A 461,373-nucleotide genomic window follows, 5' to 3' on the forward strand; every position below is an offset into this window, starting at 1 on the left:
GACCTCGGTAAGTCGATGGTACATAAACTCCCCAAATCGTTCCTTTATGCTGCGTTTTTATTTTTTGCTCTCTTCTAAATCCAGTCATACCAGCCAGCTGATGATCCTTTGTAAATGCGCCAAGTATGTAATGATCTCGTTTATTTTGTATCTGCTTCACCACATCAGATAATGGAACTTGTGCAGCTTCCTCATAGGAGGTTCCAAAAGCTTCAGGGTTCATTTGCAGGGCTTCCAGTCTCAAATTCCAATACGTTTCAGCGTCTGCTGGTTGTATGTTCCTGATTAAAATCATGGTTTCCCGTCCCTCCAAATGTTTTCCTTCATCTTACTCTATCTCTTCTCTAAAATGAATCTGTTATTCTTCGATTAAAATAACCTCAGGTGCTCTATCCAGCCGGATAGAATGCCTGAGGTTTCAATAACTTCTTACAATTATGACTCGTAGCGCTTCAGCACAATCACCGCATTATGACCACCGAAGCCGAAAGAATTAGATAGCCCAATATTTAGTGGAACCTTTCGCGCTTCATGAGGCACATAATCCAGATCGCAAGCAGGGTCTGGATTATCCAGATGCATGGTTGGCGGAATGATACCTTCTCGCAGGCTTTGCACAAGTGCAATCGCTTCAACACCGCCCGCAGCCCCCAGCATATGACCCAGCATGGACTTATTCGCAGTAACCGGAATCTGATAGGCATAATCACCAAAAAGCTTGTGGATTGCAAGGGTCTCAGCGACATCCCCGACAGACGTACTCGTCGCGTGGGCGCTAATCACGTCCACTTCTTCAGGGGAGATGTGAGCCGAACGCAGGGCCGCTTTCATCGCCAAGTAAGCTCCGGTTCCTTCGGGATGCGGTGCAACCATGTGATAAGCATCCGAACTGGCTCCATAACCGATGACCTCACCATAGATTTCCGCACCACGTCGGATAGCGTGTTCCAGTGACTCCAGTACCAGAATACCTGCACCTTCACTCATGACAAAGCCGTCCCGATTCTGATCAAAAGGTCGACTTGCTATAGAAGGCTCCTCGTTACGTGTGGATAAGGCAGTCGCATTAGCGAAACTCGCCAAGGCCAATCTAGTCACCGCCGCTTCAGCCCCACCGGCAAAAATGACATCCGCATCTCCTGTACGAATCGTCCGAAACGCCTCTCCAATTGCTGTATTCCCAATAGAGCAAGCCGTCACGGGTGAAAGCGTAGGTCCCATCGCTCCAAACGCGATACTAATTTGAGCAGCAGCCATATTCGATATCATCATAGGTACCAGCGTTGGGCTAACTCTACCCGGTCCACGATGTAGCAGCACATCTACATTGTCCACCAACGTATCCAAACCGCCGACTCCCGATCCCACATAAACACCGACACGCTCCAAATCGGTGTGATCCAGTTCCAGACCGGAATCCTTGAGCGCTTGCTCTGCCGCATATAATGCAAACTGAGTAAACCGATCCATTCGTCTAGCATCTTTACGTCCCCATTGCTTTTCTGCATCAAAATCCTGTACCAGTCCAGCAATTTGTGCTTTCAAATCGGACACATCGAATGTATCAATTTTACGTATACCTGAATTGCCTTCCAGCAAATTCTTCCACAACGTGTCCACTTCATTACCCAGTGGGGAAACGACACCCATACCTGTTATCACTACTCTTTGCATAAGCTATTCATTCCTCCTGCTCGGTGACTTACTTATAATCCTCATTTTAACCTTGTCTTATCCTATTACAAGTGTTTGTTTATCCTGGTATAATGAACACTACTATAGTAAACGCATTATTTGCTCACTTCGGATATACCCATTGAATGGAGAGAAAATACCTATGAAAACGGAAGCACGTCTGGAAGCACTATCTGTTTTTCTAAAAACAAAAAGAGCCCATCTACACCCACATATGGTCGGTCTCCCCCAAGGATCACGTCGCAGAACACCAGGCTTGCGCAGAGAAGAAGTCGCTCAACTGGCAGGTGTCAGTACGACCTGGTATACCTGGCTGGAGCAAGGACGAGATATTAAGGTGTCCGCCTCTGTGTTGGATGCTATTGCTGCCGCACTGCAGTTGAACACAGACGAGCGCAAATATTTGTATGATTTGGCGATCGAGGCCGGGTCTCACAGCCTTCCTGCTCCTGAAGAGCAAGCCGTCATTTCCCCCTCTCTGCAAAAGATCGTACAAGAGCTACACTACTGCCCTGCTATTATTTCAGATCGGCGCTGTCATATTGTCGGCTGGAACGCCGCTGCTGCTCATGTTTTTATGGATTTTGCCGAGCTACCCCATGAGCAACGCAATATGATTGAACTGCTATTCACCAAAAAGGAGTTTAAAAGTCTAGCCGTGAATTGGGAACACTTTGTAAAGGGATTCCTTGCTATTTTCCGCGCTTATTACGGGCAATACGTGACAGACCCCTGGTACGCACAATTTATACAAAATATGAGCCAGGCCTACCCAGAGTTTAACGAGCTTTGGAATCAGAGCGAAGTAAGCTCCGCACCGGAGGTGCTCATTGAATTTCGACATGCCAAGGCTGGCAAAATGCTATTTGACCTGACTTCTCTTCAGGTACAAGGCAGTGTTGATCTCCGTTGTAGCATTTACACCCCCAATGCGCAAACCTCTACGGAAAGTAAACTCCAAAAGTTAATGGAAGGCAGCTAAAGGATTTCATCCCTCCTGTTATGAAGATATCTTTTTCCGTCCATACTACATCTACGATCTGTGCTAAATAGATGCCACATATGTGACAGAACCAAGAGCTTCAACTGTGCTACTACCAGGAGGGAGGGAATCATCATGAAAGCCAAATCGACAAGTTCCCCGCATATACACAATCAAGCGCCACTGCCTGTTCCGGTGCAATTTGATCGAAGCTGGCAGGATGAGCTGGAGCAACGCCTACGCAAAGGTGGCCCTTGGGGAGATTGGAATCTGTATCAGCTGGCCATTGAGGCTGAAAAAGCCAAGCTGGTGCCGAACTTCGATGAGCTTCAATGTCTACAGCATTTGCAAGACCTCACTCCACTACCCCATCAGCTGGATACCGCTCGGAAGGTACTGTTTCAAATGTCCGGACGTGCCATTCTTGCCGATGAAGTCGGCCTAGGCAAAACGATCGAAGCTGGAATGATCCTAAAAGAATATCTGGTTCGCGGGCTGGCTTCCAAAGTGCTTATTCTTGTACCCGCATCCCTGGTCCTACAATGGGTGCGTGAGCTGAACAGCAAATTCGGTATTCCCGCTGTCGCCCAGAAGAAAGCGTATTCTTGGTCTTCCGAGGTCGTCGTGGCCTCTATGGATACCGCCAAGCGGGAGCCCCATAGTAACATCCTGCTAGATACCGATTATGACCTGCTCATTATAGACGAGGCTCATAAGCTGAAAAATAAAAAGACATCCAACTACCAGTTTATTATGAAGCTGCGTAAAAAATATTGTTTGCTCCTGACAGCAACACCTGTACAAAACGATCTGTCTGAGCTGTTTAACCTGATTACACTGCTCAAGCCCGGTCAATTGGGAAGACATGGCGATTTTTCAGCCAACTTTGTTGTAGATAAACGTCTGCCTAAAAATGAAGATCAGCTCAAGGATGAGCTGTCTAAAGTCATGATCCGTAATCGTCGCGGAGAAGGCCCGGTTCAATTCACCAAACGAAATGTTTCTAACATTCACTTGGAACTTTCGCCGGAAGAGCAAGCGCTGTACGATGGGGTGACCTCTTTTGTCAAAGAGCAATACCAGGCGAATGGTGGAAATTTAAGTAGCATGCTGTCTCTCGTCACCCTTCAACGGGAAGTGTGCAGCAGCCGGGACGCTGTGTTCGTGACGCTGGTCAATTTATCCAAAAAGATGGCCCCAGACTCTCCTCTACGCGATCGTGTCTGGGATTTGGTTGCACACATTAAAGCGATCAAGGCCAATTCCAAAGCAGAAAAAGCGCTTGAGCTTATCCGTCAGATGAACGAAAAAGTGATCATTTTTACAGAATACCGAGCCACACAGGAGTATTTGCTGAACTATTTCCGTGACCGTGGCCTATCTGCTGTTCCTTACCGAGGCGGTATGAACCGTGGACGCAAGGATTGGATGATGGATCTGTTCCGTGGGCGCATTCAGGTCATGATTGCAACTGAAGCGGGTGGTGAAGGCATTAACCTGCAATTTTGTCACCATATGATTAACTTCGATTTACCGTGGAATCCCATGCGCGTGGAGCAGCGGATCGGACGGGTACATCGACTTGGACAGACGCATGATGTTAATATTTTTAACTTGTCCACAACTGGAACGATTGAGGAGCATATCCTGCATCTGCTGCATGAAAAGATAAATATGTTTGAGATGGTCATTGGCGGATTGGACGTTATTCTGGAGAAGTTTGAGAAGAAAGAATCGATTGAAAAAAGTTTGTATAAAATTATGCTTGAATCCAGTAGCGATGATGAAATTCGCAAAAAAATGCAAAATCTGGGTCACTCGCTGGATTCCATCAAACAGGAAATGGAACAACTGCGCACAGACCAGCCAAACACCGAGGATGTATTAGGCTTAGCAGGCAATACGGTTTCTCCAGGCAAAGCTCGACGCAGTGTGAAGGGAGGGCGCTAGTTTGACCATGAATGCACAGCAAGTCCAACGCTTTGTCCACACCTATCTGGAAGCTACCGGATGTAGTGTCATCGAGAGGTCGCCCCACCATGTAACCGTTAAGCTTTCTCCAGAAGCGGATAAAGCCTTAACAAACCGCCCCTACTATTGGGGATACGTAGAGCGTACTGGCGTTCCAGCGCAGACGATGTCCTTCACTTTCATCTTTGATAGGGAAGCCTATCGCACAGAACAGGAACGTTTAGCGGATCATACGCCACCAACTCCAGCATCAGGCAACGCAGCACAAGATCAGGTCATGGGGCGTTACTTCGGTCATGTACCAACGTTACCACAATTAGGACCTGGACGTATTTTGCAGGAGGAGCTTCGATATGGAAGCCGTCGGCTGCATCAAATTTTTGAAGCCGCACGGGATGGAGGGAAATATGTTTATTTATTTGAGCAGCCTGATGCCCGTCAGCTGTCTGCCCGCTCTCCCGTAGTCTATGAAGCTTGGCTCAGCATTTGCTATAAGATTGAATTCGCCTGCGATTTGAAGCGTGAGGAACTTCAGTGGCTAGGTATTTCGCTCAAAAGCGGCACTATTGTAACCGATTTTGGCGCCATGCTCGAAACCCGGCAGCTCAGCCCGCTGCTGGCGGGCAATATGCATGTACAGCCTGCCAAGCTATCTGTCCCTGAAGCTTCTACCTCGCTTGAAAGCTACCTCACTGAACAACTCCGTCAGCAAGATTATGGTTGGGCTGAGCAGGCGAAGGAACGATTGCGCGAGGAATTGGAGGTTATTGACCATTACTACGATGATCTAATCAAAGAGCAGAAAGAGGAAGAGGATAAAAAAGAAGCCATTTCAGAGCAGCATCAAGCCCGCCGTAAAGAAATGGTATGGCAATATGAGCCAAAGGTACTCGTATCCGCCATTAACTGCGGGATATTTCATCTGCGGTAACCGATATCTCTCGCTCCTTCGCAGGAAAGTTGCAGAGGTATCGTCAGCTTGTAACATCTTGCTTCAGCCTACATCAGTTTCCGCTGCTGTAGCCACAAGTTTGGTTAAACATGTCTCCTATGTATCGACAGCAAAAAACGAACCTGGATACGACATTTACGCCGACAAGGTGCAGCAGTCTTTTTATCGGACAGGCTGTATGCTGGATAAAAAAGAATGCCTCCGTCGGGCAATCAAGCCGACAGAAAGGTGGATTACATTGAATAAGAGTCATTCCGGGCACTATAGCATAGGTATGATCGCAGCTGTTCTGATCGGCCTGTCCACAGTCTGTCCGTTCACTTCCATTCATGCGGCTCCCTCAGTCGCACAAGGCAACAATTTAAACTCGGTGTCTCTCTACAACGAAAGCTCGTGGGTTCCTCCATTGAACTCCACGAGTCCTGTTACCCCTTCCCCGGGTGACGTTTCAGCAAGTTTTCCTACTGAGGAGCAAGGCGTGCCCGCAGACGTAAAACAGACTGCGGACAACACGGTACAATCCCTATCGTCGCAGCCCCCTTTTGCCTCGTGGAAAGATGCTGAGCTTAGCTATCATCCGCTCGGACCTGGAACCCATAGTTGGCTTGTTCAAGTAAACCGTGCGGGAGAATACATCGGCTACCTGATTATCGGATCAGACTCCAATGGCGCATTTCAACTCAACGAATACGGGAATGGTCCGGGCGGGCCTTATAGTATGGCTGTACTTCGTCAATCCCTGGTGTCGCTCACAGATACTGATCTTTCATCTATCGACAAGCTGCAAATCACACCTATGTATGAGGAACCGTTACTAGCCTACTGGCTGGTGCGTTCCTCTACAGGCAGCGAAATATGTATTGATGCTGTAACTGGCGATCCGTTACCTGTAGAAGTGGCAGATGGGAGTTGGAAACATAAGCTTCAGAACAACGCATTCTCTTCATCTGTACCCTTTTTGAAAACACAGGCGCAAGCGGTTACAGTCTCGTCTGCTCCTTTTGATCCCTATGACGATCTGGGTTGGCTTCAACCCAAGCAAAAACTTACTGTCCGTAACACAGCTCAATTTATGGATACACTGAGCATTTCACCGCGTATTATATTTTCTGCCACAGGTATCAATTTTGCCTTTGGAGGGCCCTTATCCATTAGTGGGTATCAGTCTTGGATATCCCCAGATCAGCCGTCCCAACCCATTTTATATGCGTTATCCCACCACAATGGACTTTCCCGTTTTGTACCACTAAAACAGTTGTTGTCAGCTGGTGAATTTTATCGTTTGGACTCTTAGTTATTAAGAAACACGCAAAATGATTCGGAATGATCCCTACAACACAAAAAGAGACCTCAAATGGCATACCCTATGCCTCTTGTGGTCTCTTTGGCGAGTTTAATGTCGCTCTCTTCTTTCTCTGCGTGTGGATTTCATCCACATTTTCAGAGCCAGAGGCAACATGCCAAACCATTTGCTCACCCACGGCTCTCTGGCTTGTTTTTGACTGCGCCGGACATCACGCGGCGTTTCCATATAGCGAACAATCCGCTGCGTAATATACGTCACCAGTTCGTCACTCTTCGCCATCCTCCACGACCTCCTCCATTCTGCCCCTATCATGTCCATTCACATTGCTTGGAAATATCGGATTTACACGTTAGGTGCAGATACAACTAGCTTGCTCATTTTCCAAAAGGTCTAACCCCTGTGGGAATACCTATGCATGGTTTCCCTTAAATGGAACATACTATCTTCAACATAACAGTTGCCTCAAGGCTAATTGTTATGTTTGAAGGCAGCTACGCTGCATTAGATTTGATGTCTGTTATGCATGGTTTTTCAGTAAACAATTAATTCGTCCACTGGAGGAATAGAACGTGCGAAAAAAAAAGTTAAACAAGATATGGCTGAAAGGGCTGGGGTTGAGTCTATGCATCCTTTGTAGTGCTGTATTTGCCCCATTTACCTATATAGCTGCTCAGCCCAACGAGAAGAATAGCGAACCGAACAAGTATATAGAGGGTCCATCCAACGTACATTCGTCCTTTCACGCTTTTGCCAAGCCCGTTGTCCTGATTGATGTAGGCCATGGCGGTGTGGATGGTGGAACAAGTCATAAAGGGCTTTTGGAAAAAGATATCAATCTCGCCATTGCTCAAAAGCTGTACTTGATCTTACGCTCCCAGGGCTACCCTGCTGTCCTGAATCGGGACAAGGACTACGCACTGAGTGACGATAACCGTTGGTTGCAGTCCAAATCCCGGCACCTTAAAGACCTGGCTCAACGTAAAAGTCTAACAGAACAACTGCCCACCGCTTTGGTTGTAAGCCTGCATGTCAATTGGACCAAACGTACCGAAAAACGGGGACCCATTGTGCTGTATCAGGATGAAGGCAGCAGCTATCTGTTGGCTGAACGGATTCAACATTCATTAAACCGCTTATTTTGCATGAATAGAGAAACAGTGTACGGAAAACCCTTTTATCTTCTGAATAAAATCCAGCATCCTGCTGTAATTGTGGAAACCGGATTTATAAGTAACGAACAGGACAGAGCTATGCTTTCCGAGGATCGTGGTCAAAAAAGCATTGCTGAAGCTGTTGCCGAAGGCATTATTGCGCATCTGACGGCATGGTAGTGTTGGTGGCTGGGTCTCCAGTCCATCCCCATACAGCACGCACCAAATCGCTAATACCCACAAATTTGGCGTGCTCCTTTAGCTTGGGAACCGATGAATGAAGAGCCGAGGATGTATACATGCCAGACACGCCAACGTGCCCAATCGTTACGCATGTATCGTGCTCGTCCAGCCACTCAACTACTTTTGTAAGTTGCCGATTCACATGAGCGAGTGTATGGACATCATCCAGGAAAACATCATTGCGTACTGGTGGCATTCCCTTTTTAGCGGCAAGTTCAGGCACCACTGACCAATAATTAGTACGGCTGTCGACAAAAAATAGTCCATGCTCCTTACAAACATCAAGAACAATAGACATAATGCGTTTATCCGAAGTGACCTTGGAACCCATGTGGTTGTTCATTCCTATCGCATAAGGAACATCCTTTATAGCTGCTGTCACCTTAGCGCGTACTTCTTCATCCGTCATATTTGCCTTAATTGCTCCGGGTCCAAGCCATTCGGGCTTTCCCTGCTTTGGTTCCATCGGAAGATGGACGATGACATCATGACCACGCTTATGCGCTTCCATAGCGTCCTGCTTGGTTGTAGGCAGGAAAGGCATCACAGCCACGGTAATCTTAACGGGTAAATTTAAAATTTGCTCAGTCCCTTTCATATTATTTCCCAGATCGTCGATAATGACGGCAACCATCTTTTGCGGCACGGCCTGTTTGTCTAATGCTTTTGCAACACCAGTACTATAGACCATGAATAACATGCATACCGAAATACAGAGTACTACGGTTCTCCGAATTTTAGAGCTTGAATGGAATACAGGTACATAAGCTGGCTCTTTCCGGCCGCGAGATGCCTTTAAAGCCTTTTTTATTATGTTTCTCATGTGTAGCTTCCGTCGTGTGCTCATTGCGGGTCAGCCTCCTTCTCTGTCCCTTCATTGTGTGAGTAACCTCGTCTAAATATGTATAAGGCAGATCCATGGAATACTCCCTGATCTGCCTTATCGTGCGTAGAAACGTATATTAAAGCCGCTTACCAGTTCTTATCAATAAATTCATCACGGCCTGATTGGGCCCGATCTTCCTTATAGTGCTTCACGTTTTTCTTGTGGAAATCCTGATGATAATCCTCTGCCGGATAAAAAATCGAAGCAGGAAGGATCTCCGTTACAATTGGCTTATCAAAGCGTCCACTTTGTGCCAACTGCTCCTTGGACTGTTGCGCAAGCTCACGTTGCTGCTCTGTATGATAAAAAATTGCGGGTTTATACTGTGTACCTCGGTCCTGAAATTGACCTTCCCCGTCGGTAGGATCTGTTTGCGGCCAATATAATTCGAGCAGCTTTTCATAAGGAAACAGCTCAGGCTCAAAAGTAATCTGCACCACCTCGTAGTGACCTGTAGTTCCTGTTTTAACCTGCTCGTAGGTCGGATCGGGAATCGTTCCTCCAGTGTATCCTGACACAATGCCATGAATGCCCGGCTGTTCTTCAAACGGAGTCACCATACACCAGAAGCATCCACCTGCAAAAGTTGCTTTCTCCATCTTACATCCAACCTTTCAAATACTTCATCATAAAGTGCGTTATTTTCTATCATATCTTAAAAGATAACCTTATAAAAGAATTGTTTATAAACTTGAGGATTTTGCAAAATCCTGACTTAAATGAAATCAAGTAATTTGTCAGAATCCTTTATTGAAATCCATAGTTTGCGTGAAGACAAGAAACATGTTCAGCTTAGACTATGAGCAAATCCCCAGAAATATAAGAAAAAGGTCTCTAAAACTGCTACGAGAGCAATTCTATAGACCTTTTCTAATGGATGCGGTCGAGAGGACTCGAACCTCCACGGGGGTTAGCCCACACGGACCTGAACCGTGCGCGTCTGCCAATTCCGCCACGACCGCATATAAGTTGTCTTTTATCCTCGAAAGAGCAATCTTTCTTAGTGACAAGATAGATCATACCATGCCTATATCAAGATGTCAAACCTTTTATGTTCGTTAATTTTCTCTTGATAAAAAAGGAATAATAAACTAAAATAAGAACATAGGTTCCCGGGAACAAAAGTTCCTTTTCTTCAATCGGTTATGAATTATCATCACATTTTCCTAAGGCGGTGAATGGTAATGACCTCTTTAGATACTACTCAGCATGAATGGTCTCTTGTGAAAAGTTATCTGCTCCTTACCTTTATTCAAAAAGTATTTGAGCGGGACAGCCTAATTCTTGAAGAAAGCGGTATGCTGAAAACCCCTGATCTTTATGTCGAAATGGTTAACGCAGGTGTAGATCGTACCGGAATCCTGCTGTCTGAAATAAAACATGAATTTAATAAATATCACATTCATGTTCTGGACATACAACAAAACCACTCCGGCATTCACGCCACCTATATAAGTAAAGGCAATCAAGAGCAGTTCAGTATGGGAATGCCAGCATTCCGCAAAGAAATGTATGAGCGGATGCGAGCATATCTGGGGCTCCCAACCTCTATGCCCCATACAGCTGCCCTTCCTTTACTAGAGAAACATCGCCCCGAATTACCAAACAATTCAACTTCCAAACCTCTACGCGTCGTTGAACGAAGTTTGGTTACATCCTCTTTGGCCTATAAGCGTAAAACGTCTCGCCCTGCTGCTTTTGCTGCAAGTAGAAGAGCATAATCCCCGCACAACAAACATGAAAAAGAAAAAAAGCTTCCGCAGACACCAACTGTGCTCGGAAGCTCCTTTCCATATTCATCATATATCCTAATCGATCTATAACCGCTATGACGAAGTATAAGCTCATCAATTACTAATTCGCCTTATTGCAACGCCTTCTGTACACGCGTAACCCCTTGACTTAGAGCATGTCCTCCACCTACTGCCGCGGCCACAGCAATGGTCTCCATAATTTCCTGATCACTTGCTCCTTTGGACCGCGCCTCGTCCACGTGATAAAACGTGCATACTTCATTGTTGGCAAATAAGCCAATGCCTAGCGCAATCAGTTGCTTGGTTTTCTCATCTAAGCTGCCGGCTTGAAAGCACTCTCCAGTAAAGCGATGATATGCATGAACTACCTCGGGCAACTGATCTTCCAAATGGCTGATTTGATCCTTGTATGCATGTACTTTTTCGTCCATAACCGTCATTGACACAGCACGTCCTCTCTGTTGGATTTTCCATCATTACTGTGTCCGATTTAGAGTTTCTGTATGCCTAATGAATCACCCAGTTATTTTTATCCAACACCCATTTGGAACCCATTCCTAATCCAGATCTATCGGATTGTGACGCGGCTCGCTGAACGACTGGTATGTATAGCTACGATCCAATTTGACCACACGTCGATTCTGTCGGCGAATAAGCACTTGTTCATCATCCCATGCCAGTACAATGCCAACAACATCGTTGGACTCCAATCCATCGCGTACGACACGCACCTTTTCACCGGAGAGTCGATAAGCATCCAATTCTTCGTCCATAATCATCCTTGTCCCCTCCTTATTTACTTTTTTAACACAGCGACCATGATTCTATATACATGAAAAAAGTTTAAAAAGAGACCTAATCGAATCATTTAGGTCTCTTCTCTCTTACTACTTATATGGATTGCCAACAGAGCGACAAATTATCCCGACTGATTTACACTGTGATCATGTTCTTTTGTATCGTTCTTCTCGTACCAGAAGTCCAGCACTTGTGCAGACAACACTCGCTGATCTACATACTCCACTTGGTGAGCAGTAAATTCTTCTTTCCAAGAGAAGGACAATTCTTCGCATAGGTTAACCAACGTCAACAACTCAGACCAGGCCACATAGCGTTTATACCAAAAAAACTGAGGATGTTCAATCATATAGGGATACAAATCGTCGAATTCCGTATGCTTACAATCCAAGGCACGCTCAAAGTGTACTTTAGCCGCTGCCAGTTTTTCCAGAAAAAACTGTTCGGTCAATTGTTCTTTCCCCATGTTGCTGCCTCCTCTCCAAAACCTTATCTATATTATAAGCGAAATTGAAGCTCATGCAAAGGTTATTATTAGAAATAAGGATCAGGAGTTTTGAATTGTTACTATTCAGCAAACTCAATCTTGCCGTCAGCTAACGACGAAATTTTGACCAATGACTCTACACGAATACCTTGCTCACGGATGGTTCTCGCTCCGGCCTGAAAGCTTTTTTCCACCGCGACACCGAATCCAACCAACTCCGCTCCGGAGCGTTGAATGATTTTAACCATGCCTCGCGCCGCATCACCATTAGCGATAATATCATCAATGAACAGAACACGATCATCTTCGTGAATAAATTGACGAGACAGCATAATATCCGTAACAATACCTTTAGTAAACGAAGGTACGCGTTCACACAGCGCGTCTGGATCAGCTAATAGGGTCTTTTTACGACGAGCGAATACCAACGGTACACCCAATTCCAATGCTGTCGCAAACCCGATGGCAATGCCTGAGGACTCCACGGTCACTACTCTGGTGATCTTCTCTTCCCGGAAACGTGCTGCAAACTCTCGTCCCATTGCCATTGTCAGCTCTGGATCAACCTGGTGATTAAGCAAACCATCCAGCTTCAGCACCTGATCTGATGCAATCACGCCTTCATTTAAAATTCGTTTCTTTAATACTTCCATTACATGACCTCCCACGGCATTCCTATGCGGTAAAAGTACCATACTTCACCCGCCGCTTTCAAGCTATAGCTGCTTTCCATGCGGTCAGTTGACATTTTTTTTACGCTTGTTCCAGAACCATGCGGTGATTCCTCCCACAACGATTAAAAGAATAACGACCAGCCCTATCCGATGCGTCACCTTCTCCATTAGCTTCGCCACCTGCTCCCAATGCATGCCCACCGCATGTCCAATCCCCAAAAATGTACCGCACCACAGCAAAGCTCCTGCTGACGCATAACTGATATAGCGAAAAACGCCTAGACGGGTTGTACCTGCTAGATATGAGGATACATGTCTCAAGCCGGGGACAAAATATCCGAACAGGATTCCCCAGGTACCATAGCGCCCAAACCAATTTTCAGAAGAGGCAATTCTAGAAGGCGTAAGCCTCACCCATTTTCCGTATCGATGCAAAAGTGGTTTGCCCAGCAGACGCCCCAGTGTGTAGCTAAGCATCATACCCGTCATACTACCGAAAAATGTGACTGCCAGTGCGGCAATGAAGTTGTAGTGCCCTTGAGACACGAGCCCGCCGAAGGCGATCATTAGCACTTCGTCGGGTATAGGCATACCCGCTACTCCAAGTGCAAGCAAGCCGAACATTGCCAAATATCCGTATTCCAGTATCCATGCAAGGATTTGACCCATAAATTACGCTCCCGTCAAGCTATTCATTAATTCACCTTAATTATTTTCAGTCTCATCCAGTCATGTCCTATTTCAGTTGAACATAGTTTGTATTATATGCTCGCTGCAGCGTTATTCAAGCAGGCAAGGAGGGACTGGGGATGAAACGTAATATTCATGTTTTTCAGATTGCTTTTACATACATCGGTACAATCGTCGGTGCCGGCTTTGCTACCGGACAAGAAATTCTGCAATTTTTTACGCAGTACGGTCGTTGGGCTACACTCACTATTATGCTATCCACAATCATATTTGTATGGTTGGGTACGAAAATGATGCTGATCGCTCATGATATTTCAGCCAAATCCTACGAGGACCTGAACAAACATCTTTTTGGCGCCAATGCCGGGAAATGGATTAGCTGGTTCACACTCATCGTGCTGATTGGCGTAAACAGCGTCATGCTGGCAGGAGCCGGCTCTGTTTTTGTAGAACACCTTCACCTGCATTACCAAACCGGACTTCTTATTACACTGATTGGAACTTATTTGCTGCTAAGTAAAGGCATCAAAGCCATCTTGCACATGAATACTGTGGTTGTCCCTTTGATGATCATTATGTCTCTTCTGCTCGTTCACAGCACGCTCTCCATGCCCAATCCTCAGAGTTTTATTACGAATACGACAGATCACAGTACATTTCGAACCTTGCTCTCTCCACTGCTATACACGTCCTTCAACCTAACTATGGCCCAAGCCGTGCTTGTACCACTTGGCAGCCAAACCTTTTCCCGAAGAACCATCCGCTGGGGCGGAGTTTTGGGAGGAATTGGTGTCGGATTTATGCTGATGGCTGCGCACTTTGCCATGTCAGCACATATGCCAGGCATTCAGCAATTTGAAATCCCTATGGGAAGCATTGCTTACCGTCTGGGTGCCTTTGTCGAAATCATATACATTCTACTCATTTTCATGGAAATCTTCAGTACCTTTGTAGCCGACATTTATGGAGTCAGTCTGCAAATTCGTCAGCATGTCCAAATTTCGCCCAAGCTCATCACACTATTCATTATGCTCACCTGTTTTTTAATCAGTCAGTTCGGCTTCAGTTCACTATTATCTGTCCTTTATCCTATTTTCGGAATGCTCAGTCTGATGTGGGTTAGTAAACTGATCATAGCAGGACGCGGGAGACCTTTCCGGTCCTCACGTCCTCGCTCCAGCTTTTGGCATTCCGATTCCAAGCCAGGTGATACTCGTCATGGTTAATGTGGAAATTTCAAATACATTTTCTTCAATTCGTTAACCGCCCGACTTAAAGAATAGCTTGATTTAGCCTTATCGCAGGCAGATCTAGCCAGCTCATAACGATAGGCAGGGTCAGCAATGACCTTCTCTAAAGCGTCTGCCAGTGCCCTCGGATTGTCGGGTGGCACGAGCAGGCCATTTACCCCATCCTCAATCTGCTCCGGTATTCCTCCCACTTCTGTACCTACCAATGCCAGACAACTCAACGCTGCTTCCGCAAATACCGAACCAAAGGCCTCCGCCCGAGAAGGCAAAACAAATACATCAAAGAAAGGCATAAACTCTTCTGGATGAAGGGTATATCCATAAAAAATCGTCTCATGGTATATATCGAGCTGTCGTGCCATCTCTTCCAGCTCAGGGCGAACCGGACCGTCTCCAATAATATGAAGCACAAATTCCAGATTTCTTTTTTTAAGTTCAGCACAGGCCCGCAATAAAATATCCAGTCCTTTCGCCGGAACAAGGCGGCAAACAGTTATGAGCTGTGTCACTTCATTTTCGTGTGGAATGGGCTTGAAGCGCTTCTCATCATATCCGTTCGGAATGACTGCAATGTCTTGCGGATTCTGAACGTAAGGAGTTAAGTAATGCTGAAAAGAATGAGATACCGCTATCAATCGATCCGCCTTCTGCTCCATTTCCCCATACAGTGACACTAAGAATTGGTGTTCAGGCCCGTTCTCCTCTATTTTCCCGTTTAGAATTAACTCCTTCTCATAGGAAGAGTGAATCGTCTGTACGAGCGGAATGTCAGGAAAAACAGTTTTCATGGCGATTCCGGCAATAGGATGATGGGCATGAATGAGGTCATAGGGCTTCTGAATACGAAGCCGTGTCCACCACAAATAGTCACGGTACGTCTGAATATATTTCTGGACGATTGGATATTGTTCATATCTCGTCCAGTCAAAGGTATCAAAAGTTACTTCGTCCCTACCCTTGTTACGAATCCGTTTAGGGATTGAAAATAGCTCCATTTCCCAACGGGGGGATGTAAATCGCTCTTGCAGATATGGAATCATGGATGAAACGCCTCCCGGTTGCTCGGGTGGGAAAAAGAGAGCCTGTAGCAATTTCATGACGTGCTTCCCCTTTCAAGCATTAAACTGCCCGGATCACAGATTGTATGTATAGGTTTCCGGATTTTCTGAAAGATGATATATTGAAAATAAATGTTAGTCACAAAAGAAAATTATAACATTTTAAATGGAATAAATCCTGTCTATTGTATCGGAACGATATCATCCGTTCAATAGATTGACTACTTTTGCAAATGGAGTCGGTGATGTTGTCGTTGTTGTCCTTATCGGGAACCTTGGGTTTCCCATCTCTAGCCGGGGCCGTAAGTGCAGCCTGCGGTTTGTATATTATACTCATGATGGCACTGATGTGCGTGATCATATATAGCAGACAACGAAAAAAAGCCTATATCCTTTTTTCGGTTGCCGCTATTATTATTATGACATATGAAGCCATGAATCTCTATTCAGCAGGCGGAGGCAAGATGCAACTCCAAGGAATCGTGTGGAAAAATGCGCTGGAGGCGTCTGCCTTCGTGCTCATCAATGCCGCTGTATTTCAACTCTACCGGAAGCTGAAACGTGTGCAGACATGGACCTTGATGCTGCTGGGTGCGTTATTGATATTGCCGGTTATTGCCTGGACTGCAGGTTTGTTGCCCGCTTGGATCAGCGCAGCGAAACTCGTTGGGTTCACTCTGTTTTATCGAATACTGGTACTTATACTGAGCCTTGTGTTCATAACCCCACGAATCGGGCAGCCAAAGAAGTATGTAGCGGGCTTATTCATGTATTTGCTCTGGCTCGGCTATTTGTGGCTGCGAAATGACATCCCTGAAAAAGCAGGCAGTTCAAACGCTGTCCTATATATGTCATTTTTACCATTGCTGTACTACACTACGTTGTTCATCATCCTGTTTGAACGAATTGTGGAGCTGCTCCAAAGGATTTACCGTTCTTCCATCACCGATGGTCTGACAGGGCTGTACAACCGTAAATACTTTTCGGGCCGACTTCGGCGATATATGGATCAAGGAATCCGCGTGTCGGTCATTTTTTGCGATATTGACAATTTCAAAAAGCTGAATGATACACAGGGCCATGCTCGTGCGGATGAAGTACTCAAACAGGTCGCACAGATTATGGAGGATGAACTGGATGAAATCGGACTGACCGGACGATACGGTGGCGAGGAACTGGTCGCAATGGTTGTGGACCGACGTGCCAAGGTTGGACATGTTGCAGAACGTATCCGCGAGCGGGTCGCGGAAGAAAGCATTGTCACGATCAGTGTCGGACACAGTACAGTGAAGAAGGAAATGAACCCGGATGAACTGGTCAAGCAGGCCGATCAAGCAATGTACATATCTAAAACGACAGGTAAAAACAAGGTTACAGCTTATAAAGCAGCCGAAGTGAAAAAGAGTCGGGCAGCACGCGCACAATAATTCGTAACCTGCGATTCAGTGTTGAACGTTGAGTTTGAATAATTCTCTGTCTGGTTGCCTATATCATAAAATGACGCACAGGAATCTCATAAGAGCCTGTGCGTCATTTATATTTAATCTGACTATCAAACTTCTGACGTCGCAGATGCTATATCCCGGCCGATCCATGCCAGTTCTTCACTAGTCAGCTCTCGATAGCTGCCCATTGGAAGCTGTTCATCCAGCTTCAATGGCCCCATGGCCGTTCTTTTCAAATAGGTCACCTTTTTACCAACCGCCTCGAACATACGCTTTACTTGATGAAACTTACCCTCATGGATTACAAGCGAAATATAGGAAATAACTTCTCCATCTGCCTGGTACGGATGTTCGTGACGAAGAATGGTCAACTGCGAGGGAAGGGTAACATACCCATCATCCAGTTCCACTCCTGCTGTAAATTGATGAATATCCTCCTCCGTGACATGACCAGACACGGTAGCCTCATACGTTTTAGGGACATGCCGCCGTGGAGAAAGTAGTTCGTGCGCTAGCTTACCATCGTTGGTCAACAACAATAGTCCTTCTGTATCTTTATCTAAGCGTCCTACTGGAAAGGGCTCAAAATGTCGTTCTTCCGCACTCAGCAAATCCAGCACCGTCCGCTCCCTTGTATCTTCAGTTGCAGATATGACGCCCGGTGGCTTGTGCAGCATGATGTAAATATACTCCCGAAAAACAACACGTTCCCCGTTCACTTCAATCTGATCCTGATAGGGATGAACCTGTAAGCCGCTATCCTTAGTGGTTCTCCCGTTTACCGTGATCATCCCTTGCTTCACCTGTCTCTTGATATCACTACGGGAGCCATATCCCATATGGGTTAAAACTTTGTCCAAACGTTGCGTTTGTCTCCCTTTTCCACTCATACCGATGTCCACCTCCAGCCTGTAGGGTATTCATTTTTGAGCATGCCGTCCTGCCATTTGCCCCACCCAGCCGAATAACCATCAATGCACACGAGAGTATAGCCTTTGGGCTGGACTTCGTTCCGCAGTGCCATTCTCTCAACGGGGATGGACAAGGTCTCACCTTTTAAATACCGGATGGCCTCAGCATCTGAACTGGAGAGATCGATGCTTCTAACCGCATCTGAAGGGCGTAATGCCACCGCCAGCGGGTGTGAAGGCACAAAGCGACCATTCTTGTCGGTACCCATAAACCAGCCTGGTCGCACCACCTTAAGGCCATCCAAACGATGTGATGCCAGTGGCGACTGATAAATGCGATCTCCGTAAACCACCGTATAGCCTGTTAAGCACACCTCCAGCTGCTCCTTCACAAATTGGTGATAGGACTCCAGCACATCCTGTGGGGAGCGTGCAGCGGATTTTACATTCTCTTTGCCAGAACGAGACTTATTGCCACCCAAGCCGCGCGCGGACTTTCCTTTACCGGACTTCCCGTCCATTCCTTTACCACTTCGTTTAGGCTCACCAGTCACATGTCTTCCTTGACCGCTTGGCGTCAGCGCTTCCTTGACGGACAAAAGCTGCTTCTTCCGTGGATACGCTGCATCTATGTTCAACGCCCTGTCATCCTTGTCCTCAAATGGAGTCAAATCCTCTGATTCAGTGTGATCTTCTGTCCCAGTGACACGACCACCCTGGTGTTGCAACACAGCGATAAAATGGCCTTCTCCCTCTACGAGATGCGGCCAAAGGCGTGCTGTTCCCCGCAGTTCGGGGTGTGCTGCCGCGACATCTTCACTCATCCATTCCGGGTGGCCTGGTGCAAAGCCTGCTTCCGATGGAACAGGGACTACGTCAAAATCGGGATGAGCCTCCAGAAATTCTGCGATCATTCCTTCATTTTCTTCTGGCGCAAAGGTGCAGGTCGAATAGACAATTCTCCCTCCTGCGCTCAGCATTGAGGCCGCTACACGCAAAATGTCCCGTTGCATGACTACACATTTATCCACCGAATGCGTTTCCCATTGTTTTGCCATATCCTCATCCTTGCGGAACATACCTTCTCCCGAGCAAGGTGCGTCAATTAGTATCTTGTCAAAAAAATGTGGAAAGGCAGCGGCGATTCGATCCGGGCTTTCATTCAGTACCACGGCATTACGCACACCGTACAATTCCACATTTTTAGCCAACGCTTTGGTTCGGTCCGTGCTAATATCATTTGTCACCAATACGCCGCTTCCTTGTAGTTTGGCAGCTATTTGGGTCGATTTGCCGCCCGGTGCAGCACACAAGTCCAATACAGCTTCGTCCTGAGCTACATTGAGCAGCTCAACTGGAGACATTGCACTCGGTTCCTGTACATAGTACAGCCCCGCATGGTAGTAAGGATGTAATCCCGGCTTTGTACCGTGCGGAATGTAAAAACCCGTGGCACACCACGGAATAGGCCGCAGTTCGAAAGGAGAACGTTCCTTAAAGTCCTCCATCGGAATTTTTAACGTATTGACGCGAATCCCGGCATGGGGCATGTGGTCATAGGCGGTCATAAATGCTTCAAATTCGTCGCCGAGCAATTGCTCCATGCGCTTTACAAATGCTGTGGGGAGCTGTACACCCATAATCGTAATCATCCTGTCCTTTTAAAATAAATTTTATTGTACCATATTCAACCTGTTATCCTGCAATATCGGTGTGATTTACAAACTTTCACTACATGCTGTAATGTTGTATAATAATGAGATTCATAGCTACATATTTTGAATTTTGATAGGAGAGATTGCATTGAACGCACAAAAATCCAACAAAAAAAAGCTTATACCTGTCATCGGCTTTTTTGTTGTGCTGGTCATTTTGCTTGGAGTGCTGCTCGCTTTAAATTCAGGCACTAAAAACAAGCTGTATGGCGTTTCCACAGCCTCGTTAAATCCTGCTACTCAAGAGTTGCTGAATGACCCGAACTATCAACAAATTATTAAGCCGGAAGATCTACAGAGCAAAATTGACAAAAAGGAAAACTTTTTCGTCTATCATTTCGCGTCCGACTGTGTGCATTGCCGCGCCACTACTCCCAAGCTCTTACCTTTGAGCAAGCAGGAGAACATCACGATGCACGAATTTAACCTGCGTGAGTATGAGGATGGCTGGGACAAGTATAAGATTGAGTATACCCCTACGCTCATTTATTACGAAAAAGGCGTGGAAAAGGAACGTATGGTAGGCGGGTTGAAGGAAAGTCCTTCGGACAATGGGTACACACTCGACGATTTCAAAGCCTTCTTTGAGAAATATAAAAAGAACGTAACCTCCTAGTCAAACGTTCACACACCTGAAACGATAAAGCAGCCCGATCCCCATGAAACGGATCGGGCTGCTTGCTTATCATGTGCTTTAAACTCAAGGCGCATCCTTCGTTTCCACCGAGACAGAGCCTGATCCGCCAGCGGCCTGTCTTCGCCTAATTGAAGCTTCCAGCGCCTCCTGACGCTGCTCATGCTTTTCCCCACGCCGAGGACCTCTCTGCTGCGGGATGTTGACTGGAATGGACGACGATGCCTTCTCCACGGCCCGGCGCAACCCGGGCTCGACGATTTCAATCGTCAAATCCCGATAAACCGGCGGTTGGTGCTGAAGCACTTCCGTGCAGGTCATAACAGCTTCAGCAAGCTGACGGGCGCAAACGCGCGCCTCGTCCACCAGTTTCGCCATATTAATGCCCAGCGTCTGCGAAGGAGCATGTTCCAGCCGGTGGACCGCACTATCCAGCATCATATGTCCACCACGATAGTTACCATTTCGAAAATGATACAGTCCTACAGCAACTTGCAGCAAACCTTTATATACAGGGTCACGGTCCAGCTTAAGCCACAGCTCTTCCAGTACCTCATGACATTCAAAGTAATCCCGATCCCGATTGAAGTATACCAAATAAGTCACGTACAGCGGTTCGTAGGAAAGGTTTGCCATTTAATATTCATCCCTGTCTTCTTCCTTGGTAGAGGCTTCTAGCATCTCTTTAACCTCATCGTGAAGCAGCTTGATTCCTTCCATGTCGTGCCGTTCCCACAGTTCATTAAATCTGCGCTGCGCATCAATCGTTTCACTGATCTTATGGTAGAAATACAGCCGATGCATACCTGTTAGCACTTTGGATACGATATTGGCTTCATCCTCGAACTTTTTCTGCGCTTCCAATATTTCAAGACGCATGGAAGACATCTCATTATCCAATACAAAAGCTGCCTCAGCTGCCTTTTTCAACCGTGTGCGCATATTATCAGGCAAGCTTTCACGATACTTATAGCTAAGAGAATGCTCTATGGTTGCCCAAAAATTCATAGCCAAAGTACGGATTTGAATCTCTGCCAGCACGATTTTCAGCCCCACTGCTGTTTGAACCGGATACTCCACAATCATATGAAAGCTGCGATAGCCGCTGTCTTTATAATTGGTGATATAGTCCTTTTCATACAGTACGGTCAAATCCTTACGTCTTCTGATATATTCGGCCACCCGCCGAATATCCTCTACAAATTGACACATAATGCGAATGCCTGCAATATCCTCGATTCCCGTCTCCAGCTGATCAGAAGGAACCTGTAATCTCTTCGCCTTATCGAGGATGCTTGATATTTTTTTAACCCGTCCGGTTACGAATTCGATAGGAGCGTATTCCTCGCGCTTTTTCAGCTCCGCACGCATTGTTTTGAACTTGACCTTAAGCTCTTCCACCGCCTGATCGTATGGCAGTAAAAATGTTCCCCAGTCTCTTCCGTCCATCCCCGTACCTCCTGTCTCTTCCGACAACACTTTTTTATCTGTGATCTGCACCAACAGCCTCGTTAATGTGTCTAAAGCCGTCCTTTCGAAGCAGCTCACGCAGGCCAGCATGTATAGCCCTATTCACTTCCGGCCCTTCGTAGATCAATGCTGTATAAATTTCAATCAGGCTTGCGCCTGCTTTAATTTTGTCATAGGCATCACGACTCGTGAAGATGCCGCCTGATCCGATAATAGGCAGCTTACCTTCCGTCTGGCGGTACACCCGTCCGATGACCTCTGTGGAACGGTCACGCAGCGGCTTACCACTCAGCCCTCCTGTTTCACTCGCATTTCGGTGCGTCAGACCAGCTCTGGATATTGTTGTATTGGTCGCAATAATGCCGTCTACTCCACTGGCAGCAATCGCATCTGTCATATATTCCAATTCCTCATCCGATACATCCGGCGCAATTTTAACCAGTACAGACTTGGCATTGCCATACTTTTTCGCCTGGACTCCCATCTCTGCCCGAACCGCTTCCAATAACGACTTCAGTTCATGACCATGCTGGAGCTTTCGTAAATCCGGCGTATTCGGCGAGCTAATATTCACTACAAAGAAGTCCGCATACGGATACAGTGCGGAAATACACTTTTCATAGTCCTTATGAGCATCCTCATTGGGCGTGATTTTATTTTTACCGATATTAACTGCGACCGGAACAGGTCGATGTTTGAGTGCAGCCAGACGTTTGGCCATGCTCTCAGCACCCAGATTGTTAAAGCCCATCCGATTGACTAACGCCTCATCGGGAGGCAGCCGGAACAAACGGGGCCGATCATTGCCGGGCTGTCCCACAGGTGTCACCGTACCCACTTCCATAAATCCAAACCCGATAGAAGAAAAACCAGTAACCGCTTCTGCATTTTTATCCAGTCCTGCAGCCAGTCCAATCGGGTTGGGAAAATGAATGCCAAACAGATCAACGGCAAGATCCTCCGTTTCCTTGACTCCGTACATCCCTCGCAGTGTCGCTGCTCCACCAGGAAGTGAGCCCGCATGTTTTAAGCCGTCAATGACTACATGATGGGCCGTCTCTGGACTCATTTTAAAAAAAACAGGTTTCGCAATCCTTCGATACAACACGATTCATCCACTCCGTTCTATGCCCTTGCACAATCCTAAAAAAACATCTCTACAAAATAGTTTAGCTTTTTCCATACCAAAAAGAAAGTAATTTGCGAGGTGCAGTATCAGAACAATTCAGTTGTCATGGAGATGTCATTGAAAATGTATAATCAAACCATTTACAATGGACATAGTAAGACAAGACCTTAGCCCGTTAGAAAAGAGGGATTGCTGATATGAAGACCAAGCGCAAGCCGCCCAGTCTGCAAAAGAAAAAGGATGAGGTGAACAAGAAAGCGATTGTATGGACCGCCGTCAGCTTTGTTCTCCTCATCATTGTGATTATTCTGGTCATTGTTTTAGCACAAGCAGGAAATCGTTAAACACCAAGTAGCAATAGCATCAAAACGTTAATTTAGCCAGTGATAGGTTTTGCGGGGATTTGTCTGGTCACGCTGCGGCTCACTCGTAAATCGAGAACCAGGCACAAGCACTTGATCAGGCAATCCCCCGTTACCAATGACCACCTCCGTACCCGAAGGTACGAGTGCAAACAATTCCTCCACATCCTCTTTCCCCATTCGGACGCAACCCAACGACTCATTTTTGCCAATGCTGTCCGGCTCGTTCGTGCCATGAATGGCATAATTCGTTGCAGACAGTTGCATTCCACGACTACCAAACTCACCGTTGGATTTGCCGTTCGGATTTACTACTTTATCGGTAATCACAAATTTCCCTTCTGGTGTTCTTTCTCCACCCAAACCGATAGGATAATTTCGAATAAGTACATTGCCACTTACCAGAGCGAGCCTGTGCTTGGATTTGTCCACCACAATTCGCAGCGGTTGCCCTAGAAAAGGTCGTCCGTGCAATGACGATGCCAGTAATGGACTTCTTTCGGCCGACGAGTCAGCGTCTAAATCTACTGCCTTCCCTGTTCCCTGTCCAGGTGAAGCAAGTAAATTACGCATAGGTGTAAAAGCCTTCTTCATCCCGTCTGTCATACCGTACATCGTGTTAGCGGGAAAGTCTCGAGTCAGTTCATCAAGACTCTGGGGAAGACGTTGATGCTGTGAGCGAAAAGCACGCATGGAGCTATTCAACACAGCTAATTCCTCCTGTCCAGCAGCCCATTTCAGACCTGCTTTGCGAAGATTTTCACTGTCTGACGGCTTGCAAGCACACGCAGCGGCGTCGTAAGACTGAACAGCTAATCCGCCGTTTCCTTTGTTCTGTACACTAAGTAATGGCTTCATACCCTCTCTCCAGAGCAGCCACGAGCCCCCTTGCTCCATGCCCAACACCGTAGTCTTGGACGGCAAGCGGCTAGTCTTAGCCAACATATCAGTAAGCCCCGTTCCAGCTCCACTCCCTTTTCGAGCTTGAGCCGTAAACACACCACCAACCACACCGATCTGGGCCATCCCCTTCTGATCAGCAGTGGCCACTTTCGTAACTTCAATATTATCAATTGCTGCCTGCTCAGTTCCGGATGGAACAGATGTATTTTCATTTGAAGGTCTCGGTGAATTGGCTGAAGGAACCCATATGAGCAGTAGTACCATTAACGCAGTTAACAGGTGGCGTGTTCGAGCCGTCCTTCGCTCCTTCTCCTTGGACATCTGAACCAGTTTATCCTGATATTCCATCCATACGTCTGCCGGAATCTGTTTATGCTCGAAGGCTTCGAACACTTCTCCTGCGCGATTGAAGCAATAATTTGCCTTCCCCTCCTGACCGCTGCTCTCATACTCTTTGCCGAGTAAATACCAGGCCATTTTATTATCAGGGTGTTTTTTTACATACGATTTAAGATGAGGCGAATGGTTCATCGGATCCTCCTGATCGTGTAATCTTGCATACTTCCTATTATGTATATCGGTAAAAATAGACTCGATGAACAGCGCATAAAAAAACGTCTATCGATGAACTTTCACGGAAGCCAGACCCGCGTTTGGCAGAAGTTTTTCTTGTGATTATAGAATGGCTCAGCTCCGCTGAACCATTTATAATCTAAAAAAAACAGCACCAACAGCTTACTTTCACCGTTATACGGCGAAGGGAGCTGTCGGTGCTGTGCCTATCAAAGAAGACTACGCTTAACCTTCTTTATTGAACGGCTCGTCTGCTACTTTAATGGAATCTGTAGGGCAACCGTCACAAGCATCCTGCATATCATCAAACAAATCATCCGAGATTGCCTTGATGCCTTGGTTTGCATCCCCTTCAAAGATCACTTCAGCCAAACCTTCATCATCATAATCATAAATGTCAGGTGCTGTAGCGCCACAGGCTCCGCAAGCAATGCATGTATCTTTTTCTACCCAAGTGTATTTAGCCATAACTTTTCTCTTCCTCCTATACAATCAAACAAACCAGCTTTTACATTCTATTCACATATTAATACAAACCCAATATTATTACAAATTATTTTCCTTTATCCTTCGTGTAAAAAATGCTTATAACGTAAGCTTCTGATGCTTGCAATAATCTATCCAATAGCTCACTCCGGAGTTGGTAGATTGTCTTTTTGCAGCGAAGTTCCGCGCAGCTTGGAGTTGCGAAGAAGTACCGAAGGATCATCTCCCAGCATCCCAGCGGTCAAAATTGCATTTTCACCAAACTTGTCGCGCAGCGCATCCATCGTCTTCAATAAACTTTCTTTCTTAGGCTGATCCTGGTATTCAAATAAATCCATTTGAACGGCCGCTTCCTCCTTTGGAATGAGCTGCTGTAACGTAATCCCCAGTAAGCGCACAGGCTTATCTTCTCCCCAATGGCGACGATACAACGCACAAGCTTCCTTATATATGTCCTCTGCGCTTTCCGTAGGAGTGCTCCTGACTTGAGAACGCGTAAAGGTCTTCATATCCGGCGTCCGAATCGTCAATTGTATACCTCCTGCCAGCATACCGTGTCGTCGAAGCCGCCGGGCTACCTGATCACTAATGTTAAGAAGTACCCGTTGGGCTTCTTCCAGCTTTACCACATCCATAGGCAGGGTAGTCGTGTGACCAATGGACTTGTTTGGCTCCCGTTCAGCGCTGACTGGTGAATGGTTAATTCCGTTAGCGGCCAATTTTAACCACGAACCCGTCACACCAAATACGCCAACCAGCATATGCTCATCGGCCTTAGCCAGTTGCCCAATGGTACGAATATTCATTTGTAGAAGCTTATCTGCCGTTTTGCGGCCCACACCAAACAATTGACCACAAGGAAGATTCCACAAAATATTGGGTACATCACGCAAACGTAGAATAGATATCCCGCGTGGTTTTTTCAGATCAGAAGCCATTTTGGCCAGCAACTTGTTAGGAGCAACTCCAATTGAACAGGGCAGGCCCAGCTCGTCTTCTACTCTGCGCTGGATTTCCTCAGCAATTTCCATAGGTGTTCCAAACTGTTTGGATCCAGAAATATCCAGATAGCACTCATCAATTGAAGTCGCTTCAAGCATAGGCGTATACGAATATGCAATGCTCATAAATGCTTTGGAATACCGACGATACAAGTGAAAATCAGGCTGTATTACAATGAGCTGTGGACAGATCCGGCGAGCCTGCTGAACGACCATCCCTGTTGAAATGCCCAATCGTCGGGCTTCATAAGAGCAGGTTACAATTACACCTTTGCGCAGCTCACTACTGCCTGCCACCGCGGTAGGCAGTCCCTTATATTTCTCCGGCTCCTCCGCTGCATGAACGGAACAATAAAATGCATTCATATCCACATGTAGAATAACTCGCCCACCAGCCGGATAATAAGCACTGACATCTTTCATGCTCAACCCTTCTTTTTAACTGTAAATTCACCCGTCACCGCGGGAATATGTGTTTTGATTTTATACTTGAGACACCCTTAAATGCTATTTCTATTTTACATAAAAAATAAAGGTTTTGCGGCTAAAAATGATAATTATATATTACAATTGAAGTCATAAGTTGATATAATCGACTAACATACGAACACGACAAACTAACGCTTTCCTGTTTTTAAGCGTTAAACAACTAAATTAATGTGCTTAAAAAAGCAGAGCATCACCAATCTGAGCAATCCGCAAAGGAGGAGTCCCTCATGTCCACCGCTATTTCTATCTTTGACACAACGCTGCGAGACGGCACTCAAGGAGAAGGAATTAGCTTGTCTGCTGATGACAAATTGAAAATCGCCAAAAAACTCGATGATCTCGGTGTTCATTATATTGAAGGCGGGATTCCCGGAAGCAACAGCAAGGATATCGAATTTTTCAAACGGGTACAAGAGCTGGGCCTTCAGGCAAAGATTGTCGCCTTCGGTAGCACGCGCCGCAAAGATAGCATCGCAGCACAGGATGTCAATCTGCAACGAATTCTGGAATCCGGCGCTCAGGCTGCTACACTTGTGGGTAAATCATGGGATTTTCATGTGCACACCGCCTTACAGACGACACTGGAGGAAAATCTGTCTATGATTTACGACTCCATTGCCTTTTTAAAGCAAGGGGGCATGGAGGTTATTTTTGATGCCGAACATTTTTTCGACGGATATAAAAACAATCCCGAGTATGCAATGGCCGTTATGAAAAAAGCTGAAGAAGCAGGCGCTGATTGGCTCGTGATGTGCGATACAAACGGCGGTACCCTACCGCATGAGATTCAGGAAATTGTCACTATGCTGCAAAGCCAGATAACGAGGTCACAGTTGGGTATTCATACACACAATGACTGCGAATTGGCAGTAGCGAACTCTCTAAGTGCTGTACAAGCAGGCGCAAGGCAGGTTCAGGGTACCATCAACGGCTACGGTGAACGGTGTGGTAACGCAAACCTGTGCTCCGTCATTCCTAATTTGCAGCTCAAACTGGGCTACGACTGTCTAGATATTGAAAAGTTAAATCAACTCCACAATACAGCCCGCTTTGTCAGCGAAGTCGCCAACGTCAATATGCCTGTGAACCAGCCTTATGTTGGCAATGCAGCTTTTGCCCATAAGGGCGGCATCCACGTGTCAGCCATTCTGCGCGACTCGCGAACTTATGAGCACATCGCTCCTGAACTCGTGGGAAACAAACAGCGGGTTTTGGTCTCCGAACTGGCCGGGCAAAGCAACGTGGTATCCAAAGCGCAAGAGCTGGGCATCACCCTTGACCCATCCAGTGATGAGGCACGTGGCGTAATTAGCCGCATCAAGGAACTGGAGCATCAGGGATACCAGTTTGAAGGCGCGGATGCCTCGCTCGAACTGCTCATTCGTGAAGCAGGCGGTGAAGTGAAGGAAATGTTCTCTTTTGAGTCCTTCAAAGTGCTGGTAGAGAAAACAGCCGGCCGCCCGGTCGTATCCGAGGCATTCTTGAAACTGAATGTCGCAGGGACGAGTGTCTATACCGCAGCTGAAGGCAACGGTCCTGTCAACGCGCTCGATAACGCACTCCGCAAGGCTCTTTCTCAATATTTCCCTGCCTTGCGGGACATGCATTTGGCTGACTACAAGGTACGTGTGCTTGACGAAAAGGATGCCACTGCCGCCAAGGTACGTGTGCTCATTGAGTCTAAAAATTACGAGGACGTCTGGAGTAACGTAGGTGTATCCGAAAATGTAATTGAAGCCAGCTGGGAAGCTCTCTTGGACAGTTTCCGTTACGCATTGTTGGAAGCACCAACTCCAAAAAACGATCAGGCAGAGCTTACTCATCATGGATTAGTTAATCACTAATCAGGTGCTCGCATGAGCTATAAGGTGCCTTTGGCTGTCTACTCGGCTCCCAAAGACACCTTCTTTTTTTGAAGAGTTTCTATTTTGCGTTCCAACTCCTGCTCATCGAGCATGCCAATTATGATTTCGCGGACCTGTCCATGATGATCAACCAGTACATGGGTCGGAAAAGCCACCCCTCCAAATCGTTCAAACAATGCTCCTTGCTCATCAAGTAAAACGGGAAATTGGAGATCCAAAGAGCGGGAAAACTTCTGTACATCCTCCAATCGATCATAGCGAGTTACATTGATACCATAAACATCCACATCATCTTTGTACTTACTATACAACTCATTCAGCATAGGCGCTTCTAATCGGCACGGGTCGCACCACGAAGCCCAAAAGCTAATAACCAAAGCTTTATTGCCCGTGGCCCCTACATCGTAGGACTTGCCATTTAACCCCTTTAAAATCATAGAAGGAAGCCGTTGCCCAGGCTTTATCTTTTTCATTACCTCTACCGCATGTGTTTTAGCTTCTACCTCTTTCTCAGCTTCAAGTCTTTCTCTACCATATTCCTCTTTTAATGGTACATTTTTTAAGGACAGGCTTGCTGCATAAGTTGTGTTTGCAATAACTCCACATGAAGCCCCAATCACAACCAGCATAACCATCGCTCTGATGAAAAGAAATCTTTTCACGTCTTATCACCTGTCTTTCATCTAAATGACCCTTACCTTCTCATAGGATGCCCATACTGTTCCCACCTCTAACCTTCTAAATCTGAACTGGACGCAAAAAAACAGCAAACCCACGAAATCGCGAACTTGCTGTTTTTATGTGTATATGAATGCTATGCCTTGTACTGAATCAGGCATGACTTAGATGCGCGTAGACATCTGCCAAATTGGTCACGTTACGCTTCAGCATTTCCTGAACATACGCAACCCACAGCTTAGCCGTCATTTTCGCATCCTCTAACGCATGGTGCCGTCCTTCAATCGAAATGGATTGGTAGGCCAACAATTCATCCAAACTGTAGGTTTGATGTTGCTGTGGCTCGAGCCATTTGGCAAGCATCATCGTATCCAGAACACGATGAGTCAATTGGACTTTAGATGTTTTCCATAATGCAGCATTCAAAAAGGCCTTATCATGAGCGCTAGCATGTGCTACAAGTACTCGACCACCTACAAAGGACATAAAGTCGTGCAGTCCATTCATAAGTGGTGGAGCTTGATCCGTCATTTCCCGGGTAATCCCAGTTAGCTCGGTAATGTGCTCAGGAATCACAGTCCGTGGATTAACAAGCGTATAAAACTGCTCTTTTTCCATAATCCTGTCCCCGACAACCCGAATCGCCCCGAACGATAAAATCTCATCACCATGCTGTGCTGAAAATCCCGTTGTCTCCAGATCAAAAACTACCGTCTCCAAACGATCCAGCGGGGTCCGCAATACTTCAGAGCGCCGTTGCTCCCGGGTTAAGGAGCGAATAAACGCCATCTGCTGAGCCGTAGGAGCCCCCATTACAGACGCGATCGCAGACGGCACTCCTCCTCTGCGGAGAGCGCTCCAGAAGCCACTTCCCTGCGCTGGTTCCTTCATGACCTTCTCCCTTCCATAAATCGCAACTGCCTTTGCAACGCACGATGCAGCCGTCGTACCGTCGAAAGCGCCTCACGCAACTCATGCCAGCCTTTACCTTGTTTCAGCGGCTTTACAGCCAGGTAGCCATTGCTGACCAGCAACCCATTATTCTCCTTCACTGGCGTAGCCATTCGTAGCTGAAGCGCAATCCGAAAGGCTCGCTCGCAAGCATCGAGTAAAGGCAACGGTGCCGCTTCCAGCGATGCGAGACGACTGAGCCTTTTGAAGGTAGAGGTTTCCTCCACACCATGTTGCAATGCCAAAAAACGGACTGTGTTCACCAGCGGAATGTACAACCCGTATTTCACATCAAAATCGCCCGCATGCTCACCGAAGCGCTCAGTAACGATCTGACCTAAAATATTAAGTGTCGCTTTATGCCTCACTGTGTTCCTAAGTACCGCCGAGGGTAAATCAGGATGTTTTCGGAACAACTCATAAAAACTTCGTTTCCAGTTTGCAGATAATCGCTCATCTCCAGCGATATGCCTCATATCAGACGAGATAATCAGATAACGGATCGGCTCCCAAGCAAAATCATCCGACCATTTCGTTAGCTGTTTTTGCCATTCAGACAATGTTTGACGCCACAAGGGCTCCGAGCACATTACTTTCCCTTCACATTTGGGATATCCCAAATACTCTAACATCGCAGACACTCTGCGACCAAACTCTCTAAAATACAATTCTTTGTCAGCAGATATTGTGTCACTGATAATCATACCGTTATCCTGGTCACTCCACAGCGTCGATTCCGAGCGCCCCATGCTTCCGAAGGCTATAAATGCGTAAGGGACGGGAGGAGGCCCGAAGCCATCCTCAACCATCCCTTTTTCGCACATTTGTACAGCTCTGGCCGCGATGCGGTCATGCATTTCATTCGCCGTTCGTAACCAGTCTGATAACGGAGCGGAGGCTTGGGAAGCCAGCAGCCATTTTTGAGAGTCGACCCTGGCCTGCCTTAGCGATTCAGGTGTATCTGCATGATCAATCGCTTCGGCGGAACTCACCCAAGGGGCCATATTTTGCAGTTCCATACTTCCATCTCCTCCGCTCATCCATACTGGTTCTTTATATTTTACATATTAGTTCACAATTCCAGAACGCTTTTCAGCCTCGGCAACCAACTTCATTTGCTCAGGATAGCCGTACGTACCGTGTTCACTGATATCCAGTCCCATCGTTTCTTCCTCTTCCGTAACGCGAATACCCATAATCGCTTTCATCGCACCCAGAATAATGAAGGAAATGACGAACACGAAAGCCAAGGTGCCTATCAGTCCAAGCAGCTGTACCCCTAATTGTGTAAATCCACCACTATAGAACAGACCCGCTTGACCTACACCTGTTATTTTTACAAGCTCAGGAGTAGCGAAGAACCCTGTAGACACTGCGCCCCACATCCCTGCAACACCATGCACGGAGAAAGCATATACCGGGTCATCTACTCTTGCACGCTCGAACCATTGCGCTGTGAAGAAAGTGACGATCCCTGCAACTGCACCAATGACCAGTGCCGCCCAAGGTGCTACAAAGGCACAAGAACCAGTAATGGCAACCAAAGCCGCCAGCACACCGTTTAGCATAGCAGGAATATCTGCCTTTCCGTATACCATCCAGGATACGAGCAAAGCGAAAACCCCACCTGCCGCAGCAGCAATATTGGTAGTCAAGGCCACATATCCAAAGAATCCGTCATTCATAGCCGATACAGCACTACCTGGGTTAAATCCAAACCAACCAAACCAGAGAATAATAACACCCAAGATAGAGTACACCTGATTATGACCAGGGATAATGTTCGGCTTGCCATCTTTATTGAACTTGCCCAGACGCGGTTTGAGCAGCAGTGTAGCGACGAGTGCCGCCGTAGCGCCTGTCAAATGGACTACCGTCGAACCAGCATAATCCTGCATTCCCAACTTACCAAGCCATCCGCCGCCCCACACCCAGTGAGCTACAACCGGATAGATTACGATGGAGAATAAAATACCGAAGATAATGTATACACTTAATTTTGCACGCTCTGCCATCCCCCCGCATGCGATAGAAAGTGATACCGCAGCGAAAGCAAAGTGGAACAAAAACATAATTGTAATCGGAACATCCAAACCTGAAAGAGCATCAAACGATACTGCAGCATCTGTACCACTCATGAAGAAACCCGTCAGTCCCATAAATCCGTTGCCGCCATCATTACCAAAGCCGAATCCAAATCCAAGTGCCCAGAAGGACAAAGCAGCAACACCCGTGGTGAGAATCGTTTTACCAGCGACATGGCCCGCATTCTTCATTCGTGTCGAGCCTGCCTCCAGCAATGCAAATCCCGCTTGCATAAAAAATACAAGTATAAATGCCAAGAACGTAAAGGCCGTGTTTAGCCCAGCTTGAAGTTGAATATTTGTCGGACCGTCAGCAGCAAACGCACCTACCGGAAAAGCTAATACTGTCAGCATGGCCAATAATACAACTAACCACTTTTTTCTCATGAAGCCCACTCCCTCGAATGTTAAGTTTCTTTACATTTCGTGAAATTCTTATTGTCATTATAATCAGAATACATGAAAGTTGACAAGATTTTTTTTATTATGTTAAAAAAACGCGGTCTCAAACACTTCATGTCATATTTACTAACTGTAAAAGTAGCTTGTTTCTATCTAAAAAAAAGCATGACGTTTGACTGTATGGTTGCGAATCATGTAAAATATTCTTTATAAACACTCCGTTTGCAAATGCTAATATTGAAGGTTGAACGAAGAGCGCGAGGTGAAGACAGATGGGGATATGAAGCTGTATCGAATTGGTGAGCTAGCCAAGACGGCTGGTGTCAGCGAACGAACTATTGATTATTACACAAAGCTTGGTTTGATCACACCTGAAGAACGATCATTGAAAAATTATCGGCTCTATAATGATGAAACCTTAAACAGGCTTGAACGTATTAACCAAATGAAACAAGAGAAGTATAGCCTCGAGGAAATCAGACAAACACTGATTAAATGGAACTCGGTCGCAGGGGAAGAGCACGTCACTGACAAACTAACGAGTCTAGAGATGCACATGCAGCGTCTGGAACGTGAAGTCAATGAACTACAGCCTCTTCTGGGGCAGCTCAAGCCCGTTCAAGCGCGCAAATTGCTTACTGGTCTACTACCACAAAGCGCCGCTTGTATCGAAGCTCTGAAGTATCTGCTGGAGCATAGTTCTATGATGTAGATGCCCGGGCTAGTGATGAACAATAATGGAGGGTTGCTTTATGATGGGTATGTATATATTGATTATTCTTGCGTTCGGATTATCCTTATGGGCGCAATTCCGTGTAAAAGGTACTTTTAATAAATGGTCTGATGTCCCAAACGAAAATGGGTTGACCGGTTATGATGCAGCTCGGCACATGCTGGATCGCAATGGTTTGCATGATGTGCCTATTGAACCAGTACCTGGTGCTTTATCTGACCATTATGATCCAATACAAAGAGTCGTACGGCTGTCCGAGCCCGTTTATTATGAAAAATCCATTTCTGCAGTTGCCGTAGCTTGTCACGAGGTTGGTCATGCCATTCAGCATAAAGAGCATTATCCCATGCTGGCACTCCGTCACCGGATCTTTCCGATCGTAAACTTCGCTTCCGGGATTGCACCGTTTCTGCTGATTGCTGGTTTCTTATTCAGCTACACGAACCTGATTGGCTTGGGTATCATCTTTTTCTCAGCTACTGTTGCTTTTCAATTAATTACATTACCGGTTGAATTTAATGCTTCCAACCGTGCCCGAGAAATTATGGTTTCCGAAGGGTTTATCCGTAGTGACGAAGAACGGGGTATAGCCAAAGTATTAAATGCTGCTGCATTAACTTATGTGGCTGCTGCTCTCGTTTCCTTGCTGGAACTAATCCGCTTAATCGGTATCTTTAACAGCCGGGATTAATTGCTTGTATTACAAAAAAGGTTGTTCCTTCACCAAGAGGAACAACCTTTTTTCTTTATCTAAAACCAATCAGCTATACTCACTGCCCTAAATCCGCTTTAGCAATTCCATTCGGAATAGCAGCACTACCTTTAAGGCCAAAATATTGCAACAAAAAAGTTCGGAATGACTTTGCAACTAATGGTAATTTATCATCTCTGCGATGAATCAAGCCAATAGTACGCGTGACCTCTGGATCAACAATCGACACTCTTGCAGGTTGAAGCGGGTTGGTCTGAAACAACGCCATTTCAGGCAAAAGACTGACTCCCATACCAGCTGCAACTAATCCGCGAATCGTATCTGTCTCTTCACCTTCAAAAGCGATATCCGGCGTAAATCCTGCCTCCAGACAAGCCTGCCAGACAATCGGACGTAACGAATATCCATCTCTGAACAGGATGAATTTTTCTCCTTTAAGCTGACTCAGCGTGATGTGTTTGGCCGTAGCTAAAGGATGATTGGGCGGGAGAACAGCAAACAGCTCCTCGGTTAGTACCACGTCCCCCTCTACATGATCATGACGATCCGGAAAAGGAGATACAAAAGCCAAATCCACCTCCCCCGCTAACACATCACGAATTAAACTCGGGTACATCCCCTGTTTAAATCTGAATTTAACATTGGGATACCGCTTTCGGAATTCAGCCACCACTGTAGGAATAAGATGAATCCCCAAACTGTGCGGAAAACCGATGCGGATTTCGCCCCCCTCAGGATCCAAAAACTCATGAACTTCCAAAACAGCTCGCTCTAGATCTTTTATAATCGTCTCAACCCGTTTGCAAAATAGTTGTCCCACTGGCGTAAGCTGCAAATTGCGACCCTTTTGCATAAAAAGATTGACTCCCAGCTCCTCTTCAAGCTGATGAATTTGCCGACTTACCGCAGATTGCGCCACATGTAACTCCTCGGCTGCCTGAGTGACATGTTCTTTTTGCGCTACCTTCATGAAGTATTGCAACTGTCGTAATTCCACTCCGATATTCGCTCCAATCTGTTTTTCAACATCCGGAAGAAGACGTCAATCGAACATTATCCTCTTTCTTCCCTGCTAACTAACGGTAAAACTGTCTTTAGTGACGTTTGCGTTGGCCAGTCAATCTGATCATTAATCCATAAAGGAAAAACCCACTGAGCAATCCCCCGAAGTGAGCGGTCCAGTTAATATTCGCTACAGCGAAAGAAAACAGGATACCAAACCCAAGCAGCGTGTACAGCGTTTTGCGCGAGGCGTCATCCATCAATGACCGCTGGAACAGGGCAACGTATAGAAACGCTCCATAGATGCCATAAATCGCTCCTGAAGCTCCTACAGAGACTGTCGTTTCCGTCATCATATTGTAATGCGCGATGGACAGTATGTTCCCTACAATGCCCGTGACCAGATACAATAACACATAGCGGAAGGACCCCAGCAAACGCTCCAGCGGAGGAGCGAAGACGAGTATGGCGAAGGAATTGAACAGAAGATGATCAAACCCTGCATGTAAAAACATGGCTGATACATATCGCCACAGTTGATCAGTGAATGGCGCTTCATTAATCAAAGCTCCATATCGGATCAACGTCAAACTATTTTCCGATCCACCCTGTACGGTGAGTACAATAAACATCACAATATTAATGAGCAGAATCAGACAGGTTAATGGGTAAAACCGCAAATAACTTTTCCAGTTCTCATAACGTAAAAAAATCAAGGCAATCCTTCCTTCATGGGTGTCTCCACCTTATTCAAATTGGACAATGTCTTTTATAAAAGATTATAATAGATTTCGGCAACGATAACCAATGCTAAAAACCAAGGAGGCTATTACATATGGCACAAGAACGTACAGGAGCTGCTACTTTTAAAGGCAATCCTTTGACACTCTTAGGTCCTGAACTGAAGGTTGGAGATCAGGCACCTGATTTCAAATTACAGAAAAACCTGCTAGAAGCAGCTACGCTCCAAGACTTTGCAGGCAAAGTCAAATTGATCAGTGTTGTCCCTTCTTTGGATACAGGCGTGTGTGACGCACAGACTCGACGTTTTAACCAGGAAGCTGATTCCCTTGGGGATCAAGTCGTGGTGCTGACTGTCAGCGTCGATCTGCCTTTCGCTCAAGCTCGTTGGTGCGGTGCTGCCGGTATCGACCGCGTATTGACACTGTCCGACTATAAGGATCATTCCTTCGGCGAAGCTTATGGTGTATTCATCAAGGAATTCCATTTGGATCATAGAGCTATTTTTGTGATTGATCAAAATGACAAAATCGCTTACGTAGAATACTTGAGCGAAATGTCCGAACATCCTGACTATGACCAAGCGATTGCAGCAGTGAAAAAACTCGTCTAAATCAAGACTGAATATTAAAAAAGCGAGTGAAGGGTTGCCTTCCTCGCTTTTTTTGACGTTTGTCTGCCACATCACTGCTCACACATCTACAATTACTGCACGACCTTATGAGCGGACAGCTTCTTGTCAATCACAGCGAACAATTGCAAAATGATGCGGTAATTCGCGCCCAAGTCCCCTAGCGATCCGCGTGAAGCAGAATAAATATCCACCGCACTCCGAACTGGCGAGACGGACAATATAGAAACGGTAATGTCGACGGTTCTACCGAACGCCGTTCGCTTCTCTAACGTAATCTCACCTACAGATGCTACCTCATGGAGTACCTTGTAGCCAGGAATTTTTTTCAAAATAGATGATACTTCTTCCCAAGCCTTGTCTCTCGATAAGTTATAATAGCGTGTCTTCATTTGGGGGTCCTTGACCCGGTCGCTTGTACCTTCTTGGCTGCGCACAATCCCTACCAGAGTCCTCTTCAACGACAAGACATTTCCTCCTTCACGATAATCGTTGCCATAATGCAGCACATCGGTTTTTTTGCTGCAAGCGCTTTATAAAAACGTTAAACAACAAAAAGTTAACCGACCATACCTGTGGTATGCGACCTTAGTACCTCATGTCTTAGTTTAACATTGTTGCATACAAAAAACACCCTGTTTCTGCACGAAGCATAAACAGAGTGTATTCGTTATCTTTGGAGTACCCGCCGATGCCGTCCGACCATAGCGTCTTCTGAACCTGCTTTAGCAGGTGGGTGACCGCAGGATAAACTTTTGAAGTCCCCTTGTCAGGAATTGACAGGGCTTTTCAGCTGTTCATCCGTATAGATCTCCCTAGACATTGTCATTGGTTCAAAACAACAAATGACCGTAACGTGCATCGCAGGATGTGACCTTATTATAGCGCTTCTCACTCAGAAAGTAAATGCTAGGAGAAATATGTTTTATTTTTAGAGGTTATCACTTTTCTTGTCTTCAATGGTTGCCGTATCTTCATCTTTCTGCTTCATCTTTTCCATTTGATCCTGCATTTTGAGGAATGTTCCATAAAAATTAAAGAAAGCGAACCAGGCAACCACGCTGCCGATGAAGAATAGGAAAAGCACAGGATATTTGACTCCGATAAATATAACAACGGCGCTGCCGAGCATGGTGGAAAATACACGGAATGGTCGAATCAGCGTCAGTAAAACCGCATTTTTAATAATTTGTCCGGTAGACATATGATAATGAGCCACCATCGAAAAGAAGTTAAACATAGACACAAGCAAAATAATGATAAGAATAAGCATAATAACGCCCACGATTTGCAAGTTGCTGAGTTGTGTCATATATACGGTATAATCCACATACATGATGACAAACAACAATGTGTAAAAGATACCCCCGATCAGACTCTGCTTATAATTCTCTTTATACCCTTTAAAAAAGGTACGAAACACGCCCGTATCGGTATCCCCCATTACCCATTTGCGAACCACTGCGAACATAGCCGATGTGGCTGGAAATAAAGTAAGCGGTGCCAAAACAGCCATCGCCCAATTCATTTGTAAAGACTCATTAGCCAAATTCTGATTCATTACAAGTAGTTTCAGTATGAGGCAGAATACAAAAGGCGACGAACATAACACCCATAACAAATTTGTAGCCGCCAGTCTGGTAATCCACTCGGTCAGCCGGTAAATACCACCCATAGCTCCTTTAAACTCCAATGTCAGTCTCTCCCTCCGCAAGCCTTGGCAGTTCCAAGACTCATGCTGCTATGCCTATAAATTCCGGCTCTTGACTATATCATACCGTATTTCATCCCTAATACGCCAGAGAAATCAATACGTGACCCATTAAAGCAGATCGCTAAAAGGTTCATTCATAATGATCAATCATAACAAAAAAGCCGAAGCTTCATCTGCTTCGACTTTTCATTATTTCATTTCTTATTCGGAAGAGGAATCTTCACGTCTTGCAGGACGACGAGTTTCTCCATTGCTGCTCGGGCGTGGTTTACGATCTCCACTGTAGCGACTTCCGGAATCACGGTTGTAGCCACCGCCTTCTTTGCCACGGTTGTAACCGCCATATCCACCTTTACTTCCACTACCGCCGGTACCGCCAGAACGGTTGGAATTGTAACCACCGTTGCTGCGACCGCTATAGTTGGAAGGCTTGCGACCACCAGAACGCACGTCTGGTTTACGACGTTTTGCACGGATCGGATCTTCTGGAGTCAGCTCAATCGATGCTTCTCTTTTCTCACCAGTCATCAGTTTCAGAGCTGCGGAGAGAAGTTGTACAGAATCATATTGCTCCAGCATTTGAATAGCCAAACCTTTGTACTCGTTCAGCTCACCGCTTTCTACAGCCTCTAGGAGACGTTCAGCAATGATACGTTGTTTGCCTTCCAGAGCTTCAGCCAACGTTGGAAGCGGCTTGCGTGGAATGCGGTGACGAGTTACACGTTCGATAAAGTGCAGATGGTCAATTTCACGAGGCGTTACGAAAGACCAAGCTTCCCCTTCTTTACCTGCACGTCCAGTACGTCCAATACGGTGAACATAGCTTTCTGGATCTTGCGGAAGGTCAAAGTTCACAACGTGAGTTACGCCGGAAACGTCCAAACCACGGGCAGCTACGTCAGTCGCTACGAGCACATCGATGCTTCCGTCACGGAATTTACGCATTACAGCATCACGTTGGTTTTGAGACAAGTCACCGTGCAAACCGTCTGCAGAATATCCGCGTTTTTGCAGAGCTTCAGCCAGCTCGTCTACCCGACGCTTAGTACGACCAAATACGATAGCAAGTTCTGGGGATTCCATGTCGATCAAACGGCTCAATGCTTCGAATTTTTGACGCTCAGGAACTTCGATATAGGCCTGATCAATCAGTGGAGCACTAACTTGTTTAGGAATAACTGAAACATGCTCAGGATTTTTGAGGAATTGCTCAGCCAATCTTTTAATATTAGGAGGCATTGTAGCCGAGAAAAGCATCGTTTGGCGCTCGTCTGGAACTTGCTTCAGAATGGATTGAATATCTTCCATGAAGCCCATATCCAACATTTCATCTGCTTCATCCAAAACAACTGTGTTTACATCTTCCAGCTTAATGGTTTTGCGATTAATATGGTCAAGCAAGCGTCCTGGCGTACCAATAATAATTTGAGGTTTCTTTTTCAAAGCACGAATCTGGCGTACGATATCTTGTCCACCATAGATTGGCAAAGTACGAAGACCTTTGAAACGGGAGAGTTTTTCGATTTCTTCAGCTACCTGGATAGCAAGCTCACGTGTTGGTGCCATGATCAGGGCTCTGATTTTTTCGTCGCTTCTAGAAATTTTGTTGATCAGCGGAATACCAAACGCAGCAGTTTTACCAGTACCTGTTTGGGCTTGGCCAATCATGTCTCTGCCTTGCAGTGCAATCGGGATGGATTGGGATTGAATTGGTGTTGCTTCTTCAAAACCCAGTTCTGTAATCGCCTGAATTACTTTCGGTTCAAGATCAAATTCTGCAAATGTCGTCAAATTTATTCAAACTCCTTCATAATGGTGGATGTGGTGGACAATCCACAATGTTGTCTGTATTCTTAAGTAGCGATATTATTGTATAAGTTTTCCCCAATACAGTGACAGTTTATTTAGACCTATAACTGCATCTTTCTGTAATGAATTTGGGGAACCTATCCGATACATCTTAAACGAATTTATCCTTTTTAAAACAGTTTAAATTTTAAGTGTTTCTCTGGACATAGGTCCCTACTCAAGAATATCCACATCGCATTATAGCACAGAACAATTCATGAATACCAGCAAGTTGCTTCCCGTATAATTTAAATGAGGTGAAATTAAGTTGCTAAAAATAGTGTTAAACTGCTTAACTGTCATTCTTGGAGCCGCTGCCATTGCATGCGGTTTTAATCTGTTTCTCGTGCCACACCACTTGCTAAGCGGAGGAGTAGCCGGGCTTTCCATGTTAATCGGCTACTTCACAAAATTTGATATCAGCGCGATGTATTTTATTATCAATATCCCGATGCTTATTGCAGGCTGGTTTATTTTAGGCAAGCGTTTTATTAGCCTGAGCATTCTATCCGTTGTCGTTACAACGTGGATTTTGGCCTGGGTGCCGGTGCAATCTGTCGTGTCGGACCCCCTGCTGGCCTCCGTTTTTGGTGGGGTAATGATCGGCGTTGGAGCAGGGATTTCCTTTCGGGTAGGGGGGTCTACGGGCGGTTTTGACATTATCGGTTCCATCGTCACTCGTTATCGTGACTTCCCCGTAGGAACTGTACTTGTTGGCATGAATGGACTGGTCATTCTTGCAGCAGGATATTTGAACGATGATTGGAATATCGCACTTGCGTCAATGCTATCTATTTTTGTGACTGGCAAGGTATTGGATCAAATCTATGTCAGTCACACGAAGATTACCGTCTACATTATTACAGAACACACCGACAAGCTACTGGAGCGGATGTTGACCACACCACGCGGTGTTAGCAAAATAAAAATTGAAGGCGCATTTTCACATACCGAAAAGGACATGCTGATGACTGTCACGACACGCTACGAGCTAGTTGAATTAAAACGCATCATTAAAGAAGTGGACCCTTCTGCTTTTGTCAATATTGTGGAAACGGTTGGGGTGATGGGTTCATTTCGCCGAAGATAAGCACAAACCCAAGTGTCAAAATACAGTTTCTGTGGTACACTATATGTGCGCTGTTCCCATAGTATATAAAGACCAGCTTTACCTGCTATTTCACAGGCACTTTGCTTTTCCGAATCGTATTGAATGATTCTTTTGGAATGATTCCGAGCAGGAAAGGGTGATTTTTGTGGAAATGGAAACGGTAAAACTGTCCGACATTGTCTTAAGATGGTACCCGGAGATGCTCCCTTCTCTCAAAAAGGATGAGCTGAACTCGATGATTGTGCTTCGGGACGGGATGGCCATACTCAAGCCAACGGATGCGCTAGAAATTATTCAGTACAGTATTTGCGAGCATCAAGACAATAATTACCTTCAATAAATTTCTTTACCAAGTGCCGCTTCTTCCGGTTGCATCTACGACCGCGAAGAGAGCGGCATTATTTATGCATTTTTATGGATTCAATGAACACCGGTTGGGTTAATCATGTAAGACTGTGCCTGATGATTCCAGTATTGGTTACAAGCGTGTTGTTTTTCGATACATAACTTTACGTATAATCAGGTAAGCGACATACATAAGGGAGAGAGTTAGGAAATGAATATGATTTGGGCAATTATGCTATTGGCGATGGGGATAGGCGGAAACGGGGATCAGTCAGCCAACGCTCCAAATGTAAAAGATACGGTGGCAACAACAATTAGTAGCGCCATGATTCAGGCTCAGCACAATAATATGAAGGTGGATGCCTCCAATCCTCCGGTTAAAATTGACCCCCAACCGACGACTCCTGCTATCAAGGGCATCTATGTCACGGCTTATAGCGCAGGCGGTTCGCGTATGACCCAGTTGCTTGAACTGCTTGACAAGACAGAGCTCAATTCCATGGTTATTGATATTAAAGACGATGCAGGTTACATCACTTATCCAACGACCACTCCCGAGCTGCTCAAATTGGGCAAGCCGCAAAAATTCATTCGGGATATTTCTGGTTTGATGGACCGATTGAAAAAGCATAATGTTTACCCGATTGCTCGTATTGTCGTATTTAAAGATACGGTACTGGCCAACAAAAATCCCGAGATGTCTTTCCGTAACCCTGACGGCTCTGTCTGGAAAAACGGCAAAGGAGACGGGTTCGTTAATCCCTATAATAAAGAAGTATGGGATTATAATATCGCCATCGCTAAGGAAGCAGCCAAACTTGGTTTTAAGGAAATTCAATTTGACTATGTACGTTTTCCCGAAGGCTTTGAGAAAAGAGCAGACAAGCTGAAATATACCAAATCAGATCAATCCCGCTCGGATGCAGTCGCTGAATTCGTACAATATGCCCGCAAAGAGCTTGCTCCATTAGGTGTACGAGTATCGGTAGATATTTTCGGATATGCCGCATCCGTTCCTGCTGCGGAGGGGATCGGACAGGATTTCACTAAAATCTCCGAAAATGTGGATGTCATTTCGCCCATGGTTTATCCAAGTCACTACACCACAGGCTGGTTCGGTGTAAAAGACCCCGATAAGAATCCTTACCAGACGATTAAAGGCTCCATGGCCGATACCCACAAAAAGCTCGATCCGACGGGCAAGCTAAAGCCAATTATTCGTCCTTGGATCCAGGATTTTACCGCAAGTTGGTTGGGGAGCGGACATTATGCCAAGTATGGGAAAACTCAAGTAGAGGATCAAATTCGAGCGCTTAAGGATATGAAAGTGGATGAATATTTACTCTGGAATGCCACAAACCGCTATACAAGTGGAGTAACTTACAAATAATTTATCCCTCCGGACTTCTCGTTCTCTTATACAAAATTTAGAAATTATATAATTATTTCGAAGGCTGTCCCGTTGTTTGGCGAACGGGTGCAGTCTTTTTTATTACTGTTCAAATGTAGCGGTATCCCTTACAATAAATACTTACATGTTATGATATATACAAATAATCAATCCCTAGTAAATGAGGAAAACAAAAATGCAATTGACACTAACAACGGGGCAAAAATGGAAGCAGCTTTTCTACATTTTGCTCCCTATCTTGATTACCCAGCTTGCACTATCTGCCATGACTTTTTTTGATACGAATATGTCGGGACACTTTTCCCCTGCCGATCTGGCTGGAGTAGCCATTGGAGTAAGCCTATGGATCCCTGTACAAACAGGCCTTAATGGAATACTTATGGCTATCACGCCCATTGTATCTCAATTGGTAGGAGCACAGCGCAAAGATAAAGTCTCCTACTATGTCATTCAAGCACTTTGGCTCTCTCTCGCCCTGTCTATGGTCGTTTTGATTGCTGGCATTATTTTGGTCAAACCTATTTTGAACGGTATGAATTTGGAACTGAGAGTTCATAATGTGGCCCTATACTACCTTTGTGCCATGGCCTTCGGGATTGTTCCTCTATTTGCCTACACTGTGCTACGAAGCTTTATGGATGCATTGGGACAAACCCGCTTTACGATGTTAATCACGCTCATGTCGTTACCCATCAATGTATTGTTAAATTATCTACTTATTTATGGAAACTGGGGTTTTCCGCGTCTGGGGGGTGTGGGTTCCGGGGTAGCGACGGCGACCACCTACTGGATCATCATGCTGGTTGCCGGTATCACTACGCATCGTGGAAAAATATTTGCCGAATACCGAATCTTTAGCAAAATATACGGGATTGCTGCTGGTGCTTTGAAAGAGCTCATCAAGATTGGAGTACCGATTGGATTTGCTATATTTTTTGAGACTGCCGTCTTTTCAGCCGTCACTCTCTTCATGAGCAGCTATAATACAGCTACCATAGCCGCACATCAGGCCGCCATGAACTTTGCATCTACGCTGTATATGATCCCACTCAGCATTTGCATGGCACTTACGATTCTGGTTGGCTATGAAACCGGAGCTACTCGCCCGCGGGATGCCAAAGCTTATAGTGTAATGGGTATCAGCAGCGCAGTAGGTTTATCACTGATTACAGCTATTGTACTGCTTATCTGGAGTGAACAGGTCGCTCGACTTTACTCCACCGATCCGCAGGTTATTCAATTGGCACAGCATTTTCTAATCTATGCGATTTTCTTTCAGATATCTGATGCTGTCGCTACACCTACACAAGGAGCGCTACGCGGGTATAAAGACGTCAATCCAGCCTTTTTGCTCACATTCCTCTCCTATTGGGTCATTGGGCTTCCTGTAGGATATATACTGGCACGCTGGACTTCATTGGGGCCCTACGGCTACTGGATCGGTTTGATTACAGGATTGGCAGTAGGCGCTATTTTACTTCTCTGGCGTCTGGTGAAAGTACAACGTCGTTTCTCCGAAAAAAAACAACACGCAGAGGCAATTTAGCCTTTGCGTGTCTCGATTACATATGCTGCGCCTAAAGTTATTCGTTTTTTCTCCACAATAGCCACTTCGTTCAGCTTGGGAGGATATAGAAAGTGTCTCTCCACATGTTGTTCAATCTCCTCAAATGCCTGTTCTTCATTTTCAGCAGCGAGAATGACGGTCAGCGCTCCTTCCGAACTGTCCACTTCGATTTTGAATAGGTACATGTATGACTACCTCCTGATAGGACTCAAAGCTAAAAAAATAGCGGATGACTCGGGTCATCCGCATAATTTTGATCTTTTCCAATATCAGAGCCGATCTATTTTACATAAAGGCTCTTATTATTGGGACAAACGCAAGGCCAGCTCATAAAGCTCCATATTGAAATCTTTTTTGGTATTTACAACCTTGTCAATATCTGTAGCTACCAACTTACCGTCGATCGTTCCGCAAGCCTTGTCTGATATGCCCTCAATCAATTGGCGAACAGCAAAGTCACCCAAACGGCTCGCCAGGTTGCGGTCAAACGCTGTTGGTGTGCCTCCACGTTGGATGTGTCCAAGCACTGTAACACGAGGCTCATAATCCGGACAGTTTTCTTGGATAACCTGTGCTACTGTTTCGCCTTTGCCTACACCCTCAGCAACAATAATGATACTGTGGCGTTTGCCATGCTTAAAGTTTTGTTTCATCCGATCGGATACTTCATTCAGATCAAATTCTACCTCAGGCACCAAAATCGTTTCTGCGCCAGAAGCCAGCCCTGCATGCAGAGCAATATCGCCACAATGACGTCCCATAACTTCCACGATGGAAGAACGTTCATGCGATGACATCGTATCACGCAGCTTGTTGATTGCATCCACTACGATACTAACCGCTGTATCAAAACCAATAGTGTAGTCCGTGAAGGAAATGTCATTGTCAATCGTACCCGGAAGACACATGGTTTTAATGCCTTGCTTGGTCAGTTTGTTAGCTCCTTGATAGGAACCGTCGCCACCAATCACGACTACGCCGTCAATTCCACGGTTACGCAAGATTTGAGCGCCTTTTTTCTGCCCTTCTTCAGTCGTAAATTCCAGGCATCTTGCAGATTGAAGTACAGTACCCCCACGTTGGATAATATCTCCGACGCTTCTCAGATCCATTGGAAAAATATCATCGTTCAAAAGGCCTTGATAACCGCGTTGAATCCCGAATACTTCCAGTCCAAAATACAATCCGCTACGTACGACGGCGCGAACTGCCGCGTTCATCCCTTGTGAATCTCCACCACTTGTTAATACTGCAATTTTCTTAACTGCTGTCATGATTTATGACCTCCTCAAAATAATCATATAAGCCTTCTTATCCATCGACTGTTTAATAAGAAAAACAAACGCATGAGCGGACTATTTTTCATTAAACGTCTCGAAACAGCGCGAACGTCCTCCTGCTCGCTAACTTTAGGGTCGGATAAATATAAAGCCAGCAATCCCTCGATAATCATCCGGTGAAAGGAGCTGGCAGGGACATCTGCAATATCAGCCCGCGCCCGATTCACAACGTAGGCGATCCGGTCTAGCATCATGTCGGTATCTTCATAATAATTGCAAAAGTTAAGATCTCCGCCCTTCCGGTCTTCGTCTTGATCGATTAGATAATCCAGCAAAATATGAAGACTGCACACATGTGGAAAATACGATGCATGTATTGAGGCAGCCCCCGCATCGGTCAGATGCTGGTCGCTGGCAGCAAGAAACAGCATAAAGACCCCCAGAGTTGAACCGGTAGCCGCAGCAAACTCATTCCAGCGCAACTCTGGTGTACGGTCTTTATGAAGCGACCACCAGTCCAAAAGCGCTTGTTCCCGCAGCTCGGGTTTAATATGCTTGTATACTTGCAAATCCGTGTATAATCGCGCCAAATCCTGAACGTAAGGCATTGCCGCCTCATAGCCCGGAAGCCTGCTTACACAAGACTGACAGGTTGTCACCAGCCCGGTCAAATAACCGCCATCCTCCTGCTCACGACGCAACTCATAATAATTCACTGGCCTAGCCGTCGGATTAACCGCATCCAGCATAGCCTGATGCAACAGCCTGAAATCATCCGGGTCCATGGACGTACTGCGATCACACAGGTTGTCCAGATAATCACTAATGGTCTGATACGCTACGATCAGCGGAATTAGCGTCTGACGGGCAGACATATTGGCTGCGGCATAAACCGCCCCACCCACGCAGTGAAACGTCTTATCCGCTATGCTCGCAAGCGCCTGGCTTCGCAGCTCAGGGTCCGGAATTTGTTCGGCCTTGCTCTTCCAGTTACTCAATTCTAGTTTCGTTTCAGGGAGAATGTGCTTGTACATTCGGCTCATTAGACCTATGGGGCCTCTCGGTACTTGATAACGTCCTTGCTCAACATAACTCAAATGACGGTGCCTCCACATTGTTGTCTACGTAATTATACCTATCCAAACCATATCCATTATAATATGTTCGTCCTTTTAGCACAAATGAACAACCTCACTTTTTTCTTTAAAATTCAAGAAAAATGAGCTATTCTCACAAAAAGACTTTATACCTGTAATGTTTAATTAGTCAAAAATAGGAGTTACACAAAATCTATCCTTATAAGACTTTAATCGCAAATAGTATAAATGGCCTACCTATCCCTTGTCATCTGCTGGCTTCACGCCTTGGATTCCCTCTCCCATGCTTGCCTGCTTCCATTTCCCGAAAGCATAATAGAAAATGACTGCTACGGCAGAGATAGCAAAACCTACAGGAAAACTCCACCATACAGCATCTAGACCATACTCATCAACAAATACATAGGCCAAAGGTATACGAATGCCCCATAATGAAATAATGGTAATTAAAAGCGGTATCATTACGGAACCCGTTGATCGAACAACACCTGTAATGACATTGGTAACACCGAATATAACAAAAGACCACAAAGTGATCAGATTAATCCGCATACCCAATTCCAATGCACCCCCCGTAGAAGGAAGGAACATGAGCAAGGCCTGACGGTTAAACATGTAAATTAATACCACAGCTCCACCAGTCAACACAAAATTATACACAATCCCAATCCAGGTTGTCATGCGCACTCGATCCCAACGTCCGGCTCCGATATTTTGAGCGGCAAAGGAAGATACAGCTGCACCTAACGCCATTGCCGGCATCTGCACATAGCTGGACAAATTATTGGCTGCTGTATAAGCTGCTGCTGCCACTGTTCCGTAGCCATTAATCAGATTCATTAAAGCAATCGCGCTGGTGGAGACGGCAATCATTTGCAACCCCATCGGCACTCCCTTACGGATTAGGGTCCAAATAATCTTCCAATCAAATCTGAGTAAATGAAGCTCTGAAGAAGTAATGCGCAAAAAATATTTTACTCGATATAGGTAAATGAGGATCAACACAAAGCTGATCCCTTGAGCGATCAGGGTAGCAGTAGCGGAACCTCCAATGCCCATAGCAGGAATCGGTCCCCATCCGAATATTAACAGCGGGTTGAGTAGTACATCCAGTACGACGGAAACAATTAGAAAATAAAATGGTGTTTTGGAATCTCCAGCCCCTCTCATTACAGTCATTATGTAGTTATAGCCGTACAAAAAGGGCATACCTGCGAAAATAATACGTGTATACGTGATCGCCATATCCACTGATTCGGCAGGTGTATTGAGTACATGAAGAATCCAAGGCGCACTCAAAAATCCGATAATACCTATAGCAAAAGCGAGCACCAGAAAAAAGACTGCACTTGTACCTACTACACGCTTGGTTTCAGCTACGTCTCCTGCTCCGATATTTTGTCCGATCATAATAGTGGCCGCCATGGTGACGCCAAAAATCGAACTGATAAGAAAAAACATAATAATATTTCCGTTGGAAGCGGCAGTCAATGCGGCTTCTCCCAGAAACTTTCCAACCCAGATCGAATTGATCGTTCCATTCAGGGATTGCAGAATGTTTCCGAACAGCATCGGCAAAGAGAACATAAACAGCGTTTTGGCAATAGGACCTTCAATCAGGGAAGGCTTACGACTAGCCTCTGCTGCACTCATTTTCTCAACTCCTTCAATTTAAGATGTCTTCTGCCTAGTTTTATTACGTATAATACCCCATTCCTGCTCAATCTTCTCATATCATAAACGTATTTACGCAAAAAAGCGCAGTTCCTTAAATTTAAGGAACTGCGCTCTCAATTCATAGTTTAACCGTAATATATAAGACATCCGTAGAAACGGAACCATTCTTACAATTCAGTTACACTTACAGTTTGATTACGTTAGCTGCTTGGGGTCCACGGTTACCTTCAGTAATTTCGAATTCAACCGCTTGACCTTCTTCCAAAGTTTTAAAGCCGTCGCCTTGGATTGCGGAGAAATGTACGAATACGTCCTCGCCACCATCCATTTGAATGAAGCCATAACCTTTTTCTGCGTTAAACCATTTAACTGTACCTTTCAAGTGAACAACCTCCTAAAAATACCGCCATCTATGGCGAATATCCATATTATACTTCATGCTTTTTCACAATGCAATTGATGTTTTTCCTGGTTTTTCGGGCTGGAATGATTTGCTTTTGCGGCGGAAACTGCGGTATCATGAACCAAAACATCTATAAAATCGGAGACATGCATATGATGAAAAAACACGAAATATACAAAAAAGACAATTGGAACATGATGACTGTCGAGGTGCAGGGCCGTTACATCGTTCTACGGGAAATATCCGATGATTGGGGCGAGGAAGCCCACACGTTTTTAAGCCGTCCGGCGCTGATGCATTGGGCTCAAAATCGGTTTCCCAAGCAGTCCTTTCAAGATAATGAGGAAGAGTGGCAGCGGATCATGAACGCTTTCAAACAGGTCTAGCCTATTCATGGTGTCCAACAGCTATCTCATCTTCATTATTCTGGCCTTCACGCTGGGCGGAGTGCTGATCATGAAGCGTGATACGATACCGACTCCTCTCAAAAAGTGGATGGCCCTCACTGCTGTAATCATGGTTTGCCTTGCCTTTTATCTTATTGTATACAGCTTATTAAATATAGGTTCCAACCCACAGTAAGGAAAATTATACTTTCGGGCGTAAGAGGTCATACTATGGCATAACAAGCCATGGTATAAGGAGGATCTGCCGTTACATGCATCCTGTAAAACCTCTTGCCCTGCTGCTTACGGTAAGCGTGGCGGTTTCTTCGTTTTGGCATCCGTCCCTTACTGCCGCAGCCCTACCCCACATTACGTTCGATCAGAGGAGGCTCTCCATGAGTGAAATTGTAAAACGCGCTGATGCGCCAGTGGAAAATACATGGAAACTGGAAGATTTGTTTCCCAACCGCAAAACATGGGATCAAGAATACGAAGAAGTCAAACAACTAGCCAAAAAGGCTGAACAATTCCAAGGCAAGCTCAATTCAGCAGAGTCGATTGGCAGCTGCTTTAAATTGGAAGATGAATTGTCGCTTAAAACCGAGCGTGTATATGTGTACGCACATCTGCATCATGATGAGGATACAGCTGAACCTACATACCAGGGTCTTTCGCAAAAAGCCAAAAAATTAGGCGTTGAGGTTAGCGAGTCTCTTTCTTTCGTGACGCCTGAAATTTTGGCACTGCCGGATCATCAGCTCGATGCCTTCATTGAAGATCCGAAGCTTGCAGATTATCGGTTTACACTTCAAGAAATGAAGCGGGAAAAAGCACATATTTTGGGCAAGACAGAAGAAGCGCTGCTCGCTCAGGTTGGCAATCTGGCTCAAGCCCCGCAAACGATTTTTGGCATGCTCAACAACGCTGATCTGAAGTTTCCAAAAATTAAGGATGAGAACGGCAAAGAGGTTGAACTGACTCATGGCAGCTACATTCAATTCCTCGAAAGTCCGCACCGCGAAGTACGCGAACGTGCTTTTAAAGCGGTATATGACACATATGCCAAAAATAAAAATACAATTGCTTCTACACTAAGTGCCAATGTAAACAAAAATATTTTTTATTCTCGTGTTCGCAAATACCCTTCTGTACTGGAAATGTCACTGTACGGTGACAATATTCCGAAGGAAGTGTATACGAATCTCATTGACACCATTCATGAAAGCTTGCCCCTGCTCCATCGTTACATCAAGCTGCGTAAAAAGTTGTTAGGTGTGGATGAGCTCCATATGTATGATTTGTTCGCTCCGCTTGTGGACGAATACAAGATGGACATTACGTATGAAGACGCCAAAAAGCAAACAAAAGAAGGCCTTAAGCCACTGGGCGAGGACTATCTGGCTTCGCTGCAAAAAGGCTATGATGAGCGCTGGATCGATGTATACGAAAATGAAAACAAACGTACTGGTGCATACAGTTGGGGAGCTTATGGTACCCACCCATATGTGCTGCTGAACCATAAAGATAACCTGAACAGCATGTTCACACTTGCTCATGAAATGGGGCATGCGTTGCATTCGTACTATTCAGACAACGCATTGAAGTATAGAGATGCACAGTACACCATTTTCCTAGCTGAAGTGGCATCCACAACCAATGAAGCGTTGCTAATGGACTACCTGCTGAACAAATCAACCGATCCGAAAGAGAAAATGTACCTTCTCACCTACTATGCAGATCAATTCCGCACAACGGTATTCCGTCAAACCATGTTTGCGGAATTTGAGAAAATTGTACATGAACGCGCTGAACAGGGGGAATCCCTTACACCGCAGCTTTTATCGGAAATTTACTATGATCTGAATGTGAAATATCACGGGCCTGGCATGAAGGTAGACAAAGACATTGAAATGGAATGGGCACGTATCCCTCATTTTTATAACAGTTTTTATGTCTACAAATATGCTACTGGCTTCTCGGCAGCAACTAGTTTCTCGAAACAGATTCTGGAAGAAGGCCAACCAGCCGTTGACCGTTACTTGGGCTTCTTAAAGAGCGGTGGCAGTGATTATTCAATTAATATTTTGAAAAAAGCTGGCGTTGACATGTCCTCTCCGCAGCCGATCCGCGAAGCGATGAGCGTATTCGAAGAAGTCATTACAGAAATGGAAAAGCTAACTGAAGGAAAGTAAAACCGTGCGCACTTAAAATCCAGCATTGAAATGATGCACGGATAAATCCCTTGTCCATGGCGGGCAAGGGATTTTATAATGTAACGGGAGGAGGTGGCATTTTGAAAACACAATGGTCTTTGATCGCAGCTCTTGTTATTGCTCTGTTAACAGCTGTATTTGCTGTTATTAATGTGAATTCGGTTCAAGTGAACCTTCTATTCAGTATGGTTAGCATTCCTTTGATTCTGCTTATTCTTGGTTGCACTCTTCTAGGTGGACTTATTGTCGGTTCTTTCGGTATTTTCCGCCAATATAGGCTTCAGAGAGAGATTAAACGTCTGACTACTCAGCTTCATACATTACAAGAAGAGCACACATCCACGGTGGAAGCAAACGCGGATGTGACCTATGACAAGACTGGTTCTTCCAGCACAGGGTCTACTTTCGACCAAGATATAGAGCAACCGTCCTCTAACCCTGATCGGTTGTCCAAATGAGGAGGAGCAACAAATGACGATTCAATTAAATGAGAATTATATAATGAACTTTTTAAATCAGCTACTGAACACGCCCAGTCCCAGTGGGTACACACACCATGTGATGGAGCTGATTCGTAAGGAAGCTGAGAGCCTCGGGGTACCCATCGAATGGAATGCAAAAGGCGGTGCCATCTTGACTCTGGAAGGTCAGGAAACGGACCGTACGATGGCGCTGAGCGCACATGTGGATACATTGGGCGCGATGGTACGTTCGATTACAGCACAAGGTACCCTACGTCTGACATCCGTCGGCGGTTTCATGATGAACAGTATTGAGAACGAATACTGCCTTATTCATACCCGAAGCGGACAAACGTTTACGGGCACTATTCTGTCCAGCCATCCATCCGTGCACGTCTATGATGATGCACGAAGCTTTGAGCGCAAGGAGAGCCACATGGAGGTTCGGATTGACGAGCTTGTTGAGTCAAAAGAAGACGTGCTTCAGCTCGGTATTGCGGTGGGCGATTTTATCTCGTTCGATGCGCGTCCAGTCGTAACACCGAGTGGATTTATCAAGTCACGGCATCTGGATGATAAAGCTAGTGTAGCTGCACTGTTTGGTCTACTGGAATCTGCTGTACATGGAAACTGGAAGCCTCGACATACCGTTAAATTGCTCATTTCCAACTACGAGGAAGTGGGGCACGGAGCGGCTTACATACCTGAAGGAATCAGTGAGATGATAGCTGTCGACATGGGCTGTATGGGTGAAGATCTGAGCTGCAAGGAAACGGATGTTTCTATCTGTGCCAAAGATTCCTCCGGGCCTTACGACTATAATATGACGACCCGTCTGATTGAACTGGCCAAAGAGCTAAATATTCCGTATGCGGTAGATATTTATCCGCACTACGGTTCGGACGCTTCGGCTGCACTAAGAGCAGGTAATAACATCCGGGCTGCTTTGATCGGCCCTGGCGTACACGCCTCCCATGCAATGGAGCGCACGCACAAGCAGGCCGTGGTGAACACTGCACGTCTGCTTGCAGCTTATGTGACAGTTTAATTCGAACGATAAAAACCGACCTGTTCCACTGGAGAATAGGTCGGTGAAGGCTTAGTGAAAGGAAATCACAGCTATGGATCTGAAAAAACTACGTTACTTTATCGCAGTAGCGGAAGAACTGCATTTTAACCGTGCTGCGAAAAAACTGAATATCACCCAACCTCCCTTGAGCCAACAAATTCAAAGCCTTGAAGAAGAACTTGGTGTGAAGCTTTTGGAACGAACTAAAAGACAAGTTCGACTTACGTCAGCAGGAGCGATATTTTTAGAAGAATCCAGAAATATGGTTGCACAATTGGAAAGATCTATTAAGATCACACAGCTTGCAAGTCAGGGGAAATTCGGACAATTATCCATCGCTTTTGTAGATTCAGCCTCTGGCAGTCTGATGGTTAATGCCTTGAAGAAATTCCGAGAGCGCTTCCCAGATGTGAAGCTTACATTATTTGAAATGACATCTGTCCAACAACTGAAAGCCATACACGATGGTAAAGTTCATGTGGGCTTCCTGCGCAGTACAGATCCATCTATACATATCACTTCTCGTCTTTACACCAACGAATCACTCATGGCCGTTCTTCCTCAAGCACATCCGTTAGCCCACCATTCAACCTTGTCTTTACGTTCTTTAGCGGACGAATCTTTTATCCTGTCTCCGCCTCATATGGGAGCTTCTTTTCATAATCTCATACTCGACTTTTGCGGACAACACGGATTTCAGCCTCAAATCGTACAGGAAGCCGTTCAAATGTATACGATCGTTAACTTGGTAGCGGCTGGTATAGGTATCTCCATTGTCCCTACTTCCGTTTCTGTCTTTCAACGCAGTGATGTCGTATTTCGTTCCTTTCAAGAAGAGTCTCCGTCCATCCCACTTTATGCTGCATGGAAAACAGGTGCACATGAAACTGTTCTGACTCATTTTCTGGAAGTGGTTGAAGAAACAGCTTGTAACGAAGAGTTAGACATGTAAATTTCCTTGATTGTATATCTTAACCTGTTTTTCTCGGATCACGTTCAACAATACCATTTAAAATGCTATCCAATTGTCTCATGACCTGCCCATCTAGACGGACACCCGCAGCTTTTACGTTCTCTTTAACCTGCTCGGGCTTGGAAGCACCGATAATAGCTGAGGACACTTGCGGGTTTTGTAAAACCCATGCGACTGCAAGCTGGGGCAGCGTCAGTCCGCATTCTTCTGCAATCGGCTGAATTTTCTTTACTGCCAAAAGGACTTCTTTACGTAACCATTGTCCAGCCAAACGTTCGAAAAATGGTGACCCTGCTGTCGTAGAAGCTCGTGAACCCTCGGGTAACGGCTTGTCTGCTGCATATTTACCAGAAAGGATACCTTGTGCCAGAGGTGACCAAACCACCTGGCCAATCCCTTCCTGCTCACAAGCGGGAATCACTTCAGCTTCAATGACACGCCACAACATGGAATATTGGGGCTGACTTGCCACGAAAGGGACCTTTAATTCCCTAGCCAGAGCAGCTCCTTGCTTTATCTGCTCTGCTGTCCACTCGCTTACTCCTACATACAAAACCTTCCCTTGCCGCACCAAGTCGGATAAGGCCAAAAAAGTTTCTTCAAGCGATACGGTTGGATCAAAACGGTGTGCATAATATACATCAATATAATCCGTTTGTAGGCGACGAAGAGAAGCATGGCAGGCCTCCATGATATGTTTACGAGACAGCCCTTTATCATTCTGTCCGGTACCTGTGGGATGAAAAACCTTAGTACATAATTCAATACTTTCACGGCGTATTCCCTTTAAAGAATGACCTAAAACCGTTTCCGCCATGGTATCCGAATACACATCAGCGGTGTCAAACGTGGTAATCCCTGAGTCTAGTGCAGCCTTCACGCAGGCTTGCGCTATGGTATCATCCACTTGAGCACCGTGGGTGATCCAGTTTCCCAATGCAATCTCACTTACCATCAAACCACTTTTTCCAAGTTTACGATATTCCATCTTCAATTCCTCCCCTCCATATGCAATCCATTATACCCACTGTAATTTAATATTAGAAATATATAATTCACTCGCTTTTAATATGAAAAACATATTAATAATTCGATAAAAAAACAAGCCCCCACTCTGAATGGTGACTTGCTTTGTGTTTTTAAGATTTACTTTGTTCAATCTGCTCGGCTAGCTCATTCAGGTAAGTCCAGCGTTCCATTTGGTGTTCCAGATGCTGTTCGGCCTTTGCTTGCTCAGCCATGAGCTCCTGTAGTCGTGCTGAATCACTGAAAGACTCTTCCATCTGCCGCTGAATGTCGGCCAACTTCTGTTCAGCTTGTTCAATCAGCTCATCAATTTGCTCATATTCCCGCTGTTCCTTGAAGGTGAATTTAAGCTTGGTTTTACTTGTCTCCTTGACTGAATCGGAAGGCCCCGCAGACTTAGGCGCGGAAGAGCGATTCGAGGAAGCCGTACTCGTCGAGACAGACGTGTTCACAGAAGATTGAGCATTTTTACTGATCCATTCTGCATACTCGCTATAGTCGCCTACATGTACACGTACCTGTCCATCCCCTTCAAACGCCAGTATTTTGTCCACTGTCCGATCTAGGAAATAGCGATCATGAGAAACAATAAACACCACGCCCGGGAATTCATCCAGATAGTCTTCCAAAACGGAAAGGGTTTGAATATCCAGATCATTTGTTGGTTCATCCAGCAATAGCACATTCGGTGCCGACATCAGAACACGAAGCAGATACAAGCGCCGTTTTTCGCCCCCGGACAGCCTGGAAATAACCGTCCATTGCGCGCTTGGTGCAAACAGGAAACGCTCCAGCATTTGTGCAGCTGTAATCGTCGAACCGTCTGCTGTACGAATCACTTCGGCTTCTTCCTTAATATACTCAATAACACGCAGTGATTCGTTCATTTCCTGATGTTCCTGAGTAAAATAGCCTATCTTCACGGTCGGCCCCAGCACAACGCTGCCGGAATCGGGTTCTACACGCTGTGCAATCATTTGGAGCAGGGTGGATTTCCCACTACCGTTAGGACCTAGGATACCAACACGATCACCAGGAACCGCAATGTAGCTCAAATCCTGTATCAGCTTACGGGAATCTACCGATTTGGACAGATGCTCGATCTCCAATATTTTTTTACCCAGACGTGTGGAGGCGACAGACATATCTACAGATCCAGAACGAGCTTCCGGTTGCTGATCCCTAAGCTGCTCATATCGGTCAATACGCGCTTTCTGCTTGGTGGAACGAGCCTTTGCTCCACGACGAATCCAGGCCAGCTCATTACGCAGCAGGTTCTTCCTTTTTTGTTCCGTAGACGCTTCCCGCTCCTCGCGTTCTGCCTTCAGCTCCAGAAAACGGGTATAGTTAGCCTCATAACGGAAAAGGCGGCCATGATCCAGCTCCAGCATGACATTTGCAACTCTATCCAGAAAATAGCGATCATGCGTGATCATTAACAACGCACCACGTCTTTTTTGCAAATACTGCTCCAACCATTCAACGGACTCATTATCAATATGGTTTGTAGGCTCGTCCAGAATGAGCAACTCGCAGGGTTGGATCAAAGCCGCCGCCAAAGCCACCCGCTTACGCTGCCCGCCGGATAGAACGCCCATACGAGACTCAAACTGGGTGATCCCCAGTCGGGTAAGTATATTTTTGGCCTCACTCTCCAACTGCCATGCCTGGAACGTATCCATTTGCTGACTCGCTCGCAATAGACGGTTTTGAAGCTCCTCGCTACCCGGATTTAACTCCAACAACTCCATGATTTCCGTATATTCACGCACCGCTTTCATCTCAGGCTGGTTGCCATGAAAAATATGCTGGAGTACCTTCATCTCGGGATCAAACTCCGGATTTTGTGCTAAATACTGAATTCGCACATCGTTGTTCACTGCAATATTGCCATCATCTGGCGGCTCTAAGCCGGAAATTACCCGTAAAAACGTTGATTTGCCGGTACCATTTACACCGACCACCCCTATTTTGTCACGTTCATCCATACCAAAGGAAGCATCCTCAAACAACATTTTCTCGCCATAGCTTTTCGTTATATGTTCAACGGTCATAATATTCATACGGATTCCCTACTCTTCCCCAATTTTGTGATGCATCCTTTTTATTTTAACACAGACACAGCCAATGATTAAAAAAACCGTTACCTGAACGAAGTCAGTACGGTTTTTTAGCAACAAGATGTCAGGATTTTTGTACCCCGGCTTTACAGCCATGCATAAATAAGTTCGCCACTAATTCAGCCGTCTGATCCACGTCACATTCGCGGAAATCTTTATTCAATAAAATATCCATTTTTAGGCGTTCCAACATACCAATGAATGCCTTCGCATGAAACTCGGACTGCTGTACACCCTCTGACGCCAGTTTATTTTTGACCAAATCAGTATAGTCCTGAATAAATCCCCACATAAACTCCATTAAATCGGGGTCACTGTTGGGGGTCATAAAAAATAATTTAGTATGCTGCTTGCGCTTGAAATAGTAGTGCAGATGCAAATTTGCCATCCGCAGCAGTCCTTCTCCCAAAGTACGATTGATTAATGCGCCTTGCATTTCGGCTAGGTATCGCTCGCAATCTCTACGTGTGACTGCTGTAAATAGCTGCTCTTTGCTTTTAAAGTACAAGTATACTGTGCCTTTGGCAACTCCCGCTTGTTCTGCAATCTCGGAAATTTTGCTTTCATAAAAGCCTTTGGTGCCAAAGACGGTGTAAGCGGCGTCCAAAATAGCTTCATATTTATCTCCGTGTATATCGCCCATCTTAGCACCTCCTTATACAAGGATTGAAACACGGTCAATTCTTAACACAATTTTTTTCCTTTTAATGATCTCCAGCCCTGTGTTCAGTGTATAAAAAAAATACCTGCAACAGCGACCAATCCTCCGAAAATAGAACTAATGCTATTCACTCGATCATTGCTCATCCAACGCCAGCCTCGTACATAGACCGTCGTTTGTCCACAATGTGAGTCTACTTCTACTTCCCGTCCGCAAACCGTGCAGGAACGCATCATTTGCACCGTAGCACCTAGATAGGAATCAGCAAAGACCCCGGCGCTACCGGATATACCTCCAACCAGTGCCCACAGCCATAACGGCAAGCTCGGCGTTCCTATGGCGTGTCCAAAGCCCCATGCACCTATGCCGATCAGTACACCCCCAGCCAAGGCCGCAGCCGTTCCCAATACAGATACTCCTCCTGAGGTTCCGGGTGCCAACACCTTCCCGTTAAGCACCGAACGGGGTGGCCTACGACTCAGGCTGCCGAATTCCGTTGCCCACGTATCGGATGTTACCGTAGCCATGACACCGACAAAAGCCAGCTGCCACGTAACATGAGGCCATATCGCATAGCCCAGGCATAACAGCATACCTAATCCCCCATTGGCCCATACTTGGCCTGCATCCCGGTTTCCGGTTTTGGCATACGATTTTTCCAGCTCAGCCTTGCGCTCCTTTTTGAACCTCGACAGGAGGGTCGACGTGATAAAGAACAAGAGCAATGTGCCGAACCAGAACAGGTTACCCGCCCCATAATATACGGTTCCCATCAGTACAGCCGCGGCAAAGCCAGATAAGGTTAAGGATTTTTTATAAAATGCAGCTCCCGCCACCACAGCAGCACAAAGCAATCCGATGATCCAGTCCATGATATACCCCCGCTTTTGAAATGAATCTCCGTTTTTCTTTTTTCGTTCTGTATATTATTGTACAATGCTCTACACTTATATAAAAGCCGTGTCCCATGCTTTGGCACAGGACACGGCCTTCACAATGCTTTTCTAAGGGAATCGCTCTTTATTTCCCAACTACCAAGAACATTCCCTTTTTTAATCCTCTTCAAGATGCCGTTCACAAGTTTATGCGATGGTGAAGCTCCCCTGACGATCACTCCCCCAGAAAAGCTCAAAGCGATCCCCGCTTGCTGTAGGCCCTACTCCTGCTGGAGTACCTGTAAAAATAATATCTCCTTCACCCAGCCCATAATGAGTCGCTATATATTCGACGATGTGCTGGATAGAAAAAATCATATCCTTAACATGTCCACGCTGGACTTCCTGTCCATTTTTGATCAAGGAAAAATCCTGCTGCTCCAGCATGTCCAATTTTTCTAAAGGCAGGAATGGTGTCACGGGAGCAGACGATTTAAAGCCTTTGGCGGCGGTCCATGGATGGCCTTTTTTCTTGAGAACACTTTGTACATCACGCAGGGTAAAATCAATGCCGAATGCAAATGCGTTCAGACATGTATCTGCGGACATGCCTGGTTCGTATTTACGTCCTACAGCCACGACCAGCTCAGTCTCAAAATGAATATCTCCCTGCCCCTGAGGAAGCTCCAGTGTGGCGCCATCCAGCGGCACAACCGCATGAGACGGCTTCAAAAAAATCATCGGTTCTGCGGGAACCTCATTACCCAGCTCCTCCGCATGCAGCTTATAATTGCGCCCAACACAGTAAACATTACGAATTTCCACGTTCATTACGTTCCGTCACCCTTCCCGCGTATGTAGTCCAATTGATTAACGAATAAGTTTACGTATATAGTGCCACATCCGGTGCTTGGAAAGCAAAAAAACCTGCTCCCAGCGATCCGGCCAATTGGTGCAAATCATCAATTCAGGATGCAATGAGGACAATTTCCGCATTATACGGCGGTCATCCACCGTCCACGCCATGACAGTAATACCGCGTCCAGTGAGATCTTTCATCAGGTTTCGATCCAAACGCGGATAGCCCATGGATAAAAAAGTGCATTGTAGCTGCTCCAGTTGCTTTGCCAAATCATCTGGACGTGCGTCGATAATCAATCCGGTACGGATCTCAAGAGACAGCTCCTTAGCCCGGCGTAATGCGGCACGCTCAAAAGAGGTTAATACCACCTCTTCCTCCATCCCTCTTATCACAATTTCACGGAGTACGGCTTTCTCCAGTCCCGGATACATATCTCCCGCTGTTTTAAGCTCAATATTGAGTGATACGCGGCCACGACATAAATCCAGTACCTGTGCAAGGGAAGGGATCATTTCTCCACGGTATTCTGCACTTTTCCAGCTACCAGCATCAAGTTGTTGCAATGCTTTCCAGTCTGAATCCTTTACTTTCCCTGTACCATTCGTCGTTCGCTCCAGCGTAAAATCATGAATTACCACCGGAACACCGTCCTTTGACAGCTGTACATCCAGCTCAACCCAGTGTACAAACGGCTGCTCCAACGCAAGCTTAAAGGCTGCCATCGTGTTCTCGGGAGCAATCCCCGAAAAACCGCGGTGAGCCACGCACAAATGATTCATCTTGTTATGACCTCCATCCACAAAGGAGTCCCTCATACGATCATTCCGTCAATTTCCATATAAAAAGTTTCTTTTCGAACTTCTATTGAGCGCTTACTGTACCATCCGTCCCTATCGAGACATTTCCCGGTGACAGTGCCGCCACTCTCTGCAAAATTTTGCTGGCCTCCGTATCCTTCAATGGGATCGGTTGACCCAGCTCCGCCCGGTAAGGGGTCAGCTTCATTTCGCAAGCCCCTTTTCGGGTACAGGTTGCCTGAAATATCGCTGTATCCCAAGTGGCTGGCACCGTTGATTTAGAAAAAATAAAATTGCCTGTGCTGTATGCGATCCATTTACCTTTATATTGCTCCATCCCTTGAAGCACATGTGGATGACCGCCAATGACAAGATCAGCTCCAGCATCAATAAAAGCGTGCGATAACTCGGTCTGATGGGGCTCAAGTGCAGTAGCGCGCTCCTTCCCCCAATGGGCAATGACAATCACCAGATCGGCCTGCATTCGTGCCTCACGGATGGACTTTACGATAGCGGTCGAATCATAGGCTCCTGCTACACCGGGCAGTTTGGCGCCCGCATTCCAGTTGGCTTCAGGCATGACACGTGTAGTCCCTAATAACGCAATTTTGATCCCTTTACGTTCAAAATAATGCGGCGCATACGCTTCTTTTGCATTACGTCCGGCTCCAGCATGGGCAATACCTTTTTCATCCAGATATTTCAGTGTATCCAGTAATCCGCCTGTGCCCTGATCCAAAATGTGATTGTTGGCCAAATTGACAGCATCTATCCCTGCCGCAGCCAACGCAGTTAACGCCTTGGGCGAAGATTTATACACATACGTTTTATTTAACGCACCCACACCATTCGTTGTCACGGGCGTTTCCAGATTGGCAATCGTCAGATCGTCTTTATGAAACAAGTTTCCGAGATATTGATACGGAAAATCAAACCCATTCTGTTCCAATCGCTGCTCAACTTTACCGGAAAATTGCACATCCCCTACAAAGCGAAGCGTGACTGTCGGAGAATCTGCACCGTCTGTTTTGGATTTTTTTACATCCTCCGTTCCTCCCTTATCGGCGGATGGATTACCGTCGTATACATCCTTGGACGTTTCGTTCCCTGCCTGCCCGTCTTTCCCCGAGGATAATTTTGCTCCTGAAGAGCTGCCTTCGGGAGCATTTGTGTCAGACGTTGCCGCGGGACGATGGCTTGTGTCTGAAGCAGCAGATTGCTTCGTTTCATCGTCAGCAAATTGCTTATCTGCATGGGGGCCTTCGTCCAGCTGTTTATTTGACGAGTCTGTAACATTTTCACTGACCGAGGGAGTAGGTCGCTCTTCACTAGCAGATTCCGTTTGGATTTTCTTCTCCGTTTGCGAATACCCTGCATTTTCCGCAAGAGATCCACTGTTGTCGTGTTCAAATATGTAATAATAACCGAAAAGACCTACGATCATAAGCAGCAGGACCAGATTCGTAATGATCCAAGCCTTGCCTATTTTTGGTTTTCTTGCTTTCTTGCGACCTTCATTTCTCTGTGATCTGGGAGGGTACATTCTTCACTCCTTCTATGCTATTGCATATGCATAACTTCATTATTAGCTGGCGAATTTTACACCTTCTCCATTATATATCAAATTTCAATATAAATAGAACCCCTCGCCTGCATCGCGAAGGGTTCATCATTGAACATTTACACCTGTACCTTGACCGCTTCCTGCTGTGTCGTTTGGACGGCATGGGAGGCCCATTCCTTAGCCTGACGGATGCAATCCGGCAAACCAATCGCATCATAGCCAGCACCCAACACATACACTCCCGGCATGGCAGTGCGTAACTCTTCCCGCAAATCAGCTATAGCCTGCGGGTGCCCTACCGGATATTGCGGCATGGAATTGCGAAGACGTGTAATTTCCGTGAACAACGGAGTTGCTGTAACTCCCATCATCTCTTTCAAATCCTTACGTACCAGTGCAATCAGCTCATCATCCGGTAACTCTACAGTTTCTTCAGCTCCTGCTCGCCCTACGTAACAGCGCAACAGCACCTTATCATCCGGGCTAGTATGTAGCCACTTGGCAGACGTCCATGTACAAGCGGTCACGCTGCGTCCTTCTTTGCGAGGGACCAGAAAACCAGAACCGTCAAAGACATTCTCAATATCTGTTTTATCGAAGGCCATGACCACGTTTGCTACGGAGACGTAATTAACGGCTTCCAGTGCAGCCACATTGACATGATCTCGCAATAGCGGCGCAGCAGCAAAGTTGGGAGTCGTTACAAAAATATCATCTGCCTCTAGCGTCTCTCCATTGTCCAGCATAACGCGATATGGGCTGTCTCCACTATCCGTTGTCTTTGCGAATTCTGTAACAGCAATTCCGGTGCGTAAATCACAGTCATACAAATCATTCAGCAACGCATGCACCAAACTTTGCAAGCCTTGACGGAAGGTCAAAAAGGCGCTTTTTTTCGTACCCGTATGTGTTTCAGCTGGTTTTCGGCCTGTCATCATCCCGTGAATGAGGCTTCCGTATTGTTGCTCTACCTCAGCAAATTGTGGGAAGGTCGCCTGCAAACTTAGTGTCTTCATGTTGGCAGCATAAATCCCCGCCAGCAGTGGCTCGGTTACATTTTCCAGCACTTCTTTGCCCAGTCGGCGTTCAATAAAATCACCCAATGCCTCATCTCCCGGTACACGGCGAGGCGGAATGACAAAATCCATCATAGCCCGCATTTTCCCGCCTAGAGAGATCAAGCCGCTGCGCAAAAAGGGTTTCAGCTCTGTTGGAATCCCAAGCACCAGCCCAGGAGGCATCGGATGAAGCTGTCCTTCATGCAAAATGTATGTCTTTTTAGCCTCAGGATTTGTGCTCACCAACTCATGATCCAACTCCAGCTCTTTTGCCAGGTCTATCATGGCCGTTTTACGGGCCAGAAAGGAATCTGGCCCCTTTTCAATTACAAAACCATCTTTATGCAGCGTTTCAATTTTCCCGCCCAGCACGGAAGCTTTCTCCACCAGCGTAATTCGAGGTGTATAGCCAGCTTCTTTGTACATTTTTCGTGTATAAAAAGCAGTGCTAAGCCCGGTCAAGCCTCCGCCTACAATTACAATATTACGTAACTTTTGCTCCATTATGTCCTCATCCCTTTTTCCATTGGTCTATGATGACATCACTAAGCGTCTCCATGTACAGTGGATCACTGTTGAGTGAATCAATACGCTGAAAACGCATATCCAATTCCTTCGCCAACGCCTGTGCTTCGATATCCAGATCGTATAACACCTCTAAGTGATCAGAAACAAAGCCAACTGGCGCAGCCAGCACATACTCCACTTGCTCCTCTTTAAGACTGTGCATGGTATCCAAAATGTCTGGCCCCAGCCATGGCTCTGCTGTACGACCGGCGCTTTGCCACGTAAACTGCCAGTTGGTAATTCCCGCCTTGTCCGCAACAGCCTGCGAAGTAGCCATTAATTGCTCCACATAAGGATCACCCATAGCCAAAATCCGTTCAGGCAAGCTGTGCGCACTAAATAGAACACGAACCTCATCCCGCTTGGCTCCAGCTTCTTCAAAAAGCGCCAGTTTGGCATTTACACGCTCAGTCAGCGTCTTAATCAGCTTTGGATGAAGATAATAGCTCTCCACAAATGATATGGCCAGATCCAGTTCCTGTGCCTTAGCCTGTGCGCGCTTAATATAAGTGCCTACACTCATAACGGAATAATGCGGAGCCAGCACGACACCCACCGCTGCACGAATGCCATCTTGCACCATGGCTTCCACACCGTCCTCAATAAACGGTTTGGCATGTTTGAGTCCCTGATAACAGACAAATTCAATATCAGGGTTGCGATTTTCCCGATTTAAGGTTTCCTGCAGGTTTTGAACCTGCCGATCCGTATTCTGCCGCAACGGAAACACACCGCCCACAATAGCTTCATAACGATCCTTTAATTCCTTTAACTGCTCCGGCGAGGGAGCATTACCGCGACGAATATGTGTATAATAGGCTTCCACCTGATCCAGACTCTCCGGCGTCCCGTAGGACATGACCAGTACACCCACTTTGGTTTTCATTAGCAGATCACCTCTTAACGTTTCTAATGTATTAATTTTTTGACAAAACCGAGCGGGAATACTCATGTACATAGTTAGTAAGCTCTCTTAGCTTATCTAGCGAGGCCTCAGGAAATAAACCATGACCGAGATTGAAAATGTAACCCGGCTCTAAGATGCCTTCATCTACAATGGTTTTTGCATACTGCTTGATAACATCGATTGGTGCAGTAAGCACATAGGGATCCAGATTTCCCTGTACACCAAAACCGTTCCCCAAGCGACGACGTCCTTCAGGTATACTTACCCGCCAGTCCAGTCCAATCACATCGGCTTTTAACCCATTCAAGTGTGGGAGCAATTCACCAGAACTTACGCCCGGGAAATAAATTTTAGGTACATCCAGATCAGATAGTTCATGGAAAATACGTGTGATAGTCGGCAACACAAAAGTTTGAAAATCATAAGGCGAGAGCGCACCTACCCAACTATCAAACAATTGAAAAGCCTTACCGCCATTAGCGATATGGGCACGCACGTATGTAATAACCATGTCCCCTAGCTTATCCATCAGGCGATGCCACAGTTCAGGCTCTCCATACATCATCGCTTTGGTGCGAATATATCCTTTGGAGGGCCTTCCTTCTATTAAATAGCTTGCAATGGTAAAAGGTGCTCCAGCGAACGTAATCAATGGCACGTTTAGTTCACGGTCCAAAATACGGATCGTTTCCAAAATATGACCCAAATCGCGTTCCACATCAATTGGACGCAACTTATCTACGTCTGCGGCTGACCGGATCGGATTATCAATAACCGGGCCAATATTTTTGACAATATCAAAATCAACCCCTAGCGAGGCTACCGGATTCATAATATCAGAATATAAAATTGCAGCGTCCACCCCAAGCTTGCGCACGGGCATCAAAGTCACTTCTGCGGCCAACTCGGGCTGGCGGCATATTTCAAGCAACGTGTATTTTTCTTTAATTTTGCGATACTCAGGGTCATACCTTCCGGCCTGCCGCATGTACCATACGGGAATATGATCCACAGCTTGCTTGCGGCAAGCGCGGATAAAAGTATCATTGTAGGTCATGACTTCAGCCTCCAGTTCGAATCATAAATACTATATTTTATTATGCCCTTTTTCAAGAGTCGTAACAACCGCAGCTCTCGAACAAACCATGACAAACCCATGACATTTGGATAAAGTTTCAATGAAGTGTGCTATACTAGAGAAATGGCTTTTTTAAAGCTCCGGAGAAGTTATGCTTTGATAAGTAGGATTTACAACAGGATGAGAATGGGCAGAAAGGAAGTGAAAGCACATTGAAAACGTGGGAGACGTGGAAAATCAATCTCATTGTGCTTTGGTTCGGTCAGTTTCTGGTCAATGCGGGTATTACGATGATTACTCCGTTCCTCGCCCTGTATCTGGCTCAGGACCTTCATGTGAAGGGAGAGCACGATATTGGTCTATGGGCCGGAGTTATTTTTGCCGCTAACTTTTTGACTTCATTTATGTTCCAGCCTTTGTGGGGCAAGCTGGCTGACCGATATGGACGTAAAGTCATGCTGCTTCGCTCAGGCTTTGGTATGGCTTTGGTCATCGGATGTATGGGTTTGGTCACCCACCCGTGGCAACTGCTGGCGCTTCGCCTGCTGAACGGTACGATTTCGGGTTTCAATCCGGCATCGATTTCCCTAGTGTCGGGTACCACTCCCAAAGAGCGAACCGGATTCGCTATGGGGATTATGCAATCCGGTCAGATGGCTGGCACGATTCTCGGCCCTCTGCTAGGCGGATTTTTGGCTGACTGGGTCGGATTCAGACCGATCTTCTATATTACAGGCTCTCTAATTTTTATAGCCTCGCTCATCGCAATGTTTCTGGTTAAAGAAAATTTTAGCAAAACGGAAGCCGCACGCATACCGCAAATTTCGGTTCTTGCCGGATTAAAGGAGCTTAGCCATACGCCCCAGCTTCCGGCTTTGTTCACCGTAACGTTTCTGCTCCAGTTTGCCATGATCAGTACGGTATCTCTGCTGCCGTTATATGTGCAAAAACTGTATGGGTCGGCAGAAGGAATTGCGTTGATTGCCGGATTCGTTACGGCTATTACAGGCGTATCCAATATGGTTGCTGCACCGCTCCTTGGAAGATTGAGTGACAAGATAGGGGCGCACAAGATTTTGACCATTGCACTGCTCGGAACGGCGGTTATGCTCATTCCGCAGGCTTTTGTCAATGAAGTATGGCAACTTGTCATTATCCGTTTTTTCATGGGTGTATTTATGGGCGGTCTGCTACCAAGCGTAAATGCGTTGATTCGCACGTATACACCGGAAGGAATGGAAAGCCGTTCTTTCGGCTTCAATACCAGTTCGCTAGCGCTTGGAAATATGCTGGGTGCTGTCATTGGCGGGGTGCTATCCGGGTTTATCGGCATTGAAGGACTGTTTATCATGTCAGGTGTCCTGTTAATCGTCAACATATTCTGGGTACGCATGAAGCTTTTTGATCGTAAGGCTACGCCTGATTTTAGGTAAGATAACCTCCAGGTAAGACAAGCCTGCCTTAACAGATAAGAACCTCTTGTCCACGTCGCCGTGGACAAGAGGTTCTTTTTTTGTATAGCTATACATAGGGAGTGAACGCTATTTAACTCGAGCTAGCGCCAATCCATCGTACGCTGGCAAAAGCGTGCTGACCAGCCGCGGATCTGTTGCTATCGTTTCGTTAAAACGTCTCACGGCCTGGACGGCAGGGCCGTTCTTATCCGTATTCAGCGTCCGTCCCCGAAGGAAACAGTTGTCTCCCGCAATAATGGCACCCGGATTCGCCAGAGCAATCGCATATTCCAGATACACTGGGTAATTTTCCTTATCTGCATCAATAAAGAAAAAATCGAATGTTCTTCCCTCTTCCTGAAGTTCCTTCAAACTATCCGCTGCGGGTCCGATACGGTATTCGACACGGTCACCGTAGCCGTTGTTTTCCATATGTCGATGTGCCAGCACTGCGTACGCTTCTTTTAGCTCCAGTGACACAATGCGGCCCTTTTCTCCCAGCCCACGGGCCAGACATAATCCACTGTAGCCGCCTAATACGCCGATTTCCAGTACATTCTGTGCGCCAGATACTTCAATTAGAAAGGTCAACAGTTTTCCGTAAGGATGAGCAACGGATACTTCCGGCATACCTTCTTTAACGATAGCCTCCCTAATACTGCGCAGTGCTTCATCCTCTTGTACCAGCTGGTCTACATATTGTTCAGGCGTCATATTTGGTGTAATTTCCACGGTTCATCTCTCCTTCTTGCTTAATCATAGCGCAGGTTGGACGTGATGTCCTTCGTAAATTTTTTACCTTAATGATTTGTCTCTTCGAGTACAATGACCTATACTATAGGGATTGAACCAAGCTTACATGATTATGGGGACGGAGTGAATACGTTTAATGACTCAACTGCAACTAATTGCAACTGCGCCAATGGGACTTGAAGCCGTCGTGGCCCGGGAACTCAGAGAACTCGGATACGAAGATCTGACCGTTGAAAATGGCCGCGTCGTTTTTACCGGAGATTATATGGATATATGCCGGTGTAACCTGTGGCTTCGCACATCAGACCGCGTGCTTATAAAAATGGGTGAATTTGCTGCAACTACCTTCGACGAGCTGTTCGAGGGTACCAAAGCATTGCCTTGGCAGGATTGGATTCCTGTAGATGGTGAATTTCCCGTAGAGGGACGTTCGCACAAATCACAGCTTAGTAGCGTACCAGCCAGTCAGGGAATCGTCAAGAAGGCGATTGTAGAGAAGCTCAAGGAAACCTACCACACAGATTGGTTTGCTGAAGATGGCCCTCGTTACGTCATTGAGGTTATTCTATTGAATGATCGTGCGTTACTGACACTTGATACGACCGGTCCAGGACTGCACAAACGCGGCTACCGTAAGCTCGTTACAGAGGCGCCTCTCAAAGAAACAATGGCTTCTGCTCTTATTCAGCTTAGTCGCTGGAGCCCTGACCGACCATTCTATGACCCATGCTGCGGTTCCGGTACTTTGTTGGTCGAAGCTGCCATGCAAGCCTGGAACATTGCGCCAGGCCTGAGACGTACCTTTAACTCGGAAGACTGGCCTGTCATTGGCAGAGAATTATGGGATCAGGCTCGCGACGAAGCGATGGATTTGACCCGCGATGACATTCCTTTTGAGATTGCAGGTAGCGATATCGATCCAAATGCCATACAAGTTGCTGAGGCAGCTGTAAAAGCAGCAGGCTTTGCTAAAGACATCCCTCTTAAGGTAATGCCTGTAACTAAAGTCAGACTCGAAGGACAATATGGTGTGATGATTACAAACCCACCTTATGGCGAGAGACTGAGCGAGCAATCCGAGGTGGAAAAGCTGATCCGTTCACTCGCACGCACGGCAGCCGAGATGAAGACTTGGTCCTTCTTTGCCATCAGCTCCACCAAGCAATTTGAGCATTATTGGGGCCGTAAAGCAGACAAGCGCCGGAAGTTGTTTAACGGCCGGATCGAATGCCAATACTATCAGTATCTGGGCCCTCTGCCTCCGCGCCGCAAAGATACTTCGCCGTTGCAGCCTTAAATATGATGAAGTTTAGGCCAGGAAACGAACCCTCTGTTCGTTCTTCTGGCCTGATTTGTGCTGTATTTTCTTTACTTAATCATTGAAATGCGTGAGATGAGCGCTATAATAATTAAAGGCATTTCGGTTTTAACATTACGTTAATATGTAGTTTATACTAGCCGAACATTTCTGCCGGAGGGGGTAAAGTGTTGGTTATTCGCACGTCCAGTGCAAGTCGCACTGGTAACACGTTCAGCAGAATGCTGCTGTCTCGATATTTTGGATTAGGTCTGTTTTTTGTACTTATGATCGGCAAGCTCGTACTGATTCACTATAACTTGCATGCCCAAAATATTGACATGAATCCGCTGGATTATGTCATCGCTATTGGTTCGATTTTACTTGTGAGCTTCTGGACCTTATGGCTGCCACGTCGCGGACGTTTGATTGCTCTTGTGGTGCTCGATGTTTTGCTCACTGCGCTCATTTATTCCGACATGGTTTATTATCGGTATTTCCAGGATTTCATTACGATTCCCGTCTTACTTCAAGCAGGACAAGTTGATTCTCTGGGCGGAAGTATCGCATCCCTTATGTACTGGTGGGACCTTTTCTTTTTTGCGGACTGGATTCTATTCATTCCGTATGTCATATTTGTGGCTTCCTTACGGCGTCGGTTTACAACGAATGATACTTATTTAGAAGCATCCCGAAGCTCGTTCACAAGGAGGTTCCTGCTTCGCTTCTCCAAAGGAGCATTGGCCTTCCTGATTGGCTATGTATTAACATTTGGACCGATCAAGTATTATACCTCCACGTGGGCAACTGGCATATTTGTCGGCAACTGGTGGTCAATGGCCTTGTACAACGTAACCGGATTGATCGGATTTCATGGATATGACATCTACCGCTATGGTCAGGATCATCTTGGTCCCCAGCCAACATTGGCTCAAGCGGAATCCGATAAGGATAAGGAATGGTTTAATCAGCACCAAAAGTTGCTTCAGGTTAAAAATGATCTATCTGGCAAGTATAAGGGCAAAAACGTGATGGTCATTCAAGCTGAAGCGTTCATGAACTTTTTTATCGGCAAACAGATCAACGGTCAAGCGATTACGCCTAACTTTGACAAACTGACGAAGGAAAGCATGTATTTCAACAATTATTTTCACCAGACTGCGCAGGGTCGTACTTCGGACGCGGACTTCTCTACACATGCTTCGCTGCATCCGCTCCCTACTGGCTCGGTATTTATCCGTTATGCGGACCATAAATTCGATACGTTACCTTCCATTTTGAAGGATACTGGGTATAGTCCCAATGCGTTTCACGTGTACGACAGCAGCTTCTGGAACCGTTACACCATGTATAAGGCAATGAACTATGACAAGTTCTACAGTAAAAAAGATTTTAAAATAGATGAGCCACTGGGTTGGTCACTGGGGGATAAATCCTTTTTCCGTCAAACGCTCAATGATCTCACCACCGAAGTTAAGCAGCCGTTCTACGCCTATATGGTCGGTATCTCCAGCCATCATCCGTACAACCTGTCACCTGACGCGGTAGATTTGGACGTTGGCGAGTTTGAAGGTACCATGTTCGGAGACTATCTGAAATCTGTCCATTATGTAGATGAAGCACTGGGCGAATTGGTAGATCAGATGAAGAAAGACGGACTGTGGGATGATACGATCCTGATGTTTTATGGGGATCATGACAATTCTATTAAAGACAAAGCACTGTATGAGAAGTTTTTAGGCAAGCCACTTACGGATCTGGACATGCAGAAAATCATGAATCAAGTGCCATTGCTTGTGCATCTTCCCGACGGAAGTCAGGCGGGCACGTATACGGAACCGGCAGGTCAGTTGGATCTGACGCCTTCCGTAATGCACCTACTTGGGATTTCTACAAAACCATATCATTTTATGGGGAACGATCTGTTTAGCGGGAAGCCTCGTATGGTTGTGCTGCGTACGGGTGCTTTCACAGATGGACGAGTGTACTACATTCCATCTGAAGACGGTACATTCTCCAAAGGGACCTGTTACAACCTGAATACAGGTCAGCCTACAGATGTAAACGCCTGCGGACCGGGCTATACCGAAGCTCTCAATCGGTTGAACATATCCGATCAGGTTATCACATACGATCTTATTCGCGAATGGGAACCACAAACAAAGAAGTAACTCCTTCTGTATCTAATAGACTTTCTGTAGGAGGTTGCTAACATAGCATCCTCCCCGGACTCCTTGAAGGATGTTGATCGCATAACTGCCCTGTATATAACAAAAAAGCACGATCCATCAGCTTGTAAGTGCTGTGGATCGTGCTTTTTTATATGGATTGTCACTCGACTGCACTAGGAACGCAACGTTTTTTTAGCTTGTTCAAGCCGTTGTACCTCTTCACCAAGCATGTCCTCCGCAACTTCTACTGAGTCGTCACCAAGGCTATCCTTTGCCTGCTGTATGGCATGTTCAGCATGAGTGCGAGATTGCTCCGCCTGTTCAATCAGTTGCTCAGCCGGATGTGACAATGCCTGAGAGACGGCATTGTGTAGCCTGTCCACCGAGTTTTGTGTTTGAGCTTCAACACTGTGATTGTCGAGATTAGAATCATATTGGGCCATGAGTCACTCCTCCTTCTGGGCAGTGGTCTACATCCATTAGCATGGATCAGAAGAAGGGGAACTATTCAAAAATTGTGAATGCTGCGTACTGGAACTATTTGATAAAGCGCGCAGCCTTCTCCAATACTTCATCCTCTGTGGCCGCACTCACATAACGTCCGTTCACATATACAAACGCTCGTTTCCCACAAGGACCGCAATACGATTTGCAGCCGATTTTGATCTCGGCATCTGGTGCCATCTTTTGCAACTTGGGCAAGATCGTTTTCAAGCGGATATGATTGCATTCATCACATACGCGAATATCATTGGCCATCTGTCATTCCTCCGAGCTCCGGCTTAGTGGTCGCCGTGATTACCTTGGGAAGGGTTAGTAATGACAAATCCTTCTTCGGGGAAGTACAAGTAATCAATTTTTACACCATCCAGCAGCGGCTGGCCGTTTTCCAAAATTACGTCAATACCTTTATCTGTAGATACGACAGTATCTGTTTCTTTAGGCGTGTCCAAATCCAGCCCGTAATGAGCATGATCTCCATGAGCATGAGTAATAACAACGCGCAGGCTCTTCCCTTGGTTCTCTTCCTTATCCAGTTCAAGTTTCAATACTTTAGCTGCGTTACGAGTAATTTTGCAGTTCATCAAACTTTCATCTCCTTCATATTCATTAAATGAAATGTGGTTCATTGGATACATATCCACACCACACAACCTAGCGGGTAAAATCAACAACTCAAATAATTAGCCTCTATCCCAGAGGGAAGGAGGTACTATGGCAGCATAGCTGCGTCTGAAACATCATCATGAGCCAATAGATCACAATTATATTCAGCATAGCAAAAGGCAATATTCCTATTGTAAAGAAAATCGTAAAAAATCGCAATCACGAAATTCATAAGCTTATCTACCGAACACGTACATGCTGCTTTTCAAGCACATCTGGATATTTTCGTTCGGCACGGGTGACAAACCAATTCATAAGCAATAGCGTCACACCAATATCGTCGATGGGCATAAATGGCATGACATCAGGTAATATCCAATAGAGCAATACAGGCACCGCAAAGAGTAACTTTTCTCCCAGCGGAATCCTTGATGAAGTAATAAATCGGGGCATACGACGAAATACATGTGACCATTGACGGAGAGATAGTAATCTTTTCCACTTCATAGTTGTTCACTCCATTTCGAATGCTCCTAAGTATATATCCCCCATTGAAGGGACATGTAAAGAGGAACACTTATAAAAAACGTGTTCCTCCTAATACGCGCAAATGATTCGATACGTTTCAGTAGGCCGAATTTTTCACCATGACAGCACTGTTGCCATTAACATGCCCACTTCTGCTGCAATATCATCGTAATCACGCATGGGCAGCGGATTTACACCTAGACCGACTTCAACGGTAAACCCTGGTTTACCAAATCGCTGTATAAACCAATCCTTGTACCCTGCATCGCTCCCACCCAGCTTTACCGCCCGGTACCCTGTTGCGGCAGCTAGCCGTAAGGCCCAATCTCGGCTCTCCTTAGGCTCTAGATCCCGATAATTCCAATAGATCTCCTGTCCCTGACTGTGTATGGATAACACCATGTCGAACTGTTCGCGCTCCGTCAGATCAGCAAGCGCTTTGGACTCTGGTTCAGACAAAGGTGCAGGTCCTGCATAGTCTCGTCGAGACGGACCTATTTTACCGCGTCTGCGTACCTCCTCTTCCCAATATGCCGGAAATTGATCGTTGAGGTCGACACCACGAATATTGGCCTTCCAACCGCGATAATCAGCACGTCCTTCATTCCACTTTTTGAGGTCATGATACAACGGATGAGTTGGGAGTACACCTTGTTGCACCAGCTCTACCCCATCCGGGTTGACCATCGGAACCACCCATAGGGAAGTATGCTCCAGCAAATCCTGCGGAGAACCTCCATACACCCATTGAGAGGTCCCTATATGTTCTTCAGTCCCATCGATCCCTTGTGCATATTGCTCTATAAAACGCAGCAAACAAGGCGTCGTCAGCCATTCATTAGCATGAACAGAAGCATTGGCATGAATTTTACGCGTTCCCTGCCCAATACGTACATAAGGAATATCCTTCCCCATGACACTGGTGCCAATGCTGCCAACTTCAATAAACGGATATCTGCGGCCCAAGGCCGCTAGGTCTTCCTTTAAATCTTCATATCCATACTCTCCACGTAATCGTACAATCTGATCCTGATGGTCTTCAGGAATAACAATTGTTTTTCCTTCCGTAAAATCATGCTCCACAAGTCCTGGATTGGCTAGCCGTAATTCATCAAGCTCCACACCAAACTGCTTGGCAATCTGTCTTGCATACTCACCAGGCTGAATAACGTATTTACGATCCGTAGACGGACGAATATATAACACTTGACCACTAATCAGATAGGGTTGCGTGGCGGCCCACGGATTATCTACGATCAAAGTATCCACCGATAGTTTAAAAGCCGAGGCGACCCGGTGCAATGTATCTCCTTTTTGAACGATATATTCCCTCATCTTACTACGCCCCTTCCATCTGCCTTATTGCATGTTATGCAGACGCGGCGTGTCTTGATGTAGCGAAAAGCAAAACAACCGACTTCTTTTGTCCAATGACAAAAAAAGTCGGCTGTCTCGTTAATCCAAATTGGTGACTTGCCAGACGACAGGCGTTTGGCGAATTTGCTCCCCGAGCCACTGTGCGGCAATGCGCTGGAACAATTCAGGATCGCCGGAACAAAAGAGTTGATGTACCGGCGTTTCGTCCCCAGCTTCCAACTTGCCTTTGTTATACAAAATAGTACTCGTCTCACGCGCCGTTTCATCTGCCGAGCTAATGAGCTTTACTGCAGGCCCCATGACTTCTTGAATCGTTTCCTTCAAAAAGGGATAATGCGTACAACCAAGAATCAGACAATCAATCGGATACGTTTGAATAGGTCTCAATGTCTCCTCAACAACCTGCGATGTCGTCTTGGAGCGGAATAACCCTTGTTCCACCAATGGAACAAGCGCAGGACAAGCATGGCTCACCACGTCTACATAAGGAGACAATTGCTTGAGCGCAGCTGTATACGCTCCGCTTCGAATCGTACCGACAGTCCCAATCACCCCGACATGCCCGGTAGCAGTCGCACTAATCGCAGCACGAGCCCCAGGGTGAATGACTCCGATCACCGGAATGGATACCTTTTGGCTTATATAGTCCAATGCCGCGGCAGTAGCCGTGTTACAAGCAATAATAATGACTTTCGGATCAAATTGAATCAGAAAATCAACCATTTGCTCTGTAAATTTTTTAACCTCTTCCGATGGTCGGGGGCCATACGGAGTGCGCGCAGTGTCTCCAAAATAAATGATTTTTTCCCGTGGAAGCTGACGCATGACTTCTTTTACAACCGTCAAACCTCCTACACCGGAATCCAATATTGCAATCGCTTGCTGCACGTACACACCGCTTCCTTTTTTGTTCAAATATGAGTTATTTCATCTCGGAAAGCTATCCGTTGCTACATACCTTATGTCGTATTCGTGTAAAAGGTACCCCAAAAGATTACCCTAAAACGAGGAAGTGATCAATAAAAAGGCTCCACCCCAACGGGAGAAGCCACGAATTCAAACTGTATTCAGTGTTTCACCTACGTTTTACAGACCGTTACAGAGCATCTTTTTCCGTATCTTCTTGAACCATCGCTGATGAAATACTAACCTCAGGAATAATTTCACCCTTTTTACGCCATTGCCCGATTTCATGAATGACGGCTGAGGCTGTCTCCTTAATTTTGTCAGTATACTCAATTGAGGTGTCTGAAATTTTCCCCGCTATCTCCTGTCCCTTATCACTTACGTTGCGCGCCTGATCTGTAATATTCTGACGCAGCTCACGACCTGACTTAGGGGCAAATAACAAAGCAGCAACCGAACCAACAATGCTGCCTGCCAACGCGCCTCGGATAAAACTTTTGCAGTTCTCCTTCATCATCATCTCTCCCTTGTGCCCGGGCGAATGCCCATCTGTTAGTGCATTATAAGCATGGAGAGCTTGTCATGATACAGAAAACAAGCCTGAAAAGTTTTACTTTTTTTTAGAGCGGATACGATACAGGCAACAACGGCCCCCATCCGCCAAACAATCCTCACGGACAACCTCGGCATCAAGCAGCTCCTCAAACATTTGCTGCTCGCATTCACAAGCCTTGCGGTAACGGCCTGCAATTTGAGAGATAGGACAATTGTATTCCACAATAGAGTAACTACCATCCTCTTCCTCGCGCCACTCTGCCATATATCCGGAAGCATTCTGGATGCCCGAAAGCTTTTCTACACGTGAAGCCAGTGTAGTCTCCCCCTCTATGTGAGGGGCGTAGCGCTTCATCATTTTACGTTTTCTACCGTCAAACAGCGAGTAAACAGCTTCCATTCCCTGCTCTTCATCTAGCTCCTCTAACAGTTCCAGTAGCAGATGATCATAATTACGAGGAAACTGCTCGCTTCCCTGCTCGCTCAGGCTGTATAAAAACGTCGGGCGTCCCATCGCCTGTCTCACGATCGTAGCCACGATCAGACCATCCTGCTCCATCAATTTGAGATGCCTGCGCACTCCCATTTCGGTAATGCCCAATTGAGCTGCCAAGCTTCCGACGCCCACAGGTCCCTGGGTTTTCAATAATGTCATGATCATGCGCCTAGTGGGCATTTCGGGTACGATATACTTATCCGTCACTTTTGCCTTTACACTCCCTCGGGCTGGGGACCCAATTCCTTATTTAAATAATCATGCACGTTAGATGCAAAAAGCTCCAGCAACCCAGGCAGCTTTAGTGTAAGCGGGTGAAGGCTTGTCCGGTCCCAATGGAAGTACTCCTGTACTAGAGGTTTACGTAAGCATACCAGCTCTACTAGCGAATGAAATACGGTATCATCCAGTACACCTTCCTCATGAATGATACCGATAATATCCTCATAGCTACTAGCGTCACGCATAATAAATCCGTCGATGATATAGCTTCCTACATCCGTTACCGTCTCAATTGCCAGATGAAGACAGCGCTCCTGCACTAGCCCCTGCAACAGATCGCCGTTCCAGGCAGCAGAAGTCTGGCGAAGTCCGGCGACAATGTCGGGAACAGCCCCTAGTCGAAGCTCAATTTGTTCCCGGTTGACATAATACAAGGTCCTGCACCTCCAGTAATCGCTTTAGATTTCATAATCAACTGCGATAGATACATCCTTCACTTCATTCATGTGTACAATAATTTCCTGGTGCACAGGGTGTACCTGATACGTTTGCAAATCCTCCAGTGTTTCGACAACAGCGGTAAGGGAAATATCATAAGAACGTTCCGAACGAATCACATCCGTACCTACTTCGAGTGACAGCAGCTCTTTGATTTTGCCGTTCATGCTGCGCAAGATGGATGCTGTGTGCTCAATGCTTTCGGGGGAGCGGTCTTTCAATTTGAACAAAACAATATGTTTAATCATGCGTATAGGCTCCTTATCTTAAAATGTTCTCTTGAAAATTTTATCATAACGCCCCACATACGGAAAGAAACTTTGTAATTCTAGCGATCTTTTCCGCCATTTTTACCATCAGACTCCTTGTCCTTTAATAGGGCAAAAAAATTCTTGAGCTTCGGTGGGAGCGGCAGACCCATTCGTGAACAGTTTTCCGTAATAGAGATTAATTCATTGGATAAATAAAAATACGTCGCTGCCCCTTTCATGATTTCGGTACCCATCAGGAGATCCACGTGATGCGCCAAAGAAATCACCATTAGCATTAAAGCCTTTCTCGCCAGACCCCAAAAGCCAGCTTTACTGCTTAAACCTTGCCCAGTCTTAATTGCTGCGGCGACTCCAGTCACATAATCAACAGCCATTGCAACCGTGAATAGCACCATTAGCTGATTCCAGCCGCCAAAGGCAAACGTAACAAGGGCTCCTGCGGTAGCGCAAATCATACTAAACATACTCGGATTAATATTCATACCTCTCCTCCTCTCGGGGCGGTTACTGTAATATATGCAGCGACATGGTAACCCGTAAAGTCATATGACCTGTGGATAGACATGAATTCATAGATTCATATAAAGCGTGCTGCAAACTTCACAACTCCGAGCAAATACAACAAAAAGACACCTTCAAAACCACTATATAAATGGTTGAAAAGGTGTCTTTTCTTTCATGCTATTCAATTAACGATGATCATTCCAAAAATTAAGCGGAGTCAGGTTATCATTCAACGGCTCGAACGAATATCCTTCTTTCTGCAAAGCGGCCATGATTTGTGGAAGAACCTTGATCGTAGATGGCTTATCATGCATAAGAACGACTGGTGTTCTGCCTTGCTTTTTCAATCTTCTAATATCACTTAGGACAGTCTGTACAAAATGCTCTGGATTTTTAGTATAACGCCAATCATTGGAATCGATATTCCAGTCCCAAATATGATAGCCTGCACCCGTCAGTTGATCGCGGTATGCTTTCTTCAAATATGGTTTGCTGCCATAAGGTGTACGAATCAAAGAAGTGCGTTTCCCTGTGGCCTGAAATAAAATCTCGTTATCCTGATTCATCTCTGCGAGTGCTGCTGCCGGGGATGCATAGATTTTCTTCACCTGATGCGTCATCCCATGCAGGCCCAAACCATGACCCGCCTCTACCATTCTTTTCATCACTGAGCTATGTTGACGAATCTCAGGTCCCAGCATGAAGAAAGTAACCTTCGCATTATATTTGTCCAAAATATCCAGCAGCTGCGAAGTATGCGCCGTAGGACCGTCATCGAAGCTCAAATAAATCGTACGGCTGGATGATGATGAGGCAGTTCCCTTGTTGCCTGAATTGCTGGCTTTGCCCGGTTTGACAGCTGCATACTGTTTAATTTCTGTTGCGAATGTATTCAAAAACTGAGCATCAGACAAACTAGCATTTGCGTTCTGAATTCGATATAGATTACTTGTTGGAAGCGTAATAGTGAAGCCGAACGCATCTGTCAAAGTGCGGATAGGCACCATCGTACGTCCTCCACGTTCGAACACATCCTCCTGGTTCAAATTCAGCGTAAAGCTGCGATTATGCCCAGTCAGCACCAATGTATTTCCGTTGGCAGAAGTAGAAATGCCCATCTTTTGCCCTAATGTAACGACAGGTACATACAACTTATTATTTTCCATTACGGGCTGAATCGTATTCGAATCTAGCAACACATCATTGACCCCCAGCAAAGGAGCCTTCGCTTGTGCACTCGCCGTATTCGTATGTATACCTAGCAAACCCAAACAACAGATTGCCATCAAGCATACAGCCATCCATTTTGCATTTAAAAGCTTCATTCATTACACCATCCTGTGCTGTATTTTATAATGTGCGGGAGCTATCTCTAGCTTGTCTATGAAGTTCTACAGACATGACGATATGGACATGGCAATATAGACATTCACTCAACATATAGAACATAAACGCATATGAACCGACTGAACCGGACGTCTTTTCGTTCCCCCTATATATATTAATAGATTACCAGACTATAGTAGGTAAATATAGTAAAACAATTTGAAAACAATCTCGCAACCCCCCTGCCAGAGAAGGTTACAAAGTTGTGAATAAATTGGAGACTCCTTACCCTAATTGCTTAGGTGCGGTATTCTTAGTTTTCCTCTTATGTATCTCATCCAGATACAAGGTATATTTGGACTCTCCGCTATATGTAAGAAACAACCACTCAAGCGCACGGGTCATGCCAATATATAGGAGAGAGGCCTCTCTTTCTTCAATCTCTTCTCTCTTAAATGGCATGTTCTCAATCGCCACAATAAAGACAGCACGAAAATCTAGACCTTTAGCACTGTCGAGAGTAGATATTTTTACTGTCGCTTCTTCTCTTATAAAATTACGTTTGGATTCACGGCTTTCAGTCATCCAAGTATAAGGTACCTGATGCTTCTCTAAGCTGCTTCTGATCTCATTAATATAAGAAAGTTTGTAATTGTTCTGCACCCTATATAAGATAGCTATATCATTAAGTGGAATAGCCTTTTCTTGACGAAGAAATGTAATAGTTTCAATAATAAAATCCATCTCATCACAAATATTTCGGCATCTGCGGAAGATAGGTTCAGGTCCCTTGCGCTTTGTTGACTGTGGGGGAATAATTTCTACTCCTTCAAGTGACCCGCTTTGAACCTTGTTTTGTAGTTGTGAATGGCTCCGATAAAAATCCCAAGCAAACTGTACAATTTGAGCGGTATTTCGATAGTTAATAGAAAGGATTTTCGATCTCCCTCGAAAATCCAAACCCGTTTCTTGTGCAAGACTATTCTTCCTTTTAAAGATAGATTGTGCCCGATCCTCTACTAATAGTAGGGACTCCGTATCAGGATTGAGACAATGACTGACTAAACGCAACCATTCTGGCTCAAAGTCCTGTCCTTCATCAATGAGTATGGCATCGTAGATGGGAACAATAGCTTCAAATTTGTCCAATTTCTCTAGTAACTCAGGTATCCCATTGTCCTTGATCCGCATATGACTACCAAGCCATTCATGAAAGTTATATACTTCAATATTAGAAGGCTCCCATTCACATTCTGTATTAGCAAAATTAAATAAATCTTCTGACTCCATCATTTTTTGGTAGATCCACTGTTTAAGAGTGCGAGATAGGGGAATACCATAGCAAAGAACAAGAATTTTCCAATCAGGATGCGCTTGAGCCAGCATTTTTGCCCGACTGACAAGAACCAACGTTTTTCCACTACCTGCTACGCCACGAATAAGACGATGTCTGTCTCCCAATTGTTTAGCCATATTCTCTTGGTGGAGATCCATGGTCTTGATGTTATGAAGAGATAGTAGCAACTGATCCTGATAAGGTACAGGTTCTTTGAACTCTGCGCTAATCCGTACTTCAGGAAATAAATGAAATCGGATAGCCTGAATATCCTCATCTGTAAGCGTATAACGACGTTTGCTTTGAATCGTGAACATACCAAACAGCTTTTCCATTAATGTTTCACTTGAAAATCCATCATCATCAGTATCAATCTCATCTCTACACAGCACAAAAGAAGGATCTATGACATTGTATAGTCCTAATTTAATGAAATCCTCTTGCTTCAAACGTGTAAATACCGTACCGTATCCATAGGAAAACTTTAGATAACCAGATAGACCTTGAAGTAAGTTTTTATCTTTTTTCAATTGGTCCGAAATAAGTCGGGCATTGTCCCGTGCCTGTTTGAGCGGACTTTTCACCGTTCGTGTCTCACCGGCTGAGGTATGCAGCATCCATTCGTCCTGATTAATTTGATGCAACGTGCTTTTTGTATAATCTTTTACTTCAAGAACAATGAGTCCAATATCCGGACCGATAATAACAAAATCAGCTCGTCTTCCCCGAATTTCCGGTTCATAATAAATAATGTAATCACTAGGTAAATACCTCTTTAAGGTTTCAAACAGAAGTCGTTCTCCTGCTGTAGCTTTCTTCGGTATATACTCCGGTACCATATAGGCCATGTGTCCTGTCTCTCCATTTCGTGGTTCTTCCACAGTAATGTATAGATTTCAACATCATATTACATATATAGTATATCAAATATTTCCCAAAGAGCGAATTAAGGCTCTTCGCTATACTTGGTGGTTAATGACACGTTTGATAGGTTAGTAAAGCGATTTGACATGAAGCCTCTGCGGACATAACTACTCGCAGAAGCCGCGAAGCATAGGGACTTCGCGATGCTAACCAGCTTATTGTAACCCGGCCCTGCATATAAAATCGCAATCTATTTTACCCATGCGGAATAGCGAGGAGGGCCGAATTAAGACTATATATTTCTCTCTGTAAATCCTTATAATCGTAAGAGAAGAACATATTACCTACATTTCCATTAATAATGTCACATTTTAATATATTGACACCTTAAACTCCCATTTTTATAGTCCAAATGGACCTTATTTTCCATAAACCGGTTAAGCCCATGGGATTAAAAGAAAATCAGGAGAGGAGTCACTTGCAAACCCCCCTTCGGGTATAGTAGTATGTGGTTAAAAAAATCGGAGGGTATATGCCTAAACAACAAGATAAACATTCCATTCAGGCGTGGTCTCTGATCAATCGCAAATATTTGGGAAAAGGCGTGCGTGTCAAACGTTTTCGTAAACCAACACGCTGTCAAGTGCGCAATCGCGTTTTGCTTGCCGTTTTGATGGCTAATGACATTAAACTGTCCCAACTTGCCGAGGAGCTTTCCATTTCCTCCCGTAGTGTCAGTGCGTGGGTATATGAAGGTCGTATTCCCGGCAACACTAATCTGGAAAAGACGTGTAATACACTTGGTTATCCGCACCATATTCTATTTAATGAAGAGGTTGTCCGGCGTTCACCACTCATCTGTCAACCAGCGCCGTCCCGTTTTATGAAACGGACTGTGACTCGTTCTCCGGTTAAAAATCGGATCTTGGCGGGTCTATGCATGGTACATGATATTTCGGTGACCGATGTGAGTCATTGGATTGGCGTTCACCCCGGTACATTTCGGAAATGGTTGCATCAGGGTACCGTTCCTTCGCAAACCTTCCAGGATCAGGCGGAACAGTTTTTCCGTATTCCAAAATCCATTTTGTTTGCTGATGCCATGCTGAAAAAGTAAAATGTCCGTAAAAGAGAAATGCTTGTGATTTTCATGAAAGTCTTTGAAAGGAACGCATTACCATCTTTCATCCGCTGAGACTTTCACATCATGTAATTCACAGAATATAAAATGCAAAAAAGCACAGTCTGCCGATTCCTCGGCGTACTGTGCTTTTTAGATAACAGAGCTTTAAATACTGCTTGCTTATATTTTGTCAGTTTCTTAAGAATGAATGCTTGCCGTTTCAGTTGAACGTTTGACTTCTTCCTTGATGGACTTTAGCTTTTTCATCATCGGATTGCCTCCACATCCAAAGTAGTCGTGAAGACGGCTGTATTCCTCGTACAGCTTATCATACACGGTCGCGTTCTCAGGGATCGGCTTGAAGCTCTCGTCCCGTACACGTGCCATATGACGCGCTGCTACGACAATATCGTCGTACCCTCCAGCTTCAGCTCCCGCAGCCACTGCTGCGAACATAGCAGCGCCCAACGCAGGAGTTTGGGTGGAAGCAGCAACCTTAATTTCCCGTCCGGTTACGTCGGCATAAATTTGCATCAGCAGTTGATTTTTCTGCGGCAAACCACCGCACGCATACAATACGTGTACTGGCACGCCGTTATGATGGAACGCATCGACAATTTTACGTGTTCCGAACGCAGTTGCTTCCAGCAATGTACGGTACACTTCCTCTGGCTTCGTCAGCAACGTATATCCGACAATCAGCCCCGTCAGGTTGGTGTCGACCAACAGAGAACGATTACCGTTCCACCAATCCAGGGCCAGCAATCCGGTTTCGCCCGGTTTATATTCAGCCGCTTTACGCTCCAGCCATACATGGACGTTCATACCTTCCGCAGCTGCCTGCTCCTTCACTTCGCCCGAAACAGCATGATCCACAAACCATGCGAAAATGTCTCCTACCGCCGATTGTCCAGCCTCATACCCGTAATAGCCCGGAATAATTCCGTTCTCTACAACGCCACACATACCCTCTACTTCTTTTTCTTCCTCACCGAGGAGCATATGGCAAATGGAAGTTCCCATCGCCATCACTAGCTTGCCTGGTGTGACGACGCCTACTGCCGGAACAGCCGCATGTGCATCCACATTGCCTACCGCTACTGCCGTTCCCGGATTCAGTCCGAGTTTTGCGGCCATATCCTCTGTTAATCCACCCGCACGGGCACCCAATTCATAAATCTCACCGCGCAGCTTCGTATCCGTCAAATTTTCTAGACGCGGATCGAGCGCTCTGAAAAATTCACGATCCGGATAACCATCGCGATGATGGTAAATAGACTTGTAGCCAGCTGTACACTGATTACGCTTCAGTTCCCCGCTGAGCTGGGAAATTACCCAGTCAGTCGCTTCTACAAAGCGGTCTGTTTGATTATAAATGTCCGGTGCCTCGTTCAGAATCTGCCAAATTTTTGCGATCATCCATTCGGAAGAAATTTTCCCTCCATAGCGGGGCTGAAACGCCTCTCCGCGCTGCGAGGCAATGTTATTTAAACGGTCCGCTTCATCCTGTGCTGCATGATGCTTCCACAGCTTCACCCAACTATGCGGGTTATCTTTTAGGTTCTCGTCAAAGCACAACGGTTGTCCCTGTGCGTCAATCGGCAGCATCGTACATGCTGTGAAATCAATTCCAATTCCGATGATATCGTCTGGAGAAATCCCAGTCTCCTTCATAACAGCAGGTACGGAAGTAGTAAGCACTTCAATGTAATCAGCCGGATGTTCCAGCGCCCAATCCATATCCAATTTGCGTCCGCTACCAGGCAATACTTCATCAATAACTCCATGACGGTAAAGTGTAACATGTGTAGCAATTTCAGTTCCGTCAGACAGGTCAACAATAACCGCACGGCCGGACTCCGTTCCATAATCGACACCAATAGTATACTTGCTCATTTGTGTGCCTCCTCCTTTATCGTTGACCATCATAAGCGTTCGCCCCATGCTTGCGCAGAAAATGCTTATCCAGCAGCGCCTGACCCATTGAGGTAAATTCTGTATTCAGAACGAAAGAACGGTACAATGCCAGATGTGTAGGCGTATCTGACGAAGGCCGAAGGTCATCTTCGACAATATCGCCTTGTAGATTCATTACAACCAGTTGCTCCGCTCAGTTCTTCATAGGCCGCGCCTTGGAAGAGCCAAATTGGCCTCCCATACTTCCTTTTTCAATTGTTCTACTATGTATAAGGCACACCTTTTACTATCATTTCTGAAATCTGCAATGGAGGAGGTGACTAAAACCAGCTTCATATGGGAAATTATAGGTGGGTTGTAACAACCCTTTATTCTTGGTTCCGCTTTCATTATATGCTTGTACGTACAACTTAGCTAGTCTTTTTTATGTATTTTTTCGATAGATTTTTGTACTCATTTTCAGAAAAAACATAGCAAAAACAGTCTATTTCTGCAATCCAGAAAACAGACTGTTCGGTATCGCGAGAAACATGCCCATCAAATATTAAACGTTGAAGCTGTACACTTACTAACTTGTCCTGACATGTTAAGTAATAAAAGCGACTGGTCTCCTAGCCTAGTGTTCTCCAGGCATGACCTGGACAGGCCCCGTAGATTCACGAACTATGAGCTCAGGCGGTAGAATTAACTGACGATCTTCTTCATGGTACCCCTTCTCTTCAATCATCGACAGCATGGTATCGGCAGCACGTAACCCTAATTCTTCCTTTGGATGCCGAATTGTCGTTAGCTTGATTTCCGTTGCTGTCGCCAAAAATGAATCATCAAACCCAACCAGCGATAGATCATTGGGAATGTTCAGGCCCGCCGAACGTACAATATCCAGGAGTCGAACAGCCAGCTCATCATTATAGGTCACCCATCCAGTAGGACGCTCTCCCGCCTCTATCGCCAGCAGACTCGACGCACGTTGTAGCGGAATCTCATTTTTTTCTTCTGTCCGGTAAGTCGTTACTGCGTTCGGGTGTAATGTCACTCCATACTTGCGGTGAGCAGCCACAAATCCTTTCATACGAAGAATCCCTTGCATATCATCGGTTTTGAAAAATCCGGCCAAGCGTCGGTGTCCCAGCTTAATCAGATGCTCGGCCGCCAAAAAACCACCCTTTTCATCATCTACTCGCAGACATGGCGCATCCATTTCCTCATAACGCGCATTGATCATCAAATAAGGGATTTGGCGATTTTCCACGGTTAAATAATAGTTCAGATTGGGGTTACGCTCTCCACTTTTAGTCGGTTCAATAATAATTCCGCTCAGCGGTTGACTCAACAGCATTTCCAGGCACTGACTTTCTTGCTCAGGGTCATTACCTGTGCTTGACAGCAGCATCTTGTATCCCTGGCGACTCAATTTAGATTCAATTCCCTGTACAATAGATGGGAAAATATAATCCGATATATAGGTTGTAACGACTCCAATCGTCTTTGGATCTTCGGGCTGCTTGCTGTCCCGTGTCGCGACAAAGGTTCCCTTACCCTGCATCCGAAACAGCCATCCTTCCTGCACCAGCTCACCCAGCGCCTGACGCACCGTTTGCCGACTAACGGCAAATTGTTCAGACATTTCATGCTCAGATGGAAGCTGGCTTTGTGGTTCCAGTTTAGATGAATGAATCCAGGACAAAATTTCCTGTTTAACTTGTATATATTTGGGCGCCATAATTTCCTCCGTACTTGCAATATCGTGTACCTGTTCATATTCCACGATTATAGCATACCGTTCATTTGTACATACAAATGTTACAGGAGCAGGATATCGTCGTATTGCTGCCGGAGGTGTAAACCCATTCACTTATCCCTTCCTTGCCACACATAACTGGCCGAATATCTAAGGGCAATTTGTGTAGATGTTGCACATTACGAACGAAGCAATTGATGTTCATTCATATACTTGAGTCCAGTATAGCGATCACGTAAGGTATGAGCCGTGCGCAATGCACGAGCAAGCTGTTCCTCCGTAACCCCCAGCTCGGCAATGGTAGATGGGCCTCCAACCTGAGACAGCCATGCACGCATCTGCTCCGACGTAGGCAAAGCCCGATACACCTTAAAAGCCTCAACATCCTGACTGGCTGCTAAATCCCTGTACAGGTCAGACAGCAATGCGGATGCTACGCCTACTTTGGCACCATGCAAAACTTGCTTGCGTCCCTCTGCAATAAAATCCATTTCAATTCGGTGGGAAATATGGTGCTCTCCCCCTGACGCTGGACGAGAATGATCTATCATCAGCATCGAAATACCGGATGCAATCAGCGCATTCATCAATACCTCGACACCAGCCTTGCTGCCTGCCGCAATCTCATCGACATGCTCTACACAGTCACGCAGAGCCTCCTCGGTAATGCGATTAGCCACAGGTGAATACGGCTCGTTTCCCAAATCTCTGGAAACATGCCAGTCCGCTAGTGAGGTGAACTTACCGAGCATATCGCCAAAACCGGCGGCAGTCATCGTCTGTGGCGCATTTGCCAGCACGGACAAATCAGCAAAGATCGCCTCTGGCGGAACTGCTTGGAATGTCTGCTTGCTGCCGTCCACAATAAGTGGTGCGCCTGCGGAGGTAAAACCATCCACCGAAGCAGCCGTCGGTACCGACAAGAACGGACGATTCATTTTATAACATACGAAGCGAACCAGATCATGAATTGTGCCGGAGCCTACAGCAAGTACAGCCTGACTCTTATCCACCACACCCAGCAGCACTTTCATAATATAGGTTTCATCAGCAATGACATCCCCTACAGCATTCGGAGGTAAGCGAACTACATCAACTGTCAGACCTGCCTCACGGATCAGCTCAGCCACTTTTTTTCCTGCCGCCGCCGAAGTATGCTCATCTTCTACTAGAGTTACATGACGATAATCCAGTTGGTTCAAATAAGGAACAACAGACTCCAGTGCTCCATCTCGTACCTCGATACACAATTCAACCTTTCGGTGAGGATGGTCAGTGTTACTAGCCTGCGCCTCTTCGTTCCACAACTTGATCTGTTCATTCATATTCATTTCATCAGCCTCCTGAAAAAGGAATAATTTGCACAAGAATGATCCATAATGACTAATAGATTCCGTTTGAAAACGATTACTATTTAATTGTACGCACAAGTGTGTGTCCAAGTCCAGAAAAAAAGTACAAGTTACTTTTTAATTTATATATTCGAAAGGAACATGTTTATGAAATTTGGAACGGATATTGCCTGTGCACTTGGGTTACTGGCAGGTACAACGTTTGGCAGTGGTATTGCTTTTTTGTTCGGCTGGCAAGCTTATCGGGCCCTGACTTCTGTTGCAGTCTTTGGCGTAGCAGGGATTATCATAACCATTGCCGTTTTTCGCTTGCTGCACCGTAAGTCACTTTCCACGTCTGATTCTCGATAAATGCTGTTAGTGAACTTGTTTTTTTGACAGTATACATAAAAAACGGGTCTCTTAAGCAGTTGCATCGCTTGAGAGTACCCGTTTTTGTTTTACAAATATTCACTTATAAAGTTGTATCAACCTCTGGATTAACATCTAATTCATAATCAATTTCATCAAACCCGAATCCAAATAATTGGAGGAAATCCAGACGGTATTGTTCGAGATCACCTAATTCAGATACATTTTCTGTAGTGATTTCGGACCAAGCTGCTTTGACAGCCTGCTGCACATCGTCTCTCATTTCCCAGTTATCCAGGCGGATGCGTCCTTCTTCATCCGTTTCCACAGTGGACCCACTGTATAGCGTCTCAAACAGACGTTGTGCCTGCTCAATACATCCCTCGTGCAGTCCCTTTTCTTTCATGACCTTAAACAACAAAGAAATATACAAAGGCACGACCGGAATAGCCGAACTGGATTGTGTAACCAAAGCTTTATTCACAGAAACATAGGCTTTTCCATGATAACGTTCCAGTTGCTTTGTTAGAGTATGTGCTGTAGCTTCCAAATCATTTTTAGCTTGGCCAATGGTTCCTTTACGATAGATAGCCTCTGTAATTTCGGGACCAATATACGAGTAAGCCAATGTGGTTACCCCTTCAGCCAGCAGATCAGCTTCTTCCAACGCTTTTAGCCACAAGGACCAATCTTCGCCCCCCATTACCGTGATGGTGTTCTCAATTTCCTCCTGTGTAGCCGGTTCTAGCGTAATTTCTGATACGACACCTGTATTGGTATTCACAGTTTTATTCGAAAAAGACTGTCCGATAGGCTTGAGAACGGAATTAAAGGTTTCACCCGTGTCGGGATGTGTCCGTCGCGGTGAAGCGACACTATACACAATCAGGTCTACCTTGCCCAGCTTTTCCTTTACCAGCTTCAACGTCTCCTGCTTAATTTCATGAGAGAAAGCATCTCCGTTAATACTTTCTGCTATGTAGCCAGCTGCTCTGGCCGCTCTTTCAAAGGCTACTGTATTATACCAGCCTGCTGAAGCCGTACGCCCCTCTGATGCGGGACGTTCATAGGATACCCCTATGGTGTCCGCTCCCAGACCGAAGCTCGCAGCAATACGAGAAGCCAGCCCATATCCAGTAGATGCTCCGATCACAAGTACCTTTTTAGCTCCTTGTAGTGATGTGCTGTCTTTGATGTAGTTGATCTGACGATTAACATGAGCCGCGCATCCTGCAGGATGTGCAGTCGTACATATGAAACCACGAATTTTCGGTTTAATAATCATTGCAAGGGTCCCCCTACTTTGGCATTCATTTAATATGGATGGAATGGTTGTCCAGTCACAACTATATAGTAAATCAGCTTGCGGCTCAACCTAGACTGCAGTATACGAAATATCACTAACAACAAAATCAGCATCTCATTATATTATGAGACAATAGAACTACACATTTTTGGTTACGGAGATGCAAGCCGTAATAGTGAATTCGGCCGTCATTAATAGGCGTAACCAGTTAGGTGCTCAGCAAATGTCGAAGAGCTTCTCTATGCTTCTAACAAAAAAACCTAAATATGTTTATATTCATAATTTTTAGTGAATAAAAAATTCACAAAACAGCAATTTCGTGATATAAATAAGATGAAATAACAGTTTATTATCTTTTTAATAGACTAAATTCAATGTCTCATCACTCGTGTTTAAGAGCTAGAACGTTATCTCGGGCAAAACAACCAGAACAGTAGCAATCCTCCTTATTAGTAAGCCCCTAGGATTTTACGCAATCAGACTGAATAAACGCTTCCTTTCGGAAATAAAGACCCTTCCCTTCAATATCCAACATCCAGATAAGATTGTAATTAAAGTGCTTTTATATCTATTATAAAGCGCTCTCAATGATTAAAGATCTATTTTAACTGTTATTATTTGCTGCCCTTGGACTAAACCTGTCCTTTGAGGGCTGATCTTGTAGGATAAGTTCCAAGCGAAACCTCATTTATGGGGGACTTCAATGAAACAAGGTAAGAAATGGGTGACCCTGTGCTCCACAATACGAAAGGGGGTGATCAGAATAGAACGATCGTTTGAACATTCGTAAAATAGAAATTATATTTCCACAGCTACAGGTTTAGGAAATTATTATTTTTATTAGGAGATGAAAGAATGATTTCACGTGTGAAAAAATCAATTTGCGTATTATTGGCATTTGTAACTGCACTACCGCTCATGTTTAGCATGTCAGCACCTTCAGAAGTTTCAGCAGCAAGTGATGTAACCATTAACTTATCGGCACAAAAACAAGTGATTCGCGGTTTTGGAGGAATAAACCATCCGGCTTGGATTGGGGATTTGACAGCATCTCAAAGAGAAACAGCTTTTGGTAATGGAAATAATCAGTTAGGTTTTTCAGTGTTAAGAATTTATGTAGACGACAATAAAAATAACTGGTACAAAGAAATACCAACTGCAAAACGTGCAATTCAAAGTGGAGGAATCGTTTTTGCTTCACCATGGAATCCTCCAAGTGACATGACTGAGACCTTTAATCATGAAGGTGATACAAAAGCAAAACGCCTTAAATACGATAAGTACGCTGCATATGCGCAGCATCTTAACGATTTCGTTTCTTACATGAAGAATAATGGCGTGGATCTATATGCTATCTCCGTTCAAAATGAACCTGATTATGCACATACTTGGACATGGTGGACTCCAAAAGAAATGCTTCGTTTTATGAAAGAAAATGCTGGATCTATTAACTGCAGAGTTATCGCTCCTGAGTCATTTTCATACTTAAAAAATATGTCAGACCCAATTCTAAACGATCCGCAGGCTCTTGCTAATATGGATATTCTTGGTACTCATACTTATGGTACTAAATTTAGTGACTTCCTTTATCCTCTTTTCAAACAAAAAGGAGCGGGAAAAGAGCTTTGGATGACGGAAGTATACTATCCAAATAGCGACAATAACTCGGCAGATCGCTGGCCCGAGGCATTGGATGTTTCATATCATATGCACAATGCTATGGTAGAGGGAGATTTTCAGACATATGTATGGTGGTACATTCGTAGACAATACGGTCCTATGAATGAGGACGGTACAATAAGCAAACGTGGTTATAATATGGCTCATTTCTCGAAATTTGTTCGTCCCGGATATGTACGAGTAGACGCAACGAAGAATCCAAATACAAACATCTACACCTCTGCATATAAAGGTGACAACAAGGTAGTTATTGTTGCAATTAATCGAGGTACTTCAGCAGTAAACCAAAGGTTCGCCCTACAGAACGGGACTGCATCGAGAGTATCTTCATGGGTAACGGACGGCAGTAGAAATCTGGCAGCAGGATCGGCCATTAATCTGTCTGGCGGTGCCTTTACAGCCCAGCTCCCTGCCCAAAGTGTTACAACTTTTGTAGGTGAATTGGGTGGCAAGTCCATCAGCAACACGACTTATGGAGCGGAGACGGATACAACATTGACCCACTCCGTAGTAGAAGCCACCTATTCGGGTGATGACACTATCCAATATGCCAACTTTAATGCTTCAACCGATGCAACCGTACAGTGGAATAGCATCTACTGCGCTGTTGATGGAACTAAAAATGTGAAATTCCGGTATGCGCTAGATACAGGGACTCGAAATCTAGATGTTTATGTTAACGGAACGAAAGTGATCAGTAATGCTGCCTTTACAGCAACTGGTAGCTGGGCAACCTGGGGCGAAAAAACGATCCAGGTACCTATGAATAGCGGAAACAACACTTTTAAAGTGGTAACTACTGGTATGGAAGGACCGAATATAGAAAGTATAAACGTCTCAGCCGAGTAAGTGCATTCGGCGAAAAACTCGAGAACCCGGGTCTTTTCAAAGACTCGGGTTCTCTTTTTCTCAAAAGGATATTGTCTACAAAGACCTAACCAGTCCTTGTTTCTACATTGTTCTACGCCTGATTCAAAGCTGTTTAGAGCTTATCCGGATATTTAGCACGCCTAAATCCTCATCCAATTAAATGGAATTGTTTACTTCAACTGCAACAAGAGGTAGGATAACCGGAACGTTACAACCACTCACCTCTCGTATAAGGAGTAGCTTCTGGAAAATGCTCCCCGCCAAGGGCTCAGGTGATGAGCAATACATTGCAATTTTCCGATGATATCAAAAAACTCCTGATCGCCATAAGGGCAAATTCAGGAGCTATTGCATTAAAGCTTAAATATTTCAACTATTAAAACAGAGAACTTTATCTTTGTACATCTATTTGAGTGGCTTGACTATGGTTGAATCGCCAGCGCAGCAACACGCTCATAAGCCAGCTTCGGACGGTGCGATTGATCGAATAACAAAGGCCAGTTCTTCCGGCCTCTGACCGGAAAGCCGTCCAGCCAGGTATAATCGTCGGCAGCCCCCCAGAATGTGACTGCGCTGATACAGTCGCGGTATTCCCTCAGGAGACGGAAAATCGCCTCGTAAAGCTCCGCTTGCCGTTCCAGCATTTCCTCCGAAGGTTGAAGCAGGTCGGTACGTCTGTCATCAAAGCGAAAAACTGACAGATCCAGTTCCGTTAGTTGGAGCTGAAGTCCCAGCTCTGCATATTTTTCGATGGCTGCGCGGATGTCGTTTAGAGAAGGATCGAACAAATTCCAATGCGCCTGAAGACCCACGCCGTGAATCGGCACTCCCTGGTCCAGCAGCGACCTGACCAGCCGATAGATACGATCCCGTTTATAAGGATGGGACTCATTATAGTCGTTGTAGAACAGCAGAGCCTTGGGATCTGCTTCATGCGCATATTCGAAAGCCTTGGCGATAAAATCAGGTCCGACGATGTCTAGCCATTTCGACGGGCGAAGGAACTCCTCCTTGTCTGACTCCTCGTCCGAGATGACCTCATTCACCACATCCCAGCAGTATACAGTATCCTTATACCGTCCAACCACCGTTTGGATATGCGAGCGGAGCCGCTCCAGCAGCAAGGCACGATCCGCCGGTCCGCCTTGTTCATTCTCAAACAGCCAATCCGGCGTTTGATTATGCCAGACCAGGGTGTGACCGCGCATTGCCATCCCATGCTCCTTGGCAAATGCAGCTAATCGGTCAGCATTCTCGAAGGTATACACCTCCTCCTCTGGATGCAAGCTTGAGAACTTCATTTCATTTTCCGCTGTAATACTGTTAAAGTGGTAAGCAAGCAACGATTTCTGAATCTCAATAGTTAGAGGATTGACCGCCGCTCCGATCTGGAAATCGTCTTTGTATAATTCTTTTAATGAAGCTTCTTTCCGCGTCGATAAATTCATCCTTTTCCTCCTTGGGCAGGCTATCGGTAAACACTTACGGCTACTTAGCCTGATACTTAAACCAATCGAAGTGCGCAGGTACCCCACTTAAGCGGCCATTTCCTGTTGCATACAGCCCAATGACTACCCCAGTAAAGCACATTTTATTTACAAAATCCTCCGGAGACAACGCCCGTGCCGGACCTGTAGCTATACTGGACCAGTTCTCGCCATCCTCCGAATAGGATAGAGCATATTCATCCTCAGTCGCTTCAATACTTAGCAAAACTCGCTCCGATTCTGTCTCAGCCCCATAGACGATCTGGGATTCTCCGCGAATGGTCAGACGGGCCATGACTCGGTTGCGGTTTCCAGAACGCAACACCCCGATCTCATAATGGGCATCCTCATCCCGGCGTGCACATAATCCGGCCTCTTCACCTTCAGCGGTTGGCGTAAACGACATACGAGTGGTGAAGCTTGCCTGCTTATGCTGCTGTCTTTTGCCTGCAAAAGCAATCCGGCCGACATCCCCGAGTCCCGCCGCCTGTCCATGCAATGTCAAAGACCCAGGAGCTTCATCAAGCGAATAACTACCATCGGCCGGATTTCGCACAAAGATCCACTCGGGTCCGAGATGGTCTGCGGCAAAATCGTCCCGGCCTTCGCCCACAGTGACGCCCGTAGCGTTGGGTGTCGCTGCGGGCAGACGCGCAACCGACATTTCCAGCTTGACACAGCCCTCGTTATTGTCGATATACGGCCATTCGTCCTTCCAGATGACCGGAGCCAGAAAGGTTTCACGACCAAGTACGCTGTAACCATCCTCAGTCAACCGAACGCCGAGAAAAACAGCCCACCAATCCCCTTTTACATCTTCTACCAGGTCAGCATGGCCCAAATATTGAATCGGATGATCAAGCCCCCGATGCGTCAGGATCGGCTCCGGATAACGTTCAAACGGACCATAAGGATTGTTGCTCCGTCCGATAATCTCCCTGTGTTCCTTTGCTGTTCCGCCAGAGGCGGACATCATATAATACATTCCATTAATCTTGTATAGATGAGGACCTTCTGTCCATGGACCCCCATCACCATACCAAACCACCTGCGGCTCCGAAAGCGCTTCTCCAGTCACAATATTAATTTCATACTGGATGGCATGGGAGTCGTAGTCCGCTCCCTGCTGCGCGGTGACGTACACCTTGCCGTCATCGTCAAAAAACAGTGAAGGATCAATACCACCGTAAGGAACATGGATCGGATTCGACCAAGGTCCGGCCGGATCGGTCGCTGTAACATAAAAATTCCCGATCCCCCCTACATCGGTTGTAATCATGTAGAAGGTGCCCTCAAAATAACGAATTGATGGTGCATAAATGCCGTCAGAGCTCTTGCGATCCGTCAGATCAAGCTGATTGGGTCGGTTCAGCACATGACCCACTTGTTCCCATTGAATCAGATCCCGACTCCGGAAGATGGGGACACCAGGAAAATATTCAAACGAACTGCAAATCAGATAAAAGTACTCTCCCGCTCTAGTAATGCTAGGATCAGGATAAAAGCCGGGAAGTATGGGATTTGAGTAACGAATAGTTTGCGATACCAATTGATTATTCATTTATTCCTTCACACTCCCAACGTTAAGCCCAACAACAAAATATTTTTGCATGAACGGATAAACTACCAGGATTGGAATAGAAGCTACTACAGTGACAGCAGCGCGAATTGAAATGGGTGTAACCTGGGTAGCATTCTGCATTCCAACACCATTGGACACTGATGGATTGCTGTTGGCATTCATACTAGAGGAGAGCAGCTTCATTAATTCGTATTGCAGTGTGCTCAGTTCCTGTTGGGACGAGGTATACAAAAAGGCGTCGAACCAAGAGTTCCAGGCACCTACCGCAACAAACAACGCAATAGTAGCCAGCACAGGCTTACAGAGCGGTAAAATAATTCTCCAAAAAATCTTAAAATCTCCTGCCCCATCTATTTTAGCCGATTCCACCAAGCTCTCTGGAATTGTATAGATATAGGTACGGATAACAATTAGGTTAAATGCGCTGATCATTGACGGCAGTACATATACGAAAAAATTATTAATTAAATTCAGGTCCTTCATCAAGAAATAGCCCGGAATCAAACCTGCATTAAAATACATGGTCAGGACAAAAACTGTAGTAATAGGCTTGCGGAACACAAAATTCCGTCGACTAAGTGCATAAGCCAGCATTGTGGTCAAGAAAATATTCAGCAAGGTCGAAAGCACGGTACGTGCAACCGAAATCAGGAATGCATTATAAATAGTGCCCGAAACGAATACCGCTTTATAATTCTGCAACGTGAACTGCCGAGGCCACAGATAGAGACCGCCTCTGATCGTGTCGTTCCCCGCATTAAACGACACTACAATTGTATTTAGGAACGGATATAAGGTAACAATGACCAGGATAATCATAAATATTGTATTAAGTGTGCTGAAAACAAACGGCTCTAATCCCCTGCTTCCTGGACGGCGTCTGGAGATTGCAATTGTACTCTCTGGGCCAGCCATCTGAGTTTTCTTCATCATTATAATAACCTCTCTTCCCCAAGCCGCTTTGCTGTCCAGTTTGCGAGCAGCAACATTGTAATACTGACAATGGTCTTGAATATGCCTCCCGCAGTGGCCAAGGAATAGTTACTTTGCGCAATACCGTATTTGAGAACGAAAATATCAATCGTTTCTGACCAATCCACAATAAGTCCGTTGCCTAGCAAATACTGTACTTCAAAACCAGCTTCTAAAATATGTCCAATTGACATAATCAACAGAATAACAATAGTTGGCTTAATGCCTGGCAAAGTAACGCTCCACATTTTTTGATATCTGTTGGCCCCGTCAATATCAGCGGCTTCATACAAAGCCGGATCAATAGAGGCTATGGCGGCCAAATAAATAATTGTATTCCAGCCAACTTCTTTCCATACGTGTGAGGCTCCCACTACTCCCCAAAAATACTTTCCTTCACTCAACCATAAAATGGGTTTATCAATCAAATGCAGTTTCATCAACATTTCGTTGACAATGCCGTCAGAGGCAAGAGAAGTGGCAACAATTCCCGTAACGATAATCCATGACAAAAAGTGTGGCAAATACGAAATGGTCTGAACGGCTCTCTTCCAGAAAATCTTTTTAATTTCATTAAGCAGCAATGCCAAAATAATGGCAGTGACAAACCCAAAAATCAGGTTGATCATACTCATAGCAAGTGTATTACGAAGGACACGTAAAAAATTATCATCTGTAAACAGGAACTTAAAATGTTTGAAGCCAACCCAGGTTTGTTCATCAAAGCTTCGTGCGGGCTTGTAATCTTGAAATGCCATCGACCAGCCCCAGATCGGCACATAAGCAAATAAGACTATATAAGCAAGCAGAGGAACTGACATATAGATAAGTTGTCTCTGATCCTTGATAATAGCCCAGGTCAGACGTTTGTCGCTGCGTTTCTTCTTCGGGTCTACCTGTTTAACTGGCTTGGTACCAACTGCAATCTCCTCCATAGTATCAAACTCCCTATCCATTCTTATATTTTACGGAAAGGGAGGAGTGCTCCCTTTCCGGTTTAGGAATAGTTCTATTTAGTAGTCCAATGCTCAATTCTCCACTTCAGCACTTCGTTTATTTTGTCTTCATAGGCCTTAATGTCAAGCTTATGAATCTCGGAGGTGTATTCGTTCCATACAGAGTCGAAGCTAGACGGACTTGACAGGATTGCTTTTGGCAGATACTTTGTAGAAACCTCGTTCAGCTTTGTGTTGGCAATCTTGGCCGGAGAACCATCCACGATATCGGCAGACCAAGCCGGGTAGTAGACAGGGTTCTCAGGAGGAGCACTGAAGAAGTCAACGTAGCTATTAATCCCGTATGCCTTTAGCACTTCCTTGTCGAATGGCTTCAAGCTTGCTTGATACTCTTCAGGCTGGTTGGTTGCCGTGGTGGCGTTGCCATCGCTAAAATAACCCTCTAGCTTCGGTGCGGAAGCGTATAAAGCCTCGGCCTTATTGGCGAGCTTCCAGGTAGCATCATCAGTGTTAGTACGCTGCTCTGGTGTTTTCATGAAGCGACCTTGCTTATTGACATAAAAATCTTGGCCTTCAACACCCCAAGTAAATAGCTTTTGCCATTTTTCATCCATTAGTTTATCGAGTACTTTTAGGATTTTTACCGGATCCTTAGCGTTAACCGTAATACCAAAACCATTATTCAGATTAAGCGCTGGACGATCCCGATAGTAATCCTTAATGCTGGAATCATATACCAGAGGGAAGCCTACATATGTCCGCTCCAGCTTCTTCTGCGTCTTCAGTGAATCCTCAGCTTTGAGAAAGTTCCAGTGCTGATCGAACATCCCCAGTACATTACCGTTAGACAACTTCGCCAAGTACTGATCATAGTTCTGTGTAAACGTTTCCTTATCGAGCAAGTCTTGAGCATTAATTTCATTCAGCTTCTGGTAGTACCTCTTAGCGAAATCTTTATCAGCAAAAATTTCTGCCACACCTTTGTTTACAACTACACCGCCATCGTTTGGATGACCAATCAAATGTTGTGGAGGATTCAGCAATCCCCAGGTTTTCCAGTCATAGTTCAGGATTTCAAAACCAATAGTTGGGCTACCATCAATCGTTGGATATTTCTCTTTGTACTTTTTAATCAGATCGAAGTATTCATCTAAAGTTTTAGGAGTCGGATAGTTGAACTCCTTGAGAACAGCCTTTTGAATCCAGAAGGCTGGACCACCGTAATAGGTATCAGCAACTTCACCATTGTAGGCACCATAGTTTGGCAAATAGTAAATATGTCCATCATTAGGGTCCTTCATTTGGTTCCAATACTTTGCATAGTGTTTCTTCAGATTAGGCGCATGCTTCTCGATCAGATCTTCCAACGGGATGACGCTTCCCGCAGCGGTCAGCTTTGTATCTGCCGAGATCAGGTCCGGGTAGTCCCCGCCAGCAATCATAACGCCGAGCTTCTGGTTCTTGTCGCCCGCAAGAAATTCAAATTTGAAGGTAACGCCAAGCTCATCCTTCAGCTTTTTGTAAATTTTGTTGTCCGCTGTTGGCTGCTGTCCAGCTTCATTCAAGAAGACTGAGATTTCAATTGGATTTGCTGCTCCAACCTCTCCGCTGTTGACACTGTCCGCTTTGGAATTTCCACCTTTGCTGCTGCCGCTGATTGAGCAGCCAGATAGAACAACGCTCAGTGACAAAAGTGCTACCGCTCCAATACGAAGTAACGATTTTTTTCTGCCCCCCATAAGACACCTCCGAAAGTTTTGTAATACCAATAATGAAAGCCCTTACAATTAACTGATTTTAGTTTAAATTTATATCTGATCGGAAACTATATTCGAATTAAAGCTTTTCACTTGAAAAGCTTTGATTTTCTTATATTCGTTTGGTGACATACCCAAGCGCTTCTCAAATTGCTTCATAAAATGGTTATAATTGGTATAACCTACCATTTCTGATAGCTCACTATTTTTATATTGATTCATACGAAGCAGGCGACTCGCCTCTTCAATCCTCAGATCATGGAGCAATTCATTGAACCCGATACCGTTTTTGCGTATCAACAATTGTCCCAGATAGGTAGGATGCAGAAAAAATTGCTCTGCCAGTTGTTTAATGGTCAGACTTTCCCGGAAATAACTGCGGATGTAGTCATTGATATCCTGCACGATTCCCTGAGGCTCAATCATGCTCTGTTTGAGAAGAAGTTCAAAGCAAACCTGTCCACAAGAGCGTAGTATCCCAATCATATCGTCAAAGGTCAGCAATGCCTCGTCCATATTGGGAATATCGAACAGATAGTCGGAAGGCTCCCTGTCATTGGTAAAATGCACACTCATATACGCCCTGATTTCGTGAAGGATAAAGACGACAAATTTTTGGACCTCATCAGGATACACTCGCGTATCCCAAAATACTTGCTCCATCGAATCGACAATTGACCGATAGCCAGCATAGTCGATGATTTCAAATGTCTCCAATATGCGTTCCAAAAGTTCCACCTGATTGTAGCAATGTTGAAACACGCTGTCTTTAATCATGTCATAATAAATAATTCCATTATTTTCCAACTCATAAAATGCATGCAGCAGCGCCTTGGACGCTGTCTTGTAGGCGGTTCCAATTCCAGTTAATGAGCCTACCGGGGCACCAACAGCCATGAAGACACGAAAACCCGCCAAGCGACGGGCCAGTGCTTCTATAGTCTTCTCAGCACTGACTCCATCACCTGGATACGCCGAGTCGCCGAACACAATGACGAAATGTTCCATGGACAGATGCACCAAATATGCTGTCTCTAAGTCATCGAGTAATTCAAGTGCAAACTCGCCCAGTCGTGCGGACTGGTCCCGATGCGCCTGCACCAGACAAACATTCCATAAATCGGCGGATTGGGAGACAGATTCCATGAAATCGTTACCCTCCATGGACATCGATTTGCCCAGTAGTACCTCTTTAATCATCTGTAGCACCTCTTCCCGACGAGCAATCTGGCTGATGTAAATGAGCTCCTGTTCCTCCAACAATTCGCGCTGGATTGCCCGAATCTCCAGTTCAGTCTGCTCCTCATCCAAAGGCTTCAGTAAATAACGGGAGACTCTGTATTTGAGAGCCTTTCGAGCGTAATCAAATTCGCTGTACCCGGTAAGAATGATAAATTTCGTGGTGACATTCCCTCTTTGCCGCCATTCCTTTATCATTTCCAAGCCATCCATTATCGGCATATGGATATCCACCATCACCAGGTCTGGGCTCAATTCCTCCATTAGCCTCAAACCATCCATTCCGTTGCCGCAGATACCACAGACCTCAAAGCCCATCTCTCCCCAATCAATACAAATCTGCATGCCCTCCAGTGCCCAAGGCTCATCGTCAATCAGCAACACTTTAAACCCCATTTCCATTCCCTCCTTCTCCATCCTGACATTTCAACAACTGCATCGGAATTTCGAAGGACACCTCGGTACCTTCTCCCACCTTGCTAATCAGGTTAAAATTAACCCTGTCATTGTAGTACAACTCCAGCCGTCGGTATACATTACGGATACCGATATTACCTCCTATAGTCTCCTTTTCGCTGCGCATGTTGTACAAAACCTCCTTTAACCGCTCCTCATCAATACCTTTGCCATTATCCGATACAACCACGCGCAGCTGCTCATCAGCTACTTCGGCGCGAATTTTAACAACTCCAAGCCCCTCAATAGCCTGTATACCATACTTGCAGGCGTTTTCCGCGAGTTGTTGAATACTCATTTTCGGTATCTTGTAGTGACGCACTTCCTCGGTGATCTCGATGGAATAATCGAATTTGTCCCGGAACCTAAATTTCTCGATATCAAGATACATTACAGTAAAATTTATCTCTTCCTCCAGCAGCACTAGATCGTCCTTCCAGTTCAGCAAGCGGCGGAGTAGCTTCGATAAGTCCTTGATAATGTCCCTGACATCTGTGTAATTGTTTTTGGTACTGACCACAAGAAGCGCATTCAGCGTATTGAACAGGAAATGGGGATTCATCTGACTCTGAAGCAGATTGAGCTCAGCTCGGACGCGCTCGGTTTCCTGGCTTTTTTGCTGAATTTCCAGCTTATACACATTATTAATCAAAGAATGGATCTGAGAGGTCATCATATTAAAATTGCGGATCAGATGCCCAATTTCGTCACGACCCTCATCCATTTTGATCAATTCGAACTTCTCGTTCCTTACCTTTTGCATATGCCGGGCCAGGCGCTTGACTCGGTGATTATACGAGCGCAGCAGGACGTAAATGAACACCGAGGTAAACAATGTAATCAGGCCGACCAGTATACTAAAATAAATCCGCATATCCATCATGGCCTTGCTAACGCGCGTCCCCTGAGGCACACCAATCAGCTTCCACCCTCGCACATAGCTGGCGTTACCAATTGGCAAGGTGTGCAGATCGTTGTCCGCCTCATTATCCATTTTGAATAAAGGAAAGCTAGAGGTATTTTCGCGCCGGTATCCGCTGTCCATAGATACGATGACCTCGTTTTGGTCGTTAACCAAATAGAGATCCAGATAATTCCGCTCGCGGGCGATGACATCGTAAAAGCGGCTGAGATCGAAATCGATCCGCACCAGCTTCTGGTAAGATTTATTGACGTCATAATCATCCATTTTCTCAACGACACTGAGATAAGGAGTGGCGGTTGGGGAGATTTTAGCCCCCGTGTCCAGATACGCAGATACCAGCACAGTTCCGTGGAACGACTTCCACTTCTGATACCAGGAACTAGCTAAAATCGATTCATTCAAGTAATAGTAGTCACTACCCGGCACAATCGTCGGATTGTCCGTGTAAATACCAATTCGCTTGATCTGATTGTTAACCGGAATATAGGATGTAACCCGATGACGGAGCTGTTCGTTGAACGTATTATAGAAATCCAGTGAATCTTTATAATCACGATCCAGAGTCTCGTACAGGAGCTTATCTGTAATCAGGGCATGACTGACCGCAACTCCGCCATCAATCATACCGTGGATATCCTTTCTCGCCCGCTCCAACGAGATTTGCAGATTCTGCTCTTCCCGCTCCTTGATCAGCCAAGACATCCGGTCCATAAATAAATAATTGATTATGACAATAGGTAGTAAAATTGCAATTACATAAATTAGCATGAATTTGTAATTAAGCGGGATATCGTTCACTATACTGCGAAATCTGAATTTTCTAATCACGGCTTCAACCACCATCTCCCATTGAACACTCTTTCGGCCTGAGCCGTCTCTATTCCCGCCGTCTGAATGCAGACGGCGCCATCCCTGTTATCCGTTTGAACTGGCTTTTAAAATAATCAGTGTTGGGATAGCCGGAATTCGCCGCCACCTCGGCTATGCTCAGCTGTCCTTGTCGCAAAAGTCGCTTTGCCTCTTCAATCCGCTTATCGTTCAAATATTCTCGGAACGACTTACCGGTCTGCTGCTTGAACAGCTGCCCCATATATATAGGATTTATATGGAATAGCTGGGCAAGCTCCTGAAGTTGTAGCTTTTCCCGGAATTTCTGGTCCACATGCTGCACTACCCGAAAGATCGTGCGGCACTCGCTACGTTCACGCTGCTCGCAAAGAGCCGCCGCTCCGCTCAGGCATAACGCCAGGGCATACCGACGAAAAGCCGGAAAAGAGGCTGTCTCCGTCAGTGTACCGAGCTCTCCCTGTATGCCCCGCATAAAGGCATCGCCGTCTCCGCCCAGTTCCTTCAGCTTCTTAGAGATACCCATTTCGAGAGCGGACAGCTGAATCCGCACATATTCGATATCCGGTAGCCCGGAGGACGGTGCAGCAAGTAGGACATCCGCCGCAGCCTCAATCTCTTCGAGATGGTCCGAGGAGAGCCGTTCGATCAAGGAATCCAGGGCTGCTTTGTTCACTTCCTTCATGCATTCGCTCCTCGGAAGCTCGTTGCAGGCGATAATACCTCCCTCATTCCAATAGCGTTTCCATTTGAGCGCCGCCAGTGCTTTTTCGTAAATAGACCGAAGTGCAGACGCCCCTCCCTGCCCACAACCCAACGCCGCAATTGCGGGGACTGGAGCCTCACCAGGCCATTCTTCACATAACCGGTGTCCAAGTGCTACAAGCTGTTCTGTAGCATGTGGTTTCCCGGAAGCAATCATCACTACTCTTCCTTCGGGGTCCGTGAACAGCTCCGGCAGTTCCAGACCGGCAAGCTCCGGGATTTGACGCTTCAACTCTTCTTCATTCATTTCAGTATCAATCAGTAGGCAGCTAATCTCCTCACCGCTTCCGATATTTAACAAAGTCGCAGCTTCATTCTCAAGCTCAATACCCACCTCGCCCTGAATCAGCCGATTGAGCAGACTATTGACGTACAGAGAACGGTCGCGGCGGCGGAGCTCCTCCTGGGCCGTCTCTTCCTGGATTTTGCGGCTCACCTGGTCTAACACCGCCTCAATCTCATCCTTGTTAATCGGCTTAAGCAGATAATCATCGACGCGTTGATCAAGCGCCGACACTGCATACTCGAAGTTATTGTACCCGCTCAATACGACAAACCGCGGCGGCTTTGCCAGCTTATGCTGTGAGCGGTCGATAAGCTCTAGCCCGCTCACAGAAGGTATTTGAATATCGGTAAACACTAGTTCGGGCTGAAGCCGCTCAATCAGAGACCAAGCGGAGCTGCCGTTCGAGGCCTCCCCACAGACCCTGAAGCCATATTTGTCCCAGTTCACAATTGTGCGCAGGCCCTCAAGAACCCACGGTTCATCGTCTACCAACAGCACATTCATCATCTATCCTTCTCCCCCTTCGTTAAATGAACCTTGCCTTGTATACATGAAAGCGCAATCACTTTTACGGTTCAGATATCAAATTTGCCCCGCGGGTTGAAGTGTCCCGGCCTAGCGTTCCCGCCGTTAATGCAGAGCATTTAGCTGATCAGCTGTATGCCTGTCGGCAATACCGCTTACGAAGAAATAGGTATTGATACTAATCTTCCTTACAGAAGCTCTCCTCGGGGCCAAAATAAGAGCAGAGAAGCGGCTCGCGGGACAAGACCAGCTTCTGTAGCACGAGGCCTGCATCCAGCACATACAATCGTAGGGTGTGCATGCCAGCAGTCAATGAATGCTGCGTTGTGGAAGTATGGATATTATTCATAACGGACTCTGACCAATGCCGGGATTCGCCCGCAGCAAACTCCAGAGGCAGCATATCTGTCAAAACCGGTTGAAGACCATCAAAAGCCACCGCATATTTCAGCCGTCTACCCTCTCCCAGAGGATTAGTCGGGGCTGCATAAACCGTTAAGCTATAGATCTGTTCTTCCGCGGTGCAGATACGATATTCCAGATATGGAGCGTCTTCGATCCGCTCAAAAAGAGCTGTTGTCGGGAACATCTTCATGGAGGACAAGGAGCGTCCATATCCCTTGATTATCTCCCAGCGAAGCTCCCCAGCAGCTTCCCGGCCACAAGTGTGCTCTGCTTCAATTGCAATCACACCGTGTGCTTCAGCAAAGGTCAGATCGGGCAAATTATCGGTGTGTACAACCTCTGCGACGACCGTTGCCTTTACCATCTGATCGCCGCAGACAATCATAATTTCCCCCGTTGCCGATGCGTCAAGCCGTCCCCAATCGACATCCACCTCAATGGTTTCCCCGGTCAAAACGCTTCCATGCGTTGGATCAGTCTTGATCCAGTCAGCGTCAGTCTCCAGATGATAAGCAAACGCCTGTTTTCCGGCATTACTGACGGTTATACGGTAGCGTTCCTTTTGCAAACTAGTGAATGGCGGGAGCGCTAACGTTCCAGTGGTAAACCCTCCATTTGTCCCTTCTACATCAACAATCATCATCGCTTTTTCCTTAGGCTCGAAATAATTGAACTCTGGATACTGCCAGCCTTCGTCATTCCAGTTTACATAACCGATATGGGCAGAGGACATCATTCCCTCCCATTTGCCTCTGGAAATTTTGTTATTGTAGTCCTCTTGCATTTGTACATCTTTGGCAATGGCTTCCTCCACCAAAGCCGCATAATGATTGGCAAGAACGCTCTGAGGTTGGAATCCGCTGTATTTGTGATTTAAGCTCGCGTATATCTGCATTTTGGTCACATTGGCCGATGCTACGGCCGGATAATACACAAGCTGATAGTAGGCATCCTTCTGCTCTTTTTGCACAAGTTCATAATACGTCTGGGCGTCCTTCTCCAACCGGATCGCTTTCTCCAGCACCCGCTGCGCTTCGTTGTAGTGAAGCAAGCTGTATGTGTCAGCATAGGTCACTTCCGGCTTGCGGCTCCCATTCATTTTTGTATAGTCCGCCAAAACCCGGGCAATGCCCTCGGTGGTCTCTTCATCAGCAGCATGACCAAACTGTCGCTCCGTCCATGTCTGCAAAAATTCTCCCGTACGATTGGGATTTCCTGTTCCCCAGGTCTCGAAATCATAGGCTAGCTCCATGAAATAAGAAATGGGCAGTTCCATCGGCTTCAAGTCGCCGACATTCACAATCCAGAGATCTCGGATTCCATAGTCATAGGCCAGAGACATCTGCTCCCATGTTTTCTCAAGCGGAACCGTATTAACCCATTCATAAGACCGGGGGCCACCATGGTAATCAAAATGGTAGTACATCCCCCAGCCAGCTTTGCGTTTCCGATCTGGGGCTTCGGGAAGCTTCCGCATATTGCCGAAGTTATCATCAGACAAAATGATGGTCACATCATCCAGCACCTCCCAATGCTTCAGACCCTGAACCGTATCTGTCCCATGCCAGAATGTCTCCACTTCCTTGTAGATCGTCAATGCTTGCGGTGCATTGTCCAGGCCATGCTTATGCAACAAGGCCTTCTGGGTCAAAATGATGTCCTTCAGCCGCTGAATATTCTGCTCCAGGGTGCCACCAAGAGCCGAATCCTGTTCGCCGCGCATTCCCAGCGTAATCATATTGGACAAATGCTTATTACGGATGACACCATCCTCCCAAAATTTCGTAATGGCCTCTGTATTAGCCCAATAATCCCATAAGCCGCTATCCCCATAATGTTGATTTATCTTTCTCCATTCCTCGCCGGCTCGAAACATGGGCTCATGGTGGGAGGTACCCATCACAATGCCGTATGCCTCGGCAAGCTCAGCATTAGCCAGTGGGTGACTTTTCCCATCCTCGCTGAAAACAGCGCTCCACATGGCCGGCCATAGATAGTTGCCCTTCAGCCGCAGCAATAGTTCGAATATTTTCTCATACATCTCTTCGTTAAAACCCCCGCAATGATCCCTCGACCATGATCCCAGTGAAGGCCATTCGTCGTTCAGGAAAAAACCTCGGTAACGAATGGAGGGCTCTTTAGAAGTGTATTCCAATTGTTCCTTGGTAAAGACCAATTCCTGCCGCCTCGAGGGGTGTACATCTGCCCAATACACCCAGGGACTGACTCCAATCAGTTCTGAAATATGGTACAGCCCATACAGTGTCCCCCGCTTATCACTGCCCACAATAACAATGGCTTTATCTAATTCCGGGCATGGACGCTCTAAAACCCGGATCATATAGGCCTCCCGGCGATTCTGCAAATCTGAAACATCAAGCCTGTATTCCGTAATCAGGGAATCAATGATATCATTATGTCCGGCGGAGCCGACGATGACCGCGATCCCGCTTAACTGCGCCCTGTCTGTAATCAGATTGGGCAAAACGGCGGTAACCAGCTCAATGTCCTTGGCCAGTGATAACGAGACTCGCCGAATACCGTCATAGTCGTTTCCCTTCGCATCGGTGTATATGGGGGTCGCCTTGCCCTTCTGTACGAGAACGGCCGCTTCCTTTGAGTATTGCTTTGAATCGTTCATAATCACAGCACCTTCGTTTCATTTTCTAGTTCATAATCAACCTTGGTTATGCGCTTCTGACATGCCATAAAAGATACCGCTTTCATCATATGAGGAGGAGATTATTTGAATTTGGCTTATGATGATGTTGTCCTCAGGCGACTTCAACGTGTCGGAAACAGCCGAGCGCTGCGGCTTTCACGATATTTTTTATTTCAGTAATCTGTTTAAAACAATGAGGGGCTACTCTCCATCCTCAGTAAGAAAAAAATAAGAACTTTGAAATAGATAAATTCTTAAATATATCCGAATCCAAGTATAGTAAAGCGTTTTGTTTCATGTCCGGGAGCCATGCGGATCACCACCGTATGCTCCTTGGACACCTGCTCGTTGTACAATATTACGGCATTGCAATGTGTCCAATTGTTCTCATGGGGATCGGCTGTCTTGAAATATTTTTCATCCACCCAAATATCCGCGCATCCAAAATCGCTATTCCCCGAGTCCTTGAACACCAGGATAAGACGTTTGCTACAAATGGTTATTTTAAATTCGGAGGCACCATTTTCCGGATGATGCATCCAGTTATAAGGAAACTGGGGAGAGCTGTACGGGTGATCATCCATTTCCACCATTTGCAGGTCTGTATCAGTTTCGGTGAAACTACCCATATTGATTGTGGCAATATGCCCCGAATTACTGCGATCAAGCAGCTTTGTTTCGGCAAAATCACAACCAATGACAGGAGGCTTACTGGTATCCACATCCGTCTGATCGGGTGATGCCTCATCTGCTATGTCGAACAGCCATCCCAAACAATCAGCCATTACCCGGTGCCCGGCATTGGACGGATGATAGATGTCAAAGAAAAACTGTCGTTTAGAAATCACATTTCCTCCTGCCTTGGAAAGCCGGAACTGCTCCTCTACAGCATCCTTTACGCTGACCATAGGAAGATCATAATTCCAGCCCACAGGTGACAGCCGTTCCTGCAGGTTCCAGTCATCGACAAACACACTGAACAGTAAAATTACCGCAGGTTTATTGGATGCGTTCAAGGCCTTCAATGTCAGGCTTTCATAACAATTTCCCTTTGTCTCATCACCCGCGTCATTCACGGCAAATTCGATTACCACAATATCCGGCTCTACCGTTCCTTCCCGAAGCACATCCCGATCATAGCGGACAATACCCAATTCCGATGGGGTACCGCCTACGCCTGCTTTTACCATTTGAACCGATTCCCCACCCTTTTTACTAAATTTTTTCTTAAAAAGAGTGTAGGACTGGTATGCATAGCAATTTTCATGAATTGGAACGGCCCCTGCCCCCTGTGTAATGGAGCCTCCAATATAGGCCACAGTCACCTCTTCTCCTCTTTTGGCCTTTTCAATTGCAGCCTTGAGCCTTTTGTTATTGCCTTTATTCAAAAGTGATTTAGCAATCATCTCGCGATAGGCTTGCGAATCGAAATCCACCGGTTCCTCCATGGAAACTTCGGGAACATGGAACCCGTCGTGCAGGTAGAACGTAATGTTGACTGTAGCCAGTTCTCCCACCCGGTCGAAGAGAAAGACGAAGCTTCCTGGAACATCATCATCCAAAGACCAGTCGTATTCCTCCATAACCAGCATAGTTTCAGAGCCATCTGCCGGACAAATAAGCTCAAGGCGGGTGCCGGATTCGTACTTGCTGGTTTTACCCCAGTTATGGTACACAAACCGAACATCAGCTACTTCTGGATTATGCGCCTTCACGGTAATCCCGATACTATGGACCAATCGGCGCAAGCCTTCGCAATTGGTTAGTAGCTCCAGTATGTCCTCATCTCCAACTCCTCCCGTATACTTGGCCTTATCAGCCAGCCTCCCCTCCAAATAAATCTCCTGGGCAAAGCTTCCGTCTGGCCGAGGGGTTCCTTCGATCATGGTTTCATACATAACGGAAAATCCACTTCGTCTTGTCACCGGGTCTTTAGGCGCCTTGGGGCCTTCCATCTCATCCTGCTGCGTAAGTCCTAAAAAACTGTCATTCATGGAAATGTCTCCTTTTACTTTTTATTAGTGGATAAGGACAATGCTGCTAGTGAGGAGCGTGTTTGAACACACCAATACTCCCTGGAGTACAATCAACTAAACCAGAACCAACCAAAGTCGAAATTAGAGCCCGGCAAAAATATGAACGTAACCTTCTACATTCCCTTTACCGGCTCCAGCATGAATGTCCACTCCTCGTAGCCTTTGTCATATGTAGTCTACAAGTTGTCTCCTTCCCCCTTCTGCTCCTTGTCCGCCACCCGTTGCTTCTTATCCGGCAATACCAGCCGGAGGAGTCTTTGAAACCAGCGGTAATTTTGTAATCGTTTTCACTATAAACTATGGCATTCTCCGACCATTCTGCTGTTTCCAAATCGCTTATTTGCAAATTCCCATTATCATTAAATATTACCTTTGAATTTCTAAACAATTACCTCCCCTCTTTCGGATTATGTTTACCTACAATCTTTCAGATTCTACCTTGTTCATCCATAGTATGGCATATTTCTCCTTTTTCGTCTTTGTAAAAATTAAAGATTTATAGAAAAAAAGGGGGCTTAAGGGACTTGGAAAATAAATACTTGGAAAAACCCACCTATTTAAAAAGGCTTTATTTCTAATCAAGTATATGACTTAGCCTTATAAAAGATTAATTATTATAGTCGGGCACAGTTTGGGAATAGCCCTTATTCCATGACCGCCAACATCTATGTTCATCTTGAATACAGCTCAAAAATTTCTTCGGCTCAATTAATAGGGCAATACATTGTAAATCCCTTATGCAAAAAAAGCTCCTAAATCGCCACAAGGACAAATTTAGGAGCTAGTTGATTAGGAATATATCTCCCATGGAACATAAAATCAAGCCAATTTTATATTATAATATCTATGAATCATTTCTATAAATACAAGAAAATCACTGGATATCACAAACCATATATGGTAAAATGGGTCCATCAGGAAAGGAGGTGCGTCAACATCAATAATCACATGTTGAGCGTATCCCTTACCCGGTCCGTTATTCTCTAATTTACAGAGTTGACGGAGGCGCGGGATACGGATCAAAGCTTTAATTAAGCGCCACGGGTAGAGACCGTCCTCGGACGGTCTTTTTTATTTCAACAACATCTATAAGATTACATACTGCACTGTGAAGGAGGAGACACAATGTCGATTAGACCCGCAAATGTGGAAGAGCTCAACGAGTTGGCAGCCATCTGGCTGGATGCTTCCATAGAAGCCCATCATTTTATTGCTCTGCAGTATTGGGCATCACAAGTTACCGAGATGGAAAACAGGTACCTTCCTCTCGCTCAAAACTACGTTATCATACAAGATGATCATAGCATTGGCGGCTTCGTTTCCATGTTGGATGGATACTTGGCGGCTCTGTTTATACGTGTTGATTCTCAAAGAAAAGGCTATGGCAAGTTACTACTAGATTGGATCAAAAAGCAACATAATGAGATTCACTTAAAGGTATACCAGTCGAACACGAAAGCATTCAACTTCTACACTAAAAATGGATTTACCATTCAAGCGGAATCTGTTGATACCGAAACTAACGAGAAAGAATTTGTAATGGCATGGACAAAACATGAACGATAATGAAGCACCTTTAGCTATATAGTCTTCTTATTTAACCCATAGACCTCGGTATATAAAATCTCTTTAAACGGAGCAAAATCCTGTTCAGCCAGCTCACCTGGATAGCTCATAATTTGAAGCCGCAGATCAGCCTGTCCTTCTCTTAAAGGGGGCTGTACATAGTCAAAATGGTTCAGATGAAACCCTAAACGTTCATAAAAACCAATTCTTCTCCGAGTCCATTCATCCACTGGTGGCTCAACCTCCAGTACTACCGGTTTACCGGACTGTGAAATAAACGTGCTCATAAGCTCCTTACCTAACCCGCCACCTCGTATAGCCGAATCTACGGCAATGTGCTCTACAAACCGAAAATCTGTAAACTCCCATCCCGCCAAAAAAGCAATTATTTTCCCTTGTTCGTCCTTTTTGGTAAGTAAACGATAACATGGATGATGAAGCAGAGCCCTCTGTAACTCGGATGTTCTGCATTCCGTTTCAGGAAAAGAAGCCTCCATAATCGCATACACTTGAGAGAATTCAAGTTCATTCATTATACTTTCAACTCCTCTAACGTTAACTTGTTGGTCTACTAATGTCATTTACATTAGGGCCCTAACCCTTTAGACCTTGTTTAATTCCATAAGCGTCAGCAATATGTGTTCCAACAGCTCTGGAATGTCTTCCATCTGATCTTCGTTAATTTGTCTGGAAAATCGGAGTTCAATCCTGTTTTGGTATGTAGACATCTTTTCTCCGTAAATCTGACTAAGCGTTTGTACCGGTCGAAGATCGGGCTTCCAAATTTCGGTCAGTATATTTTCAATCCGGCTGCATTGTGACTCAATCTCACGAATTTCCATGTAAAAACTCAGCAACAAGACACATCCCGGAACTTGATCTTTGATTTCCAAAATTTCCGCAGCCAAGTTGTTTAAATCCGCCTTTAGTTGAATCTCTGCTGTCACACCCGGGTGTTCTCTCAGTCTGAATTGGACAGCAAATTCACGTGACATCACAGACATTTCCAATCTGTCAATCCGCTGTGCAATGTCAATACGTGAATCCAAATTATCCAGATCGTATACTGTATTTTCTATGGCCACTTTTAAATTATCAAAAACCGTCGGGTCGAACATGTGCAATTCACCTCTGCCTATCGCTACAATTTATTTCCCAAATCATGTACAAATTTGTTCCTAATCCAATGAGTATACCATATATATTTTCCTCCAAGAAACCTAACCTTTAATCAGAACCCCTGGGACAAACTTGTGAATACAAAAAATGCAATTTTGTAACAAAATGTTCTATTATATTTATTTTATTGATAAATATCCCTTTTTATTATTCCAATTTTCTAGTGATTGATATACAATTAATTCGGACAAATTACTAATATATTCATATAAATGAATATAAATCCTAAAAAGTGAGGTAGTTTATTCATGAAAAAAACGTTTTTAGCTTCCTTAGGTCTTACACTTATGCTGAGTACTACTGCTGGTATCGCTGTAGCCGAAGAAACAAATCCTACAGCAAACAAGCAACTAATTGCTGTTCCAACCCTTACTGGAAATGAACAGGAACCAAATGGCACCTTCGAACAAGCTAACCCATTTTTTGTAGGTGATGCTATCATTGGAACCCTTGGTAAAGAGGGGGTACCTGGAGTCTGGGAAGCCTATGATGTATTTAAATTTAAGGCTTATGAATCCCAAAAAGTTCATTTTACAATTCAGGGAGACAGATACCCTGATTCCTGGTTGCAAATGACTGTTTATGATAGTAATCGTCATAAATTGAGTCGTTCAAGAGACGATCATTATTTTTTAGATGTAGAATTTGAAAAAGGTAAGGAATACTACCTAGTCGTCGAAGCACCAGGACTTGAACCTTACACAGGCAGAACGTTCTTTTATAAAGTCTCTACTCAACCTAACTAAAATTATGTATTTACTTAGTAGTTTAGAGAATCAATACATCCTAACTACGCCAAAAAGCCTCACCCCTTTCTCAAGGGGCGAGGCTTTTGTAGTTCAGTCATTCCATTTGGTGCACTCAGTTCTTTTACCTCTGTGTAAGTCTTACGACAAACGTGAGCTAAAGTCCTCGTAGGAGAACTGACGGATTACCTTGATGCCTTCTTCGTCGTTGTAGCTGGCGATGGCTGGCAGGTTGACTCCGTTGAACATGTGGTTTTTGACCATCGTGTAATGGGCCATGTCGCAGAATACAAGCTTGTCTCCCGGCTTCAATGGCTCTTTAAAGGAATAGTCTCCAATCACATCTCCAGCCAAGCACGTAAGTCCACCAAGTCTGTAGGTGTAAGCATACTCACCAGGCTTGCCTGCATCAATGATATTCGGGCGATATGGCATAGCCAGAACATCAGGCATATGACATTCAGCCGAAGTATCCAGAATGGCAATATCCATTCCGTTTTTCATCGTATCCAATACGGTAGCCACCAGATATCCAGTATTCAAAGCAATAGCTTCGCCTGGCTCCAGATAAACCTGCACACCATATTTATCCTGAAAATATTGAATACAGCGTACCAGCGTGTCCAGATCATAGTCTTCTCTGGTAATATGGTGACCGCCGCCGAAATTGAGCCATTTCATGTTCTTAATGTATGGCCCGAATTTCTCATCCACAACTTTAATGGTGCGCTCCAGCGTATCTGAATTCTGTTCACACATCGTATGAAAATGAATACCGTCCACGCCATCCAGATCCTCAGGTCTAAAGTTAGCCAGGGTCACACCCATTCTGGAGTTGTTGTAGCAAGGATCATACAACGGCGTTTCGATTTCCGAATATTCCGGATTAACCCGAATGCCGATGTCAATTTTTTTGGAAGTTACGCCTTGCACTCTGCTTTTGTAGCGTTTCAGTTGATCAAAGGAGTTGAAAACAATATGGTCAACATACTCCAATAGCTCGTCAAATTCACTGTCAACATAAGCAGGTGCGTATACGTGAACCTCCTTGTCCATTTTTTCGCGACCAAGTCGTGCCTCGAACAACGAACTGGAGGTTACGCCTTTTAAGTATTTGCCAACCAGAGGAAAGGTCGAAAACATCGAAAATCCCTTAAGAGCGAGCAAAATACTGCAGCCTGTCCGCTCTTGGACGGAATTTAAAACCTCAAGGTTTTTGACAAGTAGTCTTTCGTCAACAAGATAACAAGGTGATGGAAGTCCTGTAATATCAATATTCATCGCAGGCCTCAATCAAGCAACGTTGGCGTAAAGTTCTCTTGCCATGGCAATCCGTGTTTATTTAGTGCTTCCATAAATGGATCTGGATCAAATTCCTCAACGTTGTAAACGCCTGGTTTTTTCCAGATACCTTTGATGATAAGCATTGCGCCGATCATGGCAGGAACACCAGTTGTGTAAGAAATGGCTTGGGAGCCAACCTCTGCATAACATTCCTCATGATCACAAACATTGTAAACATAATATGTTTTTGGCTTTCCATCTTTTACGCCTTGGATGATGCAACCAATGTTCGTTTTGCCTTTTGTTCTTGGTCCCAGAGAAGCCGGGTCTGGCAAAATAGCTTTCAGGAATTGCAGTGGAATGATTTGTTGTCCTTCGTAATCAATAGGCTCGATCGAAGTCATGCCTACGTTTTGAAGTACATTCAAATGATTCAGATAATTGTCCGAGAACGTCATCCAGAAGCGGATTTTTTTCACGCCTTTAATATTCACTGCAAGAGATTCCAGTTCTTCATGGTACAAAAGATATATATTTTTCGGTCCAATTTCAGGAAGGTCGTATACCTTTTTCTCAGAAAGTGGCTCAGTTTCAATCCATTCTCCGTTTTCAAAGTAACGGCCCTTCGCCGTAATTTCACGAATATTAATTTCCGGATTAAAATTAGTTGCAAAAGGATATCCGTGGTCCCCTGCATTCGCATCCACAATATCAATCGTATGAATTTCATCAAAGTAGTGCTTTTGAGCATAAGCCGTAAATACTCCAGTTACGCCTGGATCAAAACCGCTGCCCAGCAGAGCTGTAATTCCTGCTTTTTCGAATCTTTCTTTGTAGGCCCATTGCCAGCTGTATTCAAACTTCGGCGTATCCGGCGGTTCATAGTTCGCCGTATCAACGTAATGAACACCTGTCTCAAGGCAAGCATCCATTATCGTCAAATCCTGATAAGGGAGAGCCACATTGATAACTACATCCGGTTGAAAGCTTCGAATCAAGTCAATGACCATGTCGGTGTTGTCAGCATCAAGCTGAGCCGTTTGTATCTTCGTACGACCTCCACCCAGCTTCTCTTTAAGAGCATCGCATTTCTCAACAGTTCTGCTTGCGATACAAATTTCTTCAAATACATCTGGGTTTTGGCAACATTTATGCACCACAACGCTGGCCACGCCACCGGCGCCAATAATCAATGCTTTTCCCAAAATAAATAACCTCCTTATTCCATACGCTAATCGCTAATCATTCTTGCAAACAAAATGATTATAAAGACATCCCACCAAATAATCAAGAAAAACGACAATTTGCTGTATCAAAATTCACAGGAGCATGTCACAAAAACTTTACAAATCCCAAAATTAGGAATAAAAACTCCGTAAAGTGAGCAGAAAACAAACATTACCCCATACACACCAGGGAAGTCAGCACACGTTTAACGGAAGTTTTTTTGAATATAATGCTCATAGCCCTAAAGAGTTAATATTATCTTATTTCTAAACAAAAGACCACCCCTCCGCATCCTATGAAGAAGATTCATGTGGGGGTAAAATTATGGGCTGATAGCGTAATGCCTCATCTACGATCTCTGCCGCACTCAAATCACGATCATCCCAGTAGATCAAATTACTGATCCCCGGATGGGGCGTATTTTGCATCACTATGGTCAGCATGCTTTCGATTTCCGCTTCTGTTCCCTCACCTCTAATGATTTTTTCCACCAACTGTATAAGCTCACTTCGGTTTAAATTTTGGAGTTCCTCGCTGGCTCGATCTAGACTCATGTAATCGCCCTCCTTTGTATTGAGTATGATCGGCATTGTGTGGGCCCATCCCTTTTTCTGTAAGCGCTATATGACCTATTATGGAGCTTTAAGGAGCGTTTATGATAAATAAAGCCGCCCCCAGTGCGGGAACGGCTCTATACAGTAAAGCTTGTTAAACCATGATTTTGCAAATATCATTCGTGAATTCAACCGGATCTTGCAGCGGCAAGCCTTCGATCAGCAAAGCCTGATTATACAGTAATGCCGTATAGAGGTTTACTTTCTCCTTATCCTCGGCAAAAGCTTCTTTCAAAGAGTTGAACACCGCATGGTTTACGTTGATTTCCAGCACTTTATTCGCTTTGACATCAGCGTTATTAGGCATGGCGTTTAAGATTTTCTCCATCTCAATCGTCACTTCACCGTCTGCGGACAGACATACCGGATGTGTCTTCAAGCGCTTGGAGGCTTTAACACTGGATACCTTGCCTTCCAGCAAGCCCTTCATGTACTCGAACAGCTCTTTGTTGTCGTTTTGTTCTGCTTCTGTTTCTTTCTCGTTTTCGTCAGGCTCAATTCCCAGATCGCCGCTAGACACAGATTTGAATTCTTTCTCTTTGTAGCTTAAGAGCATTTTAATAGCGAACTCATCAATATCATCGGTGAAGTACAGAATTTCGTAGCCTTTGTCAGCCACCATTTCGGTTTGCGGCAGTTTTTCAATACGCTCGTTGGACTCGCCGGAAGCATAATAAATATACTTCTGATCCTCTGGCATACGTGATACGTATTCGTCCAAAGTAACCTGCTTTTTCTCTGTAGAAGAGTAGAACATGAGCAGATCCTGGAGAGTTTCTTTATGTCTGCCGTAATCGTTGTAGACACCAAATTTCAATTGTCTGCCAAATGATTTGTAGAATTGATCATATTTCTCCCGGTCATTTTTGAGCAAGGTCAGCAATTGGCCTTTGATTTTGCTTTCGATATTTTTGGCAATCAGCTTCAGCTGACGGTCATGCTGCAGCATTTCTCTGGAAATGTTGAGTGATAGGCTTTCGGAGTCAACCATACCTTTGACAAAGCTAAAATAATCCGGCAGCAGGTCAGGAGATTTTTCCATAATCAGCACACCGTTGGCATATAACTCCAGCCCTTTTTCATATTCTTTGGAGTAGAAATCAAACGGGATATTTTCAGGAATAAACAGAATAGCCTGGTACACCACCGCGCCGTCCGCGCTGACGTGGATATGCTGGAGCGGCTTGTCGTAGCCATAGCGTTTTTCCGCATAGAAATTTTGATAATCCTCGTCGGTCAGCTCGCTTTTGTTTTTTCTCCATATAGGAACCATGCTGTTGATACGCTGTTCTTCTTCGTAATCCTCGAACTCGTTGTCGCTTCCCTCTTTCAGACGCTTGCCTGTAATATCCATTTTAATCGGATAGCGGATAAAGTCGGAGTATTTTTTAATCAGTGCTTTTAAACGATACTCGTCCAAATATTCGTCGTAGGACTCATCTTCGGTGTTTGGTTTGATTTTCAGAACTATCTCGGTTCCAACCTCGTCCTTCTCAGCTGCTTCAATGGTGTACCCGTCTGCACCTGTGGATTCCCATTTATAAGCAGTATCACTTCCCAAAGCCTTGGTAGTCACTGTAACCACATCAGCTACCATAAAAGCTGAATAGAAGCCGACGCCGAATTGACCAATGATGTCATGACCATCCTTGGATTCATTTTCATTTTTGAATGCCAGTGAGCCGCTTTTAGCAATAACACCCAGGTTATTTTCTAGTTCTTCCTTGGTCATACCAATCCCGGTATCACGCAGGGTTAGCGTTCTGTTATCCTTATCGGCAGTTACTTTGATATAATAATTTTCTTTGTCAAAGACCAGTTGATCATCCGTCAATGCTTTGTAATAAATTTTGTCAATCGCATCACTTGCATTGGAGATCAGCTCTCTTAGGAAAATTTCTTTTTGCGTGTAAATCGAGTTAATCATCATTTCTAGCAGACGCTTGGACTCAGCCTGAAACTGTTTTTTCTCCATTCGGATATCTCCTTTCAGATATGAACCTATGTAAGGCCAGCAGATATGAGCTATGCAAACGATTCAACTTTGTTAGCACTCCCATCATTCGAGTGCTAGCCTACCTTTTTTATAACATTCCTCATTTTTTATGTCAATATCTCGGTTGCCTGAGCAGTAAAATTACATTTTAGGAAATCGCTAGTGTCTAATGTGCTTAAACATCACGTTAAACATTTCGACAGAAGATGGAAACAGCCCCTGTACATGGGGAAGCAGATTACTTCTGATTCGTAGCTCATCCTCATCCAAATGCTGTAGGTCCTCATGAAAGAACCAAACAATAGGATAATCGCCGTCCTTATGTCTGCTGCCTGCATTTAAACAAACGGGACCCTGATCGTCCTCTGCTATTGCAAAGGGAATGTAGCCTGCTGACAGCAGAGGTGACCATTGATCGAGCAAATCATAAAATGCCTTTAAGCCCTGACCTACAGGCAGTCGTGGAAACTCAACAAACGTACAATCGCTCCAGTATACTCCCGGAATCGATTCATTATCGAATTGTAAAGATACATAATGGTAGGACATGATAAAGCTCCTCAGCAGGGGCGGTAGCTCAAAATGGTATTTTTCCTCCATCTCCCGAACTTCCTGTTCAGTAATCTGCGAAGGGAGAGGCTTCCACTTGATCCATCCCTCCTCGTCGACATTCCCATCACGCATTTCAATTGGAACATTTTCTTCCACATCCATAAAAAAGGCTTCATCCATCTGAGCAAATAGTTCTTTCATGGAAGTACGAATATCCGCTTTCTTGTCCATGTCCTCACACCTCTTTCCTCTCTATTCACATTTTGCATCATGGGTTAATGCCAAATGCCCTCTATCTGAAAATAGCTTTGTAATCATGTGCTACTACACTTTTTAAGTTCAGCTTATCAGAACTTGCTTTTATCACCATTTGCGGAATATTAGTATTACCAGCGCAATGGCTCGTAGTTCCGCCAGATCACCCAACGCGCTGTCTCGTGAAATGGCGCGGTGCCAATGCTATATTCGTCCTTCGTGCCGCTCTGCAAATCAATCAAATGAAGCATACCGCCATACGTTCCAACCGCTAACATACCTTCATCAGGTGAAACTGCCAGCCCGGATATCGTACTGCCGACAAAATAGCGCCAAAGTTCACGACCCTCCCTGTCAATCAGACGGAGATAACCGTAGGCATCACCCAAAATAGATCCTTGTGTCAGCGCTGTTGCGGCGTATACTCGCATTTCTTCATTCATCATCGGCCATTCTTCCTTATTCTGAGCAAGACCCTGCTCCATCTCAGCAATCGACACTTGAATGGTAGCACCGTTGTAGAAATGACAGGCATTATACCAGACATCCAGATCATCTTTGGAAAACAGAGCATAATGCGGATAACTAGAACTTGGCTCCAATGTATGCACCGTCTTATCGGACAGATCCATAAGCATATGCTCACTCATCTGGCTGCCGTAAGCGATCCAGCGTCCATCCCTCGACACAGCTCCATGGGCCATATCCACAATCGTGTCTTCCAGCTTTAGTTCTCTCCGTTCAGACGCCTTGGGATGAATCAAATCCACCTGATCACCAGCCAGCAAATAAACGCCGTAACCGCAGACCAGCAGAAGTCGCTGTCCATCGCCAAACGGAATCACTTCATCTAATATATCCTCAGGATGATCCTCATCTCCCAAGCACTCCAGATCAGGAATGGATGCTTTTAAGCGTCCTTGTATATCCTTCCACTGAAAATGTGCTGTCTCTTCTCCTTGCAGATTTCGGTCCGGTTGACGAACAATACGAATCCCCTGTCCATCCACCAACGCAAAATAAGTCCCGTCCGGCGAACAGCCTACTCGATGCAGTCCGGGGATTTGCAAGATTCTATCTTTTCCCGTCACATAGATCGTCCCACGTTCCCGAGGATTGCCCGCATGTACAATGATTTCATTGCCTCCATTCACAAAAGCTATCGGCCTAACGGCTTGCAAAGCTTCCTCGAACGCTGGTGTAAGCGGCCAAGACGCGGCTGGAATCTCTCGACGTAACTGCTCCATTTCACCAGCCTGATTTGCCTCCTGAATCATACGAAAAATATCTTTGGCCATCTTGGGGCGTTCGTCCCGCTTTGGCTCTGATTGCTCCTGCTGCCATTCACTTTCCATGCCGACTCTGACAAATTCATTCACATCTGCGGCATACCTTTTCCCTTCCTGTCGCCACTTTGCTGCCATTTCATGATTCAACCAACTCATTTGCTTCCCCCATCCAGTGTATGTATGCCCCGTTTGTTCTACAGGCTTTGTTCATTATGTAAGGTGGTTTCTCACCTTTGTCAGCACAGACCACAGGTCTGTTACTGCCTTCACCTCTTCATAGTCCAGATAGGCATCTCGCTTGTCATAGTATTTTACCGCCATAATCACCATCTGAAGCGTCACTGGCTGTCCGGCAGCCTTAAGGACTTCCACAATACTTTCGAAGGTCGCCAGCTCAAACCAGGTTTGAACCTGACGATCCGACACACACTCGGGAATATACTCGTCCTGTTCGTTGGTTATGGCTGTACCCTTCTCTGCACATTCCTCCAGCCAATGCTCATCCCAATAATAAATCGGTGTGTGAACAGGGTCCTGATCCCATTGATCCACATTCACATATAACCAGTTATTATGCAGTTGCCCCACGCTACGCACCAATTCCTGTAATCCTTCAAATACACGATAGGACGGGCGCTCTCTGCGACGGTAATCCTCAAGTCTTGTCTCATACCTGCTCATCTCCAACCTCCCGCTTCCTATATCAGCTAAACACTCAAAATTCGCATAACATACATTTATAACTTATAAAACCCGATATAATTACAAGCACCTCGTAAAGTGTCAAGACTACATAAGGAGATTGATCTATTCATGAAAAGAATCACCGCACTTGTCATCCTGTCCTTGCTATTACTTGTATCCCCGATCTACGCTGCTGCCCCAGCACCTATGCTGGTCTATGTGGACCAGAGTAACCACTCGTTCATCCCGCTTCGTCTCCTGAACAGCTATGAAGGGATCACACTCAACATGACGGCAGCGGACAAAAAAATAGAAATTGCGCAAGGCAATACTCGGATTACCCTATTTACCGGAAAATCTACTGCCAAAGTGAACGATCAAACGGTCCGTTTGCAAAATGCTCCTTTTACCGATAATGGTTCGACCTATGTACCCTTGCAGTTCATCAGCCAATATCTAAACCTGCAAGTCTCATGGCAAAAGGAAACCTCAGCTGTACGCATTAAGCAGGGTACAACGTCCGTCACGCTTCCGGTACTTACCGGTAAGCTACCCGGAAATACTACACCCATTACGACGGCTCATAAAAGCTTCAAGGTCGGATCTCGTACCTTTTCCGCTAAGGTGGTCACCATCTCTATGCTCCATCCCAAGGTAAGCCTGGGTGTGGCTCTGGCAGGCAATACTATCGGCAAAGTGGAAGACTTGAGCAGTCTCGCCAAACGCAATCAAGCGGTTGTAGCCATAAATGGCACATTCTTTGACGCCTATACCAAAAGCTCCTACAAAACGCCTTACGGCTACCTAGTCAGTCACGGAAAGATATTGAAAAAAAGCTCCGGCGACCAACGGACGGTCTTCACCTACGATGCTAACCATTTATCTGAGTTAATGTCGGGTTCTGCCTTTGAACAACGCTTAAGCCAAGGTAGCGTCGAAGGTGCCCTGCAAGCTGGGCCTCGTCTGGTCACGAACGGACAGGTTTCCCTAAATGTCAAAGCCGAAGGCTTCAAGGACCCTAAAATATTAACAGGCGGCGGTGCCCGCAGCGCACTCGGAATTACTAGGGATCATAAGCTGATCCTCCTGACCACAAGCGGAGCGACCATTCCGCAGCTCGCCCAATTGATGAAGCAGGCTGGCGCTTATCAGGCCATGAACCTGGACGGCGGTGCTTCCAGCGGACTGTATTACAACGGCTCCTACCTTACCACACCCGGCCGTCAAATCAGCAATGCCATTATTGTAAAGTATCAATAGACAGATAAAGGGCTATCTTCACGGATGTGTAAGCCGTGGGGATAACCCTTTTTTCATTTCCCCCGGTTTCAGTTGTTCCTGCTTCCACCGGTTCAGGTGGCTTGTATGGGCCGTTACGGGTTGAGCCTGCAACCTACAATCGAATCAGACCTGTAAAGCTATTGCTGCCTTCGCTTCCTTTTTTTAAAGAAAGATAAATACGGTTGTCTTCTTTGCTCGCCAAGCATTCATAAAGTCCCGGTTGCACAGAAAGGAACGTCCCTCCCCATACACATTCAGGCTCCAGTCCACCACTTGTGGCTTCCTCCCCTGCTCCAATAAATAGGTTGCCTGAGGGAACCTTCAAAAACAGCCGTACAGCAGGCTTGTCGATATGATCTGTCATCACAACCTCATAGGTCCCATCGGCTCCAAGATTCAAAAAAGCTACATTTCCTTTGTTCAACTCGCCCAGCTCGTCCTCTTCGATGGACCACCAATCCGGATCATCGTCCAAGCGGTGCTTAAGTGCTTGCGTATCAAATAAGCAAAGAGTCGCCGTGTCTGTTGTAAATTGAAATGGACTGCTTGCCGTATTCATCATGCGATCCTCCTGATTTGGTCAGCGAATTTCTGTTTTTCCACGTCTTACGCTATCCATATTGCAATATACTTGAGGGAAAATCTCCCTGTATGTAAAGTATAGCAATGCTTGCAGGACCAGACAACATGTTGGGCTAACACCCATTCTACATAAAAAAGCCCTCCCTCACGATGTCGTGAAAGAAGACCGATTTGTAGATTTAAGCGATGCTAACCTGCTGTTAGATCAGAAAAGACTTAGTAATAATTACCAACAAAATAAACAATACCAAAATCGCTCCTGTGGATGTCCATGCTCCACCGTAACCTACTTCACCCATGTCTGAATCCCTCCTTGCGTTAAAGCTTACTCTTATCGTATGAAGAAAAGCGGATAACGACAGGGCGAATCGGCAAGTTTATTTGCCATGGAAGGGCTACTCAGAAAATGGACTGATACGTTTGAGATAGATCGCTAATGACTCGGGATGACAACTGGCAGAGAATGTCGTCCGTTCTTCGCAGTAACCTGCTCACATCCTTGTACTTCATTTTTTGAAGGAGCGGGGTTTCTAACTGGGATGAAAGAAATTGAGTGGTGCCTATAAATACGACAACATCCAATCCCGGGTTGGTTTCGGTATGTAATAAGTGCAGCAGGTCAGTCATGGACAGGAATCCGGGAGGGAAAAGGCTGTTGTTTTCTTTCATATATATAGCTTTTAACATGGAGGTCAAAGCCCAGTCACATAGGATAATGCAGCATTGGACTTGATTGTGCTTGTACAGGATTTGGGCTAGTTTCATGTGGTATTGAGATAGAGTGTGGAAATCGGTTATTGATTTATGTAGGTGTTGTGAGGGTCTGGATGGTTGGGTGGGACTTGGAATAAAGGTAGAAGGAGCTTCTTTCATATCTATTCCTCCAGAGAATTTCAATATTAGTCTTATTATATCCTAAAATAATACTTATAGATATAATGAATGCTAAATATACGATTCTTAATCTCATGTTTACCCAAGAAAATCTTGTCTACACTTTTTAGTATGAAGGGGTGTAGACAAATGCAGGACAAAGAAGTATTAAAGCTAGTTGGGGCTAGAATTAGAGTGTTACGCAAAGAAAAAGGCCTCTCACAAGAAGCTCTTGGGGAAAAAGGTGGCTTTCATTTTACATACATTGGACAGATTGAACGTGGAGAAAAGAATGTTTCTTTGATAAATGTAGCTAAGATCGCAAAAGCACTAGACGTAAACTTAATTCAGTTATTTTCATATGTAAGCGAGGACCCTAAAATTATGGAGTCTGATGAAGATGTTATACAAATTATTACGATGCTCAAAAAATCGAGTCCTGAGAAAGTACGTTTGGCGAAGAATGTGATAAGGGAGATTACAAATTAAAAGGATTTTTTTGTTTTCAAAATTGGGGAAGTATCAGGTCGTAGTAACTCTGACTTTACACGGGATAAATTAACGGGTTCTGTTTGTGGTTCTAAAGGTGATAAACTGATCCAACCATTCCCTTTCTCTGTAATTCGAACTTTTTCGTTTTTGGATAGCCCGCGATCCATTTTCTCCAATCCATCTTTCATAGCTTCTTTCAGCATTTCAATAAAGGCATGGGCGTCCAAAGATTGCTTTAGGGCCTTGTAGTTTTCTTCACGTCGTTCCTCAAAATCGGTAGATAAGTCATCATCCGGGTTCCGATATCGGTTCGCACCGACCGCCCATATTTCCTTACAGCGAAGCTTATCTCTTAATGCTTGCAAAACACTGATCTCATAATTCATACGATTTATGCGCTCTTGCCCTTTCTCGTCTTTCTCTACAATGATTTCTCTATTAACGTTACGTATGACTCCATCAATCGGGACATCTTCCAACAGGGGTAAATAGTGTTGGCCTGTATCTGAATACCTTTTGACCAGTTCCAGCGCGAGGATTACTGGCTGATGAACCTCGTTATTGGAGCGGAAGTCCAGGATACCCAATGGCTCCCATAGGAAGCACGGATAATCGTATGAACTTTCTCGCGATAAGCCGGGCCTGTATGCTTGCTCTCTTTTACTAGATCCCTCAATGTTTGCTCGTTGACGATTAGAAAGATCACATCCCGTACAATTCCATCCGGATTATTGACGGCAGATTGTGCTAGGTTAAATAAGATACCGTACTTATTGCCCACTTTCCGCAGGTCGTTCAGCCCGAACGCCGATACAGTGAACAATCTGAATGAGCAGTTCAATTAAATTATCTGTAATCTCCATGCTCTGGAGCCAAAAAAAAGGCCGACCAGAAGTTTCTGGCTGACCTAATAATACGAAAAAAAAGCAGAGACGGTAGACGCAGGCCGTTCCGCTCCTTTTACTCTTCTTCTTGTTAGGCATTCTATTTAAGATACCAAAACCCCATTACGCAGATTACCTCGTGGTATTTACGGCGTTGATTTCTTCGCTCATCAGACTAGGGTTTGTCTTCAAACTATAAAACAAGCAAAGAGTCTCAAGGATGAAGATCTGAAAACGGCAAAAGCGTATCACTTGAAGCTCACATTTTCGAAGTTGTGGAAGCAGGAAACGCCTGAGAAAGCGAAAGTGTTCTTGGATAGCTGGTATTTTTGGGCAACACATAATCAAATCCCTGATATGGTGAAATCTGCGAAAACGATTCGTCAGCATGCAACAGGGATCTTAAAGTGGTTTACATCGAAAATAACAAACGGTATTATGGAGGTCATTAACGGTCTTATTCAATGTGCCAAACGACGGGCACACGGCTACAGGTCGCTCAAAAACCTGAAGACGACGATTTATTTGTTCGCTGGCAGACTTAAGCTGAAGAAAGTCGAGATTTAAAACAAAAGAGAACCGCGATCAGTTTGGAGCCACAACCCGCTCATCTCACCGAACACGATTCCCTTGTCCGATTTTTATAGATTTACGTGACCCACGCTAAACTACGAATAACCCGAAATAACTATAAGGTCATAAAAACGACGGTGAAAATATGGAACAGACACAAGGATTTATTGAATTGAAGCTTTGATGAAAAAGGAGAAAGATAGGCGTATGTTCGAGCATTATCAAGACATTTATCAGCATTTGAAAGAAAAGAATGCACAAGAGATCTCAGAAATCATCGACAGAACGGAACGAACGGTCTACAAATAAGTAGTCGAACTACAAGTGACTACGCGGTTCCACACGAAGTCGGATTTCTGAAAAAATATTGTTGGGCTCTATCTCTTATTGGCGAATACATCAAGCGGGAGTTTGGTCATCCCTATTCTCTGCGTGGTATTTCTAAAATGGTGCACCGACTTGGACTCAATCACACCAAACCCACGTATAACTTGGCCGCGGCGGATGAAGCTAAGCAGAAGATATTTACCGAAGTGACTTTCCCCGGTTTGAAAAACGACGGGGGAACGAGCTGACTGCTCATACTGCCTCTTTTCGACGTTGCCCCTCAACATTCTACGAATGCTTGAAGCTCTAGCCAGACCAATGAAGAATCACATCGTTTGTGAAATACCCATGGATAAAGGGTCTGAAGATTTTTCCCTCAGACCCTTCTGTCATCAGTCCCGGCGGTGTTCGGTAGTATGGTGTTAACCTATCGTATCAACAAAGCCATATCCCAATCCGGGCTTTCCTCGTAAAGCAAAGAAGCTAGCACAAGTGCCACGCCCGCGGCACCCGTCAAAAAGCCCGCTTCATCCACTTGCTCATACTTGCCATTCACAAAATGTTCATCATAATAACCAAACTTCGACTCTGCCGCATACTTATCCAGCACAGCCACAACTAGTTCATCACGCATCACGCCAAGCGTCACATGACCCGTATCCGAATACATACGTTGAATCATATGAAGCAGTCCCCCTACACCGTGGCACAAGGTAGAGGCGGTGAGTCCACCCATAGTCTGGATGCGATTCTCTATCTCTACATACGCCTGCAATCCAATTGCGCTCCATTCCTGATTATCCATCGCTTGCCCAGCTAGCCAGATGGATCGTGCAATCCCAGGCACCCCATAGCACCAGGAGTCCCACGGGTCTCGGATACTGCTCGGATGCAATTCACCCTGAAGTACCTCTTCAACAGCGACTCGCCCCGGCCAGAACGTTCCCGCTTCACCGCTCACTCGCCATCGACATGTCCACTCGGTGAGCCGCCGTAGATCTGCACGCATCGCTTCTGTTGTCATGCCCTGCAATTGCGATAGACTCAGAAAAGCCAGCGGTCCTGAGATACCATGGGATAGACCTACGTTAAAATTCCCATTTGGATACTGCACCTTTTCATGTTCGAGGAACTGATTCGCAGACGGGATATGCCAAGCAGGGATCCGATGTCCTAGATAATCTTTTTCCCCACAGAAGACATGGATTACTTCAACAATCCGTTGCCAGATGATCTTCATCTGCGGTCGATCTGAGAAAGCCAACACAACTCGTCCAATTCCTGTCAAACCTTCGATTGTATCGTACTGACTAATACGCAATTGCCCTTCTTCCCACTGGTTTTTGCATATCTCTACATAATTTAACACGGCTTCCTCGAACCAACTAGCCAGTGTATCTAGCATGCCTTGGTAGCGCGTATTCTTTCGTGACAGAGCACGGACGCCTATCAAAATACCCGCTAACCCACTGTATAAAGATAGAGTATGAATACCTTGCTGTTCGATTACCTGTTGAATCTTTTGCAGGTAACTATGCCCTACCATATCCCAACCTTCATCAGGATATAACTGATCCAGTTGTCCCATTAATACACAAATACCTGTAAATCCACCCGAGAAGCTTGTGTCTGACCATCGTGCTACCTGTTTCCCTTCAATCACTTGCCCAGGAACTTGCTTCATCTGGGCACGTACCTGATCAGGATCCTTATAACGCTGCACAATCGCCTGCAACACTTGTGCTACTTGCTTTCTAACTTCCCCTTTTAAGGGGATCCATTGTGTTGATACCGCACTTGCCGCTTTCACCCTCAATCATCTCCTTCTAATTCACCCCAACTTCTTCTGCAAATGAACTTGCTTGCACTTGATACATCTGCGCATATACCCCACCTAAACGCATCAATTCAGCATGCGATCCCTGCTCAATGATCCGGCCGTCCTCCATGACTAAAATCTGATCCGCTAGACGCGCAGACGAGATACGATGTGTAATGAAAATCCCTATCGTATCTCTCATTAAATGTATGAACAATTGCAGTAAGTCCCGTTCAGCCAATGGATCCAAGAACGAGCTCGGCTCGTCTAGAACATATACATCCGCACTTCGCAGAATGGCTCTTGCAATTGCAATACGTTGCCACTGTCCCCCCGAAAGTTGATGTCCTTCATCGAACCATTTGCCAAGTTGTGTATCGAGACCGCTTGGCAAATTCGCAATCATTTGGTCAATAGCTGCAACTTTGGCTGCATCCATCAATCGCTCATCTTGTTCGAGCTCAGCCAATGAGCCGAAGCCAATATTATGGCGAGCCGACATTTCATAGTGAACAAAATCTTGAAACACAACCCCCATGCGTTCTTGGACTTGTTGCAGATCGTAGTCGAGAACATTACGGCCATTGACTTGGATGGTACCACGATAATCCGTGTACAATTGCATTAACAGCTTCACGAGTGTGGACTTACCCGAACCATTCTTCCCTACAATAGCCACAGTCTGCCCCTTCTTGAATGTCACATCCACTTCTCGAATCGTATCCGAATCTTGTCCTGGATAAGCGAAAGATACCTGATCGAACGAAATCTGTGTAATCTGGATACTTGCATTTGCGTCACACGATAGTTCTGTTGCATTGGGAAACTGTTTCTGTCGATGAACAGGATCTGACGTGGGCAATTGCAAGAACAAGAGCAATTGCTCCATGTAAAGATTGTTCTGTGAGAACTGGACAAGCCCCTGAATAACCCCCTTCGTCTGGTTCTGCGTGAGCAAAATCGCTTGGATATACCCATACAAACTCCCGATCATCATCGCTCCTATAAATGTCTCGTGAATTACAAGCCCAATTAACCAGAACAAAGCCACCATTTCTAGCATATCGTACAGAAAAGTAACTCGAATTCGCTTCAACAATATACGACGATCCACAAGGAAGAAGCCGTGCAACAAATCGCGGTATCGGTTTAACAAGTAAGAACCCAATTGGAATATTTTCACTTCCTTAAATGTGCTATCGTTTGTTAATAGATACGTCATGTACCACGATTCTCGATTCTGCGGAGTGCGATCCAAGTAGATTTGGAATTGTTCTCGATTGATTTTGAAAATCGAATAGATAGAAACCGTTGATATCATGAGAATCACGAGCACCACCCACCATTTCCACAGAACAAGTAAGATAGCAGATGAAATAAGTGTAATGAGTCCAGAAGCTATGCCAGCCATCTGGCTATACAATTGATAGGGGCGATAAGTGGCTTCTTGTGAAACCCTTTTTAATTGGTCATTAATCGAAGCATTCTCAAAATCAGCCAATCCCAACGTGGTTGATTTCTCGCAGATCATGACATTCATCGAATTGGAAATGACCGCCTGAAGATTACCCTCCACATAGCTTTGAGCGACGTCGATGAAATTCTTCAAAACATAGATGACGATGAACCAAACAAATTGAGAAAGTACCCAATATTCCCCTTCTTTCCATCCAACGGAAACACTATTCAACAAATTCTGTGTAACCATTAATGTCATCACAGGCACAGCGCCTTGAATGATGTGTAGTATCATACTTGGAATCATATACTGTTTATTCATGTGAAAAATCAATTGGAAGAGTTGCAGCCCGTGTCGAACCGTCTTCCAGAGTGAAGCTAATTCATGCTGACATCCCTTCCAAATAAAGTTCATTGGCTCTTCCTCCAATATTGCAACAAGCTATTAAGGGCATGACGAGCCATAATCATTACCTTACGTTCTTTATCTCGATCAATCCCAATCAAGCGGTTTAAGTACATATGAATCACACTGAATAGGATATCGTCTTTGTTGTTCATAAGAGTGCCCTGCCGCTCATGCTCAAGAAGTGCTTGCTGATAACACTTGACAGCCTCTTCCCTGTGCTGACCAATCTGATGAATCAGCTTACCTTCTTGATGCAATGATACTAATTCGGATGAATCCCTCCCTAACAACTGCAGGAATAAACGCCGTTCATTACGGAAGTCATCCAGATATTCTTTTACATCGAAGCGCTCATTGAGGAGCTCGTAAACCTTCTGCTCGTTGTAACCAAACTGAGTCATGTATTGTATCACACTACACACCGCCACGACCTCCTGACTTAGCTGTATCTGCTTAAATCGAAGCAGCCGAACCAAATTCGCTGTGACATCGCTGTCACAAGCAAACATACGTTCCGCTAATAGCATAAGCACAGGTCCACCATATCGTTCGATCTCTGGTTCATACGTATCCACAACAACCTTATTTATCATTCCATCTTGAAGTAACATAGTCGTCCATTCATGGAAGATTGGGATGAACGAAGATATGTCATTACCGCTTGGCATGTTGAACCGTACCCGAATATGACGAGTTGGATCGGAGTAACGAATGAAATACGCTTGTTCAATTACACCTGCCTCACGGCATTTCTGAACAAAATCTCCCCACTGACGACCAATGAATTCATCTTGGCGACTGTCTATCCCATAGAACTTGGCATAGAACCACGATCCACCCGGCAACTGCACACGCTGCGATGCATCAACAACAGTCAGGCGAGAGATTTCTGTCTCCTTACTTACCGCCACTTCCGCTTGGGTCAGATCCATCTCTTCCGTGCGTCTAACGAGTGGGAAGACAAATTCCGCCGTCAGGCGCCCATCGCTCCGCTGGATCGGCATACCCTCGAATCCCCCTATATGCTCGATCAGCGTCACTTGACCATTTGATTTCAAGTCTTTGCAGATCTCCTCCACATGCAGAGAATGCTCCATATCGAACAAGATACGATTATCGAATTGGGTCATATACACATACCGAGGTACTTTCCACTGTATACTGAATTCCCTAACCAGAAGCGCCAATTTCTCCTCGCTCTCGCGCTCAGATGTCTTGCCACTCAATTGTATACGCCATGTCGCTGGACTTAACACGATGTTCCCATACCTTAAACGCGGAGTAAAGGGGGATTGATCCATTACTCCCCATTCTAATGTCGACCATTGTCGATATCCTTCCTGACTAACTTCCACCAAAAACCGGTACACATTCGGTGCACCCTGGTAGTTCAGCATATGCCCCGCTGTCGGGATCACTTCGCAATTGTGCTTGCGTGACTTCAAATAAAACTTATCGTCTCGCACCCCAACCATCAGATCGGACACATGAATCTGTTGATCCTCTGGTACAGTGTGATTCGTGCCAATTCCGATTTCATAAGTGCGAAAATTTTCCGTGAGAACGACATTCGTCGATCTGGCTGCACTGGGTAAGTACGAAATCTCTGCAAGTAGTTTACCTGGTGATAGGCGTTGCTCTTCCTCATGAATCTCATTGAACATGTTTTTAAACGAGACACCCATTAAATCAATAAATCGTCCGAACGTTTTCCCCGCGCCACTCGATCCAGGATTCGGTCCAAGTACTAACGTGTACTCTCCGCGATTGAGCGCTTCCTGATCCTGCACAACCATTAAAAAGTAGAGTTCCATTGACGGAGTAGGAATTAACTCACTGGTGGTTTTATCAGATTCATCCTCCAAGATCTGTTGAATCCTTTCGTTCGTGAGAACAATCTCTTGTTCACCCTGATGCATACACGAGACGAACCATTTGAAGAGTAATTGTTCACACTTCGTACTGAATGGCACACTCGGATTCTTCAACTGCCTATGAACGCTGCTCGGATTTTGATAGGTGGCCGGTGCCCCTAACCCAATCTCCTCATCCAGCAACTCCAGAATTGGTATCTCTCGATACGGACCGTATTTCTCTAGGAATTCATTGCAGTATTCCTCCAGGTGTCGGTACTTACGCGTAGAAATTCGACTAAACAAATGTGCAACTTTCTCAACATCCTCACGAACCTGAGAGGGCAAGGTCACGGAACGGTCTTCCAAGGACAAGTCAACCTGTACCGTCGTCTTCACCTCCGCCAAAGCATTCATCATCTGTCGCAACTGAAGTAGTTGCTCCTCGCCCTGCCCAATTGATCGGCTATTATAAGAGCGAATATTCCGACGAATTTCATTGAGAGTAACCTTCCATTCATCTATACCCTCTACCCGATCCAACACAGACAAGATATGATCGAAGGGCTCTATACTCGTCGTCGGAGGTCGCAATTCCGAAATTAAGAATTCTTGTTCAAAAAGCTGCCAAATGTAATGATGAATCGTATCTAATTCTGCCTCCATGAAAGCACTCTTAATCCGGGATACGAGTTCTAGGTACGGAATTGGATTCATACTAGCTTCCATCACCAGATCGAATACTGCAGAGGCTCGTACGGATACGCTATCACTTTCTCCGACGCCGAGATCGCCATATCTCGCTACGTAAGGAATCTTTGCTCGTTCGCCTTGACGGTAGATAAGAGAGTTGCGCTGAATACGAAACTGAACCACAACTTCACGTTGTTTCTCGATCTTATCAACAATCTTTAACAACCATTCCATATCTGGTCGCACGCGTTTGCGATACGTAGCGATGCCTTCTATGTTCATCTGCGACTGTTCGGCGAATTGCCCGTAAGTCACACCGGAAAACAGGCCAAATGGTGTGGGACGCGTCATCATGCGGAGCAGATAGCGCATGAAACCTTTGATAGCCTGCGCTTTCTTTCGTGCATTCTGGTCATTACCAAGATGAGAAAGTGACTCAAGCAAGCTCGGGCTCGCTACCGCAATCGCTTCGCGAATGATCGGATCATTGGATAATTCGACAAGTTTATTTAGCGAATAACGCTTAAGCTCTTCTTGGTCTTTCCAATCGGAAGGAAAACACTGTATAAACAAATTGAATGGCAAAACAGGCGTACGAATCATAAAAAAATCGAGTGCACGATAAATATTGGGTTCTTTCGTCATGTTTCCTCCTAATTATAGTGGACTAAAAAAAAGATTTAGGGAGTAGTTTTAGAGCCTAAATACTTTCAGACCTCTTTACATTCGACACATACCCGAAATCTTTTATAATCCTAAATTTTGAAAGCACGTAACAGCGTTGAATCAAATAGAAGGATGATCAGTATGACTATAATAAAATGGAAAATATATAAAAAATGTTTATTACCAAAAATGAAGAATATTCACCTCTTCCCCACGAACAGGGCAAAGTAATCTCCATGTTAAATTATGAGTATTATTATTCTAAATCGGCTATGCTGAATTGATGAGCAAGTCAATCTCATCAACGGTAAAGTCACTAGTCGTACCGCATCACCACACTGCTCACATCCAAACTACGGTGCATTGGTTAAATGCTACTAGAGTAGAAAGTGGACATGGAGAACCGAGAATGCGAAAATAAAAAAATCAGCATTCGAGGTGAGCGATATGACTAAGAACTACGACAAAGAATTTAAAATCCAAACCGTACAGATGATGAAGAGAGTAAGTCGTTGGCGCAGGTAGCCCGCGAGCTTGGCATCAGCACGAACACGTTATATCGCTGGAAAGCTGAATATGTACAGCATGGAAAACAGGCTTTCCCAGGCAGCGGGAATTTGTCGCCCGCAGATCAGGCTATGCGTGGTCTGCAGAAGCAGATCCGTGAACTGCAGGAGGAAAACGAAGTCTTAGCACTACTTCGCAAAAGACCAGCGCTAATCTTTTCTTTCATCCACAATCACCACTTCTAGCTCCGTGTCGTGAAGATGTGTCTGTATTTAAGGTTTCACGAAGCAATTATTATGAAGGGGTAAAGAACAAGGGCAAGGAAACCCTGCGTAAGAAAAAACGGAAGGAGCTCGAGCAACGCATACGCCGAATCTTTTTGGATTCGTGTCGCCTTTACGGTAGCCGAAAAATAAAGGAAGCGCTAGAGCAGCAAGGCGTTTATGTGACGGGAAAAACCGTTGCACGCATCATGAAAGAACTGGGCTTTGCTTGAAATCGCGAACCATCAAGAAGTATAAAGCAACTACGAACTCTAAGCCTAACTTACCCGTACATGAAAACGTGCTGGACCGCGCGGCGAAGTTCTCCACTTTTCAGATCGTGGTAGCCAGTATGCTTTCCTGGAATACCAAGCACGATTGCAGAAATACGGGATGAAAAGCAGCATGAGCCGCAAAGACAATTACTACGATAACGCGTGTACAAGCCAAGAAGAGCATATTCGTGTATATTACCTGCTTCTATAATGGCAAACAAATTCATTCTGCCATCGGGTACTTAACGCCCAACCAATGCGAACGTGCGTACCGTCCCGCGGCGTAATCTTCTCAATTCTATGTGTCCAATCTATTCATTCACCTTTACTACACCCTAAAACAAGCTGCGGATTAACTTTTTTCTGTCTTCCTTTCTTTGGGGCTTCTTCTTTTCATTTGATTGGTTTCACTCCCGGGTTGCTACGAAAGACTATGTGGGTTTTATCTGTATCAACAATAATGCGTGCTTTTACATTCCTCTCTTACTCCAAATCCAGAAACTGATGATTGGACATATCACAACAATCCCGGTTAAGTACACCCAGAAGATCATACTTCCTTGTCCGCAAAGTACTCTCAAAATACTGACAAACGGATCATGCAGAAAACGAAGTTCAGAGACGATGACATAACTGCCAAGCAACCCTAAAATGGTGCATGCATACACAATTGAAACTCGTGTGATAAGGATAGAAAAAACACTGCATATCACAAGCACCGCAATGCTAGTCAGTACAAGAAGGAGATCGTATTGGATCGTTAGCCACAACACATTGCCATATCCAATCGATTCTGGCACTAAGTACACCACTGTCGATTGCGGATGAGAAAAGAACAACCATCCACACGCTAGCGCGACCAGCGTTGTCCCAAAGATAAACGAGACAATCAAAACGATCTGTGTAAGTAATTTAACTAGCCAGTGCTGATAGCGATCGAACGAACGTAACATATATATGCGATACGCACCCGAATGTATCTCATCAGCAAGCGACTCTACAAATAAGCCCGGCAACACAAACAATTGCAACAAGAACGACATATCCTTCATAATGAATACCGGCAGATTTAGTGCATCAACCGAAAACCACGAGCTTAGGTCAATTTTAATACCGCCTGTTAGACGTAAGAATCCAATATCGATCAATAGAGCGAGTAGATAAACGCATCCAAACGCTCGAATCCGCTTCCCCTTCCATATCCGTTCCAGTTCACTGATCCACAAGCCAGTGTTCACACGCCAACACTCCTAATTTAAATAATCTGCTCTCGTAAATTTTCTACGAGCAGCTACAATACATACGAAAAAGTAAATAACTAAACCCACGGCTATTGAAATTTGTGCATATTCATCGCCCGTCAATGCCTTCTCCACACCAACAATCTGCATACCTGGAATTAACCCTGCATAAATCAAGGCAAGCAAGAATGCATTTTCCGTTATTAAAGGACTTCCCGGATCGAAAATACTTGTAGCAAATATTGATATAATGATATAGATCATCGCAATACCAATTGTACGGGCCGCAGTCCTACAGTACATGGCAATCCAAATAAACAACCCCCCCCCCCCCGATCAATGTAGCGAAATCAAGTGCATATTGTTTCAAAGTATAGAATAGTATTGCAACATTTGTGGAAGGAATCCTATTCCCTGATATCATTACCTCTGGGGGAGATGGAAGTTTCATTACGCCAAAAATCGTAAACGATACGCCTAAAATAACCATCATCAACAGGATGAATAAATTCATTATCATCCATTTGCTAACAAAGATTTGACCCCGAGAATAGCTTCTTAAAAAAAACATTCGCAATTTACCACCCTGAAACTCTTCTGTGTATAAGAGACCAGCCAACAGCGCGACCATTAAATTCCCAAATAAATATATACTTTCTTTCATCCCTCTCGATGCCGACATGCTCGCAGCTACATAGAATGGGCTATCAGGTAAATGTCGCTGATCAACCCACACAAAATATGTTATCAATGCATAAGCAAACGGAATGCAAGAAACTAATATGAACCATGCCCATTTCTGATGGATCAACTTCTCGAATTCAATCCTGATTAACACTTTCATGACAACATCAACTCCAAGAATGCGTCTTCTAGCCTCTGACCATCCACAATCAAATCATTCACATTCCCCGTCCATATGACCACCCCTGCTCGAATAACAATGAGATGGTCACACATGAGTTGCAGCTCATCTAGAAGGTGGCTGGATACGAAGAATGATAAACCTCGTGATTCCCTCAGCCGGAGGATCAGATTACGAAGTTCCCGCATACCTAGCGGATCAAGTCCATTGGATGGCTCATCCAAAAGCAGCAGGTCGGGGGACCCTAACATAGCTTGCGCGATACCTAATCGTTGCTTCATCCCTAACGAATAAGTCTTCACTTTATCATCTGCTCGGGACTGCAATTCCACACTCTGGAGCAACTGATCGATGTGCTTTTCTCGATCTGCTGAGCGAATTTCAGAGTGCAATCGAGATAAATTTCGAAGCACCTGCCTTCCGGTCATATACTCAAAAAAGATGGGGGATTCTATAATCGCCCCTACATTAGCTAGTGCCTGTTTTCTTTGCTTTTGCACATCATATGTCCCAATGCGAATCGCTCCGCTTGTTGGCTGGATAAGCCCTGTCATTAATCGCATTAATGTTGTTTTTCCTGCTCCATTAGGGCCTATAAATCCGTAGATCATACCTTTTTCCAATTTAAAGGACGTCTCTTGAATAAGAGTCTTATTACCTATTCGCTTCGTCACACGATCCACTTCCAGAATCAGTTCGGTCATCAGTCACACCTCTGTATGCTATATTGGTTACTCTCTTCCTTTCACTACAAAAAAGTGCAGACATCTGTCTTGCATTAGCCCACACGACTAACAACTAGACAGAAGCCTGCAGAACGTTAACATTACTGACTACATATGATCATACTTGGTTTTTTATTAACAAAGTCTCGATGTTGTTTTACCACAAGGCACAGTTCCGCACTCACTAGATCCACAATTCGGTCCAGTAATACATCCTGGAGTGCAAGCAAACACACTGGTAACTTGAGGCTCGATTTTACCAACATTTTTGCTTACTTGTACATCAAGATCAAATTGATTATTAGACATAATAACTACCTCCTCAGATTTTCATTGTCTCTCGGTATTTCACCAAGCTAGACAAATTCCTAATTAGAGAAGCAGTGATAGCAATCTATACCGGCGCCAATACAGATAGCGCGATCCAGCTCCTCTATTACAAATTATATTATAGATTCTATTTTTTACTAGGGTTACATTTTTCTCCCCCCTATCGCATAACGTAATTGTTGTCAAACAATCCTCGCCGTCTTGCTACTTTGACTGCGTCTTTGCAACTACCCACATCTAGCTTTGTGAGTATATGTTTCACATGTGTTTTAATTGTTTCCGGTTCGACATGCAGAACTTCGCTTATTTTTGATTTAGAGTACCCTTCGTGTAGATACACGATTACTTGTCGCTCGGTCCGCGTAAGGGAGCGTTCAAGCTCTTCCAATCTTAGTTTGCGGAACTCATCGCACAGCACGCTAGCAGCGTCAGGATGAATCGCTACGCGATTATGATACGCATCGCGAATAGCCGCAGCAAGATCCATGTAGTTCTTCTTCATAATATAGTTGACGGCTCCAACGCTAAAGGAGTCTGCAATCACTTCCAAATTATCTACTGAAGATAAGATAATAATGCTAACATGTTTTCTCATCAAAATCTCTCTCACTGCATCCAACCCATCATACTGCGAAGAGGTCAGTGTTACATCCATCACGATAACATCGACTTTATACTGTTCTGCAAAATGAATGGCTTCCTGCTCCGTTGCTATACTTGCGACATATTTCATATCTGGCTGCTGCTTCACATATTTGCAGATTAAATCACGCCATACCGAATCAGTCTCCACATGTAACACACTGATAAACTCCATAATTTGTAATAGCCGCGCTATATTTCCTAACAACAAACCTAAAGGTATACTTTTTAGCGCAGCAAGTACCTCCTTTTCATTTTGTAATTCTTGGTACTAGACAACGTTTTCTTAAACGTACGGGCCTCCTTGAAATACGACGATCAACAGCACCAGAGATGTTACCCATAAAATACGTTTTTCACATTTCATTTACATGGGGTAGTATCAGCTACGCTGGAACTACCCCATGTTGCAGCGATATATTCAATATAATCATGTAGTACATTTATATCTCCCGACAAAAGCTTATATACGTAAGTATTGCCTTCCGCCCATTGTTGAAACAAACCAATCCAGTGTCGGGTATCCTCATCAGTCTCTATGGCCCAATCTAAATCAGCGTAGTCATATGTATATTGTAGAACTTGTTGATAATCGCCTTGGGCTTCACAGACACTAGCGCACAGTAGATCAGCATAAATGATGTACACAAAGATGGGACGACTTAGCTTCTTGGCGGAATCATCACGCTCTCGACTTTCTTGTTGATGTTTCATCGAATATTGGATTTCCGCTTTAGCCCTCATTTCCTCGCCATTTCGTCAAACTTGCCCCATTTACGCAAAGACCTATACATTAGCCAGATCCTTCAATACGTTAAGCTGCTCTATTTCATCCAGTCGTTCGACAAAAGCTTCAAAAACGGCTACTGCCCTGACATTTCGGCTTTGATAGTCTCCAACCTGAATCGTGAATATACGATACTGACAGACTGCCAAGTGCTCGGAGTGCTTATATTTTTCCTCTTCTGCCGCATTCTAACATATAAATAGTGTAGCAGCATGTTGTCGCTGTGAAAATAATGTTTCTGCAATTTGATATAGTCTGGGAAAGTATATAAGCTTGTCCATAATATGTCCAACCATTCGACGGATCGCTTCCAGCTTGTCCAGCTCCGTACAACGATATAACAATGGTTCAATTCGTCTCATGTTTAGGGGGAGGTCAATGATGTAGTTTTCTATGTATAGATCGTAAAAGTGACCTTCCGATATACCCATAGTCACAGTGATTCGATCAAGCTGCTGCACGGAAAGTGGACGATGCTGAATAATCCAATTACTAAGTGTTCTTTGATGGACACCTGAATATTTCGCAAATTGAGTCAGTGTCATATCGTTTAGTTTTAGATAATCTTCAAACTTCGCCGAAACTGTAGGTGTATTGTACAAAAATAACCACCTCTTATCAGGAACATATAGAAAATCAACTCATGAAACGAGGACTACTGCAATCAGATGAATCGCATAGACCTTTCCGCAATTCATCATACCATTTTTTAGAATAAAATCACATACATATCAAAATTTACTTAGAATACCTATTTAGATACTTTGCAATGATGTCATTATTAAGGGTATCGCCATTTTTCTTATGTCAGTATCTTCATAATTCAATTTCCAACGCTCGTAGTTACAATATATAGACGAACTAAAACGTTTCGATTTATATATTGCTGATTGGAAAACGCCCCTGGGCTGCTATTAAACCGGAACTAGGCATGACCGATGCTTATCCGAATTTGCAACCGATACTGACTCGCCCAATCAATTGGGAACTGGTTAGGCAGCAGTACAACCAAATGATGAAGTATGCTACTGCTTTACGCCCAAGCTGGTTACCGATATTACATACATACGAGCTGGAGAGCGGTTTGTATATCTCTCTGTCATTCAAGATCTGTTTAGCTATGAAATTGTGGCTTGGCGTCTTTCGGAACGAAATGACCTTGCTCTAGTTAGCGAGACGCTAGACGTTCTAAGTAAGAACGTGAACATGGAGGGTGTCATTCTCCATTCAGACCAGGGGTTTCAGTATACCTCCAAGCCGTTTAACCGCAAACTTAAGCGGCTTGGAATGCTTGGAAGCCATTCAAGGCGTGGAAATTGCCTAGACAATGCCTGTATAGAATCCTTCTTTTCCCATCTTAAAACAGAGAAGATTTATTTAACGAAACCCGGAACCCTAGCGGAGGTAGAACAACACGTACGGGAGTACATCTTATTTTATAATGAAAATAGATTTCAGAAAAAATTAAACAACCGTTCCCCGATTGAATACCGAGAAACGGTTGCCGCTTAAAGATGTCTTTTTAGTTCTGTCTACTTGACAGGGGTATGACCAAATTTCTCCAAGGTATTTCTCCTAAACCCTTACTTCCAAATCTCGTCCGCAATCTCTTTAATGAAAGCAAGCTTTTTCCACTGCTGCTCTTCTGTCAGAATATTGCCCTCTTCTGTCGAAGCGAAGCCGCATTGTGGGCTGAGGCAGATGTGGTTGATGTCGACGAATTGAGTCGCTTCCTTAATACAATTAATGACCGTCTGCTTGTCTTCCAGTTCACCCGTTTTGGAGGAAACGAGGCCCAGTACGACCTGCTTTTGATCTTTCAGATGCTTAAGCGGTGTGAAATCACCTGCACGGTCGGTATCGAATTCGAGGTAGTAGCCGTCGATGTTGTCGATGCCGAACAGGGTTTCAGCTACAGGCTCATAGCCTCCAGAAGATGCCCAGGTGGAATGGTAGTTACCACGACATACGTGGGTCGTAACGACCAAATCAGCTGGGAGATCCTTCACCGTTTCCTGATTCACACGGGCAAACAGCTTTTTGGTATCTTCCACATTCTCACCCGCATGCTGTCTAGCTTCCCAATAGTTTTTATCACAGAGCATACCCCAGGTGCAATCATCCAGTTGCAAACTGCGGCAGCCCTCATTGTACAACGCTTGAATCACGGATTTGTAAGCTTTGGCGATATCCGTCACCAGCTCATCCAGATTGCTGTAATACGTATCGGTTGTTTCTTTATTTTCGCCACGCAACAGCTCGGCCAGGAATTGCGCAGGTGCCGGGATCGTCTGGCGCGCGATCGCATCCTCACCTGCTACTTGCTTCAGGAATTTGAAATCTTCAATGAAAGGATGACGGGAATGTCCGATTTTACCGGACAAGCGTGCGGTTTCCGCTCTTGTTTCCACACCCTGGAATTGGTAGCCGTTCGAAAGCTGTACCTTTTCCACGCCGTCCAGACCCCACATAAAATCAAGATGCCACCAGGAGCGTCTGAATTCACCGTCTGTCACGGCTTGAAGTCCTACGGATTTTTGCTTTTCCACTAGCTTGATAATTTCGTTATCTTCAATCTTTCTCAGCTCGTCCGCAGAGATTTCATTATTTTGAAATTGAATTCTGGCGTCTTTAATCGCTTGCGGGCGCAAAAAGCTGCCGACCATATCATGTCTAAAAGGGGTCACTTTACGTTGGGATGCATTGTCAAGAATGCTGCTCATTAGGGTTATCTCCTTTTTCGCTTCTGTAGTGAAGTTCTTGTAAGAAAGATAACATACATTTTCAGTTATAAGGTAACTCCAATAAACTATAGCTAGTTATAGCCTAAGGCTATATCCAATCTTTTATTCCCCTATCGCCTCATGCAGCGCTTCTACATAGACGGTAGCCAGCTTGGAGAGTGCAGCGTTTTTATGGCAAATCCATCCCACATTAATAGACTCATCACATTCCAGAGGGACGGAGATAATGTCGTTACCGTTCAGATCCGCACTGATCACCCCGGTAGAAATCGTATAGCCGTTCAAGCCAATGAGCAAATTAAAAAGGGTCGCCCGATCATGGACACGAATGCTTTTGGGATGTGACAACGTACTGAGAATCTCCTCGGAAAAGTGAAAGGAATTGTACTCCCCTTGTTCAAAGGACAAATACGGATACGGATGAAGCTGATCAATGGTCACGATAGACTGTCGAGATAGCGGATTATTGGCACTGATAAAAATATGCGGCTTGGCCGTAAACAGGCTATTGAATTGCAGATTCGCATCTTTTAGCAGCTTGTTGATGACCTTGGCGTTAAATTCGTTCAGATACAGGATTCCAATCTCACTGCGCAGGCTTTTGACATCCTGTATGATTTCATGGGTTTTGGTCTCTCGTAAAGCCAATTCATACTCTTCTTGACCATATTGATTCACCAGATTCACAAATGCATTTACAGCAAAAGCGTAATGCTGCGTGGACACAGCAAAATGCTGTGGTGAAGGCTTGGCATCCAGATAGCGACTTTCCAGTAACTCCGCCTGCTCAACGACCTGGCGTGCATAACCGAGAAATTCCACGCCTTCCTTGGACAAAGAAATCCCCTTATTGGTACGCTCAAAAATGGTGATATGAATTTCTTCCTCCAAATCACGAATCGCGTTCGACAGACTGGGCTGGGAAATGAACAACCGCTTCGCCGCCTCATTCATGGAGCCACGATTGGCAACCTCAATGACATATTTTAATTGTTGTAAGGTCAATGCATGATGTCCTTTCCGTTTGTGTTTCTTCTATTATATAATACATAATCACACTTCTGGAAAAGGGATAATTGTTGCTTAAATGAAATCAGCCTCTCCCCTAAGGTTTAAAAAATATAAACACCTCCCTAAATGGAAATCTTCCATTTCAAGGAGGTGCTTTTTCACGGCTGCATTAATTAACGAATTTCACCGTTTGTGGAGATCAGCTTTTGATACCAATAGAAGCTTTGTTTACGAATACGACGCAGATCCTTGAGATCAAACTCCTCACGATCCACATAGATAAACCCGTAACGCTTGCTGGAACCCTGATGGGTACTAACAAGATCAATCGCAGACCACGGACAGAAGCCGAATACTTCTACACCGTCTGTAATAGCCAGTTGAATCTGCTCAATATGTTTCTTGAAAAAGTCAATGCGGTAAGGATCATTCACTACATCCCCTTCTTCAAGCTTGTCAAAAGCGCCCAAGCCGTTCTCTGTCACGATTAGAGGCAAGTGGTAGCGAGAATAAATTTGGCGTAATGTGGTTCTAAAACCGACCGGATCAATCTCCCAACCAAACTCTGTCGTTTGCAGGTTGGGGTTGACGGAACCTCGATATGCTCCGGGTTCACCCACAATTTCATGCTGATCTCCTGTATGTGAAAAATCATTTCCGTCATCTAAGCTTTCTCCTACGGTTTGAGAGGTATAATAGTTAAATGCGATAAAGTCCGGGTTCCCCTTCGCTAAAATGTCCATATCCCCTTCTTCAATGACAGGCTCATAGCCTTTCTCGACCAAATAGCTCCACGCAATGTGATTGTAACGGCCAAATACAGCCATATCCAGATAGAGCCAGTTGCGAATCGCTGCATAGTTATCAGCCGCCAGTGTATCTTCCGGCTTGGAACTGGCTGGATAGATAACCCCGATATTCGGCGCTGGTCCAATTTTCGCGTCAGGTAGCATTTCATGGCACAATACCATTGCTTTCGCCTGCGCAACTAACATATGATGATTTTGTTGATACAGTACCTTTTGTGGATTTTCGAGACTTGTATCTAATGTGCCAATAGAACCGGGATGGAGAATCAGCATGTTCTGCTCATTAATGGTTAACCAATATTTCACCCTGTCTCCAAAGTTCTCAAACAATGTTTTAGCATACTGTTCGAAGGCATCAATCGTCTCCCTCTTCGACCAACCACCTTGTTGTTCAAGAGCATAAGGCAGATCAAAATGATACATAGTAACAATCGGTTCAATCCCGTATTTAATTAGTTCGTCAATTAATGAGCTGTAAAACGCGATTCCCTTCTGATTAACTTCACCTGCGCCCTGGGGATAAATACGTGTCCAAGCAATAGAGAAACGATATGCTTTAAAGCCCATTTCAGCCATCAAAGCTACGTCTTCTTTGAACATATGGTAATGATCACTGGTTACTTTAAAATCAGTGACCCCTTCGACGTGATTAGCCATGTCAATGACAGAAGGTCCTTTTCCATCTTCGTCCCATGCACCCTCTACTTGATAAGCGGAAGTGGAAGCTCCCCAGAAAAAATTTTCAGGAAACGCCTTCAATTGATTATGTTTCATGATATAGTCCCTCCAGTTATAGTTATATCCTTCTGATGTTCGTAATTCATATATGTGATGATGATGCTTGCCAGTATCACACAACCAGAGTTAACAATACTTCATTTTTTTGAATCTGCTCCTGATTTGTCTCAAATACATCCACTTTATGTTGCGTAAGTGTGACGATGACAGGCGTTACGATTTCGTATCCCGCTTCTATAATCTGTTCCCTGTCAAACTGAATTAGCAAATCGCCCTGTTTCACGCTGTCGCCTTCTTTAACCACTGGATTAAAATGCTTCCCTTTCAGCGCAACGGTGTTAATTCCGATATGAATTAATATCTCTGTACCCGCATTGGAAGTCAATCCTATGGCATGTCCTGTAGGGAACAGCGAGGTTACGACTCCATCTATTGGGGCTACAACCTCACCGACAGATGGTTCAATGGCTAATCCTTTTCCCATGGCCCCTGTAGAAAATGCAGAATCATTTACTTGACTCAATGGTGTGGTCCTGCCTGTGATCGGGCTGTATATCGTTTCTTTCTTGATATCAACGGCCTTGGTTGCTGTAACAACAGGCTCTGGTTCTGCTGTTTTCACGGATTCAACTGTTTCTGGGGCCTCCCCCTTCACCTTGCTTTCATATCCAAAAATAAGGATCAGCATCGTTGCAGCTATAAATGAACATGCAATGGCGAAAACATAAATTAAGGTTGGCGTATATACTGGAATTGCAAAAATGTTGTGAAAAACATAAGCCGTCATTTTCACTCCAAAATGTCCATTGATAGCTCCGCCTAGAGCGCCTGCGATAATGACAATCGGAATGACACGTTTATAACGAAGCACCAGACCATACACAATCGGCTCTGTCACACCAGCCAGCAATCCTGTAATACTCGTGGAACCGGCAAGAGTTCTAAGTGTTTTATCTTTTCTCGCCTTCAGGAAGATACCAAATGCGACACCAATTTGAGCAAATACAGCTGCTGCAGCCATCGCCTCAATCGGATCACCGCCAACACCGATATTTTGAATCGTAATGGGTGTAAAACCCCAGTGAAGTCCGAAGACGACCATAAAGGTCATAAAACCGCCAAGAACAATCCCTGACAAAATTCCACTTACACCGATTAACCATGTCACACCTGAAGAAATCCAATCTCCTACCCCTGTACCGAAAGGTCCGAAAGCCATCGCAGATAGCGGAACCATAATCATTAAAGCCAGCATCGGAACTAAAAATAGTTGTAAATCCTTAAGAATGATCTTCTTCAAAAACTTATCCACCAACGCATATATGCTAATGGATATGAAAATCGGGAAAACACTGGCGGAGTAGTTCATCATGATCACCGGTATTCCCAAGAACGATACATCAGAGCCTTTGTCCATCAGCCCCGTAAAGTTGGGTTCCATGAGAGCCGCACCGATCACACCAGCTACATAAGGATTCGCCTTCAGCTTTATACCAAGCGTGATCCCAAGTAAAATCGGCAAAAAGTAAAACACAGCATTCCCTGCAGCAGACAGGATCATATAAGTATCACTTGTTGCAGACATCCATCCCAGCAAGGTCAGAACCGTCAGGAGTGCTTTTATCATTCCCGAGCCCGCCATCGCCGGAATCAACGGGGAGAAACTGCCGGAAATGACTTCAAAGATTGTGGATATGACCGATGTTTTTTTACCACTGGATTCACTGGCTGTAGAGGAATTCGATCCAAAATTCCTGTTTTTCATGATCTCCGCATATACATAGGCAACATGGCTGCCAATAACAACTTGAAATTGTCCTCCGCTTTCAACAACTGTAATGATCCCCTCGTGCTTCTCAAGCGCTTCTCTTTCGGCTTTTCGTGAATCCTTCAGGTCAAATCGGAGTCGTGTAGCACAATGGACAAGCCCATTGATATTTTCTTCTCCTCCAACGAGACGTACGATGTCTTCGCCCATTTTCTTATGGTCCATGTTCATTCTCCTCTTGGGCAGATTGCCTGAAAACAAAAAAATACCTAAACGAAAGGCCTGTATGATCAAAGAAAATGATCACTGCCATTCATTTAGGTATCGCCTGCTTAACCAGTAACAATCCTTATATTTAAGTTGTGAGCCTACTATAAATCACTTAGAAATCGTTTGCAAGCTTTTTTTTCTAAGAAGTAGCCATATCGTTTCTGGAGGTCACACGCTGTATATGAATCGTCAAATACACTTTTTCGTCAATTGACATAGCACTTTCATGCTTTAATTCCAAATATTGATTGATTAATTGGGTGCATTGAAAGGCCCTCTCGTATTTATCTTTGACTTGGTCATACAAGAAATTATCCCCCGAAGCTAGTTGTTCTTGTTCATTGCTCAGCAATCGTTGGGCAAAGTACTGCAAATGAGTAATAAACCGGGAATAATTGAACGAAGTTTCATCCAGTGTAATCTGATAGTAATCGGTTACAATGTTGAAAATGTCATCAATGACCTCGGTAATCTCAACCGTTTGTTTCATTCCCTGACCGTCTTGTCTTGCATTTACAAAATGCATAGCAATAAAGCTTGCTTCATGCTCATCCATTTGGATGCCAAATTGAGCATGGATGATGTCCAATGCATTCATTCCGATCATAAATTCTTTTTTGTAAAATTTTTTAATTTGCCATAACAGTGAATTTTTAAGTCCCACGGATTTTCTGTATCGAGAGATGGCAAATTGAATATGGTCAATCAGAGAAATATAGATATTATCACTAAAAATATCTCCCATTTCCTTTTTTGCGCTGCCTACAATTTCATCCGCCACCTTTAAATACTCTACAGATGTTTCCCCAATAAGATCTATTAATTTTTGTGGAATTTTATCAGACTTTAATACAAAGGTTTTTTCTATTTTTTCCTCATCGACCCTCTGGCCATTTTTCTTTTTAAAACCCAGGCCATTCCCTATGACAACAAATTCATGACCCACCTGATTTTCGGCTCGGATGACATTGTTGTTAAAAATTTGCCGGATGATCATTTATCTGCTCACCTCATTGATGTAATGACAAAGTTTGTAATAACAAAAAAAACCAAATAACGACTAAATCAATTAGTCATTATTTGGGTATCGCCTGCTTACCAGTAACAATCCCGAAGGGCACTTCACCCCTCATTCAATTACCTTTACTATACCGCTTTCAATACAGAATAACAATACAAACATGCCAAAAAACCGCCAAACACTCGGAATCCTTTGTGCTTAGCAGCTTTTAGGTTCATGCTTAACTCTCTTTCTCTTTGCAAAACACCTCTTTGGCAACCTGAATAGCTGAGGCTGCCCGGGGCCATCCTACATAAAAGGCAAGCTGTGTAATGACCTCAACCAGCTCTTCCTCCGAAATCTCGTTCTCCTTGGCCAGTTTCAGATGATACGGAAGTTGATTTACATGCTCACCCGCTACCAATGCAGAGACGGTAATGAGACTCCTTTCTCTGAGAGATAGCTCACTTCTTCTCCATACATCTCCAAAAAGAACATCCTCTGTATAACCTACAAAAGCGGGAGCAAAATCACCGATCGTTTCCCGAACACTCGATCTGATCAATTTATGCTTCATACAATCATCTGGGCAAGTCCGTTGCCAAAGGACCAATCCTCTAATTCAGTCTCTATCAGTGTCACAAATACATCCTCCGGTCTAATCTTACATTTAATAGATAAGAGTTCCGCTAACTTTTGGTAGAAACTCTTTTTTTGTTCCGTAGTTCTACCCGTTCCCATTGTAATTTGGATATACAGCAGCTTGTCTGTTCTGGGTACATTCAAATAATCGGGACTATAATAAAACTCGCTTTGCTTATGAGCATGAAAAACCTGAAAGTAATCTTTTTCCGGAACCTGAAAATGTTCGATCAAAGCGTTCATGATACAACGACTAATCCAAGGCAGCTCTTGCTCTGTGTATTGCTGCTCCATGTATCCAACTCGTACAAATGGCATGTTCATCTCTCCTATCCGTTGGGATAAGATAATTGTACTCCCCTTACTTTCATCTGTATAATTGAAAATAATCATAAATATATTCAATTTCACCGATGGAGATGAGCATACGTGGATCTGAAAGAATTAACTACATTTCGTACCATAATCGAAGAAGGAACGTTTTCAAAAGCTGCTGCCAAATTAAACTACGCTCAGTCTACAGTCACGAGCCAAATCCAGAGGCTAGAGAAAGAGCTGGGATTTCAGCTTTTTAAAAGGGGTTGGGATGCGGAGTTAACGTCCCCAGGCAAACTATATGCCGAGGAGATAGACGGGCTTATTCAGCATTGGAATTTTGTAATGGACCAGGCGAAGTCTCTGAAAAAGGAGGAGATTGGCACGCTCCATATCGGTGTGATTGAAACGGTGGCGGCTACCGTACTGCCCTTGGCTCTGCGTCAGTTTCGAGAGCATAAACCAAATATTACATGCCATTTTACAGTTGGAAACACGGATGCACTCGCACATGCTTTGGTGGACGGTAAGCTGGATTTTGCAATCTCCGGGGAACCTCACTCGATTCCTTCCTTACACTTTGAACCCTTGTATAACGAACACATCGCCTTTATTGTGTCCCGTAATCACCCTTTTGCAGTAAAAAGTGAGCTTCATCTTGAAGATCTGTACGAGTATCCGCTTATCGTCGGAGGTAAAAACTGCTTGTACCATATACGACTGGAAAAAGAGCTTTCCCGCTTCCCGTCGATGCCGTTTTTTTATACTGTCAGTCAAATCTCGTCGATCCCCACATTCGTAAAAACGATTCCTTCAGTTGGAGTGATTCTATCGTCAATGTCTATGCAGGAGGAACTGGTCACCGTCCCCCTCCAGTTAACAGACCCGAATATTCCTATTGGACTCCTACAAAACAACCATCACCAGCAGTATATGTCTTCTGCCCGAAAGCTGTTTATACAGCTGGTTAAGGAGCTTTGTAGGCTATAGCTCCAATGCAATAACTACTAATAAGCTATATAGACAAAGCCGACATCTCTGCATAAAGAAAAAGCCGCCAAACACTCAGAAACCTGGTGTTTAGCGGCTTTACTATTTGGAAGGCCTAAGGAAATGTGACCCTCTTTTTATTTTTCCACTCCTGTGATACCCGTTATTTCGCTTCGAGCGTTTTTTTCCACAATCCCAGAATGAGCGCGGAAATCACGGAACCAATCGCCACTGCAAGTAAGAACAACAAAGCATGATTGGCAAGAGCTGCTACAAAAATTCCGCCATGTGGAGCTGGAAGATTGATTTGCCAGAACTGCGTCAGACCACCAGCAATCGCTGAACCTACAATACAAGAGGTCAGGACACGCAGAGGATCGGCAGCTGCGAATGGAATGGCTCCTTCCGTAATGAAGGACAACCCAAGTACATAGTTCGTCAAGCCAGACTTGCGCTCTTGCTCAGTAAACTTATTTTTGAAGAACGTCGAAGCTAATGCGATCGCCAACGGAGGTACCATACCACCCGCCATAACAGCCGCCATCATAGCTCCGTTCGTGTTACCGCTGGAAGTAAAGACACCGATCGAAAATGCATAAGCTGCTTTGTTAAAGGGTCCACCCATATCGATCGACATCATTCCGCCCAGAATCAGACCCAAAATAACCGCATTACCTGTTCCCAAATTGTTCAGAACATTGACAAGCCACGTGTTAATACCACCGAAAATCGGATCGAACAGGTAGAACATAATCGCGCCGGAAATTAGGAGTCCAAATACAGGGTATAACAAGATTGGTTTTAAACCATCCAGTGCTTTCGGCAGACCTGCAAAAGCTTTACGCAGGAAGATCACCACATAACCAGCCATGAAACCAGCTGCCAGACCGCCAAGGAAACCTGCATTAGAGTTTACAGCCATCAGACCCCCAACCATACCTGGCATCAGTGCCGGGCGGTCTCCAATGCTCATCGCGATAAATCCGGCCAGTATCGGAATCAGGAAGTGGAACGCACCTGTTCCACCGCCAATCGTCTGCAACAGTTGGAACAATACATTGTCTTTTCCTGCCACTTGTTCAATCAAGAAGGAAATTGCTAACAAAATCCCCCCGCCTACAACGAATGGCAGCATATGAGAAATACCGTTCATTAAATCCTTGTAAATTTTACTGCCCACGCTGCTCTTCTCCGCTTTCGACTCATCGTCGCTGTCTTTACCTTCACTACGATAAATTGGGGCATCGCCATTCAGCGCTTTGCGGATCAGTTCCTCAGATTTACGGATACCGTCGCTTACCGGTCTTTGCAATACAGGTTTACCGTCAAATCTGGCCATTTCAACCTTCTTGTCAGCTGCGACGATTACACCTTTGGCACGGCGAATTTCATCCGCTGTCAGTACGTTTTGTGCGCCTTCCGAGCCGTTCGTCTCTACACGGATATTTACACCCATTTCTTTCGCTTTCTTAATGAGAGCATCTTCTGCCATAAACGTGTGTGCAATGCCTGTAGGACAAGCGGTCACTGCAACCACAAACTCGTCAGAATTCGGATTGCCAACGATAACGTCTGGCGTTTGCTGTGCTTTGGCAGCCTCTTTTGCTTTCTTGGCAGCTTCTTCTTCCGCCTGCTTGGTATCAAACAGCATAGCTACTTCATCCGGTGTTTGCGTTTTCATAAGGTTCCCGATAAAATCGGTATCAATCAACAGCCGGGAAAGGGCAGCCAGTGTGCGAAGATGCGTATTTGCTGCTCCCTCCGGAGCCGCAATCATGAAGAATACTTTCGCCGGCTCACCGTCCAACGATTCGAATTCTACGCCTTTACTGCTTTTGGCGAAAACGACGGTCGCTTCATTCACGGCTTTGGTCTTGGCATGCGGCATCGCAATGCCGCCGCCAATTCCAGTGCTGGACTCTGCTTCGCGTTTGTAAATCATTTCTTTAAACAACGCCCGGTCATTAATACGTCCACTTGCTTCGAGACTAGCGATGAGCTCCTCAATCGCCTCGTCTTTTGTCGTCGCCTGCAGGTCCATGATCATCGTTTCTTTAATCATCAGGTCTGTTATTCTCATTTTTCACACTCTCCTAAGTTCGATCAGCGTGTTGACACACGCATAATAAGCTCATGATGCAGATGGATTATCGTTTTGAAATTGTGACTTGCGGCCGTAATTGTTCAATCTTCTCTCTAGTAGCCAGATCATCGGAGAACGCAGTTGCGCTTCCGGATGCCACTCCTGCACGGAATGCTTCGATCGGATCGCCATGAAGAGCCAGCGTACCCACGAATCCAGCAATCATTGAATCACCTGCGCCTACAGAATTTTTCACCGTTCCTGCTGGTACATTTGCGTGATACACTTCATCTGCCGTAATGAACAAAGCCCCTTCTCCTGCCATGGAAATCAGTACATTTTTTGCACCTGCTTCCAGCAGCTTACGACCGTAAGTGACGATCTCCTCCTTTGTATGAATAGTTACGCCAAACAACTCAGCCAGCTCATGGTGATTCGGCTTGATGAGCAGCGGTTTATGAACCAGTGCCTTCATCAGCGCCTCACCTGTGGTGTCAATGACGAATTCAGCTCCAGTTTGCTGGCATACGCTAATCAGCCGATCATAGAAGTCTCCTCCAAGTGACGGCGGGATACTTCCTGACAAGACGACAATGTCATTTTTCTGGAGTCCCGCCAGCTTTTGCACCAACGCATCGGCCTCTTGCTCACGAATCGCAGGTCCCAAACCGTTAATTTCCGTTTCATCGCCATGCTTGAGCTTAATGTTAATCCGTGTGTCATCTTCGATAATTACAAAATCAGTTTTAATGGATTCTTCCCGCAAAGTATCGTCGATAAACCTGCCTGTGAATCCTCCCAGAAAACCAATCGCCGTGCTATCTGCTCCCAACTGGTTCAGTACACGTGATACATTAATTCCTTTACCACCTGGCAGTTTTAAATCACGTTTCATCCGGTTCAAATCACCAAGCTTCAAATCGTCAACTTCCACGATATAATCAATGGAAGGGTTCAGCGTTACTGTATATATCATTGTTATCCCTCGATTATCTTAGTTTTCTGAGCGATGGACCGGCGTGAGCGTTCTGGCATCGATTCGGTAATAAGTATAGCTTCCTTGAGCTCGAATAGTTTGGCGAAGGTTACTTCTCCAATTTTGCTGGAATCGGCCAACACATACGTTTTGCCGGACAGCTGGTGGGCTCGCCGCTTGATTAGCGCCTCTTCAGGATCAGGAGTCGTATACCCCATTTCCATATCCACGCCGTTCGTTCCTAGAAAGCACTTGTCGAATCGAAAATTGTCCAAATTTTGTAGGGCAATACTCCCAATTACAGCTTTGGTATGAATTTTCATCATCCCTCCCAGTAGATAGCTTCTGATTCTTTTGCTTACCAGTGCTTCTACGTGAGATAGACCATTCGTCACGACCGTCACGTCTTTAGCTTCAATGTAAGGAATCATCGCCATCGTTGTTGTTCCCGCATCCAGATAAATACATTCGCCATCCAAAATTTCTTTGGCTGCCATACGGGCGACTGCGTTTTTTTGTTGAACGTTTTTGAATGTTTTTTCTTCCATGCCAGGTTCCTGACTTTTCTGATTCAGTAAGGTTGCCCCACCATGAATCCGTTTTAACAACTGACGGGCCTCAAGATCTATCAAATCGCGCCGAATTGTTGATTCAGAAGCTCCCAATAAATCAGCCAATTCCTGCAACTTTACAACACCACGTTCTTGTAAGCGCTGTATTATCAAATTGTATCTTTCTTCCGTCAGCATTTTCATTCCCCCAACTGTTTATATCGTACCATAAACCTAACAAAAAACAATCATTTTTCTTCAAAAAGATTCAAAAAAATTCATATCCGCTTCATTTTTTTACAAAATGGTGAATTCCCGCTCTAATCATCATGATTGCGTTTACATTTTAAAGAAAATCCATCTACTTTTATGTAAATTCATTCTTCTTACATAGGAATTCAGCAATAAACGTTCAAAAACGTTCTGATGCTTCCATCAGCACCATTTTACCATTAAGCGCACAAATCGTCCCAACCTTCTCTACTCAGAAAAAAGCTAAACACCGGGAACGCTCTCCTCTGTGTTTAGCTAAACGAGACGCTTCATGCTCAGTCCTTAACGATTCCAATGACGAAACCGTCATACCCCTTGCTCCCCACGGTTTGGATAGCTGTAGCTGTAATTCTTGATTCTTCAGCCAGCATATCATAAAACTTTCTTACTCCCTGCACCCGAGGGTCTGTGCTATAAGCTTGAACTACTTCTCCTTCACGGATAACATTATCACCGATAATAACGGTACCAGGATGCGAGAAGCGAAGTGCCCCCCAAGTCACCCTAAACTTCACAGGGCTGCATGAGGCGATTACCGCAGTTATTGCCGGATATGGTGCCAACTTTGTGTCCTCACTGGTCGTGCGTGAATATGTAGAACGCGCGAGCTGTGCCGGGTATATGTAGAAGACATCCAGCTTCTCAATTCAATCGCCATCTGTACCCGCAAGAACGAACCCCTATCTACCGCTACTCTAAATCTCATTCAGCTCATACGTAACCATTCCTGATGAGCATTAGGCACCTGTGTACACTAGCGCTGTATTTTAAAATAACAAGAGCCATGACTGCGTGCATACCGCATTCATGGCTCACCTCGTTATGATAAATATTCACCCTCAATAATCTTCTCCAGATAATCTTCCGGGTGTGCAAGAAACTCGGCAAAGCTGCACACATCCGCATATTCCTGATGCTCCTCGTCATAATAACCCAGGCACTTCTGCTTCGGATTCCACACCAATATAATATCCGAGTAATTATCTACTTTTAGAGACAAACGCAACAACTTTTGCCGACCCACCTTCATCTCAACCGTATCTATGAATGAGAAGAACTCAACAAATTGAATATCAAGATCATTTTCTGACAGGTCCACACGGAGCTGATCCCCCGTCAGAAAGGCTATAAGCTCCTTCGGAAGCTTGTAGCTTTTTAAAGCATGTCGTTTATTTTCCAGATTATGAAATGCTGGAGGCTCTAAGGACTTTAAATACTCAGCCATTTCCACGTTTTTATTACTTAGTGCAATTGTATATGCCCGTTCTCCATCTTTTTCTGCCAGCGTCACATCAGCGCCTTGCTGAACCAAATACTTCACCATCGCAAAATCGTTGTTGCGTGCCGCCACTGTCAAAGGCGTGGCTTTATAAGGATATACCATATTTGGAGCATTGAAATTAATATCTACGCCATGTTCCAATAGTAATGCTACTGTTTTCAGGTCATGCTTACTAACTGCGTTGCGGAGTGTTGCTCCAGCATGCTGCTTCATATCGAGGCCCAACTCATGGATAAGCAGCATATTGCTTTTGTTACCGTAGTAGGCTTGCTCATAGGCACCGGATTTGACATGATTTTTCCCGTCCAGCTTGGCGCCATGGGCAACCACATAACGGACAATCTCTTCGGTACCATAGCGAACAGCCGTCAGGAATGCGGGATTATCCTTCACATTAAGTTGAACCCCCTCTTCGACCAGTAGCTTCAAGACTTCCATTTGCTCAGTGATGAGTGTAATATCCAATGGACTTAATGTCGTATATTTGCTGAGTACGATTCCTTGTTCTATATCCCAGCCTTCGGTCAGAGATTGGCGTAAAGCGGATATATTGCCTTGAACGATATGCATCGCTATCTCAGGAAGAACCTCGAAATTGCCTACATCTTTTAATTTAATCATCGTTATTCCCTCACTCTTTATGTATCTACTATCAAACATGCATATCTATTTTATACCAACCTCTCCTTTACATAAATCCGACAGATTCCACAAAATTCATTATTCACTCTAGCGCAAACAAGTGAGTAATAGAGGTCAAAATACCTTAGAGAAGCTATAATTGTATTATGATTCTGTATACCCTGTGCAACGAAAAGGAGAACATATGAATAGCATTCAATACCTGTCCCAATTTAATTTGCTTCATAGTCTCTCATTAGAAGATTTAATTGAAATGGACCAAATGACCTCTATTACGACTATAGCGAAAAAAACCTTTATACAAACCCCAGAGACCTTTTCCGAGGGACTTTATTTTGTGAAAAAGGGAAAAGTACGTCTGTATAAGCTAAACGCTGACGGAAAGCAATTTACTTTGGACATCCTCAGCGAAGGAAATGTATTTGGTGAAATGGATATGATTTCACTAGGGACAAGGGATATGTATATAGAAACGATAGAAGAATGCGATATCTGCCGGATGGACAAAGACCGATTCGAGCATTTTTTAATAGAACATCCCCGGTTCATGATGAACATGATCAAGGTGTTAAGTGACCGAATCTCAGGAATGAGCAGTCTGGCCCAGCATTTAGCTTTGGGAAATTTACAGGATAAAATTTTGTATGTTCTTATGAAATTGTCCGATCAGTTCGCCCTCCAAAGCCGTGAAGAGTATTGCAAAATCAATTTTCCTCTCTCCCATCAGGAAATTGCGAATCTGGTCGGGGCCACCCGTGAGGCTGTAACAACTGCCCTTCAGGAGCTTGTCAAAGAAAAGGTCATTAAAACCGGCTTTAAGACGATTTACATCCATCGCGAAAAGCTAATGAAGTTGTAAACTACATTACATCTATACTCCAACCCAAAAAAGTATCGTATACCTATCAGACAATTTACGATATGGAGTGGATGTAATGTTACAACGTAAAGGTGCTCGCAAAGGAACAGATATTCCTAAGGATGTGCTTCGGCTACTACAGCAGGGGCGGCTTGAGACGGTGAATCTCACCGAATGGCTGGCTGTCGATCATGTTGTACTATTGCAATATACTCTTGATGAATTTGGCTTGCAGCGATCATCCGATGTCTTCATGACCGAATTGAATCAGCTGAAGGAAAAGAAGATCATGAAAATGATACCCGCAATCGCGCGAGCGTGGCTTCATGTGTTTGAGCAACAAGCGATAGAAGAACGTATTCGCATCTTTGATGCGATGGCCTCCCATCTTTCAGACAGCATTCGCTGCTGGGCGGCCTACATCATCGGGGTTGATCCCCGTTTAAGTATAGAGGAAAAATTGGCTGGCATTCGCCCCTTTGCAGCGGATTCCCATTTCGGTGTACGTGAAATGGCCTGGATGGCCGTGAGAGAATCCATATCCTTGCAACTGCTTGAAGGGCTTGCCCTGTTAGACAGTTGGGTGCGAGATGAGGATGCTAACATACGTCGTTTTGCCATTGAACTAATCCGGCCACAAGGCGTTTGGGCCAAGCAAATCCCTGAACTAAAAGAACATCCCGAGCTGGCTCTTCCTCTCTTGGAGGCTGTTCAGTCCGATCCGGCCAAATATGTCCAGGACTCCGTTGGTAATTGGTTGAATGACGCCAGCAAAACCAACCCAGAATGGGTTCTTCAAGTTTGTAATGCTTGGCTGATGATTTCGGATACCAAAGAAACGAAGCGAATAGTAACCCGGGCCCAAAGAAGCTTGAACAAAGAGAAATAATTGGAAGACCCCTCCCCATCCAATCCATATCTAGAATATTCACATAAACTATAATATTTATCTGGAATATTAGGAATGGAGGAATTCCTATGTCTATTATTCGAATCTATCTGGAGGCAGACAGTATCGTATCTGGAAACATTGCTATCACAACAAGTATCAATGTCACTCCAGTGGTTAATCGTTACACAGCTATTGTCGTGCTTGGTAATATATTAGGTGGAGTGACCACTATCCCGGCACAAAGTTTTACGAATGATAGTGGTACTTCAGTCGCGGCAAACAGTCTTGTTGTTCCGACCAGTAGTGGATACTACAATGTATTTGTAAATGGGACGTTGCAGCGAGGCGGCTTAACAACGCTTTCTGCTACAAATCTAATTATAAATACAGGCCTGATTGTTGGTGCAACAGTAGTCGTTGAGGTTGTTAATTTCAACTCTAGTGCTTCCTCAACCTCTGTCAACAATGTCACAGTAACGACTACCATAAGCGACTGAGAGAAAACCTTCGTAAAATTACTATAAAAAAACCGCCAAACACAGGGTTTCCCCTCGTCTTTAGCGGTTTATTTCTCTTTGAACCTCGAATATTTAAATCTTGAAGTTCTCCACAAGCACCTGAAGCTTCTCGGCCAGTGATGAGAGGAGCGCTGCGGAGGATTCCACTTCTTGCATGGCAGCAAGCTGTTGCTCCGAAGAGGCGGACAGGGACTCTGCCCCTTTAGCCGTATGGTTAGAGACCATTACGGTATTCTGAATGGCTTCAACGAGCCCTTCAGAGATCAGCGCCAGATCCCGAACTGTGGCTGATATTTGCTCGCTTTGGGAAGACATGTCGGAGATGGAGACTTCAATCTCAGAGAAGGAGCGCCCGGCTGATACGATCAACTCCTTGCCCTGCATCATTTCGTCCGTGGAACGCTTCATAGTTTCTCCTGCTTTGTCCATTTGGGCGATAATCAGACTGATCAGCTCGCTGATTTGTGTGGCAGAATTGGCAGAACGTTCGGCCAGTTTGCGGACAGAGCCAGCGACAACGGCAAAGCCCTGACCTTCTTCTCCGGCGCGCGCAGCTTCTATCGCTGCATTCAAAGACAGCAAGTTGGTCTCCTCGGCGATGCTGGCAATGGTGCCAACAATGTTCTCAATCTCCTTGGAGTGGCTGCCAAGCGTATGAATAATGCTTGAGAGATCGCCGATGCTTTCGCTGACAACTCCCATTTGGGAGGTGGTGGAATCCATCGATTCCCGGCCAAGGCGTGCTTTCTGGACATTATCCGCGGCCTTGTTCATTGCGATGTCCGCATTGCCAGCAATATCGCTGATGAAGCGGGACATATCCTGAATAGCTTTATAGCTTCCTTCCAGGTTTTGCAGTTGGGTATGCGCCCCATCAGCCAACTCAATCGTAACATTCGCGCTATGCTCTCCAGCACGGTTCGTTGCCTGTGCGCTGGCAGACAGCTCTTGAGAGGAAGAAGCGACCAGCATAGAGGTGTCATTGACCTGAGTAATCAGGTTGCGCAGGTTCATGGTCATATCATTGAAGTCGCGGGCCAGCGTCCCGATTTCATCCTTGTTTTTGAAGAGAAGCGGTTCATGGGTAAGGTCGCCCTTGGTAATGGTGTTCACAGAGGCTGACAGCTTGGTAAGCGGACTTACCATATGGCGAATCAACAGGTAAACAACAAGGATAGCCACGATGAAAATGGAGCCGCCAATAATAAAGGGCTGAACAATAATATCCAACGTCCGTTCCTGAATTAACGAGCCGTCAAAATTGATGGCCATCAGTGCAACAATGGGCTTGGTGGGATCATGGTCCTGATAAATGGGGCCGTATCCAGTTTTGAGCGTGGTTCCTTCATATGTATAAACCTTGGAATATGCTGAATGCTTCATGGTGGTTATCATTTCTTTGTCTTCGTCTGTGAAGTAAAAGGAATCGCCAGCTTGATAGCCTCTTTGCTTGAAGTTGGCATCGGCGGCCAAAATTTTTCCATCCAAAGAGATAATAAAGGCCTCCTTAAAAATAGGCTTATGTGCTACAATCCAGCCGATCCGGTCTTCAATAGCAGCAAGTTTGCTGTTATCTCCACTGACTAGAGCCGATATATCCGCAGGATCTATAAGGCCAGTCGTAATATTGGCGCAACCCACCAGCTCGATCCCAGCAGCTTCATCCACTTGATGATAAGCAGTACGATATCCGAAGTATCCAATGGAGGAGCCTACGAGAAGCAGTATGATGAGCATCATCCAGGTTAATTTTGTTGCCAGCTTCATTATTTGAACCACCAATCCTGACTCTAATAAATTTTTGTGACTATCCGTTTTCACTGCTACGATTATAGCCTATCAACACTTACTATAATATGGCATTCCAGTGTCGGAAGATGTCGTTTTTTGTGAGAATAGTCACTGTTTTTTGTAAATGGGGACGTTGCAGCGAACGGCAGTCATTAATGACGGCGTGGTGAGGACTACAATAAGCGACTGAGGTGAGTATCTCTGTTGAATTACGACAAAAAAACTGCTAAACACAGAGGTTTACCCTCGTTTTCAGCAGTTTTTTGTCTATGAATCAAGTGTTCCATCGGTAACGTATTTTCGATTTTATAGCTGTATTCAGCTTTATTTTTTGTGGGCTAATAAGAGATTAACTATGGTATCCAGCTGAAGCTCCAATGAATAAGGGTCTTCCATCACAAACTCATCCCCTTTATCGCTGAATGAACCGTACATATAAACCTGTCCTTTTTTTACAGCCGGAAGGCCTTTCCATAGCTCACTATGCAGAATCTGATTAGCCCCTTCATCTTCTGAACCGTATACAAAGATGTGATCTCCCATATACTCGGGTAAAACCTCAAGCGAAATATTTTCAAATCCTTCTTTCATGTTCAATGCCTTCTTGGTAGGTGGCAGCTTTAGCATCTGATAAATGGTCGGACTTCCGTAATTGCCGCCTTTCGCTGCCAAAACGTATATCGATTTATTGGCGACTTGTACAATTGAAACCGTCTCTCCATCTTTAACGATACCTTGAATTTTCGTTCTAGCCTCTGCAGCTTTCTTCTCATATTCAGTAATCCACTGCTCGGCTTCTTTCTGCTTGCCAAAGATTTCGCTAATTCTGCGGAATTTATCCAGCGGTCCCGCTGTAGATTCTCCCTCCCAATACGGCAGGAACACGGTCGTTCCTACCTTTTGGTAGCTATCGATGTTCTTTTCGATTGAACCGATAATTAAATCCGGTTGCAGAACGGTCAGTTCCTCCAAATCCATAGGAAATTCACCGAGATCCTTGATTCCGGCCAACTTCTCTTTGGGATATCCCGATTGATCAATCCAAGCCTCATTCAGCATAAAGCTTCTGACCCCCACCGGAATAATCCCCAGCTTCAAAAGATGACCCATATACTGATCCGATGCGACTCGTTTCGGGTTTGCAGGTACTTCCACATCGCCTTTTAATGTCTTAACCGTTCTTGTCTGTGCTTGCACTGCCGCTTGTCCATCGCTGTTGGATGTTGTCGCTGTATGATTAGCCTTCGTTTGCGAGCTTCCGTTTGTATTCGTCGAAGCCGAGCAAGCTCCCAGCATCAATGATAAACACAGCATAATCATCATGGCCGTTATTTTAACTCTTCCGTGCATAAACAAATCTCCTTCCGCGTTATACCGATATTGATAATCAATATCAGTATAACGTGCGAAAGATGTCCGCTGAAGGGCATATTTAAGCATCGTTTGGGGCATATCCTGATCTTGCTTCCAGGCATGATGCTCCCGCTCCTTTTTGAATCGTACGGGAGATAGTCCCTTATATTTCTTGAAGCTGCGACTTAAAGAATGGGCATCTGGATATCCCACACGCTCTGCGATCTCCTGCAAAGTGGCGTCCGTCTGCATGAGCAGTTCTGCCGCTCGATCTGCTCTTACTTGGCCCAAATAATGAATCGGACTGGTATGCATTTTATTTTTGAACAACCTGGATAAATGTCCAGTACTGCATTCTAGCTCCTCCGCAATGGACTCAAGTGCCATAGGCCGACTAAAATGCTCACGAATATAGGCTACAGCCTGCGATACCAGGTCGGGCTTAAGAGGCTCAATGCCCTGCCGATACAACTGCTGCAACAACTCATATACAAATTGTTGAAATAAGGCTTTGACATGCAGTTTGCCCAGTTCGGAAGCTTCACGCCATTCTTGCTCCAACAGCTTCACTTTATCGTACAATGGCAGTGGGTAACGAGGTGCGAAAGCATACTGGTTCTGAAAAGGATTTTCCTTTTCCAGCAATTGTGCAATCTCTTTGCGGCTAGGCAGGGTCAACGTTACTTTGTACAAAATGATGTAATATTCAAGCCCCTCTTCCGCCAGGATACTCAGGCACATTCCTTTTCCGCCATGCAGTACATGGAAACGCTCTACTCTGTGAATACTGTCATCCAACCGTACCCGTGCGTTTCCACGCACGGCATACAAGAACGCACTGGCAGGAATTCGATAGGTTCGTAGCTCCTCCCCTTTTTCGATCTTCTTATGACGAACATCCATCACCTGTATAAAAACATGATTCCACAGCAAAATGTGATCATTCAACTTCATTGCTTTTGTTCAGCCCCCGATCCAAACCATCCACGTACCTGCTCAAACTCATATTCAAACTATAATATATTATAGTTGATAATTATTCTCACAGGCAATGAAGTGATTTCATACGGAGCCTCTACTTTGGACGGTCCATTTTTCTAACCGCATTCTCCGCAGCCTCCATGATTACTTCTCCCAATGTAGGATGGGGATGAATGGTTAGAGCTAAGTCTTCTACGGTTGCTCCCATCTCGATAGTCAGAGCAAGCTCGGAAATGAGTGTTGAAGCTTCGACGCCGACGATTTGCGCCCCCAGTACGATCCCCGACCCCTGCTTTGCTACGATTTTGATGTAGCCCTCTGCTGCCCTTAGCGCCAATGCTCTGCCGTTAATTGCAAAGGAAGCCCTGCCAATGACAATCGGTAAGGCTTTTTCCTTTGCTTCTGTTTCACTTAGGCCAACACTAGCCAGCTCTGGTTCAGAAAAGACAACCAACGGCATCGCTTTATAATCCACTTTAGCAGCTTGACCTGCAATCGCTTCTGCCGCAATCTTCGCTTCATAGGAAGCCTTATGGGCAAGGGCTGGACCCTCGGTAATATCTCCAATGGCAAAAATATGCGGAATAGCCGTTCTACACTGCTCGTCTGTCTCGATCAACCCGCTGCTCGTCAGTGGCAAGCCAATGTGCTCCAATCCTAATCTGCCATCCGTATTCGGTTTTCTGCCTACAGTAACTAATACAAACTCAGCGGTGACATGATGCTGCTCTTGATCTTTTGAATAATGCAGCGTAATAGTATCCGTGTTCTGCACGACTTTTTCGGCTATCGCCCCGGTTACGATGCTTACACCATCTGTTTTCAATTGCTTAACAACAGGGGCCACAAGGTCCGTCTCAAATCCCGGCAGCACCCGCTCCCCTCCCTCCAGGATCGTTACCTTTGTTCCAAATTTGGCATACATTTGTCCAAGCTCAATGCCAATATATCCACCACCTATCACGATCAGGCTGGACGGAACCGCTGGAAGCGAAAGCGCCTCTGTAGAGGACAAAATACGTCCGCCAAACGGAAATGCTTTCAGCTCGATTGGACGGGAGCCGGTTGCCAATATGGCATACTTAAAGGATATCGTTTGTTCCGCTCCATTTTGATTGATGATGGCTGTATGCCCATCAACCAAGCTTGCCTCCCCTTCCAGAATGCTCACACCTGCCGTTTTCATTAAAAAGCCGACTCCGCCTGCCTGCTTATTCACAATCCCCTGTTTGAAAGCCTGAGCATTCACGAATGACACCGCTGCATCTGCCTGATTTACCTGCCTGAGTATCTCATAGCGATGTGCTTCGGCAATCAAAGCTTTGGATGGAATGCAGCCCACATGCGTGCACACTCCACCTAGCTGACTGCGTTCAACAATCGCCGTTTTCATTCCAAGCTGAGAAGAACGCAATGCCGCCACATAACCTCCTGGCCCTGATCCAATGACCAGTGTTTCTACAGATTCAAGCTTGCTCATAACTAATACCTCCTGTTAAAATGGCATGATTTAAAATATGATGATTGTAATATATTATAGTCATCATATTTTAAAAGCGTCAATAGTCTTGATCAGCCTTTCTGAAGTTGTCGTTATAGGAAGACAAATTGACACGTTTTATTATGATGATTATAATATTTTGAAGTTAGCATTATGAACCCGTGGAGTGATTACAATGCCTTATCCAAAAGGCCATAAGATGAAAGTGCGGAGTAAGATCGTTGAAAGTGCTGCCCAGGCTTTCCGCGCCAACGGTATTCACGATGTAAGTGTTCCCTTTATTATGAAAGGGGCCGGATTAACTCACGGCGGGTTTTATTCACACTTTGATAACAAAGGACAGCTAGTCGCAGAAGCCTGTCGCTATGCCGTCAGCGATACCCTCGCACTGCTTCAGGAGGCCATTGACCAAGAAAAGCAAGCTCCCAAAATCAATGTTGTCATCGACTACTATTTAAGCACCCATCACCGCGATCGAACCGAAATAGGCTGTATTATTCCTGCCCTTTCCGTAGAAATAGCCCGTTCTTCCGAAGAAATCCGGCAGATATTCACGCAGGAGTTGGAAAGAATGATTACGTTTATCTCCAATTTGGCGGGAATGGATCTATCCAAGAGTAGCGCATTGTTCAGTAGTATGGTTGGTTCTCTTGTGCTTGCACGTTCTGTTAATGATCCTAAACTGAGTGACAGCCTTCTCTCGGCAGGCAAACAGTATGCCAAAGCACTGGTTAATAGTTGAATGTAAGTATGTTTTACGTATGCAAAAAATCCGCTAAACACCAAGAAATCCTTGATGCTTAGCGGATTTTTCCTAAGAATCTAAACTCAAAACGGAGGTAACGATTTGTCAGAGATTCGAGGTCTCCACCTGCCAAATCTCCGTTATGTTCCAAATCGTTTGCGGTACCCGCATTTTCGGCATAACTCTTCTACCGCTTCTCTCTTAGAGAACCCGAAGTACAGACGGTTTGCACGCTCCCCTTCCACAATGTCGGAAAAAGATTGCTCATGCACGTTACCTAAATTAATGACACCTTCTCCATCCAGACAGCAAGGGACCACCGTTCCATCCACCAATACCGCCGCTTGGCTACGGAGTGCATGGCAAAAGCCTTTTCCGTCATCTTCGGGGGCACTGAGGCTTGGCCATTCAAATTCATGGTCTTGATTCAAATAAACGTTTGGTGCGATTTTGACCCCACTGCCCGGTATCACCTTTTCCTCAATCCGATAGTCCAGTCCAAACTCTTGCTCCAGTCGTTCAAGTGTTTCCCGGTTGCGCTGACGCTGCACATTAGTCAAATTATCTTCAGTCAAGTTCCAGAGACGGAACGAAATAATGACATTGTGTTTCACCGCTTCTCTTACAAACGTGAAAATATTACCCAAATATCCTTCTCGATCGACGGAGCCTTCATGCCCGTCAAAACTGTGGAGAGAGAAGTTCATCTGACGCAGCGCTGGTTGCCCAAGCAGCTTATGTCCGGTCTTCGGCAGCAAGGTACCATTGGTGGTTATATTGACCTTCAAGCCTTTCTCATGAGCACTTTCCAGCAAAAGATCAATTTTCGGATGGAGCAACGGCTCTCCTTTTACATGCAAATAGATGTAATCCGTGTGTGGTTTGACCTGATCAAGCACATTTCGAAAGACTTCCGGATCAATAAATTTTTTGACACGCTGTGTTTGAGGACAAAAACTGCATGCGAGATTGCAAATGCTCGTTATCTCAATATATACCTTTTTAAAAGTTTTCAACATGATTTCCCCATTCTAACCTTCATCCGGAGCATCTTGTTTATGCTCACTAATCTTATGATTATAACGGGTTATCACCGACAGGTAAACTCTTCAGTCTCTCCCTTGGTGTGGGCATCAAATGCTCGACACATACGCCTATCCAAGATTTGATTTGATATTTTCTATTGACCCTAGGTCTGACCTAAGGTTTATAGTGGAGTTATTCAACTATCAGTAAGGAGTCCTGCCATTGAAAGAACATATTACGATCAGCCAGCTTGCTCAGCTCATGAATGTGTCTGTACATCAACTGCGTTATTTTGAAGAAAAGGGAGTCCTGTATCCATCACATACAGAAGAAAATCAATATCGAATGTACGGTCTTCATGAGATTTATCAGCTTTCGCATATTTTATTATTACGCAAATTAAATGTCCCTGTCGGTCAGATTCAAGAATGTATGACTTCCTATGCTGCCGATGACTATAACCAGCTTTTAGAGCATTCGTTGCAGAAGGTACAGGCTGAAATAGCTAACTTGAAGATGCATGAACAGTTTATTCACAAAGTGTTAGAAGAACATAATAATCGGACCCAGCAGGACGATGAGTATCAGGTCAAACGATTAGGTCCCCGTCATTTAAAGCTATGGTTTGCATTGGAGAATGGTCAAGAGCTCACTGCCGGAAACCTATTTGAACACCGCCCTGCCCCACCTCGATTATTTGAAAATGACCTGCATTACTTGTCTGATGCTGGACAGGCGAAGCTATGTTATGAAACGGCGGATGTGGCTGACTATATTCTGGAAGAGGGCAACTATCTTTATAAGCATCTTTCCGTCATTGAAGAACCGGAGATTGATTATGAAATTAAACAAATGGAACGATATGTAGCTCATCACCAATATAACTGCCAAAGCAAGATTGTTCTAGTAGAAAAATCTTATCTTTCGATGTTCGACAATAACAAGCTGCAATACGAAATTCAGGTTAAAGTAGAATAAATCTTGGAGGGCGTTAAATGAGTGCAAAATCCTTTGACATTGTTGCATACCAGAAACAAGACCATGAAGCTGTTTGCAGTCTTTTAGTCGAATCGTTTAAAGCAAAATTCCAATCTCTTGTTACACTGGAGGATCAAGATATACCGAAGTTGTTAATGCAGGTTTGGGTTCAAAATCCTTATTCTTCATCTATGAAACAATTTGTAGCCAAAGAGAACGAAGATGTTGTCGGTGTTCTTTCCCTCAAATGGAAGGCCCCCTCCTCTTCACTTCCTGAAACAAATTCCATTTCTTTAGCTCCGCTCCTAAAACAGTTTGGTTGCTTCAATGTATTTAAATTTTTGACAGGTATGCATGCGCTGGAGTATACCCCCGCTGCAAATGAGTGTTACATTGATCATTTGGCGATTCGTTCAAGTCATCGTAACCAGGGAATAGGACGCCGTCTTCTAGCTTTCGCACAGCAATTTACGGTTGAATCTGGGTTTCATGCATTGACGCTTCATGTAGCGCATAAGAACCAAGGGGCTATCCGTTTGTATCACAAACTGGCGTTTGAAGTAGAACAATCCAAATATAATGGGTTACGGCATTTTTGGTTCAAGGAGCCTGTATGGAATCTGATGAGTTGGAAAGAGAACCTGCATTCGAGGAGAGAACATCGTTGAAAAAAACATTCAAGCTTACTTTTGGTATTGCGGCAGCTCTGGCTGTTGCCTTGATACTAATTGTTCTATATCAAAATTCCTATAAGATGACAGAAGAAAAAATACAAATTAAGACACCTAAAGGGCTGTTAACAGGTACATTAGCTTTGCCTAAGAACTACTCGGGAAAGGTTGGATTGGTTGTTTTTATCCATGGGGATGGTCCTATTAATGACACATATGATGATGGATACAAACCACTGTGGGAAAAGTTCGCTTCCAAGGGTTATGCCTCCCTGTCACTGAATAAGCCCGGTATTAACAGCGCTCCTGGCAATTGGCTCGACCAAAGCATGGAGGACCGTGCACAGGAGATCCGATATGCAATAGACTGGGCAAGAAGCTTACCGATGATTGATAAGCAAAAAATCGGCCTATGGGGAGCCAGTCAAGCAGGATGGGTCATTCCAAAGATCGTTAAAGAGGAGCATGATATTGCATTCAGCATCCTTGTATCGCCTGCCGTGAACTGGATTTCCCAAGGACAATTTAATACCAGAAAAGAAATGGAACAAGAAGGAGCTACTCCGCAAGAAATTCAAAAGACATTGAATTACGATCAAGAAATTCTACAGTTACTGAAAAAACATGCTTCTTATGAAGAATATCTAGGCATAGCCGATCCTGACGATATGATTTCCAAAGAAAGATGGAGCTTTATAGGCAACAATTTTCTGTCTGATTCCACCGAAGAATTAAGTCACTTCCATTCTCCTGTACTCTTGGTTCTGGCTGGCAAAGATATTAATGTTGATGTAAAGGGTACCGAGCGAGTCTATCGCCAGAAAATACCTCCAGAACTGCTGTCCGTGATTCATTTACCTGAAGCCGACCATTCCATGATGGATGAAAAAATCGCGCGTTCAAAATCTCTAACTTTCTTAACAGCCGTATTCGCCCCAAGAAAATTGGTGAATGACGAGTACCTGGAAATCCTTGCTGATTATGTCAGTCAGCGTTAAACAATGATGTTCTTTTTTGCCATACTTCTTTTGAATATGCTAATGAAAACCCAATCGAAAGATAAAAGGGCTGATCAGAACCCACAAAAATTCTTTCTACACCTTTGTCCTTGACTCTTTTTATGGCTTCATAAATAACGGCTTTTCCAAGCCCCATTTTTCTATACTTAGGTATTGTTCCTACAGGCTCCAGTATTCCTATTTTATTTAGCTCGTCGTACCAAAGAGTAGTGAAAGAAGCCACTTCATTGTTTTGATCCAGAATGACTACATCCAATTCCGGTATATAATCAGGCGCATTTCTCAATGAAATATAACATCGTTCAGCGACATTATGATCTGGATAATCGCCCTTAAAATATCCAAATGCTCTTCCATGAGCAAACCCTTTTTCAAAATCCCCCACTTCATTCGCATCCGAAATTCTAAACCCTTTTGGTAGTTCCACCTTTACATCATGGGGTACATTCATATAGGACGTCGTTTCTTTCCCATTCTGCAAGATATAACTTCTTTTTTTCAAAAGCTCCTTAAGTTGTTCTCCATCCTCGTTTACAATTAAATCTATAGTGGTTACGCCCTCATTGTGTAAAGCTAATTTCATTTCAGCATAATCTATTAATTCATTTAGAAATTCATTTGAAAAATCTAGATCTGCAAGCTGGAAATGGGCTTCACCTGTGTCACCTTCTCCTTCCGGGTGAACAACAGCAACAATTTCTTTATGCTCATCCTCCCAAATCCCAACAGTCTCAGGCCACATTTCAAATTTATTGTGCATGATTTGTCCCCAATACCTACAAAAATTCCATCGATCTATAAACCAATTTTTGAGGTCAGGGCTACTTTTCAGGGAGTGTTTCAAAAAATCTCTAATCCTTAAAAAGTCATGTGTTTCAAATTTTTTCTGAGTATACTTCATTATTTACCTCCTGCTCTTCTGCAATGACCTTATTGTAAAGATTCTGGAAGTTTAGATATATGCCAAGTTCTTTTATCAAATGTTTGTAACATTATTCTTATAAGAAGACAACAAAAACCCACAGATCATCTCTGCGGGCACATTTTTTATTTTTTTGAATATACGATTTTCTTAATGCGGTCTACAGACAGTCCGTATTGTTCTGAGAGTTCGTCAATGGACACCCTCTCGCTGAATCTTGCACGTATCTCTTCGTTCCGAATGAGATAATAAAGGGCTGCGCCTGAGCTTTCTCCCCATCTCCGACGCTCACTTGGACGACTCGGGATATAAATGAGTTCTCCTTGTATATACCGCTGAACTTCCTTAAGCAAATCATCAGGAAGTAGATCAGTTGCCTTCAAATAATTCATGTAGGGCTCGCTCCTTAAAATAAATTTTACATTTTAAGGGCAAAGCCTGCGTCTGCCAATAACTAATCCTTACAGGCGAAATATATTCGCTCCATACCAAGCTTCGCCTTGTTTATTCCGCAGGCTTTGCATGGAGCAGATTGAGTACGAAATCAATGATACGATACATCGTTCCCCCTCCTTTTAGACATCACATTGGTTTTCACTTAGCTCAGTTCAATGATTAGGAACTCAACTCATGTTATTGTAAAATACGAACTGCGATGAAACAACGATTAAAGTTACACTCGTGAACAATGGGTTTCTATCCCAATCGACGTCTATTTCCTGTAGGGTCCGGTTTATGTGCAGTCAGTTACGCGCTCATTCAACCCATAACTGTTCTCGGTTAGACTGGGAATAGATCTATAAACAACAAAAAAACGGCATCTCTGCCGTTTTTTCTAAAAGGATGGACTCTCAGGGACTCGAACCCTGGACCAATTGATTAAGAGTCAACTGCTCTACCAACTGAGCTAAGAGTCCATAATAAAAGTTTGGTGGAGCCTAGGGGGATCGAACCCCTGACCTCATCGCTGCCAGCGATGCGCTCTCCCAGCTGAGCTAAGGCCCCATCATAAGTAAATTAATCAACGTTTCAAGCGACTTCTATATCATATAAAATTTTTATTCCTGTGTCAATACTTTTATAAAAAAAATATAATCATCTTCTCACCTTGACCCAAGAAAGATACAGTCAGCGATCAGTCGCTGGCTGTATCTTTAGATAACAGTGTTTTCAGTTCCTTCATAAACATATTGATGTCTTTAAACTGACGATAGACGGACGCAAAACGTACGTAGGCGACTTCATCCACTGGGTAAAGCTGTTCCATGACCAGCTCTCCGATCTGCTGGCTATCCACTTCTGTGGCTGCTGTGTTGCGGATAGCGTTCTCCACTTGGGATACGATCATATCCAATTGCTCGACGGATACTGGGCGCTTCTCGCAGGCTCGAATGAGACCGCGCAGCATTTTATCACGACTAAACTCTTCACGGCTGCCGTCTTTTTTGATGACCATGAGTGGGGTTTCCTCCACCATTTCAAAGGTGGTAAAACGCCTGGCACACTGCTCACATTCACGGCGGCGACGGATGGACTTGTTATCATTCGCAGGTCGCGAATCCAACACTTTCGTGCCATTGTAGGCACAATACGGACATTTCATAATCTCACCACTTTCTTTTTCCAATAAATTCCCGAAGATTTTTAGTAATAATTTTGTCAAAACGGATCATAATATGTTTACCACATCGCGAGGAGGTGAACAACAATGGCACAAGGAAACAATGGCAACTCCAACAACCTGGTAGTCAGCAGATCCTCCGGCGCTCTGGAGCAAATGAAATATGAAATCGCTCAAGAGCTGGGTATCAGCATTCCTCAAGATGGATACCAAGGTAACATGACTTCCTATGAGAACGGTTCGATCGGGGGCTACATCACAAAACGCCTCGTAACGATCGCCGAACAACAATTGGCAGGTCAATACCAATAATCGCGGTAATAATGCAGAAATAACAAGAAAAAGTGTATGGACGGGCTGCTAAAAACAGCCTGTCCTGCGCTTTTTTCATTTTAAAGCGAAAAGGCTCATCATGTCATTAACTTGTCATTTAAAAATCATTATAAATTTTCGTGTATTGCCTGTAGTAATAAATGACCCGCTGTACGTAATGTCGTGTCTCACCAAAAGGGATTTGCTTAATGGACTCTTCTTTTCCATCCCACACTCCCTTATCGAGCCACTCTTGAACTTTACCCGGCCCTGCATTGTAAGCAGCTACGATTGCTACAGGATTATCCTGAAACTTCACGGATAGGTTATGCAAATACCAGGTTCCCAGCTCAATATTGGTGCCAGGCTCGTGCTTGACACTGTCCAGCGGAACCTTTTGAATCTGGGCGCTGTCCATAATCCAATTTGCTGTATTCGGCATAATCTGCATCAGGCCTAGTGCACCCTTATGCGATTGCTTGCTGGTTTTAAAATTGGTTTCTACGCGGATAATAGACGCCACCAAAAATGGGTCCACTTCATACGTTTGTGAATACTGCCGAATCTCATCCTTATATTGAATCGGATAGAACCAAGACATCCAATTTGAATTGAGGAACAGAATCAGGACAAACCCGACAAACAAAGTGAGCAGGACTCTTTTCTTTCGCAAAATATTCATGCAAGTCCCTTCCGCTGCCAAAATTGATCAATTTGTCGTTTCGTCTCAGACTGTGTTCCGCTATTATCGATAACGATATCGGCCAAGTTTTTCTTTTGTTCAATATCCATTTGTGCGGACAGCCGAAGTCCAGCTTGCTCCTCCGTCAGACCGTCTCTGAGCATCAGACGCTGGAGCTGAATATCACGTGGTACGTACACAACCATAATTTCCTCGTACAAGCTCTCCAGCCCGGACTCGTACATTAACGGGATATCTGCCAGAACAAGCTTGTCCGGCTGTTCCCGTTCATATGCTTCCATACGCAGTCGCATTTCCTCACGAATAGCAGGATGTGTAATATCGTTAAGTGCCTGCCGCTGAGCAGGGTCTCCGAATACAATCTCACCCAGTTTTTTGCGATGCAGGGTTCCGTCACTGTTCACTATAGCTTGTCCAAAATGCTGTATGACCGCCGCCAGCACCGGATGCCCCGGAAGCATCACTTCCCGGGCAATGGCATCTGCGTCGATCAGCAGCGCACCTTTGGCGACCAAAAGAGCCGACACGGTGCTTTTTCCGGTAGCAATACCTCCGGTTAATCCGATATTCATGCTCTTTCACCTCATAACAGCTTCAATATGCCCATCATAATCAGTAATAATGCCGGCAATACACCCAGCGCCTTCATAAATCGAAATGCTGATAGAAAGAAGCCTGCCTTCATCCCTGCAATCAAAAATGTTCCACTGAATAACGTAATAGCCAGCGCAGTAGACAGTGGCTGAAAACCAAGCATAGCTGCCCCTAATCCCGCTCCGAACGCATCGACCGATAATGCAATACCCAGCCAAACCGCTTCGGTAGCAGATATACTGCCGGAACGGTCCATGTCCGCAGCAGACGGGCTTCGAAGAATCCGAATAACAAGTCCCCATTTGCGGAACTCCAGAGAAAATAGCGTTCGCTCCTGCTGCTCTATAGAAGCTTCTGCCGACAGATCTTTTCTTGAGCTAAGGAAAGACTCTGTATCAGCATCCTCTATACTCTTCTTCTCTCCAAGAACAGATCTGCTCACTGGCTCAGTCTGTTCTGTAAGAAGCAGCCCCCGAGAGGCCTCCGCTGAATCCTCTAGCGAATCCTCTTTGCGGTGCAGAGCTTGAAACAAAGAGTAACAACCGATACAGATCAGGATGACAGCGCCGAAAACGGTTGTATATACAGGAGACAGGACACGAGATAGTAATGCGCCCAATTGCATGGATATGCCAATCACCAAACCTGAACATACAGAGATGATAGCAATCGACAACAGTGGAATTTTCATTTTGCGCAGACCATATGTAACACCGACTCCGAAACTGTCCAAACTTAGCGCAAATGCCAGTAACAGCAGGGCTCCCCAATGATTAGCCACTCCAATTCCCTCCCATTGCGAAGGCAGGGCCTTTTAACAACCGAAACCCTCCGCAGTATTGGTACTTGGAACAATATATGAGAGGGATGGGCTTGGGGTGACTGTGCCTGTTTAGCGCAGAGGTTGGCAGACCGGACAATGATGTGTGCCACGTCCGGCTACGACAGATTTTTCGATCAATGTGCCACAGTTAATGCAAGGCTTCGCGTTACGTCCATAGATTTGCAATTGATGCTGAAAGTCGCCCGTTTTGCCCTGTCCATTAACGAACGATTTAATGGACGAGCCTCCAACCTGAATCGACGCACCCAGCGTGGAGACAATAGCTTCATGCAAGACATGAAATTGGCTATCCGTTAGGCTTTTGGCTGGCTGTGCTGGATGAATCCCCGCCTTAAACAACGATTCATCTACATAAATATTCCCGATGCCCACCACATATGACTGGTTTAACAGCGCTGCCTTGATCGAAGTCGAACGAGTTCCAACAGCAGCACGCAGCATTTCCGGTGTAAAGGCCTCGTCCATCGGTTCCAAACCAAGCTTGTTCAGCGGCTTTTCCAGCAAATCCTGTCCTGCCGGAAATAAGTGCATCGTGCCAAACTGGCGCACATCCTGATAACGCAGCTCCGTACCATCTTTAAAATGAAAGATGACATGGGTATGCTTTTCCACAGGATCATGTTGTGAATACAATCCATATCGCCCTTCCATTCGAAGATGGGAGACCAACACCAGCCCGTCCAGCAAAATCCGCAGAAACTTTCCGCGTCTCTCCACCCCTGTAATCCGGTGATCGGCCAATTCCATCGCAAAAGCATGGATATCATCGGGCCGTTGAATGATCCGCGGTAAATTAACGGTGACATGATCTATATGTTTATCAACGATAAGCTCGTTTAGCGTTCGTTTAATTGTTTCTACTTCCGGTAATTCCGGCATGATGTCTTCACCTCACCCTATATTATAACGGAAGCAACGTCAAATTGGGACTATCTACTCATTGAAATATCTTACTTGGCCTCATACCAATTGCTTCCATAGCTTACTTCGGCTTTGAGCGGCACAGCCAGCTTTAATGCAGCTTCCATGGTAGCCGGGACAAGCTCTTTCATCGTTTCCATTTCCTCAGGCGGAACCTCGAACACAAGCTCATCATGTACTTGGAGCAGCATTCTGCTGCGAAGATTACGTTCACGTAGCACCTTATCCATCTGTACCATCGCCAACTTGATAATATCGGCAGCGGTACCTTGAATCGGCGTATTCATCGCTGTACGCTCAGCGAATGAACGCAGGTTGAAATTACTGGCGTTAATCTCCGGTAAATAGCGTCTGCGTTCCAACAGCGTTTTTACGTAGCCGTCCCGCTTCGCATCCTTCACAATATCATCCATGTAACGGCGAACGCCTTGGAACACATCAAAATACTGGTCGATAAAGCGAGCCGCTTCCTTCCGCGTAATATTCAAATTTTGTGACAGACCATAATCACTGATTCCGTAGACAATCCCAAAGTTGACTGCCTTCGCAGAACGCCGCATGTTGGAGTCCACATCTTCCGCTGCTACACCAAACACATCGGATGCGGTCTTGGTATGGATGTCCATATCGTGGACAAAGGCTTCCTTCAAACGTTCATCATCCGAAATATCAGCCAGCACTCGCAGCTCAATCTGTGAGTAGTCGGCCGCCAAAATAGACCAGCCCGGTTCGGACGGAACAAACACTTTGCGGATTTTACGACCCTCTTCAAGACGAATCGGAATGTTTTGCAAATTCGGAAATTGACTGCTCAAACGTCCAGTTGCTGCAACCGTCTGCCGGAAATACGTATGCACCTTACCCGTTTTCTCCGAAATTTCTTTCAGCAATCCTTCGACATACGTCGATTGGAGTTTGGCAATTGTACGGTACTGCAAAATGTTTTGTACAATATCATGATAGGGGGCCAGCTTTTCCAGAACCTCTGCATCAGTCGAGTAACCCGTTTTCGTCTTTTTAATGACAGGCAAACCCAGTTTATCAAACAAAATCTCACCCAACTGCTTGGGCGAATTTAGATTGAACTCTACTCCGGCAATACTGTAGATTTCATCCACCAACGTTGCAATCTGGGCTTCAAATTCTTTCCCCAAAGCGCGTAGTTCTTCTACGTTCACCAAAATACCCTGCTTCTCCATATCCGCCAAAATGCGGGACAACGGCATCTCCAGCTCATGAAACAGCTTATGCATTTCCGTTTTTTCCAGCTCAGCCTGCTGCACAGGCACCAAAGCTTCAATCACCGCTGCCTTACGCGCCACATGATCGGACAGTACATCCACGTCAGGGACTTTATATTTTGCTCCTTTGCCGAACACTTCTTCGTCTGGACGGATCGAAGACAAGCCATATTTGGCTGCCAATCCGCTCAATGTCTGGTTTGCATCGGTTGGGTCCAGCAAGTACCCTGCCAGTTGCACATCAAACTCGGCACCTGCAAACTCAATTCCATGCCAGTGTAAAGCCAAATCCGTTCGATGCAGATCATGACCGCGTTTTTTGCGTTCAGGGTCAGCAAGCCATGCGCGAATAGGTGTAGCTGCATCGCTTTGCAGTACATCCAGTGTCATAAAAAACTGCTGTCCCGTTGCGGCAAATATCAGACCTACGATGTCAGCATGATGCGGATTATCACCATGCGTCTCAACATGCAGCACATCCACACGATCCAACACTTCTACCAATTCGCTAATTCGCTGCTCATCCAGGACTGTTACGTCAGCCGCGGCTTCCTCTACGTCTACCCCAGTACTGCCAACCTCACCTGAAAAGGATAAACGCTCCAGCAAGGACTTGAACTCCAGCTTCGCCAGAGCTGGCCCGGCTGTTTCTGCTTGCAGCCCGCCGAAGGCCACATCATCCAGCTGCTTGTCCAACGTTACATCCCGATAAATGGTCGCTAAATCTTTGCTCATTCGCGCGTCGTCAGCATGTGTCTCTACGCGTTCTTTCATTTTGCCCTTCAGCTCATTCGTGTGCGCCAGCACTTCTTCGACTGAACCGTATTGATGCAGCAGCTTGAGCGCTGTTTTTTCACCCACCCCGGGAATACCAGGAATATTATCCGACGTATCGCCCATCAGACCCTTAAGATCAATAATTTGCAGCGGCTTTAGGCCATATCGTTCCTGAATTTGCTCAGGTCCATACGTCTCCACCTCAGTAACCCCTTTGCGGGTCAAGCCGACTGTGACATGATCTGAAGCCAATTGAAGCATATCCTTGTCCCCGGTCACGACCAGTACATTAAAACCGGCTTCGTCTGCTGTCTTGGACAGGGTGCCTATAATATCGTCCGCCTCATAGCCATCCAGTTCAAACTGAGCAATGCCGAAAGCGGTCAATAGCTCTTTCAGCAACGGAAATTGCTGGGACAGCTCTGGCGGTGTTTTCTCCCGTCCACCTTTGTAATCCTCGTATCCTTTATGGCGAAACGTTATTTTACCGGCATCGAAGGCAACCAGAATATGTGTTGGTTTGTGCTCCTCCAAGAGCCGCAATAACATCGTCGTAAATCCGTACACCGCGTTCGTCTGCTGCCCGCTCGAATTCGTTAACGGTGGCATAGCAAAAAACGCCCGGTAAATGATACTGTTACCATCTATAAGCATGAGTTTATCCATTTAGCACCTCGCAAGTTCATCAATGCATTCGTAACGTTCTTACGTTTTACGCATTCCTCTTCCTATCTTAACATACAAGACTCCTTTTTCAGAAAAAAACGGCTGCTTCCTAACCAAATTTGCCTTTTGCTCAAAGACAAGTCTGGGTCAGAAACAACCGCTATATACCTGAATGCTCTACTGGTTCAAATCTGGCCTCTCCCCTGTCACGAGATATACAGTGCTTTCACCGATATTCGTAGCATGGTCACCAATTCGTTCAATGTATCGTCCTACAAGCAGTTGCAGCATAGCTTGTGAAGCCTCTGCCGGCTTTTCTACCATAAAGGCGTACAGATCGCTGATCATGTGGCTATACATGGAATCCACACGATCATCCTCTTTGGCCATTTTGTAGGCCAGATCTGTATTTTCATCCAAATAGGATTTGATCGCATCATCTATCATTTCTTTAACAATGGAAGCCATGTGCGGAATATCCACCAAAGGCTTAATGATCTGCTGCCCTTCCAAACGAAGTGTCACCTTGGCAATATCAAGTGCCAAATCGCCCATTCGTTCCAGATCACTGGAAATTTTAAATGCAACAATGATCCGGCGCAAATCCTTCGCTACCGGTTGCTGGGTAATAATGAGCTTGGAACCCATATCGAGAATATTCTCTTCCAGCGTATTGAGGGATGCATCATTTTTGACCACCTGCTGAGCCAATTCTATATTTTTGGTCTGCAAACATTCAATGGCCTGATCGAGCGCCTTCGAAACGTGTGCACCCATTTCGCGCAGTACGGCTCTCAGTTCATCTAACCCTTCATCAAAACCTTTTCTACGTATCATTTCGAAGTCACCCCTTCTGGCATATTCATCTGGTAGGCTTTAGCCAAATCGCCCTGAAATATAATCTTCTGTACGTGAATCTTGCGGCGTGGAAAACATAATCTCTGTATCCGCCGCTTCTACCACAACACCATTCAAAAAGAACGCAGTTCGACCGGACACACGCGCTGCCTGATGCATGTTATGCGTCACCATGACGATGGTATATGTGTCTCGTAATTCCTGAACCAGTTCTTCAATTTTCATCGTGGAGATCGGATCTAGCGCAGATGTCGCCTCGTCCATCAGCAAGATATCTGGTTGTACGGCAAGCGCCCGGGCAATGCACAACCGCTGCTGTTGTCCACCGGACAAGCTCAGAGCTGAACGCTTCAGAAAGTCCTTGACCTCTTCCCAGAGTGCCGCCTGCCGTAGGCTTTGCTCGACCAATTCGTCCAACTTGTCCTTTTGCCGAACTCCATGCAGACGTGGGCCGTAGGCCACGTTATCATAAATCGATTTGGGAAATGGGTTAGGCTGTTGAAAAACCATTCCCACCTGCTTACGCAGAGTTTCTACTTCCATAGTATCGCCGTATATATCCTGACCTGCGATACTCACGGTGCCTTCAATACGCGTTCCCGGTATCATGTCATTCATCCGGTTCAGCGTACGCAGCAGGGTCGATTTGCCGCAGCCGGACGGGCCGATAAAGGCAGTTACCGTTTTTTCAGGAATATCGAGGTTTATATGTTTCAGCGCGTGAAATTTCTCATAATATAAATTCAGCTTATCAATCCGGATTACGGAATCATTCATGGATTTATGATCTCCTTCGTGTTGCAGTTATGATCCTCAAGCATTGCACCTGATTTGCACAATATGAAGATTATATAAGCTGTGTGTAAATTTAGTGTGGTGGATTTGTTAACGGTATGTAAAATGATCAAGAACTTAGCATGAGCTCAAGCTCCTGTGCAATTTCGGCTGCATTCAAAGCCGCTTCCTCTGCGGAATGGGCCATTTCGCTGTTTTTGGCTTCAATTTCATCGACAGCCTGCAATAGTTTGGAGAAAGTTTGTGTTCCAGCAGAAATATATTGAGAGCCTGTATGAATCTGCTGCATACTCGTATCCGTCAGTTCAGCAGTGTCACGCAGCATCTGCTCGATATGGGTGAGTAAGCTTGTAATCTGCGTGGAAAAAGCTTTCGTCTGGAGTGACATATTCCGCACCTCCTGAGACACAATCTGGAAGCCTCGTCCGTGTTCGCCAGCATGCGCCGCTTCAATGGACGCATTGATCGCCAGCAGTCCGCTTTGATCTGCCAGTGCACGAATGGATGAGGCCATGCCCGCAATGTCATTCAGCGATTGGGTCAGCGCCGTCATCTGCTCATGCTGGCGCTTCATTTGCTCCGTGACCGCACGATAGGAGAGAAAAACATCCTCCAATTCTACTTTGCCACGGCGGGATAATTCACTCATTGAGCGGGTTAGCCGCACACTGTCATCGGCCTCTTTAGCTGCATCCAGCACGGTCAGCTGAATACGCTGGACCCCGTCATAGCTATGCCGAATCACATCGCCCCGCTCTTCGTCCGCTTCTCTTTGCATTCGCTGCACGACGGACAGGATATCTCGAATCGTGAGTACGCCGAGTAATCGTGTGCCTTCCTTAACCAACACACAATCGTAAAAACGCTGTTCTTCGCGCAACATCGCCAGTTCCACAATGTCCGATGCCCGGCTTTTCAAATCCACAATTAAGGTATCGGGGTCAGCGAATATGGCCGCAGGCTTGTCATAGAACAACGCCGCAGCAAATCTGCCGGTAAAATGGCGATTATACGCATCTCTCATAATAATGCCCAGCGGAAGATCATTTTTATCCACAACAATAACACAAGGTATATCTTCCTGTGTTTTCATAAGTGCTAATAGTTCTTTACAAGACATGTCCGTACCAATGATCGGAACCTCCCGGCATGGCACATAGGTAGTAATCGGCTTGTATGCTTCACGTTCAATCACGGCAGTGGAACTCGGCTGGGTCTTTGGTTCCGTTATCATCGTTCTGAAGTCCCCTTTTTTTAACTACTTGGAGTGACGGGAACATCATATCGGTCATTTGTTGATTCTAGCGACTAGTTTTGTTAACGAAATGTAAAATCACGAAATGGACACAAAAGTCGCCGGACACTGCCATGGATAAAGAAAAACGCTCCTCATTTATAATAAATGAGAAGCGCTTCTTTTTTTATTTACAACCAGCTTGTACCCCACTCCACGGATCGAATCAATATGAACCGAGTCGGGATCTAGCTCCAGCTTTTTACGTAAGGAACTGACGTGCACATCCACGGTCCGTTGACCGCCAATGTAGTCAAAACCCCAAACAGCATTCATCAGATCATCCCGGGTCAATACAACCCCCGGCTTGCGAGACAAATAAAGAAGTACCTCAAATTCCTTTGGTCTGAGGCTGATGGACTGACCTCCAAGAATGACTTCATATTTTTCGGGGTAAATCTCCAGCTCGCCCAATTGAATTTTGGAGCTATCTTTCTGATCAGACAACACTCCTTCATCCCCGCCGGAAGTTCTTCGCAGCACAGCCGTCACGCGGGCCAACAGCTCAGAAACGCCAAAAGGCTTCGTGATGTAATCATCCGCACCCGACTTCAGCCCTTGGACAACCTCGGCTTCACCGTTTTTGGCTGTTAAGATAATGATAGGCGTCGTCAGCCCTTGATGGCGAAGTCTGCTCAGAATGTCCAGTCCGTTCATTCCTGGCAGCATCAAATCCAGCAGGATCAAATCGTAGGACTCTCTGGAGGCTTTTTCAAAACCGGCACTGCCATGATCCTCCGTGTCCACTTCGAAGCCTTCTTGTATCAAATTGTAGGATAGCAATCTGGCAAGCGTTGGTTCATCCTCAATAACCAGCAAGCGTTGTCCCATAAATAACTTCATCTCCTGTTTACCTGTTAAAGGCGCATTGGTCAAAATCCTGAAACCTTTTTCATACTCATGCGACACCCGTTTATTTTATCACGGCATTGTTAACAGAATGTAAAAAATGTTCTAGTTCATTCTTCCTGTTGCAATAGCGGTAATTCAACTGTAAATGTGGTACCCAATCCAAGCTCACTTTCCACCGAAAGGGTGCCATGATGCAAATCGACCAAGTGTTTGACGATCGACAATCCCAGCCCCGTTCCGCCAGAGTTGCGCGAGCGTCCTTTGTCCACCCGGTAAAAGCGCTCAAAGATACGTGGCAGGTCCTTCTTCGGAATTCCAATACCTGTATCACTGACTGTAAATACGACCTTTTCCGTGTCATTCTCCCGCTGTATTGTTAGAACCTTAATCTTTACCTTGCCACCATCAAGTGTATAGTTGATGCCATTAGACAAAAGGTTCAGGAAAATCTGCTGAAGCTTATCTTCATCTGCCTCCATAAACAACTCATCCGGGATATCCATGTGTAGCGTAATTCTTTTTTTGGCCGCAACATTGTTCAGTTTTTCCAGCAATGATTCTATGAACGACGAAACGTGCACTGGCGAGCAATCCAGCGGAGAACGCTTGGATTCAATTTTGGATAGCTCCAGAATGTCACCGATCAGCCGATTCAATCGTTCGCTTTCATCATATATAATTTGCAAAAATGAACGGGCCGTCTCTTCATCTTTAACCCCGCCACCGAGTAACGTCTCGGCAAAGCCCTTGACCGCGGCAATCGGTGTTTTTAGCTCATGAGAAACGTTAGCCACAAATTCGCTCCGCATATTTTCCAACCGTCGAATGGCCGTAATATCCTGTAAAAGGAACAGCATCCCGCGGTATCCGCCTTCATCCTCATACATCGGGACACCGTCCAGCAACACGAGTCTCTCCTCGGGATTGTACAAATGAACCTCACCATGCAACCTCTCTCGGCTTTGTATGCTGCCCTCAATTAGCTTTGTGAGCTCATAGTGCTTCTTCAGCTCATGATACGGCTTGTCCGTCACCCGTTTACCCACGACACCTAGCATTCGCTCAGACTCACGATTTACAAGCGCAATACACTCACTTGCGTCAATCATTAGAATCCCGCCTGTCATATTACTCATAACGCTCTGGAGGAGATCCTCATTGTCACGTATCGTTTTCATTTGGTTTTGGAGACTGTCAGCCATACGATTAATGGCTTCACCCAATTGCCCTACCTCATCCCGGCGCTGTACACCGACTCTTGCGTCATAATCCAGCCCTGATATGCGGTTGGCTACCCCTGTAATATGTTCAATAGGCGAGGTCAGACTGCGAGCAATACGATAGCTCACCAATCCGGCAGCAATAAACAGCAGCACAAGACCAATCCCGATGGCCGTCCAGCCGCGTTGCACTCCCTCCTCCACCGCTTTAAGGCTCATGGACAAACGGATATACCCGTCAAAGCCCTTGTCCGATACAACAGGTTCAGCGACGTATAGCATGTTTCGTTGCAGAGTTTCGCTGTAGCGTATTGTCCGACCGATTCCTTCCGCCGTGGCTTGCCGTATTTCATCACGTGATGCGTGGTTTTCCATCTTACGCGGATCACTTAACGAATCGCCAACCACCGTCCCGTCCTTGCGAATGAAGGTCACCCGCGATTCTGTCAGACGAGCAATTTCCTTCGCCTTTTGAGAATAATAAGAGACATAATCCGTGCTGGACAGGGCATCTGCATTTACAAAAGGGAATGTAGCGCGAAGCAGGTCGATCTCCCGTCCCATATTCTCCTCTAGCACCTTCATATTCGAATTTTTAAAAATTTGTCCCATCGTGATTCCAGCAGCAAGGACAGATACGCCAATCAAAATCAGCATGATCAGGGTAAGCCTGAAACGAAACGATTTCATAAAATATGCCCATCCTTTATGTAGGTTAAGTCTCATTCTACAGGCTACCTTCATTATGTTCCACTGTGAAAAGAAAAAAAGGCCAGGGCATAACACGGCCCCAGCCTTACCTTTATCCTCTTATCCGTTTATAACTTCACCGCCATTGATATGAATAACCTGCCCGCTTACATATGAAGAATCATCAGAAGCAAGGTACACATAGGCTGGCGCCAATTCTTCCGGCTGACCCGGACGCTTCATTGGCTGTGCTCCTCCAAACTCGCTGACCGTCTTGGCATCAAATGTAGACGGGATTAACGGCGTCCAGATTGGCCCTGGTGCTACAGCGTTCACCCGAATACCTTGATCCGCCAAATTGAGTGAAAGGGAACGAGTAAAGGATGTGATTGCCCCTTTGGTCGATGAATAATCAATGAGTGTCTTGTTCCCAGCGTACGCGGTAATCGATGTTGTGTTGACGATAGTGCTCCCTTTCTTCAAATGCGGCAATGCTGCTTGCGTCAGGAAGAACATACCGAAAATGTTCGTACGGAAAGTGCGCTCCAACTGTTCTTTGGTGATATCCTCCAGCTTTTGCTGTGGATGCTGCTCTGCCGCATTGTTCACGACAATGTCGAGCTTGCCCAGCTCGTGAACCGTCTGTTGAACCGCTTTTTTGGCAAATTGGTCATCTCCGATATCGCCAGGAATCAACACGCATTTGCGTCCCTCCTGCTCTACCTGACTTTTTGTTTCTTCCGCGTCCTTATGCTCATTCAAGTAGATGATAGCTACGTCCGCACCTTCTTTGGCATACGTGACAGCTACAGCCCGTCCAATTCCACTGTCTCCACCAGTAATAAGTGCAACTTTACCTGTTAGCTTGCCAGCGGCTTTGTAAGTTGGTTTTTCAAACTGGGGTGCAGGCGACATTTTGGACTCAATCCCCGGTTGCTGGTCCTGATGCTGTGGGGGCAAAGTTTGCTGAGGTTGATTACTTTTAGGCATTATACATTCTCCCTTCAAAATCAGATATTTTTTTAGGATGCAACAATTGCATCCACTCTACTCCTGATTTACCACACAAAGTTATTCGTTAAACGAAAAAGAAAAATGTAGTTATTGAGCGCACAAAAAAAACGGCCTATGCTTATTCAGCACAGACCGTTTTTTCACTTAGCATTTGTCATCATTCGATTATAGGCTCTCACCAAATGCATAATTAAATAATATGGCTGTATACCATTAAAAACGTAATTAAAATCAGGAAGACGGCAAGCAGTGTACTGAACATTCGCATTTTGCCAGCGTATTGCGTAATAGGCTGTTGGCTACGAATCGCTTCCAACGACAGCCGTAACGGCTTACCCATGGCTCCTGCGATACCAGAAATGGCGAGAAACAACAGCAAAACGACAACGATCCATGCTACCGAATAAGAACCCCAGGGAAAAATCATATAGATACCGCTAACAAGCACAAGAATCAATGCAAATTGAGCCAACCGGTTCAATAGCTGAACAGCCGATATCGTTCCTTCCTGCACGCTAGGAGCCAATTTGTCGATTTTGCCCACAACGAAGGGGAGCAATAAATAAAAACCCATCGCCAGTGATCCAATAATGTGAATAAAAAACATTCTTTACAACCTCCATTTCTTTGTTTTCTCACAAACTCTTTTTCCATAGAACGATCATATTCCAACAAATGACTACCATCTTTTCAGTGTTTTGGGACATGCTTTTCTATGCCAGGATTTTGCAAAATCCTCATGTAACTATCAATACATATGAACTCTATTATACCGGGGAAGTGGGTCAAAGCAAAGGAATAAGGAAGAAAACGAATAGATTACTTAAAAATAAAAAGAGGTGTCCGGCGGCCATGACTATGGCTTGGGACACCTCTTCAAGTAAAAGTACACCGTTTTAGTAGAAAATTGAATCTATACGGTAACTATTTTAATCACACTGCGGACCGATTCGGCGGATTGATCGAGCGCTGCTTTTTCTTCGGCTGTCAATTCCAACTCGAACACTTTTTCGATGCCATTGCCGCCAAGAAGTGTCGGTACGCCAAGGAATAAATCCTGGTAGCCGTACTCTCCCTCCAGGTAGGCAATGACCGGAATAATCCGTTTTTTATCTTTTACAATCGCTTCTGTCATCTGTGCAAGCGAAGCTGCCGGAGCATAATATGCGCTACCATTACCCAACAGGTTAACGATCTCTCCGCCACCTCCACGTGTACGTTGTACGATCGCTTCGATACGTTCCTGCGAAATCAGGGTTTCGATAGGTATACCTCCAACGCTGGAATAGCGTACCAAGGGCACCATATCATCACCGTGACCACCCATAACGAAGCCGCGCACGTCTTCGACGGAAACGTTCAGTTCTTGTGCAATAAAGGTACAATATCGCGCTGTATCCAGCACACCTGATTGGCCAATAACCCGATTTTTCGGGAACCCAAGCGTTTGATAGGCAGTAAAGGTCATAGCATCTACCGGATTACTCAGAATAATGACGATAGAATCCGGCGCATACTTCTTCACGTTCTCACAAACGGATTTTACAATTCCTGCGTTCGTATTTACCAAATCATCACGGCTCATACCCGGCTTGCGTGCAATCCCGGCTGTAATAATGACGATATCCGAGTTAGCTGCATCCTCGTAATTGGAAGTGCCCGTGATCTGGCTGTCAAATCCCTGTACCGGACCGGCCTCCAAAATATCAAGCGCCTTGCCTTTGGTCGGATTCTCTAGTTGCGGAATATCGATGAGCACGATATCACCTAGCTCCTTTTGAGCCAGCAGCAATGCGGTAGTGGCACCGGTAAAACCGGCGCCAACAATGGATATTTTTTTACGTTGAATGGACAAGTGGTATTCCCCTTCCTTACAGGTTACTAATAATGGTATCTGCGAACTCGGAGCATTTCACTTGTGTAGCACCATCCATCAGACGAGCAAAGTCATAAGTTACAATCTTCTTATTAATGGACGTCTCCAGCCCTTTGTAGATCAGGTCAGCCGCTTCTTTCCAACCCAAGTGTTCAAGCAACATTACGCCCGACAGAATTACGGAACCAGGGTTCACTACGTCTTTGTCGGCGTATTTTGGAGCTGTACCATGTGTAGCTTCAAAGATAGCATGCCCTGTTACATAGTTAATGTTTGCACCTGGCGCAATACCAATTCCACCAACTTGGGCAGCAAGAGCATCGGACAGATAGTCCCCGTTCAGGTTGAGCGTAGCAATCACATCAAATTCAGAAGGACGAGTCAGTACTTGCTGAAGTGCAATATCAGCAATCGCATCCTTGATAATGATTTTGCCTGCATCTTCAGCTGCTTTTTGAGCTGCATTTGCCGCATCCTCACCGTCTTTTTCCTTGATTACATCATATTGAGCCCAAGTAAATACTTTATCTGCAAATTCTTCCTCAGCCACTTCATAACCCCAGTTTTTGAAGGCACCCTCGGTAAATTTCATAATGTTACCTTTGTGTACGAGCGTTACACTCTTGCGTCCGTGGTCAACAGCATACTGAATGGCTGCCCGTACCAGACGCTTTGAACCCTCGGAAGAAACTGGCTTAATTCCAATACCAGAGGTTTCAGGGAAACGGATTTTGTTCACACCCAGCTCTTGCTGGAGGAACTGAATAACCTTTTTCACGTCTTCGGACCCTTCAGCATACTCGATCCCCGCGTAAATATCTTCTGTGTTCTCACGGAAAATAACCATGTCTACCAATTCAGGACGTTTCACTGGAGAAGGAACACCGTTAAAATAACGAACAGGACGCAGACATACGTATAAATCCAGTTCCTGACGCAAGGCCACATTCAACGAACGGATACCACCGCCAATAGGTGTTGTAAGTGGACCTTTGATGGCTACAATATACTCACGGATGGCTTCCAAAGTATCGTTAGGGAGCCATTCGCCGTATGTATTGAAAGCTTTCTCACCAGCGAATACTTCATACCAGGCAATTTTTTTGCTGCCGTTATATGCTTTTTCTACAGCTGCGTCCAGTACGCGCTTGGAAGCTTTCCAGATGTCGCGACCCGTGCCGTCACCTTCGATAAACGGAATTACCGGATGGTTCGGAACCTGTAGTTGACCGTTATCAATTGTAATTTTTTCGCCTTCAGTTGGGAGCTCAAACTTTTCAAATTTCGCCATAAGTTCCTTTTCCTCCTCAGATATGAATGGGTACAGGACGAAAGACATGACCTTTATCACAGACAAAAACGTACATCTCTCGTCGTCCCCTCTATTGTACCTTATTTTTTAAATTCAGGGTATACAACCTCAATCTTCCTTCGACAAAGGGTTAGCGCAACTCTGGTGATACATATTTTTGATCCATTGGACCTGTATATTCGGCGCGAGGACGAATCAGGCGGTTATTTTCATACTGCTCTAAAATGTGTGCAGTCCACCCGGATACACGACTCACAGCAAAAATAGGTGTAAACAGATCTCTCTTGATACCCAGTTGGGTATACACAGAGGCAGAATAAAAATCCACATTGGGCTTCAAGCCTTTTTGCCCTGTTACAATTCCTTCAATTCGAACTGACATATCAAACAACGTTGTGTCACCATTCATTTCCCCCAGCTCGCGGGACATTTTGTGCAAGTGCTTGGCACGCGGATCACCGTTTTTATAGACTCGGTGTCCAAAGCCCATAATTTTTTCGCGGTTATCCAGTTTCGCCTGAATATAGGAGTCCACCTGATCCAAACCACCAATCTCCTCCAGCGTTTTGGCCACAGCCTCATTGGCCCCACCATGCAGTGGTCCTTTTAAAGCTCCAATAGCAGATGTGATTCCGGAATAAATATCCGACAATGTGGCTACCGTTACACGCGCAGCAAAGGTAGAAGCATTCAATTCATGATCGGCGTGCAACACGAGAGCCTGATTGAACGCTTTAATAGCCGTCTCCTCCGGGTCCTTGCCAGTCAGCTGATACAAAAAGTTTTCAGCGATGGAAATCCCCTTTTTAGGCGCAATCGGCTCCAAGCCCTCGCGTATACGTGCTATGGCTGCCACAATAGTAGGCAATTGCGCCTGAAGCTTGACGGTTTTAGTCACGTTAGACTCTCTCGACATATCATCCGCTTCTGGGTCATACAAAGCGAGAGATGATACGGCTGACCTCAAGGCAGCCATCGTGCTCAAATTTTTCGGGTATAACTTTAATTGAGTAACAATTTCATCCGGAATAGCAGCGTATTCGCTTAACTGGTTGCGAAGCTCCTGCAATTGCTCTTTATCAGGTAATTTTCCAAACCACAACAAATAAGCTACCTCTTCAAAATCGGCGTTAACAGCCAAATCATCAATGTTATAACCCCGGTACGTGAGAACGCCATCTACGATAGAGCTTATGGAGGAAGTGGTCGCTACGATCCCTTCCAGACCTTTAGTCGCTGTCATCGTTACATCTCTCCTTTGTAAAAACATTGTGAACGGACTTGCAATGTAAACATTTTCAAAAGTAAGATATGTCTTTTAAATAGCTGAGTAATGTTAACGCCATATGTCAATATTTAAACCTTCTTTCACTATACTGGATTTTGTCGTTTATGTGAACATTGAGGGCTATTCCAACACATTCAAATGTTTTATCGCTTCCATAAATAAATTTTTGAAACCCCTTACAAAAAATATTGATTTGTTTGCACTTTTTTACACAGGTCTTGTCTCCCCCCTTTCCCGCATATGTATAGTAGAGCATTTATTTTATGAAAAACTATCGTAAAAGAAAGGAGCCGTGAGAGCTTGAGCCGGTTAATCCTAAATCGCATATTTCGTGCTCTATGGGTGGCAATCGTGATTGTAGCTCTGTTACTGGGCATATATGCGCTTTTCCCTCTCATCTATCCTTTCCTATTCGCCTGGCTTGTGGCTTATGCCATGAATCCACTAGTTAGTTTTCTGCGTAACAAAGCCCGTATGCCGCGTTGGACGGCTGTCACGGTCTCATTATTTGTATATTTAGGTGGAATTGCAATTATCCTATCTGCAGCAATCACCCGCATGGTCCGAGAAGTTATAAAGTTGGCCATGACTTTCGACGGACATATTGAGCGTTTTAAAAGTCTGTTTATCGATTGGACACAAAGCGATTTGATTCAAAATGTAATTATTGAAATTAACCATTTTATCCGGGATAATCCGGATTATCAACATACCATTAACAGTAATATTGATAAGACAACTCAAACCGTGAGTTCGGCTGTCACTACGCTAGTCGCTCAATTTTTTAATGGAGTTTTGAACTTGCTAACCTCTCTACCTAATATGGGAGCAGTTTTAATGGTTATTGTATTAGCAGCCTTTTTTATTAGTAAGGACTGGGACCGACATAGTCGGATGCTCTCAAATACGGTTCCTGATACGATTCGCAAACCATTGTCGGATATATGGCACGATCTGCGTAAAGCACTGTACGGCTATTTGCGTGCACAGTTTATTATCATCTCCATTACGGCATTAACAGTCATTGTTGGGCTGTTCATATTGCGTGTGGAATCCGCCTTTACCATCGGTTTGATGATCGGGCTGGTGGACTTGCTACCTTATTTGGGGGTTGGCATTGTGATGATTCCGTGGATACTGTATGCGTACATGTCTGGTAATTTGGCACTAGGGGTAGGATTGTCGATCCTTTATATCATCCTGTTGATTGGACGACAGATCGTGGAGCCTAAGGTGCTGGCCAGCAGCGTGGGCTTGAACCCGCTTCCCACCCTTATCGGTATGTTCATCGGGCTCAAGCTATTTGGCGTTTTAGGATTAATTATCGGACCCGTATCACTCATTGTCGTTGATGCACTGAATCGCGCGAATGTCATTCAGGACCTGCGCAACTATATTCTCGCTGGAAGAGTCCGCTAGATCATGGATAGGAAAAACGGCAGTTCACGTCAAAACCGCCGAAACGTAATACTGCCGTTTTTCATTTTTTTCTCCAGCCACTTCAATAAAAAGCGCCGGTACAACGCTCGTGTTAAAGGGAAAACCAACGTAAAACCAATAATATCTGTTAAAAATCCCGGGATAAGCAGCAAGCTCCCACCGAAAAAGACACATAATCCATCCAGCATTTTACGGCCGGGCATTTGCCCCCGGTTCATTTCATTTTTCGCATCGGCAATCACCTTACGACCTTCAAATTGCATCATGGCAGCCCCGATTAGGGTCGTCAGAATAATGAGTAAAATCGTTTTGCCCGCTCCAATCCAATGACTTACCCATATAAACCCGTACAGCTCCACCAAAGGAATGAGCAGCAGCAACAGCCACAGACGTTTACGCATCATCATGACTTCTGCCCCTCCCCGCCTGTAAAAGCAAACCTTAATGCAGTGTACAGCTCAGGTAGTGCCTGATCTAGTCGAACAGGCTTCCATTCGGTGTTCAACCATACGTGACGTGTCATCCCTGTGACAAGCAGCTCTCCCGGCAGCGTGTCTGCCTGGGTCCATACCTTTCCCAGATACCTTTGATGCTCATCGTCTGTTACCCGTCGAACCTCATAGGTATAGTTTAGACGTAGTCTGGAGAAGTCCGTAATTGCGGTATAAATGGTAATTAAATCATCATATCGAGCGGGACTCGCATATTTCGCATTGATTTCAATAACTGGCAGCAAGACTCCTCGTTCCTCCATGCTCCGATAGTTAAAGCCCGCCTGCCGGATCATTTCGGTGCGCCCGATCTCAAACCAGTTCAAATAATTTGCATGATATACGACCCCCATCTGGTCGCTTTCCTGATAACGGACACGTAGCGGTGCGCCATACCAGCGTAATTCCGTTTGTTTCTCCTCTTGAGTCATACAAGCTCTCCTATCTTTGTGCATCTTTATCTCTATTTTGCCCTCTCTCCATTAAACCATATTTACAGGCCAGGAACAAAAAGAGGGCAGACCGACCGGTCCACCCTCGCCAATCATATATAATAATGCCTTTATTATTGTGGCAACGGCTTGGAAAGTTTATAATATCCGCTATCCGAAGCCAGCTTAAGCAAGCTCTTAGCCTGGCTTCCCGCCCAGGCGTAACCAAGTCGTCTTTCCTCACTAATTTTCATGATGTCAGTATACTTTTTGCCATCCCGATCTGAAAAGAAATACTTGTTGTCTTCCACATTATAGAACCGATACCACATTACGCTCGATGCGTCCTTTTGGAAAAACTCCGGACCTTGGCGATTGTATTTGATACCGTCGATTCGGTTCGCGTCGAACCATTTCAAAGCGCTCTGAGCCGCTTTTTTCACTTCAGCGGTTTGCGGCTGGGACATGAGAAAAGCAGTAATGCCTACGGATTCCGTAGTTGTTTTGGAAGGTAGCTCAAATGCCCGGGCAGCAACCGATGCATAAGTAGCGGGATCGTGCTGTGCACCCCAGATTGTCGGCGTACCATTATTTACAATTTGAGATTTAATTGTGTATTGGATACCTTTGTTTAGTGCTTGCTGAAGTCTGGAACGGTAAGCGTTATCCAGAATATCGCTATCAAACGGCTGCTTCTTGTTCACAATATCGTCAGCCAAAACCATAACTCTGACCATCGCATCATCATTGTAAGTTACAGCATCGGAATAATTACCACGTTTAGGGTATACCTGAGGCCAGCCACCGGAGGAATATTGAGAGGTTAGAACGAAGTCGACTGCTTTTTGTACACTGTTCTTAATGTCTTTATTTTTTGTTTTTTTGTATACATCCGCCAAAAAGCGAATCTCGGTTGTCGTGGCCTCGTTATCGAACGTTCCGAGCTCAACACCATCCTTGCTCTTCCATGTGGAGCGTGCAGTTTTGCCATCCCATTTGGATTTATAATTTTTTTCCATAGCTTTGAAGAATCCGCCATGTGGTAATTGCCAGGATACAATATTTAAGGCAAGTGTAGTATCCTTGGAGGTATTCCCCGTTGAGAACTTGCTAAAGTCGCGCATTTTGTTCAGGAGGCTGTCTATATTCACAACAGAGGTTGGCTTCGCCACAGCCGACAGCCCAAATAATTGCTCGCGATCCAAAACACCTGAATTTACATCACCACCATAAACGTCCCGTCCCACAGCTGAATCTGTGGTAAGTTCATAAGAAGCAGTCGCCGATTCACGTCCTGAATCATATGTAGCCGGCACCATCTCCTGTGCCGCAGCCCATGAGGGACTTAGGAGTCCTGACGTTACTGTAATCGCCAAACTTGAAAGCGCTATCATCTTTGCGGTTGGACACATCTTCTTCTTCATTTGAACCTCTCCCTTATTTTGAGTTGGTTAATTGCGTTCAGTTTAAACCTATACATTCTTGCTGAAGATTCTTTTTGATAGCGAAGGGAACTGAACCACTATTTATGCATCATAAATAGTTAGTTGTATTATATGAAAATATACCCAAACGATCAATATATTTTAATTTACTAATAGATTAAAAAAGTTACAAAACGTTGAAAACAATAAAAATCCTCTTACTAATGCTGGATTAGTAAGAGGATTTTACGTGGAGCTAATATAAAATAGGTCGATGAGCAACATCGCTTAACCAAATCGACCCATGATGTACTCCTGAGTCAGCTCATTTTCAGGATTCGTGAAAATATCATTCGTTTTCCCATGCTCAACCAGACTTCCGATATAAAAATAAGCAGTATAATCGGAAATCCGTGCAGCCTGCTGCATATTGTGCGTCACAATAACGATGCGCAGTTCCTTTTTTAATTCGGTAATGAGCTCTTCTACCTTGCCTGTAGACACAGGGTCCAGCGCGGAGGCTGGCTCGTCAAGCAATAGAATTTTCGGTTGAACGGATAGTGCACGTGCAATGCAAAGCCGCTGCTGTTGCCCGCCAGACAGCGCCAGAGCGGAATCGTGAAGGCGATCCTTGACCTCATCCCATAATGCTGCTTTACGTAGGCTGCTTTCGACGATTTCATCAAGCTGCTTCTTCTTGCGCACCCCACGGTATTTGGGACCGAAGGCGATATTATTGTAAATGGATTTGTAAAAAGGGTTGGGACGCTGCCACACCATGCCAATTTGCTGACGCAGCTTGATCACGTCCGTTTCCGGTGCCGTCAAATCCTGTCCATCCATCCAGATGTGCCCCGTTGTAGAGGAAGACGCAATCTCATCATTCATCCGATTAAGGGAGCGCAAAAAGGTCGATTTACCGCAGCCGGAAGGCCCGATCAGGGCAGTCACTGTCTGCTCGGGAAAGGCCAGATTCACTTTTTTCACAGCCTCAAAGCTGCCATAATAAATACTCAAATCCTCAGTACTGAACGGATGCGGTGGTTGCCCCGCAAGCTGTTCCGAACGCGTAGACTGAACGGATGTTGCTGCTGCGGCGGTTTTTGCCGTTCGCGTAATCACATGTTCCATTGTTCTCCATCCCCTTTCTAATCCATACGTTTGGCAGCTGTCAGACGGCGGTATACAACTCTTCCGAACCATCTTGCACTCAAGTTGAATGCAAGCACAAGCAGCACCAGTACGGCAGAAGCGCCTGCAGCAATATCTTTGGAGTCAGGAGCAATCCCCTCACTGTTGACCTTCCAAATATGAACAGCCAATGTTTCAGCAGGTCGCATCGGGTTAATAGGCGATCTGGCATGCAATGGATTCCAATCGGTAAAATCAAGCGGCGGCGTACTCATCCCTGCTGTAAACAGCAATGCGGCGGCTTCCCCGAAAATACGGCCTGCGGCCAATATGGTACCCGTAATCAAGCTTGGCAGCGCAGCTGGCAACAAAATGGAGGTGATAATTTTCCACTTGGACAATCCAAGCGCAAGTCCAGCTTCCTTTTGCTCCTTCGGCACAGCTCGGAAAGCCTGTTCTGTTGTACGAACCATCAGCGGCAGGTTGAATACCGCTAGAGCCAAGGCTCCTGATAAGAGGGAAAAGCCAAAATCAAACGTATTCACGATAAGTAGTAGTCCAAACAATCCGATGACGATAGACGGGAACGAGGACAATACTTCGACGACAAGTCGTATAAAGTCCGTAATTTTCCCCGGCTTTGCATATTGCGCCATGTAAATACCTGCGCCCCAGCCAATCGGAATGGTGATAATCAAAGTTAAGATTAACAAAAATACGGAATTAAATAGTTGTGGGCCAATGCCACCGCCTGCACGTAATGTTTGGGGAGCACTGGTTAAAAAGTCAAAAGAAATATGACTGACTCCGCGGGCCAAAATGAAGCCCAGTAATCCCACCAAAAGTGCAACAATGAACAAGGCGAAGAAACAGATTACAAATGTAGCGATCTTGTCGGTCGTTTTAGCTTTCATCAAACCCGGTTTCTCCTTTCAAGCAGCCTTACCAGCAGCACGAAAATGAATGTCATGAGCAGAAGAACAAGCGCCATGCTCCAGAGAGCATTGTTATGAACGGAGCCCATTGCTGTATTCCCCATGCTAAGTGTAATGACGCTGGTCAAGGTCGAAGCGGATTCCAGCAAGGAATGCGGTATATGCGGAGCATTCCCGATTACCATTTGTACAGCCAACGCCTCCCCGAACGCACGAGCCATACCGAGAATAATTCCTGTTAAAAGAGCAGGCAACAGCGTCGGAATAATGACACGGGCAATTGTCTGCCAGCGGGTAGCACCCAAAGCATAAGAGGATTCACGCAGCCCCCCCGGTAAGGAAGACAACGCATCCGCCATAATGCTCGTAATCGTCGGCAAAATCATGACTGACAACACTAGGCACCCTGCCAGAATGCCGATACCTTGTCCTCCAAACACGTTCCGCAGCAGCGGGACGATCACGGTCAAGCCGACAAAGCCATATACAACAGACGGAATACCGGATAATAATTCAATCGCGGGTTGAAGGATACGTTTACCCGATTTCGGCACGATTTCCGTCATAAATAAAGCCGCACATAAGCTGAGCGGACTGGCAATTAAAGCCGCCAGTATGGTTACTGCAAAAGAACCCGTAATAAACGGAAGCGCGCCGAAGGACTTAGGCTCGCCATCCGGGCTCCATTTGGTTCCAAAGAAAAACTCTCGCAGACTGACTCCATTCACCGCAAATGTAGCTACACCTTTGGAGGCAACAAAATATACGATGGAGACAATGACCGCAACTAAAAAAACGACACAAACCGACGTATATATGCGGCCGGTCCATTCTTCCCAGTAATGTCTTTCTTTCATAACTCGGGATCGTTTATTCTGTTCCATGTATGCCTTCCCTTCAATTGGTTCCATACTGTAACTCCTTTAACCGAAGAATAGAGGCCGGACGCTAGTCCGCCTCTTCTTCGTGAATATACTCGCGTTAGCTGCGTTCATCCGAACAGGAGGTTGTGGCTCTCCTTATTTCGTGATATTACCGTCAGCATCACGTTTCACTTGCATGCCTGCTACTGGAATGTATCCCAAGTCTACGACATCCGTTTTTTGGATTTCATCAGACAGAATGTAGTCCAGGAATGCTTTCACATGCTCTTTTGGCTCACCTTTAGTGTACATATGCTCGTAAGCCCATACTGGATATTTACCTTGTTCTACATTTTCAACGTTAGCTTCAACGCCATCGTATTTCAAAGTAGTTACTGTGTTGTCGATGTAGGACAGAGCCAGATAACCAATCGCACCCGGTGTTTCAGCAATCAGCTTTTTCACAGTACCGGAGGAATCTTCTTGAATGGAGCCCGGCAGATCTTCCGTTTTTTGTCCCAATGCGTATTTTTCAAATGTTGCACGAGTACCGGAGCTGCTTGGACGGTTTACGATAACGATTTTTTGATCTGCACCGCCAACTTCTTTCCAGTTCGTGATTTTACCTGTAAAGATTTGTACCAATTGATCCTTTTTCAGATCTGTAACGCCTACTTTAGGATTCGCTACCGCTGACATGGCTACAACAGCTACTTGGTGATCGACCAGCTCATCTGCGCCGCTCTCCAGTTTTTCTTTTGCAAACACGTCGGAGTTACCGATGTCCGCTTGTCCGCCGGAAACCTGAGTCAAGCCAGTACCGCTACCGCCGCCCTGTACTTGAACTGCAATGCCTTTATATTTATCGACAGCCATAAATTTTTGTCCCGCTTGCTCTACCAATGGTTGAAGTGCAGTGGAGCCAACAGCCAGAATATTTCCTGTCAGTTCAGCAGCTGCTTTATTGTCTGTTCCTGTAGCAGCTTCTCCTTGTGGTGCAGCATTGTTACCTGATCCGCAAGCTGCAAGTGCAAATACCATGGTGAGAGTCATCAGAATGAACGGCCATTTTTTCAACATTTTTTATTGTCCTCCCCTTAGTTAAGTGACGGTTTTTTATTTATGACCATCAACACTTTTACATTGTAGGCCTGGAATGTTAGACGAACGACGTGGTTTTGTAAAACAAATATAAAATATTGATAGATAAATTATTTTTCGGTATATAATTAATCTATAGTTCGAAATTCACATATGAATGTCATATAAGGAGAGCTGTTAGATTCCATGAATATTCTAAAATTGCGTATCTTGATGCTGATCGACAAATTCCATAAGGCGACGGATGTGGCCGAAGCTTTGCAAGTTAAACAACCTACCGTCAGCTTTCATATGAAAAGCCTGGAAAAGGAAATGGGTGTTTCCCTATTCTCTCTTCAACAAGGCAGGATTATGCTAACGGAAGCTGGAAAAAAATTATTACCTTACGCAAAGCAGATCATCTCTCTGGAGCAAGAAGCTAGACAAGCTGTAGATGAATGGACTGAAGAGTCCCAGGGTCAATTGCATCTGAGTGCAGAGTCGATATCAGGTACGTATCTCCTCCCCACTTTGATGGCTAAGTTTGCTCAACGATATCCAGATTGTCGTATTCAGTTGGAGATTCAATCCCCGGATGCCATTAGGCAGCTCCTGAAACAGGGAGAAATTGATTTTGCTTTTCTCGACGATAGAGATTCTCTTCCAGAGTTTACGGTGGCAGAGCCAGTGACTTTAGATCAAGTAGGAGTTATCCGTTCTGCATCTGCACTTGCACCTGCATCCAAATCAGAGGAGTTCGATGGACCCGATATGCTGGACAAGCACACATGGGTAAAATATAGCGGTTCATCAGTTGTAGATCAGTATTCCTCGCTAGTTAAGCCTCATCTGGAAATCAACTCTTGGGAAGCGGTAAAGCAAGTCGTAAGCGGCGGCGGAGCGCTTGCCTTCTTTCCTGCAAGTGGAGTCGATAATAATGAAAATGCTGTTCCCTCGGTGGAATGGCTTCCTTATCCCGAGGCTGATAACAAAAAGAGCCATTATCAAATAAACATCGTGTACCAACAAGATATACACATGAACTTGATGCAACAGGCATTCCTTGATTTCATAAGACGAGAAGGACTGGAAATGAACAGCTATAGAACATAAAAAAAGAGCATCCAAGTCTTATTGACTTGAATGCTCTTTTGCTTGTTGTAACGAATACATACAGCCTCGGTATTATTTCGAGACTTTAATTACGCTTGTGCTGGAACGCAGCTAATTTTGATCAGGTTCGTAGAACCGGAATCACCAAGAGGTACGCCCGCAGTAATCACAACCAAATCGCCCTCTTTAACGAGGCCAGATTTGCGACCACCTTCCAGCGCGTTGTCAAACAGACTGTCTGTTGTGTCAACAATTGGTCTGCCTTGTACTGCATGTACACCCCAGATCAGAGCCAAACGGCGAACTGTTCTTTCCTGTGTTGTAACAGCGACAATCGGAGCTTCTGGACGGTATTTAGAGATCATACGCGCCGTTGTTCCGCTTTGTGTGGACGTCAGGATCGCTTTGGCATGCAGGTCAAGTGCAGAAATAGAAACGGATTGGCTTATTGCTTCTGTGATACTAATTTCTTGAGCCGTTCTTTGTTTTTTGAACAAATCACGGTAGTTCAGAGAAGACTCAGCTTTTTCTGCAATACGTGACATCGTCAATACGGATTCTACCGGATATTTACCCGCAGCTGTTTCGCCGGACAGCATAATTGCGTCTGTTCCGTCAAAAATAGCATTCGCTACGTCACTTGCTTCCGCACGAGTCGGACGCGGGTTACGTTGCATGGAATCCAGCATTTGTGTTGCCGTAATAACAGGCTTGCCAGCTACATTACATTTGTTAATCATCAATTTTTGCGCCAGAGGCACTTCTTCAGCAGGAATTTCCACACCGAGGTCACCACGAGCAACCATCAGGCCATCCGAAGCTTCCAAAATTTCATCCAGGTTGTCAACACCTTGCTGATTTTCTATTTTGGAGATGATTTGAATATGACTTGCGTTGTGTTTCGCCAGCAATTCGCGGATTTCCAACACATCACTTGCTTTACGAACAAAAGAAGCCGCGATGAAATCAATGTCCTGCTCAATACCGAAAATGATATCATTAGCATCTTTTTCCGTAATACCAGGCAAAGAAATAGCGACGCCAGGAACGTTAACGCCCTTCTTGCTTTTGATCGTTCCGCCATTAACAATGCGGCATTTGATTTCGGTGCCTGATACTTCAATAACAGTGAGTCCAATCAGACCATCGTCGATCAGAATGGTGGAGCCGGGCTCCACGTCCGAGGGAAGATCTTTGTACGTAATAGAAATACGATCTTGCGTACCGAGAATTTCTTCCGTTGTCAGCGTAATGAACTCGTCCTGAACAAGCTCAATAGGTTCAACTTCGAGCTTTCCTGTCCGGATTTCCGGCCCCTTCGTATCGAGCAAAATAGCAACGTTTTTGTTAAGCTCCTTACAAGCTTGACGGATGTTTTTAATCCGGTTGCCATGCTCCTCGAAATCACCGTGAGAGAAATTCAGGCGGGCTACGTTCATACCAGCCAAAATCAGTTTCTTCACATTTTCCAATGACTCACTGGAAGGACCGATGGTACATACAATCTTAGTTTTGCGCATTTGGGTTTTTCCTCCGTTTTCAAAGGTGCTACTCTTTATATCTTTTTCCAACAATTAAATCTACTACACTTTTTCCTATTTGTATAGGAAGTTCGTCATATTTATTGTTACCCGTTTACAGCGTATTACAACATAGGCTCAGATTCCGAAGGCTTCAAGAAGGTGTATTGACCTATTTTTCGGAATTTATGATACCGATCTTCCCTCAATTCATCGCAGCTCATATTCGTAAGGTCTGCCAAATGACGTTCCAATAGCTCCTTGATTGCGGCAGCGGTCACTTCATAGTTACGATGCGCGCCCCCTTTCGGCTCCGGCACAATATCCTCGATAATTTCCATGCGTAGGAGGTCATTAGCCGTAATCTTCATGGCTTCAGCTGCCTGATCGGCCTTGGAAGCATCTTTCCATAGAATCGAGGCAGCACCGTTTGGAGAAATGGCCGAATAAATGGCATGTTCCAGCATCAGCACACGGTTACCGACTGCAAACGCAAGCGCACCGCCGCTTCCACCCTCGCCGATGACCACACAAATGACAGGCACCGAAAGCTTTGCCATCTCCCGCAAGTTGCGGGCAATCGCTTCCGATTGACCTCTCTCCTCTGCTGTATTACCCGGATAAGCGCCCTTCGTATCAATGAATGTAATAATAGGGCGTTTGAATTTATCAGCCTGCTGCATAAGACGCAAGCCTTTACGAAATCCTTCCGGATGAGCACTACCAAAAAAACGTGCAATGTTATCTTTCGTATCCTTACCACGCTGTTGACCTATGACGGTCACCGGAATACCATTTAGCTTGGCAATTCCGCCCACAACCGCCAGATCGTCTCCAAACAAGCGGTCGCCGTGTAATTCAATAAAGTCCGTAAACACCTGCTCAATCAGATCAAGAGACGTTGGTCTTTGATGATGACGGGCCAAATGCATTTTTTGTGGTGCTGTAATGTTCGAATATATTTCTTCTTCCATCTCGAGATAACGGTCCTCGAGACGGTTGATTTCATCTGTAAAATCAATTTGCTTATCCTGTCCGAATTGCTTGAGTTCTTCGATCTTCTGTCGCATCTCGACCAGGGGCTTTTCATAAGGCAATTCACCAGCCATCTATTCCACCCCTTTCACACTGTGCAGATCAAGCAGTTGCCCGAGGGTATCACGCAGTTCCTTGCGGTGTACAACCATATCCAATTGTCCATGCTGCAAATTAAATTCGGATGTTTGAAAATCATCCGGCAACTTCTGTCTGATTGTCTGTTCAATTACAATACGCCCTGCAAAGCCGAATACAGCTCCTGGCTCCGCAATATTAATATCTCCAAGCGTAGCAAAGCTGGCGGATACTCCGCCTGTAGTCGGGTCGGTGATAACAGAAATATAGAGCAAGCCCTGCTCATCCAGACGAGCAAGAGCAGCACTTGTTTTGGCCATCTGCATCAAGCTTAAAATACTTTCCTGCATACGTGCCCCGCCGGAAGTTGAGAAAATAATTAGTGGCAGACGCTTGTCTATTGCTTGCTCAATGGCGCGGGTAATTTTCTCTCCTACGACCGAACCCATACTGCCAGTAAAAAAGTCAAAGCTCATCACAGCAACGACAACAGGATGTCCATAAATAAGGCCGTCGCCTGTAACGACAGCCTCTCGCAAGCCAGATTTCAGGGTCTGTTGCTCCAGCTTGCTCGCATATCCTGGAAAGTCCAGCGGGTCAACCGAAATCATATCGGCATCATATTCCGTAAACGTGTCTTCGTCGAGCACCATGCGAATACGATCCATTGCATTCAAACGCATATGGTATCCGCACACCGGACACACTTTCAAATTTTTCTCTAGTTCTTTGCTGTATTGAATACTTCCGCACTTGCCACATTTGGTCATAAGACCTTCGGGAATTTCCCGTTTGGGACGATCCGGCATGTCCGCTTGATCGCCGCTCAGCGCCCGTTCCGAAGGGATGGTCGCGTATTTACGCTTCTTTTGGAATAAATCTTTAAACACAACTACACCTCTCCAGCCGTTTATTTGTCAGCCGTAACCGATACAAGGTCCTCTGCCGTCTATGCGGCACCTCTAAGCATTATGTTCATACACACGTCAACGCCTGTTACTAAAACATTACCGCCGATCGTGCATCCTTTGTTCCACTCATGCTGCTGTATCACTTCCGCCGTTCCGGACTCAAGGGCGCAAAATCGAATTAAGCACTTCCTGAATTTCTTCGACTTCACCCGAAGGCACAAGTATCTCAAACTGTTGCTTGGATGCGCTGATGGCCCGGGCCTGCACCATAAAACCTTCTTCAGACAGTTTGAGCTTAATCATGTCAGCCAGTCTGGCCGTCGGTGCAATATAAATCACCGTCCACATGCCTTGTTTCTACCCCCTAAGCCTCAAGTTTTGAGCCCATATAATAGACTCATGATAACATACCTTACTTTTTTCCCGCAACAAAAGCCCTCCTGATCATTCAAGTTCCGTCGGAGGGCCTAGAAAATCATCAACTCTGTTTACACAGGTCAATTAAGCGTCCAATGATGCAGGATAGTGCTTGGCATGGAGGCTCCGATGTGCAATGCGCGAAGAAGCAGCGGCAGCCAGTCCAGCGACAAGATCGTCTAAAAACACATGAATACCACTGCCTTTTTGGTTCAGCTGTTCAATAATCCCCGTCTTTTCCTTATCCAGGTAACCAAAACTGGTTAAGCCAATCATGCCGTACACACTCGTAATTCCAAGAGCCAGTGTCTCGTCCACTCCATACAGCGGTTCGTCAGCCTCCATAATGGCTTGCAATGGCTGGGGAAGAAGTTTTTTTTCGGCCAGCTCATCAAGCGCAATACCTGTGAGCAACGTATATTGAACCTCGCGTTTTTGCAAAACCGCTTTGACACTGTCTATACATTCTTCCATCGTCAAATGAGGATAATATTTTAGCTGAAGCTGATAAACAATGTCCGCAATGGACTCGATCCGAATGCCTCTGCGATTTAACAAAGTTTCTGCATATTCATAGGACATAATTTCCCTCCCGCTTTCACCGTGCAGTTCTATTCTTTCACCGTACGGGACCTTATGGTGCAGGGTACGTATTGAATCTCCTGTTCCGCCAGTTTTCCAAGTGTATGCGGGAGGAAAGGAAAATGTTCATTAAACCGTTACAATAAGGGCGGTTTGCTGTGTGCCTATCATTTGACTTTCACCGTGCCTTCACCCAACATCGACTCCATTTGATCAAAAAGCTGAGGAGAAGGCTTAATGTTGTAAGCATCGCTCAACGCCAGCAGACGCTGGTTGCTCTCATAAAAAAGTACAGTAGGCATAGCACCGGGATGCTCCTGTAGCAGTGCCTTGAGACTGACCAGCAAGCTGGCGTCCTCCTCGGCCTGGCGGGTGATTTTGACAAACACCCGCTGACGAGTGGTTGGCTCCGAGTTGCGCGGGCCCGGCACCTGCTCACCGCGAACAGCTTCGGCTCCGCGCGGTGAAGCAGCCGTCACGGGACGGGCCGCCTTCGGCTGAGGCGAAGCAGATGCATGGGCTGCCGAAGGCGGGGGCGACACACGTGACGCTCTTCCGCCTGGACTGCCAGCAGCAGAACCAGCAGCTGGTACGGATGCTCCAGCTATGGCGGACGAGCGCGTACTGGCACGTCGGCGCTGGAGGAGCCGTGCCAGTGAGTCTTCGGCCAGCGGGGCGATCTCATCCGCAAGGAGCTTGAAGTGCTCGTCCTGCTGCTGCATCTTGGCTCGAAGCGTAAGCAAAGCTCCCTTTTCAATCCACTGCTGGCTTCGCTTCCATACCTCAGGAAACAGCACAACCTCACAGCGCTCAATCTGATCCTCCAGCTCAATAAAGGCCATTGCCTTACCCTGCTTGGTCGTAATCGTTTTGAGTGACACTACCATGCCAGCAGTCACAACAATCGTTTCATCTGGGACATCGCCCAGCTCCATCAAACGATCCGCCTCGCTACTTTCCAACAGCGACTCAAAATCATCCAACGGATGCCCCGATAAATACAGTCCCAGCAGTTCACGTTCCAGCTCTAATTGCTGGCTGGCGCTGAATTGGGGTACATTGGGATATTCGATATCCCAATTGGGCATTTCCACAAAACCAAACATATCAATTTGCAAGTCATCCCGTTCCTTGCGCCATTTGACGGCTGCATCCACCGTTTCATCCAGCATAGCAAGCAACTGTGCCCGATGACCCGTCAACGAATCAAAGGCCCCTGCCTGAATAAGCGACTCAATTACTCTTTTATTACATACCCGTAAATCGACACGTCGACAAAAATCGAGCAGGCTGTCGAAAGGCCGTTCCTTGCGAACAGCGAGAATGCTCTCCATCGCCTGTGTGCCGACATTTTTAATCGCAGCCAGGCCGAAGCGGATGCCTCCCTGCTGTAACGGAGTAAACAGCACCCCGCTCTCATTCACATCAGGTGGCAACACTGCGATATCCATACGACGGCATTCGACGACATATTCAGCCACTTTCCGATGACTTCCCATCACCGCTGTTAGCATTGAAGCCATAAATTGTACCGGATAATGGGCCTTTAAATAAGCCGTCTGAAATGCTAGCACACCATAAGCAGCTGCATGGGCACGTGGGAAGCCGTAGTCAGCAAAACGGACAATCATATCGTAAACCCTTCCGGCCTCCTCCTCCGTGTATCCCTGCTTGATACTGCCTTCGACAAAATGCCCGCGCTCCAGATCCAGCACTTCGCGCTTTTTCTTGGACACAGCCCGGCGCAACAGATCGGCTTCTCCCAGGGAAAAACCCGCCATGCGTGAAGCAATCTGCATGATTTGCTCCTGATACACAATAATACCGTACGTATCCTTTAAGATCGGTTCCAGGTCAGGATGCGGATAAATAATCTCAATCTGACCATGCTTGGCCTGTATAAAGTTAGGAATAAAGCCCATCGGGCCCGGACGATACAAAGCCAGGACAGAAATGATATCCTCGAATACACTCGGCTTCAAATCCTTGAGTACCCGGCGTACACCGGCCGACTCCAGCTGGAATACGCCTCCTGTATCTCCTTTGCCCAGCAAGTCATAGGTATGCGGATCATTATCGGGAATACGGCTAAAATCAGGCGTTTCTCCATGGTCTTCCGCAATCCAGTGTATGCACCGTTCAATAATGGAGAGCGTACGCAGCCCGAGGAAATCCATTTTAAGCAAACCAATGCGCTCTAGATTTTCCATCGAGTACTGCGTCAAAGGAACCCCTTCGCTCCCCTCTTGAAGCGGAACCGCATCGGTCAATGGAGTCCGCGAAATGACAACACCTGCTGCATGTGTCGAAGCATGACGAGGCATTCCTTCAACCTTGATCGCCATATCCAGCAGTTCACGTGTCTTAGGCTTCGTTTCATATAGCGTTTTCAGCTCCGGGGTAATTTCCAACGCATGACGGATATTAATGCCTAGCTGCGCCGGAATCAGCTTGGCTGCCTTGTCCACCTCGCCATATGGCACGTTCAATACACGACCGACGTCACGGACAGCGGCTCTTGCCGCCAGCGTTCCAAAGGTAATAATTTGCGCTACATGCTCATTTCCGTACTTCTGTACTACATAGTCGATAACCTCGTCACGCCGTTCATCACTAAAATCAATATCTATATCCGGCATACTAATTCGTTCGGGATTCAGAAACCGTTCAAAGAGCAGGTTGTATTTCATCGGATCGACATTCGTGATGTTAAGCACATAGGCAACCAAACTGCCTGCTGAGGAACCCCGCCCCGGTCCCGTTGCAATCTTATGCTTATGAGCGAAGGCAATAAAATCCCATACAATCAGGAAATAATCGCTGAAACCCATACTGTCAATGGTATTTAACTCATAGTTCAGTCGTTGGTTCAGCCTTTCCCGTTCCTCCGGCTGTTCCCATCCGGGATCGCTTCCATAGCGACGCTCCAGCCCTTGCACGCACAAATTGCGTAAATAGGACGAAGAGGTCATTCCTTCCGGCAGTGGACGATATTCAGGTAAAATGGATTGACCGAATTCCAGCTCCAGTTCGCATTTTTCAGCAATACGCACCGTGTTGGCGATGGCTTCTGCCACATGTGGGAATAAGCGAGCCATATCCTCCTGACTTTTCAGATACAACTGACGTGTTGGTATACGCAAGCGCTCCTCATCGTCAACTGTCTTCCCTGTCCCGATACAGATCAGAACGTCCTGCACGTCTGCATCTGGCTCAGTCAAGTAATGCACATCATTCGTCGCCACCAGTGGAATATCCAGTTCCTTCGCCAGTGCGATCAAGAGAGGATTTACACGTTTTTGCTCCGAAAGACCATGATCCTGGAGTTCCAGATAAAAATCATCGCCAAAAATGTTACGATATCGCTCCGCTGCTCGTCGTGCTTCAGCTTCCCGACCATGCAGTAAATGCTGTGGCACTTCACCGCCCAAACAAGCGCTCAGGCATATGATGCCTTCATGATGGGCAGCCAAAGCCTCCATGTCGATGCGCGGCTTGTAGTGAAAGCCCTCCAAATGGCCGATGGAGCACAGCTTCATCAGATTTTGATAGCCTGTTTTATTTTTGGCGAGCAAAATTAAATGATATATGGGCTGATCCTTCCGGCTGCCACGCTCCTTGCGCGATCCTGCCGTCATATAGGCCTCACACCCGATAATCGGCTTAATGCCGTTTTCTACACACGCTCTATAAAAAGGAATGGCACCGTACATGACCCCGTGATCTGTAAGGGCCAGCGCCTTCATTCCGTAAGCTGATGCCTGTTTGACCAACTCCGCGGTACGAGCCGCGCCGTCCAGCAGGCTGTACTCGCTATGAACATGCAAATGCACAAATGAACTCATGCGCTTCTCTTCCTTTCACCGCTTGATTTTCTTCAAACTATTTTATCATATCCGCGTTAGTAGCGCCCATAGAATAAAAGTACAGACCTCGGCGGACAAGCGCGGTCCTGATTCGTATACCTAAGGAGGAAAAGAGCATGAGCACTTTTATATCCAAAGCGATTCTCGACTTCTTCATTGCCTTCGGCATCGTGCTCGGGGGAGCCATGCTCGGCGGAATGGGAGCTGTGGTATCGCTTCAGCCGCCTACCCAGACGATGCTGGAGGTTGCTGGAAGAATTAAAATATGGGCGCTTGCCGCCGCTGTGGGGGGGACGATGGACCCGATCCGGGTCATTGAAAGCAATATGTTGGATGGTAATTTGTCACCTGCCATTAAGCAGATATTGTATTTGATTTTCGCCTTTTTAGGCGCTCATATGGGTGCAGAGCTGGTCAAGTGGGTATGCGGCAACGGACGACCGTGAGGTGAAAAGACTATGAGAGTCCCCCCTTTTGAGCGCCTGCGCCCTTTTATGCAATTATCCTCCGTCTTTGTACTCGGTATGATTACGGGAGGAATGATATACAATGCCATCTGGCATGCCAGCTTCAATCAGCTATGGACGAACAATCAGGATCTTCAATTCCAGCTCCAGCAAGCCGAGGAGGACAACAAAACATTGCGCAAATACAGCAAGCGCCAAACCGTTGTCAAAGAAATCAAGCTGATTCCGGAGGAAGCTTCGGCCGAAAAAATTGATTCTATCAACCTAAAGGAACTTCTTCGCCGTGTCAGTCGTGATCTGGAGGTGCTGCGTGGCAGAGATATGTTTGAGATTGACTCTGACAGCAAGCTGGTACGTATGTTGCTGCACCAAAAAAAATACACCGTTCGTGACAAGGAGTATACGATCCAGGTCAAAACGATGCTTGTAATGGAAGGTGTGCTGCAAATTTGGCTAGAAGCAAAAGAAAGACTGCCTGAAAGCCACTAAGTCGATCTATTCGACTTCACACCTTGCTCCAATCCATTGGTAGACTAACCATGTTCAATGGATTGAAGCGTCATCACTGCTTTGCATACCAAATGATTTTCCCGTGAAATTGCAATTTCTAGCTTACAGGTGCGGCGACTCATCTCAAGCAACAACGGACGAAGAACGACAGCATCCTCTATCTGTACGGGTCTAATAAAATAAGTCGTCAAATTGTCCAGCACATAATCCTTGCCGGTCATGTCTCTAGCTGCCCGGTAGCCCGCTTGTGTCATCACGTTGACCAGTACGCCTTCCGAGATCGTACCTAAATTGGTCGCCATCTGCGGAATGATAAAACCGCGGAAAAATAACGATCCATCCTCATTACGCTCTTCAGCAAACCCGTTCCAGATCAGCTGGTCGAACGTCTCGCCAAGTTGTGGCTGCTTTTGGGCGTTACGCAGTGCCTCCAGCACCTCACGCCGTGTAACGGACCCGAGCAGCTTGCGGTTGCGGTCCACGACCGGCAAGTAATCCACACCTTCCCACGCCATCATTTGCGCGGCTGAAGCCAGCGAGGTCTGGTAGGTGACCGTTATCGGATTGCGGATCAGACATTTATCCATCGTATGCTCAGGTTGAAGCCCCTCTACATCTTTGCGGCTGACGATACCAATTAAACGATTCCATTCATCCACTATTGCAAAATGATGATGTCCGGTCGTCACCGAAAGTTCTTCAAACTCGGTAAGCGTGCTGTTGATTTTCAAGGTCAACGTTTTCGGTTTGCCTGCCGCAATGTCTTCAATCAGCATAATTTTCTTTTTGATCAAGCGGTCAAATATGGCTCTATTAATCATAGATGCCACTGTAAAAGTATCATGGCGTGAGGAAATAATCGGCAGACTGATCTTGTCTGCGAGCTGCTTAACCTCTCGGCTCGTACCAAATCCCCCTGTAATCAGCACACCTGCCCCCTGCTCCAATGCAAGTGAATGCGCATCCTCACGGTTACCTACGATCAGCAAACTGCCAGCGTCAATATAACGGGCCATAGCTTCCTCGCGCATCGCTCCGATCACATACTTGTGCAAGGGCTTCTCCAGCCCCTCACTTCCGCCCAGCACATGTCCCTCTACAATATTCACGACATCTGCAAAGGTCAGCTGTTCGGACAAGCCGCGCGGGCGCTTCTCCACTCGTACTGTTCCGATCCGTTCCTTGGTAATGACAATTCCCAGGTTCTCGGCTTCCTTCACGGCCCGATAGGCCGTTCCTTCGCTGACGCTCATTTCTTTAGCCAACCTGCGCACAGAAATTTTGGAGCCTATTTTCAACTGCTCGATATGTCGCAATAGCTGCTCATGCTTCGTAACTGTTTCATCTAGCCCGTCCAACTCTGTTACACCCCCAACGTTCAATCTGTATCATTCTGTATCTATTATAGCACAAAATCCCTTTATTTTAGACCTTTGTTCATTTTGAGTTTTCTGCTTCGGAAATAGCAAAAAAGCGATCCCCTCTATTACAAGGACCGCTTCTTACTATGATTGATTTGTAATCTGGGGGGCAAGCCAGGACAAGCTGAAAAAAACTCACTGCATGCTGCCTTTGTCAGCTTTTTTATCCCATTTCATCTGCCACTGCTGCATTTTGGCCCGCCGCACACGCTCCAGCGTTTTGCGCTTTTCCTCATCCACACCCAGCAAAAAATGCATGTTCGCCCCGATGACTAGCAGCGCAAAAAGTACCCATACTATCCCAAAGCCGTTGACCCAGTTCAAACCGCCTGCAAGCGAGATGCGTGGTAACGCAACCAAGACCATAGCCAGCGCAATCAGTGTGTACAAACCGTGTTTCCATTTTTTAAAAGAACCCAATCGTATCCCTTCCTCTCCCTGTGACTCTATGTATCTAGTCTATGAGAGGACAGGAAGGAATATGAGACAAACTTACAGAGATGAACCGTACAAATCTTGAAGACTGTCTGCAATAATTTTGTTAACATCCTCAATAATCACGCTCAGGCGGCGTTCAGCGTCGAACAGGCGACGGATGTTGAGGTTCAAGCTAAGTACCTCAAACAGCTTCTCCATCTTTTCCATCTCTTCCTGTGCTGGCATATCGCCGCTCATCATCCGTTGCTGTACTTCCATTTGGCGTTCACGGAAATCGTCGAGCATTTTCTTGGCTTCTGGATCGGTTTCGATCAGCTTCATCGCTGACGTAATTTCCTCTACCTCTTTGCTTTCCTTCAATGCTTTCGCTAAATCATGGGCTTTGTCATAGATGTTCATGATTGTTTATTCCTCCAATACAAGTTTAGTGTCAACATTTCACATTGTCCGTCAATCACCAAGGGATATATGTCCTCATATGATGAATCAGTGCTATTACAGCCCATTCACGTTTCCCGTTACTTTCAAGACATCAAGTTGCTGCCCGGAAGGAGATCCACGATGTCCATCAAAAAAACAACGATTCAAATCATCGGATCGGGCATCTTGCAGGATGACGTACTCATGGTCGGCGAGTCCCTGCTTCGCAAATGGAAAATATCCGCTGGCCACCCCGTTCAGCTCGCCTTCGGTTCGTTCCGCCAAGAGGTTACCGTCATATCGGTGCCCCGCTACAGCGGCCTACGTGTGGGAAGCGTGCTAGCCCGAAAAATGGGGCTTCATGCCAATTGTGATCTGCGAGTAACCTACAGCCGAGGTCGCCGGACACTTCGAGTGGGCCCACTTATTAGCGTGCTGGTCAGTCGGGACTATCCCGAACAGCCCGACAAGCCTTTCGGGTCGATCACCCTGTTCTGCCGTGAACTAGTCGGGGAATGCCGCAGACAAGGAGCATATGTGTATTTTTTTACCCCGGAGCATATCGGAAGTCAGCCCGGGCGAGTTCAGGGATGGGTGTATGACGGAGGCTGGAAAAAGACGGTCATGCCCGCCGGCGATGTCGTCAATAATCGTCTTACCTCCCGTAAACTCGAGAACAGAACTAGCGTACAGCATTTCATGAAAGAAGTAAAATCGCAGTACAGCACGACCATCTTTAACGAAAAGTTTCTGGATAAGAATGAAGTTTTTGATGCGCTTAAATCAAATTCTTCCCTGCGCAAGTATTTACCCGAATCCCACTTGCTGCAAACCTTTGCTGTTTTCAAAAAAATGTGCAACCAGTATCCCGCTGTTTTTCTCAAGCCAGTGCGCGGAAGCTTGGGTAAAGGCATAATGCGCATTAACAAGCAAACCGATGGCACCTTTTCGGTGCTATCCACAACAGCGGGTACGCCCCGCAAGCAAACGTATGCCAACGTAGATAAGCTGTACAAAAGCTTAGCGGGAAAAATGAAAACAACACGCTTTCAACTCCAACAGGGACTTACCTTGATTGATCACGGTAAGCGTCCGGTCGACTTTCGTGCGCTTGTACAGAAAAATTCGTCCGGAACCTGGACCGTAACATCCATTGTGGCCCGGATCGCTGGAGGAAGCCACTTTGTGTCCAATCTGGCAAGAGGCGGCACGCTGAGCACAGTCAAGGAAGCACTTGCCAAAACCACGCTGCCCGCAACCGTTAAATCGAATGGGCATACCTCTCTGAAAACAGCAGCACTGGATATCGCAAGCGGAGTGGAAAAAGCAATTCCGGCCCATTTCGCGGAATTTGGTATTGATCTGGCAATAGACAGCACGGGGCGCATCTGGTTGCTGGAGGTCAATTCGAAGCCATCAAAGAATGACAACACGCCGTTAAATGATCAGAAAACTCGCCCGTCCGTTAAAAAAATGATTGAATACTGCTGTTATTCAGCCGGCTTCAAATGAATTCATCTCTTCCAGAGTCTGGCTGCCAAAGGAGCTGTTGTCGGTGTCTCTTGTTGTGCCAGGTACGCTGGGCGTGCTTGTTAGCCGGAATCAGGCCGTCACTCCCCCTATTACCGAAGCCGATTTTTGCCGCAGGCTAAGTCTGTTGGGCAGGCGCTCTGGGCTTAGCGTAATGGCGTTTACCGCCGAAGGAGTCTCACCTGAAGATCACTCCATACGAGGTTATGTTTATCGTAACGGAGTATGGACATCCGGTCGCTTTCCGTTGCCGGACATTGTGTATAACCGCTGTCTCCATATCCACGAGAGCCAGAATGTCAGGCGCACACTGGAAGACATGGCGGAGCAAAAATCGCGCAAGCTCATCTACTGGTCGCGTAACTTGCCTGGCAAATGGCAGGTGTATCGCGCTTTACATGCGGTAGATAAAGTGCGTCCCTTTGTGCCGCCTACGGCGCCTTACCGGGACACGACTCAGCTTGTGGAATGGCTACGACGCCATTCGGAGCTGTTTATGAAGCCACAGACCGGAACACATGGCAAGAGCACACTGTATCTCCGGCTGGCAGAAGGAGGCCAGGGACTACTTGTACAGGGTAGAGACTCCCGTAACCGCCCGTTCCGGCGCTTGTTTTCCGAATTGGATGCAGGATTGTCATGGATCCACGGAATTGCACATAAACGCGCTTATATCGTGCAGCCTTATTTGAAATTAACAAGCCAGAGCAATCATCCCTTTGATGTTCGTGCACTCATGCAAAAGGATGGCAACGGCTATTGGTGCCTGACGGGCTTTGCCGTAAGAGAAGGCAGGAAAGGAACCCTGACTTCTAATCTGCATGGTGGGGGCGAAGCCCATCCGGCTGAGCCTTACCTTCGTGAACAATTTGGCGCGGACACCACGCGTCTCATCATCGGGCAGATGATGGCGCTGTCCTTGACCATTACCAGGGCGCTGGAGGAACGTTATGGCCGCCTTGGCGAGTTGGGAATTGATTACGGTATTGACCGGAGCGGGAACATCTGGCTATTGGAGGTTAATTCCCGACCTGGGCGGGCCTCCTTTTTTCAGACCCGTCAGCCCGAGTGCGCTTTCCAGTCGGTCAACCGCCCGCTCGAATATGCTCGATATTTAATGACCCATTCCAAAGCGACAGGGCCAAAGGGCGCGGACGCCTCCCTTGAACATACGGTATAGGAGGATAAACAGATGAGTTTAACGCATTGTAATGTGCATTTCTCACAGCAGCCCGACAAGGTGGCGTATATATCCACTGCCTTGTTGAAAAGCCTTAAATTATCCGGAGCCAAGTCCGTTCGTCTGCGGCTCGGTAAGGATCAGATCCCCGCTACAGTAAAACCAATTCAGAAGGCGGGACGCCATTTATACTTGACCTCCGGCTTACGTAACGCAATCCGTGTTCCCAAAAGCGGGTCCATCTATTTGCGAAATCTGGATGGTGATATACAGCTAGGGCCGTTGATTGGCGTGCTGTCTGACGGTACCACCTCCACCACTCGCCCTTTCGGATCACGCACAGGCTTTATTAAGCAACTGCTGAAGGAAGGTAGCAAAAAATCTTATATTTTCGCCTTCACCCCACGGGATATCAACTGGCAAAATGATACGATTAACGGCTATTTTCTGTCATCCAGCGGGGAATTTACACGTAAACTTGTACCTTTGCCAGACGTGATCTATAATCGTTTGCCGAGCCGTCGCTCTGATTTTTCCCCGGCGATCAATCAACTACGCGAACGCTTTTCCCGCAAACGAATTCCCTTCTTTAACTGGAGCTTTTTCAATAAGTCTGATATCTATAATCTGCTGGAGAATAACCCAGATGTTAACCGCTATGTCCCTGAATCATACACGAATCCCAGCTCTGAACGTATCCGAAGTATGCTGGAGCGACATCAATTTGCTTATTACAAGCCAAGTGGAGGCAGTCTCGGTAAAGGAATCTACCGTCTGTCCCATGTTCCCAAGCAAGGATATTATGTGAGGTACCGTAAGAAAAATAGCAATGTATTGCTAAAATTCACCTCTTTTAACTCCATGCTCAGGATGCTTCACTCCAATCAGGGACAGATGCTAAAGGGTTATGTCATTCAACAGGGCATCCAGCTGATCGAGATTGACAACTGCCCGATTGATTTCCGGTTTCACATGCATAAAAATGGAAATAACCAGTGGGTCGTTGTCGGCATTGGAGCCAAAAAATCCGGACGTGGCAGTGTCACGACCCATATCAAAAATGGCGGCTCTCTTATGACACCTGAACAGGCGTTGAACCGGGTATTCGGAGACCGGGCGGGTGAAGTGCTTCAACGTGCCAAGAACGTAGCAGTTACGCTCGCTGAAGCCATTGAACACCACCACCAGCATCTACTGGGTGAAATCGGCTTTGATCTGGGTATTGATCAGGATGAAAAGGTATGGATGTTTGAAGCCAACTCCAAGCCAGGCCGATCCATTTTTCAGCATCCATCGTTGCGTGCGGAGGGTAAAGCATCCGTGGAGCATATTTTGGACCACTGTCTTTACCTCAGTAAATTCCGCAGAAAAGAGGAACTATGAATACCCGGGCGGAGCATAAGCCAGTCGTTGCTGTATTGACAGTGCACGACGAAGGGCAATTTTTCAAGGGCAATCAGCGCAATTTCAGGGATATTCTTGAAACGGGAACACGGATGGGATATCAGGTGTACATTGTTACCGTCAGGGACCTGAAACTAGCAGATGAGACGGTTAAGGGCTATGTCTACAACAAGAGCTTACAGACGTGGGAGGAACAGAATTTCCCACCTCCACAGGTCATTTATAATCGCATCCCAAACCGTAATTATGAACTTAAAACCTCTGTGCGCACAAAGTTGGATGAAATTTCACATGCCTCAGGCATTGAACTGTACAATCCAGGATTTTTTAACAAATGGGAACTGTTCAAGTGGTTGCGTACCTCGGAAACCACTCGTCAGCTTGTTCCGGCAACCAAACGGTTAAGCAACCTGTCTTCATTAGGAAAAATGCTGTCTGCGTATCCATACCTGTATCTCAAGCCGGAAAACGGTAAGGCCGGAAAAGGGATTATGATTCTTAAATTCCACCCAGACCATCTCATGGCTTACAGACTGACCATTCAGCATGACAAAAAAAGTGTAACCTACAGATCTGTATCGCTATCCCGGCTGTGGGGACGTATCCGCCGGGAAGCAGGCAACTCGCCTTATATCATTCAACAGGGTATCGATCTGGCAACTTATCAGAAAAAACCCTTTGACCTGCGTATCCTGGTACAAAAAAATATCCGTGGCTCCTGGAGTATAACCGGAGTTGGTGCCAGACTGGCGGGTAAGGGGAGCATTACCACACATGTCCCGCGTGGCGGGAGTGTAGAGGACCCGTTCAAGCTACTGTCCTCGCTGTTTGGGCCTGAGGACAGCACGGATCTACTGAACAAAGTTAAAAGTACGGCCATACAGATTGCACGTCAAATTGAACGTGCATCCGGTCTTTCTCATGGCGAAATGTCCATGGATTTGGGCGTGGATACGCTCGGTACACTCTGGTTTTTTGAGGCCAATGCCAAACCGATGAAATTTGACGAGCCGGAAATCCGCCAAAAGTCGCTTAGACGTATATTCCAGTACAGCTCCTTTTTGGCCGGACGAATGAAATCATGATCAAGGAAGTGGAACCATGCCGCAAATTAGCGATGTTCAACATTTGCCTGCCCGGAGCTGGCTGCTGAGACGACGACAGTTGCTGTTTTTGGCCCGCAGCTCAGGGGGCATGCGCATTACTCGTAATGCTCTGCGGCAGTTGGCAGTTTTAACGCCCGAGCAATTGAACACCCCTGGCTCCTCCCTCCTGTGCGCATATGTGCGCACGGAGAAGGGGCTGCGGATTGCGGGATTTTCCCTCGCTCTGAATTACGGGAAGGATGCTTGCATCGTAATTGTTCGTCCGCTTTACCGGGGCCGCAGACTGGGCGCTAGACTGCTGTCCGCCCAGCTCAAACAGCTGCGCCGTCTGACGTGCAGCGTAGCCGCCGACAATATGTCCAGTCTCAAAACCTGTTTCCGCGCTGGACTTGTTGCGCACGAAATGACGACTGGACCGACCGGGAAACCCACGCTGATATTTCACGGGGAGTTATCCCAAGATAAGCAGACGGCAGAGGAAGGTGGAATGCTGTGCCAAAACCTGTCCTAGGCATCATGACCTTGTATTTGAACAACAAGAAGCAATTGGAGGAGCGCGACATATATGAGCGCATGATTGCAGAAGGGAAAAGGCTGGGACTGGATATGTATGTATTCACTCCTGCAGATGTCCATAAGGATCGCAGGCTGCTCCTTGCCCAAATCTATGATCCACAAAGTGGAAAATGGACCCTAAAATGGCGAGAGTTTCCAGATATGATTTTCGACCGTTGCCGGGTACAGCGCAGTGAGCGATATCGTCAGTTGAAACAGTTCCGATTGCAATACACAGACCTTGTATATTTAAACCGACCGCTGAGTAACAAGTGGGTCATTCATCAGCAGCTTGCGAGAAGGTCTGCCTTTCGCGCCCATTTGCCTGCAACAGAGCTGTTCAGTGGATTTCATAGTGTAAAACGGATGCTCAAACAGAATTCACTAGTGTACCTCAAGCCGATTAACGGTACGGGAGGCCGCGGTATTTTACGTATTGAACCTGTTAACAAGCAAGGAGGCCTGTATCTGATTGAGGGCCGCAATCGCAAACGCCATATTATTCCCCAGCAGCGGGTACGTCTAGACCGTCTGGAGCCGCGTCTGAGCAGCTGGAACATGGATAACTACATTGTTCAGGAAGGCATTCCTGTGCAGTTGCCGAATGGCAGAGTCCATGATTACCGTATGCTGGTACAGAAAAATAGCCAAGGAGTATGGGAGCTGACCGGATGCGCCGGGCGAATCGGGGCGCATCGGAGTGTCACTTCCAATCTGCATGGTGGAGGCAAGGCGGTACCGATGAGCCAATTGCTGACGCAATGGATTCGTAATGAAAGCCATAGAGAGAAAATCATCAAGCAAGGGGAAAAACTCGGACTGGACATTGCTGCGTATCTGGAAGAAAGCTACGGGGCATTGTGCGAGCTTGCGCTCGATTTGGCAATTAATAAGGACGGTCATATATACGTGCTGGAAGTCAACCCGAAGCCAGCCCGTGAGGTCTTTTCGCGCATTGGTGAAAAAGAAACCTATCGCCGTTCCATCGCCAAGCCCATGGAATATGCTTTGTGGGTCTACCACACACAAATTAATCCTAAGCCTCAGGCGGACTACAAAGCAGAAGATAAAACAGAAGATAAAGCAGAAAATAAGACAGAGAATAAGACAGAGAATAAGACAGAGAATAAGACAAAGGAAGGCTCCACGTAAAGTGGCTGCCTTCCTTTCTTTTTTCGTCTGCCCGACAGTACCAGCATGTTTTAATTATATGGTGCGTCGAGCCTATTTATAACCAATTACCTGTGTTTCACAGTTACTCGGCGTTTTTATAAAGTGTAAGCAGTTGCGTAAAGTCTGTAATAATCGCATCGGACCCCTTCAACTCATCGTTCACACCAAATCCAGCATAAGCGCAACCGATCACCGTCTGTCCGTTCTTTTTGCCTGCTTCCACATCTGAGGAACGATCTCCTACCATCCATACGTTCGAAATATCGTGCTTGCTCAACAGAATTTCCAGCAAATTCACTTTGGAGAGCGTGCTGTACTCCCCAGCACTGTACAGTCCTTCAAAAATGGGAACCATTTCATACGCAACAGCGATCCCCTTTACATAGTCCTCCAGCCCGTTACTTGCTACGAACAATCGAACACCTTGCTCATGAAGGGTCTGGAGTGTTTCTTTTACATGTGGATACAAGGCATGACTTCCGTTCTTCAATCCTTCCAGTTCCAGCTGAAGCAGCAGCTCGTCCGCTCTTCTATGGGCCGCTTCGCTGGCTTCCGGCATCACTCTTCTCCAGATTTCATCCAGCAGCATGCCCAAACTATTCAAAATAAGCTCCTCGGGAGGAGTCTCTCCTTCATAAAGCCCTTCGGCGCGCAGCGTATCAAACAGCTTGTGGTACGCAGGAAGCAATAGCGTCTCCGTCTGAAAAAGTGTACCGTCCATATCAAATACCATAGCCTCAGGTTTCTTCAACACAGGTGCATTGTTCATGTAGTTATCAGTCATTCCTTTCCTATGTAGGTTTACAACTCTAACCCCTCTCATGATAAGCAATAAGAGAGGTCCGTGTAAACCTCATTGCGCATACTGCTAACTCTTATATTTTTTTAAAACAGTCCTGAAACAATGCAAACCGCCCCACATATCCGTGTGTAAAGCCCCCCGTGGAAGCTTGAGATCCACACCATTCCAATACGAAAATCCCGCCTGCTCTATCCATTGCTCCATCGCTGACAGGTCCACTGTAGGGTAATCAAACGTCAGCAGAAGCATTCCGTCATCGCCTAAGGTCCGGTGAAATTCACGTAAGGCTGCCAAAGATTCATCAGGTGTTAAATGCTCCAGCACCGAAATACATACAATTTTGTCAAAACTGGCCTCCTCATAGGGTAGAGCCGTCAGATTAGCATGTGCGGAGTGAAGCCGAACCGGTAAAATCTCCTGAATGCGCTCGGCGGCCTCCTCTCCGATATCCCGCCGCACCTCGGCCAAAATGGCATCCACGGAAACGATCCGAATATCCAGATCGCAGGCATAGACCTGAGCGCAACGGCGGGCCAACTCAAATTTGAATGGATGTGGGATTCCACATGCTGCGTCCAGCACTGTATCTTGCCCAGACATAAATTGAAGACACCACTCATACTCATAGGGGCGACTCCACCAGCTTTGGGGGAGTCTGTAAATCATGCTGGAGGAGCTGGGATCAGAATATACAAAAAAGCGAGACAGATACGGGTCAGACATGTTCATGGATACTGCCTCCTTTTAGGGATGATTAAATTACTCTTGCGACACAGCACAGTTCATGACCCCGTTTCTCGCCTTGAAGTTTGGCTAACAATCCCATTTGCTCCGTAAGGGTAAGCTCACCGTACAAAGGATGGGCTTGCAGCAAGGCATCCAAACCAGAGGGAAGCTGGCGGGTGAACAAAGCCACCGGGCGCAAGCCAGACTTTGCCAGTAAGAGCGCAAGCGTATGCTCAGAATAATGATACAAATGATCTTCCTCCGTAAATAAAGGCGAATAAACACCATAAGCCTCATTGGTGAACGAGTTTTTGTTAGGCACCGTAATATACAACGTCCCGTCAGGTTGAAGCTGTTCACGTAAATCTGTCAAAAATGTAACAGGGTCCGCAATATGCTCCAGCACATGCCAGCATGCTACGGCCTCGTATTTGTGATCCAGTGATAAGTCAGTATCTTCTTCTGCTTCTTGTTCTTCATTCAATTCCTGTATTTCATGTGCTTCTTCGGTTTGAGTATCTTCTTCGGCTTCATCGTCCCAGTAACCCGGCAATAAATCCACGTCATATTTGTATTTGGCGTAAGCACGCGAGTCTATGGAAGGTTCAATGCCCACTGCATCCCAGCCGGCTTGAAGGGCAGCATGAATAAATTCTCCGGTACCTGATCCAATCTCAAGCAATTTTCCTTTACTGGTACTGAACATATCCAGCAGCATAAGTCCAAAAAGGGCATGATCTCCATAAGTTGAAGCTGCTGCACTATCCCGCATAGCAACCCATTCGGCATTATAAATTTTTGCAATCATATCCTCTGGCTGTATATGATCCACATCATTACGAAAAACCAATCCGCAGGAGCCGCATCCCATCAAGGTAAAGCGTTCATAGCTATGAAATACTGCCGTGTCAGATGAGCCACACAGTTTGCATTTACTATAAAGTAAGTCCTTTGTTTCACTTTTTATTTGTAGGTCGGAATTATTAATAACCTGGACACTCGCAATCTCAGCAACATCCATGGCGTTCACATCATCGGCAGCTTCATACTCTGGTGCAGTTTCTTTTTCTGCATTTATGTTGTCCTGATCTACCCAAAGCGTGAGTCGGGGGTTCGGGTCCAAAATAGATTCATATTGCTCTTTCCAGCCATAACGAGCACTTGGATCAAGCAACTGGTATCGCTGAAATTTGGCCATGCGAATAGCAGGTGTACACCATCCCCAATGCTGGATACGGTAGTTGCTGATTTCACTGGGTAGGTCAAGCACATTTTCGGGAAATCTCCCACAGTGCAAGGACTGCTCCTTCCATTTATAAGGAAACCCTTCCTTATATCGAATTAAAAAAGGACGGTAATACTGATGAGCCTGCCAATAATCATCATCGCGATAATGCGTGGAATTCCACATATCAAACAACCTGAAACAAATCGTATCCGCTTTCGTTCCCGCTAACAACGAATGTACCCCTTGAGCAAAACGGGATTCGAACATTTCGTCAGCGTCCATGTTTAATATCCATTCGGGAGAGGAAGCCAACGTCTCTCTCCACTGCTGTTTTCGCAGCTCTAATTCATTGGTAAAAGAAGCTGTTTCATTGCGTATTAAACGCAACGGGATTCCCTTTAGGATCTCACGGCACAACTCTCCGCTATCATCCTGACTGCCATCATCAATAATGACCGCTTCATCAATATATTCCCGATGACTCCGCAGCACGTCAATGAGCTTGCGATCTGCCTCATTGTATACCGTCATGGTCAGCGTCAATTTGGGTTTGGAGACAGGCGGCGTATGAAGTTCACTTTGTCGTGGACCAGAAAACGTTTGTGATGCAACAGAAGAATCCGCAGTGTACTTGGCAAAGACAGCTGACTCACGGAGATCATACGGTATAACAGGAGGTTCAGGGAACTTAGAGGGACTTGATGATGCAGAACGATTGAAGGCAGGAGAGTTTGTAGAAGTATCGGAGTGACCCAGATATGCTAAATGTTCTGAATGGTCCGTATGAACAGCACTCGTTGTAAAATACTTTAGGGTGAATAGTAGCTGCTCTGCCTTTATTCTGTCCGCTTCCCGGTACAGATGCATCGCCGGATAGTGTGTATCCACAAAAAGTGGAAATCCAAATGCAGCTGCCCGAATACAGAAATGTCGATCTTCTCCCCAATAGGAAACGTTTTTGATTTTACCAAAGTGAATCCCTGCTTCCAGTGCACGTCTGCGGATTAGGGTGCAAGCGCCTAGACCACCCACCTCATACAAACCAGGAACGTGCAATTGGTGTATGAAATGCAACTCGCGTTGCGCTCGCTCCTCTGCCGACAACACTTCGCCTTCTTCACGATGGAACAAATTATATTCATCACTAACCCACACCTGAGGCAATAGAGGCCCCTCCGGCTGCCAGCGTGTCCAGAAAATCTCAGATACAATATCCTTCTCCGCCTCTACCAGTTTACATAAGGTACGGGAATGGAGAATCAGGTCTGAATCGACCAAAAACAGCGCGTCATAATTATGCTGAAGTGCATAATCAATAAGGCGATTTTTAAAATCAGCCACTTTCCAGACGAGGGCAGGCGGCCAATAATGAGTATGCTCATCACTTCGATTCTCCACTTGCTGTGAGCCTGTCAACAAGGGCAAAACCCTGCCCGGCAGCCGATTGGAAAAATCGGCAAGCCATTGGCTTGAAGTCGGATTGTCATTATCATCGACAAATAAATAATCGGGCAGCACGTCAGGTGCCTCTAGTCGCTCCAAAGCTTGAAGAAATAAAGACAATATTTCCGGTTTCTGGTGCACCGGGCTACCGATTAGTATACGCATGATTCAACGCCTCCATCAGGCAGAAGCCTCATAAACCGTTCTCCCTCCATGTCCTAAGGCATACCTTAATTGCGACCAAGCGATATGGGAGTGAGCGTAGTATGAATGGACTTACACCTGGAAATATCAATGAAAACGACATCAAAACAAAAATACAATCTTAACATCCAGTTAACTGCCTTTTTTCTGTTTTCCACCTGTTTTCCAACTACATTTAGCCATCAAATTTATTTCCCGGTCGCACTTGATAAATCGAATTTCGCACAATCTCCTCCCCCTTCATATCAGACTTTGATTTTCTAATTTATTAGAGCAAGTTTGAATTTATGATCATTACACATCCTCTAAAAGCTCCATCGGAATTACTACATAATGAGCAAGCTATCCTACATAAAATGGAGATTATATCAAGTTTTTTGGGAGGGACAAAGAGCATGGTAACTGTCAGCTTATGTATGATTGTCAAAAATGAAGAAGAAGCACTTCATACCTGTCTGAAATCAGTCCATGACCTGGTAGATGAAATCATTATCGTTGATACTGGCTCTACCGACAGTACCCAAGAGGTAGCTGCATCGTTCAACGCTCGGATATACCCTTTTGAATGGTGTGATGATTTTTCCGCAGCCCGCAATTATGCGTTTGATCAGGCAACACAGGAATATCAATTTTGGCTGGATGCCGACGACATCTTAGAAGAGCAAGACCGACTGGCATTTCTCGACTGGAAAAAACAAGCCACCGTCTCGTATGACAGCATTACGATGGATTATGTGCTATCTGTAGATGAACAGGGGCAGCCGCTGCATAAGCTCAAAAGAAACCGAATGGTGCGACGTGACCGTAAATTCAGATGGATCGGATTTGTTCACGAATTCCTGAATGTGACAGGCAGTACCTTTCACAGTAATATGGCGGTGACTCATAAAAAGACACGTGCGTACACTGATCGTAATTTGCATATCTATCTCAAGCATCGGGAGCAAGGCACCACATTTTCTGAACGAGATCACTACTACTTCGCTAATGAACTTTATGATAACGGACGCATACTAGAAGCCATCCAGCAGTACAAACACTATCTGGGGCTAGATCTCGGATGGATTGAAGATCGGATTGCTGCTTGCTTTAAGCTAGCGGATTGCTACGCTCACCAGGGTCAAAAACAGGAACAGCGTATGGCTCTGCTTCGCACACTTAACCTTGATGTACCACGCGCCCAGTTCTGCTGTGTCTTTGGAAATTTGTTGATTGAAGACGAACGGTACGCTCTAGCCATTTACTGGTTTCGCCAGGCGACGCTGATAGAGCCTCCACAAGATGTGATGGCCTTAACCAATTCGTCGTACTATACCTGGTTTCCACACTTGCAATTATGCCTGTGTTACGACCGAATCGGTGACATCGAAAAGGCAAAATCGCATCATCGCATAGCAAAGTTGCACCATCCTACCCATCCAAGCGTGTTATATAACGAGCAATATTTTGCACAACTGAAGCAATAGGGATGAGAAAGACGCGCCGGGGAAGGTCGTTTAATGTAGGCGGCCTTTTAGTCATCATGCCGATATGTGCTCGGCACGATACCCGGGCTGACAGCCTGCAATTTTGGGGGCTTTTATTTTTGCCCCCGCTTATATACAAAATGCCCATTGCTACTTCTTGGGAACGACCATTTCATAGCTTAGATGACTTCAAAAAAAAAAAGTCTCCTGCAAGCTTAAGCTCACTAAGAGACCTTGTGTATCATTTTCTCAGAACACTTTCTTCCGGTCTCTTTCCCCCTTCAAAATTTCCACAGACTCATGGAAACGGAGCGAATGGATTATTTCGCGTTCACGCAGAAACTTCAGACTATCCTGCAAATCCACATCATCTGTTAAATCAATCAGCCACTGATATGTAGCTCTCGCCTTTTCTTCTGCCGCAATATCCTCATACAAATCCGCAATTGGATCACCCTTGGCTTGAAAATAGGTCGCTGTAAAAGGAACTCCGCCTGCGCTCTGGTAATACAGCGCATGATCATGCGCCGCATAATATTCCCCCAGCCCGGCTGCCTTCATTTGCTCTACACTCGCATCCTTGGTCAGCTTGTAAATCATAGTCGCAATCATTTCGAGGTGCGCAAATTCTTCCGTACCTATATCATTAAGTACGCCGATAACCTTATCCGGAATCGTATACCGCTGATTCAGATACCGCAAAGCCGCCGCCAGCTCGCCATCCGCTCCACCATACTGCTCCATAAGCAGTTTGGCCATATGAGGATCACATTTGCTGACACGTACGGGATATTGCAGTTTTTTCTCATATACCCACATTCATGTTCCTCCTTTATAAAAGGTTGTACCTACCTAGACCTGCCACGGCCAAGGAGTTTGGTTCCATTCCCAAGGATACTTGGAATAGGCACGGCCAAAATTTTGTAAAGGCCCATATAAGATCTGGTACTCGTTAGCAATCGCCGTTCTTTCCTGCGTCAGCTTATTGAACTGTTCGATAGCCTGTAAATCATCCGGGTGTGTATTGAGATACAAATTCAGCTCCACCAACACAAAATCCACTGCTTGGAGCTTCTCCAGCAACGCATAAAACTGGGCATCACCCGGCTTGGTTTGGGGCGTGCAGCCTTGGGCTGGGTTTCCGGCTTGACTATAGTCCTGAGCTTGGGTCTGATACTGATTCTGGTATGGATACGGATTTGAATAAGGGCTTTGATAGGGATTCGGCTGTTGATACCCACTCTCTTGCTGAATTTGCTGTTGGAATGGGTTTGGGGACTGACCCTGTTTTGGATTCTCCATTCTATTCGCCTCCCCCCTGGTTTCTCATAGGCTCATAAGGACTGTAAAGTAGAGGCCATAGCGTCCCCTTCGTCAGCGCCTCATCTGGACTGAATTGAGGTAGACCAGGGGGCTGAAATTGTACAAATAAGTTTGGCGGAAGCACATAAGTCTTGCACAGGACGGGTGGACACGGATCGAACGGGCCGACAAACGGGGCATACTCACCTTGCTGTGGAAATTTCACGGGCCGGGACCTCCTTTGATTGATCCATCTGCTTTACTATTCAACATATGCCGCATCGCCCAAGTCTCGAACAAAAAATCACAGATAAAAATAATTGTTCAAAGAAAATAACTATAGAACTGTTTCAAATCAAAAAAGAGCCTTTAAAACCACGGCACGTGGATTTAAAGGCTCTTTCTTCAGCACTCTATAATAACTTACATACCTCAACTGATCTTACCTATCTCTGTGGATCAGGAATCAATCGGTAGAAAGCTCATCTTCAAGCACAGGCTCAGGCTTGCGGTGAATCTTCACTCTCATTATGCGAAGCCTTGTTGCTTCCTCCACCTCAAAGGTAAGGTCATAAAACTCAATTTTCTTCCCTTTCACCGGAATGCCTTCCAATTCCTTGAACAGCCATCCCCCGATGGAATCCACCTCGTCGTCTTCAATATTCACTCCAGTCAAATCATTGACATCCTCAATGAGCATACGACCGTCCACAGAGATGAAGTTCTCCTTCATTTCCACGCTCGGGCGTTCATCCTCAAATTCATCATAGAGATCCCCGACGATTTCCTCCAAAATTTCCTCCGCTGTCAGCAGCCCGGCCGTTCCACCGTACTCATCTACCACGAGAGTCATTTGGGAATGTTTTTTCTGCATAAGGCGTAGCACGTGACTCACTTCCATGGACTCCGGCACATTCAAAATAGGACGTACCACCGAAGCCAGATCCAGTTGCTCTCCCTGCTCAGCTAGCAGAAGATCCGTAATATGGACAAAACCGATAATCTGGTCTTTATCCTCAACCGCTACCGGGTAGCGGGAATGCTTGGTCTCGCTGATAATCTTGAGATTTTCCTTAAACGACAAATTCGTGTACAAACAATCCATATCTGTACGCGGCAGCATGATTTCGCGGGCAAGCAAGTCAGAAAAATCGAAAATATTATCCATTAGCTTAATTTCGTCTTTATCAATCACACCGCTTTTGGCGCTCTGATTCATCAATATACGAATCTCTTCCTCCGAATGAGCCGCTTCGGCTTCACTCGCCGGCTGAATGCCGAATGCACGCAACAGTAAGTTTGCCGCAGCATTCAATACCCAGATCACAGGCAGAAAGACCTTATAAAAAAGCAGCAAAGGCGCCGATAAAAACAACGCCACACCTTCGGTCTTCTGAATCGCTAAGGACTTTGGCGCCAGTTCCCCCAATACGATATGCAAAAAGGTAATTACGCAAAATCCGACGATAACGGATACCGTTGTAATCAGTGTACCGTCAGTTACACCGAGTTTGTGCATGAGTGGCTCTATCAGGTAGCCGGATATTGCTGGCTCTCCAATCCAACCTAGGCCCAATGAAGCCAGCGTAATGCCCAATTGGGTGGCGGACAGATAAGCATCCAACTTTTGGTTCACCTTCAGCGCATAGCCTGCCAGGCGATGACCCTCGCTTTGGAGCTGCGTCAATCGGGATTGGCGCATTTTGACCAACGAAAATTCTGCGGCCACAAATACACCATTTAGAAAGACAAGCAGCAGTACCAAGAGGAGATTCACAGCTAGCAATCCCCAATGAAACTCGGTATGACCATCCAATACGAACTCCCCATTTCTATAGTTTGCATTTTGCATCTTTTGGTTTGCAAGCAATTCAATCCAAATTTTATTGATTGGAAGCTGCTAATTAGAATCATGCAAAAATACTCATAATTGTAATGCTTTTCTTGATTTAAAATCTATTCCTTTGTAGTACATATCTGCCACGAGCAGGTTCGGTCCACAGCAGGCAGCGGCATCACAATGACAGTTCACAGTCTGATTCAACGGATGCTCATTCAGCCATTCACCAAAAATATCGTCCAGACTGTCTTCCTGAATGTTTCCGAAAGCCGGAATGTCTGCAAAATCCGTCACATACACACTACCCGTGAACATATTCACATTCACACGGTTTCTTCCGTCCGGATCATTACGCACCGTAATATTCGGTTCCTGACGCAAGCGGCGAAGCAGTTTGCGGTCTTCTTCCCGATCCGAACAAGCAAAGAACGGTAATGTGCCAAACAACATCCACATGTCCTGATTACGTACATCCAGCAGCTTATGGATAGAGTTTCGCATATCGTCGAGTGAAAGCACAGGCAAAGCAGAGGCAAAATTCGACGCATACATTGGATGAACTTCATGCCGTCGGCATCCCATTTCGTTGATTAACTGATGAATGCCCCCCAGCTTCGTGTGTGTCCGATAATTAATCATGGATTCAGCTGAAATGAACATTCCCATTTCACTCAATCTGCGGGCATTTTCCATCATTTTTTCATACAGACGAACAGCGCCAGCACGTGGAGTCGGCCGGCCGGTATTTGCAAAACCCACTTCATAAAAATCGTCCGCATTCAAATAGTTAAACGAAATATGCATCACATCCAGATAAGGAAGCATCTTCTCATATCTGCGAATATCTAACGTCAGATTGGAGTTGATTTGCGAGCGAATACCGCGCTCTTTGGCATGTTTCAGCAGTGGAACGATCACTTCATCCACTGTTTTATCGAGCAAAGCAGGTTCCCCGCCTGTAATACTGATGGTCTCCAGATGCTCGACTTCATCCAGACGCTTCAGCATTAGGTCTAACGGCAGGAAAGGGGCCTCCTTCATAACTAACATGTCGCCAACAGCGCAATGCTCACAGCGCATATTACATAGATGCGTTACGGTCATTTCCACACTCGTTAGCAAATGACGACCATGTGTACGCAGTGAGACAATCGGGTCCCACGGATCATAGGTTGGCGATATTTGGGGGAGCGTGTTATTTTGTAGAACTGTCATTATGTTTTCACCTTATTTCTGTTATTAACCTCAAAAGACGTATAATTATCATATCATGATGTGTAAAGTGTCTGCATGCTTTCTTCCACATCATCTGCTAATCTACGTGTACTCCTCCGAAAGGGGCGGCAGTAGCGCCCAATGTGTTTGTAATCATAACCGAGAGGGACACGGACAAATCCACATCATAAGGTGCCTTCACTTCCTGCCCATCCCGGTCCCTTACAATGCGAATGACGGGTCTTTGTGGGATTTTGGGATGTATACGCACCACGACCCCCTCTTCCCCCGTGTTGAGCACCACAGAGAGTCCCAGGGGGTAAATAGCTACACAGTCACGAAAGGCTTCCAGCATTCGCTGCTCATATAACGTTCCTGCCCCGGCGTACAGCACTTCCATCGCTTCATAAGGCAACAAAGCCTGTTTATATATCCGACTTGCTGTCATTGCGTCGTACGAGTCCGCCAGACCGATCCATTTCGCATATTCGTGGATCTGGTCCTTTTTCCAACCATGTGGGTACCCGCTGCCGTCGATACGCTCATGATGCTGTAATGCACAATGAGCCGACAACAAGGGAATTCCAGGTTCGTCTTTGAGCAGCTTGTAGCCGATCACCGTGTGTGTTTTCATATGCTCATATTCCTCATCCGTCAATTTACCCGGCTTATAGAGTACTTGAGGTGAAATTTTCATTTTACCGATATCGTGCAGTAGTGAACCTATCCCCAGCTCCATGAGCTGGTTATTATCGTAGCCATTGGATATTCCAAGTACTAGTGAATATAAACATACGTTCAAAGAATGATGATACAAATCCTGATCTGCGGCCCCGATATCCATCAACATAATGACGGCGTCCTGACGGCCTCCAATATCGTCCAGAATGGATTCCATCACCTTATAAAATGACTTGCCAAAATATTTGTGCTTATGATCTACGGAGTAGGATGACAACCCTTGAAACTGCTTTTTGATTTCCTGTAGCGCTGCGGCCCTTGTCTGTTCATGGATCATCTCAGGAATGACGATATCTTCTGTCACAGCATCCTCAATGTATACATATCCAATACCGACTTGGCCTAGACGTTCAATCAATCGCGAAGTAAGCTCAACACCTTCCGAGAGCAGCACCATTCCGTTTTCATTGTATATTTTTTTGCCCAGCTTCATGCCGGCTCTCAATAATGTAACAGGTACCAGTCGCAGCTTAATCCTCTCCCGATTGTTTTGATACCTGAAGCCACCTAGCTGCAAAACATTCTTCCATCGCGCCCGGACGCTTCAACTCCATTTCAATCAAATCCCGTAAAAATTCTGGAAGCATAAATCGGAGATCTGTTCCGTTCGCAAGCACTTCATAACCTGCTTTGAAAGTGAACATATCCAACGTGCCCACTGTGTATTCCTCATGCTCTTCCAAAGGTTGACCCGCTACACGGATGTCCGTCACTTTTTCATAAGGAGCACGGCCAGGGTCATACTGAATGGCCAAGCCTTCCACACACATCGTGCCAAGCACTTTGCCTCTGAAGCCGAAGCCCGTCATGGGCTTGTCTGTAAATTCAGGCAGCAAGGACTGCTCCAGCGCCAACCGAATATCTCTTCCCCGCAACTTCATAACACAGGCATTAATCGGCGAAGGGCATAAGGAATGTAGTATTCCTTTGCTGATATCCCCTTGAGGTAATGGGCCGAGCAGTTGTCCCGCATTGACGAGGGCAATTTCTGTTCCTGTAAAATGGGACACCGCTTGTGCCAGCATATTCCCAAAAGGGGATTCCTGATCATATGCGATCTCCAGTTTCCGATCCGTCACCGCAATGGTGCTCTCCATGGCGCGCTCTGCTTGTCTGCGATGCACCGCAATGGCCGATGCCACTTTTTCGTCCAGTAGTGTCTGATCTACAGGAACTACGCCGCCTGACGTGACTCGAAACGGTTCGAGGCTATTTTTACGACTTAGTGTCACTTCACCCAGCAGCGTTCCGAACTTACCCGCCCCACATAAAGCTGTTTTTCCGATCCAAAGTGGTTCCTCCAGTACATGATGGGTGTGACCTCCAAGGATAACGTCAATTTCAGGAAACTGTGACGCTAATTTTTGATCGGAAGGTAGACCCAGGTGCGACATCACGACCAAAACATCAACCTGCTTTCTCAGTGCCGCGATCTGCTTCCCCAGCACCTCAAACGGATTGAGCACATCCCAGCCCAGCAATTGATAAAACTCTACAAAAGGAGCCGTCACACCGAGTAAACCGACCTTGATTCCAGCTTTGTCTACGATAAGGGATTCTTTCATCCACGAAGGGCTCATCCCCGTAGCACGCTCTGTCATATTGCCGCATACGACCGGACAATGAATCCCCGCATATGCCTGTTCAATCATATCCGGGGTAAAAGTCAGTCCCTCATTGTTACCGATCGTAATTGCATCGTATCCTGTTAGATTAATCACATCCACATTTGCCCCACCGAGCGTTCCTTCCGTTTCGGGGGCCATCCGGTCCATGTGGTCTCCTATGTCGAGCACAAGCAGCGCATCCCCTGATGCGGCTCTTCGTTCATCGATCATCGCGGCTATCGAAGGCATACTGCCAAAATGACTATGGATATCATTGGTATGCAAAATGGTCAACGTTTGCCGAGTCGTCATCTCCATAACCGCCCTCCTCTATACTTTATATATATCGACTTTGGAGCTTCTAATGTTTAAGCATACCATGTTATTTAGCAATATGGTACATATGAGTGGACATAGTCCTTAAGCTTCGCTGTACTCTCTGAACAATCTCACATCATAAACATAGTGAAAAGCATTGACGTTATCTACTGTAGGTATCTGATAGGAAACGGGTTCCTGGGACCTATTTTACAGCTTGGAATAATAGTAATTTAGTCGTTGTCATCCCATATAATTCTTGATATATTAGGGTTGTTTCATATTTTCGACAAATTTACGACAATAAGGAGGTTAGCACATGAGAGTTCACGTTACCGATGCCAAGCCGGGAGATCGCCTCAAATCCGATACATACAACGGGCACGGTGTACCTGTCATGATTCAGGGCACCGAGCTTCAGCATGACGACATTTCCAAACTCATTATGCATGGTGTCGATTATATCGACATTGATGCCGGTTCTGCGAGCATTCCGGTTGACTTTGCCCCCGATGTTCCAGCTTCCCCTGAATCCCTCAAACGCGCCGTTCCCCTCATGGAGCAGACGATCAGTGGCTTTGAAAGCATGTTTCTCGAAGCTTCCTCAACTGGAAAATTTGATGAATATCGAGTTGATGAACTGTTCGGCCCTCTCGTTTCAGAGCTGGCTCGTCAAAAAGATGTCGTATCTCTGCTGTTAATTATGGAGCGGGGAGATCACTATACCTATAATCATTCTCTCCAAGTAGGTGTACTGTCATATTACATTGCCACATGGCTTGGATTTACAGAAGAAGAAGCTTATGCCGCTGGTAAAGCCGGATATTTACACGATATAGGCAAATCCATGATACCGAATGAAATTTTGAACAAACCGGATAAACTGACACCTGAAGAATTTCATGAAATGAAGAAACATTCTCTCTATGGCTATGATATTATTCGCAATTCAACCAGCGATGAGATTTCTGCAATTGTCGCCTTGCAGCATCACGAGCGTGAAGATGGAAGTGGATATCCCCATGGACTGTTCAAGGAAGAAATTCATCCTTTTGCCAGCATAACAGCTATTGCAGACGTGTATAGCGCGATGATTTCCAATCGTGTGTACCAGACGAAGCAGGAGCTACTCGCCGTATTACGCGAGCTGCACAGTATGAGTTTTGGACATCTAAACCCAGAAGCTACCCAAGTGTTCATCAGACACATGCTTCCTAATTTCATTAATAAGCAGGTTCTGCTGACTACCGGGCAGACAGGAACGATTATTCTGAACAATCCTGCTGATTACTTCAGACCCTTAGTGAGAATTAACGATGATGAATATGTAGATTTGTCTAGGGAACGCCATGTATCCATTGATGAAATTTATTTGGAATCCTGATCCGCTACTGCCTCCCGGCGTTACTTCGGTGGAACGAAATGTTTTGCCGAAGCCCAGGCTACGCGAATAAAAAGAGACTGTCCTTGATTCGTAGGTTCTTCTACGAAGGACAGCCTCTTTTTATGTTACGGACATTAACCTAGTCACAATTTACAATGATCAAAAACAATAAAGAAGGCAGGTGCAGGAAAAGTTTCCAGACCTCCTACATCTGTTTATTAAATAAGGGGTGCCTGAATCAATGTTGCGAAATTGAACTGGTGTACATGACCATCATTTAATGTGGTTTGGCCCGTAACAAAATGTACGTGCTTGCCATTTCCGACTGGAATAGCGGGTCCTGTTCTAATCCTTCTCAGATTATGAAAATGGTTCACGAAATCAGTTTTTGAAAGATCAATTTCATGGACATGACTTCTTCCAACTCGAATCGCTTGCCCAGTAACACCTGCAAAGCGGTGGTTATGTCGGTCTGCGCCTTCTTCAGCCAGTTTGGTACTACCTTCAAATTCATGTACATGCCTCTGTGTCTGTTTAGAAGAGATTGTTTTCTTCTTTACTGTAGGTTTATTCTTCTGCATCCGTTGCCTGCCTCCTTATGTTTTGTGGCTTTACAATATCCTATTAAGCAAACATAGTTAAGTGCTAGGCAATTATCCGCAGTCCTAACAATAATTTTTTTAATTCCATCTCCCCTTATAAAAGCGGTTAGATCATAAGACAATTCAGAAAACTGCCGAAGTCTTTTTAGACATTACGGAAAAAATAGAAGAAGACGAACTTAAAAAGTTCGCCTTCTATACTAGTAGGAAATCCGAGTCGGCACAAAATCGGCACGACTCCGATTTAACAGCTTTAGAATACCTCAAAAACCTTGTCACACCAAGGATTACGGCGTTTTAACCAATACTACCTTCCATTTCGAACTTGATCAAACGGTTCATTTCTACCGCATATTCCATCGGCAGCTCTTTGGTGAACGGCTCAATAAAGCCCATAACGATCATTTGCGTTGCCTCTGCTTCAGTCAAACCACGGCTCATCAGATAGAACAGCTGATCTTCCGATACCTTGGAAACCGTTGCTTCGTGCTCAAGCGTGATGTCGTCATTCATGATTTCATTATAAGGAATAGTATCTGAAGTTGATTGATTATCCAAAATCAGCGTATCACACTTGATATTCGATTTTGCACCTTGAGCCTGACGACCGAATGAAGCTAATCCGCGATACGTTACTTTACCGCCGTGCTTACTGATCGACTTGGATACAATTGTGGATGTGGTGTCTGGTGCCAAGTGGATCATTTTCGCACCTGCATCCTGATGCTGGCCTTTGCCTGCAACAGCGATGGACAGGACCATTCCTTTCGCTCCACGGCCTTTCAATACAACGGCTGGATACTTCATCGTCAACTTGGAACCGATGTTACCATCGACCCATTCCATCGTTGCGTTTTCTTCTGCAACCGCTCGTTTGGTTACCAGGTTATAGATGTTTGGTGCCCAGTTCTGGATCGTTGTATAACGAACGCGTGCGTTCTTCTTACAAATAATTTCGACCACGGCACTATGCAGCGAGTTCGTGCTGTAAATTGGAGCCGTGCAACCTTCTACATAATGCACAAAGCTGTCTTCGTCCGCAATAATAAGCGTACGCTCAAATTGACCCATGTTTTCCGAGTTGATACGGAAGTAAGCCTGCAATGGAACTTCACATTTCACGCCTTTTGGTACATAGATGAAGCTACCACCTGACCATACCGCACTGTTCAGTGCAGCAAACTTATTGTCCGCAGGAGGTACAACTGTTGCAAAATACTCTTTCAGAATCTCAGGATGCTCACGCAACGCCGTATCGGTATCCATGAAAATAACGCCCTGATCTTCCAGTTCCTTTTGCATACTGTGGTAGACAACCTCGGATTCATACTGTGCGGATACACCAGCCAAAAACTTTTGCTCCGCCTCAGGAATACCCAGTTTATCAAAGGTTTCTTTAATTTCCGTCGGAACTTCTTCCCATGTCTTCCCTTGTTTCTCGGAAGGTCTTACATAGTACTGGATATCGTTGAAATCCAGTTCATCCATATCTCCGCCCCAGTTTGGCATTGGCATTTTTTCAAACTGTTTCAGTGCTTTCAGACGGAACTCCAGCATCCATTCTGGCTCATCCTTAATTTTGGAGATTTCCTTTACAATTTCCGGAGTGAGACCCTTACCTGTTTGGAAAATGGACTTGTGCTCGTCACGAAAGCCATATTTATACTCTTCCATTTCCGGTGCTTTCTTGGCCATGTTTCTCAAACCTCCTCTGTTCTATTTAAATTATTTATCTTCATCAATCCCTTTGCGCAGCGCGTTCCAAGCCAGTGTCGCACATTTGATGCGGGCCGGGAACTTATTCACGCCTGACAAAGCTTCCAATTCTTCATAATCATCGAATTCAACGGCTTCTCCCTTCATTAAAGAAGAGAAGCGGCTTGCCATATCCAGTGCCTGATCAATCGTTTTTCCTTTGACCGCTTCTGTCATCATCGAAGCTGAGGACATACTAATCGAGCAGCCTTCGCCAGTAAAACGGGCAGCTTCGACCACGCCGTCTTTCGTTTTGAGTTGAAGAGAAATCCGGTCACCACACGTAGGATTATTCAAATCCACCGTAACGGCATCGTCCTCAAAACGTCCGCGATTGCGCGGATTTTTATAATGATCCATAATCACGCGTCGGTACAAGTCATCAAGTTGCATCGCCAAAATACTCCTTTGTTTGGATTAAGGCGCTGACCAAAGCGTCGACTTCCTCTTCCGTGTTATAGAGGTAAAAGCTGGCACGTGCAGTCGCACTGGCTTTCAACCAGCGCATCAATGGCTGGCAGCAATGATGGCCTGCACGTACAGCCACCCCTTTGCTATCCAATACGGTAGCTACATCATGCGGATGCACATCATCCAAGTTGAATGTTACAAGCCCGACATGACGTTCTGCAGGTCCGTAAATCGTCAACCCCTCCACTTCACGGAGACGTTTGAGAGCATAGTCGACCAGACGGCTTTCATGCTGTGCAATGGCGTCCAGTCCAATGCTTTCCAGAAAATCAATGGCAGCTCCCAAACCAACGGCTCCGGCTATAATCGGGGTTCCACCTTCGAATTTCCAAGGCAGCTCCTTCCATGTGGATTCATACAATCCCACATCGTCGATCATTTCACCGCCGAACTCAATGGGCTCCATGTTTTCCAGCAGCGCCTTCTTGCCGTACAGTGCTCCGATCCCAGTAGGAGCACACATTTTGTGACCCGAAAAGGCATAAAAGTCAGCATCGATGTCTTGCACGTCTACTTTCATATGTGGTGTGCTTTGTGCACCGTCTATAACGATGACTGCGCCTTTGCGATGCGCAATAGCTGCAATCTCTTTGACAGGGTTCACAACACCCAGCACATTGGAGACATGCGCAATCGCTACAATTTTCGTATTTTCTGTAACGGTATTCTCCACATCAGCAAGATCAACGCTACCATCCTCTTGAAGTGGAATATATTTCAAAGTCGCGCCTGTGGCTTTGGCTACCTGTTGCCACGGAATCAGATTACTGTGATGCTCCATTTGGGTGATGACAATTTCATCACCTGCCTGGCAATTAGCCCTGCCATAGGAAGAAGCGACCAGGTTCAACGCCGTTGTTGTTCCTCTTGTAAAAATAATTTCCTGACTGCGCTTTGCATTCAGAAAGCGGGCTACCTTCTCCCGCGCACCTTCATAAGCATCCGTTGCGCGACTACCCAAGGTATGCACACCACGGTGAACATTTGAATTATCATATTCGTAGTAGTGCTTGATCGCCTCGATGACCGCCAGCGGTTTTTGCGAAGTGGCCGCATTATCCAAATAAACCAGCGGATGACCGTTAATCTCCTGATGTAAAATCGGGAACTGTTCACGGATCAATGCAGTATTCATTGGCCTAACTTCCTTTCAACAAGGCTTTGCAGCTGATGTTGAAGTCCTTCGAGCGGAATTTCAGATACGACAGGTGCCAAGAAGCCATAAATAATCAGACGTTCAGCTTCTGCACGGCTAATCCCGCGGGACATCAAGTAATACACTTGTTCACGGTTTACCTGACCAACCGATGCTGCGTGACCTGCCGTTACATCATCTTCATCAATCAGCAGGATCGGGTTAGCGTCACCACGCGCTTTCGGGCTGAGCATAAGAACACGTTCTGTTTGCTGACCGTCTGCTTTGGTAGCACCTTTTTCAATTTTTGTAATTCCGTTAATGATGGAAGACGCTTCTTCACGCATTACTGCGCGCGTAATCATCTGACTGGCGGAATTTTTACCAAAATGCTGTGCTTGTGTCGTATAGTTCAGCTTTTGTGAGCCGGAACCAACAGCAATGATCTTGGCATCCGAATTGGAGCCATTGCCTTTGAGCACGGACATGGTATTGCTTGCTGTATTACCGTTGTTCATTTCGCCCACAATCCATTCGATAGCTGCGTCATTTCCCAACGTAGCACGACGAATCGAAATATCCGTTACTTGCTCTCCAAACTGATGGACTGTCGCATAACGTACTTTAGCTCCTGCATTTGCAACAACTTCTACCGCACCGTTATGAAGAACAGGTGCCGCCAAATCCGCAGATACATAGTTGTCTACGTAAGTCACGGAACTGTGGCTTTCAACAATGAGCAGCACATGCGGTGCAAACGTTGCAGTCGCATCGTCCGTCAGAAATACAGCTTGAAGCGGAACGTTCAGTTCTACATTTTTAGGCACATAAGCAAATACTCCACCGTTCCAGAGTGCTGCGTGCAATGCAGATAATGAATTTTCTTCAGCCTTAATAACTGTGTTCAGATGAGCTTTAACCAAATCAGCATGCTCTTTAACAGCTGTTTGTAAATCCGTGAAAATGACGCCTTGCGCCGCCAATTCCTCGCTCAGCTTCACATATACCGCGCCGGAGTTGCGCTGAATAATCAGACCACCCTCCTGTTGCTCTTTGACCAGATCAGCAATGGCTGCCGGGACCTGCCCTACCGATGCAATGACCTCATTCTGTTTATGTTGACCGTAATCGTTTAATTTCCATCGTTCGATTTTTGTTTTTTCAAATACCGGAAGCTCCAGTTTGCCTGCAAGCTCAAGTGCTTTTTGTCTGTCTTCGGCCAACCAAGATGGTTCGCCGTTACGTTCGGACAGAACACGCAGTTGCTCGGAATCTACCGGAAGGATTGTTTGTGTAGTCATTAGTTTTCCTCCTCGCTTCCGGCTTACGCCTCTTGTCCTACAGTTTCATCAACGATACCCAGCTCTTCCTTGATCCAGTCGTAACCGTCCGCTTCCAGACGCTCAGCAAGCTCAGGACCACCGGATTTAACGATACGTCCTTGCATCATTACATGTACATAATCTGGTTTAACGTAGTTTAACAGACGTTGATAGTGAGTAATGATAAGGAAACCACGCTCTTCGGAACGCATAGCGTTGACACCGCTAGCCACGATTCTCAAAGCATCGATATCCAGACCGGAGTCGATTTCATCAAGAATGACAATTTTCGGATCAATCATCATCATTTGCAAAATTTCATTCCGTTTTTTCTCACCACCAGAGAAGCCTTCGTTCAGGTAACGGTGAGCAAACTCAGGATTCATTTCGAGCTCTTTCATTTTGCTTTCCATTTGACGGATAAACTTAATCAGGGAGATTTCTTGTCCTTCTTCACGGCGCGCGTTAATCGCACTACGCAAAAAGTCGGAGTTCGTTACCCCTGCAATTTCACTCGGATACTGCATCGCCAAGAACAATCCTGCACGTGCACGCTCATCCACTTCCATATCCAGCACGTCTTCTCCATCCAAAGTTACTTTGCCATCTGTGACTTCATATTTAGGATGACCCATCAAAGCAGACGCGAGTGTACTTTTACCCGTACCGTTAGGACCCATGATGGCATGGATTTCTCCGCCCTTCATTTCGAGGTTAATACCTTTCAAAATTTCCTTGCCTTCAATGGTCGCCTTGAGACCTTCAATCTTAAAGTTTGTAGCCATATTCGCAATACCCTCCAAAAAATGTAGTGTGGTGTCGAAATCAGAAAGTATATTTAAACAGGGGAGCCCCCTGATTTCAAGTAATATTTAAAAATTTATTTATAATCATTCTAAACTGATTCTCAATGATTCTCAAGTTATTTTATAATAAATATCTTTAAGGGTGCAACCAACAGACACACGTTATCCAACTTTCTTCATAAAATGTTCACCCTACTAGGCACACAAATAGCAAAATTCATCCTGTGGTTGTTCATATAATTATAAATTTGTACAAAAAACATGGGATGCATGATCTTTTTCCAGCCATAAAAACGCTACTGACAGCATGACGTCAGTAGCGTTTTACATGTAGAGAGTTTATTTCAGAGCGTAACCCCATCACTATGGAGTGGAATTAATTTCACCGAACTAGGCATTGGGTAATGGAGCGAAATTCGGCCAATTAGCCCAAATAAGAGCGAAGCATCCACATATGTTTCTCCAGATCCGCTTTATAACCAATCAGCAAATCTGCAGTTGGCTGGTCGGAATTGCTTTCCGCCAGTTCGATACCTTCCTGAAACTCCTCGCATACTGTTGCAAAATCCTCGATCAAGGTTTGTACCATCTTAGGAGCATCTTCGTTGCCGGTTGCTTCCTGAATCGACGACAGCTCCAGGTATTCCTTCAACGTTGCGGAAGGAGAACCTTTCAACGCGAGCAAACGCTCGGCGATCTCATCCATTTTCAATGTCACTTCATTGTATAACTCTTCAAATTTAACATGGAGTGTGTAGAAACTAGAGCCTTTCACATACCAGTGATAGTTATGAATTTTTACATATAACACATTGAGGTTAGCGACTTGACGGTTTAAAAGTTCCTCCACCGATTTGGTTTGCGTATTTTTCGAGTTACTTGTTGTTTTAGCCATCATAAATCCCTTCCTTTTTCATCAAATTGACTTTCAGGAACGTTTACATATCCATCACCGTCATTACTGACGGTAAGACGCCAGCGGGCATCCTAATATCACCTGCCGGACGTCTGTCTCATATTTACCCTCTCTATACGGAGACGAAACAAAAAAAGAGTTCTCCTTTCTTCCTCTTTCAATCCCCATAAAAAAAATGTACAAAACTTCAATGATTTTCGTTATACTTTCTCTATCCTATCAAAATACTTGGTTTAATATTGTGATATTTTTTAAACTATTTACATGCGCACATTTTATGGAGGTGACTTCGTTGTCCCAATATCATCCTTTAACGACTGAAGAAGCAATCGAATTCGTGAAGAACATCCCCGGATTTTTTAGTCAGGAAGCCCATCTGGAATGCCGAGAAATCGGTGATGGTAACTTAAATCTGGTTTTTCATATTACGGATTCTGAATCTAACAAGAGTATCATTGCCAAGCAGGCACTTCCCTATGTAAAAATTGTGGGTGAATCCTGGCCGCTTTCACTGGATCGTGCCCGTATTGAACGCGAGGCACTTCAGCAGGAACACTACATTTGCCCCGAATTGGTTCCTGCGGTACTGGCGTATGACGATGAGCTTGCGTTGACCGTGATGGAGGATCTTAGCTCACACACCATCATGCGCAAGGGACTAATAGAAGGAAACACCTATCCATATTTCGCTAATCATATTGGGGAGTTTCTGGCACGCACGCTCTTCTTCACCTCAGATTTGGGCATGAATCAGCAGGATAAAAAAGACCTGGTTAAACGCTTTATCAACCCGGATCTCTGCAAAATAACTGAGGATCTGATTCTGGATGAACCGTATCGGTTCTCAGATAATAACAACTATGGTGCGTACATCGAAGACGAAGCAGAGGCACTACGTACAGATCAAGTGCTTCACCTGGAAGTGGCTTTGCTGCGAGAAAAGTTTTTGACACGAACCGAAGCGCTTCTGCACGGTGACCTTCATACTGGTAGCATTTTTGTAACGACCGAATCGACTAAAGTCATTGATCCTGAATTTGCCTACTACGGACCCATGGGCTTTGATATCGGAGCGGTGATCGCCAATCTGCTGTTGAACTACGCAGCACAACCCGGATGGACCTCTGGCGAGAAGGCTCTAAAGGAAAGGCGTGACTGGGTTCTGGAGACCGCCATTCAGGTATGGGAGCAGTTTGAGCGTAGGTTCCGCAAACTGTGGGATGAGCATGTCACCGATCATATGGCACGTACAGCGGGATATCAGGACTTGTATCTCCAGAAAGTACTGCAAGATACGATTGGTTTTGCAGGGTGCAAAGTGATTCGCCGTATCATCAGCCTGTCGCATGTGGCAGATATCGACACCATTGCCGATCCTGCTATCAAGGAAGCTGCGGAACGTCTGGCGTTATCTATCGGTAAATCCTTGGTTCTTCGCAATCGCGAGCTTCATTCGATTCGGGAACTGGGAGACATTGTTCGGACAGCAACAGCTGCCCAAACTAAAGGAGCTTAATGAATATGAGTGAAAAGAAAGAATCGGCGCCCGTAACCTCTGGGAAAGCTGCAGTGTCCAGTCAGGCTCTATCTTCGCTGGTGTGGAAAGGCAACCGCTTGTCTATGTTGGATCAGCGTCTGCTGCCCGAAACGATTGTCATGCTGGATTTATTCACGGCCGAGGAAGTATGGGATGGCATACATGCCATGAAGGTACGTGGTGCGCCCGCTATCGGGATGGCTGCGGCCTACGGCGTTGTGCTAGGAGCTACCGCCTACGACGGCACCAACGCTGCTGGGTGGCTGCAGCATGTACACGCCGTGTGCGGACATTTGGCTACTTCACGCCCGACGGCAGTGAACCTGTTCTGGGCCCTGGACCGCATGAAGAAGCGGGCTGGGGAGCTCATCGTTGAAGCTAGCGGAGGTCAGGTCGAAGACTGGAATGCCGGGCTGGAACGTGAAGCCACAGCTATTCAGGCAGAGGATGAGGAAGTATGTCGCCAGATCGGAATCCATGCTTTACCTCTGTTCGAGGACGGGATGGGCGTACTCACTCACTGCAATGCAGGGGGATTGGCGACAGCGAAATACGGAACAGCGCTCGCGCCGATGTACCTTGCGCAGGAGAACGGCATCCACCTCAAAGTATTTGCCGACGAAACCCGCCCCGTGCTGCAGGGGGCGCGCCTGACCGCTTTCGAGCTTCAGCAGGCAGGCATTGATGTCACCCTGCTCTGTGACAATATGGCGGGCATGGTGATGTCCAAAGGATGGGTACAGGCCGTTATTGTCGGCACAGATAGAGTCGCTGCTAATGGAGATGTGGCCAACAAAATCGGCACCTATAGTCTAGCTGTGCTAGCGAAGGCGCATGGCATTCCTTTTTATGTCGCTTCGCCACTATCTACCATTGATTTGCAGACCGCAACAGGCGCAGATATTCCGATCGAGGAGCGTTCTGCTGAGGAAGTTACCGAAAGCTTTGGTAAAAGGACCGCCCCGCAGGGCATCAAAGTCTACAACCCAGCTTTCGACGTTACACCTCATGAGTACATTACCGCCATCATTACCGAAAAAGGAATTGTACAACCACCCTTTAGCGAGAACCTGACCCATTTGTTTGCCGAATAATTGTTCTTGCAGGTCATATCGTTCGTATATAATTCATATGATTCAACTCGATAGAATAAAACTTTTCATAGAAAAAAACCGGAGCCAAAAAGTCCGGTTTTTTTCTGTTCTTGTTCCTCTACTTTTATGCAACATATGCACATAGGCTTCATTACACCAGTTTCAAAAGTGCTTCGTATCCTGGCATACCTGGCTTAATCCCTAGTTGCTCCGCTTCAGTCGTCACCGATTCCATCGGCGCTTCCAACAATTCCTTCAGCGTTTTTACCCCCACAGCTCGTGCGGCAAGAATTTTCCGATCCGCCAGCCGTTCATTGAGCAGTCCAACATCCAGGGCACCACACATGATGTAACCACGGGAGTTAGAGATCGTCAACAGCGTTGTTTTAGGCAGTTTGACCTCAACTCCGATAAATGTATGCTCACCCACTTGCACGGATTCCATGTGTATCATGGTTATTACATGCACCTCCTCTTTGTTCACCCGGGATATTTTATGCAGCATTTCCGGGTAAGTGTGGACGCCCGTGGATACATTCAAAATATTAGGAGGCTTATGGGTCTAGACTAGAAAGTGGACACATTTACTTTATCTGTGTTCACAATATTATTCCTTCAGTATCTCTGGTCCAACATCCTTACTTGCTCAGATGTGGCTGTTCCTTGCTGCTATTGCAGCATACCATTTATAGTCTTCAACCCATTCATCTTCTCCAATTGAATCGGGGATATCTTTTATATGGACATTTTGTCCATCTGCTTGATTACCTTATCCATCCAACAATTGCACTACTTGTGTTCCCTTTTTTATATCTTTAATATTTTCTGAATCCTTTACACTAATACCAATGAGTGGAAGGTTAGCAATGGAAAAAGAAAGGCTAATATCCAATACGTCCAGTTCACATTTTGTCCCATCTACCTTATCTACTTGTATTTTTGAACCTATCAAACTTTTCAGATTCGTATGATCCTGCTTATCTAATCCAATATTTGTTCCAATTAAAATGATTCCTTTATTGGGTGTTTTAATAATATCGTCTAACTTCATAATCTCCAAAAGAACATCTCCATGAATCGTTTTGTTTAGGTGCCCGTTCCATGTACCCATGATACATTCCTTTTGGAATACCAAAAGACATATATCTAAGAAGCTTCACACTGAATCGAATTTCTTCTCATAGCATTTTGAATTAGCGGCTACAAAATCCTGACCTAGTTCAGTTAAGCTATCTGCCGATTTTCGAAATGCGTTTCATGTATCTGCAGTAGGAACATCACAAGAATTAGGTGGGGGTGGTAAACAACTTGCGTCAATGTTCCCTGCTTCCATCAGATCTGCTAATCTGAATTTATCTGCATGGTGACGTACTCCCTAGCACTAGAATTCGTCAGGGTAAGTCATTCATATTCTTCTGAGATGTATGGGGTTAATTGTAAAATTTCTCCTTAGTCAGCCCTTCCCACAATTGCCCCATAGATGAAATTTGTTGTACTAAATTGCTATTCATTTGAGCTACTAATTGTTGTGCCTGTTCTAATTTCTTGGAGACAGTCGTAAGCTGCTAAAGGCCTTATAGGATGTAACAACAACCATATCCTGCAACTCAGGAATAAGCATTAGCAATATCCCATGAGTTTTGCCATCATCGAGTTCTTTTAATCTTTTTTGAGTTCTTCTAATTCCTTATGCACTTTCTCAACTACGGCATTAACAATCTTATGAATTTGGTACTGGGTTAGATCTTTATCAGTCTGCATTCTAATTCAAAATTTAATGTTACAGCCATAAAATCTTTTTACCATTGCCATACTGTTATGTTTTATCTTTTCAATGTTATACTGTTATGTTTTATTCTATATATTTGAGCAACTTTCCATCTGGGATAAAATCGCACTTGGCGTAAAAAGTGTATACTTCTTCATAGGTCATATTTTCATTGGGACGAATCCATCCAGTAATTTTTGATATTCTCATTGATGGCCATTTGGCAGTCTTATTGTGGTAATCAATTTTAATACTGAATTATCTCCAAAAGGCTCTCCAGCATCATTTTTCCCTAACCAACTAGTTTTTCGTGCGTTTGCAACTCTTCAATCATTAATTCATCGAAATATGTAAAGTATCAGCATGAAAGGTTCCAAAGTTAATTGTATTTAAGATAAATCGATACAAAAATGATTCTTTGCCATTGAGAATTGTGATTTTACTATTCAACAACTTGCCTTCCTATATTTATTCCATATACATTTCTTAAAAGTGACAGTAAAATCCTGCTTTTATGGTGTTACTCCATCGATGCAACAACTGTCTCATTTCTTCCATTTTACATTCAGGAACAATTTCAAAGTAGATGTCAAATCAATTGGTTTTTCACCATGCTTCTCGCAACTAGCTACATACCAGTTATTATAAACATATTTGTATTTTGAGTAGTGCTTCATACGTAATTTTCTCCCTTCAAAAGATTATCAAATACTGTTTTTATGTTCCTCAAGTAAGTAGTAAGTGCTTCACTAACTTCTTGAAGTAGTACTTATTATTCGGTTTTCTCAAGAACTGATTAATTGTTATAGTAACAGCAACTTTTCTCCAATTCATAAGCATTGCTAGACTATTTACATCCTTAATCAGTGTAACCCATCCAACTTCCTTATCATCATTAGTTAAGATATGTACATCGCCTCATTACTTCCCCTAAAGGGATCTCGCAACCAGAGATAATAAAAGATGCCGTTTGACAATTCATATATGTTATAGTCTCCATCCTTAGCTGAACTTTAGTTACATACTTTTATTAAATTATCAACTTTCATTATATTTATTTGTTTGATTTCAATTAGATTTATTACTAGTCTACAATTTGATAATTTATTTTATATATGGTAGTATATTCCTTGTAAATCAAATCCATTTAAAGGATGTTAATGGTTTTGTTTTACCAACATATCTAAGGAGTGATTATAAAGTGAAAAAATTATTAAGTTTGTTTGTTGTATTTGTATTATTTTTAAGTGTACTTCCTTACTCAGTTAACGCACAGGATTCTTTATCTATTAACACCCCTGAAGACTACATTAATTATCTAAAAGCCAATAATAAAGAACTCAACTCGCAGAACAATAATGACTCCTCTGTCATTCTAGAGCAGTTCACAAATCTCTCGCAAGAAGAACAACAAAAGTTTGTAAATTATATGAATGATCCTGAAGCGATAAAATCAATTTTTAATGTAATACAAAGCGGAAAAGATTCAGATTTATATAATGGAGATATAAAAGTGAGGGTAAACCAAAACAAACAAGCACACTCTACTACTCCTTTTGCGACTGAATATACACCTCATGCTGAAACAGTCGTTTCTACATTTGGTATCAATATTATTACAACACAAGTATATATACATTACAGAGTTAGTGCGGGGAAAGTGACTGAAATTCTAAATGGCGGTGGAGTTGTTACAAGAAAGTGGGTCCCTTTAGTGAATATCACCATAAAAGAAGAGAAACCACATATTAACTCTGACAAGCGCAGCGCCTACCAGACAGCATATTTCACTTGGAACTTTACTCATCCGTCTCTTGAGGAGGTAATCGGAACTGGTACACATACAATTTGGGGATATGCAGACGGTACTTGGGAATCACAATTTTTAAATTAATAACAAAGGACGCAATTAATATTATGAATAAGAACCAGTTACAATAATAGGGATAGCGCTAGGCATACTACTTATTCTATATCTATTAACCAGATTATTAATAAGAGAAGCGTTTGATATATTTACTCAGCGCTTCTCTTTTCGTGATAAAAGTAGCACTTTATTAATTCATAGCGCCTTGTGAAGTAAAGCACCAATCCCCCAATAAGGAAAAATGTAGCTCCAATTAAAAAAACTCTTATCAAAGCCATGATAAAAATCTCCGATTCATAAAACCCCTCCCCTCTAATAATCTCATTAGACTATTTTGTTCTTCCCATAATTTTGAGTATGTATCATACTTCATAACATTCACGTACCTTCCGTATACTTTAACCATATCACTAAGTAAGTAGCCTGATTGAAGACTCTCCTGTTTAAACCCACCTCTAAATTCTTAGTTGCATGCAAATTATCTTCTTTATCAGATAAATTACTATGAAAAATGAAAAAAGCTCACTCCTATTTTATTGTTAAAGGAGCAAGCTCGGTTCGTATTATTGAAGCTACTTTATGATTCAAATGTCAACTTTTCGGGAAATATACCACCTTCTTTAACGAAGCAACGTGCCATCCGCTGTGCAGCCCTATCAAAATAAAATTTATTTGAATGACTCGGATCTGGTAAAGGTTCAATTTCAGAGAATAGCTTAGTCTCTTTGTTCAATTGAATTTTCCCCATAATGTGTTCATTTGGGCCATATCTATAAATAACTACATTCTCATCCTCATGCTCTTTAAAAAGTAAAACAAATGCTCCCATTATAAAATCTCCTCTATTCTATTTCCCATGGACGACCCGACCTTACCGCAGCTTTATGAGCAGTCTCATAGTCTGTTTTAAATATACCCTCAAATCTGGATTCAAACAATTCATGATTAAGCAAATCCATATCTTTTTCTGTTTGTAATCCTTTTTGTAATCTATCCCATGCTTGAGCTATTTCGTAATCAGAATGAAATCTGCCATAACCACTCGACTTTATATGTTCATTTATGAAAACGTGTTCTTTGATTCTTTGAACTCTACTTTCCTTCATTCCAGAATTTTCAGCTATTGCTCTTACATCACTATCAGACGCTCTGATTTGATCATACATCTCATCTGCTTCAGCTTCTCTACGAAAATATTCATCAATTGAAAGATCGTTTCTTCCACCTGTTTGTACTTCTGTTTTAGGTTCAGATTCTATTGAATTACGCAATTTCGAATTCGCATTATTCTTCGGAATCTCATACTTAATAGATGATTTCAAACCAATTTTAGGCTTGATTACTGAACTAACTCCTCCAATTAATCCAGCTGTACCGATCATATTAGCCCAGTGTTCCTTTGACCAGGCATTGTTTGGATTAAATGCCCCTTGAATCATACCTGTTACTCCAAATGTGCCGAAATTGAGCATGTCATTCCATGAATCGTTTTGTTTAGCTGCCCGTTCCATGTACCCTTGGTACATTCCTTTTGGAATACCATATGACATATAATCTAGAAAGCTCCAGACTGAATTAAACTTTTTCTCATAGCGTACTGAGTTAGCGTCTACAAAATCCTGACCTAGTTCAGTTAAGCTATCTACTGATTTTTGGAACGCATTCCGTGTATCTGGAGCAGGAACAGCACATGAATTCGGTGGAGGTGGTAAACAACTTGCGTCAATGTTACCTGCTTCCATCAGATCTGCTAATCTGAATTTATCTGCATGGTGACGTAATTCCCTAGCAATAGAATCCGTCAAGGTAACAAAGTCATTCATATTCTTCTGAGAGGTTTGGAAGGAATAGTAAAAGTGCTCTTTAGTCAGTCCTTCCCACAATTGCCCCATAGATGAAATTTGTTGTACTAAATTACTATTCATTTGAGTTGCCGTTTGCTGTGCTAACTCAAACTGCTTGGAGGCAGTCATAAGCTGCTCAGGTGTCACTTTAATTGTTGTCATAATATACCTCTGTTTGAGTTCGTTATGACATAGTAACATTATTCCGATTTATGGAAAATGAACTTAATTCCTAATTGTTATGTGAAATAAGATAACTTTATACCTATGACCAAAAGCTTATAGTCATCGCTTTCCACTCCTGATCTTCAATCATATCCTGTAACTCAGGAATCAACTTTAGGAGTTTTTTATAGTTCTGTAGCTGTTGTTTCGTGATACCGAGTTCCTGAACAATATCGGTAGTATTTTTTATAGGGACATTTTGTTCATCTGCTTGATTCCCATATCCTTAGCTCAACAATTTGATCATGATTGATATTGGAACATGGTGACCTGAATTTGACGCACCTTCGTTTGAAGCAAGGTGGTTGTAAATGTCATCCTCCTTTATTCAGATTGGCTAACTATGTAAAAGGCCCACTCCCGTTTTTATTGTTAAGGAGCAGGCTCAAATTGTACTTTTTTAAATCTCTATGCTATCCGACAACTCTAAAATAGTCTTATCTTCAATCTTCCCATTAATGAACAACTCTCTTGCTGATTCAAATGATTGCGAAAAACTGTCTCTTTCACGAGTAAGAAAGTACTCTTCTTCATTTTGGCTAATCCAATAGCTATCATTTTTATAGTAGAACTGAAACTCTTCCCCCATTTCAAAACGTTCCACCAATTCATTGTATTCCAAAACAGTCCCTCCTACTTCTTGTTAACTCTTTTAAATGTCCCATCTTCTTTCCATTCAAAAACATGTTCATGAGGCCACTCTGGATGCTGCTTTGAATTTCCATGATTCGTGTAGTCTATTGTTTTAATTTTCTTAGGTGTAATGGCATCCTACTACTTTATAACGAATGTTAGACCATAGGGGACTATATGCTCTGTCGTGCTTACAATTTATGTGGTACCCATACAAACCAAAAAGGCTAGATGGATAATCCCATCTAGCCTCGATTGAGTGAAAAATACACAATTGAGGATTTCCAGAGTTATTCATATTTCCAAATAATAGATCCATCAGTAGATGTTATCATGCTGGGAGGATCGTTATGGAGAGAAATTTCAATAAAGGGGCTCTTTCCTTTTTGTAACCAATTATATATACTTCCTTCGTCGTTAATCGGCTTAGATACTATCTTTTTAACTTCAATAACCGCAGCATCATATTCAATGAATTCATTATCATCTTCATCTAAACCATTGTTTGTTTCATAAATGGTGTCCCTAGTACCAATAATCTTTAATCCACTTCCCCACTGAATAGTTAATTCTTCTTTCGGTACTGAAAGAATGGCTTTAATCAAAGAATCATATCCCATATATTCCTCCTTGGTTTAAGGCGCTGCTGGTACAATATGTGCGCCATCTTTACTGTAATGAATAATTCCTTTTGTTGTTTCTTCGAACATACCAGTATCTCTATTATAATATTTCCCGATAGGTTTTCCGAAATCAATCCTTTCTCGCCCTGCTTTAAACATAGCACCTTTTCCAGAATAACTATCAAGTAATTCTTGTGCGGTTTTGTTATCACCATAGAAAATACTCTTGTTCTTACCATTGGCTAAGTCTTGTTTGTAGTTGGGCGTCCCAACAATATGCTTCTCCTGATCTCCGTGTTTTACTTTTACAGGGTAACTGTCAACTTCACGATAAGGACCTGCTGGAACAGATTTTTTCCCATAAGAAGGTACACCTTCTCCCTTCATCATCTGCCACAATTCCGCTGAGCTCTTCCCTATTCCGCTTGCGCCTTTAACTGCGGTTGTACCTCCATGTGCCGCTAAAGCTGCTGAGCCAATCAATCCAGGTATTCCGATAATACTACCAACTCCTGTGGATGAAACAGCAACTGCTAATCCTTCTCCACCTGTTCCAACGATGACCTCACCAGCTCCCTGCAATGTCGTAGCTACGTGACCGAGAGTTTCACCTACTTTAGCAGCCATAGGATGATCATAGTCACGGTCTTTGTCAGGAAGCATCCCCAAGGTTAAATCTTCCTGAATAGCACCTTTCGCTCCCTGAGCAGTATCCCACAAAATTTCCCCTTGAAGCTTACTAGCTTCCATCTGAGCTTCAGCCTTGGTGATCTCAGCTTTACCGATCTGTTCAAAGATTTTATGTAACCAACCTTCACCGCTTGATGCCGTTTTAACAGGCACACCATTCCCTGGCACATCCAGTACGACTTTTTCTCCATCTACCTGTGTGAAGTTTTTTGAAATAAAAATGAGTTCTTGTGCAACCGTAGAAAGTCGTTCAAGCGTCACGCCCATGGATTGTCTAGAGACCTGAAAATCTTGGAAAAACCTCTCTCGGGTAGCACCAGACCAACCTTGTTGGACAAAATCAATTCTTCCATTCAGTAAATTCAACATACGTTCCATTTCGTGTTTACCATGCAAGAACTGGTCAGCCACTTCCATTAGCTTGTCAGGTGGAACCAATATTCTCCCCAATTGATCACGTCCATTTTAATTTAGATGGAAATAATCTTATCAGAAGGAGATGTTTAGGGATATCCACCTGTTATCCTGAAATTTCCTTTTATATTATGTGACAAATGAACTGATATAAACGGAGTTACTATGTCAAAAGTATTGTATAAAGCCTCTTTTTAATATAAACGAAAATATCAGTGTTAAATTTTTTTAACATATTGTGGGGGCACAAAATCGGCAAGCCAAACACCATTGTTAGCGACATAGAACTTAACATTGTTAGCCATTGATTTTACTGTATCGATTTCAAGAATGACTAATTCACCACGTCTCTTACCTGCCAATGTTGCAAATTCAAGTGTCTCAGATAGATGAACATACTTTCTCCCCATGGGTTTAATTCCCTCGGTAATAATTTTATCAACTACTTTGCTATTTGTTCCGTGATAAAGAGTAGTTGGTGGAATGGATTCTTTGTAATCTAATCTTCCTGCACTGTGCCCGTAGTTAGCTCGTATGTATCCATTTACCATGTGGTATCGCTTCTTTGGACAATTAGTTACGACTTGATCAATTCCTGCTTCTCCTATATCCGACCATCTATTCTCTGACTTAATTGCTGAAATTAAGTCTTGCACGTGGCAATAACCTTCATGGTCCAACTTAATTCCAAACTGTTCTGGTGTATGCCTAAGAATTTTACTCATAAATTTACTAAGGCTCTCTTCTTGTTTTGGTGATAACATCATATACTCCTTCTAATGTAATATTTGCTTTATCTAAAGTAACCAATCTGATGATTCATAGCGTCTTGTGAAGTAAAGCACTAATCCCCCGATAAGGAAAAATGTAGCTCCAATTAAAAAACCTCTTAGACTATATCTGCTATAAGCCTCCAATAATACTGCAACTCCCAGCCCACAAGGGAAATACCCGAAAATCCCCCTTATCAAAGCCATGATAAAAAACTTACGATTCATAAATTTTTCTCCTCGCTAATCATACTTCATTATATAAAAACGAACAAAATTATTTCATCCATATATCCTCTTTGTCCATTCCACAGCAATCCAAAGTCTCCAACAATAACTTCCATTCTAAGCCTAAATTAAAAAGACAACAGGTGATACCTGCTGCCTTTACTCACCATTATTCAGCTTCCGTCAACATTTTTAAAATGCCAGTAAATGAGCCGTCAATCGACATAATACCTCCATTAACTTGCTTGCTAAATTCAGACTCTGTAAGTTTATCTTTTCCTACCGTGTGATTCTTAATGAATTTTATAAGGTCTGCTTTCTGCTTTGCAATATCCTTTAAAACTTGGTCACTTTCTCGCTTGTAATTTTTAATACTTTTACTTAGTTCCACCTTCGCCACGCTGAGCTGCTTCTTTAATTTATCACAATCAGCCTTGGCTTGAGCTATTACCGCTTTACTTGATTTATTTTTCACTTCGTTTTTATAGCGCGCTGATGCTTGACTTAATCTCTGAGTTAGCTCACGAACTTCTGCCCCCAGAACAGTATTAAGTTTTTTTTGTGCAATTTTAATTTCCTTCACACGATCTTTGTAATTCTCAAAGTATATTTTTTCGATTTCACTTGTTGACATTGCTTTTGTAGATGTTGCTGCCAATACTTGTGATGGAATTAAGATAGCAAACATTAATAGTAGTAGAATAGCTTTCTTCATATGTATCTCCTTCTTTGGTAGTAGTGCAATTATCATAAGGGAAATGAAGGGAATAGGCAATATGTCTTGTTATTTAAATACTACTTTCCACATTATATAATCTTCCAATGATCGAATAAGCATTTGACAGATAAAAGTCCAAGCTAAGTCACTTCTAGAAGCTTATTTATGTAGAGCAAAACAAACGATATAAAAAAAGCTAGACGGATAATTCCATCTAACCTCTTGATCATAGTTAATTTTCTAGGTCTATTGTGATCTTAAACTTGAGATTATTTTATTCCAACATTCCTCCATGTTGTCCAGTTGGATCGTAATTACTAATGCTACTGACATAAAACTGGATACTAGGAGAGTGGAATCAACTTACTCTTACTCTTCATCTTCATTAACCACTTTAATTAGATTTCCGTAGACTGCCCTCGTATGAGCAGATGCATGTTCTTTAAAATGTGTAAACAACCTCATACATCTGATTGCTTGTATTCTATTATTAGCTTCAGCAGACTTTTCCAAACAGCTGAACAAAAATGTGAAGCCGTCTGAAAATCTCCCCTTACGCAAAAGATAGATCGCCAATTCCCTTGAAAAATGAGTAAAACGTTCTGAACTAATTTGTTGAGTATATACGCCTACCTGATTTTGTTCATTCAAAAAAGACTGAATTTCTGCTTCAAACAGTTCAAGGATGTGATCTACATTTATATTATATCGATTAGCCACCTCAATTATATTATCTATTGCGGGGAGTATTTCATCTTTCTTTGAAGAAAAATAAGCAACATAATCAGGGATTACACTTAAGTCGCCTGACATAAGCCTATTCACATAAATATTAGCGCTTGCCCATTCTTTAAATTGATTTTTCCATTCTAGGGTCGTTTCATCTTTCTCTTCTACCCAGCTTAAATCGGCATATCTCTGGATATGTTGGAGTGCTGTCTCATAATCTTTATTAGCATCACAAACTTCAGCACGTATTAAATGCGAAAATGCCCAGTAGACAAATGAAGGGTATAGCGGCTTCTTTGTATGTTCACTATTTTCAGAATGCTGTTGATCAATTTTGTATTGTATTTTCGCTTTATTCCCCAGCGATTTAGCAAAATAATCCAATTTAACCCATTTTCGTAGAGAACGATATGTATTCACCAACGCTCTTAGTGCATCAAGCTGATCTATTTCATCTAATCTTTCAACGTAAGGCTCGAACTGAACCGCTGCATCATAGTTTTTCTCTTGATCGTCTCCAACACGAATCGTAAACAATCGATAATGGCAAACCGCCAATCGCTCTGAATGTTGCTGCCTTTCACTCTCGGCCACATTTTCATAAAGAAACGCCGCTGCTTCATTGTGACCATCTCTGTAAATATTCTCGGCTACTTCAAAGAGTAACGGAGGATAGATTGGATTATCCAGCAACAAAAATACAACTCGTTGCAAGCAATCGAGTCGATCAAGCTCCACACATCGGTACAAAAAAGGGCTAATTCTTCGCCAGTTGAGCGTTTCTTCTATGATACACTCTTCAATGTAACGTTCATAAAAATAGTCTGGTGGTAATTCCATCCCGGCAGTAATGCGATCCAATTGGTTAACGGATAAAATACGATTTCCAGTAACAATACTGCTAACCGTACCTACATTCAAATCAATGATGTGTCCAAACTCGGTCATGGTTAAGCTTTTCCGTATCAGATAGGTTTGAACTTCTGCTCTAATCGTAGGTGTGATCTCCATAGATAAACCACCCTTCATCATAAACTTTTCATATGATGCATAGATAAAAAACTATGTAATTGAGAAACGAGTTATAAAATTAATTTATTTGATCACTCATGATTATACCGTTTTTTAGAATAAAATCATATATATTTCAGATATTTACGCAAGATACCTTTTTGGATAGTTTACAATGATTTCATGATAAAGTGGAATATCAGAGGACAAATCAAGCAATACAAATTTATCAGATTGAGTAGATGTGTTCAAATTCCATTATAATTTATCTGTAGATTGGTCTTAAAATTGATATGTAAAGCTGACCAACTACCGTCTACAATTTGCGTATGGTATCAAGTCGAAAAATAGGCTGAGTCAGGGAGTGGAAGTGCTATGCCCATATTTGTGGAAATTGAATGGTAATTTGATTTTAACCACCTCCGGGGTATTTAGAAGCAGAAATCAGCGTCCATTAAATAACTATACGGTGTAGATAGATGTGCTGGAGGAAATTGTAGAAATTAAAGAGATGTTTTGGGTGTAAATCCCCCCCTCATTTTATCTAAATAATAATATATGGATATTAAAAACAAAGAAACCTAGACATATTATCTAGGCTGCAACAGTGTACGAGTGTACACATATGAATTTAGAGTCTGTTCATTTCAGTCAGTTATGAGATTTTAATAAAATGAACCAGTACATATCAGTAAATTGAAAACAGCTATGAAAGCTTTATTTATCCAGATGTTTTTATGCAGCAATTGCAGTACTGTGGACATCCGTGGAGCCATAAAATATTTAGGGTTTATTCATGTATAGTAAAATAATATTAAAATAAGTCATATAAAAAGAGCTAGACGGATAATCCCACCTAACTACTTGATAATAGTTGATTTTCTATGCTCTACTGTAATCATGAACTTGCGACATTTTATTTCTCACATTCCTCCATGTTGCCCTGTAGGCTCATAAGTAGACCCTTTGTCTTGGTGCTGAAGAAGGGGAACCGCTACTACTACTAGTATAAAACTGGTAACTAAAAAAGATAGAATTACTTTACGTTTCATCATTATCCACCTCATTAATTAAATTTCTATATGCTGTCTTCGTCTCAGATGCTGCACATTCCTGATAGAACTCATATAGCTTTACACACTTAATTATATACGACTTATTATTGATTAATGTAGATTTTCCCAAACAATTTAACAAAAAAGTAAATCCATCCACAAAATTATTTTTGTTAAAGTAGTAAACCGCTAATTCATGTGTGAAATGAACATAACGTTCTATAACTAATTGTTGGTTGTACGTACCTACACACTCAGGTTTATCCAGCAAAACTAAAATTTCTGTTTGAAATTGATTTAGTATATTATCAACATTTAAATGATATCGATTAGCAGCTTCAAGTATGTTATCTAATCCGGAAAGTAACTCTTCTTTCCTTGAAGAAAAAAATGTTACATAATCAGCCAAAACACCAATTTCACCAGCATGAAGTTTATTTACATAAGTATTGGCTTTAGACCATTCTTCATATTGCCTTTTCCACTTCAAAGTAGTTTCATCTGAATCTTTCACCCAACTTAAGTCACCATATTTGTACGTATGCTGAAGTGCCTTCTCATAATCTTTATGAGCCTCACAAACTTCTGCACGAAGTAAATGTGAGAATGCCCAATAAGCAAACAGAGGAAAACTTGGTTTCTTTGAATTTTCTTTTTTCATATGATTCCGCTGTTGTTCCAGTTTGTATTGAATTTTAGCTTTGTCTCCCAAAGCTTTAGCGAACAGTTCTACTTTGTCCCATTTACGTAACGAACGGTATGTATTCGCCAAATCTTTTAACGCTTCTAACTGATCTATCTCATCTAGTCGGTCAACATATATTTCAAATTGAACTGCCGCTTCATAGTTTTTCTCTTGATTGTCTCCTTGCCTCGTATGGAACAAGCGGTACTGACACATAGCGAGGCGCTCTGAGTATTGTTTTTTCTCACTTACAGCTACATTTTCATAGAGTATGGCTGCCGCTTGGTACTTCTTTTCATGAAATAATTCTTCAGCAAGCTCAAATAAGGATTCTGAATAGCCCAACTTATCCATTAATAGATTGACCACATCATGAATGCAGTCCAGTTTGTTCAATTTCGCACAATTATGTATAAAAGGACTCATTCGACGCCAATTCGGATTAGCCTCTGTTAAATACTCAGACACATACCGTTCGTAGTAATAGCCGACGGGATGCCCCATTGCTTTTGTAATTCGGTCTAGCTGATCCACTGAAAGTGTGCGGTTCCCATTAATAATACTGCTCATGGTGCCCGGATTCATCTCTGCCTCTCTGGCAAGATCACTAAGGATTAAATCTTTATCTTTCATATGTTTTGTTATCTCTGTGAGTATCGTGGTTGTGTTGTACAAAAGTAACCACCCCTTATCAGGAACTTGTTAGGATATCAACTCATTAAAAAGAGGACTATTGCAATCCATTGATTGTATAGCCTTTCCGCAATTCATTGTACCATCTTTTGGAACAATATCATATACCTTTCAGAACCTTACTTAAGATCCCTTTTTGGATGGTTTACAAACAAATCAAGCTCTATAAATCCTGAGACATACGAATCATATCTCTACACTGTATGCCATTCTCATAAATTTCTTCTAGATAGTTGTGTCTGACAAAGAAATCTAGATCTACACCAACAATTCTGAACCCACATTTTTGGTAGAGAGCTAACTGCCCAATGCTAGAGTTTCCTGTACCAATTTCCATCGTTTTATGACCTTGTGCCCTAGCTGTTTCAATTGCATGTGTCACTAATTGTCTGCCTATTCCTTTACCATGCATATCTTCTGATACTGCTATATTCACTAACTCAACTGTTTCAGGTCTTGTAGGTAAAAGAACATAGACTCCAACAATATGATGGTCAATCTCTGCTACAAAACACTGCCCTCTTTTTAAATATTCCTCAACAAGTTGGTGCGATGGATCAGCTAGTAACAAGAGCTCTATTGGATATTTTTCATTTAAATGAAGTAGTCTAATATTCATATATTCTCTCCTGAATATATTATGGCCCCCGGATTTCCCCCTTGTGTAAGCTTTATTCCAGAAATCCGGGGAAGTCCTAAATCAGTTTGATCTCAATTCATACAAACCATTGTGAAGCGAAAGACTGGCAGAGCATGGAGCTTCAAACAAGACTCTGGTGTTAAATACGGCCGGAAGCCTATCATCAGGAAACCAAGGCCGTTGCTTGTCTATGACTATAAATGATCCTTCTACATCCCCTAGCGGCGCGAATTTCTGTCCAGCCCCTCCCCATGAATCAAGTTGGAACGTTTCGGTGATTATCCTAGATACTTCGGAGACATCATCGACAGGAAGGCCGATCTCGCTTATACGAAGTAGAGAGTGGGGCCCGAAAGCTTCAGTGACTGCGTTGTTGAGTGTATGGTGAGCGATGAACTCGACAAGGTTATGATCCGGATCATAGAAGTAAAGCGCTGTTGCATTCCAGTTTTCGAAAAAAAACTCATCTTCTTGGGGTCTTGAAATCAATGAAATCCCACGGTCGATTATCCACTGTTTTGCTTCTATGAATTTATTCGTTGGAATCGTAACCGCAATATGATAAAATTCATTTTCCATGTGAGAAGATTCCTGAAAAGCAAGAACCGATTCCCCTACTTGAAAAGACAACCGCGAAGGGTTTTCCTCCACAACCTGCAAATCCAAGAGAGAGCCGTAAAAAGCTTTTATCGCTTCGAAACTGTGGGTGCCTAAAAGCACTTCTTTTAATTTCAATGCATTGGTCCTCCCCATAAATAATATTGAAACCCATTTTCCGTCGTATCCAGATCAACATTTTATCTCAGACTGTATGAGGCCATTTCATTGGTTATTGATTATCCTTTAAATCGCTTAGAAGTTTGGCATTCACATCTAACGCCGCAAATTGAAGTAGTATATCCTGTTCATCCAGAGCTTTACTTTTCGCCATTTTGAGATAAAGCTTGGGCTGGTCCCGAAATGCTCTTGCACTCCCAATCGAGTATGCCTTCTTGAGATATTCATGAGCTAATACAGGCTTGCTCTGATGAAGAAGTGTTTCCGCCATCTGGATATAAGGTTCAGCATGTATAATCCGGTACCCTGAACCTTCCAAATCTATAATCTCCCCATTTAAAAGCTCTACTGATCGCTGAGTATGCCCGTTATAATTGAGAATTTGAACGTATTGATGTAGGGTTACACCTGTAATGCCCCATGTATGCTTAGGCTCGGGTATTAGATCCCAGGCCCTCTGTGCTTTTTCCTCAGCCAAGTTGCTATCTAATGGGAGTATATGAGCTGCTTCCTCACCAAGAGCCCAAATTTCCTCTTCCAATTGAGCCTCCAGATCATGATACATTCGAATATTCATCTATTCCTCCCAATACATAATGTAGAGTACTCTTCTAATGTCTATCCATATTTTAACGCACGCTGGCTTCCGTTGCATTCGAATTGAACAATTTTATTTTTATAATCATAGATAAAAACGCTAGAAGTGCAAACATCATTCCGCTCCAGATGAGCTGGTGTATTCCCAAGTGAGAGATAAACCAGCCGCCTATAGCAGCTCCCATCGTAATACCTAGATTAGAAAATGAGACAAACAGGCTGTTACCAAACTCTGGAGCTTCTTTCGCTTCAGTGGTTAACCATGTTTGACTAATAATAAGCCCCCCAGAATGCACGGCCCCCCAAATGAGCACAACCACAATCATCGGTAGGAAAGAAGTCCCCAGAGCATAAGTGAATACGTAAATGACCATATATAGCAATGGGAACATGATGACGGTCTTAGTCAGATTTTTATGTAATAATCCCCCAAATAAAAAGTTTCCAAAAATCATGATGATTCCAAAGACCATCAACATCATACTGATCCATGACCCGTTCATAAGAGTTACTTCTCCAAGATATTCAGCAAAGTAGCTATACACCGAAAACATAGCTGCAAAGATAAAAATAACAGTCACAATGTTGAACCACAATTGAGGTTTACGTAATATACCAAGCTGTTTGCCATAAGACATCTTTTCCTGAACTGGCAGGGAAGGAAGCCATACGAGTATTCCTACAAATGCAATCATGCTTACGACAGCACCAAATAAGAAAGCAGCTTCTAACGATATCTTTTCAGCAAGATAGGAAGTCAAAGGCACGCCAAACGCAAATCCTACTGTAATTCCAGCGAAAACCTTGGTGACCGCTTTACTACTCTTTTCAGGGGGGACAAGATGAGATGCAGTCACGAGAGCGACCGAAAAAAAGACAGGATGAAAAATAGCAGGAAGAACACGAAAAATGAGCATGACCTCAAAATGAGTGGTATAGGCATACACTATATTGGAAATGACAAAACTGAATACAGCGGTTAATAGAATGACTTTACGATTCATGCCGGAAACGAGTAAGGTCAAGAACGGACCTGAAATGGCAACAACTAAAGAAAAAATACTGACGAGCCAACCAGCCTGGGCAGCTGATACATTGAATTTTTGGGTTACTTGAGGAAGAACGCCTATAATCCCCATTTCCGTTGTAATAATGCCGAATACGCCTAAAGCTAGAATGATAATAAGTAACGGGTTAACCTTTTTCATTTTAAGTATAAGCCTCCAATTTAATTATATATATAGATTTGTAGATATGTTATGTGAAAAAAAACCTCCTTTCAGTTTATAGTTCCTTTTGAACGTACTCGGCAAATTCCTGGATTGTTTTTTCATTCCGACGATAATACGTCCACTTCCCAATACGCTCAGACTCTAACAAACCGGATTTTTGCATCGTTAATAAATAACTTGAAATCACAGACTGCGCAAGTCCCGCTTTAGCCTGAATATCTCCCACACATACACCAATTTGAAAATTAAGCCCTTGCTTTAGATAAGCCTGTTCATCAAAAAACTCTTCTGGTTTTTTTAACCACAGCATAATTAGACGACGAGTTTCGTTTGACAATGCTTTATAAATCAATGACGGTTCCATATAAAATATTATATCTATTTTATTAGATTTGTAAATATAAAGCCCAATGACTACGTAGGAGAATTAATAATAAAGGCTGCTTCCCCACAGAAAATCCGCTGGGAAACAGCCTGTTTGTGTACATATTCAACTACACTGACTTACTCTTATTGGAGCGATACATCAAGTACAGGAAATACGGTGCACCGATCAGTGCGATCAGCAATCCGGAAGGAATTTCGGTCGGCGCAAGCACTGTCCGGCCAATCGTATCAGCCAACACCAGCATCACCGCTCCCAAGATGCTCGACAGAACAATGGAGCGGCGTACATGGTGCCCAATCAACGTACGCACAATATGCGGGGCAATCAGCCCGATGAAGCCAACTGTACCCACACAGGCCACCGCTCCGCCCGCCAGCAGCACACCCACTGCCATGGCCAGCAGCCGAGTGCGGCGCACCGGAAGTCCCAGTCCCATGGCGCTGCTATCGTCAAACACCAAAAGATCGAAGCGGCGAGCTAGCCACCAGGCTATTGGCAACAACACGAGCAGAAAAGCCAGAATCGTCGCCACCTGCCCCCAGTTTCGAGCGTAGGTACTACCGGTCAGCCAAATATAGCCTGTGCTGCCCCAAAGCGAACCTTGGATAATCAGTATCTGAATGCCAGCTGCTCCGATCGCTGATACGGCAATCCCAAGTAGGATGACCACAGACGGGTTTAGGTGCTTGTTCCATGATAAAAAGAAGATCACCGCCGCCGACACCGTCGCTCCGGCAATCGCCGCGATGGGCAGCATATAAACAGGCAGCCCCGGCCAAACGATAATCACTGCAAGCGCGCCGAAACCAGCCCCTGAAGAAACACCAATGATCGAGGCATCCGCTAAGGGATTACGAACAGCTAATTGGATCAAGACACCGCTGACCGCAAGCGCGATACCAGCCCCGGCTGCCACCAGCGTGCGCGGAATTCTAAACTGCAGCAAGGCCGAATTTGCGTTCTCACCGCCGAACAGGCCGGACAACAAATCGCTGACCGGAATTCGCATTCCTCCAAACATCAGGCTGAATACGGTCAACAGCACGGCACCGCACCCTAGCAACATAACGAGCCTGCCATACGGTAATTTCCGAGAGCGCACACCTATGTTCATTGAAGACTGTCCACTAATACCAGAAGGCAGCTTCATCTTCCACAGAATCAACCAAATTAACCAAGGAGCCCCAATCAGGGCCATCATTGCTCCGGTCGGCAGATCCATGCTTGATTGGTGGACCATTTTCGCCAGCACATCAGCGCCGGTCAACAGTAATGCCCCCCACAGGAAAGAACCAGGCAGCACCCAGCGATGCATTTTCAGACCGCTTAAGCGCACCAAATGCGGAGCTACCAAACCCACAAAACCAATGGGTCCAATGACGCTGACTGTAATGGTCGACAGCAGGACAGCCAATACAATTCCCACCGCACGGGTCAAGCTAACCTTTTGTCCGAGTGACGTGGATGTGGACTCATCCAGATCCAGAACATCAAACTGCCGTGACAGCAGAACGGCAATGATCGAGAGTCCTACGACCCAGGGCCAGGCGTAAGTCGTCCCGCTCCAGTCGTTTTGCACAAGCGAGCCAGAACCCCAGAGAAACAGTCCTTGCGTTTCAAATGAATAAAAGATATGCAAAGCACCGGTAAACGAACCGAGAACCATGGATACAATCAAGCCGGCAAGTGCCAACCGAATCGGACTTCCAGCTCGTCCCCCGCCCATGAAGTAAGCCAGCACCGCTGCAAGCAGGCCGCCGACAGCGGCAAATAGAAACGGCGCCTGGTGCAGCAATCCGGGAAACATCACTGCGCCAAGGACGACCACAAAGTAGGCACCGGCGTTAATTCCTAGTGTATCAGAAGCCGCCAGCGGATTTTTGGTGATGGCCTGGAGCAGAGCACCAGCGATGGCCAGCGCACCACCAGCCAGGATTCCGATGACCGTACGCGGCATTCGGAGATCCCACACCATGTTATGATCAAGCGTATTCTGACGCTGGGTCAACGCCTCAATTACTGTATGCAGCGGGATTGAAGCCTCTCCATAACACAAGCTTACAAAAAAAAGCACGATGAGGACGATCAATCCGCCCCCAAAGATGCTTCCTACACGCCAAGTCTTCGATAAACCCGTTGTGCCTGTTCGGGTCATTTCGTTAGAGCTCCGACTACTTGATCAACCAGCACTTTGGATGAGATTGGGCCGCCGAACGTCCATGTTGTACCATCCAGTGGGTAGGTCCGTTTTTCTTTGACAAAGTTCAGTCCGTTCCATACCGAGTTGTTCTTCATCGCGGCTCCAAATACATCGTCCGTCTTTTGTGTAATATAGATAAAATTACTATTCTGAACAGCAGGAAGAGCTTCAATGCCTACGGTGCTAAACCCGTATTTCTCGGTCTTGTCCGACTTCCAGTCGTTCACCATGCCGATTTTCGCAAGCGTTCCCACTACAACCGAATTTTCTTTGAACATTCGCAGACTGGCAGCATTTTGAGCTGTAAAGGCCTGTGTCAGCGCATAGTGAAAGTCTGCTTTGCCTGCCTTCTCCAATGTAGCCTTTGCATCTATATAGTGCTGGTCAAGTTCGCTTAGGACCTTATCAGCCTGTTCCGTTTTTCCGGTAGCCACAGCGACTTGCTTGAAAATTTCGAGCATACGGTCGTAATCATAGCCGTTCCCCTTGTAAGGATCGAATTCTATCGTTGGTGCAATCCCCTTAAGCTGTGCATAGATCGCTGCATTGTTATCGGCGTTAGAGATAATAAGATCCGGCTTGAGCGCTGCAATCGCTTCTAGATTCGGTTCGCCCCGTGTGCCGATATCAGTTACGGTATCAGCCAGCTTTGCCTCCGGTGTTACCCACAGCTTGTAGTTTTCATTGTCCGCATTGCCGACAGGCTGCACGCCAAGTGCAATGAGGTCCTCGGTAAACGTCCATTCGAGTACAACGACCCGTTCCGCTGGCTTGTCCAACTTGACTTCCCCATGGTCGTCCTTAACCGTAACCGGACCAGCCGTTGTGGATGTCTGCTCAGACCCTGCAGTACCTTCCGTCTTCGAGCTATCCCCAGCCGCACCGCAGCCCGCCAATACAATAGTAAAAACTACAAATAATAATAGGCTATTCAACATCTTTTTCATTTCTCTCAATCACCCCTATATGTATATTACATTGGAAAATGATAATCATTATCAGTAAAAGATTATAGGGCTTAGTGACTTTTGTCAATACGGATAAATCTAAAATTGAATCGCAAACAGGTTCCGTATATGATAGCTTTATCATTGTTTAAGGGAGGCTACATTTACGTGGCAGTATTAATCAACGAGCAAATTAAAGCTGACGAAGTGGTACTCACTGGACTCGCAGGGGAGAAGCTCGGCGTTGTCTCCAAGTCAGAGGCCTTGGCCTTGGCCCGATCTAAAGGGGTGGACCTGGTCTGCACTTCACTGATGAGCAGTCCACCACCCTGTAGTTTGGTCGCAAAGGGCAAAGGAAAAGCGCTTGCGCAAAAAGAAGCCGCAGCAAGCAAAACGAATGTCGGTCGAGCCGCAAGAAATAGCGGCAAAGAAAAGGTCAAGGAGCTTCGCTTCACTGCTCATATTGAGGAGCATGATTACGACACGAAGCTGCGTCAGGCAGACAAACATCTGCGTTCCGGCAAACCGGTGCAGTTGGTCGTTAAAGCGTCTGGTGCAAAAGAAGCACCTGTCGCCAAAGCGGTACTAGAACGGCTACTAGTCGATCTGAAGGAAGCCGGAGTCAAGGATACTGGAATCCAGACGGGCGGCAAGGGCTCACAAGTGAAATTGAACCCTCGCTGAATGGCAAATCCGTAAATTGGACAAATCACTAAGACCGTAGGAAGCAGAGGGAGATCACTAATGGACATGAATGGACCTGTCAACATTTCTCGAAGTGAGAGACTTCAGACTTGCCACGAAATAGCTGCGAGGTTACATGAAGTATACAGAGACAATATTCTGGCTATAGGGATCTATGGATCTGTTGCCAAAGGTACTGACGGCCCTTTTTCGGACATTGAAATGTTTTGTGTACTAAGTGAACCAAACGGCCCCGTAGAATTTAGCCATGAATGGTCGGCGGGGCCCTGGAAAGCTGAGGTGAACGTCTGTAGTTCAGACATTCTTCTTAAAATTGCCTCTACTGTTGAGGGCGATTGGCCGTTGACACATGGACCCTTCTTTTCCCCACTTCGTCTGTATGATCCTAAAAACTTTTTTTCTATATTAAAGGAAGCGGCCGAATCCCCAACAAAGGAAGATTTCAGGCATGCCATCAACGAAGTGCTTGTAGGTGAAATGTACGAGTTTATAGGAAAGCTTAGAAATGTCCGTGTAAATGGCCCTCATACCTACTTGCCGTACTTGGTAATGCAGTTTGCCCAATATGGGGCTATGTTAGTTGGGTTGCACAATCAGAAGCTTTTCTCAACGGGTTCAATGGTTCTACCGGAGGCCCTGGAACTGCCGAGTCGTCCAGAAGGATTTGATGATGTAGTTAAGTTGGTGATGTCCGGAGATTTAGCTGAACCAGCGAAGATCATTTCAGCCTGTGAAGATTTCTGGAGTGGTCTTGTGAGTTGGGCAGTCGAACATGACTACCTTATTCGATCACAACGAATCCCATTTTGATCGAAAATAAAATTTACTTTAATTGCGCTTACTATAATATATCATGTTTTTGATATGCCCCCTCCCCCTTTCGTAAAGGGGGATTTTACTTTTCTTCTGGATGGATGATACTGCTTCGTTATATTTTCCCACTGTAATATATTTAAAATTTAAACTACTTGATTTCACCCCCTACCTCCTTTATTCTCTGTATATGTAACTCTGGCTTGCTTATCTATATCTGGTGCTCACATACTTTCCTCATTCGTATACACATGCAAAAAATGTACAATTCCAGTGTACTCCATTAAAATTTTACACATAGATCTTTATATAGATTTTATTTTTGTTAATATCCAACAACAGGGCCTTAGGCACTATGATAGATTACATTTTAATGATATATTGATAGGTACTATAAAAGACTAATTACCCATGGCTTGGGCTGGAGGATGTATGAAAAAGGAATCAAATCAAGACGAAACCAGTTATTTATTTAATGTAGATGTATTAGTTAAAGGCCGTTCGAATGTAGAGGCCCTTCAGTTCCTGCTTAATCTCTTGAGCCAAAACGAACACATTGCGGATAGCCGGATTCAATCTGGTATCGAACTTGGCAATTTAATTGAAGCTGCACTGTACCTAAAAAAACAGTCAGCCGTGAATAGCCCATCTGATGCAGCCGCTACGCTCGCGGAAAAGTTCTCCAAAAAGAAGTCAGCCGCAGTTACGAACAAGCCGCCAGTCGTTCAAGAGATCAAACAATCCCACGTACAGCCAAAGCCTGCAACACAACAAGAACTTAGTACGTATGAATGGATCAAACGCTATATACAAGATAATACGCTTGTACGGTTAATTGTGAACCGCTATGGCGGACAGCGTAGCATCCCTTGCCGCATCCTCAATCTGGATCATGATAATAGCCTGCTGAGTGTGTATCATGTAGATGAGAAGCAAGTGTACTCCTTTAAAATGAATGAGATCGATGAAATCACATCGTAAATGTAAATACTTCATAAAAAAACGAAGCATAAAAAAAAGAGAATGGGCAGGAAAAACATGACGTCTTTCTTACCCATTCTCTTTTTTTTGCATTATCCGAAAAGAACTCTAATCCTCTTTCTTCAGACCCATGGCAGCCCATGCCAACAATATCCATCCTGCAATAAAGCACACGCCTCCTAAGGGGGTGATAGCCCCCAGCACACGGATTCCGGTCAAACTTAGCACATACAAGCTGCCGGAAAACAAAATGATACCCGTTAATAACAGACGCGCTGCCCATCTTAAACGGTTGGAAGAACCCCACTGTCCAGCAGCCAACGCAATGATCAGCAAACCGACAGCGTGAATCATATGATATTTTACACCTGTTTCATACACGGCCAAAGCATCGGCGTCGATCCGGGCTTTCACAATATGTGCCCCGAACGCTCCAATGGCTACCGCCAACATCATCATTATAGATCCCACAAATATCCATTTTCGTTGCATGTTTGTGTACTCCTTTTCATCTCATCCTTTTAGCCGAATGTTCTTCTTATTTTATCGAAACCGTATGAAGTTTACCAGCCAGCGTGTGGAACAGACGGCATACAGAATTGGATGATTAGACCCTGTCTTTTGAAGGGTAATGTGTAAGGTAGCTTGCTTTTTTGTTTATTTTGTGGAAAATTAGTACCTGTTCGGACTATGTTCAAGGAGTTGAAAAAATGAGTTACCAAGATCCTAATTTGCAAAAGCCTGCTGCGTCTGAGGAGCACCCTGTTTTTTCAGAAGCTCCTGTGTTCCAGCCTCCGGTCAAGCTCAAACATTCCGGTCCTGGAATTGCTTCTTTTATTATGTCGCTTGTCAGCCTGATCGGATATATTATTCTGGCTATTATGGTTATTAATCTGCTGGCTCATTTCGGCCAATACCAAACGATGAACCCGGAAGTCGCTCTGCAGCAAACCGGAACGGTACTGCTTCCTTTTATTTTTTTAGGCAGCCTGTTGCTGAATTGTAGCGGACTTGTGGTCGGTATCATTGGAATTGCGTTAAAAAACCGTAAGAAAACCTTTGCTATTACAGGCTTAATCATTAATGCACTTATTATTGTGGGCTTTATTGCACTTCTTGCCATCGGTCTTTCCGTTCCGAATAGCACAGCGGATATCTATCCTTCCTCCGTGCAATCTTTATAATTTTTCTGCATCACACAGAGAGGATTCAATGTATGAACAAAATTAAAATTTTTGCCGACAGTACCAGTGATATTCCTACTCACTGGCGCCAACAGTACGATATTAGCATTGTGCCATTGTATACAGTATTTGGTGATGAAGCATTGCAGGATGGTGTAAACATTCACCCAGAACAATTATTTCAACGTGTAAGCCGCGAGGGACATTTACCGCGTACCGCCGCACCTTCTCCGTCGGATTTTATTCAAGCCTTTGCGCCCTACATAGAACAAGGGGACGACATTTTATATATCAGTCTGTCTTCCGAGCTATCATCGACGTACCAGAATGCGCTACTCTCTGCCTCCGAATTTCCGGAAGGCCGCATTACGGTTTTTGATTCCTTGAATTTGTCGTGCGGCTTTGGCCTGCTTGTGATGAAAGCTGCTCGTGCGGCAGCCAACGGCAATACGATGGAGCAGATTGTAGACATGTTGACAAAAACCAGGCCGTTAATAGACACGGAATTTGTCATTGATACACTTGAATACCTGTATAAAGGCGGAAGATGCTCAGGCATGCAAAACCTGATCGGCAGTCTGCTCAAAATTCGTCCGGTGATCAAAGTGATTGACGGAAAAATGACGCCTGCCTACAAAGTCCGCGGCAAACGTGAAAAAGCACTGGATCAGATGCTGCAAAACGCTCTGAATCAACGAGATCAGATGGATAACGATATCATTATTGTCGTGCACGCTTTGGCCGAGGAAGATGCGCTGATGCTGCAAGCTCGCTTGAAAGAAGAAACGAACGCACAAGAGGTACTGCTAACTACAGCAGGCTGTGTCATTTCCAGTCATTGTGGTCCACAGACTATCGGTATTATGTATGCCAAAAAAGCATAGTTTATCCAATATCGAACCCGTTGCCGAATAGGTAGCGGGTTTTTTGGTGTTTTTCCAGCAATTTAGCAATGAATAACTTTCCTCTTTTTGATAGTATTATTCGTCGAGTAACGATATATGAATCTACAATCTATCATAAAAAAGAAGGTTATTTGGTATGAGTTCCAAACGATCACGTTGGTTAACCCGGCTCACCCTATCAGCAACTACAGCCATCACAATATTCACCACATCCACATCATATTTAGCTGCTCCAGCAGCAGCATCCGGTGCTACGTTCCAAGATATTGCACACAGCTATGCCTATCAGTCTATTATTTCCCTGCACGCTAAAGGAATTTTGAACGGTACACAACCTGGTTACTTCTCTCCTAAAAAGGCTGTTACCAGAGCCGAATGGGTTACCGCACTGGACCGTACACTCGGTCTGGAGCCTGTACAAGCGGCCGTTTCTTCCTACCGAGATGTTGCCAAAAAGACGTGGTACTATGGATGGATTGAAGCAGCTTCTCAACTCAATATCGTTCAGGGGGGAACGTCTGCGACATTTCAACCTAATAGTCCTATAACCCGTCAAGAAGCGGCCTTGATGATTGCACGTCTCATCCGCTCTTCGGGCGGATCAGGAAATGCTTCTTCCTCCTTCACAGATACTGGGGAAATTGCAGATTGGGCTCTTGATGCGGTAACCACCGTAAATCGTTACGGCTTTATGAAAGGTGAAAGTAACTATTTCCGTCCAGCATCCTCTCTAACCCGCGAAGAAACAGCGGCATTGCTGGAGCGTCTGCTAACGTATTCAACTAAGCATGCTAACCAAACTGCTTCCATCGCTTCTTCCATCCGACTAGGCTGGCAATATGATCAAACCGTTCAGCAGTTTGAAAATACAGTGCTCCAATCCAACATCAACACCCTGTCACCACGTTGGTTTTTTCTAAATGAAACAGGTAGTATAAGCGACTATACTAATTCGTCGCTGCTCACCTGGGCCAAACAGCATCATAAAAATATCTGGGCTATGGTAGGCAACCGTTCCAACCTGGTGCTGACGCACCAAATTCTATCCAGTGAGGTTCTACGGAATAAAACTATAACTCAGCTTGCCAACGCCGTATCTGTATACGGTTTGAACGGACTTGTCATTGATTTTGAAAATGTAGATGGTCAGGATCGTGCCAATTTAACATTGTTCGTCCAACAATTAAAAGCTAAGTTGAAGAGTCAGAATGCGGTACTGGCGATTTGTGTATCTCCTGATTACGGAACGGACTGGACTGCCGCCTTTGATTATAAACAGCTTGGTGCTGCGGCAGACTATCTGATCCTGATGGGATATGACGAGCATTGGGGAGGTAGCTCGATCCCCGGCTCTGTGTCCTCACTGCCATGGCTCCGTGAAAGCGTGCGGCGTTTTGTACAAACCACCTATCCTGAGAAAGCGATCTTGGCGTTGCCATTATTTACACGGAACTGGACGCTTAACGCTAGCGGACATTCAATCGCTTCCTCTGATATATCACTAGATCAGCAAAACCAGCTAGTATCCCGTTCCGTCTCCAAACCAATCTGGAATGAGGATATTCAGCAGTATACCGTGTCTTACAAAGACACGCAGCTTCATAAGCTGTGGCTTGAAGAAGGACGATCCTTCACTCGTAAGTATCGCTTGGGGCAGGATGCTGGGTTTGCTGGCTTCGCCTACTGGTATCCGGGCGGAGCAAGCTCTGATCTGTGGTCCAGTGTAAAAAACGCAGACCGATTTATACAGCGTGGTTTATAAAATACAAATCCTTCAACCTCACGTGAAAAGTGACGTTGAAGGATTTTGCCATATATACTTATCACCAGCCTATGACCGATATGCAACTTTCCCGTTTACAACTGTCATTCGTACCTTAACATCAAGTAAAGCTTGCAGGCTTTCCGATACATCACGGTCAATGACTGTAAAGTCAGCCGCTTTCCCTTCAGCTATCGCCCCTCTTTCATCAGCTTCCCCGGCTGCTACTGCGCTTCCCGTGGTAAACAGACGAATGGCTTCATGTACATCCAGCTTTTCAGCGGGAAGATAGCCCTCATGCATTTGTTCCGGCTTGGCGCGAGTCACTGCCGCATGAATACCAAGAAAAGGGTTTAACGGCTCAATCGGCGCGTCACTACCTCCAGCACATGGAATGCCTGCTTCCAGCAGCTTTTTCCAGGCATATAAATATTCAGTCCGTTCTTTCCCCACCCGATCCAGTACCCAAGGGAAGTCACTTGCGACAAAACGGGGCTGGATGTCCGCAATCAGCGGCAGCTTCACCATTCTCTTGACCAAATCCCTTCTAAGCACCTGTCCATGGATCAGACGATCTGGCAAACCGCTTTCCTCCGTGAGCACATGGGCCTCCATTGCTGTCAGGATCATGTGCGCTGCCCCATCCCCTATAGCATGTACAGCCACCGGAAAGCCTGCGGCCCTGGCAGCTGCCACCATCTGATTCAGCTCTGGCTGCAGTTGAATCGCCATTCCGCAGGTATGTGGAGCATCACTATAAGGTTCAGACAATAATGCCGTTCTTCCACCAATAGCGCCATCGGCAAACATTTTAATCGCACCGATTTTAAACCATTCATCTCCGGTACCTGCACGCAGCCCTTGCACTTTCGCTTCCTCCATAAATGGATGATAGATGAGCTGGTGTGTGCGAAAAACAAGACCTTCTTCCCTCAGCTCCCTGTAAATTCGCTGCATCGTCTCCACGCTGCCTAAAAAACGTAAATCTTCCGTGTGTGCAGCAGTCAGACCAAGCCGTAGCGCATCCAGGCAAGCCCGCCGAATCGTGTCCTTCTTAACCGAATAATCCGGCTCTGGCTGCACGCTAGTAAAGGCAAAGGATGCTTCCTCATAAATTAATCCGTTCAACCGTCCATCTGCGTCTCGTCCATAGGCTCCCGAAGCCGGGTCAGGGGTGTCCTCGCTAATACCTGCACGCCGAAATGCCTCTGAATTGGCCAAGAACGTATGAAAGCACGTACGAGTGAGATATACCGGATGCTGATCTGTAATGGCATCCAGCTCGGCTATACCTGGAATTTCAACAGGAATAAACGCATTTTCATTCCAGTTGAGTCCTAAAATCCACTCTCCCGGCGGTGTTACAGCGACCCGCTTGCGCAGCATAGCCAGCATCTCTTCCTTGGAGGTAGCTGATGTTAAATCCAGCATAGCCAGCTTCATACCATGCATAGACAAATGCATATGTGAATCGGTTAAGCCTGGCAGTACATAGGCGTCTTCCCAATCCACAGTTTCATATTCCTTACCGGTCAACTGCAATTCAAGCTCCCGAGCATACCCGATGGCTTGTATCCGACCCTGCTGTACAACGATGGAGTCTCCTTTGGAAGCCCACTCCCCATACAACCGGCCGTGCTTGAACAAAACGAATGTCAACGCCACTCATCTCCTTTTTTCAACTATACGCATATCCACTTCATATTACGCCTGTGTTGCCACTTCCAAGCGTAGTGTATTTATATCTAACTGCTGCACCTGCTGGGCAAATTGGTCATGAGCTGCACAGACAGCCATTTTATAATCCTGATCCAGCTCATACTGCTTAAAATGACAATACTCGCTGGTAAAGCCCTCTGTCGTGAAGCCTATGAACGGTTGTGCCTTCAGCTCGAATGAAAAAGACTTCAACGGTAGGGTTAGTCCCTGCCCCTCGGCCTTCACAAAGCTTTCTTTAAGCGTCCATAGATCGTAAAAGTAGGACAATCGGCTGTCTGCGTCCTGACGCATTAACGCATCATACTCTGTGTCCGAAAAGCACACTCTACCTACCTCAAAATCAATAGGACGGAGCTGTTCAATGTCGATTCCAAGCGGGTGATCATCAATAGCGCATACCACCCATTTTCCCGAGTGAGAAACATTAAAATGGAATGCGGGTGCATTTATCAAGGAAGGCTTACCGAACGCATTGTATGTAAATTGAAGACTAGCATTAGATACCTTCAATTGCCGGCAGGCCAACCATCTTAGCAGCACATCGGCATATAAGCCCCTCAAAGCATCTTCCCGATGTAAAAAACGATCTAACTTGTGCTGCTTTTCCAGCGAAACCCGATTTACCAGTAATTCGTAATGCTCCTCAGCTTCCGGCTTGCTCGTATCAATCGCGTATATTTTCATGGTTGCCTCCTGTATATCTAATGAATATCAGCCAGTTTGTAACACTCACCGTTCGATTAAGTCTGTTAGATATGGATGGCGTGTGCCGTGTACATGGTCAATATACTACTCTAGCACTTTCAATTCAATATGGATACAATTGGGATAAGCATCTCTATTAAAACACTTCATAGAGCCCATTAATGAAAGCGCTTTAAAATAACGCATGCAGAGGAGGACGAAACAATGAAATATGATTTTGCCCGCTTGCTGTGTATTATGCTCTCTATTTTGCTGACGTTGAGCATTTTTCAGATGTTTTCACCTAAGGTCGCTTCAGCCGCTTCAGCGAATGTTGTAAATGGCATTCAGTTTAAAGATACAGATGGAAACGTGGTCCATGCCCATGGGGGTGGTATGATTAAAGTAGACGGTTACTATTATTGGTTTGGTGAAAATCGTAATCCCAACGGCACGTTCAAGGCGGTATCCGCCTACCGTTCCTCTGATTTAAAAAACTGGGAGTTTCGTAAAAATGTACTGACCAGCAGCTCCGCTGTGGAGCTGAATGTTTCGAATATTGAACGTCCGAAAGTGATTTACAATGAAAAAACACGTAAATACGTATTATGGATGCATAAGGAGAATGGGGTTAATTACAACGAGGCCCGAGTGGCTGTTGCTTCTTCCGATACCGTGGACGGCGATTACACGTATCAGGGCAGCTTCCGTCCTCTGGATTACGATTCGCGCGATATGACCGTCTACAACGATAACGGTACAGCTTACCTGATTTCGGCTACCCGGGTAAACGCGGATCTGAACATTTATCGTCTGACACCGGATTTTCTGCAAGTTGAATCACTGGTAACTACACTTTGGCCAGGACAATATCGTGAAGCTCCGGCGATGTTCAAAAAAGGAGACGTCTACTTCCTGATTACATCCGGGGCAACCGGCTGGAATCCCAATCAAGCCAAGTATGCTACCGCATCCAGCATTGAAGGAACCTGGAGTAATACGATAAACTTCGGGGACAGTACGACTTATGGTTCACAGTCAGCTTACGTGATTCCTGTTGAAGGTGCCCAGACGACTTCATACCTGTATTTGGGCGACCGTTGGGCGGGTGCGTGGAGCGGTCCTGTGCAGGATTCTCAATATGTATGGTTGCCACTGCGTTTTCCAACAGCGACTTCATTAGCCATGGATTGGTTCGACAGCATTAATATTGACACCGCCACTGGTGTGGTCGAGGGGATAACAACGCCAATTGCCATTGATCCGAATGCCTATTATCAGCTAGTGAATCGCAAGAGCAATAAGCCACTAAGCATTATTGGCAATGCAACGACGGACGGCGCAGACCTGGAGCAGCGTGTAAATTCCGGAGCAGCAAACCAGCAATGGCAGCTCAAGGATGCAGACAGCGGATATTATAAAATTGTGAACCGCAACAGCGGAAAGCTAATTGGCGTTGAAAGCGGTACCACAACAGACGGTACAGTTATTGAGCAGTGGAGTGACGGAGGCTGGTCCAGTCAGCATTGGCAATTAGTATCCGTAACCGGTGGTTATTACAAGCTGAAAAATCGGGCAACCGGCAAGCTGATCGATATTTCTGAAGGCGCCACCGCCGATGGAGCCAAAGCCATTCAATGGGGCGATAATGGTGGGACGAATCAGCATTTCCGTGTAGTTAAAGTAGAATAGCTCAAGTTATTTTCAAAAGGAGCCGTATTCCGAGCAGATCATGGTGACTGCTAACGGAAAAGACGGCTCCTTTTTACGTAAAACGATGAAATTGATAATCTCTAGTACGTTACAGTTCCCACGGATAATCTGTTGTCAGAAAACTAGCCAGCTGCTTGCTTTCTTCCCTCCGCTGACGCCGTATGGCTGCGCGTGATGGAGCCGTCTGGTGCAATTGTAACTGCTCTTCTGTTTCTGGAATCACCTGCGGGACGGTCACTTTACGGTTGTTCTCGTCCAATGCCACAAAGGTCAGGAAGGCGGTGGCTGCGATTTTCCGATCGCCAGTCATCAGTCCTTCACGAATTACCTTTACGAACACTTCCATCGAGCTGCGGCCTGTCCAGGTTACGAACGCTTCTAGCGTGACAGAATCACTCGGATGGATAGGTAGCAAAAAATCCACCGAATCCGTAGAGGCTGTAACTGTGTTCGTACGACACAGCTTAGCAGCTGCAATAGATGCGATATCGTCGATATACGACATCAGCCTGCCGCCGAAGAGCGTGTTATGATTGTTGATATCGTTGGGAAATACTCGGGACGTCTTGAAGCAGTAGGTTTCTCGGATGTACTTGCTTTCCATGGGTTCTTTCCTCTCTTTTCCTCGTTGCTCTCTTTTTATATCTCATGATTTTGCAAAATCATGATGTGGAAGCCTTTTTTAGACTATACTAATCATCCCACTAATCCGCATAATAAATCAATACATAAAAATCGGCATCCTCATCCGAATCATTCCGGTAGGTATGTATGTCAGATACTTGAAATTGCACGGCATCCCCTGCACTCAGCTTGAGCTGTTGCCCCTGCATTTCAAAGTACATTTCCCCACGAATCATGAGAATCGTTTCCTCTCCCAAATGCTTCTCTGCCTGGTGTGTAAAGCCTGGCTTCAGACTTACCGTGAACACCTCAAACTTCTTTTCAGCGTGATACGGGAATACAGGGTAAACAAAATAATTACCGTCCTCATCAATAACCGGATGCAGGTCTTCCCTCCGAATCTTCGTAATTTGCGGCGGATCTTCTTTAAGAAAGGTGGAGAAGGATACGTGCAGACCGTTCGCAATTTTCCAAAGGGTTGTTACCGTAGGATTGGATTTCCCCTTCTCAATCTGAGCCAGCATCCCTTTGCTGACTCCTGTCAGTTCAGCCACCTTATCCAAACTTAATCCTCTAGTCTTCCTGATTTGAGCCAAATTAGAGCCAATAATATGCTGCATTGAATCCACGGACGATGCCTCCTTGTATCCAAAAGTCTATATAAGAAGAATACACAAAAGACTGTGTGTTCGCTATATATAGACTGTATCGTAAAATATCATTTATCTTTTGCAATTTTGGATGCACGACTTATTCTCCACAGTAAATTAAGTGTAGCCGATCAAGGTAATACAAAGCTTAAACGGGAAGTAGACATGCTACAATTTACTGTAATATGGTCAGGTTCCTCGCTTACTTCAACATGCAATAAAAACATTGACATTGAATATAAATGTCCTTAAACTTTTCACTTATTAAAACTTTTTTCAAAACTATTGTAATATCCTGAAGGAGGGCTGCTATCCTATGACTTTTCCGTCCCTGAACACCCAACAGGTGAGAAAATCAAGTTTGGCTATCTAGGAGGGATTAAATTTGAATCTGCAAACCCGCAAGTCCCGCCACATGTATACAATGCAGCTGGCGACAATTTTTATTGGCTTTATTGTATTTGGCATCTCGGAAAATATTAAAGGCCCTGCCATTCCACGCATCCAATTCGACTTCAATCTGGATGAACAGCAGCTTGGAACATTGTTGTCTCTAAACGCACTTGGTTATTTGATTGCCTGCTCGTTCACCGCTGTCCTTGTCCGGAAGTGGGGAATCAAGGCGGTCAGCATCATTTCCTTTGCTTCCATGATCATCTCGGGAGTGTTCATCTATCTGTCGCACACATATCCGTTCTTCGCCTCGTCTTACTTCTTGATGTATATCGGGAACGGCATGCTGGAGATTGCGCTCGCAATTTTGGGGGCGAGGATTTTTGTGAAAAATACCGGCACGATGATGAATTTGTCCCACTTTTTCTATGGGCTCAGCTCAACAGTCGCCCCTTTGCTGGCGACGGGAGTCATGTCACTGACGGTATTTGGACATATGCTGGACTGGCGGGGGATGTATCTGGCTATGTTGTCGCTCTGCCTGCTGCCGATTGTGGCCGCACTGCTCAGCACCTTCCCGGGAGACGATTTGCAGCATGAGGATCGAACCTCACTCAAGACGCTAACCCGCGATCCAGCACTCTGGATGATGGTAATGATCCTGTCGTTTGGAGTAGTCTCTGAGCTCGCAGTTGGGGGCTGGCTGGTCAACTTTTTAGAGAAAGCGTATTCATGGAGCACGGTGAAGGCGTCCAGCATGCTCTCAGCGTTCTTTCTTACCTTCTCGTTGGGGCGCCTGTTGCTTGGTCCGCTCACAGACCGGATGGGGTTCGTGCTTTCGACGATTCTATTCTCCGCCTTCTCAGCGATATGTACGTTCGCAGCAATCGCGGGTGGAGAGAGACTGGCGTTTCTCTTTGCCGTATCGGGTGCAGGTATTGCAATGATCTATCCGACCGTGATGGCGTTCATAGCAAGGAGATATCCGAAGGACAGTGATACAGCTATTACGTTCGTCGTCACGCTGATGGGCATAGGTAGTGTCATTGGCAACTATGTGATCGGCTGGGTAATCGAAGGAGTCAAGATAGTCTACGGCGCAACCACTGAGCTTGGCATACTGCGCGGGCTTCAGGCGGGTTATGGAGTTATCGGTCTATGCGCAGCCATCTGCGCGATCTCGGGAATTATTCTCTACGGATATCTAAAAAAGCGGCAGGAGCTTATATAAATCATCACCTTAGGGTTGTCCCATAAGTCATGAACTGACTGGGACGCCCTTTTTTTACGAGTTCCCCATTCAGTCAAAACAGCCCTTGTATGAACACATCCGAGCTGCTTTGATTCATCATCAGTTCTTGCCCGTTTGCCATTTCGAAGAACTCATCGGGAGTACATTTGAACACCGCTTTTGGATGACTAGCTGCTGCCAAATCGTCTGGAACCGGAACACGACCGAACCTTATTGGTAAATACATAGCCTTCATTGGGTTGTCAACAGTAAAACAGCTTTTTAAGAGCAATTCTCCTGTAGGAACTATTCAATATAACATACAAACGTATAATATATTGATGCTTTACAATTTACGTTATATACTATTATAAAATTTATACACTGGGGGTAAGGTTAAAATGTCCATAGCTTCGGAGTTGAGCGGAACGAAGCACGATTCACTCAGCTTTTTACAAGGGGTTAAAGATTGTATTCCTACATTGCTCGGTTATGTATGTATTGGGTTCGCGGCAGGCATTGTGGGTGCCTCATCAGGGGTTAGCACCATGGAAATTGCCTTCATGTCGGCGCTTGTATACGCAGGAGCCTCCCAGTTTATTATGTGCTCGATGCTGGCTGCAGCCAGTCCTCCATCCGTCATTATTTTAACGACTTTCATTGTGAATGCTCGTCACCTGCTATTAAGTGCATCGCTGGCTCCTTACTTTTCTAAATATTCATTGTGGAAAAACATAGGCATCGGTGTTCTTTTGACGGACGAATCCTTTGGAGTAGCATCGGATAAATTGGCTAAAGGCGGGCAGGTCAGTGACCGCTGGATGAACGGGCTTAATATTACAGCTTATCTCGCCTGGATTGCATCCTGTGTGGCGGGAGGGGTTCTCGGGAACTGGATTTCCCGACCGGAGGCTTTTGGTCTGGACTTTGCCTTGCCTGCGATGTTTCTTGCCTTACTCATTTCCCAGCTCCAAAGTGTCCAGACCTCCAAACTCAAGCATCGTCTGCTGCTTGTGCTATGTATGGCTGTTCTGATGTACCTTTTGGCCTGGTGGGTGCCATCACATATCGCCGTCATTATAGCGACCATGATCACCGCAACGATTGGAGTGTTAACCGACAAATGAACATTAATCCCAATGTCCTGTATATCATTATCAGTGCCATGATTGTCACGGCGATTCCAAGGATCATTCCCTTTGTCGTGCTGCAAAGGCTGGCGCTACCCAAGCCAGTGCTACAATGGCTTTCCTATATTCCCATCTGCATATTCACGGCCCTCGTGATGGAAAATCTGCTCGTTCGAACCGAGACCTCAGTCACTCTTAATGGGCAAGTGCTTATGGCTGTTCTTCCTACGCTAGTGACCGCCTTGTGGAGCAAAAACCTGCTGGCTACCGTCGTTGTCGGTATTGTGAGTATGGCTGTAGTTCGACTTTTGTGGTGAAGATAAAAATTACCCTCCTACAATAGGAGGGCATCTGTCCTTTCTTATGATCCACCTGTCGTCCTTACTAACGAGGGCGACAGATTTTCTTCCTCAAAACCACGTTCTCGTTGTGAAAGATACGAGGAGGCTTGGAGCCTGAACATTTCTGCATACACTCCGTCTATATCCATTAAGCGTTCATGGCTACCTGCTTCTACAATTCTACCCTCCTCCATTAAAATAATGATATCGGCCATACGTGCAGAGGACAATCTGTGTGAAATAAACACTCCAATTTTCTCATGAATAAGCTGATCAAACTTTTGAAAAACCTCTTTCTCCGCGTGTGGATCCAAAAAAGAGCTCGGTTCATCCAAGACATATATATCGGCATTTCTCATAAAAGCCCTAGCTATTGCAATACGCTGCCATTGTCCTCCAGATAGCTGCTGTCCATCTTCAAACCATTTTCCAAGCAAGCTATTTATTTTATCAGGCAGGCCGACTATCAAATCTGTGATTCCCGCCTTATCTATAGCTGTCCAAATAGCCTCATCATTTTCTCTGGAAGCCACATTACCAAAGCCTATATTATCTCTAACAGCCATCTCATAATGTACAAAATCCTGAAAAACAACGCCTATTTTTTCTCTAAAACTGTCTTTATCCAATTCATGTATAGAGTGTCCATTAATTAAGATTTCTCCCTCAAAATCGGAATACAAATGAGTCATTAACTTCACAATTGTTGATTTACCCGATCCATTTTTCCCTACAATGGCCAGCTTCTCTCCTTGATGAAGCTTGAAGCTAACATTAGAAATGGCATTCTCCTCCGTGTTCGGATATCTAAACGATACATTCCGAAATTCAATACTGTGAATAGCGGACAAAGGCAATTGCTGAACTGATTTTTGTATTTTTGCCTCTTCCGGCATATCCAAAAAGTCAAATAGCTGCTTGATATACAAATTATTTTGACACAAGCTTAAAATCCCTTGTACAATGCTCTGCGATGTTGACTGGGTTAACGTGATACCCTGAATTAAGCTCACCAAGTTCCCCACTAAAATTTGACCAACATAAGTGGCTTGTATGGCCATGAAAATAATAAATGCACACGCACCCTGATTTACAATCTGAAATACAAGAGAAGTATAGGATCTACGAACTGCTAGCACTTTATCCTCGCGATAAAACCCTTCGAGTATCGTTTTGTATCTTTTTCGCAGATAGTCTCCCAATTGAAATATTTTCACTTCTTTAAAACTATTATCTCTTGTCACTAAAAACGACAAATACCAGGATTCACGTTGTCTTCCTGCTCTTTGAAAGTGAACATTAAATTCTCTTTGTCCGATACGTAAAAAAGAATAAAATGATAAGCATGGAATGAGAAAAATGAATAAGAACGCCCACCATCTCCATGCGATGAGAATAGCACCCGTCGAGAATAAGGTTACAACACTGCTAATAATGGCAAGGATTTGAGTAAATATTTCAAACGGCCTAAAATCTGCCTCTCCCTGAGCACGTTGGAGCATATTTTGCACATCTGCATCCTCAAACGACTGCAAAGACATCTTTTGTGCTTTTTCAATAATTCTGATATTTACCTGGTTCGATAGCCGGCTTTGAAACATTTTACGAAAAAAGCTTTCGCCAATATTGATCAGATCGTACAGCAAATTGACACCGATCAAGACGCCAAAAGCTATAAAAACAGGTTGAAAGCTTCCTCCTGACGCTCCGGCCACGACACTGTTGATTAATTCTCTCGTAGTTAAAAGGATCACAGCAGGAATTGCGCCCTTCAATAAATTCGTAATGAGTATAGCAATCAAAAAGGAAGGATGTGTGTCCCAAAGCAGCCTGAATATACGAGGCCAAAATAAAAAGGTACGAAATATATTTTTATAGGACAAAGAGATCAGGTCATTGGTTTGTCCATCAGACTGTGACATAGCTTACCCCTTTCCTATGCAACAGGTTAGCTACTGTATGCTTAGCTAAAGCCATACATTTTATTTCTCGCTCCCTATTTACACCAAGCAGACGATTCAAATGCATATGAATGATACTGCCTAAAATATCATCAGGATGATTGGTAAGTTCGTGATTATTTTTAGCCAGGATTATCGCTTGAGCATACTTCTGAATCATAGTCTGTCTTTTTTCTACAAGCGCTAAGAAAGCAACCTGTGTGTTCGTATCTGCTTGTCCAATCCATTCATAATTCGACTCTACAGCGGTAATCAATGTTTTTTTGACATCCCTGAATGCCTTCATATGAGGCTTGCAATCAATTCTCTCTTCTAGCCATTTCACTTGCTCCTGAATCGTTAAACCAAAACCACTCAGATAATGAATAATGTTCATCACAGCCACAATCTCTATGTCCAGATTGAAAGCATTAGAGCGAATTCCCTTCATATAGGCGATGACCCATTGACTATCCACGTCAAAAACCTGTTCTGCCAGCTCCATAAGTGTCTGTCCTCCATACCTCTCCCATTCAGGATGGTATGTATCTATGACCATATTTGTTATTAGCCCCTCTTCACGTAACTCGGCTGCCCACTGATTTAATTGCGCCAAACCAGCTGTCCATAGCTTATCGGGCTCTCCCTGAAAACGTAAACGGATATGATGTTCAGGATCAACGTATCGCAAAAAGTAAAATTTTTGACTCCAATCCTTAAACCCCGGCTGTTTTAAGAGATGCCCTAGGCTTAAGCCTACCAGGTCAGTCTCTCTTTCCTTGACTCCGTACAATTTAAGGTATAGCCACTCCCCTCCTGGAAATATGCCTCTATGAATGCTGGAAGGAGTATGAGTAATGAAGTTTTGAGAAGCAATATGGTTTTGTGAACTAGGGATACTCGGTTTCACCTTTATTTTTTTCTTCTTTAGTGGAAACACAAATTCTCCCATATATCTTCCTGCCGTCCCCTGTACTGGGGTATGGAAGGGATTACCCAAACACTCGGTAAGAAGAAGTTCCTGTCCTTCACGTGTCTTGCTCACCTCATGTAGCAATTCTTTGATATGGAAAAGGTTGCATAGGTCTAATAAAAGGCGATTATCCCCCATCGTTAGGTAAACATAACGCGGTACATTCCATTGTTGTCTCCACACATGGAAAAGTTCTTCTCCTTCTTTGGACTCGCATGATTCTGAAATATTCAATGAAGCTTTGCTCAGTTTCCACTGCGCAGCACTAATAATGATCTTTTTATATACTAGTCTTGGCAAAAAAGGGGATTGCTCTAATGGCCCCCAGTCAAAATAAGACCACGTACCAATCTCTTTATTGGTAATATCCGTTAGAAATCTGAATATATGTGGTGAAAGCTTGTAATTCAGCATGTGTGTTTGCAAGGGGATTATTTCCTTACCCAAACGTCTGGACTTGACATAAAAACGATCATGAGTAGCACCCACCACTAAATCATCAATACAGAGCGTATGGTCCTCATCTTTAGAAGAGGTGGTTCCCGACACAATCTCATATGCCATTAAATTTTTGCTTAATGAGATATTTGATATTTTCCCCTGTTCCGGCATAAAAACCATCTCTGACAATAACGCATCGGGATGAAAGCATCGGTGATGATCATATATTTCAGAGAATTTTTGTACAAACTCCTCACTCAACATATCCAGAAAACGTCCAAAGGTTTTACCCGCTCTATTCGAGCCAGCACTGGCTCCAAGTAAAAGCGAATAGTCTCCAGAATCAACTTTTTCAGGAGAATCAGCAAATATACTGTAATAAATCTCCATTGATTCTGGGGAAGTGTCGTAGTTATCAGAAATCATCAGTTGCTCTAATTGTTCATCTGTAAGGGCGAGTTCTATTTCATGATTAGAAATGGCATCCGAAACCCATTGAAAGAGAACAGCGTTGCGTTTAAATGCCTCCATGCCCATTGATTTTTTTTCATTTGAACGATACATTTCCGGTATACCCAAACCCCAATCCTCATCAAACAGTTCATGAATAGGAACCTCCTGATACACACCGTACTTTTCCAAGAAACGATTCAAATATTCATCCAATTCGTCCGTTTTGGGGGATGCATACAATTTGCACATGACTTCAGCCCCTAATGAAACCTCATCAAGCACATGTTTCGGCAGCGTTACTTCTTTATCCAATTTAACATCAACTTGTACAGGTGTTTTTACAGAAATGATATCCAGCATTTTGTCACATAATTTCCGGTAGACCTTCTCTCCTTCTCCAATCGTGCACTGATTATATTGAAGTAATAAAGCATCAATTTCGTGTAAAATGTGAATCCAAGGATCGGAAATGTCCAGTTTTTTAATTTTTTCGAATATGTAATGAAAGGGTGAATGATCCATTAACGGAGGTCTAAGCTCGCTCAGAATAAACTCTTGCTCTACTAGTTGCTGCAAATAATCAGCTATGATTTCCAAAGTAGCGTCAGGGAATGCCTTTAATAGTATTTCTTTGAGTTCCATCACCCGAATGGGATGTTCCGCAGCTTCAAACGTCATTCGAACAACGTCAGTAAGCCGAATGGAATTAAAAATTTCTGCCGAATCATCAGCTTCTGCTGCTCCATGCTTAGGTCGGAATGGTAATTTGGCTCGATTCCCTTTGATCATAACCGTTTTGTTTAGGAAGACCTTAAGTTGATTAAATATGGCTGGATCAGCTTCTATTTTTTGAATCAGTTTATATATCCATTCCATGTCGGGTCTGGCTCTCTTCAGATGCTTAGGATAGCTACCAATATCCAGATCGGTAGTCTTCCCGCAAATCCCCTGCCCCACTCCTGAAAATAACCCAAATGGAGTCGTTCGGGTAGTCATCCGAATAAAATAACGATAAAAGCTGTTCAGCGTCTTCTCATACTTTTGTAGCTCTCCTTTATCATCCAAAGCATGACCATCATTCAAGTAATGTAGAAACTGCATTAGGGACGGAGAGGCTAATGATATGGCTTCTTGAACAACAGCTTCTTGGGATATCAACTTTAATCGACGAGTTATTTCCTCCAAAGTAAGCTGGCTGTCCACATCTTGATCCGAAAACACCTGAAAATATTGGTCTAGCGATAGTAATGGAGCTCTGATTAGAAAAAAATCACATGCACTAAACCATCTTTCATCCCGATCTCTCACTTCATTATGTAGTTTATGCGCATCAGTGTAATGCAGTTGTCTCTTCACAACTGACCACCTCCAAGTTTTCAGGAAATATATTCAACTTGTAACCGATTCCATGACATGTTACCAGAATTTTTGGATGACTTGGATCATCTTCTATTTTCTCTCTCAATTTTCGGATGTGCACATACACCGTATTAGACGTAGTAAAAGCATCCACTCCCCAGACTCTGTCTATAATGTGATCAATCGTAGAAGCACACTCTTTTGCAGTAAGAAGATACATTAATAATCGAAATTCCATCATAGTCAGCATATGCTCATGCCCTTGCTTCCAAATAACCTTTCCAGCAGGATCAAAAATGACATTGGGTGATAAACTAATAGCCTGCTGTTCTCTTTCCATTCCATATTTAGATGATGCCATTGAAAACAGTTGTTTGAGGAGATCCAATTGCTGTTGGTCACTATGATAGGAAAGAAAGATAAATGGAACCTTAAATTTTTCTTTAATGCTGTGCCAGTAAGACAAGTCCTCTAGTGTTATATGATCCTGATTCAAAGCTACACCGATACACTGCTCATCAATCTCCGTTATAGCCTGGTAAAGCGAATCATAAAACATGATTTGAATGTTTTCTGGAGTGCTTAAAGTCTCAAAAAAATGCTTGATCTTCCTAAAAGATGATATAACCATAAATTTTTGTTTCATCTAATCCCTCCAAAACCAATGCTTCAGATAAAGCAATAAGGTAGCACCCTTAAGAAATTAGAAACAATTCACTCCATCTCCCTGAATATTTAGGATGTTCTTTCCCAATTCCATAGTCCAGCAAACTTAATGCAATCCCTGTTGCTCCTTGTAGTATTCCTACATTATGAACATGAGTTGTCCCCTCCAAATCCTGGTATCCAAATGGGAGTTCTTCATCGTATAAATTTACTAACTTTAAAGCTATCTGATCGGCAAAGCGTAACGCTGCTATATTATCGGTTAAGCTAGAGAATCTATGGGCCATATGAAGCAAACCAGCCAACCCGTGACAGAAAGTAGGGGATAGCGCGTTTAGTAGCTCATCATCTAAGCAAAATATGGATTCCATAGCTTTTTCCGCTATCTTTTTCCATTCTTCATTACTGCACTCAATTCCTGCTCTGAGTAATGTCCAAGCTATTCCAAAGGTTCCATGACACCAGCCTTCAATTTCTCTCATCCCTACTTTTTTCTCTCTCTTGTTCATTGAAGATGCTTGAGAGTTTACAGGCCAATACCAGCCATATTGATCCTCCTGAATTTGAATAAGCAAAAAATCGGCTATATGTTTTATAGCCTCATGTAGTCCTTCAACTTTGATCTTTTTTTGTAGGGCAGTGACAAGCAGTGCAAGTATTCCGGTGATACCATGCGCCAAACCTAGATCGATTGAAGCCGAATCTTCCCTTGACGATAAATGTATATATTCAGGTATGAAGTGCGTAATGGTGTCTAATAATTGACGAGACAGATCACACATCGTCTTGTCTTCAGCAACCTCCAGAGTGTATCTGCCCACCCCGAGCAGCCCATTAATGATATCCATTTGCCTACTGAACTCTGTAATTGTGCCAATTACAGGTAAATCCCCCCACTTTACTTCAATATACTTATTAAGCTGAGAGATTAGTTTGTTATAATTAGCTCTGTTATTGGAAGCTAATAATATGCCATAAGCTACTCCTGTTGTTCCATAATAAAGAGAAATACGAGGCAATAATAATAGAGAGTTAGCATCTAAGTACCGTAACTGACTATGCACATGCTCTGCCCAATTTTGATCTGGCTCCAGGTAACCCCATTCGGACAACAGCGCAAACACACCCGGAATTCCATCGGCAAGCGAGCCGGGATTCCAAGGGGGATTTCCACGTGAAGGTGAAAGGTTGTTTGTATGATTAACTATCTTTTCTGTATATGATAGGTCTATTAGCTTTTGTGCTATATACTTACCGATTTCAACTGATCTCCCCTTCAAATCTTCAACCATAAATCCTTCCCTCATTTTCATAACTGGAAAAGACACGGTTATAGAAACCGTGCCTTTTTTCCATGTATTTTCGTTATTAACACGTTTTGCAGAAGGTAAGACTAACTTGACAATTCAAAGTACCTGTTGCACATGAAGGAGTACAGATAATACCACTGGCTGGTTGAACCCCTTTTGAAGCAACCTCATCTTTAGCTACTTGCAAGTCCAGATCAAATTGATTTTTCATCTTGTTACCTCCTTTTATTTTTTACATTTTTATTATAAGTTATATAATCTTAACTAGACTTTATATAATTCTTACATTTTTCTTAATTTCAACGAGTACATTTAAGATAAACCTTCATTATTTTTCAGTATTTTTAAGGACAACACACTAGATTTTAGTGACAATATAATGAAGAAAAAAATAATGGAGGCTTTCATATGAAAATTGATAGTTTTGTTATACAACAATCCGACCAAGTTCGTGCAAGAGATATTAGTAAAAAAATTGCTTTACGTCTATGCGAGCCCGAATCCGTCTATGCAGCAGTCCAATCGAAACACAATGTTTCGCCAGAAACAAAGTACCACCCATGGGGAGAAACTTCACTTTCGCATGGTTATCCTGGTAACATTCATTTACTATCGCAATGGCGTGCTACAGACCCTTCGTATGATTGGAATACAGCCATACATTCAAACATGGCTCAGATTCAATCCTCACTCTCTAAAAATGGTCTTCACGATCTCTCTCTTTACAGTGGCTGGGCAGGCATCGCTTCGTCCGTAAGAGAGGCTTCTAATCATGGGAAATACTACAGTAATTTCTTACAGCAAATACATCAATGGATGATGCCTCTTACAGAGCAATGGCTTCAGTCGAACACAGAACAATTAAGCCTTCACGAAGGTATGCCCATGCAAGCCTTTGACACCATTTCGGGAGCTTCAGGGATTGGAAGATATATTTTGATGAACTCAACCGATCCTATCTGTACTCCTCTTGTTGAGCCAATTCTTCAATTTCTTACCGATCTTACACATCCCATACATATTCACAATCGTTATGTCCCAGGGTGGTACTCCCCGCAAAAGTTTCAATTTTTAGACCGGGATAAACGTAACTATCCTCTGGGCAATTTTAATTGTGGAATGGCACACGGTATTCCTGGACCGTTGGCTTTATTATCTGTAGCTTACAGTGCTGGAATTGAAGTAAAAGGCCAATATCAAGCGATTGAAACCATTGCGGAATGGTTGCTTAAGTATAAATATGAAGATGAATATGGTAACTACTGGCCTCATATTGTTCCATTCGAAGCTGAAACAGGCTCTCTACAGTTTGATTTGGAACGAGCAAGAGAAGCATGGTGTTACGGTACCCCCGGCATTGCCTGTACGCTATTTCTTGCCGGAAAGGCTCTCCATAATGAAGAACTGCAAAAATTGGCTGTGAAAGCTTGTGTCGGTGCAATCTCCCATGAGATAGCTAAGCGGGAAATGGACTCTTCTGCACTCTGTCACGGTCTTGCCGGATTACTTACCATCTCTTGGCGAATGTGGTGTCACAGTAAAGAGCCTGCGTTTTTCCCGCTTATTCAACAGTTAACGAATTGTCTGCTTGATCGCTTTCAAATGGATAGCCCACTTGGATATCTGGACCCCGAGCCAAGGTCAGATGGCTCTTTAACTTGGCTGACAAAAGCGGGCATGCTTGAAGGCGTTGCTGGGATTGCAGCTGCTTTATTAAGTGTTTCTGAGAACAAAGAGATCGGTTGGGATTACATCCTCATGCTATCCTAACTACAACCAGTCTCTATTCACAAACATCTTTCTTCCACCATACAGATAGGCTAAAAACGTAAAAATGACAATCAGTCCGAGACTGTAAGGCTCAACTCTGGGTGCATAAGTCGCTGTTTGCGGCATCATAATATAATAAGGAATCGTAAAAGGAAACCACGCACCTATGGAAGAGTGAAAGCCTGTTATGACAATATTAGGAACCACACAACAAATAGACATTCCCAGAGAAGCTCCAAAATTCCGAATTTTTATCGAGAGCATAAGCTGTAGTGCTGCCAGGGGAAAAATCCCGAGCCACCCTCCCAAACCGGTAGAAAGAACGACAGACCAAGGGATTTCTCCTGGAGCACCTGCTATATTTCCACTTACAAAATAGCCTGCTATAAATATAAGCTGATCCAGACCCAGTATGAGAATGAGCAATATATATTTTGCATAATAAATTTGCTGACGAGGATACGGGCTACTTAATAAAATCTTCCATCCCCCATCCCGATGCTCGTACGCACACAAAAGAGAAGCGATAATTCCACAATAGAGCGGATAAAAAAACATAGAGTGAAATTGCGCTGAATAAGTATATAAAGTTAACCAACTGGGCGAAAAAAACTGTTTCAAATCATTCAGTTCCAGGACTCCCATTAAAGAATTTATGACCGCATCCAATATAATGAGAATCCATACCATGATCCATTGAAGCTTTATTGTCTCCACGCGTAAAATAGAGCCCATGTATCTTCTCCTCTCTATTTGAATTCATGCTTGGTAAACTGTAGTGTACCAAGTCCCGTAAAGATGACTCCTGCGCTTAAAGCAACGATCACCCAAATCATGTGTTCCTTCATCAGAGGACTTGATAGTGCAGGGTACGACCAAGGCAATATTTTAATCCACAGAATACTTGTGCGTGCCAAAAACAAGCTTGCAATAGAACCGAATATACCAAACGCTAATGGGAATGCCTGATTAGTGAAAAGCGTAGACAGCCAAAGTTGAATTGCAAGTACTGGTAGGGTAGCCAAGCTTGCATTAATCGGCTGTAACAGCATGATCCGCCAAGGAATGGGTTCGTTTGTATATAACACCCAGATGAGGCTCATACCTGCTACAGTGATCAAGGCGGTACCCAACTGCAGAATCACGATCCATACAATTTTGGATAGATAGATATAACTTCTGGGAACAGGCATGACCATAAGCTGCTTCCATGTTTGAGTATCATGCTCTGTACCAGCCATAATGCTCGCCAAAAGTGTACCGCCAAGCAGCATCACAAACGAAAGGAACATAAACATAACGGCAAAACCAGCATAGACACCTCCTGGTCCTTGCCGAAAGTAAAGATACCATTCCACGGCAGTCATGCCTGTAAGTACACACCCCTGTATAAGAGGAATCCACCAGCATATTTTCTTCAGCTTAAGCCCCTCTGACTTTATAACCCGGAGTATCATAAGCTTCGCTCCTTACCTGTCAGTTCCAGGAATATCTCCTCCAATGTTTTTTTCTTCTCTGTGACCCGATAAATGGGATGATTGTGTTCCACAAGCACCTTGATCATCTCCGAAGATTGTTGCCGATCTACAATAGGAGTCACGACCTCATTTTGTTCAATCGATTCAGCTCCGGCCGTCCACCCATGCTGAATCAGTGCACCGGCAGCCAGAACAGGATCTGGGGTTTCAATGAATAATTGAGGCTTGCTTTTGGCGGTGAGTTCCTTCATCGTTCCCTGGAAGATCATTTCACCCTGATTAATAATTCCTACATAGGTTGCAATCTGCTCAATTTCGCTTAATAAATGGCTCGAAACCAGTACCGTCATTCCGTAAGCACCAGGGAGGCTCATAATTAACTCCCGAATTTCCTGAATACCAGATGGGTCCAAACCATTCGTCGGTTCATCAAGTATCAATAATTTGGGGTTGGCAATAAGCGCCATAGCAATCCCCAGTCTTTGTCGCATCCCCAAGGAATATCCCTTTACCGGACGATACGCATCCTTGGCTAATCTCACTAAATCCAGCACTTCATGAATTCTTCGGGTCGGCAGTCCACGCATGGTTGTAACGATTTCTAAATTTCGATATGCGGATAAATGGGCATAATAGGCAGGTGATTCAACCAAGGAACCAACATCCTTTAATATTTCCATACGCTGATCCTTCAGCTTTTTCCCAAAAATCTCAATTTCTCCGGAGGTGGATTTAATCAGCCCAAGCAGCATACGAATCGTGGTTGTTTTACCCGCCCCATTAGGTCCTAAAAATCCATAAATCTGCTGTCCGGGTACCTGGAGATTTATTCGTTTTACAAATTCCCGTTTTCCAAAACGCCTAGTTAGCTGCTGTGTATGTATTACATATTCAGACATTTCCTGATCTCCTCTCGACTTCTAATGCTGAAGCTTAAGTTACATATAGTTTACTGAAGTAAAGTAAACATCAAGTAAACAGTCCCTAAACAACAGGCAAAAAAACCGAGCAAACTGCGAAATGTGAGATTAGATGTTAAAAAGTTAGATGTTTAGCGGCAGTGAAATCTCCATCCTAGTACCCGCTTTACTGCCTGAAAGGATATGAAGCGTTCCGTTATGCGCCTCAATAAAGCTTTTGGCAATAGGTATTCCATGTCCTTGGGAATGAGATATCTGCATGTACTCATTGGGATTCATTCCTATTCCGTCATCTTCGATAGAAATATGAAGCTTATCGTTCGCTTTACTTACTTCCATGGAAACGTGTGTACCTGGAGGATTATGAATGATCGCGTTGATCAAAAAATTCTGCAGCGCTCTGCCTAGTAATTTGCTATCGAAGGGCATGATACATGCCGCCTCCATTGACGTAAAAGAAAATTCGTATTGCTCAGCCGAAGGATGGTTAGCGATATCTATGACTGTACTACGGAGAAACTCCACAATGTCCTCCTTCTCCAATTGGATTGGCAATGGACTTTCCTTAAGCTGCATAGAAGCATTCAAATCCTGAATCAACTGCTTCATTTCAGTCACTTTCTCACTGATACTCATACTAAAGCTTCTTCTTTCTTCCTCAGACCAGTCATACTCTTGAGCAGTTAGCATAGCCGCATATCCTTCAATATAAGATAATGGTGTTTTCAGATCATGGCCTACACCTGCTACCCACTGCTGTTTACGTTTCTCTAATTCCACTCTCTCTTCCTCATTGCTGCGCAATTGAGCCGATAAGATGTTCATTTGTTCAAAAACTTCTTTATACAATTGATACGGAGGTTTATAACTATTTTTCTGATTTTTTTTGCCCTCTGGCAGTTCCAGTTCACTTAGCGGCGCTTGGAATTCCCCTGTCGCAATATTTCCAATCCATTTAATTACATACACCAAAGGTTTGCCTATATACCATCCGTAGGCAGCTATGAACACAACACTCTGCACGATACCAAGTCCTGTCCAGAATAGATCAATATTTATATTTTGAGATGCTCCAAATATACTTTTTATAAAAATATATAAGATCGTGCAAATAACAAAACATAGGACATAGGCCAGTACAAAGCATAACGTTACTTTCATAAAGCGAAAGGACATCTTAACCAGAGAGTTCATTCTTGCTCCCCCATCTTGACTGACATCATTTTATAACCAAGCCCTCTTACATTGATTAAAAATTGCGGGTGCTTGGGATCAGGTTCTATTTTTTTCCGCAAACGGGAGATATGAATCACTACGGTCTTCTCATCACCCAAGAAGGCCTCGCTCCATATCGTCTCATAAAGCTGCCGTACACTGAAAATCCGGTTAGGATGCTTGCACAAAAAAACCAGCAGTAGCCATTCACGTGCCGGACAATCGACCTCCTTTCCCTCCACATACAATACACCGGATTCCAGCTCCAGACGAAAATATCCAAAATCTAAAGTGCGTAAGGTCGGTTTCATGGCCACTGTCGAAACTTTCCGATATTTCATTCGAGCTTTCATACGCGCAACGACTTCCAGCGGGTTAAACGGTTTGGTAATATAATCGTCCCCTCCGATACCAAACCCCATTAATTTGTCTAGGTCTGTATCTCTTGCCGTCAAAAAAAGAATAGGGGCATCCGTATATAGACGCATTTGACGACACACCTCAAACCCATCGCTATCAGGCAGCATGACATCAAGTACAATCACATCCATATGAGATTCCATCACGACTTGCAGCGCTTCCCGACCCGTTGCAGCATGCTTGACTTGAAGGAATCCTTCTTTTTTTAACACCGTTGTCAGCATATCCCGCAACCCCTGCTCATCGTCTACTATAAGTACTGCAATTTCTTCCATAACCCAAGGTTCTCCATTCTTTTTTTACATTTTTTACTTTCATTATAAAAGCAAACGGGCAGAATTTAAATCGAGTTCCATCACATATCGTTCATCCCCGTGAATATACTTAATAACCAACAAGGCCAAACTGTGCCGTGTATCCACTTGGGGGGTGCCTAATAATGCCGGAACCACGCCAGCCATATTCATTCGTCGTATCCCGCGAAGATTGGTCGCTGCATCGCAAAGGGTACCAGGACCAGCAACGTCATCAGCAGAAGGTCAAAGATGTCATTAAGCAAAATCTACCCGATCTGATAACGGAAGAAAATATTATTATGTCGGACGGTCAACAGATTATCAAAGTGCCGATTCGCAGTCTGGATGAATATCGCTTCATTTATAACTATCAAAAGCAAAAGCATGTAGGTCAAGGGGATGGAGATAGTCAGGTGGGGGATGTCATCGGACGTGATCCTGCCTCCCAGAAGCCTGGTAAAGGTGAGAAAGCCGGCGATCAGCCGGGACACGATATTATGGAAACGGAAGTCAGCATAGAAGAACTGGAAGATATGCTGTTCGAGGAAATGGAATTGCCGAATTTACAGCAAAAAGACAAGGATCAAATTGAGGTTGAATCTATTGTGTTCAATGATATACGTAAAAAAGGCATGCAAGCGAACATTGACAAGAAACGAACCATTCTCGAAAATCTGCGCCGCAACGCCCGTGAAGGGAAACCGGGCATTCATCATATTAGTCCGGACGATCTTCGCTACAAAACATGGGAAGAGAAGACCATTCCCCAATCCAACGCGGTGATTATAGCCATGATGGATACATCAGGCTCGATGGGCTCTTTTGAAAAATATTGCGCTCGCAGCTTCTTTTTCTGGATGACCCGCTTTTTGCGCCGTCAGTATGAAAAGGTGGAAATTGTCTTTCTCGCGCATCATACCGAGGCTAAAGAGGTTACGGAAGAAGAATTTTTTACCCGCGGAGAAAGTGGCGGCACGATCTGCTCTTCCGCTTATTTGAAAGCACTAGAAATTATCGACAAACGATATCCTCCTTCCAGCTACAATATTTATCCCTTCCATTTCTCGGATGGCGATAACCTGACCTCGGACAATGAGCGGTGTGTGAAGCTAATCGAGGAACTTATAAAGCGGAGTAATATGTTCGGCTATGGAGAAGTGAATCAATATAATCGTAGCAGCACGCTGATGTCAGCCTACAAGAATATTAAAAAGGATCAGTTTATGTACTATGTCATCAAGGAAAAAGGTGAGGTATACCAAGCCTTACGTACCTTTTTTCGCAAACGGGAAGGGGGAACGGTGGGATGAGCACCGACCAGAAGGAGCTAGAATATGCGATATCAGAAATTATGGAGATTGCAGATGGCTTCGGGCTCGACTACTACCCGATGCGGTATGAAATTTGTCCGGCGGACATTGTATACACGTTCGGAGCCTATGGTATGCCCACGCGCTTCAGCCACTGGAGTTTTGGAAAAACATTTCACAAGATGAAAATGCAGTACGATTTTGGATTGAGCAAAATCTATGAGCTGGTCATTAACTCCAATCCCTGCTACGCCTTCCTGCTGGAAGGAAATTCTTTGGTGCAAAATAAACTGATTGTCGCCCATGTACTGGCACACTGTGATTTTTTCAAACACAACGCCCGCTTTTCAGCTTCTAATCGCAATATGGTGGAGAGTATGTCGGCCACAGCAGATCGAATCAACAGCTATGAAATGGAATACGGTTCAAAGGCTGTGGAATCCTTCATTGACTCTGTACTGGCGATACAAGAGCATGTGGATCCACAGATCATCAAACCAAGGCATCTGGATAAACAGCGTTACATGGAGCTCAAAATTCGGGAGCAGAAAGAACCTGGAAAACGCCAACGTCCCCCTGGGCCTTACGATGATCTGTGGTCACTGGACACAGTGAAGCAGCATGATCCGGCCGAGACCGAGGGCATCAAAGTACGCCAGTTTCCACCGGAACCTGAAAAAGATATCGTCTGGTTTATTCAGGAATTCTCAGAGGTGCTGGAGGACTGGCAGCGGGACATTATGACGATGCTGCGGGACGAAATGCTGTATTTCTGGCCCCAAATGGAGACCAAAATAATGAATGAAGGCTGGGCCTCCTATTGGCACCAGCGGATTGTAAGGGAACTGGATTTGACCGGGGAGGAAACCGTTGAATTTGCGATGCTGAACGCCTCTGTCGTACAGCCTTCCAAGCAAAGCCTGAACCCGTACTATTTGGGACTGAAAATATTTGAGGATATTGAAAAACGATGGGATAACCCAACCCGTGAGGAACAAGAGCGACAAGGACGCAAACCGGGCGAAGGACGCGCTAAGATGTTCGAGGTACGAGAGTTCGACTCAGACACTTCTTTTATACGCAATTACATGACCAAGAAACTGACAGAAGATTTGGATCTATACGTGTTTGAGAAACGGGGACCCGATTGGAAAATTACCGATAAATCCTGGGAAAACATACGAGATCAGCTTGTGTTTTCACGTGTGAATGGAGGCTCCCCTTATATCGTCGTCGAGGATGGAGATTACCTGCATACGGGCGAGTTGAAGCTCAAGCACCAGTACGAAGGCATTGAGCTGGATTTAAAATATATGGAGCGCACGCTTCCATATGTATATCAGCTGTGGGGACGCACCGTTCATTTGGAAACATTGATTGAGGGTAAGCTCGCCCTATTCTCATATGACGGTAAGAAACATCATCGTAAGTTTGTATAGTCATACCAAATCAAATAGCCAGCCTAATTTAAAAAAGGTGCATTCCTAAAAAGGATATGCGCCTTTTCTTAATATTTCATACAACCTTAAGCGACCTTCGTTTCTTGCCAATTTCAGGACACCTGTTTCGTTTTGGTTCAGGGGTGTATTATACTAATATGATAAATGACCCACGGGTCATAGTTGAGAAGCAGAACGAGGAGCGTTGATATAGATGAACACCCATCCCAGCTTTCGTGAAGTTCGTGAAAGTGATCAGCAGGTATTCCCGATCGCCTGGTATGCCGTTGGCTGGTCCAAGGAACTAAAGAATAAACCGCTTAAAAAGCGACTGCTTGGCAAAGATATTGTCCTGTACCGTGATGATCATCGTCAGGTACATGCCATCCATGCTTATTGCCCGCACCGAGGAGCTGATTTGTCGCTAGGCTATTGTCAAAACGGGCACATCACATGCCCATATCATGCATGGTCTTTCGATGAGAGTGGGCAGTGTGTCGATATTCCGGCACATCCGGGACGGGCTATTCCTGAGTTTGCTCATACCTATGCCTATCCCGCGACTGAAAAAGCCGGCCTGCTGTGGGTATATCCTCAGGCCGTTGGCTCAAATTCTGAAATAAACTCAGGGTTGGGGACATCCACATCCCCACCTCCTCTGGAGATTTTTCCCGAGCTGGAGGACCCCTCTCTCATTTTGTCTCCCTACGATTCCATGTGGAAGGCACATCTGACGAGAGTTGTGGAAAGCGTGCTGGATGTCGCTCATTTGCCAATTGTCCATAACAAAACAATCGGTAAAAAATCCTCCACCGACATTCATATCGAGTTTGAAGCGGATGACAATCATATTCGAGTGAAAAACGGGAAAGGTCTATTACAATATACCTTTCCACAGCAATGGATTTTGACTCCCGCCAAGGAAGGACGCAGCAAGTTTATTAATTTCGTCACCTTCACTCCGATTGAGCAAGAGTTAACTGCCATCTACGGACTGGCTGGACGTAATTTTGCCAGATTTGTACCGGGCATGAGCCACATTTTTTCCAGATACAGTGGTAAGGTGCTGGAAGAGGATCGGGCCGTGGTGGAAAGCCAGCATCCGCGTCCAATCCCAGAAGCGCTGCGAATGGAGGCACACGTCCCCGCTGATGGACCTCAGGTTCGGTTTCGCAACCGCTGGTATGATTTCCTTGTCAACGATGAGCCTCGTGTACGACTGGGTCCAGAAACTACTTCCTCTTAAATTCGACGATGTAGCTTTGATTGAGCTGTTTTCCACCTTCCGAGATGTTCTGGTACATGGATAGAAACCGGGCGGATGGGCTCCATACCGTTGGGCTGTCATAGGATTGGATATCGGTCGTAACCGGAGTGGTTTTACCCGTGAACTGGTCAAACACATACAGCCCTCTCATGCCTTGCTGATCCTCATCATAAATGGAATAAGCAAGCTTGGACCCGTCGCTGGACCAGCTTCCACGACTCATTAAAGTGCCTTGACCGACGATTCCTTTCTCTTTGCCCTGTTCATCCAAAATGATCATACGGGCTGGTTCGGATGTATTCCATTTCCGCTTTTCAATGGCAATAGACTTACCATCAGGCGACACGGCAAAGGACATGGCCCCCTCTGCAATAGTCACAGCCTGAGAATGATTGAGGGTGAACCGATTCAGCACCGGATACCCTTGTTTATCACTGCCTGTATAAAATATGGCGTTACCCACTTTTTCGACATGAGACATCAATTCAGAGCGATTCGGATCTTGAAAACTCAATTCTTTAGCTTTGCCGTCCAGACCAATCAGCTGGATTTTACCATCCGGTGTGCCTGTAATGAGATCATTCTCATCGCTCCAGCTCACTTCGTTAGTCATATCCAGCTTGCCGATCGGTGTAACCTTACCACTGCTTAGCTCCAAAATGTAGCCCTGGATATCATATTTGCTGCTAGTGCTACCTTCAGTAAAAAAGACATGGCGCTGATCCGGTGATACCACAGCAAGTAACTGCGGAGCCTTACGACCTGGTGTTAAAATCCGCTCCTTGTCTGTCTCTACATTATGAATCCACAGCTGGGTTTTACGCTCCACAATCAACTCTTCGTCGCTCAGCCAAGACCTCGCGTAGACATCCCCCAGCCTGTCGATAGACGATACCACCAGCTCATCCGTTACTTGCTGCTGGGCTGCATCCGTGTCAATCACAGTAAGCTGTTGGCCCGGTTTCATACCGGATGCTGGATTTGTCTCTCCTGCGCTTTTCATGCCGCAACCGCTGAGCAATCCCCCGGCGATTAAGCCGGTCATGAGCACCCCGGTAGCTTTCTGTCTGAAAACTCTTGTGCGGGAATCTTCGCGACGAGGGGAGCCGTTCTTTTGCCCATAGCTGTCTATGTTTTTCTTTATCATGTACAACGGCCTCCTTGTTAACGATACCCCCAGTTTAATGCCCGAACATCTCATGAATACATCGGATTGTTTCCAAGTTGTAAACAAGACACCATTTTAGCCCTGTGCTAACAATCGGCCGTTTACAGGGAGCCATCGTGAACCAAGAGAGGGAGTCTAAGCGAAAATTCATTCCCACTTACATTTGTATGCCCGTTGTCATTTTCCAACCCACTATGATCTGAAGCTGTAAGCTGCAACTCTCCCCCCATGCGCTCCGCCAGTCTGCGCGCCAGAGGAAGACCGAGCCCCGTACCGCTGTCCTGACGAGATCGATCACGACTTAAGGTAGCAAACGGCTCAAAAATCATGTCCCATTGCTCCCTAGGAATCCATGGGCCGGAATTGCGTATACACACAATCACGGTGTCCTGTTCTACTCGATTCGATAACGTAATCCATCCACCGTCCCGATTGTACTTCACTGCATTATCCAGCAAATTCAGTACAATATGCATCAGATGCTTAGGGTCTCCCCACACCTGGGCAGGAACGGTATCTATCGAAAAATTCAGTCTACGCGCTGCCGCTTTTCCTCGAATACGGCTCCCTGCATCTTCCAGTAACGAATGCAGTTTCACAGCCTCCGTATGCAATTCAAAATCATATTTATCCAGCACAGATAGCCGCAGCGAGTCCTCGACAAGCTCGTATAACCGTTTTGTTTCCTTACTGATACTTTCTCTCGCTTCACGCACCAGTTCAGGATCATCCCCATACATATCCAGTAAATCAGCATAAGCCTGAATAGAGGTTAATGGAGTCTTCAGTTCATGACTGATATTTCCAATAAAAGATTTTTGCTGCTGCTCCAGCTCTCTCAAACGCTGAACCGCTTCTTCCAGCCGAAGCTTTTCGTTTTCCAGCGCGGTAATGCTCTCCCGGATCACATGACTCATCTGGAGCATTCCTTCATCCAGTCTTCCCAGCTCATCCTGCCGCCGCAGCAGTCTGGTTTCCGGATAATGCCCTGCCGATATCTGTTCGGAAGCGCGAGTCAGTCGTCCGATATCTCTCGTCTGGCGGCTGACATAGCCTAAGCCCAAAATAAAGCTCAATACCAGCACCGCCCCCCCTGTCCATAGAAACAACTGGGCAATAGCCTGGTAGAACTGCTGCTGCGCTTCTGTTGAGCTATGAAGCTGTACCACTCCCAGTAAGCCGTCCGGACCTTGAAGCGGAGCCAAATAGGTGACTGCGCTACCTTCCGTAATATACGCAATTTTGCCTTGGAGCGCATAGGAAAGGGCCTGGCTGACATTTGTTCTAAAAGCCAGCGGTAGAGAATTGCCAACCTCATGCCCCTGACCATCATATAAAATAACGCGCATATTGCTGGATACGCCCAGTTCCACTGCGAGTTGGGGCGCCTGCTTCTTCATAAAGCCTTCCGGTGATTGGCGCACTCCCAACAGGTAAGACTGTTTTACACGCATTTCTACAATTTCGGCCTGGCGCTTTAAACTGCGTTCCATTTGGTCTGTCTGGTTAGCGCGAATGCCAGTAAGCACGAGCCAGCTCAGCACACCGACAGTAAACAGCAGCAAAGCCGCCAGTACCAGGGGAAATTTCCAACGCAGGCTTAAGCCTGTAGGTTTGCGTTTGCGTTTCTGTTGGTCGGTGGACCGCAAGCTTCCTTGCTGATGGAGTGAATGATGTTCGTTCACGTCATTTTCTCTGCCTTATAGCCGATACCATACACGGTCTGCAATATCGCCTGATGTGGCTCAAGCTTCTTGCGCAAGCGCTGGATATGAATATCCACCGTCCGCGTTCCGCCCACATAATCGAAGCTCCATACCTGCTCCAGTAGCTCGTCCCGTGTATACACCCTCCCGGCATGAGACACCAACAGCGCCAGCACATCAAACTCCTTGGGGGTCAGATCCAGCGCTATGGCTCCAAGTTCAGCCGTTCGGCTGGACGGACGTACCCGTAATGGGCCGAGTACCATTTCTGTTCCTTCCGGGGCAGGCGCTCCTTCTCGCTCCAGTCTCCGTACCAATGCTTTAATACGAGCGAGCAGCTCCCTTAGGTCAAACGGTTTGCTCATAAAATCGTCCGCACCCAGCTCCAGCCCGAGTACCTTATCAACAATATCGTTTTTGGCCGTCAGCAGTAAAATACCGATGCCCTTCCGACTTTCCAAACGGCGGCACACCTCATATCCACCCAGTTTGGGCATCATCACATCCAGTATGAGCACATCCGGGTGGAACAAACGCACTTTTTCCAAGGCGTCCTCCCCATCAACTGCGGTTTCCACCAAAAAACCCTCTCGCTTTAACGCATAAGCCAGCGCATTCCGAATACTCGCCTCATCGTCCGCTATCAGTATTTTTTTATCCATGTCCTGCCCTCCCTGCATTAAAAAAACGCTCCAGCTACCTATGTTCCCGCAAATAATAATGAATCAGACATGTATGACATATAAACTGCTCACGTGGATCGTTAAGATCAAAATCTGTCATGTCGCGTATCCGTTCCAATCTGTATTTTACTGAGTTACGATGTATAAAAAGATAATTGGCTGTATCTACCAGACTGCCCCTGTTTTCCAAATAATAAAATAACGTTTTGAGTAAGTCACTGCCATGTGAGCGATCATATTGCTGAAGTCTCCCCAGCTTGCGCTCAAACAAATTTGAAAATTCCTCTTTGTCCATCGCTTCTCCAAGCATATAGTGCATCTCTATATCGCTGTATTTGCATACACGTTTATCAGGATACAGCCGCTGGGCTACAGTAATGGCACGACGTGCTTCATTGTAGCTTTGCAGCAGCTCCCATAACTTTTTGGCACTTCCGATGCCTAAATAATAATCGGCGGTACCCCAGGCTTTTTCAGTTGACCAGTTTTTCAGCGTATCACTCCAGGACGTTTCCTGATCAGAGCCGGGTGCGTTCTGATGATCATTCGGCTGAAGAGTCGGCAGAAATAATATCGCACGATTTGAACGGAACTCAATATGAGACACCACACGCCGTCGTGTCGATTCCATACTCAATAACCCAGAAAGAATCTCTTCTGGCGGAGCCGTAGCACTTTCCAGTACAGCCACCTCCCAGTTATATTCCGGGTTGAATCCCAATTGACGACCTCTCCGCTCAACCTCATGCCGCACCGGCAACGGAGGTGTCATGAGCTCATCTATAAAATTCCCCCGTAGTCGGCTTTCCGTATCTTCTACTGCCTTTTCACGCATTAATTCTAACGCCATCACCAGCCGTGCCTGCTCAATACCAACCTGCTCCATATCATCCAGTTCATTGCGGGCAATGACCAACTTGGCGACTGTACGTTTATCCACACTAATGGGAAAATGACGAGCATCTTGTACCTTCGCCCAATCCCAATCTTGTGGTGAAGTGACAATGGCTTGACCACCATTATCAATCAAAGCAACCGGAGCTTTAAAAAGCTCTGCTATATTATCGCTTACAGCCTGTATGCCACTGTTCTCCAGCACCATCGTCGTTAACGTTCGATAGATTTCTTCCGAACGTCGCAGCAGCTCTGCCTGTCGGTTCAACACCATATCCATGACACGCTGCGTAATATCCGTATAGGGAATATCGGCTGGAATCTCAATCACAGGCAGGCCACAGGCATTGCTTTCTTCAAGCGCACTATGGGGAATTTCCGTGAGAAAGCGTGTAGGCTTGATCACAAGCGCCGCCGCCCCGCCCTGATGCAGTAATTGAATAATTTGACACAATACCTCAGGCTCATGACGGATCGAATAAGCCGTTGTCATCAACAATACACCTTCCCGGACCCAGCCTTTCAGGTCAGGGACTTCCATAATGTCAATAAACCGGACAACCCGGCTTAGCCCTTGTTCTCCGCTTAATACCTTCGCCTCCTTCAACACGGGTATTGCCATGAGCTCTTGAACTGTTACACCCGGTATTTTCATAAAGACAGACCACCCTGCTATTTATTTTGCAAAATCCTTAGTTCATCTAATTTTCAGGATAGTGTACCAAAAAAGTCTACAAAACAAAACCTTTTACCGCTTGGTCAAGTCTATCCACACCAGCCCATTCCTATCTTTAGGAGCTCAATGGAACATAAATAAACCGCCCTTTTCTGGAAAAGGCGGTTTATTTTAATATTCTACTATTTATTATGAAGTTTAAGAACTATCCTGCTTGTATCCCACACGAATTGGCTGCTAGCGTACCGAAACAGCTGCACCCAACGCCACAATCGGGTCAATAGCCCGAATCCCTAGTGTACGCTCCAGCTCTGGCGCAAAGTTCATCGTTACAAAACCTGTGCAGGCAAGTACGATTACCTCAGCCCCCTTCTCCTGAAGCCGCAACGCTGCTGCCATAGCTGCCTCTTTACCTTGTGGAGTGTTCAAGTCCAGTGTCGTCTGCACACCTATGGGACGCTCTGTACCGATATAGGAATCGCCCAAAATGCGGCGAATCAGCGGCGGAGCCTCCTCCAAAATGGTCAACACGCCTACACGGCTGGCCGATGTCAGAGCCAAGAGTGCCGCACAGGACCCCGCCCCGTATACAGGTACAGATACAACCTGACGAGTTTCCTCTAGCGCTGGATCAGCCGCGCAGCTAATAGCGATAGACGTACAGCCTTGTTCAACGAGTTGTTGCGCCGCGAGCACAATTTTAGGCACCGCTTCCCGGTCTGTGATATCATCGTAGATTCCTTTCGGCTGATCGGGAATACATACACTGGTGACAGGCAGCCCGTAGTGCTGCTCAATGACCCGGCCGTGAAGGTCGATAGCTACTTTGTCCTGCATGGTAAGCACTCTGATCATTCCAAGCATGATAACTTCCTCCCTTTATCGCTCTAGCAACTGACCAGCCTTCATAATCAGACGATCGTCCAGATATACATCCGGTTTTTGTACGACTCCGTCAATATGTACACCCGCAGCGACAGTTCCCCCGAAGGTATTATTGCTGCCAAAAGCGACATGAATCGTGCCATATACTTTCTCGTCCTCTAACACAACACCTGTAATGCGGGCTTTATCATTCGTTCCAATACCAAATTCGGCCAGCATTCTACCATCGCCTTCGCCGAGCATATCCAACAGGGACTGTCCGGCTTCCCCTTCTGCGGCGATTAATCTGCCATTTTGCACCGTCAGCAGCAGCGGGTCTTTTAAGGCGCCGATTCCCGCCACAGAACCATCCACCACAATCTGACCTTGTGCCGTTCCTTCCAGCGGAGCAATATACGCTTCACCGGAAGGCAGGTTGCCCGATTCGCCGGGATTCAAATACATACCTGTGCTGGGAACGCCGTTGCGCCCTTCTATGGTAAAGTTCAGACTATATCCTTCCTTTTCAATCCGTACCTGCTTGGCAGCAGTCAGCAATGCGGTCACCTCTTCGGTCAGCGCCTTGACCTTCGGATAATCAGCAGCAATTGCTCCATTCATGAACATATCGTCTGTCATGCCGGGCATGGTTGCTAGGCGTGCTCCAGCAGCTGCGGCTTGCTTACGGGCACTTGTATGTGTCAGTGAATACCGGGTGACACATACAACAACGTTGGAGCGAAGCATGGCTTCAGCAACAGGGGTCGGAGGCTCCTCGCCCGATTTGGAGCGAACCTTCATCGTCAAAATAGCTGCTTCTGCCCCCAGTGCCTTGCCAGCTTCATATATGGACTCGCCCAATTCTTTTTTATCATCGTCGGTTACGACCAGAAGCGTCTCCCCAGCGGTAAGTCCCAAGCATTTTTGCAATACATTTTTACTGATTTCAATACGTTGTTGACTCATAGTTCTTACCTCCAATTTTTAGCTCCTTACACCATTTCCGATACCAGTTTGCCAATCAAGGCATTGGACAATACAACGGGAACCCCTGAGTAATGCGCCGCTAGCTCTCTATGCGTTTCCGTATAGCCCATGCAATCCAGTACGATCAGATCGGCTTGATTCTTGAACTGTCCTGCTGCTCGGCGAAATTCTTCCTCACTGCCACTGTAAGGCGAGGCCGCCGCAAACTTTGGATTCAATCCATAAGGGCTGAATTTAAGCTTGAGGTTGTTCTTCTGTTCTTCGAGCGGTCCAATGAGACCCAACCTTCTTCCGCTGGACATGGCCTTTAGTACAGGAGGAAGCACATGATCTGGCTCAATTAGAAAAGCGCTTCGGGTATGCAATCCAGGAAACACACCGGTACAGAGTAACAAAATAGTACGTATGCCCTGCTCCTCCAAACGTGTGATTTTGTCCTGGAGCAGTGGCTGGATTTTTTCGCGTGAAATGACCACCGACTCCCCGGTCGTCAAGCGGGAGGTTAATACATATTCTCCTGGTGACGGTGATAGATGCTGTTGTATATAGTCCAATGAGAGCCCATCCAGCGCACCGGCCTGTACCAGCTCTGCCCGTCCTTCCAAGGCCTTTTCTACGATAGGGGCCACATCTGACCGGGGGGCTTGCCCAATCGTAATCATCCCAAGCTTATGCATTTTGAATCCCTGCTTTCGCTTCATTTTACGCTCCTGGCGACAAAGGGCAAGCCCGCGGTCTGCCCTTATTTCGGTTCTGGTGAATAGTTTTAACTTATGTTACTGCAACTTTCCTAACATAAACAATGTTCGTCCTGACCAAAACAAAGGCTTGTTTGTTGTGCATAAAGGATAAAAAAACAAAATCATAGCGCTATTATTACATTTTATCCCTTTATAATGTCAAGAAATATAACACAGTATAAACATCTCTTCCCTCACTGCCCTGCGCTTTGGAGTGTCTTACCTCTCCGTATATGCTAAAATACTTCCGTATCGGCTATTCGCCTACAGGAGGGCATGATCATGAAACAATCTATTTTGATCGTAGAAGACGAAGAAAAGATTGCTCGGCTTCTAGAGATCGAACTTCAATTTGAAGGCTATCAAGTATGTAAAGAAAAAAACGGAATTGATGGGCTGGAGACGTATTGCAAAGGCAATTGGGATCTAGTGTTGCTGGATATTATGATTCCCGGTCTCAATGGCATTGAGCTACTTCGGAGGATTCGTAAGCATGATACGAACGTTCCTGTCATTTTGCTGACGGCTAAAAGTTCCATTGCAGATAAGGTCGAGGGACTCGATTTGGGAGCCAATGATTATGTTACCAAACCGTTTGTGATCGAAGAGCTGCTTGCACGTGTACGGGCTGCACTCAGAGTGGGTGCAACGATAGACATGGCTCCACAAGTGGTAGATAAGTGGCTTAGTGCCGGGGATTTACGTCTCCATGAAGGTACTCGTGAAGTTCTTCGAGGAGAGCACAACATTGAGCTTACACCGCGAGAGTTTGACTTGCTCGTTCATTTACTCAGACACCAGCGGCAGGTACTTAGCCGTGAACAATTACTGGAGAATGTATGGGGCATAGATTATATGGGCGATACCAATGTGGTCGATGTGTATATTCGCTACGTGCGCAATAAAATCGACCCTACGCGCCAGCTCCCTGAGCTGATCCATACTGTACGCGGAATTGGTTATGTACTGAAGGAATCTTTATGAAGCTACAAAACAAAATCCATACGTACACCTCGTTATTATTCGCGGTCTTACTTGTAGTCATTAATTTTTCGATCTATTTCCTATTCAGCCAACTTTCGATAGACAGTCGAAAAGACCAGGTAGAGGCCGCAGCAGAGAACATGATTCGTGGCATTCAACGCGCTTCGGTATCCGTAGCCGCAGAGGACCTTCTCCGAGCCTATGTACCGCTGGATGGCATGCTTCGGCTGATGAGGCCGGAAGGCGAATTTCTTCCCCCTATCACCTCTTCTTCCGAGCAGTCTCTCAGCTTGATGAAGGGCGTTTTTGATGAAACACGGCAGGTTCGCATGATTACCTATGAAAGCAACCGTTACATTCTTGTATCGGTCCCCATGATTTGGACCAATGGTGAGGTTGTCAATCTCCAAGTGACCGAAAGCCTGCAACCAACGATGCAGACGCTACAGGTACTCAGAATCGTACTTGTTGCTGTCACTGGAATTGCGCTCATTCCTGTCGTGGTATCGGGAAAACTGCTCGGCAGACTGATCACACGTCCAATCACATCTATGATTAGCACGATGAAAGAAATTCAGCGCAGCGGGAAATTTAAACGTCTTCCGCTCAATTCATCATCACGCGACGAACTGGTCGAAATGGGTGAAACATTTAATGACATGATTGAGCTGCTGGAGCGGAATTTCGTCAGGCAAGAACAATTTGTATCTAATGCGTCCCACGAATTGAAGACACCTCTCACCATTATTGAAAGTTATGCCAGCCTGCTCAAACGGCGGGGGTTGCAGCATCCCAACATTTTCGCCGAATCCGTTGAAGCGATCCATTCCGAGGCGATTCGAATGAAGGACATGGCAGAGCAGCTTCTTCTGTTGGCCAGAAACGAAGAACAATGGAATGTCGTGCTGAAGCCTGTACGCCTGACCAGAATAGCGATAGAATTAAAAGCTACATTTGAAAATGCGTTCGCCCGACAAATTCAACTGGATGTACAGGCAGACTGCATTGGCTATACCGATGAAAATAAGCTGAAGCAGCTCCTATTTATCTTTTTGGATAATGCACGCAAATACAGTGACGAGCCGATACACCTGATGATTGATACGGTGGGCGGTACAGCTCAACCCTGCATAAGAATCACAGATCAAGGAATTGGAATCCCGGAAGAAAAGTTATCTAAAGTATTCGACCGCTTCTATCGTGTGGATGAAGCCAGAAGCCGCGAGAAAGGTGGGGCTGGACTAGGCTTATCATTGGCTACAGGAATTGCACAAGCTATACATGCTCAAATCGGGCTAGAAAGTGTAGAGGGGAGCGGAACAACTGCAACGATCATCCTCCCTACCGTTCCAAAATAATAAGCCAAAGGAGGGAATAACGATGAAAGCCATCTATGTGTGGATGATTGGGGGTACGTTGGCGGCTGTATTGATTACAATTTGTCTTTTACAGTGGCCTTGGGCACGGTCGTTAGCAGCTTCTCCATTGGAAGAAAAAGCCGTCATCCAATCCGTTTTGCATCAGTATCCCGGCGAGGTGCTCGAATCCCAACGCTTGGGTGATTTTTATCTGATCAGGCTGGAACGCGCCAAAGGGAAGTACGATATAAAAGCCAATGCCTATGACGGTGTCATCGACTCCATTAAGCGGACACAGGCTTATACAGATGCGAAGCAGGAGCCCCAAGATCATAAGCCCGGTACCTCACCAACCAGAGACACATCGAATCCAGCTAATAAACCTGACCCGGTTTCTCTCGTTATTACAGAGAAAGAAGCAGCCAGGCTTGCTGCCAAAGCAGTTAACGGAACATCCGATGATATTGAGCTTCATCGCAACGACAAAGGCCTCTACTATCTGGTTGAGGTTGAGGTAAAAGATGGGCGTGAAGCAGTAGTGCAGGTCAATGCAGTATCGGGCTCTATCGACTCTATAACTTGGGAAAAAGAAAAACAGGAGCACAACGAATCATGACGACTTGATGATCAACTCAGCTCATGTTTTCTCATGGTTTTCTCATGATTCTATTATGTTCCTCTCATGTTCAAGAGATAAGCTGTATTCATGCTTATAGCACAAGGAGGAATTATGTAATGAAAAAAAACTATACATTAGGAATTATGGCAGCCACGGTTCTGCTTGGAGTTACGGTTACGGGTGTCTCAGCGAATGCCGTATGGGCCGCTAAACCTACGGGCCTTATTGGAGCGACCGCAGCTGCCAACATTGCCAAGAAGGCTGTGGGGAATAATGCACAAGTTGAAGATGTCGAACTGGAGCGCAAGAACGGAAAAGTCTACTATGAGGTGGATCTCCAGCAAGGGGATAAAGATTGGGATATAGATGTTGATGCTTATACTGGGAAAACCATTCGTTCCCATTCTGAGCTTGATCATGACTCGAATGACGAGTCCTCTCTTAACAAGCCAAATCACATCACCCTGACTGAAAAGCAGGCTGGACAAATTGCGCTTAAGCACGTGCCCGGGAGTACCCTTTTGTCTTCTAAATTGGATAAGGAAGATGGACAGTTCATCTACGAGGTAAAGGTACTCACCAACGAAGGAACCGTTGAGTTTGAAATCCATGCATCATCTGGCGCAATCGTGGATACAGACGAAGATGATGATGACAACGAATATTAATCACCCAGGTCATAATCAGGGTAACTAAATACAGAGCTAATTAAAACGGAGCAGCGAACTTTCGCTGCTCCGTTTTTTTGACCAATGTGACACAGGAAAAGAACGAAAATGGCTCCATAAAACTGCACCTATTATTTCTTCACGAATAGACTGATAACTAACAGAGGATTACCTTTTTCTTCAATCCAAAGTCAAGTGAGGTTCTTATGGCGAAATCCTATACTAAAGCACAGATTCGCAAAATTACCCGTCGTTTCGGCCTGATCCCGTTAAAATCAAGCTTAGTCTCCTCATTATACCGAAAAAATGCAGTGATCCAGGTGAAGACGAAAAAGGGAACTTATGCATTAAAGCCCTTTAGTCGTACAAAGATGGTCCGTTCAAATACGATTCAACAGATGGAACGAGCTGCGAGTCATATCAGGCTTTTGAAAAAGAGAAAGTATACCTACATGCCCGCATGGCTCCCCACTCATTCCGGCAAGTTATGGACTCTATATCAAGGGACTCCATTTTATGTAAGTCAGTGGATCAAAGGACGGGGACTGGAGACCGCTGAAGATTTCGAAAAACTGGGGCGGGCACTTGCCACACTTCACGCCACCTCCACCGGCTTGCATCGGATGGATAAAGGAAAGTCCCCTCCGACCATTCAACAATTGCGGATATGGAAAAACCAGGATCGTCTTTTTCAAAGAAAAATGATAAAAAACAGTCGCCATGATAAAACGTACCGCAACTGGTACAATGCTCACGGCGAAGACTGCAAACGTTTATCCATGCGAGCATGGAAGGATTTACAGGATGCATCCATCATAAGGCTGCTTCGGATGGAACATCGGCATCCCTCCTTGATACACAGTGATATCACTACCCCAAATGTCATTATTTCGGATGACGGTCATCTCAAAATCATTGATTGGGATCGGGCTAAGATCGGCTCAATCTATGCTGATTTGGCAAAGGCCCTTATGAATACGACTCAATTCAATCCTGAATTTGTGCAATCCTTGCTGAAGGGATACCAGAAGCGCAAACCACTAAGCCGTACTGAACGGAAGATTGTTACAGCTTTATATAAACTACCACGAGAAGCCTGGCATGCTTCCCGACACCCGAATCGTTCAAGAGATCGCGAAATCCTGGACAATTGGGATCAGTCGTGGCCTCTTCGATTACAAATCATCCATATTTTGCAGGAGTGGGCTCATGTATAAAAGAAAGTGAGGATCAAAATGTCGATTTTATCGAACGTTGAGCAGATGTACGGAATCAAAATTCAGCGTACCCGTCAAATGAAGGACATTCACAAGATTGAGACCGCTAATACGACTTATTGCTTAAAACCCTACAAATTCCCGGAAGAAGAGATCCGTTTTATTACACGTGTCTTGTCCTACTTGGATGAGCGCGGGTTTACACGCAGCCAAAAGGTCTATCCAACAGTACAACAAACGGCTTACATGACCTATGAAGGTGTTTCGTATACATTAACCAATTGGGTTCATGGACTCAGACCAGAATTTACAAAAAGAATAGACTTCAAAAAGGGAATTGCTACTTTAGCCAAATTCCATTCCAGTGCCGTGGGCTTTCCTGTCACCGAAGCTCCGCCATCCAGAATTCGTTATGAAGGCTTGAGCGATGAAATAGCTGGATACAAAAAACGCCTCATCCCATACAGAGGCACAGCACATCTTGTAGCTCTTTGTGAAGAAGTGTCCCATCGCCTACAGCAGCCCAAAGTTAGAGAAGCCATTGCTCAAGAGCAAAAAGCCGCCGCATTTATACACGGTGACTATAATTATCCCAATCTGATTAAAGACAAACAGCTCAAAATCCATTTGATCGACTTTGAAAATTGCTCCCTACATGTAAGGATGAAAGATCTCTCCCATCTTCTTCATCGGAATTGTCTTTGGAATGGGACAAAGATGCTGCGCGCGATAGATTACTATCAACGAAATCGTCCATTGAGCACCCATGATTTGCATCTGCTTCACGCACTATTGATCTCTCCCTATCATGTGGTCCGCAATATCAGAATAGGCGGCTTCCGTTCTGCCAAGCGAGTCATTCCGTCGTTCGTGCATTTGAACAAATACCGACGTGAACTTAGATCATTATTATAATCTGTCAGCTTGGAACTAAACAAAAAAACAGACCCGATGAAAAGGTCTGTTTTTTTGTGTTCTGACACCAACTACAGGAAAAGCGCATGCAGCTAAAGCCAATCGAATTGCTGACTGTACCGGTACAACCAAAATTTTATAGCATTGTAAACAGCACTCCCCCCTTCTACAATGATGCTAAGACTCAATGTTCAATGGTTTCGAGAAGAGAATTTGGGAAACTAACAATAGAGGTGATTGTACATGTACACCATGACAAAAGAAGAAATAAAAGCTTATTTAAACAGAATCGGAATTCCCGAAATTCAGTCTCCTACCCTTTCCTATCTAGTTGAGCTGCATAAGGCTCATGTAAAACATCTTTCATGGCAAACATTGGACATTTTTGCAAGGAAGCCGGCAGCCATTGGTTTTCAAGAATCCGTTCAACTCATTCTACATGGGAGAAGTGGTTATTGTTTTCATCTGAATGGTGCCTTTAGTGCACTACTATATTCTCTAGGGTACAAAGTTTCTCTGCATCGTGCCGGGGTACAACCTCTGGGAGCTGAACCACGCATTAATTCATTTCATCTTGGACTAACAGTGAACTTGCTAAATGAGCAGCAAGAAGATGAAGTATGGATTGTTGATGTCGGGCTGGGCGATATGCCATATGAGCCTCTTCCACTCCGTATGGGGACTTATGAACAAGCCCCTCTTCATTATAAAGTTATGGAATCTGGGGTTGTTACAAAAGGTTGGCGCTTAGAGCATGACTCGCTTGCTTCATTTGTTGGCGTTGATTTTGCTCCTGCGGTTATTCAGGATTTGGAAGAATTTATGCCGAAACATCATTTTTATAGCCGCTCAGCGGAATCTCCATGGTTTAACCTGTTTCGGATTCGGCAAAGGCAAGCATTAGAGGCGAATGAACTCAGAGGATGTATTTGGAAAAAACGCGGGCTAAACGGTTTGGAAAAAATAGAGCTGGATAAGAAGTCGCAGTGGCTGGAAGTGTTGGCAGATGTATTTGGCGAGCCGCTCGTTAACTACAGTCGCCAGGAACGGGACGAGTTATGGAAAAGAGTACTTGCAGCTCATATAGAATGGAAAAAGTCTATAACTGAAGCGTTACAATAGGAAGCCTCCAACGTAAGGATACTCTTCAAGCCACATCTTACACCTGCAGCATTTCCAATTCCTTCACCATGTTTTCGATCAGCTTTGTGAACGAAGCCAATTCCTCTGAGCTGGAAGCCTGTTGCCGGGCACTGGCTGTTGTGGCAGCTGTTTCGGATTGTACACTGTCAAGCATACGGGCAATATCCAGCACCTTGCGCTGAATTTGCTCCTGTGCTTGCTTCGAATTAGATGCAAGCTTTCGCACCTCCTGTGCCACAATTTGAAACCCGCGCCCTGCTTCCTGCGCATGGGCAGCCTCAATCGCCGCATTCAGTCCCAGCAGATGAGTCTGATCAGACAGTTCCCGGATCGTACCGCTCATCTGCTCAATATGCTTAATCTCGTCACTCAAATGCTGTACCAATTCCTCTGTATGTTCCTGCGAAGAAGCAGTGTTGCAGGCACTCTCCGCGATATTATCCGTATTTTCCCTAAGCTCAGCAATCATCCCGGTCAAATTTTGCGCAATTCGGGACACAACGGTCAGCACCTGCGTTTGTTCGTCGGCCAGCTCGTTGATTTGTTCCTTTTCCTTTTCCTGATAAGCTTCCAATACAAGCTGGGAATCCAGGTTGAACATTTTGGAAAGAGCATGCACAATAAAAAACCAGTCCTCTATCCCCGAACGCTTTAAAATGTCCACTGCAATATCAAGATAAGCAATGTACGTGCCCAAATAATAATCGGAAGACAATCCGATTCGGGAATGTACCTGCCCCACAAAAAGACGGTGTTCGATAAACGGATCATCTATTTTTCCATCTGCGAGAGAAAGCCAGTATTCACGTTGTGTTTGTTTTAGTCGTTCAATATTCGACCATTTGGAAATAATCGACATGAGATGCGGAACCTTTTCTACATGCTCATAAAACCGATCGACCACCTCATTCACAATAGATTGGAATAGTCCCTGATAATGATGTAATAAAGCCAAATCATCATCAGTAATACCAATATATTGTATCTGTTTTAATCTACTCTCCGCGACATGAATCATAAGTTCCTCCAAATAATAGTTTACATAGATTTTACATTACCATATTTATCGGCAACTTTTTAGAAAATGTTAAAAAAGCAGAAGATTGATTATGATTTTTTTTCATAGCAATTTCAGAAAATATATAATCACAACTGGCCTGATGATACAAAAAAAGAATCCGACAGCACCTGAAATTCCCTGTGCTTGCCGAATTCCCTCTACGAAACACGTTGATCGGATACCTCACAACCGTGTAGCACCATCCAGATCAACCCATGGTTTCACCATACTGTACTTGTTTATTATTTCGTCTTACCGATTCAGGAGGCTACCTACATACCTCAACAGATCGTTAGCGCTGGCTCCTGTGTAGCCATGCTCCTCAATCAGTCGCTTAATTACTTCATTCATCCGTTTGAGCTGATTAGCGTCAGGCGTTTTGGTCGAAGTCGTAATCTTCACAATATCCTTCAAATCGGCGAACAGCTTCTTCTCAATGGCTTCTCGCAGCCGATCATGATGATGATACTCAAACTTCCGTCCCTTGCGAGAATACGCGGAAATACGGATTAATATTTCTTCACGGAACGCTTTTTTCGCATTTTCCGATACCCCGATTTGCTCCTCAATAGAGCGCATGAGCCGCTCATCCGGGTCGAGTTCCTCATCTGTGAGTGGATCGCGAATTTTCGCCCAATTGCAAAAAGCTTCGATGTTATCCAAGTAGTTGTCAAACAGCGTCTTGGCTGATTCCTCGAAAGAGTACACAAAGGCCTTCTGCACTTCTTTTTTTGCCAATTCGTCATATTCCTTACGAGCCACGGAAATGAAATTCAGATAGCGTTCTCGCTCTTCCTTTGTGATGGAGGCATGCTGATCCAGACCATCCTTAATTGCTCGTAAAATGTCCAGGGCATTGATGGATTCCACATTTTGCTTAATCAATGCACTAGAAATACGATTAATGACGTACCGCGGGTCTACCCCGGACATACCTTCCTCCAGAAACTCACTTTGCATTTCTTTCAGATCGGCTTCCTTGTATCCTTCGACCTCTTCACCGTCATACATGCGCATCTTTTTGACCAGATCCATCCCCTGTTTCTTCGTCTCCTTCAAGCGCGTAAGCACGGAGAAAATGGCAGCCGTTCGCAGCGCATGAGGCGCAATGTGGATATGTTTCATATCACTTTGTTCAATGAGCTTGGCGTAAATCTTTTCTTCCTCAGATACTTTCAGGTTATAAGGAATCGGCATTACAATCATCCGTGATTGCAACGCCTCGTTCTTTTTGTTTGCAATAAAGCTTTTATACTCGGATTCATTGGTGTGAGCCACGATCAGTTCATCTGCACTGATGAGCGCAAACCGCCCAGCCTTGAAGTTTCCCTCTTGGGTCAGAGAAAGCAAATTCCACAAAAACTTCTCATCGCATTTCAGCATTTCCTGAAACTCCATCAGTCCACGATTCGCTTTGTTCAATTCTCCGTCAAACCGATATGCACGCGGGTCGGATTCCGAACCATACTCCGTAATCGTGGAAAAGTCGATGCTGCCCGTCAAATCAGCAATATCCTGTGACTTCGGATCAGAAGGACTGAACGTACCAATACCAATCCGGTTTTCTTCCGATATAAATACCCGCTCCACGCGGACCTTTTCAATATCGCCATCAAATTCCGTGCGCAATCTCATCTGGCAGGATGGGCAGAGATTACCTTCAATCCGTACACCCAGCTCCTTTTCAAAATCGGGACGCAACTCATGGGGAATCAGATGAAGCGGGTCCTCGTGCATGGGGCAGCCTTCAATCGCATATACAGCTCCCTGATCCGTTCTCGAAAATTTCTCCAGACCACGTTTTAGCAACGTGACCAATGTCGATTTCCCCCCACTGACGGGTCCCATCAAAAGAAGGATACGCTTGCGCACATCGAGCCGCCTGGCTGAGGAATGGAAATATTCCTCCACCAACTTTTCCAGCGCTCGATCCAGTCCAAAGATCTCCTGCTCAAAAAATTTGTATCGCTTATGCCCCCCAACCTCTTCTACACCAAAAGATTCAATCATCTTGTAAACCCGTGCATGAGCTGTCATCGCCGGCGTCGGGTCTTTCTTGAGTATCTCAATATACTCTCTAAAAGTGCCGCTCCAGGCCAGACGGTTGTTTTCCGCCCGGTACTCCGCAACGCGTTCAAAAATATTCATGCTCGGTTCCTCCCATGACTGCGTAATGACTATCCTCCACTCCTGATGATTATGGCTACACTCGTCACGCCTTTCAGGATATGATGCAATCCCCTTAAAAAAAGTGTAATACATACCTATGCAGATTGATTTAAGAATTGACCTATTTTTTATGACAGGTCTCTCTGCTTTTTCGAAAAAAACAAGGGATACACTGTGCTAAAATATACAACAACGACGCGGACCTGACGCATTATGGTACAATATAAGCTCGGAATAATGGGATAAAGGAGCGGAAGAAGTCATGGCGGTTCGGCATGAGACGGAGCTGTACGCTCCGGTGAAAGCCTTTTTTGAGAACTTGGGATATGAAGTCAAAGGAGAGGTGCGCAACTGCGATTTGGTGGGTATCAAGCCAGGGCAGCAGACACCACTGATTGTGGAGATCAAAAAGACGTTTAACCTGGCGCTTGTGCTGCAAGGCATGCAGCGTTTAAAACTAAGCAGCAATGTATATGTAGCTGTGGAACGGAATCGCGCCAAAAAAGGGGCAGTGAATCAGCGCTGGAACGAGCTGGTCGGACTGTGCCGCCAGTTAGGACTTGGCTTGCTCACTGTCACCCATTTTAAAACTAAGCCGCCGCTCGTTGAGGTACTGTGTAAGCCTGCGGCGCCTAGCGACAATGTCCACAATGCAGCAAAGGTACGCCCCGGCTCACGCAAGGAAAAGCTGCTGCGGGAATTTCACGCACGCAGCGGTGACCACAATATCGGCGGCAGCACCCGACGCAAGCTGGTCACTGCCTATCGGGAAAAAGCGCTGCGCGTAGCCGTAGCCTTGCAGAGCTTAGGGGAAGCCGCTCCGGCGCAGCTCGCCCGCATAGCAGCCGTCAGCACAGCTGCTGCCGTACTTCAGCACAACTACTACGGCTGGTTTGAGCGCGTATCCCGCGGCCGCTATCATCTGACTCCGTTTGGCGAAGCTGCCCTGAACGAGTATGCGGCAGTGCTGCAAGAGCATGGCATTAAAACGGCCACTGGTATGGACGCAGAGCTTGACGAGGACAGTGGACAGCGCCAGATTGCGGAAGCGCCAATCACTTACTCCACCGTTGCTGCGGAAGCGGAGGATGACTAACATGGGGCTATGGTTTTTGCTAGCTCCGCGCAGTAAATTCACTGATCGTCTCACCGATCAGATTCATGCCCATAAGCAATTGCTCACGGCCCGGATGGCTAAAATTGAGTCGGATATGGGACGCGCCTTCACTGCCAACCGCACATAGCGCACCTGGCATAAAGGCTACGCCTTTGGGTAACGCCGCCTTTAGCAGCAATGCGCTGTCCAGCCCATCGGGCAACTGCACCCATACATACATGCCACCGGACGGAATATGATATGTCACGTCTTTCCAAAACGGGCGCTTGAGCAGCTCCAAGATTAATTGAAGTCGAGTCGAATATTCCTTGTTCAACATCGCCAAGTGCTCGTGCCATTGAAAACGCGAGCTGGTCAGCAATTGGAACAGCAGCCGTTGGTTCATCGTACTGGATTGCATATCAGCCAACTGTTTTAAGGCGTACATTCCTTCAATCAGCGGCGCAGGACCAGCAGCCCAACCCGTTCTCAGCGCAGGAGCAACTGTTTTATTGAACGAACCGATATAGAGTACTTGACCTCCCTGGCCCGCATGATCCAGCGCAAATAGTGAGGGGTAAGTCTCTGCAAATTTTCGACTCTGACCATGCGGACTCTTGTCATGGGACTCATTTTTTTGCTTCAAATGCAATTCACCATAAGAATCATCCTCAACTACTAGCACCTCATGATGCCTGCACAGATCCAAAATTTCCTGCCGCCTTGCCGCGCTCCACAAGGAGCCCGTCGGGTTTGTAAACGTTGGCGTGGCAAAAAAAAGCTTGGGTCGATAACGGATCATTAAAGCTTCAAGCTTATCAGGAATGACACCTTCCCCATCCGATTCTACAGGAACGATCTGCGCACCCTGCATAGATAGTACTTGTAAACATCCAGGAGATGTAGGGTTTTCAACCAATACCGGATCACGCTCATCCACCATCAGCCTTATGATCAGATCAATGGCCTGCTGACTGCCTGTCGTGAGAAGGATTTGACCTGGTGGTACTCTTACTCCTTTACGCTGTTCCCACTCTCCCGCAAGCCATGCCCGCAAAGGGAAATAGCCCTCCGGTTCACCATACTGGAGGGCGTCAGGGCCGGAGCCAAACACATCATGGGCCGCTTCTTCCAGCAACTTCACCGGAAACAGCTCTTGTGCAGGTAGTTCTTCAGCCAGAGATATAAAGGAGTGTCTTCTCGCATTTTCCCGGATATGACGCACTGGAGAAGCCAACATCGCAGCCGTTCGTGAAGCAAAGGAATATTGCATGAACATCCTCCTTCTCCTGAAAAATAGGTCATGATCTCCGGGCTGACGCGTCAGGCATATAGCTGCTTCATCTGACGCGCATATAAGGCGTAACGTTCAATCGCCTGCGCCCGGCTGGACACGCCTAATTTCGCATAAATTTTACGTAGATAATTATCAATGGAGCGCCGGCTAACTTCGATCTCGATAGCAATTTTGTCATATGTAATACCTTGTACAATACGTTCCATAATAAACACTTCGGTTTGTGTCAATTCGTCAAAAGGCTCGGATGCCATTAACGGCATAAAGGGCCAGTTTCCACACCGAATCCAGTCCATTGGTAAAGAAGCAAATCCTTCGCGTAAACCGTTGATCAGATGGATTAACTGGCTCGGTGATGCCTGCTTGGATAGCATTCCATTTGCTCCAAGCGAAATTAGCTGCTGAAACAACGTAATATTATCCTCATCCGTCATAATAACAATATGGCTGTCCGGAGACAAGGCCCGCATTTGTGTTAAAAATGGTTCCGCCGTTCCCTCAGGCAACCTGTAGTCCATTAAAATGATTTCCGGTCGAATGGAGCAAGCCAGCTCCAAGCCTTCCGTTCCGGAGGAAGACATCCCTCTGACAAGCAAATCCTGCTGGTCTTCCAAAATAAGCTTTGTTCCCAGCATACTTGTAGGATGGATATCTATGATGACCACCTGCCATACTTTTCTCATATCTAAACCTCCTGATTTCACAAAAAAATACATAGTTAGTAGCAAAAATAATTTTAAAATTGGGGATTGCATATGTAGAAATTGCGCGAATGTGAACGTATAGGAAGTGAAAAACGTTTAAGGAAATTGTATCCTAGGACTTCCTTCCGATGCAATCTCTTTTTCCAATATTTTTATACGACTATTTCGCTTTTGCGAAATAAATAGGCCCATGATAGAATTGGAACTGCAAATAAAGACTGGAAATTTGACTTTACACGGGAGTTGAAAATCGTATGCAAGCTTCACCTGAACGTCCTCCTACCGAAGCTCGGAGGAGCAATTCAAGAAAGGGGTTACCCGTAAAGGCTTTTCTGCTATTTTGGTTCATTCTTATTATACTAGGTGCTCTCGCAACCTATCTGTATAGCAATCACTTGAAGCAGCAAATGCTAAACGAGATGCAAACCCATACAGACCAACAGATTCAAGCACTCAAATTTGACTATGAAAAGCAACTGACTGCTCTTTCCAAGGAAGTTAGCGGATTGCAGGGAAAAGTCCAGTCCTTCAATGAACTACTGACCTTTACGAAGGATAATGCAAACAATAAGACCGATAACAGCAATAAACTGTATACCCAATTAAACGAAGTCAAGCAGCAACTCAATACGCTTCAGAAAAAAATGGACTTGCTAAAATGAATGTAGACGCAAAACAAGTGAACCGGTTCTTTATGTTGGCCCTTGCTCCTTTTATCGGTTTGTTGGGGTGTATTTTGTTAGTGCAACCCTCATTGAGCTTTCCTGGGTCTACTTCTTCGAGTCTACAAAAAGCTGAAGTCACTCTACAAACGCAATCAGTAGGCAAGCAGCTTGATGAAGCCAAGCAAACGGCAACATACACCTTGTCTACGATTCGCCGGACTTCTGAGCTATACAAGCAAACGACCCAAACGATGAATCAGCTTGTCGTGACTGCCTCTACGCAGTCCAAGCGGCCCGCGGTCATCTATGATCGACGCATCACCGCCAAACTGGGGGTTCCCTATGAGCGGGTAGATAGCAACCGGATTACCATTGAATTGTTTAAGGTAAACCCGGGAATTTATCATGGCTACGCTATGAAGGTTAAACTTAAAGATCCTACTGCTATGAAAATGTCTTTGGGAAGTGACAAATTGGGTGGCTCCGAAACCACCATGCGTGCAGTCTTGAGACACGGAGCTATTGCAGGCATCAATGCAGGCGGCTTTGCGGATGGAGACGGCAAACGCTATCCATTAAGCACTACTGTCTTGAACGGCCACTACCTTACTGGCTTTCAGTCCAGTTTTAAGGATTTGTCCTTCGTCGGACTGAGTAACGATGGCAAGCTTATCGGTGGCAAATTTTACAGTCAAAGTGCTCTCGACAGCTTAAAGCCTGCCTTTGGGGCTACCTTCGTTCCCGTCCTGCTACAAAGGGGACAAAAAATGCCTATTCCTGACAAATGGAAAGTCTCCCCCAAGCGGGCCCCACGTACGGTCATTGGCAACTATAAAGATGATCAGTTGCTCATTATTGTCGTAGACGGCTACAATGAAAGCGGGGGTTCGGGCGCGACGCTCGAAGAACTGCAAGGGAAAATGTACAATCTAGGTGTTCAAGATGCCTATAATTTGGACGGAGGCGGTTCTTCTTCGCTTATACTAAACGGTCGAGTTGTAAACAAACCGTCAGATGGTAATTTGCGTCCAGTCCCTACTCATTTTTTGTTCTATAAATAGCTACCTGTAGTCTACTACTAAATTAAATATGCTACCCGACGTACGGCTCTATCCGAAAAAAAGCATCACGAACGAATGTCGTGATGCTTTTGCCTCATTTAGGAGGAATACTGTGTCATTTCTGTCAGGCATTGAGCACAAATATAACGGTCTTTGAAATCGTTCACTTGTTCTACTGACCCGCAGAATACACATTTTGGACGGTAACGCTCCAAAATAATGTGGTCACCCTGAACCAAAATTTCGACAGGATCTCCCTCATTCATTTGGTATCTTTTACGCAGTGACTTAGGCAAAACTATTCTCCCCAGCTGATCAACTTTACGTACCACACCGGCAGGTTTCATCGTGATCGTACACCTCTCCTATTGAGTAATAACTTACAAATTTCTTACCATGCGAAAAACTAGGTACAAAGACACTATTCTTTATGTAGTATTCGCTGTCTTTTTGTCGAATCCTGCTGTTCACAGGAAATTTTATTACATTTTTTCATAAAATCATGAACCATATCAAAGTATGGTACAGAATGTCTATAATATTTTTATCGACCGGAAAGCCAATTCTCATTAGCCCTCGCTGAGAAATTTCGCAAATTTTCGACCATACAACCTTTATTTAAGCTCCACTGTCATGTATCTTTGAGCAATAAAAGTGAAACTTTTATTAGCAACTAAGGTCCTGGTTCTTTATTCGCATTTATACTTGTTCACTCGATGCTCTTTATGATAAATCCGGAAAATCCATTTGTCTCAGCGCTTCATATACAATAATCGCAGCGGAATTCGACAAGTTTAGAGATCTTACTTTATCAGACATAGGCATCTTGATACATGTATCTGGATTAGCAGCTAGCAGCTCTGGAGGCAAACCTTTCGTTTCTTTACCAAATACCAAGAAGTCTCCATCCTGAAATGCAATATCACTATATCGCTGATTCGCTTTGGTCGTCGCATAAAAAAAGCGGCCTTCCTGATATTTCTCCTGCACTTCAGCAAAAGAATCGTGATATTCAATGTGGACAGCATACCAATAATCAAGTCCAGCCCGTTTTAACGTGGCATCGTCGGTACGGAAGCCCAGCGGCTTTACCAGATGCAGATGAGTTCCGGTTGCAGCACACGTTCTGGCAATATTTCCTGTGTTAGCCGGGATTTCCGGCTCGACAAGCACAATATGTAATGGCATCACGTTTCGTTCCCTTCATCATTAAATTCATCAGACAAATAACCTACAGTTTAACCAAAGTGTATACATTAAAAACATACACATTCTTTTATTTTAACAAAATCAGACAGATATGAACATCAAACGACAAAAATTTCAACCCACACCACTAAAAGCCTTCCCCTATACACATTCAGGGAAGGCTCTACATTTACTTTTTCGATTTTAAATATCGTGTATCGAAATATATGTCCGCGTAATTAACTGTTACGTTGCTTGAATCCGTCCATAAACTCGGCTAATGCTTGACAGTTCTCCAGTGGAACAGCATTGTAGATCGAGGCGCGAAGCCCTCCTACACTGCGATGTCCCTTCAGTCCGATAAATCCGGCCTGTTCGGATTCCTTAATAAATTGTTTTTCCAGATCCTCATTCGCGAGGCGGAAGGTTACATTCATGATAGAGCGATCAGCGCTGTCCACACAACCACGATAGAAGCCTTCGCTACTGTCAATACGGTCGTATAGCAAAGCAGCTTTCTGCTGGTTCACACGCTCAATGCCTTCCAAACCGCCTTCTTCCTGAATCCATTTCAGCACTTCATTCACCATGTATATGGCAAAGGATGGGGGAGTATTGTAGAGAGAGTTATTTTTTTCATATGTGCTATAACGCAACATCGTAGGAATATTGTCCGGTGAGGAAGTCAGCAACTCTTCACGGGCAATCACGACCGTCACACCAGAAGGTCCCAGATTTTTTTGTGCGCCAGCATAAATCAATCCAAATTGAGTAACATCAAAAGGCTTGCAAAAAATATCGCTGGACATGTCCACAATCAATGGTACGGAACCCGTATCCGGGAATTGCTTAAATTGTGTACCTTCAATCGTTTCGTTGGACGTCATATGCACATAAGCAGTATTCTCAGGCAAGTCCAAGGAATCCACATTCGGAAGACGCATGTACTTCTCATCAGCGGAGGATGCGGCAATATGAGCCTTGCCCAGTAGCTTGGCTTCTTTATATGCCTTGTCCGACCAGCTACCTGTCATTACATAGCTCGCAGTCTGTCCTTCGTGCAAGAAATTTAAAGGTAGCATTGCAAACTGCGTACTTGCGCCCCCTTGTAGGAATAACACCTTGTAGCCTTGTGGATTGCCCAGCAGAGATAACAGACGTTCCTGCGCCTCATTATGAACAGATTCATACACAGCTCCACGGTGAGACATTTCCATGATCGACATCCCTGTTCCCTGGAAATCTACGAATTCAGCTTGTACACGTTCCAGTACTTTGAGCGGCAATGCCGCTGGTCCTGCATTAAAATTGTAGGCTCTCTTACTCAACAAATTCCCATCCCTTCTCTACTCTGGTGTGGATATTATCGCTATGATAGCAGTATTCATAAATGCGTTCAAGACTTGTATAAAAATGTTTTCAATTTCATTTATGATGTGACAAAACTGTGAATGTTAACATATTTAACATCTTTATTTTGTAATTTTCGCTTTAATATTAAAAGGCCCCCGGCATAAAACCGGAGACCTATCTTGAATAACAACTGTTACCCGTAAGCTAATGCTTGTTATTCAAAGCAGCTATGCTATCGATTTATTAGCAGTCAAAATACAGGCTATATTCGTGCGGATGAACACGGATGTTCACCGATTTAGCTTCAGAGCGTTTGAACTCTACATAGTTATCAATAAAGTCCTTCGTAAATACGCCGCCTTCTGTCAAGAATTCGTAGTCAGCTTCCAGAGCGTCCAGAGCCTCATCCAATGAACCAGGTACGCTACGGATTTTACCTTTTTCAGCGTCAGACAGCTCGTAGATGTTGGTGTCAAGTGGACCATAACCCAATTCGATTGGGTTCAATTTGCGCTTGATACCATCCAGACCCGCCATCAGCATCGCTGAGAAGGCAAGGTAAGGGTTAGCAGTGGAGTCTGGTGTACGGAACTCGATCCGACAGCCTTTTGGAGTAACAGCCGCTACTGGAATACGTACAGCCGCAGAACGGTTACCTTTGGAGAATACCAGGTTAACTGGTGCTTCGTAGCCAGGAACGAGACGTTTGAACGAGTTTGTGCTTGGATTTGTCAAAGCGATCAATGCAGGTGCATGGTACAGAATACCGCCAATATAATGAAGGGCCATTTCGCTCAGATTAGCATAAGCACCTTTTTCGTAGAACAAAGGAGTGTCGCCATCGAAAATGGATTGGTGAACGTGCATACCACTTCCGTTGTCTCCGAAAATTGGTTTCGGCATGAATGTTGCTACTTTACCATATTGACGAGCTGTGTTGTGTACAATGTATTTATAAACGAGCAGGTTATCTGCTGTTTTCTTGAGTGTGTCAAAACGGAAGTTGATTTCCGCTTGGCCTGCCGTAGCTACCTCATGGTGATGGCGCTCAATTCTCAGACCTGCTTCTTCAAGCAAACGGCACATTTCACTACGGATATCTTGTTGGGTGTCTACTGGCGCTACAGGTACATATCCGCCCTTCACTCCCACTTTAAAGCCCAGGTTGCCGCCTTCTTCCTTACGGTTCGTGTTCCAAGCTGCTTCCTCGGAATCTACGAAGAAGGAGGAGCTATTCATGCCGCTTTCGTAGCGAACATCATCAAAGATGAAAAACTCGGACTCAGGTGCAAAAAATGCTGCTGTGCCCACTCCTGCGGATTGCAGAAATTCCTCAGCTTTTTTTGCAATGCCGCGAGGATCGCGGTCGTATTTTTCGCCATCTGGCGTAGCAATGTCACACAGAATATTCAGTGTAGGATGCTGAGTGAAAGGGTCGATAAAAACCGCTTCTGGATCGGGCAGCATAACCATGTCGGATTCCTCGATGCCACGATAGCCGGGAATGGAAGAACCGTCGAAAGCAACACCGTTAACAAATGTTTCTGCATCTACTTCGGAAGCTGGCAATGAAATATGGTGAGCACGACCAGACAAATCTACAAAACGAAAATCTACCCACTCAATATTATTTTCCTGAATTGTTTTCAATACGTTTTCAACGGACATGTCTTCTTCCTCCCAATTTTTCCGAACATTAAGTCTTATACAACCCTGAAATGTTCATGATCGAATGTTTTTTTCTGTCGTCATTATAAATCTCAAACATGACACGGGTCAATAGCTATGTAAGGTATTTTTTAAACTAATGTTAGATATGCTTACGCCCTTGATAACATTTGAATAGCACAAAAAGCCCGAAACATCGGGCTTTTAGGTAATTTAAATCTCATTACTGCGTTGCAGCAAAACTTTTATGCATTAATGTTAAACATTGGTTTTAAGCAATGGTACTAGGCGTGTGAAATGTTTTCCCCACAGCAGGAGCCAATATTTCCAAATCTTTCAGCAAATCTGAAAATTGATCTGGGAACAGGGATTGTACGCCGTCACCCGTCATCGAGTTGTCGGGATCTGTATGCATTTCAATAATTAGTCCGTCCGCTCCAGCAGCGACCGAAGCCTTCGTCATAGGAACAACCAATTCACGTCTACCCGTGCCATGGCTAGGATCGGAAATAACCGGCAAATGGCTCAACTGTTGCAACACAGGGATCGCAGACAAATCGAGTGTATTTCTGGTGTAGGTTTCAAATGTGCGGATACCGCGCTCACACAGCATAACATTCGGATTGCCACCTGCCAAGATGTACTCGGCAGCATTCAAGAACTCGTCATAAGTCGAGCTAAAGCCGCGTTTGAGCAACACTGGCTTGCCGCAAGTACCCAACTTGCGCAGCAGATCGAAGTTTTGCATATTACGTGTACCTACTTGCAGGATATCGGCATATTCCGCACAAATGTCTACGTATTCAGGTGTCATGACCTCTGTGATGGTCAGGAGGTCGTGCTTTTGACCTGCCTCAGCCATCATGATCAAACCTTCTACACCAGTTCCCTGGAAGCTGTAAGGCCCTGTACGCGGCTTAAAAGCACCTCCACGGAGAACTTGCGCGCCTGCTGCTTTGACCAATCCGGCAATTTCATCTATCTGTGCAGCAGATTCAACGGCACATGGTCCACCCATAATGACAAGCTCGCCCCCGCCGATATTTACACCTTTAATGGAGATAACCGTATTTTCCGGATGAAAATCACGGCTGGCCAATTTGTAGGACTTCGATATTTTAACCACATTTTCTACGCCTTTCATTTGACGCAGATGTTCAGCCAGTTTGGGCTCTACGCTACCGATCAGTCCGATGATCGTGCGATCCGATCCCCTTGATACATGAGCCTGCAATCCTTCTTTCTCAATAACTTCAACAATAGCTTGAATATGCTCTTCAGGTGTTTGAACACCAGCGATAACGATCATTTTTTTCTTCCTCTCTATGATACATATTTTATTAACCCATTATAGACTGATATTATGACACTTAGACGCTTGTTCGCTTTTAAGCTTTTATTCGTTAAAGCAACTATACCTGTTTTAGCTATACTCGTCAAGGCTTAATTATCCCGAATTATTCAATATTCTAACTTAGTGAAGCTAACCGAATAATATCTATAAATTAAAACAATTTAAAAAGCCGCTATCCGGATGGTTGTATCCGAATAACGGCTGTAATCAATCACATACTATTTCGTCGTTTTTGACTTCTCCCGTACAGGAGGCAGCAGTTTTTTCATATCTATGGTTCGCTGAATCTCCCACGTATCCGGGTTAGCCGCATCATACTGCTCCAAATACGTAATAACCTCTTTGGTAATCAGTGTCGGCGTGGAAGCCCCAGAAGTCACAGCCACTTTGGCTACGCCCTCAAGCCACTCCCTCTTCAGCTCGGTCACATCAGAGATACGATAAGCTGTTGTACCAGCAATTTCCTCCGAAACCTGAGCCAATCGGTTTGAATTGTTACTGCGCGGATCACCGACAACGATCACCAGATCCGCCTGTCCAGCCTGCTCAGCTACCGCTTCCTGACGTACCTGCGTCGCCAAACAGATTTCATTGTGTATCTCAGCACCTGGGAACTTCTCCAGCAGCTTCTTCATAATGTGCTTAATGTCCCATTGACTCATGGTCGTCTGATTCGTGATAAGGATTTTGCCAGCTGGTAACGTAAGACTGTCGATCTCTTCTTCCTTTTCAATCAGATGAACATGGTCAGGAGCAATACCGATAGCTCCCTCCGGCTCTGGATGATTCTTTTTGCCAATATAAACAATCTGATAGCCTTCGGCAGACTTCTCCCGAATCAGATCATGCGTTTTTGTGACGTCAGGGCAAGTCGCGTCTACCGTAGTCAGCCCCTTGTCTCGTGCCAGCTTGCGAACCTCTGGTGATACGCCATGAGCAGTGAAGATAACAGTGCCGCTCTCTACCTGGCTTAAAATCTCCATACGGTTCGGCCCGTCCAGTGTAATAATCCCTTCGTCTTCAAAGGAATTGGTGACATGACTGTTATGCACAATCATGCCTAATATATAAATAGGCCGGGGTAAGTCCAGATTTCTGGCTGCCTGACGTGCCAATACCATGGCATCGACTACGCCGTAGCAGTAACCCCGGGGCGAAATTCTGAGTACTTCCAAAATGAGCCCCCGCTTTCTTCGACACAGTATACAGCTCCGATAACTCGGTAGCTGTGGGCATCCAAGCCTTTACCGGCCAATTCTATGATGTAGTTGCCTTCCTATTATAGCCTATTCCAAAGGCGCGGAAAAGCTGACCGGAAGCCAGATGACAAATGTCGTTCCTTCTCCTTGGCGCGTAACCACTTCCACAGACCCGTGATGTTCATCAATAATCCACTTGGCAATAGATAGCCCCAACCCAATTCCCTCCGTCACCCCGCGTGACTCATCTGCCCGGTAAAAGCGGTCAAAAATAAAGGGAACCTCACTCTTATCCATTCCAATGCCCGTATCACTGATCCGTAGCCCCACCTGTCCTTGATAAATAATGGCATCAAATCGAACTGTGCCTTCAGGTGTATATTTGAATGCATTATCAATGAAGATGAATAGCATTTGCTGCAAATAATCCTTGCTGCCATCCATATAAATACCATTCAGCAACGAAAAATCGCCCACATTCCATTCGGCCGTTCGCTCTAAAAACTGAGCACGACGGGCAACCTCACTTACAAGCGGTTCCAACGCAACGGGAGTCTTATCGAACGTTTTCCCTGTGTCCGCTCTCGCGAGTGACAACATATCACTCACCAAACGGCTCATCCGTTTGCCTTCATCCGCCATGTCATTTAATGCCTCCATAGAAAGCTCGCGAATCATCTCTTCATCCATATTCGGCCGCTCTCCTGGTTCGGTAGTCCACATTTTGAGCAAAAAATCAACGTTGCCACGGATTGTCGTTAGCGGCGTACGAAGCTCATGGGAAGCATCGGCCACAAAACGGCGCTGTGCACCGTACGCATCTTCCAGCTCCTTGTAAAACACCTCTGTACGCCCCAGCATGTTGTTAACCGTCCCGATTAATTGTCCAATTTCATCTGGTGGTCCGTCATATTCAATCCGTACACTCAAATCATTACTGGATTGAATCTGATTGGCCCCCTCAATGACCTTGACCAGCGGCTTCATAGACTTGCGAGCCAGAAAGAGACCTGAAGTCGCAGCAGCGAGTAATGCAAACAACGAACCGTATACAAGCACATTTTGTAACCTGTTCATGAGTCGATCCTGAGAGCCCGTGAATTGTCCTACCTGTAGCAGCCCGACCACCAAGCCCAACTCCTCGGATTTGATCGGCTGTTGAATAATCATAAAGGAATCCCCATTTACGTTCACACGTCGAATCCCCTCATTTTGAACTGCTCCTGCCGCTGTAGATGGAACAGGGAAGGTAATATTGAGGTCTTTCATATTTTGTGTGGTTTTGGTAACCCCGGACGTATAATTGTAAATTTGTACATATAGCTGTGAGTCATCTATTCCACGCCCCTGCTCCAATCCTAAATCCAGGTTAGGGACTTCAAACAATCCCCCTTTAATAATAAGGCGTAATTGCTTGTTAATCTGTGGCGCCTGAGTCATAAGCTGACTTTTCACTTCATTATATGTGTAGTAATATACTAGTCCGTAAATAGCCAGACCAAAAATGACAAGTACAATAGCCAAGATGCTCGAATACCAAGCTGTCAGCCGCCACCGAATAGACATATTACACATCACCTCTTAAAATATAACCAGCTCCCCGAATTGTACGAATGAGTCGTTTACCGCCATCCTGCTCCGTTTTTTGTCGTAGCATGGCAATATATACTTCCAGCACATTCGATTCTCCGCTATAGTCATAGCCCCAAATTTTGTCCATAATCAGATCACGCGACAGAACACGCTTGGGGTTTTGCATGAACAAATGGAGCAGTTCAAATTCTTTGGCTGTCAGTTCCAAGCGTTTGCCGCCACGAACCACTTCACGGGATTCGTTATCCAGTTGTAAATCCTCGAAGGTAAGCCGATTTCCGTTATTGTCCTGTTGTTCGGTTTTACGCCGCAAAAGCGCTCGCACTCGTGCCAGCAACTCCTCTAAAGCAAACGGCTTGACGAGATAATCATCGGCCCCTAGATCCAAGCCCTTAACCCGATTCTCAACCTCATCCTTGGCTGTAAGCATCAGAACAGGTATCGTGCTTCCACCCTCCCGCATGCGACGGCATACCTCAAAACCATCGACCTGCGGCATCATTACGTCCAGCACGACCACATCAGGCTCAGCTGTCAGCATTTTATTTAATCCCTCTGCTCCATTGGCGGCTGTCAGCACTTCATAGCCTTCAAATGCCAGCCCTCTGCGCAGCATGGAAACAATTTTTTCATCGTCATCAATAATCAGAATAGTAGAACGCATACACGATCGAACTCCTTTATCTCTTCTTTTCCCTCTATTGTAGCAGGAGTAGACGCGTGTAGCATCTGGCTGCTCCATACAGCAAGAAACGGAAGGGATCTTCCTTCCGTTTCTTGCGTGCACATGTTCATTTTTGTAGAGTTATCAGCTTATTGCTGAAGCGTCGAGCTAAAGTCATTTTTGTTGCCTATTTTCAGCTGAACATCTTTTTTCTGCCCAGCTCGTTCGATGTTAAGCGTCAGTGCTGTACCCACTTTTTGTTTTTGAATGAACTGGATCAGCTCTTGTGAAGTGCTATAAGGCGTGCCATTGGCTCCGATAATCACATCGTAAGGACGCAGATCAGCCTGATAAGCTGGTGATTTGTATATAATATCCCGTACAACCGAGCCTTCGGTCAGGGATGTACCCAGTTCTTTGGCTACTTCAGGACTCAAATTTAACAGACTTGCACCAATGAAAGGTACAGGCTCTTTGGGGATAGGCTGGTTATTTTTCAGCTTATCGACAACTTCCAAAATTGTATTGGACGGAATCGCAAACCCGATTCCCTGTGCGTCTGCACTAACAGCTACGTTCATACCGATAACCTGCCCTTGCAGATTTAACAGCGGTCCGCCAGAGTTACCAGGGTTAATGGACGCATCCGTCTGAATGAGATGCTTGTATTGCGTCGGTTTTCCAGTCGATTCACTATTAATGGTGATCGTACGTTCTTTCGCACTTAGCACCCCGGCTGTTACCGAATGCTCAAAGCCTTCAGGGTTGCCGATTGCCACCATCCACTCGCCGACTTTAGCGTTATCGGAGTCACCCAAAGTTACTGTCGGAAAGTTGTTTTTGCCTTCAATTTTAAGTACCGCCAAATCAAGATCAGCATTTTTGCCCAAGACTTTGGCTTCGTAAGGCTTATTAGTCCCCTCTACTGTAACCTGAACCACACTCGCGCCTTCAACAACATGGTTGTTGGTTAGGATGTAACCCGATTTATCAAAAATAAAACCGGAACCAATACCAAGCGGAGTCAACTGTCCGCTGTTGCTACCTTCATTTTCATTACTGTTACCGCTGCTGCCACTGTCACCATACTGATTACCGAAAAAGTATTGATACAGTGGGTCATTGTAATAAGGGCTGCTTTGTCTGCCGCTGCTGCCACTGGTTTGTTTGGCAAGCGTTTCGATTTTGACGACTGCCGGCCCAGCCTTGGCCACAACAGATTGAACATCAGCGGTACCTGAAGGCATCACAGCCGGAACTGCGCTTGGAGTCGAGCCGGTTGTTCCTGAATTAGTCGTTTCTCCGCTTTCAGCTGCGGCCGAAGTCAACGCAGTCTCGGGTGTGAACATATTTGTTCGGTCAGCTGTGTACATTAATACCGTAATGACCAGCATCCCGGCCAAAAAAGATAAGAAAATTGTTTTCACCTGCGACTTGGGCTTATTCGGTTTGAATTGCCAGTTGCCGCCATTCCGACCCGAACCATCCTGTTGCTCAGGCATAGCGCGATGGTATGAGGGAGGAAGAGGTCTCACTGCCTGTGGTGGCGTAATCTCAACATCCTTTTCCACCGACTGCCCTTCCTTACGTTGTCCGTCCGATTGAACTGAAGAAAAAGGGCCGTAAGAATAATAATATGAGGAACCGTTCGAATCGTTTTGCCGAGTTGCGTTATCGGTATCAACCTGATCGTTGTCGTTCCGGCGTCCGGAGTTATTATTTTTAAATTCGTCCATTGTATATCTCCTCCCAAACCCTGTGCTTCAAGGTGGTGTTGTTTAACTGACTTTATTTTGCACTTTAAACCTTAATTCCACCTTAAAAACAATTAAAAAGGAGATAAAACCTTAGACCTATTGTACCTAATCACTTTCACTTAAAACGAAATGCCCCGGATATAATCCGGAGCATTATCAATTGTATATGCTTTTTTATTTCGTGTTAAAGTTTTCGTCGAACTTTTCGTTCGGTGTTTGAGCATTGTTTTGAACTTTGTTGCGACTGGAGTTTTGAACTTTTTGAGCTACAGCACCTGTACCGCCTTGTTCTGTTGCAAATTCTTCATCATACTTCTCATTTGGTGTCTGAAAGTTGTCTTGAATTTTATTTTGTTCAGACTGCTTTACCTTTTGTGAAACGACACCTACCGTATTGTCTTGTGCAAATTCCGCTTTGAACTGATTTCCTGCGCTTGCCTTGAAGCCTTTGTTCGTAAAAGAACTTCCGCCTTGATTTGGCATAATTCTCAACCTCCCAGTATGTTTTGCGGGATAAGCTCATCCCGCAACATAGTATGTGATGTTGGAAAAAACAATATTCAAGGATTATATGGAAGCATCCAGTGTCGCGGTCGGAATAGTTTTATGCGTTTCTATCGCCTTTTGGAGCGATTTGACCATCTTTTCCGTACATTTTCCGTTCCCTTTTTTTATGATTTGAACATCTACATCTTTCTTGCCCCATTCAGAATACACCTGCCGGGTTGTTTTAAAATACAAGTCAATTTTATTGCCCTTAATCGCAGAACCTGTATCTGCTACAATCCCGTATCCATAACCTGGAATGTACAATATGCTTCCCAAAGGAAACGTTTTGGGATCAGCCGCAATCGTAGACAGTGTGTTCTTGTCACGGCGCACTTTTACACCGGAATACGTAATACCGTAACCGGGATGACTTGGCCGTTTGCCAGTCGATTCATAGCCTGCTGTATACCCTGTTGCCGTGACCGTCATGGTCGTAATAACCTGCTCTTCACGTGGAGCTAAAACAGGTGTGGACTGCCATTTTTTATGCTGGATCGGTTCTTTGTGACCGTAAACTTCATTGCCGGGCAATACCAGACAGGTTGCAATTAACACGGTTCCCAAAATCCGTTTCCATACCAACATGGATCTCATAAAAAACCTCCCCTTGAGGCAAAGGCTTTCCAGAAATCCATTAGTTTATACGAACAGATTATTATTTTTGAACATCCTGACCTGGATAAAGTCTACTCAGCTTCACTTTATCTTCAAAAATATGCAGGAGTGTCCGCACTATGGGGGTGTGCTCATCGTCTGTGTGCAATATAATGGAAGCAGGAGAAATCGAAATAAGGGTGCTCACGATTCGATCCTCGACCTCCATTTCCAGTTCAATGCCTGGCATCTCGACAATGATGTCATCTGCATCAGGAGTCGGTATGGGCACCATGGCACTATCCAGAATCGTAAAATTATGTCCGCCTTGGTGAAGTACGTGTACGAGCGGAACTTTGCTTTCCTGAAAAAAAACAAAATATTTAAGCAGCCCCATAAATTCTTCGTATTGCCGATCTGCCCAGAATTCTTCCATAGCATAGTCGACGATTTCTTCAAGCTCTTTTTTATACGCATGGAGCCTAAATTGAATCAGTCCTTCCAAATTGATCACACGAAGCTCCTTGAAATCCTTCTCTAGGAGAGTAGTCAGCTTACCATGACGCTTCAAACGACCTCTGGGGCCATCATCGTTTAACAGTGAACGAATCATACTGCGAATTTGCTCTGTATCCTCTTTCTCCAGCAGCGAACAGGCTTTGGTGAGAATGAGATTGAGCAGCCCCCACTCCTTGACTTCGATAATATAATCCGCTATTGCCGAAGACATGATGCTGTATACACAGGGGAGAAAGCTTTCAAACGCCGAATTGCTTTCTGTGCCCTTGCAGGTCCATGCCACTTTGTTATCCAGCTGTCTGAAAGTGAATCGAAATCCGCGCCGTGACATATGTAGTCCCTTTGTTCTACTTTTGACCACTTCGTAAAACCGGTCGGTTTCCTGATCTCCGTCTGTATTGGTCCACACTGTAAACAGTTCCATTGGCTCACTCCTTTCGATCACTGCTTTCAGTATATGGCGGCCTCTGAAGGGTTATACGAAGTGAACGACTGGAAACAGAAAGACATATTCAAAAGAGGATGATCTGGTTTCAAAAAGCCGGTTGGCGTGTTATAAACATTACTGTGATTTAGGAAAAAAAACGAAAGACGTTTGAATATTTAGGGTGGGGTATGTTAAGGTTATAGTGATATGAATTTTTCACAAGAGGGAGGAGATAAGATGTCAACGATGCTGAACATGCTGCGTACATTCATGATTGTCATATTGAGCCTCGTTCAGATTTTGTCCCTTCCTGTGACGTTTCATGCGGAGGACACCACTCAATCCCTTCAGTTTACGGCGGGATCTTCTCTTATGCCTCATGCTGATATTTCCTCGTTAGAAACAGACTCTCACGGGCTGGAGCACCATTCCAAACCAGCTATACGCAAATCCTCCCCTTTACTTCATCTGGTGATTGCTGCGGCCAAATCACTTCCCTTTGTCATTTTGATAGCGCTTGTGCTGCTATTGAGCATCCCTAAACTACATCTGCCTTTTATTCCTGTCATTTGCAAACTAAAGAAGCAATTGTACTTGTTCCCCATCAAATTCACCTCTAGTTATGTGGCTTAACCTCCCTTTGCATGCACATCACCACATTTGCATGTCTATTTGTTAACCTTTCCCAATAAGTGTAATACGTAAAGTGTATTTATCAGGTTTTTTATGTTAATTTATAAAATTTAATACAAAAAGAAAGTTTCCATGTCACTCCCAAAGTATGTGATTTATTTCCCATACCATTCATTTAAATAACGTATCATACAGGAGGCTTTACAAATGGATATTCGAGAGTCTATTTTGCCAGGAATCGGGATTAAGTATCGAATAGATGCAGAAAGTGGCGACCGAATTGTCATTATTATTCATGATGATGGCAGGCGCGAGTTGTATCACTTTGATTACGAGGATCTGGAACAAAGTATTTCTATGACAACCCTGAATGATCAGGAAGCGCGATTGGTAGCCTCCATCATCGGTGGTATGACATATAAGCCCAAACAGCTTGAAAGTGTAGAAATGACGTTTGACGATTTTATTATCGAATGGTATAGAGTGGAATCTCATTATGCAAGTGTCGGTAAATCCATCGGTGAGCTGGATGTAAGACAAAATTCGGGAGCCACTGTTATTGCCATTGTGGAGAAAAAAGGAAAGAAATATGTAAATCCTGGTCCTGAAGTGATTATTAACGATGATGCCACTGTAGTGGTTGTTGGGGAACGCGATCAACAAAAACGCTTTAAACAAATCCTTATGAACGGAAGCGGGTGATTGGATGGATCATCTGGTATTTGAGGTTGGATTGGCTATTGCTCTCATCGCTGCAGCCGGACTTATTTCCTCCAAACTGCGCTTCTCAGTCATCCCTTTTTATATCCTGATCGGAATGGCAGTTGGACCGCATGCGATGGAGCTATGGCATTTTGATTTTCGCTTCATCGAAAGTGCCCCTTTTATTGATTTTATGGGAAGAATCGGAGTGCTGTTTCTTCTCTTCTACTTGGGTCTCGAGTTCTCAGTAGGTCGGTTAATTAAATCAGGCCGTTCCATTGCCGTGGGCGGTACCATTTATATTGGCATCAATTTTACACTGGGGCTGGCTCTTGGCTTCCTGTGCGGCTTTCCTGTAGCAGAGACACTGGTTATCGCCGGAATTACAACAATATCATCCAGTGCTATTGCTGCGAAAGTGCTGGTAGATCTCAAGCGGACCGCCAATGCTGAAACTGAAATGATTTTGGGCATTATTATGTTCGAGGATGTTTTCCTCGCCGTATACATCTCCATCCTCTCCGGATTGGTTCTTAGCGATTCATCCTCGCTCGGGGGTGTGCTGCTATCAGCGCTAATCGCGCTAGGCTTTATGCTTGCAGTCATTATCATCGGCCGTAAGGCCGTCCCTCTGTTAAATCGAATTCTCCGTATTCGCTCCAATGAGGTATTCGGACTTGTTGTTTTCGGCTCTCTGTTTCTGGTGGCTGGTTTTTCGGAAACGATTCATGTGGCGGAAGCTATCGGCGCCCTGTTGGTCGGTCTGGTACTAGCCGAAACGGAACACGCCAAACGGATCGAGCATTTAATTGTTCCTTTCCGCGATTTCTTTGGCGCCCTGTTTTTCTTCAGCTTTGGACTATCCATTAATCCACTGTCCCTGGGAGGAAACGCGATATGGCTTGCACTGGTAGCAGTCATCCTCACGTTGTTTGGAAACATTTGGGCAGGAATGCTGGCTGGGCGTACAGCCTCCTTATCTCCCAAAGCGTCAGCAAATATCGGCCTGACCATTGTGGCACGGGGTGAATTTTCGATTATCATGGCCAACTTGGGTAAAGAAGGCGGTTTGCTTGATATTGTTCAACCCTTTGCAGCCATCTATGTACTCATACTGGCGATTCTTGGACCACTTCTGACAAAGCAGTCAAAACCTATTTTTAATATGTTAAACAAAATATTTAAGTTCAAGGACCCCCGCCTACGAAAGGAAGAAAGTAACTCGGCGTAACTGTAAAAGCTGGATACGACAATCCATAGGAGGGAAGGCTATGCCGCACGCTGTAAAACATGCCGAAACTCTATGAGGCGGCTTGTGAAGCCCGCTTCAGGAGACGCGAGCAGGTTCCCTGTCTTTTATACGGTGATTGGCGGAATTACGGCATCCGTCGGTCTGGAATTGTTTTTGCATCCGCATGATATGATCGCTGGAGGCGTCACGGGGATCTCCAGACTCATGTCGCTCTATACACAGGAGCATTTTGGGTTACTGCTATTCGTTTTGAACTTGCCACTCATGCTGCTGTATTCTCTGTCTACTCACAAACCCATGCTGCTTCGTGCACTACCCGGCTTGTTCGCCTTTTCGGGCTCAGCCATTATTCTTTCGCCTTTTCCGGCAGTGAGCGGCCATCCGGTCGTATGTGCTTTGGGCGGCGGAATCTGTATAGGGCTTGGCGCAGGGCTGGCAGCTCGTCACGGTGGTCTGCTCGATTCACTAGGACTTAACGAGTCCGAGGATGGCCGTCCATCCACATTATTGCTAACACATCGCAAGATTCCGTTAATACAGATTGTTATGCTATGTAATGGTCTGCTGCTCATTACGGCTGGCTTTGTGCTAGGCTGGGAGCCAGCTCTCTATTCAGCCTTATCCTGCCTCGCCGCCTATGAAACGACCCGGCTGATGTTTACCGGTCTGACGCGTATGGTTTGTGTTGTCAGCAAGAAACAGCAAACCATCGAGAATGCCATATATCGCAGGCTGCGTATACACAGCACGCCTGTGGGAGGCTCTGCCCAGATAGAGGGCAAGATTAAAAGCGAATCTGAGGATAAAAAAGAACAAATGGTCATCGTTTACAGCGTTCATCTGCTGGATTTGCAGCGCTTTAAGGCAGTCATCCAAATGGCAGACCCACAGGCTGAGATCATGTATATGAAACGATGGAAAGCATAGCAAAGTAACACATCAAAAAACGCTTATCCACACTAATCCTTGTACATAGATTAGTGATGGATAAGCGTTTTGTAATTAACAATATATTAACGTATATTAATTTTGCATGATAAAATCATGTTCAATACTACTGGCACTGTCAAAAGTACGAATAATATCATAACGGGTATTGCGCTGTGCCGGAACGTGACCCGTCTCGCGGATCAACTGTAAAATGGATTCAATGTTAACCTTATACGTTGCGCCTGCAGCGGAAACTACGTTTTCCTCAATCATGGTGCTGCCAAAATCATCACAACCGTAGTACAACGATTTTTTACCGATTTCAGGTCCCATGGTTACCCATGAAGACTGAATATGCTTGATGTTATCCAATACAAGACGACTGATCGCGACGGTCTTCAAATATTCCTCAGGCGTCTGGCGTTCCTTCTTCAGATTGGTGTTGTCTGGCTGGAAGGTCCAAGGAATAAAGGCCAAAAATCCTTCAGAATTATATTTGTTTTCAATGCATTCGTCCTGAGCATCACGAACACGCAACAAATGCAGCGCACGCTCCTCCATCAACTCGCCAAAGCCGATAACCATCGTAGCAGTCGTGTTCATCCCAACCTTGTGAGCCGTTTGCATCACATCCATCCAATCACGCCAAGAGCCTTTGAGACGGCTAATTTTGCGGCGTGTGCGGTCATCCAAAATTTCTCCGCCTCCACCCGGAAGCGAATCCAATCCAGCTTCATGAATGGCTCGAATCGTGTCTTCCATGGATAGACCGGATTTTTCCTTCATTTTATGAATTTCAGCTGGCGAGAAGGAGTGCATCGTAATATCGGGAAAACGCTCCTTGATAGCTTTCAGCAAATCCGTATAATAACTGAACGGCAGATTCGGATTCACACCGCCTTGCATTAGAATTTCGGTGCCACCTACATCCTGCGTTTCCTTGATCTTCTGAAAGATCACCTCGTCTGGCAAAACATAACCTTCATCAGAACCCGGTCTACGGTAAAAAGCGCAGAAGCGACAGTATACGTCACATACGTTCGTATAGTTAATATTTCGTCCAATGACGAAGGTTTTAATGGGATCGGGGTGCATGCGATTCATAACTTTATTCGCCGCATGACCTATTTTTTCTACCTCATCTGATTCGAACAAAGCAACGGTATCCTCTAAATTCAGGCGTTCGCCGCGTAGGGCTTTATCTAAAATCTGGTCGATTACACTCATGGTGTATCCTCCTTCGCTGTCACAGGGCGACGAAATGAAAGACAGGACTTATGAACGAGAATGCTTTCACAAACCTGCGTTCGAACCCTGCCGTAATGTATGTTCATGACTGGCCTTGTATGTTGTCTGTGCTATTTAGCATAGTAAAACCTAATGATAATACTAACATATCTTTAGGTAAGGAACCATACTTATTCCCGCTTCTATCTGCTTTTCACCTAGGAAAACAGGCAACTGCCAAGCTGATCTCAGCATTGCTTATAGCCAAGAAATAAGAAAACAGGACTGAAAAGTGCCTTTTTTCACACTGTCCTTCATGTCATTCTTATAGAAAACAGCAAGCCTCCTGAATGTGATATGATCCCCTCATAGTAGACAGAAAAGAGCAAGCCGACTAATCTGTCTATTATGGAGGGGATTTTTCTATGGGAGTAATAAGAAAAACTTACGATGTGAGCTTCAAGAAAAAGACAGTGGATCTGTACCTCAACAAGGGAATCGGATATAAAAACGTGGCACGAGAAATGGAGATTGACGCTTCGCTGGTTCGCCGATGGGTGAGACACTTCAAAGCCGAGGGAATGAAAGGTCTAGAGGAAAAACGAGGCAAAGCAAAAGGGCCTGGCATCGGCAGACCTCGAACACGCCCCGAAGATCCGGAGGTCAAGCTGAAACGCCTTGAAGCAGAAAATGAAATGCTAAAAAAGCTCTTGCAGATGTGAAAGGAGGAATGGAGGCTGTACCCAAGAGTAAAAAGTTTGCGGTGATCCAAGAATTGCTTAGTAAGGGACATAGCATCGTACTACTATGTGAACTGGCCGGAGTATCCAAAAGCGGCTTTTATAAATGGATAAAGCGAAAGATGTTCGTTTCACAAAAACAGCGGGAAGATGAAACCATGAAGCTAAAAATCATGGCTTGTTACGAGAAATTGAAAGGAATATACGGCTACCGCAGGGTGAAGGTTTGGTTGAATCGAATCTATGGCATACATATAAATCATAAGCGTGTACGGAGACTTATGGGTGAACTAGGAATCAAGGCGATCATTCGTAGGAAGAGACCTTACTACGGCAAGAAAGAAGCCTATGTCATTTCTGGCAATCATCTAAACCGGGAATTTAAGGCCGACCAGTTGAATCAAAAGTGGGTAACAGACATCACTTACCTCATATTCAATGGACAGAGGCTCTACCTTTCCGCGATTCAGGATCTTTTTAACAACGAAATTGTTGCCTACCAGATCAGCCGCAGAAACGATTTGAGCCTGGTGTTGGATACAGTGAAAAAGGCAAGGAAGCGACAGGATGCGCGAGGTGTTCTACTGCATAGCGACCAAGGATTTCAATATACCTCTCGCCAATATACCAACCTGCTCAAGCGATACGGAATACAGGCCAGCATGTCCCGAAAAGGGAACTGCTGGGACAATGCATGTATAGAAAACTTCTTCAGTCATTTTAAAACCGAGTGTTTCTATCTCCACGCCTTCCATTCAGCTCAACAGGTGGAGCATGCTGTTCAAAAGTATATCCATTTCTACAACCATGAACGCTTTCAAGAGAAACTAAACAACCTGACTCCTTATGAATACAGGACTCAGGCTGCTTAATTATTGCTTTTTGATAGCTGTCTACTTGACAGGGTTCACTTCAATGACTGGAAACTTGCTGTTTAGTACTGTACATATTTGCTCCGGGCGTGAAAAAGACAAAGATACTACTGATGTGCTAACGCTCTAGCGCAGCGCCTCATCCAGATCACTGATCAGGTCGCCAATATCCTCCAGACCTACGGAGAAACGAAGTAGTCCGTCCGTAATCCCGCGCTCCAATCGTACACTATGGGGCATAGCCGAATGTGACATCATCGCCGGATACGACAAGATGCTTTCCACAGCTCCCAGACTAACCGCTACAATTGGAATACGTACGCGACTGAGGACTTCTTTTGCACGCTCACCAGAACCTACATCAAATGATATTACTGCACCATAACCGCTGGATTGACGCTCATGAACTTCACGTCCTGGATGATTCTCCAGACCCGGGTAGTACACCGCCTCAATGTCATTGCGCTCGTTCAGCCAATTGGCGAGCTTTGCTGCACTCTTTTCGCTGTGAGCCATACGAGCCTCCAGTGTCTTCATACCGCGCATGAGCAACCATGACTCCTGCGGAGCCAGCACGGTACCCAGTCCATTTTGGAGCTGCTTGATTTGTCTCCCCAACGATTCGGTACGCGCTACCGCAAGTCCTGCCAGCACATCGCTGTGTCCGCCCAGAAACTTGGTCGCACTGTGCAATACAATATCGACTCCCTGCTCAATCGGACGTTGATAATAAGGTGTCATAAAAGTATTATCCAATAACGTCAAAAGTCCATTATCCCGTGCCCAAGAGGTTATTCCTGCTACATCGGTAATTTTGAGTGTCGGATTGGACGGAGTTTCCATATATACAGCCCTTGTATTCTCTTGCAACGCCTCTTTCACAAGGTTGAGGTCTGTCATGTCGACGAAGGTCGTTTCGATATTCATCCGTTTCAAAATGGAGGTCAACAGTCGATATGTTCCTCCATATACGTCCTCGGAAACAATGACATGATCTCCAGCAGACAAGAGCATAAATGTAGTAGAGATGGCCGCCATACCTGATGCAAAGGCAAAACCGCTAGCTCCGCCTTCTAATAAGGCGATATAATCCTCCAAAGCTTGTCGTGTCGGATTACCTGAACGGCAATAGTCATGCTGTGGAGGATTAAAAATATCATGATGGTGAAAGGTAGAAGCTTGATAGATCGGGACGCTCGATGCCCCCGTCACACTGTCAATTTCAGAGCCGAAATGCAGCAGCTTGGTAGCAAACTTCCGCTCTTTGTCCAGATCCTGGCCGATCCTTCTCGCATCCTCTATCATTGCTGCTCCCCTCCTTCTACTTCTTGACGTGCCGCTTCCAACGCTGAACGCAAATCTTCAATTAGGTCTTCTGTATGTTCAATGCCTACGGAGAAACGCAACAGCCTGTCATCTACTCCGACTGCATCCCGAATTTCTGCTGGTATGTCCGCATGTGTCTGCACAGCGGGATAGGTCATTAGCGATTCCACACCGCCGAGACTTTCCGCAAACGCAATGAGCTTAATGTGACGAAGCAAAGGCTCCACATAACGAGCATCCTTTACTTTAAAGGAGAAGATACCTGTATTTCCGCTGGATTGTTTATTTTGAATCTCACGACCTGGGTGGCCTTCGAGAGCTGGATAAAATACTTCCGCCACCGCCGGATGCGACAGTAAATAGTTAGACAGCACTGTTGCATTATGCTGATGTCGGTCCATACGCAGCGCTAACGTCTTCATCCCCTTCATCAACTGATAGCAGTCGCTCGGGGAAAGCACGGCCCCTATGGAATTGTGCAGGAAGGAAATTTCAGCCGATAGCTCTTTGCCTTTGGTTACGATCAACCCTGCCAGCACATCGTTGTGTCCGCCCAAATATTTGGTTGCGCTATGTACCACAATATCCGCACCCAGCTCCAATGGCCGCTGGAAATATGGGGTTAGCAGCGTATTATCTACAATGGTAAGCAACTGATGTTGTGATGCCCACTCGGCAACCGCTCGAATATCAGTAATCATCATTAACGGATTTGTAGGTGTTTCTATGAATACAGCTTTAGTATTCGGTCGACATGACTGTTCGAGTGCTTCAAGATCATTCGTATCCACATAACTTGCTGTTACACCAAATTTAGATAAAATACGCTCCAGCAAGCGATATGTCCCGCCATACAGATCCAGCGATACAATGAGGTGATCTCCCTGTCCAAACAATGCAAATACCGTTTGCAGCGCCGCCATACCTGAGCTACATGCAAAGCCTGCATCACCAGATTCAAGTGCAGCAGAAGCCTCTTCCAGTACCTTTCGCGTGGGATTGATCGTCCGAATGTAATCAAATCCTGTGCTTTGACCTAGACGGGGATGGCGGAACGCCGTAGATTGGTAAATCGGGTAATTAATAGCCCCAGTTACTGGTTCCTCTACTGAACCGATTTGTGCCAATCTGCTTTCGATTTTCCACTGTTTCTCACTCATATGAGTCCTCCTGTTAACTTCCATAGTGGGTGCTATAACATATCCTGCAAAAATGGATGTCAAAGACTATACTGCTGCGCTACTGCAAGGTGGTACTGTGCAGGGGTAAACTACAAGCCCCTTTTTAAATCTGGGGCCCGATATCGTAAGGTGTTTCTTGGTATACATAATAGTTCAGCCAATTCGAGAATAATAAGTTGGCGTGTGCCCGCCAGATTGAGGGTGGTGTGCGCTTGGGATCATCATTAGGAAAATAATTTTTCGGGACTTCAATATCCATTCCTTTGGCCACATCGCGGTCGTATTCCCATTTCAGGGAAAGCGGGTCATATTCAGAGTGCCCAGTTACAAAAATTTGTTTACCGTCAAGCGTGGCTACGAGGTACACTCCAGCTTCTTCGGATTCGGATAAAACTTCTAATTCGGCAATATGATCAATATCTTCCCGCCGAACCTCAGTATGTCGGGAGTGAGGAGCATAAAACAATTCATCAAAGCCGCGTAGCAATTTTACTTTAGGCTTAATCACTATATGTGGAAATACGCCAAAGCATTTGTAGTCGAGCCCGTATTTAGGGACATCGAAATGATGGTATAAGCCTGCCTGTGAGGCCCAACAGATATGTATGGTCGAAGTTACATTCGTTTTCGTCCATTCAAAGATTTGCTGGATCTCCTCCCAGTAGTTCACATCCTCAAACTCAAGCTGTTCAACCGGGGCTCCTGTAATGACCATGCCGTCAAAACGACTGTTCTTGATCTCGTCAAACGTTTTATAGAACATGTTTAAATATTCTTGCGATGTATTTTTGGATACATGAGATTTCATGTGCACCAGCGTGACGTCCACTTGCAGCGGCGTATTGCCGACCAAGCGCAACAGTTGGGTTTCCGTCGTTTCCTTTGTCGGCATTAAATTCAAAATGGCGATACGCAACGGGCGAATGTCCTGATGATAAGCCAGGCTTTCATCCATTACGAAAATATTTTCACCCTCCAGCACTTCCTTTGCAGGTAGCGTGTCTGGGATTTTAATCGGCATGTAAACTCACTCCTTGTTCGTAAGTTTTGCGAAAATCGTCTTGTTGAGATGCCGGGCATATAATAAAAAGACCTTTCTCAGGTTAGAGAAAGGTCATATTTGTATCCATATGCGCCTCTCTCATCTGTCAGGGCAACGCGCTTTGTACAAAGCGCACGTCCTGCAAGAATTAGCACCGTGCGATTAAAATCGCCGGTTGCCGGGTATCATCGGGCTAGTCCCTCCACCTGCTCTTGATAAGATTTCGCTATATTCATTTTGGGTTTACAAAGTTCTTGTTGTTCACTTTAATGCATCGGCTGGGCTTCGTCAAGATAGGACTTTTAAATTTGTACCCTGCATTCACATTTTGTCTACCTTTCCCATAGGTTAAATCATATCCCTCCTATCGCTGAAGCTCTTGCCACTACTGTTGATTTAGCCCATGATTTTGCGCTTGAAAGGCCGTAGGCCGAGCGTTATACTATACAAGTGCTATTAGGCAAAAATATGGAGCAGTAGTGCAGATTTGAGTGTTTCCTGCGATACTGTGGCAATCTAAAAAAGAACATTTGAGAGGTGAATCCGGAATGGAAGGCGACCCGAGTCCGAAAAGGCGGCGATCCCTGAACAACAGCATAGGAATGACTTCAGCTTGCCGAAAGACGGGACGCCAGGCTCTGCATGCTCCAAAAGCCTCCGGCTTTTGATGGAAGTGCAAGCTTACCCGCACCGGCTAACTGGCTAACTGAGTCCATTCCTTATGCTTAAGGTAAACGTATTTCCGTTACGACGGAGCATAAGGAGTGACATATATGAAAATCCGTTTGGTTAACAACGGGGTTTTTACCCCTATCGAAGAAATTGAAATGGCGCTTACTGCACCGGCAGAAGGTTTTTATTGGATTGATGCCGATGTCGATGATTTGGCAGTGCTCCAGCCTTTATTTTCCATGCATGATCTTGCAGTAGAAGACTGTTTGAGTGAAGAAGAACAGCGTCCGAAAATTGAAATTTATGAAAGCCATTATTTTATCGTTGTAAATAGCATTCGTTTTGATGATGAAGAAATATTTTTGCGAGCTTTGAACATTTTTCTCGGCCGCCATTTTATCATTACGGTGACCAAGCAGAAAATAAATGAGCTTCGTACCCTCAAGCCTATGCTGTGGGAGCAAGAAGTCAGCCAGCCTGACCGTTTTATGTATCTGTTGGTCGACTTGATTGTTGACAACTATTTTCTGGTTGGTGACCGGATTGAGGTCCGCATTGAGAAGCTGGAAGAAGATATTCTAATGCATACGAAAAAGTCGCATTTGAACGAAATCATCGGCTTACGAAGTGAGATTCTGTGGTTAAAAAAAGTGCTGGGTCCGCAAAAAGAAGTCATCAATACCCTGAACAAACGAGATTTGCGGCTCATCGACGATCAATTGCAAAAATATTTCAGCGACATTTATGAAAATGCTGTGAAAATTTCGGAGACTTTTGAAACTTACCGCGACTTGATGGGTAACCTTCGAGAAGCTTATCAATCCAGTATCGCCAACCGTGCCAATGAAATTATGCGTGTGTTTACGGCAATTACGACCGTATTTATGCCATTGACAGTCATTACCGGAATATATGGGATGAACTTCGATAATATGCCTGAGCTCCATACACGTTATGGCTATTTTGTCGTCATTGGTATTATGGTGGCATTAGGTGTCAGTATGTTCTGTATTTTCCGCAAGAAAGATTGGGTTTAAAAAGAAAAGGGGGAGAAGTACCAATTTGGATTACTTATTTCGATTTTAAGCTTTGTCATAAAAAGCAGCAGCCGTGTCCTGTGTGGACTCGCTGCTGCTTTTTAGTATGTTGAACCCTGAATGTACTTTAATACTTTAGCTTTATTCAATCAGTTCTATATTATCCAACATGTCGGTCGGGTACCTGCTGATGACGAAACCGTATACGGATCAAACGCAGACGCTCGTAAATTTGATCCAGTCCTGTTTCGGTTGCCTTTTCTTCCCCATACACTTTCAGCATGACGGGCTTGAGCAGCGTATCCCCCAACTCTTCATAAGCAGACCAGATGGCTGCCTGCTCCTCCTCAGATACATTCACCAATTCCTTGCGGATCAGCTTCTCCATATCAATGCCATCCCTGTCCAAATGCTCCACAGCTTCAATCATCTCTCTACGATGCAAACCTGTCTTCATTCCGATATGTTCCAGTGAAAGACCGTCCGAAATGCCTTCGATAATCGTTCTAGTTAGGCTGAATTTGTTCAGCTCCTGCCTGTACTGGTTCTCTTTTTGCTTGTATAGCCATGACAAAAAAACTTCTTCTTCCAGCGTCTCTATTACCCAGTTCAACGGAAATGGCGTGGTCCGATCATTTTGTGTCGTAATAGCCAATAGCTCCGTCCCATATTGAGACATTTTACCCTGACCCATACCAGGCAGCTCCAACAGTTCTTCTTCGGTATGGGGAAGATAGACGCTAATGAGCCGAAGCAGCCGATTCGTAGCGATAAAATAAGGGGCTTTTCGTTCCGTTGCTGCTTTTTGCCGTCTCCACATCGACAACTGCTCATACACTTCATCACGTGGAAACAAATCACTGTAGCAATAAAGCTTTTGCAGCGTTTGTCCTCGTCCTGAGGAGCCTTCTTGCTCATGAAATACGCCATGGATTAAGGGCCTGTAGCCCTCAGCCATTTTGAGCGCCAGCTCATGACGGTATACATGCAGTAATTCCTGCCACAAGCTGCCCTCATACCAAAGGTCGTCTATACTTTCATCCGGGACATGGTGTGTGCTCCAGCCTGCACTCCATCTCCCTTCATGCTGCCCAATCCATACCTGAGCAAAGTCCTCATAGCCCTGTTCATTCCGTTTGGACAAGCGATTTAAAAATACAATCTCCATGATTTCTTCCTCCCTCATATCGTTGAAAGACAGTCACGCACAACACAAAAACGCAAAAAAACACCTATCCTGCGAATTCGCAAGAAAGGTGCTTCCTTTTTTGAGCCGTACTATACTGTTGCCTATATAATAACCGTACCTTGGAGTGCCGTCAACCATAATTTCTAATGATTCAGCTTTTCCTTTGCCAATGCCAGAGCACCGCATAATCCAGCATTGTCACCCAATCCCGGAGATACGATATATTGCTCAATATCTGTTGTCAGACTCGAATGCTGGACGTATCCATTCAAAAGTTCTTGAAGCTTGGTACGAATGAGCGGGAACAGTTGGTTCTGCTTCATCACTCCCCCGCCCATAATAATTTTCTGCGGTGACAGGATTAATACATAGCTCATTAAAGCCTGTGCCAAATAGTACGCTTCCATTTCCCAGGCCGGGTGATCGACAGAAAGCTCATGTCCTTTAACCTTCCATCTTTTTTCGAGCGCAGGACCTGCTGCCAGTCCCTCCAAACAATCTCCGTGATAAGGACATGTCCCCTCGTAAGTATCTTCTGGGTGACGACGTACCAGAATATGCCCCATTTCCGGGTGGGATAATCCATGTATCAGCTTTCCACCAACCAAAGCACCCGCCCCGATGCCTGTACCTATTGTAATATACAGACAGTTGTCCAAGCCTTTGGCGGCACCCCAAATAGACTCACCAAGTGCTGCTCCATTCACATCCGTGTCAAACCCCATAGGCACATCAAAATGCTCTTTCAGTTTGCCAATCAGATTGTAATTTCCCCAATGCGGCTTTGGCGTTGTTGTAATATAGCCATATGTATCACTACCTTCGATAGGATCAATCGGCCCGAACGAGCCTACGCCCAATGCTTCAATGCCCTTGCCTTCAAAAAATGCGATAACATTCTCCATTGTTTCTGCTGGGGTGGTGGTTGGAAAGCTCGCCCGTTCCAGTACCTCCCCATGTTCGTTGCCAATTCCACATACAAATTTGGTACCGCCTGCCTCAATTGCTCCCAATACTGTCATAGTTGCTGTTGTCCCCTTTCGATAATCCGGTTCTCTCTCCACTATATTCACCTGAAATGTACCTGAGGTCAATCCCCTTATCGCAATTGTATATAATCCTTCACATGACTACATAACTCCGTCGACATATGGTATATAAATAAGGACACTAACGCACCAAGCGTCAGCATCCCTATATTACTTACTTTACTTAAATTGTCCGTATCAAGCCTAACAGCTTCATTAAGATCCGGTTGCGACACCCATCAATGTACACAAGCTTTTCATTTCAAGCTGCTCAAACTTGTCTACAATTTGCACGTGATCCAGCGTCAGCAGACAGCTATCCAAAGCACATGCTACAGGTACACCACAGTGAATTTCAGCAAGTTTGCGTGAAAGATGCAGCATATCCAAATCACTCTCAATTTTTTTACGGACCGAGGGTGTTAATTGATCCAGATTCTCCAGAATGCCCTCAATAGAGTCGTATTCCTGCACCAGCTTGAGTGCCGTTTTCTCACCAATACCTCGTACTCCAGGATAATTATCGCTTGCATCCCCCATCAGGCCTTTAAGGTCCACCACTTGACGTGGCTTAAGCCCTTTTTCAGTCAGCAGGGTCTCCGGGGTGTATACCATATAATTGCCGTGCCCTTTTTTCATAATAATGACCCGTGTCCGCTCATCCACTAATTGAAGTAAATCATGATCTCCTGAGAGAATCATTACATCCGTGTCCTCATTTTGCGAATAATGACGTGCAAGCGTACCGATACAATCATCGGCTTCAAAGCCTTCCGCTCCAATGTTGGGTATGCCGAGGCTGTCCGTCACTTCACGAATCAATGTAAATTGAGGGATCAAATCATCTGGTGCGTCGGCTCGGTTTCCTTTATACGCAGCAAAATGTTCCCCACGGAATGTCGTTCCGCCCATATCCCAGCAGCAAATGACATGTGTAGGATTAAACGTTTGGACTGCATCCCAAAAATATCGAATAAAACCATATATGGCGTTCGTTGGCACCCCAGCTTTTGTACGACGGATATAACCGTTTGCGGCGGTTGCATAATAAGCGCGAAATAGCAGGGCCATGCCGTCAACCAGCATTACGGATTGTTCATTGCGTTGTGTCACAGATTGTATTGCTCCCATTCATCATAATATTTAACCCCCACAGTATAACATATCGTGAGTGTAAATTGGGCGTTATTGAGCTCCCCATGTGCCCTCAAATGTTTCCTCTTTAAATCCTATCGTTACTTTGTTCCCGTCAGTTACAATCGGGCGTTTGATTAATCTTCCATTCGAGGATAAAAGCGAAATTTGCTCTTCACGACTCATGTCTCCAAGCTTATCTTTCAGCTTTAACTCTTTGTACACCTCACCGCTTGTATTAAAAAACTTTTTTAGCTCCAGCCCGCTTTTTCGAATTAAGTCTTCCAATTCCTCCGGGCCGGGCGGCTGTTCAAAAATAGAAATAAGTTCCGTCTCATGTCCATTGTTTTGCAGCCATTTCACTGCATTACGGCAGGTACTGCATTTAGAATACTGATATACTTTCAGTTGGCTCATCGCTAGATTAACCTCCATTTGGTTTTGATAGCTTATTTATATTTTATTCTGAAAAATATTAGCTCTTAATAGCTCCTGCATTTCAGCCATATCGTCAGGTAGAGGAGCATAGAACGTCAGCCGCTCCCCGGTTACAGGATGCTCCAAGGACAGTTCTGAGGCATGCAAGGCTTGTCGAGGCATCCTGGCATCAAGCTGATCATATCGCTCAAGTTGCGCAGCATCATCGGGTGTAATCTGGTACATTTTATCTCCGATCAACGGACAACCGATATAAGTCATATGCACTCGAATTTGGTGCGTACGCCCGGATTCCAACTTTAGTCCGATGCGACTTCCCCCGTTCCACACTTCCTCCAGCTTATACAGCGTAAGGGCAGGATAACCATCCGGGGTCACCATACGTAAATGCGGATTATCCGGGTTACGGTCAATTGGTCCGTCTACCTTACCTTCCTGCAGCTCAGGGCGCCCATGCACCAGAGCCGTATAGCGCTTATCCACCGTTCCCGCAATCATCTGCTCAGAAATATGCTGGTGTACATACGGATTTTTGGCTACTACCAGCACACCCGTCGTCTCTTGATCAAGACGATGAACAGGACGAAACCGGAACAGTTCTCCCTTCGCCTGCCAATAATGCACAACCCCATTAGCCAGTGTTCCTGTGTAATGACCGTGAGTCGGGTGAACAATCATGCCCGCCGCCTTGTTCACCACTAACAAATGTTCATCCTCAAACAAAATCTCAAAAAGAATGGGTTCAGGTAAAATATCATCAGAACGCTCGCGCTCCATGCGAATTTCTACTTGATCCCCGGACTTCACCTTTACGCTGATGTACACACGTGTCCCGTTCAGCATAATACCTTGCTCGGTCAGCTTGAGTTTGGATATTAACTTTCGAGAAATGTTCATACGTTTTTGTAAAATAGTCTTTAGCAGCATGCCCTCCTCCTCAGGAGGGATCGTATATACGATAGGTTCATAGTACAAGCTCATCACAAATTCCCGGTTGCCTCCTTATTTGCGGAACACTTTTTTGCTGCGCACATATTCGACATCGGGCACACCCTGACGGACATTCGCTGTGCGAGCAACGGCAAAGAAATAATCGGAAAGGCGGTTCAAATACCGACGTACCGCCGGATTAATGTCCGTATGCTTGCCTAGTGTAACAGCACGGCGTTCCGCGCGTCGGCAAACCGTGCGGCAAACATGAAGCGTTGAGGACAATGTGCTACCACCCGGTATAATAAAACGCTCCACCTTCGGATTTTCCTCTTGACATGCATCAATCCAGCCTTCCAGTCGCTCTGTCAGCTCGTCTTTCACCTTATATTTGCTTTCACTGATTTTAACAAACGCCAAATCCGAACCACAATCAAACAGCTCCTGCTGTATTTCCTCCAATTGAGTCCGAATATCCGCAAACTTTTCCCCTTCGGCAAAGCTGATCGCTTGTCCTACAAAGCTGTTCAGCTCGTCAATTGTACCGTATGCCTCCACACGGTCATCATCTTTGGACACTCGACCTCCAATCACAGAAGTTTGTCCTTCATCACCCGTTCTGGTATATATACCCATATTACCCATCCCCCTTATCATTCCGTAAGTGCTTTCAGCACCTTGATGGCTTCTTCCTTATTGCTTGTACGAGGCGGAACGGTAGCAAATAATGTTTTTGAGTTGTATTTTAGCTCCTTAAACATCTTCATCTGCTCCACCGGAATTCCGAACAAATGAGTTTCCTTGCTTACATCTGTTTCTTCTTTCTCCTGCCCCTTCTTCTTAAATACGCCGCCCTCGAACACGCCCCGAGCGTACGTCTTTTTGTCAAAAGCATCATCTAACGGCAAATTCGAACCATTCTGTCCATACAGCTTCATGTCCTCTTCCGGCAAAAGAAACAGATCATGCTCCCCAGCCGCATATTCTACAACCAGCTTCTGCTGGTTATACAGTGGACTGACTGAAATCTCAATAGTCGGAGCCTGTTCGCCCAGCTTATCCTTAAGCTTTTGTGCCAGCTCTTCACGGATGACTGAAGCATCCCCTTTATCCATAATAAAAATGGAGAAGCTATCCTTGTCCCGTCCCCCACATCCAGCCAATAATACAAGTGCCAACATTCCAATGATCCATGGCGATAGCCTTTTTAGCCCTGCTTTCATATGTACGCCCCCTCTTCCATGCCATTAATATATCATAAGTTGTGAACGCAAAAAAAGAAGGCACTACGGCCTTCTTCTTACCTGTGGCTGACTTCACACGGTTAAACCTTGCATTCCGTACCATACAGCTTCATGTATTCATTGATTTTCAAATCGAGCTTGCAACTAATCTCGATGACAAGATCAGAGGTGAAGGACTGCTCTTCCTGAAACGTCCGCATCATCTCATTGCGCAGGAACAAAATTTCATCTTCTAGGGAAATGTCGTATCCTATTGAACTAGACGAATTATATCCAACATATGACATGAGCATTCCTCCTACAATTGAAAAATTGAACTTCCTGCTTTCGATTTCAAATTATAGCATAGAATTTAGAAATAAAAGACTATTTTTTATGAATTACCCATAAAAAAATAATTTTAACCTTCTTTTCTTACTTTTTCTACAAAATGACCAATCCGATCCAGTGCCTCCGTCAGCTGAGCAACAGAAGTCGCGTATGAGCAACGAAGATAGCCTTCGCCTCCCAAACCGAACACATTACCCGGTACAGCCGCAACTTTAGCCTCTGCCAATAGACGCTGTGCAAATTCATCTGAGCTGAGTCCTGTGCTTTGAATACTAGGGAAAACATAAAAAGCCCCTCTTGGCTCATGGCACTCCAGGCCGATTTCCCGGAACCCTTCAACCATCAGACGGCGACGCTGATTATAGGCTTCTACCATACGATCTTTCTCACCCAAACCATTCCGCAAGCCTTCCAGTGCGGCAACTTGCCCCATAGAAGGCGCACACATTACGGTGTACTGATGGATTTTGAGCATAGCCGCAATCAGATCTGGATGTCCGCATGTATATCCAATACGCCAACCTGTCATGGCGAAGGCTTTGGAAAAACCACTGACGAGAATCGTACGATCCATCATACCAGGCATAGCGGCAAAACTAACATGCTTCTCTCCATAATTCAATTCAGCATAAATTTCATCAGAAATGACGATCAAATCATGCTTTTCCACGACTTCGGCAATCGGAAGCCAATCTTCATAAGTCATCGTAGCCCCAGTTGGATTGCTCGGATAGCATAAAATCAGCACCTTGGATTTAGGTGTGATTTTTGCCTCCAACGCCCCAGCCGTCAGCTTAAATTCATCCTTAGCAAATGTTTCAATACCTACCGGAATCCCGCCTCCAATCGAAGTGATTGGAGAATATGAAATGTAGCACGGCTCGGGCACGAGAATTTCGTCGCCAGGTACAATTAACGCACGCAAAGCAAGATCAATCGCCTCGCTTCCCCCGACGGTCACGATAATCTCATTTTTAGGATCATAATTAACTTCAAATTGCTCATTCAGATAATCACTAATCGCTTCACGCAGTTCTGGCGTTCCCGCATTAGACGTATAGCTGGTAAAACCTCGCTCTAATGAATAGACACAGGCTTCCCGCATATGCCAAGGGGTTGTAAAATCCGGTTCGCCTACACCAAGGGTAATAATATCCTTGTTGCCACCCACCAAGTCAAAAAACTTACGAATGCCCGAAGATGGAATTTCGCGCACCAACGGGGACAAATAGGAACTCATGGCTTTGTTACTGTCGGTAAATGTTTCTGTTTTGAGATTCATCATGATCTTCCTTTACGGCGAAATCACCAGACGATTATCTTCCTGATGATCCTCAAAGATAATTCCGTCCTGCTTGTATTTTTTAAGCGTAAAATTAGTCTTGGTGGACAAGACCGAGTCAATAGGAGACAGTTTCTCCGACACAAAATTAGCGACCTCACGGAGGTTTCGGCCTTCAACTTCTACCAGCAAGTCGTATGCTCCGGACATGAGATAAACCGATTTAACTTGCGGATACAAATAAATCCGTTCTGCAATGCCTTCAAATCCTCTTCCACGCTCGGGTGTAATCTGTACTTCAATCAAAGCAGTAACCTTTTCGTCGTCGACTTTATCCCAATTGACTACGGCGGCGTACTTAACGATTACATGTTGGTCTTCGAGCTCTTTAATTGAGGTGCGTACATCCTGCTCGTCAACTCCCAGTAAAGTAGCCAACAAAGTCGGTGTTCTTCTTGCATCTTCTTTTAACAATTCCAGCACTTTTAATTTCAAACCATTTAGCTCTGTCATTCTACATAAGGCCTCCATCGAAAGAGATTACTATACATCATACAATACGCACTTTAAACCTGCAAAGAAAAACCGTCCGCCCCGGTAAACCCGGCAGACGGACGGCTGTTATGGGAAATTGCTTCAAAGACGGAATATCCCGTTTACATATAGTAAGGGTTGTTTTGGTGAGTCGGCTGCCCTTGCTGATGCATAGGTTGACCATACCCCCCCGCTGATGACGACTTTTGCTGAATGAACTGTTGGCATTCGTGTTGGGTCTTGCGAGCTTCTTGAATCTGTTTGTCCAAATCGATGCGCAGTGCTTTTGACGAAGTGGAGTACATATTGTTCTGACTCATCAGACGATACAAATCGCCTTGTAGGCGCAGCGTATCGTTCGTAAGGTCGGTGAACATCTGACGCACAGACGGACAATTGGATTCCGTTGTCGCTGTTGTATACTCTCCCACCGTGCGTTTCATATCGGCAAGAATGGTATAGAGCAAATCTTCTTCGGGCATAAATGACGTATTGTTCTGTGAAAACATCGTGATATTACCTCCTGTATTGGTTAATCCATAATTACTGCTGCGGTTGCATAGGAGCAAGCTGCTGGTGCTGTTGAAGTGCATTGGAAAGCAGGTTTAGGTGGTTCTCATGAGTTCTCGCGAATTGCAGACAAGCTTGCTGAATGGCTGGATGCTGAATGGATGCTGCTGTCGCCGTACATTGCTTGAGCAGCAGTTCTTCATTGGAAATGGAGTCCACGATGTACTCCAGCTCTTTGCCTGTCAAGGGTTGCATGTTGGTAGGTTGCATAGTCTCTGTGCCTCCTTAAATGTTTTGTTGCACGCTGGTTATCTTGTCCGTTTGGCGAAATACTATGTACACATAAGAGATACTACATATTGCCTATAAGGAGTGCTGTTTATATGGAATTGATTAGCGGGAAAACGTATTGGCCGAGTACCTTGGAGCAAAAATCGGATTTTCCGCCTTTGGCAGAGGATTTAAATTGTGATGTACTGATCATCGGAGGCGGGATGGGTGGGTCCATCTGCTCCCGGCTATTGGGAGAACGACAGGTAGACACCGTGGTTATTGACAAACGCAAGCTGGTACATGGAAGTTCTTCGGCCAATACCGGACTGCTGCAATATAGCAATGATAAGACCTTAACCTCCTTCATCAATACGTTTGGTGAAACGAAAGGTGTACTGTTTTACCGTATGTGTAAAGATGCTCTGGATCAGTTGGAAAAGCTGTCTACCACGCTGGAAATTGATCCGTCCCTTATACGCCGCAGTAGCCTGTACTATGCAAGTACATCGGAGGATGTGCAGACGCTTCAGGAAGAGTACAAACAGCTAACCCGGTTTGGATTCCCCGTCGAATACTGGGATGAGCAACAGATTGCAGCCCGATTTCCTTTTCGAAAATCAGCAGCCTTGTACACGCACGAAGATGCCGAGGTTAATCCATTTTTGTTTGCCCAAGGACTGTTGCAATCCGCCAGCCGTCTCGGTGTACGCTTATATGAGCATACGGAAGCCAAGCATTTTGAATTTAATGAAAATGAAGTTGTTTGTCATACCAGCGGTGGAATTATCCGAGCGAAAAAAATCATTTTTGCAACGGGTTATGAAACACAGGAGATTAAAACAGATCGCGGAGCCGTTCTAGAAAGCTCTTATGCTATCGCCACCAAGCCAATCGGAGATGTTCCCTTGTGGTATGAGCAGTGTCTGATTTGGGAAACTGCTCGTCCTTATCTGTACATACGCTCAACACCGGAAGGACGCATCATTGTTGGTGGTTTGGATGAACCTGTACTGGACGCCAATCAACGTGAAATCAGGCTGCTACACCAACAGCAAAAGCTACTGCAAACACTACAGGAGCATTTTCCCGGTGTTCCATTTCAGATCGACTATGCCTGGGCGGCTGTATTCGGCTCCTCTCACGACGGTTTGCCCTATATTGGTCCACATCCACGTTTTCCAAACTGCTATTTTTTGGAGGGTTACGGGGGAAATGGGACGGTTACGAGTATGATGGCCGCACAGCTATTGGCTGATGAACTGACGGGCACACACCGACCTGAAATGGAGCTTTATTCTCTAATTCGTACTACCAAGCCCTCGCCTGAAACAAAGGAGCCGATGGTTTAACATATGGAATACAAAAAAGAACCTCCTTCCCCTACTAATTGGGTCTGGAGGTCTTTTTTAAATGTATTTTCAAACTATTCGGTTTGCTTGTGCCAGCGGTGTGCATGGGAGTGAGATTTGCTCTGCTTCGTCTTTTGTTCCATTTTCAGCACACTTCGCATAAAAAACCATCCGAGCACTGGCATCAATGCAAGGCCAATCAACAACCAGATCATCGCCGTAGGAGCCTTGCTGATACTTAGGACACCCAGGAAAATGAGTGTTCCAGTCAACCGGCCTACCATTAAGCATAGTTCGCGCAATACAACCAGTTCCACTCTCTGATTGGCATCTCCTTTACTCGTACCCATTAAATCAAAGCTCGCAGAAATCATGGGAATTAAATATAAAGGCATAAATAAAGCGGTGCCGATCCCCATAATCAGTAGCGTGCTATACTCCATACGCCACAATAACGGTAAAAGCGCGATCACCAACAACACGGCACCCAACAGCATACCCGCCGAACGATAGTGTGGCTTGAGCCATTTTCCGACAGCCCAAAAGCTGAAAAATGAAACCGCCGACGTGATAAGTGAAAACTGTGCAAGCTTCCATTCTTGTTGAGTAGCTACATATACGAGCAGCGTAATCAGGAAGGCAAACACCCCTTCACGGATGCCCTGAGCAATAAGCGATAACGACAACGGACGCCACATACTCCCTTTTTGTGACAATCGTTGCTTGGGCTCTTTCCAATTGTAATTTCCTGTCGGCTTACGCTTGCGAAGAAAGAAACTAAGCACCACTCCTACGACATAAAAGGCTAAGGAAATACTGAATATCACGCGATAACCTGCGTCATCCTCCATACGGGCAATAATCCAACCGGACAGCCAAGGACCCACTATACCAGAAAACGAGCCCAGCAGACCCACCCATCCGTTAAAATGATCACGGCTTGCCTGATCTGTGACTTCGAAAAAAATCACATTAAACGCCAACCAGAATAAACCTAATGCTGCACCCAGCAGCATCCCGAGCGGCCATATGTAGTTCACAGCCTGCGGTCCCGTATATAACACGATCAGATAAAATAGGCCTGATAATGCGGTGCCCACGCGTAGGGCATTCATTTTGTTATGTTCCTTGACCCACTTTCCAGCCACCCAGACCATAATTCCCAGTGCAATTTGTTGACTGACATTAAACCAGCCGATCATGGCGTAATCCTGCCTGCTTTTCCACAAATACACGTTAAGAAATGTGCCTGACAATGCTGCTGCAAACACAAACAATCCATTCAAGCTTAATAGCAGAATGGCTTGTCCGTTCAGGTTTGATTTCAATGCAGTTCCCCCTAACCGAAAAATCACCAATCAGCTTATTTCAAGCCAGTTTGTTCAAAGATTTCTTCGATTTAAGATGCCCGTATTGAGCTTGGGCCTATCCGGGGGATTGCTATTTAATTGTTGGAAATACCGCTGAGCTTCTCCAGCATCCGCAGTCGGTCATTCTCTGACAGTGTCTGCTGGACATGGAAGCAGCTAGGGCACACATAAACATTCAAGACGAACGGCAAATCCAGAACGGGCTTGCCAAGCGCTGGAGACATCGACGGTTCAAAACCTTCTCTGGTTACGGTTTGCGAACCTGCATGCAGCATGTACTCCCCACATTGAGAACATTCAAGAACCTCATCTTGTCTGTCGAGTATTTGTTCAGCGCCTTGTTCATAAGCCATCAGATCCGCACCGCTTTCTTCAAATTTTTGCAAAGTATGCAGCACGGGCAACTTATGAAGCTCATTGTCCTGCAACAACGGTGCATCAACCGGTTTTTCAACTACGATTTCATCCTCTGCCTCATATAAAATATCCTGCTCCTCATCATCACCGAGCTGAATACTCAATGTCCGATAACCCTTCAGGTCTTCTTTTCCATGAGAGTGGGGCACCGGGGTTACAGAAGCCACATGATCATGTTTCGTCTCTTCATGTCCATGCTCACCTACATGTCTATGAACAGGTGGAGAAACAGACTCATCTTCATCATCGGTGATGTCAGAGTACCCTTTCAGATCATTATGGCAATAAGGACACTCTTCCTCAGGTCCTAATTCTTCATCCCAAATAATTTCCATGTTACACCATGGACAAATAGTCATTTCCAAGCTTTATCATCCTTCCGTTCCAAACGTATACCAAGCTCTAGTATACAAGATGTGTCAAGTTACACTGGCGCCGATCACATAAGATAACGATATGGAAATAATCATGGAGAACAAGCCGACAGCACGATTATCCTCTTTAATCTGTTGATCGATAGAAAATACCGGTGTCAGAAACTCAAAAAGAAAGTACGCCGCAAGAAGCAGTAAAAAGCCAACGAACGACCAAATCATCGTATCATACACGCTGGATTTGGCTTCCATTGCAAAGCGGAGCACGTTGCAAATACCGAACATTTTCCCTCCCGTAGCCATGGCTACCGAAACATTACCGCGCTTGATCTCTTCCCAGCATTTATAGCGGGTTACCAGCTCAAAACACGACAAAAATACAATTAGCTCCAGCACCGCCACCGAGAAATAACCCAGCATCATCCCCAACGGATGTGACAGCAATTCATCAATCGCCATCTTCACTTCGTCCCTCCCGTTCTACCAAGCGTTCCCGGGCAAAGCCGGCAACCCATAGCTATTCCAATTCAGCAACTGTTACGCCTGTGCCGCCTTCATTGTAATTACCGATACGGTAGCTTTTCACATGCTTATGCTTGCGGAGGTACTCCTGAATACCGGTTCTCAGGACACCTGTACCTTTGCCATGTATAATGTGTACCTGACCCAGATTGGCCAGAAACGCTTCATCCATGAAGCGGTCCACTTCCATCAAGGCTTCCTCCACGTTAGCCCCCCGAAGATCAAGTTCACTTCGTACGTTATCATCACGTGTCCGCTTAACGCCAGTCACTGGTTTTTGAACTCTTGGAGTCGTTGTTTGGGCAGGTTGCAGTAGTTCCAGATCATCCAGACTGACCTTCATCTTCATGATTCCCAGTTGAACCACAGCTTCCTTGGTACCGGACAGTTCAACCACGTGGCCTTTTTTATTCAGACTGTGAACGGATACTTCATCGCCAGCCATGATAGAACGAGTACGCGTAGCAGCCGGACGTTTGACGGCACTTTTTTTGCGTTGCTTCGGTTCAGCCTCATCCAGTTCTCTGCGAGCTGCAATCAACTTATGCTCCTTAACCGAGGCCCCTTCTTCCTGAGCCAATTTACGCAAATCAGTAATGATTTTCTCTGCTTCACTACGAGCCTTATCCACGAGAACTCTTGCTTCATCCTCAGCTTTTTCCAGCATACGGTCCCGTTGGGACTCCAGCTTATCCAGCTCCATCTGATGACGGCTACGCAATGCTTCCATTTCCTTACGCAGCTGCTCCGCTTTTTCCCGTTCTTGCTCAGCTGTTAAACGGTTCTGCTCCAGTGACGCGATCATGTGCTCAACGCGCTGGTCTTCTTCCGTTACCTCACCACGGGCATAGTCTAAAATACGCCCTGGCAATCCCAATCGCTCGGCAATGGCAAATGCATTACTTCGTCCGGGTACACCGACCAGAAGGCGGTAAGTCGGGCTTAATGTAGCGACATCAAACTCCATGCTTGCATTAATAATTCCTTTGCGCTCATAGGCATACGCCTTCAATTCACTATAGTGAGTCGTCGCAACCATGCGGCAACCCATGGCATGTATATGCTCCAAAATAGATACAGCCAGAGCCGAACCTTCCGCGGGGTCCGTTCCTGCCCCCACTTCGTCAAGCAATACAAGACTTTTTGGCGTCATATTTTTCAGGATGCTAATGATATTGGTCATGTGACTGGAAAATGTACTCAAGTTTTGCTCAATGCTCTGCTCGTCACCAATATCGGCATAGATTGCATCAAATACACACAGCTGACTTTCATCCTCAACAGGTACAAACAGTCCAGACATCGCCATCAAGCTAAGTAGGCCAATGGTTTTCAGAGTAACGGTTTTCCCCCCTGTGTTCGGTCCGGTAACGATAATAGAAGTGTATGAATTGCCCAGCTCCACATCAATGGGAACAACCTGCTCCAACGAAATTAGAGGATGTCTGCCCTTTTTCAGCTTCAAATATCCGCGGTCATTCATTAAAGGCAAGGTTGCCTTCATTTCACGGGCGAGACGCGCTTTGGCAAAAATAAAATCAAGATTGCCCAATATGTCCACATCATACAGCAACATATCTGCTTGTTCTGCGACGAGTGCGGTCAGCTTTTGTAAAATGACTTCAATTTCACGCTCTTCTCTCAGCCTTGTTTCCCTCAACTTATTGTTCATGGCTACGATGGATTCAGGCTCGATAAACAATGTTGCACCAGACCCGGATTGATCATGAACAATTCCGCCAAAATAAGAACGGTATTCGGCCTTAACCGGGATCACAAACCGATCTCCGCGAATCGTAATCAACTGATCTTGAAGCATTTTGGATACAGTTGAGGAACGAATCATGGAATCCAGCTTTTCACGAATACGCACTTCTCCCGAGCGCAGCTCCCGACGGATTTGAGAAAGCTCTGTGCTGGCAGAATCCAGCACCTCTGCATTTTCGTCAATACAGCCTTTAATGGAGTTTTCCAAACCTTTCTGCTCCGAAAGCTGCTCACTCCAATACAGCAATGTTTCGACAGGATTTTCCTCATGCAAACTTGTCACGTATACCTGTATACGGCGTGCGACCTGAACTGTTGTCCGAATGCCGAGCAACTCCTGCGGGCTTAACGTTCCGCCAATACGGGCACGCTTTACCGCCGAAGTGATATCCACTACTCCGTTAAATGAAGGCACTCCTTTGAGGCGATCAGCAGCATAGGCCTCATCCGTGCCTTTCAGCATTTTCTTGATATGCTCCAAATCATCGCTGGGCTGTAATCGAAGGGCTGTCTGTTGTCCCGTTGCCGTTTGGGCATAGTGACTTAGTTTATTTAGAATTTTTTGATATTCAAGGGTTTTGAAAATTTTAGAGTCCAACTTCACTACTCCTTTCACTTATATCTATATTATACCGAAAGCAGCAAACTTACGCTATTTGCCAACTCTGTTTTACACATAAGAAAGCTCTTCATGCCACACACTAACCTTTGTCTAACCCTGTAAATTCAAAAAACAAAGGAGGTTATTCCGTGAGCATTCTCGGGCACATTGTACGTTTCATCGTTGCCGCTCTGGTGCTGATGGTCGTAAGCTGGATCGTTCCCGGATTTAGTGTAGGCGGCTTTTGGAGCGCGCTGATTCTTGCCATTGTCATTGCCTTGGTTGGTTACATCATCGAGGCAGTGTTCGGCCGACGCGTTTCTCCATTTGGACGCGGTATCGTAGGTTTTCTAGTGAGCGCTCTGGTTATCTGGATCGCTCAGTATGTGGTGACCAATGTCAGTGTTTCCGTTCTGGGCGCATTGCTCGCTGCATTGGTTATCGGGATTATCGACCTGTTCATTCCGGTATCGACACCGTTTGAAGCCGGTCGCAAAGACGGGAAATAATTTCAGTAGACACTCCCAGCAAAGCTGTCCCGAAGCAGATTTCGTCTGCCAAAGGACAGCTTTTTGTCATAAACACTTCTGAGTGGATACAATAAGCAAACAAATCCCCGGCGATGAGCAGCCGGGGATTGCCTTACATTTATAATCCGTATCTACTGATCCTGTTCGATAAGTTCAATCCATTCATTGTACTCCGTTTGAAGCTTAGTGTATTCTTCCTGTAATTGACGTAATTCTGTAGAAATCTTATCCGTATTTTCCCGATCTACATCCTGTTGTACTTGTAACAAACGAAGCTGATGCGCCGCCATTTCATATTTTTGACCCACTTCGTCCAATTCAGACTGCAAGGCCATTCGTTCCTGCTCTATGGACTGCTGCTCAGCTTTTGCCGTTTTGGCAGCTTCAACCGCCAAACGTGTCTCCTCCTGAAGCTGTTCCTTTTGTTCAACTGTTACCGCTATTTCACGTTCCCAAGATGCAAATTCTTCCTTACGGGCAGCATCTTCAGCTTCCAGACGTTCCGCTTCTGCCTTCAACTGATCGTATTTAAGTTGCCACTCCAGAGATTCTTCCTCAGCATGTTCCAGCTTACTCCGCCGTTCGTGATCTTCCTGTTGAAGCTGCTTGATATTTTGCTCCAGCTGTCCAGCTCGGCTCTTCATGCTTCCATATTGCTCCTGAAGCGATTGATACGCCTTCGCTCCCTCTTGCTCTCGGACTTTGGCTTTTTCAAGCTCATCCTGAACACGAATCAGCTCAGGTGAAAGCTCCTTGATTCTCGCTTCGAGTTGAACTAGCCGTTGCTGTTGTGAAGCAAATTTATCATTAATAGCTTCGAGCTCAGCTGCTGCGTGCTGTAATTGCTCCTGTATCGCTTCCTTCTGTTCACGTGCTTCCAGCAGGGAGAGCTCCAGCTCATCAACTGCCAACTGGCGTTCTTCTGCAAGTTTCTTCCATGACTTCTCGCTTTCAGCTAGCGTAGCCAGCTCACTTTGCAGCTTGCGAGAAGATACGTGAGCTTGCTCCAGCAGCTTCTGCATCCGTCGCTGTTCTTCCTCCAGCTTAGCCGTCTGCTGCTGCGCAGCCTTGGCTTCAGCTTCTAATTGATCATATCGGCTTTGCAGTTCTTCACGTGCAAGCGTATCTGCCTGCTCTCGCTCTATCGCAACCTGTCGCTGTGTTTCCAACACAGACTCCAGCTCGGACTGTTGTTTCTTCAGTACTCTTGCTTGCTCTTGAGCCTCTCCCAGACGAGAAGAAAGCTCTGTACTGCCTGCCTGTACTTGTTCTAATTGTTCCTGAAGCTCCTCAACCCGAATCTCCTGCTCCAGTGCAGCTTCATCAGCTCGTTTCTGCGCTTCCTGATGCTGGAGCTTTTCTTCATTCAACGCCAATTCAGCCTGTTTACGTTCCTGCTCCAGCTGCTCATTCAGCCCGGAGCACTTGGTCTGCCATTCGCTTACCTTCTTACTATGCTCTTGCTGCAAAGCAGATCGCAGCTTGTCCAGTTCTGTACGCTTTTGCTCCTGATGAGTCTTCTCTGCAGCTGACAACTTGGCTTCAGCCTGCTTAGCCGCTTCAGCCACTTCCTTCTTCATCTGCTCTTCTATCTGCCGGATACGAGCATTGGCCGCCTCCTGCTGCTCTTTCAGCTTGCGAGAAGCTTCTTGACGAGACTCCTCTAATTCACGTTTAGCTTGTTTTTGTCCATTTTCAAGTTCAGCCGCTTTTTTCTCCTGCTGTTCCAGCTTTGCCTTCAATTGGGCAATCTCCTTGGCTGATACAGATTCGGTTTCCATCAGCTTCTTCTGCGTTGCTTCCTTTTCTTCCTTTAGTTGAATAAGAGATTGATGCATATCTGTATTTTTTTGCTGCTGTTCCCCTAGAGCCGTCTGGAGTTGCGCCAGATCTCCCCGGAGCTCTGCTCGTTCCGCTGCTAAGCGGTTCATATGACTCTGAATTTCCTGGATTTGTACAGCTTCCTCTGCCATATGAACCGCAGCCAGCACGGCAATTCGGGGCATATCCAGACGCGAATGAGCTTGAGAAATGCTGTGCATACGCTCATCCACGTAATTAGCAACCTGCTTCATATAATCGGTATTGCTGCCGACGAGTTTATAAGAAGTACCGTAGATCTCTACAGTGACGCGAGTACGATCTGGTGTAGTCACAATTATGCCCTCCTTCAATACTACTGTATGTTGATTCTAAGGTGTGTCCGGTACTATGGTAACCCGCCTTCCGTGAAGCGTTCAACCTTATTAGTCCGGCTTCCCCGCAGCGGGTAAATATCAGAGTAAGAGAGCTCCTATGATGATAGGCCAAAAAGCCGTATCGAACCTCTGTCACTAAGATTCGATACAGCTTCCCGCATTTCCTGCTACTTTCTCAATTCCGCTCCAAAAGTTTGTTCCAGAGACGTAACGACAGGAGTATGCGCCGCATTGATCTCTTCATCCGTCAACGTATGTTCCCAATGACGATAGGTCAGAGAGATAGCTACGCTCTTCTTATCTTCACCAAGCTTACTGCCTGTAAATACATCAAACACTCGCGCATCCTGCAATAGCTCTCCGCCTGCAGCGTGAATAACACGAAGCAGTTCACCTGCCTCAACGTCTTTATTTACCACGAGGGCAATGTCACGTTCCACGGATGGGAAGCGAGCCAGCTCTCTGAACTGAATATGAGAGTTTGCGTGTTCAACGACCTGTTGCAACGCAATTTCCGCTACATACGTATCATTCAGCCCATAAGATTGTTGAAGCTCCGGATGAATCTGCCCAATGGTACCGATCCGTTGAGAGTTCCCATTCACATCCAGCCATACCGAAGCGGAACGGCCCGGATGGTAGCTTTGCGGTTGGTCAGCCACATAACGAATGCTGGCACTCAACCCGAAATAGTCAAACACCGTTTCAAGCGCGCCTTTAATATCAAAGAAATCAACCTTTTCAGCACCAATATTCCATTGTTTTTCACGGCGTACCCCAGTCAGCAGTAGACTAAGCACTTGAATTTCCTGCGGCTGACGGGTTAATGTTTGTTCCTCTGTATAAAATACCGTTCCCATCTCAAAAATCGCCAGATTGTCTTGCTTGCGATTCATGTTGTACACCGCTGTATCCAGCATCTGTGGAATGATACTCGTACGCAAAACACTACGGTCTTCGCTCATAGGCATAGCCAAACGTACCGGATGGCTACCTTCTGTCAGGGCATTAAATAACCCCGTACTTTGCGGATGTACAAAAGAGTAACTGATCGTCTCCTGCCAACCACCATGAGCCAGCAATCTGCGCAGGGAGCGGCGCAATGATTGCGATGCTGTCAAAGCTCCCGGAGTTGTCGGCCCTTCAATCGGCGTGGTCGGGATATTGTCGTATCCATACAGACGAGCTACCTCTTCGATTAAGTCCACGTCAATGGTAATATCTCCACGGCGTGTAGGTACTTCAACTTCCAGTACCCCTTGCTCTGCGTCGCCACATCCGAAATGAAGTCTACCGAAAATCGTTTTCACCTCAAGCAAAGACAGTTCGGTTCCCAAATATCGGTTTATTTTATCTAGCGACAGCTTGATAATGCGGTTTTCAGCTTTTGCAGACGCAGATTCTACGATGCCCTGGTGTACAGTGCCTCCCGCATAACGCTGAATCAGCGCAGCTGCACGATTCACAGCAGGCACGACAGCTCCTGGATCAACCTCTTTTTCAAAACGCAGACTTGCTTCCGAACGCAGTCCAAGTTGACGGGATGTTTTGCGAACTGTACCGCCGTCAAACTTCGCAGATTCCAGCGCAATGCTGACCGTCGCATCCGTAACCTCTGAATTGGCTCCACCCATCACGCCTGCCAATGCAATTGGTTTCACACCGTCTGTAATCAGCAGCATATGCGGCTCCAACTTACGCTCCTGATCGTCAAGGGTAATCAATGTTTCGCCGGCACGAGCGAGTCGAACTTCAATATTTCCATTTTCCAGCTTATCCGCATCAAAAGCATGCAACGGCTGACCGTATTCCAGCATGACGTAGTTCGTAATATCTACGATGTTGTTGATCGGACGAACACCTGCCGCCATCAGACGGTTTTGAATCCATAACGGGGAAGCCCCCACTTTTACACCTGTGATATAACGAGCCGCATAGTGCGTACACAGTTCAGGAGTATCTACCTTCACAGACAGATGATCTGCTGCTGCATCGCTAATTTCCACCAGATCCTTAGCCGGGTCAGTCAGCGAAATGTCACGTCCCAGAATCGCACTCACTTCATATGCTGCTCCGTGCATGCTCAGGCAATCCGAACGGTTGGGTGTTAGATCAAAATCCAGCACCTGATCATCCAGCGCCAGCAGCTTCGTAATTGGCATACCAATTTCAGCATCCTCAGGCAGCACCAAAATACCTTCTTGCAATTCCTTTGGAAGCAGCTTGTCATTCATGCCCAGTTCTTTGGCCGAGCAGATCATGCCCATGGATACAACACCGCGTAGCTTGGCTTTTTTAATGTGGAAATCTCCCGGCAACTTTGCCCCTACAACTGCAACAGGAACCTTTTGACCTGCATCCACGTTTTTGGCACCACACACGATTTGCAGATCTTCCTCTTGACCTGCATCGACAATACATACATTCAGCTTATCAGCATCTGGATGCTTTTCCTTGCTTTTAACATAGCCGACAACGACGCCAGTAATCCCTTGATTGCGCTGCTCGACCTCATCAATTTCTATACCCGAACGGGTGATTTTCTCTGCTAGATCCTCCGCGCTTACCTGATCCAGCGATACATACTCGGACAGCCACTCGAATGATACTTTCATATGGGTTCACTTCCCTTGATATAGTTGTTTATTGACGCGCAAACTGTTTCAGGAACGACAGGTCACTGTTATAAAAATGACGAATATCGTCGATACCGTATTTCAATATAGCAATCCGCTCTACACCCATACCGAATGCAAAGCCGCTGTACACCTCGGGATCAAAACCGCCCATCTCCAGCACTTTCGGATGGACCATGCCACAGCCCAAAATTTCGATCCATACACGTTCGCCATTTTTCTTCACAAAAGTCACGTCTACTTCAGCACTCGGCTCTGTGAACGGGAAGAAGCTTGGGCGCAAACGGATTTCGGTCGATTCTCCGAACATTTCGCGTGCAAATTGAAGTAAGGTTCCTTTCAAATCACTCATACGAATGTCTTTTCCAATGACAAGCCCTTCAATTTGGTGGAATTGAAAAGAATGCGTTGCATCGTCATCATCACGTCGGAAAACCGTACCCGGACAGATAACCTTAATAGGCGTTTCGCCCTTCATCGCTTCCATCGCGCGAATCTGAACCGGTGACGTATGGGTACGCATCAACAGATCCTCGGTCAGGTAAAATGAATCCTGCATATCCCGTGCTGGGTGATTTTTAGGCAGGTTCAATGCTTCGAAGTTATAATAATCCGTCTCTGCCTGTGGACCTTCAGCCACTCGATAGCCCATACCTGTAAAAATATCCTCGATTTGCTCAATCACTTTGTTGAGCGGGTGCAGTCCACCTTGCGGCAACGCGCGTCCAGGCAGCGTAACGTCGATCTTTTCCGCTTGCAGACGCTCATTCGTTTCTGCTTTCGTGAACTCGTCCTGCTTACGGTTAACGACTTCTTCAATCGCCTCGCGCACCTCATTGGCTACCTGTCCAACAACCGGACGCTCTTCCGCGCTCAGCTTGCCCATACCGCGCAAGATTTCAGTCAGTGCGCCCTTTTTCCCCGAATATTTGACCCGTAAATCAGCCAGCTCCTTGGGTGTTGCCACTTTCTCCAATACTTCCAGTGCTTCTTCCTTCAAGGCCAGCAAATGTTCCTTCATTTGGATGGTTTCGCTCATCGCCTGTTCAGTCCCCTTTCTTCATATCCAGCTTTTCAGACAACAAAAAAAGGTCTTTTCTCCCGGTAAGGGACGAAAAGACCGTGGTACCACCCTCGTTAGACAATAAGCTCAGCTCACCCGGCGTTCAGCCTTACGGCAACTAGTTACAGGTGATTGTTCATGCTATGCATCATTGTCTCGCTCTGCACGTTGTAACGGTCGTGAACCGGTATCCCCTACTTGCACATTCGCCATTCACATGGCGCCTGAGGTTCAAGGAACTGCTCCGGAGCGAACTTCAACAGCCCAGTATTTGCAGAAACGCTCTCAATCCTACGGCGCTTCCTCCCTGTTCAATCGGACACTGTCTACTCTTCTCCATCAAGACATTTTCAAAAATTCGAACTATTGTTCATTATTATATGCAAACTACCGCGCTTTGGCAAGCAGGGCATACGTTTCATTTCTTTAGATATCGAGATCATCCAACCGCTCCAGATTTGCACGAATGCGCCTGATTTCGCTCAACAACTTCTCATTTTCGTCATTCGTGCCCGTCATTCCCATCAACTCTGTAAGACGCAATTGTAATCGAAGACGTTCCTCACGCCGCTCCTGGTCTTCTGGCTCCCGTTGACGGCTCCGCTCATCTTCTTGCTTTTCGTCGGCTGTCCCCTCATAGATTTCATATCCGCCCCCCGGCTTCATATCGAGTAACCGAGTTGCCGTGCACCTCACCAGCTCCCGATCATGTGAGACGAGCACCAGTGCTCCATCATAGTTACGCAAAGAATCCTCTACAATTTCACGGGTTTCAATGTCAAAATAATTCGTCGGTTCATCCAGCACCAGGAGATTGGCTCCACTAAAGTACAGACGCAGAAAAGCTACCCTGCATTTTTCTCCCATACTGAGTGTCCCGATCCTTTTAAACACGTCCTCTTTCGCAAAAAGAAAGCAGCCCAAAACCGTTCTCGCTTCTGTTTGAGTCATCGTCGGGAGCGCAAGCAGACTGTCCAGCAACGTTTGATCCTCCGGAAGTTGCTCCAACTCCTGTGAAAAATATCCGATGTTCAACTGTGGGTTGGCAGTGATTTTTCCTGTCTGCGGCTCCAGTTGACCTGTTAATAACCGAAGCAGCGTGGTTTTACCAATTCCATTGGGCCCCCGAACAGCCAGACGGTCTCCACGTGCAACGATCAGATTTAGATTTTTCATAATGATACGGTCGTCGTAGCTAAAGTCGACCTGCTCAGCACGCAGCAAATATTTTGCCTGAAACCCGCTGTCACTTAATTTCATGTGCAAAGACGCAGCCTCACGCGGTTGCTCTACTCTATTGGCCTCTAGTCGCTCCAGTTCCTTCTCCTTCGCATGATAACGGGAAATATTTTTTTTAGCCTTGGCCTTATAAAAGCTCTGCGTAACGGCCATCTCAACCTTGGATGCGCCACGCTGCGCCTGATGAAACCATTCCCTGTAATTTCGAATCGTTTCCTCCAGCGCCTGTTTCGCCAGCTCCTGCTTTCTATAGCTGGCTTCCTGCTCTCGCAGTTCCCGCTCCTTTTGCGCTTTATATTCCTTATAGCCGCCTTTATAGCGCCCAATACCTGTCGATGTGAGCTCAACTATACTCGTAGCCACCTGATCCAAAAAGGCTCTGTCATGCGATACAAACAGCAGCGTTCCCGGATACGTAGACAGCCACTGCTCCAGCCAAAGCAAGCTTTCGGCATCCAAATGGTTGGTCGGCTCATCCAACACCAGCAGCTTCGGCTGCCTGACCATGAGTCCGGCCAATCGCACTCTCGTCTTCTGCCCGCCACTCAGGTCACCATAAGCAATGGACCACGTCTGAACAGGCATTCCCATTCGAGTGAGCGCCTTTTCCACCTCAGACTCCCAGGCAAAGCCTTGCAGGCGTTCGTATTCATCCATCAGCTCGCCGTAACGCTCCAGATGATGCTCCATATCCTTCCCAGCATCGGCTAGGTCAGCTTCCAGCTGTCCCAACGCTTGCTTGAGACGCCAATGCCGAGGGCTGGCCTGCTGTGCGGCCTCCAGTGCGGTTCGAGACCAAGCCACCGTATCCTGCTGCTTCAGCCAGCCCCGCTCTTCCAGTGGCAAATCATGCTCTACTTGACCATAGGTTGGTGCTTCATCTCCCAGTAATATTCGCAATAGCGTCGTTTTACCTGCTCCATTTCTTCCAAACAGTGCGAGCCGTTCCCCTTCCATAACATCCAGCGACACATTCTCAAATAAAGATGTCCCGTTCCAATCCTTTACTACATTGCGAATACGCAAAATTGTTCTCATACCACGATCATCCTTTCCCAGTCCGGTTTTTTGATCCCGGAAGCAATAAAAAAAGCCGCAGAAGGCTGCGGCTTGCATACAAGGAATATAGAATGACTGTTATGAATCGTTTCAGAACATACGCTTATGAAAAATAACACCGCAAACGAATAAGCCAATCCCGTTTCGGAATAAACGCATACGTCCCTACATTCATTTTCAGACACACTTCTCCCGTTGCAGCTTACAGCCGCCTGCCAGTAACTGTGCAGTTAAGTGGGAAAATCAGTGTGCTTACTTCATCGGACGTATGGTTACCTTCCTTTTCATGGGATACTTACTTGCAGTCAGTATAGCAGATCACAACACATTTGCAAATAACCCGCGTTATTTTCCAAATACCAAAGTTGTATTAGACGAACCTGCATATTTCGTTACAAACTCTTTAGTATATTCAGGAGTCTGAACCTGATAGCTATAGTTTTTGCTTGGGTTCCAGTTGGTTACACGCGATTTTTGGTTGTTGATAGCGGGAAAACTCCCCACATCTTTAAACTCGCCATTGGCTTTATCATCAAGAATACCGCCCTTTTCACTACCTTTTCCAAAGTAGTTGTACTCAGAATAGATTCTTGCATTCGTAGCAATGGTGTAAGCAAGCTGGAAATTATTAATATAATTATTTTTAACATGGAAATATCCATATCTCATAAGTCCTGGGCCACGTACAAGCAAGTTTTCAAAGTAATTATTAGCGATCGTGATATGGGGCATGCCATCATAATTTTTATTGCCATCATCAGGGTATCCCAAAATGAGACCATATTTATGATTGGAAAATTTGGAGTTACTAATGGTTACATAATCAGCCGATTGACCTATGTACAAAAGTTTGTCCAGATCCGAGCCATTCGCATTATAATTGTGACCTGCAAATGTAACATGATCAATCCAATAATTTGTACCTGCCGTAAGATAAAGTTGGATGTCATCGTTACCGTTAATGTTGGCACTGTGCTCAAAAGTTAAATTTTGAAAGATCACATTTCCCGAATTATTTGTTGTTTTCAAATGAATGTTAACCAGCTTGTTTTGCGCGTAAGAACCAATGTTGACCACGGTTTTAGAGGAGGCAGAAATATTTTTTTCGATTACCAGAATTTTAGGAGTTGAATCCCCTAACTGGTTTTTCAAATCGTTTAGATTATTGATATAGATGACCTGACCACCTTTTCCCCCCGTTGTGGCAGACTTCGTAGTTCCATTTTCACTTTTAGCCTGTCCGGCAAAACCAGTCATTCCATTCGTCGACGTATTTGGAAAATCAGCAGCGGCGAACGTAGAACTTGCTGGAAAAGTAAACAGCAGCAAAGTTAATGCTAAAAACAGAAAAGAAAATTTCCTCATTGCAGCTACACCATCCTTTTTTTTAGCTAAATCCCAACAATGCGACTATACTTATTTTTTAGTAATTGGTAAATAGTTCTTTTTATCTGTTTATTTATAGCATATAAGCTAAATATTTTATATTTTATTTTGTGCAGCAATGTAAAAATAGTTCGTAAGAACGCAAAAAAGCCGTGATACCCCGTTGGCACCCCGGCTATAATGTATTTATCCAGCTCCAAACAAAACAAAAACCCTTGCGTCACAAGGGTTCCGAACTTCTTAAAACAGTAAGCGGGTGATGGGAATCGAACCCACGCTATCAGCTTGGAAGGCTGAAGTTCTACCATTGAACTACACCCGCATTTTATAACATCTCGATTCTTATGTATGACACGCTCAACCTATCGTCAAGCAGCTGAATCAGGATGTTATTTAGTATAACTTACCTTTCAGCAAAACGCAAGCATACTACAAACTATCCTGGCCCAGCCAATTCATAGGTTTACGTAAAAACAATTTTTCAAAGACTTCTGCCGGAATGGGGCGACTAAAGTAATATCCCTGACCCTCATGACAATCCTGTGCCTGCAAAAAATGAAGTTGCTCCTCATTTTCCACCCCTTCAGCCGTAACCTTCAGCTTCAAATGGTGAGCCATGGAGGCAATAGTAGATACAATTGCCGCATTTTTGCTGTCGACCAGTACCTCATTTACAAAGGAACGGTCAATTTTTAGACGATCAATCGGGAGATTCTTCAAATAATGCAATGAGCTATAGCCAGTTCCAAAATCATCAATACTGATTGCGACACCAATAGCCTTTATTTTTTTCAACTGTTCAAAGGCCCGATCCTTATCAAAGGTCATACTTTCGGTAATCTCCAGCTCTAGATAGCGTGCTTCAAGTTCCGTATAGGCCAAAATGCCCCGAATTACATCCACCAGCTTTTTTTGCTGAAATTGGCGCATGGATAAATTGACCGAAATCGGGATTGGTGGGTACCCGAGCTCCTGCCACTGCTTATTTTGCAGACAGGCCTCCCTCAACACCCATTCCCCCAAGGGCACAATTAAACCACTTTCTTCAGCCACCGGAATAAAATCGCCCGGCATCACCATCCCACGATGAGGATGATTCCAGCGCACCAGCGCCTCCAAACTCGTGAGCTCGCCACTTTGCAGGTGGACACGTGGTTGATATACCAATGAAAATTCCTCATTTTCAAGCGCTCGCCGCAGATCATTTTCCAGCTGGAGTCTTTCATGCGCTCGCATCTGCATCACGCTGGCATACCGCTGAAAATTCACTCCCTGCTCTTTGGCACTATGGACAGCCGTATCCGCCTGCTGAATAAGCTGTTCACTCTGATTCGCATCCAACGGGTATAAAGCTATACCAACGCTCACCGTCACATGATAAGACTCACCATCAATATCGAAAGGCTGATCGAACAGCTTCACCATATCATCAATACGATTTCTCATAGCATCTGTATCTTCGTATCCCGTTAGAAGAAAGGCAAATTCATCTCCACCCATGCTAAAGACAGCTTCCCCTTCATGGCTAAAATGCCCCAAGCGTTCGCCTACTGCATACAGCAAATAATTCCCTGCCATATGTCCAAGCGAATCATTAATCGCCTTGAAACGATCAATATTTAGCACTAAAAGCGCTACTGTCTCATCCGATTTTAATGATTTGCGCAATATTTTATCTAAGCGTTGGGAAAGGCGACGACGATTGGGGAGTCCTGTTATATCATCATTATAAGCAATGTGATTAAACTCAGATTCTGCTGCCTGCTTTTCACGATAAGGAACCAGAACCATCAACCGAACCAGCCCGCTCAACATATTATAAAATGCTATCGCGTTGGTCAAAAGTCCCAGAAGGTGATTAATATCGCTCATTTGCTCAGCAAATAAATAGAACAACTGACTCACAACACACAGCCCAATCCCACGAATAATAAGCAACATGCCCAACTCTGCCGGGCGGGCTTTCCGATATTTTCTCACCCCGAATATAAAAGTGAGCACAAGCAGTAACATCACAGCCAGATTTAACGTCCAACCCAGGTTGCCTATTTCGTATCGTATACGTAGATCCGGTAAGCCTGCACCAAATGTCTTAATAACTCCTAGAATCAGCAAAGTGCAGCCTATCCCCGCCCACAAAGCCACTGTTTTGTATTCAGACTTCGTCTTGCTAAACGGGAGGAAACAAACACATAAGAGCAAGACAGCGGTAAAGGTACGATTTACAAATAGCAGCCATAACGAAATGCCCGAAGACAAAGCAAAGTCCGTCAGGCTTACGAAACTAAACGAAACAATATGAACAAGGTAAAGCAGACCAGCCACCAAAAACGTCGGGGCAATAAGAAGCCTCTGCAAAGATAACTGTTCCAGTAAAACGGACCAGGATTGATAAAAAATAGAAAAACAAATCGCAGCACAGGCAAATCCTACAATCGGATATAACAAGAAAAAAACATTATGGGAGTATATCTTATTCAAAGTTACGTGAAATAACTGAACCAAGACAAACAAAACTATCGAAGCAATGCCGATACCTATCGTTTTTTTTACTTCCAGCCGTATACTCATTCAGCCTCTTCAGCCCCCTGCATATCGGAGATTCCGATCATCTAAGACGTTTGACAGCTTTGGAAGCCGTTGTTTAAGTCTATAGTATCAAAAATAATGTTGTATTCTGGTATATAATAGCATTTAATCTGTGAAAGGTGAATCATTTTTTTGTCTTAAATTCGCGAATTCATTTTCGCATTTACGCAAATAACCGAGCTTACAGCACCAAAAAAGCGCATCATCTTGTCAGATTATGCGCTTCAGACAACCTTTTCCAAAAAGGTGATACCTATACCCCAACGCTGCACAACATAAAAGAAATAGTATGTACAGGACCCCTCTGCGAAAACCTCCCCATATTAAACTACAGGAAGCGTGATTTTAAATTGTGTGCCACTTCCATGTTTACTGTCTACATGTATGAAGCCTCCGTGATTTTTGATAATTCGATAGCTCACAGCCAATCCCAATCCGGTTCCACTTTCTTTTGTTGTAAAAAAAGGATCAAATAAACGCGCCAAGGTATTATGATCCATACCTAAACCGTTATCTCCAATACAAATGTGAACATAATTGCCCTCAAGCACTGTATGGATATCGATACAGCCCTCTCGTTCCCCACCAATGCTTTCAATGGCATCCATCGCATTTTTAATCATATTGAGGATAACCTGCTTAATCTGCTTCACGTCAATGGAAACCTTCATGAGCTCATCATTTTCGTCCAATGCAATCTGGCAACCCTTCATCAATGCTTCGCTTTCTGTCAGCATCACTACCTCTTTCAGCAGCCCCATCACAGATACAGCTGTTTTTTGCGGAGCCGAAGGCTTGGACGAATTTAAGAACTCATAAATAATGTCGTTCGCACGATCAATTTCTGTTAATATAATGCGTGCATACTCATCTCTGCCCAACTCCATTAAATGTGGCCGAAGCAATTGAATAAAGCCCCGGATTGCGGTAAGCGGGTTACGGATTTCATGGGCGATAGAGGCAGAGATGCGTCCCAGCATCGCCAGCTTATCGTTTTGATACGCCGTCTGCTCAATCTGCTTATAATCCGACACATCCTTGACGCTAAACAAAAAATCCCCATCCATCTGATCACCATAGGTCACTGTTATCAACCAATGCCGACCATACTCATCAATCAACTCATGATAGCGCTTTCTATGAAAGATAGTTTCTTTATAAATCCGCATGATTTTCTTCTTCTTAAACCGACTTAACTCAGGATGATGCAAAATTTGCATCAAATTGCGACCTGCTAGCGAACTCCGTGGTAGCTCCAGCAATTTCGCCATTTGCACGTTAATAAAGGTCAGTACCCCGTCACTGTCAAACAGCATGATACCACTATCCAGGTTCTCCAGCACATTTTCATACTTGTTATTGGCGATCTGTGTGGAAGGACAAGCTCCCACGGTATCAAGCAAGGCTTCTTGGAATTCACTGATCATGCCAGGCTTCCCCCTTGTTTCGGAATGACAAACTGGCCGTTTCGGACGCGTAATAATCTTGAAGAAGAGAAAGGCATCTATCGACTACCCTTCAATGGTGTAGAAAACAGTTTCACAGAAATCCGACCATCTCTTTCCAATTCGAGTCTTATTTTATGATAGACAAGTTTAAGGATCGCAGTCAATCGGAAAAAGTGTCGAATCCAAATTTTTATCCTGTTTTCTTTCGTCATAATATCTGCGCAACATTACCAAAATGAAAGATTACGTTAGGAACAAGCGCCCTACACACCAAAGAAGCTCTCCAGAATTGAGAGCTTCTTTGGTGTGTAGGATGTCAACTGCCGCTCTTATTATGTTGAAGCCGGGATCGTCTTTGGCTCATAACGGCCAGTCTTCTCTTAAGCTCTCCCTGCCATTTTTCATCATTCATCTGTTTGGCTACCATCAATAAATCCAGGGATATGTCAATTTGACGCTTCACAATTTCAAACGCATCTTCACTTTCACGATTCACACAATTTTCAAATATCGTATCATCATCTTCCATGACATAATCCTGAAAATCAATCTCGGTTGCCCCATCTCCATGTGCATATTCAGCCAGAATTTCATACTCATTTTCGACTTTATAATGAACTTCAATGCGACGACATACCGGGCAAAACAGCAAAGGAACATTATGAACTTGGGTGCGGTAATGCTTCAGCGTTCCCTTGGTTCCTACCATGCTTGCTCCACAGCAATAACTCATCCGGGCTCAGCCTCCTCTGAACAAAACCTGTTCTGCCTTGTTTATCTTCTACAATACCTTATTCGCTTTCATCAGGCAAAATTCCTCCAGAACACAACAACATTTCCATAATTATTTGTTACTTCACTCTATATTGTCTCATTTAAACAGGATATCCTCACATCTTGCGCTGCACAGAGCAGGCAAGCAAGCCCCCAATAACGGCAGAGTAACCGCTAGTTGGGGGCTTGCTTGTTTAATTTCAACTTGTGAAGCTTATATTACAGATTTTGATCGCCTGGTTTCCAGTTCATTGGGCACAAGCCACCGGATTGCAAAGCTTGCAGTACACGCAAAGTTTCTTCCACACTGCGGCCTACGTCATTGTGGTTAACCACTTGATATTTCAATTCGCCTTCTGGATCAATGATGAACAAGCCGCGCAATGCAACGCCTTCTTCTTCGATCAGAACGCCATAATCGCTCGCTGTTTTCTTCGTGATGTCAGAAGCCAATGGGAAGTTCAGTTTGCCCAGACCATTGTTTTCTTTAGCTGTGTTGATCCATGCTTTGTGGCTGTGCACGGAGTCTACACTGATACCCAGAATTTCAGTATCCAGCTCTTTGAATTGGTCAGCAGCATCGCTCAACGCTGTAATTTCCGTAGGGCACACAAAAGTGAAATCCAGTGGATAGAAGAAAAATACGAGCCACTTGCCACGGTAATCGGAAAGCTTCACCGAACCAAATTCTTGACCGTCTCCAGTCACTGTTTCCAATGCAAAATCAGGGGCGGGTCTTCCTACCAATCTTTCTGCCATAATAATGAAATCCTCCTTTAAAATATGTAAGAAAAACACCGAATGTGTTTTCCTCAATCATCTGAATTGTAATGAACAACTTACTTGATAAATGTTATCATTCGCTGAAATCAAAGTCAATATTATAACCATTACTTTTTTATAATTATTTTAAACTAGCTTAAAAATTCACGCTTTATTCACATTTTGAACTTTCGAATATACAAGTAGCTCCTGATTGCTCAGGAGCTACTGTGCTAAACATTTGTCGAAAAGGCTGGACTGTATAACCTTACTATATAATAGGAAGCTTTTTTTCAGAACAGGTACATTTACGGAGCTTTTAACGAATAGCTGCTGCGATCAGATCTCCCATTTGAGTTGTCGAGATCGCTTGAGATTTATCCACCGCAATATCCGCCGTACGGTGTCCTGCATCCAGTACCTCAGCTACTGCTTTCTCAATGGCATCAGCTGCCTTCTCATACCCGAAGGTGAGACGGAACATCAAAGCAACGGACAAAATCGTTGCAATGGGATTCGCCAGCCCTTGACCTGCAATGTCAGGCGCCGAGCCATGTACCGGCTCGTATAGGCCGAAGCTGCCTTGTCCAAGTGATGCGGAGGAGAGCATGCCGATGGATCCGGTCAGCATAGCCGCTTCATCACTGAGAATGTCACCAAACATATTTTCCGTCACGATGACGTCAAAGCTAGATGGACGACGCAGCAATTGCATGGCGCAGTTATCAACCAATACATGCTCCAGCTCGACATCCGGGTAGTCTACAGCAACCCGGTTAACTACTTCACGCCATAAACGGGAGGTTTCCAGTACATTAGCCTTATCCACCGATGCAAGTTTTTTGCGACGTTTTTGTGCAATTTCGAAAGATTGGCGCACTATACGCTCTACCTCTGTTACATTATATGCACAAGTATCAACGGCTTCCTCACCTTGAGGACTTTCTCGTCTGAACTTCTCACCGAAATAAATGCCGCCCGTCAGTTCGCGCACCACGATCAGGTCCGTTCCTTCCAACACTTCCGGTTTCAATGTAGACGCGTCCTTGAGGCAGTCGAAGACCACAGCAGGACGAAGATTCGAAAACAGACCAAGCTCTTTGCGAATGCCCAGCAATCCGGTTTCAGGACGAAGTTCCTTTGGATTGTTGTCCCATTGCGGTCCTCCTACCGCCCCCAGCAGAACAGCATCTGCTGATTGACATACTGCCAGTGTTTCTTCTGGCAATGGTGTGCCCTTCTTATCAATGGCAATCCCACCGAACAGCGCATGCTCCGTTTCAAATGAAAGATCGAACACTTCTTCCGTACGTTTCAAAATTTTCTCTGCCTCTGCGACCACTTCCGGTCCAATTCCATCTCCCGCTATTACCGCAATCTTTTTAACGTCTGCCATCACGTACACTCCTCTTGTTATACAGCTATACAACTGTATTTTTCATACCTTCTTTGTAACATACATGGCAGGGCTTTGACCAAGATATAGAATCTATCAATTCAATAGGCACAGCCTATAAGCTTGTTTTTTCATCAGAGAAAAAGAAAACAGGACCGGAAACACCCGATCCTGTATATATCCAACTCTTAAGTCTGCATATAATTAAGATTTATAATCTACTCGATTACTGTAGTTTTTACGCTTGTCGATCAAACCATTCAGCGCATCCACGTAAGCCCGAGCACTTGCTTCCAGAATATCGGTGCTTACCCCGCGTCCCTGTACAGACAGTCCGTTTTGCGTCAGCACCACATGGACTTCACCCAGAGCGTCCTTACCATGGGTAACAGACTTAATGGAGTAATCTGAAAGTACAACGCTCTCGCTGCTGGCTTGGTCAATCGCATTATAGATCGCATCGACTGAACCATTTCCTTCAGCTTCTGTCTCGATAACTTGACCCTCATCGTTAACCAGACGCACTTGTGCGGAAGGCGTAGCCTTGTTCCCATAGGTAACAAAGATGGTTTCCAGCTTGAAGACTTCAGGTGCATCGGCCAATTTTTCTTCCAGCAATGCCAAAATATCATCGTCCGAAACTTCCTTCTTCTTATCAGCCAAATCCTTGAACTGCACAAAAGCGCGATTCAGATCTTCTTCGTTCAATTCATAGCCCAGCTCGATCAAACGCTCACGGAAAGCATGACGACCTGAGTGCTTACCGAGTACCAGTTTGCTTTCTTTCAGACCGATACTTTCTGGTGTCATGATTTCATAGGTCGTTTTCTCTTTCAGCATACCGTCTTGATGAATACCTGATTCGTGCGCAAAAGCATTGGCTCCAACAATCGCCTTGTTGCCCGGCACTACCATCCCCGTCAAACGGCTAACCAAACGGCTCGTGCGCGCAATTTCAGACAATTGAAGAGACGTTTTGGCCTGAAAAAATTCCTGTCTCGTCTCCAGTGCCATAGCGATTTCCTCAATAGCCGTGTTCCCAGCGCGTTCACCGATACCATTAATGGTTCCCTCGATCTGATCCGCACCGTTCAGAATGGCAGCAAGTGTATTAGCGGTAGCCATTCCCAGGTCATTGTGGCAATGTGCACTCAATTGAATCTTCTCCACATCGACCACATTTTCCTTAATGTGTTTGAATATATTTCCATACTCGTAGGGTGTCAAGTAACCTACCGTATCTGGAATATTGACGACAGAAGCCCCTTCTTGTACAGCCATTGTGACCATTTCAACCACAAAATCAAGCTCTGTACGACCTGCATCCTCCAAAGAAAACTCCACTTTAGGCAAATATTTCAACCCATAGCGTATGGCAGCACGAGCGGTTTCCAATACCTGTGCCTTCTCCATCCGCAGCTTATGCTGACGGTGAATAGGTGAAGTTGCCAAAAAGATATGGATACACGGGTCCTGAGCTCCCTTGAGTGCCTCGCGAACCGCATCAATATCCTGTTCCCTTGCACGTGAAAGGCCAATAACCGTCGAATTTTTTACAGCTTTTGCTACTGCATTAACAGCCGCCAGATCACCCGGAGAAGCAGCCGGGAACCCAGCCTCCATACGATCGATTCCCAGCTTCTCCAACTGATGAGCGATCTCCACTTTCTCACGAGTATTCAAGTTCACGCCAGGTGACTGTTCTCCGTCTCTCAACGTTGTGTCAAATATATATATTTTGCGCAACCTAACGCACCTCCTCAGGATTAGGACCCTTAAATTACAATGCGGCTCACGCAATAAGCAGGGCCGCATTGTAATTAATATTTATAAATAATTCATGTTGTCGAGTTCATAGTACAAAAGATTATTACTTTTTGATCCAGTGCATCATTTCACGCAATTGTCCGCCCACCACTTCAATCGGATGGTTAGCTTCATTACGACGAGTAGCCGTCAGGAATGCACGTCCAGATTGATTTTCAAGGATGAAGTCACGAGCAAATTTACCTTGCTGAATGTCAGTCAATACATCCTTCATGGCTTTCTTCGTATCTTCCGTTACCACGCGTGGTCCAGTTACATAATCGCCATATTCCGCTGTATTACTGATGGAATCACGCATCGTTGCCAATCCACCTTCATACATCAGGTCAACGATCAGCTTAAGCTCATGCAAGCATTCAAAGTATGCCATCTCAGGAGCATAACCTGCTTCAGTCAATGTTTCAAAGCCCGCTTTTACAAGTGCGCTCACACCGCCACACAATACCGCCTGCTCACCGAACAGATCCGTCTCCGTTTCTTCACGGAAGGAGGTTTCAATTACGCCCGCACGTGTACAGCCAATGCCTTTTGCGTAAGCAAGACCGATTTCTTTGGCTTGACCCGTTGCGTCCTGCTCAATTGCGATCAACCCCGGTACCCCAAACCCTTCTACATAGGTACGACGTACCATATGTCCTGGGGATTTTGGAGCAACCAGCAATACATCGCTATCTTTAGGAGCTACGATTTGTCCAAAATGAACGTTGAAACCATGGGAGAACAGAAGAGCTGCGCCTTTTTTCAGGTTAGGTTCAATTTCATTTTTGTACACAGAAGCTTGAGTTTCATCAGGTAACAAAATTTGAACCACATCTGCACGGCTTGTTGCATCAGCTACGTTCAGAACTTCGAAACCGTCGTTTCTTGCGACATCAGCTGATTTGCCTTCACGCAAACCAATAACAACATTCACACCACTGTCACGCAAGTTTTGTGCTTGAGCATGTCCTTGGCTACCGTAACCGATAACGGCCACTGTCTTTCCTTTCAATACGCTGAGTTCTGCATCTTTTTCGTAGTACGTTGTAACTGCCATGGTTAATTTCCTCCTTTTAATTGGACCCTTCATAATGAGCGGGTACTCCAAGAGACTTTCCCTCGTGATTAGTATCTAAAAATCTCTTCGAGCCCCCGCTCTTATGCGGGCGGTTCTTTATTGATGTAATGCGCTATAAGCGGTAATTCGTTAAAGCTCTATATTAAGCATTGCCACGTATCATAGCTGTAACCCCGGTTCGAGTCAACTCCCGAATACCGTAAGGCTTCAACAACTCGATCATGGCATCAATTTTTTCTGTATCGCCAATGACCTGTACGATCAAGCTCGTCGTTCCAACATCAATTACAGCTGCTCTGAATGTTTCTACCACGCCCATGATCTCTGGCCGCTGAGGCGGTTCTGCCTTTACCTTTATCATCGCCAATTCCCGAGCTACCATCGGCTTGGAACTGAGATCAATGACCTTGATCACATCAACCAGCTTGTAAAGCTGCTTTTCAATCTGCTCCAGATTGTTCTCATCCCCTACAGTCACAATGACCATACGAGATAATCCAACTTCTTCCGATTGTCCCACAGTTATGCTCTCAATGTTAAAGCCTCGGCGTCCGAACAGGCCGGACACACGTTGCAAAACGCCGGGTTGATCATTTACCAGTACAGCAATGGTATTTTTTGTTGTCATTTTACTCGTCCCCCATCAGCATTTGATCAATTGTCGAACCTTGCGTCACCATCGGATATACATTCTCTTCCTTGCTGACTACAAACTCGACAACGACCGGTCCGGGTGTATCAAGCGCCTCCTGCCAAGCCCGACGTGCCGCTTCCTTATTCGTAGCACGCAGTCCTTTGACACCGTATGCTTCGGCAAGTTTCACAAAATCCGGACTTCCAGCCAGGTCAATGTGACTATACCGATTGTTATAGATCAATTCCTGCCATTGGCGAACCATTCCAAGCACCTGGTTGTTGATAATTACGATTTTAACCGGAATGTTATTGATTGCACAGATGGCTAATTCCTGCGAACACATCTGCATACCGCCGTCCCCGTTAATCGATATTACTAATCTGTCGGTATTGGCCATCTGAGCACCGATTGCAGAAGGGAAACCAAATCCCATCGTACCGAGTCCACCAGAGGTGACCCATGACCGTGGCTGATTGAATTTGTAATACTGCGCTGCCCACATTTGATGCTGTCCCACGTCCGTCGTTACGATTGCGCCGCCCTTAGTCGTTTCATCCAACAACTCAACAACCCATTGTGGTTTAAGCACCGTTTCAGAATCCTTATAAGAATAAGGTTTCTCATTCTTCCAATGCTGAATTTGCGCTCTCCATGCATCAGCTCGATCCGCGCGTTTCACATCCTGATTCAGCAATTCCAGCACTGCCTTCACGTCACCCACGATAGGAATATCCGCTGCAACATTTTTTCCAATTTCAGCAGGGTCGATATCAATGTGGACGATTTTAGCTTGAGGAGCAAACCCATCCAACTTGCCTGTTACCCGATCATCGAAGCGGGCTCCGATACAGATCAACAGATCTGACTGTTGAATCGCCTGATTGGAGGTGTATGTTCCATGCATCCCCGGCATCCCCGTCCACAGTTCATGTCCACTTGGGAAACCACCCAATCCGAGCAATGTTGTCGTAATAGGAATTTCCGTTTTACGAACAAACTCGTAAAGTGCTTCATGTCCACCGGAGTATACAACTCCTCCACCTGCCAGAATGAATGGACGTTCTGCTTCGGAAATAGCTTGAGTTAGCTTGTCTAGTTGAATTTTGTTGGGCAGCACTTTCGGGTTATAACCCCGCATGGTCACTGGTCCCGTTTGTGGAACGAACAACGTCTGGGCTGCGGAAATATCCTTCGGAATATCAATCAGCACCGGTCCCTTCCGCCCTGTGTTGGCAATATGAAATGCCTCATGGATGATTCGCGGCAGATCCTCTACATCTCTTACCAGATAGCTGTGCTTCGTAATCGGCATTGTAATTCCCGTGATATCGGCTTCCTGGAAAGCATCCGTACCGATCAGGGAAGATATAACGTTACCCGTGATGACCACCAACGGCACCGAATCCATAAAAGCCGTCGCAATACCAGTTACCAGGTTTGTCGCTCCAGGTCCGGAAGTCGCGATACATACGCCCACTTTACCGCTCGCCCGTGCATAACCATCTGCCGCATGAATAGCTCCTTGCTCGTGACGAGTGAGGACATGCTTGAAATCCTTAAAGCCATACATGGCATCATAGATATAAAGCACTGCACCACCAGGATATCCGAAGACACAATCTACTCCCTCCAGCAACAGGCTACGGAGTAAAATTTCCGAACCTGTAATCACTTCAGGCTTCATCCACTTTTCACGTAATTCATTGGTTGACCTAACTTCAGGAATTTGTGCACTCATTGGTCATCCTCCTTTACAAAATTTACATACATCTGACATTTGTAAAAACAAAAAAACCTTTCATCCCTAGAACAGACTTGCTGTTACTGAGGGACGAAAGGCTGTAGCTTCCGTGGTACCACCCGTGTTTGCCCGATATTTCGCAATATCGAACCTTGGCAGGTACAGAAATCACAAAGGATCTCCATATCTGGCGTCTGTAACGTAGACCGTACGATTTTCCCTAATAGGTGATTCAGAGCACCGTTAATATTATCGGGCCCAAATACTTTTCAGGAAAACAGCTCCAAGGTGAGCTCGTTAAAAAGGGATTTTGGTGAAGCTTGCAGCTAATGCCTCACTCTCTGAACAAAAGAGCCCTAATCACTTCGTCCTCTTCATTGCCGTTGAGTTCATGTCATTCTTTCAAATGTTTAGACACATTATATGTCTCACATCTGGGATAGTCAATACCCATATTTCATAAAAATTTATGTTTCTTTTCTGAAGCACCTCAGAGTCGCACGCTTGTAAGAGGTACCCGCATATTATAAAAAAGACCACACGGTGAGACAGTGCACTCCTCCAAAGCCACGTCTTATCTTGTTAAAAGGGTAGAAAAGGAGGCCCGTTTATGATTCGAAAACGCAGCTCTCAAGATGACACCATCATCTTTCGTCTCATCGAGCAAGAGCTTGTCCCCCTATCGCATTTAAGTGCCCAAGAAATGGAACAAATACGCAAAGAATTACCCCGGCGCTTAAACCGGGGCATCACTTTTGTAGCTTGCAGACCGGATAATGCACAGGTTGTTGGCTTCATTCATGTTATGCTGCATGGCGAACTATTATACATTGATTTGATCGCAATCTCTTCGGCTCATCAAGGTATGCGATACGGAAAAAAACTGCTGGAGCATGCCGAACACTACGGACGACTGCGTCGCTGCAAGCGGGCTAAAGTTATGGTGGACGAAGACAATATCAGGGGGATCCATTTTTATCTGCGTCATCAATATCAAATGCTGCGATACGTAGCTCTGAGCCGATGCCATGAACTCGAAAAGTCACTGTAAAAAGTATCTTTTTCGGGTCCAAGATTTTGTATGACTAAAATAAATTAGGGTAATACGGATATCCTACCCCGGGGTATCCCCCGTCTGTATACGGGCCTGGCTGCGGACCATATCCTGGTCCTCCATAACCTGGACCGTAGCCACCATATCCCCCACCATAGGCACCAATGTATGGAGCTGTGCCGATGGCAAGCAAGTCAAACAGCACCAGAGGAATAATCGCCTTCGTGTTTACTTTTTTCTTGCAGTTTGGTTGAAGAACCAGTCGGTTACCCGAAATGCGAATCAGCTTGCCGCTGACCTGGGAACCATCCTTGCGAGTAGCGAAGATGACTTTGCCGACAAGCTTCTCCACCTGCTTTCTGGTTACTGCCTGTTTCATCGTATTTCCTCCTTCTTTCTCAACGGATGGACAGATTGAACGGCTCCTTGATAGCTCATCACCACCACAAAATAGACCGGAGCTGACAGGGGCCGAGCGTCCCGTCCAATCTGCATAGCACAGTCTATTCCATTCATGCCAGTAGCGTATGTTTAAATGCCTGCACAATATAAAAAAAAATCTGGTACCTGCACATGCAGATACCAGATTTTTTTATACCAGGATTTTGAAAAATTCGATTCCAGTCGCTCCGAAGTGCAAGATATAGACGAACTAAACCATTTCGATCTATATCATGTTCATTGGAAGTCGCTTATGGGATTTTTGCAAAATCCTCACACCAATGTACATTTTTAAAGACATACACATCAGCTGTCTATAAGTTTTAACGCTTGCTTGGATCATAAAGTTGACCCAAAGCGGCCGGAGCGCGTGAACGTCCGACAGCCGCTACCAGTACAATAATCGTCAGGAGATATGGCAACATAAAAATAATTTCCTGGGGAATACTTTGCGACCATGCGAACAGCTGCACATAGTTGCGAATGGCTTGTGAAAAACCAAAAAACACTGCTGCGCCAAAAGCGCCAAGCGGATTCCATTTACCGAAAATCATAGCGGCAATAGCAATATATCCCTGCCCCGAAACTGTATTGTGTGAGAACATGTTGGTTGTAGTCAGGGTTATTGTAGCTCCACCAATCCCAGCCAATGCCCCACTGATCATAACACCAATATAACGAAGACGATTTACTTTAATCCCCACTGTATCGGCCGCTCCTGGATGCTCCCCAACGGAACGCAAACGTAAGCCAAACGGTGTTTTATACAATGTAAAATAGCCAATAATAACTAATAGAATGGCTAAATATGTCGTTGGGTAAGCTTGGAAAAAGGCTTTTCCTGCAATCGGGATATCCACAAGGTAAGGGATGGATATTTCGTTAAAACCCTGAATCCGACCGGTGTCACCATCTCCCTCAAATAAAAGCTTGACCATGTACAGTGTACTACCTGCTGCCAGAAAGTTAATAACTATACCGCTTATTACCTGATCGGCTTTAAACGTAATAGAGGCTACAGCATGAATTAACGAAACCAAAATACCGAACACCGCAGCTGACAGCACACCTACCCAAGCCGCAGAGGTGCCTCCTAGTCCAGCTTGCTCGGCATAAAATCCGCCAACACCCGCTGCAAACGCTCCAAATACCATAAGTCCTTCCAACCCGAGATTCGTTACACCGGATTTCTCTGAAAAAACTCCGCCGAGAGACGCAAAAATAATCGCCGTCGCAAAAACGAGCGTTGTATGGATTAATTCACCAAGTGTTAACCAACTCATTTTACAACACCTTCTCTTTCTTCCGCTTGGAGTAGAGCGGCTTCACAACCCAACGTACGATACCTTGGGCCGCAATGAAGAAAATAATCGAGCCAATGACAACCCGGATAATCTCGGGCGGTACATCTGCGCTAAAGCTCATCCCCGCAGAACCATACGTAAGCGTTCCGAACAAAACAGAACCGAGCAGCACACCGAATGGGTTATTCATCCCAATCAGAGCTACAGCGATACCATCAAAACCCGTTCCCGGTGATCCTGCCATGACAGATTGATAATGGAATACTCCCAGCACTTCAAAGGCGCCTGCCAATCCGGCAAAAACCCCACTAATAAACATCGCTTTTATGATATTACGATTTACATTCATACCTGCATAGCGGGATGCATCCTGATTAAATCCGACAGCCCGAAGCTCATAGCCCTGCTTTGTTTTCCACATGAAAATGTAGAAAAAGACTGCTGCCAGCACAGCAATAACTGTGCCCCAATGTACCCGAGCATTCCCCATCATCTGGGACAGCCATTCGATGGAAATTGAAGCAGAAGGCTGAATATCCACAGAACGATTTTCACCATCCATAAGTGCGAACTGATTGATCACCAAATTAGCCAAATACAGACCAATCCAGTTCATCATAATACATGTAATAACTTCATTCACACCTCTTTTGGCCTTCAAATAGCCAGCAATCGCAGCCCACAGACCTCCAAAAACGGCCCCTGCAATTACAGCTAGCGGTGCATGAATGATAGCTGGCAACCCATGGAGTTTAATGCCCACAATCGAAGCAGCTGTCATACCTACCAGAAACTGACCTTCGCCGCCGATATTAAACAAACCGGCGCGGGCCGCAAAAGCAAATGCCAACCCCGTTAAAATCAGCGGAGTCATCTCACGGATAGCCTCTCCAAAGTTGTAGGAATCTCCGTATACACGGCTAAACAAAGCAGAATAGGCCACAATAGGGTCATACCCGCCAATCAGCATCACAATAGCACCCAGAAGGAGACCCAAAATAATAGAGACCAGCGCCAGTACAAAGGAGTCTTTTGTGAATATTTTCAATAGATTAGCCATTCTCTACTCCTTTCTTCACTGCACTTCCTGCCATCATCAGTCCCAGTTCCTGGTCATTCGTTTCTTCTGGCAGCACTTCCCCGACAATCTTGCCCTCATAGATGACAGCAATTCGGTCAGATACATTCATAATCTCGTCCAGTTCAAAAGATATGAGCAATACAGCTTTACCTTGGTCCCGTTGGGCAATCAGTTGTTTCTGGACAAATTCAATAGCTCCGACATCCAGACCGCGTGTAGGCTGTGCTGCAATGAGAAGGTCTGGATTTTTATCAATTTCACGCGCAATGATAGCCTTCTGCTGGTTCCCACCAGATAATGCTCTTGCCTTCGTGTGAATATCCGGTGTTCTTACATCAAACTTTTCGATAAGACTTTTGGCCTGTTTCTCTATAGCATCTTTGTTCAAGAAGCCATTTTTACTGTAAGGCGCCTGGTAATACGTCTCCAGCACCATATTTTCACTCATAGAAAAATCGAGCACCAACCCATGCTTATGACGGTCCTCCGGTATATGTGAAACGCCTGCCTCTGAAATTTTGCGTGGTGGCTGATTGGCCACCTCTTGTCCGAGCAAACGAATGCTCCCACCATCCACCTTGCGTAAGCCTGTCAAAGCTTCGATCAGCTCACTCTGTCCATTACCATCTACTCCGGCAATCCCCAAAATCTCGCCCGCCTTAACCTGCAGGTTCAACTCATTTAGAACATTAATGCCATCCTTGTTTTTAGAAATTACATTGTTCATTTCCAGTACCGTCTGTCCTGGTTGCGCAAGCTGCTTGTCCACTTTAAAGGACACACGACGGCCCACCATTTTTTCAGCCAGCTCATTTGGTGTTGTTTCAGACGTCTTGACTGTATCAATAACCTGACCTCGACGAATGATCGTAACGGTATCTGCAATTTGCATGATTTCTTTAAGTTTATGAGTAATAAGAATAATTGATTTGCCTTCAGCGACCAAGCGCTTCATAATGTCCAGCAACTCAGTGATCTCTTGTGGTGTCAGTACAGCTGTAGGCTCATCGAAAATCAGAATATCTGCACCGCGATAGAGCGTTTTGATAATTTCTACACGTTGCTGCATACCAACAGATATATCCTCAATTTTGGCATTCGGATTTACCTGAAGGCCGTACTGCTCAGACAACCGCTGTACTTCTGCGGCAGCCTTTTTATAATTGATTTTCAGACCCTTACGTGGCTCCGAGCCCAGGACAATATTTTCGGTAACGGTAAACGGCTGTACGAGTTTAAAATGCTGATGCACCATGCCAATCCCCAGATCAATCGCCTTATTTGGACTATCAATCTGTACGGGTTTACCTCCGATTTCAATTGTCCCTTCATCCGGCTGATACAGTCCGAAAAGAATATTCATAAGCGTAGATTTACCCGCGCCATTCTCACCCAAAAGGGCATGAATTTCTCCCTTATGCAGCTTGATGCTGATGGAGTCGTTGGCAACGATGCCGGGGAATCGTTTTGTAATTTGCTTTAACTCAACGACGGGGGTCGCTGCATCCATGAGATCACCCTTATACACTTTATAGTATGTGCTCCAATGAGCTGATTTTGCCCGTTATAATTCATATAACTCCAGACGTAAGAACAAGGCTAGTCTTATGAACCAGCCTTGTCGCCACTTATATGTTCTTCAAGCCAAAACTTATTTCGAAGGAACTGTAATTTCGCCCTTAATAATTTTTTGCTTGTATTGTTCTACAAGATCAAGCACATCTTTAGGTACATTTTTCGTTGATGTGTCTGCCAAACCAATTCCATTATCCTTCAGAGCCAGTGTTTCGATACCGCCCTTGAAATTACCGTCAATTACTTCTTTAGATACGCGTTTTACAGCTTCATCTACACGTTTTACCATCGAAGTCAATGTTACGTCGTCACCAAACTCAAGCGATTGGTCTTTATCTACGCCAATAACCCATACTTGCTGACCTTGTTGCTTACGTGCGAGCGCTTCGTTGAATACACCTGTACCAGATCCGCCAGCTGCATGGAAAATAATATCCGCACCACTGTTATAGATCGTTGCAGCTGCTGCTTTACCCAGGTCCGGCTTATCAAATGCACCTGTATAGTTAACTTCCAATTTTGCATTTGGATTTACAGCTTTAATTCCTGCTTCGAATCCTTTTTCAAAACGTTTGATCAACGGGCTGTCTTGTCCACCCACAAAACCAATTTTGTTTGTTTTGGTAAGCTTACCAGCTACAACCCCCACCAAGAAGGAACCTTCATTTTCAGCAAAAACAACCGATTTTACGTTAGGCGCATCCACGACACTGTCAATGATCGCCAAGTTTTTGCTTGGGTTGTCTTTCGCTACTTGTCCAATCGCATTCGCCAGATTAAAACCGATTCCCCAAGTCAAGTTAAAATCACCCTTAACAAATTGGTTCAGGTTAGGAATATAATCTTGATCGGATTTACTTTGCAGGTATTTAACTTTAGCGCCTGATTCTTTCTCAGTGGCTTGTAGTGCCTCCCAAGCAGATTGATTAAACGATTTGTCGTTTACTCCACCCACATCTGTAACCATGCCAATTTGGACATTCGATGTTTTGGCAGAACCACCTGTGTCTCCACCATTTGCGTTGGACGCACCTTGATTTTTGTTACCGCAGCCTGCGAGAATGACCGAGATCGCCAGCAGCATAACCAAAGACATACTGAACATTTTCTTCATGCTGATACTGTTCCCCCTTAGTGTTAGATCCCTGGACTGTCTCTTTTCTTTGAACATGTACATGCTCATACATGTCATTTACTGACGAGACAGATCGTACAGAAGACTTACTTTAGAGATTATACAATTATGATCGGCTAAAATCTAGACAATTAATAACCTTGGGTCAATTTTTTTTAAAGTTCCATCAATGTAAGCGCTATAAAGTTAAAAAAAACATACATTCTTCCATCTCACGTCATATTTATTCGTATTTTGGAGAAAACGAAGTCTTTACCGTAACATTGAGTATGTACAAAAAAAGGCATCCCTACACAGCGTACTGCTTGGGATACCTTTTTACCACTTTCGCGGTTTCCACGCTTCATTATTAATAATTAAGCGTTGATTTTGCCTTTAGCAACAGTTGCCAAAGAGTTGAATGCATTAATATCATTGACTGCAAGATCAGCCAAGATTTTGCGGTTAATGTCCACACCAGCCAATTTCAGGCCGTGCATCAATTTGCTGTAAGACAAACCGTTCAAACGAGCTGCTGCGTTGATACGCACGATCCACAGTCTGCGGAAGTTACGTTTCGTCTGACGACGGTCACGGTATGCGTAAACAAGCGATTTCATTACCTGCTCGTTAGCTGTTTTAAAAATGCGGTGTTTGGAACCAAAATAACCTTTAGCAAGCTTCAATACTTTTTTATGACGACGACGAACGACGAATCCGCCCTTTACTCTTGCCATATCAATAGACCTCCCAAATAATGTTTATACTTCATTCATTGCAGTGCTAGTGCTATTTCAGGTTAGCAAGACCTTGTTTCAGACGTTTAACGTCCCCAGGTGCCATCTCAGGGTTAGTACCCAGAACGCGTTTTGCACGTTTGGATTTGTGGGAAAGCAAATGGTTTTTGTAAGCTTTGTAACGCATTACTTTACCAGTACCGGTAATTTTGAAGCGGCCTTTAAGGCTGCTATGTGTTTTCATTTTAGGCATTGAACTTCCTCCTTAATTTGTCATTGACTCTTTGGAGCCAATATCATAATCATGCTGCGTCCTTCGAGCTTGGGTTGGCGCTCCACGGTACAAAGATCAGCAACTTCCAATTTCACACGTTCGAGAATTTTTTGACCCACATTAGCATGAGTAATTTCACGACCGCGGAAACGAACGGAGCATTTCACCTTGTCCCCTTCATTCAGGAACTTCACCACATTGCGAAACTTGGTTTGGTAGTCATGTTCCTCGATGTTGGAACGGAACCATACCTCTTTGATGTCAACGATCTTCTGGTTTTTACGGGCTTCCTTTTCTTTCTTCTGTTGCTCATAGCGGAATTTTCCGTAATCCATAATCCGACACACGGGCGGCTTCGCTTGAGGCGCCACGTTCACGAGATCCAAGTTTGCGTCAATCGCCATTTGCAAAGCTTCACGCGTCGGTGTAATCCCGATTTGTTCCCCATTTGCACCAACTAGACGTACTTCTCTCACCCGAATCTCATCATTGATCATATGTTCCTTACTAATAACCCTCCACCTCCAGAACCTGTTATTGTTGTATTGTGTTTAAGCACAAAAAAGGGATGACGACTACACAGCCGACATCCCTGTCTGATACTCAATTCATCATGAAAGTTCAATTCACAAATCATTGGATCATGACCAGCCGGCAATACCGGGCAGGTGAGAAGTCGGACCTTCTACTTGTTAATCCATCTTTTCAATTAACATACTCGAATATCTTATCACGGTGCAATCGTGGTGTCAACCCTTTAATGAAAAATGAATGACACCGATCTTCAGTCCTATTTCACCGTCCAATTAACCTTGCTTACTTTGAACCTCTTCCAAGCGAACGACACGCGTATGCTGGGTATGGCTCCATTGCTTATTGTTCTGTGTAAAGAACGCATAGACCGTAATCGGATACCACGAAATCGCATAGATCGGGAACAGCAATAAGTACAGATATACTTTTTTGAATGTGACCTTTTCCAAAATCATTGCGATCACAAAAGTAGCAACATTCAGACCAATAGCTATAACACCAGTCCAAGCTGGTAACTGTACATAGATGTTCTCGATATTAGGTCCACCAAAGAAGGCGATATCTATCCACATCGCTACTGTCATCAAGAAGGTGAGCAGTACGATATACACGTTCAGACCATAAAGAGCCATATCGAATTTAATCAGGCTTCTATGCTTGATACTTTGCCACAGCAACGGGAAGAAATAACGACGAGCAACAGTGAAGTGACCTTGCATCCAGCGCAGACGCTGTCTTGACGAGGCCTTGAATGTCAACGGCTTTTCATCATATACCTTGGCATCGTAATTAAATCTTGGATATACGTTGCACTGTGTGCAGCGCATGGTGAATTCCAAATCCTCTACCAGACTTGTCGCACCCCAGCCCATTTCCTTAAGCAGATTTGTTTCAAAGCACATGCCTGTACCACCGAGGAAATTAGCCATGTTCAGATTGTGACGTGACAGCTGCCACAAACGGTTGATGTACCAATAAGATACCCCGTATGCCGCTGTAATCCAAGAATCCTCAGGATTCTTAGTATCAATGTACCCCTGAATAACACGGGCACCTGTACACAGATCATTGTTCATTTCACTCAAGAAATTAGTATGCGCCAAATTGTCAGCATCAAACATGACAATAGCATCATATTGGCGCGGCATAGCCCATAATTCCTTGAGCATCCACTCAATAGCGTAGCCTTTACCACGCAGATTCGGATTCGTACGTTCACAAGCATTCATGCCGTGAGCGCGAACGATGTCCGCAGTCTTATCTGTACAGTTATCACAGATTACGAACACATCGTAAAGTTCCTTCGGATAATCAAGTTGCTTCAAATTTTCCATCAATGCTCCGACAACCTGTTCTTCATTGTGGGCAGCGACTAAAATGGCAAATGATTTTTCTGGAGCCGCGTGCTCTTTCCTTTTCTTGCGAACCAATCCGAACAAGGAGAATGCAAACTGATAGACTGCGATCACCGCCAGTATGATCTGGAGCGTCACGAAAATAGCGTCTAACATGATCTCTTGTTACCCCCTTTTTATACCCCTTAAAATCTTGCGTTTGTTTGTTTTCTATCTGTGTAGCGCAAGTTGCGGCGCTTTGCGCGCCTTTTCTGTAGTTTTTGACCCGACCCTTGCTTTCTTCATTGGCTGTGCGCAGCCCCCTTTTGGCTGACACAGGAATGCCATTACGATTTTCGTTGGTTTTCAATCTTTTGTCAAAGCCCTTAAACTGGTCTCAGCAGCAAAAAAACACAACAAACTCCCGTTTGAACCGGGAATGCGGCGCTGGGCTTCTCATTCATGACGCTTAGGTCTTATTTTCATCCATTTGCTAACTTTTTATTTCTTTGGTCCCTCCTTTTTGTGGGCCAATTAGCAACCACTTCTAAACACTCTATCTTATTAGACGGATGAACGCAAAGAAAGTCATACAATTCGGCTTATATTCCATTAACATTTTTGTGTAGAATTGAACCAAGTAATTTATGAATCTTTAGTGATTCTTGAAATGAACAGCGTTTAAAAATATGATGAGAGCAAGAGAATAATTACTTATGGTCTGATTATGTCAAAATGACTCAAAATATTTGCCGACTGACCTGAACCGGCAACCGGAGGAAACCAAATGCAACGTCTAGTCGTAAAACTTGTAAATCTGGAGCAGCAGTTGTTCAAATGGATCAACGGACGCTTACACAACCGTTTTTTGAACTTCTGGCTTTATTATCTCACACATTTAGGTGGGGCTACCTTTACTATAGCCTCCACACTCCTTATTTGGTGGCTCGCTCCGAATCCGTGGAAAGATTCCGGTATGAAGGGAGCCATCGCTCTCGGGGTCAGTCACATCCCCGTAGCTATCGTTAAAAGGCTGTATCCGCGGATTCGCCCGTATTTGGCGCTACCAGGTACAAATACATTCCGCAACCCCTTGTCGGACCATTCTTTTCCCTCAGGGCACACGACCGCTATTTTTTCAGCTACCGTGCCTTTTATGCTACAGTCACCGATGCTAACACTGCTGCTGTTGCCTGTAGCGACAATTGTAGGTTTTTCTCGGATTTATCTGGGTCTCCACTACCCAACGGATGTACTCGCAGGAGCGGTCATCGGAACGTCTGCAGCAATAGGAACGGTTGCATTCTGGCCTTAAAGCCGATATGGTATGATTGAGAACATCCCAGCAGGAACAGGTGAAATGAGAGTGGCTAAAAAACGAGTGTTATTATTATCGGAAGGTTTCGGTGCCGGACATACTCAAGCTGCCTACGCGCTCTCAAGCAGTTTGCGGAAGCTTTCTCCGAATGTGCAGACAAGAGTGCTGGAGCTGGGGAGTTTTTTGAATCCAAGAATGGCCCCGCTTATTATTACAGCATACAAGAAGACTGTTGTATCGCAGCCTCGCCTAGTCGGATTGGTTTACCGTCATCAGTACAAAAAATCATTAAACCGTCTTACAACGCTCGCTTTGCACCGTCTGTTCTACACGCAGACCCGAAACATTCTCCGGCAGCTTCGTCCCGATTTGGTGGTATGTACTCACCCCATCCCAAGCGCGGTAATTTCACGTTTGAAGCGCTTAGGTTTACATGTTCCGCTTTGTACTGTCATTACAGACTACGATGCACATGGAACATGGATTAGTCCCGAGGTTGACCGGTACTTTGTATCTACGCCTGAAGTCATGCGTAAGCTGCGCGCGCGCGGAGTACCCGTCTCGAAAATCCAGGTGACCGGCATTCCCGTTCATCCAAATTTTTGGGAACATCCTGGGCACGATGAAATTAGAGAACAATTTGGACTTAAACCCATCCCGACCGTACTCGTTATGGGTGGCGGCTGGGGCCTTATGAATGACGAAGTCATACATCGTTCGCTTACTCAGTGGAGAGAAAACATTCAATTTATTTTTTGTTTGGGGCATAATGATAAAATTCGTCGTAAAATGCAATTGGATCCTAGGTTTAATCATCCAAATATTCATATCTTCGGATTTACACGGGAAATCGACAAATTAATGGAGGTATCGAATCTGCTCATCACCAAACCCGGCGGAATGACATGCACCGAGGGATTGGCCAAAGGGATTCCGATGCTGTTTCACAAACCTCTCCCTGGACAGGAGGAGGAAAATTGTCAATACTTTACGGCTCAAGGCTTCGGAGAACCGATTACTTCGCTGGATGTTGTCGTTAAATGGATGAACCGACTGCTACACGATTTTCCAGAAATCGTCCGCAAGCGACAGGAGCACGTCCATAATGTAGCGCGATATTATCCTCTTCAGAGCGCACAGAGTATTCTGGATATACTGGAACCGAACAGGGTGCTTTCCTAAAAGGAAGCACCCTGTCTTATTTTATCCGTTTGATCTGTTTTTATTTCCCATACTTTTCGAGACGTGTTTTTCCGTACTCTTCCAAAGCATCTTTGCCGATCAGCACCTCGACTCGATGAATATTCATACCTTTGCCCATGAACTTTTGTTCATATTCCGTCATGACATGCTCTTCGTTGATCCCCTCACGATGAAGGTTTAACGAAATATTCGTCATCTGCAAACCGCTATCGGCAAACGAATTCAGAGAAAACTCAAACAGTGTCTCCGAATCGGTCTTAAAATGAATTTGTCCTTTGCTGTTCAAAAGCTGACGGTACTTGTCCAAAAAACGCGGATGCGTCAAACGACGACGTGCATGCTTGGCTTTAGGCCAGGGATCACTAAAATTCAGATAAATGCGTTCAATCTCTCCTGGTTCAAAAACATTCTCGATCTGTTCAATGTTTGCCAGTGCCAATTTGATATTAGGCGGCGTATCAACCTCTGAATTACTCCAGGCCAGACGAGACTTTTCTGTTGCACGGCGAACCAGCTCATCATACATATCAAAGCCAATATAGTTAACCTCCGGATTCCGGAAGCTCATTTGGCTTATAAATTGCCCTTTACCCATACCGAATTCCACATGAATGGGACGATCATTATCAAAAACCTGCTGCCATTTCCCCTTATACTGTGCCGGCTCCAAGATGACTAGATCCTGCTGTTCTTCCAGACTTTCCCGTATTCCTTTTCTTCCGCGTAAACGCATGTTACTCCTCCATATACTCTGTTATCAAGGAAAAAGGAATTTCACCCCCGCTTGAAGATACGGAAATGAAATTCCTTTTTCAATATATTTGGATTGGGGTCCAACTAATTTAATTGTTCATAGTCTACCCCATCAGCAGGTGAAAAATCAATTGTCTTTTGGCAAGCCGCTCTGATTTTTTGACGTGCGGTCGTTCCAATCTGACGATCCTGCCCAAAACGGACACCAGTCAATGCCAACGCCTCATCAAAGGTTAACTCAACAGTAACTTTATCCATACGCGTCTTATCCTGCGCATTCATAAAAGATCACCTCACGGGTTATTTGTGATGGAACCGACGTGCACTTACCCTAAAACAGGCGATAGAAACAGCATAGCTGCCTCCCTGAAGAATAATCATTAGCAACGGATAACTTTTATCTTCAGGATCGAAAACAGTCCTTTTATTGTATGTCTGGTACCGCTTACAATATAACACATTGTGTAACCTTTTTCAATCCGCAACGCCATAAAATCCGCACATTTTATTGACTTGTTCGGTCAAATGATTCCCAATGAAGACTGATTTTTGTTACAATAGGGTGATCGTAAAAAAAGGAGTACACCCATGAAAACAGATTTATTGCCTGCTCCTCTCCTGTGGGGAGATAAACGGTTCCATACTTGGAATTACGAAATGCGTGAGCAATTTCAAAATAAAGTGTTCAAAGTCATGCTGGATGCGGGTTTTACCTGTCCGAATCGCGATGGTTCCATCGCTAAAGGGGGTTGCACCTTTTGTAGCGCACGCGGATCGGGTGATTTTGCTGGGCGTCGTCGTGATGATCTGGTCACCCAGTTCAATACGATTCGGGATCGGCAGCATCTAAAATGGCCAAACGCCAAATATATTGGCTATTTCCAAGCCTACACTAATACGTATGCCCCGGTTGAGGAACTGCGAGAATACTTTGAGGTTATTCTGGAGCAGCCAGGCGTTGTCGGTCTGTCCATCGCTACACGTCCTGATTGCCTGCCTGACGATGTAGTGGATTACCTTGCCGAGCTAAACGAACGCACGTACCTGTGGGTTGAAATGGGTCTGCAAACTGTCCATGAATCGACCTCAGAGCTGATTAACCGTGCTCATGATACTCAATGCTATCTGGATGCGGTGGAAAAGCTGCGCAAGCGGAATATCCGCGTGTGCGCCCACATTATTTATGGTCTGCCCCAAGAGACGCATGAAATGATGCTCGATACGGGACGTGCAGTAGCGGCTATGGATGTGCAGGGTATCAAAATCCACCTGCTGCATCTCATGCGCAAAACGCCCATGGTCAAGCAGTATGAAGCGGGATTGCTACGCTTTCTGGAAAAGGACGAATACGTTAAGCTGATAGTTGATACGCTGGAGATTTTACCTCCCGAAATGATCGTTCATCGGTTAACCGGAGATGCCCCACGCGATTTGCTAGTGGGACCCATGTGGTCGCTTAAAAAATGGGAAGTGCTTAATGCCATCGATCATGAACTGAAGTCACGTGAAACGTGGCAGGGAAAATACTGGAGGCAACCTTAAATGGGGTTCCTATCCGTCCTAAGCTACGCTCATCAATTGGTGGCTGCGCGGGTGCAGCCAGGTGATACTGCTATAGATGCCACCGTCGGCACAGGAGCAGATACGTTGTTTCTGGCAAAAGCTGCTGGCAAACGGGGCCGTGTCTATGGCTTCGACATCCAGCAAGAAGCACTGCATTGCGCCCGTCGTCGACTGGAAGAAAACGCTTCGCCTTCATTAGCAGAAGTATCGCTACTGCTACAAGGTCACGAGCAAATGCGGGAGGCCGTTCCGGACATGCTGCATGGCAAAGTCGCTGCGGTCATGTTTAACCTCGGCTACTTGCCTTCCGAAGGCGCCGATCCTACTGTCATCACCCATACAGACAGCACGCTCGTCGCACTTGATGCTGCCTTACAATTGCTGCGACCACGCGGCATTCTGACTGCCGTACTCTATCCAGGGCATGCTGGAGGCAGCGAAGAAGCAGAAGCCGTCCTACAATGGGCTTCAGCTCTCCCGGTCTCCAGCAGTCAAAGCATTATTTATCGTCAATTACAACGAGCCGCTTCGCCTTACGTAGTGGCGGTTGAAAAGAAATAATGTCGGATTTTAAACTCAGGTTATGAGCGGCTTTTTTAGCCGCCTTACATATATCATTTTTTAAGCTCGTTCGGGCGCTATTCATCCCAGTTTATTGCCCCAGCGGCACGTTATTGATTTCCCTATTCTGTTAGGTCGCACTCATTACTCATTATGGAGGAGAGAAATTATGCTAAAGCCATACCCGCTGCAATTTCAACCTGAGTTCAAAGAGAGAGTTTGGGGAGGACGGGCCTTAGAGCAATTTGGTCTAACCCCACCAGAAGGACATATCGGGGAAGGATGGATGATTGCCGATCATCCAAACGGAACAACAACGGTCATCAATGGTGAGCTGGCAGGCAAAGGACTGGATGAAATCCGCGAGACCTACGGGCAGGATTGGCTCGGGGCCAAGGGTGTATCGGAAAAAGGCGGACGATTTCCACTTTTGATCAAACTACTGGATTGTAATGATGACTTATCCGTTCAGGTGCATCCGACAGATGATTACGCAGGACTTCCAGCCGGAGAATTAGGGAAAACTGAAATGTGGTACGTGCTTGATGCCAAGCCAGATGCCAAGATTATTTATGGTCTGACCGAAGGTGTAACTCGCGAGAGTCTGCGCACAGCTCTTGAAACTGGGGATATCCTCGGCAGCTTGCGCCAGGTTCCAGTCGAAGCAGGCGATACGTTCTTCATCCCCGCCGGAACCGTACATGCACTGTGTGCAGGCGTTGTCGTTGCTGAAATCCAGCAAAATTCGGATACTACCTACCGCTTATATGACTACAATCGCCCCGGACTGGACGGCAAGCCTCGTGAGTTGCATATCGAGGATTCCCTCAATGTAACCTCCTACGAGGGTGCAGGTGCAACAACGATGAAAACGGACGGCTTACAGCCTGGAAAATGGCTCCAGCTGGCTGCCTGTGAGTATTTTGTTGTGGAAAAGGGTATCGTAGATGGAAGTTGGGCACTTTCTACAACGGAAGACAGCTTCACCATTCTCGTGATTTGTGAAGGCAGTGGGACCATAACATGGAACAATAATACCGAGTCTCTTTCCTGTAAAGCTGGAGATTGCTTCCTGTTGCCTGCTAACCTGAGCGGTTACACGCTGAATGACGGAATGACCGTACTTAGATCTTATCTTCCTTAAAGCTTAAAGGATGTGATGTCTAATTATGCGGGAATACACCTTCACCATCGCTGAAAATGACGGAACAGAGCTTTTTGCCTACCGCTGGCTGCCTGATCAGAATTTGCCCATTAAGGGGATTGTTCAAATTTCGCATGGTATGTGCGAGACAGCCTATCGCTACATTCGACTGGCCGAAAAGCTTACTGGTTGCGGTTATGGTGTGTATGCCAACGATCATATCGGTCACGGGCGCACGGCTGGTGATCCTGATAAGCTGGGTATGCCGGGAGCTAATGCGTTTAATCGCATGGCAAACGGCATGCTGGAGCTAGGCGAAATTGCGGCTAAGGAATTCCCTGATCAGTCTCGTTTTTTGCTGGGTCACAGCATGGGGTCCTTTTTAACCCAGAAAATTATGTATGATGATCGGCAAACGTATCACGGGTTTATTTTATCGGGAACCAACGGACGACGTGGTCTCCTAAAGCTCGGAGAGCAAGTTGCTCTACTGCAAGCCAAGCTGCAAGGAATGGATCATCGCAGCATGCTGCTCAACGCTATGGTCTTTGGCGGCTTTAACCGCGCCTTTCGTCCAGTGCGTACGGCGTTTGACTGGCTGTCCCGTGATCCTGAGGAAGTAGATCAGTTCGTACATGACCCATTATGTGGAGCTATTTGCACGACAGGCTTTTTTCTGGATTTTTTCAGGCTATTGCAAGAAATCCACTGGCCTTCCTCGCTGAAACACATCAATCCCAAACTGCCAGTTTATATTTTTGCCGGGGATCGTGATCCAGTGGGTTTGTTCGGTAAAGGTGTGTTGTCACTAGTGGAAATGTATCGAAGCCTAGAGCTTCAGGACATGGAGTATCGCCTCTATCCTGACGGTCGCCATGAGATGCTGCATGAAACAAACCGCGACGAGGTGATGAGTGACATCGTAGACTGGCTCGACCGTCATGTTAACACAGGGGTGACCTCTGTTTCCGCATTGTCTGGAGCCACCGAGGCACCTGAACAATCAAACTCGCCCAAGTCATCAGCCTTGTGAGGAAATAAGAAAAGAAACCTTTAAAACCACGATCAAAGTGGGATTGAAGGTTTCTTTTTAATTCCTTTATATTTCATTTGGGTATAGTTTTAAAAATCACCATGCATTTCGTTCTCTCAAGGAAGTAATATGAGCTGTATGATGTTTGCCATGCCAGGCATAGATGCCGATGTTTCGTTCCAGGCGGATCGTCTGGCCCGATTCAGGATGAATAAACGATCGGTGTAGCTGATCCTCTCCCAACGATCGCAACACGGTCACCCACCGTTCATGCAGTCCTTCTAGCAATTGCAACGAGGGTTCCAGTGGAAGCTCCCTGGCGTCTGGTATTTCGGCCCAACGCCCCTCATCATATGGCTTGATCGTAGGTGTATCCTCCGTCAGTGCCAGCTTAAAACGGATATAGCTGTTCATATGGCTGTCTGCCACATGATGAACTACCTGCCGAATCGTCCAGCCCCCTTCGCGATAAGGCGTATTTAGCTGCTGCTCATTCAGTCCTTCGACCGCCTGACGTAGTTGTGCAGGCAATTCAGCAATATCGTGAATCCATGCGATAAGCTGTTCTTCTGTAATGGTATCTGGAACAACAAATGATCCTATCGGATAGCGCAAGTCTTTATCCAAAACAGTTCCCGCCCTTCTCTACATCTACTCCCTGTCATATCAGTTGCCTTATGTTATAACTATGCAGGAAAAAAAGCAGACTCGCAAGAGTCTGCTTTTGTCATACACGTAAAGAGAAGATCCACTTACCTTTATTTTATCCTTCCAGTAACAATGATTCCGGATCTTCCAGCAATTCTTTAACCGTTACCAGGAAACGAACCGCCTCACTACCATCAATAATCCGGTGATCGTAGGACAACGCGATATACATCATCGGACGATTTTCCATTCGTTCCTCGTCGATGGCAATCGGGCGAAGTTGGATTTTATGCATTCCCAAAATACCCACTTGCGGCGTATTGAGAATCGGCGTAGACAGCAGGGAACCAAAAATACCTCCATTGGTTATAGTAAAAGTTCCCCCTTGCAAGTCGGCCAGAGAAAGTGAATTGGAGCGAGCTTTGCCAGCCAAATCTGCAATGCTCTTCTCGATCTCAGCAAAGCCGAGACGATCAGCATCCCTTACAACTGGCACGACTAAACCTTCCTTGGCAGATACAGCAATCCCGATATCATAGTATTTTTTCAGTACGATATCATCGCCATTAATTTCTGCATTCACGGTAGGGAAGCGCTTGAGTGCACCAACCACTGCCTTTGTAAAGAAGGACATAAAGCCCAAACCTACATCATGTTTTTCCTTAAACTTATCTTTACGGCGTTTACGCACATCGAGAATGGCAGTCATATCCACTTCATTAAAAGTGGTGAGCATGGCAGCTGTTTGCTGTGCTTCAACAAGACGCTTAGCGATCGTCGCTCTGCGTCGAGACATCCGCTGGCGTTCCACAGGCTTGCTGTACTCCGTTTGTGCTGGAGACGGAGGCGCAGGCTTGCTAGTAGCGGGAGACGCAGGTACAGATGCTGCACGTGACACTTCAGCGCTGTTATGCGTTTTTACATCCTCCTGGAAAACACGTCCGAGCGGGTCCTTTCCCTGTACCTGTTCAAGATCAATCCCGCGCTCACGCGCCAACTTCCGGGCGGATGGTGATGCGGTCTGGCCATTCCCGTCGCCATTCGATGAAATAGGCGGTGCAGACTTTTCTTCTGCTTTAACGCCGCCTCCTACGGAAGACGGTGAAGTCGCTACGGACGGTGCTTCAGGCGCTTGAGTCGCTGCAACTTCTCCAGCACCGGTTGATTCCGCATCACCACTGCCGCTTCCGATCAAGCCAACAGCTTCACCGATGACCACAGTATCTCCCTCCTGACGAAGGATTTTCTGGACCACACCTGCTTCTTCCGCACTAATTTCCAGATTGACCTTATCGGTTTCCAGCTCCAGTAGAACATCTCCCTGTCCTACGGAATCCCCTTCCTTCACAAGCCATTTGGAGATTGTTCCTTCCGTGATGGATTCTCCCATTGCTGGCACTATAATATCGCTCACAGCCGCTACCTCCCAAGTGTAATATTGTTTTTGGAATCCTGCTTCAACGCCGATTGAATAATTCGCTGTTGTTCTAGGCTGTGTACTTGCTGATAACCGCTGGCTGGGCTTGAACGATCTGGTCTGCCTGCGTAACGAATTTCCGCTCCCTGTGGCACTACATTCCGCAGACGAGGTTCCATGTAACTCCAAGCCCCCATATTTTTAGGTTCTTCCTGAGCCCATACGAACTCCTTAACATGCGGGAAGCGGCCGAAAATATTCCGAATTTCCTCTTCCGGGAAAGGGTATAGCTGCTCCACACGAATAATATGCAGACGCTCTTCTGCCTCATTCTTATCCTTTTCCAATGCTTCTTCGAGATCAATGGCAATCTTGCCACTGCACAGTACAATGCGCTCTACACGATCCGGACGTGCACCCAGACCAGGCTGTTCCAACACAGGACGGAAAGCTCCTTCGCTGAATTCAGAAGCAGGCGAAGCGACACGATTATTACGAATCAGGCTCTTCGGCGACATCATCACAAGCGGACGGGCTTCCTCACTTTCGCTTAATGCAGCCTGACGGCGCAGCAGATGGAAATACTGAGAGGCACTGCTCAAATTAGCGACAGTCCAGTTATTTTGTGCGGACAACTGGAGAAAACGCTCCAGACGTGCGCTCGTGTGCTCTGGTCCTTGTCCTTCGCTACCATGCGGTAACAGCATCACCAGACTCGATTTCTGTCTCCATTTGGCACGGCCCGCAGAAATGAATTGGTCAAAAATAACCTGTGCACAGTTGGCAAAATCGCCGAATTGCGCTTCCCAAATCACTAACGTTTCAGGAGAATACACGTTATAGCCGTATTCAAAGCCGAGGACAGATGCCTCAGACAATGGACTGTTATGAATACTGAACGAAGCACGTGCTTCCGGCAAAGTATGCAACGGGCAATGTGTACGGCCTGTTTCAGGCTCATGCAGCACGAGGTTACGGTGAGCAAATGTAGCTCGCTCCGCATCCTGACCTGTCATACGAATAGGCTTGCCGTCTGCGAGAATGGTGGCCAAAGCCAGCGTCTCCGCCAAGCTCCAATCTACCTTTTCTCCCTCGTTCAGAGCGGTTTTTCTACGCTGTAAAATTCGATCCAGCTTCGGATATACATGAAAAGCCTGTGGCCATTTGAGCAAGTTTTCATTGATTTGGCGCAGCTTTTTCAATTCCACTGCAGTACGTACCATAGAACTCTGATTCTTTTTCGCTTTCACAGGAGTCATTTCCGGCTCTTGTTCCGGTTGATTCTTCACATGCTCATGCGCTTCCTTCAGTCTGGTTTGGACCTTTTCAATGAGGCCGGCACTAAACGCTTCATCCACAACCCCCTGCTTCATCAGCTTTTGAGTATACAATTTGCTCACCGTCGGATGATTCTTCACCTTACGATATACCAGCGGTTGTGTTGTTTCCGGGTCATCGGATTCATTGTGACCATAACGACGGTAACCAATCAGATCAATCAGAAAATCCTTCTTGAAACGATTGCGGTATTCGCCAGCCATACGAGCAGCTGCAATACAAGCTTCGGGATTATCCGCGTTCACATGCACAATTGGAATTTCATAGCCTTTAGCCAGATCACTGGCATAACGGGTCGAGCGGGAATCGACACTTTCCGTTGTAAAACCCAGACGATTATTCACAATAATATGGACCGTGCCGCCATTACGGAAGCCACGCAAATTGGTGAAATTAAGTGATTCTGCCACGATACCTTCACCTGGGAAAGCCGCATCACCGTGCATAATAATTGTAGCTGCCTTGCTCACATCCAGCTTCGGATAACCAGCCTCACTGCGGTCTTCCTGTGCAGCTCGTGAAAATCCTTGTACCACTGGATTAACATATTCCAGGTGACTTGGGTTATTCGCCAATGTCAGACGGGCCTGCACCGCTCCCCCATCTTTTACAAAACGATCAGCACCCAGATGATATTTCACATCGCCAGTCCAGCCGTAGTTAATTCCTGTGGAACCTTCCGACGGGATCAAATCTTTATTCGGCGAATGATGAAATTCAGAGAAAATTTTACTGTAAGGCTTGCCCAGCACATGAGCCAGTACATTCAAACGGCCGCGATGCGCCATACCCATCAGGACATGACTTGCTCCTGCATTTGTGGTTAGACGAATAATCTCGTCGAGTACAGGGACAAGCACATCATTACCCTCAATCGAAAAACGTTTCTGTCCGACGAATGTTTTATGCAAAAACTCTTCGAACTGTTCTACTTCTACCAATCTGCCCAGCAACGACTTGCGTTCCTGTGTTGTAAGTGGCTTGGAGGACCAGCCAGATTCTGCATAGCTGTTCAGCCAGCGGCGTTCCTCCTCGTTGTGAATATGACTAAATTCATAGGCAATCGGTCCTGTGTATGCTACACGTAACCGTTGAATGGCTTCCCATCCGTTAAGTGTTCCCGCAGGAGCGTTATCCCATATTAAAGAGGCTGGAAAAGCCTTCAAGTCTTGTTCAGTTAAACCGTAAGATGCTGGATTAAGCAAGCGTGTATCCTGCTCTGCATCCAGTTCCAGCGGATCGATTTGGGCGGCTAAATGTCCGTATTCACGGATATTCCACACCATTTTCCCCGCTGTAACCGCTTTCTGCAATGTGTTCGAATCAAGGTGCCCCAAAGCACTTGTGGGGGGGCCTTGCAATTTGTTGTCTATCATGGAAGCAGCCGAGTATTCGGATTGTGGCGGCTCACCCCATTGATCAAACAGCTCGCGGTAAGCCGGATCAACTGTTCCGGGGTCCGCTACATACTTTTCATACTGGTCCTGCACATAACCTAGATTAGGTCCGTAATACGCCTGCCAAGGTACCTGTCTGCTGCTCTCTTCCATTGTCATCTCGTTCCCTCCGTCAAATTTTGAAATTCATAGCTGGACGGAAATCATTTTCATTTTTTTATTAAGTCTTCAATTTAAGTTGTTCACAATATGCTCACATTATATGAAATCCTTCATCAAAAGTCGAATTTCACAATTCTTATTCCTCTTCCATTGTATAAAGTTTTCTAGCTATGAGCATTTCCTTTTTCTCAACATATCCATGCGTAAATGAGATGAATCGGGCCATTGCGTAATTCCCACATTATAGACAACGATTATCGTATTAATTTTTTCAGACAACCTATTGGGATCATTGAAAGAACTAAAAAATCTATATTTTCTCAATAAGACTATAATTTACATCTGACTTCTAAAAACATGGAGTTGATACAATGCAAATTCAACTCTAATGTGACATTAAAGTCACTTTTCTGTACAAAACCTCCACTTTTCACTATTATTTTACTTAAGCATCTAAAAACCGCTTTGAAAGCGAAAGGGATGGAACTGTGACTGGATTAAAACAAGTACTCAAAAACAAGAATTATGTCAGGTTTTTTCTAGCAACCTTCGCCTCACAAATGGGAGGAATTATTGGGGTAACTGCATTCATGTTTTATTTGTTGAAACGGTTTACAAATCAGCCATACTATGCAACGATTGCCGAGTTAATGTATTCGCTCCCGATGCTAGCAGTATTTCTCGTGGTTGGCGTGCTGGCAGATCGGATGGACCGACAAAAAATTGCTGTTAATTGTGACTGGATCAGCGCTTGTTTGTCCCTATGTTTGCTTATTTTTATTTGGGTCGATTCGATTCCTTTGATATTTGCTCTTCTCTTCATCCGTAGTGCTGCCTCCAAATTTTTCTTCCCAGCTGAAAGTGCCATTATACAGGGAATATTAAGCAAAGATGATTACACCATTGCGGCGGGGCTTAATCAAATGATGGGGAGCCTTTTCATGTTATTTGGAGGAACTCTAGGAGCCCTAGTTTACTGGCATTTTGGAATTATTGGGGCCATCCTAATTGATGCTATTTCTTTTATTGTGTCTGCGCTGCTTATTCATTCCTGCAAAATTCCAAAGGAAGTGCGTCTTCCCAACGGGACACATCAATTTAAACAATTAAAATTCAAACTTGTCATGAACGATTTTAAACAAGGATTCCTCTACATATTACGCAACAGGCTATTATTTTGGTTGGTATCAGGCTTTTTTATGTTCGGCATTCTAAATGGTGGTTTTAGCGTTTTACCGATGTTTATTCTTAAATATAAGTTAGCTCCAGGTAACTATGAGCAGTATATGGTTTGGACAGGTATTATTTTTGGAGCAGGTGTGTTACTTGGTACCCTAATCGCATCCCTCATCTCCGCCAAGCTAAAACTACACCAAATGATTGCACTAGGAATTCTGGTAGCCGGAATTGGTACGTGTACAATTGGATTTGTTAGCCACCTCTATGTTTTTCTGACTATCAACTTTATCATTGCAATGATTCTCCCGTTCATTAACATTGGCATTGGAGGCTGGCTTCCTCGTATTGTAGATCCTCAAATGATGGGACGTGTGCAAGGTCTAATTAATCCTTTAATGATGCTATCCCAGTCTCTTACATTAGGTTTCGTTGCTGTAAGCTTCCCTTCATTTATTTCAATTGAAGCTCTATTTATATTAGTTGGAGTCTGTACCGTTATTGTAGGAATATACTACACTATTGTGCTTCCCCGTTATGCTGATTACAGCACTTCTTCCAAGGCTCTTCAGGAATCTTTATAGGCAAATTAAAAAAGTCATACAGCAGACCATTCCGCCAACGATTGTTGAGTTGCCACTTCTGCCTCCGAATCCAGTGCAGAGGTGGCTTCATACATTCGTTGCATACGATTAGCTCGTCAAAACCCAGTAGAAACAAAGATTAATAGGGTATGTAATATTCAAAAAAAAAACGCCCAGCAGACGCATTAGCTGCATCAGCAGGACATTTTGATTGAAATCGGAGTAGCGGGATTCGAACCCACGACCATAAAAAGAAACCACATGCAAGAGTTTACATGTGGTTAATATAGAAAACCATAATTATTATTATCTTCCTCTAATCCCTTTAGAATCTCTTACTATTTCCTTATATGGATTTAGACAAAACTTCATTCCTACTAGGCATGACAATCCATTATGGTTCATTCAATTATTTCACTTTTTTTAGCTACTATACCTGATAGTTTATTTCCTGATAACAAGTAGCTTATTCCACTTTGCGATACTTCTAGTTCTACGTTACTTTTTCTCGATAACCAGATAATATATCCATCCTCAAGTTGTTCAATGACTACATCACCATCAATTGAAGATATCTCGAAAGAAGGTGTCCCATCAATCCATTCGTCAAGATGAAAATATGTTGAAATTCCATTTTTGAAACTCTTTGGACAAATACATTCAATCTCTCCGAGTTGCCCTTTCTCATTTAGCCAAATGCAACATCCATTGCCAAGCTGGGTAGGTTTACAATCATCCGTCATATTATCTGTGACAATATTGTAGGTTTCAATAGACGGAGTGTATGTGCATGACACCCTAGAGGTACCGTGGTTTGTATCAATCTCTTTTAATAACACTACTAAAGTTCTCCTTTCACTCTTTATTTGAAACTGCCAGGTTGAACTCCAACAATCTCTTTACTTGTTGGATTGACATAGACCTTAGTACCAGTTGATGGATTAGTATATATCACGCTTCCTGGCTCACCCGGAGTTGGCTTTTTACTAAGTGCTGTTGTGATATCATCTGGCATAATATCTTTGCGACCTGACTTAAATAGCCTATTGTAAGCATGTTGATTCATTTTGAATCCTTGGCCACCGACTTCAACACCATTCTCCATCCACTTATCAAATACAGGCCGTCTGGTCGCCCTTAACTCAGCATTTCCATCTGCACTGAAAATTTTGGCTTTAGCTTGTCCTGTGCTCCTACTATTACTAGGTCCAAACATGGAACCCACAGTACCAACAAGACCAGACGACTCATAAACATATCCTGTAATATAAGCACTATAAGCCTCTAGTAGGTAACTCTTAGCCCAATCCGCCTTCTTTTTACTATTTCCATAAGGGCTTGTTTGGGTCGCTAATCCAAATAAAAATTTAAATTCATTGTTATTGTCATTATACACAGGAGCAAAAATACTACCTATTTCTTCTCTCCACAGCCAATAATCGGCCTGTTTTTTAGAATGTACGTCCTTCATAGCTAGTTCTAATTCATATTTAAACTGTTCCAATGGTCCAGTTGAAATATAATGCCCGCTAGGATCAATATAAATCAATGGATTGTTTTGGACATACGTATACAAATTTAAACTTGACGGATTATTCTGCTCTCCTTGATACGCATCCTCATTAATAAACCTTCCACTATCAGGATCATACCATCTGGCGCGAAGGTATTGTAATTCCGTTGTATCATCCCATAATTCGCCTGAATACCGGAATGGGTTGTGAACTTTTTCTTCCTTGACCTCTTCATTGCCCCAAATATCATATTGATATTGATTAAGCAAAGCTCCGGAGGAATCCCTGATTTCAATTATATCTCCGTGACCATTGTAGACGGGATAGGCTTTGGTTTGATCCGCATAGGCTATAGCCTCTAATTTGAGACCTCGAATATAATTAGCTTTTAAAGTAGGTTTTCCATTTTCAATCGTAGCCTCTGCTATAATTTGGGCACTGTTCCCATCGTAGTAGTATCGGGTATGAGCGCCATCTTGTATACGGTCTGTCAGCAATCCATCTCCATTGTATCGGTACTCTACGAGCTTTCCGTCAACCTTGACTTGAGTCAATCGGTTCTGATCGTCAAAGCTGTTCTCACGCGGCTTCGTATGAGGAGGTCTCTCCGTTTCCATCGTAAGACGATTCCCTCTGGCATCATACGAATAAGTATCCTGATTTTCGGTGGAGGTAGCAATCCGATTTAGCTTATCGTAAGTAAAGGTATCCTCTACACCATTTTGAGTACGTTTCGTAATATTCTTACCTGGATCGTAGCTATATTGAAAGCTGTTCGTTTCCGCATCAGATCGTGTGTTCTTTAATTCAACTAACTCAATCCCATTATATTTGTTTTGCTGGCGATAACCATTTGCAGATACGGTTGTGTCCAGCAATCCATTTTTGGTATAGGAATATTCCGAAACAGGCTTATCTTTTATATTGCCTACAGTTTTCAATCTGTTCAATTGATCATACGTGTAGTTTACTTGCTCGCCAAATGGTCCTGTCATTTCAGCTCGATTCCCATTAGCATCATACTGATTGGAGAGCTTTAGACCATCCGGGTAAGACAAGGTATCTAATTGCTCCGTATACGGATCATACGCATAGGATGTTGTACCCGTCTGATCTGTCATACTTAGGCGTTTGCCCGCAGCATCATATACGTAGCTGACCGTCTCATCTTTTCCTACACGCGACTTCAAGCGATTACGGCTGTCATATTCAAATGAAGTGACGTTCCCATTGCGGTCTGTTTTCTTGGATAAGTTCCCGTTGGTATCAAAATAACGCTTCTCTACCTGGTTTTTCTCATCCTTGGTTTGAATCACTCTACCCAATTCATCATACGCCTTCACCTTGGCATGACCATCCGGATATGTGATCTGAGTGAGATTCCCCAGCATATCATAAGTGTACTTCGTCGTTTCACCGTTTGGCTCCGTCACAGATGTTTGGTCACCCAAGGCATTATATGAAAATTGAGTCTCATTACCATTGACATCGGTTTGTTTTAAAATCTGATCGTTTACAGCATCATACTCTACTTTGGAAGTTATTTTCTCAATACCGTCCATTGCTGATTTTTCCTTGTTTTGCACCAGACGATTCCATTTATCGTAAATTTGAATTTGTTCATTAAGCTCGCCATCTCGTTGAGTTACTTGACGAAGAGCATCATTATACTCGACTACTGCTTGTGATCCGTCCGCGTAGGCTGTTGACGTTGTACGGCTCCAAGCGTCATAGCCATAACGTGTCAGGTGCCCAAGCGCATCTTCACTGGATACTAATCTGCCATTAGCGTCATAAGCTGATTTGGACTTAATCACGTAATCGTTACCTTCATACAGCCCTGACTCGATATTCCAACCCAAAGCATTGTAACGTGTTTTTGTTCGTATCCCCAGCTCATTCGTAACCGTTACGGTGTTCTCAAGATCATCGTAGGCAACACGGATACTTTTACCGTCCGGATAGGTTACAGCCTTTACGCGATCAAGAGCATCGTATTGATACCCAGTTTTCTGACCTTTCCCATCCAGCGAGGAAGTTATTAAACCAGTTGACTTATCATACTCTGACTGAATGGTTACAATAGATTTTTCTCCATCAATATTTGTAACCCCTACAGTTTGTTGCGTAGGAAAAGCATAATCGTAGGCTGGGCTGTAATCCGTTGTTGTGGTCACGGACTTGTTACCATTTGCAATCGTCTGAATCTTTGTATTTCCGTAAGCATCGTAAACTGCGTGATTTACTTTTTGTAGTAATTCTCCCCCGGAATGATCCTTGTAGACGCTGACCTGCGTTACTTTCCCCTGTGGATTTCGAATGTACTCTGTAACTCCAGTGCTGTTGGAATCAATCGGTTCCGTAACTGTTTTAATCCTATGCTTGTCGTCATACGTGTACGCAGTTTGTGAACCTTTTTCATCCACTGAGCTTGTCATATTGCCGTAATCATCATACTCAACGGCCGTTGTCAAAACGTCTCCATTTTGATTATTGCTGGACGAAGTGCGGGTTGGAACAGGTACCGTATAGGCTTTGCCTGTCACCTGCTTGCCGTATTGATAAGCTGTACTCTTTTCAGAATCTCCTGCTTTAACCACAGATTGATCCAGATAATACTGTGGTGGCGTGCCTGCACTAATAAACTTTTTAGTATAATTGAAGGTCGAGCGAACTAATCCATTGTCAGTTACAGTAGAGAACGAATTATCTTTCACATAGCTCTCAGCCATATCAGAATTATAATGAATCGTTTCCTGATTATAGTTTTCCGTTCGATTATTTTGATATGTGATTTGATCTACACGTGAGACCGCTCTATATGCCTCGTTTACCGAATTGGAGCCAATATAGCGTTTTACTGGCTGGTCTTCGTAAGTATACAAAGTAGAGGCTCCTGTAGGATGAAAGACTTTGGTTAACAAAGCGTACGGATTAGAGATTTGTCTTTCTGGATGTGACGCACTCAAATTAAACTTGGCCGGTGCTAGTGTATAGGAATATGTCGTTTTTCTGCCTGCAGCATCTGTCACTGAATCCAGTAATTCAACACCTTGTTCTGTATGTTTATGATAAACAACTGTACGGTTTCCTTTAGACAAAGTAACGTCTGTAGCCGTATATTGAATATCAATCGAGTTGCCGATCGCATCTTCTACCTTACTAAGCAATTTGCGTTTATAAGTAGCATTGAGTTCATAATTGAACTTTATCGTGTTATGATATGCATCTTCAATTTGTAGCAACTGCCCGTCTTTGGAGAAATATTGTTTTTTCGTTCCATCAACAGAAGTTAATACATAGGCTGAATTTTCTCCGTTAACTGTTACTGAAGTATCAGGAGCAAAGCTCAGTCCTTTCCAGTCGTAACCTTTGAGCTGGTCGCCCTCAATTTCATAGCTGCCACCATCCCCCAAGTGTACGTACTGCTTGCCTTCTTTAGTTTCTACATAAGGTAAATTCCATGACCACCCCTTGCCAAGAGGGCTCAATTGATCTTCCATAGCAGGATAGGTACGGTTTTGAAAAATAAATGAAGGTTGATAGGCTACAATCTCAGCAAAGACGGTAGCGTCCGCATCTGCTGCAATATAATATTTATTCCCATCGTCACTCGGAATTTCAGTCTGAGGATTGCTGTTAATTAAATCCCGGTAATGTTCAGCCTCAGCAATAGTTGTAAATAGTGCTGTCTGTCGGCGAACAGCCGTTTCGAGACCCTCTGAGACAATCGTTTCAATTTGCGGCGATCCTTCCATGGTAAAGGCTGTTCTTGTCCTTCCACCTTTTCCATTACTTGTCCACTCGCTATAACCAATATCGCTTGTATAACCGGGCTTAGTAACGGTTCCGCTATAATCTTGTCTCCATTCTCGGGTATCAGCAGTTCCTTTATTGTATACTGTTCCTGAATAATACGCTGTTCCGTACTCGCTACACATGATTCTACCAGGAGAAAAGCTAGGACATCTTTGAGGAACAATCATACCTGTTAAGGATAAATCCCCCTCATATGAATCCCTATCGTAATGCATTTTTGAGTCTCCACATGCCGAACCACTTGGATAATTCCGTGTTATATTTCCAGTGCTATCATAAAAGAACGTATTCATAACACTACATTGTTCTCCGAATACATTTTTAAAACTAGGACCTGTATAAGATCCCTTAATGACTCTGGCTTGTCCATCTTTGTTTAAGGTTCCCGTAAATCCATCTTTGCTGTACTTTATTGAATCAGGAAAAGCCTTCTCCCATTTTCCCGTTTGAGAGTCCTTTTCTACTCTGGATTCTGGAGCTGTAGTATAGGTTATTTTTTGTCCTGCTGCTTGACTAGCAGCTTCATAGGTTGTGTATGTGCCTATAACTTTTGTTTCCGGCTGAAGATTATAGGTATTCACATCAACATTCCCATCACCGTCTGTGTCCTCTTGCATCCATCTTTTTTGCTGATAGGCTACCTTGTACGACTTGGTAACAGGTTTCATCATCGCCTTAAAGTAGACATAGTAATTTTGCACAGCAGCACTGTTATCAACAATTTCAGCGCCTTTGTCAAAAAATTGAGCACGATTAGTATCATATTGACGCGTCAAAGAAAAACCCAGTCCGTTTCGTCCAGGCAGCGTTAAATCTGTATTTTGCAGCGATAAGCTGCCTGATAGAGTGGATATCGATTCTTTATCATCGCCAACAGAATAAGGAGCCTCATTAAATGAAGATTTATTGTAAACAGGCGCTTCCTCTCTAATAGGTGGAAGCTGCGGCACATTCGCCATGAGACTTTGTTTGAGGAAATCCGTCTGATATACATCTTCGGTGACTTTGTTCGCAGGATTCGTAGGATCAGGATTAACTGTTGGATAAACATCATCTGTAACACTATGAGAAATCAGGTTATCTAGTGGAGCATCCGATAGCTTATTATATACGTCACTTGTTACAGTCTGTGATTGGTTTTCCTCTGAAGGAAATAACAAAGCTACTGCCTGATCGTAGCTTATATGATCCTGTTCAGCCATATATAACGCTGTATAAATTTGATTTAATGAATAACCTTTCTTTAATTGTTCCGAAAGAAAAGATGATGTGACTCCAAATCGGGCAGCCATTTGATCCGCCGAATATTGCGAATTGTCCTTCCCTGCACCGAATACATTTGGAGGAACAAGGCCGCTAATTGTGCCAAAAATAAATGTAATAATCATGATTATCGCTATATGACGTCTTACTGTTCTAAATCGCAAGTTCTTCTCTCCATTCCCGACTTTAAATTAAATTACTCATTTATTTGGAGCTGCTCACTTTTATAATCTGTATCAGGTTACCATTAGAGTCATATTGATATTGGAAAACAACCTGACCATCCTGTTCAATATGCTCAAGCCTTCCATTAGCGTCATAAATATATTTACATTTTCTGGATAAGCCACTTTTGACACTATTGCTAAACTCCGAATAGTTTCCAGCCGCATCCTTGGCTTTTAATGCGAACATATATATCTTTTGAGGTTCTAATGAGTCTACATGAAAGGTTAAATCCTTAGTAGTGCCTATCATTTGACCATTACGATAAACATCGTAGCCAACGACCCCAACATCATCGGTAGATGCTTCCCATGTTAAAACAATGCTATTCGGCGTAGGTCTGGAGCCTGCTAATTTCTTAGGTTTGGAAGGACTTGTTATATCCTTAGGCAAATCATCAATAGCTGGTATATGATCTAATCGGTCGTTAAGCTGTTGTTTGTCTGCATCATTGAGATTTATTACTAGAGCTCGGGCCATATTAATCTCAGTTTGTAATTTTGAAGCTTCTGCTTTTTCAACTGCCTGCGTAGCTGTCGTTAGCTGTTCAGCATAGGCAGCTTTTGCATCAATGATTTTCTGTAATGCTACTACCCTTTCAACAAGCTTGCCCTTGTCCGGATCACGAAGTTTGTTTATTAACTCTACAGCTGCATTTACATCATTTTGTAATTGGGTTGTCTCGGCTTGCACTACCGTTGCTGTAGCTTTGGCCAATTGTTCTATATATTTGGTATCCAAAACTTTTACAACAAAATTCTGCGTTATAGACTTACCTAATGGGTCTGTAGCTATTACCGTTATTGTGGATTCTCCCGAGCTTTGGGGTTGCAAATTCAGTATTGAGGTACTTCCCTTTGAGTCCTTGACCAATTGATGGGTGACTACGGCTGAGTTGGAATTCGTACACGAATATTGAAGTTGCTGATGGTCAGGGTCTGTAAAATATTCGGATACATCTTTAATTAAGACTCCCTCATCCATTTCAATCGTGGTAGCTGGAATGCTCTTAACCAGTACTGGCGCTCTATTAATCAAATTCAGGACCGATTCCGTGACTTGCGAAATATTTCCGGCACTATCTGTTGCGCGTGCCTGTATGCGCGTTCCATACTCATTGACATCAATGGGAGAGTTATACACCTTCCATTCGCTTTGATTGACACGGTATTCCCTTGTCGCTGCATCAGTAGGATAGTTGATTGTCACTCTGATATTATTTGCTACTTCATTCGGAGGGCTATTACTAAATGACGGTGGGGCAGGTGGTGTTTTATCAATGTTGCTAATCACCAATGAATTCACAGTGCTGAGGTTTCCGTATTTATCTGTACAACGAGCAAAAATAGTAGTGTTTTCAGACACCTGAAATGGATTACTATATGGAGTCCACGTACCATTCACACCGATTTTATACTCGCTTTTAGAATTGGCAGGCACTCCATCCAATTGGATAAGAACATTTTGATTCGTCATCCCTGTAATATTGGAACTTATGTGTGGACTGGCTGGAGTGGTTAAGACAATTCCTGAGTATGTAAAAGTTCCTGAGGATTTGGATCCATTCCACTCATTTATATAAAAGTAATTTACCGTTATAGCATTGGAAGATACCGAGACATTGTAAAATTTAACCGATAATGCAGCCCCAAGATTTTTGGAATAAACGACTACATTGTTTCGAATGAAATTGATATAAGGGGAACTTGCCTGCACATGTACAATCGAACCATCCGACAACGTTACAGTTTCATGTGTAGACGATGGTTCTGAAGGCGTTGGCTTTTCTTCAGGAGGCCCAATTGATCCTCCTCTGTCTGGTGGTGGATACAGATCTGGTATTCCACCCGTAAATGCTGCTGACACTACTGCTTGAGGAAACACAGCTACGCTCCACGGAGATAAAAAAACAAATAAGCAAAGCATGATTAAAAAGAATTGTTTAGCATTCTTTCCTTTCCCTCGCTGCCTCATTTCGTTTAAAAAAAATTTCATTTTTAAAATCATCCTCCTGCATATAGTGGTAATGCCTAGTTAGAAGAATACTAAAATTAAAAATAATTTATAATTCAATCATATTTGGCCCTCTTTCAGAAAAATGTATTTTGATTTACATATGATAACAATGTCGTATTAAATTTGTATATAGCGAAGATTGTCGAAATAAAGGAAAATATATAAATATTTTTAAATTGCCATAAATTATGTTTAAAACAATAACATCCTTTTTTAAACATTATATGAATTTGAATATCCAGTATACTTTTAGAATCCTCCCACTCATTGATTTAAAATAAACAAAATGTTATATTGTCTATAAAATAATCATCATTTAATTGAGGTGTTTGCTAAAATGGATCATTCCGAACTGTTCTGGAATGCTGGTATCGAAGAACTGAAGCGTGGATATATTCGCCAAGGAGAGCAGGTAATTTGCCTGTTGGACGGACAGCGATATGAGCAAGGCATTATATATCAGGATCAAGGGGTATTTTATGATGCCGAGAGGTACATGCGCCTTCATATTGAGCGGACGTATGGTTCAGTCTTTGACTATTTGATCGGCCTGGACAAAAAGTTAACCGGACTGACAGATCATCAGAATCGATTGCTCCAATTATTTTATCAAGGCATGGGCGATGCGGATATTCAAAAGGAAACCGGAATCGGTAGCGCATCCACCATACGCAATCATCGCTTTGGTCTCAAAGAAAAAGAACGGCAAGCCAAGGTATTTCTCACATTAATGGAGCTGCTAAAGGAGAAAGACCGTCACGCTCCCACCATTGTAGAAGTACCCATAGGAGCACGGATGGTGGACGAACGCTACAACATTACGGAAGACGAAAGGCAAAAAGTACTCACGAAGTATTTTCCGAATGGGACAGACGGACGCCTAAAGACCTTTAAAATGCAAGAAAAGCACAAGCTGATTGTGCTGCGTGAAATTTCGGGCCGTTTTGTGAAGGGACAAATATATCATGAGAAGGATATCAATGCGATTTTACAGGAAGTGTATGACGATTATGTCACGGTGCGAAGATATATGATTGAATATAGTCTATTGGATCGCAAGCCGGATGGCAGTGAATATTGGTTGAAGGAATCTTGAATCTCAACGTTTATACAATAGGAGGATTCGACAATGAATCGAAGAAAAGAACTGGTGCAGCAGTACATGGAGATTAAAACGGAAGCAGGAATCTATTGCATTCGCAATACACGTAATGGGAAAATTTTCGTCTCTTCCACACCGAATTTAAAGTCGCTGAATGGACGGCGTTTTGAGCTGAACATGGGTGGATTTAAGAACAAACAACTACAACAGGAATGGAATGAATACGGCGAAGATTCGTTTGAATTTGAAGTGCTGGACGTTTTGAAGAAAAAGGACTCCGTGTTCTTTGATGTCAAAGATGCACTAGCAAAGCTGGAGCAGACCTGGCTTGATCGACTCCAGCCTTACGGGGACAAAGGGTATTTGTAAACTTACCGATCCACAGGATGCTCTTCCCGAAGGTATCCAAAAATAACAGCGTCGACAAATTGACCTTTTTCATAAAAATAGTCTCTCAAGTGACCTTCTTTAGTAAAGCCACTTTTGAGCAGCAGCCGTTTGGAGCCTTCGTTATCTGGATCAATGAAGGCTTCTATACGGTGAACATGCGGCAAATGAAAGCCATAATCCACGACCACCTTCATCGCCTCTGTCATCAAACCTTGCCGCCAATATTCCGGTGCCAGCTCGTAGCCGATTTCAATACGGGAGTGCTTCTTCTGCCAGTTATGAAATCCAATTGTACCCACGATCCGCCCAGGAGCTTCTTTTAACGTAATCCCCCAACGAAAGCCCTCTTGCTTCTCATATCTGGTTAGCATCGAACGAATAAATTTTTCGGCTTGCTCTACCTCTGTAAAGCTTTCCAAGTCATAATATTGTGTGACCTCATCCTTGGAGAAATAGCCGAACACATCCTCCGCATCCCCTACTGTAAGCTGTCTTAAACGAAGCCTATCGGTTTCTAAAATCGGAAACGTTTCCATTGACATTATCCATCTCCTCCTTTACATCGAAGAACCTACCTTATCAGCCACCAGCCAATCCCAACCATCACTCCATTTATGAAGAATAATACAATACATGCTCTCCACTTGTTGCTTTCACTTGTTTGAAAAAAAACAGTCACTTTACTACGACACATGAACAACGTAAACAACAAATTCCAAATAATACGCATACCATATTTTACATAGTATAGAGCAGGGTTTAGCTGTACACCGCCCAACGTTGGAGGGACATCCGGAATAAACAGAATTGCACACGTATAACGCATGGTCTCATATGTAAAATAAAATACTGCCAGCCACCAAGCCCACTTCTTACCAAATAACATGCCGACACCGGCAGTCGTCCCTGCCAAACCGAGTAACGCGATAAACCCTTGAAACATGCCCCTACAAATGCCTACTAACGTAGAAGCCTCATTTAATGCATTAAGCGTCAATAGCTGGGTCACCAACAGAAGTGCTCCATTAAAGATCAATAAAATGGCTGAAATGCTTACACCTAAAGGTCGTTCGAAAACCACGTTCGTTACATAATCTTCTACTTCTTTTTTCGTATACAGATCTGACACTTCTTCTACTCTCCTAACCCAAATTATATATATCCATTTTCGGGCGGGTATAATAACAGTATGTTCTCGCCTCATTCCCATATATCGGCTTTTAGGAAAATATGGTTTAATCTTTCCTGAAAATTCCGTTATCCGTAGGCTAATCATTATTATTTAGTGCAGCCATGCTGCTAATGATCATCCTATAATGGTGTCAAATTATCATCATGAGAATCTCTATCATTAACTGAATCCCAAATAGAGTAATATCTATCCTTATACTACCATTCCAAGAATGAATCTGACAAATGAATGGACTACTACTCGCGCTTATGAATGAATACGCGTTATTTTCGTGGCCCTGTAACCTTCAGATGACTGGATATACTCTACTTGATAACCCATTCGAGCATCCAAAAGCTCTTCCATAAATGGAAGGCACGGACTGTAAATAAAACTCCCTCCTGGCCGAATGGCTCTAAGCAATTCCATATATTTGCGAGCGTACTCATGAATATTACCATCTGCCTTCAGATGATGATGTATAAAATGATTGGAGAATGCCATATGTGAAATGATCGTCCCCCATGCACTTTCTCCAAAGGTGGTCTCTAACCAATCTCCTCGAGTGATACAACCTTCTGTTTCAGCCAACCGATCTGTTCCGTAAGCCTCAATTCCACAGGCACGTAAATAAGTAACCAACCGCGCCTCAGATCCGCAACCAACGTCTAGAACAGGCTCTTGCACACGAGCAATGTCCAATCCTAGCAGATTGGCTTGCAGCTCCGGCGTATATTCCTCACAAGGTATCCAAAAGGTATACTCACACTCTGCATACTTAGCAAACATTTCACGTCCATTGGTACGAATTAAAAAATCCCTCAAATGCCCGTAATGCTGCTGGAGCAGCAAGTCCAGGGTTGCTCTATCTATAAATTTCTTCTGGAACAGTTTTTCAATCCGAGTAAAGAGTCGATCATAAAGCTCCGTAAGCTCCCTCGCATGATCTGTGTGAAAATGTAGATACTGATTGGTATTTACAAACTGGGACAGTATTTTAGCCGCTACATCCTTCACAAAAGCGTTATACATATGCTGGCGCTTCATGCTTTGAAGCATGAGAATCAGTTCTGAGCTTCTCTGCGTCAGCCAGTACGTCATTTCTGATGAAGGTCCTAACAGAACAGAACCCTCGCGCATATAAAATAAACTCCGATGCTGATTGTACAGGAGTTGACCGTTAATAAGATTATGAAGTTGAGCGACTGCCATTCTCGCTTCCTCCTTAAGATCCAGAACATTAAAGCCCTACCCAAGCCTAAACAATGTTATCTTTGGGTAGGGCCAGCTTATTTACTAAGTATACCATGGCTATGGAAATCGTGTTTTATTGCGAATCCTCCGTCTGTACATAAGAGGATAAAGGAATATTCAGCTCACGGATCCCCTGGGCTACCAGACGAGCTATTTGCTCCGCACCGTATTCCTGAAAATGTGTATCATCCTTCACTCCATCAGGAAATGCAGGATACACCCCTGGCTCCAAGTGTAAAAATAACGGGAGTGTTCCTTCCAGACCAAGTGTATCATAGTACGCTACACTCAAGCGGCTAAGATCGACCAGCGCAACATCTGTCTCCGATGCTGTTTCCTTCATGGCCTGCACATATTCCGGGAAACTAATCCGAAACGAGGCACTTGCCGCATCATAATCCCGGCGGCCAACAGGAGTAATTAGCACAGGTGTTGCACCGCGTTGGATGGCTCCTTGGATGTAGGTTTTTAAGTAAACTTTGTAATCCGCGGGTGAAACATAACGCTCTTGGTTGTTGATCGCGGCATCATTATGCCCAAACTGTATGAGCAGATAATCTCCTGGACGGATATTGCGTAAAATATCATCTAACCGCCCTTGTACCAGAAAGGTTTTCGTGCTTCGTCCACCAATAGAACGGTTCACAAAAATAGGCTCATCAGTGAAGAACGGAGCAATCTTTTGCCCCCAGCCCGCCTGAGGCTTCATCGCGGATTTATAGGTTTGAACCGTAGAATCTCCCGCAAGGTATACCGAAGGGTGTTCTCCAGCCGTTCGAGCATCCTTTGGAGTAATAACCAAAGCGTTAATCTTCGCTTCATTACCTGAGAAATACAATTCGAGCTGACCATCGATGAGTGCAAGTTCAAATCCAGCCTCGACAAATTGTCCTGCTGTTTTGGCAGTAGGTTCTACCTTGACGATGGACTCGGCTTTAACCGTGATGTCTGTGTTTCCGGCAGTATCTCCGGCAATGAGGGAAAGCGTGTAATCCGCAGGTGGTAAATTGACAACAAATGTTGATCCTTGAACACGAACAAAATCTGAGCGTATAGCATCACTTCCACCACGATCCTCTTCATTCACTTTGGAAAGATCGGTAAATCCATAGCCTCGCTCAGGAGTGTAAGCATCCTTGGCAGTGACTTGGGTGTAGCCGTCAGCTACGTTCCCAGGGCCAAAGTCAAATCGAAGAGGCGCCGCAAGCTGTCTTTCGGCCAGTGCCTGCCCTGGGATAAGTATGGTTGCAAACAACAAGCTGAACCCTGCGCATAATCCAATCATCTTACCGAACAACCTGTGACGCTTTCCCTTTTGTTTCAAGCGCAACCCTCGCTTTTCAGGTTATTTGAGTGGTTTGTCATTGTCTATACGTGTATTGATCCCCGCCAGCTTTTGACAGCCTTGGTCCAGCGCCCAGGATACCACAATGCCAACTGTGTACCTGATCAGATCCGCGGTCAGGAACCCTTTCCCAAGCACCAAGCCGCCCAGCGTCGTTGCCCGAATATGGTTAATCCAGGGAGCCTGGTACATCTGGCTGAACTCAATGGCGAAGCAAAACAGTAAGCTGCCCCACAGGGCTACAGACAATTGACGATTCACCCACAACATTCTCAGCCCAAAATAAATCATGCACGCCCACAAGGCATCCCCAGAGTGATCAGCAACGAATTCAGGCAACCGGGAGGAGTAAACCCGGCTTCCCAAACCCAACAAAATCGTGACCAGCACAGCAATTAGGTACGCAGCGCGAGCCTTCCAGCGGAATTCCGCCTTTATTTCCCGATTGGCCTTCCTGATGACGCTCTTACGAACGCTCCTCATGCTAAATCACCTGTCCTAATGCTAGGACATCTCCGCCAAGCTACTGGAAATTCGTAAAGCATCCTCTCTTGGATAGCGCTTGCAAGATTGCTTTTGCTGATGTCATATTGTATGCACACCAGCTTGTCTGTATTTTTCATAATATAATTAATCATAATAAGCCTCCGTAATATCGTACAAACGTATCAGCAACTTCCAAACTGTTCGTGTGAGGATACTAAAATTCAATACCACGCACCTTGGCAAAAACCATTTGGTGTACCATGCTTCCCTCTTCATCATACTCGACGTTTCTTAAAATCCCCTCCAGTGTAAAACCTGCACGTTCCGCTACCTTGGCGCTGCGCGTGTTTCTGGAATCACAACGAAATCTCCACCCGATTGGCATGCAAATGCTGTATGGCAAAATCCGTAATACCGTGCACGGCCTCTGTTATAATGCCTTTTCCGGTCCATGATGTTCTGAGCCAATACCCAATTTCAAATCTTCGTGCATCCCAATCAATACGATGCAGACCGCTGCTGGCTACAAATTCTCCCGAAACCGTATCAAATATATACAACATCATATCAGACCGATCCAGAAATTTAAGTCTGGCTTGGCGTGAACGGATTTCAGATTCCTCTGCCGTAGGAAGATTTCTTGCAAACGGAAGCCAAGGCCGCAGTTCATTCGTACTCTCTCGTATCGCCTCATTGACTGCCGCCCCATCCCCCCATTGCGGAGCGCGTATGGTCAATCGTGCCGTCTGGAATTGGTCAGGGAACGATAAGAGAATGGGATTCGGTTGCTGCTCCATACTCATGATGCCCCCTCCTCCTTATTCGTTGAATAACTGCGACGATCCAGCCAACCTGTGATTTCACGCAAACTCCCAATCTGATAGTCCGGTACAATGCCCGTTTCCTGCCACGTCATAAAGCCTTCGAGCCAGATGGTATGCAATCCTGCACTTTGTGCACCACGAATATCATTTGTCGGGTGATCGCCTACATAACAGGCATGGCCGGAATCGACAATGTCCAGCTCATTCAGAGCCAACTCGAAAATTCGAGGATTAGGCTTCTGGATGTTGACGCCGCCCGATACGATAATAGAATCCACATAGTCCCTCAGCATAACTCGGTCGATTTTCGCTTGCTGTGTACGGAGTGAGCCGTTGGTAATAATACCAAGCTTCAAGCCACGCGACCGCAGTTCGGACAGCACTTCCTTGGCCCCGTCCATCAACACCGTAAACTTATGAAATTCACCATACCAAAAGCCCAGCATCTCTTCTACTGACGTATCGGGATTTTTCAGTTCCAAGTCTGCATGCAGCTCGGTATACAGTTCCCTCTTATCCCGGTACCCGTCCTGATCCGCCAAACGTATCCGTTCAACGACAGCCGCGCGGCTCGCCGGTTCTTCTGCCACAATAAATCGTTCTATAAAGCGCTCTGTATATGCCGCAAACGCCTGTTTACGATGAATAAGAGTATTATCCAGATCAAAAATAATCGCTTCTATGGACATAAATAGCTCCCTTCCTTCATCCTCTTGCACCGATTAGGTTGAAACAAATTGAATAATTCCTATTAGAAATAAAAGAAAAAAAATAGACAAGAAAATAATGATCATGTACTTCAAGATTCTCTTGGAGGTCGACTTTTGTTCCAGTTGTGTCTCGATCTGAGTCAACCTTTCTTTGATTTCTTCCAAATCCTGCTCCACCTTCACATCATGCTCCCCTTCCTTCGTTTCGACTTATTCATCTTCCGGACACTCACTCACACAAGTTGCTCCAAAAACGCACTTTTTTTACGGCATTAAAATCAATTTGTTCATAAGGCTTTTCCCCAAATTCCAGCTTGAAATACTCCTGCAAACATTCCCCATACACGATAATATCCGTTTGATACACTGAAAATACCGGATTTCCTTCTTCACATGGCTGCTCTGGGATATATCGATGTCCGTTGATCGGGATTAGCTTGGGCACACGTAAAAACTCACGTTTACATATATCAACGGCTTCCGCCGAATCTGTCGGTTTTTCGCCCCATTCGGGAGGCCAGAATATATGCTGCTCTACATCAAAAATCATACCTTCCAGCGGCCAATCCAACCTTTGCCGAATTACACCCATCCGCTGTGGTGATGTATCTCTCCAAGGGATAAAGCCTTTACCGATGGGAAGAACACTCATCAGAAGCTCCCTCAAATCGGGCGGGAAGTGAATATCATACCTGCCTTCGACGTCGGCAACCTCTTGCATGGATAATCCTGGAGCTAAGGTCACATCGTGTTTACGTAATAAATCTATGATATAAGCGATATCCATCTTTTATCGACTCCTCAGCAGCTAGCTAGTTGACCGGATTGGTCAAGAGGCCTACCAGGCTTGTAACTTCAACTTCACCAACACGGCGGGCCTTCCATAAAATATCCCCTTAGGTCTTTTCCAAAAATATGTACTTCTTTCTAGTGTAATTCAATAGGAAAAGAAATCCAAGACCTATCCGCAATACATTGCTGAATAAGCTTGGATTATATGAAAGTCCTTTATTAGAATGTATGACTTCTATACTTGCTGTCCGTTCACCTGAATATCTACGGCTACTTGCTGCCCCAACCAAGCCTGCATGCGATTCCACGAAAAAACCTGCTCCATGTGAAATACACCATATGGAAGTTCTGAACGGTACAGGGCGAGCGCTGCAAAGACGGTTGCCTTAGCGGTTAAATCAGACTGATGGTGCCCCCTTAGCCGGCATTCGACCTTCGTCTCCTTGCCATTGAGAGTTCCTCGAGCATCTACCTTGACCGCTACAGCATTCCCTCCTATATGTACCTTGCCAAAGCTGCGAACCACTGCATCACGCACGGTTTTCTGTCGGAGTAGACCTGATACTCCTATCGTTCGAAGCCCTGCCAGAAGCCGGGTGGTCAAGCGCGAATCGAAGCAAAGGCGTGTGCTAACCGTAGGAACTTTGAGCGTACGAGGAAGTGTCTGCTGATCCGAAAAAGGAAATCGATACGCCCGATGACGACCCACTCCTGCACCAAAGTCTGCTACTATGCCGTCGGTAAAGCTTTTTCGAGTCACAGAGCGTCCCTGTTCTATAACCTCCAAATCGGCATGAATCTGATCTACTGTCCACTCAATGGCAGCCTGACCGTGTCGATCCCCCAAGCCCAGCATCAAAGATATATTCAACTCATCCGTCTGATCCATGAGCTGTGTCGCTTGCAGTGCCAACAGATTGGTCAGTCCCGGAGCTAATCCTACGCTTAACAGGGCTGTGCCCTGATAAGATCGGGCCTCCTGATGACACTGCTCCACCTGACTCAAAAAGTCCGCATTCGCGGTAATATCCATGTAATGCACCCCATGTTGAAGACAAGCACGTACCAAGGCCGTATTGTCCTGATCCAGACACATGATCACCAATTTGGCTTGCTCTAATATCGACGGGTCCACCGGCTCATGAATATTAAGCTGCAAGGGCCGTATCTTACCATTCGATTGTTGGCTAAATTCAGTGGCCCGCTCCAGGCTACGACCTGCTGCAAATACCTTGCCGGGAAACATTTCACTTAATTCCGTGCATATAATTTTTCCAACATGCCCATACCCACCAATGATGATGATGTTATCCTTTGTCATAAGTCGTCACTCCCTCTTTAACCGCAAACCATGCATTTACTAAAAAAGCGCCATAATACCGGGTGATGTGGGTAAAGCCTGCATCTATCAACAGTTCCTGTATTGCCGCATTGGACACCGGGTTTGACTCACGACCGATGGAAGCAGCGAATCGTTCCCAATCCTCCAGTGAAATGCCCTGACTCAGCATATGACCTTTCCACGCCTGCATTTGGATGGAAAAAGAAGGCTCCTGCGGATTCCCATTAATAGAAGCTAGACAAAAAGGTGCACCCGGCTTGAGTCGAGCGGATATCTGGCGAAGCAATGCCTGCTTACTTTCCAAGCTCTGAAGAAAATGAAGCACCAGCAAGCAGGTAGCAGCGTCATAGACCGATTCTCTGCATGACTCTTCGCCGTGCTTTTCGTGCTGTTCTTCAGGCTGTTCTCCAGACAACTCTTCCAATGTACCTGCAACAAACGATATTTTTGAACTGATGCCCGCATGTGTCACACGCTTACGTGCCAAATCCAGCATGTGCTCAGAGGGATCAACTGCCGTAAAGGACCTTGCTTCATGGCGCCCTCCGAGTGTTATCAATTCCTGACCGCCTCCAGCTCCGACAATTAGCACATTTGGATCTATATTTCTAGTATGAGCCTGTGCCTCAAGCTGTGCGGTTATCAGACAGTCTGTCATCTCATACAAATGAGCATATCCAGGTATTTTTAAAGCAATCGTATCCGCGTACTTATGCACATTCGGATGATTCCAGCTCATAGGTTGATTTGAGTCCGTATTTCCAATATGGCTATGTCTCATATGTGCTCTCCTCCAACATTTAGCCTTGATCTTCTCAGACCATTCGTTTATTGTGGATTTAATTAAGAATCATTCTCAATTATAAAGACAATACGAATATCCACCATCCCATAAATGTGGGATTTAAATAAGCGCGCTTGAGAATCTCCAGCTTTCACGATAGGAGTAAGTGATGAACGCACACTACACGCAATTTGCACAGCTTAAGGACGCCCGACAGCAAATCATTGATCTGGGGAAAAAAGCCCCCTCATCTCTAACGTACAAGCACACCCTAATCGACCGCTTGCGTACTCAGATTGCTTTCGATGCGGCATGCTGCACCTCAGTAGATCCGCGCACACTGCTTTCCACGGGGGCATTTACAGAGTCGGGTGTGGAGGACATTCATAACAAACTTCTGGAATACGAATATCTGCACGACGATATGATGAACTATGATCATTTGGTGCGAGAAGGACAGTCTGTAGCGACGCTACATGGGTCTACACAAGGCCAACCGGATCGGAGCACACGATATAGAGATGTTTTGCAACCCGCCGGATTCGGGGACGAGCTACGTGTTCCGTTTATGTACAAAGGGAGCTGTTGGGGATTTCTTACGTTGTTCCGTCATCATGGAAAGCCTGTATTCAGCGAGGAAGAGCAACAACTGCTTGAAGCGTTAGCACCGTCCATAGCCTACCATCTGCGTCAGGCCAGTGTCGGTTTATCTCCAGCCCCTGTCATGATCACGGAAAATGAACTTGAGCCAGGGATTCTCATGCTTTCCGATAAGCTAGAACCGGTCTCGTCCAATACAGTAGCAGAGCAGTGGCTACAGCTGCTTCGGCAGCAGGAGGGAATCCATGAAGACAGCCTTCCGGCTCCTGTCCGGGCGGTATGCTTGCGAGCGCTATCCACTGCCACTGCACCAGCCCGACTATGTATCCCCTCCGCAGACGCAGGAACCCCATGGGTAACCATCAGGGCCACCCTTCTGCAAGGCGGACAGGAGCATACGGGCCAGAAGCAGCTAGCCGTATGGTTCGAGGCTGCTAAAGCAACTGACATGCTGCCGCTTATGGCTGAGGTGTACTCATGGTCCGAACGAGAGAGACAAATTGTCCAACTCATTGTTCAGGGCTTTTCGACCAAGGAGCTGGCCAGCGCACTTCATATTACTGCCTACACGGTGCAGGATCATCTGAAAGCAATTTTCTTAAAAACGGATGTAAGCAGCCGTCGTGAGCTAGTATGGAAGGTTTATTCTAGATTCAATTAACCTATGTAAAAAAGACAGATGACCCGATTAGGGATCATCTGTCTTTGCATCACTGCTCTATTGGGACGCAAGAGCCTTATTTCTTCGAAGAGGAGTTCGTATCATCGTATGACACTGGTGAGGGCTTCGCAATCCATTCATCAGCCTCAGGCTCGATATCCACGCCATTTTCCAGCTTCGTTTTCTCCATCAAGGAATCTCCGTCCTCGTCCTTCTTGTTGCGGATTTTCGCTTCGTCTTGAGTGTGGTCGCTCATGTTAATTCCTCCTTTGTTTAATTTCATCTGATGGTTGTACCTTACTCATAATTACCCATTGCCGTCTTGTACAAACCTCTACACGACCAGATGCCCTTTTTTCTCCGCCGGTCCAATGGTCGCCTCAATGCCAGCATTAAACTCCAGAAAGTCGCTTTCTATTCCATCACTGAAAATAACTCCATTTTCCGGCATCTGCGATGCAATCCGTAACGGCTTTTCGGCTGCTACCTGACCAGACACGAGATCCGCAGCAGTCGTTCGACTGGGGAATGGTTCTCTCACCGTAAAATAAAGCGATGGCGAACTCCAGGTTGCACGATGATCATGACTCATTCCGTCTGCTGCCCCTTCCTGAGTGAAGGCTACACCGGGCATCAGCTGGCCTGGAGTCAGCGAGATTGGATGCCGTGTAGCACTGCCGACAATTCCGGCCGCTCCAGCCAGCACACTGGTCAGCCAGCCTGTCGCTCCCAATCCGGTTGAAACGATAATTCCGCTGGAGGATTGCTGCTCTACCTGATCCTCCAGTCTTAGCTCATATCTCGCGGAGACATGAGTTTTGCGCCCAATGAATAAATCATTTACAGCATACAAGGATTGGCCATCATTTAATTGGGCCTTAGCCAGTGTAACTTCCTTAATTGGGCGTCTGTGCACGAATACATCCGGCACCACCCAGCGCAGGTCGGAAACAGTAAACGGCAGCAATACCCCGTCCCAGCGCAATGGGTCTGGATTCACACCGATAAGCGGCTGCTCAGTCAAATATTTTAACGTGTTGGCTACCAGCCCATCCTGACCCAGTACCACCACTGTATCCTGCTCACCAAAAATAAAGTTCGGCACATGCTCCCGCTCCACAATCTGAACTCGACCCAAAGCCGTTAACTCCGACGTAGCCGTTGCCACCGCCCTGCGGTAATTTTCGTCCTCCAGCACATAATCACTGAAATCCGCACCCAACCGTTCCATAAAGAAGCGAGCCTGCTGCACCGTATTGTATCGGACAATCAGTTCCTCCAGTCGCGTTTTACGCTTCACCAAAATGATCTTCTGCTCTGTCATTCGGCTGCTCATCGTGTTCTTCCTCCAGACCCTCTCGATCCTGCTGATCCGTTTGCTCCCGTATCTGACATGAGACCTTGCAGCAGATCCGGTGTAATATTCAGCTGACCGATTTTCCCTGCATTTTCTGCAAGCTCCTGGAATGCTATCGCAATTAGCTTATCCGGGCTCATATCCATGTTGGCCATAGCTTGAAGTACATTCGGCTCAACATCCTGCAACGATTTCATGACTGCGGTCAGCTCATAGGCCTTGGCATCGGCTTCTGCCTTTTTATTCGTTACGGTCAGCTCAATCAGCTCGCGTTTTTTCTCCTCCAAGGCTGTGTCAAATCGTAGCTGCTCCTCTTTCATCTCGCTTTGCTTTTGCTTCACAGAACGCTCGGCATCGAGTTGAGTTTCGCGGATTTGTTTCTTTTTCGTCTCCACTGCAATCTCAGTGTTCAGCTCGTTTTCCTTCACACGCCGCTCTTGCTCAATAGATGCATTACGACGCTCATACAAAGCATGATCCGCGTTGCGAAGAATCTCTTCCCTCGCTTGAGCCTCCAGCGCTCTCATCGTCTCCTTATTGGGTAGAATCGCCAAAATCGACAGCCCCATAACCTCAATGCCGAGCTTTTCCATTTCCGTATGCTGTGCAATATCCTTCGTCATGTTTTGGGCCAGACGTTCACTGGACTGAACAGCTTCTTTGAGTGGGACACGCTCCAAATACTTTTTGGTAAGCACCTTGGCGATGTTAATCACCCGTTGGGCCAGCTTGCTCGGATCATCCGAAATGTAGCGTCGTTCCTTCAAGTCATACGTATAGTTTAAAATCTGCGTCGTTTTCCGATAATCCACAATTCGATACGTCAGTTGCCCCTGCACCGTCACCGCCTGAAAATCATTCGTCATGTCCTCAAACATGAACGGCGCATCAATGGAAGAGACGGGCACGACAACAACCGAGGTGGTCGGGGCGTAGTAATAAAAAGATAATCCAACACCCTCCCGAACCACCTTCCCGTTTTTCACCTTCATCACATATTCACTGGGCTGAAATTTAACAAAGTTAAATCCAAACATAGCCGCTTCCTCACTTTCTTTATAGTTTGTAATATATTGTTATTATCATTTTGTTATTAACAATAAAATAACACACATTTTCAATAATATCAATATGACATTTATAAAAAAACAAAGGCCATTTCCCCTCCGATATGCTCGGTTAAAGGAAACAGCCCTTATTGAAACACTTTATTTATTTTCCACATTCCATTCTCTATAAAATTGCTCCAAGTACATCTCCATCCATTGATGCCGGGCCTCCGCCAGCTCTTGAGCATAAGCGGTATTCATTAAATCCTTGAGCTTGAGCAGCTTTTCGTAAAAATGGTATATGGCACTTTTACCTGTGGCACGATATTCATGTTGCGAAAAGTCTTTATCCGGGTGATGCATCATACTGCCTTTTGAGCCTGCATACATAAAGGTTCTTGCTATCCCAATTGCTCCAAGAGCATCCAACCGATCCGCATCCTGCACAACTTGACCTTCCAGCGTTTCCATAGGCGGGTTTTGTCCACCATTGTAGGACATCGTAGCTATAATAGTCATCACGTGCGTGATCACATCTGGATCACTTACATGCAGAAGCAGCCACTGCTCTACTTTATCCAGGCCCGCTTGCTTGGAATCATTTAATTTTTCATCCGCTACATCATGCAGCAGTGCTGCCAGTTCACAAATAAACGAATCTGCGCCCTCTTTGGCAGCAATTTTAAGGGACAGCTTTCTCACCCGGTCTATATGAAACCAATCGTGACCACTATGATCATGCTCCAACTGCTGCTGTACAAAGGGCTCCGCCTTTTGAATAATATCTGCCAAAATCGCTTCCTGTTGCTCCGTTCGTCTCTTCATATGTCACCTTTCAATCCCGTCCATACTTTGTATGGTAGGTTCGTTTAATTTTTTAATGCTTGTCCATTTGCTTACTACGAATCATTGAGAGCGCCTTACGGGCTGCCAGCCTCCCATTTGGGCTTCCATGCTTCACCACTTCTTTTAATAACTCGGTCGCTGGTTCATATCCATGATGTCCAAAAAGGACACATGCTCGTTCCTGTACATACATATCCTCATCGTCCAAATAGGGAAGCAATGAGTCTAGTTCGCAGGTAGGCGTGATCGCCATTAAGCTATAAAGATGCTGACATCTCACATCATCATCTACAGGTGAATCCTTTTCTAGCGAGGCTCTTAGTTCATTCATGCAACGAATATCTTCCGCTAATTGTTCTGTGCTAATGTCATCGCCGGACGGATAATCCTTACGTAGCTGTTCCCACTCCAGTGCTGGATTTTGCTCCAACTCTGCAATCAGAGAAAACGAACTTCTGTACGCCGGTGACAAATCCGTTTCCTCGTGACTTATATAACACAACTTATATGCTAACGGTCCCTCCACATATATGCCAACATAATTAGAATGGTCATCCGTCCATAGAGGGACGATATGTTTAAATACCTCGATCTGCCCCATCCACTTGATGCCCTCGGCAAGCTCTTGCTCATTCATGAGTCGAAGCTTAACGTTCCGTCCCTCTCGTTCCTTGCTATGTACGTGCAAAGCTTCCACCATGTCGTCTGGCAGATGAATTGCTAGCCGTTCAAGTACCTCATGTAAGCTCATTTTTCACGCTCCTTATCTTCTCTACTCAAAATCTACTATATAAGACCGAAAGGACAGGCTATCTTCATTTTATTCTATATGGTGTATGCATCCAACCTTTAGAACGAGAAGTCAGTAACTTGACAAAAAAAGAACCTCCAAAACCACATGAATTGTAGTCGCGGAAGTTCTTTTACATTTTCCCTACCCTATCTGTAATCCTATATAACTTATTTCCGTATTCTTACTCCACGACACCAAGCTCACGGTTTTTTTCCTTGAATCGGCTGTTATGAGAAGATACATATGCCGCTTTGTCAGCTGCTGGATCAATGTACAGCTTGGCGCTGTTCAGTGCAAGGGCGGCATCTGTGAACGTACCAGCAATTAGATACAGTTTGCTTCCGTATTCGACAAAATCGCCTGCCGCGAAAATCCCTGGCAGATTCGTTTCTAGCTTTTCGCTCACTCGGGCATGCCACTCACCCATATCCAGCCCCCAATCCCGAAGCGGGCCGAAGTCGGATTTAAGTCCATGATTCACGATGACGGCATCGACATTCAACACCTGTATTTCGCCCGTATCCACATGACTGATCGTAACCTGTTCAATCGTCTCTCCGTTGTTGCTATGTAGCTGACTCACCGCGTATGGTGTGTGAATACGGACCGAGGATGATTTCATACGAGCTACATTTTTCTCATGTCCGCCAAAGTGATCCCGACGATGTACGACAGTCACACTCGCCGCAATAGACTCCAGCTCATTCGCCCAATCCACTGCCGAGTCGCCTCCACCAGAAATCAGGACGTGCTTGCCCCGGAATGGCTCCAGCTCTTGTACAGTATAATGCAGGTTCGTAACCTCATAGCGGTCCGCCCCCTCAATCTCCAGCTTAGCCATTTTGAGAATACCATAGCCTACTGCCAGAACGATCGTGCGTGTCCAATGCTGTTCCCCTGTGGCAGAAGTTAGCAGGAACGTGCCATCCTCTTGCCGGTCCAAACCAGTGATCTGCTGTCCCAGCACAATGGTAGGCTCGAACGTCCGTGCCTGCTGCTCCAGCTGATCAATCAGCTTTTCACATAAAACCGGGGTAACCCCCCCGACATCCCAAATCATCTTCTCTGGGTATATGCGCATTCGTCCGCCCAGCTCATGCTTGGCTTCGATCAGCTTGGTTTTCATATCTCTCATTCCACTGTAAAATGCGGTATACATACCGGCAGGACCACCGCCGATGATCGTTACATCATATAATTCCAAGGACACTGTCACTCTGCAACTCTCCCTATCATAACGTAATATGTCTGCTCCTATTATAAGTGATAATAATTATCAATATCAATTAAGAAATAAAAACATGACCATTAGAGAGGTTTTTGTGATCTTAGAACTACATTTTATAGGTTTATATAGCTACTGCTTCCGTTATTCTCGTAGATTATGCAAGGATTGCTGCACTATCGCATGCAATGCTTTTTCATTAAGTCCTGTCTGTACAAATTGAAAACGGTGATCTGCCAATCTCTGAACTCGGTCTATGATCTGCCCCAGATGATAAGCAGTATGCTCCACCACATGGTATACGTCATACATATTCATCGCCCCCGTATGGTCCAATGCTGCACAGAAGGATGAAAAAGCTTCTTCTACCTCATCCATCAGTTGTTCCTTGTTTTGTATGGAAGGTATAAAGCTATCCTCCATTCCTCGCTTGTATGTAATCGTCGGATCTATGAGCTTGGCTGCGTTTCTGCGCACATGTACCATGATATGGTTGATGATCCCACCAATGCTGTTCGTTTCCGCCTCACCAACGCGCCATAGCACCTGTTCATCCAAAAGCACAATGCATGCCCGCAACTTTACCAAATATTGATTGTCCATTCTGTGCTTGGATATGATTTTAAACTCATGCATGGAAGAATCCATATATTCATTCCCTCCTTCGTCCTATCAAGTGAATTTCTCAAAAAAATTACTTCCATCGATCATCCAATATTGTTCAGGTGAAGGTACCTCGTTCAAAAAGTTTTGATATTCCCCTTTCCACCCCGCTGGGACATAGTGTTCAAACGAAGCTGGCTCAGGAAATAGCGAATAGAGAATTTTCTCGTCAAAGTTAACATAGAGAGCAGGACAGAACTCCAACAATTCATCCTTATGCTGAATAGCATCATTAAGCAACTGGAGCATTGAAGTTAGTTCCCCAGTAGTCACCTTATATTCATAGATGTGATCCAAAAATGCTCCCGCTGTGGTTTCATCCAACATAGGGATACCGAACCGTTCCTCCATCTCGGTATTCAAAAACCAATACTCTCTTTCCGTCACATACCAATTCCATTTCCCTTTAAAAATAACACCAACAATGATGTTTTGCGCATATTCAGGCCATAATTTCATGAGCTTCTCGCGTTCCCCTCTTTCTCACTCACAGTTCGATCCAAAACCGGTTTACACGGTTTCCGTCTTCCTCTATGTAATCCTTGTCCAGCGTTCCGCCATTTTGTATGATTGTTTTTTTGGAGGCAATATTATCGGAGTCGCATACAACCAAGGCACGGGAAATCCCCAGCTCTTTTGCTTTTTCTAACGCCAAGGCCAGCATTGTAACAGCGTACCTGTTCCCTCGTGCAGAAGGACGGATACCGTAACCGATATGACCTCCGGCATTCATTAGGTGTTCGTTAAGGTCATGCCTGATATTCACTGCTCCCACGACCTGTTCATTCGCATTCACAAGCCAGTATGTTGAGCTTTTGACCCAGCCTTCAGACAGGTTGATTCCATTTTCCTGATTACTTAAAACCGTCAGCATACCTTCAAAATCGTACGGTTCTAAAGAAATCACCCAAGGTACCATATGCTCCTGGCTCTGTTTCCATTCCTCATAAAATGAAAGATAAGCGTCCTTCCAGCTCTGATCCGGCTGTACCAATTTGACGGTCTGCATCCCGCTCACTCCCCCCTCTTTAAACATTCAATTCATCTGCTATTGCTTGTATTCAATATCCATGAATTTTTGCGCCCAAGCTGCAAAAGAGAGCTTATCATCCCAAGTGACTTGCTTCATCGCTTTGGCACATCCCCAGTTTAGAACCTGCTGATGCAGCATATGTACCCGGAAACGCTCAGTAAATCCTTCTTTAGATTTCATCCCTTGTGCGTAAGCAGTAAGAAAACTTTGTGCCAACTCTTCTTCGCCGTTCTCCAAATGCCGTCGTCATCTCTACACACCATAGCTCTTAATCGTTGCTTCTAGGGTTTCATCTGTATCCGCCAGCCAAACGAAACTAACCTCAAACGTTCCCGGCTCAAAAAACAATGGAAATCTCCGCTTAAACCAATCCTGCATCGGCAGATTTAGCGCCTCCTTCATATCCACCCACAGCAATTCTCCCTCAGGGGGATTTTTTAATAGCTCACCTTCAGTGGCTGTAGCCAAATAGTTAAAGACCATATATCTCAGCCCTTGACTTGGGTCACAATATTCGTCGATTCCTTTAAATACAATTTCCGTAACGGTTAAGCCTGTTTCTTCCTTTACTTCACGAATGGCCCCATTCACAATGCTTTCTGGAAACTCTACTTTTCCTCCTGGAGCAATATAACCCGGAAACCCCTTTCGATTTGGTCTATTCATAAGCAATACCTTGCTTCCGTCTTGAATCATACACATGGTATATATTTTGTGTGTCACTTCTGTTGTCAATCCGATCATACCTTTCTTTATTCACGATTCACTATAATCTAGCTTTTAACTTTCACACCGACATACTGTGGTTAAATATGGCATTTCCCATACTTTAACTCGTTATTTTGTAGAGCGCAAACTCTAACCATAGACTAGATTAGAGAACTCATGCCTAAGTCGGTCAAAACTAGCAAAAAAGACCGCCTTTCTGCAGAGCCGTTGGTACTACCAAGCGACTCCAGAAAGGAACGGTCTTATCCTAAACTTAATCATCATGCCAATACTCAATTTTCTAGGCACGCCCCGGATAACGAGAACCTGCTGCGAAACCTTTGGGCGAAATACGCTCGATCTCTTGAAGCTCTGCTTCCGACAAGGAGACCTCTAGAGCACCAAGATTTTCACGCACTCTTTCCAGTCTCTTCGTTCCCGGAATCGGGACGATATGGTCGCCTTGCGTCAGCAACCATGCCAGCCCCAACTGAGCAGAAGTACAGCCTTTTTGGGCAGCCAGTTTTTCGATCAGGAGGACAACCTCTAGATTTTTGTTGAAATTCTCGCCTTGGAAGCGAGGGAAATGACGGCGGTAATCATCCTCTGGCAGATCGTCAAATTTCTTGATCTGTCCCGTGAGGAAACCTCGACCCAGTGGACTGTAGGGTACGAAGCCGATTCCCAATTCGTTCAGAAGTGGAAGAACATCATCTTCCACTTCTCTGCTCCACAAGGAATATTCGGTTTCTACTGCGGTAATTGGATGCATCGCATGCGCGCGGCGGATCTGCTCAGCCGACGCTTCTGACAAGCCGATATAACGGATTTTCCCTTCCTTAACCAAATCGGCCATCGTTCCGATGGTCTCTTCAATTGGAGTATTGGGATCAACTCGATGCTGATAATACAGGTCGATATAATCGATCCCCAGATGAAATAGACTGGCGTCCACGGATTTTTTAATATATGCCGGATCTCCCTTGGGTCCCTGAGTGTGCGTGATCCCGAATTTAGTGGCAATCACTACCTCCTCCCGACGACCCTTGAGCGCACGTCCAACCAGCTTCTCATTGCCGCCGAACTTCTGCTGTGCATATTCCTCACCATAAAGATCTGCTGTATCAAACAGCGTTACACCAAGGTCCAGCGCTCCCTGAAGTGTGCGCACCGACTCCTCGTTGTTCGGCATCATCATCGTGCCAAGGCCCAGAGCTGATACCTCCAGCCCTTCACGTCCCAGTTTCCTTTTCAGCATATCATGGTTCCCTCTTTTCTTTGGGTAAATGGATGGAATGAACATGTACTCATTCTAATGGACCCGTATGAAGGCAACCACAGTACGTTTATACTAGTAACAAGATTACTAGGCAGAGGATTGGCTTACTGGCGTGTAGATACAAAAGTGCAGACCCGGTTGGTCCGTAATACTTGCTAAAGAATTAATATCATAAGAAACGGCCTCCACAGCGCCAGGAACTTGAAAGGAAACCCGATTCACTTTTTTGAGCTGGATATGATGCAGCTTCCACATGGTGTCAAACTCCATACTTTCCACACGCAGCCCTTCTACCGTCTCCTCAAACCAAGGATCTCCTAAATACTTGTCATAATAAGTTCTAAAAACAGCCACCGAATAGGACGCAAATTCTTCCCAGTTAACCATTCGACGACGTAATTCGGAATCCACGAACAATAAACGAATCATGACACGTTCAGAAACGGACAGGGAAGAAAAATCGGTAATGACCTCATTCGCCGCGCTATTCCAAGCAAGCACTTCCGCTTTCTCATTGCTGATGAAGGACGGATAGGACAACTGATCAATAATATGTTGCCACTGTGGATTCAGCGTTGTATGGATGGGCGAAATAGCAACCGTCTCATTGGGATTCCACAATTGAATTAGATGTGCTCTCTCATCATGAGTTAATTGTAGAGCTTCTCCTATACTTTCGATAATCTCCTTAGATGCCGTTACTTCTCTACCTTGTTCCAGCCATGTGTAATACGTCGCACTGACACCTGCCAGCATAGCAACTTCTTCTCGGCGAAGCCCCGGTGTTCTTCGCTGACCCTGTGAAAGTCTAAGACCTGCCTGCTCTGGTTGAAGTCGATTTCGACGTGACTTCAGAAAAGCACCCAACGTTTTGGATTTACTATAATCATTCATGTGTCACCTCTTTTCGAATCAATCGCCATAGAACGATCACAGTCCCTCCTCAAACAACTGTAGGCCTATGATTTCAAAGGCGACACCGTCGCCCGCTTTAACGTTGACATCACCATTCATTTCTTCAGAATCCAAAATAAACGTAGTGTCTCCTACTACAATCTCCAGACATTCTATTTCGCCTGCTACGTTGTGCAGCACTTGATGTATCATTCCTTGAATCCAATAGTCGCCTAGCTTGGGTTGAGGCCGAAAAATCCCTGTCTCTTCAGTAGACTTCAGCCTTCTGAACCCTTCTATACTGGATTGAGAAGTCTCGACCGAAATCACACAACCGGGAATCAACTTATCCAAGCTTTGTTCACACGGGACAACATACGCATATCCAGAAGTCAGTTCATGCCAGAAATATGTCCAGTAGCCGTATACTTTTTCCTTGCCAATACTACGAATGATGATATGCTGATCTTTATTTATTTCCTTGATCTGTACGCGCATATATAGAGTCCTCAGTAGATACTTTTCTTATAATAATAGTGTTTAAAGCCTCTTGGAGCATCGTTAATGACACCAACGACTTCATACCCCTGCTTTTCATAGAATTCGGGCGCTTGAAAAGTAAAGGTATTAAGTTGTATAAAATTACACCCTTTATCTTTAGCAATTTGTTCGATTTCACCAAGCAGTTGCGAACCGTAGCCCTTTCCTCTGTAGCGCTGATCTACCCACAAAATGTCAACCTCCACCCAGTTCCAACATAGTACACTTAGGAGACCGCCTATCACCTGACCGACTTCATTTTTAAGCGTAAGATTAATCTCTTCGTATTGGGTTCGAATATCTGCTGGGACGTGTTTCGCATTATACTCAATCAACTTGTTTCTGACTAAACGCGCTTCATCCCTACTACCTCGACTCATTTGAGGTTCCAGCGTCATGGCATAAATCCTCCAATTTAAAATGAATACTAGCACTTACTGATTTAAATATAATGGTTAAAATACTTTCATCTTCCTACTGTTATATATTGTATATACTTTTCTATGTTTAGTCACATGATTCATTTAACGGATAGAATTATTTCCGATCTAATTAGCGCTGATTGAAAGTCGCTCCCTGGATTCATGCAAAATACTGAAGTAAACGTAAAAAAACAGTTTCTGGTTTAATAGGCCAACAACTGTTTTTTATTCATATCGTTTTAAATGAAATGATTTCATCGTCTTACTGCTTATGAGGCACTGACTGGAGTCAGCTTGCCGCCGCCAGACAAAGTAATTGTCTCCCCGCTCAACCAGTTATTTGCACTCTCACCCGCGTCATAATAAATAGTGTGTCCATTATCCACGATGTTCGAGAGTTCAGTGCCACTATCTGTGAGAGTGGTCAGATAGGAATCAGATGTAACGATCCACTTGCTTGTTTTATCCAGATTTAACGCAACCGACTTGGCTGTGTTTTCCGAATTAATAGCGCCTTTCAGAGTTGTTTTGTTTTTCAGATTAGCCGTAATGGAACTAACTTTATCCGCAGTCATGCTGCCCGGCAATGTTTGGTTGTCCGCGTTAAGCGTCACATGGGCCCCGTTTGAACCTGTGGTCCCCCACTTATCTGCAGCAGCATTCAGTAGTACTCCTGTATTTCCTTTTAATTTGGCCCCTTTCAGGTTAACCACAGCTTCTGTGTTGGTTGAATAAAAGATAGGACCTGCTTTGGCTGTCAATGTCCCCCCATTCATCGTAAAGACGGTGGTTCCGACCTCGGCATCACCCGAGAAACTTTGGTACAGCATCACTCCACGATCTACATCTCCAGACAAGCTGGTGTTATTAACCGTAATGCTGTTTCTACCTTCAATGACAGCCGCTTCCGATCCGGTTGCTTTTAAATTCGAATTAGACACGGTAATGGTACCTGTCGAATAGATACCTGGGGAACCTTTTCCCGTTGTTTTTGCCGTTGCTTTGGTTACAGTAATCGTACCGTTTCCCCGGTCTGTCGCAATCGCAGCGGAATGCTCACCAGCCGTTTTGATATTGACATTCGTTGCATTAACCGTTCCCTTCAAGGTGGCATCCAATCCACGCGAGGAGTCGGCGCTGGTTTGAATAGTAACATCTTTTACATGAATTGTAGAACCCTCTCCTGTTGCAAAAACAGCATTGGCTCCATTAGCATCCGTCTTAACAGTAGAATCCGATAACTGAATGGTGCTAGCAGAAGCGGCCAAAACACCGGCATTCAGGCCATAAAAGTTGCTGTAATCATCTGACGATGTCGTACCCTTTTTCGTCAAGCTGGACTTGGTAAGTGTTAATTTACCACTGTCCGTTACTTTGACAATCGACTGATCTGCCTGATCGGCTGCAATCGTCTGCTTGAACAGGGTTACACTTTTACCACTTTGTGTGTACTTTGCTGTTCCGTTGTCTGTATAACTGTCTGAGCCTTCACCCGGTTTTCCACTTGGTGGTTCGCCATCTGGAGGTGTTCCCTCAGGAGGTGCCTCTACTGTCGTACTGGTTCCTGTGGTACTACTGTCTGTAGAAGTTACTGTAGAAGAATCCTCTTGAGGGGCGGTTACAGACGACGAGCTAGAAACTGCATTTGTTCCGTCTGTTGATGAGCTGGCATAAGCGTATGATGCAGTAATAGAAGCCAGCAGTACAGCAGTAACGATAACATTCAATTTCTTCTTCATTACAATCATCCCTTTTCATAGAGTTTAATTGGGTAAAACCTGTATGCTTGAACTTGGTGTATTTACAAGGTGTTGAGTAGATTATAGAAAGTGCAATGCTTGTCCTGATCAGCTCAAATTCATCTTAGAGCAGCAGGTTGAAAATAAAATGAGCGCTCACTGAACGTTTACTGAATGCACAAAAAAGCAGACCCCGAGGAAACGGAGAGCCTGCTATTGTTTGTATCCATCGTCTGTCCTACAGGAGAAGAGATGGGATGATCAAATTGAAATATCCAGTGATTTCCCCACTCCCGTAATATCACTGCTGTTAGCGCTGTTGATACGAGTTGTTTCCGTGTTACTTGGAGCGGGCTTTTCCATTTTTGGAGCTGACGTGCTGCTGGATTGCGAACTTTGCTGTGCAATTTGAGCTTCAATCTGTTTAATTTGCTGCTGAAGCTGCTTTATTTTTGTTCCTTTTGTATCTTTATTATCCTTACTTTGCTGTACCTTATTGTACTCCGCTTCAAGTTGAGCTTTTTGCTTTTCCAGACTAGCTGTATCGTTGGTACTGGATGAAGATGAAGTGCTTGTAATAGATATTGAACTGCTGGATGTGGATGAAATGTTCATACGAGATTTCCCCTTTATAAAAGTATGAGTTTTACACGTGTGGGCTAACCGGTTCTAAGCTATGGTATTGCACTCTAATGACTATGACGACGATGATACAGATTGTTCAAAAATCTTAGCGATTTTATCGAATAAAGCCGATATTTCTTCATCTGTGGCATTCGATTCATCTGTATTTCCCCACGCTTCTTTTAATGCAGAAAGCAGATCTGTTTCCTGATCTTTGTCCGAAGCTGTTGACCCGGATATAAGACTGGAACTCAGAACGCTTTGCAAATCACTCAGCAAGGATCTTTTTTCATCTACTGTAAGCTCTTTCTCAGATGTAGCACTGTTATCCTCTTGATTGGAAGTCTCTTGGATATTCCAAGCGAATGGAGGCATAATTCCACCCATTGCCTGCATCATAGGAGGCAGAACACTGCTATCCATTTCAGGGTGGACGGGTCCCCTTCAGGCGGCGGTGCAGGACGATTATTTCGGATCGTTTCTGCTATCTTATCGAATAGCTCCGATACTTCCTCATCTGTTGCCGTCGAAAGATCCACACCGGCTAATAAGTCGCTAACCGAAGCCAACGGATTCTTCGTGCTATTGGTGAGTTCATCTGTATCAGAGGAAGCACTTGAAGACATCAGATAACTTTGCAGGTCAGACAACAGCGTTTTCTGTTGGTCTGCAGTTATTGCAATGGTATCCTGATCGTCGTACTTGTAATCATTACTGTAGTTTTCCGTAGGAAGCGGAGCCTGCATTCCTCCCGTGTATTCCATAAATTCCTTGCTCAATTCGAGTGAATCGTTAGATTTCTTGTGTGTGGTATGACCCGTGGTATTTAGTCCATTCTCATTTGACTTCACCGTATTCGATTGATCATAGGAAGTCGTGATGAGATGCCTGTTAATGGATAGTGGCAAAGTAGATCCCCTCTCAGTGTACATAATGTTTTTAGCTGCCCACCTACCTTTCATCGGCAGCAAATCTGAATGCAACCTGAGGGTATGCTGAATGATAACTGAATACATACAGACTCACTAATACCGTAATCCTTTTTTATTTCCTAGACCATAGTCAAGGAAAATCCCCTCCGCAGGACGGGGGGATTAACCCTACTCGAGACAGGAGTAAGTAAAGGGATAATTTGTTACTCTTAGCAAAGAATAAATGAACGTATTCTAAAAATTGAAAGTAGGGGAATGATGTATGATCCGTATTAGCCATTTGGTTCACGAGAGACTTATGTTCCTATTCAAATTTTTGTACTCGCCTGCATATGTGGGTAGTGTAACACCAAGTTCCAGATTTTTAGCTAAAAATATGATAGAATCCATTCCATGGAGTGAAGTTCATGCTGTTGCCGAGCTTGGTGCTGGCACGGGGGCAATTACTCAATACATCCCGTCTGCTGCCAATTTTCAACCAAAGGTTTTACTCTTTGAAAAGGACCAGGCCATGCAGCAGAATTTAAAAAGAAGATTCCCGAATTATCTGTGCTATTCCGACTCGCGTGAGCTTCAGCTTGCTATGAAAAATGCCCAAATAGAACAGCTTGACTGCATAATTAGCGGGCTGCCATTTTTCAATTTTCCACAAGCGATGCGAAATCAAATTGTAGAACAAATTCATCTATCGCTCAGGGATGGAGGAATGTTTGTGGCCTTTCAATACTCTAAACAGATGAAGCAACAGTTAGGTGAATGGTTTGATATTGAAGAAATTAAGTTTGTGCCTATGAATATTCCACCTGCATTCGTGTATGTATGCCGAAAGAAAGCATAAGAAAGGAGTATAGGTATGGACGTGGAATATTTAATTTCCATCATCGAACAATACGGCTATGCAGCATTATTCTTTTCTCTATGGCTCGGAATTGTGGGTCTGCCCATCCCGGATGAAGTCATTGTGATGACTGGCGGGGCTGTAACAGGCATGGGCATACTTCACCCGTTACCCGCTTTTTTAATTGTATATCTTGGGGTTATATCAGGCTTGTCCTTAGGTTATGTATTGGGGAGAACCGTGGGTACACCGATTCTAGAACGTTTGCGCCGGAAGAAAAAAATGGACAAGTACATTACGTTTTCAGAAAAATTAGTACATAAGTATGGAAACTTCACTATTTGCATCAGTTATTTGCTGCCGATCGTCCGTCACATTATCCCATATATTGTCGGAATCAATAAAATGAGCTTCAAACGCTATGCACTCTTCTCTTATTCAACAGGCTTGATCTGGACGCTAATCTTCTTTCTGCTCGGACGTATCTTTGGCGATCATATACAAGCAGCAGGAGAACTGATCCATCGTTATGGCCTGCAGATGGCACTGCTTCTCATCATGCTGACAATTATATTTTTTACAATGAAATTTGTGTGGGGGAAGAAAACAACGGAGGAGTAAAGGTTGAGTATATTCGGCATGTTCATAATATAAGCGAATTTAAAAGTTACCTTTGGTGCTTCCCATCCGACTGCGCATTGGCACGACAGGTAACTTTTTAGTTCAGGTTTGTCCTTTTTAGCAATACTATCCATATGATATACTATAAACTAACAACAGAATGGCTTAGATGGGCGGCCGGCTAGTCTCCTGCAAAGGAGGTGATGCCTGTGGAGGTTAAAGATACATTAATGTTGATGATTCAATTTGCAACGTTGGTGATCTTGATTATTTCCTTCAACAAAAAGAAATAGACCGCCCTCTGGAAAAGGAATGCGGTCATATTTCGATGACTAAAACTTTTTGAACAGCCACCGCCCTTATAAGCGGCTGTTGTAAAAGAGTGAGGATGTTGGTAGCATCCTTACTCTTTTTTAGTATATACTTATTAGTTTTAGTTTATCACAGGAAAAACCATATTGCCAATATGGCAAATCTTTTTAAGGGGCAGCTTTCACACTACGTTACTTCTTTAATTGAAGTAGCTTAACCAGCTTGTCATGAATGGCAGTATTCGGGTAATTCCCGCTAAACTGAGAAGAGCCGGGGCCCATTGCGGTTAACGCCACATCAACAGATGTATGTCCTCCCGTGGTCCAGTCGATATAAAACTTTTCATTAGAGCCTTTTACAGTAAAAGGACCATCTTCTTTGGAGACGCCTTCACCGGATTCATCCTCCGCATCTTCGCCTTCAATCGCCAAACCGCCCGTTTCATGATCTGCCGTCACCAACACTAATGTATCTGGATGTGCTTTGGCATAATCCTTTGCTACTTTAACAGCCTTATCGAGCTGTTGCCCAGCCTTAATTGTTAACTCACCTTCATTGTCATGCGCCATCTCATCCGTTCCTTCTTCCTCTACCATCAGGAAAAAACCTTTTTGGTTTTTGGAAAGAACATCAATCGCTTTAGCCGTCATATCTGGTAGAGAAACCGTTGGGTTGTAAGAGTTACCCAGCTTGTTGTGAGCTTGAAACATTTCTTCATTGGCGAACAGCCCTAACAACTTAGAACCTTTAGCTGCTTTCATTTCTGTCTGATTTGTCACATAGCTATAACCCAACTTCTTCGCTTGTTCTACCAAATTTCCTTGAGTTCCCTTACTAGCTTCCTCAGGATCTTCTGCCGGTGCATCTGGATGTTTGCCTACTGTTCCGGCAGGGTACCAGAAATCCTCACCACCGCCCAGAATAACGTCCACCTTGCTTTTCTCCAGATACTGCTTGGCAATCTCGCTTTGAGCGGAGCGTTTTTCGACATGCGCACCAAAGGCGGCCCCCGTTGCGTCTGTCACTTGGCTTGTCGTCACGACACCTGTAGACATGCCTGCTTTTTTAGCCAGCTCCATAATCGTTGTCACTGGTTTTTTATTCAAATCCATTCCGATCGCGCCGTTATACGTTTTCACACCTGTTGCAATTGCAGTCGCAGCGGCGGCAGAATCCGTAACCAGATTATCCCCTGAACTTGTGCTAACCAAGCCGGTTACAGGCATGTTGTCCATTTCAAGTAATCCCGATTTCCCTACCGTCGCCAAGCGAATCGCGTTGCGACTTGCTTCTCCCATACCATCGCCGATAAAGAGAATGACATTCTTAGGAGCATCGACTTTCGCTGACGAAGTTTTCAGTCCTTTGGATACCTGTGCGGTAGTAGACTTGGTATTAGATGAGGCTGCAAAAGCGTTGGGGATATTAGCAGATAACAATGGCGCACTCAAGACGGTAATGGCACCTAAAGCAAGGATACTCTTTTTCATCGAACGCTTTTTCACAAGGTCACACTCCAATAAATTTAATATTCATATATGATAAAGTAATCATATATCTGCTTTGTAAAGCATCGTAAAGCAATAGATTACACGAATGTAAAATTTGGAGTGACCACCTATTTTTTATAAAACAAAAGAAGACACCGACTCTTAATTTATCAAAGTCGATGCCCTCTGGCGTTTTTATTTAAATGGCGGCGATATTTTTGCCGATCGGCATGGTGTAGTAGAGCGGTTTTTGCTGTCCATTTTGCTGATAGACTACAAGCAACAGCGTGCGGCCTTCGGCTGTCAATGGGCTTCCCCCACTCAGGATATGATCCAGACTAAACGGCAGTACATCCAGCACAGCGTGCTTTTGCAGTTCCTTTTCACTCAGCTTCAATGAAGCAAAGGCTGGAATAATCTCGCGGTATGGCTGAGGCTGTTGATTGCCTACATTCGCCTCACCTGTACTCTCCTTGCTCGCATCTGCCACTAAATCTGCAACCGCAGGTGACAACAGCGCGTCCGGGTGCTGGAGAATCATTTTCATGTAGCTGGACCAATCGTCCTTCTCCAAGGTATGCTCCCACCAGATTTTACGCGGCTTGTATTTATGGTTCAGGAAATAATCAAGCTTCATCAGTCCAAGCACCATATCCATTCGCTTTGTTCCACGCGATTCCAAGAAGGACTGGAGACGCGTGAACAAATCTTCGAGCTGATGTCCAATTTTTTGCCAGCCCTGTCCTTCCCAGTAGTCTCCGAATTCCTGAAAGAAATCAAAAGCGGACGAGAATTCACGCTCAATCAGATAGTTGACTGTATGATCCATACGATGAGAGTTCCAGTATTTCTCCAATACATCTTCCAAGCGCTTGAGCCGGACGATATCGGCAAAGGAAAGGACGTCATTGCTCAGCATTTCATAAGGCGCCACGTCCATGTACTTGTAGTTGTACTTATCTGCGTCGATACGCAGTCCAGTGCCACGCAGCATTTTAAGGAAGCCAAGTTGAAGCTCTTCCGGGCCGAGCGCAAAAACGTCATTAAACGTTTTACGGAATGTGTTGTAGTCCTCCAAAGGCAATCCGGCGATCAAATCCAAATGCTGGTCGATTTTACCGCTTTGTTTGACCTTGGTAACAGTACGGGAAAGCTTGGTAAAGTTCTGGCGACGTTTAACCAGCTCATTGGTAGGATCATTCGTTGATTGGACGCCGATTTCAAATCGAAATACGCCCGGCGGCGCGTTTTCCGCCAAATAATCCAATACCTCAGGACGCATAATATCTGCCGTAATCTCAAACTGGAAGACACAGCCACGGTGATTTTCAATCAAAAATTTGAACATTTCCAATGCATAATCGCGTTTAATATTAAACGTCCGATCCACGAACTTGATTAGGTTGGCTCCATTGTCGATCAGATACAAAATATCTGACTTTGTGCGCTCGATATCGTAATAACGCACCCCAACCTCAATGCTGGACAGACAAAACTGGCAGCTGAACGGACAGCCCCGGCTCGTTTCAAAATAAACAACCCGTTTCCCGAGTTCCGGTATATCCTCTGCAAAACGATAGGGCGACGGCAGCTCGTTCAAGTCTGCTTTCGGGCGGCCGGGCATCTGAATAACCTCTTCTCCCTTACGGTAAGCCAGTCCATAGACAAAATGGAACTTGCGATCCCCTTCCAGCTCCTGCAGCAGTTGATGGAAGGTTTCTTCTCCTTCACCAACCACGATAAAATCCACATTCGCCAAACGCTTCATCCAGTGATCCGTATCGTAGGATACCTCCGGACCACCCAGAACAATTTTGACCTCGGGCATAATCTTTTTCAACACATCAATGACTTTAATCGTCTCTTCAATGTTCCAAATATAACAGGAAAAGCCGATGACATCTGCCCCCCGTTGAAACAAATCGGATACGATGTTCATCACCGGGTCCTTAATTGTGTATTCCGCCAGCTCGATATCAAAGTCCTTTTCACTGTAGGCTTTGAGGCATCGAATTGCCAGCGAGGTATGAATATATTTTGCATTTAGCGTTGATAAAATGACTTTCATAGGTCACAACCTTCTATAGTTTGCATGGACTGTTATAGCCTTACCTTAGTATAGCTATTCAAAATCCTCGTACACATCGTCTGCATAAATCTCGTCCTCGCTTACCGTTCCCCCGATATTCCCCTGATTTTGAAAAAAATCAAGAAACGGCTTGCCGTACTTACGGAACTTCACTTCGCCGACACCCTTGATCCGCAACATGTCTGCCTCGGATTGCGGGCTCGCTACGCTCATCTCACGCAGCGTCGCATCATTAAAAATGATATAAGACGGTACATGCTCCTGGGCGGCCAGATCGCGGCGGATCAGGCGCAATTGCTCAAACACGGTTTCGTTGACTGCAGCCGGGTATGCATCGCGTCCCTGTCTTCCGCGTGAACCTGCTCCACCTGCAAAAGCCGTGGCATGTCGCACCACACGCTGCATGACTTCTCGCTGGCCTTTCAGCACTTCAGCCGCAAGCTGCTGCAAGCGTACGACCGGATATTGTCCCTCGGACAACATCAGATAGCCTTCCGAAACAAGAACATTGATAATTTCAGCAATTTCTTTTTCCGTCCGGTTGCCCATCACGCCATAGGTTGGCAGGCTGTCAAAACCATACTGCAGCACTTTTTTGTTACGCGAGCCTTTCAACACCGAGGCGACCATCGAGACCCCATAACGTTCCCGCATGCGATGAATGCACGAAAAAATCTTTTGCGCATCTATGGTCATATCAACCAGTTCCCGCTCATCTGTACATGAACTACATATGCCGCAAGCTTCATGCTCTTCCGCTTCTCCGAAATACTCAAGCTGTGCCGTACGTAGGCAACGAGTCGTGTAGCAATAATCAACCATCTGCTGGAGCTTGCGGTAGTCGTTACGCTTGCGGTCTTCATCCTGTGGATTTTGCTCAATCAGAAACTTCTGCGTCACAATATCTTGCGGTCCGAACAGCAAAATACATTGACTCGGGTCGCCATCACGTCCTGCGCGTCCCGCCTCTTGCACGTAAGCCTCCATATTTTTAGGCATGTTGTAGTGAATGACATAGCGTACGTTCGATTTATCTATCCCCATGCCGAAGGCATTGGTTGCTACAATGACACGGATATCGTCGTACAGAAACCCTTCCTGGCTATCTGCACGTTCCTGATCTGTCATCCCGGCATGATAACGCCCGGCTGCCATGCCTGCGTCACGCAGCCGTTGGTACAAATCGTCCACGTCCTTACGTGTCGCCGCATAAATAATGCCCGATTCACCCTCATGCTCACGGGCATAATTCAGTAAAAAGCTGCGTTTGTCTTCCCCGCGTAGCACACTGAACGCCAAATTTGGCCGTCCAAGGCCTGTAACGAACGTCTCCGGTGAGCGCAGACGAAGTAGGCGCACGATGTCATCCATGACCTGCGGTGTCGCCGTTGCCGTAAACGCCGCCACGATTGGGCGTTCATACAGCCCGTCCACGAATGGAGCCACAGCCAGATAGCTGGTACGGAAATCATGGCCCCACTGGGATACGCAGTGCGCCTCATCTACCGCAACGCAGGAAATTGGCAACTGAGCCATTTCATCCCGAAACCAGTCCAGTTCCAGTCGTTCCGGTGCGACATACAGCAACTTCAAGTCACCATTTCGTGCGGCTCGTATGCGGTCATTCACTTCTCGACCACTCAACGTACTATTGATGTAGGCAGCAGCAATCCCCATTGTAGTCAGCGCATCCACCTGGTCCTTCATCAGCGAGATGAGCGGTGACACGACAATGGTCAGCCCCTCATGCAGCAACGCGGGGATCTGGTAGCATATCGATTTTCCGCCCCCTGTCGGCATGATGCCCAACGTATCGTTGCCCTCCAACATACTGGCCACAATTTTCTTTTGTCCCTCCCGGAAATCGGGATAGCCATAAAATTTTTGCAGCAAGTCCTGCGCCCGTTCCAATGTTGGTGCTTGTACACTCATAGTTTCAAAACTCCTCATATTTCTAGCGTCCTTGACGCATATCGGCTTTTCTTTCGTTACCTTTAGTTTACCGGGGTTCAGGGTAATGTTCAACCGCTAGAAGACTGCCAATCTGGTTTAGTCCCTTATGGCGTTCGCTGTTTTCTCATGATATAGTGAACACGGTGCCGCAAATTTGTCCATAACTATGAAGAGACACGGTTCCAAGAAGGAGAAAGAATCCATGAACAATCGGAAACCCCAAAGGAAAAATCATACAAAATCTACGTCAAACGCAAGCCATTCCAAACGCAGTCATAAACCTGCCGGAAGATCTGGCTCCCATAGACCGGAAGCTCAACGGAGAACGAATGCTTTAGATAAAGCCCCTGCCAAAACATACATCGTCCAGGAGCCTGCCGAGCTATTGAGCTTTTTAGTAGAACATGTGACTGGCATGGGTCGTAACTCCATTAAATCAGCACTGGCTCGTGGGCAGGTGTCCGTCAACGGCATCCCGCGTACCGTACATAATTTTCCACTGGAACAAGGTCAGACTGTCGCTCTTTCCAAGGAAAAAGTAACTCCCGTTGTACCACTGACTGGGCTACGTATTTTGCATGAGGATGAAGCCATTATCGTTATCCATAAGGATGCCGGGTTGCTGTCCGTGGCTTCAGCGCAGGAGCAGGAAGTAACAGCATATCGCCAGCTTACGGCCCATGTGAGGCGCGAACATCCGTACAATCGTATTTTTGTACTGCATCGTTTGGATCGTGATACATCAGGAGTGATGATGTTTGCGAAAAGCGAAGCCATACAGCAGGAAATGCAAAAAGCGTGGAAGGAAGTTGTGTATGAACGAACATACATTGCTCTTGTCGAAGGGCAAGTTAAAAAAGCTGAGGGTACAATCACTTCATGGCTGAAAGAAAGCAAGACGCTAAAAATGTATTCCAGTCCTTATCCGAATGACGGACAGCACGCAGTCACTCATTACAAGCTGCTTCAAGCCAATCGGCATGTTTCTTTGCTGGAAGTACGTTTGGAAACCGGACGCAAAAATCAAATCCGCGTACATATGGAGGATATCGGTCATCCAATTGTTGGAGATAAAAAATACGGTTCCAAATCCAAGTCGATTGGGCGCCTTGGCCTACATGCGAGGGTATTGTCATTTATTCATCCCGTCACCGGAGTATTGCTGCGTTTTGAATCCGACATTCCTAAAACCTTTTTGAATCCGTTTCAGGAGTAGAATTGGGCAAAGCATACGGAGATTAGATGGAAAAATATAAGAGGAAATGAGGGGGCTGTAGAAGACAGCACCCTTTTTTGATTGATTAAGCGGTATACCTCCGAACACCATCAGCCATTTTCATCAACTCATCCCATATATATATGGGCGTATTACACACTGGACAATCTACCCAACCGTTTAAATAGGGTAACTGGGCAAGCAGCTTGTTCTCTTCAATTTTTTGGGCATATTCGTGTAACCACTGCATATTAGCACCTCTATGGTCCAATGAACGGGGGCGGATCGGATGGGGAACCAGATTGTCTGAATTTACAGGATCCTTATCATAGACAACCAGGGTGTCATTCTGTTCATCAGGCCAAATATAGAGCGGGGTACCGCAATGGGGACAATCCAGCGTATATTCGTCACCTGTATCGAAGCTTTGTAGCATATAAGCTACGCAGCGATAACCCTGAAAAGCGGCACCCGCAGCCAGAACATAGCGTTTACCGACATCTCCTTCGTGCTCTTTCGCATAGAGCACCATTTCTTCAGTCAATTCTGCAAGTCGGACAATGGCACACCGATATTGTGCATAAATATATTCAGCCAGACTAGAATCCACTTTTACCTGATCCCTTGTAAATTCCAATGGAACTTTGGTATGTAAGGGATTGTTATTCTTCGCTTCGAATATTCCGCAAATGTTATATATATCTGCACGAATCCCTATATCAGAACTTTTTAACGCAATGTCCACAAGGTAAGGTACAGCTGCAAATGTACAAGTATACAACGTATTTTGGTGATACAGTTCCTCCCAATACAAGGTGTCAGCCATTTCGCCGTCATATCCGGCTTGGAGCTGCTTCAACATTTCTGGGACGTATTGAGAAGAACCGTAGGGGCCTTGGAGCAGAGTCCAGACCGGATCGGACAAAGCCAGCATCTTGATACTCCTTCCACCGTTTTTCTTCCAGTAGAGGATTTTGCAAAAATCCAATAAACGACTTCCAATGAATAAGATATAGATCGAAATGGTTTAGTTCATCTATATCTTGCACTTCGGAGCGACTGGAATCGAATTTTGCAAAATCCTGATAGTAACATGGGATCGGTTTTTAAATAAAATTTTGCTAACAAAATTCATTTTAACTTCATAATTCTCAGCTTCTTACGTTTATTTTATTATACGCATATTATTAGCTGAAGTTGCTTTTCTCGATTTACGCAATATACAAAATCACTATTTTTTCGGGTCTATAATCATATTCGGTTAAGCTTTCTGCATTGTGAAGGTGATACACATTAAATTAATGAATTAATTACCCGGTTTTTATGTTTTACTACGAGTCCTCTGTCCATTCAGTTTCTTCTTCATATACATAGTTCATATTATAAGTCCTGTTACTTAAAAATTGCTGAGTAAGAAATAAAGTATATATACTTTAAAATTTCCATACATGTAAAAACAAAGCCGCTCCCCTGCCTGTTTTTAATTATGCCAAACGGGTAAGACATACTTGTTCAAGCCTTTAATCTAACACTAGAATCAATTTCATAAATGATTAAACCAACGAAGTGTATACTACATATAGACAAATTAAACCATTTTGATCTATATGTACTCTTTATTAAAGCTACTAAAAGTATTATGAAATGGATTCACTACAGAACTGATTTTATGAATCGGTATATGAAAAGGTGTGTTGGGAATATTATGTATGAATACTGCGACTATAAGGGGAAATAGCCTATGACCATAACACCGGAACAGCGGATTACCCTGCACGGATTTAACAATTTGACCAAATCATTAAGCTTCAACATGTACGATATTTGTTATACCAAAACCAAAGAAGAACGCGAGGCGTATATCGAATATATTGATGAACAATACAACTCAGATCGGCTGACAGCTATTTTAAAAAATGTATCTGACATTATCGGCGCCCACGTGCTCAACGTAGCCCAGCAGGATTATGTTCCTCAAGGAGCCAGCGTAACAGTACTTATATCAGAAGGACCCATTGTGGAGGTACCGACTGAATCTTATGCCGAGTCACCAGGCCCCCTACCTGAATCTGTCGTGATACAGCTGGATAAAAGCCACATTACGGTTCACACCTACCCGGAATATCATCCAGACGAGGGGATCAGTACGTTTCGAGCTGATATTGATGTCTCTACCTGTGGGGAAATCTCCCCACTCAAGGCACTCCACTATTTGACTCATTCTTTCGACACCGACATTATGACGATTGATTACCGGGTACGCGGCTTCACACGTGATACGAAGGGACATAAGCTTTTCATCGACCATGATATCGCCTCCATTCAAAACTATATTCCAGACGAAGTACGCAGTCAGTATGACATGATCGATGTGAATGTGTATCAGGAAAATATTTTCCATACCAAATGTAAGCTAAAACAATTCGATCTGGACAATTACCTGTTCGGCTACACCAAGGAAAGCCTGAGTGAAAAAGAGAAACAAAATATATCAACACGTCTCAAGATCGAAATGGACGAAATTTACTACGGTAAAAATATGACGTAACAGATCGAATGCGTGAAAATAAAATAGATCATTTTATTGAAAAAAAGATGATCGCTTGGACTGGAATACAGCCGGGCTTTCGTCCTTTTTTCAATACAAAATAATAGATATTACTCAACTTGATCTGTACAAGCGAGAGATTGTTCACTATGATAGGGGAAGAAACCACTAATTTAAAATATCAGCATAGAATTTACATCCGCTTTTTATTGTAAGCGCAATCAATTGATCCTACGTATGATTTTGTTATGGAAGACAAAGGAGGAATTTGTATGCAAGGCGGTATTGGCGGTAAAAACATCATTTTGCGATTGGAAATTTCCACCGGACATATCCAATTTGGTCAATTGATTACGTTGGTAAACGAACATGGCGGAGATGTGATTGCCATTGACGTCATTAGCACCTCTGAGAAGGTCACTGTGAGGGATATTACAGTTACCATTGCCGATCCAGCAGAAATCGACCGAATGATTGCTCGGATTAAAAAAGCACAAGGTGTTAAGGTACTATCCATCTCAGATCGTACCTTCCTATTACACCTCGGGGGCAAAATTGAAATGCAGCCCAAAGTCCCAATTCAAAACCGCGATGACTTATCCCGGGTATATACCCCCGATGTGGCACGCGTATGCATGGCGATTCATGAGGAACCGGACAAAGCTTTCCGTTTGACGATCAAGCGTAACACGGTCGCTGTCGTCTCTGACGGAAGCGCTGTTCTCGGGCTAGGTAACATCGGTCCCTATGCAGCCATGCCGGTTATGGAAGGCAAAGCCATGCTGTTCAAGCAGCTCGGCTCCGTCGATGCCTTTCCAATCTGTCTGGATACGCAGGACACCGAAGAGATCATTAAGGCCATTAAACAAATGGCCCCAGCTTTTGGCGGGATTAATCTGGAGGATATTTCGTCGCCACGATGCTTTGAGATTGAACAGCGGTTACGTAAAGAGCTGGACATACCTGTTTTTCATGACGATCAGCACGGCACAGCTGTCGTTTTATACGCAGGGCTGATCAATGCGCTCAAAGTTGTCGGCAAAGCCCTGTCTGACGTCAAAATTGTCGTCTGTGGTATCGGGGCTGCGGGTGTGGCCTGCACAAAAATATTGCTATCTGCAGGAGCAGTCAACATCATTGGCGTAGATCGTCACGGAGCGCTTACAGCCGATGAAACATACGAGCATCCGATGTGGAACTGGTATGCGCAGCATACCAACCCTGAACGGCTGTCCGGCACGCTGTCCGAGGTTCTGAAGGATGCTGACGTGTTTATCGGACTGTCGGCAGGTGGACTACTGCAACGAGAAGACGTGAAACGTATGAAAGAAGCCCCGGTGCTGTTCACTATGGCTAACCCGGTTCCCGAAATTGCGCCAGAGGACGTCGAGGACATTGCGGGTGTCATCGCCACCGGACGTTCGGACTATCCTAACCAAATTAACAATGTGCTTTGTTTCCCTGGCATCTTTCGAGCGGCGCTCGACTGCCGTGCCCGTGAAATCAACGAAGAGATGAAGCTGGCGGCCGCAGAGGCCATCGCAGGCACGATCCGTCCTGAAGAACTAAACAAGCTGTATATTATCCCTGGCGTATTTAACGAGAGTGCGGTTCAACGGGTGCGTGAAAAGGTGATTCAAGCCGCGATTGCGAGCGGTACAGCCAGAAGAGTGCCTCGGGATTTCAGATAAAAGAAAAGGATTGCTCCCTTAAATGCGGGTGCAATCCTTTTTTGCTATGGAAAGGTCAGTCTTCATATTCGTTATCTTTACAGCGGTTATGACCTCCATTTAGAGAACAATTGACTGGCACGCTGGGCAAACTCCTCCAGATTAAAGTTGGAGTTGTCCAGCTTGTAGTACCATTTTTTAATCGTATCCAAAATCCATGAGGGAACCTTAACCTCCGAGATACCGGAATAAAACGTATGATACGCCCACACCAAATGCTCCCAGCGCTTGTCATCGCCTTCCTTCACGTATTCAGATACGTCCAATACCTTGGCACGCCCGTCTTGCATAAGTACATTCTTGAGGTGAATATCACGGGGATTCAGCCCTTTGGATCGGACGAATTCCCTTGCCTTTTCCACATCCAGAATGACCTGCTCTGGCACAGGAATTCCTTGCAGCAGACAATCCAGCAGCGTAATACCAGATTCATAACTTATGACAATATACTTGTCGCCTTTTCCGTAATAATGAGGAAAAAAGTCAGACCCTCGCAAACGCTCATATACGTCGGCCTCCGCATCTTTCTTCTCGATCGCCATGTCTGAGTATACCTTGAACGCGTAGCCTGGCAACGTATCGAGCGTAAATACGGCCGCATCTGTCCCGATGCCAATACAGCGGACGTCTTGAGTGCCTGTTTTAATGGTAACCGGATCATTATCCTCCGTACTGTATACGGTCACTTGACTTATGATGTCTTCTGCCTGCCTCCATTGTTCTACCATGCGCGATCCCCTCCTTCTCTGTTCTAAACCAATACCAATAAAGTTAGTTCTATAACAGATAAACAGTATTACGGGTTATCTTTTGGAATGGCTTCAAAATAGGTTGATTCTTTTATAAATACGGTATGTACCGTGTCTATCGAGCGTCCGACAGAAGCAACCTTCTTAACTCTGCATAGCTTGCTGCTGTTTTATAGATCCCCAGCACGTCAGTCTCCGGGGGAGCGTTCCTGTGATTGAACCAGATCACCTGCCAATTCGCAGCTATAGCTCCCGCCACGTCATTACGCCAGGAATCCCCAATATAGCAGCAGTGCTCTGCTAACGTTCCTGTCCGTTCGTTCACTACTTCAAAAATGCGCGGATCAGGCTTGGCATAGCCAACGGTCCCAGATACAAAGATATGCTCTGCTGCAACATGATTCTCCAGTGCCATGGCCTTGATCTTGCTCATCTGGTGTTCCTCAAGACCGTTTGTAATTAATCCAACTAAAAAGCCAGCCGAGCTCAAATCATTTATTAACGAGGTCGCCCCCTCAAAAGGCTCAATTCGGTACTGACGATCCAAGTATTCTTGTTGAACATGTACTGCCTGCTCACGGGTAATTTCTACCCCGAATTCTTGTAAAGCCAGAATGAAACGGCCTTCCCTCATCTCATCCAGTTCATCCGGCCCTGCCTTCCCCTCCAATAGTCCTCCTTTAGCCGATAGTACATCGCTGTAATAGCGAATACGATGGTAGGCTTTCTCATAAGGAAAACGCTCACTCAATCCTAATACTGTACGCAATGCATCGCGTGTAGGGTGCAAATGATCGTACATCGTATCATCTACATCAAAAAAAACAGCCTTCTTTTGCATGTTCATATGCCCACTTCTTTCTGTTAAATCTTCGGATGACGCTCCTTTTCACCTTGTCCTGATATTATACCCGTTGGCCTGTTACGTTGCACCTTGTCCTTCACACTGCGCATCCTGCAATCACACTTCACGTTTGCTAACATACACTGAAAAGACCGCATTTTCGCAAACACACTTTACTTCTCTACCGAGCTAACATAGGTATCTTGTCCTGCTTTGCCCGAAAGCGTTTTATTTGACAACACACGGGTAAAAGGTCACATTTTTGAAAATATTCGTCATACAGGTTTACATTTCGTGTAAAATCACGTACCTTTTAGGGATGAACGCTTTACGGATGTAATTGGATAAGGGAGGCATACACGATGGATTCCGGTTCTAACCTAGCCTATGGATCAGCTACACCTTTGATTGAGGCACTTATAGAATTTGAAAAAGAGCTCGAAGCGAACCGGCATTCTCTGAGTTTTGATTTGGGATTGATTATGGAGCAGGGCCGCGCGCCACGATATATGGCTACACCACCAGATGTTGTTCCTTTTGCCCACGCAGGGGTGGACGGAATACATTATGGCTTTTTAACGGATTTTGGGCTTGAAAAGGACCTTTCCCGGGCCCCTATAGTATGTGTATCTCCCGTCGATTGGACGGGTGTGTGGGTGGTTGCCCGTCATTTGCAGGATTTTTTAAGCGTTGTTTATACAGAGAACAGTTCATTAAAACGATACTACGCCAGTGGAGATGACTATTCTGGACATGCAGGTCAGCGACTGCCTCAGATTGTAGATGAACGCACCGCGTTTGTACGCGAATGCTTTCGAGAACGCTTTGGTATCGAACCGATTCAGGATATGGCTGCGTATATCGACAGCTTGCGAACAGAACGGAAGCACAATGAAGCAGCTCCTACGCTAAACGGGTTGGGCATCCAGTTATCTTCTTCTGCCAAGCATAGCTCTTCTATGGAGAGTGCCCTCTTGACCGTAACGGAGCCTTTCCTTTGGGAACAACAAGGCGAAGCTGTGCGTGAGTTGTTCCACAACGGTTCGCGTGAAGCCAGACTGGCTTTTATTCGGGATGCCCAGACACGGCATCTGTTCACCCATTCTGCCCTTCGTGCTTTTGTAGCTGGACAGCTTAAGTTGATGGGCCTATCTGAGGCCGCAACATATCTGGAAGAGTCCTACTATACCGTTATTCCCGATATGATAGAATCTTGACGAAAACTTCGATTCCCCCTAACATAACCGCCTCTGAAAAGGCGGCTTTTTGTGCTACAATAAATGAAAATAATAGGGTCGAACGGCCCGGTACGAATGAAAGAGAGCGAGTATGAATAATCATTCCTATCCTACTCCTGAAATCATTGAAGTTTGTCTGTTGGCGGGCAAACTGATGATGCAAAATGGAGCCGAAACCTATCGTGTTGAAGACACGATGTCCCGCATTGCTTCAGCCTATGGCATATCCCAGTCCCATAGCTATGTAACACCAACTGGGATTTTTTTTGCCATTAATGATTCGGAGCCTGCCAAGCTCATCCGCATCGTAGAGCGGACCACCGATTTGCACAAGGTGACAGAGGTCAATTCCATTTCACGTAAAATCAGCACAGGTGATTTGTCTCCCCGCGCTGCCGTCAAGGAGCTTTCGGAGATTGAGCGTGGCCCCCTCCGCTATTCCAACCGTGTACAGCTGATGGCTGCTGCGTTGGCCAGCGGTTGCTTTATGATTATGTTTGGTGGTGTCTGGCGAGACTTCCCCGCAGCTGTGTTATGCGGCGGTATCGGATTTGCAGCCGTACAGTATTTTCACAGGCTCGTTAAGGTTAAGTTTTTCTCAGAGTTTTCTGCATCTTTTCTAATCGGCTTGCTGGCGGCTCTATTAACGATAGTAGGCTGGGGACAGATGATGGATAAAATTATAATTGGCTCTGTCATGCCACTGGTTCCAGGCTTGTTAATTACAAATGCCATTCGTGATTTAATGTCCGGGCACCTTGTTTCGGGTCTTTCCAAGGGAGCCGATGCTTGCCTGACATCTTTCGGCATTGGAGCTGGTGTTGCGGTTATCATTTCTTATATGTGATTCGGAGGAGATTCAAGTCTATGCTTGCACAATTATTCACAAGCTTTATTGCCACCGCTGGTTTCGGCATACTTTTCCACGCCCCCCGGCGCTCGCTGCTGCAATGTGGTTTTGTCGGCATGCTAGGCTGGCTTGTCTATTATTCAACCACGGACAGCATGGGACCTGTGAGCGCCAGCCTTTTGGCAACGATTCTCATCGGCATCGTCAGTCAAGGCTTTGCGCGGCTGTACAAAATGCCTGTGATTATTTTCAGTGTGGCAGGCATGATCCCTCTCGTTCCAGGGGGAATGGCCTATAATGCCATGCGCCAGTTCGTACAACATAATTATCCTCAGGCACTGGAGCTGGCCATGAGCACGCTGATGATCGCAGGAGCTATTGCTGTCGGTTTGGTGCTGTCTGAGGTGCTTAATCAAATTTTTCACAGCATACGTTTTAAACCACAGCGCTAAAAGCGATGAAAATAGCAAAGTAAAAAAGGCTGCTCCTAAAATCATCCGCAGTGTTTGAGACGATTTTGGAAACAGCCTTTTTTCTGTAAACATTACAAAAAATATTTATATGTCATAAGCTATTATTCATCCACTCGCTTACCTAATATCGCCAAATCTCGCTCTATGCTGTCGAGCACAGCTACACGCGGATAGTAACCCCATTGCTCAAAACCAAACTTCCGCAGCAGCCCAATACTTGGCTCATTATGACCAAAAACAAATCCCAACAACGTTGTGATCCCCAGTCTCGGACATTCATTTAGCAAGTGCTGTACCAGTCGACTTCCCGTTCCTGTTCCACGAGAATCCTCATGGACGTAAATGCTAATTTCTGCTGTACCGTTATAAGCTGGACGCCCATAAAAGGACTGAAGGCTGGCCCATCCGGCAATTGCACCCTTTTGTTTTAATACCCACAAAGGGCGGTGATTTTCCTGATGAGCCTCAAACCATGGAATTCTACTCTCCACTGTCACCGGTTCCAGATCTGCCGTGACCATTCGTCCTGCGATCGTAGAATTATAAATGTTCACAATATCGGGAAGATCCTCTTTGCACGCAAATTCAATGGAAAAAGATTGGTCCTTATTCATTATTCGTATCCGCCTCCTATTGTGTGATTTATTTATTGTACAAGACAAGCGCCCGATCAGCCATATCGAGTTGTTTTGCGGATTAGTCCCAAAGGGTTTTATAATAGAGCTTGAAGAACAACAAAAACGAGGTAAGCGATTTAACACAATGAGACGGGAGGTATGTTTCGGAGTCAGGGATTCTGAAGCAGCTTAATATGAATATTGGAAATCAACTCTTGATTTTGAAAGTACCTATAGAATCTTTTTTTGGAAAAACGACCATTTATCCTGTGCTGCTCAAGGACGAGGATGGACTTACAATGATTGACACGGGAATGCTCGGCCAATTGGAGCCATTACGCAAGGCTATTTCAGATGTGGGTGAGGATATCAGCCGCCTGAAAAGAATTATTTTAACACATCAGGATATTGACCATATCGGAAATGTTCATGCACTACTGGACTTGCTGCCGAATACTGCCCTGTTAGCCCATAAGGATGACGTTCCTTATATGACAGGAGAGCGACCGTTTGTGAAGCTGACGCCGGAACGCATCAAACAGATGGATACTGTGTTCAGGCAGCAAGCAGAGGATATGATTCGCCGCCTGCCAGATTTGCGCTTTGCTCATATTCTTGAGGACGGTGAGCATCTGCCTTATGGTGGGGGCATACAGATTATTCATACACCCGGTCACACGCCCGGGCATATCAGCTTGTATGTGCCCGCACAAAAGCTACTGTTAGCAGCAGATGAACTTTTGGTAGTCGAAGGTGAACTGGTCGGTCCCGCTGAGTCAGCTACGCCGGATATGCCATTGGCTCTGAAGAGCCTCGATAAACTAACTGTATTGGATGTCGAGAAGGTACTCTGCTACCATGGTGGTTACTATGATCAGAATGTACAGGCACGACTGCAAACATTGTGTCAGGAAAGAGAATAAGTCATTCAATGCTATAAATAATTATGTATGAAGAGCTATAATGAATAAATAGACAGAAAGGAATGAGACTCTATGAATGAGAAAATAACCCGACTGTATGATGAACTGAAGTCACAGTCTTGGGACGGCCTGCTTGTGACCGATCCCAAACATATTTACTATCTGACGGGCTTTGCCAGTGATCCGCATGAGCGTTTTCTGGGTCTGGTGTTGCTTCGGGACCAAGAACCAGAACTGATCGTACCCGCCCTGGATGCAGAAGCCGCCCAAGCTGCTTCTTCTGTGACTCGTATATCCACCCACACCGATACGGACAATCCATATGATCTGCTGCGTCAACGTACAGGAACCGGAGTGAGAACATTCGCGCTGGAAAAGGAACACGTCTCCGTCCTCCGTTATGAACAGCTACATACTGCTATTGGCGCGGCTCAATATGTGGATCTGGGTCCTGTACTTCAAGAAATGCGTGTGAGAAAAACCCCTGAGGAAATACAACGTCTGAAACATGCAGCTCGTTTGGTGGAAGATGCTCTTCGCCACGGCCTCACCCATGTGCGCGAAGGAGTGACGGAAGTCGAGCTGGTGGCAGAAATCGAATACCAGATGAAAAAAATCGGCGCAGACGGCCCGTCCTTTGACACAACAGTGCTGTCTGGACCCAAAACAGCCTTGCCTCATGGTGTTCCAGGCACCCGCAAGCTACAGCATGGCGATCTGCTCATGTTTGATATGGGCGTATACTCCGATGGCTATGCTTCGGATATTACACGTACTTTTGCTTTTGGAAAGCTATCGGCTGAGCTGGAGACGATTTATAATACGGTTCTTCGCTCGAACGAAGCGGGAATTGCCGCCATTCGCCCGGGAGTTTCCTGCGCATCCGTAGATCAGGCAGCACGGGCTGTTGTTGAAGCCGCTGGATATGGTCCTGCCTTTAACCATCGAGTTGGACACGGCCTTGGCATGAGTGTTCACGAATATCCATCTGTACACGGAGGCAATAGCGATCTACTTCATGAAGGTTTCGTGTTCACAATCGAACCCGGTATCTATGTGCCAGGCCTCGGCGGTGTGCGGATTGAAGATGACGTTCTGGTCACCTCTGATGGTGTCGAAGTGCTTACCTCTTTTCCAAAAGAACTGACAGTGTTGGGATAAAAACATCGCTATTCATTATATCGGTATGTAAAAAGTATGAAAAAAGGAGGGGCAACCCCAAGCCATCATGGCTTGAGGGTTTGCTCCTCCTCTTCTATAAAGCGGAAATTGCGTGCGATGTACAAAATGGGTGTACCCGCCGCGGTCAGTACAAATTTTAAGATGTAGGTGGTGAATAATATCTCGAGCCATATCCCCCACGCATAACCGTAAAAGGCAATAGTACAGAAAATGAGCGTATCTATAAACGAGCTGATCATCGTGCTGCCATTGCCGCGAATCCAGAGCTGATGACGTTCCGGAAAAAACTTGCGAATCCAGGCGTACAGACGCACGTCCAGCAATTGACTGACCGCATAGGCTGTCAAGCTGGCAAGTGCAAGCCTTGGCAACAATCCAAACAGCTGTTGCATCGGTGTCTGGGCAAAATCCGTTGCAGTAGGCTGGAACTGCAGCACCATTTGCATCGTTATCGTCGTCATAATCAGAGTGAAAAAGCCGAACCACACAGCTTTACGCGCCTCTTTAGGCCCATATTTTTCATTCAGTAAGTCACTGGCCATATACATAGAAACATACATCGTATTTCCCAATGTCGTGGTAATGCCGACCAGATCAATCGTTTTGGTTACCTGAATGTTGGCTAGTACAGTAGCAACACCAATCCAGGCGTACAGCCCTTTTTTACCGAACAACCGAAAACATAACAAAAAGAACATAAAATTGACGAGGACAAAAGCCGCCCCCCATAACAGATTAAACATGAAATCCTCCTAGTTTTGATAGCGCGGGATGGTTGCGAACCGCGGTTCATCCGAAGCAAGCCGGAAAAACATTATTTTAATGTATCATAGATTAGGATTCGTGAACAGCTATAATTTACACTGTCCTAAACTCAATACAAAGAGCCGACCTTATGGCCGGCTCTTTGTATTGAGTACATTCTGTACGTGTGTTATATAGGCTACAGATGCGATAGGGGAATGCATCGTACACCATTCGTTTATCATTTACTTAGGAGTGTGCCGTTGCATCCAAATCCATACCATGATTGTTGAACACGTCTTGATCGTTCTCCTTGAGCACCTTGCCTGAAATGAGACCTGCGGTAATAGAATCATTGACATTTAACGCTGTGCGTCCCATATCAATCAACGGTTCGACTGAGATGAGCAATCCTGCCAATGCCACTGGAAGATTCATGGTGGAAAGCACGATCAGGGAAGCGAAAGTGGCACCACCGCCTACACCCGCCACGCCGAACGAGCTGACCGTAACGACCAGAATAAGCGTGAGGATAAAATCCCAGCTCGTTGGATCAATACCCACGGTTGGAGCAATCATAACCGCCAACATTGCCGGATAAATACCAGCACAGCCGTTTTGCCCAATAGTCGCTCCCAAGGTCGCAGACAGATTCGCGATGCCGTCGGACACACCAAGCTTTTTCGTTTGTGTTTCAACATTTAACGGAATGGTCGCTGCACTGGAACGAGAAGTAAAAGCAAAAACCAGTGTAGGCAATACCTTTTTCACATACGTCACCGGATTGTAGCCGAACAAGGCCAGCAAAATAAGATGAATGATAAACATGACCAACAAAGCCACATAAGAAGCGAGCACAAACTTGATTAGCTTCAAAATTTCATCTGGATTGGTCGTAGCTACTACTTTAGTGATCAGTGCTAAAATGCCGTAAGGTGTCAATCTCAGCACCAGAGTTACAATCCGCATCACTACAGCGTACACTGCATCGATCACTTTACGGAAGGTTTGCGCCTGTTCCGGTTTTTTGCGATCCAATCCGAGCACAGCCACACCGATAAAGGCCGAGAAAATGACTACCGCCAGCGTCGACGTACGACGTGCTCCCGTCATATCCTCAAAAGGATTTGAAGGAATAAATTCCAGCACCTGCTGTGGAATGGTCATGTCCTGAACTGTTCCAAGGCGCTCTTCCATCTTCAAGCCCTGTGCTTGTTCCTTTTCCCCACCTTGAATCTCAATTGCCTTTAGATCAAACGACAAGCTGGTTACAATACTAACTGAAGCAGCAATTGCCGTTGTAATCAGTAGTACTGCAATAATGGACACGCTGATTTTGCCAAGGTTCTGTCTTCCCTTCAAATTCATAATAGCCGAAATAATCGACACCATGATAAGCGGAATAACTACCATTTGCAGCAAACGGACATAACCATTACCTGCGAGGTTGAACCAATCAACTGATTTTGTAATGACCTCTGAGCCTGCCCCATAGGCATATTGTAGAACAGCCCCGTAGATCAGTCCGAAGCCAAGTCCGGCAAATACCCTTTTTGTGAAGGAGATGTGCTTTTTCTGCATCCAGACCAATACGCCTAGCAGCAAAAGCAGCACGATTACATTTAAAATAATAAAGAAGGTATCCATGTATTATTTCCTCCAAACTTATACTTAATATGTTTTATAAGGTGATCCTTCAATCCGAAGATTACTATATCACAAAACCAACTATTTTTGTAGGTTTTCTAACGATAAAATAGTTAAGCAACTTCCACTTTGGATTTTATCGAAAACGCCAAACAGCAAGCCTTCATCTTTCGAAGGCTTGCTGTTTTTTGACCTGAACACAACGACATGTATTCATCTTAGGCGTAAAATTTTTATCAGCCGTTAGACGATCACTGTGTATAACAGTTCCTGTTCCTTAACCACTTTATGCTGATTATCAGCGGACTCCAACTCGCTAAACTGAGCTACATTCGTAACAATAACAGGCGTTATCGTTTCGTAACCAGCCTTGCGGATTTCCACCAGATCAAACTCCAGCACGAGGTCTCCTACCTTCACGCGATCTCCTGCTTTAAGATGAGGCGTAAAATGAAGTCCTTTTAGTTTAACCGTATCCATCCCAACGTGAATGAGCATTTCAAGTCCTGAATCACTCACCAATCCAACAGCATGCCCACTTTTGGAAATGGAGAACACTGTACCATCAACTGGGGAAACAACCCGGCCTTCGGATGGTTCAATAGCCCAACCTCTACCCATGATTTCTTGAGAAAATGCAGGGTCATTGACTTCACTGAGCGGCTTAACTTCACCCATAATCGGGCTGTATACCGGGATTTTCTCACCTTTCGGCAGTGAGGACACAGCAGATTGTGCTATTTCATCAGTAGAGATGTCTCCGGCAGCGTCTGTTGTTGCTTGTGTTGCTTCTTCGTTCTTTTCATCTGTAAAGCCGATCAAATAGGTAACAATCGTAGCAACCACAAATGCAATAATGAGACCAAGGATTGCGTACAAGAAAGTCGGTCCAATAAACATCGCCAGACCAGGCACACCAACTAACCCACCCATGACATACGCTTTTGTACCAAACAAGCTCATGAAGCCCCCGCCGACGGCTCCGCCGATCAACGCAGCAGTAAATGGTTTTTTAAACCGCATATTCACACCATACATTGCAGGCTCAGTTACACCCATAATAGCTGTTAAGCTCGTCGAGAAAGCCACTGTTTTGACTTTGGCATTTTTTGATTTTAAGAATACGCCCAATGCAGCACCAGCCTGTGCCAAGTTGGCTGCTCCCATAATTGGAATCATGTAGTCAAAGCCCAACGTTGCAATCGATCCAATCATAATAGGAACCAACGCGTAGTGCGTACCTGTCATAATGATCAAGGAGAAGGTACCGCCTAGCAGCAGACCTGCAAGTGCACCTGTATTTTCAAACAACCAAGAGATACCGCCTGACAGGCCATTACCAATAATGGAGCCGAGCGGCCCTACAGCAACCAAAGTCAAAGGTACAATAATCAATAAAGTCAATGTCGGAACAACGAGCAACTTCAGTGATGCATGTGTATACTTATCAATGAATTTTTCAACATAAGATGCCAGCCAGACCGCAATAACGATTGGAATAACGGTCGAAGAATACGTGGCCGCTGTCACCGGAAGACCAATAAAGCTAACCTTCACGTTAGATGCCAGTAATGCTGTAATCGTCGGGTGCAAAATGGAAGCACCAATCGCCGCACCAATAAACATATTACTGCCGAGTTTTCTAGCAGCACTGACAGCCAGAATAATAGGCAGGAAGTAGAACGCACCGTCACCTATTGCCGCTAAAATCGTATAGGTTTGGCTCTTATCGGACATCCAGTTCATGGCCACTAAGAGAGCAATGATCCCTTTGATCATACCTGCGCCGGTGATCGCTGGTAAAATCGGTGTAAACATACCCGCAATAAAGTCAAACAGTTTGCTGATCGGGTTTTGTTTTTTCTTAGATGCAGTGCTTGCTCCTGAGTCACTTTGCGGAGCCTTGGACATGTTGCCCACCAACGATTTGTACACGTTAGCTACATCATTACCGATAATGACCTGAAACTGGCCGCCACTCTCCATGACTCCCATAACGCCATCCGTTTTCTGCAACTGCTCTTTCTGAGCTTTCTTATCATCATGAAGGTTGAAGCGCAAGCGGGTCATGCAGTGAATGACCTGCTCTACGTTTTCTTCACCACCAACTAGTGTAAGTATCTCCTTGGATAATTGATTTCGATCCATGAGGTGTTCCTCTTTTCTTTTAAGGTATAAAATAAAATGCGCAAATGGGCAATAAAAAAACCTGAATACAGAAAGCAGACAGCTTTATAAAAAGCCAATCTTCTTTCAGCATTCAGGTTTTGCCTTCTGGTTTAGAAGTAGCAATCCTAAATCCCTGATCATACATAAAATCATTGATTTTTAATGATACGCTCGATATGAATGGTGAGATACAACATCTCATCCTGGGACAAGCCTCGACCATAGATTTTAGTCGTATAATCTCTTATTTTTTCCGCGCAGGCGTAAGCATTCTTATACTGAACCTTAACCATATCATGAAGGGAATTATCTGTATTTTGTACAGGGGTCCCATTCATTACCCGTTGAGCAAAAAATTTGAGATGTGTAATAAAGCGGTAATAGCTTAACGACTCTTCATCCAGATCCATTACAAAAAAGCGACTTACAATATTTATGATATCCTTGACAATGTTAGTCAGGGTTATCGTTTCGCGCATTTCGCTATTAAGCTGTGCATTCACCAAATGTAAGGCGATAAATGCTCCTTCATCATCTGGAAGTGTAACTCCCAGCTTGTCCTGAATCATGTGCAGTGCTTTGGTCCCAATCGTGAATTCCTTGCGGTACATTCGCTTGATTTCCCAGTAAAGTGCATTTTTGATATCCATACCCAAGCGATAACGCTCTATGGCAAAATGGATATGATCCGTCAGCGAAATATAGATGCTGTCATGCAACTCTACACCAAGTATCGTTTTGGCATATTGGATGATTTCATCAGAAATTTCAACATATTCAATAGGGATATCAGACATCAGGGTCATGAGTTTGCGGGAAACCTCGGTACTTTCAAGTTTGAAAATTTTCTCGATTTTCTCTTCTTCAATCTCATCGCCTGTGTTTTTTTTAAAAGCAATTCCTCTTCCCATAATGACTAATTCTTTCTGCTGTTCATCAATGACCGTTACGACGTTATTATTCAGCACCTTTGCTATCTTCATTCCATCACCTTAAGCCGCTTGGAGTAGTAAAAAAAGGCAATACCAAAACTGACACATAGTGCCTGCTTATGGTTTTGCCCGATTCGCTCAGTAACAATCCACGATTGTGCAGTTTTGAATAACTGACACTATAATATCATATAAAGACTGAGGTGACAAGTTTTTTTGTAAACACTTTCATGAGGCTTTTGGGCGTTGGCACGCCTTAGCTGTCAGGGCTCTTTTCCACAACCGAGTTCGGAGAAGCATTCATGCCAGATGTGGACACTCCTTGCGAATGCTCATCTTTTTCATCAACAAAGCCCATAAAATACGTAATTACGCCAGCTGTAACTAATGAGATCAACATTCCCAAAATAGCATATATAAATGTAGGACCGGCGAATAATCCCAAGCTGGGCAGACCTGATATACCACCAATAGCCGTTGCTTCAGTTTCAGATAAACTCATAAATGCACCACCGAGAGCCCCTCCGATCAACGCCGCAACAAAAGGCTTCTTAAAACGCAATGTGACTCCATACATCGCAGGCTCAACCACCCCCATCATGGCAAGCAAGCCTGTCCAAAAGGCCAGCGTCTTCACTTTGACATTTTTGGATTTAAAAAGCACGCCAAATGCTGCACCTGCCTGGGCAAGTACCGCTGCCACTACCACAGGAAAGACATGATCGTAGCCCAGTGTTGCAAGCGAACTGATCATAATCGGTATCATTATATATTGCATACCTGCCATAATAAGCAAAGACATCGCGCCCCCGAGCAGCAGCCCTGCAAACACTCCTGCATTATCAAATAACCATGCGAGTCCATCCGATAAATGTTGACCAAGATACCCCCACAACGGGCCAAGAACGAACATCATCAAAGGTATAAAAATCATCAGAGTCAAAGTCGGGACAGCCACTACTTTAAGCCAATAGGCGGTATGCTTGTCTAACCATTTTTCCACATACGACGCCATCCAAACGACAACAAGCATTAGTATTATGGAAGAAGCAGACTGCCCGTCTATGACTGACAAGTCGCCAAAGCGAACCTCCTCACCAGACTGGAATAACTCTGTCAGGCGGGGATGCAATACTGATGCTCCGATGGCAGCCGCAACAAACATATTGCTGTTCAACTTTCTTGCCGCACTTGCCGCAAACAGGATGGGCAAAAAATAGAATACCCCATCGCTGATAACCAATAAAATGGTATACGCCTGTTGATCAGATAACAAACTAGTAAATACCTGTTGGTCTGAAAACAAAAAACCTAAGGACATGAAAATAGATATTAATACTTTTATCATTCCCGCCCCAATCATTGCTGGCAAGATCGGAGTGAATACGCCTGATACATAATCTAATAGACGACTTATCGGATTTCTCCCTGTGGCAGATCTGTAACTTCCGGAAGTCTGCTCCTGTTCATCTTCTCCCCTGACCTGCGAAATCATTTCTTTGGAAAGTAAATCCCGATTCATAACTACCTTTTCCCCTTTTTATATGTATATTGAAGAACACTTTCGAACTTACCAAACCAAGCTTAGAAGAATATTGTAATAAAAGTAGTATTCCTTATGCTACTTATATTACTTCTTTTTTACAATAGTTTTAAAGAAGGAGTAATCTATTCGTTTTTATGCACCTGATAATTTACATCTAACTTACATCTAAACACCTAAGACCATAGTTATATATTTTTTGTTTGTTTTTGGGCAAATATGACTATTCAACCGCCTGTTAATTATGTAAAATAGGTCTAACCTACTTTTTAGCAAATCATGGATTACTTCCCTTTCACATTCTTGTCCCTTGAATACAGCTGAAATATACATAGAATCCGAACATTTTCAGTCTTTTCTTCAAGCAAGGAGAGGAAAACAAGTAGATCATGGCGTGTCTAGTATCTTATTGGACAAGCGGCCTACATCAAGCAGGGAAATTCGTCTGATTTTATTACCATCATGTGAGAGGAGAATTTTCATGAAGAGTTTTAATCGTTCCATTGGCGCGAAATTACGAATTATGTTTTTGCTGATTCAGCTCTTTGCATCCCTTTTATTCAGCATCAGTTTCTATGCAATATCCATGAGTATCATTAATAACAGTGTCATGCCTCAAGTAGACCAATTGCTAGAAACTGGAGCTAAAAATGTGTATCAGGATCTCAATATTTCTTTAGCGGTTCAGGCCCAACAAGGAAGCGGTTCTGATTCTGGCTCCGCTATACAGATGGAATCCTATCTTCAGGACAAGGTCGACACTCTCAAATTAGAATCGGCATATATCGCGGTAGTAAAGGATGGTAAAGCCGAAGTCGTCGCAAGGAATGTAAAATCAGTATACAAGGTCAAGGATGTACTCATTCCTGTAGAGGATATTAAAAAAGCAAAACAAGGCGAAATGAATATCAGTGAAATTTACAGCGATTCGTACGGAGTACACAAAACAGCCTTCTTTGCTATATCGGGTAGTAATCTAGTTCTGGGTGTGAACGAGGATGTCGGATTCGTACAGGAAAAATCCCAACAAATTTTATGGATTTGCATAGGTATTACATTGGCAACGCTCCTGCTGGGCGGAATTATTTCTACCCTCGTGATACGTAAAGTTGTAGAACCCATTGCTGAATTGGTTCGTCATAGCGAAAAAATCGCTCAAGGTGATCTTTCACAAGAAGCGAAAGTTCATGGAGTCAATGAAATTGCCCAACTTGCCCGCAGCTTCCAATCAATGTCTCATAACTTGAAAGAAATGATCGGCCACGTGCTTTCTACATCCGGTGCGGTTGTTGAAGGATCGGACGAGCTGCTTCGTCGGACTGAGGCTATGAGTGTAAAAGTGCAGGACTCTACAGTTGCCGCAGAGGAAGTAGCAAAGGGCAGTACCAGCATAGCTACAGCTGCTGCTGAAAATGCACAGGCTATGGAGGAAATCGCTCAAGGTGTTCAGCACATCGCCTCCTCTGCCAATGATGTATCCGATCAAATCAGTGAAGCGACGAAAGAAACGGTTAAC

The 461,373-nt window shown here is 45.0% G+C and carries 421 protein-coding genes, 4 tRNA genes, 1 other RNA gene, 12 pseudogenes and 1 riboswitch (2 of these 439 only partly in view); of the genes and pseudogenes, 122 read left to right on the forward strand and 316 right to left on the reverse strand.

Features of this window, described 5'->3' with window-relative positions; all coding sequences use genetic code 11:
• Positions 1-295, reverse strand: the 5' portion of a protein-coding gene (locus ACQW03_RS02280; protein WP_071640294.1) for a GNAT family N-acetyltransferase. 212 nt of this gene lie to the left of the window's left edge; 295 of the gene's 507 nt are visible here — the first part of the coding sequence; its start codon is at positions 293-295; its stop codon lies off the left edge, out of view.
• Between the two features lie 140 nt (positions 296-435).
• Entirely contained in the window at positions 436-1,674 is a 1,239-nt protein-coding gene (gene fabF, locus ACQW03_RS02285; protein WP_023988058.1) for a beta-ketoacyl-ACP synthase II, read from the reverse strand.
• A gap of 163 nt (positions 1,675-1,837) precedes the next feature.
• Here fabF and ACQW03_RS02290 point away from each other — a divergent pair, with 163 nt between their 5' ends.
• From ACQW03_RS02290 to ACQW03_RS02305, 4 genes are all read left to right on the forward strand, one after another.
• Positions 1,838-2,677, forward strand: a complete 840-nt coding sequence (locus tag ACQW03_RS02290; protein ID WP_071640293.1) for a helix-turn-helix transcriptional regulator — start codon at positions 1,838-1,840, stop codon at positions 2,675-2,677.
• A 135-nt stretch (positions 2,678-2,812) separates the two neighbouring features.
• The gene (locus ACQW03_RS02295) at positions 2,813-4,627 is read left to right on the forward strand and encodes a DEAD/DEAH box helicase (protein ID WP_220031081.1); all 1,815 of its coding nucleotides are present in this window, start codon (positions 2,813-2,815) and stop codon (positions 4,625-4,627) included.
• Position 4,628: 1 nt separating this feature from the next.
• Positions 4,629-5,579, forward strand: a complete 951-nt coding sequence (locus ACQW03_RS02300) for a YqhG family protein (protein WP_071640289.1) — start codon at positions 4,629-4,631, stop codon at positions 5,577-5,579.
• Between the two features lie 58 nt (positions 5,580-5,637).
• The gene (locus tag ACQW03_RS02305) at positions 5,638-6,894 is read left to right on the forward strand and encodes a hypothetical protein (RefSeq protein WP_258383057.1); all 1,257 of its coding nucleotides are present in this window, start codon (positions 5,638-5,640) and stop codon (positions 6,892-6,894) included.
• Positions 6,895-6,993: 99 nt separating this feature from the next.
• Here the strand turns inward: ACQW03_RS02305 and ACQW03_RS02310 are convergent, their stop codons facing one another.
• A complete protein-coding gene (locus ACQW03_RS02310) occupies positions 6,994-7,185 on the reverse strand; it encodes a YqzE family protein (protein WP_023988052.1) in 192 nt (63 codons plus the stop codon).
• A 290-nt stretch (positions 7,186-7,475) separates the two neighbouring features.
• On the opposite strand from ACQW03_RS02310, the gene ACQW03_RS02315 reads away from it, so the two are divergent.
• Positions 7,476-8,237 (forward strand): N-acetylmuramoyl-L-alanine amidase, encoded by a 762-nt coding sequence (locus ACQW03_RS02315; RefSeq protein ID WP_104495931.1) that lies wholly within the window; start codon positions 7,476-7,478, stop codon positions 8,235-8,237.
• On the opposite strand, the gene ACQW03_RS02320 is transcribed toward ACQW03_RS02315, so the two are convergent.
• The 3 genes from ACQW03_RS02320 to ACQW03_RS02330 all read right to left on the reverse strand — a co-directional run bounded on the left by ACQW03_RS02320 (position 8,212) and on the right by ACQW03_RS02330 (position 10,148).
• Positions 8,212-9,147 (reverse strand): divergent polysaccharide deacetylase family protein, encoded by a 936-nt coding sequence (locus ACQW03_RS02320; protein ID WP_441948086.1) that lies wholly within the window; start codon positions 9,145-9,147, stop codon positions 8,212-8,214. The two genes, ACQW03_RS02315 and ACQW03_RS02320, sit on opposite strands and share 26 nt — an antisense overlap.
• 125 nt (positions 9,148-9,272) lie before the next feature.
• Complete coding sequence (gene msrA / locus ACQW03_RS02325) at positions 9,273-9,785, reverse strand: peptide-methionine (S)-S-oxide reductase MsrA (protein ID WP_071640281.1); 513 nt, start codon at positions 9,783-9,785, stop codon at positions 9,273-9,275.
• A 279-nt stretch (positions 9,786-10,064) separates the two neighbouring features.
• A tRNA-Leu gene (locus ACQW03_RS02330) sits at positions 10,065-10,148 on the reverse strand.
• Between the two features lie 222 nt (positions 10,149-10,370).
• Here ACQW03_RS02330 and ACQW03_RS02335 point away from each other — a divergent pair.
• On the forward strand, positions 10,371-10,907 hold the full coding sequence (locus ACQW03_RS02335) for a hypothetical protein (protein ID WP_076292572.1): 537 nt from the start codon (positions 10,371-10,373) through the stop codon (positions 10,905-10,907).
• A gap of 143 nt (positions 10,908-11,050) precedes the next feature.
• Here ACQW03_RS02335 and ACQW03_RS02340 read toward each other — a convergent pair whose 3' ends face one another.
• The 5 genes from ACQW03_RS02340 to ACQW03_RS02360 form a co-directional block, all read right to left on the reverse strand.
• Complete coding sequence (locus ACQW03_RS02340) at positions 11,051-11,380, reverse strand: carboxymuconolactone decarboxylase family protein (protein WP_013309744.1); 330 nt, start codon at positions 11,378-11,380, stop codon at positions 11,051-11,053.
• 117 nt (positions 11,381-11,497) lie between these two features.
• Complete coding sequence (locus ACQW03_RS02345; protein ID WP_025720071.1) at positions 11,498-11,719, reverse strand: hypothetical protein; 222 nt, start codon at positions 11,717-11,719, stop codon at positions 11,498-11,500.
• Positions 11,720-11,859: 140 nt separating this feature from the next.
• Complete coding sequence (locus tag ACQW03_RS02350) at positions 11,860-12,204, reverse strand: hypothetical protein (RefSeq protein ID WP_007429850.1); 345 nt, start codon at positions 12,202-12,204, stop codon at positions 11,860-11,862.
• Positions 12,205-12,305: 101 nt separating this feature from the next.
• Positions 12,306-12,878 carry a xanthine phosphoribosyltransferase gene (locus tag ACQW03_RS02355; RefSeq protein WP_013309742.1) on the reverse strand — a complete coding sequence of 191 codons (573 nt, stop codon included), beginning with the start codon at positions 12,876-12,878 and terminating at the stop codon, positions 12,306-12,308.
• 84 nt (positions 12,879-12,962) lie between these two features.
• Positions 12,963-13,568: a DedA family protein gene (locus ACQW03_RS02360; RefSeq protein WP_071640277.1), complete on the reverse strand. Its 606-nt coding sequence runs from the start codon at positions 13,566-13,568 to the stop codon at positions 12,963-12,965.
• A gap of 140 nt (positions 13,569-13,708) precedes the next feature.
• On the opposite strand from ACQW03_RS02360, the gene ACQW03_RS02365 reads away from it, so the two are divergent.
• On the forward strand, positions 13,709-14,815 hold the full coding sequence (locus tag ACQW03_RS02365; protein WP_076292571.1) for a YkvI family membrane protein: 1,107 nt from the start codon (positions 13,709-13,711) through the stop codon (positions 14,813-14,815).
• Here the strand turns inward: ACQW03_RS02365 and ACQW03_RS02370 are convergent.
• On the reverse strand, positions 14,812-15,936 hold the full coding sequence (locus tag ACQW03_RS02370; protein WP_023988040.1) for a glycosyltransferase family 4 protein: 1,125 nt from the start codon (positions 15,934-15,936) through the stop codon (positions 14,812-14,814). The two genes, ACQW03_RS02365 and ACQW03_RS02370, sit on opposite strands and share 4 nt — an antisense overlap.
• 206 nt (positions 15,937-16,142) lie before the next feature.
• Between ACQW03_RS02370 and ACQW03_RS02375 the strand changes: the two genes are divergently transcribed.
• Positions 16,143-17,324: a GGDEF domain-containing protein gene (locus tag ACQW03_RS02375; RefSeq protein WP_441948091.1), complete on the forward strand. Its 1,182-nt coding sequence runs from the start codon at positions 16,143-16,145 to the stop codon at positions 17,322-17,324.
• Positions 17,325-17,449: 125 nt separating this feature from the next.
• Here the strand turns inward: ACQW03_RS02375 and ACQW03_RS02380 are convergent, their stop codons facing one another.
• Together ACQW03_RS02380 and ACQW03_RS02385 are read right to left on the reverse strand one after the other, a co-directional pair.
• Positions 17,450-18,232, reverse strand: a complete 783-nt coding sequence (locus tag ACQW03_RS02380) for a pseudouridine synthase (protein WP_071640273.1) — start codon at positions 18,230-18,232, stop codon at positions 17,450-17,452.
• The gene (locus ACQW03_RS02385; RefSeq protein ID WP_441948093.1) at positions 18,229-19,893 is read right to left on the reverse strand and encodes an RsmB/NOP family class I SAM-dependent RNA methyltransferase; all 1,665 of its coding nucleotides are present in this window, start codon (positions 19,891-19,893) and stop codon (positions 18,229-18,231) included. The genes ACQW03_RS02380 and ACQW03_RS02385 overlap by 4 nt, the downstream gene beginning before the upstream one ends.
• A gap of 163 nt (positions 19,894-20,056) precedes the next feature.
• Here ACQW03_RS02385 and ACQW03_RS02390 point away from each other — a divergent pair, with 163 nt between their 5' ends.
• Positions 20,057-20,584 carry a thioredoxin family protein gene (locus tag ACQW03_RS02390; protein WP_013309735.1) on the forward strand — a complete coding sequence of 176 codons (528 nt, stop codon included), beginning with the start codon at positions 20,057-20,059 and terminating at the stop codon, positions 20,582-20,584.
• Positions 20,585-20,668: 84 nt separating this feature from the next.
• Here the strand turns inward: ACQW03_RS02390 and ACQW03_RS02395 are convergent, their stop codons facing one another.
• From ACQW03_RS02395 to ACQW03_RS02405, 3 genes are read right to left on the reverse strand one after another with little or no spacing between them, the layout of a single operon-like run.
• Positions 20,669-21,238 carry a DUF309 domain-containing protein gene (locus ACQW03_RS02395; protein WP_441948095.1) on the reverse strand — a complete coding sequence of 190 codons (570 nt, stop codon included), beginning with the start codon at positions 21,236-21,238 and terminating at the stop codon, positions 20,669-20,671.
• Positions 21,239-22,051: a GTP pyrophosphokinase gene (locus ACQW03_RS02400; RefSeq protein ID WP_023988035.1), complete on the reverse strand. Its 813-nt coding sequence runs from the start codon at positions 22,049-22,051 to the stop codon at positions 21,239-21,241.
• Positions 22,052-22,085: 34 nt separating this feature from the next.
• Positions 22,086-23,180, reverse strand: a complete 1,095-nt coding sequence (locus ACQW03_RS02405) for a quinone-dependent dihydroorotate dehydrogenase (RefSeq protein WP_025720086.1) — start codon at positions 23,178-23,180, stop codon at positions 22,086-22,088.
• 218 nt (positions 23,181-23,398) lie between these two features.
• On the opposite strand from ACQW03_RS02405, the gene ACQW03_RS02410 reads away from it, so the two are divergent.
• On the forward strand, positions 23,399-23,545 hold the full coding sequence (locus tag ACQW03_RS02410; RefSeq protein WP_023988033.1) for a hypothetical protein: 147 nt from the start codon (positions 23,399-23,401) through the stop codon (positions 23,543-23,545).
• Positions 23,546-23,572: 27 nt separating this feature from the next.
• Here ACQW03_RS02410 and ACQW03_RS02415 read toward each other — a convergent pair whose 3' ends face one another.
• From ACQW03_RS02415 to ACQW03_RS02425, 3 genes are all read right to left on the reverse strand, one after another.
• A complete protein-coding gene (locus tag ACQW03_RS02415; RefSeq protein WP_441948098.1) occupies positions 23,573-24,997 on the reverse strand; it encodes a L,D-transpeptidase in 1,425 nt (474 codons plus the stop codon).
• A gap of 267 nt (positions 24,998-25,264) precedes the next feature.
• On the reverse strand, positions 25,265-25,507 hold the full coding sequence (locus tag ACQW03_RS02420) for a ferredoxin (protein WP_023988031.1): 243 nt from the start codon (positions 25,505-25,507) through the stop codon (positions 25,265-25,267).
• 161 nt (positions 25,508-25,668) lie between these two features.
• Positions 25,669-26,949 (reverse strand): DNA polymerase IV, encoded by a 1,281-nt coding sequence (locus ACQW03_RS02425; RefSeq protein ID WP_071640266.1) that lies wholly within the window; start codon positions 26,947-26,949, stop codon positions 25,669-25,671.
• 293 nt (positions 26,950-27,242) lie between these two features.
• On the opposite strand from ACQW03_RS02425, the gene cimA reads away from it, so the two are divergent.
• Positions 27,243-28,859 carry a citramalate synthase gene (gene cimA / locus ACQW03_RS02430; RefSeq protein ID WP_013309728.1) on the forward strand — a complete coding sequence of 539 codons (1,617 nt, stop codon included), beginning with the start codon at positions 27,243-27,245 and terminating at the stop codon, positions 28,857-28,859.
• 38 nt (positions 28,860-28,897) lie between these two features.
• Here cimA and ACQW03_RS02435 read toward each other — a convergent pair whose 3' ends face one another.
• The 4 genes from ACQW03_RS02435 to ACQW03_RS02450 all read right to left on the reverse strand — a co-directional run bounded on the left by ACQW03_RS02435 (position 28,898) and on the right by ACQW03_RS02450 (position 32,980).
• The gene (locus ACQW03_RS02435) at positions 28,898-29,542 is read right to left on the reverse strand and encodes a TlpA family protein disulfide reductase (protein ID WP_441948101.1); all 645 of its coding nucleotides are present in this window, start codon (positions 29,540-29,542) and stop codon (positions 28,898-28,900) included.
• Between the two features lie 169 nt (positions 29,543-29,711).
• Positions 29,712-30,449: an exonuclease domain-containing protein gene (locus ACQW03_RS02440; protein WP_441948103.1), complete on the reverse strand. Its 738-nt coding sequence runs from the start codon at positions 30,447-30,449 to the stop codon at positions 29,712-29,714.
• The gene (locus ACQW03_RS02445; protein ID WP_441948105.1) at positions 30,446-31,528 is read right to left on the reverse strand and encodes a DUF294 nucleotidyltransferase-like domain-containing protein; all 1,083 of its coding nucleotides are present in this window, start codon (positions 31,526-31,528) and stop codon (positions 30,446-30,448) included. The genes ACQW03_RS02440 and ACQW03_RS02445 overlap by 4 nt, the downstream gene beginning before the upstream one ends.
• 48 nt (positions 31,529-31,576) lie before the next feature.
• Complete coding sequence (locus ACQW03_RS02450) at positions 31,577-32,980, reverse strand: ammonium transporter (protein WP_441948107.1); 1,404 nt, start codon at positions 32,978-32,980, stop codon at positions 31,577-31,579.
• 295 nt (positions 32,981-33,275) lie between these two features.
• Here ACQW03_RS02450 and ACQW03_RS02455 point away from each other — a divergent pair, with 295 nt between their 5' ends.
• Entirely contained in the window at positions 33,276-33,707 is a 432-nt protein-coding gene (locus tag ACQW03_RS02455) for a MerR family transcriptional regulator (RefSeq protein WP_049816952.1), read from the forward strand.
• 40 nt (positions 33,708-33,747) lie between these two features.
• Positions 33,748-34,419, forward strand: coding sequence for a zinc metallopeptidase (locus ACQW03_RS02460; protein ID WP_013309722.1), 672 nt, complete (start codon positions 33,748-33,750; stop codon positions 34,417-34,419).
• 79 nt (positions 34,420-34,498) lie between these two features.
• On the opposite strand, the gene ACQW03_RS02465 is transcribed toward ACQW03_RS02460, so the two are convergent.
• Both ACQW03_RS02465 and ACQW03_RS02470 read right to left on the reverse strand, forming a co-directional pair.
• On the reverse strand, positions 34,499-35,437 hold the full coding sequence (locus tag ACQW03_RS02465) for a LysR family transcriptional regulator (protein ID WP_071640258.1): 939 nt from the start codon (positions 35,435-35,437) through the stop codon (positions 34,499-34,501).
• A gap of 97 nt (positions 35,438-35,534) precedes the next feature.
• Positions 35,535-36,158, reverse strand: a complete 624-nt coding sequence (locus ACQW03_RS02470) for a rhomboid family intramembrane serine protease (protein WP_071640256.1) — start codon at positions 36,156-36,158, stop codon at positions 35,535-35,537.
• 119 nt (positions 36,159-36,277) lie between these two features.
• Here ACQW03_RS02470 and tpx point away from each other — a divergent pair, with 119 nt between their 5' ends.
• The gene (gene tpx / locus ACQW03_RS02475) at positions 36,278-36,796 is read left to right on the forward strand and encodes a thiol peroxidase (RefSeq protein WP_023988020.1); all 519 of its coding nucleotides are present in this window, start codon (positions 36,278-36,280) and stop codon (positions 36,794-36,796) included.
• Positions 36,797-36,888: 92 nt separating this feature from the next.
• Here tpx and ACQW03_RS02480 read toward each other — a convergent pair whose 3' ends face one another.
• The 4 genes from ACQW03_RS02480 to ACQW03_RS02495 form a co-directional block, all read right to left on the reverse strand.
• Positions 36,889-37,281, reverse strand: coding sequence for a DUF1499 domain-containing protein (locus ACQW03_RS02480; protein ID WP_013309718.1), 393 nt, complete (start codon positions 37,279-37,281; stop codon positions 36,889-36,891).
• Between the two features lie 211 nt (positions 37,282-37,492).
• A non-coding RNA gene (gene ssrS / locus ACQW03_RS02485) (6S RNA) lies at positions 37,493-37,687 on the reverse strand.
• A gap of 58 nt (positions 37,688-37,745) precedes the next feature.
• Positions 37,746-38,507 (reverse strand): YesL family protein, encoded by a 762-nt coding sequence (locus tag ACQW03_RS02490; protein WP_071640254.1) that lies wholly within the window; start codon positions 38,505-38,507, stop codon positions 37,746-37,748.
• Positions 38,508-38,729: 222 nt separating this feature from the next.
• Positions 38,730-40,319 (reverse strand): DEAD/DEAH box helicase, encoded by a 1,590-nt coding sequence (locus tag ACQW03_RS02495; RefSeq protein ID WP_023988018.1) that lies wholly within the window; start codon positions 40,317-40,319, stop codon positions 38,730-38,732.
• A 325-nt stretch (positions 40,320-40,644) separates the two neighbouring features.
• Here ACQW03_RS02495 and ACQW03_RS02500 point away from each other — a divergent pair, with 325 nt between their 5' ends.
• The 4 genes from ACQW03_RS02500 to ACQW03_RS02515 all read left to right on the forward strand — a co-directional run bounded on the left by ACQW03_RS02500 (position 40,645) and on the right by ACQW03_RS02515 (position 44,789).
• The gene (locus ACQW03_RS02500; RefSeq protein ID WP_025722295.1) at positions 40,645-41,466 is read left to right on the forward strand and encodes a YitT family protein; all 822 of its coding nucleotides are present in this window, start codon (positions 40,645-40,647) and stop codon (positions 41,464-41,466) included.
• 172 nt (positions 41,467-41,638) lie between these two features.
• Positions 41,639-41,827 carry a hypothetical protein gene (locus ACQW03_RS02505; protein WP_080683009.1) on the forward strand — a complete coding sequence of 63 codons (189 nt, stop codon included), beginning with the start codon at positions 41,639-41,641 and terminating at the stop codon, positions 41,825-41,827.
• 216 nt (positions 41,828-42,043) lie between these two features.
• Complete coding sequence (locus ACQW03_RS02510; RefSeq protein WP_028542824.1) at positions 42,044-43,222, forward strand: putative glycoside hydrolase; 1,179 nt, start codon at positions 42,044-42,046, stop codon at positions 43,220-43,222.
• Between the two features lie 196 nt (positions 43,223-43,418).
• Positions 43,419-44,789: an MATE family efflux transporter gene (locus ACQW03_RS02515; RefSeq protein ID WP_441948112.1), complete on the forward strand. Its 1,371-nt coding sequence runs from the start codon at positions 43,419-43,421 to the stop codon at positions 44,787-44,789.
• On the opposite strand, the gene ACQW03_RS02520 is transcribed toward ACQW03_RS02515, so the two are convergent.
• The 5 genes from ACQW03_RS02520 to ACQW03_RS02540 form a co-directional block, all read right to left on the reverse strand.
• Positions 44,786-44,995: a DUF3906 family protein gene (locus tag ACQW03_RS02520; RefSeq protein WP_013309710.1), complete on the reverse strand. Its 210-nt coding sequence runs from the start codon at positions 44,993-44,995 to the stop codon at positions 44,786-44,788. The genes ACQW03_RS02515 and ACQW03_RS02520 overlap by 4 nt on opposite strands.
• Positions 44,996-45,112: 117 nt before the next feature.
• Complete coding sequence (pfkA, locus tag ACQW03_RS02525) at positions 45,113-46,084, reverse strand: 6-phosphofructokinase (RefSeq protein WP_023988013.1); 972 nt, start codon at positions 46,082-46,084, stop codon at positions 45,113-45,115.
• Between the two features lie 23 nt (positions 46,085-46,107).
• Positions 46,108-47,187: a tetraprenyl-beta-curcumene synthase family protein gene (locus tag ACQW03_RS02530; RefSeq protein WP_441948114.1), complete on the reverse strand. Its 1,080-nt coding sequence runs from the start codon at positions 47,185-47,187 to the stop codon at positions 46,108-46,110.
• A 237-nt stretch (positions 47,188-47,424) separates the two neighbouring features.
• A complete protein-coding gene (locus ACQW03_RS02535) occupies positions 47,425-48,840 on the reverse strand; it encodes an MATE family efflux transporter (protein WP_220027548.1) in 1,416 nt (471 codons plus the stop codon).
• A 208-nt stretch (positions 48,841-49,048) separates the two neighbouring features.
• Positions 49,049-49,246 (reverse strand): cold shock domain-containing protein, encoded by a 198-nt coding sequence (locus ACQW03_RS02540; protein ID WP_013309706.1) that lies wholly within the window; start codon positions 49,244-49,246, stop codon positions 49,049-49,051.
• Positions 49,247-49,419: 173 nt separating this feature from the next.
• Between ACQW03_RS02540 and ACQW03_RS02545 the strand changes: the two genes are divergently transcribed.
• The 6 genes from ACQW03_RS02545 to ACQW03_RS02570 all read left to right on the forward strand — a co-directional run bounded on the left by ACQW03_RS02545 (position 49,420) and on the right by ACQW03_RS02570 (position 54,348).
• Entirely contained in the window at positions 49,420-49,653 is a 234-nt protein-coding gene (locus tag ACQW03_RS02545; RefSeq protein WP_013309704.1) for a hypothetical protein, read from the forward strand.
• Between the two features lie 7 nt (positions 49,654-49,660).
• Positions 49,661-49,849 (forward strand): hypothetical protein, encoded by a 189-nt coding sequence (locus ACQW03_RS02550; RefSeq protein WP_025715827.1) that lies wholly within the window; start codon positions 49,661-49,663, stop codon positions 49,847-49,849.
• A gap of 199 nt (positions 49,850-50,048) precedes the next feature.
• Positions 50,049-51,845, forward strand: a complete 1,797-nt coding sequence (gene pepF / locus ACQW03_RS02555) for an oligoendopeptidase F (RefSeq protein ID WP_258296414.1) — start codon at positions 50,049-50,051, stop codon at positions 51,843-51,845.
• A gap of 56 nt (positions 51,846-51,901) precedes the next feature.
• Positions 51,902-52,324 carry a LapA family protein gene (locus ACQW03_RS02560; RefSeq protein WP_049827665.1) on the forward strand — a complete coding sequence of 141 codons (423 nt, stop codon included), beginning with the start codon at positions 51,902-51,904 and terminating at the stop codon, positions 52,322-52,324.
• A 13-nt stretch (positions 52,325-52,337) separates the two neighbouring features.
• A complete protein-coding gene (locus ACQW03_RS02565) occupies positions 52,338-53,375 on the forward strand; it encodes a M42 family metallopeptidase (RefSeq protein ID WP_220027547.1) in 1,038 nt (345 codons plus the stop codon).
• 73 nt (positions 53,376-53,448) lie between these two features.
• Positions 53,449-54,348: a LysR substrate-binding domain-containing protein gene (locus tag ACQW03_RS02570; protein WP_220027546.1), complete on the forward strand. Its 900-nt coding sequence runs from the start codon at positions 53,449-53,451 to the stop codon at positions 54,346-54,348.
• Positions 54,349-54,367: 19 nt separating this feature from the next.
• Here ACQW03_RS02570 and ACQW03_RS02575 read toward each other — a convergent pair whose 3' ends face one another.
• The 10 genes from ACQW03_RS02575 to hemE form a co-directional block, all read right to left on the reverse strand.
• A complete protein-coding gene (locus ACQW03_RS02575; RefSeq protein ID WP_076292563.1) occupies positions 54,368-55,357 on the reverse strand; it encodes an aldo/keto reductase family protein in 990 nt (329 codons plus the stop codon).
• A 151-nt stretch (positions 55,358-55,508) separates the two neighbouring features.
• Positions 55,509-57,458 carry an ABC-F family ATP-binding cassette domain-containing protein gene (locus ACQW03_RS02580; RefSeq protein ID WP_025722305.1) on the reverse strand — a complete coding sequence of 650 codons (1,950 nt, stop codon included), beginning with the start codon at positions 57,456-57,458 and terminating at the stop codon, positions 55,509-55,511.
• 121 nt (positions 57,459-57,579) lie between these two features.
• Positions 57,580-58,158, reverse strand: a complete 579-nt coding sequence (locus ACQW03_RS02585; protein ID WP_220027544.1) for a TetR/AcrR family transcriptional regulator — start codon at positions 58,156-58,158, stop codon at positions 57,580-57,582.
• Between the two features lie 83 nt (positions 58,159-58,241).
• Complete coding sequence (locus tag ACQW03_RS02590; protein WP_441948120.1) at positions 58,242-59,048, reverse strand: DUF92 domain-containing protein; 807 nt, start codon at positions 59,046-59,048, stop codon at positions 58,242-58,244.
• A 210-nt stretch (positions 59,049-59,258) separates the two neighbouring features.
• The gene (locus ACQW03_RS02595) at positions 59,259-59,882 is read right to left on the reverse strand and encodes a fumarylacetoacetate hydrolase family protein (RefSeq protein ID WP_071640237.1); all 624 of its coding nucleotides are present in this window, start codon (positions 59,880-59,882) and stop codon (positions 59,259-59,261) included.
• Positions 59,883-59,921: 39 nt separating this feature from the next.
• Positions 59,922-60,692, reverse strand: coding sequence for a glycerophosphodiester phosphodiesterase (locus tag ACQW03_RS02600; RefSeq protein ID WP_220027542.1), 771 nt, complete (start codon positions 60,690-60,692; stop codon positions 59,922-59,924).
• Between the two features lie 82 nt (positions 60,693-60,774).
• Positions 60,775-62,253 carry a CapA family protein gene (locus tag ACQW03_RS02605; RefSeq protein WP_220027541.1) on the reverse strand — a complete coding sequence of 493 codons (1,479 nt, stop codon included), beginning with the start codon at positions 62,251-62,253 and terminating at the stop codon, positions 60,775-60,777.
• Between the two features lie 137 nt (positions 62,254-62,390).
• Positions 62,391-63,836: a protoporphyrinogen oxidase gene (hemG, locus tag ACQW03_RS02610; RefSeq protein WP_258296363.1), complete on the reverse strand. Its 1,446-nt coding sequence runs from the start codon at positions 63,834-63,836 to the stop codon at positions 62,391-62,393.
• 7 nt (positions 63,837-63,843) lie between these two features.
• The gene (hemH, locus tag ACQW03_RS02615) at positions 63,844-64,785 is read right to left on the reverse strand and encodes a ferrochelatase (RefSeq protein WP_025722312.1); all 942 of its coding nucleotides are present in this window, start codon (positions 64,783-64,785) and stop codon (positions 63,844-63,846) included.
• 31 nt (positions 64,786-64,816) lie between these two features.
• The gene (gene hemE / locus ACQW03_RS02620) at positions 64,817-65,863 is read right to left on the reverse strand and encodes a uroporphyrinogen decarboxylase (protein ID WP_061828618.1); all 1,047 of its coding nucleotides are present in this window, start codon (positions 65,861-65,863) and stop codon (positions 64,817-64,819) included.
• 233 nt (positions 65,864-66,096) lie between these two features.
• Between hemE and ACQW03_RS02625 the strand changes: the two genes are divergently transcribed.
• Positions 66,097-67,317 carry an MFS transporter gene (locus ACQW03_RS02625; RefSeq protein WP_071640232.1) on the forward strand — a complete coding sequence of 407 codons (1,221 nt, stop codon included), beginning with the start codon at positions 66,097-66,099 and terminating at the stop codon, positions 67,315-67,317.
• A 108-nt stretch (positions 67,318-67,425) separates the two neighbouring features.
• Here ACQW03_RS02625 and ACQW03_RS02630 read toward each other — a convergent pair whose 3' ends face one another.
• Positions 67,426-68,070: an O-methyltransferase gene (locus ACQW03_RS02630; RefSeq protein WP_441948124.1), complete on the reverse strand. Its 645-nt coding sequence runs from the start codon at positions 68,068-68,070 to the stop codon at positions 67,426-67,428.
• Between the two features lie 157 nt (positions 68,071-68,227).
• On the opposite strand from ACQW03_RS02630, the gene ACQW03_RS02635 reads away from it, so the two are divergent.
• Both ACQW03_RS02635 and ACQW03_RS02640 read left to right on the forward strand, forming a co-directional pair.
• A complete protein-coding gene (locus ACQW03_RS02635) occupies positions 68,228-69,388 on the forward strand; it encodes a THUMP domain-containing class I SAM-dependent RNA methyltransferase (protein ID WP_023987994.1) in 1,161 nt (386 codons plus the stop codon).
• A 188-nt stretch (positions 69,389-69,576) separates the two neighbouring features.
• Complete coding sequence (locus tag ACQW03_RS02640) at positions 69,577-71,559, forward strand: LTA synthase family protein (protein WP_441948126.1); 1,983 nt, start codon at positions 69,577-69,579, stop codon at positions 71,557-71,559.
• A gap of 173 nt (positions 71,560-71,732) precedes the next feature.
• On the opposite strand, the gene ACQW03_RS02645 is transcribed toward ACQW03_RS02640, so the two are convergent.
• The 13 genes from ACQW03_RS02645 to ACQW03_RS02705 all read right to left on the reverse strand — a co-directional run bounded on the left by ACQW03_RS02645 (position 71,733) and on the right by ACQW03_RS02705 (position 81,534).
• Positions 71,733-72,002, reverse strand: a complete 270-nt coding sequence (locus tag ACQW03_RS02645; RefSeq protein ID WP_023987992.1) for a hypothetical protein — start codon at positions 72,000-72,002, stop codon at positions 71,733-71,735.
• Positions 72,003-72,096: 94 nt separating this feature from the next.
• Complete coding sequence (locus ACQW03_RS02650; protein WP_007429791.1) at positions 72,097-72,318, reverse strand: DUF1450 domain-containing protein; 222 nt, start codon at positions 72,316-72,318, stop codon at positions 72,097-72,099.
• A 23-nt stretch (positions 72,319-72,341) separates the two neighbouring features.
• Entirely contained in the window at positions 72,342-72,644 is a 303-nt protein-coding gene (locus ACQW03_RS02655; RefSeq protein ID WP_013309686.1) for a heme biosynthesis protein HemY, read from the reverse strand.
• Between the two features lie 262 nt (positions 72,645-72,906).
• Positions 72,907-73,173 carry a hypothetical protein gene (locus ACQW03_RS02660; protein ID WP_071640230.1) on the reverse strand — a complete coding sequence of 89 codons (267 nt, stop codon included), beginning with the start codon at positions 73,171-73,173 and terminating at the stop codon, positions 72,907-72,909.
• Positions 73,174-73,308: 135 nt separating this feature from the next.
• Entirely contained in the window at positions 73,309-74,529 is a 1,221-nt protein-coding gene (locus ACQW03_RS02665; protein WP_076292553.1) for a M14 family metallopeptidase, read from the reverse strand.
• Positions 74,530-74,649: 120 nt separating this feature from the next.
• Positions 74,650-75,459 carry a glutamate racemase gene (racE, locus tag ACQW03_RS02670; RefSeq protein ID WP_023987989.1) on the reverse strand — a complete coding sequence of 270 codons (810 nt, stop codon included), beginning with the start codon at positions 75,457-75,459 and terminating at the stop codon, positions 74,650-74,652.
• 208 nt (positions 75,460-75,667) lie between these two features.
• A complete protein-coding gene (locus ACQW03_RS02675; RefSeq protein ID WP_441948130.1) occupies positions 75,668-75,991 on the reverse strand; it encodes a YtxH domain-containing protein in 324 nt (107 codons plus the stop codon).
• 96 nt (positions 75,992-76,087) lie between these two features.
• Positions 76,088-76,735: a helix-turn-helix transcriptional regulator gene (locus ACQW03_RS02680; protein WP_029516682.1), complete on the reverse strand. Its 648-nt coding sequence runs from the start codon at positions 76,733-76,735 to the stop codon at positions 76,088-76,090.
• An 8-nt stretch (positions 76,736-76,743) separates the two neighbouring features.
• Positions 76,744-77,184, reverse strand: a complete 441-nt coding sequence (locus ACQW03_RS02685; RefSeq protein ID WP_076292551.1) for a DUF86 domain-containing protein — start codon at positions 77,182-77,184, stop codon at positions 76,744-76,746.
• Between the two features lie 24 nt (positions 77,185-77,208).
• A complete protein-coding gene (locus ACQW03_RS02690) occupies positions 77,209-77,496 on the reverse strand; it encodes a Dabb family protein (RefSeq protein ID WP_013309679.1) in 288 nt (95 codons plus the stop codon).
• 80 nt (positions 77,497-77,576) lie between these two features.
• Complete coding sequence (locus ACQW03_RS02695; protein ID WP_441948133.1) at positions 77,577-78,002, reverse strand: phage holin family protein; 426 nt, start codon at positions 78,000-78,002, stop codon at positions 77,577-77,579.
• A gap of 207 nt (positions 78,003-78,209) precedes the next feature.
• Entirely contained in the window at positions 78,210-79,349 is a 1,140-nt protein-coding gene (locus ACQW03_RS02700) for a polysaccharide deacetylase family protein (RefSeq protein ID WP_441948135.1), read from the reverse strand.
• A gap of 286 nt (positions 79,350-79,635) precedes the next feature.
• The gene (locus tag ACQW03_RS02705) at positions 79,636-81,534 is read right to left on the reverse strand and encodes a 3'-5' exonuclease (protein ID WP_441948137.1); all 1,899 of its coding nucleotides are present in this window, start codon (positions 81,532-81,534) and stop codon (positions 79,636-79,638) included.
• Between the two features lie 548 nt (positions 81,535-82,082).
• Here ACQW03_RS02705 and ACQW03_RS02710 point away from each other — a divergent pair.
• A complete protein-coding gene (locus tag ACQW03_RS02710) occupies positions 82,083-82,667 on the forward strand; it encodes a helix-turn-helix domain-containing protein (RefSeq protein ID WP_007429779.1) in 585 nt (194 codons plus the stop codon).
• A gap of 204 nt (positions 82,668-82,871) precedes the next feature.
• On the opposite strand, the gene ACQW03_RS02715 is transcribed toward ACQW03_RS02710, so the two are convergent.
• The 4 genes and pseudogenes from ACQW03_RS02715 to ACQW03_RS02730 all read right to left on the reverse strand — a co-directional run bounded on the left by ACQW03_RS02715 (position 82,872) and on the right by ACQW03_RS02730 (position 87,662).
• A complete protein-coding gene (locus ACQW03_RS02715; RefSeq protein ID WP_441948140.1) occupies positions 82,872-84,569 on the reverse strand; it encodes a ribulokinase in 1,698 nt (565 codons plus the stop codon).
• A 112-nt stretch (positions 84,570-84,681) separates the two neighbouring features.
• Positions 84,682-84,818 (reverse strand): annotated as a pseudogene (locus tag ACQW03_RS02720) (class II aldolase/adducin family protein); the annotation flags it as partial.
• Positions 84,819-85,206: 388 nt separating this feature from the next.
• Entirely contained in the window at positions 85,207-86,313 is a 1,107-nt protein-coding gene (locus tag ACQW03_RS02725; protein ID WP_076292693.1) for a GntR family transcriptional regulator, read from the reverse strand.
• 197 nt (positions 86,314-86,510) lie between these two features.
• Entirely contained in the window at positions 86,511-87,662 is a 1,152-nt protein-coding gene (locus tag ACQW03_RS02730) for a sn-glycerol-1-phosphate dehydrogenase (RefSeq protein WP_441948142.1), read from the reverse strand.
• Between the two features lie 168 nt (positions 87,663-87,830).
• On the opposite strand from ACQW03_RS02730, the gene ACQW03_RS02735 reads away from it, so the two are divergent.
• Positions 87,831-88,034, forward strand: coding sequence for a hypothetical protein (locus ACQW03_RS02735; protein WP_071640222.1), 204 nt, complete (start codon positions 87,831-87,833; stop codon positions 88,032-88,034).
• A gap of 103 nt (positions 88,035-88,137) precedes the next feature.
• Here the strand turns inward: ACQW03_RS02735 and fabV are convergent, their stop codons facing one another.
• Entirely contained in the window at positions 88,138-89,319 is a 1,182-nt protein-coding gene (gene fabV / locus ACQW03_RS02740) for an enoyl-ACP reductase FabV (protein WP_071640221.1), read from the reverse strand.
• Positions 89,320-90,195: 876 nt separating this feature from the next.
• On the opposite strand from fabV, the pseudogene ACQW03_RS02745 reads away from it, so the two are divergent.
• Positions 90,196-91,455: pseudogene (locus ACQW03_RS02745) on the forward strand (glycoside hydrolase family 30 beta sandwich domain-containing protein); the annotation flags it as partial.
• A gap of 117 nt (positions 91,456-91,572) precedes the next feature.
• Positions 91,573-91,869, forward strand: a pseudogene (locus ACQW03_RS02750) (carbohydrate-binding protein); the annotation flags it as partial.
• A 443-nt stretch (positions 91,870-92,312) separates the two neighbouring features.
• Here the strand turns inward: ACQW03_RS02750 and ACQW03_RS02755 are convergent.
• The 9 genes from ACQW03_RS02755 to ACQW03_RS02795 all read right to left on the reverse strand — a co-directional run bounded on the left by ACQW03_RS02755 (position 92,313) and on the right by ACQW03_RS02795 (position 106,732).
• Complete coding sequence (locus tag ACQW03_RS02755) at positions 92,313-93,338, reverse strand: endo-1,4-beta-xylanase (RefSeq protein ID WP_076292541.1); 1,026 nt, start codon at positions 93,336-93,338, stop codon at positions 92,313-92,315.
• Between the two features lie 40 nt (positions 93,339-93,378).
• Positions 93,379-94,938 (reverse strand): glycoside hydrolase family 43 protein, encoded by a 1,560-nt coding sequence (locus ACQW03_RS02760; RefSeq protein ID WP_441948145.1) that lies wholly within the window; start codon positions 94,936-94,938, stop codon positions 93,379-93,381.
• Entirely contained in the window at positions 94,939-95,874 is a 936-nt protein-coding gene (locus ACQW03_RS02765; RefSeq protein WP_372238691.1) for a carbohydrate ABC transporter permease, read from the reverse strand.
• Positions 95,875-95,891: 17 nt separating this feature from the next.
• The gene (locus ACQW03_RS02770) at positions 95,892-96,866 is read right to left on the reverse strand and encodes an ABC transporter permease (protein ID WP_071640216.1); all 975 of its coding nucleotides are present in this window, start codon (positions 96,864-96,866) and stop codon (positions 95,892-95,894) included.
• Between the two features lie 74 nt (positions 96,867-96,940).
• On the reverse strand, positions 96,941-98,626 hold the full coding sequence (locus tag ACQW03_RS02775) for an ABC transporter substrate-binding protein (RefSeq protein WP_071640215.1): 1,686 nt from the start codon (positions 98,624-98,626) through the stop codon (positions 96,941-96,943).
• Positions 98,627-98,695: 69 nt separating this feature from the next.
• On the reverse strand, positions 98,696-100,279 hold the full coding sequence (locus tag ACQW03_RS02780) for a response regulator (RefSeq protein WP_441948148.1): 1,584 nt from the start codon (positions 100,277-100,279) through the stop codon (positions 98,696-98,698).
• Positions 100,269-102,107 (reverse strand): sensor histidine kinase, encoded by a 1,839-nt coding sequence (locus tag ACQW03_RS02785; protein WP_441948150.1) that lies wholly within the window; start codon positions 102,105-102,107, stop codon positions 100,269-100,271. Before ACQW03_RS02785 ends, ACQW03_RS02780 begins: the two co-directional genes overlap by 11 nt.
• 34 nt (positions 102,108-102,141) lie before the next feature.
• Positions 102,142-103,668 (reverse strand): response regulator transcription factor, encoded by a 1,527-nt coding sequence (locus ACQW03_RS02790; protein ID WP_071640213.1) that lies wholly within the window; start codon positions 103,666-103,668, stop codon positions 102,142-102,144.
• A 196-nt stretch (positions 103,669-103,864) separates the two neighbouring features.
• The gene (locus tag ACQW03_RS02795) at positions 103,865-106,732 is read right to left on the reverse strand and encodes a glycosyl hydrolase 115 family protein (RefSeq protein WP_441948153.1); all 2,868 of its coding nucleotides are present in this window, start codon (positions 106,730-106,732) and stop codon (positions 103,865-103,867) included.
• A gap of 124 nt (positions 106,733-106,856) precedes the next feature.
• Between ACQW03_RS02795 and ACQW03_RS02800 the strand changes: the two genes are divergently transcribed.
• A complete protein-coding gene (locus ACQW03_RS02800; RefSeq protein WP_441952284.1) occupies positions 106,857-106,985 on the forward strand; it encodes a helix-turn-helix domain-containing protein in 129 nt (42 codons plus the stop codon).
• 22 nt (positions 106,986-107,007) lie between these two features.
• Here the strand turns inward: ACQW03_RS02800 and ACQW03_RS02805 are convergent, their stop codons facing one another.
• Complete coding sequence (locus ACQW03_RS02805) at positions 107,008-108,747, reverse strand: SGNH/GDSL hydrolase family protein (RefSeq protein WP_441948155.1); 1,740 nt, start codon at positions 108,745-108,747, stop codon at positions 107,008-107,010.
• Positions 108,748-109,914: 1,167 nt separating this feature from the next.
• Between ACQW03_RS02805 and ACQW03_RS02810 the strand changes: the two genes are divergently transcribed.
• Entirely contained in the window at positions 109,915-110,355 is a 441-nt protein-coding gene (locus tag ACQW03_RS02810; protein ID WP_441948157.1) for an N-acetyltransferase, read from the forward strand.
• 14 nt (positions 110,356-110,369) lie between these two features.
• Here ACQW03_RS02810 and ACQW03_RS02815 read toward each other — a convergent pair whose 3' ends face one another.
• Positions 110,370-110,888 (reverse strand): GNAT family N-acetyltransferase, encoded by a 519-nt coding sequence (locus tag ACQW03_RS02815; RefSeq protein ID WP_220031049.1) that lies wholly within the window; start codon positions 110,886-110,888, stop codon positions 110,370-110,372.
• Between the two features lie 69 nt (positions 110,889-110,957).
• The gene (locus ACQW03_RS02820) at positions 110,958-111,473 is read right to left on the reverse strand and encodes a hypothetical protein (RefSeq protein WP_071640207.1); all 516 of its coding nucleotides are present in this window, start codon (positions 111,471-111,473) and stop codon (positions 110,958-110,960) included.
• A gap of 309 nt (positions 111,474-111,782) precedes the next feature.
• Here ACQW03_RS02820 and ACQW03_RS02825 point away from each other — a divergent pair, with 309 nt between their 5' ends.
• A complete protein-coding gene (locus ACQW03_RS02825) occupies positions 111,783-112,280 on the forward strand; it encodes a hypothetical protein (protein ID WP_441948159.1) in 498 nt (165 codons plus the stop codon).
• A gap of 141 nt (positions 112,281-112,421) precedes the next feature.
• Here ACQW03_RS02825 and nspC read toward each other — a convergent pair whose 3' ends face one another.
• The 7 genes from nspC to ACQW03_RS02860 form a co-directional block, all read right to left on the reverse strand.
• Positions 112,422-113,561: a carboxynorspermidine decarboxylase gene (nspC, locus tag ACQW03_RS02830; RefSeq protein ID WP_013309650.1), complete on the reverse strand. Its 1,140-nt coding sequence runs from the start codon at positions 113,559-113,561 to the stop codon at positions 112,422-112,424.
• 8 nt (positions 113,562-113,569) lie between these two features.
• Positions 113,570-114,769, reverse strand: a complete 1,200-nt coding sequence (locus ACQW03_RS02835) for a saccharopine dehydrogenase family protein (RefSeq protein WP_013309649.1) — start codon at positions 114,767-114,769, stop codon at positions 113,570-113,572.
• Positions 114,770-115,084: 315 nt separating this feature from the next.
• Complete coding sequence (locus ACQW03_RS02840) at positions 115,085-115,345, reverse strand: bacteriocin immunity protein (protein WP_071640204.1); 261 nt, start codon at positions 115,343-115,345, stop codon at positions 115,085-115,087.
• 154 nt (positions 115,346-115,499) lie between these two features.
• A complete protein-coding gene (gene htpG, locus ACQW03_RS02845; RefSeq protein WP_441948162.1) occupies positions 115,500-117,380 on the reverse strand; it encodes a molecular chaperone HtpG in 1,881 nt (626 codons plus the stop codon).
• Between the two features lie 180 nt (positions 117,381-117,560).
• Positions 117,561-118,184 carry an SMI1/KNR4 family protein gene (locus tag ACQW03_RS02850; RefSeq protein ID WP_220031045.1) on the reverse strand — a complete coding sequence of 208 codons (624 nt, stop codon included), beginning with the start codon at positions 118,182-118,184 and terminating at the stop codon, positions 117,561-117,563.
• A gap of 155 nt (positions 118,185-118,339) precedes the next feature.
• Positions 118,340-119,653, reverse strand: coding sequence for a hypothetical protein (locus tag ACQW03_RS02855; protein ID WP_220031044.1), 1,314 nt, complete (start codon positions 119,651-119,653; stop codon positions 118,340-118,342).
• A gap of 54 nt (positions 119,654-119,707) precedes the next feature.
• The gene (locus tag ACQW03_RS02860) at positions 119,708-120,178 is read right to left on the reverse strand and encodes a DUF7716 domain-containing protein (RefSeq protein WP_076292529.1); all 471 of its coding nucleotides are present in this window, start codon (positions 120,176-120,178) and stop codon (positions 119,708-119,710) included.
• A 132-nt stretch (positions 120,179-120,310) separates the two neighbouring features.
• On the opposite strand from ACQW03_RS02860, the gene ACQW03_RS02865 reads away from it, so the two are divergent.
• On the forward strand, positions 120,311-121,441 hold the full coding sequence (locus ACQW03_RS02865; protein ID WP_441948165.1) for a phosphodiester glycosidase family protein: 1,131 nt from the start codon (positions 120,311-120,313) through the stop codon (positions 121,439-121,441).
• Positions 121,442-121,574: 133 nt separating this feature from the next.
• Here ACQW03_RS02865 and ACQW03_RS02870 read toward each other — a convergent pair whose 3' ends face one another.
• Positions 121,575-122,024 (reverse strand): DUF6386 family protein, encoded by a 450-nt coding sequence (locus ACQW03_RS02870; RefSeq protein ID WP_160789799.1) that lies wholly within the window; start codon positions 122,022-122,024, stop codon positions 121,575-121,577.
• Positions 122,025-122,244: 220 nt separating this feature from the next.
• On the reverse strand, positions 122,245-122,343 hold the full coding sequence (locus ACQW03_RS02875; RefSeq protein WP_014599622.1) for a hypothetical protein: 99 nt from the start codon (positions 122,341-122,343) through the stop codon (positions 122,245-122,247).
• 724 nt (positions 122,344-123,067) lie between these two features.
• Between ACQW03_RS02875 and ACQW03_RS02880 the strand changes: the two genes are divergently transcribed.
• A complete protein-coding gene (locus tag ACQW03_RS02880; protein ID WP_076292525.1) occupies positions 123,068-123,406 on the forward strand; it encodes a helix-turn-helix domain-containing protein in 339 nt (112 codons plus the stop codon).
• On the opposite strand, the gene ACQW03_RS02885 is transcribed toward ACQW03_RS02880, so the two are convergent.
• Positions 123,403-123,996: a hypothetical protein gene (locus tag ACQW03_RS02885; protein WP_220031041.1), complete on the reverse strand. Its 594-nt coding sequence runs from the start codon at positions 123,994-123,996 to the stop codon at positions 123,403-123,405. The genes ACQW03_RS02880 and ACQW03_RS02885 overlap by 4 nt on opposite strands.
• A 492-nt stretch (positions 123,997-124,488) precedes the next feature.
• On the opposite strand from ACQW03_RS02885, the gene ACQW03_RS02890 reads away from it, so the two are divergent.
• Together ACQW03_RS02890 and ACQW03_RS02895 are read left to right on the forward strand one after the other, a co-directional pair.
• Entirely contained in the window at positions 124,489-124,860 is a 372-nt protein-coding gene (locus tag ACQW03_RS02890; RefSeq protein ID WP_441952286.1) for an ISL3 family transposase, read from the forward strand.
• A gap of 362 nt (positions 124,861-125,222) precedes the next feature.
• Positions 125,223-125,441, forward strand: a complete 219-nt coding sequence (locus ACQW03_RS02895; protein WP_441952288.1) for a helix-turn-helix domain-containing protein — start codon at positions 125,223-125,225, stop codon at positions 125,439-125,441.
• A gap of 179 nt (positions 125,442-125,620) precedes the next feature.
• On the opposite strand, the gene ACQW03_RS02900 is transcribed toward ACQW03_RS02895, so the two are convergent.
• Genes ACQW03_RS02900 through ACQW03_RS02910 form a run of 3 tightly spaced genes read right to left on the reverse strand, consistent with a single transcriptional unit; the run spans position 125,621 to position 132,070 of the window.
• Positions 125,621-127,003 (reverse strand): lanthionine synthetase C family protein, encoded by a 1,383-nt coding sequence (locus ACQW03_RS02900; protein WP_441948168.1) that lies wholly within the window; start codon positions 127,001-127,003, stop codon positions 125,621-125,623.
• Positions 127,004-127,019: 16 nt separating this feature from the next.
• Positions 127,020-128,885 (reverse strand): ABC transporter ATP-binding protein, encoded by a 1,866-nt coding sequence (locus ACQW03_RS02905; RefSeq protein ID WP_441948170.1) that lies wholly within the window; start codon positions 128,883-128,885, stop codon positions 127,020-127,022.
• Positions 128,882-132,070, reverse strand: coding sequence for a lantibiotic dehydratase (locus ACQW03_RS02910; RefSeq protein WP_441948172.1), 3,189 nt, complete (start codon positions 132,068-132,070; stop codon positions 128,882-128,884). Before ACQW03_RS02910 ends, ACQW03_RS02905 begins: the two co-directional genes overlap by 4 nt.
• A gap of 468 nt (positions 132,071-132,538) precedes the next feature.
• Between ACQW03_RS02910 and ACQW03_RS02915 the strand changes: the two are divergent.
• Positions 132,539-133,423 (forward strand): annotated as a pseudogene (locus ACQW03_RS02915) (IS3 family transposase).
• A gap of 183 nt (positions 133,424-133,606) precedes the next feature.
• Here the strand turns inward: ACQW03_RS02915 and ACQW03_RS02920 are convergent.
• The 7 genes and pseudogenes from ACQW03_RS02920 to ACQW03_RS02950 all read right to left on the reverse strand — a co-directional run.
• On the reverse strand, positions 133,607-134,374 hold the full coding sequence (locus ACQW03_RS02920; protein WP_441948174.1) for a hypothetical protein: 768 nt from the start codon (positions 134,372-134,374) through the stop codon (positions 133,607-133,609).
• 12 nt (positions 134,375-134,386) lie between these two features.
• Entirely contained in the window at positions 134,387-134,698 is a 312-nt protein-coding gene (locus ACQW03_RS02925; RefSeq protein ID WP_441948176.1) for a hypothetical protein, read from the reverse strand.
• Positions 134,670-135,221: an ABC transporter permease gene (locus tag ACQW03_RS02930; protein WP_441948178.1), complete on the reverse strand. Its 552-nt coding sequence runs from the start codon at positions 135,219-135,221 to the stop codon at positions 134,670-134,672. The genes ACQW03_RS02925 and ACQW03_RS02930 overlap by 29 nt, the downstream gene beginning before the upstream one ends.
• Complete coding sequence (locus tag ACQW03_RS02935) at positions 135,218-135,946, reverse strand: ABC transporter ATP-binding protein (RefSeq protein ID WP_053325120.1); 729 nt, start codon at positions 135,944-135,946, stop codon at positions 135,218-135,220. Before ACQW03_RS02935 ends, ACQW03_RS02930 begins: the two co-directional genes overlap by 4 nt.
• 156 nt (positions 135,947-136,102) lie before the next feature.
• Positions 136,103-136,276 (reverse strand): gallidermin/nisin family lantibiotic, encoded by a 174-nt coding sequence (locus tag ACQW03_RS02940; RefSeq protein WP_081047461.1) that lies wholly within the window; start codon positions 136,274-136,276, stop codon positions 136,103-136,105.
• 181 nt (positions 136,277-136,457) lie between these two features.
• Positions 136,458-137,099, reverse strand: coding sequence for a response regulator transcription factor (locus ACQW03_RS02945; RefSeq protein WP_441948181.1), 642 nt, complete (start codon positions 137,097-137,099; stop codon positions 136,458-136,460).
• Between the two features lie 245 nt (positions 137,100-137,344).
• A pseudogene (locus ACQW03_RS02950) lies at positions 137,345-138,354 on the reverse strand (helix-turn-helix domain-containing protein); the annotation flags it as partial.
• Between the two features lie 300 nt (positions 138,355-138,654).
• Between ACQW03_RS02950 and ACQW03_RS02955 the strand changes: the two are divergent.
• Positions 138,655-138,765, forward strand: a pseudogene (locus tag ACQW03_RS02955) (Tn3 family transposase); the annotation flags it as partial.
• 2 nt (positions 138,766-138,767) lie between these two features.
• A pseudogene (locus ACQW03_RS02960) lies at positions 138,768-139,238 on the forward strand (IS3 family transposase); the annotation flags it as partial.
• Between the two features lie 71 nt (positions 139,239-139,309).
• Here the strand turns inward: ACQW03_RS02960 and ACQW03_RS02965 are convergent.
• From ACQW03_RS02965 to ACQW03_RS02995, 7 genes are all read right to left on the reverse strand, one after another.
• On the reverse strand, positions 139,310-140,449 hold the full coding sequence (locus ACQW03_RS02965) for a 5-methyltetrahydropteroyltriglutamate--homocysteine S-methyltransferase (protein WP_441948183.1): 1,140 nt from the start codon (positions 140,447-140,449) through the stop codon (positions 139,310-139,312).
• A 123-nt stretch (positions 140,450-140,572) separates the two neighbouring features.
• A complete protein-coding gene (locus tag ACQW03_RS02970) occupies positions 140,573-141,475 on the reverse strand; it encodes a LysR family transcriptional regulator (RefSeq protein ID WP_023987954.1) in 903 nt (300 codons plus the stop codon).
• A 179-nt stretch (positions 141,476-141,654) separates the two neighbouring features.
• Entirely contained in the window at positions 141,655-143,064 is a 1,410-nt protein-coding gene (locus ACQW03_RS02975; protein ID WP_104495870.1) for a glycoside hydrolase family 1 protein, read from the reverse strand.
• A 76-nt stretch (positions 143,065-143,140) separates the two neighbouring features.
• Positions 143,141-145,021, reverse strand: a complete 1,881-nt coding sequence (locus ACQW03_RS02980; protein ID WP_071640193.1) for a beta-glucoside-specific PTS transporter subunit IIABC — start codon at positions 145,019-145,021, stop codon at positions 143,141-143,143.
• Positions 145,022-145,205: 184 nt separating this feature from the next.
• Positions 145,206-146,063: a BglG family transcription antiterminator LicT gene (licT, locus tag ACQW03_RS02985; RefSeq protein ID WP_341161830.1), complete on the reverse strand. Its 858-nt coding sequence runs from the start codon at positions 146,061-146,063 to the stop codon at positions 145,206-145,208.
• 244 nt (positions 146,064-146,307) lie between these two features.
• Complete coding sequence (locus ACQW03_RS02990; RefSeq protein WP_053325114.1) at positions 146,308-146,643, reverse strand: carboxymuconolactone decarboxylase family protein; 336 nt, start codon at positions 146,641-146,643, stop codon at positions 146,308-146,310.
• The gene (locus tag ACQW03_RS02995) at positions 146,640-147,026 is read right to left on the reverse strand and encodes a tautomerase family protein (protein ID WP_220031036.1); all 387 of its coding nucleotides are present in this window, start codon (positions 147,024-147,026) and stop codon (positions 146,640-146,642) included. The genes ACQW03_RS02990 and ACQW03_RS02995 overlap by 4 nt, the downstream gene beginning before the upstream one ends.
• A gap of 111 nt (positions 147,027-147,137) precedes the next feature.
• Here ACQW03_RS02995 and ACQW03_RS03000 point away from each other — a divergent pair, with 111 nt between their 5' ends.
• Positions 147,138-148,013 carry a LysR family transcriptional regulator gene (locus ACQW03_RS03000; protein ID WP_441948187.1) on the forward strand — a complete coding sequence of 292 codons (876 nt, stop codon included), beginning with the start codon at positions 147,138-147,140 and terminating at the stop codon, positions 148,011-148,013.
• A gap of 163 nt (positions 148,014-148,176) precedes the next feature.
• Here the strand turns inward: ACQW03_RS03000 and ACQW03_RS03005 are convergent, their stop codons facing one another.
• The 4 genes and pseudogenes from ACQW03_RS03005 to ACQW03_RS03020 form a co-directional block, all read right to left on the reverse strand.
• Positions 148,177-150,093: a PTS fructose transporter subunit IIABC gene (locus ACQW03_RS03005; RefSeq protein ID WP_441948189.1), complete on the reverse strand. Its 1,917-nt coding sequence runs from the start codon at positions 150,091-150,093 to the stop codon at positions 148,177-148,179.
• Between the two features lie 67 nt (positions 150,094-150,160).
• Positions 150,161-151,072, reverse strand: a complete 912-nt coding sequence (gene pfkB, locus ACQW03_RS03010) for a 1-phosphofructokinase (RefSeq protein ID WP_441948191.1) — start codon at positions 151,070-151,072, stop codon at positions 150,161-150,163.
• A gap of 2 nt (positions 151,073-151,074) precedes the next feature.
• On the reverse strand, positions 151,075-151,821 hold the full coding sequence (locus tag ACQW03_RS03015; RefSeq protein WP_441948193.1) for a DeoR/GlpR family DNA-binding transcription regulator: 747 nt from the start codon (positions 151,819-151,821) through the stop codon (positions 151,075-151,077).
• 350 nt (positions 151,822-152,171) lie between these two features.
• Positions 152,172-152,387, reverse strand: a pseudogene (locus ACQW03_RS03020) (methyltransferase); the annotation flags it as partial.
• On the opposite strand from ACQW03_RS03020, the pseudogene ACQW03_RS03025 reads away from it, so the two are divergent.
• A pseudogene (locus ACQW03_RS03025) lies at positions 152,386-152,627 on the forward strand (LysR substrate-binding domain-containing protein); the annotation flags it as partial. The pseudogenes ACQW03_RS03020 and ACQW03_RS03025 overlap by 2 nt on opposite strands.
• Positions 152,628-152,716: 89 nt before the next feature.
• Here ACQW03_RS03025 and ACQW03_RS03030 read toward each other — a convergent pair.
• On the reverse strand, positions 152,717-153,799 hold the full coding sequence (locus ACQW03_RS03030; protein WP_441948195.1) for an ankyrin repeat domain-containing protein: 1,083 nt from the start codon (positions 153,797-153,799) through the stop codon (positions 152,717-152,719).
• Positions 153,800-154,004: 205 nt separating this feature from the next.
• Here ACQW03_RS03030 and ACQW03_RS03035 point away from each other — a divergent pair, with 205 nt between their 5' ends.
• The 3 genes from ACQW03_RS03035 to ACQW03_RS03045 all read left to right on the forward strand — a co-directional run bounded on the left by ACQW03_RS03035 (position 154,005) and on the right by ACQW03_RS03045 (position 156,068).
• Positions 154,005-154,679 carry a Crp/Fnr family transcriptional regulator gene (locus tag ACQW03_RS03035; protein ID WP_071640181.1) on the forward strand — a complete coding sequence of 225 codons (675 nt, stop codon included), beginning with the start codon at positions 154,005-154,007 and terminating at the stop codon, positions 154,677-154,679.
• A gap of 76 nt (positions 154,680-154,755) precedes the next feature.
• Positions 154,756-155,568 carry a DNA alkylation repair protein gene (locus ACQW03_RS03040; protein WP_076292508.1) on the forward strand — a complete coding sequence of 271 codons (813 nt, stop codon included), beginning with the start codon at positions 154,756-154,758 and terminating at the stop codon, positions 155,566-155,568.
• Between the two features lie 89 nt (positions 155,569-155,657).
• Positions 155,658-156,068 carry a DUF4183 domain-containing protein gene (locus tag ACQW03_RS03045; protein ID WP_071640179.1) on the forward strand — a complete coding sequence of 137 codons (411 nt, stop codon included), beginning with the start codon at positions 155,658-155,660 and terminating at the stop codon, positions 156,066-156,068.
• Between the two features lie 93 nt (positions 156,069-156,161).
• Here the strand turns inward: ACQW03_RS03045 and ACQW03_RS03050 are convergent, their stop codons facing one another.
• From ACQW03_RS03050 to lpdA, 3 genes are all read right to left on the reverse strand, one after another.
• Positions 156,162-157,856 (reverse strand): methyl-accepting chemotaxis protein, encoded by a 1,695-nt coding sequence (locus tag ACQW03_RS03050; RefSeq protein ID WP_220031033.1) that lies wholly within the window; start codon positions 157,854-157,856, stop codon positions 156,162-156,164.
• A 348-nt stretch (positions 157,857-158,204) separates the two neighbouring features.
• Complete coding sequence (locus ACQW03_RS03055; protein WP_441948199.1) at positions 158,205-160,187, reverse strand: ABC transporter substrate-binding protein; 1,983 nt, start codon at positions 160,185-160,187, stop codon at positions 158,205-158,207.
• Positions 160,188-160,308: 121 nt separating this feature from the next.
• A complete protein-coding gene (lpdA, locus tag ACQW03_RS03060; RefSeq protein WP_441948201.1) occupies positions 160,309-161,694 on the reverse strand; it encodes a dihydrolipoyl dehydrogenase in 1,386 nt (461 codons plus the stop codon).
• 196 nt (positions 161,695-161,890) lie between these two features.
• On the opposite strand from lpdA, the gene ACQW03_RS03065 reads away from it, so the two are divergent.
• Positions 161,891-162,457: a TetR/AcrR family transcriptional regulator gene (locus tag ACQW03_RS03065; RefSeq protein ID WP_076292505.1), complete on the forward strand. Its 567-nt coding sequence runs from the start codon at positions 161,891-161,893 to the stop codon at positions 162,455-162,457.
• 143 nt (positions 162,458-162,600) lie between these two features.
• Here the strand turns inward: ACQW03_RS03065 and ACQW03_RS03070 are convergent, their stop codons facing one another.
• Positions 162,601-163,479, reverse strand: a complete 879-nt coding sequence (locus ACQW03_RS03070; protein ID WP_025719701.1) for a radical SAM/SPASM domain-containing protein — start codon at positions 163,477-163,479, stop codon at positions 162,601-162,603.
• Between the two features lie 229 nt (positions 163,480-163,708).
• On the opposite strand from ACQW03_RS03070, the gene ACQW03_RS03075 reads away from it, so the two are divergent.
• The 3 genes from ACQW03_RS03075 to ACQW03_RS03085 are packed head-to-tail and all read left to right on the forward strand — an operon-like array spanning position 163,709 to position 166,133.
• Positions 163,709-164,464: a helix-turn-helix domain-containing protein gene (locus tag ACQW03_RS03075; RefSeq protein WP_103744397.1), complete on the forward strand. Its 756-nt coding sequence runs from the start codon at positions 163,709-163,711 to the stop codon at positions 164,462-164,464.
• 17 nt (positions 164,465-164,481) lie between these two features.
• On the forward strand, positions 164,482-165,132 hold the full coding sequence (locus ACQW03_RS03080) for a GNAT family N-acetyltransferase (protein WP_441948204.1): 651 nt from the start codon (positions 164,482-164,484) through the stop codon (positions 165,130-165,132).
• Entirely contained in the window at positions 165,129-166,133 is a 1,005-nt protein-coding gene (locus tag ACQW03_RS03085; protein WP_076292504.1) for an alpha/beta hydrolase family protein, read from the forward strand. The genes ACQW03_RS03080 and ACQW03_RS03085 overlap by 4 nt, the downstream gene beginning before the upstream one ends.
• Here the strand turns inward: ACQW03_RS03085 and ACQW03_RS03090 are convergent.
• The 5 genes from ACQW03_RS03090 to nrdR form a co-directional block, all read right to left on the reverse strand.
• Positions 166,120-167,055: a GNAT family N-acetyltransferase gene (locus ACQW03_RS03090; protein ID WP_441948206.1), complete on the reverse strand. Its 936-nt coding sequence runs from the start codon at positions 167,053-167,055 to the stop codon at positions 166,120-166,122. The two genes, ACQW03_RS03085 and ACQW03_RS03090, sit on opposite strands and share 14 nt — an antisense overlap.
• A 146-nt stretch (positions 167,056-167,201) precedes the next feature.
• Positions 167,202-167,468 (reverse strand): CD3324 family protein, encoded by a 267-nt coding sequence (locus ACQW03_RS03095; protein ID WP_441948208.1) that lies wholly within the window; start codon positions 167,466-167,468, stop codon positions 167,202-167,204.
• A 452-nt stretch (positions 167,469-167,920) separates the two neighbouring features.
• A tRNA-Lys gene (locus ACQW03_RS03100) sits at positions 167,921-167,993 on the reverse strand.
• A gap of 12 nt (positions 167,994-168,005) precedes the next feature.
• Positions 168,006-168,081, reverse strand: a tRNA-Ala gene (locus ACQW03_RS03105).
• 130 nt (positions 168,082-168,211) lie between these two features.
• Entirely contained in the window at positions 168,212-168,679 is a 468-nt protein-coding gene (gene nrdR, locus ACQW03_RS03110; RefSeq protein ID WP_013309614.1) for a transcriptional regulator NrdR, read from the reverse strand.
• Between the two features lie 105 nt (positions 168,680-168,784).
• Between nrdR and ACQW03_RS03115 the strand changes: the two genes are divergently transcribed.
• Positions 168,785-169,009 (forward strand): alpha/beta-type small acid-soluble spore protein, encoded by a 225-nt coding sequence (locus tag ACQW03_RS03115; protein ID WP_013309613.1) that lies wholly within the window; start codon positions 168,785-168,787, stop codon positions 169,007-169,009.
• A 118-nt stretch (positions 169,010-169,127) separates the two neighbouring features.
• Here ACQW03_RS03115 and ACQW03_RS03120 read toward each other — a convergent pair whose 3' ends face one another.
• The 15 genes from ACQW03_RS03120 to citZ form a co-directional block, all read right to left on the reverse strand.
• The gene (locus ACQW03_RS03120) at positions 169,128-169,691 is read right to left on the reverse strand and encodes a lytic transglycosylase domain-containing protein (RefSeq protein ID WP_025721988.1); all 564 of its coding nucleotides are present in this window, start codon (positions 169,689-169,691) and stop codon (positions 169,128-169,130) included.
• Complete coding sequence (coaE, locus tag ACQW03_RS03125) at positions 169,688-170,284, reverse strand: dephospho-CoA kinase (RefSeq protein WP_023987927.1); 597 nt, start codon at positions 170,282-170,284, stop codon at positions 169,688-169,690. The genes ACQW03_RS03120 and coaE overlap by 4 nt, the downstream gene beginning before the upstream one ends.
• Positions 170,285-170,295: 11 nt before the next feature.
• Positions 170,296-171,087, reverse strand: coding sequence for an MntP/YtaF family protein (locus tag ACQW03_RS03130; protein ID WP_076292500.1), 792 nt, complete (start codon positions 171,085-171,087; stop codon positions 170,296-170,298).
• A 111-nt stretch (positions 171,088-171,198) separates the two neighbouring features.
• Positions 171,199-172,029, reverse strand: a complete 831-nt coding sequence (gene mutM / locus ACQW03_RS03135; protein WP_076292499.1) for a DNA-formamidopyrimidine glycosylase — start codon at positions 172,027-172,029, stop codon at positions 171,199-171,201.
• A 71-nt stretch (positions 172,030-172,100) separates the two neighbouring features.
• On the reverse strand, positions 172,101-174,755 hold the full coding sequence (polA, locus tag ACQW03_RS03140; RefSeq protein ID WP_076292498.1) for a DNA polymerase I: 2,655 nt from the start codon (positions 174,753-174,755) through the stop codon (positions 172,101-172,103).
• A gap of 177 nt (positions 174,756-174,932) precedes the next feature.
• Positions 174,933-175,592 (reverse strand): phosphate signaling complex protein PhoU, encoded by a 660-nt coding sequence (phoU, locus tag ACQW03_RS03145; protein WP_023987923.1) that lies wholly within the window; start codon positions 175,590-175,592, stop codon positions 174,933-174,935.
• A 39-nt stretch (positions 175,593-175,631) separates the two neighbouring features.
• On the reverse strand, positions 175,632-176,390 hold the full coding sequence (gene pstB, locus ACQW03_RS03150; protein ID WP_441948213.1) for a phosphate ABC transporter ATP-binding protein PstB: 759 nt from the start codon (positions 176,388-176,390) through the stop codon (positions 175,632-175,634).
• Positions 176,391-176,517: 127 nt separating this feature from the next.
• Positions 176,518-177,642 carry a methyl-accepting chemotaxis protein gene (locus ACQW03_RS03155; protein ID WP_441948215.1) on the reverse strand — a complete coding sequence of 375 codons (1,125 nt, stop codon included), beginning with the start codon at positions 177,640-177,642 and terminating at the stop codon, positions 176,518-176,520.
• 159 nt (positions 177,643-177,801) lie between these two features.
• On the reverse strand, positions 177,802-178,533 hold the full coding sequence (locus tag ACQW03_RS03160) for a response regulator transcription factor (protein ID WP_013309604.1): 732 nt from the start codon (positions 178,531-178,533) through the stop codon (positions 177,802-177,804).
• Between the two features lie 128 nt (positions 178,534-178,661).
• On the reverse strand, positions 178,662-180,464 hold the full coding sequence (gene pnpS, locus ACQW03_RS03165; protein ID WP_025721995.1) for a two-component system histidine kinase PnpS: 1,803 nt from the start codon (positions 180,462-180,464) through the stop codon (positions 178,662-178,664).
• 120 nt (positions 180,465-180,584) lie between these two features.
• Positions 180,585-181,454, reverse strand: coding sequence for an SDR family oxidoreductase (locus ACQW03_RS03170; RefSeq protein WP_071640166.1), 870 nt, complete (start codon positions 181,452-181,454; stop codon positions 180,585-180,587).
• A gap of 214 nt (positions 181,455-181,668) precedes the next feature.
• Positions 181,669-182,085 carry a hypothetical protein gene (locus tag ACQW03_RS03175; RefSeq protein ID WP_023987918.1) on the reverse strand — a complete coding sequence of 139 codons (417 nt, stop codon included), beginning with the start codon at positions 182,083-182,085 and terminating at the stop codon, positions 181,669-181,671.
• Between the two features lie 306 nt (positions 182,086-182,391).
• Positions 182,392-183,333 (reverse strand): malate dehydrogenase, encoded by a 942-nt coding sequence (mdh, locus tag ACQW03_RS03180; RefSeq protein ID WP_441948218.1) that lies wholly within the window; start codon positions 183,331-183,333, stop codon positions 182,392-182,394.
• Between the two features lie 16 nt (positions 183,334-183,349).
• Positions 183,350-184,645 carry an NADP-dependent isocitrate dehydrogenase gene (gene icd, locus ACQW03_RS03185; RefSeq protein ID WP_029516624.1) on the reverse strand — a complete coding sequence of 432 codons (1,296 nt, stop codon included), beginning with the start codon at positions 184,643-184,645 and terminating at the stop codon, positions 183,350-183,352.
• A gap of 151 nt (positions 184,646-184,796) precedes the next feature.
• Positions 184,797-185,909, reverse strand: a complete 1,113-nt coding sequence (gene citZ, locus ACQW03_RS03190; RefSeq protein WP_028542893.1) for a citrate synthase — start codon at positions 185,907-185,909, stop codon at positions 184,797-184,799.
• A 345-nt stretch (positions 185,910-186,254) separates the two neighbouring features.
• Between citZ and ytvI the strand changes: the two genes are divergently transcribed.
• The gene (gene ytvI / locus ACQW03_RS03195) at positions 186,255-187,373 is read left to right on the forward strand and encodes a sporulation integral membrane protein YtvI (RefSeq protein WP_023987915.1); all 1,119 of its coding nucleotides are present in this window, start codon (positions 186,255-186,257) and stop codon (positions 187,371-187,373) included.
• Between the two features lie 29 nt (positions 187,374-187,402).
• Here the strand turns inward: ytvI and ACQW03_RS03200 are convergent, their stop codons facing one another.
• The 7 genes from ACQW03_RS03200 to ACQW03_RS03230 form a co-directional block, all read right to left on the reverse strand.
• Positions 187,403-187,801: an FxsA family protein gene (locus ACQW03_RS03200; RefSeq protein ID WP_025722001.1), complete on the reverse strand. Its 399-nt coding sequence runs from the start codon at positions 187,799-187,801 to the stop codon at positions 187,403-187,405.
• Positions 187,798-188,316 (reverse strand): acyl-CoA thioesterase, encoded by a 519-nt coding sequence (locus ACQW03_RS03205; protein ID WP_023987913.1) that lies wholly within the window; start codon positions 188,314-188,316, stop codon positions 187,798-187,800. The genes ACQW03_RS03200 and ACQW03_RS03205 overlap by 4 nt, the downstream gene beginning before the upstream one ends.
• A 134-nt stretch (positions 188,317-188,450) precedes the next feature.
• On the reverse strand, positions 188,451-189,740 hold the full coding sequence (gene pelA, locus ACQW03_RS03210) for a pectate lyase (RefSeq protein ID WP_441948222.1): 1,290 nt from the start codon (positions 189,738-189,740) through the stop codon (positions 188,451-188,453).
• 288 nt (positions 189,741-190,028) lie between these two features.
• Positions 190,029-190,871 (reverse strand): phosphate ABC transporter ATP-binding protein PstB, encoded by an 843-nt coding sequence (pstB, locus tag ACQW03_RS03215; protein WP_441948224.1) that lies wholly within the window; start codon positions 190,869-190,871, stop codon positions 190,029-190,031.
• 17 nt (positions 190,872-190,888) lie between these two features.
• Entirely contained in the window at positions 190,889-191,785 is an 897-nt protein-coding gene (pstA, locus tag ACQW03_RS03220) for a phosphate ABC transporter permease PstA (protein WP_023987910.1), read from the reverse strand.
• The gene (gene pstC / locus ACQW03_RS03225; protein ID WP_013370343.1) at positions 191,785-192,717 is read right to left on the reverse strand and encodes a phosphate ABC transporter permease subunit PstC; all 933 of its coding nucleotides are present in this window, start codon (positions 192,715-192,717) and stop codon (positions 191,785-191,787) included. The genes pstA and pstC overlap by 1 nt, the downstream gene beginning before the upstream one ends.
• A gap of 108 nt (positions 192,718-192,825) precedes the next feature.
• Positions 192,826-193,749 (reverse strand): phosphate ABC transporter substrate-binding protein PstS family protein, encoded by a 924-nt coding sequence (locus tag ACQW03_RS03230; RefSeq protein ID WP_025722004.1) that lies wholly within the window; start codon positions 193,747-193,749, stop codon positions 192,826-192,828.
• Positions 193,750-193,956: 207 nt separating this feature from the next.
• Between ACQW03_RS03230 and ACQW03_RS03235 the strand changes: the two genes are divergently transcribed.
• Positions 193,957-194,862: a LysR family transcriptional regulator gene (locus ACQW03_RS03235; RefSeq protein WP_441948227.1), complete on the forward strand. Its 906-nt coding sequence runs from the start codon at positions 193,957-193,959 to the stop codon at positions 194,860-194,862.
• Between the two features lie 89 nt (positions 194,863-194,951).
• Here ACQW03_RS03235 and pyk read toward each other — a convergent pair whose 3' ends face one another.
• The 6 genes from pyk to ACQW03_RS03265 all read right to left on the reverse strand — a co-directional run bounded on the left by pyk (position 194,952) and on the right by ACQW03_RS03265 (position 203,250).
• On the reverse strand, positions 194,952-196,382 hold the full coding sequence (gene pyk / locus ACQW03_RS03240; RefSeq protein ID WP_029516614.1) for a pyruvate kinase: 1,431 nt from the start codon (positions 196,380-196,382) through the stop codon (positions 194,952-194,954).
• Between the two features lie 125 nt (positions 196,383-196,507).
• Positions 196,508-197,491 (reverse strand): acetyl-CoA carboxylase carboxyltransferase subunit alpha, encoded by a 984-nt coding sequence (locus ACQW03_RS03245; protein ID WP_441948229.1) that lies wholly within the window; start codon positions 197,489-197,491, stop codon positions 196,508-196,510.
• Complete coding sequence (gene accD / locus ACQW03_RS03250) at positions 197,492-198,385, reverse strand: acetyl-CoA carboxylase, carboxyltransferase subunit beta (protein WP_013309586.1); 894 nt, start codon at positions 198,383-198,385, stop codon at positions 197,492-197,494.
• Between the two features lie 180 nt (positions 198,386-198,565).
• On the reverse strand, positions 198,566-198,754 hold the full coding sequence (locus ACQW03_RS03255; protein ID WP_013309585.1) for a hypothetical protein: 189 nt from the start codon (positions 198,752-198,754) through the stop codon (positions 198,566-198,568).
• A gap of 153 nt (positions 198,755-198,907) precedes the next feature.
• Positions 198,908-199,405, reverse strand: a complete 498-nt coding sequence (locus tag ACQW03_RS03260) for a phosphatidylglycerophosphatase A family protein (RefSeq protein WP_071640160.1) — start codon at positions 199,403-199,405, stop codon at positions 198,908-198,910.
• A gap of 167 nt (positions 199,406-199,572) precedes the next feature.
• Positions 199,573-203,250 (reverse strand): DNA polymerase III subunit alpha, encoded by a 3,678-nt coding sequence (locus ACQW03_RS03265; RefSeq protein WP_441948232.1) that lies wholly within the window; start codon positions 203,248-203,250, stop codon positions 199,573-199,575.
• 137 nt (positions 203,251-203,387) lie between these two features.
• On the opposite strand from ACQW03_RS03265, the gene ACQW03_RS03270 reads away from it, so the two are divergent.
• On the forward strand, positions 203,388-203,717 hold the full coding sequence (locus tag ACQW03_RS03270) for a YtrH family sporulation protein (RefSeq protein WP_013309582.1): 330 nt from the start codon (positions 203,388-203,390) through the stop codon (positions 203,715-203,717).
• A 12-nt stretch (positions 203,718-203,729) separates the two neighbouring features.
• Positions 203,730-204,227 (forward strand): hypothetical protein, encoded by a 498-nt coding sequence (locus ACQW03_RS03275; RefSeq protein WP_023987904.1) that lies wholly within the window; start codon positions 203,730-203,732, stop codon positions 204,225-204,227.
• Between the two features lie 44 nt (positions 204,228-204,271).
• On the opposite strand, the gene ACQW03_RS03280 is transcribed toward ACQW03_RS03275, so the two are convergent.
• The 3 genes from ACQW03_RS03280 to ACQW03_RS03290 form a co-directional block, all read right to left on the reverse strand.
• Positions 204,272-205,606 carry a DRTGG domain-containing protein gene (locus ACQW03_RS03280; RefSeq protein WP_013309580.1) on the reverse strand — a complete coding sequence of 445 codons (1,335 nt, stop codon included), beginning with the start codon at positions 205,604-205,606 and terminating at the stop codon, positions 204,272-204,274.
• Positions 205,607-205,804: 198 nt separating this feature from the next.
• Positions 205,805-206,089 carry a hypothetical protein gene (locus tag ACQW03_RS03285; protein ID WP_013309579.1) on the reverse strand — a complete coding sequence of 95 codons (285 nt, stop codon included), beginning with the start codon at positions 206,087-206,089 and terminating at the stop codon, positions 205,805-205,807.
• 72 nt (positions 206,090-206,161) lie between these two features.
• Positions 206,162-206,506, reverse strand: a complete 345-nt coding sequence (locus ACQW03_RS03290; protein WP_013309578.1) for a YlbF family regulator — start codon at positions 206,504-206,506, stop codon at positions 206,162-206,164.
• 162 nt (positions 206,507-206,668) lie between these two features.
• Here ACQW03_RS03290 and ACQW03_RS03295 point away from each other — a divergent pair, with 162 nt between their 5' ends.
• Genes ACQW03_RS03295 through ACQW03_RS03320 form a run of 6 tightly spaced genes read left to right on the forward strand, consistent with a single transcriptional unit; the run spans position 206,669 to position 213,454 of the window.
• The gene (locus tag ACQW03_RS03295; RefSeq protein WP_220031024.1) at positions 206,669-208,039 is read left to right on the forward strand and encodes a YheC/YheD family endospore coat-associated protein; all 1,371 of its coding nucleotides are present in this window, start codon (positions 206,669-206,671) and stop codon (positions 208,037-208,039) included.
• Between the two features lie 43 nt (positions 208,040-208,082).
• Positions 208,083-209,237, forward strand: a complete 1,155-nt coding sequence (locus tag ACQW03_RS03300) for a YheC/YheD family endospore coat-associated protein (RefSeq protein WP_220031023.1) — start codon at positions 208,083-208,085, stop codon at positions 209,235-209,237.
• Positions 209,238-209,249: 12 nt separating this feature from the next.
• Positions 209,250-210,620, forward strand: coding sequence for a YheC/YheD family endospore coat-associated protein (locus ACQW03_RS03305; protein WP_013309575.1), 1,371 nt, complete (start codon positions 209,250-209,252; stop codon positions 210,618-210,620).
• Positions 210,617-211,726, forward strand: a complete 1,110-nt coding sequence (locus ACQW03_RS03310) for a YheC/YheD family endospore coat-associated protein (RefSeq protein WP_025722533.1) — start codon at positions 210,617-210,619, stop codon at positions 211,724-211,726. Before ACQW03_RS03305 ends, ACQW03_RS03310 begins: the two co-directional genes overlap by 4 nt.
• Positions 211,727-211,742: 16 nt before the next feature.
• Positions 211,743-212,258, forward strand: a complete 516-nt coding sequence (locus ACQW03_RS03315; protein WP_071640155.1) for a GNAT family N-acetyltransferase — start codon at positions 211,743-211,745, stop codon at positions 212,256-212,258.
• A complete protein-coding gene (locus ACQW03_RS03320; protein WP_441948237.1) occupies positions 212,240-213,454 on the forward strand; it encodes a YheC/YheD family endospore coat-associated protein in 1,215 nt (404 codons plus the stop codon). Before ACQW03_RS03315 ends, ACQW03_RS03320 begins: the two co-directional genes overlap by 19 nt.
• A 103-nt stretch (positions 213,455-213,557) precedes the next feature.
• On the opposite strand, the gene ACQW03_RS03325 is transcribed toward ACQW03_RS03320, so the two are convergent.
• The 3 genes from ACQW03_RS03325 to ACQW03_RS03335 all read right to left on the reverse strand — a co-directional run bounded on the left by ACQW03_RS03325 (position 213,558) and on the right by ACQW03_RS03335 (position 217,839).
• Positions 213,558-214,259 (reverse strand): HAD hydrolase-like protein, encoded by a 702-nt coding sequence (locus ACQW03_RS03325; RefSeq protein ID WP_441948239.1) that lies wholly within the window; start codon positions 214,257-214,259, stop codon positions 213,558-213,560.
• Between the two features lie 84 nt (positions 214,260-214,343).
• A complete protein-coding gene (locus ACQW03_RS03330) occupies positions 214,344-215,006 on the reverse strand; it encodes a class I SAM-dependent methyltransferase (protein WP_441948241.1) in 663 nt (220 codons plus the stop codon).
• 25 nt (positions 215,007-215,031) lie between these two features.
• Positions 215,032-217,839 (reverse strand): methyltransferase domain-containing protein, encoded by a 2,808-nt coding sequence (locus ACQW03_RS03335; protein WP_441948243.1) that lies wholly within the window; start codon positions 217,837-217,839, stop codon positions 215,032-215,034.
• A gap of 434 nt (positions 217,840-218,273) precedes the next feature.
• Here ACQW03_RS03335 and ACQW03_RS03340 point away from each other — a divergent pair, with 434 nt between their 5' ends.
• Positions 218,274-219,344 (forward strand): glycosyltransferase family 2 protein, encoded by a 1,071-nt coding sequence (locus tag ACQW03_RS03340; protein WP_071640151.1) that lies wholly within the window; start codon positions 218,274-218,276, stop codon positions 219,342-219,344.
• Positions 219,345-219,593: 249 nt separating this feature from the next.
• On the opposite strand, the gene ACQW03_RS03345 is transcribed toward ACQW03_RS03340, so the two are convergent.
• From ACQW03_RS03345 to ACQW03_RS03375, 7 genes are all read right to left on the reverse strand, one after another.
• Positions 219,594-220,163: a manganese catalase family protein gene (locus ACQW03_RS03345; protein WP_013309567.1), complete on the reverse strand. Its 570-nt coding sequence runs from the start codon at positions 220,161-220,163 to the stop codon at positions 219,594-219,596.
• Positions 220,164-220,196: 33 nt separating this feature from the next.
• Positions 220,197-220,646: a spore coat protein CotJB gene (locus ACQW03_RS03350; protein WP_441948246.1), complete on the reverse strand. Its 450-nt coding sequence runs from the start codon at positions 220,644-220,646 to the stop codon at positions 220,197-220,199.
• 1 nt (position 220,647) lies between these two features.
• The gene (locus ACQW03_RS03355; protein ID WP_025722540.1) at positions 220,648-220,872 is read right to left on the reverse strand and encodes a spore coat associated protein CotJA; all 225 of its coding nucleotides are present in this window, start codon (positions 220,870-220,872) and stop codon (positions 220,648-220,650) included.
• A 240-nt stretch (positions 220,873-221,112) separates the two neighbouring features.
• A complete protein-coding gene (locus tag ACQW03_RS03360; RefSeq protein WP_441948248.1) occupies positions 221,113-222,462 on the reverse strand; it encodes a hemolysin family protein in 1,350 nt (449 codons plus the stop codon).
• Positions 222,463-222,570: 108 nt separating this feature from the next.
• A complete protein-coding gene (yfkAB, locus tag ACQW03_RS03365) occupies positions 222,571-223,701 on the reverse strand; it encodes a radical SAM/CxCxxxxC motif protein YfkAB (protein ID WP_441948250.1) in 1,131 nt (376 codons plus the stop codon).
• Positions 223,702-223,798: 97 nt separating this feature from the next.
• The gene (locus ACQW03_RS03370) at positions 223,799-224,959 is read right to left on the reverse strand and encodes an HD-GYP domain-containing protein (RefSeq protein ID WP_104495838.1); all 1,161 of its coding nucleotides are present in this window, start codon (positions 224,957-224,959) and stop codon (positions 223,799-223,801) included.
• Positions 224,913-226,367: a bifunctional metallophosphatase/5'-nucleotidase gene (locus tag ACQW03_RS03375; RefSeq protein WP_441948252.1), complete on the reverse strand. Its 1,455-nt coding sequence runs from the start codon at positions 226,365-226,367 to the stop codon at positions 224,913-224,915. Before ACQW03_RS03375 ends, ACQW03_RS03370 begins: the two co-directional genes overlap by 47 nt.
• A 319-nt stretch (positions 226,368-226,686) precedes the next feature.
• Between ACQW03_RS03375 and ACQW03_RS03380 the strand changes: the two genes are divergently transcribed.
• On the forward strand, positions 226,687-227,751 hold the full coding sequence (locus ACQW03_RS03380; RefSeq protein WP_441948254.1) for an HD-GYP domain-containing protein: 1,065 nt from the start codon (positions 226,687-226,689) through the stop codon (positions 227,749-227,751).
• A gap of 218 nt (positions 227,752-227,969) precedes the next feature.
• On the opposite strand, the gene ACQW03_RS03385 is transcribed toward ACQW03_RS03380, so the two are convergent.
• The 7 genes from ACQW03_RS03385 to ACQW03_RS03415 all read right to left on the reverse strand — a co-directional run bounded on the left by ACQW03_RS03385 (position 227,970) and on the right by ACQW03_RS03415 (position 234,737).
• Positions 227,970-228,332, reverse strand: a complete 363-nt coding sequence (locus tag ACQW03_RS03385; RefSeq protein WP_279831412.1) for a YmaF family protein — start codon at positions 228,330-228,332, stop codon at positions 227,970-227,972.
• A gap of 318 nt (positions 228,333-228,650) precedes the next feature.
• Complete coding sequence (gene sufB / locus ACQW03_RS03390; RefSeq protein ID WP_013309556.1) at positions 228,651-230,048, reverse strand: Fe-S cluster assembly protein SufB; 1,398 nt, start codon at positions 230,046-230,048, stop codon at positions 228,651-228,653.
• 30 nt (positions 230,049-230,078) lie between these two features.
• Positions 230,079-230,501: a Fe-S cluster assembly sulfur transfer protein SufU gene (gene sufU / locus ACQW03_RS03395; protein WP_441948257.1), complete on the reverse strand. Its 423-nt coding sequence runs from the start codon at positions 230,499-230,501 to the stop codon at positions 230,079-230,081.
• Positions 230,491-231,714, reverse strand: coding sequence for a cysteine desulfurase (locus tag ACQW03_RS03400; RefSeq protein ID WP_076264325.1), 1,224 nt, complete (start codon positions 231,712-231,714; stop codon positions 230,491-230,493). Before ACQW03_RS03400 ends, sufU begins: the two co-directional genes overlap by 11 nt.
• Positions 231,711-233,015: a Fe-S cluster assembly protein SufD gene (gene sufD, locus ACQW03_RS03405; protein ID WP_023987884.1), complete on the reverse strand. Its 1,305-nt coding sequence runs from the start codon at positions 233,013-233,015 to the stop codon at positions 231,711-231,713. The genes ACQW03_RS03400 and sufD overlap by 4 nt, the downstream gene beginning before the upstream one ends.
• A 23-nt stretch (positions 233,016-233,038) precedes the next feature.
• Positions 233,039-233,821, reverse strand: a complete 783-nt coding sequence (gene sufC, locus ACQW03_RS03410; protein ID WP_013309552.1) for a Fe-S cluster assembly ATPase SufC — start codon at positions 233,819-233,821, stop codon at positions 233,039-233,041.
• Between the two features lie 445 nt (positions 233,822-234,266).
• A complete protein-coding gene (locus ACQW03_RS03415) occupies positions 234,267-234,737 on the reverse strand; it encodes a Dps family protein (RefSeq protein ID WP_013309551.1) in 471 nt (156 codons plus the stop codon).
• Positions 234,738-235,050: 313 nt separating this feature from the next.
• Between ACQW03_RS03415 and mtnK the strand changes: the two genes are divergently transcribed.
• Both mtnK and mtnA read left to right on the forward strand, forming a co-directional pair.
• The gene (gene mtnK / locus ACQW03_RS03420) at positions 235,051-236,274 is read left to right on the forward strand and encodes an S-methyl-5-thioribose kinase (RefSeq protein WP_068940174.1); all 1,224 of its coding nucleotides are present in this window, start codon (positions 235,051-235,053) and stop codon (positions 236,272-236,274) included.
• Between the two features lie 5 nt (positions 236,275-236,279).
• A complete protein-coding gene (gene mtnA / locus ACQW03_RS03425; protein ID WP_441948260.1) occupies positions 236,280-237,389 on the forward strand; it encodes an S-methyl-5-thioribose-1-phosphate isomerase in 1,110 nt (369 codons plus the stop codon).
• 151 nt (positions 237,390-237,540) lie between these two features.
• Here the strand turns inward: mtnA and ACQW03_RS03430 are convergent, their stop codons facing one another.
• From ACQW03_RS03430 to ACQW03_RS03440, 3 genes and pseudogenes are all read right to left on the reverse strand, one after another.
• Entirely contained in the window at positions 237,541-237,843 is a 303-nt protein-coding gene (locus ACQW03_RS03430) for a YunC family protein (RefSeq protein ID WP_023987881.1), read from the reverse strand.
• A 315-nt stretch (positions 237,844-238,158) separates the two neighbouring features.
• Positions 238,159-238,449, reverse strand: coding sequence for a hypothetical protein (locus tag ACQW03_RS03435; RefSeq protein ID WP_071558963.1), 291 nt, complete (start codon positions 238,447-238,449; stop codon positions 238,159-238,161).
• Positions 238,433-238,954, reverse strand: a pseudogene (locus ACQW03_RS03440) (WXG100 family type VII secretion target); the annotation flags it as partial. The gene ACQW03_RS03435 and the pseudogene ACQW03_RS03440, both read right to left, overlap by 17 nt.
• Positions 238,955-240,358: 1,404 nt before the next feature.
• On the opposite strand from ACQW03_RS03440, the gene ACQW03_RS03445 reads away from it, so the two are divergent.
• Positions 240,359-241,051: a hypothetical protein gene (locus tag ACQW03_RS03445; RefSeq protein ID WP_441948262.1), complete on the forward strand. Its 693-nt coding sequence runs from the start codon at positions 240,359-240,361 to the stop codon at positions 241,049-241,051.
• Between the two features lie 550 nt (positions 241,052-241,601).
• Here ACQW03_RS03445 and ACQW03_RS03450 read toward each other — a convergent pair.
• The 17 genes from ACQW03_RS03450 to ACQW03_RS03530 form a co-directional block, all read right to left on the reverse strand.
• Positions 241,602-241,853: a hypothetical protein gene (locus ACQW03_RS03450; protein WP_023987879.1), complete on the reverse strand. Its 252-nt coding sequence runs from the start codon at positions 241,851-241,853 to the stop codon at positions 241,602-241,604.
• Between the two features lie 13 nt (positions 241,854-241,866).
• The gene (locus tag ACQW03_RS03455) at positions 241,867-243,030 is read right to left on the reverse strand and encodes a WXG100 family type VII secretion target (RefSeq protein ID WP_076294942.1); all 1,164 of its coding nucleotides are present in this window, start codon (positions 243,028-243,030) and stop codon (positions 241,867-241,869) included.
• Positions 243,031-243,493: 463 nt separating this feature from the next.
• On the reverse strand, positions 243,494-243,715 hold the full coding sequence (locus ACQW03_RS03460; protein WP_340981441.1) for a hypothetical protein: 222 nt from the start codon (positions 243,713-243,715) through the stop codon (positions 243,494-243,496).
• A gap of 301 nt (positions 243,716-244,016) precedes the next feature.
• Entirely contained in the window at positions 244,017-244,346 is a 330-nt protein-coding gene (locus tag ACQW03_RS03465) for a hypothetical protein (RefSeq protein ID WP_013309519.1), read from the reverse strand.
• A gap of 15 nt (positions 244,347-244,361) precedes the next feature.
• Positions 244,362-245,489 carry a polymorphic toxin type 50 domain-containing protein gene (locus ACQW03_RS03470; protein WP_441948265.1) on the reverse strand — a complete coding sequence of 376 codons (1,128 nt, stop codon included), beginning with the start codon at positions 245,487-245,489 and terminating at the stop codon, positions 244,362-244,364.
• Between the two features lie 182 nt (positions 245,490-245,671).
• Entirely contained in the window at positions 245,672-246,217 is a 546-nt protein-coding gene (locus tag ACQW03_RS03475) for an RNA 2'-phosphotransferase (protein ID WP_441952292.1), read from the reverse strand.
• A gap of 33 nt (positions 246,218-246,250) precedes the next feature.
• Positions 246,251-246,451, reverse strand: a complete 201-nt coding sequence (locus tag ACQW03_RS03480; protein ID WP_028542918.1) for a hypothetical protein — start codon at positions 246,449-246,451, stop codon at positions 246,251-246,253.
• Positions 246,452-246,620: 169 nt separating this feature from the next.
• Positions 246,621-247,166, reverse strand: a complete 546-nt coding sequence (locus ACQW03_RS03485) for a hypothetical protein (RefSeq protein WP_076157982.1) — start codon at positions 247,164-247,166, stop codon at positions 246,621-246,623.
• A 372-nt stretch (positions 247,167-247,538) separates the two neighbouring features.
• Entirely contained in the window at positions 247,539-248,909 is a 1,371-nt protein-coding gene (locus ACQW03_RS03490; protein ID WP_418027501.1) for a transcriptional regulator, read from the reverse strand.
• Between the two features lie 1,041 nt (positions 248,910-249,950).
• The gene (locus ACQW03_RS03495) at positions 249,951-251,282 is read right to left on the reverse strand and encodes a helix-turn-helix domain-containing protein (RefSeq protein ID WP_441948268.1); all 1,332 of its coding nucleotides are present in this window, start codon (positions 251,280-251,282) and stop codon (positions 249,951-249,953) included.
• Between the two features lie 223 nt (positions 251,283-251,505).
• Entirely contained in the window at positions 251,506-251,961 is a 456-nt protein-coding gene (locus ACQW03_RS03500) for a GNAT family N-acetyltransferase (RefSeq protein ID WP_076293717.1), read from the reverse strand.
• Between the two features lie 81 nt (positions 251,962-252,042).
• Entirely contained in the window at positions 252,043-252,717 is a 675-nt protein-coding gene (locus ACQW03_RS03505) for a VOC family protein (protein ID WP_053325064.1), read from the reverse strand.
• A 94-nt stretch (positions 252,718-252,811) separates the two neighbouring features.
• Positions 252,812-253,336 (reverse strand): hypothetical protein, encoded by a 525-nt coding sequence (locus tag ACQW03_RS03510; RefSeq protein ID WP_071640111.1) that lies wholly within the window; start codon positions 253,334-253,336, stop codon positions 252,812-252,814.
• Between the two features lie 52 nt (positions 253,337-253,388).
• Positions 253,389-254,564, reverse strand: coding sequence for an MFS transporter (locus ACQW03_RS03515; RefSeq protein WP_441948271.1), 1,176 nt, complete (start codon positions 254,562-254,564; stop codon positions 253,389-253,391).
• 76 nt (positions 254,565-254,640) lie between these two features.
• Positions 254,641-254,952 (reverse strand): ArsR/SmtB family transcription factor, encoded by a 312-nt coding sequence (locus ACQW03_RS03520; RefSeq protein WP_441948273.1) that lies wholly within the window; start codon positions 254,950-254,952, stop codon positions 254,641-254,643.
• Between the two features lie 130 nt (positions 254,953-255,082).
• Complete coding sequence (locus ACQW03_RS03525) at positions 255,083-257,131, reverse strand: iron ABC transporter permease (protein ID WP_071640108.1); 2,049 nt, start codon at positions 257,129-257,131, stop codon at positions 255,083-255,085.
• On the reverse strand, positions 257,128-258,123 hold the full coding sequence (locus tag ACQW03_RS03530; RefSeq protein WP_441948276.1) for an ABC transporter substrate-binding protein: 996 nt from the start codon (positions 258,121-258,123) through the stop codon (positions 257,128-257,130). Before ACQW03_RS03530 ends, ACQW03_RS03525 begins: the two co-directional genes overlap by 4 nt.
• 168 nt (positions 258,124-258,291) lie before the next feature.
• Here ACQW03_RS03530 and infC (ACQW03_RS03535) point away from each other — a divergent pair, with 168 nt between their 5' ends.
• From infC (ACQW03_RS03535) to ACQW03_RS03545, 3 genes are all read left to right on the forward strand, one after another.
• Positions 258,292-258,807 (forward strand): translation initiation factor IF-3, encoded by a 516-nt coding sequence (infC, locus tag ACQW03_RS03535; protein ID WP_071640106.1) that lies wholly within the window; start codon positions 258,292-258,294, stop codon positions 258,805-258,807.
• 60 nt (positions 258,808-258,867) lie between these two features.
• Positions 258,868-259,638 (forward strand): ANT(4')-I family aminoglycoside nucleotidyltransferase, encoded by a 771-nt coding sequence (locus tag ACQW03_RS03540; RefSeq protein ID WP_441948279.1) that lies wholly within the window; start codon positions 258,868-258,870, stop codon positions 259,636-259,638.
• Positions 259,639-260,073: 435 nt separating this feature from the next.
• On the forward strand, positions 260,074-260,622 hold the full coding sequence (locus ACQW03_RS03545; protein ID WP_071640104.1) for a hypothetical protein: 549 nt from the start codon (positions 260,074-260,076) through the stop codon (positions 260,620-260,622).
• 108 nt (positions 260,623-260,730) lie between these two features.
• On the opposite strand, the gene ACQW03_RS03550 is transcribed toward ACQW03_RS03545, so the two are convergent.
• Positions 260,731-261,114, reverse strand: a complete 384-nt coding sequence (locus ACQW03_RS03550) for a DUF423 domain-containing protein (RefSeq protein ID WP_071640103.1) — start codon at positions 261,112-261,114, stop codon at positions 260,731-260,733.
• A 218-nt stretch (positions 261,115-261,332) separates the two neighbouring features.
• Between ACQW03_RS03550 and ACQW03_RS03555 the strand changes: the two genes are divergently transcribed.
• From ACQW03_RS03555 to ACQW03_RS03565, 3 genes are all read left to right on the forward strand, one after another.
• A complete protein-coding gene (locus ACQW03_RS03555; RefSeq protein ID WP_071640102.1) occupies positions 261,333-261,806 on the forward strand; it encodes a hypothetical protein in 474 nt (157 codons plus the stop codon).
• Positions 261,807-261,838: 32 nt separating this feature from the next.
• Positions 261,839-262,690, forward strand: a complete 852-nt coding sequence (locus ACQW03_RS03560) for a DegV family protein (RefSeq protein ID WP_071640101.1) — start codon at positions 261,839-261,841, stop codon at positions 262,688-262,690.
• A gap of 157 nt (positions 262,691-262,847) precedes the next feature.
• Positions 262,848-264,473, forward strand: a complete 1,626-nt coding sequence (locus ACQW03_RS03565; protein WP_076293724.1) for an S-layer homology domain-containing protein — start codon at positions 262,848-262,850, stop codon at positions 264,471-264,473.
• A 69-nt stretch (positions 264,474-264,542) separates the two neighbouring features.
• Here ACQW03_RS03565 and ACQW03_RS03570 read toward each other — a convergent pair whose 3' ends face one another.
• Together ACQW03_RS03570 and ACQW03_RS03575 are read right to left on the reverse strand one after the other, a co-directional pair.
• Positions 264,543-266,132, reverse strand: coding sequence for an amidohydrolase (locus ACQW03_RS03570; protein WP_441948282.1), 1,590 nt, complete (start codon positions 266,130-266,132; stop codon positions 264,543-264,545).
• A gap of 45 nt (positions 266,133-266,177) precedes the next feature.
• Positions 266,178-266,876, reverse strand: a complete 699-nt coding sequence (locus ACQW03_RS03575) for a 4'-phosphopantetheinyl transferase family protein (protein WP_441948284.1) — start codon at positions 266,874-266,876, stop codon at positions 266,178-266,180.
• Positions 266,877-267,101: 225 nt separating this feature from the next.
• Here ACQW03_RS03575 and ACQW03_RS03580 point away from each other — a divergent pair, with 225 nt between their 5' ends.
• On the forward strand, positions 267,102-268,568 hold the full coding sequence (locus ACQW03_RS03580) for an RICIN domain-containing protein (protein WP_441948286.1): 1,467 nt from the start codon (positions 267,102-267,104) through the stop codon (positions 268,566-268,568).
• Between the two features lie 109 nt (positions 268,569-268,677).
• On the opposite strand, the gene ACQW03_RS03585 is transcribed toward ACQW03_RS03580, so the two are convergent.
• Together ACQW03_RS03585 and ACQW03_RS03590 are read right to left on the reverse strand one after the other, a co-directional pair.
• The gene (locus tag ACQW03_RS03585; protein ID WP_013309488.1) at positions 268,678-269,193 is read right to left on the reverse strand and encodes an acyl-CoA thioesterase; all 516 of its coding nucleotides are present in this window, start codon (positions 269,191-269,193) and stop codon (positions 268,678-268,680) included.
• 100 nt (positions 269,194-269,293) lie between these two features.
• Positions 269,294-269,842 carry a helix-turn-helix domain-containing protein gene (locus ACQW03_RS03590; RefSeq protein WP_023987843.1) on the reverse strand — a complete coding sequence of 183 codons (549 nt, stop codon included), beginning with the start codon at positions 269,840-269,842 and terminating at the stop codon, positions 269,294-269,296.
• 406 nt (positions 269,843-270,248) lie between these two features.
• Here ACQW03_RS03590 and ACQW03_RS03595 point away from each other — a divergent pair, with 406 nt between their 5' ends.
• Positions 270,249-271,487, forward strand: coding sequence for an MFS transporter (locus ACQW03_RS03595; RefSeq protein ID WP_025723964.1), 1,239 nt, complete (start codon positions 270,249-270,251; stop codon positions 271,485-271,487).
• 73 nt (positions 271,488-271,560) lie between these two features.
• On the opposite strand, the gene ACQW03_RS03600 is transcribed toward ACQW03_RS03595, so the two are convergent.
• The gene (locus tag ACQW03_RS03600; RefSeq protein ID WP_179085935.1) at positions 271,561-271,734 is read right to left on the reverse strand and encodes a hypothetical protein; all 174 of its coding nucleotides are present in this window, start codon (positions 271,732-271,734) and stop codon (positions 271,561-271,563) included.
• Positions 271,735-271,888: 154 nt separating this feature from the next.
• On the opposite strand from ACQW03_RS03600, the gene ACQW03_RS03605 reads away from it, so the two are divergent.
• Positions 271,889-272,614, forward strand: coding sequence for an AzlC family ABC transporter permease (locus tag ACQW03_RS03605; RefSeq protein WP_023987840.1), 726 nt, complete (start codon positions 271,889-271,891; stop codon positions 272,612-272,614).
• On the forward strand, positions 272,611-272,934 hold the full coding sequence (locus ACQW03_RS03610) for an AzlD domain-containing protein (protein WP_025723962.1): 324 nt from the start codon (positions 272,611-272,613) through the stop codon (positions 272,932-272,934). The genes ACQW03_RS03605 and ACQW03_RS03610 overlap by 4 nt, the downstream gene beginning before the upstream one ends.
• 44 nt (positions 272,935-272,978) lie before the next feature.
• Here ACQW03_RS03610 and ACQW03_RS03615 read toward each other — a convergent pair whose 3' ends face one another.
• From ACQW03_RS03615 to ACQW03_RS03635, 5 genes are all read right to left on the reverse strand, one after another.
• Positions 272,979-274,841, reverse strand: a complete 1,863-nt coding sequence (locus ACQW03_RS03615) for an ABC transporter ATP-binding protein (protein WP_230486418.1) — start codon at positions 274,839-274,841, stop codon at positions 272,979-272,981.
• A 25-nt stretch (positions 274,842-274,866) separates the two neighbouring features.
• A complete protein-coding gene (locus tag ACQW03_RS03620) occupies positions 274,867-278,121 on the reverse strand; it encodes a lantibiotic dehydratase (protein WP_441948291.1) in 3,255 nt (1,084 codons plus the stop codon).
• On the reverse strand, positions 278,096-278,770 hold the full coding sequence (locus ACQW03_RS03625) for a winged helix-turn-helix domain-containing protein (protein ID WP_441948293.1): 675 nt from the start codon (positions 278,768-278,770) through the stop codon (positions 278,096-278,098). Before ACQW03_RS03625 ends, ACQW03_RS03620 begins: the two co-directional genes overlap by 26 nt.
• A gap of 49 nt (positions 278,771-278,819) precedes the next feature.
• Complete coding sequence (locus ACQW03_RS03630; protein ID WP_441948295.1) at positions 278,820-280,082, reverse strand: lanthionine synthetase C family protein; 1,263 nt, start codon at positions 280,080-280,082, stop codon at positions 278,820-278,822.
• A gap of 76 nt (positions 280,083-280,158) precedes the next feature.
• Complete coding sequence (locus tag ACQW03_RS03635) at positions 280,159-280,311, reverse strand: FDLD family class I lanthipeptide (RefSeq protein WP_071640090.1); 153 nt, start codon at positions 280,309-280,311, stop codon at positions 280,159-280,161.
• A 197-nt stretch (positions 280,312-280,508) separates the two neighbouring features.
• Here ACQW03_RS03635 and ACQW03_RS03640 point away from each other — a divergent pair, with 197 nt between their 5' ends.
• Entirely contained in the window at positions 280,509-281,870 is a 1,362-nt protein-coding gene (locus ACQW03_RS03640; RefSeq protein ID WP_441948298.1) for a lanthionine synthetase C family protein, read from the forward strand.
• Here ACQW03_RS03640 and ACQW03_RS03645 read toward each other — a convergent pair whose 3' ends face one another.
• The 5 genes from ACQW03_RS03645 to ACQW03_RS03665 form a co-directional block, all read right to left on the reverse strand.
• Positions 281,871-282,605, reverse strand: coding sequence for an ABC transporter permease (locus tag ACQW03_RS03645; protein ID WP_025723954.1), 735 nt, complete (start codon positions 282,603-282,605; stop codon positions 281,871-281,873).
• A 14-nt stretch (positions 282,606-282,619) separates the two neighbouring features.
• Entirely contained in the window at positions 282,620-283,327 is a 708-nt protein-coding gene (locus ACQW03_RS03650; protein WP_025723953.1) for an ABC transporter permease, read from the reverse strand.
• Entirely contained in the window at positions 283,324-284,247 is a 924-nt protein-coding gene (locus ACQW03_RS03655) for an ABC transporter ATP-binding protein (RefSeq protein WP_029516536.1), read from the reverse strand. The genes ACQW03_RS03650 and ACQW03_RS03655 overlap by 4 nt, the downstream gene beginning before the upstream one ends.
• Positions 284,248-284,391: 144 nt before the next feature.
• The gene (locus ACQW03_RS03660; RefSeq protein ID WP_071640088.1) at positions 284,392-285,462 is read right to left on the reverse strand and encodes a sensor histidine kinase; all 1,071 of its coding nucleotides are present in this window, start codon (positions 285,460-285,462) and stop codon (positions 284,392-284,394) included.
• Positions 285,459-286,178, reverse strand: coding sequence for a response regulator transcription factor (locus ACQW03_RS03665; protein ID WP_071640087.1), 720 nt, complete (start codon positions 286,176-286,178; stop codon positions 285,459-285,461). The genes ACQW03_RS03660 and ACQW03_RS03665 overlap by 4 nt, the downstream gene beginning before the upstream one ends.
• Positions 286,179-286,342: 164 nt before the next feature.
• Between ACQW03_RS03665 and yhbH the strand changes: the two genes are divergently transcribed.
• The 3 genes from yhbH to ACQW03_RS03680 all read left to right on the forward strand — a co-directional run bounded on the left by yhbH (position 286,343) and on the right by ACQW03_RS03680 (position 290,194).
• Positions 286,343-287,509: a sporulation protein YhbH gene (yhbH, locus tag ACQW03_RS03670; RefSeq protein ID WP_025723949.1), complete on the forward strand. Its 1,167-nt coding sequence runs from the start codon at positions 286,343-286,345 to the stop codon at positions 287,507-287,509.
• Positions 287,506-288,948, forward strand: a complete 1,443-nt coding sequence (locus ACQW03_RS03675; protein ID WP_071640086.1) for a SpoVR family protein — start codon at positions 287,506-287,508, stop codon at positions 288,946-288,948. The genes yhbH and ACQW03_RS03675 overlap by 4 nt, the downstream gene beginning before the upstream one ends.
• Before the next feature lie 214 nt (positions 288,949-289,162).
• A complete protein-coding gene (locus ACQW03_RS03680) occupies positions 289,163-290,194 on the forward strand; it encodes an aromatic ring-hydroxylating oxygenase subunit alpha (RefSeq protein WP_071640085.1) in 1,032 nt (343 codons plus the stop codon).
• Here ACQW03_RS03680 and ACQW03_RS03685 read toward each other — a convergent pair.
• The 7 genes from ACQW03_RS03685 to ACQW03_RS03715 all read right to left on the reverse strand — a co-directional run bounded on the left by ACQW03_RS03685 (position 290,181) and on the right by ACQW03_RS03715 (position 297,894).
• The gene (locus tag ACQW03_RS03685) at positions 290,181-291,362 is read right to left on the reverse strand and encodes a WD40 repeat domain-containing protein (RefSeq protein ID WP_441948303.1); all 1,182 of its coding nucleotides are present in this window, start codon (positions 291,360-291,362) and stop codon (positions 290,181-290,183) included. The two genes, ACQW03_RS03680 and ACQW03_RS03685, sit on opposite strands and share 14 nt — an antisense overlap.
• 122 nt (positions 291,363-291,484) lie before the next feature.
• Positions 291,485-293,068 (reverse strand): sensor histidine kinase, encoded by a 1,584-nt coding sequence (locus ACQW03_RS03690; protein ID WP_053325049.1) that lies wholly within the window; start codon positions 293,066-293,068, stop codon positions 291,485-291,487.
• On the reverse strand, positions 293,065-293,751 hold the full coding sequence (locus ACQW03_RS03695; protein WP_025723943.1) for a response regulator transcription factor: 687 nt from the start codon (positions 293,749-293,751) through the stop codon (positions 293,065-293,067). Before ACQW03_RS03695 ends, ACQW03_RS03690 begins: the two co-directional genes overlap by 4 nt.
• Before the next feature lie 34 nt (positions 293,752-293,785).
• Positions 293,786-295,321 (reverse strand): PucR family transcriptional regulator, encoded by a 1,536-nt coding sequence (locus ACQW03_RS03700; protein WP_069080724.1) that lies wholly within the window; start codon positions 295,319-295,321, stop codon positions 293,786-293,788.
• A 258-nt stretch (positions 295,322-295,579) separates the two neighbouring features.
• Positions 295,580-296,206, reverse strand: a complete 627-nt coding sequence (locus ACQW03_RS03705; protein ID WP_441948306.1) for an aspartate/glutamate racemase family protein — start codon at positions 296,204-296,206, stop codon at positions 295,580-295,582.
• A gap of 15 nt (positions 296,207-296,221) precedes the next feature.
• Entirely contained in the window at positions 296,222-297,172 is a 951-nt protein-coding gene (locus ACQW03_RS03710) for an aminopeptidase (protein ID WP_441948308.1), read from the reverse strand.
• Positions 297,173-297,198: 26 nt separating this feature from the next.
• Entirely contained in the window at positions 297,199-297,894 is a 696-nt protein-coding gene (locus ACQW03_RS03715) for an AroM family protein (protein ID WP_071640081.1), read from the reverse strand.
• Between the two features lie 321 nt (positions 297,895-298,215).
• Here ACQW03_RS03715 and ACQW03_RS03720 point away from each other — a divergent pair, with 321 nt between their 5' ends.
• From ACQW03_RS03720 to ACQW03_RS03750, 7 genes are all read left to right on the forward strand, one after another.
• On the forward strand, positions 298,216-298,917 hold the full coding sequence (locus tag ACQW03_RS03720) for a response regulator transcription factor (RefSeq protein ID WP_076293736.1): 702 nt from the start codon (positions 298,216-298,218) through the stop codon (positions 298,915-298,917).
• A complete protein-coding gene (locus ACQW03_RS03725; protein WP_220030992.1) occupies positions 298,914-300,275 on the forward strand; it encodes a sensor histidine kinase in 1,362 nt (453 codons plus the stop codon). The genes ACQW03_RS03720 and ACQW03_RS03725 overlap by 4 nt, the downstream gene beginning before the upstream one ends.
• A gap of 22 nt (positions 300,276-300,297) precedes the next feature.
• Entirely contained in the window at positions 300,298-300,891 is a 594-nt protein-coding gene (locus ACQW03_RS03730; RefSeq protein WP_071640078.1) for a PepSY domain-containing protein, read from the forward strand.
• A gap of 119 nt (positions 300,892-301,010) precedes the next feature.
• Positions 301,011-301,562 (forward strand): PepSY domain-containing protein, encoded by a 552-nt coding sequence (locus tag ACQW03_RS03735; protein WP_441948311.1) that lies wholly within the window; start codon positions 301,011-301,013, stop codon positions 301,560-301,562.
• A gap of 206 nt (positions 301,563-301,768) precedes the next feature.
• Positions 301,769-302,779 carry a phosphotransferase gene (locus tag ACQW03_RS03740; protein ID WP_441948313.1) on the forward strand — a complete coding sequence of 337 codons (1,011 nt, stop codon included), beginning with the start codon at positions 301,769-301,771 and terminating at the stop codon, positions 302,777-302,779.
• A gap of 18 nt (positions 302,780-302,797) precedes the next feature.
• Positions 302,798-303,694, forward strand: coding sequence for an aminoglycoside phosphotransferase family protein (locus ACQW03_RS03745; RefSeq protein WP_220030990.1), 897 nt, complete (start codon positions 302,798-302,800; stop codon positions 303,692-303,694).
• A gap of 243 nt (positions 303,695-303,937) precedes the next feature.
• Positions 303,938-304,816 carry an arylamine N-acetyltransferase family protein gene (locus tag ACQW03_RS03750; RefSeq protein ID WP_441948316.1) on the forward strand — a complete coding sequence of 293 codons (879 nt, stop codon included), beginning with the start codon at positions 303,938-303,940 and terminating at the stop codon, positions 304,814-304,816.
• A 37-nt stretch (positions 304,817-304,853) separates the two neighbouring features.
• On the opposite strand, the gene ACQW03_RS03755 is transcribed toward ACQW03_RS03750, so the two are convergent.
• On the reverse strand, positions 304,854-305,855 hold the full coding sequence (locus ACQW03_RS03755; protein WP_441948318.1) for a protoglobin domain-containing protein: 1,002 nt from the start codon (positions 305,853-305,855) through the stop codon (positions 304,854-304,856).
• 294 nt (positions 305,856-306,149) lie between these two features.
• Positions 306,150-308,045: a PrkA family serine protein kinase gene (locus ACQW03_RS03760; protein ID WP_023987811.1), complete on the reverse strand. Its 1,896-nt coding sequence runs from the start codon at positions 308,043-308,045 to the stop codon at positions 306,150-306,152.
• 283 nt (positions 308,046-308,328) lie between these two features.
• Here ACQW03_RS03760 and ACQW03_RS03765 point away from each other — a divergent pair, with 283 nt between their 5' ends.
• Entirely contained in the window at positions 308,329-309,162 is an 834-nt protein-coding gene (locus tag ACQW03_RS03765) for a DUF2161 domain-containing phosphodiesterase (protein ID WP_104495125.1), read from the forward strand.
• Positions 309,163-309,181: 19 nt separating this feature from the next.
• Here ACQW03_RS03765 and ACQW03_RS03770 read toward each other — a convergent pair whose 3' ends face one another.
• Together ACQW03_RS03770 and ACQW03_RS03775 are read right to left on the reverse strand one after the other, a co-directional pair.
• Complete coding sequence (locus ACQW03_RS03770; RefSeq protein WP_029516518.1) at positions 309,182-310,435, reverse strand: aminotransferase-like domain-containing protein; 1,254 nt, start codon at positions 310,433-310,435, stop codon at positions 309,182-309,184.
• Positions 310,436-310,485: 50 nt separating this feature from the next.
• Positions 310,486-311,142, reverse strand: a complete 657-nt coding sequence (locus ACQW03_RS03775; RefSeq protein ID WP_023987808.1) for a response regulator transcription factor — start codon at positions 311,140-311,142, stop codon at positions 310,486-310,488.
• Positions 311,143-311,417: 275 nt separating this feature from the next.
• Here ACQW03_RS03775 and ACQW03_RS03780 point away from each other — a divergent pair, with 275 nt between their 5' ends.
• Positions 311,418-311,825, forward strand: coding sequence for a hypothetical protein (locus tag ACQW03_RS03780; RefSeq protein ID WP_441948321.1), 408 nt, complete (start codon positions 311,418-311,420; stop codon positions 311,823-311,825).
• Positions 311,822-312,889, forward strand: coding sequence for a phosphodiester glycosidase family protein (locus ACQW03_RS03785; RefSeq protein WP_076293743.1), 1,068 nt, complete (start codon positions 311,822-311,824; stop codon positions 312,887-312,889). Before ACQW03_RS03780 ends, ACQW03_RS03785 begins: the two co-directional genes overlap by 4 nt.
• 98 nt (positions 312,890-312,987) lie before the next feature.
• On the opposite strand, the gene ACQW03_RS03790 is transcribed toward ACQW03_RS03785, so the two are convergent.
• From ACQW03_RS03790 to ACQW03_RS03845, 12 genes are all read right to left on the reverse strand, one after another.
• Entirely contained in the window at positions 312,988-313,236 is a 249-nt protein-coding gene (locus ACQW03_RS03790; RefSeq protein ID WP_013309439.1) for an AbrB/MazE/SpoVT family DNA-binding domain-containing protein, read from the reverse strand.
• Positions 313,237-313,612: 376 nt separating this feature from the next.
• Complete coding sequence (gene trmL / locus ACQW03_RS03795; RefSeq protein WP_071640070.1) at positions 313,613-314,077, reverse strand: tRNA (uridine(34)/cytosine(34)/5-carboxymethylaminomethyluridine(34)-2'-O)-methyltransferase TrmL; 465 nt, start codon at positions 314,075-314,077, stop codon at positions 313,613-313,615.
• A gap of 239 nt (positions 314,078-314,316) precedes the next feature.
• Positions 314,317-315,408, reverse strand: coding sequence for a 3-phosphoserine/phosphohydroxythreonine transaminase (gene serC / locus ACQW03_RS03800; protein WP_441948323.1), 1,092 nt, complete (start codon positions 315,406-315,408; stop codon positions 314,317-314,319).
• Between the two features lie 265 nt (positions 315,409-315,673).
• A complete protein-coding gene (gene glnA, locus ACQW03_RS03805; RefSeq protein WP_071640069.1) occupies positions 315,674-317,098 on the reverse strand; it encodes a type I glutamate--ammonia ligase in 1,425 nt (474 codons plus the stop codon).
• Between the two features lie 271 nt (positions 317,099-317,369).
• Entirely contained in the window at positions 317,370-318,407 is a 1,038-nt protein-coding gene (gene aroF / locus ACQW03_RS03810) for a 3-deoxy-7-phosphoheptulonate synthase (protein ID WP_023987802.1), read from the reverse strand.
• A gap of 263 nt (positions 318,408-318,670) precedes the next feature.
• Positions 318,671-319,627 (reverse strand): 4-hydroxy-3-methylbut-2-enyl diphosphate reductase, encoded by a 957-nt coding sequence (locus ACQW03_RS03815; protein WP_013309434.1) that lies wholly within the window; start codon positions 319,625-319,627, stop codon positions 318,671-318,673.
• A 111-nt stretch (positions 319,628-319,738) separates the two neighbouring features.
• On the reverse strand, positions 319,739-321,217 hold the full coding sequence (locus tag ACQW03_RS03820) for a sensor histidine kinase (protein WP_068940117.1): 1,479 nt from the start codon (positions 321,215-321,217) through the stop codon (positions 319,739-319,741).
• 1 nt (position 321,218) lies between these two features.
• Complete coding sequence (locus ACQW03_RS03825; protein ID WP_441948327.1) at positions 321,219-321,908, reverse strand: response regulator transcription factor; 690 nt, start codon at positions 321,906-321,908, stop codon at positions 321,219-321,221.
• Positions 321,909-322,057: 149 nt separating this feature from the next.
• Positions 322,058-323,644 (reverse strand): S1C family serine protease, encoded by a 1,587-nt coding sequence (locus tag ACQW03_RS03830; protein WP_076293744.1) that lies wholly within the window; start codon positions 323,642-323,644, stop codon positions 322,058-322,060.
• A 195-nt stretch (positions 323,645-323,839) separates the two neighbouring features.
• Positions 323,840-324,148, reverse strand: a complete 309-nt coding sequence (locus ACQW03_RS03835; RefSeq protein ID WP_023987799.1) for a hypothetical protein — start codon at positions 324,146-324,148, stop codon at positions 323,840-323,842.
• A gap of 84 nt (positions 324,149-324,232) precedes the next feature.
• A complete protein-coding gene (locus ACQW03_RS03840; RefSeq protein WP_025723299.1) occupies positions 324,233-324,808 on the reverse strand; it encodes a 3D domain-containing protein in 576 nt (191 codons plus the stop codon).
• Positions 324,809-324,869: 61 nt separating this feature from the next.
• Complete coding sequence (locus ACQW03_RS03845) at positions 324,870-325,751, reverse strand: putative sporulation protein YtxC (RefSeq protein ID WP_025723300.1); 882 nt, start codon at positions 325,749-325,751, stop codon at positions 324,870-324,872.
• Between the two features lie 240 nt (positions 325,752-325,991).
• Between ACQW03_RS03845 and ACQW03_RS03850 the strand changes: the two genes are divergently transcribed.
• The 4 genes from ACQW03_RS03850 (at position 325,992) to ACQW03_RS03865 (ending at position 329,268) form a co-directional block, all read left to right on the forward strand.
• Complete coding sequence (locus tag ACQW03_RS03850) at positions 325,992-326,387, forward strand: hypothetical protein (RefSeq protein WP_441948331.1); 396 nt, start codon at positions 325,992-325,994, stop codon at positions 326,385-326,387.
• A gap of 207 nt (positions 326,388-326,594) precedes the next feature.
• Positions 326,595-327,089, forward strand: a complete 495-nt coding sequence (locus tag ACQW03_RS03855) for a cation:proton antiporter regulatory subunit (protein WP_025723302.1) — start codon at positions 326,595-326,597, stop codon at positions 327,087-327,089.
• A 4-nt stretch (positions 327,090-327,093) separates the two neighbouring features.
• Positions 327,094-328,320: a cation:proton antiporter gene (locus tag ACQW03_RS03860; RefSeq protein WP_220030987.1), complete on the forward strand. Its 1,227-nt coding sequence runs from the start codon at positions 327,094-327,096 to the stop codon at positions 328,318-328,320.
• An 84-nt stretch (positions 328,321-328,404) separates the two neighbouring features.
• Positions 328,405-329,268: a YitT family protein gene (locus ACQW03_RS03865; RefSeq protein ID WP_071640064.1), complete on the forward strand. Its 864-nt coding sequence runs from the start codon at positions 328,405-328,407 to the stop codon at positions 329,266-329,268.
• A gap of 96 nt (positions 329,269-329,364) precedes the next feature.
• On the opposite strand, the gene mqnC is transcribed toward ACQW03_RS03865, so the two are convergent.
• A complete protein-coding gene (mqnC, locus tag ACQW03_RS03870; RefSeq protein WP_441948334.1) occupies positions 329,365-330,498 on the reverse strand; it encodes a cyclic dehypoxanthinyl futalosine synthase in 1,134 nt (377 codons plus the stop codon).
• A gap of 425 nt (positions 330,499-330,923) precedes the next feature.
• Here mqnC and ACQW03_RS03875 point away from each other — a divergent pair, with 425 nt between their 5' ends.
• Positions 330,924-331,220, forward strand: a complete 297-nt coding sequence (locus ACQW03_RS03875) for a transposase (RefSeq protein WP_220025382.1) — start codon at positions 330,924-330,926, stop codon at positions 331,218-331,220.
• A gap of 8 nt (positions 331,221-331,228) precedes the next feature.
• Positions 331,229-332,110 (forward strand): IS3 family transposase, encoded by an 882-nt coding sequence (locus ACQW03_RS03880; protein ID WP_322176492.1) that lies wholly within the window; start codon positions 331,229-331,231, stop codon positions 332,108-332,110.
• A 126-nt stretch (positions 332,111-332,236) separates the two neighbouring features.
• Here the strand turns inward: ACQW03_RS03880 and ACQW03_RS03885 are convergent, their stop codons facing one another.
• The 3 genes from ACQW03_RS03885 to metA form a co-directional block, all read right to left on the reverse strand.
• Complete coding sequence (locus ACQW03_RS03885) at positions 332,237-333,415, reverse strand: aminotransferase class I/II-fold pyridoxal phosphate-dependent enzyme (RefSeq protein ID WP_441948337.1); 1,179 nt, start codon at positions 333,413-333,415, stop codon at positions 332,237-332,239.
• Positions 333,412-334,596: a PLP-dependent transferase gene (locus ACQW03_RS03890; RefSeq protein ID WP_441948339.1), complete on the reverse strand. Its 1,185-nt coding sequence runs from the start codon at positions 334,594-334,596 to the stop codon at positions 333,412-333,414. Before ACQW03_RS03890 ends, ACQW03_RS03885 begins: the two co-directional genes overlap by 4 nt.
• Positions 334,597-334,720: 124 nt before the next feature.
• Complete coding sequence (gene metA, locus ACQW03_RS03895) at positions 334,721-335,638, reverse strand: homoserine O-acetyltransferase MetA (RefSeq protein WP_441948341.1); 918 nt, start codon at positions 335,636-335,638, stop codon at positions 334,721-334,723.
• Positions 335,639-335,755: 117 nt separating this feature from the next.
• Positions 335,756-335,881: riboswitch (SAM riboswitch) on the reverse strand.
• A 551-nt stretch (positions 335,882-336,432) separates the two neighbouring features.
• Here metA and corA point away from each other — a divergent pair.
• Positions 336,433-337,368, forward strand: coding sequence for a magnesium/cobalt transporter CorA (gene corA / locus ACQW03_RS03900; protein WP_441948343.1), 936 nt, complete (start codon positions 336,433-336,435; stop codon positions 337,366-337,368).
• Between the two features lie 160 nt (positions 337,369-337,528).
• Here the strand turns inward: corA and ACQW03_RS03905 are convergent, their stop codons facing one another.
• The 12 genes from ACQW03_RS03905 to ACQW03_RS03960 all read right to left on the reverse strand — a co-directional run bounded on the left by ACQW03_RS03905 (position 337,529) and on the right by ACQW03_RS03960 (position 346,257).
• Positions 337,529-338,536, reverse strand: coding sequence for an HRDC domain-containing protein (locus ACQW03_RS03905; RefSeq protein ID WP_441948345.1), 1,008 nt, complete (start codon positions 338,534-338,536; stop codon positions 337,529-337,531).
• Positions 338,537-338,700: 164 nt separating this feature from the next.
• A complete protein-coding gene (locus ACQW03_RS03910; RefSeq protein ID WP_348622456.1) occupies positions 338,701-339,579 on the reverse strand; it encodes an ROK family protein in 879 nt (292 codons plus the stop codon).
• A 222-nt stretch (positions 339,580-339,801) separates the two neighbouring features.
• Positions 339,802-340,698, reverse strand: coding sequence for a 5'-3' exonuclease (locus ACQW03_RS03915; RefSeq protein ID WP_441948347.1), 897 nt, complete (start codon positions 340,696-340,698; stop codon positions 339,802-339,804).
• A 72-nt stretch (positions 340,699-340,770) separates the two neighbouring features.
• Positions 340,771-341,136, reverse strand: coding sequence for an arsenate reductase family protein (locus ACQW03_RS03920; RefSeq protein ID WP_441948349.1), 366 nt, complete (start codon positions 341,134-341,136; stop codon positions 340,771-340,773).
• 36 nt (positions 341,137-341,172) lie between these two features.
• Complete coding sequence (locus ACQW03_RS03925) at positions 341,173-342,138, reverse strand: RluA family pseudouridine synthase (RefSeq protein WP_441952294.1); 966 nt, start codon at positions 342,136-342,138, stop codon at positions 341,173-341,175.
• A gap of 21 nt (positions 342,139-342,159) precedes the next feature.
• Positions 342,160-342,723 carry a cob(I)yrinic acid a,c-diamide adenosyltransferase gene (locus ACQW03_RS03930; protein WP_441948351.1) on the reverse strand — a complete coding sequence of 188 codons (564 nt, stop codon included), beginning with the start codon at positions 342,721-342,723 and terminating at the stop codon, positions 342,160-342,162.
• A 17-nt stretch (positions 342,724-342,740) separates the two neighbouring features.
• A complete protein-coding gene (locus ACQW03_RS03935; protein ID WP_441948353.1) occupies positions 342,741-343,310 on the reverse strand; it encodes a hypothetical protein in 570 nt (189 codons plus the stop codon).
• A 101-nt stretch (positions 343,311-343,411) separates the two neighbouring features.
• The gene (locus ACQW03_RS03940) at positions 343,412-343,618 is read right to left on the reverse strand and encodes an aspartyl-phosphate phosphatase Spo0E family protein (RefSeq protein WP_025723314.1); all 207 of its coding nucleotides are present in this window, start codon (positions 343,616-343,618) and stop codon (positions 343,412-343,414) included.
• A 113-nt stretch (positions 343,619-343,731) separates the two neighbouring features.
• Positions 343,732-344,943 carry an aminotransferase class I/II-fold pyridoxal phosphate-dependent enzyme gene (locus ACQW03_RS03945; RefSeq protein ID WP_441952296.1) on the reverse strand — a complete coding sequence of 404 codons (1,212 nt, stop codon included), beginning with the start codon at positions 344,941-344,943 and terminating at the stop codon, positions 343,732-343,734.
• A gap of 12 nt (positions 344,944-344,955) precedes the next feature.
• Positions 344,956-345,456, reverse strand: a complete 501-nt coding sequence (locus tag ACQW03_RS03950; protein WP_023987779.1) for an Lrp/AsnC family transcriptional regulator — start codon at positions 345,454-345,456, stop codon at positions 344,956-344,958.
• A gap of 143 nt (positions 345,457-345,599) precedes the next feature.
• Positions 345,600-345,986, reverse strand: coding sequence for a spore coat protein (locus ACQW03_RS03955; protein WP_013309407.1), 387 nt, complete (start codon positions 345,984-345,986; stop codon positions 345,600-345,602).
• A 34-nt stretch (positions 345,987-346,020) separates the two neighbouring features.
• Positions 346,021-346,257, reverse strand: coding sequence for a hypothetical protein (locus ACQW03_RS03960; RefSeq protein WP_441948356.1), 237 nt, complete (start codon positions 346,255-346,257; stop codon positions 346,021-346,023).
• Between the two features lie 113 nt (positions 346,258-346,370).
• Between ACQW03_RS03960 and ACQW03_RS03965 the strand changes: the two genes are divergently transcribed.
• On the forward strand, positions 346,371-347,609 hold the full coding sequence (locus ACQW03_RS03965; RefSeq protein WP_441948358.1) for an NAD(P)/FAD-dependent oxidoreductase: 1,239 nt from the start codon (positions 346,371-346,373) through the stop codon (positions 347,607-347,609).
• A 74-nt stretch (positions 347,610-347,683) separates the two neighbouring features.
• Here ACQW03_RS03965 and ACQW03_RS03970 read toward each other — a convergent pair whose 3' ends face one another.
• From ACQW03_RS03970 to ACQW03_RS03985, 4 genes are all read right to left on the reverse strand, one after another.
• Complete coding sequence (locus ACQW03_RS03970; RefSeq protein WP_441948360.1) at positions 347,684-348,937, reverse strand: MFS transporter; 1,254 nt, start codon at positions 348,935-348,937, stop codon at positions 347,684-347,686.
• Positions 348,938-349,053: 116 nt separating this feature from the next.
• Positions 349,054-349,761 carry a hypothetical protein gene (locus ACQW03_RS03975; protein ID WP_071640052.1) on the reverse strand — a complete coding sequence of 236 codons (708 nt, stop codon included), beginning with the start codon at positions 349,759-349,761 and terminating at the stop codon, positions 349,054-349,056.
• 54 nt (positions 349,762-349,815) lie between these two features.
• Positions 349,816-350,229 carry a DUF350 domain-containing protein gene (locus tag ACQW03_RS03980; protein WP_013309402.1) on the reverse strand — a complete coding sequence of 138 codons (414 nt, stop codon included), beginning with the start codon at positions 350,227-350,229 and terminating at the stop codon, positions 349,816-349,818.
• A gap of 58 nt (positions 350,230-350,287) precedes the next feature.
• Positions 350,288-352,657, reverse strand: coding sequence for an endonuclease MutS2 (locus tag ACQW03_RS03985; protein WP_441948363.1), 2,370 nt, complete (start codon positions 352,655-352,657; stop codon positions 350,288-350,290).
• 152 nt (positions 352,658-352,809) lie between these two features.
• Here ACQW03_RS03985 and ACQW03_RS03990 point away from each other — a divergent pair, with 152 nt between their 5' ends.
• Positions 352,810-353,169, forward strand: coding sequence for a phage holin family protein (locus tag ACQW03_RS03990; protein WP_023987773.1), 360 nt, complete (start codon positions 352,810-352,812; stop codon positions 353,167-353,169).
• Positions 353,170-353,321: 152 nt separating this feature from the next.
• Here the strand turns inward: ACQW03_RS03990 and zapA are convergent, their stop codons facing one another.
• The 15 genes from zapA to ilvB form a co-directional block, all read right to left on the reverse strand.
• Positions 353,322-355,346 carry a cell division protein ZapA gene (gene zapA / locus ACQW03_RS03995; protein ID WP_441948365.1) on the reverse strand — a complete coding sequence of 675 codons (2,025 nt, stop codon included), beginning with the start codon at positions 355,344-355,346 and terminating at the stop codon, positions 353,322-353,324.
• Positions 355,347-355,555: 209 nt separating this feature from the next.
• Positions 355,556-358,003, reverse strand: a complete 2,448-nt coding sequence (gene pheT / locus ACQW03_RS04000; RefSeq protein WP_076293750.1) for a phenylalanine--tRNA ligase subunit beta — start codon at positions 358,001-358,003, stop codon at positions 355,556-355,558.
• 28 nt (positions 358,004-358,031) lie between these two features.
• Positions 358,032-359,063, reverse strand: coding sequence for a phenylalanine--tRNA ligase subunit alpha (gene pheS / locus ACQW03_RS04005; protein ID WP_269321413.1), 1,032 nt, complete (start codon positions 359,061-359,063; stop codon positions 358,032-358,034).
• Positions 359,064-359,513: 450 nt separating this feature from the next.
• Complete coding sequence (gene abc-f / locus ACQW03_RS04010) at positions 359,514-361,364, reverse strand: ribosomal protection-like ABC-F family protein (RefSeq protein WP_104495086.1); 1,851 nt, start codon at positions 361,362-361,364, stop codon at positions 359,514-359,516.
• 366 nt (positions 361,365-361,730) lie between these two features.
• Positions 361,731-362,750 (reverse strand): polysaccharide lyase family 1 protein, encoded by a 1,020-nt coding sequence (locus ACQW03_RS04015; protein ID WP_441948368.1) that lies wholly within the window; start codon positions 362,748-362,750, stop codon positions 361,731-361,733.
• A gap of 272 nt (positions 362,751-363,022) precedes the next feature.
• Positions 363,023-363,093 (reverse strand) — tRNA-Gly (locus ACQW03_RS04020).
• A 107-nt stretch (positions 363,094-363,200) separates the two neighbouring features.
• The gene (locus ACQW03_RS04025; RefSeq protein ID WP_441948370.1) at positions 363,201-365,342 is read right to left on the reverse strand and encodes a bifunctional diguanylate cyclase/phosphodiesterase; all 2,142 of its coding nucleotides are present in this window, start codon (positions 365,340-365,342) and stop codon (positions 363,201-363,203) included.
• 341 nt (positions 365,343-365,683) lie between these two features.
• On the reverse strand, positions 365,684-366,787 hold the full coding sequence (locus tag ACQW03_RS04030) for an ATP-binding protein (RefSeq protein WP_441948373.1): 1,104 nt from the start codon (positions 366,785-366,787) through the stop codon (positions 365,684-365,686).
• A 337-nt stretch (positions 366,788-367,124) separates the two neighbouring features.
• A complete protein-coding gene (locus ACQW03_RS04035) occupies positions 367,125-367,541 on the reverse strand; it encodes a hypothetical protein (protein ID WP_013309391.1) in 417 nt (138 codons plus the stop codon).
• A 260-nt stretch (positions 367,542-367,801) separates the two neighbouring features.
• Entirely contained in the window at positions 367,802-368,341 is a 540-nt protein-coding gene (locus tag ACQW03_RS04040; protein ID WP_023987763.1) for a peroxiredoxin, read from the reverse strand.
• Positions 368,342-368,663: 322 nt separating this feature from the next.
• The gene (leuB, locus tag ACQW03_RS04045; RefSeq protein WP_441948376.1) at positions 368,664-369,740 is read right to left on the reverse strand and encodes a 3-isopropylmalate dehydrogenase; all 1,077 of its coding nucleotides are present in this window, start codon (positions 369,738-369,740) and stop codon (positions 368,664-368,666) included.
• Positions 369,741-369,944: 204 nt separating this feature from the next.
• Entirely contained in the window at positions 369,945-371,486 is a 1,542-nt protein-coding gene (locus tag ACQW03_RS04050) for a 2-isopropylmalate synthase (protein ID WP_441948378.1), read from the reverse strand.
• Between the two features lie 124 nt (positions 371,487-371,610).
• On the reverse strand, positions 371,611-372,603 hold the full coding sequence (gene ilvC, locus ACQW03_RS04055) for a ketol-acid reductoisomerase (RefSeq protein WP_013309387.1): 993 nt from the start codon (positions 372,601-372,603) through the stop codon (positions 371,611-371,613).
• A 163-nt stretch (positions 372,604-372,766) separates the two neighbouring features.
• Positions 372,767-373,252 carry an acetolactate synthase small subunit gene (gene ilvN / locus ACQW03_RS04060; RefSeq protein ID WP_023987760.1) on the reverse strand — a complete coding sequence of 162 codons (486 nt, stop codon included), beginning with the start codon at positions 373,250-373,252 and terminating at the stop codon, positions 372,767-372,769.
• A gap of 1 nt (position 373,253) precedes the next feature.
• On the reverse strand, positions 373,254-374,999 hold the full coding sequence (gene ilvB, locus ACQW03_RS04065; protein ID WP_441948380.1) for a biosynthetic-type acetolactate synthase large subunit: 1,746 nt from the start codon (positions 374,997-374,999) through the stop codon (positions 373,254-373,256).
• A 613-nt stretch (positions 375,000-375,612) separates the two neighbouring features.
• Between ilvB and ACQW03_RS04070 the strand changes: the two genes are divergently transcribed.
• Positions 375,613-376,053, forward strand: a complete 441-nt coding sequence (locus tag ACQW03_RS04070; protein WP_025724102.1) for a GNAT family N-acetyltransferase — start codon at positions 375,613-375,615, stop codon at positions 376,051-376,053.
• Positions 376,054-376,087: 34 nt separating this feature from the next.
• Here ACQW03_RS04070 and ACQW03_RS04075 read toward each other — a convergent pair whose 3' ends face one another.
• The 9 genes from ACQW03_RS04075 to ACQW03_RS04115 all read right to left on the reverse strand — a co-directional run bounded on the left by ACQW03_RS04075 (position 376,088) and on the right by ACQW03_RS04115 (position 384,627).
• Positions 376,088-376,435 (reverse strand): hypothetical protein, encoded by a 348-nt coding sequence (locus tag ACQW03_RS04075; protein ID WP_441948383.1) that lies wholly within the window; start codon positions 376,433-376,435, stop codon positions 376,088-376,090.
• 385 nt (positions 376,436-376,820) lie between these two features.
• Positions 376,821-377,780 carry an ABC transporter permease gene (locus tag ACQW03_RS04080; RefSeq protein ID WP_010349245.1) on the reverse strand — a complete coding sequence of 320 codons (960 nt, stop codon included), beginning with the start codon at positions 377,778-377,780 and terminating at the stop codon, positions 376,821-376,823.
• Position 377,781: 1 nt separating this feature from the next.
• On the reverse strand, positions 377,782-378,861 hold the full coding sequence (locus tag ACQW03_RS04085; RefSeq protein WP_013309382.1) for an ABC transporter permease: 1,080 nt from the start codon (positions 378,859-378,861) through the stop codon (positions 377,782-377,784).
• Complete coding sequence (locus tag ACQW03_RS04090) at positions 378,854-380,392, reverse strand: ABC transporter ATP-binding protein (protein ID WP_023987756.1); 1,539 nt, start codon at positions 380,390-380,392, stop codon at positions 378,854-378,856. Before ACQW03_RS04090 ends, ACQW03_RS04085 begins: the two co-directional genes overlap by 8 nt.
• Positions 380,393-380,533: 141 nt before the next feature.
• Positions 380,534-381,571: a BMP family lipoprotein gene (locus ACQW03_RS04095; protein ID WP_025724105.1), complete on the reverse strand. Its 1,038-nt coding sequence runs from the start codon at positions 381,569-381,571 to the stop codon at positions 380,534-380,536.
• Positions 381,572-381,948: 377 nt separating this feature from the next.
• Positions 381,949-382,308 carry a 50S ribosomal protein L20 gene (gene rplT / locus ACQW03_RS04100; protein WP_007429517.1) on the reverse strand — a complete coding sequence of 120 codons (360 nt, stop codon included), beginning with the start codon at positions 382,306-382,308 and terminating at the stop codon, positions 381,949-381,951.
• A 52-nt stretch (positions 382,309-382,360) separates the two neighbouring features.
• Entirely contained in the window at positions 382,361-382,561 is a 201-nt protein-coding gene (rpmI, locus tag ACQW03_RS04105) for a 50S ribosomal protein L35 (RefSeq protein WP_013309379.1), read from the reverse strand.
• Between the two features lie 20 nt (positions 382,562-382,581).
• On the reverse strand, positions 382,582-383,079 hold the full coding sequence (gene infC / locus ACQW03_RS04110) for a translation initiation factor IF-3 (protein WP_013309378.1): 498 nt from the start codon (positions 383,077-383,079) through the stop codon (positions 382,582-382,584).
• A 309-nt stretch (positions 383,080-383,388) separates the two neighbouring features.
• Positions 383,389-384,627 carry a glycosyltransferase family 2 protein gene (locus tag ACQW03_RS04115; protein ID WP_023987754.1) on the reverse strand — a complete coding sequence of 413 codons (1,239 nt, stop codon included), beginning with the start codon at positions 384,625-384,627 and terminating at the stop codon, positions 383,389-383,391.
• A 610-nt stretch (positions 384,628-385,237) separates the two neighbouring features.
• On the opposite strand from ACQW03_RS04115, the gene ACQW03_RS04120 reads away from it, so the two are divergent.
• Both ACQW03_RS04120 and ACQW03_RS04125 read left to right on the forward strand, forming a co-directional pair.
• Positions 385,238-385,765, forward strand: coding sequence for a phosphatase PAP2 family protein (locus tag ACQW03_RS04120; protein ID WP_013309376.1), 528 nt, complete (start codon positions 385,238-385,240; stop codon positions 385,763-385,765).
• 51 nt (positions 385,766-385,816) lie between these two features.
• Positions 385,817-386,950 carry an MGDG synthase family glycosyltransferase gene (locus ACQW03_RS04125; RefSeq protein WP_023987753.1) on the forward strand — a complete coding sequence of 378 codons (1,134 nt, stop codon included), beginning with the start codon at positions 385,817-385,819 and terminating at the stop codon, positions 386,948-386,950.
• 40 nt (positions 386,951-386,990) lie between these two features.
• Here ACQW03_RS04125 and trmB read toward each other — a convergent pair whose 3' ends face one another.
• The gene (gene trmB / locus ACQW03_RS04130; protein WP_028542969.1) at positions 386,991-387,704 is read right to left on the reverse strand and encodes a tRNA (guanosine(46)-N7)-methyltransferase TrmB; all 714 of its coding nucleotides are present in this window, start codon (positions 387,702-387,704) and stop codon (positions 386,991-386,993) included.
• A 104-nt stretch (positions 387,705-387,808) separates the two neighbouring features.
• Positions 387,809-388,006, reverse strand: coding sequence for a hypothetical protein (locus tag ACQW03_RS04135; RefSeq protein ID WP_013309373.1), 198 nt, complete (start codon positions 388,004-388,006; stop codon positions 387,809-387,811).
• A 306-nt stretch (positions 388,007-388,312) separates the two neighbouring features.
• Here ACQW03_RS04135 and ACQW03_RS04140 point away from each other — a divergent pair, with 306 nt between their 5' ends.
• The 4 genes from ACQW03_RS04140 (at position 388,313) to ACQW03_RS04155 (ending at position 392,025) form a co-directional block, all read left to right on the forward strand.
• Positions 388,313-389,266, forward strand: a complete 954-nt coding sequence (locus ACQW03_RS04140; RefSeq protein ID WP_028542970.1) for a TIGR01212 family radical SAM protein — start codon at positions 388,313-388,315, stop codon at positions 389,264-389,266.
• Positions 389,267-389,848, forward strand: coding sequence for a class I SAM-dependent methyltransferase (locus tag ACQW03_RS04145; RefSeq protein WP_023987750.1), 582 nt, complete (start codon positions 389,267-389,269; stop codon positions 389,846-389,848).
• A gap of 169 nt (positions 389,849-390,017) precedes the next feature.
• On the forward strand, positions 390,018-390,992 hold the full coding sequence (locus ACQW03_RS04150; RefSeq protein ID WP_441948390.1) for a type I phosphomannose isomerase catalytic subunit: 975 nt from the start codon (positions 390,018-390,020) through the stop codon (positions 390,990-390,992).
• A gap of 25 nt (positions 390,993-391,017) precedes the next feature.
• Positions 391,018-392,025, forward strand: coding sequence for an alpha/beta fold hydrolase (locus tag ACQW03_RS04155; RefSeq protein ID WP_441948392.1), 1,008 nt, complete (start codon positions 391,018-391,020; stop codon positions 392,023-392,025).
• Positions 392,026-392,121: 96 nt separating this feature from the next.
• On the opposite strand, the gene ACQW03_RS04160 is transcribed toward ACQW03_RS04155, so the two are convergent.
• The 3 genes from ACQW03_RS04160 to ACQW03_RS04170 all read right to left on the reverse strand — a co-directional run bounded on the left by ACQW03_RS04160 (position 392,122) and on the right by ACQW03_RS04170 (position 396,984).
• Entirely contained in the window at positions 392,122-392,652 is a 531-nt protein-coding gene (locus ACQW03_RS04160; RefSeq protein ID WP_053324956.1) for a YfiT family bacillithiol transferase, read from the reverse strand.
• A 136-nt stretch (positions 392,653-392,788) separates the two neighbouring features.
• Positions 392,789-394,087 (reverse strand): 2-oxoglutarate dehydrogenase complex dihydrolipoyllysine-residue succinyltransferase, encoded by a 1,299-nt coding sequence (gene odhB / locus ACQW03_RS04165; protein ID WP_028542972.1) that lies wholly within the window; start codon positions 394,085-394,087, stop codon positions 392,789-392,791.
• A 5-nt stretch (positions 394,088-394,092) separates the two neighbouring features.
• On the reverse strand, positions 394,093-396,984 hold the full coding sequence (locus tag ACQW03_RS04170; RefSeq protein WP_441948395.1) for a 2-oxoglutarate dehydrogenase E1 component: 2,892 nt from the start codon (positions 396,982-396,984) through the stop codon (positions 394,093-394,095).
• Positions 396,985-397,475: 491 nt separating this feature from the next.
• On the opposite strand from ACQW03_RS04170, the gene ACQW03_RS04175 reads away from it, so the two are divergent.
• Complete coding sequence (locus ACQW03_RS04175) at positions 397,476-398,747, forward strand: MFS transporter (RefSeq protein WP_441948397.1); 1,272 nt, start codon at positions 397,476-397,478, stop codon at positions 398,745-398,747.
• 401 nt (positions 398,748-399,148) lie between these two features.
• Here the strand turns inward: ACQW03_RS04175 and ACQW03_RS04180 are convergent, their stop codons facing one another.
• The 3 genes from ACQW03_RS04180 to ACQW03_RS04190 form a co-directional block, all read right to left on the reverse strand.
• On the reverse strand, positions 399,149-399,586 hold the full coding sequence (locus ACQW03_RS04180; RefSeq protein WP_160789005.1) for a hypothetical protein: 438 nt from the start codon (positions 399,584-399,586) through the stop codon (positions 399,149-399,151).
• Between the two features lie 23 nt (positions 399,587-399,609).
• Positions 399,610-405,468, reverse strand: coding sequence for an RHS repeat-associated core domain-containing protein (locus ACQW03_RS04185; protein ID WP_441952299.1), 5,859 nt, complete (start codon positions 405,466-405,468; stop codon positions 399,610-399,612).
• A gap of 79 nt (positions 405,469-405,547) precedes the next feature.
• The gene (locus tag ACQW03_RS04190; RefSeq protein ID WP_220030969.1) at positions 405,548-407,563 is read right to left on the reverse strand and encodes a fibronectin type III domain-containing protein; all 2,016 of its coding nucleotides are present in this window, start codon (positions 407,561-407,563) and stop codon (positions 405,548-405,550) included.
• 358 nt (positions 407,564-407,921) lie between these two features.
• On the opposite strand from ACQW03_RS04190, the gene ACQW03_RS04195 reads away from it, so the two are divergent.
• Both ACQW03_RS04195 and ACQW03_RS04200 read left to right on the forward strand, forming a co-directional pair.
• Positions 407,922-408,680, forward strand: coding sequence for a DUF2087 domain-containing protein (locus ACQW03_RS04195; RefSeq protein WP_220030968.1), 759 nt, complete (start codon positions 407,922-407,924; stop codon positions 408,678-408,680).
• Between the two features lie 33 nt (positions 408,681-408,713).
• Positions 408,714-409,055 carry a GIY-YIG nuclease family protein gene (locus ACQW03_RS04200; protein WP_104495054.1) on the forward strand — a complete coding sequence of 114 codons (342 nt, stop codon included), beginning with the start codon at positions 408,714-408,716 and terminating at the stop codon, positions 409,053-409,055.
• A gap of 2 nt (positions 409,056-409,057) precedes the next feature.
• Here the strand turns inward: ACQW03_RS04200 and ACQW03_RS04205 are convergent, their stop codons facing one another.
• The 10 genes and pseudogenes from ACQW03_RS04205 to ACQW03_RS04250 form a co-directional block, all read right to left on the reverse strand.
• On the reverse strand, positions 409,058-409,618 hold the full coding sequence (locus ACQW03_RS04205; protein WP_104495051.1) for a GNAT family N-acetyltransferase: 561 nt from the start codon (positions 409,616-409,618) through the stop codon (positions 409,058-409,060).
• 29 nt (positions 409,619-409,647) lie between these two features.
• The gene (locus ACQW03_RS04210; protein ID WP_023987734.1) at positions 409,648-410,205 is read right to left on the reverse strand and encodes a hypothetical protein; all 558 of its coding nucleotides are present in this window, start codon (positions 410,203-410,205) and stop codon (positions 409,648-409,650) included.
• Positions 410,206-410,514: 309 nt separating this feature from the next.
• Entirely contained in the window at positions 410,515-411,459 is a 945-nt protein-coding gene (locus tag ACQW03_RS04215; protein ID WP_076293765.1) for a class I SAM-dependent methyltransferase, read from the reverse strand.
• 115 nt (positions 411,460-411,574) lie between these two features.
• A complete protein-coding gene (locus ACQW03_RS04220; protein WP_076293766.1) occupies positions 411,575-412,786 on the reverse strand; it encodes a rhamnogalacturonan acetylesterase in 1,212 nt (403 codons plus the stop codon).
• Positions 412,787-412,846: 60 nt separating this feature from the next.
• On the reverse strand, positions 412,847-413,329 hold the full coding sequence (locus ACQW03_RS04225) for a DUF2809 domain-containing protein (protein ID WP_441948402.1): 483 nt from the start codon (positions 413,327-413,329) through the stop codon (positions 412,847-412,849).
• 217 nt (positions 413,330-413,546) lie between these two features.
• Positions 413,547-414,135: pseudogene (locus tag ACQW03_RS04230) on the reverse strand (GNAT family N-acetyltransferase).
• Positions 414,132-414,845 (reverse strand): HAD family hydrolase, encoded by a 714-nt coding sequence (locus tag ACQW03_RS04235; protein ID WP_220030965.1) that lies wholly within the window; start codon positions 414,843-414,845, stop codon positions 414,132-414,134. The pseudogene ACQW03_RS04230 and the gene ACQW03_RS04235 overlap by 4 nt, the downstream one beginning before the upstream one ends.
• A 250-nt stretch (positions 414,846-415,095) precedes the next feature.
• On the reverse strand, positions 415,096-415,653 hold the full coding sequence (locus ACQW03_RS04240) for an SMI1/KNR4 family protein (RefSeq protein WP_220030964.1): 558 nt from the start codon (positions 415,651-415,653) through the stop codon (positions 415,096-415,098).
• A 240-nt stretch (positions 415,654-415,893) separates the two neighbouring features.
• The gene (locus ACQW03_RS04245; RefSeq protein WP_220030963.1) at positions 415,894-416,979 is read right to left on the reverse strand and encodes a saccharopine dehydrogenase family protein; all 1,086 of its coding nucleotides are present in this window, start codon (positions 416,977-416,979) and stop codon (positions 415,894-415,896) included.
• Positions 416,966-417,781: a class I SAM-dependent methyltransferase gene (locus ACQW03_RS04250; protein ID WP_441948405.1), complete on the reverse strand. Its 816-nt coding sequence runs from the start codon at positions 417,779-417,781 to the stop codon at positions 416,966-416,968. The genes ACQW03_RS04245 and ACQW03_RS04250 overlap by 14 nt, the downstream gene beginning before the upstream one ends.
• Positions 417,782-417,953: 172 nt before the next feature.
• Between ACQW03_RS04250 and ACQW03_RS04255 the strand changes: the two genes are divergently transcribed.
• A complete protein-coding gene (locus tag ACQW03_RS04255; protein ID WP_071640015.1) occupies positions 417,954-419,045 on the forward strand; it encodes a LuxR C-terminal-related transcriptional regulator in 1,092 nt (363 codons plus the stop codon).
• 76 nt (positions 419,046-419,121) lie between these two features.
• On the opposite strand, the gene ACQW03_RS04260 is transcribed toward ACQW03_RS04255, so the two are convergent.
• The 18 genes and pseudogenes from ACQW03_RS04260 to ACQW03_RS04345 form a co-directional block, all read right to left on the reverse strand.
• Positions 419,122-419,301 (reverse strand): hypothetical protein, encoded by a 180-nt coding sequence (locus ACQW03_RS04260; protein ID WP_013309345.1) that lies wholly within the window; start codon positions 419,299-419,301, stop codon positions 419,122-419,124.
• Between the two features lie 78 nt (positions 419,302-419,379).
• On the reverse strand, positions 419,380-420,381 hold the full coding sequence (locus ACQW03_RS04265) for a sugar kinase (RefSeq protein ID WP_025724282.1): 1,002 nt from the start codon (positions 420,379-420,381) through the stop codon (positions 419,380-419,382).
• On the reverse strand, positions 420,378-421,439 hold the full coding sequence (locus tag ACQW03_RS04270; protein ID WP_441948408.1) for an SPFH domain-containing protein: 1,062 nt from the start codon (positions 421,437-421,439) through the stop codon (positions 420,378-420,380). Before ACQW03_RS04270 ends, ACQW03_RS04265 begins: the two co-directional genes overlap by 4 nt.
• Before the next feature lie 171 nt (positions 421,440-421,610).
• Positions 421,611-422,276: an HD domain-containing protein gene (locus ACQW03_RS04275; RefSeq protein WP_071640012.1), complete on the reverse strand. Its 666-nt coding sequence runs from the start codon at positions 422,274-422,276 to the stop codon at positions 421,611-421,613.
• 52 nt (positions 422,277-422,328) lie between these two features.
• Complete coding sequence (locus tag ACQW03_RS04280; protein WP_441948410.1) at positions 422,329-423,048, reverse strand: HEAT repeat domain-containing protein; 720 nt, start codon at positions 423,046-423,048, stop codon at positions 422,329-422,331.
• A gap of 223 nt (positions 423,049-423,271) precedes the next feature.
• On the reverse strand, positions 423,272-424,306 hold the full coding sequence (locus ACQW03_RS04285; RefSeq protein ID WP_076293771.1) for an NAD(P)/FAD-dependent oxidoreductase: 1,035 nt from the start codon (positions 424,304-424,306) through the stop codon (positions 423,272-423,274).
• Between the two features lie 153 nt (positions 424,307-424,459).
• The gene (locus ACQW03_RS04290) at positions 424,460-424,963 is read right to left on the reverse strand and encodes a DinB family protein (RefSeq protein WP_441948412.1); all 504 of its coding nucleotides are present in this window, start codon (positions 424,961-424,963) and stop codon (positions 424,460-424,462) included.
• A 24-nt stretch (positions 424,964-424,987) separates the two neighbouring features.
• Entirely contained in the window at positions 424,988-425,437 is a 450-nt protein-coding gene (locus tag ACQW03_RS04295; protein WP_441948414.1) for a hypothetical protein, read from the reverse strand.
• A 28-nt stretch (positions 425,438-425,465) separates the two neighbouring features.
• The gene (locus ACQW03_RS04300) at positions 425,466-425,987 is read right to left on the reverse strand and encodes a GNAT family N-acetyltransferase (RefSeq protein WP_441948416.1); all 522 of its coding nucleotides are present in this window, start codon (positions 425,985-425,987) and stop codon (positions 425,466-425,468) included.
• A 39-nt stretch (positions 425,988-426,026) separates the two neighbouring features.
• A complete protein-coding gene (locus tag ACQW03_RS04305) occupies positions 426,027-426,248 on the reverse strand; it encodes a hypothetical protein (RefSeq protein WP_258383053.1) in 222 nt (73 codons plus the stop codon).
• Positions 426,249-426,263: 15 nt separating this feature from the next.
• Positions 426,264-426,755 carry an 8-oxo-dGTP diphosphatase gene (locus tag ACQW03_RS04310; protein ID WP_028542993.1) on the reverse strand — a complete coding sequence of 164 codons (492 nt, stop codon included), beginning with the start codon at positions 426,753-426,755 and terminating at the stop codon, positions 426,264-426,266.
• A 265-nt stretch (positions 426,756-427,020) separates the two neighbouring features.
• Positions 427,021-427,977, reverse strand: a complete 957-nt coding sequence (locus tag ACQW03_RS04315; RefSeq protein ID WP_441948418.1) for an aldo/keto reductase — start codon at positions 427,975-427,977, stop codon at positions 427,021-427,023.
• Between the two features lie 108 nt (positions 427,978-428,085).
• Complete coding sequence (locus ACQW03_RS04320) at positions 428,086-428,892, reverse strand: helix-turn-helix transcriptional regulator (RefSeq protein WP_071640006.1); 807 nt, start codon at positions 428,890-428,892, stop codon at positions 428,086-428,088.
• Positions 428,893-428,928: 36 nt separating this feature from the next.
• Positions 428,929-429,390, reverse strand: a complete 462-nt coding sequence (locus ACQW03_RS04325; RefSeq protein WP_071640005.1) for a hypothetical protein — start codon at positions 429,388-429,390, stop codon at positions 428,929-428,931.
• An 11-nt stretch (positions 429,391-429,401) separates the two neighbouring features.
• On the reverse strand, positions 429,402-429,830 hold the full coding sequence (locus tag ACQW03_RS04330; protein WP_441948421.1) for a GNAT family N-acetyltransferase: 429 nt from the start codon (positions 429,828-429,830) through the stop codon (positions 429,402-429,404).
• A gap of 293 nt (positions 429,831-430,123) precedes the next feature.
• Positions 430,124-431,593, reverse strand: a complete 1,470-nt coding sequence (locus ACQW03_RS04335; protein WP_441948423.1) for a hypothetical protein — start codon at positions 431,591-431,593, stop codon at positions 430,124-430,126.
• Between the two features lie 261 nt (positions 431,594-431,854).
• Positions 431,855-432,208 carry a FlxA-like family protein gene (locus ACQW03_RS04340; RefSeq protein WP_076293773.1) on the reverse strand — a complete coding sequence of 118 codons (354 nt, stop codon included), beginning with the start codon at positions 432,206-432,208 and terminating at the stop codon, positions 431,855-431,857.
• Between the two features lie 81 nt (positions 432,209-432,289).
• Positions 432,290-433,125 (reverse strand): annotated as a pseudogene (locus ACQW03_RS04345) (hypothetical protein).
• Positions 433,126-433,411: 286 nt separating this feature from the next.
• On the opposite strand from ACQW03_RS04345, the gene ACQW03_RS04350 reads away from it, so the two are divergent.
• From ACQW03_RS04350 to ACQW03_RS04360, 3 genes are all read left to right on the forward strand, one after another.
• Complete coding sequence (locus ACQW03_RS04350) at positions 433,412-433,987, forward strand: class I SAM-dependent methyltransferase (RefSeq protein ID WP_071640000.1); 576 nt, start codon at positions 433,412-433,414, stop codon at positions 433,985-433,987.
• 15 nt (positions 433,988-434,002) lie between these two features.
• Complete coding sequence (locus ACQW03_RS04355; protein WP_071639999.1) at positions 434,003-434,608, forward strand: DedA family protein; 606 nt, start codon at positions 434,003-434,005, stop codon at positions 434,606-434,608.
• Between the two features lie 203 nt (positions 434,609-434,811).
• Positions 434,812-434,901, forward strand: coding sequence for a putative holin-like toxin (locus ACQW03_RS04360; protein WP_007429455.1), 90 nt, complete (start codon positions 434,812-434,814; stop codon positions 434,899-434,901).
• Between the two features lie 210 nt (positions 434,902-435,111).
• On the opposite strand, the gene ACQW03_RS04365 is transcribed toward ACQW03_RS04360, so the two are convergent.
• The 3 genes from ACQW03_RS04365 to recQ form a co-directional block, all read right to left on the reverse strand.
• Positions 435,112-436,425: an alkaline phosphatase gene (locus tag ACQW03_RS04365; protein WP_071639998.1), complete on the reverse strand. Its 1,314-nt coding sequence runs from the start codon at positions 436,423-436,425 to the stop codon at positions 435,112-435,114.
• A gap of 184 nt (positions 436,426-436,609) precedes the next feature.
• Positions 436,610-438,478, reverse strand: coding sequence for a B12-binding domain-containing radical SAM protein (locus ACQW03_RS04370; protein ID WP_071639997.1), 1,869 nt, complete (start codon positions 438,476-438,478; stop codon positions 436,610-436,612).
• 54 nt (positions 438,479-438,532) lie between these two features.
• The gene (gene recQ, locus ACQW03_RS04375; RefSeq protein ID WP_025724305.1) at positions 438,533-440,431 is read right to left on the reverse strand and encodes a DNA helicase RecQ; all 1,899 of its coding nucleotides are present in this window, start codon (positions 440,429-440,431) and stop codon (positions 438,533-438,535) included.
• 223 nt (positions 440,432-440,654) lie between these two features.
• Here recQ and ACQW03_RS04380 point away from each other — a divergent pair, with 223 nt between their 5' ends.
• Positions 440,655-441,668: an RluA family pseudouridine synthase gene (locus ACQW03_RS04380; protein WP_441948427.1), complete on the forward strand. Its 1,014-nt coding sequence runs from the start codon at positions 440,655-440,657 to the stop codon at positions 441,666-441,668.
• A gap of 85 nt (positions 441,669-441,753) precedes the next feature.
• On the opposite strand, the gene ACQW03_RS04385 is transcribed toward ACQW03_RS04380, so the two are convergent.
• Positions 441,754-442,602: a hypothetical protein gene (locus ACQW03_RS04385; protein ID WP_071639994.1), complete on the reverse strand. Its 849-nt coding sequence runs from the start codon at positions 442,600-442,602 to the stop codon at positions 441,754-441,756.
• 807 nt (positions 442,603-443,409) lie between these two features.
• On the opposite strand from ACQW03_RS04385, the gene speD reads away from it, so the two are divergent.
• Both speD and ACQW03_RS04395 read left to right on the forward strand, forming a co-directional pair.
• Positions 443,410-444,216: an adenosylmethionine decarboxylase gene (gene speD, locus ACQW03_RS04390; protein ID WP_441948429.1), complete on the forward strand. Its 807-nt coding sequence runs from the start codon at positions 443,410-443,412 to the stop codon at positions 444,214-444,216.
• Between the two features lie 272 nt (positions 444,217-444,488).
• Positions 444,489-445,907, forward strand: coding sequence for an NAD-dependent malic enzyme (locus ACQW03_RS04395; RefSeq protein ID WP_023987698.1), 1,419 nt, complete (start codon positions 444,489-444,491; stop codon positions 445,905-445,907).
• 86 nt (positions 445,908-445,993) lie between these two features.
• On the opposite strand, the gene ACQW03_RS04400 is transcribed toward ACQW03_RS04395, so the two are convergent.
• Together ACQW03_RS04400 and ACQW03_RS04405 are read right to left on the reverse strand one after the other, a co-directional pair.
• Positions 445,994-446,674, reverse strand: coding sequence for a serine/threonine protein kinase (locus tag ACQW03_RS04400; protein ID WP_023987697.1), 681 nt, complete (start codon positions 446,672-446,674; stop codon positions 445,994-445,996).
• Positions 446,675-446,810: 136 nt separating this feature from the next.
• Positions 446,811-447,542, reverse strand: coding sequence for an HAD family hydrolase (locus ACQW03_RS04405; protein ID WP_441948432.1), 732 nt, complete (start codon positions 447,540-447,542; stop codon positions 446,811-446,813).
• A 359-nt stretch (positions 447,543-447,901) separates the two neighbouring features.
• Between ACQW03_RS04405 and ACQW03_RS04410 the strand changes: the two genes are divergently transcribed.
• The 3 genes from ACQW03_RS04410 to ACQW03_RS04420 all read left to right on the forward strand — a co-directional run bounded on the left by ACQW03_RS04410 (position 447,902) and on the right by ACQW03_RS04420 (position 450,079).
• The gene (locus ACQW03_RS04410; protein WP_071639990.1) at positions 447,902-448,756 is read left to right on the forward strand and encodes a hypothetical protein; all 855 of its coding nucleotides are present in this window, start codon (positions 447,902-447,904) and stop codon (positions 448,754-448,756) included.
• 112 nt (positions 448,757-448,868) lie between these two features.
• Positions 448,869-449,624, forward strand: a complete 756-nt coding sequence (locus ACQW03_RS04415; protein WP_013309319.1) for a threonine/serine exporter family protein — start codon at positions 448,869-448,871, stop codon at positions 449,622-449,624.
• A gap of 20 nt (positions 449,625-449,644) precedes the next feature.
• Complete coding sequence (locus ACQW03_RS04420; RefSeq protein ID WP_071639989.1) at positions 449,645-450,079, forward strand: threonine/serine exporter family protein; 435 nt, start codon at positions 449,645-449,647, stop codon at positions 450,077-450,079.
• Between the two features lie 122 nt (positions 450,080-450,201).
• Here the strand turns inward: ACQW03_RS04420 and ACQW03_RS04425 are convergent, their stop codons facing one another.
• Positions 450,202-450,714, reverse strand: coding sequence for a GNAT family N-acetyltransferase (locus ACQW03_RS04425; protein WP_441948435.1), 513 nt, complete (start codon positions 450,712-450,714; stop codon positions 450,202-450,204).
• Between the two features lie 197 nt (positions 450,715-450,911).
• Here ACQW03_RS04425 and ACQW03_RS04430 point away from each other — a divergent pair, with 197 nt between their 5' ends.
• Both ACQW03_RS04430 and ACQW03_RS04435 read left to right on the forward strand, forming a co-directional pair.
• Complete coding sequence (locus tag ACQW03_RS04430) at positions 450,912-451,640, forward strand: MBL fold metallo-hydrolase (protein WP_441948437.1); 729 nt, start codon at positions 450,912-450,914, stop codon at positions 451,638-451,640.
• 72 nt (positions 451,641-451,712) lie between these two features.
• Complete coding sequence (locus tag ACQW03_RS04435; RefSeq protein WP_068939934.1) at positions 451,713-452,801, forward strand: M24 family metallopeptidase; 1,089 nt, start codon at positions 451,713-451,715, stop codon at positions 452,799-452,801.
• A 65-nt stretch (positions 452,802-452,866) separates the two neighbouring features.
• Here ACQW03_RS04435 and ACQW03_RS04440 read toward each other — a convergent pair whose 3' ends face one another.
• From ACQW03_RS04440 to ACQW03_RS04460, 5 genes are all read right to left on the reverse strand, one after another.
• Complete coding sequence (locus ACQW03_RS04440) at positions 452,867-453,565, reverse strand: queuosine precursor transporter (RefSeq protein WP_023987659.1); 699 nt, start codon at positions 453,563-453,565, stop codon at positions 452,867-452,869.
• Positions 453,566-453,815: 250 nt separating this feature from the next.
• On the reverse strand, positions 453,816-455,213 hold the full coding sequence (locus tag ACQW03_RS04445) for an L-cystine transporter (protein ID WP_025724316.1): 1,398 nt from the start codon (positions 455,211-455,213) through the stop codon (positions 453,816-453,818).
• 243 nt (positions 455,214-455,456) lie between these two features.
• Positions 455,457-457,361 (reverse strand): beta-glucoside-specific PTS transporter subunit IIABC, encoded by a 1,905-nt coding sequence (locus tag ACQW03_RS04450; protein WP_441948440.1) that lies wholly within the window; start codon positions 457,359-457,361, stop codon positions 455,457-455,459.
• A 170-nt stretch (positions 457,362-457,531) separates the two neighbouring features.
• Positions 457,532-458,365, reverse strand: coding sequence for a BglG family transcription antiterminator LicT (licT, locus tag ACQW03_RS04455; RefSeq protein ID WP_076293780.1), 834 nt, complete (start codon positions 458,363-458,365; stop codon positions 457,532-457,534).
• 205 nt (positions 458,366-458,570) lie between these two features.
• Positions 458,571-459,836 (reverse strand): PTS transporter subunit EIIC, encoded by a 1,266-nt coding sequence (locus ACQW03_RS04460; protein WP_441948443.1) that lies wholly within the window; start codon positions 459,834-459,836, stop codon positions 458,571-458,573.
• A 502-nt stretch (positions 459,837-460,338) separates the two neighbouring features.
• On the opposite strand from ACQW03_RS04460, the gene ACQW03_RS04465 reads away from it, so the two are divergent.
• On the forward strand, positions 460,339-461,373 hold the 5' portion of the coding sequence (locus tag ACQW03_RS04465; protein WP_441948445.1) for a methyl-accepting chemotaxis protein. It continues 666 nt past the right edge of the window; only the first 1,035 of its 1,701 coding nucleotides appear in the window; the start codon lies at positions 460,339-460,341; its stop codon lies off the right edge, out of view.

It is taken from the genome of Paenibacillus sp. DRB1-1 (genome assembly GCF_052119485.1).
GTDB lineage: Bacteria > Bacillota > Bacilli > Paenibacillales > Paenibacillaceae > Paenibacillus > Paenibacillus polymyxa_B.

Coding starts and splice junctions, on each gene's coding strand:
- fabF (WP_023988058.1), bottom strand. CDS start 1,674: ATGCAAAGAGTAGTGATAACAGGTATGGGTGTCGTTTCCCCACTGGGT.
- ACQW03_RS02290 (WP_071640293.1), top strand. CDS start 1,838: ATGAAAACGGAAGCACGTCTGGAAGCACTATCTGTTTTTCTAAAAACA.
- ACQW03_RS02295 (WP_220031081.1), top strand. CDS start 2,813: ATGAAAGCCAAATCGACAAGTTCCCCGCATATACACAATCAAGCGCCA.
- ACQW03_RS02310 (WP_023988052.1), bottom strand. CDS start 7,185: ATGGCGAAGAGTGACGAACTGGTGACGTATATTACGCAGCGGATTGTT.
- ACQW03_RS02320 (WP_441948086.1), bottom strand. CDS start 9,147: ATGAGCACACGACGGAAGCTACACATGAGAAACATAATAAAAAAGGCT.
- msrA (WP_071640281.1), bottom strand. CDS start 9,785: ATGGAGAAAGCAACTTTTGCAGGTGGATGCTTCTGGTGTATGGTGACT.
- ACQW03_RS02335 (WP_076292572.1), top strand. CDS start 10,371: ATGACCTCTTTAGATACTACTCAGCATGAATGGTCTCTTGTGAAAAGT.
- ACQW03_RS02340 (WP_013309744.1), bottom strand. CDS start 11,380: ATGACGGTTATGGACGAAAAAGTACATGCATACAAGGATCAAATCAGC.
- ACQW03_RS02345 (WP_025720071.1), bottom strand. CDS start 11,719: ATGATTATGGACGAAGAATTGGATGCTTATCGACTCTCCGGTGAAAAG.
- ACQW03_RS02350 (WP_007429850.1), bottom strand. CDS start 12,204: ATGGGGAAAGAACAATTGACCGAACAGTTTTTTCTGGAAAAACTGGCA.
- ACQW03_RS02355 (WP_013309742.1), bottom strand. CDS start 12,878: ATGGAAGTATTAAAGAAACGAATTTTAAATGAAGGCGTGATTGCATCA.
- ACQW03_RS02360 (WP_071640277.1), bottom strand. CDS start 13,568: ATGGGTCAAATCCTTGCATGGATACTGGAATACGGATATTTGGCAATG.
- ACQW03_RS02365 (WP_076292571.1), top strand. CDS start 13,709: ATGAAACGTAATATTCATGTTTTTCAGATTGCTTTTACATACATCGGT.
- ACQW03_RS02370 (WP_023988040.1), bottom strand. CDS start 15,936: ATGAAATTGCTACAGGCTCTCTTTTTCCCACCCGAGCAACCGGGAGGC.
- ACQW03_RS02375 (WP_441948091.1), top strand. CDS start 16,143: ATGTTGTCGTTGTTGTCCTTATCGGGAACCTTGGGTTTCCCATCTCTA.
- ACQW03_RS02380 (WP_071640273.1), bottom strand. CDS start 18,232: ATGAGTGGAAAAGGGAGACAAACGCAACGTTTGGACAAAGTTTTAACC.
- ACQW03_RS02385 (WP_441948093.1), bottom strand. CDS start 19,893: ATGGGTGTACAGCTCCCCACAGCATTTGTAAAGCGCATGGAGCAATTG.
- ACQW03_RS02395 (WP_441948095.1), bottom strand. CDS start 21,238: ATGGCAAACCTTTCCTACGAACCGCTGTACGTGACTTATTTGGTATAC.
- ACQW03_RS02400 (WP_023988035.1), bottom strand. CDS start 22,051: ATGGACGGAAGAGACTGGGGAACATTTTTACTGCCATACGATCAGGCG.
- ACQW03_RS02410 (WP_023988033.1), top strand. CDS start 23,399: ATGAAGACCAAGCGCAAGCCGCCCAGTCTGCAAAAGAAAAAGGATGAG.
- ACQW03_RS02415 (WP_441948098.1), bottom strand. CDS start 24,997: ATGAACCATTCGCCTCATCTTAAATCGTATGTAAAAAAACACCCTGAT.
- ACQW03_RS02420 (WP_023988031.1), bottom strand. CDS start 25,507: ATGGCTAAATACACTTGGGTAGAAAAAGATACATGCATTGCTTGCGGA.
- ACQW03_RS02425 (WP_071640266.1), bottom strand. CDS start 26,949: ATGAAAGATGTCAGTGCTTATTATCCGGCTGGTGGGCGAGTTATTCTA.
- cimA (WP_013309728.1), top strand. CDS start 27,243: ATGTCCACCGCTATTTCTATCTTTGACACAACGCTGCGAGACGGCACT.
- ACQW03_RS02440 (WP_441948103.1), bottom strand. CDS start 30,449: ATGAAGGAACCAGCGCAGGGAAGTGGCTTCTGGAGCGCTCTCCGCAGA.
- ACQW03_RS02445 (WP_441948105.1), bottom strand. CDS start 31,528: ATGGAACTGCAAAATATGGCCCCTTGGGTGAGTTCCGCCGAAGCGATT.
- ACQW03_RS02450 (WP_441948107.1), bottom strand. CDS start 32,980: ATGAGAAAAAAGTGGTTAGTTGTATTATTGGCCATGCTGACAGTATTA.
- ACQW03_RS02455 (WP_049816952.1), top strand. CDS start 33,276: ATGAAGCTGTATCGAATTGGTGAGCTAGCCAAGACGGCTGGTGTCAGC.
- ACQW03_RS02460 (WP_013309722.1), top strand. CDS start 33,748: ATGATGGGTATGTATATATTGATTATTCTTGCGTTCGGATTATCCTTA.
- tpx (WP_023988020.1), top strand. CDS start 36,278: ATGGCACAAGAACGTACAGGAGCTGCTACTTTTAAAGGCAATCCTTTG.
- ACQW03_RS02505 (WP_080683009.1), top strand. CDS start 41,639: ATGGAAACGGTAAAACTGTCCGACATTGTCTTAAGATGGTACCCGGAG.
- ACQW03_RS02510 (WP_028542824.1), top strand. CDS start 42,044: ATGAATATGATTTGGGCAATTATGCTATTGGCGATGGGGATAGGCGGA.
- ACQW03_RS02515 (WP_441948112.1), top strand. CDS start 43,419: ATGCAATTGACACTAACAACGGGGCAAAAATGGAAGCAGCTTTTCTAC.
- ACQW03_RS02520 (WP_013309710.1), bottom strand. CDS start 44,995: ATGTACCTATTCAAAATCGAAGTGGACAGTTCGGAAGGAGCGCTGACC.
- pfkA (WP_023988013.1), bottom strand. CDS start 46,084: ATGACAGCAGTTAAGAAAATTGCAGTATTAACAAGTGGTGGAGATTCA.
- ACQW03_RS02535 (WP_220027548.1), bottom strand. CDS start 48,840: ATGAGTGCAGCAGAGGCTAGTCGTAAGCCTTCCCTGATTGAAGGTCCT.
- ACQW03_RS02545 (WP_013309704.1), top strand. CDS start 49,420: ATGATGAAAAAACACGAAATATACAAAAAAGACAATTGGAACATGATG.
- ACQW03_RS02550 (WP_025715827.1), top strand. CDS start 49,661: ATGGTGTCCAACAGCTATCTCATCTTCATTATTCTGGCCTTCACGCTG.
- pepF (WP_258296414.1), top strand. CDS start 50,049: ATGAGTGAAATTGTAAAACGCGCTGATGCGCCAGTGGAAAATACATGG.
- ACQW03_RS02560 (WP_049827665.1), top strand. CDS start 51,902: ATGGCGGGCAAGGGATTTTATAATGTAACGGGAGGAGGTGGCATTTTG.
- ACQW03_RS02565 (WP_220027547.1), top strand. CDS start 52,338: ATGACGATTCAATTAAATGAGAATTATATAATGAACTTTTTAAATCAG.
- ACQW03_RS02570 (WP_220027546.1), top strand. CDS start 53,449: ATGGATCTGAAAAAACTACGTTACTTTATCGCAGTAGCGGAAGAACTG.
- ACQW03_RS02575 (WP_076292563.1), bottom strand. CDS start 55,357: ATGGAATATCGTAAACTTGGAAAAAGTGGTTTGATGGTAAGTGAGATT.
- ACQW03_RS02580 (WP_025722305.1), bottom strand. CDS start 57,458: ATGAATATTATGACCGTTGAACATATAACGAAAAGCTATGGCGAGAAA.
- ACQW03_RS02585 (WP_220027544.1), bottom strand. CDS start 58,158: ATGGGCGATATACACGGAGATAAATATGAAGCTATTTTGGACGCCGCT.
- ACQW03_RS02590 (WP_441948120.1), bottom strand. CDS start 59,048: ATGGACTGGATCATCGGATTGCTTTGTGCTGCTGTGGTGGCGGGAGCT.
- ACQW03_RS02595 (WP_071640237.1), bottom strand. CDS start 59,882: ATGAACGTGGAAATTCGTAATGTTTACTGTGTTGGGCGCAATTATAAG.
- ACQW03_RS02600 (WP_220027542.1), bottom strand. CDS start 60,692: ATGAATCATTTGTGCGTGGCTCACCGCGGTTTTTCGGGGATTGCTCCC.
- ACQW03_RS02605 (WP_220027541.1), bottom strand. CDS start 62,253: ATGTACCCTCCCAGATCACAGAGAAATGAAGGTCGCAAGAAAGCAAGA.
- hemG (WP_258296363.1), bottom strand. CDS start 63,836: ATGGAGCAAAAGTTACGTAATATTGTAATTGTAGGCGGAGGCTTGACC.
- hemH (WP_025722312.1), bottom strand. CDS start 64,785: ATGAAAACCAAAGTGGGTGTACTGGTCATGTCCTACGGGACGCCGGAG.
- hemE (WP_061828618.1), bottom strand. CDS start 65,863: ATGACCTACAATGATACTTTTATCCGCGCTTGCCGCAAGCAAGCTGTG.
- ACQW03_RS02635 (WP_023987994.1), top strand. CDS start 68,228: ATGACTCAACTGCAACTAATTGCAACTGCGCCAATGGGACTTGAAGCC.
- ACQW03_RS02645 (WP_023987992.1), bottom strand. CDS start 72,002: ATGGCCCAATATGATTCTAATCTCGACAATCACAGTGTTGAAGCTCAA.
- ACQW03_RS02650 (WP_007429791.1), bottom strand. CDS start 72,318: ATGGCCAATGATATTCGCGTATGTGATGAATGCAATCATATCCGCTTG.
- ACQW03_RS02655 (WP_013309686.1), bottom strand. CDS start 72,644: ATGAACTGCAAAATTACTCGTAACGCAGCTAAAGTATTGAAACTTGAA.
- ACQW03_RS02660 (WP_071640230.1), bottom strand. CDS start 73,173: ATGAAGTGGAAAAGATTACTATCTCTCCGTCAATGGTCACATGTATTT.
- ACQW03_RS02665 (WP_076292553.1), bottom strand. CDS start 74,529: ATGAGGGAATATATCGTTCAAAAAGGAGATACATTGCACCGGGTCGCC.
- ACQW03_RS02675 (WP_441948130.1), bottom strand. CDS start 75,991: ATGAAGGAGAACTGCAAAAGTTTTATCCGAGGCGCGTTGGCAGGCAGC.
- ACQW03_RS02690 (WP_013309679.1), bottom strand. CDS start 77,496: ATGATTAAACATATTGTTTTGTTCAAATTGAAAGACCGCTCCCCCGAA.
- ACQW03_RS02695 (WP_441948133.1), bottom strand. CDS start 78,002: ATGAATATTAATCCGAGTATGTTTAGTATGATTTGCGCTACCGCAGGA.
- ACQW03_RS02700 (WP_441948135.1), bottom strand. CDS start 79,349: ATGAAGCTTTTAAATGCAAAATGGATGGCTGTATGCTTGATGGCAATC.
- ACQW03_RS02705 (WP_441948137.1), bottom strand. CDS start 81,534: ATGGCCTATATGGTACCGGAGTATATACCGAAGAAAGCTACAGCAGGA.
- ACQW03_RS02710 (WP_007429779.1), top strand. CDS start 82,083: ATGCCTAAACAACAAGATAAACATTCCATTCAGGCGTGGTCTCTGATC.
- ACQW03_RS02715 (WP_441948140.1), bottom strand. CDS start 84,569: ATGAGCAAGTATACTATTGGTGTCGATTATGGAACGGAGTCCGGCCGT.
- ACQW03_RS02725 (WP_076292693.1), bottom strand. CDS start 86,313: ATGGCGCCCAAATATATACAAGTTAAACAGGAAATTTTGTCCTGGATT.
- ACQW03_RS02730 (WP_441948142.1), bottom strand. CDS start 87,662: ATGAATATGAATGAACAGATCAAGTTGTGGAACGAAGAGGCGCAGGCT.
- ACQW03_RS02735 (WP_071640222.1), top strand. CDS start 87,831: ATGAAATTTGGAACGGATATTGCCTGTGCACTTGGGTTACTGGCAGGT.
- fabV (WP_071640221.1), bottom strand. CDS start 89,319: ATGATTATTAAACCGAAAATTCGTGGTTTCATATGTACGACTGCACAT.
- ACQW03_RS02755 (WP_076292541.1), bottom strand. CDS start 93,338: ATGAATTTATCGACGCGGAAAGAAGCTTCATTAAAAGAATTATACAAA.
- ACQW03_RS02760 (WP_441948145.1), bottom strand. CDS start 94,938: ATGAATAATCAATTGGTATCGCAAACTATTCGTTACTCAAATCCCATA.
- ACQW03_RS02765 (WP_372238691.1), bottom strand. CDS start 95,874: ATGGCTGGCCCAGAGAGTACAATTGCAATCTCCAGACGCCGTCCAGGA.
- ACQW03_RS02770 (WP_071640216.1), bottom strand. CDS start 96,866: ATGGAGGAGATTGCAGTTGGTACCAAGCCAGTTAAACAGGTAGACCCG.
- ACQW03_RS02775 (WP_071640215.1), bottom strand. CDS start 98,626: ATGGGGGGCAGAAAAAAATCGTTACTTCGTATTGGAGCGGTAGCACTT.
- ACQW03_RS02780 (WP_441948148.1), bottom strand. CDS start 100,279: ATGGGGTTTAAAGTGTTGCTGATTGACGATGAGCCTTGGGCACTGGAG.
- ACQW03_RS02785 (WP_441948150.1), bottom strand. CDS start 102,107: ATGGTGGTTGAAGCCGTGATTAGAAAATTCAGATTTCGCAGTATAGTG.
- ACQW03_RS02790 (WP_071640213.1), bottom strand. CDS start 103,668: ATGATGAATGTGCTGTTGGTAGACGATGAACCGTGGGTTCTTGAGGGC.
- ACQW03_RS02795 (WP_441948153.1), bottom strand. CDS start 106,732: ATGAACGATTCAAAGCAATACTCAAAGGAAGCGGCCGTTCTCGTACAG.
- ACQW03_RS02800 (WP_441952284.1), top strand. CDS start 106,857: ATGTTGTCCTCAGGCGACTTCAACGTGTCGGAAACAGCCGAGCGCTGC.
- ACQW03_RS02805 (WP_441948155.1), bottom strand. CDS start 108,747: ATGAATGACAGTTTTTTAGGACTTACGCAGCAGGATGAGATGGAAGGC.
- ACQW03_RS02810 (WP_441948157.1), top strand. CDS start 109,915: ATGTCGATTAGACCCGCAAATGTGGAAGAGCTCAACGAGTTGGCAGCC.
- ACQW03_RS02815 (WP_220031049.1), bottom strand. CDS start 110,888: ATGAATGAACTTGAATTCTCTCAAGTGTATGCGATTATGGAGGCTTCT.
- ACQW03_RS02820 (WP_071640207.1), bottom strand. CDS start 111,473: ATGTTCGACCCGACGGTTTTTGATAATTTAAAAGTGGCCATAGAAAAT.
- ACQW03_RS02825 (WP_441948159.1), top strand. CDS start 111,783: ATGAAAAAAACGTTTTTAGCTTCCTTAGGTCTTACACTTATGCTGAGT.
- nspC (WP_013309650.1), bottom strand. CDS start 113,561: ATGAATATTGATATTACAGGACTTCCATCACCTTGTTATCTTGTTGAC.
- ACQW03_RS02840 (WP_071640204.1), bottom strand. CDS start 115,345: ATGAGTCTAGATCGAGCCAGCGAGGAACTCCAAAATTTAAACCGAAGT.
- htpG (WP_441948162.1), bottom strand. CDS start 117,380: ATGGAGAAAAAACAGTTTCAGGCTGAGTCCAAGCGTCTGCTAGAAATG.
- ACQW03_RS02850 (WP_220031045.1), bottom strand. CDS start 118,184: ATGGACAAGAAAGCGGATATTCGTACTTCCATGAAAGAACTATTTGCT.
- ACQW03_RS02855 (WP_220031044.1), bottom strand. CDS start 119,653: ATGAGTTGGTTGAATCATGAAATGGCAGCAAAGTGGCGACAGGAAGGG.
- ACQW03_RS02860 (WP_076292529.1), bottom strand. CDS start 120,178: ATGAGCAGGTATGAGACAAGACTTGAGGATTACCGTCGCAGAGAGCGC.
- ACQW03_RS02865 (WP_441948165.1), top strand. CDS start 120,311: ATGAAAAGAATCACCGCACTTGTCATCCTGTCCTTGCTATTACTTGTA.
- ACQW03_RS02870 (WP_160789799.1), bottom strand. CDS start 122,024: ATGATGAATACGGCAAGCAGTCCATTTCAATTTACAACAGACACGGCG.
- ACQW03_RS02875 (WP_014599622.1), bottom strand. CDS start 122,343: ATGGGTGAAGTAGGTTACGGTGGAGCATGGACATCCACAGGAGCGATT.
- ACQW03_RS02880 (WP_076292525.1), top strand. CDS start 123,068: ATGCAGGACAAAGAAGTATTAAAGCTAGTTGGGGCTAGAATTAGAGTG.
- ACQW03_RS02905 (WP_441948170.1), bottom strand. CDS start 128,885: ATGAACTTTATTTGGAAGGGATGTCAGCATGAATTAGCTTCACTCTGG.
- ACQW03_RS02910 (WP_441948172.1), bottom strand. CDS start 132,070: ATGACGAAAGAACCCAATATTTATCGTGCACTCGATTTTTTTATGATT.
- ACQW03_RS02930 (WP_441948178.1), bottom strand. CDS start 135,221: ATGAAAGTGTTAATCAGGATTGAATTCGAGAAGTTGATCCATCAGAAA.
- ACQW03_RS02935 (WP_053325120.1), bottom strand. CDS start 135,946: ATGACCGAACTGATTCTGGAAGTGGATCGTGTGACGAAGCGAATAGGT.
- ACQW03_RS02940 (WP_081047461.1), bottom strand. CDS start 136,276: ATGTCTAATAATCAATTTGATCTTGATGTACAAGTAAGCAAAAATGTT.
- ACQW03_RS02965 (WP_441948183.1), bottom strand. CDS start 140,449: ATGAGCAGCATTCTTGACAATGCATCCCAACGTAAAGTGACCCCTTTT.
- ACQW03_RS02975 (WP_104495870.1), bottom strand. CDS start 143,064: ATGAAACATAATCAATTGAAGGCGTTTCCTGAAAATTTTTTCTGGGGA.
- ACQW03_RS02980 (WP_071640193.1), bottom strand. CDS start 145,021: ATGGACCATAAGAAAATGGGCGAAGACATCGTACGTCTCGTTGGAGGA.
- licT (WP_341161830.1), bottom strand. CDS start 146,063: ATGATCATCCGGCAAATTTTTAACAACAATGTCATCCGAGCCGAAAAT.
- ACQW03_RS02990 (WP_053325114.1), bottom strand. CDS start 146,643: ATGAAGCATAAATTGATCAGATCGAGTGTTCGGGAAACGATCGGTGAT.
- ACQW03_RS02995 (WP_220031036.1), bottom strand. CDS start 147,026: ATGCCATTTGTACGAGTTGGATACATGGAGCAGCAATACACAGAGCAA.
- ACQW03_RS03005 (WP_441948189.1), bottom strand. CDS start 150,093: ATGAGAATAACAGACCTGATGATTAAAGAAACGATGATCATGGACCTG.
- pfkB (WP_441948191.1), bottom strand. CDS start 151,072: ATGATATATACAGTAACGCTGAACCCTTCCATTGATTATATCGTGGAA.
- ACQW03_RS03015 (WP_441948193.1), bottom strand. CDS start 151,821: ATGCTGACGGAAGAAAGATACAATTTGATAATACAGCGCTTACAAGAA.
- ACQW03_RS03030 (WP_441948195.1), bottom strand. CDS start 153,799: ATGATTAAATTAAAAGATGTAGGCAATTTCGAGGTTCTTCCTGAGATA.
- ACQW03_RS03035 (WP_071640181.1), top strand. CDS start 154,005: ATGAATAGCATTCAATACCTGTCCCAATTTAATTTGCTTCATAGTCTC.
- ACQW03_RS03040 (WP_076292508.1), top strand. CDS start 154,756: ATGTTACAACGTAAAGGTGCTCGCAAAGGAACAGATATTCCTAAGGAT.
- ACQW03_RS03045 (WP_071640179.1), top strand. CDS start 155,658: ATGTCTATTATTCGAATCTATCTGGAGGCAGACAGTATCGTATCTGGA.
- ACQW03_RS03050 (WP_220031033.1), bottom strand. CDS start 157,856: ATGAAGCTGGCAACAAAATTAACCTGGATGATGCTCATCATACTGCTT.
- ACQW03_RS03055 (WP_441948199.1), bottom strand. CDS start 160,187: ATGAAGTTGAATGATCACATTTTGCTGTGGAATCATGTTTTTATACAG.
- lpdA (WP_441948201.1), bottom strand. CDS start 161,694: ATGAGCAAGCTTGAATCTGTAGAAACACTGGTCATTGGATCAGGGCCA.
- ACQW03_RS03065 (WP_076292505.1), top strand. CDS start 161,891: ATGCCTTATCCAAAAGGCCATAAGATGAAAGTGCGGAGTAAGATCGTT.
- ACQW03_RS03070 (WP_025719701.1), bottom strand. CDS start 163,479: ATGTTGAAAACTTTTAAAAAGGTATATATTGAGATAACGAGCATTTGC.
- ACQW03_RS03080 (WP_441948204.1), top strand. CDS start 164,482: ATGAGTGCAAAATCCTTTGACATTGTTGCATACCAGAAACAAGACCAT.
- ACQW03_RS03090 (WP_441948206.1), bottom strand. CDS start 167,055: ATGAAGTATACTCAGAAAAAATTTGAAACACATGACTTTTTAAGGATT.
- ACQW03_RS03095 (WP_441948208.1), bottom strand. CDS start 167,468: ATGAATTATTTGAAGGCAACTGATCTACTTCCTGATGATTTGCTTAAG.
- nrdR (WP_013309614.1), bottom strand. CDS start 168,679: ATGAAATGTCCGTATTGTGCCTACAATGGCACGAAAGTGTTGGATTCG.
- ACQW03_RS03115 (WP_013309613.1), top strand. CDS start 168,785: ATGGCACAAGGAAACAATGGCAACTCCAACAACCTGGTAGTCAGCAGA.
- ACQW03_RS03120 (WP_025721988.1), bottom strand. CDS start 169,691: ATGAATATTTTGCGAAAGAAAAGAGTCCTGCTCACTTTGTTTGTCGGG.
- coaE (WP_023987927.1), bottom strand. CDS start 170,284: ATGAATATCGGATTAACCGGAGGTATTGCTACCGGAAAAAGCACCGTG.
- mutM (WP_076292499.1), bottom strand. CDS start 172,029: ATGCCGGAATTACCGGAAGTAGAAACAATTAAACGAACGCTAAACGAG.
- polA (WP_076292498.1), bottom strand. CDS start 174,755: ATGGATAAACTCATGCTTATAGATGGTAACAGTATCATTTACCGGGCG.
- phoU (WP_023987923.1), bottom strand. CDS start 175,592: ATGATACGTAGAAAAGGTTTTGATGAAGGGTTAGATGAACTGAGAGCC.
- pstB (WP_441948213.1), bottom strand. CDS start 176,390: ATGAATGATTCCGTAATCCGGATTGATAAGCTGAATTTATATTATGAG.
- ACQW03_RS03155 (WP_441948215.1), bottom strand. CDS start 177,642: ATGATAACGGAACCAAAGACCCAGCCGAGTTCCACTGCCGTGATTGAA.
- ACQW03_RS03160 (WP_013309604.1), bottom strand. CDS start 178,533: ATGGGACAACGCTTGCTGGTTATTGAGGATGAACCAACGCTTGCCAGA.
- pnpS (WP_025721995.1), bottom strand. CDS start 180,464: ATGAAATCGTTTCGTTTCAGGCTTACCCTGATCATGCTGATTTTGATT.
- ACQW03_RS03170 (WP_071640166.1), bottom strand. CDS start 181,454: ATGCCTAAAAGTAATCAACCTCAGCAAACTTTGCCCCCACAGCATCAG.
- ACQW03_RS03175 (WP_023987918.1), bottom strand. CDS start 182,085: ATGTTTTTTATTCACATTATTGGATCACTGGCGATGGGTTTTTATTTA.
- icd (WP_029516624.1), bottom strand. CDS start 184,645: ATGGCGAAATTTGAAAAGTTTGAGCTCCCAACTGAAGGCGAAAAAATT.
- citZ (WP_028542893.1), bottom strand. CDS start 185,909: ATGACAGCGACTAAAGGTCTGGAAGGGATCGTAGCGACCACTTCCTCC.
- ACQW03_RS03200 (WP_025722001.1), bottom strand. CDS start 187,801: ATGATGATGCGTAAACGTCTGTGGCTGTTGCTGCTGCTCATTCCTTTG.
- ACQW03_RS03205 (WP_023987913.1), bottom strand. CDS start 188,316: ATGACTCAAGAGGAGAAACAAACGGAATTACGCTGGTATGGCGCACCG.
- pelA (WP_441948222.1), bottom strand. CDS start 189,740: ATGAAGAAGAAGATGTGTCCAACCGCAAAGATGATAGCGCTTTCAAGT.
- pstB (WP_441948224.1), bottom strand. CDS start 190,871: ATGGAACATGTGATTACGCGAACGGCAAAAACCGCCGCAGCAGCAACA.
- pstA (WP_023987910.1), bottom strand. CDS start 191,785: ATGAAAGCTAAAACGACCGACAAGATCGCTACATTTGTAATCTGTTTC.
- pstC (WP_013370343.1), bottom strand. CDS start 192,717: ATGGAACCAATTGAAGGGAAGGCATACATGGAACAGAATAAACGATCC.
- ACQW03_RS03230 (WP_025722004.1), bottom strand. CDS start 193,749: ATGTTGAAAAAATGGCCGTTCATTCTGATGACTCTCACCATGGTATTT.
- ACQW03_RS03235 (WP_441948227.1), top strand. CDS start 193,957: ATGAATATTCTAAAATTGCGTATCTTGATGCTGATCGACAAATTCCAT.
- pyk (WP_029516614.1), bottom strand. CDS start 196,382: ATGCGCAAAACTAAGATTGTATGTACCATCGGTCCTTCCAGTGAGTCA.
- ACQW03_RS03245 (WP_441948229.1), bottom strand. CDS start 197,491: ATGGCTGGTGAATTGCCTTATGAAAAGCCCCTGGTCGAGATGCGACAG.
- ACQW03_RS03255 (WP_013309585.1), bottom strand. CDS start 198,754: ATGTGGACGGTGATTTATATTGCACCGACGGCCAGACTGGCTGACATG.
- ACQW03_RS03260 (WP_071640160.1), bottom strand. CDS start 199,405: ATGTCCTATGAATATGCAGAAACTTTGTTAAATCGCAGAGGCATTCGG.
- ACQW03_RS03265 (WP_441948232.1), bottom strand. CDS start 203,250: ATGAGTTCATTTGTGCATTTGCATGTTCATAGCGAGTACAGCCTGCTG.
- ACQW03_RS03270 (WP_013309582.1), top strand. CDS start 203,388: ATGAGCACTTTTATATCCAAAGCGATTCTCGACTTCTTCATTGCCTTC.
- ACQW03_RS03275 (WP_023987904.1), top strand. CDS start 203,730: ATGAGAGTCCCCCCTTTTGAGCGCCTGCGCCCTTTTATGCAATTATCC.
- ACQW03_RS03290 (WP_013309578.1), bottom strand. CDS start 206,506: ATGAACATCTATGACAAAGCCCATGATTTAGCGAAAGCATTGAAGGAA.
- ACQW03_RS03295 (WP_220031024.1), top strand. CDS start 206,669: ATGTCCATCAAAAAAACAACGATTCAAATCATCGGATCGGGCATCTTG.
- ACQW03_RS03305 (WP_013309575.1), top strand. CDS start 209,250: ATGAGTTTAACGCATTGTAATGTGCATTTCTCACAGCAGCCCGACAAG.
- ACQW03_RS03310 (WP_025722533.1), top strand. CDS start 210,617: ATGAATACCCGGGCGGAGCATAAGCCAGTCGTTGCTGTATTGACAGTG.
- ACQW03_RS03315 (WP_071640155.1), top strand. CDS start 211,743: ATGCCGCAAATTAGCGATGTTCAACATTTGCCTGCCCGGAGCTGGCTG.
- ACQW03_RS03325 (WP_441948239.1), bottom strand. CDS start 214,259: ATGACTGATAACTACATGAACAATGCACCTGTGTTGAAGAAACCTGAG.
- ACQW03_RS03330 (WP_441948241.1), bottom strand. CDS start 215,006: ATGAACATGTCTGACCCGTATCTGTCTCGCTTTTTTGTATATTCTGAT.
- ACQW03_RS03335 (WP_441948243.1), bottom strand. CDS start 217,839: ATGCGTATACTAATCGGTAGCCCGGTGCACCAGAAACCGGAAATATTG.
- ACQW03_RS03340 (WP_071640151.1), top strand. CDS start 218,274: ATGGTAACTGTCAGCTTATGTATGATTGTCAAAAATGAAGAAGAAGCA.
- ACQW03_RS03345 (WP_013309567.1), bottom strand. CDS start 220,163: ATGTGGGTATATGAGAAAAAACTGCAATATCCCGTACGTGTCAGCAAA.
- ACQW03_RS03350 (WP_441948246.1), bottom strand. CDS start 220,646: ATGGAGAATCCAAAACAGGGTCAGTCCCCAAACCCATTCCAACAGCAA.
- yfkAB (WP_441948250.1), bottom strand. CDS start 223,701: ATGACAGTTCTACAAAATAACACGCTCCCCCAAATATCGCCAACCTAT.
- ACQW03_RS03375 (WP_441948252.1), bottom strand. CDS start 226,367: ATGGAGATGACGACTCGGCAAACGTTGACCATTTTGCATACCAATGAT.
- ACQW03_RS03380 (WP_441948254.1), top strand. CDS start 226,687: ATGAGAGTTCACGTTACCGATGCCAAGCCGGGAGATCGCCTCAAATCC.
- ACQW03_RS03385 (WP_279831412.1), bottom strand. CDS start 228,332: ATGCAGAAGAATAAACCTACAGTAAAGAAGAAAACAATCTCTTCTAAA.
- sufB (WP_013309556.1), bottom strand. CDS start 230,048: ATGGCCAAGAAAGCACCGGAAATGGAAGAGTATAAATATGGCTTTCGT.
- sufU (WP_441948257.1), bottom strand. CDS start 230,501: ATGCAACTTGATGACTTGTACCGACGCGTGATTATGGATCATTATAAA.
- ACQW03_RS03400 (WP_076264325.1), bottom strand. CDS start 231,714: ATGAATACTGCATTGATCCGTGAACAGTTCCCGATTTTACATCAGGAG.
- sufD (WP_023987884.1), bottom strand. CDS start 233,015: ATGACTACACAAACAATCCTTCCGGTAGATTCCGAGCAACTGCGTGTT.
- sufC (WP_013309552.1), bottom strand. CDS start 233,821: ATGGCTACAAACTTTAAGATTGAAGGTCTCAAGGCGACCATTGAAGGC.
- ACQW03_RS03415 (WP_013309551.1), bottom strand. CDS start 234,737: ATGGCTAAAACAACAAGTAACTCGAAAAATACGCAAACCAAATCGGTG.
- mtnA (WP_441948260.1), top strand. CDS start 236,280: ATGAGTGAAAAGAAAGAATCGGCGCCCGTAACCTCTGGGAAAGCTGCA.
- ACQW03_RS03430 (WP_023987881.1), bottom strand. CDS start 237,843: ATGATACACATGGAATCCGTGCAAGTGGGTGAGCATACATTTATCGGA.
- ACQW03_RS03450 (WP_023987879.1), bottom strand. CDS start 241,853: ATGGGAGCATTTGTTTTACTTTTTAAAGAGCATGAGGATGAGAATGTA.
- ACQW03_RS03455 (WP_076294942.1), bottom strand. CDS start 243,030: ATGACAACAATTAAAGTGACACCTGAGCAGCTTATGACTGCCTCCAAG.
- ACQW03_RS03465 (WP_013309519.1), bottom strand. CDS start 244,346: ATGGGATATGATTCTTTGATTAAAGCCATTCTTTCAGTACCGAAAGAA.
- ACQW03_RS03475 (WP_441952292.1), bottom strand. CDS start 246,217: ATGTTATCACCAAAACAAGAAGAGAGCCTTAGTAAATTTATGAGTAAA.
- ACQW03_RS03480 (WP_028542918.1), bottom strand. CDS start 246,451: ATGAATCGTAAGTTTTTTATCATGGCTTTGATAAGGGGGATTTTCGGG.
- ACQW03_RS03485 (WP_076157982.1), bottom strand. CDS start 247,166: ATGAAGAAAGCTATTCTACTACTATTAATGTTTGCTATCTTAATTCCA.
- ACQW03_RS03490 (WP_418027501.1), bottom strand. CDS start 248,909: ATGGAGATCACACCTACGATTAGAGCAGAAGTTCAAACCTATCTGATA.
- ACQW03_RS03495 (WP_441948268.1), bottom strand. CDS start 251,282: ATGAAAGATAAAGATTTAATCCTTAGTGATCTTGCCAGAGAGGCAGAG.
- ACQW03_RS03500 (WP_076293717.1), bottom strand. CDS start 251,961: ATGAATATTAGACTACTTCATTTAAATGAAAAATATCCAATAGAGCTC.
- ACQW03_RS03510 (WP_071640111.1), bottom strand. CDS start 253,336: ATGAATATTCGAATGTATCATGATCTGGAGGCTCAATTGGAAGAGGAA.
- ACQW03_RS03515 (WP_441948271.1), bottom strand. CDS start 254,564: ATGAAAAAGGTTAACCCGTTACTTATTATCATTCTAGCTTTAGGCGTA.
- ACQW03_RS03520 (WP_441948273.1), bottom strand. CDS start 254,952: ATGGAACCGTCATTGATTTATAAAGCATTGTCAAACGAAACTCGTCGT.
- ACQW03_RS03525 (WP_071640108.1), bottom strand. CDS start 257,131: ATGACCCGAACAGGCACAACGGGTTTATCGAAGACTTGGCGTGTAGGA.
- ACQW03_RS03530 (WP_441948276.1), bottom strand. CDS start 258,123: ATGAAAAAGATGTTGAATAGCCTATTATTATTTGTAGTTTTTACTATT.
- ACQW03_RS03540 (WP_441948279.1), top strand. CDS start 258,868: ATGGACATGAATGGACCTGTCAACATTTCTCGAAGTGAGAGACTTCAG.
- ACQW03_RS03545 (WP_071640104.1), top strand. CDS start 260,074: ATGAAAAAGGAATCAAATCAAGACGAAACCAGTTATTTATTTAATGTA.
- ACQW03_RS03550 (WP_071640103.1), bottom strand. CDS start 261,114: ATGCAACGAAAATGGATATTTGTGGGATCTATAATGATGATGTTGGCG.
- ACQW03_RS03555 (WP_071640102.1), top strand. CDS start 261,333: ATGAGTTACCAAGATCCTAATTTGCAAAAGCCTGCTGCGTCTGAGGAG.
- ACQW03_RS03560 (WP_071640101.1), top strand. CDS start 261,839: ATGAACAAAATTAAAATTTTTGCCGACAGTACCAGTGATATTCCTACT.
- ACQW03_RS03565 (WP_076293724.1), top strand. CDS start 262,848: ATGAGTTCCAAACGATCACGTTGGTTAACCCGGCTCACCCTATCAGCA.
- ACQW03_RS03575 (WP_441948284.1), bottom strand. CDS start 266,876: ATGAAAATATACGCGATTGATACGAGCAAGCCGGAAGCTGAGGAGCAT.
- ACQW03_RS03580 (WP_441948286.1), top strand. CDS start 267,102: ATGAAATATGATTTTGCCCGCTTGCTGTGTATTATGCTCTCTATTTTG.
- ACQW03_RS03585 (WP_013309488.1), bottom strand. CDS start 269,193: ATGGAAAGCAAGTACATCCGAGAAACCTACTGCTTCAAGACGTCCCGA.
- ACQW03_RS03600 (WP_179085935.1), bottom strand. CDS start 271,734: ATGTATTTACCAATAAGGTTCGGTCGTGTTCCGGTTCCAGACGATTTG.
- ACQW03_RS03605 (WP_023987840.1), top strand. CDS start 271,889: ATGTCCATAGCTTCGGAGTTGAGCGGAACGAAGCACGATTCACTCAGC.
- ACQW03_RS03610 (WP_025723962.1), top strand. CDS start 272,611: ATGAACATTAATCCCAATGTCCTGTATATCATTATCAGTGCCATGATT.
- ACQW03_RS03625 (WP_441948293.1), bottom strand. CDS start 278,770: ATGAAACAAAAATTTATGGTTATATCATCTTTTAGGAAGATCAAGCAT.
- ACQW03_RS03630 (WP_441948295.1), bottom strand. CDS start 280,082: ATGGTTGAAGATTTGAAGGGGAGATCAGTTGAAATCGGTAAGTATATA.
- ACQW03_RS03635 (WP_071640090.1), bottom strand. CDS start 280,311: ATGAAAAATCAATTTGATCTGGACTTGCAAGTAGCTAAAGATGAGGTT.
- ACQW03_RS03640 (WP_441948298.1), top strand. CDS start 280,509: ATGAAAATTGATAGTTTTGTTATACAACAATCCGACCAAGTTCGTGCA.
- ACQW03_RS03645 (WP_025723954.1), bottom strand. CDS start 282,605: ATGGGCTCTATTTTACGCGTGGAGACAATAAAGCTTCAATGGATCATG.
- ACQW03_RS03650 (WP_025723953.1), bottom strand. CDS start 283,327: ATGATACTCCGGGTTATAAAGTCAGAGGGGCTTAAGCTGAAGAAAATA.
- ACQW03_RS03655 (WP_029516536.1), bottom strand. CDS start 284,247: ATGTCTGAATATGTAATACATACACAGCAGCTAACTAGGCGTTTTGGA.
- ACQW03_RS03660 (WP_071640088.1), bottom strand. CDS start 285,462: ATGAACTCTCTGGTTAAGATGTCCTTTCGCTTTATGAAAGTAACGTTA.
- ACQW03_RS03665 (WP_071640087.1), bottom strand. CDS start 286,178: ATGGAAGAAATTGCAGTACTTATAGTAGACGATGAGCAGGGGTTGCGG.
- yhbH (WP_025723949.1), top strand. CDS start 286,343: ATGCCGGAACCACGCCAGCCATATTCATTCGTCGTATCCCGCGAAGAT.
- ACQW03_RS03675 (WP_071640086.1), top strand. CDS start 287,506: ATGAGCACCGACCAGAAGGAGCTAGAATATGCGATATCAGAAATTATG.
- ACQW03_RS03680 (WP_071640085.1), top strand. CDS start 289,163: ATGAACACCCATCCCAGCTTTCGTGAAGTTCGTGAAAGTGATCAGCAG.
- ACQW03_RS03685 (WP_441948303.1), bottom strand. CDS start 291,362: ATGATAAAGAAAAACATAGACAGCTATGGGCAAAAGAACGGCTCCCCT.
- ACQW03_RS03695 (WP_025723943.1), bottom strand. CDS start 293,751: ATGGATAAAAAAATACTGATAGCGGACGATGAGGCGAGTATTCGGAAT.
- ACQW03_RS03700 (WP_069080724.1), bottom strand. CDS start 295,321: ATGAAAATACCGGGTGTAACAGTTCAAGAGCTCATGGCAATACCCGTG.
- ACQW03_RS03705 (WP_441948306.1), bottom strand. CDS start 296,206: ATGCTTGGAATGATCAGAGTGCTTACCATGCAGGACAAAGTAGCTATC.
- ACQW03_RS03710 (WP_441948308.1), bottom strand. CDS start 297,172: ATGAGTCAACAACGTATTGAAATCAGTAAAAATGTATTGCAAAAATGC.
- ACQW03_RS03715 (WP_071640081.1), bottom strand. CDS start 297,894: ATGAAGCGAAAGCAGGGATTCAAAATGCATAAGCTTGGGATGATTACG.
- ACQW03_RS03720 (WP_076293736.1), top strand. CDS start 298,216: ATGAAACAATCTATTTTGATCGTAGAAGACGAAGAAAAGATTGCTCGG.
- ACQW03_RS03725 (WP_220030992.1), top strand. CDS start 298,914: ATGAAGCTACAAAACAAAATCCATACGTACACCTCGTTATTATTCGCG.
- ACQW03_RS03730 (WP_071640078.1), top strand. CDS start 300,298: ATGAAAGCCATCTATGTGTGGATGATTGGGGGTACGTTGGCGGCTGTA.
- ACQW03_RS03735 (WP_441948311.1), top strand. CDS start 301,011: ATGAAAAAAAACTATACATTAGGAATTATGGCAGCCACGGTTCTGCTT.
- ACQW03_RS03740 (WP_441948313.1), top strand. CDS start 301,769: ATGGCGAAATCCTATACTAAAGCACAGATTCGCAAAATTACCCGTCGT.
- ACQW03_RS03745 (WP_220030990.1), top strand. CDS start 302,798: ATGTCGATTTTATCGAACGTTGAGCAGATGTACGGAATCAAAATTCAG.
- ACQW03_RS03750 (WP_441948316.1), top strand. CDS start 303,938: ATGTACACCATGACAAAAGAAGAAATAAAAGCTTATTTAAACAGAATC.
- ACQW03_RS03755 (WP_441948318.1), bottom strand. CDS start 305,855: ATGATTCATGTCGCGGAGAGTAGATTAAAACAGATACAATATATTGGT.
- ACQW03_RS03760 (WP_023987811.1), bottom strand. CDS start 308,045: ATGAATATTTTTGAACGCGTTGCGGAGTACCGGGCGGAAAACAACCGT.
- ACQW03_RS03765 (WP_104495125.1), top strand. CDS start 308,329: ATGGCGGTTCGGCATGAGACGGAGCTGTACGCTCCGGTGAAAGCCTTT.
- ACQW03_RS03770 (WP_029516518.1), bottom strand. CDS start 310,435: ATGCAATATTCCTTTGCTTCACGAACGGCTGCGATGTTGGCTTCTCCA.
- ACQW03_RS03775 (WP_023987808.1), bottom strand. CDS start 311,142: ATGAGAAAAGTATGGCAGGTGGTCATCATAGATATCCATCCTACAAGT.
- ACQW03_RS03780 (WP_441948321.1), top strand. CDS start 311,418: ATGCAAGCTTCACCTGAACGTCCTCCTACCGAAGCTCGGAGGAGCAAT.
- ACQW03_RS03785 (WP_076293743.1), top strand. CDS start 311,822: ATGAATGTAGACGCAAAACAAGTGAACCGGTTCTTTATGTTGGCCCTT.
- ACQW03_RS03790 (WP_013309439.1), bottom strand. CDS start 313,236: ATGAAACCTGCCGGTGTGGTACGTAAAGTTGATCAGCTGGGGAGAATA.
- trmL (WP_071640070.1), bottom strand. CDS start 314,077: ATGCCATTACATATTGTGCTTGTCGAGCCGGAAATCCCGGCTAACACA.
- glnA (WP_071640069.1), bottom strand. CDS start 317,098: ATGTCCGTTGAAAACGTATTGAAAACAATTCAGGAAAATAATATTGAG.
- aroF (WP_023987802.1), bottom strand. CDS start 318,407: ATGATCGTTATCGCTGGTGTTCAAACACCTGAAGAGCATATTCAAGCT.
- ACQW03_RS03820 (WP_068940117.1), bottom strand. CDS start 321,217: ATGTCTATTCGGTGGCGGCTGACAGCTTGGTATTCGAGCATCTTGGCT.
- ACQW03_RS03825 (WP_441948327.1), bottom strand. CDS start 321,908: ATGCGTTCTACTATTCTGATTATTGATGACGATGAAAAAATTGTTTCC.
- ACQW03_RS03830 (WP_076293744.1), bottom strand. CDS start 323,644: ATGGACGAATTTAAAAATAATAACTCCGGACGCCGGAACGACAACGAT.
- ACQW03_RS03835 (WP_023987799.1), bottom strand. CDS start 324,148: ATGCCAAATCAAGGCGGAAGTTCTTTTACGAACAAAGGCTTCAAGGCA.
- ACQW03_RS03840 (WP_025723299.1), bottom strand. CDS start 324,808: ATGAGATCCATGTTGGTATGGAAACGGATTTTGGGAACCGTGTTAATT.
- ACQW03_RS03845 (WP_025723300.1), bottom strand. CDS start 325,751: ATGGAACTGTTTACAGTGTGGACCAATACAGACGGAGATCAGGAAACC.
- ACQW03_RS03850 (WP_441948331.1), top strand. CDS start 325,992: ATGTCAACGATGCTGAACATGCTGCGTACATTCATGATTGTCATATTG.
- ACQW03_RS03855 (WP_025723302.1), top strand. CDS start 326,595: ATGGATATTCGAGAGTCTATTTTGCCAGGAATCGGGATTAAGTATCGA.
- ACQW03_RS03860 (WP_220030987.1), top strand. CDS start 327,094: ATGGATCATCTGGTATTTGAGGTTGGATTGGCTATTGCTCTCATCGCT.
- mqnC (WP_441948334.1), bottom strand. CDS start 330,498: ATGAGTGTAATCGACCAGATTTTAGATAAAGCCCTACGCGGCGAACGC.
- ACQW03_RS03875 (WP_220025382.1), top strand. CDS start 330,924: ATGGGAGTAATAAGAAAAACTTACGATGTGAGCTTCAAGAAAAAGACA.
- ACQW03_RS03880 (WP_322176492.1), top strand. CDS start 331,229: ATGGAGGCTGTACCCAAGAGTAAAAAGTTTGCGGTGATCCAAGAATTG.
- ACQW03_RS03885 (WP_441948337.1), bottom strand. CDS start 333,415: ATGATAGAGGATGCGAGAAGGATCGGCCAGGATCTGGACAAAGAGCGG.
- ACQW03_RS03890 (WP_441948339.1), bottom strand. CDS start 334,596: ATGAGTGAGAAACAGTGGAAAATCGAAAGCAGATTGGCACAAATCGGT.
- metA (WP_441948341.1), bottom strand. CDS start 335,638: ATGCCGATTAAAATCCCAGACACGCTACCTGCAAAGGAAGTGCTGGAG.
- corA (WP_441948343.1), top strand. CDS start 336,433: ATGAAAATCCGTTTGGTTAACAACGGGGTTTTTACCCCTATCGAAGAA.
- ACQW03_RS03905 (WP_441948345.1), bottom strand. CDS start 338,536: ATGGAGATTGTATTTTTAAATCGCTTGTCCAAACGGAATGAACAGGGC.
- ACQW03_RS03910 (WP_348622456.1), bottom strand. CDS start 339,579: ATGACAGTATTGGGAGCAATTGAGGCAGGCGGTACCAAATTTGTATGT.
- ACQW03_RS03920 (WP_441948349.1), bottom strand. CDS start 341,136: ATGAGCCAACTGAAAGTATATCAGTATTCTAAATGCAGTACCTGCCGT.
- ACQW03_RS03925 (WP_441952294.1), bottom strand. CDS start 342,138: ATGAGCTTGTACTATGAACCTATCGTATATACGATCCCTCCTGAGGAG.
- ACQW03_RS03930 (WP_441948351.1), bottom strand. CDS start 342,723: ATGGGTATATATACCAGAACGGGTGATGAAGGACAAACTTCTGTGATT.
- ACQW03_RS03935 (WP_441948353.1), bottom strand. CDS start 343,310: ATGAAAGCAGGGCTAAAAAGGCTATCGCCATGGATCATTGGAATGTTG.
- ACQW03_RS03940 (WP_025723314.1), bottom strand. CDS start 343,618: ATGTCATATGTTGGATATAATTCGTCTAGTTCAATAGGATACGACATT.
- ACQW03_RS03945 (WP_441952296.1), bottom strand. CDS start 344,943: ATGAATCTCAAAACAGAAACATTTACCGACAGTAACAAAGCCATGAGT.
- ACQW03_RS03950 (WP_023987779.1), bottom strand. CDS start 345,456: ATGACAGAGCTAAATGGTTTGAAATTAAAAGTGCTGGAATTGTTAAAA.
- ACQW03_RS03955 (WP_013309407.1), bottom strand. CDS start 345,986: ATGTTTTCACAGAACAATACGTCATTTATGCCCGAAGAAGATTTGCTC.
- ACQW03_RS03960 (WP_441948356.1), bottom strand. CDS start 346,257: ATGCAACCTACCAACATGCAACCCTTGACAGGCAAAGAGCTGGAGTAC.
- ACQW03_RS03965 (WP_441948358.1), top strand. CDS start 346,371: ATGGAATTGATTAGCGGGAAAACGTATTGGCCGAGTACCTTGGAGCAA.
- ACQW03_RS03980 (WP_013309402.1), bottom strand. CDS start 350,229: ATGGCGATTGATGAATTGCTGTCACATCCGTTGGGGATGATGCTGGGT.
- pheT (WP_076293750.1), bottom strand. CDS start 358,003: ATGAAAGTATCATTCGAGTGGCTGTCCGAGTATGTATCGCTGGATCAG.
- pheS (WP_269321413.1), bottom strand. CDS start 359,063: ATGAGCGAAACCATCCAAATGAAGGAACATTTGCTGGCCTTGAAGGAA.
- abc-f (WP_104495086.1), bottom strand. CDS start 361,364: ATGAGAACAATTTTGCGTATTCGCAATGTAGTAAAGGATTGGAACGGG.
- ACQW03_RS04015 (WP_441948368.1), bottom strand. CDS start 362,750: ATGAGGAAATTTTCTTTTCTGTTTTTAGCATTAACTTTGCTGCTGTTT.
- ACQW03_RS04025 (WP_441948370.1), bottom strand. CDS start 365,342: ATGAGTATACGGCTGGAAGTAAAAAAAACGATAGGTATCGGCATTGCT.
- ACQW03_RS04030 (WP_441948373.1), bottom strand. CDS start 366,787: ATGATCAGTGAATTCCAAGAAGCCTTGCTTGATACCGTGGGAGCTTGT.
- ACQW03_RS04035 (WP_013309391.1), bottom strand. CDS start 367,541: ATGAGTTATTGCTGTGGAGCAAGCATGGTAGGAACCAAGGGAACGCTG.
- ACQW03_RS04040 (WP_023987763.1), bottom strand. CDS start 368,341: ATGGCAGAAAGATTGGTAGGAAGACCCGCCCCTGATTTTGCATTGGAA.
- leuB (WP_441948376.1), bottom strand. CDS start 369,740: ATGGCAGACGTTAAAAAGATTGCGGTAATAGCGGGAGATGGAATTGGA.
- ilvC (WP_013309387.1), bottom strand. CDS start 372,603: ATGGCAGTTACAACGTACTACGAAAAAGATGCAGAACTCAGCGTATTG.
- ilvN (WP_023987760.1), bottom strand. CDS start 373,252: ATGACAACAAAAAATACCATTGCTGTACTGGTAAATGATCAACCCGGC.
- ilvB (WP_441948380.1), bottom strand. CDS start 374,999: ATGAGTGCACAAATTCCTGAAGTTAGGTCAACCAATGAATTACGTGAA.
- ACQW03_RS04070 (WP_025724102.1), top strand. CDS start 375,613: ATGATTCGAAAACGCAGCTCTCAAGATGACACCATCATCTTTCGTCTC.
- ACQW03_RS04075 (WP_441948383.1), bottom strand. CDS start 376,435: ATGAAACAGGCAGTAACCAGAAAGCAGGTGGAGAAGCTTGTCGGCAAA.
- ACQW03_RS04080 (WP_010349245.1), bottom strand. CDS start 377,780: ATGAGTTGGTTAACACTTGGTGAATTAATCCATACAACGCTCGTTTTT.
- ACQW03_RS04085 (WP_013309382.1), bottom strand. CDS start 378,861: ATGGCTAATCTATTGAAAATATTCACAAAAGACTCCTTTGTACTGGCG.
- ACQW03_RS04090 (WP_023987756.1), bottom strand. CDS start 380,392: ATGGATGCAGCGACCCCCGTCGTTGAGTTAAAGCAAATTACAAAACGA.
- ACQW03_RS04095 (WP_025724105.1), bottom strand. CDS start 381,571: ATGAAGAAAATGTTCAGTATGTCTTTGGTTATGCTGCTGGCGATCTCG.
- rplT (WP_007429517.1), bottom strand. CDS start 382,308: ATGGCAAGAGTAAAGGGCGGATTCGTCGTTCGTCGTCGTCATAAAAAA.
- rpmI (WP_013309379.1), bottom strand. CDS start 382,561: ATGCCTAAAATGAAAACACATAGCAGCCTTAAAGGCCGCTTCAAAATT.
- infC (WP_013309378.1), bottom strand. CDS start 383,079: ATGATCAATGATGAGATTCGGGTGAGAGAAGTACGTCTAGTTGGTGCA.
- ACQW03_RS04115 (WP_023987754.1), bottom strand. CDS start 384,627: ATGTTAGACGCTATTTTCGTGACGCTCCAGATCATACTGGCGGTGATC.
- ACQW03_RS04120 (WP_013309376.1), top strand. CDS start 385,238: ATGCAACGTCTAGTCGTAAAACTTGTAAATCTGGAGCAGCAGTTGTTC.
- trmB (WP_028542969.1), bottom strand. CDS start 387,704: ATGCGTTTACGCGGAAGAAAAGGAATACGGGAAAGTCTGGAAGAACAG.
- ACQW03_RS04135 (WP_013309373.1), bottom strand. CDS start 388,006: ATGAATGCGCAGGATAAGACGCGTATGGATAAAGTTACTGTTGAGTTA.
- ACQW03_RS04140 (WP_028542970.1), top strand. CDS start 388,313: ATGAAAACAGATTTATTGCCTGCTCCTCTCCTGTGGGGAGATAAACGG.
- ACQW03_RS04145 (WP_023987750.1), top strand. CDS start 389,267: ATGGGGTTCCTATCCGTCCTAAGCTACGCTCATCAATTGGTGGCTGCG.
- ACQW03_RS04150 (WP_441948390.1), top strand. CDS start 390,018: ATGCTAAAGCCATACCCGCTGCAATTTCAACCTGAGTTCAAAGAGAGA.
- ACQW03_RS04155 (WP_441948392.1), top strand. CDS start 391,018: ATGCGGGAATACACCTTCACCATCGCTGAAAATGACGGAACAGAGCTT.
- ACQW03_RS04170 (WP_441948395.1), bottom strand. CDS start 396,984: ATGACAATGGAAGAGAGCAGCAGACAGGTACCTTGGCAGGCGTATTAC.
- ACQW03_RS04185 (WP_441952299.1), bottom strand. CDS start 405,468: ATGATTATTACATTTATTTTTGGCACAATTAGCGGCCTTGTTCCTCCA.
- ACQW03_RS04190 (WP_220030969.1), bottom strand. CDS start 407,563: ATGAAATTTTTTTTAAACGAAATGAGGCAGCGAGGGAAAGGAAAGAAT.
- ACQW03_RS04195 (WP_220030968.1), top strand. CDS start 407,922: ATGGATCATTCCGAACTGTTCTGGAATGCTGGTATCGAAGAACTGAAG.
- ACQW03_RS04200 (WP_104495054.1), top strand. CDS start 408,714: ATGAATCGAAGAAAAGAACTGGTGCAGCAGTACATGGAGATTAAAACG.
- ACQW03_RS04205 (WP_104495051.1), bottom strand. CDS start 409,618: ATGTCAATGGAAACGTTTCCGATTTTAGAAACCGATAGGCTTCGTTTA.
- ACQW03_RS04215 (WP_076293765.1), bottom strand. CDS start 411,459: ATGGCAGTCGCTCAACTTCATAATCTTATTAACGGTCAACTCCTGTAC.
- ACQW03_RS04220 (WP_076293766.1), bottom strand. CDS start 412,786: ATGATTGGATTATGCGCAGGGTTCAGCTTGTTGTTTGCAACCATACTT.
- ACQW03_RS04225 (WP_441948402.1), bottom strand. CDS start 413,329: ATGAGGAGCGTTCGTAAGAGCGTCATCAGGAAGGCCAATCGGGAAATA.
- ACQW03_RS04235 (WP_220030965.1), bottom strand. CDS start 414,845: ATGTCCATAGAAGCGATTATTTTTGATCTGGATAATACTCTTATTCAT.
- ACQW03_RS04240 (WP_220030964.1), bottom strand. CDS start 415,653: ATGGATATCGCTTATATCATAGATTTATTACGTAAACACGATGTGACC.
- ACQW03_RS04245 (WP_220030963.1), bottom strand. CDS start 416,979: ATGACAAAGGATAACATCATCATCATTGGTGGGTATGGGCATGTTGGA.
- ACQW03_RS04250 (WP_441948405.1), bottom strand. CDS start 417,781: ATGAGACATAGCCATATTGGAAATACGGACTCAAATCAACCTATGAGC.
- ACQW03_RS04255 (WP_071640015.1), top strand. CDS start 417,954: ATGAACGCACACTACACGCAATTTGCACAGCTTAAGGACGCCCGACAG.
- ACQW03_RS04260 (WP_013309345.1), bottom strand. CDS start 419,301: ATGAGCGACCACACTCAAGACGAAGCGAAAATCCGCAACAAGAAGGAC.
- ACQW03_RS04265 (WP_025724282.1), bottom strand. CDS start 420,381: ATGAGCAGCCGAATGACAGAGCAGAAGATCATTTTGGTGAAGCGTAAA.
- ACQW03_RS04270 (WP_441948408.1), bottom strand. CDS start 421,439: ATGTTTGGATTTAACTTTGTTAAATTTCAGCCCAGTGAATATGTGATG.
- ACQW03_RS04275 (WP_071640012.1), bottom strand. CDS start 422,276: ATGAAGAGACGAACGGAGCAACAGGAAGCGATTTTGGCAGATATTATT.
- ACQW03_RS04280 (WP_441948410.1), bottom strand. CDS start 423,048: ATGAGCTTACATGAGGTACTTGAACGGCTAGCAATTCATCTGCCAGAC.
- ACQW03_RS04290 (WP_441948412.1), bottom strand. CDS start 424,963: ATGGATTCTTCCATGCATGAGTTTAAAATCATATCCAAGCACAGAATG.
- ACQW03_RS04295 (WP_441948414.1), bottom strand. CDS start 425,437: ATGAAATTATGGCCTGAATATGCGCAAAACATCATTGTTGGTGTTATT.
- ACQW03_RS04300 (WP_441948416.1), bottom strand. CDS start 425,987: ATGCAGACCGTCAAATTGGTACAGCCGGATCAGAGCTGGAAGGACGCT.
- ACQW03_RS04310 (WP_028542993.1), bottom strand. CDS start 426,755: ATGATCGGATTGACAACAGAAGTGACACACAAAATATATACCATGTGT.
- ACQW03_RS04315 (WP_441948418.1), bottom strand. CDS start 427,977: ATGCTGAAAAGGAAACTGGGACGTGAAGGGCTGGAGGTATCAGCTCTG.
- ACQW03_RS04320 (WP_071640006.1), bottom strand. CDS start 428,892: ATGAATGATTATAGTAAATCCAAAACGTTGGGTGCTTTTCTGAAGTCA.
- ACQW03_RS04325 (WP_071640005.1), bottom strand. CDS start 429,390: ATGCGCGTACAGATCAAGGAAATAAATAAAGATCAGCATATCATCATT.
- ACQW03_RS04330 (WP_441948421.1), bottom strand. CDS start 429,830: ATGACGCTGGAACCTCAAATGAGTCGAGGTAGTAGGGATGAAGCGCGT.
- ACQW03_RS04335 (WP_441948423.1), bottom strand. CDS start 431,593: ATGAAGAAGAAATTGAATGTTATCGTTACTGCTGTACTGCTGGCTTCT.
- ACQW03_RS04340 (WP_076293773.1), bottom strand. CDS start 432,208: ATGAACATTTCATCCACATCCAGCAGTTCAATATCTATTACAAGCACT.
- ACQW03_RS04350 (WP_071640000.1), top strand. CDS start 433,412: ATGATCCGTATTAGCCATTTGGTTCACGAGAGACTTATGTTCCTATTC.
- ACQW03_RS04355 (WP_071639999.1), top strand. CDS start 434,003: ATGGACGTGGAATATTTAATTTCCATCATCGAACAATACGGCTATGCA.
- ACQW03_RS04360 (WP_007429455.1), top strand. CDS start 434,812: ATGCCTGTGGAGGTTAAAGATACATTAATGTTGATGATTCAATTTGCA.
- ACQW03_RS04370 (WP_071639997.1), bottom strand. CDS start 438,478: ATGAAAGTCATTTTATCAACGCTAAATGCAAAATATATTCATACCTCG.
- recQ (WP_025724305.1), bottom strand. CDS start 440,431: ATGAGTGTACAAGCACCAACATTGGAACGGGCGCAGGACTTGCTGCAA.
- ACQW03_RS04380 (WP_441948427.1), top strand. CDS start 440,655: ATGAACAATCGGAAACCCCAAAGGAAAAATCATACAAAATCTACGTCA.
- ACQW03_RS04385 (WP_071639994.1), bottom strand. CDS start 442,602: ATGCTGGCTTTGTCCGATCCGGTCTGGACTCTGCTCCAAGGCCCCTAC.
- speD (WP_441948429.1), top strand. CDS start 443,410: ATGACCATAACACCGGAACAGCGGATTACCCTGCACGGATTTAACAAT.
- ACQW03_RS04395 (WP_023987698.1), top strand. CDS start 444,489: ATGCAAGGCGGTATTGGCGGTAAAAACATCATTTTGCGATTGGAAATT.
- ACQW03_RS04400 (WP_023987697.1), bottom strand. CDS start 446,674: ATGGTAGAACAATGGAGGCAGGCAGAAGACATCATAAGTCAAGTGACC.
- ACQW03_RS04405 (WP_441948432.1), bottom strand. CDS start 447,542: ATGAACATGCAAAAGAAGGCTGTTTTTTTTGATGTAGATGATACGATG.
- ACQW03_RS04410 (WP_071639990.1), top strand. CDS start 447,902: ATGGATTCCGGTTCTAACCTAGCCTATGGATCAGCTACACCTTTGATT.
- ACQW03_RS04415 (WP_013309319.1), top strand. CDS start 448,869: ATGAATAATCATTCCTATCCTACTCCTGAAATCATTGAAGTTTGTCTG.
- ACQW03_RS04420 (WP_071639989.1), top strand. CDS start 449,645: ATGCTTGCACAATTATTCACAAGCTTTATTGCCACCGCTGGTTTCGGC.
- ACQW03_RS04425 (WP_441948435.1), bottom strand. CDS start 450,714: ATGAATAAGGACCAATCTTTTTCCATTGAATTTGCGTGCAAAGAGGAT.
- ACQW03_RS04430 (WP_441948437.1), top strand. CDS start 450,912: ATGAATATTGGAAATCAACTCTTGATTTTGAAAGTACCTATAGAATCT.
- ACQW03_RS04435 (WP_068939934.1), top strand. CDS start 451,713: ATGAATGAGAAAATAACCCGACTGTATGATGAACTGAAGTCACAGTCT.
- ACQW03_RS04440 (WP_023987659.1), bottom strand. CDS start 453,565: ATGTTTAATCTGTTATGGGGGGCGGCTTTTGTCCTCGTCAATTTTATG.
- ACQW03_RS04445 (WP_025724316.1), bottom strand. CDS start 455,213: ATGGATACCTTCTTTATTATTTTAAATGTAATCGTGCTGCTTTTGCTG.
- ACQW03_RS04450 (WP_441948440.1), bottom strand. CDS start 457,361: ATGGATCGAAATCAATTATCCAAGGAGATACTTACACTAGTTGGTGGT.
- licT (WP_076293780.1), bottom strand. CDS start 458,365: ATGAAGATAGCAAAGGTGCTGAATAATAACGTCGTAACGGTCATTGAT.
- ACQW03_RS04460 (WP_441948443.1), bottom strand. CDS start 459,836: ATGAATCGGGATTTACTTTCCAAAGAAATGATTTCGCAGGTCAGGGGA.